Below are 461,373 nucleotides of genomic sequence, written 5' to 3'. Positions count from 1 at the left end.
CGCTCGTAGCGGAACGCGGGGCGGATCCGCTTGAAGATCCGCGGCACGGTCTCGACGTTGTGGGCGAGCACCTCGGGGCGGGACTCGAAGACCTCGGTGAGCAGCTCGGGCTTGCCGTTGAAGTCCGGGATGAGGTTCTCGACGCCGGTCTCGGGGTTGAGCTCGTGGATGGCGCGGACGGTCTCGGCGTACAGCCAGGCGCCGCCGTCGGGCAGGTCGTCGCGGGCGACGCCGGTGATCGTGGCGTACCGCAGGCCCATGGTCTGCACGGACTCCGCGACGCGGCGCGGCTCGTCCCGGTCGAGGTCCTGCGGCTTGCCGGTGTCGATCTGGCAGAAGTCGCAGCGGCGGGTGCACTGGTCGCCACCGATGAGGAAGGTGGCCTCGCGGTCCTCCCAGCACTCGAAGATGTTGGGGCAGCCGGCCTCCTGGCACACGGTGTGCAGTCCCTCGGACTTCACCAGGCTCTGGAGGTGCTTGTACTCCGGCCCCATCTTCGCCCGGGTCTTGATCCACTCCGGCTTGCGCTCGATCGGGGTCTCGGCGTTGCGGACCTCGAGGCGGAGGAGCTTTCTTCCTTCTGGGGCGGGAGCCTGCGTCACGTCGATCACTGTACGCCGCGGGCCGGCACGACCCCGACTCGCCGGCGACCGCCGGACGCTCGCGGGGCGAGGTGCACGATGGACCCATGCCCGCTCCCACCGGCCGCGTCGTCGGCGGCACCCTGATGCTCACCCGCCACCTCCCGCTGCCCGCCACCGAGGTGTGGGCGGCGCTGACCGAGCCCGCCCGGCTCGAGCGGTGGATCGGCACCTGGACCGGCGACCCCGCCGAGGGCCAGGTCATGTTCACGATGACCGCCGAGGGCGAGCACGCGCCGGCCGAGCAGATGACGATCAACGTCTGCGAGCCGCCGCAGCGCCTGGTGCTGGTCTCGCGGGTCGGCGACGACTGGTGGGACCTCGAGCTCGAGCTCGGCGCCGCCACCGACGGCGGCACCCTGCTGACCTTCAAGCAGCCCGGCATCGACCCGACCGCGGCCGAGAGCGTCGGCCCCGGCTGGGAGTACTACCTCGACCGGCTCGTCGCCTCGCTGACCGGCGGCGACGTCGCGGCCATCGACTTCGACCGCGACTACTACCCGGCGATGTCCGGGCACTACCGCCGGCTCGGCTGAGCCCCGGCCAGGGGGAACGTCTCAGGGCACGTCGCGGCGGCGGAACGAGAGCACCGAGGCGGCACCCACGAGCAGCAGGCCGGCGCCGTGGTACGCCGCGCCCCGCCACAGGGGCAGGTCGCGGGTGTCGTCGCAGAGCGAGCCCTCGGGGGCCCTCTCGACGCCGTCGTAGCAGGACGGCGGGACCTCGACCCAGTACTCCGTGCCGTCCTGGAGCACCGCTGCGACGTTCGGCAGCGGCTGCCACGGCTCGGGCACGCCGGCGGCGTCGAGGAGCAGCAGCGACGCGAACGCGACGGCCAGCACGACCCCGAGCGTGGCCACCGTGCTGCGCAGCAGCATGGTCAGCGCGTAGCAGCCCAGCGCCGCCGCCGCCGCGATCCCGGCCCCGCGCAGGCCGAGGAGCAGCGAGGTGCGCAGACCGCCCTCGGCGACGGTGAGGTCGCGGGCCTGCATCACGCCCCACAGCACCAGCCAGTACGCCGTGGCGACGACCACCGCGGTCGCCAGGGCGGTGCCGGTCACCACGACCGCCTTGGCCAGCCACACCCGGCCCCGGCGGGGCCGGAAGAGCAGCTGGTTGCTCACCGACCCGGTGTTCCAGTCGTGCCCGACGAACGTGGTGGCCACCAGCATCAGCAGCACGGTGAGCGTGCCGGTCACGGCCAGGCCGGAGCCCCCGCGCTCGCGGGCCAGGCTGAGGTCCTGCCTGCCGACGTACCAGCTCACGACCAGCTCGGGGCAGCGCTCGGCGGCGCGGGCGGGCGGCACGCCGAACTGCCGGGGACGGCGCTCGCAGCGGGCGATCTCCGAGGCCGCTTCGCTGCGGATCGTGGCCATCTCCGACTCCGAGACCGGGCGGGAGCCCCAGATCGTCGCCACCGCGATCAGGGCCGGGACGACGAGGCACCCCAGCAGGAGCAGCAGGACGGCGCGGCGCCACCGCAGCCGGGTCAGCTCGACGCGCAGCAGCGACCTCATCGGGCCTCCTCCTCGACGGTGGGGGAGCCGAGGGTGTCGTCGGCGGTGAGCTGGAGGAAGATCGACTCGAGATCCGGGCGGAGCGGCACCAGCTCGGTCAGCCAGATGTCGGCGGCGGCGAGCAGCCGGGTGACCGCGGCCGGGTCGTCGGTCTCGACCCGCAGCGCGCCGTCGGCCGCGGTGGCGGGCACGCCGGCCGCCGCGAGCACCGCCGAGGCGGCGGCGGGGTCGGGCACCACGACGCGGTGGGTGGTGCTGGACCCGAGCAGGTCCTCGACGGTGCCGGAGGCGAGCAGGCGGCCGTGGCCGACGATGGTCGCGGAGGTGCAGACCTGCTGGACCTCGGCGAGGATGTGGGAGCTGAGCAGCACCGTCACCCCGGCCTCGCCGAGCCCGCGGATCGTCTCGCGGATCTCCCGGATGCCGGCAGGGTCCAGCCCGTTGGTGGGCTCGTCGAGGATGAGCAGCGCGGGGTCCTTGAGCAGCGTGGCGGCGATGGCCAGCCGCTGCTTCATGCCCAGGGAGTAGGCGCGGTACCGGTCGCGGTCGCGGCCGGTCAGCCCGACCGTCTCCACCGCGGCGTCGACCCGGCTGTCGGGCACGTCGATCGAGCGCGCCAGCAGCAGGAGGTTCTGCCGGCCGCTGAGGTTGGGGGAGAACTTCGGGGACTCCACCACCGCCCCGACCCGGTCGACGACGTCGGGGAGCTGCTCGGGCACGGGGTGACCCAGCAGGCGCATCGTGCCGCGGGTGGGGCGGGCCAGCCCGAGGAGCATCCGGATCGTCGTGGTCTTGCCGGAGCCGTTGGGCCCGAGGAAGCCGTGCACCCCGCCGGCGGGGACCGCCAGGTCGAGGTCGGCCACGGCGACGCGCAGCCCGCGGCGCGTGCGGAACTCCTTGCGGAGCCCCTGGGTCTCGATCGCTAGGTCGGGCACCCGACGATCCAAGCAGCGGACGGCTCCGGTGCCGGGCGGGACGCGCCGGGCGGGGGCTACCTCGGGGTGACCAGCTCGATGCGGGGGCCGCGGCCCGGCTCGGGGCGGGCGTCGTAGTCCGGCGTGGCGTCGTACGGCTCCCAGGCGAGGTACGTCGCCAGGTGCCGCTCCACGAGCGGCAGCACGTCGGCGGTGGTGACGCGGCGGCCGAGCTCGGCGGTCAGCGTGGTGACCCCGGCGTCGGCGATGCCGCAGGGGACGAACCGGTCGTACCAGTCGAGGTCGACGTCGCAGTTGAGCGAGAAGCCGTGCATGGTCACACCGCGGCTGACCCGGATGCCGATGGCCGCGATCTTCCGCTCGGGGCCGCGGTCGTCCGCACGCAGCCACACGCCGCTGCGGCCCGGGACGCGGGCAGTCGTGACGCCGAGGTCGGCGCAGACGGCGATGAGCGCCTCCTCGACCCGGCGGACGTAGTCGACGACCTTGACGTGGTCGGGCAGCGCGACGATCGGGTAGCCGACCAGCTGGCCGGGCCCGTGGAAGGTGATCTTGCCGCCGCGGTCGACATCGACGACCTGCGCGCCGCCGGGGTCGAGCGGGCGCTCGTGCGGCTCGGTGCGCTTGCCCGCGGTGTAGACCGGCGGGTGCTCAAGCAGGAGGACGGTCGGTGGTGCCGCACCGTCCGCGACCTGGGCGTGGACCTCGCGCTGGAGGTCCCAGGCGGCGAGGTAGTCCAGGGCGTCGTCCCCGAGGCCGACCGTGCGGAACGTCAGCGTGCTCACCCGCTCGACTCTACCTGTGGACAACGGCGCGGGCCCCCGCCCGGTGGGTAGGTGACCAGGGTGCGCCGACCCCTCCTGCTCCTCGTCTCGTTCCTCGCCACCGTGGCCCTCGTGGTGCCCGGGGTACTCCTCATGGGTGGCGCGGGGCCACCTTCGTCGCGGGTGCGGCCGGCCGCTGCGGCGGGGCCCGACGCCCGGGCGGTGCTCGCCGACTGGGACCGTCGACGGTCGGCCGCCTGGGCCGCGGGCGACGTCGACGCGCTCGACCGGCTCTACGTGCCCGGCTCCGCGGCCGGCCGGAAGGATCGGGCGATGCTCGAGCGGTGGACCGGCCGCGGGCTGGTGGTGGAGGACCTGCGGCTCGCCCTGATCTCCGTCGAGGTCGTCGCCGCCGCGACGCACCGACTCGTCCTGCGGGTGACCGACCGGGTGGCTGCGGGCCGCGCGGTCGGCCGCGGCGTCGACGTGCGGCTGCCCGAGGACGGCCCGACGACGCGGCGGGTCACGCTCGTGCGGGCCGCGGGGGAGTGGCTCGTCGCCGAGGTCCGGTGAGGTCCGCCACGGTCCGGTGAAATTCGTGTGATGGGTGGGGCGTCGACCCGGGAGGATGGCCGCATGAGCGACCTGAGGCTGCGACCGCTGCGGACCGACGACGAGGCGGAGGCGCTGCGGGCGCACGAGGAGCTGGCGGCCGACGGCTTCGAGTTCGTGCTGGGGTGGTCTCCCGAGCGGACCTGGGCCGACCTGCTGGCGCAGTACGAGCGCGAGCGGGTCGGCCTCGCCCTGCCCGAGGGGCGGGTGCCGGCGGCGTTCCTCGTCGCGGAGGTGGACGGCGAGATCGTCGGGCGGCTGTCGGTCCGGTTCGCGCTCAACGACTGGCTGGCGGCGTACGGCGGGCACGTGGGGTACGGCGTCCGGCCGGCGCACCGCCGCCGCGGGTACGCCACGGAGATCCTGCGGCAGTCGCTGGTGCTCGCGCGCGCCGGCGGCGTCGACCGGGTGCTGGTGACCTGCGACGACGACAACCTCGCGTCCGCCGCGACCATCGAGCGGTGCGGCGGGGTGCTCGAGGACGTCCGCGAGCAGCCGGGCGAGCCCGTGGCCAAGCGGCGCTACTGGATCGGCTGAGGCGCGCCGCGGGCTGCGGGCCGGGCGACCGGCCTCAGCGCAGCCCGGTGGCGAGCACGGCCTCGACGTCGGGGTCGCGGAACTCGTACCCCGCGGCCTCGAGCACGGCCGGTCGGACGTTGAGCGAGCCGAGCAGCTCCGGCGCCATCGCGCCCGCACCGGCCCGCAGCGCGAACGCGGGGACGGGGAGCACGGCCGGGCGGCGCACCGCACGGCCCAGGGCGCGGGTGAACTCCGCGTTCGTCGGCGCCTGCGGACAGGTCAGGTTCACCGGACCGCTCACCGAGGCGTCCTCGGCGAGGAAGGTGACCGCGCCGACCCAGTCCCGCAGCGAGATCATCGCCATGTGCTGGCGGCCGTTGCCGAGCCGGGCGCCGAGCCCGGAGCGGAAGAGCGGCGCGAGCAGCTTCAGCGGCGCGGCGCGGCGGTCCATCACCGGCGCGGTCCGCAGGTAGCAGACCCGCGCGCCCGCCTCGACCGCCGGCTGCGCGGCCGCCTGCCAGGCGCGGGTCACCTCGGTCAGCAGCGCGTGGCCGCGGCTGTCGGAGTCCTCGGTCAGCACCTGGTCGCCGTGGTCGCCGTAGTAGGAGATGCCGTTGCCCGCGAGGTACGCCGGCGGGCGCGGGGCGTCGGCGACCGCCCGGGCGAGCACCTGCGTGGAGGTCACCCGGCTCTCGCGCAGCTCCCGCGCCCAGGCCGAGGAGTGCGGGTTGCCCAGCGTGGGTGAGCCGGCGAGGTTGACCACCACGTCCGCCCCGTGGAGCGCGTCGCGGTCGTAGGTCCCGGCTGCCGGGTCCCAGGCCGCCTCGTCGGGCGCGGTCGGCACGCGACGTACGAGGCGGGTGACGTGGTGGTCGCGCTCGCGCAGCGCATCGACGAGGTGGCTGCCCAGGAAGCCGGAGGAGCCGGCGATCACGATCCGCATCCCGTGAGCCTCCCAGGACGCCCAAGCCCACCCCCCGCCGAGTCGGCACTTCTGGCGGGCCGAGTCGGCACCTGTGGCGCGGCGAGTGGGCGGTTGTGGCGGGTCGAGTCGGCACCTGTGGCGCGGCGAGTGGGCGGTTGTGGCGGGTCGAGTCAGCACTTCTGGTGCGGCCAACCAGAAGTGAGGACTCGGTGAGCCAGAACTGACCACTCGGCCGGTCAGAGGTGACCACTCGGCGGGTCAGAAGTGCCGACTCGACGGTTCGGGGGTGCCGAGTCGGCAGGGACGGGACGGAATGGGACAGGGCCCGGGACCTGTGCGGTCCCGGGCCCTGCCGGTGGTGCTGGGGTGGTGCTGGTGGTGCTCAGACGTCGAAGACGCCGGCCTCCAGGCGCTTCTTGACGTCCTGGAGGAAGCGGCCCGCGTCGGCGCCGTCGACCAGCCGGTGGTCGTAGGTCAGCGCGAGGTAGACCATGTGGCGCACCGCGATCGTCTCGCCGAGGTTCGGGTCGTCGATGACGACCGGGCGCTTGACGACCGCGCCCGGGCCGAGGATGGCGACCTGCGGCTTGTTGATGATCGGGGTGTCCCACAGGGCGCCCACGCTGCCGAGGTTGGTGATCGTGAAGGTGCCGCCGGACAGCTCGTCGGGACCGATCTTGTTGGTCCGCGTGCGCTGCGCGACGTCCGCGATCTTCTTGGCCAGGCCCGCGATCGAGAGATCGCCGGCGTCCTTGACCACCGGGGTGATCAGGCCCTTCTCGGTGTCCACCGCGATCGCGAGGTTCTCGCGGTCGTAGTAGGTGATCTCCCCGGCCTCGGTGTCGATGCCCGCGTTCAGCTTCGGGTGCTGCTTGAGGGCGTCGACGGCGGCCTTGGCGAAGAACGGCAGGTACGACAGCTTCACGCCCTCGCGGGCGAGGAAGTCGGCCTTCACCGCGTCGCGCAGCCGCGCGATGTTGGTGACGTCGACCTCGATGACCTGGGTCAGCTGGGCACCGGTCTGCAGCGAGTCGACCATCCGCTCGGCGATGATCTTGCGCAGGCGGCTGATCTTCTCGGTCGTCCCGCGCAGCGGGGAGGGCGTGACCGAGGGGGCCTGCCGGCTGCTCGCGGCCGGGGCCTGCGCCGCCGGCTCGGCGGGCGCCTGCTGCTGGGCCTGCTGCTGGGCCTTGGCCGCGTCGAGCACGTCCTGCTTGCGGATGCGGCCGCCGACGCCGGTGCCCTCGACGCTCGAGAGGTCGACGTCGTGCTGGGCGGCGAGCTTGCGGACCAGCGGGGTGACGTACCCGGCACCGTCGGCGGCCTTCTCCGAGCGGGCCTGCTCCTTGTCACCGGAGGCGTCACCGGAGGTCTCCGAGGAGCGCTCGCCGGTGCTCGGCGACTGCGAGCTCGGGGCGGGCGCGGTCTCGGCGGCCGGCTCGTGGTCCTTCTCGGGCTCGGGCTGCTCGGTGGCGGCCTCGTCCTCCTCGGCGGGCTCGGGCTCCGGCTCGGGGGCGGGCTCCGGCTCCGGCTCCGGCGCGGACTCCTGCGCCGGCTCCTCGGCCTTGGCCTGCGGAGCGGCGCCCTTGTCGCCGATGATCGCCAGCTCGGCGCCGACCTCGACGGTCTCGTCCTCCTCGGCCTTGATCTCGAGCAGCGTGCCCGCGACCGGCGAGGGGATCTCGGTGTCGACCTTGTCGGTGGAGACCTCGAGCAGCGGCTCGTCGACGGCGACGTCGTCGCCGACCGACTTCAGCCAGCGGGTCACGGTGCCCTCGGTGACCGACTCGCCCAGGGCGGGGAGGGTGACCGGCGTACCGCCGCCACCACCACTTCCGCCGCTGTCACCGCCGGAGGCGGCGGGGGACTCGGGCTTGTCGGCCTCGGGGGTCTCGTCGCCGGCGGGGAGGTCGCCCTTGTCCTCGGCGATCTCCTCCTCCTGCTCGGCCTTCTTCTCGGACTGCTCCTCGTCCTGGGGCTGGGCCTCGGGCTCGGCGGAGCCGGAGGCGTCGCCCGCGGACTCGCCCTCGTCGCCGATGACGGCCAGGACGGCGCCGACCTCGACCGTGTCGTCCTCCTGCGCCTTGATCTCGAGCAGGGTGCCCGCGACGGGGGAGGGGATCTCGGTGTCGACCTTGTCGGTGGAGACCTCGAGCAGCGGCTCGTCGACGGCGACCGCGTCACCCACGGACTTCAGCCAGCGGGTGACGGTTCCTTCGGTGACGGATTCCCCGAGGGCCGGGAGGTTGACTTCGGTGGCCATGAGTTCCTTCGCTCTTCGTGGTTGCGGTGATCAGGAGTGCGCGTGCAGCGGTTTGCCGGCGAGGGCGAGATGGGCCTCGCCGAGCGCCTCGTTCTGCGTGGGGTGGGCGTGGACGAGCGGAGCGACGTCCTCCGGGTACCCCTCCCAGCCGTAGATCAGCTGGGCCTGGCCGACGAGCTCGCCGACCCGGTCGCCGACCATGTGGATCCCCACGACGGGGCCGTCGACCCGGCGGACGAGCTTGACGAAACCCTGCGTCTTGAGGATCTGGCTCTTGCCGTTGCCGCCGAGGTCGTAGGTCACGGACTCGATGCCGTCGGCGCCGAAGCGCTCGGCCGCCGTCTGCTCATCGAGCCCGACCGAGGCGACCTCGGGGGAGGAGTAGGTGACGCGGGGGATCGCGGCCTCGTCGATGGGCCGCGGGTCGAGCCCGGCGATGTCCTCGGCGACGAAGATGCCCTGCTGGAAGCCGCGGTGAGCCAGCTGGAGGCCCGGGACGATGTCGCCGACGGCGTACACGCCGTCCACGGAGGTGCGGCAGCGCTCGTCGGTCAGCACGAACCCGCGCTCCATGGCGACGCCCTGCTCGTCGTACCCGAGCCCGTCGGTGACCGGGCCCCGGCCGACGGCCACGAGCATCAGCTCGGCCTCGATCGTGCTCGGCTCGCCGCCCTCGGCCGCGACCGTGACGCGCACGCCGTCGGCGGTGGGCTCGACGGACTGGAAGCGGGTGCCGGTGCGGAAGGCGATGCCGCGCTTGCGGAAGGCGCGCTCGAGCGCCTTGGAGCTGGCCTCGTCCTCGGCGGCGACCAGGCGGGGGAGCGCCTCGACGATCGTCACCTCGGCGCCGAAGCTGCGCCACACGCTGGCGAACTCGCACCCGATCACGCCGCCGCCGAGCACCACGACGCTGCGCGGGACGCGGTCCAGGCGCAGGGCGTGCTCGGAGCTCAGCACCCGCTCGCCGTCGACCTCGAGGCCGGGCAGGCTGCGGGCGTAGGAGCCGGAGGCCAGCACGACGTGCCGGCCGGTGTAGGCGGTGTCGCCGACGGTGACCTGGCGCGGGCCGGTGAGCCGGCCCTCGCCCTCGATGACGGTGATGCCGCGGCTCTTCACCAGGCCGGTGAGGCCCTTGAAGAGGCGGTCGACGACGCCGTCCTTGTACTTCAGGACGCCCGGCACGTCGACGCCCTCGAGCGTGGCGCGGACGCCGAACCGCTCGGACTCGCGGGCGCTGTCGGCGACCTCCGCCGCGTGCAGCAGCGCCTTGGTCGGGATGCAGCCGACGTGGAGACAGGTGCCACCGACCTTGCTCTTCTCGACGAGGCCCACCGTCAGCCCGAGCTGGGCCGCGCGCAGGGCACAGGCATAGCCACCGGAGCCCGCACCGAGGATGAGTACGTCGTAGTCGGCGTCGGCCACCGTGGTCCTTCCCTGTCGGCCTCGGCCCCCCTGGATCGCAGGGGAGCGCTCGCCCATCTTTGCACCCTTTACGGGCGTGTCCACACCGGGTCGCGCCCACCCCGGCAGACTGGTGCCATGGCATGGACCGACCGCTTCCGACGTCGCCCGCGGATGAGCAAGCCCGCGAGCGACGGGTTCCGCACCGGCTCGACCCGCGTACGCGCCTCGGACAAGGTCGACGAGGACCACCTGCACACCTGGGTGGTCGCGCGACGCGGCGTCGAGGGGTTCGTCGAGCCCCGCACCGCCGTCAGCGACGTGACCCTCCTGCTCGTCGCCCACGACGGCGAGTGGACCCGGCGCCGCGTCCCCTCGGTCGAGTGGGCGCACCGCTTCTGCAACAGCCACCAGGTCCCCTCCTACGACGCCGCGGTCGTCGGCATCCCCCAGCGGATGCGCGACTACAACCGGCGTCGCAAGCAGCAGGGGCTGTAGGGCGGGTCGCTGTCCGCTGGTCGCTGTTCGCTGGTCGAGCAGAGGCGCCCTGGCGCCGACGTGTCGAGGCCCCTGGCAGCCGACCTTCGGCCTGCGGGCCCTTCCGCTGGTCGAGCAGGAGGCGCCCCGGCGCCGACGTTGTCGAGGCCCCGTGAGCCGGCCTTCGGGCTGCGGGCTGTGGGTGGTTGCGGCTTTGGCAGCTATGGGACGAGGTACGCCGTGGGTGCGGTTCGCTGCCGGGTCTCTGGCCGCCGCCTCGGCTGGCTGTCCGACCAGATCGACAGGATTTGCTGACGAACCTCTTCCATTCGAGCAGGTGTTCGAGTATAATGAGGCATGGCCTTGATCGCGACGCTCGCGCACCCGCTGGACACCCCAGCCGGCGTGCTGAGCCTCGCGCGGTCTAAGCAGCGAGCTGCGAACGCGGCCGAGGCTGAGCTCCTCGAAGCGGCTGTCCAGTGGTGCGTGCTGCACCCGGCGGAGTCGTTGGACGAGGCAGCCTCGTGGTCGGTGTTCCGCGGGTTCGGCGACAAGCCCGTCTGCCTGGCCGGTGAGGGTGCACCCTTCGTCACCGAGTTCGCGGTCGTCGAGTTCGCCGCCGGGCTCGGGAAGTCGGAGGACGCCGGCCGCGCCTACCTGGCCGAGGCGCTCGAGCTTCGCTACCGCCTCCCCAAGCTGTGGGCCAAGGTCACCTCCCTGGACCTGCCCGCCTGGAAGGCACGCTCGCTCGCCCGCCGCACCCTGCACCTGCCGAAGAAGGGCGCGGCGTTCGTCGACACCCACCTCGCACCCGTCGCCTCGACCATCGGCCCCGCGGCCCTGCAACGGCTCCTGGAGGAAGCGCTGGTCCGGTTCGACCCCGACGAAGCCCAACGGGTCGCGACCGAGCGGGCCGAGGCCCGCCACGTGACCATCCAGTCCCGCCAGGTCTCCTTCGACGGGCACGTCGACGTCTGGGCCACCCTCGACCTGGCCGACGCGCTGGACCTGGACGAAGCGCTGGCGAAGGGCGCGGCCCGGCTCGAGGCCCTGGGTTGCACCGACACTCTCGACGCCCGCCGCTCCGTGGCGCTGGGTGACATGGCGCGGCGGCAGCTGAGCCTCGACTTCGACACCGACCCCAAGCCCCTCGTGGTCCACGTCCACCAGCGCCCCGACGGGACCCTCGACGACATCACCCGCGTCGAGAACGTCCGCGGGTTCGTCCTCACCACCCAGCTCGCCGACTGGTGCACCCGCGCCGCGCGGTCCGACGCCGGCAAGACGATCACCGTGAAGCCGGTCATCGACCTGAGCGAGCGGATCCACGTCGAGGCCTACGAGGTCCCCGACCGCCTCTCGACCCAGACCCGGCTCCGCGACCACCACTGCGTCTTCCCCTGGTGCACCCGCCCCGCCCACGCCACCAGCAGGGTCGACGACGACCACGTCATCCCGCACAACAAGGGCGGACCGACCGCCACCGAGAACATTGCGCCCTTGCGTCGACGCCACCACCGCGCCAAGACCCACGCCGGCTGGCACCAGGAATCCCCAACGCCAGGCACGTTCGAGTGGCGAAGTCCCACCGGCCTCACCTACCGGGTCGACCACCACGGCACCCACGACCTCGGCCCCGAACCACCACCGGCGCTCGGGCCGCCCCCGACATAGCCCCACCGCCCACGACCCCGCCGGAGCACCCAGCCGGCGGGGCACAGGCGCGCCGAGTGGCTGCCTTCGCTGCTTGCGAGGCGACGTATGTGCCCCGTCCACGATCCGTCCCGCGCCGGCCGCCCAGCGCCGCGCCGCGCGGGCCGTGTGCCCGAGCACGCGCCGGCCCGCGTCGTGGGGCACGCGACCGCACACGACCGCACGCGACGCGGTGGTCAGCCCTCGAGGTCGACGACGACCACCGACCAGTTGTCCGGGGCGCCGGCGGCGGTGACGGCGTCGGCCACGGCGTCGACGACCACGCCGGGTGCGGCGTCCATGGTGAGGAAGGCGGCCAGGGCGGCCGGGTCGAGCACCGCGTGCACCCCATCGGTGGTGAGGACGAACCGGTCGCCCGGCTCGGTGACCCGGATCGCGAGGTCCGGGTGGGCGGAGGTGGACGTGCCGAGGGCGCGGTTGAGCAGCACCCGCCGGTCGTCGAGGCGGGCCTCGTCGGCGGAGAGCCGTCCCTCGTCGACGAGGGTCTGCACGACGGTGTGGTCGCGGGTCAGCCGCTCGAGTCGTCCCTCGCGCACGAGGTGGGCCCGGGAGTCGCCGAGGTGGGCGACGAGCACCTCGCGGCCGGCGAGGACGAGCGCGGTGATCGTCGTGCCGTCGTCGGGGTGTCCGGCGGCGGCGACGACGGCGTCGGCCGCGCGGCGTACGGCGTCATCGAGCTCGGCGACCGAGCCGGGCTGCCCGAGGGCCGCGAGCGCGGCCTCCGAGACGTCCGGGGTGTGGCCGAAGCCGTCGGCGACGGCGACCAGGGCGCCGTCGACGCGGACGGCGTCGAGCTGGGTGTCACGGCCGCCGATGCCGGCGCGCGCGGCGCTGGTGAAGGGGGTGGTCGGTGCGTGGGACATGGGTTCCTCCTCGGGGGACAGCTCCTCGACGAGGTCCGCCACGATGCGGCGGGCGGTGGCGGCGTCGGCCTCGACCTGACGGCGGTACGACGTCAGCTCGGCCGCGGCGGCCGCCGGCGGCAGGTCGGCGACCGTGCGGATGCGGGCCAGCGGCATGCCGGCCAGCCGCAGCCGGGCGACCAGGCGCGCCCGGTCCAGCTGGTGGCGGGCGTAGCGCCGATAGCCGTTGACCGGGTCCACCTCGACCGGGACCAGCAGCCCCATGTCGTCGTAGAGCCGCAGCGCCTTGGGCGTCAGCCCGCTGGCCCGCGCGAAGTCGCCGATGGTGAGCAGCGCGTCGTCCGCCATGGGTCCTCCTCGTCACCGGCGCGGGTGCGCCGGTGACGCGACCGTGGTGCCTGCCCCAGGGGCAGGGTCAAGCGCGGGTTCTCAGCTCTTCGCGACCAACGAGCGGGCGTAGTCGACGAGCGTGGCGACGGCGACGCCGGTGCCACCGGAGGTGACGTGGCCCGAGGGGCCGCCGGAGGCGAAGGAGGGCCCGGCGATGTCGAGGTGGGCCCAGGGGAGACCGGCGGTGAACTCGCGCAGGAACGCGGCGGCGTACAGCCCGCCGCCCCAGCGGATCCAGTCGTGCTGGGCGAGGTCGGCGATCTTGCTGGAGGTGATCCGCTCGCGCATGTGCTCGGGGATCGGCATCGGCCAGAAGTCCTCGCCCGCGGCGACGGCGGCGTCGAGGACGTCCCGGACGACCTCCTCGGAGCCCATGACGCCGGAGACCTTGTCGCCCAGCGCGACGACCATGTGGCCGGTCAGCGTGGCGACGTCGAGGATCGTGTCGGGCTCCCGCTCGGTGGCGCGCACGAGCGCGTCGGCGAGGACGAGGCGGCCCTCGGCGTCGGTGTTCAGGATCTCCACGGTGGTGCCGCCGTAGATGCGCAGCACGTCGCCGGGACGGGTGGCGCTGCCGGAGACCATGTTCTCCGCCATCGGGGCGAAGGTGGAGACCCGGATCGGCAGCCCGAGCGCGGCGATGGCGAGCGTGGCCTGGACGACGGCGGCGGCGCCGGCCATGTCGGACTTCATCTCGTGCATGTTCTGCGCGGGCTTGATCGACAGGCCGCCGGAGTCGAAGGTGATGCCCTTGCCGACGAGCGCGAGGTGGTGCTTGGCGCCGCGGGGGGAGTAGGTCAGCTCCACGAGCCGCGGCGGGGCGTCGGACCCGGCGCCGACACCGAGGATGCCGCCGCAGCCGAGCTCGGCGAGCGAGGCCTCGTCGTGGACGGTGACCTCGATCTTCGGGGCGCCGCGGCCCTTGGTCGCGGCCTTGGTGGCGGCGACGACGGCATCGGCGAAGGCCGGCGGGCGCAGGTCGCCCGGAGGGGTGTTCACCCAGTCGCGGGTCGCGACGACGGCGTCGGCCACCACCTGCGCCTCCTCGAGGGCGGTCGTGACCTCCTTGCGCCGCGCCGCGGGGGTCAGCACCACCACGTCGGCGGGAGTGCCCTGCTTCGGGTCCTTGGCGTCCTTCTTGTAGATGGTGAACGTGTAGCCGCCGAGCCGGTAGCCCTCCACGACCGCGCGCACCAGCTCCGGGGTGGCGGCGGGCAGCGCGAGCGCGACCGAGGCGGCGTTGGTGACCGCGCGGGCGGCGGCGCCGGCACCGCGACGTACGTCGGCGGGCGTGGCCTCCTTGCCGAGCCCGACGAGCACCAGCAGCGGCGTCGCGACGGCCCCGCCCGTGGGGACCTTGACGACCTCGCCGGCCTTGCCGCTCACGCCCAGCGTGGACAGCAGCGGGCGCAGCTTGCGGCCGTATGCCTTCGCGACCTCCTCACCGCCGTCGGCGAGCTCGGGGCCGTCGGCCCCCTGGAGGACACCGACCACCACCGCGTCGGCCTTGGTCTTGGCAGGGCTGGCGTTGCGCAGCGTGTACGACGTCACTCGCGAAAGGATAGACCGGCGCTGGGGTAGGTTCCCCGCATGGCTGGTGACCCCACCTCTGACCCCACGCTGCTGCGCTCGCCGCTGCACGAGCGGCACGTGGCCCTGGGGGCGAAGATGGCGGAGTTCGGCGGCTGGTCGATGCCGCTGGAGTACGCCGCCGGCACGGTCAAGGAGCACACGGCCGTCCGCGAGGCGGTCGGGATCTTCGACGTCAGCCACCTCGGCAAGGCGCTCGTCTCGGGCCCCGGCGCCGCGGCGTACGTGAACGCCACCCTGACCAACGACCTCGGCCGGATCGCCCCGGGCCAGGCGCAGTACACGCTGTGTTGCGACGAGGAGACCGGCGGCGTGGTCGACGACCTCATCGTCTACCTCCACGACGAGGAGCGCGTGCTCCTCGTGCCGAACGCCGCGAACACCGCCGAGGTGGTCCGGCGGCTCGAGGCCACCGCCCCCGCCGGCGTCACGGTGGCCGACCAGCACCGTGACCACGCGGTGCTCGCCGTCCAGGGCCCGCGGTGCGACGCGGTGCTGTCCGCCGCCGGCCTGCCCGTGGGCCACGACTACATGTCCTTCGTCGTCGCCCCGTTCGAGGGCGCCGAGGTCGTGGTGTGCCGCACCGGTTACACCGGCGAGCGCGGCTACGAGCTGGTCGCGCCCGTCGCGGTGGCGGTCGCGCTCTGGGACGCGCTGGTCGCCGCGGGCGAGCAGCACGGCATGCTGCCCTGCGGCCTGGGCTCGCGGGACACGCTGCGCACCGAGATGGGCTACCCGCTCCACGGGCAGGACCTCTCCCCGGACGTCACTCCGAACCAGGCGCGTCTCGGGTGGGCGGTCGGCTGGTCCAAGCCGGCGTTCTGGGGCCGCGAGCCGCTCCTCGCGGAGCGCGAGGCCGGCCCGGCGCGCGTGCTGCGCGGCCTGGTCGCGACCGGCCGGGGGATCCCGCGGCCCGGCATGAGCGTCTCGCTCACCCCCGACGTGCTGCTCGGCGAGGTCACCTCGGGCACCTTCTCGCCGACCCTGCGCACGGGCATCGGGCTCGCCCTGCTGCCCTCGTTCGTCGACCCCGAGGCGGAGGTCGGCGTCGACGTCCGCGGGCGTCGCGAGATCTTCCAGCTGACCAAGCCGCCGTTCGTCCGTTCCCACGTCCGGAGCAGCGAGTGAACCTTCCCGACCAGCCCAGTACCTTCCGCGCCCCCCTGCCGGCCGAGCGGCCGTGGTGGTGGCGCCTGGAGAACGCCGCGGGCGAGGAGGTCGCCGTGGTCGGCGACCTCGGCGCCGAGCGCTTCGCCAACCAGTCCGACGCCGAGTCCTGGGTGGGCGAGGTCTTCGGGGACCTGGTTGCGGAGGGCGTCGACGCGGTCACGCTCTTCGAGCTCGAGCGCCGGGTCTACGGACCCATGTCGCTGCACCCCTAGAGCTCCCGCACGGGAGGGTCGATGCGCGCGGACGACTTCCCGGACTACCTCACCGCCCGCTGGGCGCCGCTGGTCCGCGTCGTCGTCCTCCTCGGCGCCGGTCCGGCGCTCGCCCGCAGGGTGGTCGCCGTCGCGCTCGGCCGTGCGCGGCGCGACTGGGGCGAGCTGAGCACCTCAGGCGACCTCGACGGCGAGGTGCTCGCCGAGGTGCTGCAGACGCTCGCCGAGGCCCGGCGGCACGGGCTCGACGGCTCCGACGGTGCTGAGGGGACCGAGGGGACGGACCGGCCGGCACAGCTCGACGACCTCACCGAGCGCGCGCGCACCCGCCTCGTGGCGGCCGTCGTGCTCGGTCGCGGCAGCACCGAGGACATCGAGGGCCTCGAGGGCCTCGGGGGCATCGACGAGTCCGACCTCCTCGACGACGTACGTCGCGTGGCCGCCGCGGTGCCCGTCGGCTCGCCGCCCCCGCCCGACGCGCTCCCGACCCGGCTCCGACCGGCCCGCGCCGGTCGGCTGGTCGCGCTCGGGCTCGCGGTGGTGCTCGCGCTGGTCGCCGCGACGTACGCCGTCGGCGCGCTCCGGGGGCCCGTGGACCCGGACGGGCCGGACCGCCCCGACGGGCGGGCCGAGGAGCGGCTGGGCCGGGTGCGGGTGGTCGGCGAGGCCAACCCGCTGCCGGTGACGTGGTGGGCGGGCGACGTCCTGCACCTGCCGGGGGGCTGGATGGAGGTCCCCGGGCTGGTCGACCTGGTCGCGATCGACGGGGGCGCGGTCGTGGCGGACGCGGCCCAGCGCGTCGTGCACGTCCGCGCCGACGGCGTGCGCACGGTGCTGGGCAGGCAGGAGCACGGGACGGGCCTGGCCGCGGAGGGCGACACCGCGCTGGTGGCGTGGATCGAGCCCGGCGGGTCCGTCGTGGCGCACGACCTGCTGGCCGGGCGCGACGTGGACCGGCAGGACCTCGACGTCTTCCACCCCAGCACCGGCCGCGTCGTCGGGATCGCCGGCGGCGTCGTCCTGCTCACCTCGGCCTACGGCGACGTCCGGTGGCGCCCCGGCGAGCGGTCGACGGTCATCTCGCAGCCGCCGGTCATGCTCGACCAGGAGTCGGGGACCATGCTGGTCCGGGCGGGCCCGGCGCGGGTGCGCGTCGAGGACACCTTCTTCAGCGTCGCCCACACCCTCCCGGGCATCGGCGGCGCGCTCGACCCCGAGGGGACCACGGTCGTCACGACCGTGCCCGACACGCGCTCCGCCCACGGCACCGTCCGGCTGTACGACGCCCGCACCGGCGACCGGCTCGCCACCGGCCTCCGCCGCCAGGACGTCGTGCTCGCCTCGGCGTTCGGCGGCGACGGCACGGTGGTCCACGTCGTCGCCCGGTTGCAGGACCTGCCGCGCACCGAGGACTTCGTCCGCCCGTCCTTCGCGGGCCGTCAGGAGCTGCGGACCTGCCGCCTGGAGGACGGCCGCTGCCGCACGATCACGACCGTGCCGGCGAGCGACGGCGTACCGCTGCTCGCCTCGCCGTAGCCGACCGGTGCCGGCGCCCCCGGTCGAACGCGCCCGTTGGACGATTCGCTGGTCATGTGGCGGCCGGGAGGCCATGATGCAGGAGTGGGGGTCGTGCATGGGCGACCTATGGGGGCAGCTACGCGCGCGGACGGAGCCGTCATGCCTGTTCACCTGCACGACCACACCCCGGTGTGCGTCGTCGCCGATCAGCGAGCCGTCGGCGAGGCCCTCGCCCTGGCCTTGACCATGCGGGGGCTGCCCGCCGAGGCCAGCGAGTGGAGTGCGCACACGAGCCAGCCCGTCCCGCGGGCCGGGGGAGAGGCCGACCGGTCGGTCGGCGTCGTGTGCCTCGCCGTCGAGGACGGGCTGAGGCTCGCCGACGTGCGCGCGTTCCTCCAGCTGTCCTCGCGGCGGTGGGTGGTGGTCACCGAGCCGCCCGCCGACGTCCGCTGGGGTGCGCTCCTCGCGTCCGGCGCCGCCGACGTCCTCGGCACCGGGGGTGACCTCGACGTGCTGGTCTCGGCGCTGCGCCGCGCCGGGGCGGAGGGGGCCGAGGGGAGGGCCAGGTCCGAGGAGCTGGCCGGGCAGGGCGCGTGCCTGGCGATCTTCCGCGACTGGGTCGCGGCCCACCCCGCCGAGGCCCGCACGCTGGCCGGGCTGAGCCGGATGGGGCCTGCCCACCGGAGGGCCCTGCGCGGGCTGTCGCGCACCCGGCCCCCGGCGGACCCGCGGGCCGCCGCGGCAGCCCTGACCGAGCTCGGGATCGCCGACGAGGCTCGCGCCGTGGAGGCGTTGCGGGCGCTGGACCGCGCGCTGGCCGGATCGCAGGACGCAGCGGGTTCGAGCAGCGAGCCGGGAGCTCGGCACGTGCCGGCCGGGCCGAGCCCCGTGAGCCCCGTACGCCCCCGGAGCCCTCAGGGCACACGGACCGGCTGAGCCCCCGCCGACTCCGAGATGAGTGGGCGCCGGCTCAGTGCGGGGGCGGCACCCAGCCGACGTGGTGGGCCAAGCCGACGGCGGCCAGCTGCGAGGAGACCTCCAGCTTGGCCAGGATCGACTTCACCTGCGTGCGGACCGTCGCCTCGGAGACGACCTTGTCCGCAGCGATGTCGCGCACCGCCCGCCCCTTGACGAGCATGGCGAGCACCTCGCGCTCGCGCTGGGTGAGCCGGTCGAGCCGCTCCCGGGCCGCCTGCTTGTCGCTGCGCTCCTGGTGCCACAGCTGCAGCAGCTCCTCGCGCTCGGCGACGTCGGTCACCGGCAGGCCCTGCACCAGCCGGCGCACGGTGGAGAGGATCTCGGTCAGCGGCCGGGACTTGCTGATCACCTTCCTGGCGCCGAGTCGCAGGCACTCGCCCCACCGGCCGCGGTCGGGGCTGGCGGTGACGACGACGACGTTGACGCCGGCGCGGGCGATCGGGCCGATGAGCCGGGTCGCGTCGCCGAGCCGGCCCAGGTCGAGGTCGAGCAGCACGATGCGCGGGTGCGAGGCGAGGATGGCGGAGAGGATCGAGGCCATCGACCCGCCCTCGTCGGGGATCGCGATCCGCCGTACGTCGTAGCCCTCGACGGTGAAGACCATGTCGAGGGAGTCGGCGAAGAGCGTGTGGTCCTCGACCAGGACGATCCGGGTCTCGTGGCGGCCGGCGGTCGTCACGGGATGGCCCTGTCATCAGCCCCTTCGGCGAACCCGACCCCCGAGGCGTTGCCCGCGGCCGGGACGGTGACCACGAAGGTGGTCCCGGTGGGGCCGTCCTGCTCGACGCAGATGCGGCCGTCCTGCTCGGCCATGAGCCGGCTCGCGACGCTCAGCCCGATGCCCTGGCCCCGCGAGGCGACGCCGCGGTCGCCCCAGTGGAACAGCCGCGCCTCCATCCCCTGCTCGATCCCGGGCCCACGGTCGCGCACCCGCACCTCCACCCGGTCGCCGGACCGGCGGACCTCGAGATGGGCGTCGCTGGCGGCGTGCTGGGCGACGTTCTCCAGGAGGATGTTGACGACCGTGGTGAGGTCGTCGGGGCGGCAGCACGCGCGCTGGCCGCTCGGCTCCCAGTGGATGACCCGGCCGCGCGCCCGGTGGACCACGACGAGCGGCGAGAGCAGCTCGTCGAGGGCTACCTCCTGCACCTCGCGGCGCTCGCGGCCCCCCATCAGCCGCTGCAGTCGGGACATCTCGAGGTCGATCATCCGCTCGAGCTCGCCCCGCCGGGCCTGCGCCGGGAGCACGCCGTCGTGCAGGAGGCGTGAGGCGTGGGCGATGCCGGCGAGCGTCGCGTGGATCTCGTGCAGGCGGGCCCGGTCGACGCGCACCCCGGCCTCGAGGTGCTCGACCTGCTCGCGCAGGCCGCGGACCGCCCCGCGCTGTCGGTCGAGGTTCTCGCGCAGCAGGTCGAACCCCGTGGTGGCCAGCAGCACTCCTCCGGTCACCGTGAGCGCCACGGCCACGAGGTCGATGCCCGCGAAGTGCACCGGCGCCGGCGGGGTCAACACGTGGCTCACCGCGAGCACCGTGACCGCGGTGGCGACGCGGACCCGCACCCAGGCCGGCGTCGAGGCCATGCGCAGCACCATCGCGGCCAGCAGCAGAGCGATGACGAAGAGCACGGCCGAGAGAGCGAGCTCGGTGTCGCGGGAGTCGCCACCAGGCAGCCGGAGGACGCCCACCCGGAGCGCGGTCAGGCCGAGCCCCGTCAGCAGGCCCGCGGCAAGCGGGTCCACGGGGAGCGCCCGACGGGCGGCGACCGCGGTGACGAGGATGAGCCCGAGGTAGAGCGCGATGTCGATCGCGAGGTGCCAGGAGGCGTGCTCGGCCACCCCGGCCGGCCGGGAGACGCGCACCGCGGCGGAGCCGAGCCCCTGGGCGCCGACGAGGGTGACCGCGGCCGCGAGCCAGCCGACGGTCGCGGTCTGGTGCACGCGCCAGGACACGTAGAACAACGTTCCCGCGACGAGCACCGAGGGGTAGACGAGGAGCTCGTGGGCCAGCGCCGTGTCCTCCAGGTCCCGGCTGTCGGGCAGCAGCCAGAGGGCGAGCGGCAGCGGGGCGCCGACCAGCAGCAGGACCACCAGGACCTGTCCCGCCGCTCGCCACCGCGTGGCCGCCATCTCCCCACCCACTCCTGGCCTCCATCGGTGTGCACCGTCTGGCGGCCGGCCCCACGAGCCAGCAGTCCCAGACGCAGATCGCCGGGACGAGGTGCCCACGTCCCTCGAGGTGATCGAAGTGCTCATCCTCGAACCGTCCGCGCGGCCGGCTCGGCCTGCTGGCGATTCCCCACCGGTATACCGCAAAGTGGGGAAAGTTACACCGCTGCTAAAGGGTAGTTTGTGGAGATCGCGTGGTAAAGAGCCCGCTGCGGCGTCGTGCTTGGCGCGCGGCGCCGCTTCTGCTGGAGATCCTGCTGCCACGGCCGGCGTTCCCTCGGCCGCGCCCCCCTCGCCGCGGTTCACCCCGGTGCGCCCGGGCAGCTCGGTTGGATGACGGCGGCCCCGGCCCGGCCGGGGCGGTCAGCACGAGCACTCATGCCCGGCAACGTACGAGGCGCCGGGCACCGGCCCCAGGGTCCAGGTGCCCGGGACTCCTGCAGCGGGAAGACGGCCATCGGCCTCTTGACAGACGCGCGTCGAGCGAGTCGCTCGGACGGGCGGAGTGCCCGCCAGCCGTGGTCCGCGGGCGGCTGCCGCATGGGGGGTGACAGCGGCCGACGGGGCGGGGGGTGCCGAGCCCGGGCGTCGCGCAGGACTGCCGAGGCCCACCACGACTGGCGGGACGTGTGTCGGGGCACGACCCGACGGGCTTCAGCATGCTCGGCTCGGGGCGTCTCGCCATCCCCAACATCGGTGAACCTGGCCCCGGCCCGCGCCGGCGTCCCCAACATCGGGGAGAAAGCGCCCGAACCCGGCGGCGCGCCGCGCCGGGCCGCTCACGATGACGACTCCCGATGAGAGGAGCCTCCTCGTGCTCGACACCCACACGACCGGTTCTGCCGCCGCGTCCGAGGGACCCGCACCGCGCGGATCCTCCGACCTCACCGGTACGCCGCACCGCGACGACCGGCGCAGGCAGCCCCTCGTGCGTCGGCGGCTGGCCGCGCTGCTCGTCGTCGTCTGCGCGCTGCTCGGCGCCGGGGCCGGCCTGTGGTGGGGCCTGCAGCAGCAGGCGACCCACCGGGCCACCTCCGTGGTGCTGGTCAATCCGCTGGAGGGCAACCCGTTCAGCCCCGAGGGCCGCGGCGACGAGCTGATCAACCTCGAGACCGAGGCACAGCTGGCCCGCTCCGACACCATGGGCAAGGCGGTCGCCCGGGCCCTGGGTGAGGACCAGCAGGACCTGCTGGCCGCCGTCTCGGTCAAGGTGCCGCCCAACACCCAGCTGCTCGAGGTCTCGGCGACGGGCTCGACGGCACAACAGGCGGCGCTGCGCGCCCAGGCCTTCGCCGAGACCTACCTCGCCTTCCGGCGCTCTCGCACCGAGTCGGCGCGCGGCGACCGCGCGGCCGAGCTGGAGGAACAGATCCGGGCGCGGGAGGCCGAGCAGGACGAGCTGTCCCGGCAGCTGGCCACCGCGGTGCCCCGGTCGTCGCGATCCGCCGTGCTCACCCAGCAGATCGTGAACCTCAGCGTCCAGGCCGACGAGCTGCAGGCCCAGCTGGGCGCCACGCGGGCTGCCACCCCGGACCCCGGCCAGGTCGTCACCCCGGCGGTCGCCGGCCGGTCCGGGCTGCCCGGCGGTCCGCTCGCGACCGCGCTCCTCGGCCTGCTGGCCGGTGCCGCGGTCGGCTGGGTTGGCTCGGGCCTCGGCCGCCAGGGCGGCGACGGCGAGCAGGACACCCCTGCCCCCGACCGGATGCCCGACCGGGCGCACGCCTGGCCCGCGCCCCTGCTGGGCACGCTCCCCGCGTCGGCACCGGCCACCGCCCTCGCGACCGTGCGTGCGGCCCTCCTCGCCGCCGAGCGCGACCGCCCGCTGACAGCCCTGGTCTGCCACCCGACGGAGGCCCCGGGCTCGGTGGTCGCCGTCGGCCTTGCCCGCTCGCTTGCCGCGGCGCGCCTGCGGACGGTCGTCGTGGACGTCTCGCGCCCCCTCGGTCCTCCCGGCCGCGGCCTGGCCGACGTCCTGCGCGGTGAGGTCCCGCTCGAGCAGGTGCTGATGGCGGAGGGGCCCTACCTGCGGATGCTCGGCGCAGGAGGGCGCCCCGCCGACCTCGACGACACCCTCGCGGGGCCTGCCGCCGCGGACCTCCTGGCCGAGCTGCGGGAGACCGCCGACGTCGTCCTGATCTGCACCGGCGCCGCCACGGGCCTGCGGACCCAGGCGCTCGCCGCGCTGGCCGACACCGTGCTGCTGGAGGTTCCGGCCGCGGCCGAGGGCCCCGCGGCGGCGGCCGCGGCGGTCGAGCTCCTGCGCCGGGTCGGTGCGTCCACCGTGCGCCTCCTCGTCGTCAACGGGGGAGCGCCGGCATCGCAGGTCGCCCCCGCCGCCGGCCCCGCGCGACCCGGCGCCGCGACCCGGTCACGGCCCCGGCTCCGGGTGCGCCTCTCCCGGTGGGTCTCCGGCCGACGGACCACGGTTCCCGAGCCCGCCCTCTCGGTGAGCGGGGGCTCCTCCCACCCACCCGGCGGTGCCGGGTGACCGGGGCCCCCGGGGCGGCGGACCAGGCGGACCAGGCGGACCAGGCCGGCAGTGGAGGTGCGACCGCCGCCCACCTCGGGCAGGTCGCGCGCGGCGGTGCGGTCGGCCTCGCCGGGTCGGCGTTCGCCGCGGCCTGCGGGCTCGCCTCCACCGTGCTCGTCGCCCGCGGCCTCGCCGCGGGCGAGGCCGGCATCTTCTTCGCCGCCACCGCCCTGTTCACCACCCTCGCCGTGGTCTCGGCGCTGGGCACCGACTCGGGCCTGGCCCGGTTCCTGCTGCGGCTGGAGGCCGAGGGGCGCACCGACGACGTACGCCGCGCGGTGCGGACCGCCGGCCTGCCGGTCGTGGTGGTCGCCCTCGCGGTGACCGCGGCCCTGCTGCTGCTCGCCGAGCCGCTCTCCTCGGTCCTCGGCCTGGGCGAGGACGGCACCCGGGTCATCCGGGCCGTCGCGCCGGCGCTGCCGTGCTGCGTGCTGGCCGACCTCATGCTCGCCGCGACCCGCGCGGTCGGCCAGATGCACCAGACCGCCCTGGTCGACCGGGTGCTGCGGGCGGGTGTCCAGGTCGTCGCGGTCGCCGCGGCGGTGGCCGCCGAGGGAGGGCCGGCCGTGCTCGGCCTGGCCTGGTCCGCGGCGTACCTCCTCTCGCTCCTCCTCGCCGCCGCCGCCCTCCGCTCCTGCCTGCGGTCCCGGCCCGCCGGCCCCGCCGGCGCGCGGGCCGAGACGTCCGCGGGGGCCGCCTCGCTCGCCGCGGAGTTCTGGTCCTTCACCTGGCCGCGCGGCGTCGCGGGCCTGGCGCAGGTCGTGGTGCAGAAGGCCGACATCATCCTGGTCGCCGCGCTGCTCACCCCCGGGCACGCCGCGCTCTACACCGCCGCCACCCGGTTCGTCGCGGTCGGCCAGCTCGCCAACCAGGCGGTCCACCAGGTCCTCCAGGCGCGGTTCACGGTGCTGCTGATCGGCGAGGACGGCGCGGCGCTGCGGCGCACCTTCGCGATCACGACCGGCTGGGCGGTGCTGCTGGTGTGGCCGCTCTACCTCGTCGTCGGCACCGGCGCCCCGACGTACCTCTCGGTCTTCGGCGCCGACTACGTCACCACCGGCGCTCTCGCCACGGTCGCGGTCATGGCCGCCACGATGCTCCTCGCCGTCGGCTCCGGCCCCGTCGACACGCTGCTGCTCATGGCCGGTCGCAGCGGGCTGAGCATGGTCAACGGCCTGCTCGCCCTCGCCGTCGACGTCGTCGCCTGCCTCGTCCTGGTCCCCCGGATGGGCATCGTCGGCGCCGCGGTCGCCTGGGCCCTCGCGCTGGCCGTGCGCAGCGGGCTCGGCATCTGGCAGGTCCGCCGCGCGGTCGACCTCGGGCGGCTCCGCTCCGCCTGGGGCGTGCCCGCGCTCGCCGCCGGCGTCGCCGTCGCCTGCTTCGGCGTCCCCGGCCTGCTGGTCGCCCTGCTCCTGGGCTCCAGCCCGCTCGGCGTGCTCCTCACCGCCGCCCTCGGCGCCGTGGCGTACGTCGCCGCGCTGGCCGCCCTGGGCGAGCGGCTCGCCCTCGACATCGCCGTCGCGGCCCTGCGCCGCACGCGCACCGCCACCACCCACCCGACCCGTCCGCACGACCCCGCGGCGACCCGCCCGCACCAGCCCCCCTCCAAGGAGAGTGACGACCCGTGCTTGCTCGAGACCTGACCCGACAGCTGGCCGACCGCCTGCCCAGCCGCGCCACCGACGGTCTGCGGGCCGCGGCCCTGACCTGGGGCCGGGTGACCGCCCCCTGGCGGATGGTCCCCGACATCATCGTGGTCGGCGCCCAGCGCGCCGGCACGACCACGATGTTCCGCCTGCTCTCCGAGCACCCGGACCTGGTGCGGCCCACGGCGACGAAGGGCACGAGCTACTTCGACGACGAGTACCACCGCGGCCCGCGGTGGTACCGCGCCCACTTCCCGCTCGGCCCGCTCGCGCGCCTGGCCCGGCCCGGGCGTCGGCTGCGGACCTTCGAGTGCGGCGGCTACTACCTCTTCCACCCGCTCGCGGCCGACCGGATCGCCCGGGACCTGCCCGGCGCCCACGTCGTGGTGCTCGTCCGCGACCCCGTCGAGCGGGCCCGCTCGGCCCACCGCCACGAGCTGGCCCGCGGGTTCGAGTCGCTGCCCTTCGACGCGGCGCTGCGCGCCGAGGAGCGCCGCCTGGCCGGCGAGCAGGAGCGGCTGGCGACCGAGCCCCGCAGCACCAGCTTCGAGCACCGCCACCACGCCTACCTGGGCCGCGGCCGCTACGGCGAGCAGGTCGAGCGGTTCGTCTCCGCGCTCGGGCCCGATCGGGTCCACGTGGTCGACGCCGACCGGTTCTTCGCCGACCCCGTCCCGCAGTTCGCCGCGCTCCAGCGGCGACTGGGCCTCTCGACCTGGGTGCCGGCCGCGGTCGAGCGCTGGAACGCCCGGCCGGCCGACCCCCTGCCGCCCGACGAGCACGCTGACCTGCTGACCCACTTCGCCGACTCCGACGCGCAGCTGGCCCGCCACCTCGACCAGGCGCCGTCGTGGCGCGCCGAGGCGGTGGCCCGGTGAGCACCCTCGTCTCCGCCCACCGCTCCCGCGCCCGCGACCTGCGCCACCGGCTCGGCCGCCGCCTGGCCGACCGCACCGCCGCGGGCACCAAGGTCGTCGGCCAGGCCCCGATGCCGCCCGCGGTCCGCCGGGCGCTCTCGGTCGCCGTCTGGCGCCAGGGCGCCGCGAAGGTCCCGTTGTCCAAGATCCTGCTCGGCGGGCAGAACGGGCTTCCGGCCGCGGCCCTCGCCGAAGCCACCGGCGACCTGCTGTGGGGCTCGCGTCCGGTCGCCGACGGCCCGCACGTCGCGCTCCTGCGCGCCGGCCTGGCCGGTCCGCTGACCGACGCGGAGGTGCTGGCCTCCTCCTACGCCGACCTCGCCCGGGCCTGCATCCGCCTCTCGGGGCAGTACTTCGGGGTCACCGACGACGCCGGCATCCTCCGCCTCGCCCGCGACTTCCTCGCCCTCGCCGCGGCGCCGGACGCGGGCGGGTCGGCGCGGCCGGCCCCGGACGGCCCGGCCCGGCCGAACCAGAGCGAGCCGGGCGCCCCGGTCCTGCTCGCGCCGGTCCGCGACTCCGACTGCTACCAGGTCGTCGACGGCCACCACCGGCTGGCGATCGAGGTGGTGCGCGGCGCGGTCGGCATCCGCGCCAAGGTGCGCCGGTTCGCGGTCACCACCCCGCTGCAGGACGTGCTGGACGAGATGTCGTGGATCGGCGGCGAGCGCGAGCTCTACCAGCCGGTCGACGCCCCCGAGCTGCGCGCCGGCTACCGCGTGGTGCGCCGCTGCACCGACCGGCTGGCGATGATGGCGCCGCTGCTGGAGGACGTGGCGGCCGAGGCCGACACCGCCGCCCGCCCGCCGACGTACCTCGACGTCGCCGCGTGCTACGGCTGGTTCGTCGACGCCGTCGGCCAGCTCGGGTACGACGCGGAGGGCATCGAGCGCGACCCGGCCGCCCCGCGGGTCGCCGCTGCGCTGCACGGCACCGACCCGGCCCGGATGAACGTCGGCGACGCCGTCGACTTCCTCGCCGGCGGGCGGCAGTGGGACGTCGTGTCCTGCTTCAGCCTGCTGCACCACTTCGTCCTCGGCCGCGGCGCGTGCCCGCCCGAGGAGCTGGTGCGGCTGCTGGACCGGGCGACCGGGCGGGTGCTGTTCCTGGACACCGGACAGGCCCACGAGCAGTGGTTCCGCGACTCCCTGCCGGCGTGGGACACCGAGCGCGTGCGGTCGTTCCTGGCCGAGCACACCACGTTCGACCAGATCATCGACCTCGGCGCCGACCAGGACGCCGTGCCGCCCTACCAGGACAACTACGGCCGCCACCTCTTCGCCTGCGTGAGGAACCGGTGACCGACGGCGGTGCACACGGCGGTGCACAAGGCGGTGCGCACGGCGGTGAGGACCCGCTGGTCGCGACGTTCGGCTCGCTGTGGCCCGGCGCCGCCGTGACCGCGCGGCCCGACGGCCGGTGGGCGCTCGTCCCGAACGCCCGGCGGCCCCGGCAGGTCGTGCCGGTCTCCTCGCGGCTGGCGGCCGGGCGGACGCTGTGCCGGTTCAGCTCGGACTCCTCCCCGGCCCAGGTCGTACGCCGGGTGGCGGGCGCCGCGGTGGTCGGCGCCACCCGGGGGGCGCTGCTCGGCACCCGGGTGGGCCTGAGCGGGGAGCCGGTCGACTCCCTCGCCCGCCACCTCGGCGAGCTGATGGGGCAGCCGGTGACCTTCTCCGTCGGGATCGGCTCCGAGCGGGTCAACCGGAAGCCGGTGCTCCAGGTCTTCGACGAGCGAGGCCGCACGCTCGCCTTCGTCAAGATCGGCGACTCGGAGGTCGCGCGGGCGGACGTGACGGCCGAGGGCGCGAACCTCCGCCGGGTCGCCGCGGCCCCCCTGCGCGACGTGGTCGCGCCGCGGGTGCTGCACGAGTCGTGGTGGCGGGACCGGGTGGTGCTCGTCCTCGAGCCGCTCGGCAGCCTGCGCGCGAGCCTGCCCCGGCCGCGCCGCGCGCGGACCGCGCCGCCGCTGGCGGCGATGGACGATCTCGCGCGGGCCTTCGCCGAGCCGGGCACGCCGCTCGAGGACCTGGCCTGGTGGTCCGAGCAGCGGCGGTTGTCCCTGCAGATGGCCGACCTCGACCAGGGGCGGCGGCTGCGTGTGGCGATGGACCGGCTCGAGGTCCTCGCCGACGGGCGGGCGTGGCCGGTCGGCGCCTGGCACGGCGACTGGACGCCGTGGAACATGGCACCCGCCGCACGCGGCCGGGTCCACCTGTGGGACTGGGAGCGCTTCGAGACCGGCGTGCCGCGGGGCCTGGACCGGATGCACCACGCGGTCAACGTGGCCACGGTCCGCCACGGCGCCTCGCCGGAGGTCGTCGTCGGCGCCCTGCCCGCCGGGTCGGTCACCGAGCGGGTGCTCGCCGGGGCGTACCTGGTTGCGGTGACCAACCGCTACCTGCTCCTGGCCGCCACCGAGCGCGGCGAGCACATCCGCGATCGCGGGTCGTGCGTGCTCGCCGCGCTCGAGGAGCTGGCGGGACTCGGGGTCAGCGATCGATCCGCGGGCTCCCCTGCAGGATGTCCCGGAAGGCGTTCCGCTTGACCGCGGTCGTGAGCGGCCAGGAGCCGTAGGCGTTGAGCTCGGTGTCGAAGTAGGTGAACGCCACGCCGTTGTTCTGCTTCAGCGCCCGGTAGGTGTCGCCCATCCAGCCGGGGTACTTGTCGGCCGCCTCGTTGGTCAGGCCGGTCTCGGCGAGGCCCCACGCCACGTTGCTGGTCTTGGCCCAGCTCGAGAAGGGCTGGAAGTAGTCCTTCTCGATGTTGGGCCACTTGGTGTTCTTGCGACCGTTCTTGACCACGCCGTAGTTGTTGTAGACGTCGAAGCCGGCCACGTCGATCTTGACCTTGCGCGGCCAGATCCGGTCCAGGCTGTAGGACGCGGCGCCGTAGAGCTGGTCGTAGCCGGTGAGGATCACGGTGTAGGCGACGTTGTCGGCCGCGCGGCGCACCAGCGGCGCCAGCCGCTCCTGCATCTTGCGCCACTGGGTGAGGTTGCCGTCGCCCTCGGGCTCGTGGTGGAAGGCGAGCCAGACCGGGCCCGGGATCTGGTCGAGGCGGTTGGCGATCTGGCGCGTCCAGCTGTCGCCCTCGCCGAGGGCCATGCGGTCCCAGCCCTTGGGCAGCTTGAAGCTGATCCAGGGCAGCCGGCCCTTGGAGACGTCGGACGTGGCGGTCTGGATCGCCTTGTCGACGTTCTTCGAGGTCCAGTAGGTGCGGCGGATCCCGAGCGGGCGGCCGGCGAGCGCCTCGAGGTCCGTGGGCTCGCTGTTCGACCCGTGGGCCGCGCCGACGAACGCGCTGCAGGCCGGGACGCCGCGCTTGTTCAGGCAGCCGTCGGCCCGCCGTCGCGGTGCCGGGCCGGTGGCCTGGTCCGCGGTGGTGGCGGCTGCGGCGGTGCCGGCGGAGACGTCGGTGGCCCCGGCCGCCCGGGGGGCGTCGAGGGTGATCATCAAGAGTGCGAGCGCCAGCAGGCCGGTGAGCCCGGCGACGAGCGTGGCGGAGCGGTGCGCCTGGGCGGGCGCTTCGGCCCTGGAGCGGGGGCTCGCGGGGACGGGGGAGGGGAGGGGAGGGGGGAGGGACATGGTGCCTCGGTTCGTAGGGAAGCGCCCCGGACGGGGGCTTGGGCATCCCTGGCCCGTACCCCCCGGACGAGCCGCGCTTCCTCCGCTGTCCGCCCGGCATCCCCCAGATGGGGGACGCCGGTCCCCCGGACGGCGTGGACGACGGGTGGCGGCGCCGGGCCGCCTCAGATGCCGCGGCCGCGGCGGTTCGCGAGATCGAGCACCCGGTCGGCGGAGAGCAGGTGGAGCGCGACGGCGCCGGCGAGGTAGGAGCGGCGCTCCCAGGGCCAGGTGCGGACGGCGCGGGCGGCTGCGGCGAGCGCGCGGGCGTCGCCGGAAGCGGCGAGGGCGAAGGCGCGCTGCCCGTAGATGCGGCCGAGCGCCCGGGGGTCCTCGGCGAAGGCGGTGTGCTTGGCGAGGAGGTGGTCGAGGGCGGCGACGATGACCGACCACTGGCGGGCGAACTGCGAGGAGCCCCAGCGCACCAGCACGAGCCCCATCTCCACCACCGCGACCTCGCCGACGCCCGCGGCGCGGAGGATCCAGTCGTAGTCCTCGGCGTAGCTGCCCGGCAGGTCCTCGTCGACGAGCCCGATCGGCCCCTCGAGCGCGGCGCGGCGGACCATGACCGTCGAGGGGTGCGCGGCCATGACCCGGTGGCGCGCCAGCTCGCGCACCGTCATCTGCTCGGGCCGGGGGATCCGCGTCGTACGCCGGTCCTGGTAGTCCACGACGATCCCGGTCACCGAGGTCAGGGCGCCGGTGCGCTCCATCTCCTCGACCTGACGGCTCACCTTGTCCTCGAACCACACGTCGTCGTCGTCGCAGAAGGCGACGAGGTCGCCCGCGCCGGCGAGGATGCCGGTGTTGCGGGAGCCGGCGAGGCCGGGCGTGCAGGTGTTGACGAGCACCTCGACCGAGCGCCGCCGGCCCTCGCGGACGAGTGAGTCGTCGGGCTCGCAGCGGTCGTGGACGACCAGGCAGCGCAGCACCCCGGGGTAGTCCTGCGCCATCACCGCGTCGACCGCGGTGCGCACCAGCTCGGGCCGAGCGTGGGTGGCGATCACGACGTCGACGGCCGGCAGCCGGGCGGTGCGGCGCGAGGGGTCGGTGTTGCTGGGGGGGTCGGTCACGAGAGCTCCTCGGTTCGATGCGCGGGTGGGTGGTCGGGGTCCGCCGGTGGCGGTCACGCCCGTCGCCGGCGGCGGGCCAGGAGGACGCCGGCGAGCAGGCCGAGGCCGGCGCCGGAGGCGATGGGGACCTCGGCCTTGCTGGGCAGGCGGGTCGCGGCGCCGGCGCCGATGACCTCGCCGACGCTCGGACGGGAGGTCTCGAGGTAGTCGATCTCGCGCAGGATCTGCGCGCGCTGGCTCCGGAGCATGACCAGCACGGGGTTGAGCTGGGCCAGCTGGCGGGTGAGGCTGCGGACGAGGTCGTCGCGGCGCTGGGTGAGGAACGCGGCGCGCGAGTCGAGGTACGACGCGGCGACGGCCGCGGCCGCGAGCTCGGCGTCGCCGGCGTCGGGCAGGTCCACGGTCAGCCGCAGCACGTGGGAGCGGGGAGGAGCGGTCACCGCGACCGCCTCCCGCAGCGTGTCGACCTCCTGGCCCGTCGCCGCGGCGGCCCGGCGCAGCGACTCCTCGGAGAGCAGCAGTGCCGCCTCGGTGTCGACGGTGACCTCGCCTGGCGGGTCGGCCTCGCCGTCGGCGTCCAGCGGGGTGTCCGGGTTGCCCGTGGAGAGGTAGACCGGCGCCGGGGTGAGCAGGACCCGCGTCTCGGCGCGGTGCATGGCGGAGGCGGGAGCCGCGGCGAGGACGGTCCCGATCAGCGCACCGGCCACGGTGGTCGCCGCGACGACGGGCGCGCCGCGGCGCAGGGCCCGGCCCAGGTCGGGCGTGGCGATCCGACGGTGGCGCTGGTCGCCGGCGGCGGCCTGCTCGCGGGTCAGCAGCCCGATGGCGATCATCACCAGGAACAGCGGCATGCCGAGGGTGTCGTAGACCGGCAGCTGGATGAGGAGGAACAGCACGACGAAGGCGCAGGTGACCTCGGTCGTCGTCCGGCAGCGGCGGGCGCGCGCGAGCGCGGCGACGAGGAAGGCGAGGAACAGTCCCAGCCCGATCCAGCCCTGGGAGAACAGCACCAGCCACAGCTGGCCCTGCGTCCCCAGCGGGGGCACGCCGCAGGCCGGGCACTCGGGGGTCGCGGCGCCGCTGATGGAGGCGAAGCTGCCCTGCACGTCGCGGGTGCTGCCGAGGCCGGCGATGGGGGAGGCCTGGCTGACCGAGGTGGTGGTGGTGATCAGCAGCTGGCTGCGGCGGTTGTTGCTGTGCTGGTTCTCGAAGCGGTCGCCGTAGACGTCGGCCAGGGGGCTCGCCACGAGCGCGACGATGCCGACGACCGTCGCCAGGACCAGGGCGGTGGCGGCCTTCGGGTCGCCGCGCCGGGCGCGGAGCACGACCAGGACGACCAGACCGATCGCCAGGCTGCCCCACAGCCCCCGATTGAGGGAGTAGGCCACCGGCCAGGCGGCCACCACGAGCACCAGCGGCACGGCCAGGCGCAGCCACCGCCGCCGGCGCCGGTCGAGGGCGAGGAGGAAGACGAGGGCCAGCGACAGGCAGCTGCCCCAGGTGTTGGTGAACGCGAACGGCGCCTTGGGTCGCGGTTCGGGTCGGCCCAGGACGTCTTGGACGTTGGCGACCTGGGGGTGCACCAGCGAGGCGACGAAGGCGTTGTTGCGCAGCCCGGCCGGCAGCAGGGACTCGGTCAGCGAGGTGACCTCGATCTCGGGCCAGAGCAGGCCGACGATGCCGCCGGCGGTGCACAGCACGAACAGCCACGCCAGCAGTCCGCGGGCGCGCTCGTCGGGGAGGTCCTCGCGGCGGAGGTTGGCCACCCACACCAGGACGACCCCGCAGGCGACGTACCAGGCCAGGCGGAAGCCGAAGACCAGCAGGCGTGAGGACCCGCCGCCGCCGGGGATCGCGCCGGGGGCGTCGGTCCACAGCAGCACGACGCCGACGACGACCCAGCAGCAGAACAGCAGCCACAGGCCGAGCCCGGCCGGCAGCAGGAGCGTGGGGCGCCGGCGCAGCTGGAGCAGCATCGGCACCGCGAGCGCGAGGGGGAGGAAGGAGTCCACCCCGAGCAGCCACCACGCCGGGTAGCCGGCCAGCAGCAGGACCAGCGGCCACGCAGGTCCGCCCAGCCCGGCACGACCGGCCCGCGGCTCCGATCGGGACGGCGCGGGCGGCGCGGGCGGCGCGGCGGGCGGCGCGGGCATGGCGGTGGCGGGCACCCCCTTACCCAACGCGAGCCGGGCGCGGCGGCCCTCACCAATGTTGAGGATCTTCCCGGGCGAGCGACCGGGCCGTCCGGGCACGCTCCTACGTTCCTGGAACGGCCGGCTGAACTGCTGCGTCGCCGTCGACAGATCAGGACCCTCCGCCATGCGTGCACGCTCCGGCTGCAGCTCGTGAACGTGGTCGCCCTCGGGGCCGCCGCGCTCACCGGCCTGCTCCTCGTCTCCTCGGTGTCACCGGCCGCCGGGGCGGGCCGGGCCGTCCCGGGTGGCCCGGCCGACCTGGGTGACCTCGCGGTCGCCGAGCAGCCGGCGGCGGGCACGCCGGAGGTCCTCGACGGACGGGTCTACGTCGTCGAGCAGGTCGGGGACACCGTCGTCCTCGGCGGGTCGTTCACCCGGGTGCGGGACGCCGAGACGGTCGTGGGCACGCGGCCGGTCCTGGTCCGGCGCGGGCTGGTCGCCTTCAGCGCCAGCACCGGCCAGGTGGTGCGGGAGTTCGACGCGCGGGTGGTGGGGGAGGTGCGCGCGCTGGCCCCGGCCGCCGACGGCCGGTCGATGTACGTCGGCGGGACCTTCACCGCCGTCGACGGCAGGCCCCGGGGCCGGCTCGCGCGGGTGGACCTGGCCGACGGGTCGCTCGTCGGGTCCTTCCGCCCGGGCCGGGTCGCGGGCAAGGTGCGCGACCTGGCGCTGCGCGACGGCCGGCTCTGGGTGGGCGGGGCGTTCACCCACATCGGTGGCCGGCACCGGGTCGCGCTCGCGACGCTCGGCCCGCAGACCGGCCGCGCGACGCCGTACATGTCCCTGGGCGTGCGCGGCCACCACCGGCGTGGCGTCACCCAGGTGCTCAAGCTCGACCTCACCCCGGACGGCTCCCGCCTCGTGGCGGTCGGGAACTTCGCCCGCCTCCAGGGCAAGCGCTCCCACCAGCTGCTCGTGCTGCGGCTGGGCCGCACCGCGCGGCCGGCCGGCTTCCGCACCCGGTTCTTCGAGCCTCCGTGCTCGCGGGCCTACGACTCCTCGATGCGCGACGTCGACGTCTCACCGGACGGCCGGTTCTTCGTCGTGACGACGACCGGCGGGTACGGCGGCGGGAACGGCCCGTGCGACTCGGTCAGCCGGTTCGAGACGCACACCCGGGGCGACCGGGTGCAGCCGACCTGGGTCGACCGGACCGGCGGCGACACGTCGTACGCCGTGGAGGTCACGCGCAGCGCGGTCTACGTCGGGGGCCACCAGCGCTGGTGGAACAACCCGGGCGGTCGCAACGGCCCCGGCCCCGGGGCGGTCGCCCGCCAGGGCATCGCCGCCCTCGACCCGCTCAACGGGCTGCCGCTGTCGTGGGACCCCGGCCGCGACCGCGGCGTCGGCGTCTTCGACTTCCTCGCCACCGACCGGGGGCTGTGGGTCGTCTCCGACACCACCCGGATCGGCGGGCTCCAACGGCACCGCGTGGCCTTCCTGCCGGCGGTCGGCCCCGCCGAGCTGCCCTCCCGCACCGCCGCCCTCCCGGCCGAGGTGTACGTCGCCGCGCCGGCCGGCCGCGACGTGTTGGTGCGCCGGGGGCTGTCCGCGACGTCGGCCGGCGCCCCGTCCGAGGTGGCGACCGACGGCCCGCCCGGGGAGGTGCCGGACTGGCGCCGGGTCCGCGGCGCCTTCATGGTCGACGGCTGGCTCTACCTCGCGCACGCCGACGGCTCCTTCTCCCGGCGCACCTTCGACGGCACCACCCTCGGCCCCGCCGAGGCCGTCGCCGCCCAGGACCGGATCCGGCCGCTCACCGCGTGGCACGCGGATGCCCGGGCCGCCACCGGCATGGCCTACCAGGACGGGCGCATCTACTACACCCGCGCCGGGTCCGACGCCCTCGTCTACCGCTACTTCTCACCCGCGAGCGGTGTCGTCGGCGCCGAGCGCCACGTCGCCTCGGGCCGTGTCCCCGGTTTCCGGCCCGGTCGGGTCCGCGGGCTGGCCCTCACCCGCACCCACCTCTACATCGGCGGCCCCGACGGGGCGCTGCGCCGCCTGACCTGGCGCACCCAGGGCGGGGCGGCCAAGCCCGTCGGCGGCACCGCACGACGCGTCCCCGGGTCGGTCGCCGGACCGGCGACCTGGGCCGGACGCGCCCTGTTCCTCTTCCAGGGGCCCGACGGCGCGACCGCGCCGGAGGAGCCGACCACTGCTCCGGATTCGCGTGCGGACCCGGGAAGGAGCCCGCGATGACCCTCCGGCCGACCTCCACCACCACCGGCCTCCGCAGACCGATCGGCCTCGGCGTGCTGACCGGGGTGCTCGCCCTCGCCGCGCTGACGGCCTGCGAGATCCCGGCGCTCGGCCGGGGTGCCGACGGGGAGACGGGGGAGGGCGGGCGGACCGCCGGCGACGCGCCGGCCGCGCAGGCGGACGCCGACCCGGGCACGTTCCTGCTCGTCGACTTCGAGGAGGGCGCTGCACCGCCCGGCTCGGTGATCGGCTCGATCGCCAACCGCGGCAGCTACCCCGTGTGGATCTCGATGGCCACCCAGAACGGCGGGCGCCTGGTCCGGGCCGCCGGCGTCGAGAGCACGAGCGCGGAGGTCGGGGGCACCGGCGCCCGCCTGCCGTACCTCGACGAGGAGGCGGTCGCCGCGGCCGCGGTGGTGGTGCGGCCGGCCGGCACGGAGGACCAGCTGAGCCCCGGCATCGCCCGGTTCACCTTCGGCGCCGACCTCAGCCTCGATCCCGCCTCCGACGGGGTGCCGACCGACGACGGTGACAACGTCCTCCAGCGCGGCCTCTACCGCGACCCGGTGCAGTACAAGCTCCAGGTCGACCACCGCGTCCTCTCCTGCCGGATCGCCGGCGACCGCGGCGAGGTGGTGGTGGCGGCCGCGAAGACGATCCAGCCGGGCCGGTGGCACCGTGCGGCCTGCACCCGGCGCGGCCGCACGGTCACGGTCTCGCTGGCCCGGGCCCGCCCGGACGGAACCTGGTCGCGGACGTGGACGCAGAGCGCCACCGGGGACATCGGCCGCCTTGCCTTCGACCCGGCCGTCCCCCTCTCGGTCGGGGCGAAGGTCGATCCCGAGGGCGTCATCACGGCCTCGGCCACCGACCAGTTCAACGGCGTGCTCGACAACGTCCACGTCGGCAGGCCGGGCCGGTGACCGCCCCGGCCGAGGACCGTGCCGCCGAGGCGGCGCGGGGAGCGCGCGGCCCGGCCCGGCCCGGCGTGCGCCGACGCCTCGCGCTCATGGCCGAGGAGCGGCTCGTCGGCGACACCGTGCGGGTGGCGCTGCGCAGCCGGGGCTATGAGGCCGTGGCGTTGGACTGGCCCTCCTCACGCCGGCCCGCGGCCGAGCACCAGCGGCAGGTGCGCCTGACCCGGTCGGCGGTCGGGGTCATCTTCGGCGACCTCGCGACGCCCCGCCGGCGCGCGGAGGCGCGGGCCGTGGTGGAGGGTGCCCCGTTGCGCTGGCTGCTCGTGGTCAACGACCCCGGCGACCCGGCGTGGGGCGGCATGATCCAGGCCGGGGCCGCCGGGGTGCTGCCCACCTCGGTCGGCCTCGACGAGCTCACGCTGGCCCTGCGGATGCTCTTCGGCGGGCAGGACCTGCTCTCCCCGGCCCGTCGCCGCGCGATGGTCGCGGCCTGGCGGGAGAGCGAGCGGGCGGACCTGCACGCCGTGGTCTCCATCGCCCGGCTGAGCACCCGCGAGCGGGAGATCCTCGCGCTGCTCTACGACGGCGTCACCGTCGCCGAGATCGCCGAGCGTGCGGGGGTGAGCGAGCAGACCGTCCGCAGCCAGGTGAAGGCGGTGCTGCGCAAGCTCGAGGTCAACTCCCAGCTCGCCGCCGTCGCGGTCTACCGCCGGGTGCTCGGGCACCGGTGATCCCGGCGGGACCCGCCGGGACCCGCCAGCGCGGCGTCACGGCAGCGGCAGCGCCGCCGAGCCTCGGAGGCCGTTGGCGAAGTCCTGGCGCTTCGAGCCGCTCCCGAGCCGCCAGGAGCCGTAGGCGTTGACCTCGGTGTTGAAGTACGCCGCCGCGACGCCGCCGCGGGCCACCATCTGGTCGAAGGTGCGCTCGATCCAGTCCGGGTCCTCGGCGTGGCCCTCGTCGGTGTAGGCCCACTCGGCCATGCCCCACGCGACGTCCTGCTCCGCGGCCCAGGTCTGGAGCCGGCGGAAGTACCGGTCGTCGAAGTCGGGGAACTCGGTGATCCTGCGGCCGTCCTTGACCACGCCGTACTCGTTGTAGAGGTCGAAGCCGGCGACGTCGACCTTCGTGCGGGGCCAGAGGTTGTCGAGCCGGTAGGCCGCGTCGCCGTAGAACTGGTTCCAGCCGGTGAGCACGACGGTGTAGGCGACGTTGGGGGCCGAGCCCCGGACGATCGGGGCCAGGTGCTCCTGCATCCGGCGCCAGGCGTCGATGTCGCCGTCGCCCTCGGGCTCGTGGTGGAACGCGACCCAGACCGGGCCGTCGAGGGCGGCCAGCCGGCGCGCGAGGTCGGTGACCCAGGCGTCACCCGCCCCGGCGGCCATCTTCTCCCAGGAGTGCGGGAGCTTGAAGCTGATCCAGGGCAGCCGACCCCGGGCGAGGTCGGCGGTGGCGTGGCGGACGGCGGAGGCGACGCCGCGGGCGTCGAAGAACGTGCGCCGCACGCCGAGCCGCCGGCCGGCCTGCTGCTCGAAGGGGGCCGGGTCGGTGTTGGCGCCGTACGCCGCCCCGAAGTACGCGCCGCAGGACGGGATGCCGCGCGCGCTGTGCCGGCACCCGGTCGTGAGCAGGCCGGCGGCGACGGAGGCCCGCGGCGGCCCGGTCGTCAGGGAGACGTCGTCGACGAGCACGTCGAGCCCGCTGTCGTTCGCCGGCAGGACGAGGCGCACGCGGAGCGTGGAGCCGGGACGCCGGGTGGTCAGCGGGACGCGCACCGCGGTCCAGGTGTCGGCCGTGGGAGTGGTGCTCCGGCGCCGGGACTGGACCCACCGGCCCGACGCGGTGACCTCCCGGGCGACGACGGTGACCTCCTGGCCGGTGGCGGCCGTGCGGATCCAGACCTCGGCGGTGCCGGTGGTGCCGCGCGCCCGGTCCCGCGCGGCCGTGCTGGCGCGGACGTCGACCCGGGCCCGGACGGGGCGCTCGGAGTGCACGCGAACGGCGCGGGAGCCGCTGCGGGAGGTCGTCGAGGTGCTCAGCCGGGCGCCGGGCTCGCCGGAGACCGACCAGGCGGTCGTGCCTCGTTCGGCGCCGCCGTTGCGCACGCCGGGGTCGGGTGCCGCGGCGGTGGCCGGGCTGTGGACGGGGATCGTGGTGAGGAGCAGGGCGGCCGCCGCGAGGGCGGGCGCACGGGTGCTGGAGGTTCGGATGGCTCTGGCCTCTGCAGTCGGGGACGCCACACCGGGCTCGGCGGACGCGTCACCGTAGGGTGGCGAGGAGGGCCCGGGCACTAGGTCATGCCCCATTCGGGGTACGTCGGCGCCGATCGGTTTCGCGTAGGCCGGGTTCGCCCGGGGCGGGTTCGCCCGGGCCGGGTTCGAGCCAGTCAGTAGGCGCCGTCGTGGCGCAGCACCGCGCGGACGGTGCGCAGCAGGATCCGCAGGTCCAGCCCGAGGGACCAGTTGTCGACGTAGCGCAGGTCGAGGCGGACGGTCTCCTCCCAGGAGAGGTCCGAGCGGCCCGAGACCTGCCACAGGCCGGTGATGCCGGGGCGGACGGCGAGCCGGCGGCGCGTGTCGGGGTCGTACCGCTCGACCTCCTCGGGCAGCGGCGGCCGCGGTCCGACGAGCGACATCTCGCCGCGGACGACGTTGACCAGCTGCGGGAGCTCGTCGAGGGAGTAGCGGCGCAGCACGGCGCCGACCCGGGTCACCCGCGGGTCCGAGCGGACCTTGAAGAGCACGCCGTCGGTCTCGTTGAGCGCCTCGACGCCCCCGCGGCGCTCCTCGGCGTCGGCGACCATGCTGCGCAGCTTGAGCATCGAGAACGGGCGGCCGTTGCGCCCCACCCGGGTCTGGCGGAACAGCGCCGGGCCGGGGGTGTCGCGGCGCACCGCGAGGGCCAGCACGGCCAGCAGCGGGGCGAGCAGGACCAGCGCGAGGGCGGCCGCGGCGCGCTCGGCCGCGGCCTCGAGCAGTCGCCGCGCCCCGGTGAGCTCGGCGTGGCGCACGTGCAGCATCGGCAGGTCGCCGGCGTACCCGATCCGGGCGCGGGTGGCGGCCACGTCGAAGAGCCCGGAGGCGACCATCAACGAGGTGCCGGAGGCCTCCAGCTGCCAGCTGAGCCGGCGCAGCGTCATCGGGTCGAGGTGGCGGCAGGGGACGACGATGACCGCGCGGGCCCCGTGCTGCACCACCGCGGTCGTCAGCCGGTGGAAGCCGCACGTCTCCGGGACGCCGAGGGATCGGCCCGAGCGGGTCGGGACGCAGACGCCGGCGACGCGGTACCGGTGGCCGCGGCTGCGCTCGAGCTCGCCCAGCACCCGAGCGACGTCGCGGCGGTGGCCGGCGACGACCACCGGGACCCGCGCCCGGGCGACGCCGGTCCAACGGTCCCCGACCAACCGCTGGGCGGCGCTGACGGTCGTCGTGATGACGGCCAGGGCGAGCAGCCGGCCCGGTCGGATCGTCGGCTCGAGGAGGACGGCCCCGGTCGCGGCCGCGGCGACCAGCACCACGCCGCAGCGGCCGACCCGGCGGACCTGGTCCAGCCGGGAGGCGATGTGCGGGTCGTAGCAGTGGTCGGCCGAGAGCAGCAGCAGCCAGGTGACGACGAGCAGCACGAAGACCACCGGCGTCGGGGTGTCCCGCGCTGCCACGGCAGCGCCCATGCCCGCGGCCAGCGTGTCCCCGGCGGCCAGCCGCAACGGCGGGCGCCAGCGCCCCCGGCCGCCGCCGGTGACGTCGTGGGCGAGGATCGCCGAGATGGGGCTGCGACTCGAGCGGCGGGGAGCCGGGGCCGGAGCCGGCTCCGGGGCGCCGGGCGGCTGCTCGTCGGGCCCGCGGGCCGCGGGAGCCGCGGGAGCCGCCGGGAGGGCGGGAGCCACGGGGGAGGCGGGGAGCGCGGGGAGCGCGGGGAGCCCGGAGGGCACGGTGACAGTCACGGGCGGCGCCTCAGGTCCGGTGGAGGAGCTCGTCGACGAGCCGGCCGAAGCGGGCCGGGGCGAGGTCGGCCACCGGACCGTCGCCCGGCGGAGTGCCGCCGGGCGGGACCGGTCCGGCGGGTGCGCCCCGGCCGCCGACGAGGGCGATCGAGACGGCTCGACGGAAGTCGGGCAGGTGCTGGGCGGCCGCGACGAAGCCGGCGCCGGCGATCCTCGCCACGAAGCGCTGCTGGTGGTCGTCGACGTGCTCGCCGAGGCGGGGGTCGCGCGGCACGACCACGGGCAGGTGGCCGGCCGCGCGCGCCTCCATGATCAGGCCCGGACCGCCGTGCGTGACGACGACCGCCGCCCGGTCCAGCAGCGAGGAGAGCTCGGCGAGGCCGAGGACGGCGGCGCCGGTGAGGTCCGGGGGCAGCGTCGTCGCGCCGTGCTGGACGAAGACGTCGGCGCCCGTCGCGCGGCGTACCTCGCGGGACCAGTCGACGAGCCGGTCGAAGGGGTGGTGGTCGGTGCCGAGCAGGACGGCGACCAGCGGCGTGGGGGCGGTCACCACACGCTCCCGAGGAGGACGCTGGAGCGGTACATCTGCTGCTGCTCGGGCCACTGGACGAGGAACAGGTCGGTCACCGGGCGGCACAGCCGGCCGGTGAGCGTCGGCGTCTCGATCCGGTCGAAGACCTCGAGGTAGACGCTGGCGACGCCGTAGAGCCGGTGCATCCAGAAGAACGGCACGGCCACCGCGGCGCCGGTGCTCACGACGACGTCGGGCCGGACCTCGGCGAGCACCCGGCGGGCCAGCGCGGTGTTGCGCAGCAGGTTGCCGACGTTGCGGGTGGTGGGGTGGTGCGCCCAGGTCACCTCCTCGCCGGCGAGCTTGCTCACCGCGTCGGGGGTGTCGAAGGTGACCCAGTGCCGTTCGTGCTCGCCCCACCACGGGCGCAGGCACATCAGCTGGGCCAGATGGCCTCCGGACGAGCTCACGAGCAGCACCTTCATGACGCCTCCTGCGGACCGCGGCGGTCCGACCCCGGAAACGCTAGGAGCGGGCCACTGCCAGGGCATGCCCAAATTCGGTGACCTCCCGACCCGGGCGTCGAGGACCGGTCGGCCCGGGCCCCGGGTCCATCAAATTTGGGCATGAGGACCTACCCGCGCTGCACCCACGATGCGGAGCAGGCCGCTGTCCTGCGGCCGTCCTCCCGTGGATGGGTGAGCTCGTGTCCCTGCACTCCGCTTGGCGCCCCGCGCCGACTCCGCCGCCGTCGGCGGCCTCCACTCCCACCCGTGCGCCACGTGCCCTCGGGAGCCGGCTCCTCACCGCGCTGGTCTCCGTGCTCGCGCTGGTCCTGCCCGTGCTGGCCGTGACCGCCGTGGGCACCGCGCCCGCGCAGGCGGCACCCGGTGTGGTCGGGTTCGTGGCCGCGGACAGCACGGCCGGCAACCGCACCGCCCACACGGTGCGCGTGCCGGCCGGCGTGCAGGCCGGCGACGCCCTGGTGCTCACGCTGACCACCGGCTCAACCGGCGAGGCGTTCACCGACACGCTGCCGGGCTGGACGCTGGTGGAGTCGCGCGACGGCAACGGGATCCGCGGCCGGGCCTGGACCCGGACCGCGACCGCCGCCGACGCGGGCACGAACGTCACCGTCACGACGAGCGCGTACATGAAGTCCGTGATCGGCATCGCCGCCTACCGCAGCACGGGTGCGGCGGCCGTCGTGGAGAGCACGGTCGGCGGCAGCGACGCGAGCGGCACCAGCCACACCACCCCGAGCGTCCCCGTCACCGCCGCCGGGTCGTGGCTGGTCAGCGTGTGGTCGGAGAAGTCCTCCTCGGCGCTGGCCTGGACCCTGCCCGCCGGCACCACCTCGCGCACGACAGCGACCGGCACCGGCTCGGGCAAGATCAGCGCGGTCCTCGGCGACTCCGCCGGCCCGGTCGCGGCCGGCTCGCCCACGACCCGCACCGCGACCACCGACGTCGCCGCCTCGCGGACCGTCCTCTTCTCCCTCGTCGTCGCCCCCGGTGAGGTCGCGGACCCGGTCAACACCGCGCCGGCCGCCGCGTTCAGCTCCACCTGCGACCAGCTCACCTGCACCTTCAACGCCACCGGCTCCACCGACGCCGACGGCGACGACCTGACCTACGCCTGGACCTTCGGCGACGGGCAGACCGGCACCGGCGCCACCCCCACCCACACGTACGCCGCCGACGGCACGCGCACGGTGACGCTCACCGTCAGCGACGGCACCGCCACCGGCACCGTCTCCCGCGCCGTGACCGCCTCCGCGGCCGTCGCGCAGGGCCAGGTCAGCTTCGTGGCCGCCGCCAGCACCAACGGCTCGCGCACCAACCACCGGGTGGTCGTGCCGAGCACCGTGCAGGCCGGCGACGTGCTCGTCGCCTTCCTGACCATCAACAGCGGAACCCCGACGATCGGCGCCCCTGCGGGCTGGACCCAGCTCCAGGCGCGTGACGGGGACGGCCTGCGGGCCCGCACCTGGACCAAGGTGGCGACCGCGGCCGACGCCGGCGCCGACGTCACCCCGACGACGAGCACGACCGTCAAGGCGGTCGTCGGCGTCGCGGCGTACCGCAGCACCGGCGGCGCCGACATCACCGCCTCCGCGATCGGCGGCAGCAACACCAGCGGCTCCAGCCACACCACCCCGGCCGTGCCGGTGGCCCGCCCGAACTCCTGGCTGGTGAGCATCTGGAGCGAGAAGTCCTCGACCACCGCCACCTGGACGCTGCCGACCGGCGCCACCCAGCGCACCACCAACGCCGCGACCGGCACCGGCCGGATCAGCGCGGTGCTCGCCGACTCGGGTGCGGCGGTCCCGGTCGGCACCGCCGCGGGCCGCACTGCCACCACCAGCGCCGCCGTCTCGCGGACCGCGCTGTCCTCGATCGTCATCGGCCCGGACCAGGAGGAGCCCAACCGGGCGCCGACCGCGTCCTTCACCTCCAGCTGCGACGCGCTGACCTGCGCCTTCGACGCCAGCGCGAGCACCGACCCCGACGGCGACCAGCTCACCTACACCTGGTCCTTCGGCGACGGCGCGACCGGCACCGGGCGCACCGCCCAGCACGCCTACACCGGCCCGGGCTCGCGCACCGTGCGCCTGGTGGTCGGCGACGGCACCACCACCGACGACGCCGAGGGCACGGTCGACCCGCAGCCCGCCGTCGTCCAGGGCGACATCTCCTTCGTCGGGGCCGCCAGCTCCCAGGGCGCCCGGACCAACCACAGCGTCCGGATCCCCACGGCCGTGCAGGCCGGGGACGTGATGGTCCTCTTCCTCACCACCAACGACTCCGTCACGGCGGTCACGGCGCCGGCGGGCTGGACCCAGCTGGGTGCCCGGGACGGCAACGGCATCCGCGGGCGCACCTGGACCAAGGTGGCGACCGCGGCCGACGCCGGCACCAACGTCATCCCGACGACGAGCGAGACCGTCAAGGCCGTCGCCGGCCTCGCGGCGTACCGCGGTGACGACCTCTCGGTCAGCGGCTCCGCGATCGGGGGCAGCAACACCAGCGGCACCAGCCACACCACGCCGACGGTGACCGTCCCGGCCGCCAACTCCTGGCTGGTGGGCATCTGGAGCGAGAAGTCCTCGACCACCGCCACCTGGACCTTGCCGACCACCGCCACGCAGCGCACCACCAACGCCGCGACCGGCAGCGGCCGGATCAGCGCGGTGCTCGGCGACTCCGCCGGCCCCGTGCCGGTCGGCACCGCGGCGGGTCGCACCGCTACCACCAGCGTCGCGGTCTCGCGCTCGATGCTCGCCTCGGTGGTCCTCAGCCCCGGCCAGGCGCCGCCCAACCAGCTCCCCGACGCGGCGTTCACCTCCAGCTGCGACGCGTTGGTGTGCAGCTTCGACGCCACCGGCTCGACCGACGCCGACGGTGACCCGCTGACCTACAGCTGGGCCTTCGGCGACGGCCAGACCGGCACGGGCGCCTCGGTCCAGCACACGTACGCCGCCGCCGGCTCGCGCACGGTGACCCTCACCGTCAGCGACGGCACCGACACCGACACCGCGACCGCGTCGGTCTCGCCGACCTCCGGCGTGGTCCAGGGCTCGGTCAGCTTCGTCGGCTCGGCCAGCACGGCGGGCAACCGGTCGGCCCACGCCGTCCGCATCCCGGCGACCATCAAGCCCCTCGACCGGCTGGTGCTGTTCCTGACCTCCAACTCCACCGAGGTGGCGCTCCCGACGGCCATCCCCGGGTGGACGCTCCTGCAGTCCCGTGACGGCAACGGCATCCGTGGCCGGGTGTGGACCCGCAGCGCGACGCCGACCGACGTCGGCGCCGACGTCACCGTCAGCACCGCCTCGTTCATCAAGTCCGCGATGAGCGTGGCGGCCTACCGCAGCACCGGCACCGGACAGGTCTCGGCCTCCGCGATCGGTGGCAGCAACGTCAGCGGGACCAGCCACACCACGCCCTCGGTCCCCGTCAGCGGCGCGAGGTCCTGGCTGGTCAACGTCTGGAGCGAGAAGTCCTCGACCGACGGCACGACCTGGACGCTGCCGGCCGGTGCGACCCAGCGCTCGACCGCCGCGGCCACCGGCAGCGGCAAGGTCTCCATCGTGCTCGGTGACTCCGCCGGTGAGGTGCCGGTCGGCACCGCAGCCGGCCGCACCGCCACCACGAGCTCGGCCGCGACGCGGACGATGCTCTACTCCGTCGTCCTCGACCCGGGCACCGACGCCTCCACGACGAACGAGGCCCCGACGGCCGACTTCGTCGCCGGCTGCTCCGGCCTGACCTGCGAGTTCGACGCGAGCCGGTCCTTCGACCCCGACGAGGACCAGCTGACCTACACCTGGGACTTCGGCGACGGCAGCACCGGTGACGGCGTCGACCCCGCGCACACCTACGCCACCAACGGCCAGCGCACCGTCCGGCTGACCGTCAGCGACGGCGCGGAGCAGGACGTCGAGACCCGGACGGTCGCGACCTCCCCGATCAGCCCCGCGCCCGGCCACGCCCGGCTGGTGCCCGACGTCCCGCGCACCAACATGCCCTACATCGGCAACGGCGAGATCTGGGACATCGAGTTCGTCGGCAACCGCGCCTACGTCGCCGGCACCTTCACCTCGATCGCGAACCGCGCCAACGGCAACAACACGACCTACCAGCAGGCCGGCCTGGCGGCCTTCGACGCCACCACCGGCCTGGTCGACCCCTCCTTCCGCCCGGTCTTCGGCAACGGCGGGGTCGAGGCGGTCGAGGCCTCCCCGGACGGCACCAAGCTCTTCATCGGCGGCAGCTTCGGCACGATCAACGGAGTCAGCCGCAAGGCGCTCGCCCGGATCGACCCGGCCACCGGGGCGGCCATCACCACCTTCCAGGCCAACGGCAACGGCAAGGTGCAGGAGCTCGCGGTCACCAACACCACGGTGTACGCCGGCGGCCGGTTCTCCCTGATCAACAACGTGCCCCGCGGGGCGCTCGTCGCGGTCGACCCCACCACGGGCGAGGTCCGCTCGGACTTCGTCAACAACCTCAGCGGCGGCATCGGCACCAACGGCGACCTCACCGTCCAGCGGCTCAAGCTGACCCGTGACGAGGGCCGCCTGCTGGTCGTCCACACCGGCCGGCAGGTCAACGGCCAGGACCGCTACGGCATCGCGATCATCAACACCCGCACCAACCAGCTCACCCCGTGGCGCAGCCGGCTGTGGGAGGAGAACCTCCAGTACGTCGGCGGCATCCAGCGCATCTACGGCGGCGACATCTCACCCGACGGCACCTGGTTCGCGGTGAGCAGCGGCTCGGGCGGCGACCGACCGCCGATCAACGACACGATCATCGCCTACCCGATCGACGGCGGCGACAACATGCAGCCGCTGTGGATCTCCCGGGCCTTCGACAGCGTGTACTCGGTGGCCATCTCCGAGCAGGCGGTCTACATCGGCGGCCACTTCGCGTGGAACGAGTCGCCGACCTCGCCGCAGCCGTGGCCCGGTCTCGACGACCAGGGGTACGGCACCGGCCAGGGCCTCTCGGGCTACGGCCTCGGCGACGCCGTCGTCCGGCGCGAGCACCTGGGGGCGCTCAACCCCGCCGACGGCACCGCGCTGGAGTGGAACCCGACCTCGAACTCCTACGAGGGCAACAAGCACATCGAGCTGACCCCGCGCGGGCTGTGGACCGGGGGCGACGCGACCACGCAGGGTGAGTACAACGTCGGCGGGCTCGCGTTCTTCGACTTCTCCTCGGTGCCCGCGAGCAACGGCGTGGAGACGACGATCGTCGACCCGATCGAGGGCCGGATCAAGCCGGTGGCGGAGTCCTTCACCGTCAGCGGGACCGCCTCGGCCGCCAACGGCGTGCGCAGCGTGCAGGTCGAGATCATGGACCGCGGGTCGCGCCGCTACCTCAACGACGACCTGACGACCTGGGGCTCGACGTCGAGCAACACCATCGAGGCGACGCTCGCCCAGCCGGGCGGCCCGTCGACGGCGTGGACCCTGCCGCTGACGGTCGCCAACAACCGGGAGCTGAAGATCAGCGCCCGGGCGATCTCGACCAGCGGCGGCCAGGACCCGTCGAAGGCGACGAAGAAGTTCGAGACCTTCGGCACCGCCGACCAGGCGCCCAACACCAGCGTGAGCGGCCCGGCCGGCAGCCTGGTCAACACCCGGACCTTCACGATCACCGGCACCGCGACCGACGACGTGGGCGTGAGCTCGCTGAGCCTGGCGCTCAAGGACTCCCAGAACCGCTACCTGCAGGCCAACGGCACCGCGACGGCGACGTACAACGCCTTCCGGGTGACCCCGGACGTCGTGGGCGGTGTCTCGACGACCTGGTCCTTCGAGGTCACGGTGCCCTACGAGGACACCTGGACGGCGCAGGTCCGCGCGACCGACACCGCCGGTCAGGGCGACCTCGACACCGCCGACCGGTCCTGGCTGGTCGCGGAGAACGCCGTCGCGCCGACGGTGACGATCAGCCAGCCGGCGGCGATGACGCCGCCGACCGCGGTCGGCACCGTGCAGGTCGCCCCGGGCCAGCCGGTGACCTTCAGCGGCACGGCCAGCGACGACCAGAACCTCGCCTTCGTCGAGATCACGCTGCGCAACACCACGACGCGGGAGAACCTCGCCGCCGACGGCACGTGGGGGGTGGACGTGATCGCGGGGCAGTACCGCATCTCGCCGGTCAACATCCCGGGCGCCACGTACGCCTGGAGCTGGACCACCCCGTTCAACCTCAAGCCGGGCTCCTACACCTTCAGCGTCTCCGCCCAGGACGACCTCGGGCTCAGCACGGCCAACGCCATGCAGGGCCGGTTGAACCTGGCCGCCCAGATCGCCGGCGACGCGCCGCCGGACGGCCGGCTCAACGTCACCGGCACGATCACCGGTGGGCAGACGCTGCGTCTCGACCTCGCCGGCAGCGCGACCGACGACAAGGGCGTGGCGGAGGTCCGGATCGCGCTGGAGGACCAGGACACCAACCGCTACCTCCAGCCCGACGGCACGATGGGCGCCGCGTTCGCGACGCGCAACGCGGTCCTGGCCACCCCTGGTGGTACCAGCACGACCTTCACGCTCCCGATCGACCTGCCGACGCAGGGCGACTGGGCGGTGACGGCCTACGCCTACGACACCGCGGGGCAGCAGGACACCTCCACGACGGGCGCGACGGCGCGCTACCGGATCTACCCCGGTGACCAGCCGCCCGCCCTGACCGAGAACCTGTTCGCCCCCGTCGAGGGAGCCACCTTCCCCGACGGCAAGATCTTCATCAGCGGCCGGGCCGAGGACGACCAGGCCATGCAGCGGGTGGAGGTGGCGGTCGTCAACGCGGCCGGGCAGTACATGAGCAGCTCGGGCACGTTCACCTCGACCACCCAGAGCTGGCGCGCGGCGTTCCTCAACAGCCCGGGCACGCCGGGGTCGAACTTCTCCTACACGACGCCCGTCATCCCGGCCGGCGCCTACACGGTCCGGGCCCGTGCGGTCGACCAGCACGACCAGGTCACTGCGGTGCCGATCGAGCGGCGCGTCACGGTGACGGTTCCCGACGGCAACCTGCCGCCGGTGCCGAGCTTCACCGTCGCGTGCAGCCAGAACGTCTGCACCTTCGACGCCCGTGGCTCGACCGACGAAAACCCGACGGCGCTGACCTACTCGTGGAACTTCGGCAACGGCAGCGGATCGGGGGCGGTGGTGACGCGGACCTACACCGCGGCCGGCACCTACACCGTCACGCTGACCGCCCGCGACGAGTGGGGCACCACCGCCACGACCACGCAGACCCTCACGATCACGGAGCCGACGACGAACCAGCCGCCGAACGCCGTCTTCAACGTCCCGGCCTGCACCAACCTGTCGTGCAACTTCTCAGCGGGCGGGTCGACCGACCCCAACACCGGTGACACGCTCACCTACCGGTGGAGCTGGGGCGACGGGACCGCGGACTCCACCGCCTCGAGCGCGACCCACGCGTTCGCCGCGGCGGGGACCTACACGGTGACCCTCACCGTCACCGACGGCTGGGGCAAGGCCACCACCGCGACGCGGTCGGTCACGGTGACCGCCGCACCGGCACCCACCGGCCGGATCGCGGCCAAGGAGGTCGGCGCCTAGGCGATCTCGGGGGTCTGACCTCGGGGGTCTGACCTCGGGGGTCTGACCTCGGGGACGAGGGCGGGGCCGCTCCGGCCGTAGGGTCGGGGCGTGCCCCGCCCGCGTGCGTCCCACCGGTTCAGCCAGGTCGACGTCTTCTCCACCGAGCCGCTGCTCGGCAACCCGGTCGCCGTCGTCCACGACGCCGACGACCTGACCGACGAGGAGATGGCGGCCTTCGCCCGGTGGACCAACCTCTCGGAGACCACCTTCCTGCTGGCGCCGACCGACCCCGCGGCCGACTACCGGCTGCGGATCTTCGCCCCCGGCGGCGAGCTGCCGTTCGCCGGCCACCCGACGCTCGGCAGCGCGCACGCCTGGCTCGAGGCCGGGGGAGCGCCGGCCGGCGACGGGGTCGTCCAGGAGTGCGGAGCCGGGCTCGTCGCCGTCGCCCGCGCGGGCGACGTGCTCGCCTTCGAGGCGCCGCCGCTGGTCCGCTCCGGGCCTGTCGATGAGTCCGACCTGGCCCTCGTCGCCGCGGCGCTCCGCCTCGGGCGCGCCGACCTCCTCGACGCGGCGTGGATCGACAACGGCCCCGGCTGGGTCGGGGTGCTGCTGCGCGACGCCGCGGCGGTGCTCGCGCTCGACCCCGACTTCGCGGCCTTCGGCGACCTGAAGATCGGGGTGGTGGGGGAGCACCCCGCCGGCGGTGAGGCGGCGATCGAGGTGCGCGCGTTCTGCCCGCAGTACGGCGTCCCGGAGGACCCGGTCACCGGCAGCCTCAACGCCGGGATCGGCCAGTGGCTCGCGGGCAGCCGCCTCCCGGCGTCGTACGTCGCGGCGCAGGGGACCGCGGTCGGCCGGCGGGGCCGCGTCCACGTCGCCCGCACCGGCGGGACCGTCCACGTCGGGGGCGCCACGCGGACCACGATCACCGGCACCCTGGACCTGCGCCACGAGGTCGGCGCGGGCGACTAGGCTCGGGCCCGTGCAGCAGTACCTCGACCTCCTCCGCCGTGTCCTCGACGAGGGCGTCGAGAAGGGCGACCGCACCGGCACCGGCACGCGCAGCGTGTTCGGCCACCAGATGCGCTTCGACCTGACCGCGGGCTTCCCGCTGGTGACGACCAAGAAGGTGCACACCCGCTCGGTCTTCGGCGAGCTGCTGTGGTTCCTGCGCGGGGACACCAACGTGCGCTGGCTCCAGGAGCGCGGCATCACCATCTGGGACGAGTGGGCCGACGAGCACGGCGAGCTCGGCCCCGTCTACGGCCACCAGTGGCGCTCCTGGCCGACCCCCGACGGCCGCCACGTCGACCAGCTCGCCCAGGTCGTCGAGCAGATCCGCCGCGACCCCGACTCGCGCCGCCACATCGTCTCGGCGTGGAACGTCGCCGACATCCCCGACATGGCGCTCGCGCCCTGCCACACGATGTTCCAGTTCTACGTCGCCCCGCAGGCCGACGGGCCGGGCCGGCTCTCCTGCCAGCTCTACCAGCGCTCGGGCGACGTGTTCCTCGGCGTGCCGTTCAACATCGCCTCCTACGCGCTGCTGACCCACATGGTCGCCCAGGTGACCGGGCTCGGGGTCGGCGACTTCGTGCACACCCTCGGGGACGCCCACCTCTACCTCAACCACCTCGACCAGGCGCGGCTCCAGCTGACCCGCGAGCCGCGGCCGCTGCCCCGGCTCGTGCTCGACCCGACCGTCACCGCGCTGGACGCCTTCGAGCTCGAGCACATCGAGGTCGCCGGCTACGACCCGCACCCGGGCATCAAGGCGCCGATCGCCGTATGAGCCGCCCGTGACCCCCGGCGGCAAGCGTGTCGTGCTGGTCGCCGCCGTCGCGCGCAACGGCGTCATCGGCGACGGCCCGGACATCCCCTGGCGGGTCCCCGGGGAGCAGCAGCGGTTCAAGGAGCTGACCTGGGGCCACGTGCTCCTCATGGGCCGCACCACCTACGAGTCGATCGGCCGGCCCCTGCCCGGCCGCACCACCGTCGTGCTGACCCGCGACCCCGCCTGGCGCGCCGAGGGGGTGCTCGTCGCCCACGACCTCGACGAGGCCCTGGCCCGCGCGGACGGTCTCGAGGGCGACGTCATGGTCGCCGGCGGCGCCCAGGTGTACGCCGCCGCGCTGCCCGTCGCCGACGAGCAGGTGCTCTCCGAGGTCCACCTCGAGCCGGCCGGCGACGTGCACTACCCGCGCTTCGACCGGGGCGAGTGGATCGAGGCCTCCCGCGAGCCGGCCGAGGGGTACGACGTGGTCCGCTGGGTCCGGCGTACCGCCTGAGCCCGCGGGCCCCCGAACACCCCGCGAGCTCAGAGCGCGGAGCGGTAGACCTCGACGTCGGCGGCGTAGTGCTCCTCCAGCCGGGCCCGCAGGCGCGGGGAGACGTCCAGCTCGCGCTCGGGTGAGGCGTTGGCGCGGTCCGGTGCGGGCAGGTCGACGCCGAGCCGGTCGGCCATCCAGGCGCTGGCCTGCTCGAGGTGCTCGTAGCGGTAGACCCGCTCGACGATGACGTTGCCGTCGAGGTCGGAGACGAAGGTGGCCGAGCTGCCGAGGTGCACCTCGCCGGCGAGGATCTGCTCGGCGAACTCTTCGAACGACATCCCGCCGGTGTAGCGCGGCTTCCCCTCGAAGCCGGGCCGGGCCCGGTAGCGCCACCACGACGCGGCCCAGTCGACCGGCTCGCGCACCAGGCAGACCAGCTCGTAGCTCTCGCGGGGGAAGCCGTAGGCCGCCAGCGTCGGGGCGATGCGCTGCTCGAAGGTGCGCGCGCGCATGTGCTTCATCGTCGGCGGCTTGCGGATCACCAGCTGCGCGCGGGAGTCGAAGCGGCGCTGGATCGCGGTCGACCCGGTCTTCGGCATCGACAGGAACACGAAGCCGGCGTGCGCCATGGCGAGCATGCTGCGGACCCTATCCGGCGGGCTGGCAGGCTTAGCCCCATGGAGCTCCGCATCTTCACCGAACCCCAGCAGGGCGCGACGTACGACGACCTGCTCGCCGTCGCCAGGACCGCCGAGGAGCTCGGCTTCGGAGCGTTCTTCCGCTCCGACCACTACCTCGGGATGGGCACCGAGGGCCTGCCCGGGCCGAGCGACGCGTGGACGACGCTGGCCGGCCTGGCCCGCGACACCAGCACGATCCGCCTCGGCACGATGATGACCAGCGCGACGTTCCGCTACCCCGGCCCGCTCGCGATCAGCGTCGCGAACGTCGACCAGATGAGCGGTGGCCGGATCGAGCTCGGCATCGGTGCCGGCTGGTTCGAGGCCGAGCACACCGCGTACGGCATCCCGTTCCCCTCCACCCGCGAGCGCTTCGACCGCTTCGAGGAGCAGCTGGAGATCATCACCGGCCTGTGGGCGACCGCGGGCGGCTTCTCCTTCGCCGGCGAGCACTACCAGGTCACCGACAGCCCCGGCCTGCCCAAGCCCGTGCAGACCGACGGTCGCCGCGGCGGCCCGCCGGTGCTCATCGGCGGGCTCGGCAAGAAGCGGACCCCGGAGCTGGCGGCCCGCTTCGCCGACGAGTTCAACCTGCCCTTCGTCGACGAGGCGACCACCGAGGCGCAGTTCGGCCGGGTCCGCGCCGCGTGCGAGGCCGCCGACCGCGACCCCGCGACGATGACCTGGTCCAACGCGCTGGTGCTCTGCGTCGGGGAGGACGAGGCGGAGGTGGAGCGTCGCGCCGCCGCGATCGGCCGCGACAAGGACGAGCTGCGGGAGAACGGCCTGGCCGGCACGCCGCAGGAGGTCGTGGACAAGATCGGGCGGTACGCCGCCCTGGGCGCCGAGCGCGTGTACCTCCAGGTCCTCGACCTCGCCGACCTCGACCACCTCCGACTGGTGGCACGCGACGTGATGCCGCACGTCGGGCGATAACCTGGCGCCCATGACCGCCTCGAGCCCTGCAGCGCCCTTCGGGCACGTCCTGACCGCGATGGCGACCGCCTTCTCCGCGGACGGGTCGGTCGACCTCGAGGCGACCCAGCGCATCGCCCGGCACCTGGTCGAGCACGGCCACGACGGTCTCGTCGTCTCCGGCACCACGGGGGAGTCGCCGACGACCACCCCCGAGGAGGACGGCGAGACCCTGGCCGCGGTCCGCGACGCGGTCGGCCCGGACGTCCACCTGGTCGCCGGCGTCGGCACCAACGACACCCGCACCTCGATCGGGCTGGCCCGGCAGGCGCGGGAGCGGGGCGCCGACGGCGTGCTGCTGGTGACGCCGTACTACAACAAGCCCGGCCAGCGCGGCATCCTCGAGCACTTCCGGCAGGTCACCGGCGCCGCCGAGCTGCCGGTGATGCTCTACGACGTCCCCGGCCGCACCGGGTCGACGATCGCGCTGGAGACCTACGAGCAGGCCGCGGCCTGGGACGAGGTCGTGGCGGTCAAGGACGCGGTGGGCGACTTCGCCCGCGGCGTACGGATCCGCGACCTCGGGTACGCCGTGTACTCCGGCGACGACGAGGCCAACCTGGGCTGGCTCGCGCACGGCGCGGTCGGGTTCGTCAGCGTCGTCGGGCACGCCGCCGGCGACCGGCTCAAGGCGATGGCCGAGGCCTACTGGGCCGGCGACACCGCCGGGGCCCTCGAGATCTACACGCGGATGCTCCCCGCGATCGACGCCGTGATGGGTGTCGCCAACTACGGAGCGACCACCGCCAAGGCAGCGCTCCAGCTCCTCGGCGTCCTCGACAACCGGCGGGTCCGCTCTCCCCTCGTGGAGCTGGACGACGACGAGGTCGCGGCGCTGCGCGCGGGCCTCGAGGCCGCCGGTCTCATGTGAAGGAACCGGATTGAGTCACCCCCACCCCGAGCTCCAGGCTCCGCCGGCCCTCCCGGAGGGTGGCCTGCGGGTCATCCCGCTCGGCGGGCTCGGCGAGGTCGGTCGCAACATGACCGTCTTCGAGCACGCCGGCCGGCTGCTGATCGTCGACTGCGGCGTGCTCTTCCCCGAGGACCACCACCCCGGCGTCGACCTGATCCTCCCCGACTTCGGCCCGATCCGGGATCGCCTGGACCAGGTCGAGGCGCTGGTGCTCACCCACGGCCACGAGGACCACATCGGCGCGACGCCGTACCTCCTGCGCGAGCGCGGCGACATCCCGCTCGTCGGCTCCGAGCTCACCTTGGCCCTGCTGGACTCCAAGCTGCGCGAGCACCGGCTCAAGGAGACCGTCCACCACCGCGTCAAGGAGGGCGACCGGCTCACCTTCGGCCCCTTCGAGCTGGAGTTCGTGGCGGTCAACCACTCCATCCCCGACGCGCTCGCCGTCGCGATCCGCACCAGCGCCGGAATGGTGCTGCACACCGGCGACTTCAAGATGGACCAGCTGCCGCTGGATGGCCGGATCACCGACCTGCGGGCCTTCGCGCGGCTGGGGGAGGAGGGCGTCGACCTCTTCCTCACCGACTCCACCAATGCCGAGACGCCCGGCTTCACACCGGCGGAGAAGTCGATCACGCCGGTCATCGACCGGGTCTTCCGCGAGTCCTCCCAGCGGATCATCGTGGCCTGCTTCGCCTCCCACGTGCACCGCGTGCAGCAGGTGCTCGACGCGGCCTACGCCCATGGGCGCCAGGTCGCCTACGTCGGGCGCTCGATGGTGCGCAACATGGCGATCGCCCGTGACCTGGGCTACCTCACGGTCCCGCCCGGCACGCTGGTCGACGCCAAGGACCTCGCCGGCCTGCCGCCCGAGCGGCAGGTGCTGGTCTCCACGGGCTCCCAGGGCGAGCCGATGTCGGCGCTGAGCCGGATCGCCCAGCGCAACCACAACTTCGTGCACATCGAGGAGGGCGACACCGTCCTGCTCGCCTCCAGCCTCATCCCCGGCAACGAGAACGCGGTCTACCGCGTGATCAACGGCCTGGCCCGCTGGGGTGCGCGCGTGGTGCACAAGGGCAACGCGCTGGTCCACGTCTCCGGCCACGCCAGCGCCGGCGAGCTGCTGTACTGCTACAACATCGTCCGACCGCGCAACGTGCTGCCCGTGCACGGCGAGATGCGGCACATGCTGGCCAACCGCGACCTCGCCCTGGCCACCGGCGTCCCGAACGTCGTCGTCGCCGAGGACGGCGTCGTCGTCGACCTGGTCGACGGGGTCGCCTCGATCACCGGCAAGGTCGACTGCGGCTACGTCTTCGTCGACGGCTCCTCGGTCGGCGGCATCACCGAGTCCGACCTCAAGGACCGCCGGATCCTGGGCGAGGAGGGCTTCATCTCGGTGATCGTGGTCATCGACTCGGTCAGCGGCAAGGTCTCCGCCGGCCCCGAGATCCACGCCCGCGGCTTCGTCGAGGACGGCGCCGGCTTCGAGGAGATCAAGCAGCCGATCATCGAGGCGCTCGACCGGGCGATCGCCGAGGGCAACACCGACACCTACCAGCTCCAGCAGACCGTACGTCGCGTGATCGGCCGCTGGGTGAGCGGCACCCACCGCCGCCGCCCGATGATCATCCCCGTCGTCATCGAGTCCTGAGGCGCCGCGGTCGGGTCAGCGGCGTGGGCGCCGGCCGCGCTCCTCGGTGGGCCAGTCCCGGAACCGGCTGACGACCCGCCCGTCCCGGTCCTGCACGGTCCACTCGCCGCGGAGGTCGGGGTCGGGGTCGATGTCGACCGTCGGCAGGGTGGCCCCGGTGGACGGCTCGAGGGTGTACTGGGCGTAGACGGCGTACCGCTCGTGCCGCTGCAGACGACCCAGGATGCGCTTGACCTCCCCGATCGCCGCGTCGAGGTCGCCCCACGCGACGCCCCACATGTCGTCCCACTCCTCCGGCGTCATCACGACGACCACGTCGCGGTGGCCGTCGCGGGAGGGTACCGAGACCTCGATGCGTCCCGGCTCCGTGACCACGGCGGCCGTCCAGGTGTCGAGCTCCGCGACGAGGCGGTCCCACGGGCTCCGGTGCACCCGTCCAGCATGCCCGGCAGCCTCGTGGGGCGGCCACATCTCAGGGGACCCCTGCACCCGCCCGCGGACAGCGAGAGGCCCCGCCCGGATCACTCCGGACGGGGCCTCCCTCGTGCTGGGTGGTGCGGGTGGTGCAGGTGTCAGCGGACCTCGGCGGTCTCGCGACGCGCCTTGCCGCCCTTCTTCTTGTCCCTGCAGACGACGACCTTCACGTCGTCGACGTACCAGCCGTCGATGCCGCCGCAGCCGTCACGACCGAGCTCGAAGCGGATCTTGACCTTGTCGCCCTTCTTCGCGCCGACCTTGCCGAGGTCGACGACCGAGGTGCCCCACGAGCCGGCGACGATGCCGCCGTCGGTGCCGGAGAAGCCTTCCTCACCGGCGAGCGGGTTGGTGTTCTCCTCAGCGGCGGTGGTCAGGGTGGTGTTCGGCGCGTTGAAGACGTAGGCCTTCGCGGGGATGACCTTCCACTTCTTGCCGTTCACCTTGATCTTGACGTTGCCGCCGTCGTACCCGGTCTCGGTCGCCACGTAGTGACGGAACTGCAGGCGGCGCTTGAGGCCCGCCTGGAGCTTGATGCCGGGGCTGGTGATGGCGTTGGCGCTGGACTTGTCGCCCTCGCCGTTGGTGCACTGGCCGACGTCACCGGAGGGGTCGTAGGCGACCTTGTTGCCCCTGCGGCCCGGAGCCTTGGAGGTGGCGCGCCAGTCGATGCCGGAGCCGCCCTTGAAGACGACCCGCTCGGACTTCTTCCACTTCTTCAGGCCCTTGCTGAAGTCGTCGCCCCAGATGACCTTGGAGCTGGTGCCCTTGCCGCAGGTGCTCGGGGCGCCCTTGGCGAGCAGCGGCTTGAAGTTGCACTGCGTGGGCGGGGTGGCCAGCTCGGTGGCCTGGGCAGCGGCGTCCACCGCGGCGCAGTCGGTCGTGGTGACCGGCTCGGCCGGGGTGGGGGTGGCGTTCTCCGCGACGCTCACCGTGTTGATCGGCTTGCCGACCAGCTCGGTGCAGGAGGCGGCGAGGCCCTCGGCGAGGTCAGCGAAGTCCGACGTCGGGCCGAGCTTGGTGGACTGGGCGCGCCAGAAGATGTTCGCGGCCTTGTCCAGCCCGATGCCCGGGACGGTGACGTCGTTGCTGGTGCCACCGTCGACGAGCAGGGCGTAGGTGTGGTTGACCACGCCGGAGTTGCTGTGCACGCCGCCGGAGTCGTCGGTCGAGCACTTGTACTCGGCGTCGGTCACCTTGCCCGGGTCGCCGTAGCAGGTCGGGTTCCACATGTCGCGGATGGCGCCGCCGAAGGCGGCGTCGCCCTCACCGCTGAGCCAGCGGTAGGACTCGAACCGCTCGCCGGCGCCGTCGACGATCTCGACCTCGACGGTCTCGCCCGCACCGATCGCGGCGCGGATGGCCTCCCGGTCGGTCAGGCCGATCGAGACGGTCGGGGGGAGGGTGGTGTCGGCGTCGGAGAAGCTGACCGGCGCGTCCTCGCGGTTGCCGATGATGACGCCGATGGCGCCGGCCGACTTCGCGTTCTGGGCCTTCTCCACGAAGGTGCACAGGCCGCGGTCGACGAGCACGATCTTGCCCGCCACGACGGCCACGTCGTCGTACGTCGAGCAGCCGTCGGTGGCGGTGCCACCCTCCTCGACCGCGTCGGTCGGCGCGGCGACCTCGCCGGAGACCGGCTCGTCGAGCTCACCGAGCGTGCCGCCGGTGATGCACTCGCGGGCGATGTCCTCGGGGGCGGTGATGGTCAGCACCGGGATGGCCCCGGTGAAGGAGGAGCACAGACCGTCGGCCCGCTGGGGCGCCGGGGTCTGGTTGCCGCGCGAGTTGCTGATGTCGACGGTCTCGCCCCAGATGTCGGAGAAGGCCTCGTTCATCGCGCCGGGCTGCCACTGGTAGATCAGGCCGGAGGTGTACTCGGTGTAGGCGTGGCCCCACTCGTGGGCGACGGTGTCGTCGGAGGTGACGTCGGTGCAGTAGTTGGTGGTGCTGCCGTTCCAGTTGGCGTTGGGGCACTGGATGCGCGGGTCGTTGTTGACCGTGCGCATGACCGCGCCCTTGCCGTCGTAGGAGTCGCGGCCGAAGGTGTTCTTGAAGAACCAGTACGACTCGCCGGTGCCGTCGACCAGGCTCTGCTGGTCGGCGTCCAGGCCGCCGGGGAAGGGGTCGCCCTCGGTCCAGATCGGCTCGTCGAGGCCGCCGACCTTGTCGTCGCTCTCGTCGTCGGGGGTGCCGTTGTCGTCGACGAAGGCCTCGTAGAGCTCACGCTCGAGGTTGCCGTGGACCAGCGAGTAGCGGTTGAGCAGCTTGCCGGTGGTCGCGTCGACGAAGACCTTGTCGCGCAGGCTCTTGGTCGCGTTGGCGACCTCGACCACGTAGGCCAGCACGTTCTCGCCCTCGACGCCGCGGATCGCGCCGGTGCGGTACACGGTCAGCTCGGTGGCGACGGCCTTGAGGCCGCGCAGGTCGGCGCGGCCGTCGCCGGTCTGGTTGACCCGGACGGTCGCGACCGCGCGGCGGGCGGCGTCGGCCTTGGCCAGGCGCGGGGTCGTGCCCAGGCGCAGGTTGGGGGCGACGTACCCGGTGACCGCGGTCAGGTCGCCCTCCTTGTCGACGGTGGCCTTGAGCGCCGCGCCGAAGACGGGGAGGCCGTCGTACTGCTGGGTGTAGGTGACGGTCCAGCCGAGCGGGTCGGCGACGACGCCGCTCTCGCGCAGCTGGCCCGCAGGGGCGCCGAACGCCGCGGCGTACCGGTCGAGGTAGGCGGTGGCCTTGGCAGCCGCGCCCGTGGCCGAGGTGGCCTGGACGGTCGGCAGGAGGTCGCCGTTGCGGGCGGCCCGGGCGAAGCCGACCTTGCCGGTTGCCGGCTCGGTCGAGAGCTGCACCTTGCCCTGTGCCTCGCCCTTGAGGCGCTGCACCAGGGACTCGCCGGCTACGGGTGCGGCTTGCTCCGCCGCACTGGCCAGCTGACTGGGGACGGCGGCGATGCCGGCCCCCAGCAGAACGAGGCTGAGCCCCGTCTTCAGGATCTTCACGTAGTACCCCTCCGAGTTGGGTGAACATCGACGCCATGGTTCGCAGCCGACTCGCGCACCCTAAGGACGCCTGCCCGACCTGGTCCATAGCCACGGGAAAAATCCCGGTAAACAGGTACGTGTGCCGGAAGCCGTCGAGGGTGCGGTAGAGGGCACTCCCGACACGCATCCTGTGGTCCCTGTGACGGGAGTGACGGGGAAGTAGGTTGACGACCATGGCGACCCGTACGTCTTCCCCGCCGGGGTCGCGGAGCAAGAGCACGTCCACGTCGAGGTCCCGCAGCAGCACCAGCGGTGGCCGTGGAGGTTCGAGCACCCGATCCCGGAGTACGCCCACCCGACGACCAGCCGCGAGCGCGAGCAAGAAGCGTCGTGCGACGCGCAAGCCTGCCCGCGGCGCGGCACGTCCGGCTCCCCGGGCGGTGCGCAGCGGCACCGGACCGGTCGCCCGTTTCTTCCAGGCGCTGGCGCGGGGGCTGGTCGCCGTCTGGCTCGGCATCGCCCACGGCGTCGGCGCGGTCGCGCGCGGCATCGGCCACGGTGCGCGCGACATCGACCCCGAGCACCGTCGCGACGGGGTCGGCCTGCTGCTCCTCGGGGCGTCCCTCGTGGTCGCCGCCGCGGTGTGGTTCCAGGTGCCGGGCGGGGTCATGGACCTGGCCCGCACGGCGGTCTCCGGCACGGTCGGCAAGGTCGGCTGGTTCGTCCCGATGGCGGTGGCGTACGCCGGGGTCCGCACCATGCGCGACCCGGTGCGCAACGGCCCGGCCGGCCGCCAAGTGGTCGGCTGGACCGCGCTCGGCTTCGGCGTGCTCGGCATCGTGCACATCGCCAACGGCAACCCCCAGCCGGTCGCCGGCGACGCCAGCGACCTCCAGGGCGCCGGGGGAGCGGTCGGCTTCGTCGTCTCCTCCCTGCTGCTCGACCTGCTCCGGACGCCGTACGTCGTCGTCCCGCTGCTCCTGCTGCTGGCCGCCTTCGGGGTGCTCGTCATCACCGCGACGCCGGTCTACCTGGTCCCTGAGCGGCTCGCGGACCTGCGCGACCGGCTGCTGGGCCGCGAGGCCGGCGACCACGAGCACACCACGCGCCGCGGGCGCCACGACATCGAGGACGAGATCGACCCCGAGATGGGCGACCCGGCCTACGACACCCCGGTGCTCGAGGACCGCGAGGTCAAGAAGCGGCGGGGCCGCAAGGCCGCGCCGGTCGAGGCCGACCTCGACGAGACCGGCATGGACGTCTTCGACCCCTACGCCGACGAGGCCCCGTCGTTCCCGGGGGTCGACGACCCGGACGCCACCGTGCTCACCGAGGTCGTGACCGACGTCGACGCGCCCGGCGCGGCCGCGAAGGGCGACATCGAGCCGCCGCCCCACACGCCCCTGCCCGCACGGGCCGAGCAGCTCGCGATCTCCGGCGACGTCGTCTACGCCCTGCCCGGCAACGAGGTGCTCAAGCCGGGCTCGGTGCACAAGCCGCGCTCCAAGGCCAGCGACGCCGTCGTGGCCCGGCTCACCCAGGTGATGGAGGAGTTCGCGATCGACGCCCAGGTCACGGGCTACACCCGCGGCCCGACCGTCACCCGCTACGAGGTCGAGCTCGGCCCCGCGGTGAAGGTCGAGAAGGTCACCGCGCTCTCGAAGAACATCGCCTACGCCGTCGCCTCCGCCGACGTGCGGATCCTCAGCCCGATCCCCGGCAAGTCCGCGATCGGCATCGAGATCCCCAACGTCGACAAGGAGATCGTCTCCCTCGGCGACGTGCTCCGCTCCGGCGCCGCCCGCGGCGACCACCACCCGATGGTGGCCGGGCTCGGCAAGGACGTCGAGGGCGGCTTCGTGGTCGCGAACCTCGCGAAGATGCCGCACCTGCTGGTCGCCGGTGCGACCGGCTCGGGAAAGTCCTCCTTCATCAACTCGATGATCACCTCGATCCTCATGCGGTCCACCCCGGACGAGGTGCGGATGATCATGGTCGACCCCAAGCGGGTCGAGCTGAACGCCTACGAGGGCGTCCCGCACCTGATCACCCCGATCATCACCAACCCCAAGAAGGCCGCCGAGGCGCTGGCCTGGGTCGTGCGCGAGATGGACATGCGCTACGACGACCTGGCCAACTTCGGGTTCCGCCACATCGACGACTTCAACAAGGCCGTCCGGGCGGGCAAGGTCGAGGTGCCGCCGGGCAGCGAGCGCGAGCTGACGCCGTACCCCTACCTGCTGGTCATCGTCGACGAGCTCGCCGACCTGATGATGGTCGCCCCGCGCGACGTCGAGGACGCGGTCGTCCGGATCACCCAGCTCGCGCGGGCCGCCGGCATCCACCTGGTGCTCGCCACGCAGCGTCCCTCGGTCGACGTGGTCACCGGCCTGATCAAGGCCAACGTGCCCTCGCGGCTGGCGTTCGCGACCTCCTCGCTGGCCGACAGCCGGGTCATCCTCGACCAGCCGGGCGCGGAGAAGCTGGTCGGCCAGGGTGACGGCCTGTTCCTGCCGATGGGTGCCTCCAAGCCCGTGCGCGTGCAGGGCAGCTGGGTCACCGAGGCCGAGATCGCGCTGGTGGTCAAGCACTGCAAGGCGCAGCTGGAGCCGGCGTACCGCGAGGACGTCACCGCGCCGGCCGCGGCCAAGCGCGAGCTCGACGACGACATCGGCGACGACATGGACCTGGTCATCCAGGCCATCGAGCTGGTCGTCTCCACGCAGTTCGGGTCCACCTCGATGCTGCAGCGCAAGCTCCGGGTCGGGTTCGCCAAGGCGGGCCGGCTCATGGACATCCTCGAGAGCCGTGGGGTGGTGGGTCCGAGCGAGGGCTCCAAGGCCCGTGACGTGCTCGTGAAGCCCGACGAGATCGACGGCGTCATCGCGACCCTGCAGGGGGAGATGTGAACGGAACGGCACTGCTGGACCACGACCACGACCACGACCACGGCGGCCCGGGCTTCGCGCCCGACGACCACCACGGTCTCCCCGACGACGGATCGGCGACGGCGCCCGAGGAGGGTCTGGTCGTACGCCGCAACGCCGCGCTGTCCGCGGTGGTCGGCGGCCTGGCCTCGGCCGTCGCGATCGGCTACCTGGCGCGTGCGTCGGGGTCGGGGGCCTGGCTGGACTGGGTCCTCTTCCTCGCCATGGGCGGGCTCGCGGCCGTCCACCTGCTCGCGCTGGTCGACTCCCGCAGCCCGCTGCTGGTGGCCGACGGCCACGGCGTGCGGATCCGCGAGGGCCGGGCGTGGCACGGGATGACCTGGGACTCGCTGCTCTCCATCGAGCACCTCCCGCGCCGCGGGCTGCTGCGCGACGGGCGGCTCGACGTGGTCACCGCCGGCCCGGGCGGTGAGGAGCAGGTGCTCTCGGTGCCGCTGTCGATGTCGACGCGCGTCACCAGCGAGGACCCCGACCTCACCTCGGCGCTGCTCACCCTCACCGACGGCCGCACCGAGGTCGTCGAGCTCGACCCGACGATGTCGCTGGACGAGGAGCCGGCCGAGGATGAGCTGGTCGAGGACGAGCTGGTCGACGAGGTGGCCGGCGAGGTGGCCGGCGAGGTCATCGACGAGACCGACGAGGTCGTCCACGAGGACCTCGACGGGCCCGCGGACGACGCAACGCCCGAGGGCCGGGGCGACGAGCCGACCGGCCCCCGCCTGCCCGACCCGCGGCCGGCGCTGGCCCGCGGGATCGGCGCGATCGCGGCGCGGCTGAGCCGCCGTGGCGCGGCCCCGGAGACGCCGGCCGCGACGGCGGAGGTGCCGGCGGCGTACGTCGGGGACCTCGCGGCGAGCCCGACCCCCCACCCGCTGCGGATGCCGGTGACGGCGGTGCGCGCGGAGACGCTGAGCGAGGGGCTCGCGTCCGATGCGGTCCACGGCGCCAACGCGCTCGACCTCGGCGACGGCGTGCGCCCCCTCTCGCGCAGCCTGCCCGAGGCCCGCGAGCTGCGCCGGCCGGGCAGCGTGGACCTGGTCGAGGACACCGAGACCTGGGGCGCGCGGCCCGAGGCGCCGAAGAAGCCGGTGGTCATCGACGGGTTCGCGATCGAGGCGCCGGTGCAGCCGGCCGCCGACCCGGTCATCGGCCCGCAGCTGGCCGCGGCCCGCGAGCGGATCAACCTCAGCGTCGACCAGCTGGCCGACCGCACCCGGATCCGCCCGCACGTGATCGAGTCCATCGAGGTCGACGACTTCGCGCCGTGCGGCGGCGACTTCTACGCCCGCGGCCACCTGCGCACCCTCGCCCGCGTGCTGGGCGTCGACGTGGCGCCGCTGCTGGCGGCCTACGACGAGCGGTACGCCGACGCCCCGATCGACCCGCGCCGGGTCTTCGAGGCCGAGCTCGCGACCGGCGCCAACGGCTCCATCCGCGGCACCCGCGGCGGGCCGAACTGGTCGGTGCTCGTCGCCGCGGTGATGGCGCTCGTGCTCGCCTGGTCGGTGGCCCGGCTGGTCATGGACAGCCCGGTCGACCTCAACGGCGATGCGCTCGTGCTCAACGGTTCGCGCGGCATCGACAACGGCAGCACCGAGGTCGGCAAGCCGGTCGCGGTCCTGCTGACCGCCTCCGGCGGCGGCACCAACGTGGTGGTCCGTGACGGCTCGAACGAGATCGTCTTCTCCGGCGACCTGGCCTTCGGGGAGTCCAAGGAGCTGCGGGTCTCCCCGCCGGTGCGGATCCAGTCCTCCGACGGCTCGCTGGAGGTCGGGGTCGCCGGCGGCGAGCCCGAGGCGGTCGGCGAGACCGGCCAGCCGGCCACCGGCACGTTCATCGCCCCGGCGGAGTAGCGGGCGGCGCGGCGGCGTTCGGCGGCGATCGGGGGCGTGCGGTGAAGGTCGACCTGAAGAAGGAGCTCGACGACTACCGCGCGCGCCCGGGTGAGTTCCGCTTCCTGGACCTGCCCCCGCGGCGCTACCTCGCCGTCGACGGGCACGGCGACCCCAACACCGCGCCGGAGTACGCCGCCGCGCTGGGGGCGCTCTACCCGGCGGCGTACGCGGTCAAGGCGCTGGCGCGCGCCGAGCTCGACCGCGACCACGTCGTGCCGCCGCTGGAGGCGCTGTGGTGGGCCGACGACATGGAGCGCTTCACGACCGCCCGGGACAAGTCGCAGTGGAGCTGGACGGTGCTGCTCCTGGTGCCGGACTGGGTCCCCGACGAGCTGGTGTCCCGCGCCCTCGAGCGGGTCGGGCGGAAGCGGCCGCGTCCCGCCGCGCTCGACGCGGTCCGGCTGCTGGGGCTGGCGGAGGGGCGGTGCGTGCAGACCCTGCACGTGGGTCCCTACGACGACGAGGGGCCCGTGCTCGCCCGGCTGCACGACGAGGTCGTGCCGGAGGCCGGCATGCGCCCGACGGGCAAGCACCACGAGATCTACCTCAGCGACCCGCGTCGGGTGGACTCCGCCCGGCTGCGCACGATCCTGCGCCAGCCGGTGGAGCCGGTGGAGCCGGTCGCGCCGGTCGCGCCGGTCGCGGTCGCGACGTGAGCGGGGTTACCGTCGGGGGATGACGGCCGTGCGGGAAGTCCAGGTCACGTTCGACTGCGCCGAGCCCGAGCGGGTCGCCCGCTTCTGGTGCGAGGTGCTGGGGTACGTCGTCCCGCCGCCGCCTCCGGGGTTCGCCTCGTGGGCGGCCTTCGACGCGGCGCTGCCGCCCGAGCGGCAGGGGTCCGCGTTCGCCTGCGTCGACCCGACCGGCGCCGGCCCGCGGTTGTTCTTCCAGCGCGTCCCGGAGAACAAGAGCGTCAAGAACCGGGTCCACCTCGACGTGCGCGTGGGCACCGGCCTCATCGGCGCCGAGCGGCTCGCCGCCCTCGAGGCCGAGCGCGACCGGCTCGTCGGCCTCGGCGCGACGCACGTGCGGACGATGCCCGCCGACGACGTCGATGAGTCCTGCATCGTGATGCAGGACGTCGAGGGCAACGAGTTCTGCCTGGACTGAGCGCCCCTCGCTCCAGCCTCCCGGGCTGCCTGGGCTGTCCCGCGAGGGCCTGTGGATCGTCGCTGCGCACTGTCCCCGGTCCGACGTAGCGTCCCAGCCATGTCCGAGACCACCCCGCCCCCGCCGAGCAGCCCGCCGGGCGCGACGCTGCGCGCCGCGGTCATCGAGGGGTTCCGGGCAGGGCTCACCGCCGCGCTGAACGCGCCCTCGGGCCTCGACGACGCCGGCCGGGTCGAGGCGATCACGGCGCTCGAAGATCTCGTCCGCGTCGCGACCGCGGCGCAGGCCGCCCTTGCGCGGGAGCTGGACGCCTCTCAGCGCGCCGCGCAGGCCGGGGCAGGGGTTCCGGCGGCGCGCCGGGGGCTCGGCATCGGCGCACAGGTCGCTCTGGCGCGCAAGGAGTCCCACCACCGTGGCCAGCGCCACCTGGGCCTGGCGAAGGTCGTAGCGGCGGAGATGCCGGCGCTGTGGGCCGCCTGGCGGCAGGGGAAGGTCACCGAGTACGCCGCCACGCTGGCCGCGCGGGAGACCGCCTGCCTCGAGGTCGAGGACCGGCACGAGGTCGACCGCCTCCTGGCCGCCGACCCCGACGCCCTGGACCGGATGAGCGACCGGGAGGTCGCCGCGTTCTGCCGGCGTCACGCCGCCCGGCTGGACGCCGCGTCGGTGGTGCGGAGGCAGCGGTAGGCCAAGGCGGACCGCCGCGTCACGATCCGGCCCGCGCCGGACGCCATGGTCTACCTGACCGCGCTGCTACCGGTCGCCGAGGGCGTCGCGGCGTACGCCGCGCTGGTGGGCGCCGCCGACCGCGTCCGGGCCGACGGTTCGGACGAGCGGGGCAAGGGCCAGGTCATGGCCGACACCCTGGTCAGCAACGTCCTGGGCGGCCACGAGGCGACCGGGGGACCGCGGATCGAGCTGGGGCTGGTGATGTCCGACCAGACGGTCTTCGGGTCCGCCGACGAGCCGGCGCACGTGGACGGGTTCGGATGGGTCCCCGCCGAGCTGGGCCTCGAGGTCCTCGCCGGTGCGCTGGCCCCGGGGGAGGAGGTCTGGCTGCGCCGGCTCTACGCCAGTCCTCGCACCGGTGAGCTGGTCGCGATGGACTCCCGCGCCCGCGCGTTCCCCCGCGGTCTGCGCCGGTTCATCCGGCTCCGGGACCAGGTCTGCCGCACCCCGTGGTGCGGGGCGCCGATCCGGCACCACGACCACGCGGTCCCGGTCGCCGAGGGCGGGCCGACCACCGCCGGCAACGCCCAGGGTCTGTGCGAGGCGTGCAACCACGCCAAGCAGGCGCCCGGCTGGCAGGCACGGACCTCACCCGACGCTGACGCCGAGACGGGTGATCTCCAGACAGACGATCTCGGGACGGGGGACATCGAGACCACCACTCCCACCGGTCATCGACATCGCCGCCGACCGCCCGCCCTGGTCAGCATCCGCCAGGGAGCGCCGATCCGGCTGGAGTACGTCCTCGCCACCTGAGCCGACGTTCCGGCTCGGGTGCGTCGCGGCCCGCCCGCGAGGGGCCGCCGGACCCCCGCGCCCGCGCCCGGGGCCGGGGCCGGGGCCCCTCAGACGACCGGCGCGACGACGTGGTGGCGGCCGATCGGCAGCATCAACGGGCGCCCGGAGACGGGGTCGGTGATCACCGAGCACTCCAGGCCGAAGACGGCGCGGACGGTCTCCTCGGTGAGCACCTCGTGCGGCGTCCCCGCCGCGTGCAGCCTGCCGCCGGCGAGAGCGACGAGGTGGTCGGCGTACCGGGCGGCGAGGTTCAGGTCGTGGAGCACCATCACGATCGTCGTGCCGCGGCTGCGGTTGAGGTCGGTGAGCAGGTCGAGGACCTCCACCTGGTGGCTGACGTCGAGGTACGTCGTCGGCTCGTCGAGCAGCAGGACGTCGGTCTGCTGGGCGAGGGCCATCGCGATCCACACCCGCTGGCGCTGGCCGCCCGACAGCTCGTCGACGGGCCGGTCGGCGAGCTCGACGGTGTCGGTGGCCTCGAGCGCCGCCGCGACCGCGGCGTCGTCCTCGCTGCTCCAGCGCGACAGCAGGCCCTGGTGGGGGTTGCGGCCACGGCCGACGAGGTCGCTGACGGTGATCCCCTCGGGGGCGGTGGGCGCCTGGGGGAGCAGCCCGAGCGTGCGGGCGAGCTCCTTGGCCGGCAGCTTGTGCACCTGCTTGCCGTCGAGCAGGACCTGGCCGGTGCGCGGGCGCAGCAGCCGCGACATCGAGCGCAGCAGGGTCGACTTCCCGCAGGCGTTGGCGCCGACGATGGCCGTGACCCGGCCCGGTGGCAGCTCGAGGTCCAGCGCGTGGATGACGGTGCGCTCGCCGTACCCCAGCTCGAGGTCGTGGACGGTGAGCGTGTGGTCGGCGGTCACAGCGAGCCTCCGGCGCGGTTGGTGCGGACGATGAGGTAGACGAGGTACGGCGCGCCGAGCACGCCGGTGACGACGCCGACGGGGTAGCGGTGGTCGAAGGCGAACTGCCCGCACAGGTCGGCCACGAGCACCAGCAGCGCGCCGACGAGCGCGGACGGCACGAGCAGCGAGGCGCCGGGGCCGACGACCCGGGCCGCGATCGGCCCGGCGAGGAAGGCGACGAAGGCGATCGGGCCGGTGGCCGCGGTCGCGAAGGCGACCAGCCCGACGGCGGCGACGATGACGAGGATGCGGGTCCGTTCGACGCGGACGCCGAGCGCGGAGGCGGCGTCGTCGCCGAGCTGGAGCATGTCGAGGTCGCCGGACTTCACCACGAGCAGCGGGCCGAGCACGAGGAGAGCCACCAGGACGGGCAGCACGTCGTCCCAGCTGGCGCTGTTGAGGCTGCCGGTCAGCCACCGGACGGCCTCCTGGAAGTCCCAGGCGGCGGCCCGGCTGAGCACGTAGGCGATGACGCTCTCCAGCATCGCCGCGATCCCGATGCCGATGAGGATGAGCCGGGTCCCGGCCACGCCGTCGCGGAAGGAGAGCACGTAGATGAGCACCGCGACGCCGAGCCCGACCATGATCGCCAGGAGCGACACCGCGGCGCCGGACAGCCCGAAGGTCACGATGCCGACGGCCGCGGCGGCGCTCGCGCCGGTGCTGATGCCGATGATGTCGGGGCTCGCGAGCGGGTTGCGCAGCATCGTCTGGAACGCCACGCCGGCCATGCCGAAGCAGAGCCCGACCACGAGAGCGAGGACCGCCCGGGGCAGCCGGAGGCGACCGACGGTGAAGGACGCGCCGGGCACGTCCTGGCCGGAGAGGACCGCCAGGACGTCGCTCGGCGGGTAGAACGTGCGGCCCACCATCAGGCTGGCGGCGAAGACGCCGGCGAGGAGCAGCAGCAGGACGACGACGACACCGCGCCGGCGCGCGGCGCGGCGCGTCCGGCCGTGCGCGACCCGCTCGACGGTCAGGGTGCTCGGCGCGCTCACAGCTCGCGCACCTTGTGGCGGCGGACGACGTGGATGAAGAACGGGGCGCCGACGAGGGCGGTGATGATGCCGACGTCGATCTCGCTCGGCCGGGCGACGATCCGCCCGACGACGTCCGCGGCGGTGAGCAGCGCGGCCCCGCCGACGGCGGCGAAGGGCAGCAGCCAGCGGTGGTCCACGCCCACGAGCGTGCGGCACAGGTGGGGTACGACGAGGCCGACGAACCCGATCGGGCCGGCCACCGCCGTGGCGGCGCCGCACAGCAGCACGGCCCCGATCGCGGCGGCTCCGCGGGTCAGCGCGACCCGCTCGCCGAGGCCGGACGCCACGTCGTCGCCGAGCGCGAGGGAGTTCAGCCCGCGGGCCGTGGCCAGGCAGACGAGCAGCCCGACGGCGAGGAACGGCACCACCAGCGTGATGGTGTCGGAGGACGCGCCGCCGACCCCGCCGATCTGCCAGGACAGCGCACCCGCGGAGATGTCGTTGCGGGGCAGCACCACCGCGGTGATGAACGAGACCAGCGCCGCGGAGGTGGCGGTGCCGGCGAGGGCGAGCTTCAACGGCGTCGCCCCGCCCCGGCCGAGCGACCCGACGGCGTACACGAAGGCGGCGGCGACGGCAGCGCCGAGGATCGCGACCCACACGAACGACGAAGCCGTGGTGAGGCCGAACCAGGCGATGCCGACGACGACCGCCAGCGAAGCGCCCATGTTGACGCCGAGGATGCCGGGGTCGGCCAGGGGGTTGCGGGTGACCCCCTGCATGACCGCCCCCGCGACGCCGAGCGCGGCGCCGACGAGCACGGCGAGGAAGGTCCGCGGGATCCGCTTGGTGACCGCCGCCTCGTCGAGGGTCTCGCTCGACCCGCCCAGCGCCGCGACGATGTCGTCGAGCCCGACGTCGCGCGACCCGACCGCGACGGAGAGCGCCATGAGCGCGAGCAGGACGACCCCGGCGAGGAGCAGCCAGACGGCGCGGAGCCGCCTCGGGCGCCGCGCGGCGGCGGCGCCCGAGGCGGGGACCGGAGGTGCGAGGGTCATGCGGGGGTCTGGGTCACTCGACGCCGGCGGCCGCGGCGAGCATGTCGACGTAGTCCTCGAGGACGTAGGAGATCGACAGCGGCGTCGGGTTGGCGGCGGTGCCGAGCGGGGTGTTCGGCAGGAGCACGATCGCGTCGTTCTCGACCGCGGGCATCTTGGAAAGCAGCGGGTCGGCCTTGAGGGCCTTGACCAGCTCCTCGTCGCCGTAGGTCACGATGACCTCGACGTCGTCGAGCTTGTCGACCTGCTCGGCGCTGAGGGTTCCGGAGAACTGCCCGGACTCCTGCGAGGCCTCCTCGATCATGGCGGGGCTGGCCAGGCCGAGGTCGGCGAAGAACTTCGCGCGGGTGTCCAGCGTCGTGTAGTAGCTGACCTCGCTGAGGTCGGTGGTGTCGACGTGGGTGAGGAACATCGTCTTCTTGCCCTCGAGCCCGGGGTGCGCGGCGACGGCCTCGGAGATCTCGGTCTCGAGGTCGGCGACCAGCGCCTCGCCCTCCTCGGCCATGCCCATGGCCTCGCTGCTCTGCAGGATCATGTCGCGCCACTCGGTCGACCAGGGCGCCTCGGGGTAGGCCACGACCGGCGCGATCTCGCTGAGCGTGTCGTAGTCCTCCTGGGTCAGCCCGGAGTACGACGCCAGGATCAGGTCCGGCTCGGTGTCGGCGACCGCCTCGAAGTCGATGCCGTCGGTCTCGTCGAAGAGCACCGGCGTCTCGGCGTCGAGCTCCTCGAGCTCGTCGCTCACCCAGGGGAGCAGGCCGTCGCCGTCGTCGTCGCCGAAGTTGGCGGCCGCCATCCCCACCGGCACCACGCCGAGCGCCAGCGGCACCTCGTGGTTGGCCCAGGCGACGGTGGCGACGCGCTCGGGCGCCTCCTCGATCGTCGTGGTGCCGAGCGCGTGCTCGATCGTGATGGGGAACTCCGCCGCCGACGAGCCGCTCGACGACTCGGTGGCGGAGGGGGAGTCCTCCTCGGTCGAGCCGCACGCGCTCAGGACGAGGGCGGCCGCTCCGAGGGAGACGGTGAGAAGGCGCAGGGAACGCACGGGTGGTCCTTTCGGCACGGGGGCGCCGGCGGCGCCCGCGGACGTCCGCAGCCACGGCGCGGGAGGCGCCGACCGACTCGGACGACAGGTGAGGCTAACCTAAGTACGACGTTTCGGTCGGAGGAGGGTTCGTGCACGGACAGGTCGAGTCGGTGACGTGGGTGACACCCGCGATGGTCCGTGTGGTCCTCGGGGGTGACGGGCTGGCGGGATTCGCCATGCCTGACAGCACCGACGCCTACGTCAACATCGCCATCCCGCCCGACGACGCGCCGTACGGCCCGGTCTTCGAGCCGGCCGAGGTGCGCGCCTCCTACGACGCACAGTGGTGGCCGGCGCGTCGGCGCTACACCGTGCGGGCCTGGGACGGCGCCCGGCTGACCCTCGATTTCGTGGTGCACGGCGACACCGGCGCCGCGGGCCGGTGGGCCTCGCGCGCGGCGGTGGGCGACGTGCTGGTCCTCGAGGGCCCGGGCGCGGGCTACCGGCCCGACCCGGCCGCCGACTGGCACCTGATGGTCGGCGACGAGTCCGCGCTCCCGGCGATCGCCGCCTCGCTGGAGGCCGTGCCCGTGGGGCGGCCGGTCGTGGTGCGCCTGGTCTGTGACGACGCCGCCCACGAGGTCCCGCTCGCGACCCCCGGCGACCTCGACCTGCGCTGGCTGCACCGCGCCGGGGCCGACGACCCGGCCACGCTGCTGCTCCGCTCGTTGGAGGAGCTCGACGCCCCGGTCGGCCGCGTCCACGCCTTCGTCCACGGCGAGGCCGAGGAGATCCGCGGGATCCGCCGCCACCTCCTCGCCGAGCGCGGGCTGGCCCGCGCCGACATGTCCTGCTCGCCCTACTGGCGCCGGACGATGACCGACGAGGCGTGGCGCTCGGTCAAGGCCGACTTCGTCGCCGCCATGGAGGCCGACGTCTAGGCGGTGCCGGCGCCGCGCCGGTCGAGCAGCGCCCACACCCGCAGCAGCACGGCCAGGACGGCGGGCAGCGGGGTCCGGGCCGGCGACCGTCGTCACGATCGGTCCCGTGCTGGTGGATGGGTTCCGCCGACACCTGTCGCGAGACCGTGGTGGTATTGCCCGGCGCCGGGCGCCGGGCGCCGACGCTCAGGCGGGGAGGGTGACGGTGAACACGCTGCCCCCGCCGGGCTCGCTGCTGACCGCGACGGAGCCGCCGTGCGCGCCCACGATCGAGCTGGTGATCTCCAAGCCGAGGCCGGTGCCGGGGATGTGCCGCGCGGTCGCCGCGGCCCCGCGGAAGAACCGGGTGAACACCGCGCCGAGCTCGTCGGCGGCGATGCCGATGCCGGTGTCGGCCACCTCGAGCTCGACGGCGCCGGCGGCCAGGCGCAGCGTCACCCGCACCGACCCGCCGGCCTCGGTGTACTTCACGGCGTTGGAGAGCAGGTTGTCGACGACCTGTCGCACCCGCCGCTCGTCAACGCGGACGACGAGGCGCCCGGGGGTGCGCGCGGTGAGGTCGAGGCCCGTGCGCTCGGCGCCGGGTCGGGCCGCCTCGACGGCCTCCCGCACGAGCCGGACCAGGTCGACGTCGGAGCGCTCCATCTCCAGGCCCACCTCGCCGGCACGGGCGACGAGCAGGACGTCGGAGACCAGCGAGCGCAGCCGGTCGGCGTTGCGGCGCACCACCTGCAGGCGTTGCCGGACGTCGCCGGGGAGCTCCTCGTCCTCGCAGAGCATCTCCAGGTGCCCGAGGACGGCGGTCAGCGGCGTGCGCAGCTCGTGGGAGACCGAGGAGACGAACTGGTCCTTGACCCGCAGCGCGCGCAGCAGGTCGGTGATCTCCTGGTAGGCCAGCGCGGCGCCGAGCCGTTCCCCCGAGGGGCTCCGCACCTGGCGGGCGGAGGTGGTGAAGGCCGCGCGGGTCAGCGGGTCGTCGCCCACCCAGTACCGGTAGTCGGTGAACTCCTCGCCCTGCGCCGCGCGGTACGACGGCATCTCCTCGCGGCTGAGCGGGGTGTGGCCGTCGAGGTGGTAGACGTGGCCGAGCTGGCCCGCTGCGCCGGCGTGGCCTTCGGGGAAGGGCAGGCTCATGGTCTCGCGGTGCCGGCGGTTCATCCGCTGGTAGCGGCCCTCGGCGTCGATGAGCAGCAGCCCGACGCCGACGGTCTCGAAGACGGCCGCGAGGGTCTGCCGCTCGCGCTCGGTCTCGGCGACCGCGGCCGCGAGCCGCTGCTCGGCCTCGTGCTGCTCGGTGATGTCGAGGACCTGGGCGATGAGGTGCTGCGGCTGCCCGGACCCGTCCCGCACCACGCCCACCGACAGGTCGGCCCAGACCACGGCCCCGTCGGAGCGCAGGTAGCGCTTGCGCACCCGGTAGGAGCCGGTCTCGCCGCTGACCGCCCGGGTGAACTGGTCGACGTCGTCGGCGACGTCGTCGGAGTAGGTGATCTCGGAGAAGTGCAGCCCGCGCATCGCCTGCGGGTCGCGGCCGAGCATCTCCGCGAAGGCCGGGTTGACCAGCATCACCCGGCCCTCGAGGTCCACGAGGGCCATGCCGATGGGGGAGTGCTCCAGGGTGAGCCGCCACAGCGCCGCGGCATCGGTCGCCGGCCCGTCGTCGCTCCTGACGTCCATCGCTCCACCTCCCGTTGCCCCTCCGGGTGTGCGGGCCACGGTAGGGGAACGACGGGCCGGGCGGGCCGATTCGACGCGGGAGGTCGACCCGGGAGGTCTACGCCGTCGGTCTACGCGGTCCGGTAGCGGCGCTCGGGGCGGCCGGAGCCGCCGTACCGGAGCCGGACCGCGGCCGTGCCCTGCTCGACGAAGTGCTCGAGGTAGCGCCGGCAGCTCACCCGGGAGATCCCGACCGCCTCGGCGGCCTCGGTCGCCGAGAGCTCGCCGGCCGCGTCGAGCGCGGCGAGCACGGCCGCGGCCGTCTCGACGCTCAGCCCCTTGGGCAGCACCGTGCGGGCCCGCCCGAGGGGTGCGAAGACCGCGTCGATGTGCTGCTGGTCGGGCGCCACGACGCCCTGCAGCGCCGCCCGCGCGGCGCGGAACGCCTCGAGCCGGGCCAGCAGGTCCTCGTGCTCGAAGGGCTTGACCAGGTAGTGCGCCGCTCCGGCCGCCGCGGCCGCCCGGACGGTGTCGACCTCCCGCGCCGCGGTGACCACGATGACGCCCAGGTCGTCGCCGCGTCCGCGCAGCCGGCGCAGCACCTCGATGCCGCTGAGGTCGGGCAGGTGGACGTCGAGCAGCACGAGGTCGGGCTCGAGCCGCTCGACCGCGTCCAGCGCCTCGGCGCCGCTCGCAGCTCTGCCGGCCACGACGAACCCCGGCGCACGCTCGACGAAGCGGGCGTGGATCGAGGCGACCATGAAGTCGTCGTCGACGACGAGCACCCGCAGCTCGTCCTCGCCCTGCTCAGGCATGCTCGCTCCTCCCTGCCGGCAGCCGGGCCGTGAAGACCGCGCCCGACCCGTCCTCGCGTCCGTGCACCGACACCGACCCGCCGCGGCGCTCGCAGACCACCTGCACCAGCGCCAGGCCGATGCCCCGTCCGCCGGCGTCGCTCGGCTTGGTGGTGAAGCCGCGCCGGAAGACCGCGTCGACCTGGTCGGGAGGTACCCCCGGTCCGGTGTCGGAGACCTGCACGACGGCCGTGCCGTCCGCCTCGACCACCAGGCGTACGTCGACACAGGCGGGCCGGCCCTCGCGGCTGGTGCCGGCGACCGCCTCGACGGCGTTGTCGACCAGGTTGCCCAGCACCGTGCCGAGGTCGGCCGACAGCTCGTGGTCCAGCCGCGGCAGGCGGGTGTCGTCGGTGAGGTCGAGCCTGGTCCGGCGCTCCGCCGCCGAGCTGGTCTTGGCGATCAGCAGTGCGGCGACGGCCGGGTCCTCCACGCGCGAGGTGACCGCGTCGCTGATCGCCGCGCGGCGCCGGGAGAGCGTGCTGATGAGGCGGGCGGCCTCGTCGTGCTCGCCGAGCTGGAGGAGCCCGGAGATCGTGTGCAGCTGGTTGCTGAACTCGTGGGTCTGGGCGCGCAGGGTCTCGGTGACGCTCTGCCGGGCGCTGAGCTCGCTCTGCAGGGCCAGCAGCTCGGTGCGGTCGCGGACGGTCGTGACGGTGCCGGTCGCGCGGCCGCCGTGCCGGACCCGGCTGCGGTTGGTGACGAGCACGCGGCCGGCCATGACCAGCACCTGGTCGTGGACCTCGCCGGTGCCGGTCAGCAGGTCGCGCACGGCGGGCTCGAGGTCCAGGTCCGCGACCCGCCGTCCGCCGGCGTCGGTCGGCAGGCCGAGCAGCTCGCGGGCGCTGTCGCTGACGAGGGTCAGCACGCCGGACTCGCCGACCGCGACCACGCCCTCCCGCAGCGAGGTCAGCAGCGCCTCGCGCTGGTCGGCCAGCGCCGCGATCTCGCTCGGCTCCAGGCCGCGCGTGCGGCGCTTGATGAGCCGGGAGAGCAGGAAGGAGCCCGCGACGCCGAGGGTGAGGCCGAGGGCCAGGTAGGTGACCAGGTCGCCGAGGGTGCCGCGCAGGCGCTCGGGCCAGGGCGGGTAGTCCTCGGCGACCACGACGATGCCGACCAGGTCCCCGACCGGCGGGTCGGTCTCGCTCCCGATGCTGAGCACCGGCACCTGCGCGGCGATCGCGCGCTCCCCGGCCTCGTCGACGTCGCCGGTCCACGAGCGCCGTTCGAGCACGTCTCCCGGGCCCAGGTCGAGCCGCTGACCCTCACGCGTCGGGTCGGTGCTCACCAGCACCCGGCCCGATGGGTCGGCCAGGTGCACCGCGGAGGCGCCGACGTCCCCGGCCCGCTGCTGGGCGTAGAACTCCAGCGTGTCGCGTTTCGCGCTGCCGGCGAGGCCCGCCTGGACCGCGTCGGTGCCCGCCAGGCCCTCGGCGGCCGAGCGGAGCCGGGCCCCGCGGTCGTCGCGGAAGGTCGCCTCGGCCTGGCGGACCGAGACCACGCCGCTGACCAGGACCACCACGAGCAGGACGAGCAGCTGGAGCGCGAGGAACTGGCCCGCGAGGCTGAGGTGCCACCGCCGGCCACCGGGGCCGCTGGACCCGCGCGGCCGGGCTGGAGACCACAAGTTCCACAACCTCCGTTGCTTTCCCAACAGTGACCGCAGCCACGGGTAACCGTGATGCTCGTCGAGAGAGGAGCCTCGCAGACCGGGACAGGAGAGACACGGTGACCAGGGCACGAACCCTCGCGGCGGTGGCCGCCGCGCTGGCCGTCACGTTGGCCGTCACGCTGGCCGCGGCCGGCCGCGGGGTCATCCGCGGCGACGACGACCAGGACCTGGCGATGTGGATCCCGAACAGCCCCGGCGGCGGCTATGACCAGACCGGACGGGCCGCGGTCGGCGTCCTGGAGTCCGAGGACATCATCAGCGGGTCCTTCGAGGTCACCAACATTCGCGGCGCCAGCGGGTCGGTGGCGCTGACCCGGCTGATGGGGGAGGAGGGCAACGAGCACCTCCTGATGACCGCCGGGCTGGGCGTGGTGGGGTCGGCGTACTCCTCCGGGCTCGAGCACGGGCTCGGCGACGCGACCCCGGTCGCCCAGCTGATCGAGGACCACGAGGGCGTGCTGGTCCCGGCCGACTCGCCGTTCGAGACGATCGGGGACCTGGTGGAGGCCTGGAAGGCCGACCCCGCCTCGCTCGTCGTCGGCGGCGGGTCGAGCCCCGGCGGCCCCGACCACCTCTTCCCCATGCAGCTCGCCGAGACGGTCGGCATCGACCCGCGCGAGGTCACCTATGAGCGGTACGACGGCGGCGGGCCGCTGACCAGCGCCCTCCTCGGTGACAAGATCCGGGTCGGCTTCTCCGGGCTCGGCGAGTTCACGGGCCAGATCGCCAGCGGCGCCCTGCGCGTGCTCGCCGTGTCCGGGGCCGAGCGGCTCCGCGGCGCGACCGTCTCCGACGTCCCGACGCTGCAGGAGTCCGGCATCGACCTGGTCTTCACGAACTGGCGCGGCGTCCTCGCCCCGCCCGGGGTCTCCGACGAGCGCCGCGACGAGCTGGTCGCCATGCTCGAGCAGATGCGCGCCACCCCGGCGTGGGAGGAGCAGCTGGAGAAGAACGGCTGGGTCGACCGCTTCGTCGCCGGCGACGACTTCGGCGACTTCATCGCCGAGCAGGACGCGCGCGTCGCCTCGATCCTGGAGGGGGCGGGTCTGCTGTGAGCACCCTGCTCCCGGACACCTCCGAGGCGGCCCGGGAGGCGACCCTGCGGGCGACCCCGCCCCGCCGCGGCCTCGCCCAGCTCGACCTCGCCCTGGCCGCCCGGCTGCTCAGCCACCGACCGGCCGCACCGACCCACCCCGGGCCTGAGAGGTCCGACCGCCGCACCGAGGAGCTGGCCGACCGATGAGTGCAGGACCGATCGTGGTGGGCTGGACGCCCGACGAGTTCGGAGCGACCGCCCTGGAGCGCGCCCTCGCCGAGGCGCGGCGGCGCGGCCTGGGCGTGGTCACGGTCAACGTCGGCCGCGGCGACGCGCTGGTCGACGAGCGGTTCGCCCACCTCGAGGCCCTCGACGCCCTCGAGGCCGAGCTCGCGGACTCCGGCGTGGAGCACGAGGTGCGCCAGGCCGTCGTCCCCGACGTCCCCGACGTCGCCGCGGAGATCCTGCACGTCGCGAACGAGGTCGACGCGGCGCTCGTCGTGCTCGGCCTGCGGCGCCGCTCCCCGGTGGGGAAGCTGCTGGTGGGCAGCGTGGCGCAGCGGGTGATCCGCGATGCCCGCTGCCCCGTGATCGCGGTCAAGCCGGCCGAGGGGCCAGGCGACCGAGCGGGCGACGGAGCGGGCGACGGAACCGGCGACGGAGTGGGCGGCTGAACCGGCGACGGAGCGGGCGGCGCGGCGCGGGCACCTGTCGCGGGTTCGCGGTCGGGGCCGGTCGACGGCCATACTCGATCCGATCATGACTGCAGCCGACACCCGCCCCGGACCGACGACCGGATCGACCGGATCCACGCCCCCGCTCTCCGTCGCCCTGCTGACCCTCGGGTGCGCACGCAACGACGTCGACTCCGAGGAGCTGGCCGGGCGCCTGGAGGCCGACGGCTTCCGCCTGGTCGAGGACCCCGCCGACGCCGACACCGTCGTCGTCAACACCTGCGGCTTCGTGGAGAGCGCGAAGAAGGACTCCGTCGACACCCTCCTCGAGGCGGCCGACCTCAAGGCGGGCGGCGGCCGGACCCAGGCGGTCGTGGCCGTGGGCTGCATGGCCGAGCGGTACGGCAAGGAGCTGGCCGACTCCCTGCCTGAGGCCGACGCGGTGCTCGGCTTCGACGACTACCCCGACATCGCCGCGCGGCTGCGCTCGATCGTGGCGGGGGAGACCCATCACCCGCACACCCCGCAGGACCGCCGGCGGCTGCTCCCGATCTCCCCGGCCGAGCGCTCGGCCTCGACCCTCGCGGTCCCCGGGCACGCCTCGACGGCCGAGATCGGCCTCGGCGCGCCCGCCACCGGCCCCCGCGCCGTGCGCCGCCGCCTGGACGGCGGGCCGACCGCCCCGCTGAAGCTCGCCTCCGGCTGCGACCGGCGCTGCTCGTTCTGCGCGATCCCCGCCTTCCGCGGCTCCTTCGTCAGCCGCCGCCCCAGCGACGTGCTCCAGGAGGCGCAGTGGCTGGCCACCCAGGGGGTGCGCGAGCTGTTCCTGGTCAGCGAGAACTCCACGTCCTACGGCAAGGACCTCGGCGACCTGCGCCTGCTGGAGACGATGCTGCCCGAGCTGGCCGCCATCGACGGCGTCGACCGCGTCCGCGTCTCCTACCTCCAGCCGGCCGAGACCCGCCCGGGGCTGGTCGAGGCGATCGCCACCACCCCCGGCGTCGTGCCCTACTTCGACCTCAGCTTCCAGCACGCCAGCGCCACGGTGCTGCGGCGGATGCGCCGGTTCGGCGACCCCGAGAGCTTCCTCGGCCTGCTCGAGCAGGTCCGCGGCCACGCCCCGCAGGCAGGCGTGCGCTGCAACGTGATCGTCGGCTTCCCCGGCGAGACCGAGGAGGACGTCCAGGTCCTGTGCGACTTCCTCGTCGCGGCCCGGCTCGACGTCACCGGCGTGTTCGGCTACTCCGACGAGGACGGCACCGAGGCGGCGACGTACGACGGCAAGCTGGACGAGGACGAGGTCCGCGCCCGCGCCGAGCACGTCACCGGCCTGGTCGAGGAGCTGACCGCTCAGCGCGCGCTGGAGCGGCTCGGCGAGACCGTCGAGGTGCTGGTGGAGTCGGTGACCGACGAGGACGGCGAGGTCGCGGTCGAGGGACGCGCCGCCCACCAGGGCCCCGAGGTCGACGGGTCGACGTACCTGCTCGGCTGCCGGGCCGAGGTCGGCGACCTGGTGACCGCGGTCGTCGTCGACGCCGAGGGTGCGGATCTCTACGCCGAGCCGATCGTGCAGGAGGCGCACGCATGAGCGAGACCCAGCCGCAGGTGTCGAACCTGAACCTGCCGAACGTGCTCACCACCCTGCGCATCGCGATGGTGCCGTTCTTCGGGTGGGCGCTGCTCATCGACGGCGGCGACTCCATCCTGTGGCGCTGCGTCGCCTACACCCTCTTCGTCGTCGCGATGATCACCGACAAGATCGACGGCGACATCGCGCGCTCGCGCAACCTGATCACCGACTTCGGCAAGATCGCCGACCCCATCGCCGACAAGGCGATCACCGGCATGGCCTTCGTCGGGCTCTCGATCACCGGCGACATCTGGTGGTGGGTCACCATCGTCGTGCTCGCCCGGGAGTGGAGCGTGACGCTGCTGCGGCTCTCGGTCGCCAAGCGGGTGGTCATCGCCGCGGCGGACCTCGGCAAGCTCAAGACCACCGTGCAGGCGATCGCGCTCGGTGCGCTCGTCCTGCCGCTGCGCGACCCCGACCTGCCTGGCGCCCTGGAGATGCCCGGCGAGGTGCTGTTCTACGTCGCCCAGGCCTGCCTCGTCGTCGCGGTGGCTCTGACCCTCTGGTCGGGCTGGGAGTTCTACCGCGACCTGTGGCGGCAGCGCGCCACCCTCCGCGGGGACTCCGGCGCCGTGTCGCGCTGACGCGCATTCGTCACCGATTCGTCACCTGAGCAACACCCTGCGAGGCCGTCCGGCCGTACTAGGGTGACGGCGGCCGCCTCGGCCGCCGCCCCTCGTGCCGGAAGGTTTCCGCTTGCGCGCGTTCATCTCGGGACACCGTCCGTCGACGGTGCGGACGCGCGTTGCTGCCTGCATCCGGGGCCGTCATCGGGTCACCACCCGTCATCCCCACCTGGAGATCGCCTACATGCCTGCTATCCCTACGCGGTTCGCCGCGCCTCTCGGGCTCGCCGTCGCCGCCACGACGCTGGTCCTCGTCCCGGCGCCCGCGCACGCGGCCACGGTCGACATCACGCTGCTCAACATCAACGACTTCCACGGCCGCATCGACGAGAACACCACCAAGTTCGCGACGACGATCGAGGAGATCCGGGCCGAGGCGGGGGACAGCAACACCCTGCTCCTCTCCGCCGGTGACAACATCGGCGCCTCGCTGTTCGCCTCCTCCAACCAGCAGGACCTCCCGACGATCGAGGTGCTCAACGCCCTCGACCTCGCCGGCTCGGCGGTGGGCAACCACGAGTTCGACCGCGGCTTCGCCGACCTCGAGGGCCGGGTGCAGGACGCCGCGGACTTCGACTACCTCGGTGCGAACGTCTACGCGAAGGGCACGACGACGCCCGCCCTCGACGAGTACGCCACCTACGAGGTCGGCGGCGTCACCATCGGCGTCATCGGCGTCGTCACCGAGGAGACCTCCTCGCTGGTGAGCCCCGCCGGGATCACCTCGCTGACCTTCGGCGACCCCGTCGTGGCGGTCAACCGGGTCGCGGCGCAGCTCTCCGACGGCGACGCCGAGAACGGCGAGGCCGACGTGCTGGTCGCGGAGTACCACGAGGGCGCCGGCGCCGGCACCCCCGACGGCTCGACCCTGGAGGAGGAGGTCATCGCCGGCGGCACGTTCGCCGACATCGTCAAGAACACCTCCACCTCCGTCGACGTGATCTTCACCGGTCACACCCACAAGCAGTACGCCTGGACCGCCGACGGCCGTCCGGTCGTGCAGACCGGCTCCTACGGCGAGAACATCGGCCGCGTGGACCTGGCCGTCGACGACGCCACCGGCGAGGTCACTGCGACCGCGGTGGAGAACGTCGCCCGCGCGGCCGAGGCCGACCTGACCCTGCCGCGCGTGGCCGAGGTCGAGGCGATCACCGCCGAGGCGCTCGCCGACGCCGCCGAGGTCGGCAACCGTCCGGTCGCCAAGATCACCGCCGACATCACCACCGCGTACGCCGACGGCAAGCGCGACGACCGCGCCTCGGAGTCCGCCCTCGGCGGCCTGGTCGCCAACGCGCTGCGCGACGGCCTCGCCGACATCGGCCAGCCGGACCTCGGCCTCACCAACCCCGGTGGCCTGCGCGCCGAGCTGCTCTTCGACGGCGACACCACCGCGAACCCGGCCAACACCGACGGCGTGGTCACCTTCGCCGAGGCCAACGCGGTGCTCCCGTTCAACAACACCGTCGCGCTGGTCAAGCTGACCGGCGCCGCGCTGAAGAAGGTCCTCGAGCAGCAGTGGCAGACCAACCCCGACGGCTCCGTGCCGTCGCGGCCCTACCTCCAGCTCGGCATGTCCGACAACGTCCGGGTGACCGCCGACCCGACCAAGGACGCCGGTGAGCGGATCACCGCGGTGCACATCGACGGGGTCCCGCTGGAGGAGGAGAAGACCTACACGGTCTCGACGCTGTCGTTCCTCGCCACCGGTGGTGACAACTTCCGTGCCTTCACCGAGGGCACCTACACCGACACCGGCCTGCTCGACGCCGAGCTGTGGCGCGACTACCTGGCCGGCAACGCGCCGCTGTCCCCGGACTTCGCGCGCCAGCAGGTCGAGGAGTCCGGCCTGCCCACGTCGGTCTCCGCCGGCGACGAGGTCTCCTTCTCCCTCGGCAAGCTCGACCTGACCTCGCTCGGCAGCCCGGTCAACACCACGGTCGCGGTCTCGCTGGTCCAGGGCAAGAAGTCGGTCCGCGTCGGTTCCTTCCCGGTCGCCGAGGGCGCCGCGGAGGTCTCGTTCACCGTCCCCGCCGACCTCGCCGGCACCTGGGGTGTCTCGGTCCTCGCGCAGCCCTCGGGCACCCTCGTCGGTGCCGAGCCGACCCCGGCGAAGGCGGACGCGACGATCACGGCCAGCAAGAAGGGCAAGGCCAAGGTCGGCCAGAAGGTCACCCTCAAGGTCTCCGTCGCCGCCGGCAAGGCCTCGGCCGCCGGCAAGGTGAAGGTCTTCCGCTTCGGCAAGGCCACCACCGTCAAGCTCAACGCGAAGGGCAAGGCCACGGTCAAGCTCGCCGCCTACGGCAAGCCGGGCCAGAAGAAGGTCCGCGTGAAGTACCTCGGGAACGCCGACACCGCGTCGGCCACCCGGATCGTGAAGTTCTGGGTCACGAAGAAGTGATCCACCCGCGGGGCCTGCCGATCCGGCAGGCCCCGCGGCGCTCCTCCTCCCCCCACCACCCCCTCTCGGAGGTTTCGTCATGCCCTCATCCGGGCGTTCCCCCCGCAGGTCGCTCGCGGCCTGCGCCGGTCTGGCCCTCGCCGCCACCGGCCTCTCCTTCGCGCCGCTCCCGGCGCACGCCGTCAGCCCGAACCTCGTCATCAGCGAGGTGTACGGCGGCGGCGGCAACACCGGCGCCCCGCTGCGCTCGGACTTCATCGAGCTCCACAACCCCACGGACGCCGCCGTCGACCTGTCCGGCCTGACGCTGGAGTACCGCTCCGTCACGAACGGCAGCGGCGGCAAGCTCGCGCTGAGCGGCACCCTCGCGCCTGGCAAGCACTTCCTCGTCAAGGGCGCCGACGGCAACAACGCCGCGCTCCCGGCGCTCCCGACCCCCGACGCCACGAGCACCTTCAACATCGCCGGCACCGGCGGTCAGGTCCTGGTGTATCGAGGCGCTTCCTTCACCGGCGCGGGCAACCTCGCTGGCGCCACAGGCATCGTCGACATGGTCGGCTGGGGCGCGAACGGCTCGGGTGCCCCGGCCGCGAGCTACGAGACCGCCGCGGCGGCCGCGACAGCGAACGCCACCTCGGTGAGCCGCACGAAGGCCGACGCCGACAACAACGCTGACGAGTTCACCGTCGGCGCGCCCACGCCGCAGAGCAGCGGGGCCGGCCCGGTCGAGCCCGAGCCGCCGGCGGACCCGGTCGACGCCACCATCCCCGAGATCCAGGGCACCGGCGCCGCATCGCCGTTGGTGGGCGACGTGGTGACGACCACGGGCGTGGTCACCGCCGTGCCGCAGTTCCTCTACGGCTTCTACCTCCAGACGCCCGGCACCGGCGCCGAGGCCGACCGGACCGCCTCCGACGGCGTCTTCGTCTACTACCCGAACGGCTCCGGCGCGATCAGCGTCGAGCCGGGTGACCACGTCGAGGTCACCGGCGAGGTCGCCGAGCACGCCGGCCAGACCCAGATCCGCACCTCGGCGGCCCAGGTCACCGAGCTGACGACCCCCGCGGCCGCCCCGGTGCCCTACACCGGTGCCTGGCCCGCCACGGACGCGGCCAAGGAGACCCTCGAGGGCATGCTCTTCGGCGTCCGGGACCGCGAGTTCACCGTCGCCGACACCTACAGCACCAACGTGTACGGCGAGGTGGGGCTCGCGCTCGGCGACACCCCGCTCCTCCAGCCGACCGAGGTGGCCGACCCCCGTGACGCGAGCGCGATCGCCGCGGTCGTCGCCGACAACGCGGCCCGCGCGATCACGCTGGACGACGGCTCGGGGACGAGCTTCACGAGCAACAAGAACCTGGTGCCGGCCTACGTCTCCGACACCGACCCCGTGCGGGTGGGCGCCGGCGTGGAGTTCGTCGAGGACGTCATCCTCACCGAGGGCGGCTCGACCAGCGCGCCGACGTACCGCTTCCAGCCGCTCGTCTCGGTCGACGGCTCGCGGTTCCCCGCGACCTCCCCGGCGGTCTTCGAGGACACCCGTGAGGCCGCGCCCGACGCCTCGCGGGTGGACCCGGACGGCGAGGCGGAGCTCGCGATCGCCTCGTTCAACGTCCTGAACTACTTCACCACCCTCGGCGACGCGGACGACGACAACGTCGGCGACGACGGCTGCCGGCCCTACACCGACCGCGCCGGCGACGGCACCAACGTCAACACCGGCTGCGACCAGCGCGGCGCCTGGGACCCCGAGGACTTCGCGCGCCAGCAGGAGAAGATCGTCGCCGCGATCAACGCCATGGACGCCGATGTCGTCGGCCTGATGGAGATCGAGAACTCCCTCGTCCTCGGCGAGGAGGCCGACGAGGCGACCGAGAGCCTGGTCGCGGCGCTCAACGCCGACGCGGGCTCCGAGGTCTGGGCGGCCAACCCGTCCTCGGCCGACCTGCCCCCGGCCGCGGAGATGGACGTCATCACCAACGCCATCATCTACAAGCCCGCCGCCGTGCGACGGGTCGGCGAGGCGCGCGCGCTCGGCGAGCTGAGCGGCGCGGGCGAGGCGTTCGACAACGCCCGCGAGCCGATCGCCCAGGTCTTCACCTCGACCGAGGGCGGCGAGCCGTTCCTCTTCGTGGTCAACCACTTCAAGTCCAAGGGCTCGGGCGTCGACGACGGCACCGGCCAGGGCAACGCGAACCCCGACCGGGTCCGCCAGGCCGAGGCGCTCGCGACCTGGGTCGAGGGGGTCCGGGTCGAGGAGGACGTCGACGCGGCGTACCTGCTCGGTGACTTCAACGCCTACACGATGGAGGACCCGATCCGCCTCCTCGACGAGGCGGGCTACGCCGACGTGACGTCGGCGACCGGCAACGACGAGTACAGCTACCTGTTCTCGGGCCTGGTCGGCTCGCTCGACCACGTCCTCGCCAACGACGCGGCGCTCGCCTCCATCACCGGCTCCGACGTCTGGAGCATCAACAGCGGTGAGTCGATCGCGCTGGAGTACAGCCGGTTCAACTACCACGGCGCGGACTTCCACGCCCCCGGTCCGTACCGGTCCTCCGACCACGACCCCGTCGTCGTCGGCATCGACACCGTCGCCGAGCCGACGGACCCCGGCCCGGTGACGCCCTCGCCCACCGACCCGCCGACGCCGGGTCCCTCGGACCCGACCGACCCGCCGACCCCGGGCCCGACGGACCCGACGGAGCCCCCCGCCCCGGAGCCGGTGAAGCCGACCGTGCGGGCCTTCTGGTACCCCCAGCAGGTCGTGGCCGGACGGACCCGTGCGGTGCTGACGGTCAAGGTCCATGCCCAGGGCGAGGCCGCCGACGGCTGGGTCCGGGTGTCCTTCCCGGGCAAGCGCACCAAGGTCGTCAAGCTCGAGGACGGTGTGCTCAAGGTCCGGCTCTGGAAGTTCGGCGGCGCCGGCGACAAGACGCTGACGATCACCTACAACGGCCGCGGCGACGTCGCCGCGCGCAGCATCGTCCGGGTCGTCCGGGTCGTGCGGCGCTGACCTCGCGACGTCCCACCTGACCCACGGCGGGGGTCGGCCCACCCGGGCCGGCCCCCGCCGTCGTACGTCGGGGCGCCGGCCGCGCGGGCGGGTGTGGCTCCTAGGCCGGCCCGGCGTCGGCCAGGACGAGCGCGGCCTGGACGAGGGTCAGGTGGCTGAAGGCCTGGGGGAAGTTGCCTGTCATCCGGGAGGCGACCGGGTCGTACTCCTCGGCCAGCAGGCCGACGTCGTTGGCGAGGGCGGCCAGCCGGTCGAAGAGGGCGTGGGCGTCCTTGACCCGCCCGGCCAGGGCGTAGGCCGAGACGAGCCAGAACGAGCAGGCGAGGAACGGGTGCTCGTCGCCGGCCAGGCCGTCGACACCGGTCTCGGTGCGGTAGCGCAGCAGCAGCCCGTCGCGCATCAGCTCGCGCTCGATCGCCTCGATGGTGCCCAGGATGCGCGGGTCGTCGGCGGGGAGGAAGCCGACCAGCGGCAGCACCAGCAACGAGGCGTCGACCTCGTCGGTGTCGTAGTGCTGGGTGAAGGTGCCCTTCTCCTCGTTCCAGCCCCGGGCGAGGACCTCGGCGTGCACCTCGTCGCGGACCCGGCGCCACTTCTCGACCGGCCCGGGGAGGCCGTGGACCTCGACCGCCCGGACGGCGCGGTCGAAGGCGACCCAGACCATCGCGCGGGAGTGGGTGAAGTGACGCGGCTCCCCGCGGATCTCCCAGATGCCGTGGTCGGGCTCCTGCCAGTGCCGGGCGAGGTCGTCGACCAGCGCGCGCTGCAGCGCCCACGCCTCGTCCTCGGCCGTGCCGCGGACGGTCCGCACCCGGTCCAGGGCGTCCATGACCTCGCCGAGCACGTCGTGCTGCTTCTGCACCGCGGCCCCGTTGCCGATCCGCACCGGCAGCGAGCCGGCGTACCCCGGCAGGTGCGGCAGCTCGTGCTCGGGCAGGCGGCGCGCGCCGTCCACGGCGTACATGATCTGGAGGTCCTGCGGGTCTCCGGCCACCGAGCGGAGCAGCCAGGCCCGCCACAGCATCGCCTCCTCGGTGTAGCCGGCGTCGATGAGGGAGGTGATGGTCAGCGCGGCGTCGCGCAGCCAGCAGAAGCGGTAGTCCCAGTTCCGTTCGCCACCGATCTCCTCGGGCAGCGAGGTGGTGGGGGCGGCGACGATGCCGCCGGTCTCCTCGTGGGTCATCAGCCGCAGGGTGAGCAGGGAGCGTCGCACCAGGTCGGCGTGCGGCAGGTCCTCGCGGCACGACCGCGCCCACGCCTCGTCCTCGTCGATGCTCTGCGCGACCCGGTCGCCGAGGTCGTGGAGGTCGTCGAGCGGGACGTGCGAGGGCAGCCAGGTCATCGTGAAGACGAGGTCGTCGCCGGGGCCGACCTCGAACTCGTCGTTGTGGCTGTGGTCGGTGGCCCGCGGGAGCCGCGGCCCGCGCAGCACGAGCTGGTCGGGGCCGGCGATGGCGACGATGACGTCCTCGCCGTGGAGGTGGTGGCGCCGGACCCAGGGGTGCACGGCGCCGTAGTCGAGCCGGATCCGCCACTCGTGCCGCATCCGCACCCGGCCGCTCACCCCGGACACCCGGCGCACGACGTCGGCCCGGCCGTCGCCGCGCGGCATCAGGTCGGTCAGCCGCACCACGCCGTCGGCGGTGGTGAACGTCGTCTCCAGCACCGCCGAGGCGCCGACGTAGCGCCGCTCGGTGCTGTAGACCCCCTCGGGGACCAGCTGCCAGTGGCCGTGCTCGGGCGTCCCGAGCAGGCCGGCGAGGCACGCGGGGGAGTCGAAGCGCGGCAGGCACAACCAGTCGATCGACCCGTTGGTCCCCACGAGCGCGGCGGTACGCCGGTCGCCGATCACTGCGTAGTCCTCGATCGGCAGGGCCATGCGTCCGAGGCTACGGGGCGGGCGACCCGGGTGGGTCCGCACCCGGTCGGCTCGGGGGACGGCCTAGCATCGGGGCGTGATCGACGTCGCCGCCCGGGTCCACCTGCTGCTGCGCGCCAGCGGCCAGACCATCGCCTCCGCCGAGTCGCTCACCGGCGGCCGGGTGGCGGTCAAGCTCACCGAGACACCGGGAGCGTCCGGGACGTTCCTCGGCGGCGTGGTCACCTACGCCACCGAGCTCAAGCACAGCCTGCTCGAGGTCTCCGAGGAGATCATCGAGGAGCACGGCGTGGTCTCCGCGGAGTGTGCCCGGGCGATGGCCTCGGGCGTGCGGAAGCTGACCGGCGCGACGTACGGCATCGCGACCACCGGCGTCGCCGGGCCCGGCGAGCAGGAGGGCAAGCCTGCGGGCACCGTCTTCGTCGGCCTCTCCGGCCCCGGGCGGCTCGAGGCGATCGAGCTGGAGCTCGGCGGGGACCGGGTGACCGTGCAGAACCTGGCGGTCCAGGAGGCACTGTCGGCGCTGGAGGACATGCTGGGCACGGAAGAAACCGCGATCGGGTAGCGTTGACGAACCGACCAGGAAGGGGAACCCGCATGGTGCTTTTTCGTCGGCTTCTCGGCGACGTGCTCCGCGAGCGGCGCATGCAGCGCGGGATGACCCTGCGGCAGGTCTCCGCCGAGGCCCGGGTGAGCCTGGGCTACATCTCCGAGATCGAGCGCGGGCAGAAGGAGGCCTCCTCCGAGCTCCTCGCCTCGTTGTGCGGCGCGCTGGACGTGCCGCTGAGCGACGTGCTCCGCGACGTCTCCCACGCGGTCGCCATCGAGGAGGCCGCGCTGGCCCCCATCCCGATCACCGTCAGCACGGTCGGCAGCGCCGCCCGACGCGGCGCCGGCGACGTCGTCGCCTCCGCGGCCTAGCGGCGGGCTCGGTCGAGGGCTCAGCCGCCCGGCTCCGGCTGGCAGGCCGGGCACCAGTACGTCGCCCGCTCCCGCCCCGCGGGCCCGGTCATCGCGACCCGGATCGGGGTGCGGCACCGCCGGCAGGGTGACCTGTCGCGGCGGTAGACCCACATCCGTTCCCGCTCGCGCAGGTCCCCGGTCGTGGACTGGACCGCGCGCTCCTTGTTGAGGTCGAGCATCTGCTTGCCGCGGCGGACCAGCCGCGGCAGGTTCGCGACCGATCCCACCGGAGCGAGCGGGTGCACGCCGGAGACGTAGCAGAGCTCGGCGAGGTACATGTTCCCGATGCCGGCGAGGTTGCGCTGGTCCAGGAGCGCCTCGCTGAGCGGCCGGTCCGGCTCGGCGCGCAGCCGGCGCAGCGCCTCCTCCTCGTCCCAGTCCGGGCCGAGCAGGTCGGGGCCGAGGTGGCCGACGACGGTGTGCTCCTCCGCGGTGGGCAGCAGGTCCACGACGCCGAGGGAGAAGCCGACGGCGACCCGGTCGTCGGTCGTGAGCACGACGCGGGCCTGGTGGGCCGGGCGCCTCCAGGGCTCGCCGGGGCGGTGCACCCGCCAGGCGCCCTCCATCTTCAGGTGGGTGTGCAGCGTCCAGGCGCCCTGCTCGCCCTCGATCCGGGTGAGCAGGTGCTTGCCGCGGGAGACCGTCCGCACGACGGTCGAGCCGGCCAGGTCCGCGGTGGCGTGCTGCGGGACCCGGAGGTCGGTGCGGACGAGCACGTGGCCCGACAGCGCCCGGTCCAGCAGCCGCGCCGCCCGGTAGACGGTGTCGCCCTCAGGCACCGGCGCCTCGCAGCCGCAGGCCCCGGGGGGTGGAGACGAAGCCGGCCGCGGTGAGCGCCTCGCGCAGCGGCGTGGAGCCCGAGCCGAGCAGCTGCTCGCCGTCGGCCCGCTCCACGGTGAGCCGGCCCAGCGAGCCGCGGCGGGCGGCCTCGGCGAGCGCCTGGGCGGCCGGGACGAGGCGCTCCTCGTCGTCGGCCCAGGTCAGCAGGGTGCGCCCGCCGCGCTCGACGTACATCGTCAGCACGCCGTCGACGAGCACCACCATCGCGCCGGCCTTGCGTCCGGGCCGGTGACCGGCGCCGGGCTTCCCGTCGGCGGCGTCGCTCTCCACGACGCGCTCGGGCCAGGGGAGCGCGGCGCCGTAGGGGTTCGCCGGGTCGGTCGCGGCCAGGGCGACGGCGACCGGCTTGGCGTCGGGGTCGACCTCGGCGAACGTGCGGAGCCGGTCGATCGCCCCGGCGGTGCCGAACTGCGCGGCCCCCAGGCCGTCGACGAAGTAGCCGCGCCGGCAGCGCCCGGAGTCCTCGAACGCCGACAACACCTTGTACGCCGCCGCGAACCCGCCCGGGAGCCGCTCGCTCACCACCGCCCCGCGGATCACCACGCCGTGCCGGTCCAGCAGCCGCTCGGCGGCGGCGTGCGCGCGCCGGGTGGGGTCCTCGTCGATCGCGGGCAGCACCGCCCAGCGGCCGGCCGTCTCCGGCGGGCCGGTGCGGGCGGGCATCCGCCCCCGGGTGGTCTGCGACATCCGCACCCGCGGCGCGGCGCGCTTGGTGCGGTGGCTCGCCGAGCCGCCGCGGACCAGCCCCCGCAGCGGGGTGAGGGTGTCGTTGCTGATCCGGCCCGCCCAGACCAGGTCCCACAGCGCGGCGGAGACGGCGGCGTCGGGGGTGGCGCCGAGGGAGCCGGTCACGGTGTCGGCGAGCTGGCGGAAGAAGTAGGCCCCGCCGGGGGCGAGCGCGTCGAGGAGCGCCTGGTGGAGCTCGCTGTGCTCGAACGGCTCGGGCTCGGGCAGCGTCAGGTGCGCGGAGTCGGCCAGGTGCAGGGAGATCCAGCCGTCGGAGCCGGGCAGGGCGCCGTGCCCGGCCCAGACGACCTCGCCGGAGGCGGTCAGCTCGTCGAGGTAGGAGGACTCGTAGTCGCGCACCCGCGCGGAGAGCACCAGCGGCTCCAGTGCGGAGGCGGGGACCGGGCAGCCGGCGAGCTGCTCGACCACGGTCAGCACCCCGTCGACGCCCCGCGGGCCGCGGCCCGAGCCGGTGTCGACGTGCTGCCACGCGGTGAGGAACCGGCCGAGGGCGGCCGGCTCGACCGGCTCGACCTCCTTGCGGAGTCGGGCCAGGGAGCGGCGGCGCAGCCGGCGCAGCACCTCGGCGTCGCACCACTCCGACCCGGCGCCGGAGGGACGGAACTCACCGTCGAGGACCCGGCCCTGGCCGGCGAGGCGCTGGAGGGTGTGCCGGACGACGGCCTGGCCCAGGCCGAGCCGGTCCGCGCACTGCTCGGTGGTGAAGGGGCCGTGGGTGCGGGCGTAGCGCGAGACCAGGTCGGCGAGCGGGTCCTCGACCGGCTCGGTGAAGACCGACGGCGTCCCCGGCGGGACGGCGACGCCGAGGCCGTCGCGCAGGCGGCCGACGTCCTCGATCGAGCTCCAGCGCTCCTCCCCGGCCATCCGGACCTCGGTGACCCGGCGGGCGTCGGCCAGCGTGCGCAGCCAGCCGGCGACGTCGGCGCCCTCGACGCAGCGCTCGGCGACCTCGGCGGTGGTCAACGGGCCGAGCCCGCGCAGCAGGTCCGCGACGCCCTCGGCGTCGCGGGCGCGGCGGTCGGGGTGGAGCCGTTGCAGCTCGGCCTCGACCTCGGCGAGCACGTCGGGGTCGAGCAGCTCGCGCAGCTCGGCGCGGCCCAGGAGCTCGGCCAGCAGGCCCTGGTCCAGGGAGAGGGCGGCCGCGCGGCGCTCGGCGATGGGGGAGTCGCCCTCGTACATGAACTGGGCGACGTACCCGAAGAGCAGGCTGCGGGCGAACGGCGACGGGGCGTGGGTCGAGACGTCGACGACGCGGACCTCGCGCCGGTCGATGCTGCGCATCAGGGCGACCAGGGCGGGCAGGTCGTAGACGTCCTGGAGGCACTCGCGGACGGCCTCCAGGACGATGGGGAAGGAGGGGTACTTCGAGGCGACCTCGAGCAGGGCCGCGGAGCGCTGCCGCTGCTGCCACAGCGGGGAGCGCCGCCCGGGGTCGCGCCGGGGCAGCAGCAGCGCGCGGGCCGCGCACTCGCGGAACCGGGCGGCGAACAGCGCGGACCCGCCGACCTCGGTGGTGACCAGGTCGTCGATCTCGTCGGCCTCGAAGACGATCACGTCGCCGCCGGGCGGCTCCGCGTCGGTGTCGGGGATCCGGATGACGATGCCGTCGTCGGAGGCGACCGCCTGGCCGTCGATGCCGTACCGCTCGCGCAGGCGGGCGTTGATCGCCAGCGCCCACGGCGCGTGGACGGGCGTGCCGAAGGGGGAGTGCAGCACCAGGCGCCAGTCGCCGAGCTCGTCGCGGAACCGTTCCACCACCAGGGTGCGGTCGCTGGGCAGCACGTTGGTGGCCTCGAGCTGCTCGTGGAGGTAGGCCACCAGGTTGGCGGCGGCGTACTCGTCGAGGCCGCGCTCGCGGGCGACCTGCTCGGCCTTCGGCGGCGGCAGGGCGCCGAGCTCGCGGGTGAAGGCGCCGATGGCGGTGCCGAGCTCGGCGGGGCGGCCGGGGGCGTCGCCCTTCCAGAACGGCAGCCGGCCGGGGATGCCCGGCGCGGGGGTGACGAGGACCCGGTCGTGGGTGATGTCCTCGATCCGCCAGCTGGTCGCGCCGAGGGCGAAGATGTCGCCCACGCGGGACTCGTAGACCATCTCCTCGTCCAGCTCGCCGACCCGCTTGCCGGGGCCCTCGCCGCCGACGAGGAAGACGCCGAACAGGCCGCGGTCGGGGATCGTGCCGCCGCTGGTCACCGCCAGCCGCTGCGCGCCCGGCCGCCCGGTGAGGGTGCCGGTGACCCGGTCCCACACGATGCGGGGGCGGAGCTCGGCGAACTCGTCGGAGGGGTAGCGCCCGGCGAGCAGGTCCAGCACGGCGTCGTACGCCGAGCGGGGCAGCTGGGCGAAGGAGGCGGTGCGGCGGACCAGGTCGAAGAGGTCGTCGACCGGCCAGGGCTCCATCGCGGTGGCCGCGACGACCTGCTGGGCGAGCACGTCGAGGGGGTTGGCCGGGACGCGCAGGGACTCGATCGCGCCGGCGCGCATCCGCTCGACGGCGACAGCGGTCTGGGCGAGGTCGCCGCGGTGCTTGGGGAACAGCACGCCGCGGGAGACCTCGCCGACCTGGTGGCCGGCCCGCCCGACGCGCTGGAGCGCGGAGGCGACGCTGGGCGGGGACTCGATCTGGACGACGAGGTCGACCGCGCCCATGTCGATGCCGAGCTCGAGGCTGCTGGTGGCGACCACCGCGGGGAGCCGGCCGCGCTTGAGGTCGTCCTCGATGAGGGCGCGCTGCTCCTTGGAGACCGAGCCGTGGTGGGCCTTGGCGACGACGGTGGCGTACGGGTCGTCGGCCGAGACCGGGCGCGAGGAGCCGGACTGCGCCATCACCTGCGCCGGCGGGCCGGTCTGACCGCCGCCGGTCTGCCGCTCGAGGGCGTCGGCGTCGGGGGCGGCCCGCGCGGTGGCGATCTCGTTGAGCCGGGCGGTCAGCCGCTCGGCCAGCCGCCGGGAGTTGGCGAAGACGATCGTCGAGCGGTGCTCCTCGATCAGGTCGACCACCCGCTCCTCGACGTGCGGCCAGATCGACTGCGCGCGGGCGGGCTCCTCGGAATCCTCGTCGTACTGCTCCGGAGCGGTCATGTCCTCGACCGGGACCACGACCTTGAGGTCCCACTCCTTCGTCGAGGGCGGCGCCACGATCTCCACCGGCGCGGAGCCGCCGAGGAAGCGGGCCACCTCGTCGAGCGGGCGGACCGTGGCGGAGAGGCCGACCCGCTGCGCGGGTCGGTCCAGCAGGGCGTCGAGGCGCTCGAGGGTCAGGGCGAGGTGCGCGCCGCGCTTGGTGCCGGCGACGGCGTGGACCTCGTCGAGGATGACCGTCTCCACCCCGCGCAGCGACTCGCGGGCCTGGGAGGTGAGCATCAGGAACAGCGACTCGGGGGTCGTGATCATGATGTCGGGCGGGTCGGTCACCAGCTTGCGCCGGTCGGCGGCCGGGGTGTCGCCGGAGCGCACGCCGACCCGCACCTCGGGCACCGTCGTGCCCAGCCGGTCGGCGGTCTGCCGGATGCCGGTCAGCGGCGTGCGCAGGTTGCGCTCCACGTCGACGGCCAGCGCCTTGAGCGGGGAGACGTAGAGGACGCGGCAGCGCTTCTGCTTGTCCTCGGGGCGCGGCTCGGAGAGCAACCGGTCCAGCGACCACAGGAACGCCGAGAGGGTCTTGCCCGAGCCGGTCGGCGCCACGACCAGCGCGTGCCGGCCCGCATCGATCGCCGCCCACGCACCCTGCTGGGCCGGCGTCGGCGCCGCGAAGGCCGCACCGAACCAGGTGCGGGTCGCGTCGCTGAAGCGCGCCAGGGCGTCAGCGGGGTCGGTCGGGTCGGGCACGTCGTCCATCCTCGCTCAGGGCACCGACAGTGCGCGGCCGTGGATCGTCCGGGCGAGCGGCCCGGCGCTTGCGCGGACCGTTGCCCGGGTACGTTCGGGAGCATGAGCGAGGAGCACCAGCACGACGAGACCGACCAGGCGCGCATCGACCGGCGCGCGGAGCTGCTGCCCGAGGAGGAGGCCGCCGGGAGCGCGGACCCCGCGGCCCAGGCCGAGGCGATCCTCGAGGAGTCCGACGAGCGCACCCAGGACCCCGAGGGCACCCAGGAGGACTCCGAGCAGACCGGCCCCCGCACCTCCGAGCAGGCCAGCCACACCCCGACCGGCGCCTGACGCCGGACGCCGCCCCGCGGCTCACTAGGCTCCGCCGCATGCGAGCGGTGGTGTACCGGGCCTACGGCGAGCAGCCGGTCGTCGAGGACGTGGCGGAGCCGGCGTGCCCGGCCGGCGGCGTGGTGGTCGAGGTCGCCGCGACCGGGGTGTGCCGCTCGGACTGGCACGCCTGGCAGGGCCACGACCCCGTGCCGCTGCCGATGGTGCCCGGCCACGAATTCGCCGGCACCCTCGTCGAGGTCGGCGCGGAGGTCGCGGGCTGGTCGGTCGGCGACCGGGTGACCGTGCCGTTCGTGGTGGCCTGCGGCCGCTGCGCGTGGTGCGCGGCGGGGGAGCAGCAGGTCTGCCCCGACCAGGTCCAGCCCGGGTTCACCTACCCCGGCTCGTGGGCCGAGCGGGTCGCCGTCCCCGCGGCGGCCACGAACCTGGTGCGGGTGCCCGACGGGCTCGCCCTCGACGCGGCCGCGGCGCTCGGCTGCCGGTTCGCGACGTCGTACCGCGCCCTGACCGTGCACGGCGGCCTGCGGGCCGGCCAGCACCTCGCGGTCCACGGCTGCGGCGGGGTGGGCCTCTCCGCGGTGATGGTCGGCGTCGCGCTCGGCGCGCACGTGGTCGCCACCGACCTCGACCCCGCGGCCCGCGAGGCCGCCTGCGCGCTCGGCGCGGAGGTGCTCGACCCGGCCGCGGTGCCGGTCGCCGACGCGGTCCGCGACGCCACCGGCGGCGGGGCCCACGTCTCGGTCGACGCGGTCGGCTCCCCGGCGACCGCCGCCGCCTCGGTCCGGTCGCTGCGCCGCCGCGGCCGCCACGTCCAGGTCGGCCTGCTGCTCGGCGACCAGGCCGCGCCGCCGCTGCCGATGGACGTGGTGGTCGCCCACGAGCTCACGGTGGTCGGCTCCCACGGGATGGCCGCCCACGAGTACCCCGCGATGCTCGACCTCGTCGCCGCCGGCACCCTCGACCCGGCCGCGCTGGTGACCCGCCGGATCCCGCTCGCCGAGGCCCCCGCGGCGATGGCCGCCCTCGGCACACCGGGTGCCGCCTGCCCCGGGATCACCGTCGTCGTCCCCGGGCGGCGCTAGCCTCCCGTCCGTGAGCGAGCCCACCCCCGCGACGACGTCGATGATCACGTCGATGATCTCGGCGCGCGGCCTCCGCAAGTCCTTCGGCGACATCGAGGCGGTGCGCGGCATCGACGTCGAGGTACGCCGGGGCGAGGCGTTCGGCTTCCTCGGGCCCAACGGCGCCGGGAAGTCCTCGACGATGCGGATGGTCGCGGCCGTCTCCCCGGTCAGCGGCGGCGAGCTGCGGATCCTCGGCATGGACCCGGCCGTCGACGGGCCGGCGATCCGTGGCCGGCTCGGGGTGTGCCCGCAGGAGGACACCCTCGACACCGAGCTGAACGTCCGCGACAACCTCTACATCTACGGCCGCTACTTCGGGATGCCGAAGAAGGAGGTGCGCGACCGGGTCGCGGAGCTGCTGGACTTCGTGCAGCTCACCGACAAGGCCGACGCGAAGGTCGAGGACCTCTCCGGCGGCATGAAGCGCCGGCTCACCATCGCCCGCTCGCTGGTCAACCGCCCCGACCTGCTGCTGCTCGACGAGCCGACGACCGGCCTGGACCCGCAGGCCCGGCACGTGCTGTGGGACCGGCTGTTCCGGCTCAAGCAGGCCGGCGTCACCCTGGTCATCACCACGCACTACATGGACGAGGCCGAGCAGCTCTGCGACCGGCTCGTGGTCATGGACAAGGGCCTGATCGTCGCGGAGGGCTCGCCGCTCGACCTGATCCGGGAGCACTCCAGCCGCGAGGTCGCCGAGCTGCGGTTCGGGGTCGCCGCCGGCGGCGGGGGCCACGAGGCGGTCGCCGAGCAGGTCGCCGACCTCGGCGAGCGGGTCGAGGTGCTGCCCGACCGACTGCTCGTCTACAGCGCCGACGGCGAGGAGGTCGTCGCCAAGACCCTCGAGCGCGGCCTGCGCCCGGTCGCCACGCTGGTGCGCCGCTCCACGCTGGAGGACGTCTTCCTCCGGCTCACCGGCCGGACCCTGGTCGACTGATGACCGCCGCCCCCGAGTCCTCCGAGTCCTCCGGGTCCCGGCAGGGGACCGCCACCGGCGCCCGCGGCGACCTCCCGCTGCTGGTCGGCATCGCCCGGCAGACCGACTACTGGTGGACGGTCTACCGGCGCACCTGGCGCGGGACGGTCGTCAGCTCCTTCCTCGCCCCGCTGTTCTACGTCGTGGCGATGGGCGTGATCCTCGGCGGCTTCATCGAGGCCGACCCCGACCAGCTCGAGGGCGCCACGTCGTACCTCGCCTTCGTCGTCCCCGGCCTGATCGCCGCCCACGCCATGCAGACCGCGGTGGGGGAGACGACCTACCCCGTCATGGGGCTGATCAAGTGGCAGCGGGTCTATGACTCGATGCTCGCCACGCCGCTGCAGGTCCCGCACCTGGTCGGCGCGACCCTGGCCTTCGTCGGCTTCCGGCTGGTCACGACCTGCGCGGTCTTCACCGCCGTGCTCGCGCCGTTCGGCGTCTACGCGACCTGGTGGGGGCCGTTCCTGGCGTTCGGCGCCCAGGTGCTGACCGGGATGGCCTTCGCCGGGCTGGTCTACGGCTTCACCGCGCGGTTGCGCTCGGAGACGGCCTTCGGTGTGCTCTACCGGCTCGGCGTCTTCCCGCTGTTCCTCTTCTCCGGGGCGTTCTTCCCCGTCGACAACCTCGGCGCCGTCGGGTCCTGGGTGGCCCGGCTCACGCCGCTGTGGCACGGGGTGAACCTCTCGCGGATGTTCGCCCTCGACCACGTCACCTGGTGGCTGGCCGGCGTCAACGTCGCCGTGCTGCTCGCGCTGTGCGTCCTCGGCTGGTCCTGGTCGGTCTCCGGCCTGCGGAAGCGGCTGATCTCATGAGCGAGGTCCTCACGCCCCGCGAGCCGCTCCCGCCGCTGAGCGCCTGGCAGGCGCTGCGGCTGCTGGTGCTGCGCAACTACCTGGTCTACCGCGACGCGTGGAAGCTCTTCCTCACCGGCTTCCTCGAGCCGGTCTTCTACCTGTTCTCCATCGGCATCGGCGTCGGCCAGCTCATCGACACCTTCACCTTCAACGGCGAGGAGGTGCCGTACGCCGCGTTCGTGGCGCCGGCGATGCTCGCCGCGTCCGCGTTCAACGGCGCGCTGCTGGACAGCACCTACGGCGTCTTCTTCAAGCTGCGCTACGACAAGCTCTACGACCAGATGCTCGCGACGCCGCTGACGACCTCCGACATCGCCCGGGCCGAGATCGTCTGGGGCCAGCTGCGCGGCGGCACCTACTCCGCGGCGTTCCTGCTCGTGATGCTGGCGATGGGGCTCATCGACTCCTGGTGGGCGCTGCTCGCGCTGCCCGCCGCCCTGCTCATCGGCTTCGCGTTCAGCGCGGTCTGCATGGCGCTGACGACCTTCATGAAGAGCTGGCAGGACTTCGACAAGATCACCCTGGTCCAGGTGCCGCTGTTCCTGTTCTCGGCCACGTTCTTCCCGATCACGGCCTTCGACGGCTGGCTGCGCTGGGTCGTGGAGTGCACCCCGCTCTACCGCGGCGTCGTGCTGTGCCGCGAGCTGACCACCGGCGCGCTGTCGTGGTCCTCGGCGGTCTCGGTGGTCTACCTGGTGGTCATGGGGCTCGTCGGGCTGTACGTCGTCCGGCGGCGGCTGGACTCGCTGCTGCTCACCTGAGCATCAGCTGCCACAGCTCGGTGTCGATCCAGCGCTCGTGCTTGAAGCCGACCTCGCGCAGCACCCCGACCGGCTCGAAGCCGCAGCGGCGGTGCAGCGCGCGGCTGGCCGGGTTGGGGAGCGCGACGACGGCCAGCGCGGTGTGGACCCCGTCGGCCCGCAGCCGCGCCAGCAGGTCGTCGTAGAGCGCGCTGCCGACGCCGCGCCCGCGGGCGGTGTCGGCGAGGTGGACCGAGACCTCGCGCGCGTGGCGGTAGGCCGGTCGCGGGCGGTACGGCGACGCGGCGGCGTACCCGAGCACCTCGCCGTCCTCCTCGGCCACCAGCAGGTGGTCGCCCGGGCCGAGGCCGGCCAGCCGCTGCTCCCAGTACGCCGTGCCCTGCGGCTCCAGGTCGAAGGTCGCGACGCCGGTGCGCACCTGGTGGTCGTAGACCGCGGCGATCGCGGGCAGGTCGGCGGCGACGGCGGGGCGGACCAGGACGGGCGTGGACATGACCCCATCCTGACCGACGGCGCGCGACGCCGGTGGCCGGTGGGAGCCGGGCAGAGGCGATGATGGGGGCATGCGACACACCGAGCTCTGGGCGCGGCTGGAGCGGGCGCTGGGCGCCGGCTACTACGAGGTCTGGGCCGACCAGTTCGTGATGGCCGAGCTCGGGGGCCGCACCGCGCGCGAGGCGCTCGACGCCGGCGTGCCGCCCAAGGAGGTCTGGGCCGCGGTCTGGTCGACCCTGGGCCTGCCCGCCAGCGAGAAGTGAGCCCGAGCGGGTCGCCGGTGCCCTGACCGGGCACAGTGCGGCCATGAGCGCTCGCGCAGACGTGGCCGTCATCGGCGGCACCGGCTTCTACTCCTTCCTCGACGACCCCGAGGAGGTCGTCGTCGAGACGCCGTACGGCGCCCCCTCCTCGCCGCTGGCGGTGGGCACCGTGGCGGGCCGCCGGGTGGCCTTCCTCCCGCGGCACGGCGCGGACCACGCCTACCCGCCGCACGCGATCAACTACCGCGCCAACGCGTGGGCGCTGCGCAGCCTCGGGGTGCGCCAGGTGCTCGCCCCGTGCGCGGTCGGCGGCCTGCGGGAGACCGTCGCGCCCGGCGACGTCGTCGTGCCCGACCAGCTCGTCGACCGCACGCACCGGCGGATCGGCAGCTTCGTGGAGACCGGAGCGGTGCACCTGCCGTTCGCGGACCCGTACTGCCCGCGGCTGCGGCGCGCGGTCGTCGGCGCCGGCGCGGCGATGGACGTCCGCGACGGCGGCACCATGGTGGTGGTCGAGGGGCCGCGGTTCTCCACCCGCGCCGAGTCGCAGCACTACGCCGCGCAGGGCTGGGACCTGATCAACATGACCGGCGCGCCCGAGGCGGCGCTCGCGCGCGAGATGCGCCAGTGCTACTCCGCGATCGCGCTGGTGACCGACATGGACGCCGGCGTCGAGCACGGCGCCGGCGTCGGGCAGGAGGAGGTCTTCGCGCTCTTCCGGGACAACCTCGAGCGGCTCAAGGGGCTGCTCACCGACGTGGTCGCGGCGCTGCCGGACCCCGACGGCTGCGGCTGCAGCACCTGGGCCGACGGTGTCGAGCTGACCCACGAGGTGCCGTGATGCGGGTGCTGCTCACCGGCTCGGCGGGCTTCATCGGCGCCACCGTCGCCCGCCGGCTGGAGGAGCGCGGCGACGAGGTCGTCCGGGTCGACGTGATGCTCGAGAACGCCCACGGCGCCGCGGAGCCGCCTGCGGGCACCCACCACCTCGACGTGCGCGACGCCGCGGCGTGGCCCGACCTGCTGCGCGGCATCGACGTCGTCTGCCACCAGTCCGCGCTCGTCGGGGCCGGCGTGAGGGTCTCCGACCTGCCGCACTACGCCGCGCACAACGACCTCGGCACCGCCGCCCTGCTCGCCGCCATGCACGAGGCCGGCGTCGACCGGCTCGTCCTGGCCTCCTCGATGGTCGTCTACGGCGAGGGCCGCTACGCCTGCGTCGAGCACGGCGTCCAGGTCCCGCCGCCCCGGCGCCGCGAGGCGCTCGACGCCGGCGACTTCGAGAACCACTGCGCCACCTGCGGTCGCCCCCTGTCGTGGGAGACCGTCGAGGAGGACGCGCGGCTGGACCCGCGCAGCGCGTACGCCGCCAGCAAGCTCGCCCAGGAGCACTACGCGGCCGCGTGGGTCCGGCAGGCCGACGCGGCCGCCGTGGCGCTGCGCTACCACAACGTCTACGGGCCCGGCATGCCGCGGGACACGCCGTACTCCGGGGTGGCCGCGATGTTCCGCTCGTCCCTCGAGCGGGGCGAGGCGCCGCAGGTCTTCGAGGACGGCGGCCAGGCCCGCGACTTCGTCCACGTCGACGACGTCGCCCGCGCCAACCTCGCGGCCCTCGACGCGGTCACCGGCGAGGGGACCGGCCGGTTCGCGGCGTACAACGTCTGCTCCGGCGAGCCGGTCACCATCCTCGACGTCGCCCTGTTGGTCGCCGAAGGGACCGGTGAGGCGTCGGGCCGGCGGATCGAGCCCGAGGTGACGGGTGGCTACCGCCTCGGCGACGTGCGCCACGTCGTCGCCTCGCCCGACCGGGCCCGCGCGGAGCTCGGCTTCAGCGCGCAGGTGCGTCCCTGCGACGGGCTGCCGGCGTTCGCGACCGCGCCGCTGCGGGCCTGAGCGGTGTGCAGGGGTCCCCGGTTCACCGGTGACCCCTGCACATATCAGGGGAGATTTGCCCCGGTATGTGCGTGACTTCCCTGAGAAGTCGGCCTCACCAGCTCGTGTAGAGCAGGTGCTGGACGACCAGCGCGAAGACCAGCTGGAGCGCCAGCCCCCACCGGCGCCACCGCTCGGGCAGCAGCGCGGTGGTCAGCAGCAGCCACGGCACGAACGGCAGCCAGATCCGCTCCACCTCGGCCTTGCTCATCCGCGACAGGTCCGCCGCGGCGACCGCCAGCGCCGCCGCGCCCGCGAGCAGGACGACGACCCGCTCGGCGCGCCACGCGGCACGGCCGAGGACCGCGAGCCCGGCGCCCAGGAGCGGGCCGCTGCAGACGATGAGCGCGGCGAGGTTCCCCCACATCCAGTACGACGCCGGGCGGTCGGCCGCGATGCCCTCCCAGTACCGGTCGTGCAGGACCGGGTAGGCCTCCCACCACGCGAACCCGCCCGCCGCGAACCCGAGCACCACCACCAGCGCCGCCGTGCCCGCCACCGGCAGCGGCCACCACGACCGTCCGGCGACCAGGACCGCCACCGCGAGGAACCCGAGCAGGCCCAGCCCGTAGGACAGCATCACGCAGCAGCCCAGCAGGAGCCCGGCGAGCACCGACCACCCGGCGCCGGCGCGCGCGCTGGTCGGCCCGCGGGTCGCCCCCAGCGCCAGGCACAGCAGGCCCGCGGCTGCGACCGCCCCGAAGAGGGCGTCGGCGGAGACCGCCATGAACACCGCGGCGGGGGTGAGCACCAGGAACGGCGCCGCCCGGCGCGCGGCCGCCTCGGCGCCCAGGACCCGCACGGTGGCCAGCACCAGGGGAGCGGTCGCCGCGGCGAGCACCACGACGACCAGCGCCGCGGCCAGGTCGCCGCCGAGCCCGACGCGGACCAGGCCGACGAAGAACAGCAGCGCCAGCGGCGGGTGGCCCGCGACGTGGGTCGGCCAGTTGTCCGGCGCCGCGGACAACGGGATCCGGTCGACGTAGGTGCGCACCAGCTCGCCGACGTCGTCGACCTCCCGGGCGGTCTGGAGGTACTCCACGTCGTTGCCGAGCACGCGGGTCAGCCCGGGCTCGCCGTCGACCAGCGCGAGCGCCAGCATCCACGCCAGCGCGGCGACGTACGCCGCCGCGAGCAGGCGCCGCCACGGCAGCCGGGCGGCCAGCCCGGCGGCGTACCTCCACCCGAGCAGGGCGAGCGCGACCGCGGGCAGCGTGCCGGGGCCGAACAGCTTGGGGTCCCACAGCCCGTGCAGCGGCGGGATCGCGAGGTCCGACATCGAGCGCGGCGCCCGCGGCCAGACCTCCCAGTCCGCGAGCTGCGGGACCGCGAAGGCGACCGCGAGCAACACCACCGCGGCGAGCAGGCCGAGGCCGGCGCGGCGGGTCGCGGTCATGGGCCCGACCCTACGGACGGGTGGGTGCCGCCGGCCGAGCGGCGGGCCGGGTGTGGCCCCGCCGCCTAGGTTTCTGGGCATGCCCGTCTGCGACCTGGTCCTGCCCTGCCGCGACGAAGCCCCCGCCCTGGCGGCGCTGCTGCCCCTGGTCCCGGAGGAGTTCGCGGTCATCGTGGTCGACAACGGGTCGAGCGACGACACCGCCGAGGTGGCCCGTCGGCTGGGGGCGCGGGTCCTGCGGGAGCCGGTCCCGGGGTACGGGGCGGCGGTGCACGCCGGACTCCTCGCAGCGACCCACGACCACGTCGCGTTCATGGACGGGGACGGGTCCTTCGACCCCGCCGAGCTGCTGCCGCTGCTCGAGGACGTCCGCTCGGGCCGCTTCGACATGGCCGTGGGCCGGCGCCGGCCGGTGGAGCGCGGCGTGTGGCCCTGGCACGCCCGCGCCGGCAACGCGGTGATCCTCGCCTGGCTGCGCCGCCGGATCGGCATCGAGGTCCACGACATCGCACCCATCCGGGTCTCCGGCCGCGCCGAACTCCTGTCGTTGGGCGTCGAGGACCGTCGCTTCGGCTACCCCGTGGAGCTGCTGCAGAAGGTGGCGCTCGCGGGCTGGCGGGTGTCCGAACGCGACGTCACCTACCACCCCCGTGCCGAGGGCACCCGGTCGAAGGTGTCCGGCTCGGTCCGCGGCACCGTGCGTGCCGCGCGAGACTTCTGGAAGGTGCTCGAGAGATGACCCGCGTGCTCGTCGTGGCCAAGGCCCCCGTCCCCGGCCGGGTGAAGACCCGGCTGGCGGTGGACATCGGCGACGAGGCCGCCGCGGAGGTCGCCGCCGCCTCGCTCCTCGACACCCTCGCCGCCTGCGCCGACGCCGTCGGCCCCGCCCGCTGCCACCTCGCGGTGGCCGGCGACCTCGACGACGCCGTCCACGGCGAGCGGGTCCGGCGGATGGCCGCGGGGTGGCGGGTCACGCCGCAGGTCGGCGCCGGCTTCGCCGAGCGGCTGGTGCATGCCCACGGCGAGGGCCCCGGCCCGGTCGTCCAGGTCGGCATGGACACCCCGCAGCTGACCCCCGCCCTGCTGCTCGACGTCGTCACCTGCCTGGAGTCCCACCCCGGCGTGCTGGGCCCGGCCGAGGACGGCGGCTGGTGGGTGCTCGGCCTGCGCGACCCCGCGGCCGCCGCCGCGCTGGGACGGGTGGAGATGTCCACCCCGACGACGTACGACGACACGCGGGCGGCGCTGGCGGGCGTCGGCGTTCCGGTGGCGCCGGCCGCGGTGCTGCGCGACGTCGACACGCTGGCCGACGCCGAGGCGGTCGCCGCGCAGGCCCCCGACTCCCGCTTCGCCCACACCTGGCGGGAGGTGCGGCGGTGAGCCCGCCCGACGAGTCGTTCTCCACCGTCTTCTCCCACGCGCTGCGCGGCGAGCCGTGCGCGGTGCTCGGGCTCGGGGACGCGCCCCAGCCGCTGCCGGTGGCGTCCTGGACCGCCGAGGCCGACCAGCACGACCGGGAGATCCTCGGCCACTGCGTGGGGGCGACCCTCGACATCGGGTGCGGGCCGGGCCGGATGGCCGCGGCCCTGGCCGCGATGGGCCACGACGTGCTCGGCATCGACGTCGTCCACGAGGCGGTCGGGCAGACCCGGGACCGCGGGGTGGCGGCGCTGCGCCGCGACGTGCTCGCCGACCGGCTGCCGGGGGAGGGTCGGTGGGGCACCGCCCTGCTGGCCGACGGGAACGTCGGCATCGGCGGCGACCCGCAGGCACTGCTCGCCCGCGCCGCGGGCCTGCTCCTGGACGACGGGCGGGTCGTGGTCGAGGTGGCCGGCCCCGGCGTGCGGCCCACCTCGGGGTGGGCCCGGCTGCAGTGCGACGGCACCCTGAGCCGGCCCTTCCGCTGGGCCGTGCTCGGCCTCGACGACGTCGGGCCGGTCGCCGGCGCCGCCGGCCTGCGGGTGCAGGAGACCGTCGAGCACGGCGGCCGCTGGGTCGCCGTCCTGAGACCCTCGCGCACGTGAGGGCGCCGCGGTCGGAGGACTTCACCTCCCCGCTGCACGGCCCGGCCCTCGCCTCCCGGGTCGGGCCCGCGCTGGGCGTGTGCTTCGCCGTGTGCTTCCTGACCGGGCTGCTCAGCCACTACGCCCAGCAGCCCTCCCAACCGGTGCCGTTCCCGACGAGCCCGGCCTGGGGCTACCGCCTCACCCAGGGCCTGCACGTGGTCACCGGCACCGCCGCCGTGCCGCTGCTGCTGGTCAAGCTGTGGACCGTCTACCCCCGGCTGTTCCAGCGTCCGGCGCGCCTCGACCTGCGCCACCTGGCGCTCACCGCCCTGGAGCGGCTCTCGGTGCTCGTGCTGGTCGCCTCCGCGGTCTTCATGCTGGTGACCGGGCTGGCCAACGCCAGCCAGTGGTACCCGTGGTCGTTCTCCTTCCGCACCACCCACTACGCCGTCGCCTGGGTGGCCATCGGCGCGCTGGTGCTCCACGTCGCGGTCAAGCTCCCCGTCGTCCGCGACGCGCTGCGCCGCCCGCTCGACGACGACCCGCCCGCACGCTCCGCATCCCTGTCGCGTCGCGGCCTGCTGCGCGCGACCTGGCTCGCCGCCGGGGTGGCGGTGCTGGCGACCGCCGGCTCCACCGTCCCGTGGCTGCGGCGGGTCTCGGTGCTGGGCGTCCGCTCGGGCGACGGCCCGCAGGGCCTGCCGATCAACACGTCCGCGGCCGCCGCGGGCGTGACCGGGACGGCGACCGCCCCGGGCTGGGCGCTCACCGTCGTGCACGGCGCCCGCTCGGTCCGCCTCACGCGGGCGGACCTGCTCGCGCTGGAGCAGCGCACCGAGGAGCTCCCGATCGCGTGCGTGGAGGGCTGGAGCGCCTCGGGGACCTGGACCGGGGTGCGGGTGCGCGACCTGCTCGACGAGGTCGGTGCGCCGCGGGGGAGCGACGTCGTGGTCCGCTCCCTGCAGCGGTCCGGGCCCTACCGCACGACCGTGCTGCAGGCCCGGTTCGCCGACGACGACCGCACGCTCGTCGCGCTCGCCCTCGGCGGGGAGCCGCTGGCCCTCGACCACGGCCACCCGGCGCGGCTCATCGCGCCCAACCGGCCCGGCGTGCTCCAGACCAAGTGGCTCGACCGGCTCGAGGTGCTCGCGTGATCGCCCGCCTCCTGCTCGGCGCCCTCGGCCTCGCGCTCGCGTCGTACGGCGCGTGGTTGCTGGTGGGCCGCGAGTCCGACCTCGTCGACGTGGCCACCTGGCTGGTCACCGGGGTGCTCGTGCACGACGCGGTGCTCGTGCCGGTGGTGCTCGTGCTGGGGCTCCTCGCCAGCCGGTGGTTGCCGGGCCCGGCGCGGGCGCCTGCGGCGGTCGGCCTGGTGGTGCTCGGGTCGCTCACCCTGCTCGCCGTGCCGGTGCTCGGCCGCTTCGGTGCGCGAGCGGACAACCCGACGCTGCTCGACCGCGACTACACGACCGGGTGGGCGGTGCTGGCCGGCCTGGTGGTGGCGGCCGTGGTGGTCGCGAGCCTCGTGCGGGGGCGCGCGCGGCACCGGTGAGCCGCCGGTCGGCGTGTCGATGTGGATCGAACACGTGTTCGGGCTAGGTTCTCTCCACAGGCACGGCGCGGGCCGAGGTGGTCCACACGAGCGACACGCTGACCAGGCGTTGTCGGTGGCTCGTCCTAGCGTCGTCGATGTGCCTGCTACCCGACGAGAGACAAGGAAGACCACCATGGCTGGTGACCGCGACAAGGCCCTCGACAGTGCGCTTGCGAACATCGAGAAGCAGTTCGGCAAGGGCTCGGTGATGCGGCTCGGCGACGAGACGCGCGCGCCCCTCGAGGTGATCCCGACCGGGGCGATCGCCCTGGACATCGCCCTCGGCCTCGGCGGTCTGCCGCGCGGCCGGGTGGTCGAGATCTACGGGCCGGAGTCCTCCGGCAAGACGACCGTCGCCCTGCACGCCGTGGCCAGCGCCCAGCGCGACGGCGGCATCGTGGCGTTCATCGACGCCGAGCACGCGCTCGACCCGGACTACGCCAAGAACCTCGGCGTCGACACCGACGCCCTCCTTGTCTCCCAGCCCGACTCCGGTGAGCAGGCGCTGGAGATCGCCGACATGCTGATCCGCTCGGGCGCGCTGTCCCTGATCGTCATCGACTCGGTGGCCGCGCTGGTGCCGCGGGCCGAGATCGAGGGCGAGATGGGCGACAGCCACGTCGGCCTCCAGGCGCGCCTGATGAGCCAGGCGCTGCGCAAGATGACCGGTGCGCTGAACAACTCCAAGACCACCGCGATCTTCATCAACCAGCTGCGCGAGAAGATCGGCGTGATGTTCGGCTCGCCCGAGACCACGACCGGTGGTCGCGCGCTGAAGTTCTACTCCTCGGTCCGCCTCGACGTGCGCCGCATCGAGACCCTCAAGGACGGCACCGACATGGTCGGCAACCGGACCCGGGTCAAGGTCGTGAAGAACAAGGTGGCCCCGCCGTTCAAGCAGGCCGAGTTCGACATCATGTACGGCAAGGGCATCAGCCGCGAGGGTGGCCTGATCGACGTCGGCGTCGAGTCGGGCCTCGTCCGCAAGGCTGGCGCTTGGTACACCTACGAGGGCGACCAGCTCGGCCAGGGCAAGGAGAACGCGCGGAACTTCCTGCGCGACAACCCCGACCTCGCCAACGAGCTGGAGAAGAAGATCCTCGAGAAGCTCGGGGTCGGCCCGACCGTCGATGCCGAGGCCGAGCCGGCCCAGCCGGTCGGCGTGGAGGACTTCTGATCCCGACGGGACCGGTGAGGAGGGCCGATGCCCGACTTCCGTGACGACCGACCGCCGCCGTCGTGGCTCGGTGACGTCGCCGACGGGGTGGACGCGTGGACCCAGCGCGCGGCCACCCCGGCCACTCCCGCGGTCGAGGACGACGCACCGCGCCCGTCCCGGACCGGGGTCGGGAGGGGCGCCGGCAGCCGCTCCGGCGGCCGTTCCGGCGGTCGTTCCGGGGGCCGTCCGGGTGGTCGCTCCGGCAGCCGCCGCGGCCGGTCGACGCCGCCGCCCGAGGACCCGGTCGCAGCCGGGCCCCCGGCCGACCCCGAGGCCGTCGCCCGCAAGATCCTGCTCGACCAGCTGACCGGCCAGGCCCGCTCGCGCAAGCAGCTGGCCGACAAGCTCGAGGCCAAGGACGTCCCGGCGGAGCTCGCCGAACGCCTGCTCGACCGGTTCGAGGAGGTCGGCCTCGTCGACGACGAGGCGTTCGCCCGGGCCTGGATCGCCAGCCGGCAGCCGGGGAAGGGGCTCGCCCGCCGGGCGCTGGCCCAGGAGCTGCGCCGCAAGGGCGTGGCCGACGAGGTCGCCCGCGAGGCGCTCGACGAGATCGATCCCGCCGACGAGGAGGAGGCGGCCCGGGCACTGGTGCGCAAGAAGCTGCGCTCGCTCTCCCGGGTCGACGACGCCACCGCCACCCGGCGGCTGGTCGGGATGCTCGCCCGCAAGGGGTACGGCGGCGGGCTGGCCTTCGCCGTGGTCCGCGAGGAGCTCGCCCAAGCCGGGCGGGACGACGACGTGCTCCCGGAGGACCCGGACCTCGACTGAGCTTCGACGTGCGACCGGCACCCGCCCGTGGAGGCCGGGCAGAATGGCCGCGTGGCAGACGAGCGCGAGCGCGAGGTCCTGACCTATGAGCTGTTCGGCACCGCGGTGCGCGAGCTGGCCCAGCAGGTGGTCGACGACGGGTACGAGCCGGACCTGGTCCTCTCCATCGCCCGCGGCGGCCTCGGCCTCGGGATGGGCCTGGGCTACGCGCTGGACGTGAAGAACCTCTCCGCGATCAACGTGGAGTTCTACACCGGCGTCGACACCCGGCTGGAGATGCCGGTGATGCTCCCACCCACGCCCGAGGCGGTCGACCTGTCCGGGCTCAAGGTGCTCATCGCCGACGACGTCGCCGACACCGGCAAGACCCTCCGGGTCGTCCAGGAGTACTGCGCCGACCACGTGCTCGAGGCCCGGTCGGTGGTGATCTACGAGAAGCCGTGGACCGTGGTCCACCCCGAGTACGTCTGGCGGCGCACCGAGCGCTGGATCGACTTCCCCTGGTCCTCCCAGCCGCCGCTGGTCACGCGCAGCCGCGGCCTGGCGCACTGAGCCCCCGGCCATCGACGGGCCAGATCATCGACGGGCCAGATCATCGACGGGCCAGACGACCGACGGGCCAGGCGGGCCGGCCCGGGAGCCGGTCGCCTGACCCGTCGGTCAGTGCTTGTCAGGGCTAGGTCGGTGCTGGCCCAGCGCTGGATCAGTAGCGGTACGTCGTGCCCTTGATCTTGGTGGCGGCGAAGCCCTTGCTCCCCTTGAACGTGATCCGCCAATGGAACTTCGCGCCGCTGCGCTTGGGGGCGGGCAGGGTCACGCGGAAGCGGCCCTTGGCGTTCGTGGCGGCGGTGCGGAACTTCTTCCACTTCTTGCCGACCTTCTTGTCCACGACGATCTTGATCTTGGCCTTCGGGCTGACCTTGCCCTCGAAGCCGGTCTTGCGGCCGCTGATGCCGGCGATCTCGACGTTGCGCTGCGCCTTGACCGAGCCCTGCGCCGTCGACGGGGCGTAGGTCCCGTTGCCGCCGTAGGTCACGCGGTACGTCGCGGTGCCGACGACCTTGATGGTGTCGTAGAGGTAGGCCGTGTCGGACTGGGCGATGGTCTTCCACCCGCTCTGACCCTTGACCTGGCGCTGGACGGTGATGCCGCCGTCGTAGACCTGCTGGCCGTTGGCGTCGACCACGTTGATCGACAGCGAGATCGAGTCGCGCTTGTAGACCGCGGCGCCGGGGATGCTCGTGTACTTGTTGACCGTCAGCCACGAGCGGCCCTCGGAGCCGCTGACGATCTGGGTGGCGGTCGCGGCGGCGGCGGGGCCGGCGGTGGCGACCACGGCGGCGGCGGGGGCGATCAGGCCGGTCGTGAGAACGGCGGCCAGGAGGCGTCGTACGCGCAAGGAGGTGGTCCTGTTCTGTGTCTTCTGTTCAGTGGGGGCAGCGTCCCGAGCCGCGCGACACTTCTACCGCCCGCCCTTCCCCCTCAAACCCCAGGGGTCCCTCCTCGTCCCAGCAGCCCCGAGGTGGTCTAGGCTGCGCCGGTGCTGCCCGTGGTCCCCGTGACGCGCTACGTCACGCCGCTGCGTGAGGGCGGCAGCCTGCCGGGGATCGTCGAGGCCGAGGACCTCGGCACCTACGTCATCAAGTTCCGCGGCGCCGGCCAGGGCGTCCGCGTGCTGGTGGCCGAGGTCGTCGTCGCCGAGATCGCCCGCCGGATCGGGCTGCGCACCCCGCGGCTGGTCGTGCTCGACCTCGACGCCGAGATCGCCCGCTACGAGGCCGACGAGGAGGTCCAGGACCTGCTCGTGGCCAGCGTCGGCCACAACCTCGGCGTGGACTTCCTGCCCGGCTCGTTCGGCTTCGACGGCGAGGTCGGCGGGGCCGGCGCCGACGTCGCGGCCAAGGTGCTGTGGCTCGACGCCTTCTGCGCGAACGTCGACCGCAGCTGGCGCAACCCCAACCTGCTCCTCTGGCACGGCGAGCTGTGGGTGATCGACCACGGGGCGTCGCTGTACTTCCACCACGGCTGGCCCGGCGGCGCGCTGGAGAAGGACGGTGCCGCCGAGCGGTTCGCCGCCCAGCCCTGGCGGATGGACGACCACGTCCTCGCCGCGCACGCAGACGGCCTGCCCGCGGCCGACGCCGAGATCCGCGGGCTGTTCGGCCCCGCCGACCTGCCCGAGGTGCTCGCGCTCGTCCCCGACGAGTGGCTGGAGCCGGTGCCGGGCGCGCAGTCGCCCGCGGAGGTGCGAGCGGCGTACGTCGCGTTCCTGACCGCCCGGCTCACGACCCGCGCCTGGCTCCCCGGCGTGGGGGAGGCGGCCCGATGAACCGGCTGGCCTACCAGTACGTCGTGCTGCGCTGCGTCCCGCGCGTGGACCGCGAGGAGTTCCTCAACGTCGGGGTCGTCGTCTACTGCCAGGCCGCCGACTACCTCCAGGTCGCCTGGCAGGTCGCCGACGACCGGCTGCGGGCGCTCCACCCGGCGCTCGACGTCGACCAGGTGCGCGACGCCCTCGGCTTCATCGAGGGGGTCTGCGCGGGCGACGGGCGTGGTGGCGCCGCCGCCGGCCACCCCGTCGGGCAGCGCTTCGGCTTCCTCAAGGCGCCCAAGAGCACCGTGATCCAGCCGGGCCCGGTGCACGGCGGCGTCACGACCGATCCCGCCGCCCAGCTCCAGCACCTGCTCGGCTGCCTCGTCGGCTGACCGGCGCTGACCGGCGCGGCCCGGCACCCCGGCCGGCGTCAGGCGGTCAGGCCGTCAGTCGCGCCCAGGCGTCGTCGAGCTCGGCGAGGTAGGGCCGGTGGTCCAGGCCCTGGGCGAGCAGCCAGTCGTCGTCGGCGAAGGTGCCGGCGTACCGCTCGGACCGGTCGCACATGAGCGTCACGACGCTGCCGCGACCCTGCTCGGCGCGGACTTCGAGGGCGAGCTGGATCGCGCCGTAGAGGTTGGTGCCCGTCGAGGGGCCCGCCCGCATGCCGAAGCGGTCGGCGAGGAAGTGCATGCCGGCGGCGGAGGCGGCGTCCGGGACGCCGAGCATCCGGTCGACGACGCCGGGCACGAACGACGGCTCCACCCGCGGGCGCCCGATGCCCTCGACCCGCGAGCCCGTCGCCTCGACGCTCCCCGCCGGGTCCCCGGCGTACGACGGCAGGAACGCCGACCCCTCCGGGTCGACCACCGCGACCCGCGTCGGCAGCCCGCGGTAGCGCACGTAGCGACCGATCGTCGCGCTGGTGCCGCCGGTGCCGGCCCCCACGACGATCCAGTCCGGGACGGGCCGCTCCTCGCGGGTGAGCTGGGAGAAGATCGACTCCGCGATGTTGTTGTTGCCCCGCCAGTCGGTGGCCCGCTCGGCGTTGGTGAACTGGTCGAGGTAGTGCCCGTCGCACTCCTCGGCGAGCCGCTGCGCGACGGCGTACACCTCGCCGGCGTCCTCGACCAGCTCGCAGCGGCCGCCCTCGCGCTCGATGAGCGCGATCTTGCCGGGGCTGGTGGAGCGGGTCATCACCGCGACGAAGGGCAGGCCGAGCAGGCGGGCGAAGTAGGCCTCGCTGATCGCGGTCGACCCGCTGGAGGCATCGACCAGCGTGGTGTGCGGGCCGATGTCGCCGTTGCAGATGCCGTAGAGGACCAGCGACCGGGCGAGCCGGTGCTTGAGGCTGCCGGTCGGGTGGGTCGACTCGTCCTTGAGGTAGATCCCGACCGGCGCGTCCGCGGGGGCGGGCAGGCGAAGGAGGTGGGTGTCGGCGCTGCGGTGCGCGTCGGAATCGAGCCGACCGACCGCCCAGCTGACCCACTCCCGCACCGAGGTGTCGCACCGGGCGACGTCGCGCAGGCCCGGCAGGCCACCCCCGGTGCTCGGGGCGGGCGTGGGTGCGGTGCCGGCGTCCATGCCTCCGAGGGTAGGGCCGGCACCGCACCGACCACTCAGACGGGCACGAGCTCCACGGCGCCGACGGCGTAGCGGGCCAGGACCGTGCGGGCCACCTCGGGGTGGGCACCGAGCGGCTCGGAGACCGCGATCGCGCCGGCCTCCAGCGCCAGCTCCGCGACCCGGTCGGGCAGGAAGCCCGGCGCGAGGAAGAGCGAGGCGACCGCGATGTGGCGCCGGCCCTCGGCGCGGAACGCGCGGACCGCCTCGCCGGCGGCCGGGGGAGCGGTGGAGGCGAACGCGGCGGTCACCGGCAGCTTGTGGTGGGCGCCCCACAGCCGCGCGAGCCGCGCGACGGACTGGTTGGCCAGCGCGTCGGAGGTGCCGGCGGCGGCCAGCACGAGCGCGTCGAGCTCGCGGACCCGCGCCGTGCGCAGCGCCTCGCGCATCCGCATGTCGAGGACCTCGAGGAAGCGCGGCTCGAGGCCGAGCACCTCGGTGGCGCGGACCTTCAGGCCCGGGTGCCGCTCGGTGGCCTCCGCGATCGCACGGGGGACGTCGACGGTGGCGTGGTAGGCCTCGGTCAGCAGCAGCGGCACCACGACGATCTCGTCGTGGCCGGCCCGCACGAGCTTGTCGACGACCTTGCCGAAGGCGGGCTTGGACAGCTCGAGGAACGCCGCCTCGATGCGGAGGTCGGGGCGCATGGCGCGGACCTCGGCGACGAGGGCGTTGATCGTGGCGGCGGAGCGCGGGTCACGGCTGCCGTGAGCGAGCGCGACCAGGGCGGGAGCGGTCATGACGACGGCCTCCTTCGAGACGGTGCGGCGACGATGGTGCGACCGACCACGCTGTCGGGTGTCCGGGGACGGACGGGGGTGGTGCTGGGGAGAGTCACGGGCGCGCGCATCAGGTGTGGATCCCGCACTCGGTCTTGTTGGTGCCGGCCCAGCGGCCGCTGCGCGGGTCGTCGCCGGGGGCGACGCGGCGCGTGCAGGGCGCGCAGCCGATGGAGGGGTAGCCGTCGTAGACGAGCGGGTTGACCAGCACGCCGTTCTCGGCGATGTAGCGCTCCATCTGCTCATCGCTCCAGCGCGCCAGCGGCGAGACCTTGACCTTGCCCTTCTTGGCGTCCCAGCCGATGACCGGCGCGATGACCCGGTTGTGGGTCTCGGCGCGGCGCAGGCCGGTGGCCCAGGCGTCGTATCCCGACAGCGCGTCGGCGAGTGGCTCGACCTTGCGCAGCCGGCAGCACAGGTCGGGGTCGGTCTTGTAGAGGTCCTTGCCGTGCGTGGCGTCCTGCTCGGCCACGCTCTGCACGGGCGTGATCGTCAGCAGGTTGACGTCGACGGTCGCCGCGACCGCGTCGCGGGTGCCGATGGTCTCCACGAAGTGGTAGCCGGTGTCGAGGAAGACCACGTCGATGCCGGGCACGACCGTCGAGGCGAGGTGCGCGAGCGCGGCGTCGCCCATCGAGGAGGTGATGCAGAAGCGCTCCCCGAAGGTCGCGGCGGCCCACTCGATGATGACCTCCGCGGGCGCCAGCTCGAGCTCGGCACCCCAGTGGGAGACCAGCTCGCGCAGCTCCTCGGGGGTGCGGCCCGCGGTCTGGATGCCGCGGGAGTTCCGCGCGGTGGTGGTCGTGAGGCTCACGAGACCACCCCCGGGCTGCCGGGGCGGATCATGCCGAGCATCTTCAGGGAGAAGGCGCGCAGGCAGCCCCGGCACTCCCAGGTGCCGTGCGGGCTGGTGACCTCACCGGACTCCGAGACGACCTCGTGCGGGCGCAGGTCCTCCTCGCCGCAGAACGGGCAGTGGTACGGCGATCCTGCGCGCCCGCTCATGACGCGCTCGCCGCCAGCTGCCGCTCGCCGCGCAGCAGCTCCTCGTCGGCCCGGTGCACCCAGGCGGAGAAGGTCTCCGCCTCGGTGCGGTCGACCAGGTAGTTGGTGACGACCGTGGTGATGTAGTCGTCGAGGCCGGCGCTGGTGACCTTGTGCGCGCGGAGCTTGCGGCCGAAGTTCGCCTCGAGCCCGGTCGCGCCGCCCAGGTGGACCTGGAAGCCCTCGACCTGCTCGCCCTCGTGCATCACCAGCTGGCCCTTGAGCCCGATGTCGCCGACCTGGGTGCGGGCGCAGGCGTTGGGGCAGCCGTTGACGTTGACGGTGATCGGGGTGTCGAGCTCGGGGAAGCGCTGCTCGAGGGAGTCGACCAGGCGCCGGGCGCGCTCCTTGGTGTCGACGATGGCGAGCTTGCAGAACTCGATGCCGGTGCAGGCCATCGTGTTGCGCCGCCAGTTCGAGGGGCGAGCGGAGAGGCCGATGACGTCGAGCGCCTCGACGACCTGCTCGACCACGGCCGGCTCGACGCCGATGAGCACGATCTTCTGGTACGGCGTCAGGCGGGCGCCCGCGATCCCGTGGGCGTCCATCAGCTCGGCCAGCTGCACCAGCATCGTGCCGGAGACCCGGCCGGCGGTCGGCGCGACGCCGACGTACGACTTGCCGTCCTTCTGCTCGTGCACGCCGATGTGGTCGCGGTGGCCGACCGGCGAGACGGGCGAGGGGGTGGAGACGAGCTCGCGGCCGAGGTACTCGGTCTCGAGGACCTCGCGGAACTTCTCCACGCCCCAGTCGGCGACGAGGAACTTCAGCCGCGCCCGCGAGCGGAGCCGGCGGTAGCCGTAGTCGCGGAAGATCGAGGCCACGCCCTCCCAGACGTCGGGGACCTCGTCGAGCGGGATCCACACGCCGAGCTTCTGGGCGAGCATCGGGTTGGTCGACAGGCCGCCGCCGACCCACAGGTCGAAGCCCGGGCCGTGCTCGGGGTGGACGGTGCCGACGAAGGAGATGTCGTTGGTCTCCGGGGAGACGTCGTGCGAGGGGTGGCCGGTGACCGCGGTCTTGAACTTGCGCGGCAGGTTGGAGAAGTCGGGGTTGCCGATGAAGCGGCGGTAGATCTCCTCCAGCGCCGGCGAGCCGTCGATGATCTCGTCGGTGGCGACGCCGGCGACCGGCGAGCCGAGGAAGGGCCGGGGCGAGTCGCCGCAGGCCTCGAGCGAGCTGAGGCCGGCCTCGTCGAGGCGCTCCCAGATCGTCGGGACGTCCTCGATGCGGATCCAGTGGTACTGGATGTTGGCGCGGTCGGTGACGTCGGCGGTGTCGCGGGCGAAGTCCTGCCCGATCGTGCCCAGCGCGCGGACGGCGGCGGGGGAGAGCAGCCGGCCGTCGGAGCGGACCCGCAGCATGAAGTAGCGGTCGTCGAGCTCCTCCTCCGGCACGGTGGCGGTCTTGCCGCCGTCGAAGCCCGGGGCGCGCTGGGTGTAGAGGCCCATCCAGCGGAAGCGGCCGCGCAGGTCGGCGGGGTCGATGGAGTCGAAGCCGCGCTTGGAGTAGATGCTCAGGATCCGGCCGCGGACGTTGAGCGGGTTGTCGTCCTTCTTGGACTGCTCGTTCTTGTTGAGCGGCTCCCGGTAGCCCAGGGCCCACTGGCCCTCACCGCGCTTGGGGCGGGGCTTGGGGGCAGGGCGGGTCGGGGTCTCGGTCACGGGGGTGTCCTTCGCGCTGGGGTGCGGCGCGGCCCGGCGGGGGCGGCGCGGCGGGAGGTCGAGTGGCTCGGGGTCGTCAGCGCTGGCGACACATCATGCTGCGGGTGCGCCCGAAGTCCACGTGGCGACGGACCACGAGGTAGGCGTGGGTAGCAGCGGAGACCATGTCAAGGAGTCTCAGTCCCCGGACGGCCGTCCCACAAGGCGAGTTCTCATGATGTGAGACGCGTGTCCGCGATCTGGGACGGCCGTCCCGGGGTGGTGGGCCGGACCGGTGCGGGTGCGTCCTAGGTCACACCCGCGGTGCACCAGCCTCGAGGCGGCACCCGCCGTCGGACCTCACTAGGGTGGGGGCCATGAGCGACGACCTCTCCCGCCTCACCAGCAGCGCGTACTCGCAGGCCCTCGAGGTCATCGCCGCGGTGGAGCCGCGCATCGCGGAGGCCACCCGGCAGGAGCTGGCCGACCAGCGCGCCTCGCTGAAGCTGATCGCCAGCGAGAACTACGCCTCGCCGGCCGTGCTGATGACGATGGGCACCTGGTTCAGCGACAAGTACGCCGAGGGCACCGTCGGCCACCGCTTCTACGCCGGCTGCCAGAACGTCGACACCGTCGAGTCGCTGGCCGCCGAGCACGCCCGCGAGCTGTTCGGCGCCGAGTACGCCTACGTCCAGCCGCACTCGGGCATCGACGCCAACCTGGTGGCGTTCTGGTCGATCCTCGCCCACCGGGTCGAGTCGCCGGCGCTGGAGCGGATCGGCGCGAAGAACGTCAACGAGCTGACCGAGGCCGACTGGGAGTCGCTGCGCAAGGAGCTGGGCAACCAGCGCCTGCTCGGCATGTCGCTGGACGCCGGCGGCCACCTGACCCACGGCTTCCGTCCCAACATCAGCGGCAAGATGTTCCACCAGCAGCAGTACGGCACCGACCCGGTCACCGGGCTGCTCGACTACGACGCGGTCGCCGCGAAGGCCCGCGAGTTCAAGCCGCTCGTGCTGGTCGCCGGCTACTCGGCGTACCCCCGCCGGGTGGACTTCGCCAAGATGCGCGAGATCGCCGACGAGGTCGGCGCCACGCTCATGGTCGACATGGCCCACTTCGCCGGCCTCGTCGCGGGCAAGGTGTTCACGGGCGACGAGGACCCGGTCCCGCACGCCCACGTCGTCACCACGACCACCCACAAGTCGCTGCGCGGCCCGCGCGGCGGCATGGTGCTGGCGACCGAGGAGTACGCCCCGAGCGTCGACCGCGGCTGCCCGATGGTGCTCGGCGGCCCGCTCTCGCACGTGATGGCCGCCAAGGCCGTCGCGCTGGCCGAGGCGCGGCAGGACTCCTTCCGGACCTACGCCCAGAAGGTCGCCGACAACGCCCAGTCGCTCGCCCAGGGCTTCCTGTCCCGCGGGGCGAACCTGGTCACCGGCGGCACCGACAACCACCTCGTCCTGCTCGACGTCTCCTCCTTCGGCCTCACCGGCCGCCAGGCGGAGTCGGCGCTGCTCGACGCCGGCGTGGTCACCAACCGCAACTCGGTGCCGAACGACCCGAACGGCGCCTGGTACACCTCCGGGGTCCGCCTCGGCACGCCCGCGCTGACCACCCGCGGCTTCGGCCACGACGAGTTCGACCGCGTCGCCGAGCTCATCGTCGACGTGCTCGCCAACACCCAGCCGGGGACCACCAAGGCCGGTGGCCCGTCGAAGGCCTCCTACGTCCTCGGCGACGGCGTGGCCGACAAGGTGAAGTCGGCCTCGGCCGAGATGCTCGACAAGCACCCGCTCTACCCGGGGCTCGAGCTGTCCTGACCGGCGACCGGCGACCGGCGGACGTACCGAAGTCCACTCGGCGGCCGTGCTCAGGCGGCGGGGCAGGCGCGACAGGCCACTTCGGTACGTCGGGCGGTCACGGCCGCGAGCACGGCCCTGACGTAAGCGGCGTCGTGCATGACGTCCTCCCAGGCGAACCGGAGGACGATCCACCCGTCGGCGACGAGCAGGTTGTAACGGCGGGCGTCCCTCCGCAGGGCGCCGCGGCTCCCGTGCCACTCGAAGGAGTCGGCCTCCAGGACGATGCGCAGCCGGAGGTCGACGAGGTCGGGGCGCGCCCAGGGGGTGACCGAGGTGATCAGCCGCTGCGGCTCGACCTCCAGGCCCGGGACGTCGAGGGCGATGGCGCGCAGCACCGACTCGAACGGGTTGGCAGCCTCGGCCCTCGCTGCTGCTGCGACCGTACGCACCCTGGCGGCGCCCGCACCCCGGGCGAGCCGGGCGGCACGGCGCAGGGCCGCCACGTCACCGGCCCGGGCGGCCGAGTCGGCGATGGCAAGCGCCTCGTCGAACGGCAGCGCGCGCAGGCACTGGACCAGGGTGACGTCCTTGCTCGTGACGATGCCATCGACCAGGTCGTCGGGCCCGTGGGCGGCGCGGTGCACGTCGGCGAGGGCGCGCTGGGCGGGGGTGACCCGTCGGTTCCGAGGCACGGCGACGTGCGGCCTCCCGGGCACGGTCTTCACGGCCCACCCGTGGTGCAGCGCGGCACTCGTCAGGCACAGCACCCCGCTCAGACCGTGCGCGGTGGCGATCGCAGCGTCGGCGGAGGCGAGCGCGTAGCGGTCACGCGCCGTGCGGATGACGTCCCCCGAGGCGAGCGCCTGCTCGAGGTCGGACCGGCGTGCGACGGCCAGGAGCTGGGCGCGCGTCGCGACGCCGCCGAGCATCCTCAGCAGCTCGGTCAGCGGCTCGGTGGACACCCTGACAGCGTGCCGTGGAACGTCCGAGGTCGTCGGTCGTCTTCCACAGGCCTCCGGGCGCCGGCCGCTACACCAGGCCGACGGCGGCCGCCATCACGGGGATGACGAGCACGATGAGGGCCGCACCGAGGATGTCGAAGGACACCCCGGTGCGGATCATCGTCGTGATCGGGACGGCGCCCGAGCCGTAGACGATGGCGTTCTGCGGCGTCGAGACCGGCAGCATGAAGCCGAAGGACGCCGCGAACGTCGCCGCCAGGGCCGGCACGAGCGGGTTGATGTCGGCCGCCATCGCGATCGGGATGATGATCGGCACCACGACCGCGGCCGACGCGGTGTTGCTGGTGGTCTCCGAGACGAGGATCGCCAGGACCACCGCGAAGACGGTGATGAGCAGGACGCTGGAGAGCCCGAGCAGGTCCGAGGCGCCGGTGCCGAGCGTCTTGGCGAGCCCGGTGGACTCCAGCAGGCTGCCGAAGATGATGCCGGTGCCGAAGAGCACCACCGTGCCCCAGTCGATCTTGGCGGCGTCGCTCCAGCGCAGGGTGAACTCGCGGTCCTCCCACTTGGTGGGGAGCAGGAACAGCAGCGAGGCGCCGAGGATCGCCACGATGCCCTCGTCGAGGCGACCACTGACCGTCTCGTAGGTGCTCGACTCGGTGCCGGCGACCAGCGCCACGATGCCGGGCACGATCCAGAGGGTGACGGTGACGGCGAAGGCGATGAGCGTGTTCCGCTCGGCCACCGAGAAGCGCCCCAGCGCCGCCTTCTCCTCGCGGACGTAGTCGGCCACGCCCTCGAGCCGGCGGGTCTCGGGCCGGTTGAGCAGCAGGATCACCACCGCGAGCGCCACGAACATCAGCGAGCAGATGGGCAGCGCCATCAGCACCCAGTCGAGGAACGAGATCCGCTCCCCGGTGGCCTCCTCGATCAGGCCGCGCCCGATGAGGTTGGGCGGCGAGCCGACCGGCGTGAGCAGGCCGCCGACGCTGGCGCCGTACGCCAGCATGAGCATGAGCGCGGCGCCGACCCGCAGCCGCAGCGGGTCGAAGTCCTCCGCGACCTCCCCGCGCGACTGGAGCAGCTTGGCGATGACCGCGAGGATGCCGACCGCGGTCGGCAGCAGCATGGCGACCGTCGCGGTGTTGGAGACGAAGGCCGAGAGCAGGCAGGTGATCGCCCCGAAGGCGACGACGACCCGCACGGTCGAGGTGCCGACCCCGGGGAGGTTGAGCACGAACATCGCGAACCGCCGGGCCACGCCGTGCTTGAGCATCGCCTGGGCCAGGATGAAGGCGCCGATGAAGGTGAAGACCGTCGAGGAGCCGAACGGCACGAGCGCCTCGTCGGCGCTGGCCACGCCGAGCAGGACGATCGCCGCGATGCCGATGAACCCGCCGACCGGGATCGGCACCGGCTCGGTGACCCACAGGACGATCACGCCCAGCAGCACCGCGGCGAGCGTGTGCTGCTGGTTCTCCAGACCGGTCGGCAGCAGCAGGAAGACGATCGTGACGAGCGGTGCGAGGACCAGGCCGGTCGTGCGCCGGGCCTTCTCGAAGCGCTCCTCGCGCGGGGAGAGGTGCTGCTCGCCCAGGCTGCGGTACGTCGCGTTGTCCAGGAAGGCCCGGTCGACGTCGGTGCGGCCCGTGTCCCCGCCGGTCCGTTGCTGCTCTGCGGTCATCGCGCACCTCCGGGCGGGCGGCCCCCGGATGTGGCCGCGGTCACACGGGTGATACCCGGTGCCGGCCTGCGGCTAACCCGGTCCGGCCTCAGATGACCGGCGTGGTCCGCTCGACGATCGCGCGGAGGTCGCCGCCGGCGAGGGCGCCGTACGTGCCGTCGTAGGAGGAGCCGAGGCGGGAGGCGCAGAAGACGTCGGCCACCTCGGGCGGCCCGAACCGCACGAGGAGGGAGCCCTGGAGCACCGCGGCCATCCGGCCGGCGAGGCGGCGGGCGCCGACCTCGAGCAGGGCGGGGTCGCCCAGCAGGGAGCCGAGCAGGGCCAGCACGTCGTCGATCGCCCGGTCCAGGCGTACGTCGCCACCCCGGGCGCGCCCGACCTCGGTGATCCAGGCGTCGAGCGCCTCCGGCTCGCGGGCCAGCGCGCGGAGCACGTCGAGGGCGTTGACGTTGCCCGAGCCCTCCCAGACCGAGTTGAGCGGTGCCTCGCGGTAGAGCAGCGGCATCACCGACTCCTCGACGTACCCGTTGCCACCCAGGCACTCCAGCGCCTCGCCCACCATCGCCGGGGTGCGCTTGCAGACCCAGAACTTCGCCAGCGGCAGCGCGATCCGGCGCAGCGCCGCCTCGTGCGGGTCGTGGAGGTGGTCGACGGCGGAAGCCAGGCGCAGGGCCAGCGCGGTCGCGGCCTCGGTCTCCACGGCGAGGTCGGCGAGCACGTTCTGCATGAGCGGCTTGGCGGCGAGGGTCGAGCCGAAGGCCGAGCGGTGCGCGGCGTGCCAGGAGGCCTCGGAGACCGCGCGCCGCATCAGCCCGGTCGAGCCGAGCACGCAGTCGAGCCGGGTGGCCGCGACCATCTCGATGATCGTGCGCACGCCGCGGCCCTCGTCGCCGAGGCGGAGCGCCACGGTGCCGTCCAGCTCCAGCTCCGAGGAGGCGTTGGACCGGTTGCCGAGCTTGTCCTTGAGCCGCACCACGTCGAGCTGGTTGCGGGTGCCGTCGGGCAGCACGCGCGGCACCACGAAGCAGGTCACCCCGCCCTCGGCCTGGGCCAGCACGAGGAAGACGTCGTTCATCGGCGCGGAGGTGAACCACTTGTGCCCGTGCAGGGTGTAGGTGCCCTCGATCGAGGTGGGCCGCGCCCGGGTGATGTTGGCGCGGACGTCCGAGCCGCCCTGCTTCTCGGTCATCCCCATGCCGGCGAGCGCGCCGCGCTTGTCCGCGGGCCGGCGCACGCCCGGGTCGTAGATCGTGGAGGCGAGCAGCGGCGTCCACTCCTTCGCGATCGCCTCGTCCGCGCGGAGCGCCGGCACGGCGGCGTACGTCATCGAGATCGGGCAGCCGTGGCCGGGCTCGGTGTGCGACCACGCCATGAACCCGGCGGCCCGGCGCACGTGCGCGTGCGCGGCGCCGGCCTCCTGCTGCACCCAGGGGGCCGCGCCGAGGCCGTGGCCGACCGCGCGCTCCATCAGCCAGTGCCACGAGGGGTGGAAGACGACCTCGTCGATCCGGTTGCCGTACCGGTCGTACGGCGTCAGCCGCGGGTGGTGCTCGTTGGCGAGCTGGCCGTGCTCGCGGGCCTCGGCCGAGCCGGCCTGCGCGCCCAGCTCGACCAGGTCGTCGAGGACCTCCGGCGACCCGTGGCGGAGGACCGCCTCGGCCAGGGCCCGGTCGGCCGTGACCACGTTGTGACCGACCAGCGGCGGCGCCTGGTTGGTGGTGACCCGGATCTCGGTGCGCATGCGGATACCGTAGGACCATGGACCCGGCGACCGGGCCCCGGACGGCGGGGCGGCGGGAGGGCCGGGACGGCCTCGCCGTACGGCTCGAGCGGGCTCGGCACATCGTGTGGCGCCTCGTCGTCACGACCTTCGGCTCGTGCATGCGCTACCGGGTGACCGGCCTGGCCGCCGAGGGCGCGTTCTTCGCCGTGCTGTCGGTGCCGCCGCTGATCTTCGCGCTGGCCGGAGCGATCGGGTACGTCACCGACCGGTTCAACCCCGCTCAGGTCGAGGACGTGCGGCAGGCGGTGATCGACCTGTCCTCGCGGATGCTCACCGACCGCGCCGTCGACGGGGTGATCGTGCCGACGATGAACGACGTGCTGCGTGGCGGCCGCTTCGACGTCATCTCGCTGGGCTTCGTGCTCGCCCTGTGGTCGGGCTCGCGCGCGCTCAACGTCTTCGTCGACACCATCACGATCATGCACGGGCTCGGCGGGCACCGCGGGATCATCAAGACTCGCGCGCTGTCGTTCGTGCTCTACGTGCTGGCGCTGGTGACCGGCGTGTTCTCGATCCCGCTGATGGTCGCCGGCCCCTCGCTGGTGCGCGACGCGCTGCCGGACTCCCTGGACTTCCTGCTGGGCTTCTACTGGCCGGTGGTCTCCATCGTGTGCATCTGCTTCCTGGCCACGCTCTACCACGTCTCGGTGCCGGTGCGGACGAACTGGAGCTTCAACCTGCCCGGCGCGACGTTCTCCCTCGTCGCGTGGATCCTCGGCTCCTACGTGCTGCGCTGGGTGCTGACGGTGACCGCCGCCGACTCCAAGTCCATCTACGGCCCCCTGGCCGCGCCGATCGCGGTGCTGCTGTGGCTCTACATCGTCGCGATCGCCGTGCTCATCGGCGCGGCGGTCAACGCGGCGTTCGACACCGTCTTCCCGCAGAAGGCCACGACGCGGGCCCGGCTCGAGCTGGTCGCCCGGCTGCGCAACCTCAGCGGCCGGGACAGGTAGGTTCCACGCGTGCCGAGCGACATGGACCCGCGGTCCGGGCAGCCCCTCCCCGACCAGGGCCGGGGCCTGGTCGCGCTGCCGGAGCAGATCCGCTCGCCGTGGTGGGAGCTCGGTCGCCGGCTCCTCCTCGCCTCGGCGATCCTCGTGGGCACCGTGCTGCTGGTCTACTTCGATCGCAAGGGCTACCGCGACGGCAACGACCCGACCAACACCATCAGCCTGGTCGACGCGATCTACTACACGACCGTCACGCTGTCGACGACCGGGTACGGCGACATCGCCCCGGTCACCGACGGGGCCCGGCTGGTCAACGCCTTCGTCATCACCCCCGCCCGCATCGCGTTCCTGGTGCTGCTGATCGGCACCACCCTGGAGGTCCTCGCCTCGCAGGGGCGCGAGATGTTCCGCGTCGCTCGTTGGAGGAAGCACATGGGTCACCACGTCGTCGTCGTCGGCTACGGCACCAAGGGCCGCAGCGCCGTCGACACCCTGGTCAACAACGGGCTCCGGCGCGAGGGCATCGTGGTCGTCGACCCGAGCCCGGTCGCCCTGCAGGACGCGCACGCCGACGGCCTGGCGGTCGTCACCGGCGACGCCACCCGCCGCGACGTGCTGCGCCGGGCCGGGGCGGGGGAGGCCGACCAGGTCATCATCACCACCGACAGCGACGCCTCGAACGTGCTGGCGACGCTGACCGTGCGGCAGCTCAACCCCGACTGCTGGATCGTCGCCGCGGTGCGCGAGCAGGAGAACGCCCCGCTGATGAAGCAGTCGGGCGCCAACTCCGTCATCACCTCCTCCGATGCGGTCGGCCGGCTGCTCGGCCTCTCCTCCCTCTCACCCGCCCTCGGGTCGGTGATGGAGGACCTGCTCACCTACGGCGAGGGCCTCGAGGTCGCCGAGCGCGACCTGCTGGTCACCGAGGTCGGCAAGCAGCCGCAGTCGCTGCCCGACCAGGTGATGGCGGTCGTGCGCGACGAGAAGGTCTACCGGTACTTCGACCCGGTCGTCACCCTGCTCGCCCGCGGTGACCGGCTCATCGTGGTCCGCCCGGCCAAGGAGCTGCCCTGGGCGCCCCGCCCCGGCACCCACCACGAAGAGGTCGCCACGCAGGAGGACTGAGCGGCCCCTCGACCGGCCTCGGGACCGCCCGCACCGGCTCGAACATGTGTTCGAGCCTGGCCTATCATCGGACCATGTCCGCTCCGTCGCGCCACTGCTGGGTCGCCGACGGCTCGGGCGGCGGCGCCCGTCGGCCCGGCCTGCTCGTCGAGTGGCGGCAGACGCCCTCGGGCTGGGAGGGCCGGGTGGTCTACGGCGCGCTGCTGCGGCCCGGCGTCTGGGGCCTGGTCGAGGAGTGGCTGCCCGCCGCGCAGCTCACGCCGCTGTGACCGGTCGCCTCAGGCCCCCCGGGTGGGCCGGGCCCATGGCCCGTCCGGGCCATGGGGGAGGGGCCGGACACCCGTGGGCGGGCGGCCCGCGACGGCGCCACGATGGTCGGGCTGCCCCGGAGGCATGGGGAGGGCGGGGCCGCGGGTCCCGGGACGCCATCGTCACGTGAATGGCGTCCCGGGAGACCTGCGACGGTCCAGACCAGCGGTGCCCCTGCGGCGTACGGCGCGGCCGACGCCGTACCTCTCCGCGAGGCTCCTCGTTGGGGCGGGCAGCAGGCCGTGCGCGATGGGGGGCGGACGGCACGCGAGCTCCGAGCGGCACCGCCGCAGCAGGACCCGGACCCTCCCGGCCACGGAAACGGGGGCGCCCGGGCTGCTGTTCGGCGCGTGCTGCGCGGCGCGCGGCTGGTCTGCAACCACCCGCGCGTCATCGTGGGAGATGGACCGACCCGGGGACGCCGCTGCCCCCGGGTCGGTTCCTCCCTGTCCGGGGCCTGGTTCGCGGCCTGTCCGCGGTTTCCTCCTGGGGCCGGGCGGGCACCGAGGCGACGTGTTCGCAATCGGATGGACCGAGGTCGTCGTGCTCGTGGTGGGCTTCCCCCTAGTGGTGTGGGCCGGCGTGACGGTCCTGCGCCGACGCTGAACGCGACGTCCCCCGCCAACAGAAGAGGTAGACCCCATGGCCACCTACAACTCCGACCTCCAGGCCGCCGTCGACGCGACCTCCGTCGCGAAGGACGCCGGCGTGAGCCAGGACCTGGTCACGTACCTGCGCGAGCAGCTCGCGGAGCGCGAGATCGAGACCACCGACGAGGACTGGCTCCAGCGCACGGTCGCCGCCATCGAGGCCGACCCGAACTACATGATCGAGGACGAGCCCTCCGACTTCGAGGCCACGGAGCTCCCGCAGGACCGCTGACCGGTCCAGACCGGTCCGGTGCCTCACCGACGGCCGGCGTCGCCTCGCTGAGCGTGGGACGGCGCCGGCCGTCGTCGTGGACGGCTGGTCGAGCAGGAGGCGCCCTGGCGCCGACGTGTCGAGGCCCCTGGCAGCCGAGCTTCGGCCTGCGGGCCCCCGCTGCTGGTCGAGCAGGAGGCGCCCTGGCGCCGACGTGTCGAGGCCCCTGGCAGCCGACCTTCGGCCTGCGGGCCCGCCCGCTGGTCGAGCAGGAGGCGCCCCGGCGCCGACGTGTCGAGACCCCCGCCGGCCGAGCTTCGGCCTGCGGGCTGTGGGTGGTTGCGGCTTTGGCAGTTATAGGACCGGGTACGCCGTGGGTCGCGGTTCGCTGCCGGGTCGCCGGCCGCCGCCTTCCGCTGGTCGAGCAGGAGGCGCCCCCGGCGCCGACGTGTCGAGGCCCCTGGCAGCCGAGCTTCGGCCTGCGGGCCCCCATCCGCTGGTCGAGCAGGAGGCGCCCTGGCGCCGACGTGTCGAGGCCCCTGGCAGCCGAGCTTCGGCTTGCAGGCCCCCGCCGCTGGTCGAGCAGGAGGCGCCCTGGCGCCGACGTGTCGAGACCCCCGCCGGCCGAGCTTCGGCCTGCGGGCTGTGGGTGGTTCCGGCTTTGGCAGTTATAGGACCGGGTACGCCGTGGGGGTCAAGTCCCGGGTAGTGGTGTAGCGCTGCGTTCTCCTCGATGAGGTGTCAGGCGGTCAGTGCGGGTAGGTCATCAGCTCCGATCTCGGGTTCGACGCCGGGGACGATGTTCATTCGGGAGCGGGCCAGGACGTCGAGTCCGAGGTAGCGGCGTCCTTCTGCCCATTCGTCGGTCTGTTCGGCCAGGACGGCGCCAACGAGCCGGACGATGGCGTCGCGGTTGGGGAAGATACCGACCGCGTCGGTGCGGCGCCGGATCTCCTTGTTCAGCCGCTCGGTCGGGTTGTTGGACCAGATCTGGGTCCAGATCTCCTTCGGGAACGCGGTGAAGGACAGTAGGTCTGCTCGGGCGCGGTCGAGGTGGTCGTGCACCGCAGGGAGCTTGGCTTCGACGTAGTCGAGCAGTCGGTCGAACTGTGCCTGGACCGCGGCGGCGTCGGGCTGGTCGTAGACGCTGTGCAGCATCGCTTTGACCGCGGGCCACATGCTCTTCGGGGTCACGCTCATGAGGTTGAACGCGTAGTGGGTGCGGCACCGCTGCCAGCTGGTTCCGGAGAGGTTGGCGGCAATCGCCTCACGCAGTCCGGCGTGGGCGTCGCTGGTGACGAGGCGGACCCCGGTCAGCCCGCGGGCGACAAGGTCGGCGAAGAACTCGTTCCACGCCGCTCCGGTTTCGGCGGTCGCGACCCGCATGCCGAGCACTTCGCGGTGGCCATCGTTGTTCACCCCAGTGGCCAGGAGCACGACGGCATTGATGACGCGGCCGCCCTCGCGGACCTTCATGGTGAGCGCGTCGGCGGTGAGGAACGTGAACGGTCCTGCGTCGCCCAGCGGGCGGTGGCGGAAGTCTTCGACGATCGAGTCCAGGTCGGCCGCCATCCGGGAGACCTGGGACTTCGACAGCCCGTCGATGCCGAGCGTCTTGACCAGCTTGTCCATGCGCCGGGTGCTGACGCCGGCGAGGTAGCAGTCGGCCACCACGGTGATCAGCGCGGACTCTGCGCGCTTGCGGCGCTCGAGGAGCCACTCGGGGAAGTAGGTGCCTTTGCGGAGCTTGGGAATCGCCACGTCGATCGTGCCGACCCGGGTGTCCAGGTCGCGGTGGCGGTAGCCGTTGCGCTGCGTTGTCCGGGAGGCCGAGGGGCGGCCCCACTCGGCACCGACGACGGCGTCGGCATCAGCGCAGAGCAAGGCATTGATGATCGACTGCAGCAGGCTGCGCATCAGATCGGGCGAAGCCTCAGCGAGGGCTTCGCCGAGCAGGCCAGCAGGGTCGACAATGTGCGGAGCGGTCATCGTGATGGTCCGTTCGAGAGAGCTGTGAGAGGCGAACTCGAAGGATCACGCGGTGGCCGCGTCTACGTCCACGACAGGGACGAACTCGGCGACCGCGCTACACCACTATCGGGGACTCAACTGCCGTGGGTCGCGGTTCGCTGCCGGGTCGCCGGCCGCCGCCTTCCGCTGGTCGAGCAGGAGGCGCCCTGGCGCCGACGTGTCGCGGCCCCTGGCGGCCTACCTTCGGCCTGCGGGACCGCCCGCTGGTCGAGCAGGAGGCGCCCCCGGCGCCGACGTGTCGAGGCCCCGTGAGCCGACCTTCGGCCTGCGGGCCCCCGCTGTTGGTCGAGCAGGAGGCGCCCCCGGCACCGACGTGTCGAGGCCCCGTGAGCCGACCTTCGGCCTGCGGGCCGTGGGTGGTTGCGGCTTTGGCAGCTATTGGGACGAGGTACGCCGAGGGTCGCTGTCTGCTGCCGGGTCTCTGGCCGCCGCCTCGCGCTGGCGCGTCCGACCCGTTCTGAAGATGTGCGAACAGGCCCTTCCGTTCGAGCAGGTGTTCGAGTAGAATGAGGCATGGCCTTGATCGCGACGCTCGAGCACCCGCTGGACACCCCAGCCGACGTGCTCGCGTCCGCCCGGGCTGAGCAGAAGGCGGCGAACGCTGCGGAGGCTCGTCTCCTGGAGACGGCGGTCCAGTGGTGCGTGCTGCACCCGGCCGAGTCGCTCGACGAGGCAGCCACCTGGTCGGTGTTCCGTGGGTTCGGTGACAAGCCGGTGTGCCTGGCGGGTGAGGGTGCGCCGTTCGTGACGGAGTTCGCGGTGGTGGAGTTCGCCGCGGGACTGGGGAAGTCGGAGGACGCCGGCCGGGCCTACCTGGCCGAGGCGCTCGAGCTGCGGTACCGGCTGCCGAAGCTGTGGAAGAAGGTCACCGACCTCGACCTGCCCGCCTGGAGGGCACGTTCCCTGGCCCGCCGAACGCTCAATCTGTCGAAGAACGGTGCGGCGTTCGTCGACACCCACCTCGCACCGGTCGCCTCGACCATCGGGCCGGCGGCGTTGGAGCGGCTCCTGGAGGAGGCGCTGGTCCGGTTCGACCCCGACGAGGCCCAACGGGTCGCCACCGAACGCGCCGAGGCCCGGCACGTGACCATCCAGTCACGCCAGGTCTCCTTCGACGGACACGTGGACGTGTGGGCGACCCTCGACCTGGCGGATGCGCTGGATCTCGACGACGCGCTGGCCAAGGGCGCGGCGCGACTCGAGGCGCTGGGGTGCACCGACACCCTCGACGCCCGACGGTCCGTGGCGCTGGGTGACATGGCCCGGCGCCAGCTGACCCTCGAGTTCGGCACCGACCCCAAGCCCCTCGTGGTCCACGTCCACCAGAGCCCCGACGGGACCCTGGACGACATCACCCGCGTGGAGAACACCCGCGGGTTCGTGCTCACCACTCAGCTCGCCGACTGGTGCACCCGCGCCGCGCGGTCCGAGGCCGGCAAGACGATCACCGTCAAGCCGGTGATCGACCTCAACGCCCGGATTCACGTCGAGGCCTACGAGGTCCCCGACCGCCTCAGCCAACAGACCCGGCTCCGCGACCACCACTGCGTGTTCCCCTGGTGCACCCGCCCCGCCCACGCGAACTCAAGGGTGGACGACGACCACGTCATCCCGCACAACAGGGGCGGACCGACGGCGACCGAGAACATCGCGCCTTTGTGTCGACGTCACCACCGCGCCAAGACCCACGCCGGCTGGTCGCAGCATTCACCGTCGCCAGGGGTGTACGCGTGGCGAAGTCCGACCGGACTCACCTACCGGGTCGACCACCACGGCACCCACGACCTCGGCCCCGAACCACCACCGGCGCTCGAACCGCCCCCGACATAGCCCACCGCCCACGACCCCGCCGGACCCCCCAGCCGGCGGGGTACAGGCACGCTCGTGGGGCCGTACCAGGTGGCGTCGGATGACTGCGCGGCCGCGGGAAACCGCTGGCCCCGGTGGGGTGCGCCGATCAGGCCGCGCAGCGGTTCGCGAGCCGCACCGACCCCGCCAACGACCCGACCTGCGGCGCGCCCGGATGTCCCTGCCAGGGGAGGCAGGACGACCGGGGGCTGACGACGGTGGGCCGCCGAGTCGGCACTTCTGACCGGTCGAGTCAGCGCTTCGCTCGATCACGCACGGGAACTGCCGATGTCGACCGGGACGAGCCTCACCAGCCCCTGTCGGCCTGACCCGGCCGCGGCGGTCATCCTCCGAAGCACTGGTTGTCCTCGAGCCGCACCGCCTTGTAGGTCTCAGTCGGCGGGATGAAGACGCGGAACTGGACCGAGGCGGGGAACTCCACGTCGTACTTCTTGACCTTGAACTTCTTCATGTCCGCGGGCCGGTAGGTCAGCGTCTTGTAGACCCCGGTCTTCGTGGTGGTGACGCGCTCCAGCTTCTTCCAGGAGCCCTTGCCGCACGAGCGGATCTGCGTGTAGACGAAGATCCCGCGACCGTCCTTGCCGACGATCTTCCCGCCGCCGTCGATGTCGGGGTACTCGGGATCGCCCTTCAGGCGCTTGATCACCCGCTCCTCCTTGGCGCCACCCTCGGCAGACGCCGAGGCGGTCATCCCGCCCAGCGCCAGCCCGAGGGCCACCAGCACAGCAGCAGTGCGCTTCATCTCGTCTCCTACCTTCCACGCCGTTGCCAGGACACCTCGCGTCCTGGCCTCGCGGCGATGGTGGTGGGACGCGAGTGCGCGCCGATCACCAACCGGAGGATCCGGACGATCCCGGACAGCTTCGAGCCGGCAGACGCGCGGCGCAGGCTCAGTCGGCAGGCTCAAGTCGGCAGGCTCAGTCGGTGGAGGGCACGACGAGCACGGGGCAGGTGGCGTGCTCGACCACGGCGGTGCTCACCGAGCCGCGCAGCAGGGCGGTGACCGGCCCGGTGCGGTGGTGGCCGACGACCACGAGGTCGTGCTCGGCCGACTCCCGGCCGAGGACCTCCTCGGCCAGCCCGCGGGCCAGCTCGATGGTGACCGGGACGTCGGGGAACTTCTCCGACATGCCGGCGACGCTCTCGCCGACCAGGCGCCGCAGGTCCTCGGTGTCGGCCCCCGCGCTCGGGACGATGTGGCCGGGGGTGGTCGCCGCGATGACGTCCCAGAAGCAGTGGACGACCGTGAGCGGCAGGCGTCGCACCGAGGCGTGGCGGTACGCCGCCTCGAGGGCCGGCAGCGAGCGCTCGGTGCCGTCGACGCCGACGATCACGCCGTGGCGCGGGGCGTTGGGGCTGCCGGGGCGGACCACGACGACCGGGCCCTTCGCGTGGCGGGCGACCGCGACGCCGACCGAGCCCAGCAGCAGGCCGGAGACCGGCCCGCGGCCGTGCGAGCCGACGACGGTGGTGTGGGCGACGGCGCTCGCCTCGATGAGCGCCAGGCGCGGGTCGACCTGCTGGAGGACCTCCACCAGCTCGACCGACGGGTGGCTCGTGCCGAGCTCCGCGGCGGTCCGGGCGAGCAGGTCGCGCCCCCCGGCCTCGATGTCGCGGCGTACCTCCGTCGGGTCGACGGCCATCGAGGTCAGCCACATGCTCGTGGTGGTGCTCATCGAGTCCGCGGCGTGCAGCAGCACGAGCCGGCGGGACTCCAGCACGGCCTGGTCGGCGGCCCAGGCGACGGCCTGCGCAGCGCAGTCGGAGCCGTCGACGCCGACGACGATGCTGCCGGCGGGGACCGCGGTGCGGGTGGTGTTCTCGTCCATGGCCCCACGCTCGCGTGAGCGGGGCCGGATGCCCATGGGCGGACGGCCCGAGCCGGTTGGGACCAAAGGCCTGAGAGCGGCGGCGGGCGGTGCAAGGATCGGCCCATGAGGTCGGAGACCGAGCTGGACGCCGAGGACTGCCGCACGCTCCTGGAGCGCGGGGTGGTCGGCCGGATCGCCTTCTGGGCCGAGGACGGGCCGCGCATCCACCCGGTCAACTACAGCGTGCTCGACGACGCGGTGCTGGTGCGCACCAAGCCCGCCTCCGCGCTGGCGCGGATCGCCCAGGGCGGCTCCGGCGCCACTGTCGCCTTCCAGGTCGACGGGCTCGACCATGCCGACCAGCGCGGGTGGAGCGTGCTGGCCCGCGGCCCGGTCGACGAGCTCTCCGACGCCGAGGCGGTGGCCGCGCTCGAGCGGGTCCGCCCGCCGCGCGCGTGGGCGCCCGGCGAGCGGACCGTGGTGGTGCGGATGTGCTGGACCGAGCTCACCGGGCGCCGGCTCGGGACCGGGTGGGACCCGGTCCGCGACCAGGACTACCGCCGGCTTCGCTGAGGCGTCTCGGCGCCGGGCCGGGCGCCGAGGTCGACGACGGAGTCGACCAGGTCCAGGCCGCTGCCGTCGTGGGTGATCCACACCAGGCTGCGCTCGCGCGGCCCGGTGAGCAGCTCCGCGACCAGCTCGGAGGCCGTGGCGTGGTCCAGGTGCGCGGTCGGCTCGTCGAGCACCAGCACCGGGTGCGCGGCCAGCAGCGACCGGGCCACGGCGATCCGGGCGCGCTCGCCGCCCGAGACCTGGGCGTGGCCCTCGCCGAGCCAGGTCTCCAGGCCGTCGGGCAGCGAGTCGAGCCAGTGGCCGAGCCGGGCTCGGCGCAGGGCGTCCTCGACCTCGGCGTCGGAGGCGCCCGGCCGCGCGAACCGGACGTTCTCCACCAGCGTGCTGGCGAAGACGTGCGGGTCGTCGTCGACCAGGCCGACCAGGCGACGTACGTCGTCGGGCGCGACGTCGGTGGTGCGCGCCCCGCCGAGGCGGATCGCGCCGGCGGCCGGGTCGAGGAAGCGCAGCAGCAGCGCGGCGAGCGTGCTCTTGCCCGAGCCCGAGGGCCCGACCACGCCGACCCGGGCGCCGGGCGGGACGTCGAAGGAGACCTCGTGCAGGCCCGAGCGGGCGCCGTCCCAGCCGCCGCGGACGTGGTCGACCACGACGTCGTGCCCGTCGGGCTCGGCGGTCGCCACGGTGGCCCGGACCGCAGGGGCGCGGTGCTCGAGCTCGTGCAGCCGGGCAGCGGCGGCGTCGGTGCGCGAGGAGAGCGCGCCGGCGTCGGCCAGGGGGAGGAGCACGTCGGCCAGGGCGAGCGGCAGCAGCACCAGCAGCGCGGCCATCGGGCCGGAGAGCCCCCCGGCGCCCACGGCCTCGGCCGCGACCTGGGCGGTCAGCGCGAGCGACCCGCCGGTGGCGGCGAGGACGACCGCGCGAGCCGCGCCGGACCAGGCGCCGGAGCGCAGGGTCGAGCGGCCGAGCCGGTCGCTGAGCGTGCCGACCCGGTCCGCGGCGCGGTCCCCGGCCTGCCACATCACCAGCTCCGGCAGCACCGAGGTGACCTCGACGGCCGCGGCGGAGAGGGCTGCGCGGTGCTCGACCGCGGCCCGCTCGGCGGACTCGGCGCCGTGCCGGCCCAGGAGGTACGCCGCCGTGCCGGCCACCGCCGCGAAGGCGGTGATCGCGAGGCCGGCCGCGGGTGCGAGCCAGGTCGCGACCGCACCGCCCAGCAGCACCACGAGGGCCGCCTGGCGCACCGGCATCCGCACCCGGAGCTCGGCGTCGACCACGCCGTCGACGTCGTCGACCACGGAGGCGAGCAGGTCCCCGCGTCGCCGGCCGAGCCGGCCCGGGGTGAGCGGGACCAGCGCGTCGTACACCTCGACGCGGCGGCGGGCCAGCAGGCGCAGCGCGACGTCGTGGGAGCCCAGCCGCTCGGCGTACCGCAGCACCGGGCGGGCCAGGCCGAAGGCCCGCACGCCGACCACGGCGATCATCAAGGTGAGCACGGGCGGGTGGGTGGAGGCCTGGACGATCAGCCAGCCGGCGGTGGCGGTCAGCGCGACGCCCGAGGCCGAGGCCAGGGCACCGACGAGGGTCGAGGGCCACAGGCTGCCGACCGGCTGGTCCTGCTCCTGGTCCTCCTCGGCCGGGTCGGCGGGTGCCTCGACGGCCGTCGGGGCCGCGGCGGCCGCCTCGACCGCCGGCGCTGGCGTGACGTCCTGGGCCGGGGCAGACATCGCCAGGTGGTGGTCGGCGACCTCGAGCAGGGCGGGGCGGTGGGCGACGACCACGACGCCGCTGGTGCGGCCGAGCTCGGCGACGGTGTCGACGATGACCTGCTCGGTGAGGTCGTCGAGGTGGGCGGTGGGCTCGTCGAGCAGCACCCAGGGCCGGTCGGCGACCAGCACCCGGGCGAGCGCGAGGCGCGCCCGCTCGCCGGCGGAGAGGGTCAGGCCGTCCTCGCCGAGCGGGGTGTCGAGGCCCTCGGGGAGCGCGAGCACGCGCTCGGCGAGCGCGACCCGCCGCAGGGCCGACCAGAGCTGGTCGTCGCTCGCATCGGGCGTGCCGAGGCGCAGGTTGTCGGCCAGCGTGCCGGCGACGAAGACCGGCCGCTGGGGGAGCCAGGCGATCTGCTCCTGCCAGGAGCGGCCGCCGACGGGACGCCCGTCGATGCTGACCGATCCGGTGTCGCGGGCCAGCAGGCCGGCGATCGTCGCGAGCAGCGTGGACTTGCCGCACCCGGACGGGCCGGTGACCACCGTGACCCCGCGGGCGGGGACGGTGGCGGTCAGGGACGCCACGGCCGGCACGGTGCGGCCGGGGTGGGTGACGGTGATGCCGTCGAGCTCGAGGTCGCCCGCGGCCGGGCGGTCGGCGGGGTCGGCCTCGGGGGTGCCGGAGACGAGCGCGTCGACGGCCTCGAAGGTGGCCACGCCCTCGGCGGCGGCGTGGAACTCCGCGCCGACGCGGCGCAGCGGCCAGTACGCCTCGGGAGCCAGCAGCAGCACGAACAGCGCGGTGGTCAGCCCGAGGTCGCCGTGGGCGAGGCGGACGCCGACGGTGACCGCGACCAGGGCGACCGACAGGGTCGCGACCAGCTCGAGGATGGCGGAGGAGGCGAAGGCCACCCGCAGGGTGCCGAGCGAGGCGCGGCGGTAGCGGTCGGTGACCCGGGCGATGGTGCGCGACTGCACCCGGGCCCGCCGGTAGGCCACGAGCGTGGGGAGGCCCCGGACGACGTCGAGGAAGTGGCCGGAGAGGGCCGCCATCGCGCGCCACTGCTCCTCGGCCTTGTCCCGTGTGGCCAGCCCGACGAGCGCGCCGAAGACCGGTACGAGCGGCAGGGTCGCGGCGACGATGACCGCGGACAACAGGTCCTGGGTGGCGATGACCACGAGGGTCAGCAGGGGCAGGACGCCGGCGAGGACGACGGCCGGCAGGTAGCGGGTGAGGTACGGCTCGGCCGCGGAGACGCCGCGGGTCAGCAGGACCGCGTCCCCGGGCTCGGCCCGGCCGCGGCGCAGCAGGGCGCCGACGACCTGGCGGCGCAGGTGCGTGCCCACCCGGGCCGCGGCCCGGGCGGCGAAGGCGTCGCCCGCCCAGCCGGTCAGGGCGCGGAGGCCGAGGACGACGGCCACGGCGACCGCCCAGCCCCGCAGCGGCTCCTCGCGCACGACCGCGACGACGAGCCCGGTGACCACCCACGCCTGGGCGACGACCAGGACCGCGCCGAGCAGCCCGCTCGCCAGCACGCCCGCCAGCTGGCCCCGGGCGGGGGCCAGCTGGCGGCGCAGGCGAGGGTCGGTCGGCTTCACGAACCCTGGCCGGCCAGGGCCGGCTCGGGGATGTGGTGCACGGAGATCCGCTTGCGGAAGACCCAGTAGGTCCACGCCTGGTACATCAGGACGAGCGGGGTGAAGATCGCGGCCACGACGGTCATGATCTTGAGCGTGTACGCCGTCGCGGCGGCGTTCGTCGTCGTCAGGCTGATGCCGTCGGCCAGCGTCGTGGGCATCACGTCGGGGAACAGCGCGAGGAACAGCCCGGCCACGCCGAGCAGGATCGCGAGGAACGTCCCGAGGAACGCCCAGCCCTCCCGCGCGGCGGGCAGGGCGACCAGGCCGGCGACCAGGGCGACCGCGGCGAGGCCGAAGGCGACCAGCGAGGCGGTGCTGCCGGTCTCGAGCTGGGTCCAGGTCAGGAAGACCACGGTGACCACGGCCGCGGCCAGGCCGACCTTGACGGCCAGCGCCCGGGCCGCGAGGCGGATCGGGCCGTCGGTCTTGAGCGAGATGAAGACCGCGCCGTGGGTGAGGAAGAGCAGCAGCGTCATCGCGCCGCCGAGCAGGGCGTAGGGGTTGAGCAGCTCGAAGAACCCGCCGACGTACTCCATCTCGGCGTCGATCTTCACCCCGCCCACGATGTTGGCGAAGGCCACGCCCCACAGGAACGCGGGCACGAACGAGCCGACGATGATCGCGGTGTCCCAGCGCGACTTCCAGGTCGCGTCCTCGTGCTTGTGGCGGTACTCGAAGGCCACGCCGCGGACGATGAGCGCGACCAGGATGAGCAGCAGCGGGAGGTAGAAGCCGCTGAAGAGCGTGGCGTACCACTCGGGGAACGCCGCGAACGTCGCGCCGCCGGCGACGAGGAGCCAGACCTCGTTGCCGTCCCAGACCGGGCCGATGGTGTTGATCAGGACGCGACGCTCGCGGTCGCTCTTGCCCAGGACGGGCAGGAGCATGCCGACACCGAAGTCGAAGCCCTCGAGGGCGAAGTAGCCCATCCAGAGGATCGCGATGAGCGCGAACCAGACGGTGGTGAGTTCCATGGGGTGCAGATCTCTTTCCTGGAGGTGCCGGGTCGGCTCAGTAGGCGAAGGCGAAGGGCTTGTCGGCGTCGTCGTCGGAGCGGACCTTGGGCAGGTCGTCCTCCGTCACCGGGTCGGCGCCCTTGCGGATGTAGGTGAGGAGCAGGCGGACCTCGACGATCGCCAGGACGCCGTAGACGGCGGTGAGCGTGATCAGCGAGATCAGCATCTCGGTGGCGCTGACGCCGGGGGAGACGGCCGAGGCGGTGGTCATCAGCCCGAAGACCGCCCAGGGCTGGCGACCGAGCTCGGTGAAGATCCAGCCCATCGAGTTGGCGAACAGCGGCATGAAGGGGAGCAGCACGACCGCGAGGTAGAGCAGCCGCCCGGCGGGGGCCCGGCCCTTGCGCGTCGCCCAGAGCAGCCAGGTCGCCACGCCCATGGCGAGGAAGCCCAGGCCCATCATGAACCGGAAGGTCCAGTACGTCGTGGGGATGTTGGGCGTGTAGTCGCCGGCGGAGTAGTAGGCGGCGCCGGGGTCCTGGCCGTAGGTCTCCTTGTACTGCTCGCGCAGCTCGCGGATGCCCTTGACCTCCCCGTCGGTGGTGCCGGTCGCGAGGAAGGACAGCAGGCGGGGGATCGTGATGGCGAACTTCTCGTGCTCACCGTCCGGCGTGCCGATGGTCAGCACCGAGAACGACGCCGGCTGCTCGGTCTCGTAGAGCGCCTCGGCCGCGGCCATCTTCATCGGCTGGACCTCGGTCATGACCTTGCCCTGGATGTCGCCGACCGCGGCGACCCCGATGCCGGTGACCAGCACGATCCAGGCGCCGGTCCGGGTGGCCTTGCGCCACATGCTCGTCTCGTCGCTGGTCGCGTCGACGGCCTGCTCGCGGCGCATGTGCCAGAACGCGATGCCGACGACGAACGCGGCGGCGGTCATGTACGCCGCCAGCACGACGTGCGGGAAGGTCACCAGCTGGACCTTGTTGAACATCACCGCGGCGAAGTCGTTCATCTCCGCGCGTCCGGTCTCGGGGTTGAACGCGTACCCGACCGGGTTCTGCATCCAGGAGTTGGCCGCCAGGATGAAGTAGGCGGAGAACAGCGTGCCGAGGTGGACCAGCCACATGCAGGCGTTGTGCAGCTTCGCGGGGAGCCGGTCCCAGCCGAAGATCCACAGGCCGAGGAACGTGGACTCGAGGAAGAACGCGAGCAGGCCCTCGATGGCCAGCGGTGCGCCGAAGACGTCGCCGACGAAGCGGCTGTAGTCGCTCCAGTTCATGCCGAACTGGAACTCCTGGACGATGCCGGTGACCACGCCGATGGCGAAGTTGATCAGGAAGAGCTTGCCGAAGAAGCGGGTGAGCCGTAACCACTGGGTGTTGCCGGTGCGCAACCAGGCCACCTGGTAGCCGGCCACCATGGCCGACAAGCCGATGCTGATCGGCACGAACATGAAGTGGTAGACGGTCGTGATGGCGAACTGCCACCGTGCGATGTCGAGCGGGTCCACGGTCCCTCTTCCTGGGGTGGTCCTGATGGGGTGAGCACGCCGGGAGTCCGGCGTCGACCACCGTAGGAATCGAGGCTCGTGTTGCGGCATGGGCCAGGGTCCCCGGGTGCCGGGACCTTGGTCCTCTCCTTCTCGTGACCGGAGGCCGTCGGGCCCGTCACGGGTCTCGTCCACCCACCGGCACGGACCGCCGCGTGCCCGCGCCTCGACCGGGTACCTTGTGCACAAGTTGATTGCGCGTCAGTGAAATTGACGCGGGCATGGAGGGGGAGGAGCGGCGTGCCGCAGCGCAAGCAGGAGTGGGGCCCGGCCTCGCTGGAGGACCACCTGGCAGCGGTCGGCCGGGGCGACGCCACGGCGTTCGCCCAGGTCTATGAGGTGGTGGCGCCCCGCGTGCTCGGCGTCGCCCACCGGCTGCTGCGCGACGTGCACCAGGCCGAGGAGGTCACCCAGGAGGTGCTGCTCCAGGTGTGGCAGACGGCCTCGCGCTTCGACCCGGCGCGAGGTTCCGCCCTCGCGTGGGTGATGACGCTGGCCCACGGGCGCGCGGTCGACCGGGTCCGCTCGAGCGAGGCGACCCGGCGCCGGGACCTGGCCGATGCCCGGCTCGGCGTCGTCCGCGAGCACGACGTCACCGTCGCCGCGGTCCAGGCCGCGCTCGACGCGGCCGAGGTACGCCGCGCGCTCGCGGCGCTGCCGGTCGGGCAGCGCCAGGCCCTCGAGCTGGCCTACTTCGGCGGCCACACCCACCGGGAGGTCGCCGGGCTCCTGGGCGTGCCGCTCGGCACCGTCAAGGGACGCATCCGCGACGGGCTGCTGCGCCTGCGCGGGCTGCTCGAGGTCGAGCTGGCGCAGCCGGCCTGACCCGAGGGGCCCGGCCGGGCCGGGCCCCGGGGCTCAGTGCAGCAGGACGTCGTCGAGGTCGCGGCGAGGGGTGCGCGGCAGCGTGCTCCGGGCGATCTCCTGCCACCCGAGCCGGACGACGAGCTGGGGGTGGGTCGTGCCGTCGAGCACCTGGTGGCGCAGCGCCTCCCGGGTCTCCTCGACCTCGATGACCTGGCTCAGCGGCACCACCGAGAGCCGGTCGGTGGTGGCGCGCAGCCACAGCGCGCTCAGCGCCTCACCGGCCCGCAGCTGGTCCAGTGGACCGTCGTCGGGCGTCGACACGATGAGCATCCCGTCGCTGGTCGCGACCGCGCTCCGGTCGACCGCCGGCTCCGTGAGGAACGGGTCGTCGAGGCCGGTGTCGTAGGCGGCGTTGCAGCTGGCGTTGCAGCTGACGTCGTAGCTGGTGTCGGCGGGGTCGGCCGACGGGTCGGGGAGCAGGGCGTCGTCGAAGCGGCTCCCGGCTCCGGCCGGCACCGCCGCGGCGGGGATCCCGTCACGCAGGGAGTGGTGGATCCACAGCCGCTGCTCCTCGCGCAGCCGCAGGTCGCCGGCCTGCTGCACCCGGGCGCGGGCGAAGAGCAGGTCGATCCGGTGCCGGCGGGTGAGGTCCAGCAGGGGGACCACCTCGGCCCCCTCGAGCGAGCCGATCTGTGCCAGGTGCTCCAGCCGCGCGTCCGGGACCGGCCAGGAGGTGAACCGGCGCCGGTCGGTCACCCGGGCGGCGATCGCCGAGAGGTCCCGGGCCGCGCTGGGGGCGACCTCGTCGCGCACCAGGGAGACCGAGGCCAGCAGGTCGGGGCGGCTCGGGTCGGGGATCCGCTCGACCTCGGCCCGCCAGCCGTGCGCGGCGGCGCCGACGCGCAGGTGGTGCAGGGCGGCGCCGCAGCTCAGCAGCAGGTTGCGCCCGGTGGGGTCGGCCGCGGGCAGGCGGCGCGCGGGGTCGGCGTACAGCTCGACCGTGCCGGTGTCCCGCGTCGCGCCGGCCTCCACCCGCCACAGCCACGGCTGGGTGTTGTGCACGCTCGGGGCGCGGCAGGCGAGCCCGACGAGCGCGGCGAGCTCGGTGCGCGTGGCGTGCGACGGCATAGGTGCTCTCCAGAGACGAACAGGGGCGTGGTCTGCCAGCGTGCGCCCCGTCCGGCCCGTGCGGCAGGGACGAAGGTCCCGGGTAGGGGGGTCCAACAGCCTCGGCAGTGAGGGGGCCGAGAGGGTAGGTTGCGGTCCCATGGCCGAGGCGACTCCCCCCAAGATCCGCGTGTACCTGCTGGACGACCACGAGATCGTCCGGCGCGGCATCCGCGAGCTGCTGGAGAGCGAGGGGGACATCGAGGTCGTGGGCGAGTCCGGCCTCGCCGAGGAGGCCACGGCGCGGATCCCGGCGCTGCGCCCGGACGTGGCGATCCTCGACGGCCGGCTGCCGGACGGCTCCGGCATCGACGTCTGCCGCGAGGTGCGCTCGCGCGACTCCTCGATCCGGGCGCTGATCCTGACGTCGTACGACGACGACGAGGCGCTGTTCGCGGCGATCATGGCCGGCGCGGCCGGCTACATCCTCAAGCAGGTGCGCGGCACCGACCTGCTGGACTCCGTGCGCCGCGTCGCCGACGGGCAGTCGATGCTCGACCCCGCGGTGACCGCGCAGGTCCTCGAGCGGCTGCGCACGGGCCCGCCGTCCGACGAGGGCCGCGACCGGCTCACCGGCCAGGAGCAGAAGATCCTGGACCTGATCGCCGAGGGGCTGACCAACCGCCAGATCGGCGAGAAGCTGTTCCTCGCGGAGAAGACGGTGAAGAACTACGTCTCCTCGATGCTGGCCAAGCTCGGGCTCGAGAGCCGCACGCAGGCGGCGATCTACGCCACCAAGAACCAGCGCTGAGCCCCAGCCCTCGACAGCTCCGAGTCGCCAGTCCTCAATCCCCAGTCCTCAGTTCTCAGTCCTCAGTCCTCGACCGGCGGCAGCCGGCGGCCGGTGATCTCGCTGGGGACGACCACGACCCAGAGCGGGCGGGGTCCGGCCGGCCAGGTCTCCACCTCCGGCGGGGTGGGCCCTCGGTCGTCGGGGAACCGCACGTGAGCGGTCCCGCGCACCAGCACGCTCCACGCGGCGTGAGCGGCCGGGTCGACGTCGTCGACCTCGAAGGCCACCGGGCTCTCGTCGGCCTCCCGCACCAGCGCGGCGTACGCCGAGGTGCGGATCCACACCGCGTCCTCGGCGATCCCGTAGTTCACCGGGAGGACCGTCGGGCCCGCGGGCCCCGACCAGGCCACCCGGCCGATCTCGCGGCTCGCGAGCAGCGCCCAGCACTCGGCGGGGGACAGGGTGTGCAGCTCGGCTCTCGCGGGGGTGCTCATGGCGCCACGTTCGGGCGTGCGCCGGGGCGCCGGGAGGGGGCAACGTCCTGCTCGAGTGGGGACCAAGGTCCCGAGGCGCTAGCGTGCAGGGCATGGCGGAGGACGAGACGACCGACCTGCGATCGGCCGGTTTCGACGAGTTGCTGCGCGAGATGCTCGGGCGCGTGCAAGGCGTCATCGACGAGCAGGAGCGGCTGCGGCTGCTCCTCGACGCGGTCGTCACGATGGGGGCCGACCTGTCGCTGGACGGGGTGCTCTCGCGGATCGTGGAGGTGGCCAGCCGGCTGGTCGGGGCGCGGTACGCCGCGCTCGGCGTGATCGGTTGCGGGCCGAACCGCCCGCTGAGCACCTTCGTCCACCACGGGATGGGCACCGAGGTGGTGCACACCATCGGCCAGCTGCCGCGCGGGCACGGGATCCTCGGCCACATCATCGACCGGCCCGAGCCGCTGCGGTTGCACGACCTGACCCAGCACCCGGCGTCGTACGGCTTCCCGCCAGGCCACCCGCCGATGAGCTCCTTCCTCGGGGTCCCGGTGCGCATCCGCGACCGCGTCTTCGGCAACCTCTACCTGACCGAGAAGGAGGGCGGGGTCGACTTCACCGAGACCGACGAGGAGGTCGTGGTCGCCCTCGCGGCCGCCGCCGGTGTCGCGATCGAGAACGCCCGGCTCTACGGCGAGGCGGCGCTGCGCCAGCGGTGGCTCGCCGCGACCGCCGACGTGACCGCCCTGCTCTCCAACGCCGACCCGCGGGGCGTCCCCTCCGACGAGGTCGCCGACGACGCGCTCCAGGCGGTGGTGACCCTCGCCCGCGAGGCCGCCGGTGCCGACCTCGTCTGGGTCGTCGCGGGCACCCCCGAGCACCCGACCGTCGTGGCGGCCTCGCCAGGCCACCCGGACCATCCGGGCACCCGGCAGCCCGCGATCCCGGCGCCCGTCGGCGCGCACCCGGTGAGCGACGAGCCCTCCGCGGTGCCGGACGCGTCCGAAGCCGGGCTGACCGCGCCGGGCTGGCCGACGCTCGGCCCCGCGGTGACCGTGCCGCTGCGCACCCCCGATGAGTCCTACGGCGTCCTGGTGCTCGGCTGGTGCCCCGAGCACGCCCACCGCCACCAGGACCTCGACCTCTCCCTGCCGACGACGTTCGCCGAGCAGACCGCCGTGGCCCTCCAGCTGGCCCGCGCCCGCGCCGACCAGCAGCGGCTCGCGGTCTTCGAGGACCGCGACCGGATCGGCCGGGACCTGCACGACCTGGTCATCCAGCGGCTCTTCGCGGTCGGGCTGGGCCTGCAGGGCACCGCCCGCCAGCTCGAGCAGCCCGAGCTCGCGGCCCGGGTCGAGGAGGCCGTCGACGAGCTCGACGCCACGATCAAGGACATCCGTCGCTCGATCTTCGCCCTCGGCTCGACCGACGCCCGTTCGGACCTGCAGGCCGAGGTCACCCGGATGGTCGACCGCGCCGCCCAGACGATGAAGGTGCGGCCCACGCTGCGGTTCGAGGGCCCGGTGCGCACGCTCGTGCCCGCCGAGGTCGCGCCGCACCTGCTGGCGGTGCTCGGCGAGGCGCTCTCGAACGCCGCCCGGCACGCCGATGCGCACGCCGTCGACGTGCACCTCGAGGTCGGCCGCGAGGTCGTGCTGACCGTGGCCGACGACGGGCGCGGCCTGCCCCCCGACACCCGGGAGAGCGGGCTGCGCAACCTGCGGCAGCGGGCCCGCGAGCTCGGCGGGGACTGCGACATCACCTCCGCCCCCGGCCGCGGCACCTCCGTGCGCTGGTCGGTCCCCACCCGGCGTACTGCTGGGTGAGGGGCGCGCGCCCCGGCGTGCGGGGCCGGTGTCCCGCGGGCGGGGGAGACGCACCCCGAGAACCAGCGAACCCCCAGGCCGAGGGCCTGGGGGTTCGATCTGGTGGGCGATACTGGGTTTGAACCAGTGACCTCTTCCGTGTCAAGGAAGCGCGCTACCACTGCGCCAATCGCCCAAGTATGGAGTTCTGTTCTCCGAGGTGGGTACGGGATTTGAACCCGTGTAGACGGATTTGCAGTCCGTTGCCTCGCCTCTCGGCCAACCCACCGTGCTGGTGCTGGTCCTTCCATGGAAGGACCGGTGGAAAGACCTTTGAGCGGACGACGAGGCTCGAACTCGCGACCTCAACCTTGGCAAGGTTGCGCTCTACCAACTGAGCTACGTCCGCTTGCTTCCGGCCGGGGCCGGCGTGCGAGAAGAACATTAGCCGAACCCCAGGGGGCCGCAAAATCGGGGTCCCCTCGACGTGTCGCAGCCCGGAACGGCGCGGTTTTCCGGCCGGCGGTCCACGGTCCGTCCCTCGCCGCTGGGTACGACGCAGGCTCTGGCGGGCCTCGTGGAGGCTTGTTGGGCCCCCGTTGGTCGAGCGATCGGCCCGACGAGCGTCGCCGTGACCTGGCGACCGGTGGTTGCGGGCCGTCGTTGCGGGCTGTCGTGGGCGGGCAGGTCGGGGGCGGTCGTGTGCCCAGGCACGCGACCACGCGCGTGCTCGACCACACGACCCGGCCCGGCCCGCCCCAGGTCGAGCCCGGCCCCGACCTCGCCATCGGAGCGCCGGTTGTGAGGGGCGCCGGCCCATGGGCTACAGTTTCGGCCGCACCGCAGGGTGCGCGCACGGGCGATTGGCGCAGTGGTAGCGCGCTTCGTTCACACCGAAGAGGTCACTGGTTCGAACCCAGTATCGCCCACCGTGTTTCCGCAGGTCAGAGGCATGTTTTCCAGATTCGCTTCTCCGCGGGGAACAACGAGGGAACAGCGCCGATCCGTCTTGTGAGCGCCGCACTGAGGGTCCGCTGTCCCTTGCGGTGTGATCGCCTCTAGCAGCGCACTGCTGGTCCGCGCACTGAGGTCCTGCGCCCGCGACCGGGACCGGGACCGACGAGGTGTACGACGTCGAGGCGGGCAGAAACCCGCTCGGCCACACCTCGAAGGCCGTGACCGAGTCGCACTGCATCAACCGCAAGCTGATCGTGCCTGACTATCGGGCGGCCACGGAGCGCCTTGCTCCCAGCCCGACGTCCTAGGCCCAGTGCGTAGGCCTGACTCCGGCCGACGCAGACCAGCTGTCACCCATCAGTGCAGTAGACCCCTCCGGTTGGTCGGAGGTCGAGTTTGAGTCTGCCAGCGATCTGTTCGGGACTCTCGCGTCGCTGCAGTCGAGTCGCGACCTCGCGCCGTAGCGCCAGGTTGGTGGCCAGCTTCGAGCTCCGCCGCGCGCGTCGACCCCGGTCCGCCGAGGATTGGGCAACCGAGGCCTTGTAGCCCCTGGTGCCGGTGCCGCGCTTGAGATCGCGGCTGACCGTGGATGGATCCCGCCCGACGTCGACACGCCCAAACCCGGCACGTCACCGCGACGGCGAACCCGTCGGCGGCAAGCTCACGAACGAGCCGGAACCCTATTTGGGGAGCACGTTCTCCCGCGCGACCGTTAGTCTGCGCACCAGAGCTGGAGCGCGAGCCGGTGGACGCCCGCCCACGGACGGAGACGACGATCGTGAAACAGCTGCTGGGTAGACGCCGAGAGTACGAGGCGGTGAGGCTGCTCCTCGACTGCGCTCACGCCGGCCAGAGCGGTGTTCTCGTGGTGCGCGGGGAGGCCGGCATCGGCAAGACGGCGATCCTCGAGCTGGCCCGCGATCTCGGTGCTGAGCAGTTCCAGGTGGTGTCCGCGAGCGGGGTGGAGTCCGAGACCGAGTTCGCGTTCGCGGGGTTGCACCAGTTGTGTGCTCCACTGCTGCGCCGCGCGGACATCCTCTCCGATCCGCAGCGCGAGGCGCTCCTCGTGGCCCTCGGGTGGCAGACCGGCCCCGCCCCCGACCTGTTCCTGGTCGGTCTCGCCGTCCTCAACCTCTGGTCCGATGCCGCTGACGAGCAGCCGCTGCTGTGCGTCGTCGACGACGTGCAGTGGTTCGACCAGGCCTCGGCCCAGGTCCTGGCCTTCGTGGCGCGTCGGTTGTCCGCCGAGCGAGTGGCGTTGCTGTTCGGCCGCCGCGAGACCGAAGGGGACCATCACGATCCCTTCCGGGGTCTGGCGGAGATCCACGTGGGACGGCTCTCTGATGCGGAGTCGCGCCAGCTCCTGGAGTCGGTCACCAACGTGACGATGGACAAGAGCGTGCGCGATCAGATCATCGCGGAGGCGCGCGGCAATCCGCTGGCCCTGCTGGAGCTGCCCCGCAGCGCGCGACCCGAGCGGCTGGCCGGAGGCTATGCCTTGCCGTACGTCGCGGGTGTCCCGCGGCGCATCGAGGACAGCTTCCGGAGACGCTCCCGGGACCTTCCTACCGACACGCAGGAGCTGCTGCTGATCGCGGCGGCCGAGCCCACCGGCGATCCGGCGCTGCTGGAGCGCGCCGCGGCCCGGTTGGATCTCGACGTCCAGGCAGCGGTGGCAGCCGAATCGGCCGGACTGTTGGAGATCGGTCCGGCCCGGGTGCGATTCGCCCATCCGCTCGTTCGATCGGCCGTGTACCAGGCGGCGAACCCCCAGGACCATCGACGGGTGCATCGCGCGTTGGCCGAGGCCACCGTAGCGTCCGATCCCGATCGCCGCGCCTGGCACCGTGCGCAGGCGGTGCAGGGGGTCGACGAGCAGGTCGCGGCCGAGCTCGAGGCGTCGGCCGTTCGCGCTCGATCCCGGGGTGGCTTGGCGGCGGCCGCGGCGTTCTTGCAGGGCGCGGCCGAGCTGACGCCGGATCCTGTGCTGCGCGCGAAGCGTTCGCTCGCCGCGGCACTCGCCAAGTACGAGGCCGGATCGTTCGACGAGGCCCGGCGACTGATCGAGGTTGCCGTCGACGTCAACCTCGAACCTCTCGACCACGCTCGCGCCGTTCTTCTGCGCACCCGGATGGACTACCAGGAGGCCCGGCACGGCAGCCCGCCCAAGGCGTTGTTGGCGGTCGCCGCGGGGCTGGCTCCTCTCGACCCGGTGCTCTCCCGTGAGACGTACCTCGACGCGTTGGACGGAGCGATCGTCACCGGTGGTGTGGAACCGGGATGGGGCCCGCGGGTCGCGGCCGAGGCGGCGTTGAATGCTCCACCTGCGCCGACGCCACCGCAGCTGGCGGACCTGCTGCTCGACGGGCTGACGACCATGTACACGAAAGGCTACGAAGCCAGCGTCCCCGAGCTCCGCAGGGCACTGGATGCGATGGTCGCGCTCGAGTCGAGTGCCGATCTGGACGGCAGCCGCCGCTGGCTGGGGTTGGCCAGCCGGACGGCCATAGCGTTGTTCGACGACGACCTCGTCAACGCGCTGGCCGACCGGCACGTGGCGCTCGCCCGCGAGGCGGGCGCGCTGGCGACGTTGCCGACTGCCCTGCTCATCCAGTCGCTCATGGCGGTGCTCTCCGGTGATCTGGCCCGCGCGGAACTGGTGGCGGGCCAGACCTCGATCCTGGCGCCGTCGCGAGCCCTGCCGCAGCTGCACGCCCATCTGATCCTCGCCGCGTGGCGCGGGGCCACCGAGGAGGCGTCCGAGCTCCGAGCGAGCGTGGAGCGAGGGTCCGAAGGCCCCGCTCAGCGCACCGAGCGCCTCATGACCACGTACGCCATGTCGGTACTGCACAACGGCCACGGAGACTATGCGGCGGCACTCGAGGTGGCATTGCAGTCCTTCCAGGCCTCCGAGCTGTCCCTCGGCAGTCTGCCCCACCCCGAGCTCGTCGAGGCCGCGTGCCGCCAGGGCCGGCCAGAGCTCGCCGCCGAGGCGCTGGCTGAGCTCACCGCGCGCGCTCAGGCCAGCGGCACCTCGTGGGGCCTGGGGTTGGCGGCGCGCTCGCGGGCGCTCGTCAGCAGCGGATCGGAGGCCGAGGCGCTCTATCGAGAGGCGATCGAGCACCTGGCCAAGCCGCGGACGGCCGGCCACCTCGCTCGCGCCCATCTGCTCTACGGGGAGTGGCTGCGTCGGGAGGGCCGCCGTCAGGACGCGCGCGAGCAGCTGCGCACGGCTCACAGGATGCTCGCGGAGATGGGTGCCGCGGGGTTTGCCGAGCGGGCCGCGCGCGAGTTGCGGGCCACGGGCGAGCACCCGCGCCGGCGCGACGCCCAGGCGGCGGATGCGCTCACCGAGCAGGAGCTTCAGGTCGCCCGACTCGTGGCCACGGGTGCGACCTCGAAGGAGGTCGGTGCGGCGCTGTTCCTCAGCCCGCGCACGATCGAGGCCCACCTGCGCAACATCTTCCGCAAGCTCGGCATCACGTCGCGCCGCCAGCTCGCCGAGGTGAAGCTGAGCTGACCCGTGGCGCCGGTGCGGCCCCGTGAGGACCTCGGCACTACGTAGGGGGTTACCTAGGCCGACGATGGCCTAGGTAACTAGGACAGGGACTTCTGAACCGCCCCGGAGATTCCGGAGGCTGAATTTTGTGGCTCAGCCGGTTGGCGTGAGCTCGCCCAGTGACGACCAGTGACGGACCCAGGATCCCCAGGCCCCATAGAGCTTCCGATCTCTAGGAACCACGCGGAACGCATGCTACGAAGGTCCGTAGATCACAGGCTCGGCCCGTTCCTCCTGGGACGGGCCGAGTGCCCAGCCGCAACGACTGCTGAGCGCGCCTTACCCGAGCTGCTCGCGGTCAAGGGGGACGTCGAGTACGGCACCAACCTCATCACCGGTGCGAAGGCCGAGCCGCTGGTACGGAGAGCCGACTCGTTGGTCGAGCTGGCGACCGAGATCGTCCGGCTCGGCGGATAGAAGAACCACGTCCTGGCAGGCTCGCGGACGATGAGTTCTCCGTTCATCCGGACTCTGGGGCAGCGCGAGTAGTTCTGGCGAGTCGGCGGGCCCCCGAGTGCAATCGCGGATTGCCGTCGTCCATCACGGTCACCGCCGAGCTGAGGGGATTCGGCGCAGTGCGGATTCGAGTTCGTCGAGTCGTAGCCGGATGGAGCGTCGCCCGCATTGGTAGGCGGGGATGGTGCCGTCGCTGATGCGGCGGCGGATGGTCCGGGTGGACAGGGACATGATTTCGGCGGCTTCGTCGAGGCTGACGTAGACGGGGAGTTCTCGCTTTCTAGCCACGGGGCTTCTCCTGGCCGGGCATGTGGATCGAGCGGCTGCTCGTGGTGGCGGAGATGAGTAACCGGCGGGTTTCGGCGGCGGTGATGTAGAGGCGGCCGCAGCCGTCGAAGCGGGCCCAGCGGGGGCCGACGCCACGTCGGCGCCAGTCGCGGACGGTGCGATGGGGGGTGCGGATGAGGTCGCGGAACTCTTCGACGGTGATGAGTCCTCGGTAGTCCCAGTCGTCGGGGACCTGGATGGGTACAGCGCGCGGGCCGTAACCGGGGCGGCGAACGCGCCATGTCAGCAGAGTCGCTTTCGGCACGCCGAGATAGCCGCAGGCGTCGTCCGTGTTCACGAACGGATCTCGGACCATCGAGACGACGGTGTCTGACGTGCTCATGTCGGTGGACATTTGCTCTCCCTTGGTCGGCATCACTTCCTAGGTGCACGGGCCCCGCCGGCGCGAGCCGGTGGTCCGGGGTCAGATGTTCGGGACTTCGACAGCCCGTCCTTTGATCGGGCGATGGATCAGCGCGGAGTGGAGGTCGACTCGCGTCGGTCCCGGGGTGGCCTCGGGCGGTTCGTCCTTGGGGCGTAGTCGCTCGCGCACGGTCTTCACCACTGCGAGATCGGTCGCCGACGTGATTGGGACGAAGCGTTCACGAACCGGGTGGACCAGTTGCCCGCCGCCGCCCACGAGGCGCGGGAGCGTCACGCGCTTGAAGAAGGCGCCATGCTCGACCCCGTCTTCGATGACGTCGGCGATGCGGTCGTCGAGGCGGTGGAACAGCAATTGGAACCCCGAGAGGACACGTGGCTCAAGGATGGTGTCCTTGGGGAGGGCTTTCAGTCGGGTGACGGCATTCGCACCTTCGGCCACGGCCAGTCCGCCCCTTCCGAGAAGGCCACCGACCTCGCGTAGCTGCTTCTGCATGACCGAGTAGGTGTCGGCGCGCGTGCTCCATCGCTCGGCGAGACGTTCGTCGATGCGGGCGGCGTACGGCGCGAGGTGCGTGGAGACGAGGCGTTGGGAGTCCACGATCAGGCGGAGGTTGGTCGCGTTGGGCACGGACTTCATCCGGATCACGAGGTTGTGCTGGGCCTGGATTACACCGAGGATCCCTGGACGCGCCGGGCCGGTGATGACCTTCGTCTTCGGTCGCCAGCCGAGATGATCGACCGCGTAGTCAGGTTGGCCGAGGTTCACGTCGAGGGCCGCAGCCAGTGAAGCCCAGCCGAGACGAGCGCTCTGGGCGAGCGGCTCCCAACCGGGTGTGTTCTTGTATCGCTGGTCGAGGACAACCAGTGCCTGGGTCAGCGCGGCGACGTCGCCGACGAGAGCCTGAGCCTGGGGCGCGGTCATCTGCGCGGACACCTGCTCACTCGTGTCGTGCTCCGCGAGGGCCGCTGCACGGGCGGCACGACGCCATCGGTCCACCATCGGGTTGGCGTTCGGCGTGGCCAGCTCATCAGTTGACCCCGGGCGCGCGGTCGATTGCTGTCGGGCGAGATCGAGCGCGCGCGCCAGTTCGCCGGCCGCTGTCAGATGTGCGCTGCTTACACCGACCGATCTGAACGGATTCGGCTGTGCCGGCGGCATGTTTGAGAACGCCAGTGGGCTTGCGGCGCGCATGGCTTGGCTGAGCCAGACGATGACACTCTGGCGGTAGGTTCGGATCAGACCACCGAGTTCCTCACGCTCCTCGGCCGTCGTCCCTACGAGCCGTTGCTGGACGCGGTGCTGCCGGAGAAGTGCCGCGAACTCGGCACGCATCGCCGCGCCGGTCTCCCCGTACATCAGGTGCCGTCCAAGGCGTATGCGTCATCGAGCATCGCGAGGACGAGCTCCACTGTGAGCGGGTCGACGCCGTGCTGCTCGAGCGCTTCCAGCGCTGATGTGGCGATAGCCAGCAAAACGGCGCGGTCTTCAGTTAGCCCTACGGCGTCGGCCGATGGGCACTCGTCTCCGTGGATACGATCTAGTTCGATGAGGACGCGCTCGTATGCCGATGAGGCGTCGATGGTCGATGCCTGATCGGCGAGCGCAGCGAGGTAGGAGCGCGCTTGCGCCAAGGTGAGTGCGTGGGGGAGAAGCACGATCGACTCCTTTCCTGGGTGGAGCGCCACCATCGCCGCGCTGTCGAGCCACGTCGCCGGTGATTGGAATGCCTGTGGAATCCAGGTGCGCAGCGGCACCCAGGGGCGGATCTGGGTCAGCCGAGCAGGGCTCGGCTGGCCATGGCCTCGGCGGCCCTGCGTCTGAGAACGTCGGCTCGAACGACCTCCTCGAAGTCTTGACGTCGGTCGGCGATGGAGATCTCGCCGCCGAGTTCCACGTCCTGTTCGCCGGGCCAGACGGTCTGGCGGGTCGGACGGTCACGATCGAGGCGGGTGCCGCACGTCGAGACCCAGTCCCGCAGCCGATGCCGGGCGTCGGCGAAGTCGCGCATCCACGCGATCGGGGCGGAGGGGCTCGCGGACTCGTGATAGCAGCTGAGCCAGTGGGTGTGCAGCGCCGAGAGTTCCCACACGAGCTCGTCGTGGCGATGCCAGTACGGCGGAACGATCGATGGCGGCAGTCCGAAGGAGACCTTCAGCCAGGTCACCCAGGCGTCAAGGTCATGCCACTCGCGGTCAGCGTCCTCGGACGCGAGGAGATTCCAGTTGATCGACTCCGGCGGACGCTCGAGAAGGTCGGTGACACCGCGGTCGGGCTCGTCGTGCATGCCCATGACTGGCGGCCGCTCAGATCGCGATGGGCGGCCGCTCGGGGACCGGTGAGAGCGGCCGTTCGGATGCGGCGTGGCGTCCACGCTGGACCACGTAGTCGGTCTTGTTGGCGTTGTGGCCGATCCTCTTGGCGACGAACTCTTCCTTGATGACGCTGGCGCCGTCGCGGCTCTCGACCTCGTATTCGTGGATGTAGCCGCTCGCGACGAACGAGTCGCCCTTGCGGAACCGTGCGTAGGTCTCGCGGGCCGTGCTCTCGAAGGCGACCATGTCGTGGAACGTCGGGTCGAGCTTGGTGAAGCTCCCGTCGACCTCCTTGCGCCACTGCTCGATTCCGACGCGGACGCGACAGCACTCGTCGCCAGCCCTGGTGAAGTGCAACTCGGGCGCTGAGGCGATGAAGCCGACGAGGCTCATCTGGGTAGGGATAGACATCGATGACTCCTGAGTTGGGCAGCCCATCGTGCGAACTGCGGTCAAGAGTTAGGTGCGAGCGTGAGGACAATACTGTCGGAGCGGAGCCCATATCGCGCGAAAAGACGCATGCTCAAGGGGGCAGCCAGCGGCGCCCAATGCCGACGAACAAGGACCGAGACGACGACTCCGGTGTCTCCCAATTTATGGGCCTGCACGCGGTAGCCGAGCACGAGCGGGACTACTACGCTGCCCTCAACCGAGAGCCGCACCCGTGTAGGAGCGGCAGAGAATCCGTGACGGTTCACTCACCGGTTGGCGCGCGTCGGCTGCGCGAGAGAAGGCGACACTGTCGCCCGTGACGCCCAGGCCCTAGGATTCCGCTGATGCCCACGCAGCGATATGCACACCGATTGTCTCTCTTGCGCTACGCGCCTTCGTTCAAGGCACTGGATGCTGGACATCAGGACTCACTGCTCAAGCGGCTGTACGCCGTGCACGACGCCTGTGAGCTTTCCCGATCTGACCGTTCCTTTCTTCGTGCCTCGATGATGGAAGTCGCGGGAGGCGCGGTGAAGTCGGAGTTGCCTGGCTCAGAGGTCGACTGGGGACTAATGGACGAGGCAGTTGACTCGGAAGACGACGACTTCATCGAGGGCGTTCTGGACAGGATCGGCTCCACGGCAGAGTTTCCTCTCACCGAGGCTGACGCGCGGTGGATAGCGTCCGAGGCAAAGGGCTACGCCGACTCCGCCCGGACTCGGCCAGTGCTGACGGCGGCCGACTTCGTGCCGGGCATGGGAGCAATATGGCACTACGAGACCCCTTGGCCGGACGGACCTTCGACCGGAGACAACGACCGCGAAGTCGGTACCGGGCCGTTCACCGCCCTTCTAGTTCTCCGCGTACACGCCACTGATGGAACGCTCGACGTGTGTCTGATGAAGGACGCGCCCTACTCGCCTGAGCACGAGCGCCTGGAACGTGGCGACGTGCCACCAGCTCGCGCCTTCATCGGGCTCAACACACCGACACAAGTGTGGCTGGGGCTCGACCCGGCCAAGCAAAACATCCATCCCGACTTCGGAAACGCTTACGAGCCAACGCAACTTGCGAGCCTGCTAAAGCGCCTCCACCTGATGTGACATTCATGTCGGTTCGACGCACCCAGTGAGGGACAAACCTTCGCGCTTTCGGGGGGCGCCCATTCTGGGCCGAAATGCGGCCGCCCCGCGCCTGGCTACCGAGACGTCCAGCGTCGGAGGTCGACGATGATCGGCGGGGCGCTGCGGAGAAGAACGAGGCCGGTGCCGAACGGCAGGGTTCGGATCCGCTCCGGTGGCATGACCGGGACTCGGCGGGTCGATCGCTGGAGCGATCGCTGGCCATAGTCGCCGATGCTCGTGGTGTCTGAGCGCTCCTCGCGTTCGCCGACCAACACCGACAGCTCCTGAAGGTCGCGCGAGGCGGAGGCACCGCCGAGGATGACCTTGACGATCGAGGCGTCCCAAATGGTGCTGGCGGCATGGTCGCCCCACTTGTTGCGGGCCTGGGCGAGCGACTGGAGCACAGGCATGGTGGTGATGCCGGTTCCGCCACCTTCCGCCATCAGGACGGGCAGGGAGGGGAGTGGGGCGAGGTTGCCGATCTCGTCGAGGGCCATGAGGACGGGAGGGTCCAGGCGTGCGCCGGGTGACGCGGCGGCGAGGTGGCGCGCGACCTCGGTGAGGTCCTCCATGAACGCAGCGACGAGCGGCCACGAGGCACCCGCGCCCGCACCCGTGGCGAGCAGGTAGAGCGCGCCGTTCTTGGTGAGGAAGTCACGAGGGTCGAACGCCTCGCCGGCCGCCGGGCTGACAGCGTCCAGAACGGCGGGGTCGGCGAGGCAGGAGAGGGCTTGCGCGACAGCCATCCAGATGGAGTCGCGGGTGCGCGGGTCGGAGCTGATCATGCCTTCGAGCGAGTCCGACCATCCGGCGGCGGCGTGGCGATGGCTGGCGAGGATGCCGACGGCGTCGGTTGCTGCTGAGGCGGACAGGGACCACTCGAAGAGGGCTCGAGTCGGGAGGTGCTCGAGCGCGGCGGCGTGGAGCAAAGCCTGGATCGCGGAGCGGGCCTTGCCTTCCCAGAATCCGCCAGACTCCGTGCCGCCGGAGGAGAGCCCGGTCGACGACGCCAGGCCTGAAGCGCGGATCATCGCGGTCAGAGGCTGCTCACAGCCGCGGATCGGGGACCACCGGACTCCGTTGTCCCCGACTGCGGGCAGTCCCGCGGTGAGGTGCTGTGGGTCGAATACGGCGACCGGGCCGCGTTCCTTGCGCGCGTCGATGGTGGCGGCGATGTTGTCCGGCCGGGTGGAGGTGGTGACGACGGCGCCGGGCGCGTTGAGGATGGCGTTGATGACGAGGTGCAGGCCCTTGCCGGAGCGCGGGGGGCCGATGACGAGGATGGAGTCCTCGACCGACGCCCAGATCTCCCGGCCACAGCTGCGTCCGATCAGGTACCCGACGTCGGTCGCCCTCGGGTGCCGCAACGAGGGGCGGAGGGTGGCGGCGCGTCGTACGAGGGCCTTCCTTGACGCCGTCGTGTCGATGTCCCGTGCGGTTGCGGTGCCCTGGATCCGGTGAGGATCTCGAGCAGTCCGGTGCCGGAGGCGGGCGACCAGTCTCCACACGCGCCAGGCGAGTGCCGCGAGGACGCCGATGAACAGCATCACCACGCTCCAATAGGCGAGCGCTGACAACCCGGGAGCTTCGAAGGCGCGCGCAGGTTCGCCCGGATCGGTGAGGACACGCAGGCTGCTCGCGATCCCGCTTTCGGGCATGGCCGTACCGGTCGCTACCGCCGCCGCCGATGCAGCGGAGCGGAGAACGAGCGCGAGAACGAATGCCGCCATGAGGCCGATGAGTGCCAGGTTCACGAGTTCGTCATTCGCACCACGTGCAGCGGGGTTCATGCCGGCGCCTCGAACGGGGTGACTGTCCGTGAGCTCATCCCGAGGAGCACAAGCCCGCCGCGGGTTGCAGCTAGAAGCGCGGGCGGGAGGTTGAGTGAAGCGTTGCCTTCCGCATCGGCGTTCTGGCGTACGACGACGTACGCCAGTGCGACCTCCTCGCCTGGCTGGAATCCGGCACCTGCGAGCGCCGGAGTAGACGGGTTGGGTGGCGGCTCCGCCGCCGCTGGTGCCGGGGATTCTGGGGGAGTTGCGATGTCGGAGTACGTCGATCCGTCGGCCTCGCGTATCTCGACGCGCACGGGCGCGCCGAGTTCGGAGGTGATCTCGTCGATGACAGCGCGAAGGTCACCGCGTGTTCTGCGCTGTTCGGATTCGCGCGTGACGCCGTCGACGTCGACGTCGACCGCCATCATGCCGTCGGCGTCGATGGCGACGTGAACAATGCTCAGGACGACGGGGATCTTCATAGTTCGAGCACGGACCCATCGCGCCGTGCGTCGGTGACGACAGGAGCCGTCCCGGTCCGGTGGCTGAGGGCTTCGCGGTCGAGCCCAGGCGGGTTGCCGTCGCCGACCTGCTGGGTGTCGACCTTGTCGAGGATGCCGAGCGCGGTCGCGCGGACGCGTTCGGCAGTCGATTGGACGACCTCGACCGGGTTGTTGCCCAGGACGCTCGCCGCCCAGGTCGACACGTACGGCACCGTGTAGGAAGAGGTGTCGAGCCCATGTGTGGCACCGACCATGAGCGCGACGGATTCGGCTTCCACCTCGGCTATCCCACGGTGCAAGGTCGCGTCGGCGGCGGACTCGGTCGACAGGGCGCTCTCCGGCGGCGCGTGGAGAAGGACATGGCCGAGTTCGTGGGCGAGGGTCTTGACCTGGGCCGCTTCGTCCATGTCCACGCGGATCGAGACCTCGCGGGAGAGGTAGTCGGTCAGGCCGTTGGCGCCGCCGATCGCCGAAGCCGAAGAGACGAGACGGAGTTCGAAGCCCGCGGACGTGATCTGGTCGGCGAGCCCGTCCCACAGCCCATCTGGCGCTTGCCCCTGGAGCAGGGAGGGGCGGGGAAGTTCGGGCACAGGGTCGCCCGTGGTCTGGGAGATGTCCCAGACATAGGTCGGCTTGACGCCGACCATGCGGGTGCGGGCGTACTCGCCAGACATCGGCTTCTCGTTGCGCGCCAGTCGTCGCCAGGAGTTCCGGTCGTCCGGCGTGGACGAGGCGAACCGGCCCGTCACTGGTGCGAGGATGCCGTAGCCGCGCTGGCCCTTCGCGACGCTGCGCCCAAGCGAGAGCCACTGGTGGAATCCGGCGACGTACGTCGGGGTCGGCTCAGGCACCTTGCCCTCGTTGTACGCCGCGAAGTGTTGCGCCGAGATCAGCATCGAGTTCCCGAAGCTGCGTCCTCGGAACTGGGCTGAGAAGGTCAGGGCGCGCTTCCAGTCCTCACCGGTCACGAGCGCCGCGACGGACTCGGACAGCTGCTCCTGGAGGGCCTCGAGCTTGGCCTCGCGGGCCGCCCGTCCCCGAGCTTGAGTGGTCATGCCCCGGCTCCCGTCATGCGTCCGGTGGTGTCGAAGAGCTCGAGCTCGGCGGGGTGCATCTGGTGCTGGACAGCGAAGGAGCGGTTCTTGATGCGCCACAGCCCCTGGCCGGTGCCGAGGGTGGGGATGAGGGACTGCTCGGTGCCGGTGAGCCCGAGCGCTGCTGAGGTCGCACCGAGTTGGTCGGCTTCCTGGCGGTAGACGATGCGGGTCTCCGCGTTCGCGAGCAGCGACGAGGCGAGAGCGCGCATGGCGGAGCCGGAGTCGCCGACGTTGTCGAGGTCGGTGAGCTTGTGGAAGATCAGCATGTTCGCGATGCCGTAATGCCGCGCGAGGCGCCAGTGGGCGTCCATCCGCCGCAGCAACGCGGGGTGGGACATGAGCCGCCAGGCCTCGTCGTACACGACCCAGCGCTGGCCCCCACTGGGGTCGAGCAGAGCCGACTCCATCCACGCCGAGGCGCAGGTCATCAGGACCGATATGAGGGTGGCGTTCTCGGTGACGCGGGACAGATCGAGGGAGATCATCGGGAGGCGCGGGTCGAACGTGACCGTGGAGGGTCCGTCGAAGAGCCCGGCGAGGTCGCCTGCGACGAGGCGACGCAGGGCGTGGCCGACGAGGCGCCCGTCCTCGGTGAGCCGGCCGTCGGGATCGTCGGCCGGGTCGGGGGCGAGGAGTCTGTCGACGACCATGGGGAGCACGGGTACGTCCGCACCGCGGACGGTGCGGTCGATCGCGATGTCGACGGCGGTGTGCTCGAGCGGGGTGAGACGGCGTTCGAGGACGGTCTCGGCGAGCGCTCCGACGAGGTCACGGCGACGGGATGCGATCTGGCTGCCCCACTGCGCGTCGTCGTACCCGGAAGGACGGTGGCCCTGGTCGAGCGGGTTGAGCCGGTTGGGCATGCCGTGGCCCAGGGCAATGGCGCGTCCGCCGACCGCTTCGGCGACGGCGGTGTGCTCGCCCTTGGGGTCGCCGGGAACGTAGACGCGGCGGCCGAACGGGATCGAGCGGGTGTAGAGGCTCTTGGCGAGGCAGGACTTGCCGGAGCCGACAATGCCGGCGAGGACGAGGTTCGGGGCAGTGATGTGGCCGCGGGCGTAGAGGATCCACGGGTCGTAGACGAACGAACTTCCGGAATAGAGGTCCTGGCCGACGAAGACGCCCTCGCTGCCGAGACCCCCTTCGGCGAGGAACGGGTACGCGCCGGCAAGAGTGGCCGAGGTGTCCTGATGCCGCGGCAGCCGGAACCGTCCGGGAGTGCGGAGCGCTGCCGGGCCAGATTCTCCGGCTCGGGGAAGGGTGACGGCGGAACGCTTCTCTGTGGTGAGTGCGTCGGCCTTTCGCTTCGCCTCGCTACGCCGCGCTTCGCGGTCCTCCGACAGCCGGGCTCGGGCGGCGGCCTTGCGCAGCTTCCGGTCCCTGCGGCGCTCACGTCCGGGGGACACCAGTACGGCCGAATGGAGTCGGCCGTCCTGCCAGCCGGTCACAACGACACCTCGCGATCCTGCAGGGGCCGGGGGACCGGTGCGAGCAACGGGCAGTGGGCGATGTCGTAGGCGATGGTCGCCTCGACCTCGTGCGCACGGTCGACACGGTCAGCGGAATGGTGGACCATCTCAGCCGCGCGATGCAGCTCCCACGAGACCTCGTACGACGCAGCGCGGCCTGCATTCGGGTCGGCGTTCGTCCACTGCTCGCGCGTCGGCCCGTCGTGGAACTCCCCGAGTTGATGGAGCAACTGACTCAGCGACGCGAGTGCCGAGCTGAGGGCACCGAGGACCAGGTACACCGCCGTCGGGTCGTCGATCGATCGGGTTGGGTGTGCGAGACCGCGGACGGCTTCCCGGAGTTCGTCGGCGTCGACGACGGGGTCGTTGGAGCTGGGCATCGAATCCTCCTGGACGAGCGGTACTCATCGAGAAGGTGCGTGTGGCGCTCCGTCGCCGCTGACGGAACGCCACGCGGTCATCGACCTACGCTTGCGGCCTACCGTGGCGGGGCGTGTTCACGGACCGGAGATACCAACATGGCGCACTCGCCTCGTCGGCAGCAGGGCGTGAGTTGGACCGGATGTGGCATCGACGCATCGGTCGTCGACTCGCTCGCATGTCGGGGACTCAACTACGGCAGGGCACCGACAAGGGCCAGCGAATAGGAGCGGTGCTTGCGGGGACGACCCGGAGCCTCCGAATAGAAGATCCCGCAGGAGTCTCGGGTCTCCTGCGGGATCTAGAGCCAGGATGGCGCAGCGCGAGCGCCTCCGTCCGGGTTTTCGCGAATCTGTGGAGAACTCCAACAGCGTCCGAAGGTCAGATCGGCCGGGCCAGGGGGAGGGCGGACGCCGAGAAGCCCTGAGCCTGCTGCCCCCAGAGCCGGCGCGTCTCGCATGACGCTTGGATCGCCGCCTGCTCTATAGCGGCGACGGCGCGCTCCAGCTCGTCCGGATCGGTAGCGCTAACAGCGACGAACCCGGTGCAGCGGAGGACCCCGTGTCCTGCGGTGAGGTCGGCTTCCTGTTGCAGAACGTCCTGGTACTCAGCGGTTTGCTGGGCGTCCTCGATCTGGCCGATCTTCTGCCGCTGGGCGGCATCCGAGATGTACTCGGTCTTCTTCTTGCGGATGTCGCGGGCTGCGCGGTCGGTGCGCATCGGCGTGTAGAGCAGCGTGAAGGTTCGACGAACGCCGGAGGAGAGCAGCAGGGGTGCGAGGAAGCCGGGGTACACGAGGGATCGCGGCCACTCACTGATCCAGAGGACGCAGTGGTGCGCCGAGTCGCTCCGCAAGAAGCCCCACGATTCGGTGACCGCGACGGGTCCGGCGGTAGCGAGGTCTCGGCCGATGTCGCCTTGGCGCTCGAGCGCACCGGCGACGGCGGGGTCGTAGGCCGATCGCAGGATCAGCGCGAGGTCTCCGGGCGTGAGCCATTCGCCGGGGGAGAGGTCGGCGGACCGGAGGGCCGCGAGCATGGTCGCCATCTCCTGCCGGAGTACGGCGGCCGCCCCTCGCTGCCCTCCTCCGGCTGCCCGGATCGCTCGCCCGGCCACCTTCATGTCGAGGGAGATCGAGACGGTCGACGCGTGGCGCTCGCCGGCCGGGCCGGCGCGGTCGACGAGCTCGCCGTACGTCGTCGATGCCCAGGAGCGAGAGCGGTTGCCGTGTTGCTCCCACCAGTCGGCGAGGCCCTTGCCTGAGTCGGGCAGTGTCCGCTCCATCACCTGGACGGAGGCGATTCGTCCGGAGCGGCATGCCGTCGCCAGGACGCGGCCCCACGAGACGACGCGGCGCTCCTGCTCAGCCGGGTCGAGTAGTACGAACGCGGGGTGGGAGACACCGACGATCGCGGTCAGCGTCGCTGCGTGTGGGTCGTGAATCATGACGGCGGCGGTCTCGGGGTCGACCCATTGACGCAGCCGAGCGGCATCGCCTGGCAGCGCCAGCGTGCCGGCGGGGCGCGGCTTCACGGTGCGACGGCGGTACAGCAGTTGCCCGCCGGTGTCTCGCCAGAGCCACCGCGCGCCGACCGGCGCCCACTCGATGAGCTTGCGCCCTCCGACGCCGACGAAAGCCAGTGCGACGAAGGACAGGATGATCGGGAAGGTCATCATCACGGCGCCGACGTACAGGCCGATGATCAAGGTGCCCGACGCGAGGCTGGCCATAAGCAGTTGGGGTCCGGACAGTCCGAGCAGTACCCCGCGCCTCGTCAGGCGCGAGAACTTGATCGGGGTCAATTGCGGTTCGCCGGTCGTGGTGGCCACGGCCGATCACTTCTTCCCGGCCGTGCTGACCAGCGTCGAGTCCGCGACCGGCGGTGGGACGGTCGAGGGCACAGCAGACTCGTGCGCGTCTGGGTGACCGGTCGCCTGCGCAGCGACGAAGTTGCCGAGCCCAGGGCCGGCCGCGGCGGCCTCCCTCGCGACCACCACTCCAGCGGCTGCTGCTCCGCCTGCTGCCGCTGCACCTCCCGAGGCGCTCCCGGTCCCCGCGCCAACGCCAGCCGCACCACTCGAGAGTCCGCCAGCGGACGGTCCCGCGGTCACGGGCGAGCTGCCAACCCCCGTACTGCCACTGCCACCGCCTCCTGCGCCGCTGTCGCCCAGGACCTTGGCCGGCTCACTGCCAGTGCGCCGGGATAGCGGAATCGGCATCGGGCGATTGAGAGCACCCTTGGCCTCCTGCTCAGCCGACATCGCGTGGTACATGTCGAAGCCCATGAAAGCGATGGCCTTATAGGTCAGGTACGGCGCGAACCCGGCCATCAGCATCAGGACGACGCCGGCCATCGGCTGGCTGACGGACTCCAGGTCCGCGTCGATCGGCGCAGATACTTGCGCGGTCGCGAGTAGGAAGATCACCACGAGGACGACCTTCGAGAGGATCATCGCGAGCACGAAGGTCGCCCAGCGGGCCAGCCAGGATCGGGTGTGGTCCCAGCTCGATCCGGCGAGTGCGATCGGCGCGAAGACGATCGCGATCAGCAGGAGCGCATTGCGGATCAGGAGGCTGATCCACACCACCATCGCGCCGACGATGGCGAGACTGGCAAGGAAGATCGTCAGGATCGCGCCGGCCCCGGGTGCGGCGAGGTTGATGGTGCCAAGCCCCGCGGCGAGTACGGCGACCTTGTCGCCCATCTCGTTCATGTTGGTGCCGGCGGCGTTGACGATGCCGATGCAGAGCTGGTCGGTGATCTCGAGCGCTGTCGCGAGCAACGCGAGGGCGACGAATGATCCGAGGATCGACTTGGCCAGCCCGAGCGCGGCTCTGGACAGGGCGGCCGGTTCGCGGCGGATCATGCCGCCGATGACTTGGAGCATGAAGAAGCCGAGCGTCACGAAGACGCCGACGCCGAACATGATGTTGTAGACCTTCGTGTACTCGCCGCTGGTCACGTCGACATAGGTCGTGGAGTCGATGACCTTCCACACGGACGCGAACATCCACTCGGCCGCTCCGCCCATGCCCTGCGCGAGCCAGTCGAACGGCGCCGTCACTACCGCTCCGGCCGCGTCCCCGGCCGCGTTGCAGACCTCGTGGATCACCGGCACATCGCAGACACCCATGACGATCGCCCTCAGACCTGCTGGCCGACGTTCCAGAAGAAGTTCACGAGCGTCACCGAGGCGCCGCAGACGATCGCAGCGCCCACGGCGACGAGTACGCCGAGCTTGCCCCTGCCCGCGAGGTGCGGGTTGCTCGAGTTCGCGCCGAGAGCCCACACGATCGCGGAGATGATCAGGGCGAGCACGGCGAGGATCAGCCCGACCGTCATCGAGGCGCCGACGATCTGCTTGAGCTCGCCGATGCCCGGGAGCCCGTTCGAGTTCGGATCGATCTCGATGTCGAGTGGAAGCAGGAGGGCTGTAGCGGGAAGGACCATCGGAGGGGCTCCTGACGTCGTGGGCGGACGTCTTATAGGTGCGGCCCGATGTCCAGCAGCCAGTTGGCCCAGGTGAGTGCCGCGCCGGTGAGAGCAGCCCCGCCGATCGCGACGAAGCAGCCGGCTTTGGCCTTCTGCGCGGCGTGCCAGTTGCCTGAGCTCGATGTGGTTGCCCACGTGGTCGCCGATATGACGAGCATGAGTACGGCGACGATCAGGCCGTAGGTCAGCAGCGCGCCGACGATGGCGCGGAGGTCTCCGGAGCCGCCAAGCGCACCGAAGTCGGGACCGACCGCTGCCCTGCTACGCACTCGAGCGTCCATGATCCACAGGTGAGCCACGTTCGCCGGTTCTTCCCTGCTCTTCCAGCGCGCACGCCTGAAGTCACCAACTTCGGCATTCGACCACGAGCGGGTCCGATGTCTCGTACCGTTCGGGGGGCGTTCCAGCCACAACTTTGGGTGCGACAGGGAGCGACGTGGGGCTACGAGACGTACGCGAGCGGTTCTTTCTGAAGCATCCGCTCGTGCACACGTTGGACGACGCCGTGATGACCTCGGTCAATCCCACCCCAACCTTCTTCTTGTCCGACAAGGTCGAGCACGATGATCTGAAGAACCTCACGTTCACGCTCGTTCGGCTTGGAACGGACGTGGAGCGCCGCTTCGGCATCAGCGGCGAGGTGGCGATCTTTCACGCCCCGTGGGGAGACTTTCAGCGACGCTCGTATAACGCCATCGCGAACGACTTGGTCGAGATCTCGAACGGCTGCCAGAGCTCGTCGCTGGGGAAGGTCAGATTCACGCCGACGACCAAGCTGGCGGTGGTCGTATCGAATGATGCTTCTGCGGCGAAGAAGGTCGCCGAGTGGTCGCACGACGATAGTTCCCCTACGACGATTGTCGTGCTGGACGCTGCCGCTCTGACGACGATGGCCCCGCACGAGATGCGTGTTGCGCTCCTGAAGGAGATCCGCGGACGGCTCGGTGATCGAGACCTATATCAGGCGCAGAACCCGGTGTCCGGCGATGACTTCTTTGGACGAGCGGGTTTGCTTCGGGATTTGTCGTCGAGTGTTTTGGCCGACCAGAACATCGCGATCTTCGGGTTGCGCCGCTCTGGTAAGACCTCGGTCATCCGCGAACTCAAGAGATCCTTGCTGTCGCGAGGTGTCGTGATCACGATCGTTGACATGCAACTAGTGACAGCCAGTTCGCTAGGCGACGTGGCGCGATCTGCGCTAACCGCACTCCTCGAAGACCTCCGGGCTGCAAGAGCGGCTGCCGGGGTGCGGGTCACCATCGGGAACGATTCTGATGGCCTGGTCGACGGCGCTTCAGTGGGCAATCTGGCTGATCGCGTTCGCAGGATTGCGTCGAGGAACCCCAGCCTCAGGATCGTGATTGCTGTTGACGAGGTCGAGCACCTCGTCCAGATGGCAAAGACTGACCCGCAGGAGGTCCGTGCTTTCCTCGGCGCCCTACGGTCGTGTGCTCAGGTCGCTCCAAACGTGTCCCTCGTATTCTCCGGTGTCGCGAACCAAGTGTTTCTGTCGAGTTCGCTGGGTCCCGAGCACGGACGGGTCGACAACCCGATGTTTGGACAGGTCAATCCGACCTTCATGACCCCGTTCTCAGCGACGGAGACCACGGACCTAATTAAGGGCCTCGGACGCCCGATGTTCCTGAGATGGAGTGACGAGGCGGTCGCGGCTGTTCATAGCGTCACAGGGGGCTGGCCCTTCTTCGTTCGCCAACTGGCCTCTGCTGTGCGCTCAAGCATCGAGTCTGAGGAAACCTCACAGATTGGCGACGACGCCGACGTTTCGCTGAGGTCGGTGGAGGCTGTTCTCGAGACCTGGCGACGTGGCGCGGCACGCACGTGGGCCGAGACAATCCAAGCTCTCGAACTCCACTACCCGGATGCCGCTTACCTCCTGAGTCCCGATGTCGATGCCGATTCGCTGAATGATTGGATCCGCAACGACGGCGAGGTTGGCGAGGCCGCGGAATGCCTAGAGGACCTCGGACTGCTCGTCCGCTCTCAGTCTGGGCATCGGTTCAGCGAGTCGTTGACTGCCCTGCGGGCTCTGGCGGGGCAAGGTCCGATCAAGCGGCTTGTTCGCGCGGAGGAGCGGGACTTGATCGCTCTCGCGGCGTCCCCAGAGGGCCAGCGGCTTGAGTTCAAGTCGTCTGCGCGAATCGATCTCGCAACGCAGGAGCGCAAGGCGAAGCACATCGAGGAAGCCGTCCTGAAAACGGTCGCGGCGTTCATGAACGCGGACGGCGGCGACCTACTGATCGGCGTCGCAGACGACGGCTCGCTGGTGGGTATTGACCCGGATCTTGCGCTCTTCAACAGCTCTGTTGACCGTTATGAACGCTGGCTGCTCGGCGACCTTCTCAGTCGAGCCCTGGGAGAGGCTGCGGTCATGCGGGGTGTGACGGTTACCTTTCCCAAGGTTCGCGGATGCGTTGTCGGCCATGTAGTCGTCGAGCCATCGGCGGAGCCGATCTTGGTGAATGACTCAGGCTTGTATGTCCGACTGGGGAACCAGACGAAGCGGCTCGAGGGACGGGAGTTGCTCGATTTCATTCGGGCGAGGGGTTAATCGAGTCGTCGAACGGTCATGACCTCGCCTGAAAACTCGCCGATCGTCCCGTAGCGCACGACGTCCCCGGTCCGCGGCGCGTGAAGGATCCGATCGCCGCCAACGTAGATAGCAACGTGGTGCGGCCCGCCGGCGCCCGGGTAGCTGAAGAAGATCAGGTCGCCGGGCTGCTTGTCGGCCCAGGCGACGCTTTGCCCAGCATGGATCTGGTCGCCGGAGTAGTGGGGGAGACGGATGCGCCCGCCAGATGCCTGGTAGGCGGCGTAGAGGACGAGGCCGGAGCAGTCGAAGCCGCTGCCTGTCGGCCCCTCGAAGTTGCCACCGCCCCACACGTAGGGCTTGCCGAGCTGCGATGCGGCGGCCTCGATGAAGTCTCCAGCGAACCCCGGTGGGAGGTTCAACGGCACCTCGCCCGCCGGTTGAGCACACGCGAGCTCGCTCGAGAGCGACACGCCGCTCAGCGTCGCCAGGACCTTCTCCGCGATCGGCTGGTTGACGGCGTAGCGGTCGGGATAGGCCGAGACCTGGACGGCCTGGGCCGCGACGCCGGGGTCCATCGAGGCCCAGCCGTCGGTGTCGAGCAGGCCTCGCGGCGAGCCGTGGTTCGGGCCGCTGGGACCGCCGTAGAAGGCTCGGGAGGACCAGACAGGGTCCATCAGGTTCTCGACGCTGCCCCACCCCGCGGCGGGGCGTTGCTGGAAGAGGCCGACGGAATCGTGGTCGCTGCCGTCGCCGTCGTTCGGGATGTTGCCGGAGTCCGGGTAGGCGCCGGTGTTCGACAGGACACGCAGCGACGACTCGGTCAGCGCGGTCATGATCGCGATCAGCTGGCCGCGGGCCGGGATGTTCTCGCTTTGGCCGGTGGCGATGATCACCGCGGCGCGGGTGAGCTGCTGCTGGTCGAGAGTAACGGCTTCCCCGTTGGTGTTGGTCGCGCTGAGGCTCTCCGGGATGGGGCCGGTGACGCCGAGGCTCCCGGTTGCATGGTTGTCCCACATGCAGCTGCCCGATCCCGCGGCAGCCGGGCTGATCAGGGTGGCGACGCCGAGGACGGCTGCGCCGGGTGCGAGGAGTACGGCGGCCGCAGCGCCGACGGCGAGCACCTTGATGCCCATGGCCGCGTCACCTGAGTAGGTTGTCGAGCTGCGAGAGCCGCAGGACGTGGCAGCGGTCGAATGACGGCTCGCAGGCGACGAAGACGGTGAACGAGACAGGGTGCGACGACTCGGCGCTCTCGCCATTCCACACGCCGCTCCGGTGCCGCGTGCCGGTGACGGTCACGGCCGTCGTGCCCGGTCGGAGGTGACCGTGGGCCTGCCGCACCGCAGCGGTCCAGGACTCGGGCACGTACGCGTCGTCGATCTCGATCGACTGCCGTACTTCCATTGCCCCGAGGTCGAGCCACTGGTCGACGCTCGGGAGGTAGGTCGCGACATCGGCGACCAGACCGGGCGCCTCCTCGCCAGACGGGTCGGCGTCGGCCAAGACCGCGGCGGCGTAGTCGGTCGGCAGGAAGCCGAGGCTGGTGTCCCAGTCGAACAGCGAGGTCGCGATGGCGCGTGCGTAGGCGATCGGATCGGTCGTGTGAGGGAGGGCGCGATCTTCGAGCGTGACCACCGGAGTGGCCGCGTCCGGGATCGACGCGACCTCGCCGGTCGTTCGAGGCGCCGGGGTCGCCTCGGTGGCCTCTGGACCACGCACGAGTCCGTAGACGCCGATAGCAAGGGTCGCGAAGGTGAGGACACAGCCGAGGATCACGGCTATCTGGCGCCAGGTGAGGTTGCGCATCGAGGCTCCGAGGTCGAGGTGGTGGACACTCCGGAGGTACGCCGGTCAGGCCGACGCGGCCGCCGTACGGGCGTCGCGGAGTCGGTCGCGCAGGTCGATGGTCTCGGTAACGACCCGCTCGAAGCGTGCCCACTCGTCGTCCTTGAGCGCGCCGGCGAGCTCGTCGACGTCGTACAGCTCGGTCCATCCCTCGAGTTCGGACCACATCAGTGTGAACGACCGCGGGCTGTGATGACGTGGCGCGCGCTTGGCCTTGTTCCGGAGCGCCCGCAGGCGCTTGGCGTTCTCCTCCTCCTGGACGCGCTTGAGCGCTTCGGCAGCGAGCCGGGTGACCTCGTCCTGCTCGTCGCTGGTGGGCGGGGGCGGCTTGCTGGCCAGCTCGACGGCGGCCTTCACGCGCTTGTAGGCCGGCGAGACAGGTGCGCCATCCTCGATCTCACTGAGCATGTTGGAGGCGAACTCGCGTACCGACTCGGTCAGCGTCTCGTCCTCGGTTATCGCCTGGATCCGGTTGACCTGCTCCAGCCGTTGGTACGAGTTCCCTCCGGTCGCTAGTTGGGCGGCGCGCGTCCGAGAGTCACCGCACGGCTCCGGCGAATCACCGGAGCCGGAGGCTTCGCCATCGCGACCTGCCCCGCCGAACTGCGTGGCGGCCATGCGGCGCTGCGCGTCCTCCTTCTCGAGGATCTTGATCTCTGCGTAGAGCCGGGCGGTCTCCACCGGCGAGAGTGGCTTGCGCTGCTCGTTCTCGTCCTGCTGGGCGAGCAGATGCGAGAGCTGGTCGGAGATACCTGCGCGGACCCACACGCTCAAGGTTCGCCGGCCGAGCTGGCGCAACGCTTCCAGTCGTCGCCAGCCGCATATCAGGACGCCGTCGGGAGTGACGGTGACGGGCTGCAGGAGGCCAACCTCCTCGATCGACTTCATCAGCGCAGTCAGCTCGCCGGGGTCCTTGCGGTGGCGTACGCCGACGGTGATCGAGTCGATCTGGCGCTCGAGTTCGATGTGGCTCTTGTCAGGCATCGATCCTCCTGGCGACCTTCGGGGCGGCGTCGCGGATCTCCACGACGAGCCCGTCATCTGCGAGCAGGTCGACGACCTTCCAGTCACAGGCCAGCATGGCGAGTACGCCGACGCCGGCCCTCGTCGCGGCGGCGGCTCTGTCGGGGTTGCCGAGCACGATCCGCAGCACCGTCGCCCAGGATTTGCGGTCCAGGTCGAGCGCGGCTCGTCCGGCCTGATCCCGCCGGAGGTAGGAGTGGGCGACATGCCGGTCGCCCGTCTCCATCAACCGGGTGGCGATGTAGTCGAGGGTGCAGGTGGCGCTGTTGCTCGGCCAGCCCAGTGCAACGAACATGCTGATCACCAGGCTGAGCGCCTCGAGCGCCTTCGTCGGGGGTGTCTCTCCGGGCTTCAACGGCGGGGGCGCCGCGCTGGCATCGACGGGCGACGGACCGCGGCTCTCGGCAAGGAGTTCGAGGAAGCCGGTCTCATCCTCACCGAAGCGGCGGGCGTCGTGATGACGCATGACCTCGCGGCGCCGCGCCTGCGCGGTCGAGCAGAGCAGCCCCGCTGCGCGTTCCTCGGCGATCAAACTGACCTGGACGGCGCGGGTGATGACCGCCCATGGGTCCTCGGCGCACCTGACCGCACGTGTTCGCATGGCCTCGAAGGCGGCGTACGCCGAATCCTCAGGCTCGCAGTGATGGGTGCGCGCCAGCGATCGGTACTTGCCGATCGTGAACTGCATGAGCCTCTCGGCCTCAGGGTCCTGCCGCCATGCCCAGTAGCCAGCGCTCTCGCGGTCGTGCAGGCGCTCCAGCACTGCCCGCAGGCCCTCGGGGGTGGCAAACGAGGCGTTCACAGTCCCAGTCCTTCCGGGCTCGCTGCGGACGTCGTCGCGAGGTGCGGTGCGGAGTGGCGGATCGTCCGGGTGGCGGTTGCCGGCGTACGTCGTGCTCGTCGCGCAAGCTCCGCCTGGAGGTCGATCCCACGGCCGACCATCGGCCCGACGTACGAACCGAGCTCGGTGGGGCGCACCCAAGCCACTCGCTTCTGCGCTTGCTCCCGCCCCGGCTGGTACGACTGGAGGGATGGGTCGTGATGCCGCGCCAGCCCACTCGCATCGGGCGCGACGGCGTCGGGGACGGCCGGTTGCTCCGACGGTCCGGAGCTGTGGCGGCGGTACTCGGCGTGCGTGTTCACAGGTGGATCCCTTCACTCGCTGGGGTAGGGCCCGGGCGGCTCCCTGGGCCGAGCCGGGGGGCGATGCGGAATGCGGAGTTGACCGTGGTCTCGATCTCGCGGTCGGGGAGTCCGGCGCACTGCGCGGCCGGCACGAGCCAGCTCATGGCGTCGGCATGGCTGAGCCCGTTCTCGGCCATGCGGCACGACGCCCAGAAGAGCGCGTGGTTGCGGCCGCCCTCTGGAGTCAGGGCCACCGTTCGCGCGAGCGCGTCAGGACGGCATCCCGTGGCTGGCATCCCGGGCGGCGGCAGCGCCGGTGTCGGTCGGGGCGGCTCCAGGAACCGGCGGAGCTCAACGGCATCGACGGACTTCGCAGTATGCGTGGCGACGGCGATGACGTCGTACGACCGCATGGCGCCGTCGACCGAGACCCGTGACGGGGGAGCGATCACGTAGCCGCCGTCGCCGCGGAAGTCGACGTGCGCCGCCGGGACTTGCCAGCTCCGTTGCTCCTGACCACGGACATTCGGGTAGTACGCGTGCAGACCGCCGGACGGAGTACGCACCAGCCACCCCCAGGCGTCCCCGAACCCCTCGGCGCGGGCTCGCTCGAAGGCGGCGAACCCGCTGCCTCCGGCGTGGACGTCGACATCGACGACGAGTACGCCGGTGGGCGTGCCGGTCGGCAGTCCGATGTTCGCCTCAGGCGTGCGCTGCCACCATGCGTCGACAACGCGGGCGACCGAGGTGGCGTCGTGGAAGCCGTTCGGAGCCAGCGGCTGCTTTCCGCCGGGCACGCACGGGAACACCGGGATGCCGAGGTTGGCGTAGCGCAGTGCGGCGGCCGCGAGCGTCGGTTCCGCAGCGACGCGCCGCATCGTCGAGACCGACCACGTCGGGACCGGGTTGTGGGGGTCGAACATGCCCTCGACGATGCGCCGTCAGGTATCCACGATTTCGGGATACCTGCCCGGATTCGGGAGGAGGATACCTGCGTTTGCGCAGGTCAACAGGTATCCCTAAGAACACGCCATCAGAATTGTTGGACGCGCTCGCTGCAGGTCGCCGGGGCCGCCACTGGTCCTCGCTTTCTCGGAGCGCTCACTCATCTCCCTGATGTACACGGACAAGCACCGCACGGTCGTGTGGGCCGGCAGGAACGACTTCGCCGGACCGCCTCAGATGTCATCATCTTCGTAATCGTGCGTATTCGGGAGGGAGGAGCAACATGGACGCCGCTGCGCGCCAGCTCCTCATCAAGTTGTTGGCCTCCTGGAGTGACTGGCCCGAGAGGCGGACCTGGTACCTCGCCGAGCACATCCCTCATGTCATCTCGACAGGACCCGAGGCCGGGCGCAACATCGAGGAACGGGTCAACCTCGGATCTCTTCATAAGCACCTCGATCTCGAGGAATGGGAGGTGCTCGGACTGCTCCTAGTTCAGACCGAGAAGCGTGACGAAGGGCCGATCGCTGCGTTCCGAGCGAAGGTCAACCGCGACCGAGCACAGGTCCTCGACGAGGAGCGAACGGAGCGTGCCGCGGAGAAACGACGACAACGCGACGCCGAGGAGCAGGAACGCCGAGCGCACCGCGCAGAACGTGAACGCGCACATGCGGAACAACAGGCCAGCAAGCGCGCAGCCGAAGAGGTCGAACGGGAGCGTCTCCGGCGACTGGAGCGCGAGGAACGGGACCGCAGCGCGAGGGATCGCGCTGCGGAAAAGAAGCAGCTGATGGATCGCTTGCGAGTCGAGATCGAAAAGCACTTCCTCGGCGCGGCGGAATGGCTGCGCCACAACGATCCAGACCACCTCATCAGCGTCCAGGAGTTCCAGGACGCGCTCGTCAACCATGTCACGGGCTGGTGCCGCACGAACGTGACGATGCCCAATGGCAAAGCATTCGTGCCCGACACCTCGCAGGCACTCGCCATCGCGACCCATGGACGGCACGCCCTGGTCGGTGCGCGCGCCGGCAGCGGCAAGACAGCGACGATGGTGGCCCGCTCTGTTTTCCTCATCCAAGCCTGCGGCGTGGATCCGAGCCGCATTCTCATGCTTGCGTTCAACGTGGCGGCCGCCGACGAGATGCGCGACCGGCTGGAGAAGATGCTGCCGCAGGGACGCGTCCCTCATGTCATGACGTTCCATGCGCTGGCCCACCGAGTCGTCCACCCGTCCCAAAACCTGCTGTTTGATCGGTCCGACTCGATGCGAGCTCTCAACAGGCACGTTCAGGACGTCCGGGACGAACTTATGCGTACGCCAGGCAAAGAAGAGTTGGTCCGTGAAGTCATGCTCGCCTACTTCCGGCGTGACTGGAGCCGGATCCTCGAACGCGGCGACAACCTCTCGGCCACGGACCAACTCGCGTATCGGCGCCACCTCCAGGACGAGAGCATCAAGGGAGACTTCGTCAAGTCTTACGGCGAGAAGGTCATCGCGAACATCCTGTTCAGCAACGGCATCGCCGGTGACGGGCGTGGAGCCGAGTCCTACTACGGCTACGAACACGATGTGCGTTGGAACGGTCAGAACTACAAGCCCGACTTCTCCATCTACGACCAGAACAAGAAGCGCCGAATCGTCATCGAGTACTTCGGCCTTCAAGGAGACCCCGACTACGACCGTCAGAGCCAGGCCAAGCGCGAGTTCTGGGCTGAGAGGGACGAGGTGTTCCTGGAGTACTTCCCGAGCGACATCGCGAAGCCCGGCTTCGAGGAGAGGATGCTGGCAGACCTCCGCAGCGTCGGCGCGCCACTGCACCCACTCACCGATGAGGAGCTGTGGCACCGAATCAAGAAGCGCGCCCTGGACAGGTTCACTGACGCCACGACCACGATCATCGGCCGCGCACGACAGCGCCGCTGGGCAGGTGAGGATCTTCGTCAGGCCTGGGCCACCATGGGCATGGACGACCCCGACCTCGACCGATTCATCGACCTCGGCGCCGAACTTCTCGACGCCTACGCTGCCAGCCTCACCGCCGACGCGAAGGAAGACTTCACTGGACTCATGTGGCGCGCCGTCGACAAGGTGAGAACAGGCACCACGTCGTTTGGCCGCGGCGGCAGAGTCGAGGGCGATCTGAGCACGCTGGAACACATCGTCGTCGACGAGTTCCAAGACTTCTCCTTGATGTTCTTCGAGCTCCTCGATGCCATCTTGCGGACATCCCCCAAGTGTCGTGTCATGGCCGTGGGCGACGACTGGCAAGCCATCAACGAGTTCGCCGGCTCCAGCACGGCCTACTTCAGTTCGTTCGAAGCCGACTTCCGGGATGCGACCCGACTCGCCCTCGCGACCAACCGACGCTCGGCCACCACACTCGTCACGCTTGGCAACACCGTCATGGGGGGCCGCGGGGCTCCGGCTCAGGCAGCGCGCATGGAGCGCGGCCACATTCGTGAGTTCACAGCAGACACCTTCGATCCATCGCCGATCGAGGCTGCCGCCTTCGGTGAATACGACCGACAGACTCCGGCGCTCCTCCGCCTAATCCAGGAACATCGCGTTAAAGGTCGTACTGTCGCCGTGCTCTCCCGTAAGCGACGCGGGACGTGGACCGTCAACCTCGACGAAGATCCACGCACTTTCTCGGAGTTCGCCGCCTACGGCGCCTACCTCCGGCAGATCCTGGACGTCGAGGAGCCAGAGGAACTTCGCTTCAGTTCGACTCACGGCTTCAAGGGCCAAGAGGCAGACACGGTCATCCTCGTCGATGTCACGCAGCGGAACTATCCGCTGATCCATCCGACGTGGACCCTGTTCCATGTCTTCGGCGACACCATCCCGACCCTGACTGAGGCCGAACGCAGGCTGTTCTACGTGGGAGTAAGCCGACCCCATATGCACCTCGACGTCGTAACCACCAATCGCGACCCTTCCGAGTTCTGGACCGAGGCACGAGGATCAAGCGCGGTCGTTCAGGGCGCTTGGGAGTCGTTGCCGGAGGTGCGGTTGCCGGGCGGCGGCGGACACGTCGAGATCCGCGTGTACAACTCGTCCGTGGAGGACTTCGACAAGAGCAAAGAACTCCTCGTGCAAGACCGATTCCGCTTCCGCGGCGGAACCGCCAAGTACTGGTGGCGGCTCGTACCGGCGGACACGTGGGACGATGCAGCGCTGCTCCGAGCGCCCTGGGCACAACACCCAGGCGTCCGGATAGAGGCATGGAGCGACGGTCGCCGTGACTTCGAACATCGTGTGCCCGGTGGACGACAGGCATGGAGCCCGTTCTGATCAACCCGCCGAGCCGCATTGGGGGGCCAGCAGTCCAACGCTGGCCGGACGAGCGAGGTGAAGGCGGTTCGGCAGATGCGGGCCGGTGGCTCCAACTTTGCTCGGGTCGAAGTGTCGCCCTTGCTTCGGCGACGTGTGTCGCGGACACGCTGCCGCGGTCGTCGCGGCGCCCCTGAGCCAGTCACTCGATTTCAACGACGTAGACGTCGTGGTCTGAGAGCTCGAGGCCGTCGACGATCGCGCTGACGTGCTCGACCGCCGTGACATTCCAGAACGCGGGTACGGCGACGTGGTCGATGGTTCGGGCGCCTGGGAGTCGGTGGGGCGCCGCATCGGTAGGTGCGCTGAGCCCGAGATAGTCGAGAGCGCCGTGGATCGAGGTCCGGCCGTCCTTCGAGCCCGCGTACAGCCGACCAGTCAGCTCGTGATTCCAGTCGCCGCCCCAAACGACGGGCGCAGCCGTCCGGATGCTCGTGACAGCGGCAGCTGTCCTCGAGCCCTGGTCTCGGCCGGCCCAAGGCGGAGCGCCGCCACCGTTTCGCCACGGCAGGATCGACGAGGCGACCCGAAGGCCGTCGATCTCGGCGAGCGCGGTGGCTCCGTGCGGATCAGGCAGGGGTCGCATAGGTGCTTCAGCCGCGACCGCGGCCCAACGACGCCCCGGTTGCATCTCACCTTCGGTGAGATGGATGTTGAGCCCAGGGATCTCGACCGTGGCGAGCACCTCGGTCAGTAGGAGCAGGTCCGCCCGCAGGGACATGGTCAGCCGCTGGTGCCGCGGCGTCCACTTGCCTTCGAGGTTCCAGGTCGCGATCCTCACGTCCGAAGTCTCGCGCACGAGCACGCGCCTTCCCTTGGTATCAGCCCGTTTGGCGTCGTGCTGCCTGCGACTGGCGCTTGCCTTCGACGACTTCTGCGGTTCGAGGAGGCAACTGAATCGGTCCGTAGTCGTCGTCGATCCGGTTGGAGACTCCGTTCCGCAGCCGCGCTTCGGCTCCTTCTACGTCTCCCATGGCTCGGTCGACCGCGACGCGGTCCAGGGTGGCGATCTCGTCGTACGGCGACGCGGCGAGGGCGACGTTCGACGCGAAGTCGGCCAGGCCGAGGTCGCCGACGGTCAGCGCGTGCGTGGTGACGATGTGTCCGACGTCGACGATCGCGGCCGTCATGATGTGGTCGAGCCGGGCGCCTTCGAGGAGCCAGCCCCAGCCGTCCTTGCGCAGGTCGGTGAACGGCTCGCCGCTGACGAGGTGCAGTGCGGCGATGAGGTCGTCCATCCCCTCGGCGCCGCGGCTCTGGCCGCGGGCACGCAGACGTCTGAACAGGTCGAGATCGCAGAGAACCCCGTCGAGGGCGTAGGTCGCCGGGACGCCGTCCTGATGGGTCTGCTGCGCTCGCGGAAGGAACGGCTTGCCCGCCCGGCTCTGCCCGAGCCACTTCCGGATGATGCTCAGGTCGGACCGCGCCTTCTGAGGACGGATGCCGAGGTCCTCGGCAAGCTTCTCGGCGGTGATTCCCTTTGGGTGGAGTGCCAGGTACGCGAGGAACTCGACGTAGTAGGGCCGCCGGTGGGCCGTCGCAGTCGCATCGCCGAGGCTCCTCACTGTGATCGGTCCGAGCAGCGTGACCTTCGGTGCGACGGGAACCGGGGAGTCCCAGCGGGCAAGGTCCTCGTCGAGGCCCGGGTCGGCGGCTTCCAGGGCCGGCGCGGCCTCTGCGGCTGCGATCGGAGCCAGAGTTTCGACGTCGTCGACGGTCGTGGCCGCCCGGTCGGCGTACACGTGGGCCTCGAGCGGAAGAAGCGACGAGCTGCCCGCTGGTTGTGCCTCTGGACGTGGTTCGGTCAGCTCTTCCACGAGGGCACCAGCGCAGTCCGACACGGCCCCGCTGTCAGTCGGGCGGGGGACCGGCACGACCTCGGCCTCCGTGGTGAGGTCGATCAGCGCGGCGCATGCCTCCGCCTCGGCAGAGGTGAGCCCCGATGCAGCGAGATCGAGGTCGAGGGACGGGATCCGGAGACGCCCCTCAGGTGAGACGTTGACGTCGACGTACGGCGGGGCGGCTTCGTTTCCGATGGTCACCAGAGCCACGCCGGCGCTTCCCGGGAATCCGACGATGGCTCCCGCCAACCGAGCCAGGCCAGGCCCACTGTCGCCGGTGGCAACGATCGCTGCGTGAAACTCGTCGGGCTCTCCGGTCGGGCTGGCAGCCCCGAGATCGTCGGCTAGGGCGTCGAGGAACGCGGCGTCTCCGGGGTCGTGGACGTGGACGAAGTCGCGGTTGATCGCGGCGAGCTCGCCGCCGATACCAAGTGCTTCGATGTGCACCGGCGACGCCCAGGGGTTGACGACCAGTTCAGCCATGAGATGGCGAGCCAGTGCGGCGGTGCGGTCGTCGTCACCGGTGAGCGCCACCGCACGGAGCTCCTCGATGTTGAGGAGGACGAGGGCTCCGTCGTCGGCCTGACCGACGCTGACCAGCATTGGGTACGGCGACAGCGCATCTGGGGGCCGAGTGGTGACCTCGTCGACCGAGAGCTGCCATGTAACGCCTTCCCCAGTCCATGGCATGGGGAGCTCAGCCGGCTCCGCGAGCGTCAGCACGATTCGGCTCGGTAAGAGTCGGACGGAGACCAGACGCGGTGCAGGGACGAGGCCGCGAAGGGCCGCATCGAGTTCTTCGATCGGGTGGGCGGTGGCAGAGCCGGTCACCTGCACCGACTTCTCGACCGCGCGCAACTCCTCGGGTGGTGCCGCGATGATCCTGCCCGGCCGGCGGTAGCGCAGCTGGGTCCGCCGGTGCTGCCGGAGGACCAACCAGAGCGAGCCGGCCAGGAGTGCTCCCGCACCGGCCAATCCCGGGAGCAGCCAACTCGGAGCGACCTCCTCCTCGGCAGATTCGGACTCGGTCTGCTCAGGCGCCGGATCTGCTATCTCCGGAGCCGGAGGTGTGGCTTCCGTCGGAGGAGTCGCCTCTTGGGCGGGTGGCTCCTGGGCGTGCTTCGGCTTCTGCGGCTCAGCCGGATCGGACCGTCCGGGGAGGGTGAGCTTCCAGCCAGGGAGGATGAGATCCGGGTCGGAGAGGTGGGCCCCGTTGGGCTGAACGGTGTCGCGCGATGCGCGGAAGATCGACGGGTACGCGTCGGCGTCGCCCAGTTGGTCCTCGGAGATCTCGGAGAGGGTGTCACCGGGCTGGACGACGTACGACCCGTCGGCTGAGTCGTCAGCGATGGGGACCTTGAGCACGGTGCCGGGCAGGAGGAAGTCGGGGCGCCCGTCGAGGACGGTCTCGTTGAGGGCGACGAGTTCGACGTAACGCGTGCCGTCGCCGAGTCGGTCTTCGGCGATCTTCCAGAGGCTGTCGCCGCGCCTGACCGTGTAGCGCTCGGTCGCTGGCTGCACAGCCTGGGGGCGGTCCACCGCACGGTTTGGTACCGGCGTCTCGGCCTCTCCAACCGCCTCCGGGACTTCGGGCAACGGCGCCGCGACGACCGCGTGTGCGCGGGGCTGGGGCAGCACCGCGCTGATGGCCGGCACTGCGACGAACAGCAGCGCCGCGGCGGCGACCAGGCGGTCGGCGGCGAGCTGCGGCACAGCGAGACCCGGAAGGCGCGGTGAGCGGATGCCGCGAACTTGCGACACGATGGAGGCAATGAGTTGGCAGGTGAAGACCGTCCACGCGATCCAGCAGACCGCGGTGATGACCTGCAGGGCCACTGTGCCGTCGTCCTGAGACGTCAGCCGAGACCACGTGAACGCGCTCAGGTCGGGGAGCGCATCGATAGCAATCAGCAACACGGGTACGCCGGCCATGAATCCGACGAGCGCGATGGCGGCCAGGAGGCCGCGCACTCTGGAGCTGGCTCCGTTCATTGCTCGCTACCTCCGAGGGTGCGGACGATTCGCGCGGTCGCGGTGCCGGTGACGTCGAGGCGGTTGATGCCGATGAGACCGAGGAACTGCGGGTCGTAGGAGTCGTTCACGGTCACCGTGATCGTGGTGCCGGCGGTGATCGCTACGGTGCCGTTGACTCCTGCTGCTTCGAGGTAGCGCTGTGCGGCAGTGCGTGCGGCGGCGGGGTTGATCACGAGATCGTGGCCCTGGATGGCGGAGCCGCCCTCGACCTCCTCGCCGCCGGCCCTCGCGGCTTGTGCGGCGAGGTCGTGGGCTCGCTCGTGAGCGTGGACCTGTCCTCCGAGGTCGACCGCGAGGCCGACGAGAAAGATCATCACGAAGCTGGACAGGGCCAGCCAAACAGTGGCGGAACCACGCTCGTCTCGGCGGTTCATCGTTCGCGCCAGGTATCAAGCGGGCTGGACATGGTCGCCCGCATGACGCGGGATCCAGGGACTCCGGGAACTGCAAGATCTGACAGGTCGAGACGGCAGGACACAGTCACATTCACGGAACCCGGGACGCCCGGCTGCTTGTTGAAGTCGCTCGTGTCGACGGCGACATCGACGGCCGAGCAGCCGATCTTCTGGTTCGTGATGCTGGATGTCGCTGCCTCGCGTGCATCGGCGCGGGCGACGTCCGCGTCGCGCGCGAGTGAGGCCGACCGGGCGGCATCGGCAGCCGCGGACTGGAGCGCCTCATGAGTCGTCGCCGTACGGCCCCCGAAGATGATCAGGCCGACGAACAGGGCGAAGGCCGGCACGCCGATCGTCGCCTCGATCGCCGCCGAGCCCCGTTCGTCGCGGCGGATCACGGCGCCGTCACGTTCTCGACCGGCACGCTCGCACTCTGCGTGATGCGGACCTTCCAGCCGGGGATGACGCTCAGGCTGAAGCCGCTGACCGTCACGGTGGCCGTGGTGGCTGTCCGGCGCGCGCTTGTGGAGGTCACGGCCAGCACGTCCTCTCCGCCGGCTTCCTTGAGGAAGTCGTTGGCCGCGCCGACGCCGTCGGACTCCCCGCCCTGCTCGCCGCCGGTGGCTCGGGCGCCCTGCTGCGCGGCGGCGATCGCGACCGTCTTCGCCTGGTAGTAAAGGGCGGCCTGCATGCCCAGGAACATGACTGCGAAGAGTGCGGGCAGCAGTACAACGAGCTCGATCGAGACCGAGCCCCGCTCGCCGCGTCGCTGGCGGCGGCTACTTGATCTTGCCCGCTTGCGAGGTGACATAGTTCGTGACCGCGAGGACCACTACTCCGACGATGCCGATGACGGCGACCGCCCAGAGGACGTGCTCCATCGTCACCGAGCCGCGTTCGCTGCGGCGGGATGCACGCAGGTCGTCGTACTTGCTGAGTGCTGCGATCTGCAGCAGGACCAGAACCTTCAACATGGGTTTCCTCCTGTGGATGAGTCCTTCCGGATCACGAGTTCGTGAACATGCGAAGCAGCGAGGGCGCCACGAGCAGCGCCATGAAGACGATGCCGAGAAGCGAGCCGGGCATCGACATGCGCTCGCCGACGGCGTTGGCCTGGGCGAGCTCGTCGTTGAGCATCGCCGTGCGCATCGCGGCCGATCGGGCGCGCAGGGTCGCGTACACGCCGGCTCCTTCTTCGCCCGAGAGGCGCATGATGGCGGCGAAGTCGTCGAGCTCGGGAAGTCCGAGTTCCTCAGCCAAGGTGTGCAGCGCGTCCCAAGGCGGCAGCCCGGACCACCGCGATCGGGTGAGTTCCTCGGAGAGCCGGTTGAACACCCACGAGTCGCCGACTTCGGCGGCAGCCTCCATCGCCTGGCGCTGGCCGATGCCGTTGTTGCGCTCCAGCGCGACGAGATCGATGTATGCGGCGAGCGCACGGGCGAACTCGAGCCGTGCCTTCTTCGCGTCGTCGAGCGCGTTGTAGTTCGGGATGAAGAACATGACAGCGGCCAGTCCGAGGGAGGCGACGGCTGGGAGCTGGATCGGGATGCTCAGCCCGAAGGCGTTGAACAGCGTGACGAGCACCGGCGGGATCAGCAGGCCGAGCCCGGCGAACATCAACTTCTCGCCGTAGAACCGCGCGACCGGGATCCGGAGCAAGGCAAGTTCGCGAGTCGGCGTACGAACCCACAGGCCGGCGGGCAGGGTGCGTAGCCCCCACAGACCAAGCCGCTCCTTGCTGGAGTGGGCGGAATCGGTGGCCGTCGCGTTGCGAGATGGCGTCGATGACACTCGCTCCAGCGCGTCGGCGAGATCAGGTTCGACGGGCAGCAGGCGCGCGACGAGCAGTACGGCGCCCAGGCCGACGAGGCCTCCCGAGAGGATCGCCACCTGCAGCCCGGTGATCATCGCGTCACCTCCGTGACTACGCGGGTCGCCAGGAACCGGGGGAGCGGCTTGCCTGCGGCCATGCGGCGCATCCAGATCAGCGTGGCGACGTACGCCGACAGGAGCAAGACGAGCAGCACCTGGCCGACCGGGGTGCCGTACGGCTCGACGTACGTCCCGGACAGCGCGAGTACGACGAGCACACTCGCGCTGATCACGGTGACCCACCGCGCCGTTGCTCGCGGCTTGGCTCGATCGGCCTCGACCTGTCGGCGGGCGCGCACATCGGCGCCGACCGACTCGGCGAGTCCTTCGAGGACGCTCGCCAGCCCGGCTCCGCGCCGGCGGGCACCCAGGATCAGGTTCGCTGCGATCAGGTCGCCGGTGGCGTCGTCGAGTTCGTCGGCGAATGCGCGGAGCGCCTTCTCGGTGTCCCAGCGTGCCCGGAGCCGGGTCACCAGTCGTTGGACCTCATCGGCGATCGGTGCGGGTGTCGATCGCAGCGTTGCGACCAGTGCCTGCTCCAGACCGATGCCGACAGTGAGGACCCCGGAAAGCGAGCGAGTCCACTCCTCCATCGCCTCGAGTCGTGCGATCTGAGTGGCGGCCGGCGGAGCCTTGAGCAGGATCGGCAGCCCGATGACGGCGATCGGCGCGATCACGAGCGCCAGGACCCAGCCGGTGATGAGCCAGCCGACGAGGCCGAGCGCGCCACCGGCAAGAAGCAGGAGGCGGGTGGGCCGAGTGGGTCCTCGACGGCGACGCCGTTGGATGGACTCCCGAGGTGACACGGCTGCCGGACGCAGGCCGACGATGATGCCGAGGAGCCCGAGGGCGACGAGTCCACCAGCAAGGGCGGGAAGGATCGTGGTCATGGCCGCGCTCCCAGCGGTTGGCTGGCGAGGTAGGCAGCCAGGTCGAAGCCGTGGTGGGCGAGTCGGCGGTACTCGTCGGGAAGGACGTCCGGAGCTGCGATGCCGCTGGCGTCCGCGCGGAACACGTGCGTGGTCGCGTAGCCAGGCTCCTTCTCGCCCGGCGCCAGCGCGATGATCTCGGCGACCCGCCGCGTCCGGTGCGCGCCGCTGGGCGCGACCTTGGTCTCCAAGCTCAGCTGGACAACGAGATCCACGGTGGCTGCGAGCTTGCTCGTCGCGAGCCCTTGGGTGACGTGGGGGCCCGCCTCCATCGCGCAGGTCACAAGCTTGCGTACGGCGGCGACAGCGTCGGCTGCGTGCGTGGTGGAGATGGATCCGGTGCCGGACTCCATCGCCTTGATCATCGCCCAGATCTCCTTGCCGCGGACCTCGCCGACGATCTGTCGCGAGAGGTTGAAGCGGAAGGAGTCGACCAGTGCCTCATCGAGCGTGAACTCGCCCGACTGGCGCCCGTCAGCACCCCGCTCACCCGATCCCGGCCGGGCCTCCCACGGAATGACCACCTTGTGCCGGCCGAGCTCGTGGAGATGCAGCTCGTACTCGGTCTCGAAGGTCCCGATCGCCTCGAGCTCGTCGATCTCAGCGCAGAGGGCCCGGACGAGCGTGGTCTTCCCAGCGCCCTGAGCGCCGGCCACGACGATCGAGCACCGGGCTCGCACCGCGGCTCGCAGGAACGAGGCCACGACCGGCGTCATCATGTCGCGTGCGACGAGGTCGTCCAGCGTCACCTGCATCAACCGGTGACGACGGATCACGACCGAGGGACGCGTGGTCACCCAGGCGACGGCGGCCAGGCGCGATCCGCCGTCGAGCCTCATGTGCAGACTCGGCCGGGCCTCGGAGAACGAGCGAGCGTTCACCTCGCTGCGCGATGCGAGGAAGACGAGGAAGTCGATCAGCTCCTGATCGGAGTCGGCGACCGGCGGTCCGGGCACGAGCGTTCCGTCGACCAGCTCGAGCTGCACGTTGTCGTGACCGACGATCACAATGTTCTCGATCCGGTCGTCGTCGACCAACGGCTGGAGGCGCCCGAGTCGGAACAGTGAGTCGAACACGGCCTGGGCCGTTGCCTGCTGCTTCGCTGGGCTCCACGAGCCCTGGCCGGTGTCGACGGCATCTGCCATCGCAGATTCGATCAGGTCCAGCACGATCGACCGGCCGCGTTCCTGCTGCGCCTCCTTGTCCAGACGGGCTCGATCGGACTGCACGGCCTGGCTGAGCTGCTCCGACGCCTGGGCACGCAACGTCGAGACCAACGCCCAATCGACGTCGGACGTGGATGCCGGAGGCGACATCACCCTCGGGTCTGGGCCGCGCGTCACCGGGGTGACGCCGCTGCTCGGCTGGCTGAAGAGCGGCAGGTGGGTCAGGTCGCCGTACTCGTTCGCGAAGCGGTAGGCCTCAGTCATGCCCGCGCCCCGTCGACCAGCGCGAATCGACCGCGAGCGATGTGAGCCTGGACGGACAGGACCGTTGTCTGGAGTCCACGGACGTAGGGGCCGGTGTCGAAGCGCTTGGGAGGCGCGGCGCCCCGGTGATAGACAGCGGCGGCGGCTGGGTCGTCCGGCAGGTCGGCGACGACGGGTATTCCGAGAGCCTTGGCGACCTCGGAGGCCCGGTACGGCTGGCCTTCACCGATGAGAAGTAAGCCGGGGTGTCGCCATCCGGTCGCGGGCTGCCGGGCGGTCTCCGCCCACGAACGAGCTGCCGAGATCGCGGGCAGCGTGGCCCGGGTGACCAGCAGGGTCACGTCGGCGGCGTCGAGCAGCGGTGCCGGTGAGGCCACGAGGCCGAGGCGGCCGGCGTCGACGATGACGTCCTGGCCGCTGTCGTCTAGGTCGCGGAGCGCTGCGAGTAGTGGATCCCAGACATCGCGCAGCGCCGGGGCCTGCGCATGGGACCGGATCCCAGCAACGACGGACACGTTCGGGCTCAGCGGTCGTACGACGTCCCGAAGTGCGTCGGCCGTGCTCAAGTGGGAGAGCGCGAGTTCGATCAAGCCGGCGTCGTACGGCGTCGTGCCGCGTAGGAATCCCGCAAGGACACCGGACCCTCCGGTGGGGTCGGCCTCGACGAGGAGCACTGGGCGTGGCCAGCAGAAGGACAAGCCGACCGAAGTGGCGGTGACGCCGGGGGAGCCGGACGCCGAGGCCAGGCAGATGATCGCCATCACTCGGCCCCTGAGTCGAGGGTCAGCGCTACGTTCCCGGTCGCGGCACGGGCTGCGAGCACGCTCGCTTCGGCGTAGGGCACCAGGACGTTGACGACGGTGTTGCCTGTCGTTTCGTCCATGGCAGTGTCCACGACCTCCGCCTCAGTGAACTGCGGTGTGCCGGTCGGAGCGTCGCCGTTCGCGGCCGGGGTGACGATGATCCGGACCTTGTCGCCGCCGTGCATCGGGAGCGCCGGGACCTGCGCCGGGGTCAGCGAGACCCCGACGATCGACTGGCCCTCCGGTGGCATCGGCGCATTGGTCGTCGACTCGGTCGTGATCAGCCCGCCCGCAGAGATGTCGAGCGCAGCGCGCTGACCGATGATCTCGTCGTACGCCGAGGCCGGGAGCGGTTCCAGAGCCGAATCGCCGCTGATCCGGATGCGTTGGATGTCGTCCGCACTGATCACCTCGCCGCGATGGATGGTGTTCGTAGCAGCCAGCACTTCCTCGGTGCTGGTCGTCGCGTTCCAGGCCCACGCGCCGAGCAGGCAGCCGAGCGCGGTGATGATCACTGCGGCGACGACGAGACCAGGGCGCCTTCGCAGCTTGGGCGGGGGAGTGATCGGTGGGCCGATATTCGGCGCACCGGCGTGGGGGCCGGGCTTCCGGTCCTCTCGGGCAGTCGTGGTCACGTTGGTCCCTCCCGCGCAGTTCTCGTCAGCTCACGAGCACCTGGGCTTCGCCAATCCGGATCTGGGTCGAGCGGTTGAGGCCGTTGAGGCGGATCGTCCCGGTCTGGCCCGCGCCCGACCAGGTGATGACCCAGCTCGAGGTCGCGGTGACGGTGTAGGCGTCACCCGTCTGGCCGGCGCTCGACTTCCTGTAGGTGTGGCCGCAGTCGGGGGAGTCCTTCCGCCCGAACTCCGGCTGGTACGGCGTGCCCGCCGTATTGCAGACGACCTCGGTGCCGTCGCCCATGTCCCAGGTGATGTCGAGGACGTTCGCGGTCGCCGTGACCGTGATGCCACCGGCAGATGCGCTCTCGGTAATAGGACCGACGGTGCGAGCGTTCGGGTCCTTGGCCCACATCCAGACCGGCATGCCGACCAGGCCGATGCTGTCCGGACCCGGCTCGGGCGCGATGCCGATGTTGATGGCAGACAGATGCATCTGCTCGATCGCGATCTGCGCCACCTCGCGCGGCGTTGGTCCCGTGCCGGAGTCCGGGGGCGCGTCCTGCGACCAGACGGTGATGAGCAGACCCGTCTGCGGCTGGTAGCAGTTGTAGACCGCGCCGTCGCCCGGCTCGTGACCCTGCCAGCTCGGGTCGCCCGCCGGTGGCTGGGGCTCGACCGGACTGATGTAGCAGTGGTAGTCGTTCGACCAGTAGCCCGCGGGCGAGGAGCAGGGCACCGGCCCGGGCGGAGGTTTCGTGATGCCTTGGCTCGTGCCATCCCAGTAACAGGCCGCTCCGTTGCCGGTGTCCTGCGGCCCGTCGTCACCTGGCTCACCTGGCTCACCTGGCGTACCCGGTGTGCCCGGCACCTCGATCCAGATGAGGCACTCGCCCGTCGCTGGGTCGGTCTGCGAGCAAACGGTGTCGGCGTATGAAGGGGCGTGGACAAGGACGGAGAAGCCGGCGGCGGACAGCGCAGTCAGCAGGAGGCGAATCAGGATGCCGCGCATGGCGCCTTCTTGAGGTCCTGGCCCGTCGCCACGCGCCAGCCACCGGTCGGAGCGGCGGCGTAGTCGTAGTTCGCGACGGTGTAACGCGTCCACCCGGTGTCCGGGCGGTCGGGGGAGACGATCGACTTGCCGCTCTTGTCGAGCACGTCGACCTTGCTGACGTCCCAGCAGACGTCGATGACGACCGTCGGGATCTTGCCTGCCTTCGGGTCGGAGTTGTCGAGATTGACCGATTGGACCTTCAGCTCGTTGATGGCTGTCCTGCCGGTCTGCCGCTGGCCTTCGTCGCGCGATCGGCCGATGAGGGTAGTGACGGCGTTGAGCTGTGCGCTCGTCGCGACCGACTTCAGCTTCTTGAGGTCGGCCGCAGGATTGCTGCGGAGCTGGTCGACCACCGTGAAGTAGCTGCGTAGCGCGTCAGTGGCATCGGCGCTGGACGCGTCGGAGGGAGCGCGCGACGAAGAGCTCGTCGTGGGTGAGCTCGGCGACGCCGGCGACGGCTCAGCGTTCGCCGCGGGATCGGTATCGCTGCCACCGCATGCGGAGAGCCCGACCAACACGGTTGCGCCGGTCGCCCAAGAGATCAGCCCGAGTCGAATCTTCATGGTGTCCAACTTCCTCTCGCCTTTCGGCGTGAGCGCAGACGACCGCGTGGCGGTGCTTGATCGTCTGCGCCTCATCGTAAGCGCCAATTTGGATTTCGCACCCGGTCGTTTTCGCCTTTCCGGGCCTACTACTCAGGTGCTCTCCGCCGCCCAACAATCCTGACCCGACTCATCGCTTTTCGCGTTCCCGCTCCTCGTCCTCCTACCTCCACGCCCTCTCCCTCACCCGGCCCGCCCTCTGCCCTGCACCTCAGCCCTCCTCGGCTTCACACGGTGTGCAGATCGAGGGGGTTGTGGAGAAGGACGCGCACCTCAGCGCTGTGGGATGGAAACGGCCGTGACGGTCTCGCTGCGGCGGATGTCCGCGGGCAGCGGCTACCAGTACCTGCTGCGCAGCGTCGCGGCCGGTGATGGCCAGCGCGCAATGTCGACGCCCCTGACCCGCTACTACTCCGAGGTCGGTACGCCGCCGGGCCGCTGGCTCGGATCCGGCGTCGGAGCCTTCGGTGCCGGCCAGATCCAGCCGGGTATGCAGGTGACTCAGGAGCAGCTCGCCCTGCTCGTCGGCATGGGCCGCGACCCCGTCACGGGAGAACAACTCGGCCGGGCGTATCCGTCGTACAAGCGGCTCGCTGACCGGATCGAGGAGCGCGTCGCCGCGCTCGACCCGGAGATGACCCAGGAGGACTGCGCGGGCGAAACCACCCGGATCGAGGCCGAGGAGACCGCGGCCGGGATGCGTCGAGCGGTCGCCGGATTCGACCTCACCTTCAGCGTCCCGAAGTCGGTCTCCGTCCTCTGGGGTGTCGCAGACGCTGCCACTCAGGAACGGATCGTCGCCGCCCATCACGCGGCGGTCGCAGACGTCATAGCGCTGTTCGAACGAGAGGTTGCCGCCACTCGGGCGGGCATCTCCGATGCTGACGGCGCCGTCGCCCAGGTCGACGTGGCAGGCGTCGCAGCCGTCGCCTACGACCACTTCGATTCGCGAGCCGGCGATCCGCAGCTCCACACGCACGTCGTCATCGCCAACAAGGTGCTCACCGTCATGGACGGCCGCTGGCGCAGCCTCGACGGACGCGCGGTATTCGCGTCCCGAACCGGCCTGTCGGCGCACTACGACGCACTGCTTGCGGACCGGCTGTCCCGCGACCTCGGCATCGAATGGGAGCTGCGGCAGCGCGGACCCGACCGGAACCCCCGATGGGAGATCGCGGGTGTCACCGACCAACTGATCACCGAGTTCTCCAGCCGCACCCGCGAGATTGAGCTCAAGAAGGAGGAGCTCATCGCGGAGTACGTCGCACGGCACGGGCGAATGCCATCAGCCAGGACCATTGTCGAACTCCGGGCCCAGGCGACGCTGGCCACGCGCCCGCCGAAGGTGGTCCGGTCACTCGCCGATCTCACCGCGGGTTGGCGGCAACGGGCCGCCGAGCGGCTGGGGACCGAGCCGTCGACATGGTCTCGCGACGTGATCGGCCACGGCGGGAACCCGCTGACTGCCGACGACGTGCCGCTGGCTGCAATCGAGGCGATCAGCGCCGACGTGGTCGCGGCGGTGTCTGTGAAGCGGGCGGTGTGGACGCGCTGGAACCTGGTGGCCGAGGCGTCGAAGCAGACCATGGACCTGAGGTTCGCGACGACCGAGGACCGCGAGGCCGTCATTGGTCTCGTCGTCGACGCCGCGCAGTCGCGCTCCGTGGTCCTGACCCCGCCGGAGCTCGCACTCAGCCCGGCGAGATTCCAACGTGAGGACGGCACGACCCGGTTCCGTCCGCGGCACGGTCAGAAGTACTCCTCGACCGCGGTGCTCGATGCCGAGGCGCGGATGTTGAGTCGTGCCGAGAAGGTGACCGCGCCGACGGTAGTTGCGAGCGTTGCGGTCCGAGTGGCTGCGACTGGAAAGGTCCAGTTGAGCGCGCAACAGCGCCGCGCGGTGGAGAGCATCTGCCATTCGGGACGCCAGGTCGACGTACTCGTCGGACCGGCCGGGGCAGGCAAGACCACCACGATGCGAGCGCTCCGAGCAGCGTGGACAGCGGAGGGCGGGCGGGGGAGCGTGGTCGGTCTGGCGCCGTCCGCCGCTGCTTCCCAAGCTTTGGCCGACGACCTTGGCGTCGCGTGCGAGAACACGGCGAAGTGGCTCCACGAGTACGACCGCGGCCGGACGGAACTCCGGCGAGGTCAACTGGTGATCGTCGACGAGGCGACTCTGGCCGACACGGTGACGCTGGATCGACTCACGGGGATCGCCGGCGCCGCGAACGCCAAGGTGCTCCTCGTGGGCGATCCGCACCAACTCCAGTCCGTGGATGCAGGCGGAGCCTTCGCACTCCTCGTCGACCGGCGTGCGGACGCCCCAGAACTGAATGAGATCCACCGGTTCTCCAATGAGTGGGAGAAGGAGGCCTCCCTGGCGCTGAGCCGCGGAGACGTGCAGGTCATCTCGGCGTATGCCCGTCACAAGCGGATCCGCGAGGGCCTCACGGACGAGATGGTCGACGCTGCGTACGTCGCCTGGCGGTCCGACTGCGCCACCGGGCGCGCCAGCGTCCTCGTGACCGAGTCGGCTCGGGATGTCCGCGCGCTCAACGAACGCGCCCGGGCCGATCGGCTGCTTCTGGATGGCGCCGTCGATCACCGCGAGGCGCAACTGGTCGACGGCTGCCGAGCCTCGGTCGGAGACGTCGTGATTACGCGTCAGAACGACCGCCGCAGCCGGACAACGCGAGGCGGGTGGGTGAAGAACGGCGACCGTTGGCTGATCACCGACATACGGCGGGATTGCTCGGTCGTCGTCAAGCGCCTCGGAGGCGACGGCCGCCGAACGGTCCTGCCGCCGGGCTACGTCGCCGAGCACGTCGACCTCGGCTACGCCGTCACCGCGCATCGAGCTCAGGGCGTCACCGTCGACACGGCGCACGTCGTCGTGACCGCATCCACGACCCGAGAGAACCTCTACGTGTCCATGACTCGCGGGCGCGAGTCCAACATCGCGTACGTCGCCCTCGACCAGCCCGACGACAGCCACTCCACGCCGGAGGCGGATGACGTGACGGCCAAGTCAGTTCTGTACGGCGTCCTTCAGCACAGCGGCGCCGACCTTTCCGCCACGCAGACGATCGAGGCCGAGTACGAGCTCCACGGCGGCATCGACCGCCTCGCGGCCGAACTCGAGACCATCGCGGCCGACGCTCAGCACGACCGCTTCGTCGACCTGCTCAGCCGCTCCGGCCTCACCGCCGAGCAGCATGCCACGGTCGTCGAGTCGACGGCCTTCGGCCCGCTCACGGCGGCGCTACGACGGGCGGAGGCCAACCACCACGACCTCGACGAGTTGATTCCGCGGGTCGTCGGGCAGCACAGGCTGGACGATGCCGAGGACATCGCAGCGGTCCTCCGCTACAGAGTCGACAAACTCGCGGGGACTACGCCACGCGGTTGCCATCTCCGTCCGCGAGTCATCGCTGGCCTGATCCCCGAGCCGCTCGGCCCGATGTCAGCCGAGGATCGACAGGCGATCGACGAACGGAAGGAGTTGATCGAGACGCGGGCTCTCGCACTCGCGACGGCAGCTGTGGACGCCGGGGCGCTCTGGGCTCGCCGACTGGGGAGGCCGCCGGCCGATCCGAATGATCGGACGTCCTGGATGCACTCCGTGGCAACCGTCGCGGCGTACCGCGACCGCTACAAGGTCGAGTCCGATCCGCCCGTCGGAGGAGGTGCCGCGCACGAGGCACAGCGGGCCGACCGGCGGCGGGCACAGTGGGCTGCCCGGCAGGCGCAACGCCTGGCAACCGGTACCGGAACCGACCGCAGGCTCACGGCACCTGCGCATGCCATTTCAGTCCCATAGGTCAGTTCAGTCGTCTCGTTTCCACAGCCGGAGGTCAGGCTCGCGGGACTCGGCGGCGGCTGGCTTATGACAGACGTGTCCACCGCCTAACGGGAGGTCCCCATGCTGATCCTGCTTGCGATACCCGTCCTCGTGGCGGTCGCCCGGGTGCACCGACTGGGACAAGCCGTCGCGCCGTCCAACCTGCTGGTCACGCGGGTGTGCTCAGTGCAGCCGCGGTGGCACACCGGGGCTGTTCTTCTCGGACTAGCAACGGTCCTACTTCTAGCCATGCACATCGTCTCTGAAGCGGTCTCGGTGGGTGCGCCGGGGTGGCTCAACCTGCTCGTGCTCGTGCTCGCGTGGGACGCACTCAAGGTCGGGTGGCTCGCTGTCAGCGTCATCCTCCGCGCGATTGAAGGCGTGGCGCGCCAGTCTCTGGGTCGCGCCTCCCAGGTTCCGCACCCGACTTCGTAGGATCGGGGTCGTGTCTGATGAGCTCTCACTCTTTGGTGACGACGACCCCGCTCGTCCGCAGCCCCCAGAAAGCGCGCCAGCACCGATCGCGGACTGGCAGGTCGATTTGCTCCGCAAGACGCTCGACGCTCGAGGGCTGACCGCAATGGGCGACCGGCAGAACGCCATCGAGCTTGCGTCTGGGCGGTCGGTCGACTCCCTGAGAGCGCTGACACACGAGGAAGCCCTTCGTGCCCTCGCAGTGCTGGGCCGGCAAGCGACCGTGGGCCGTGGCGACAGATCTGCCTGGGACGACCGCGAAACGGACACTTGGATCGACCGACTCTGATTTAACGGCAACCACCCTCTTCAACTCGCAGCAGTTTGCCCATTCACGCATGTGGGTTCCGGCTCCGGGCTCCGAGAGGCGGCGCGCTTTCGGCGGCAATCTGCTGAGGTCTCGATACGGGCCACGGCAAGATTGGGCCATGGTCAAGAATGTCGGCGCGGTCGGGGATTTCGATTCGGCACATGAGACGGCGCTCCTGACAGCGACAGGTCGGAACCAGCTCTTGGACGCGATGCATTGGATCGCGGAGGGGCGGCGCCTCAATGGCGAGGTTGACGGACCGACGCTGCTCGGCGCTCTCGTGGCCGCAGCGGACGCGGGTGTCGCGGGCGCCGAGCCAGCCCTTCGGACGGCGGTGAGAGCGGCGCTGCGAAGCACGCTGGACACCAGCGCTGACCTCGTGATGACCGACGGGATCGTTCCTCCGAGCCGCTACGAGGCCGCGCTGGCGAACGTGGCGCGGCGTACAGCCAGCGGCACGCTCGTAGACATCACTGGCTCGGTGGTGATGGCTGCCCAAGCAGACGATCCGCTCGTCATCGAGGCACTTGGCTTGGTTGCCGGACTGAGCTGGCGCGACCTCCAAGCGCGGGCATACGCCAGAGGGACCTCCCTTCCCGGTGAGGCAGATGGTTCGTGGAGCCCGAGTCAGGTCTTCGCCGCGTTTAGCGTCGTTGACGATGTTGTCTGCGGGCGCGTAGAGCCGCAGGTCCCAGGTGCTGTCGCTGCTCGACCTATCGAGCTGCTGCTGGGAGGCACCGCCTCGGGATGGGCGGCTGCGGAGGCCATGCGCGAAGGCGGGGTGAGTTATGGGACGTTGCTGGCTCAGCGCGACGTTGGCAGTGCCTGGAGTGCCCACCGCAACCGCAGTAACAATGAAATCAGCAGGCTCATGGTCAGACGGGTGCTGAACGCCCTCGACGAAGCCGGGGTTGGGTACTGGTCGACTGAGGGTGATGCAGCGGTCGCGAAGGCCGTGCTAGGCCAGCGCGCTGGAGCCTCAGGGAAGCCGCCGGGGCAGCTGTCCATCGTCACCCGCGCGGCGACTGGCGGCCCCGGATACGCCGTCCTAATCGCGATCGCACGAGACGGTGGAACCGCACGTAAGACTGCCGCGACCCTGCTTCAACTGCCTAAGCGATTCAACGTCCCATCGGTCCTTGTGCTCTTTGGCACCGGATGGGCTGATCGGGGTGAGAGCGACGACTTGGTCCGCGCCTTCGGCGGTCGCCTTTACACCGAGCACACCCTCGAGCAACTTGCCGAAGCGGCGTCAACTGTCGGTACCTCCTGACATCCTGAGCGCACGCACCCCACAGGAGAGGTTCATGAACCCGGTCATCACGACAGCCACCCGTGAAAGTTCGATCAATACGGCCTTGGAGGCAGCCAAGCAGGCGGTCGCCAACGGCGCAGGGACTGCTGAGGAGATCCGGTGGAAGGGTGGCAAGCTCGTTCTCCCGGTGGCTTCGGTCGATCTCGACGTCGTCCTCCTGAGTCCGCACAGCCACCGCATCAAGGCTCAGTTGCAGTCGCTCCCACAGCCCGAACAAGACGTCGTCGCCACCGACCCGTACGGTGAGCAGGCACAAAGTCTGATCGCGCACCTCTTGAGGGAAACCCCGGGCTTCGAGCGCATCAAGAACGCTCTCGCGAACGACGGTCAGCTCTTCGCCGGCGTTATCACCACTGGCGGGGTTCTGGTTAACGCCAACACGCGTGCCGTCGCGCTGCGGGACCTGCGCCAGCAGTACATCAAGGTTGTCGTCCTACCCGCGGACGCTGGCCCGAAGGAGATCACCGAGCTCGAGCTCCGCCTCCAGATGGAGCAGGAGGTCAAGCAGGAGTACAGCTTCACGAGCCAGTTGCTCTTCATTGAAGACCTCGTGAACAGCGGCAACTACACCACCCTGGAGGTTGGCCGGGCACTGCGTCCCTCACTTACGACAAGCAAGCGAGACACGAAGGCCGCGATCGATCTCGTCGAAGGAGAGCTGCGGCTGCTTGGACTAATTCGCGAGATCGTGGGCGCGAGCGGGGGAGCGCTCAACTTCCTGTACTTCGACGATCAGCGTCAGGCGCTCATTGAGATCGACCAGGACTATCAGCGGCTGAAGAGCACGAACCCCGAAGAGGCCGTGCGCATTCGTGATGCCCAGCTGGCAGCGATGATCGCAGGCGTTGACTATCGGCGTCTTCGTGAGATCGACTCGACTCTGCTCGACAACTACGTCGCACCCGCACTGAGCGAGTCTGCACCTCTCGCGCCACATGTCGACGCGCTCCTCACCCCGGTCCGTGCGCCCTCCGTGACCGCTGCGGCGCCAACCGGCGTGAGCGAGTTCTTCGGTGAAGAGGATGAAGAGGACGACGAGCCTTCGGGCGGATCGGCAGCTTTCGGAGGTCCATCCGCAGGGTCGCCGAGCTTGTCCGGGGTCTACACGCTGCTGGCGCAGGCGCGTCCCGACGAGGACGTGACCATCCCGACGAATGACGGGGAATCGGTCACGCTGCCGCGGACGGTCGTTGCCTCTGAGCTCTTCAGCGGAATCAGCACCGCCATTGAGAACAAGAAGCGAGATCTGCGACAGATCGATGACCTGACGGCCCCAATGATCCACCTGAAGGAGGCGTCTCGGGCACTCGACAAGGCTGCGACAACGCTTACGGATGTCGGCGGCCGCCCGGGCTTCGATCGGGTTGCGTTCGCGGACGCGCGGCAGCAGTTCGAGCGAGCCGCGGCGGCCTTTGCCAGCGTCGCGGAGCCCGCCGGGGACGTCAGTGTCTGAGGTCACAACGTCCTCCATCTCTGGGGTGGCAACCTTGGGCCTGTCCCTTTCAGGAAATCCTCCCGTGGTCCGCGCGACCCGGATGGGCGAAGTGCCGCAGGCGTTTTGGCTGCAGGTCATCAGTGAATGGGGATCGACTGGAGACCGGCCTGGCCAAGAGGTTGAGCTCCCGCTCGAGCGCCTACTCAGCAACATGTCCTGGCTGCGGACAGCATGCCAACGGTACGGCGTCGGAATTGCGTCGTCGCCAGAGTTGGACGAGCTGCTGCAGCAGACGCGTGAGCAGCGGCGGCTGCTTAATCGGGCGCTATCCGAGCCAAACCCGCTCGAACCCCAAGAGGTTGCCGAGCGGCTGTCGGGTAGCAGGTTTGTGCGTGAACTGCGGTCGTTCCAAATGCGAGATCTTGGTGAACTGCTCGGACTGGCAAACGGCGCCAACTTCTCGGTCCCAGGCGCGGGCAAGACCACCGTGGCGTATGCGGTGTATGAAGCCGAGCGATCCGCCGGGAGAGTTGAGCAAATGCTTGTCGTCGCGCCGCTCTCGGCGTTCGACGCGTGGCAAAACGAGGTCAACGATTGCTTCGCTGAGGGACGCCGCCCGCTGGTGGCGCCCTTGGTCGACGAAGCCCCCACTGACGCGGAAGTCCTGGTAGTCAACTACCACCGCCTGGACAGTCGGTACGAAGCAGTGGCCAAGTGGGTGGGTAGAAAGCCGACGCTCGTCCTGCTGGATGAAGCCCACCGAATGAAGCGAGGCTGGGACGGAACTTTCGGCAGCGCCTGCTTGAGTATCGCTTTCTTGGCCGCACGACGCGACATCCTCACCGGAACACCCGCGCCGCAGAGCCCGCGTGATCTCGTCGCCCTGATGGACTACCTCTGGCCTGGCCAGGGCCGCGCCATACTGCCCGCTGACGCGCTCGTCTCGCCGCCGCCGGCTGACGCGGGGGCACAGGTCGCGGAGGCCATCGGTCCTCTGTTCGTCCGCACCCGAAAGAGCGAACTGGGTCTCGACCAACCGGCGATGAGCGTTGTCGAGGTTGAGCTCGATCCACTTCAGGGTGAGATCTACGAAGCTCTGCGTGATCGCTATGCAGGTGCGTTTGAGGTCAGCATGGCCGATCGGGCCAACTTCGCCAGCATGGGCGACATCACTATGTACCTGCTCGAAGCGGCGACGAACCCGCAGCTGCTCACAGCGGGCTCGGCGGCTGACGACGTGATGAGCTTCCGCCATCCGCCGTTGGACGTACCACCCGGCAGCAGGCTCTGGGATCTCTTACAGGAGTACAACCAGTACGAGACGCCCGCAAAGTTCAGGCAGCTTGCGGAGATGATCGAGGCGAACGCAGCCAAGGGCCTTAAGACGCTCGTGTGGAGCAACTTTGTTAGGAATCTCCAGGCGCTCGAGCGGATGCTAGCCATCTATCGGCCGGCTCTGATCTATGGCGGGATTCCTAGTGAGTTCGCCGACCCACGCGCCCCGCGTACCCGCGAAGGTGAACTCGCCAGGTTCCGTTCGGATCCCGGTTGCTCCGTCCTCCTTGCGAATCCAGCGGCCATGAGTGAGGGCGTGAGCCTGCATCAGGTCTGCCACGACGCCATCTACCTGGATCGAACCTTCAATGCGGGTCAATACCTCCAGAGCATCGATCGAATCCACCGCCTCGGTCTCAAAGCCGGCCAACAGACCCGCATCACGTTCCTGCTCACCTCAGGGACGATCGATGAGGTGATCGATTCGCGGATCCGGGAGAAGGCTGCCCGCCTTGGCGAAATGCTCGATGATCCTGACATCAGCACGATGGCGCTCCCTTCCGATGAGGACTACGGGCCCGCCCTGGATTCGACCGCCGACATGGTCGCGCTCTTTGCGCACCTCCGCGGAGAGTCGTGACCGTCATGGACCATGGCTGGGCGGCGACGAGGTCGACCCCAACGGCGTACCAGTTGCAGGCCGCCCTGCTGGCCGCGCGCGTCTTAGACCCGAGCGGCAACACGCCGGACTCGCTGATCGTGAGCTATGACCAACTAGCTACGGGCGGGCTCTATCGGTCGCAGGATCTCCAAGCCGGCCACACGCTCCTTCAGCGAGCCAAGCTGGTTTCGCCGCAAGACAGCCGCCACGTCCCGACACCTGCCCTGCTCGACCTCTGCGATCTGCCGGATGACGTCGCAACTGAGCTCCTTCTACAAGAGCTCTTCGTGGAGGAGCCACCCCTTTGGCTTTATGCCGCCGTCGTCGACGATGAGGTGCGCTGGGAGAACGTCCCACAGGCAGACCAGGATGCGCTGGAGCAACTGCTCGAAGATGCGGCGCGCCGCGAGGCGCTCCTGATGGGCCTAGGGAGGACTCTCGACGCCGCGCAACTTCATGACCAAGGTGCACGCGGCGAAGAGTATGTAGTTGAGCTGTGCCGCCAACATCTGAACGCGCGCAGCCGGCCTGATCTTGCCGCCGCAGTGAAGCGCGTGAGCCTGCGCAGTGATCAGCTCGGATACGACGTGACGAGTTCCGACACGACCGGGCGGCGCCATCGGATCGAGGTCAAGACCACCAGCAGCGCCTCGGTTGGTCGCGTTGACTTCTTCATTTCCAGGAACGAAGTAGTCGTCGGGGCACGCGACCCCGGCTGGTCCCTGGTAGCCGTGCGGCGCAATAGAGACGGCGGGTTGGAACTGCTCGGGTGGTGCTCAGCGATCAGCCTCACTCCACATCTTCCTCGAGACGTCTCTCCACAAGGACGGTGGTCGAGCGTGCGATTGAGCGTGGCAATCACGGAGTTTGCACCGGGACTTCCTTTGGACGCCGGCGTCTAGTCAATGGCGGCTGCACATGGGGATCGGCTTCAGGTGTTGCGGGGGCGCCGGAGCGGCCTGATGAAGTTCACCGTTGACACGGACTCCAGGAACTCGTGTCGCCAGTCAGTAGAGAGAGCGCCGATCGCCAACACGTACTCCGCCACGATGCCGAGGAACTCCTCCTCGTCGCTATCTCCCAGCTTCGGCTGGAACTTCTCAACGGCCAAGTTGGAGACCGGAACCAGGTCGAGGAGCAAGTCGAGCGTGCAGGCACGCACGTTGCGCTTCGCGTGGTCTGTCTCATTCTCACTGTGAACCACTGCGCAGCCCACCGCGCGCAGTCCAGCACCTTGCAGCGCATCAATCACGTTCGCCCATGCTTGCGGGTCGCGGTTCGCATAGCTGAAGATCAGGTGGCCATCGTCCCGAAGCAAGCGGGCCGACTCGCGGAAGATTGAGGTAAGCAATGCTGTGTAGCTGCCATCGGCCACAAGCTGCCCGGTGGCGCGATTGACGACTGCGTCGCCGGAGGAGTCGGGAGGTGTCAACCCGGCCCACGCCTGCAATGGACGAGACAACTCGCCGTACTGAACATCGTCGTGGTACGGAGGGTCCGTGAGTACCAGGTCAACAGAGCCGGTCGGGAGAAGCTGCCGCTGGGAACTCCCAACGACCACCACGGCGTCCGGGCGCTCCAGAGGGTCGCCATCAATGTTCTGGCCGAGCAGGGCAGGAACTAGTGCTGCGGTAGACGGCACCGGGCCTTCAACGGAGAGTTGTCGGTCAGTGTTCGTCCGAAGCCACTCGGCAGCCTTGACGAACTGCACTAGGCGCCGAAGCGTCGTTCCGCGACCACTGGTCGTGGTGCCCCAGACATTGGGCTCGACGGGGAGGGTCGTGAAGTTGAACCGATGCCCAGCCATCGACTCGTAGCTCTTTAGGTAGTAGCGGTCCCACCTCGAGAGATGACCTGCCATCTCGGTAGAACCGAGAATGGCAGAACGAAGAGCTGCGACCACCCCGGCATCTGTTGAGCATGCCGGCGCCAGTTCGAGGAGGCGCTCAACCATGGAGCGCTGGCGCCGAGGGTAGAGATCTTCCCACTGTCGGAAGCCGTGCCGCAGCAACACGGACGTCTCCTGTCCGATCGGGATGTCTCCGAGCGACCGTCGAGGCTGCATATGCGCGGCCTCGGCCGCCTTCAACTCGCCAGCAGTCGGTGTCGCGAGCTCACGTCGACCGTCGCCGGCGCGTTCGACGAGCACGACTTCCCAACGAAGACCCGAAGCCAGAGCGCGTTCCTCAAGACGGTCCTGGTTTCCGCAAGGACACGTGACAATCCGTCGCGGCGTGTACACCGCGGATGGGTCGGTTGGTCGGCTGCAAGTCGGGCACTGTGAGACCTGGTCGCGACGGCCGAGGAACAAGTGGCCTTCCGGGCACGCCAAGTACGCTTCAGGGCGATTCCGCTCGATCCGACTGGTCAACGTCACAAGGCCGTGCGGAAAGAGACGTTGTTCGGTGCCGCACCTTGTGCATGGAGCGACGGCGACTCTAAAGGTGTGCGTTACGAGGCCCTGTGTCCCATCGGACAGGACCGTTCCATAGGCGGCCTGTGCGATCGTCAACACCCGCTGGGTCAGAGCAGCGATGCCTTCACGAAGTGCGTCTGGGTCAGGCAGCGCCAGCATGGAAGCCAAGCCCGATGCCGCCCACGGATTGAGGTCCTGAGCGTAGACACTGTGTCCGCGCATGACCGCTGCCAAGGGAATAACGCCGCCGCCGGCGAAAGGGTCGCTAACCACCAGGCGCCCCGGCTTGTCAGAGCTGACGCAATCGATGATGGCGCCGTTAACAGCCTCGGTGCGTCGCGCCCACCAACGGTAGGTGCTGATAGGGGGTAGATGGACCTCTCGATTGCGCACTTCCCGTCGAGCTCGTGCGCTGACGTCCTCCGCGTTGAGGTGTCGGAGCGGGCTCCTGACGATGACCTCGTCCGGTGCGACGACGACGTCGTCGCGTCCAACTGTGGGTGGCGTCAGGCGCCGATCCGGTGAGGCGGTTGGGAGCGCCATCAGTGCGCAGCCTTCTGGCAATGGTGACGCACGCTCGCCGGGGTGCCCGCGTACCTGCAACCCTCAGCGGCGCATTGAACCCAGACTCCAGACTCGATCGCGGCGCTCGTCACGGAGGTGGTTGCATCGAACCCGTGGCCGTGCAGGAGATGCGCGACGGAACCCTCATACCGCATCGCGAGTAGTGCAGCCTCTGCGATCTTGTCATGCCCCCGAGTGAAGAACGCGCCGACAGCGACTTCTTCGCCACACCCGCACCAGCAAGTGCCGGTCGGGAGAAGCCGCCGTTCAGTCGATGCCATTCGCGCGTTCCCTCCCTGCACATCTAGAAGACCTATCAAGATCATCGTAGGAGAGGGGACCGACAGATGGTCCGCTCCCTGGGGCGCGTGTCGGGCTGACCACGGAGGGCGCCCGCTCGGTCGCGAGGCGGACGCTGGCGTTCGGCTAGGGTCCAGGCCATGGCGACCCCTGCAGAGACTGTTGCAGCAATCGAGGGAGCCCCGTGGAATCAGCGGGTCAACCTAGTGCGGCAGATCCCGGAGGCATATGGACTCGCCGCCCACCGCGACGTCTACGCCACGCTCGCCCGCGAGCTCTACGTACCGAAGCTCACCCCGGATTTCGCTTACGTCCTCCCTCGCTCGGAGTACGACCTGCCTCCAGTTGCTGCTGCCTACAGGGAGGCGCATCGGTTGACAGGCGGATTCACTAAGGTGGGCGTGTCAGACGTCGCTGGCGCGACACTCGCCGCGCCGGTCATCGTCGCGGTGTGGCGCCTGCTACTCGGCTATATCTGGCGTGAGTTCGCGGCTGCTACCCAGGTCGTCGGGGCCGAACTAGATCTCCCTGCACTGTCTGCCGACAGGCTGAAGAAGCTTGAACAGGGGGTCGCGAAGAGGTCGCTGACCGCCGACGAGGCTCAGGTGATCGCAGAGGTCGTGGTGCGCGGCATCGATGGATCTCTCTGGCCAGTGCCCGAGGATGGGCGCCGCACCAAGCAGGATCGCCCAGATCTCGCAGAAGGATGGGCCACGGTGCGCCAGTTCGCAACCGACGGCGTTCCATTCGAGGTGTTCCTCCACCAGCGGCACTACGGTGGCGCATTCCGCCAGCTGCTGGATGCCATCGGAACACAGCGTGGCGACGTCTTGGAGCAGGAGCTCGAGGACGAGTGCGAGCGTCGCGGCATCCGGTACATCAGAACAGGTGCGCACAACCAGGCGGAGGTCCAGCGGCGTTTCAATCTGACCGTGAAGCCCGCACCGGACTTCGTCTTCTTTGACGCGTCGGACACACTCCAGGCCATCCTGGAGGTCAAGCTCACGAATGACGGCGGCACGGCTCGCGACAAGGCTGCAAGGTTCGCCGCGCTACGCACGGAGGCCGGAAGGCTGGGCGGCAAGCCCCTCTTTGCTTTGCTAGACGGTCTGGGGTGGACGCGGACCAGCGATGCGCTGGGTCCGGTTGTCCGTGACTGTGATGGCCGAGTCTTCACGCGCGGCAATCTCGCGGAGATGTTCGACGTAGACCCGTTTCCCCACCTGGCCACGCTTGGATCGTAGGAGTGGAAGACACTCCTTGGTGGACGCCGCCGATTCCGGTCGTACGTGGGGTGCACTGGGTACGCACAAGGATGAGAAACGGCGCCTGACGCTGGAAGACGTTGAAACATGTCTTCGCAGGTCAGACGCCGTTTCAGGCATCTAGCCGCAGGTCAGCGAGACCCCGGAATCAGATGTTGTAGATCAGCTCGAACTGGCTCCCCGCAGTCTGGGTACCCTGGTGCGCGCTCTTTGCTGTCGTGGTCGGGATCGATGAGCACGTCTGGCGCCACACACGCCGCGGCGATTGGTGCGTCACCGTGGTCATCGACCTGACCCCAATCCGAGATGGCCCCGGGCCGGGGCTGCCGCAACGACGACGCATAACAGGAGCGACCCGGCGTTCTTGCCGAGCCATTTGTGGAGCTCAAACTCCGTGACCTCGGTCGGGGTGTGGAGCTGCGCGGCGAACTCTTCCTCCTTGTAGCCGCACTCGGAATGCGTGTTTCGCCCGCCTATGAGCCTGCCAACTCCGACAGCCGCCGGGCGATCTCGGCATCGCGGTCGGCAGCCGCGTGCTGGTAGCGCATCGCCGCACCCGGGGTCGAGTGACCGAGGCGACCCATGAGTTCCGCCAGCGTAGCGCCGGTCTGCGCGGCCAGCACAGCACCGGTGTGCCGGAGGTCGTGCCAGCGGAGGTCCGGACGGCCGGCCGCCTCGCGTGCCGGGTAGTAGACCTTGTAGAGGGTCGCCGGAGCCATGTGGCGGTTGCTGTCGCCTGCGGCCGGGAAGAGCAATGAGTCGCGGCCAGGTGCGGTGTGGTCGGCGAGGTGGTCCTTCACCAGCGGCAGCAGGTGGGGTGGGATGGCGATGTCGCGGACGCCCGCGTCGGTCTTGGGCGGGCCGATGATGAACTCCCCGTCGACCCGGACGACGCCGCGGCGGACCTTCACCCGCCCGGTGCGCAGGTCGATGTCGCCGCGCCGGAGCTCGGTCAGTTCGCCGAAGCGCATGGCGCACCACGCGGCCAGGAGCGCCATGAGCTTGTAGCGATCCGGCATCTCTTCGACGATCGTCCTGAGTTCTTCGAGGCTGGCCGGCTGGACGTGGTGGGCGCGCTTCGCGCTGCCGGCTCCGCGGATCTGAGCCGGGTTGTAGGGGACCAGGGGATGGGGGCGCTCCGAAGCGGCGCTGGCGAAGATGGTGCGGAGGAGGCTGTAGGCGTGGGCGCGAATGGTTTCGCGTCCGGGCGCGAGGGCGTCGTACCACGTGTTGACGTCATCGGCTGAGATCCGGTCGATGCGCTCGTCGCCGAATGTCGGGTAGATGAACGTGTCGAGCAGCATCCGGTACTGCTGCCTGGTCGTCGGCCGCAGCGCGCGACCCTGCGTCTTCCTCGTCTCGAGCCAGATGTCGGCATACGCCTGCAGCGTCGGCACCGATCGGCTCGCCGCCCCGCGAGCCGCCACCTCCGGGGCCCACACCTCCATCTCGATCTCGGCGCGACGAGCCGACAGCCAGGCCACGGCGTCGTCCCGAGAAGCGAACGTCATCGGGGCCCGGTAGAGCCGACGGTCGGGCCCGGTGTACGCCGCACGGTAGCGCCCGTTGTCCCGTTCCTCGATCCGCCCGAAGCCGCGTCGAGCCCTCTGCTTGGACGAAATCTTTTGGCCCATCAGTATCGCCTTTCGGGGAACAACCGGGGAATAACGCGGTCATTTCGTGTCCGGAAGTGTCCGAATCTGTCCGAGGACGAAAGGCCCTCTGACCTGCGAGTTTATCCCGAAAGATGGACCTGAGGAGGGTCTCGTGGTAGCCCCCTTCTCAGAGGTTCGAATCCAGTATCGCCCACCGTGCGAGACCGCCTCCGGCCCGCGAGAACGCGGGTCGGAGGCGTTTCTCGTTGTACCGCCGTTGTGCCGACGTCGTTCTCGGCACCGCGGCGGCTTCATGCAGATCCGGCGGCGCCTCCCGCGCCCGGGCGTCAGCCGAGCGTCCGCCGGACGAGATCCTCGACCAGGTCCTCGGCCCACGTCGGCTCGCTGCGCTCGGTGTCGAGGACCTGGACGCTCAGGTAGCCGTGCTCGGTGGGGTCGGTCAGGGCGATCTCCCACGCGCCCGCGATCTCGGCGTGGTACGCCGGGTGGCCGGACACCTCGGTGTTCGCCTGCGTGCCCAGCGGCTCGCGCCGGGCCGAGACGAGGATGGTCGCCGGGTTGGCGTCGGCGCCGCCGCCGTCGTCCTCCGCGGCGACCAGGGTGCACTGCCGTGGACCGTCGTACGACGATCGCTCGTCGCGGTCCTGAGGGCTGACGGTGGTCGTCATGGCCACCCAGGAGCGGCCATCGGTGGCGGCCGTCTCGCGGGCGGCCTCGAGGGCGGGGAGGCAGAGGACCTGCGGGTCGACCTCGCCGCGGCGGATCAGGTCGACGGGGTCGGCGGGGACGTCGACACCGTCCTGGTCGACTGGTGCGCACAGCCACCTGCGCTGGTCGCCGAGGTGGGCACACCCGCCGACACCTCCCGGGTCGGGCTCGTCGGCGGCGTAGAAGACAGGTGCCGTGACGTCACGGCCGGGCCTGGTCATCGAGCCCAGGTCACCGATCGCCGCCTCGGCCGCCGCCGTCGCGGCCCCGCAGTCGGGCTCGGCATCGGCGATCACGAGCGCCAGCTCGAGGCTGGCGGGCACCACGACGGCGCAGGACCGGCTCCGGCCACCCGCGGTGGTCGGTCCTGGGCCCACCCAGGCGGCGACGCCGGCGATCTCCACCCGGTCGCGGCTGTCGAGTGCGTTGATCGCGTCAGGGCCGGAGCCCTCGACGTAGTAGCGCGCGGCGGTGTCCACCTCGACCGTTCCGTCGCTCCGTAGGGCGGTGCACACGGTGCGCTCGCCCGGGGGCTCCGTCGAGTCGGCGTCACCAGCGGCACCGATCGCGCAGGGATCGAGCGCGCGCAGGTTCGCCCGGGTGCGGGCCGCGGTCGGCTCGCGGACCTGGGGGACGTCCGCGACGACGGGAGGGGCCGCGGACCAGTCACGGTCGGCGTACGACTCCTCAGCGGAGAGGACGCCGCACCCCGCGAGCAGCAGGGCAAGTGGCAGGGCGAGTGGCACCGCGGTCAGCGTCCGGCGCATCGGGGAGAACAGCACGCCAGCGACCTTCCCGCCCACGGTCCTGCGCAATCCCGCGCTCGAACACGCGTCGGCGTGCGACCTCCGGCCTGCGCCGAGCGCTACCGCGACCTCTGACCAGCGCAAACCGGGGCGAGGTGTGGCCCCGCACCCCGATACGATCGACGAGTCCGTTCCGCCACCCAACCCGGGAGAATCACTGTGTCCGACATCCAGGTCGTCCTCGTCACCGCCGATGCGCGGGAGGAACGGACGACCACGACGGGCACCAAGGCCTGGGAGCTGTTCGCGGAGGACCCGAGCATCATCGTGGCCCGCGTCAACGGCGAGCTGCGCGACCTGTCCCACGAGCTGGCCGACGGCGACGAGGTCGAGGGTGTCGCCATCGACAGCCCCGACGGACTGGCCGTGCTGCGCCACTCCACCGCCCACGTGATGGCGCAGGCGGTCCAGGAGCTCTTCCCCGACGCCAAGCTGGGCATCGGCCCGCCGGTCACCGACGGCTTCTACTACGACTTCGACGTGGAGACGCCCTTCGTGCCCGAGGACCTCGAGAAGATCGAGTCGCGGATGCGCAAGATCATCAAGGAGGGACAGAAGTTCTCCCGCCGCGTCACCTCCGACCACGACGCGATCGCGGAGCTGAAGGACGAGCCGTACAAGATCGAGCTGATCGGCCTCAAGGGGTCCGGCAAGTCCGACGACGCCGCCGAGGGCGCGAGCGTCGAGGTCGGTGCCGGCGAGCTGACGATCTACGACAACATCCGTCGCAACGGCGACGTCGCCTGGAGCGACCTGTGCCGCGGCCCGCACCTGCCGACCACCAAGCGGATCCCGGCGTTCAAGCTGATGCGCACCGCGGCGGCGTACTGGCGCGGCAACGAGAAGAACAAGCAGCTCCAGCGGATCTACGGCACCGCCTGGCCCTCCAAGGAGGACCTCGAGGCCTACCTGCACCGGCTCGAGGAGGCCGAGCGGCGCGACCACCGCAAGCTGGGGCGCGACCTGGACCTGTTCAGCTTCCCCGACGAGATCGGCTCGGGCCTGCCGGTCTTCCACCCCAAGGGCGGTGTGATCAAGCGCGTGATGGAGGACTACGTCCGCCAGCGCCACACCGAGGAGGGCTTCGAGTACGTCGGCACGCCCCACATCTCCAAGGAGGGGACCTTCCACCTCTCCGGGCACTTGCCGTACTACGCCGACGGGATGTTCCCGCCCATGGAGTTCGAGGGCGAGAACTACTACCTCAAGGCCATGAACTGCCCGATGCACAACCTGATCTACCGCTCGCGCGGTCGGTCCTACCGCGAGCTGCCGCTGCGGCTCTTCGAGTTCGGGCACGTCTATCGCTACGAGAAGTCCGGCGTCATCCACGGCCTCACCCGGGTGCGCGGCTTCGCCCAGGACGACTCGCACTCCTACTGCACCCCCGAGCAGGCGCCGGAGGAGGTCGCGCACCTGCTGAGCTTCATGCTCGGCGTGCTGCGTGACTTCGGGCTCGACGACTTCTACCTCGAGCTCTCCACGCGGGATGACTCCAAGCCCGACAAGTTCGTCGGCAGCAACGAGCAGTGGGAGACCGCGACGAAGGTGCTCGAGCAGGTCTGCGCCGACTCCGGCCTCGAGCTCGTCCCCGACCCGGGCGGCGCCGCGTTCTACGGCCCGAAGGTCTCGGTGCAGGCCAAGGACGCGATCGGCCGCACCTGGCAGATGGGCACGGTGCAGTACGACTTCAACCAGCCCGAGGGCTTCGACCTGCAGTACCAGGCCGCCGACGGCACCCGGAAGCAGCCGGTGATGATCCACTCGGCGAAGTTCGGCTCCATCGAGCGGTTCCTCGGCGTGCTGGTCGAGCACTACGCCGGCGCCTTCCCCCCGTGGCTGGCCCCCGTCCAGGTCCAGGCGATCCCGATCGCCGAGCGGCACGAGGACTACCTGTGGGACGTCGCCAAGCGGATGCGCAAGGAAGGCCTGCGCGTCGAGGTCGACGACTCCACCGACCGGATGCAGAAGAAGATCCGCAACGCCCAGCTGCAGAAGGTGCCGTTCATGATGATCGCCGGCGACGACGACCTCGCCGCGGGCGCGGTGTCGTTCCGCTACCGCGACGGCCGCCAGGACAACGGCGTGCCGATCGAGGAGGCGATCGCCCGCGTCCGTGAGGCCGTCGCCGCCCGCACCCAGGTCTGACCCGCCCGGCGGCGTACCCGTCCGCACCTCATCGAGGCCCGCTCCCGCGCTGCGCGGGGGCGGGCCTCGAGCGTGCCGCGCGGGCCTTGTAACGCATGGTTCGCCGCTCTTTCTGCACGTTGCAGCGTGCAGGAACAGCGGTGAACGGTCCGTTACAAGCCCCGCCAGTAGCCGCGACACGCGTCGCAGACACCATTTACATCGGACGTGGCGTCGCACTAACCTCAGCGACATGACCGCGACGGAGCACGAGACCAGCCAGCGCAGCTCGTACGGCGACACCCTCCGCACGCTGTCGGAGGCGTCGGTGCACCAGCACTTCGATGCCTTCCTCGACATCGCGTGGGACGACCCGGCGTACGCCGTGGACCCGACCGACCGGCGCTGGGTGCTGCCCGCGGCCGACGTGCTCGGCGGTCACCCGTGGTACCGCGGCCTCCCGCTGGAGCGGCAGGTCGAGATCGGCCTGTACCGGCAGGCCAACATCACCAAGGTCGGCCTGCAGTTCGAGCAGATCCTGATCAGCGGCCTGATGAACTACGCCTTCTCCCTGCGCAACGGCAGCCCGGAGTTCCGGTACTCCACGCACGAGGCGACCGAGGAGTGCCACCACACGCAGATGTTCCAGGAGTTCGTGAACCGCTCGGGCCAGGACGTCGCCGGCGGCACCTGGATCTTCCGGGCGGTCGCGCCGTTCCTGCCGCTGTTCGCGAAGTGGGTCCCCTTCGCCTTCTTCTACGGCGTGCTGGCCGGCGAGGAGCCGATCGACCACGTGCAGAAGGCGGTGCTCCGCGCCGGCGACGAGATGCACCCGCTGCTGCGCCGGATCATGCAGATCCACGTCGCCGAGGAGGCCCGCCACATCGGCTTCGCGCACACCTACCTCGAGCACCGCGCCCCGCGCCTGGGCCGCGTCCAGCGGGCCGCGCTGAGCCTGGTCGTGCCGCTCCTCATGCGCTGGCTCTGCGACCAGATCCTGCGCCCGGGCCGCAAGGCCCGCCGCGACATGGGCATCCCGCGCTCGGTCGTCCGCGACGTGTGGTGGAGCCGGGCTGAGTCGCGGAAGTTCCTGCGCGACCTCTTCGCCGACGTCCGGATGCTCGCCGAGCGCACCGGGATGATGAACCCGGTCTCGCGGTTGTTGTGGCGCCTGATGCGCATCGACGGGCGCAGCTCGCGCTTCCGCAGCCAGCCGGCCTCGGCCGCCTCCTGACCGGCGCCGACCAGCCGAGCCGTCCCGTGCCGTACGTCGTCACCCAGTCCTGCTGCGCCGACGCCTCCTGCGTCGTCGCCTGCCCGGTCAACTGCATCCACCCGGCGCCGGGGGAGCCCGGCTTCGCCACCGCCGAGATGCTGTACGTCGACCCGCGCTCGTGCGTCGGCTGCGGCGCGTGCACCACGGCGTGCCCGGTCGGGGCGGTCGTGCCCGACACGGCGCTGACCCCGGAGCAGGAGCCGTTCCGCGAGCTGAACGCCGCCTACTACGACGCCTTCCCGCACGCCGACCGCGCCCCCGTCGCGCCGGTCCCGCCGCAGCGACGCCTGCAGCGGCCGCACCCGGTCCGCGTGGCGGTCGTCGGCGCCGGCCCTGCCGGGCTCTACACCGCTGATGAGCTGCTGCGGCACCCCGAGGTGAACGTCGACGTCCTCGACCGGTTGCCGACGCCGTACGGGCTGCTCCGCGCCGGCGTGGCGCCCGACCACCAGCACACCAAGCAGGCCGCGGGGCTGTTCCGGGCGATCGAGGAGCAGCCCGGGTTCCGCTACCTGCTCGGCGTGGAGGTCGGCCGGGACGTCACCCGCGCCGAGCTCGCCGAGCGCTACGACGCGGTCGTGTGGTCCGTCGGGGCGTCCGCGGACCGCCGGCTCGACGTGCCGGGGGAGGACCTGCCCGGTTCCGCGTCGGCCACCGCGCTCGTCGGTTGGTACAACGGCCACCCCGACCACCGCGACCTCGCCGTCGACCTCGGCCACGAGCGCGTCGTGGTCGTCGGCAACGGCAACGTGGCCCTCGACGTCGCCCGCGTGCTGACCACCGATCCCGACGAGCTGGCCCGCACCGACGTCGCCGACCACGCCCTCGCCGCACTGCGCGGCAGCGCGGTCCGCGAGGTGCTCGTCGTGGGCCGCCGGGGCCCGGGCCAGGCGTCCTTCACCACCCCCGAGCTCGTCGGGCTCGCGGGCCTGCGCGGGGTCGACGTGGTCGCCGACCTCGGCGGTGCCGAGGTCGTGGGCGACGACCTCCGCGCCCGGGTGCTCCGCGAGCTCGCCGCCCGCACGCCCGACCCCGCCCGCCGCCGGGTCGTGCTCCGCTTCCTCGCCTCCCCGCTGCGCCTGCTCGGCACCGACCGGGTCGAGGGCGTCGAGCTGGTCCGCACCGAGCTCGTGCCGGACGCCGCCGGCGTGCCCCGCGCGAAGCCCACCGGCGAGACGGAGACCGTCGAGGCCGGCATGGTGCTGCGCTCGGTGGGCTACCGCGGTGTGGCGGTGCCGGGCCTGCCGCACGACCCCGTCACCGGCACCGTGCCCCACGACCGTGGCCGCGTCGAGCCCGGGACGTACGTCGCCGGGTGGGTCAAGCGGGGGCCGACCGGCTACCTCGGCACCAACAAGTCGTGCGCCCAGGAGACCGTCGAGGCGCTGCTCGACGACCTGGACGCGGGGCTGCTCGAGGGTCGGGCGCGGCAGGCCGAGGACCTGCGCACCGTGCTGGACCGGCGCGGCGTGCCGGTGGTCGACCTGGCCGGGTGGCGCGCGATCGACCGCGAGGAGCGGCGCCGCGGCGAGGCCGCGGGCCGTCCTCGGGTGAAGCTGACCGATCCCGGCGAGATGCTCGGGACCGCAGCGTCCGCCGGCCGTCGTGGCCGGCGCAGGCTCAGCGCTTCTTCGCGGTGAGGTTGTCCATGGAGCTGGCGTGGTCCGATTCGGCCTTCGCCCGCTTCTCGCCCCGCTTCTCCTTGATGGACTTCGCGGACTTCTTGGACATGGCCTGGCGCGGCGACTTGTCGCTCATGGGGGCTCCCTTGGTGGAGGGCCTGGACGGCCCCGTCCGATGACTGTACGCCCTGGTCGCGCCGGTTAGGCTGGCGTCCGCCGATCAGCGGGTCAAGGGGAGAAACGGGGCTGAGCATGTCGTCCAGCGAGAAGGGTCGCCCGGACGGACGCCAGGCGCGCTGGGACCGGCACAACGAGCAGCGCCGCCAGCAGATCCTCGACGCGGCGATCGCCGTCATCGAGGATGGCGAGCCGGGCGCGGAGTTCCACGTCCAGCAGATCGCCGAGCGGGCGGGGCTCAACCGCACCGTGGTCTACCGGCACTTCGCCGACCGCTCCGACCTCGACCGCGCCGTGCAGGCCGAGATCCTCGACGGCCTGTGGGCCGAGCTGCTGCCCGAGATCGGCCTCGACGGCACGATCCCGCAGATCGTGGAGCGGATCGTGGCGACGTACGTCGGCTGGGCGGTCGCGCATCCCGCGCTCCACCGGGTCGCCGAGCAGGGGGAGGGCAGCGGCCCGCTCCAGCAGGGGCTCGCCCAGATCGCCGCCCAGGTCTGCGAGGTCATCACCACCGCCGTGGAGATGCTCGGGCTGGAGGTCGGCGAGGACGAGCGCGCCGCGATCGACCCGCTCGTCTTCGGCCTGGTCGGTGCGGTCTTCGGCGCCGTACGCCGCTGGATGGCCCGCCCCGAGCGGGTGCCGGCCGCTCCCAAGCTCGTCGAGCTGGTGACCGGGTCGGTCTGGTACATCCTCGAGGGCCACGGCCGCGCGCTGGGCATCGAGCTCGACCCGAAGCAACGCATCGAGGACCTGGTCGCCGCGGCGGCCGGCGACCCGGAGGTGGCGCCGTGACCGATCCATCCCCCGACGAGAGGACCGAGGTGCTCCACCAGGACGGCATCGGTCGACCCGACGAGCTCGACCGGCTCTGGACGCCCCACCGGATGGCCTACATCCGCGGGGAGAACAAGCCCGCGGACGCCTCCTCCGGCGAGTGCCCCTTCTGCCGCATCCCGTCGCTGCCCGACGCCGACGGGCTGGTCGTGCACCGCGGGCGGCTCGCCTACGTCGTGCTCAACCTCTACCCCTACGCGCCGGGCCACCTCATGGTCTGCCCCTACCGCCACATCGCCGACTACACCGAGACCACCGACGAGGAGGCCGCCGAGATCGCCGACCTCACCCGGGACGCGATGCGCGTCGTGCGGCAGGTCTCCGGCGCCGGCGGCTTCAACATCGGCATGAACCAGGGCCACATCGCCGGGGCCGGCATCGCCGCCCACCTCCACCAGCACGTCGTGCCGCGCTGGCCCGGCGACCAGAACTTCATGCCGATCATCGGCCGCACCAAGACCCTGCCCGAGCTGCTCGGCGAGACCCGCGCCCTGTTCGCCGAGGCGTGGCCGAGGCCAGCGGACGGCTCGTGAGCACCCTCGCCGACGACGCGCGGCTCGCCGCGGACCTGGTCCGCGAGGCCGGCTCGCTGGCCCACCGGATGCGCGCCGACGGGCTGCGGCTGGACTACAAGACCTCGATCTCCGACGTGGTCACCGCGGCCGACCGGGCCGCCGAGGAGCTGGTCACCGGCCGGCTGCGCACGGAGCGGCCCGGTGATGCGGTGCTGGGGGAGGAGCACGGCTCCGTCGCGGACGGCACCACCGGCCGCTCGTGGGTGGTCGACCCCGTCGACGGCACCTACAACTTCGTCAACGACCTGCCCTGGTGGTGCTCCGCGGTCGGGCTGCGCGACACCGAGGACCTGCTGGTGGGGGCGGTGCACGACCCCACGACCGGCGCGACGTACGTCGGCGGGCCGGGGTTGCCCAGCACGTGCGACGGCCGGGCGCTGGCCCCGCTGGTCGACCGGCCCCTGGCGGAGCTCGGCGTGGCGACGTACCTGCACCCGCCGTTCCTCGAGGGGGAGGTCGGCGCGGCCTGGCGCCGTGCAGCAGGCGGCGCGGCCGCGCTGCGCTGGCTGGGCTCGATGAGCATGGACCAGGTGGGCGTCGCGACCGGCCGGATCGGCCTGGTCTTCCAGCACTCGGTCGCGCCGTGGGACGAGCTGCCGGGCGCCGCGATCATCCGCGGCGTCGGCGGGGTGACCCGCCACGTCGAGGTCGCCGGCAAGGACTGGTACGTCGCCGGGCCGCCGACCGCGGTCGGTGAAGTCTGCTCGCGGCTCCTCGAGCGCTAGCCTGCTCCCGCCATGCTGGATCATTTCCGTGCCTTCTGGACGAAGGTCATCGCCCCCGTCGCCCACCTGCTCATCAGGCTCGGCGTCAGCCCCGACGTCGTGACCCTCGTCGGGACGGTGGGTGTGAGCGCCGGCGCGCTGGTGTTCTACCCGCAGGGGGAGCTGCTCATCGGCACCGTGGTGATCACCGCCTTCGTCTTCAGCGACCTCCTCGACGGCTACATGGCGCGCACGACCGGCCGCTCGAGCACCTTCGGGGCGTTCCTCGACTCCACCCTCGACCGGATCGGCGACGCCTCGATCTTCGCGGGCCTGGCGCTCTACTTCGCCTGGGAGGGCGACAGCCGCCTCTACCTCGTGCTCTCCCTGGTCTGCCTGGTCATGGGCGCGGTGACCTCCTACGCCCGGGCCCGTGCGGAGAGCCTCGGGTTCACCGCCAACGTCGGGATCGCCGAGCGCGCCGACCGCCTCGTGACGATCCTGGTGATGACCGGCCTCGGCGCGATCTTCGACCTCCCGGTCCTCATGCACATCGCGCTGTGGGCGCTGGCGATCGCCTCGACCGTCACCGTGGTGCAGCGGGTCTGGTTCGTGCGCCGCCAGGCGCTGTCCGCCGCCGCGGACGGTGGCCCCGCCGCGGACGGTGGCCCCGCCGCGGGGTAGGTCCGCCTAGGCTCTGGTCCATGAGCGAGAGCACCCCCGCAGTTCCGGCCACCGGCACCACCCGCGTCAAGCGCGGCATGGCCGAGATGCTGAAGGGCGGCGTGATCATGGACGTCGTCACCGCCGAGCAGGCCAAGATCGCCGAGGACGCCGGCGCGGTCGCGGTCATGGCGCTGGAGCGGGTGCCCGCCGACATCCGCGCCCAGGGCGGCGTCTCGCGGATGAGCGACCCGGACATGATCGACTCGATCATCGAGGCCGTCTCGATCCCGGTGATGGCCAAGGCCCGGATCGGCCACTTCGCCGAGGCGCAGGTGCTCCAGTCGCTCGGCGTGGACTACGTCGACGAGTCCGAGGTGCTCACGCCGGCCGACTACGCGAACCACATCGACAAGTGGGCCTTCACCGTGCCGTTCGTGTGCGGGGCGACCAACCTGGGGGAGGCGCTGCGCCGGATCACCGAGGGCGCGGCGATGATCCGCTCCAAGGGCGAGGCCGGCACCGGTGACGTGTCGAACGCGGTCACCCACATGCGGACCATCCGCGGGGAGATCCGCCGGCTCGCGGCGTTGGAGGGCGACGAGCTGTACGTCGCGGCCAAGGAGCTCCAGGCGCCGTACGACCTGGTCAAGGAGGTCGCCGAGACCGGTGCGCTGCCCGTCGTGCTGTTCACCGCGGGCGGCATCGCCACCCCGGCGGACGCGGCGATGATGATGCAGCTCGGCGCCCAGGGTGTGTTCGTGGGCTCGGGCATCTTCAAGTCCGGCAACCCCGCGCAGCGGGCCGAGGCGATCGTCAAGGCGACCACCTTCCACGACGACCCCGACACGGTCGCCAAGGTCTCCCGCGGGCTGGGCGAGGCCATGGTCGGCATCAACGTCGAGGAGATCCCGCAGGCCCACCGCCTCGCCGAGCGCGGCTGGTGACTCGCTGAGCGACGAGCTCGAGCCGATCCTGCGCGCGGTCCTCGGCGTCCTCGCGCTCCTGCTCCTCCTCGCGCTGGTCGCGGGCTGGGCGCGCTGGCTCCACCGCCGCTTGGCCGTGGTCACCGCCGCGCCCCGATGGGCGCGGATGGCCTCCCTCGTCGTGGTCGTCGGTGGCCTGCTGCTCTTCGTCGCGACCAACGTCGCCTACCGCACCCTCGATCCCGCGCCGCTGCGCCCGCTGTTGTGGCTCGGCCTCGCCTGGCTGGGCCTGGCCTGGTACCTCACCCTCGGCTGCCTCCTCCTCGCGCCGGTCGCGCTGGGGCTGCGGCTGGCCGGGCGACCGCGCGCCCGCGAGCGGCTGCTGCGCGCCGGCACGCCCGTGGTCGTCGGCGTCGCGGTGGTCGTCATGGCTGTCGGCGCGGTCGTCGCGCAGCGGCCGGGCGTCACGGCGTACGACGTCGCCTCGCCCGACCTCCCGGCCGGCTGGGACGGCGCACGGGTCGTGCTGGTCACCGACCTGCACGTCGGGGTCGTCCACGGCGAGGCCTGGACCCGCCGCGTGGTCGATCTGGTCAACGTGCAGGACCCCGACCTCGTCGTGCTCGCCGGGGACCTCGTCGACGGCCGCGAGCGCTACACCGGGCCCGACCTCGACCCGCTCGCCGACCTCGACGCGCCCCTGGGGGTCGTCGCGGTCTCGGGCAACCACGAGATCGAGACCGGCGACGCACGGGCCTATCTCGACCGGCTCGAGCGGCTCGGCGTCACCGTCCTGCGCAACGAGCAGGTGACGCTCACCCGCGGGGGAGACCCGCTCGTCGTCGCCGGCGTCCACGACGAGATCGGCACCGACGACCTCGAGCCGGACCCCGACGCCGCCCTCGCCGGCACCCGCCCCGAGGACTTCGTCGTGTACGTCGCCCACGAGCCCCGCCAGCTCGTCGCCGACCGCGGGGTCGACCTCCAGCTCTCGGGCCACACCCACGGCGGGCAGATCTGGCCGTTCGGCTGGCTGGTGCCGCTCCAGCAGCCGACGACGGCGGGCGTAGACGTCGTCGACGGGGTGACCGTGGTGACCTCGCGCGGGGTCGGCACCTCGGGCCCGCCGGTCCGTACCGGCGCGGCGCCGGAGATCACGGTCCTCACGCTGCGGTCCCGCTGACCCCTGGGCGATCGTTGCTCGCCCGTGGATCTCGTGTGCGTCCGGTGTGGATCTCCGGTCAAGTCCCGGGTAGTGGTGTAGCGCTGCGTTCTCCTCGATGAGGTGTCAGGCGGTCAGTGCGGGTAGGTCATCAGCTCCGATCTCGGGTTCGACGCCGGGGACGATGTTCATTCGGGAGCGGGCCAGGACGTCGAGTCCGAGGTAGCGGCGTCCTTCTGCCCATTCGTCGGTCTGTTCGGCCAGGACGGCGCCAACGAGCCGGACGATGGCGTCGCGGTTGGGGAAGATACCGACCGCGTCGGTGCGGCGCCGGATCTCCTTGTTCAGCCGCTCGGTCGGGTTGTTGGACCAGATCTGGGTCCAGATCTCCTTCGGGAACGCGGTGAAGGACAGTAGGTCTGCTCGGGCGCGGTCGAGGTGGTCGTGCACCGCAGGGAGCTTGGCTTCGACGTAGTCGAGCAGTCGGTCGAACTGTGCCTGGACCGCGGCGGCGTCGGGCTGGTCGTAGACGCTGTGCAGCATCGCTTTGACCGCGGGCCACATGCTCTTCGGGGTCACGCTCATGAGGTTGAACGCGTAGTGGGTGCGGCACCGCTGCCAGCTGGTTCCGGAGAGGTTGGCGGCAATCGCCTCACGCAGTCCGGCGTGGGCGTCGCTGGTGACGAGGCGGACCCCGGTCAGCCCGCGGGCGACAAGGTCGGCGAAGAACTCGTTCCACGCCGCTCCGGTTTCGGCGGTCGCGACCCGCATGCCGAGCACTTCGCGGTGGCCATCGTTGTTCACCCCAGTGGCCAGGAGCACGACGGCATTGATGACGCGGCCGCCCTCGCGGACCTTCATGGTGAGCGCGTCGGCGGTGAGGAACGTGAACGGTCCTGCGTCGCCCAGCGGGCGGTGGCGGAAGTCTTCGACGATCGAGTCCAGGTCGGCCGCCATCCGGGAGACCTGGGACTTCGACAGCCCGTCGATGCCGAGCGTCTTGACCAGCTTGTCCATGCGCCGGGTGCTGACGCCGGCGAGGTAGCAGTCGGCCACCACGGTGATCAGCGCGGACTCTGCGCGCTTGCGGCGCTCGAGGAGCCACTCGGGGAAGTAGGTGCCTTTGCGGAGCTTGGGAATCGCCACGTCGATCGTGCCGACCCGGGTGTCCAGGTCGCGGTGGCGGTAGCCGTTGCGCTGCGTTGTCCGGGAGGCCGAGGGGCGGCCCCACTCGGCACCGACGACGGCGTCGGCATCAGCGCAGAGCAAGGCATTGATGATCGACTGCAGCAGGCTGCGCATCAGATCGGGCGAAGCCTCAGCGAGGGCTTCGCCGAGCAGGCCAGCAGGGTCGACAATGTGCGGAGCGGTCATCGTGATGGTCCGTTCGAGAGAGCTGTGAGAGGCGAACTCGAAGGATCACGCGGTGGCCGCGTCTACGTCCACGACAGGGACGAACTCGGCGACCGCGCTACACCACTATCGGGGACTCAACTGGATCTCCTGTGGGCGCCCGCGGCTCCCGCAGCGAACTTGCGCGTTTCTTGGGGCGACGTTGAGCCACACCAGACAGCTCCTTCGGGTCGGCGCGGTGGAATGCAGTTGCCGCCGGGAGGACCGGTAGCTCGACTAACGAAGGAACGACGATGAACAAGACCGCCAAGGGTGCTCTCGCCGCCGGAACCGCTGCCGTCCTGCTGATGGGTGGGGCCGGGTCGCTGGCCTACTGGCAGTCAGAGGTCAAGGACGGGGCCGGCACGGTGAACTCGGGCCGTCTGAGCCTCGAGCAGGATGGGGCTGGGAGCTGGACCCACAACGGCGTCGCTGTTGCCAACCCGGTGGACGTCGTTGCCGTCCCCGGCGACGTGTTCGTCTTCTCGGGTGCCACCTACGTCGTCGAGGCGGAGGGGGACGACCTGGCTGCCGAGCTCTCGGTCACCCCGGGGACGGCCACGGGAACCTTGGCGGGCGTGCTCGACGTTGACGCCGTCTTCACGCTGGGCCCAGATGCTTTCACCGGTCCTGCGACCCTCGACGAGGGCAATGACGGGAACGTCGTCGGCGTGACCATCACGGTGGACTTCCCGTTCGGCAGTGTGGCGGACAACAACTCTCAGTCGAGCACGCTCGACCTGACGGAGTACGTCGTCACCCTGATCCAGAGCGACGCATTCCCGACCCCGAGCCCGGCCCCGGCCCCGACCACCCCGAGCCCGACCACCCCGCCGGTCTGATCCGACGAGCTCGGGAGCAGCAGTCATGAGCAGCCACGCCTGGGACGCCGTGTCCCTGCGCGGCGCGCCCGCACGGCCTGCGCGCAAGCTCGGTCCGGCGGCGGGTGCTGCGTCGGCCTCGGCCCGCCCGTCGCGTCCACCGGCTTCGTCCGCACCGGACCCGGGGCATGGGTCCCGCCGGGGTTCCGTGCTGGGGTTCGTGGCCCAGGTCCTCAACTGGGTCCTCATCCTGGCGCTGCTCGGCGTGCTGACCGCCGCGGTCCTCGTGCCTCGGATCGCCGGCGGCACGCCGTTCACGGTGCTGACCGGTTCGATGGAGCCGGGCCTACCGCCCGGCACCCTGATCGTCACCCGACCGACGCCGGCCGAGGACATCAGGATCGGGGAGGTCGTCACCTTCCAGATCGAGTCCGGCAAGCCGCAGGTCGTCACGCATCGGGTGATCGCGGTCCGGCCGGGCCCGGAGGGCCGGCCGGAGTTCCTCACCCAGGGTGACGCCAACGAGACCCCCGACGAGGGCTGGCGGCCGGCGGAGTCGGTGCGCGGCGTGCTCTGGTACTCGCTGCCGAAGCTCGGCTACGCCAACAACGTCCTCACCGGCGACCAGCGCCAGCTCGCCGTGCACGGCGTGGCGACCGCCCTCATCCTCTACGCCCTCGGCCTGTTCACCGGCGAGGCGCGCGACCGACGTCGCACCAGGCGCGAGCCACGGCCCGCCCGCCGCGCCACGCACTGACCCGCAGGACCAGCCCGACACCTCGAGAGGAGCGACACATGAAGCACGCAGCCCACCGCCTCGAGCGGCCACCCCGCCGCCGCCGGGCCGCGATCGCGACCGCCGCGCTCCTCGGCGCCGTCGTCGTCCTCATGGGCGGCCAGGGGACCTTCGCCTTCTGGACCGACCGGGCCACGGTGTCCAGCGGCGACTTCCAGTCCGGATCGCTGGACATCACCGTGAACGGCCAGCTCGCGGGCCCCTCGAACAACGGCGGCTCCACGACGCTGGGAGCCCTGGCTCTGCAGAACATGCTCCCCGGCGAGAGCGTGGCCGCGTCCTTCCCGGTGAAGAACGTGGGGTCCCTTCCCCTCGTCTACGACATCAGCGGCACCGGGACCGGGGCGCTCGCCGGTGCAAACGGCCTCCAGTACTCGGTGGCCGTCGGGGTCGACGCAGCCAACACCGGGACGGTCGCCGGGGGAGACCGCCGGGGTTCGTGCGGTGCCACCGTCGCCACCGACCAGAACACCACCCGTCTCACCGCGACGCCGTCCGCGCTCGTGGTGAAGCGGTCGCTCGGGATCGGTGCGAGCGAGACCATCTGCGTCGTCGCACGGCTGAACAGCAACGCCGGGAACGACCTTCAGGGCAAGCCGGGGAGTGCTTCGCTCGTCATCCATGCCACCCAGGTCGCGAAATGAGGCGGAGGCATCGCGCCGGTTCAGGGAAGAGTCCGCGTCTGGCCGCGATGGTCATCCTGCTGCTCGTGACCTGCGCCGGCGTGCTGGGCTCGGCCGCCGCCGGCACCCAGGCAGCTTTCACCGACGGACCGACGGTCGCGACCGGCACGTTCTCCGCGCTCCAGGTGGGTTCGCCCACGGGTTCGGTGGGATGCGAGAACGGGCGAAGCAGCAGCGGCACCGTGCTGCTGAGCTGGACACCGGTCGCGAGCGCCCCGAGCAATCAGCGCTACCGCGTCCGGGTCAGCTGGAAGCCCTTGCTCTCCCAGGAGCGTTCGTGGTCGACCGTCGTAGCGGAGAGCACCCACACGCTGGAGAAGTCGGTTCTCGGTCTGGGCCTCTACACCGGGGACATCGACGTCGAGATCCGTGGCGTCACGCCAGCCGGGGGATGGACGTCCGACGGGGCGATCAGCCGCACCATCTTCCAGGGCCTCTCGTTCCGGTGCAGCCAGTGGTGATCCACCTGGGGTCAGCGTCCTACGCTGATGGATCGTGCCACCCACCATCGGAGTCCTCGCCCTCCAAGGCGACGTCCGCGAGCACGTCCGGGCCCTGACCGACCTGGGGGCGCGGGCGACCACCGTCCGCCGCCCCGAGGAGCTCGCGGCGGTCGACGGGCTGGTCCTGCCCGGCGGGGAGTCGACCACCATGGCGCGGCTGTTGCGCACCTTCGAGCTGCTCGAGCCGCTGCGGGCGCGCGTCGCCGGCGGCATGCCGGCCTTCGGGACGTGCGCGGGGATGATCCTGCTCGCCGACCGGGTCCGCGACGGCGTCGCCGGCCAGGAGAGCGTCGGTGGCCTCGACGTGACCGTGCGGCGCAACGCCTTCGGCCGGCAGGTCGACTCCTTCGAGACCGACCTGGACCTCGCCGGGCTCGCCGACCCGGTGCACGCCGTGTTCATCCGGGCGCCCTGGGTCGAGGAGGCCGGGCCCGGCGTGGAGGTCCTCGCCGTCGCGGCCGGCCACCCCGTCGCCGTACGCCAGGGGGCCCTGCTGGCGACCTCCTTCCACCCCGAGGTCGGCGGCGACGGCCGGGTCCACCGGATGTTCGTGGAGATCGCCGGCTGAGCGGCCGGTAGGATCGTCGGTCGGTGCAGGGGCCTGCACCTCACACGACCGGCGCGGGAAGAGGGACGCATGTCAGGCCACTCCAAGTGGGCGACCACGAAGCACAAGAAGGCCGCCATCGACGCCAAGCGCGGCAAGATGTTCGCCAAGCTGATCAAGAACGTCGAGGTCGCGGCCCGCATGGGCGGTGGCGACCCGTCGGGCAACCCGACGCTCTACGACGCGATCCAGAAGGCCAAGAAGTCCTCGGTCCCCAACGACAACATCGACCGCGCCGTCAAGCGCGGCTCCGGTGCCGAGACCGGCGGCGCGGACTACCAGACGATCATGTACGAGGTCTACGGCGCGCAGGGCGTCGGGATCCTCGTCGAGTGCCTGACCGACAACAAGAACCGCGCCGCGATGGAGGTCCGCACCGCCGTCTCCCGCAACGGCGGCACGATGGCCGACCCCGGCTCGGTCTCGCGCCTGTTCCACCGCAAGGGCGTGGTCGTCGTGGCCAAGGAGCAGGACGGCAAGGAGGTCACCGAGGACGACGTCCTCGAGGCCACCCTCGACGCCGGCGCCGAGGAGGTCAACGACCTCGGCGAGCAGTTCCAGGTGATCTCCGAGGCCACCGACCTCGTCGCGGTCCGCACCGCGCTGCAGGCAGCAGGCCTCGACTACGACTCCGCCGACGCCCAGTTCGTCGCCACGATGGAGATCCCCGTCGACGCGGCCGCCGCGACGAAGGTCTTCAAGCTCATCGACGCCGTCGAGGACCTCGACGACGTGCAGGAGGTCTTCAGCAACGTCGACGTCCCCGCCGACGTGATGGCCGAGCTCGAGGACGCCTGAGGCCACCCGCGCTGCCCCTCCGGTACGTCGGGGCACGCCCTCGACGGGCGTGTCCGGCGTGTCGGTGGCACGTCCGTCGGAGGCGCACCGTAGCGTTCCTCCCGAACAGACGTTCGACGGAAGGCTGACCATGCGTGTGCTCGGGATCGACCCCGGTCTGACCCGGTGCGGCATGGGGGTCGTGGAGGGCTCGGTCGGGCGACCGCTGAGCCTGGTCGACGTCAACGTGCTGCGCACCAGCGCCGACCGGCCGGTCGCCGAGCGGCTGGTGACCATCGAGAAGGGCGTGGACGCCTGGATCGAGGAGCACCGGCCCGACGCGGTCGCCGTCGAGCGCGTCTTCGCCCGCTCCGACGTCAGCACCGTGATGGGCACCGCGCAGGCCAGCGGCATCGCGATGGTCTGCGCCGCCCGCCGCGGGCTGCCGATCGCGCTGCACACGCCGAGCGAGGTCAAGGCCGCGGTCTCCGGCAACGGCCGGGCCGACAAGGCGCAGGTCGGGGCGATGGTCACGCGGATCCTGCGGCTCGACGCGATGCCGAAGCCCGCCGACGCGGCCGACGCGCTCGCCCTGGCCATCACCCACATCTGGCGCGGAGGCGCCCAAGCACGCATCGACGCCGCCCTCGCGGCGGCGGGGAGGAACCGACGTTGATCGCCTTCGTCCGCGGCCAGGTCGCCGGGGTCACCCTCACCAGCGCGGTGCTCGAGGTCGGCGGGGTCGGCCTGGAGCTGATGTGCACCCCCGGCACGCTCGCCGGCCTGCGCGCCGGCCAGGGCGCGACGCTCGCCACCAGCATGGTGGTCCGGGAGGACTCCCTGACCCTCTTCGGGTTCGCCGACGAGGACGAGAAGAGCATCTTCGAGCTCGTGCAGACCGCCTCCGGCGTCGGCCCCAAGGTCGCCCAGGCCATGGTCGCGGTGCTCAGCCCCGACGACGTACGCCGCGCGATCTCCAGCGACGACGTCAAGACCCTGACCCGCGTGCCCGGCATCGGGCAGAAGGGCGCCCAGCGGATCATCCTCGAGCTCAAGGACCGGATCGGCCCGCCCGTCGGCCCGGGCGTCACCCCGGCGGCGGCGAGCGCCGAGCCGTGGCGCGACCAGGTGCACCAGGGACTGGTCGGCCTCGGCTGGTCGGCCAAGGACGCCGAGAAGGCCGTCGACGCGGTCGCCCCCGACGCCGGTGACGCGCCCGACGTGGCCACCCTCCTGCGCGCGGCCCTGCGCGCCCTCAGCAAGGCCTGAGCCCGGTGCCCTTCCACGAGGACGAGCTCGCCGAGGCCGAGGAGACCCACCTGCGGTCCATCACCGCGGCGGAGGCCGACGGCGACGAGCGCGCGGTCGAGGCGGCGCTGCGGCCCCGCACCCTCGACGAGGTGGTCGGCCAGGCCCGGGTGCGCGACCAGCTCGGCCTGGTCCTGGAGGCCGCCCGCCGCCGGGGGCGCGCGCCCGACCACGTCCTGCTCAGCGGCCCGCCGGGCCTGGGCAAGACCACGCTGGCGATGATCATCGCCGCCGAGATGGCCGCGCCGCTGCGGCTGACCAGCGGTCCGGCCATCACCCACGCCGGCGACCTCGCCGCCATCTTGTCCGGCATGAACGAGGGCGAGGTGCTCTTCGTCGACGAGATCCACCGGATGTCCCGCCCGGCCGAGGAGATGCTCTACATGGCGATGGAGGACTTCCGCGTCGACGTCATCATCGGCAAGGGCCCCGGCGCCACCGCGATCCCGCTCGACCTGCCGCCGTTCACCCTGGTCGGGGCGACCACCCGCGCCGGCCTGCTCCCGGGCCCCCTGCGCGACCGGTTCGGCTTCACCGCCCACCTGGAGTTCTACGAGCCCCACGAGCTCGACCTCATCGTCCACCGCTCCGCGGGCCTGCTCGGCGTCGACCTGACCGACGAGGGCAGCGCCGAGATCGCGTCCCGCTCCCGCGGCACGCCCCGGATCGCCAACCGGCTGCTGCGCCGGGTCCGCGACTACGCCCAGGTCCGCGCCGACGGCGTGGTCACCCGGGCGGTCGCTGAAGCCGCGCTCGACCTCTACGAGGTCGACGAGCTGGGCCTGGACCGCCTCGACCGCGCCGTCCTGGACGCGCTGTGCCGCCGCTTCGGTGGCGGGCCGGTCGGCATCTCGACCCTCGCCGTCGCGGTGGGGGAGGAGCGGGAGACCGTCGAGGAGGTCGCCGAGCCGTTCCTGGTCCGCAACGGGTTCCTCGCACGTACGCCGCGGGGCCGGATCGCCACCCCGGCCGCCTGGGAGCACCTCGGGCTCGCCGTCCCGGCCGCCGCCGCGGGGGAGCCGGCCCTGTTCGAGGAGTGAACCGCGGGCCCCGCGGGATTCGTCCCCGCGGGTCGCCCCGTAGGTATGCTTGCCCGTCGGCCGCCCCGGGAGTGACCTGGGTGTGCGGCCTCCCCGTCATCGCTCGAGAGGTCTCGTCGTGGAGCTCGCCTCCCTGCTGCCGCTGGTCGGCATCGCCCTCCTTTTCTGGCTCCTGATCATCAGGCCGGCTTCCCGGCGCCAGAAGGAACTCACCCGCATGCAGTCGTCGTTGAAGGTGGGTGACGAGGTCGTCCTGACCTCGGGCTTCCTCGGCACGATCCGCGACCTCGACGACGACACCGCACGGATCCAGCTGGCCGAGGGCGTCGTCGTGACCGTCGCCCGCGGCGCGATCGGAACCGTCACCCAGCCAGGGCCCGCCGCTGCCGGCGAGCCGGAGGAGATCTGACATGGCACGCAAGCCTCGCCCGGGACGCACCCTGGTGGTGTTCTTCCTCGGCACGGCGCTGCTCTACGGCTTGGTCGCCCTCGGCGGCAGCTGGAAGCCCGAGCTCGGCCTGGACCTCCAGGGCGGCACGCGCATCACCCTCGTCGCCACCGACAGCGACCCGGCCGACGACAGCATGGAGCAGGCCCGCCAGATCATCGACGACCGAGTCAACGGCTCCGGTGTCGCCGAGGCCGACGTGGTGACCGAGGGCAGCAACATCATCGTCGTCGAGATCCCCGGCAGCTCGCGCCGCGACCTCCTCGAGACCGTCAAGCGGCAGGCGCAGCTGCGCTTCCGCCTCGTCGCCTGCTCCGACTTCGACCCCGGCCCGTGCGCCGGCGGCGGCGCCGGCCCCGTGATCGACCCCAACGTGGGCGGCGGTCTGCCCGACGGTTCGTCGGTGCAGATCGACCCGAACAACGGCAACGGCCAGGGCAACGGCGACGGCCAGGGCAAGGGCAACGGCAAGGGCAACGGTCAGGGCAACGGCGACGGCGCCCAGCAGGGCAGCAACAACCGCCCGCCGGTCGGCTTCGCCAAGAGCCTGCCCTCGGCCGACAGCAGCTCCAGCCCGTCGGCCGAGCCTTCCGAGCAGCCTTCGGGTCAGCCCTCCGAGGGGGCCGGCGACGGCGCCGGGAACGGCGACGGTGCCGGGAACGGCAACGCCCCGATCCCCGCGCCGGAGGGCGGCAAGAACGCCGACGACCCGCTCGCCTGGACCGACGCGCCCAACCAGGCCGCGATCAAGGCCTTCAACGACTTCACCTGCCCGGCGGACGGCTCCGCGCCGAACGTCGTCGACGACCCCGACAAGCCGCTCGTCACCTGCGACACCGGTGAGCGCGGCCAGGTCGTGAAGTACCTCCTCTCGCCGTCGGCGATCGAGGGCACCCAGCTGACCGACGCCTCGGCGCAGATCCCCCAGGGCCAGGTCCAGTGGGTCGTCGCCCTGGAGTTCAACGGCTCCGGCACCGAGGCCTTCGCCGACATCTCCCGCAAGCTGGTCGGCAACGGCAAGCAGTTCGCCGTCGTGCTCGACGGCCAGGTGCTCTCCGCGCCGACGATGAACGGCCTGATCACCAACGGCAAGGCCCAGATCGAGGGCAGCTTCACCGAGTCCAGCGCTCAGAGCCTGGCGACCAGCCTGAAGTTCGGCGCCCTGCCGATCGCGTTCCAGGACGACGTCTCCTCCGAGACGATCGGCCCCTCGCTCGCCGGTGACCAGCTCTCCGCGGGTCTGTGGGCCGGCGCGCTCGGTCTCGGCCTGGTGATGCTCTACTGCCTGATCTACTACCGCGGCCTGGGCATCGTCGTGCTCGGCTCGCTGGCGGTCGCCGCGGCCATCACCTACGCGTTGGTGCTGCTGCTGAGCGAGACGGCCGGCTTCACGCTGACCCTGCCCGGCATCGCCGGACTGATCATCGCCGTCGGTGTCACCGCCGACTCCTTCATCCTCTTCTTCGAGCGCATCCGCGACGAGATGCGGGAGGGCAAGTCGATGCGGGTCGCGGTCGAGACCGGCTGGAAGCGGGCCAAGGTCACCCGGCTCGCGGCGAACACCGTCTCGCTGCTCTCGGCGGCCGTGCTCTACTTCTTCGCCACCGGCGCGGTGAAGGGCTTCGGCTTCGCCCTCGGCCTGTCGACGCTCATCGACCTGGCGGTGCTGTTCTGGTTCACCAAGCCGGCGGTGTCCTACCTCGCGCGGTTCCGGTTCTTCAACGGCGGCGGCCGCCTCTCCGGCCTCAGCCCCGAGACGCTCGGCATCGACCGGGTCCCCGCTGGAGGTAAGGCCTGATGGGCAAGTTCTCCCGGCTCGGCAACGAGCTCTACACCGGGCGTAGGTCGATCGACTTCGTCGGCCGACGGCCGCTCTGGTACGCCGTGTCGCTGGTGCTGGTGGGCCTCGCGATCGGGGTCGTGGTCATCAAGGGCCTCAACTTCGGCATCGAGTTCACCGGCGGCACGCAGTACCGCGTGGCGGTCGGCGCCTCGGCCGCGACCCAGGACAACGCCGACGCGCTGCGCGCGGCCGTCGCGGACGCCGGCGTCGACGGGGCCGAGTCCCCGGTCGTGACCACGGCCGGCGATTCGCTGCTCATCCAGACCGAGGACCTCTCCCAGGAGGAGAGCGACCGCATCGTCGAGGCCATCACCGAGACGGTGGAGGTCGACGACCCGCTCCAGGACATCTCCCAGGACGAGATCGGCGCCAGCTGGGGTCAGCAGGTCGCCGAGCGCGCCCTCATCGGCGTCGCGGTGTTCCTCGGCCTGGTCATGATCTTCATCTGGCTCTACTTCCGCGAGTGGAAGATGTCGGTGGCCGCGCTCGTGGCGCTGTTCCACGACATCGCGATCACCGTCGGGATCTACGCGCTCTCCGGCTTCCCGGTCACCCCCTCGGCGGTCACCGGTCTGCTGGCGATCTTGGGCTTCTCGCTCTACGACACCGTCGTGGTCTTCGACAAGGTCCGCGAGAACACCCACGAGTACCGGCGGCCGGGCCAGTCCTACGCCGACGCGACGAACCTCGCGGTCAACCAGACCCTGGTGCGCTCGATCAACACCGGCATCGTCGCGCTGATCCCGATCGGCGCGATCCTCTGGGTCAGCGCCGTGCAGCTCGGTGCGAGCTCGCTGCAGGACCTCGCCCTCTCGCAGTTCGTCGGCATGGCGGCCGGTGTGTACTCCTCGGTCGTGCTCGCCCCGCGCATCCTGGTGCAGCTGAAGTCCACCGAGACCGAGGTCAAGCTCCAGGAGCGGCACGCGAAGGCCAAGGCCCGGGCGCTCGCCGACCCCTACGCCTCGGTCCCCGCGGTCACCTCCGACTCGCCCGTGGCCCAGCGGGCCTGGGACCCCGAGTCCGACCCGGAGCTCGTCGCCGACGGAGACGACGTCGACGACGACGACGAGCCCGGCCTCGACCGGCCCGTGGGCGGCGCCTCGCCGGTTCGGGCGGAGGCGAGCGGCCGCGGCCGCGTCGTCCCCCAGACCAAGGGCGAGGTCCGCCCCAGCGGTGCGGCCGGCCGGCAGCAGCCGTCGCGGGTCACCCGGTCCAAGCGCGGGAAGAAGTAGGTGGCGGTGACCGGTCCTGCGGGCAGCGCAGCGGTGGGCGCCACCCGGGCGCAGGTCGCCCGGGAGGCGCTCGACCGGCTCGTCGTCGACGTGCCGGACTTCCCCGAGCCCGGGGTGGTGTTCAAGGACATCACCCCGCTCCTGGCCGACCACGACGGCCTGACCGCCGTGGTCCAGGCGCTCGCGGACGCCGGTCGCGACGCCGACGGCGCCACGGTCGTGGACAAGGTCGTCGGCATGGAGGCGCGCGGGTTCATCCTCGGCGCCCCCGTCGCGCTCGCGCTGGGCGCGGGCTTCGTGCCCGTGCGCAAGGCCGGCAAGCTCCCCCGCGAGGCCCACGCGGTCTCCTACGCCCTGGAGTACGGCGAGGCCACCCTCGAGCTGCACCGCGACGCGATCGCCCCCGGCGAGCGGGTGCTGCTGGTCGACGACGTGCTCGCCACCGGCGGCACGGTCAAGGCCGCGGGCGAGCTGGTCGCCGCCTGCGGGGGCACGCCCGTGGCCGTCGCCGTCCTCATGGAGCTCGGCTTCCTGGACGGGCGCGCGGTCGTGGGCGACCTGCCGGTCCACAGCCTCGCCGTCATCTGACCGTGCCGCGACGGCCTAGACTGCGTACGTGACCGAGGACCGCGCCCCCGCCCCGAGCGGCGGGCGCCCGCCCGCCAAGCCGCGGGTGCCGCGGCCGGCCCCCCACGACGGCGCCGGGTCGTCCTCCTCGACGCCCAGCACCCGCGGGATGCGGGCCCGCCTCGCGCGGATGGGCACCCGCAGCCAGCCGACCAACCCGGTCCTCGAGCCGCTGTTCCGCGCCGTGCGTGCGAACCACCCGAAGGCCGACCTCGCCCTCCTCGAGCGCGCCTACGACGTGGCCGCGAAGATGCACGGCACGCAGATGCGCAAGAGCGGCGACCCCTACATCACCCACCCGCTCGCGGTCACCACCATCCTCGCCGGCATCGGGATGACCGAGCCGACGCTGGTCGCCGCGCTCCTGCACGACACGGTCGAGGACACGCCGTACACCCTCGAGGCGCTGCGCGCGGACTTCGGCGACGAGGTGGCCCAGCTCGTCGACGGCGTCACCAAGCTCGACAAGGTGGTCTACGGCGACACCGCCGAGGCCGAGACGATCCGCAAGATGATCGTGGCGATGTCGCGCGACATCCGCGTCCTCGTGATCAAGCTCGCCGACCGCCTCCACAACATGCGGACCCTGCGCTACGTCAAGCAGGAGACCCAGGAGCGCAAGGCCCGCGAGACCCTCGACATCTACGCCCCGCTGGCCCACCGCCTGGGCATGAACACCCTCAAGTGGGAGCTGGAGGACCTCGCGTTCGCCACGCTCCACCCGAAGATCTATGACGAGATCGTGCGGATGGTCGCGGAGCGGGCGCCCTCGCGCGACCAGTTCCTCGCCGAGGTGATCAGCCAGGTCGAGAACGACCTGCGCGAGGCGAAGGTCAAGGCCACCGTCACGGGTCGGCCGAAGCACTACTACTCGATCTACCAGAAGATGATCGTCGGCGGCCGGGAGTTCTCCGACATCTACGACCTGGTCGGCATCCGCATCCTCGTCGAGGAGGACCGCGACTGCTACTCCGTCCTCGGCGTCCTGCACTCGCGCTGGAACCCTGTCCTGGGCCGGTTCAAGGACTACGTCGCGATGCCGAAGTTCAACATGTACCAGTCGCTGCACACGACGGTGATCGGCCCTTCGGGCAAGCCGGTCGAGGTGCAGATCCGGACCTTCGCGATGCACCGCCGCGCCGAGTACGGCGTCGCTGCGCACTGGAAGTACAAGGAGGACGGCCGGGCCGGCCTCGACACCGACCGGCAGGCCGACGGCGACGACATGACCTGGGTCCGGCAGCTGCTGGACTGGCAGAGCGAGGTCGAGGACCCGGGGGAGTTCCTGGAGTCCCTCCGCTTCGAGATCAACCGGGCCGAGACCTACGTCTTCACCCCGCGCGGCGACGTCATCGCGCTCCCGGCGGGCTCGACCCCGGTCGACTTCGCCTACGCCGTGCACACCGAGGTCGGGCACCACACGATCGGCGCGCGCGTCAACGGGCGGCTCGTGCCGCTGGAGTCCACGCTCGAGAACGGCGACGTGGTCGAGGTCTTCACCTCCAAGTCCGAGAACGCCGGCCCCTCGCGCGACTGGCTGACCTTCGTGAAGTCGCCGCGGGCCCGCTCCAAGATCCGCCAGTGGTTCTCCAAGGAGCGCCGCGAGGAGGCCATCGAGCAGGGCAAGGAGCAGATCGCCAAGCTCATGCGCAAGGAGGGGCTGCCCCTCAAGCGGCTGATGTCCCACGAGTCGCTGACCCTCGCCGCCCGGCACTTCTCCATCGCCGACGTCTCCGCGCTCTACGCCGCCGTCGGCGAGGGCAACCTGTCCGCGCAGGCGGTCGTCCGGCGGGTCATCGAGGAGCACGGCGGGCAGGACGCCGCGCAGGAGGACCTCGCCGAGGCGGTCACGATCACCGGCCGGCGCGGCCGGTCGAAGGTCTCGCCCGGAGGCGGCGACTCCGGCGTCATCGTCAAGGGCGCGCCCGACGTCTGGGTCAAGCTCGCCAAGTGCTGCACGCCCGTGCCGCCCGACGACATCCTCGGCTTCGTCACCAAGGGCGGGGGAGTCTCGGTCCACCGCCACGACTGCACGAACGCCGCCGCGCTGAAGTCCCAGCCCGAGAAGCTGCTCGACGTCGAGTGGGCCCCCACCGGAACCTCGACGTTCCTGGTCAACATCCAGGTCGAGGCGCTCGACCGGGCCCGCCTGCTCTCCGACATCACCATGGCGCTCTCCGATGAGCACGTGAACATCCTCAGCGCGAACCTCTCCACCACCCGCGATCGCGTCGCGAAGAGCCGGTTCACCTTCGAGATGGCCGAGGCCAAGCACCTCGACCAGGTCCTCAATGCGGTCCGCGGGGTCCCCGGCGTCTTCGACGCCTACCGCGTCACCTCCTGACCACCACCGAGCGCCAGCGCCACCGCTGGTTGAGCAGCGAGCGCCAGCGTCCACCGCTGGTTGAGCAGCGAGCGCCAGCGTCCGCCGCTGGTTGAGCAGCGAGCGCCAGCGAGCGTGTCGAAACCCCGGAAGTGACGCAGGGCGGCGACCACGACGGTCGCCGCCCTGCCTCGTCTCACCGGGTCTCGACACGCCCGTCGCGACCTCGCAAGCCCGGTCGCGGGGCTTGCTCGACCTCCTCCTCGAGGACGGCCGGGCTCGTCCCTCGCCCGGCCGTCCTCAACCGGAGAAGTCCGCGGAGGCCTTCCGGGCCATCTCGAGGAACGCCTGGCGCGAGGCGAGGTTCTCCTCCAGCTCCCGGACCTTCTTCTCGTTGCCGGCGGTGCGGGCCTGGTCGAGCTCGGCCTGGACGGTGGCGATGGCGGTCTCGAGCTTCTGGACCAGGTCACCGGCGCGGGCGGACTTCTCGGGGTCCGAGCGCTTCCACTGCTCGTCCTCGACGGCGCGGATGGCCTGCTCGACCTTGCGGATGCGGCCCTCGAGCTCCTTCATCCGGTCGCGCGGGACCTTGCCGGCGGCGTCCCAGCGCTCGGCGAGGTCGCGGAAGGCGCGCTTGGCGGCCTCCACGTCCTCGACCGGCAGCAGCGCCTCGGCCTCGACGAGCAGCTGCTCCTTGACCTCGGCGTTCGCGGCGAACTCCTGGTCCTGCTCGGCGGCCGCGGCGTCCCGGGCCCCGAAGAAGGTGTCCTGCGCGGCGCGGAACCGCTTCCAGAGGGCGTCGTCGACGTCCTTGGGTGCGGGCCCGGCGGCCTTCCAGTCGCGCATCAGGTCGCGGTAGCGGCCCGCGGTGGGGCCCCACTCGGTCGAGCCGGCGATCTTCTCCGCCTCCACGACCAGGCGCTCCTTGACGACCCGAGCGGCGTCGCGCTTCTCGTTCTGCTCCGCGAAGTGCGCCTTGCGGCGCCGGGTGTACGCCGTGCGCGCCGAGGAGAACCGTCGCCACAGCGCGTCGTCGGAGGCGCGGTCGATGCGTGGCAGCGCCTTCCACTCCTCCAGCAGGTCCCGCAGCCGGTTGGCGCCGTGGCGCCAGTCCGAGCCCTGGGCCAGCTTCTCGGCCTCGCCGACCAGCTTCTCCTTCGCGGCCTTCGCCTCGGCCGACTTCACGGCCTTCTCGGCGCGGCGCGCTTCGCGCTGGGTCGCGATCACCGGGCCCAGCGCGTCGAGACGGGCGCCGAGCGCCGCGAGGTCGCCGACGGCGTTGGCGTCGGTCACCTGGGCGCGGACGGTCTTCACCGACTCGGCGGCCTCCTCGGGGGAGAGCACGCCGGAGCGCACCCGCTGCTCGAGCAGCTCGACCTCGAAGGCGAGCGCGGCGTACCGCTCGGTGAAGAAGGACAGCGCCTCCTCGGGGGTCCCCTCGGGGTACTGACCGACGGGGCGCTCCCCGTCTGCGGTCCGGACGTAGACGGTGCCGTCGTCGTCGACACGGCCCCACTCATGGCTCGTCACTGCTGGTCCCTCGCATCGATGGTCGCGGGCGGCTCGCTCACGCAGGCGGCAATCCTAGTCAGGTACGGCGCCTCCCCGCGCGCGTCGCGCAGGACGGACCCGAATCCCGATGGAAACGCGACGCCGACCCGCGGGTAGCCTGACCGGGTGCTGATCGCCGGATTCCCCGCTGGGCCCTGGGGGACGAACTGCTACGTCGCCGCCACCGGTCCGGGCGCCGAGTGCGTCGTCATCGACCCCGGCAAGGACGCCGCCGACGGGGTCGCCCAGGTCGTCCGCGAGCACCGGCTCAAGCCCGTCGCGGTCCTGGTGACCCACGGCCACGTCGACCACATGTGGTGCGTCGCGCCCGTGGCCGGCACGTACGACGCCACCGCCTGGATCCACCCCGAGGACCGCCACCTGCTGAGCGACCCGATGGCCGGCATGTCGCGTGAGACCACGCAGATGCTCCTCGGCGGGAAGTACAGCTGGGCCGAGCCCGACGACGTCCGCGAGCTGGCCGACAGCCAGGAGCTGGAGCTGGCCGGGCTGCGGTTCACCGTCGACCACACCCCGGGCCACACGCGGGGCTCGGTCACCTTCCGGTCGCCGTACGAGCAGCAGGACGTCAGCGAGGTCATGTTCTCCGGTGACCTGCTCTTCGCCGGCTCCATCGGCCGCACCGACCTGCCCGGCGGCGACCACCCGACGATCCTGCGCAGCCTGCGCGAGAAGGTGCTGACGCTGCGCGACGACGTCGTCGTCCTGCCCGGCCACGGGGAGCAGACCTCGATCGGTCGTGAGCGTGCGACCAACCCGTTCCTGCTGGACCTCCAGGACACCGATCCCGCCGGTCCGGCGAATCCGACCACCCCCGTGACGCGAGGTCTGTGACCGATGGCCAAGCCGACCCCGCTCAGCGGGTTCCCCGAGCTGCTGCCCGAGCAGCGCTTCGTCGAGCAGCAGGTCATCGACACGCTGCGCACCGTCTTCGAGCTGCACGGCTTCGCCGGCATCGAGACCCGCGCCGTCGAGCCGATGGACCAGCTGCTGCGCAAGGGCGACACCTCCAAGGAGGTCTACGTCCTGCGGCGGCTCCAGGAGACCGACACCGCCGCCGACTCCGGTCTCGGGCTGCACTTCGACCTGACCGTGCCCTTCGCCCGCTTCGTGCTGGAGAACGCCGGCAAGCTGGAGTTCCCCTTCCGCCGCTACCAGGTGCAGAAGGCCTGGCGCGGCGAGCGCCCGCAGGACGGCCGCTACCGGGAGTTCACCCAGGCCGACATCGACATCGTCGGCAAGGACGAGCTGCCGTTCCACCACGACATCGAGGTCACCCGGGTCATGGTCGACGCGCTCTCGCGGCTGACCGACCCCGCGGTGCTGGGCCTGCCGCCGTTCCGGCTCCAGGTCAACAACCGCAAGCTGATCCAGGGCTTCTACGCCGGCCTCGGCGCGCCTGACCCCGCCGAGGTGATGCGGCTGGTCGACAAGCTCGACAAGCTGCCCGCCGAGACGGTGCGCGGCATGCTCCTCGAGGAGGCCGGCCTCTCGCCCGAGCAGGCCGACCGCTGCCTGGAGCTGGCGACCATCCGCAGCACCGACGACTCCTTCGTCGACCGCGTCCGGGCGCTCGGCGTCGAGGACCCGCTGCTGGAGGAGGGGCTGACCGAGCTCGCCGCCCTGCTCCGCGGCTGCGCGTCGCTGACCGGCGACCAGGTCACCATCGAGGCCGACCTGTCCATCGCGCGCGGGCTGGACTACTACACCGGCACGGTCTTCGAGACCCGCCTGGAGGGCAGCGAGTCGCTCGGCTCGATCTGCTCCGGTGGCCGGTACGACGCGCTGGCCAGCGACGGCCGCACGACGTACCCCGGCGTCGGGATCTCCCTCGGCGTGAGCCGCGTGCTGGTCCCGCTGCTCAACCGCGGCGCGCTCGTCGCGGACCGCAAGGTGCCCTCGGTCGTGCTCGTCGCGCTGACCGGCGAGGACACCCGCGAGGAGTCCGACGCCATCGCCACCGCGCTGCGCGCGAACGGCGTGCCCTGCGAGGTCGCCGCGACCGCGCAGAAGTTCGGCAAGCAGATCCGCTACGCCGAGCGCCGCGGCATCCCCTACGTATGGTTCACCGGCGACGACGGCCACCAGGTCAAGGACATCCGCACGGGGGAGCAGGTCGCCGCTGATCCGGCCACCTGGACCCCACCCGCCGCCGACCACCGACCCCGGGTCGTGGTCGCCACCGGCTCGACCACCCCACCAGCCAAGGAGCAGAAGCAGTGATCCGCACCCATGACGCCGGCGCCCTCCGCGCCGAGCACGTCGGCCAGACCGTCACCCTCGCCGGGTGGGTGGCCAACCGACGCGATCACGGGGGCGTCGCCTTCATCGACCTCCGCGAGGCCAGCGGCGTCGTCCAGGTCGTCATCCGCGACGAGGAGGTCGCCCACCAGCTGCGCGCGGAGTTCTGCCTCAAGGTCACTGGCGAGGTGACCGCGCGCAAGGAGGGCAACGAGAACCCCAACCTCGCCACCGGCGAGATCGAGGTCGTCGCCACCGAGGTCGAGGTGCTCAGCACCGCCGCGCCGCTGCCGTTCCCCATCAGCGACGCTCAGTCGTCGAGTGGGGAGGTGGGGGAGGAGGTCCGCCTCAAGTATCGCTACCTCGACCTGCGCCGCTCCGGCCCGGCCGCCGCGATCCGCCTGCGCAGCAAGGTCAACAAGGCCGCGCGCGACGTGCTCGACCGCCACGACTTCGTCGAGATCGAGACCCCCACGCTGACCCGCAGCACCCCCGAGGGTGCCCGCGACTTCCTCGTCCCGGCGCGCCTGCACCCGGGCAGCTGGTACGCCCTGCCGCAGAGCCCCCAGCTGTTCAAGCAGCTGCTCATGGTCGGCGGCATGGAGCGCTACTACCAGATCGCGCGCTGCTACCGCGACGAGGACTTCCGCGCCGACCGGCAGCCGGAGTTCACCCAGCTCGACATCGAGATGTCCTTCGTCGACCAGGAGGACGTCATCGCGCTGATGGAGGACGTCCTCGCCGAGATGTGGGCGCTCATCGACGTCGAGATCCCGCGCCCGATCCCGCGGATGACCTACGCCGAGGCGATGGCCAAGTACGGCTCGGACAAGCCCGACCTGCGGATGGGCAACGAGCTCGTCGAGTGCACCGAGTACTTCAAGGACACCCCCTTCCGCGTCTTCCAGGCCGAGTACGTCGGCGCGGTGGTCATGCCGGGCGGCGCGAGCCAGCCCCGCAAGCAGCTCGACGCCTGGCAGGAGTGGGCCAAGCAGCGCGGCGCCCGCGGGCTGGCCTACGTGCTCGTCCAGGAGGACGGCACCCTCGGCGGCCCCGTCGCCAAGAACCTCACCGAGGAGGAGAAGGCCGGCCTCGCCGCGCACGTCGGCGCCCAGCCGGGCGACTGCATCTTCTTCGCCGCCGGTGCCACCAAGTCCAGCCGCGCCCTCCTCGGCGCGGCGCGCCTGGAGATCGGCCGCCGCTGCGGGCTGATCGACACCTCGGCGTTCGCCTTCACCTGGGTCGTCGACGCGCCGCTCTTCGAGCCCGCCAGCGAGGCGGTCGCCAGCGGCGACGTCGCCGTCGGCGCCGGCGCCTGGACCGCGGTGCACCACGCCTTCACCAGCCCCAAGCCGGAGTACCTCGACACCCTCGAGGAGAACCCCGGCGCGGCGCTGGCCTACGCCTACGACATCGTCTGCAACGGCAGCGAGCTCGGCGGCGGGTCGATCCGGATCCACCGCGAGGACGTCCAGAAGCGCGTCTTCTCGGTGATGGGCATCGGCGAGGAGGAGGCGCAGGAGAAGTTCGGCTTCCTCCTCGACGCCTTCAAGTACGGCGCGCCCCCGCACGGCGGCATCGCCGTGGGCATGGACCGCATCTGCGCGATCCTCGCCGGTGCGGACTCGATCCGCGACGTCATCGCCTTCCCGAAGTCCGGTGGCGGGTTCGACCCGCTCACGGCCGCGCCCGCACCCATCACCCCTGCCCAGCGCAAGGAAGCCGGTGTCGACGCCGAGCCGGCGAAGGATGTTGCGGACCCGGCCTGAACCGCCGGACGACCCTGTCCGAGGGTCGAGACCAGATCGTTACTCGCGAGTGATCGCGACGCCGTGGCACGTCACATAGAGTCACGCCCGGCGCGCACCAGAGCGCGGGTCGGGATTCTCCCGGCCCTGGACCACATTGAGGTGAGCATGTCGGCACAGACGGCCGGTCCCGAGACCCTCGGACACCTGAGCGAGGAGCCCCCCGCCCCGGACCCGACGTCGAAGGAAGCCAAGGCGATCGCCGGCAAGTCGCCGATGCAGATCGCGTTCGGTCGGCTGCTGAAGGACAAGGTCGCCGTGGTCTGCGGGATCGTGGCGCTGTTCTTCGTGCTCATCGCGGTCTTCGCGGGGGTGATCGCCGACATGTTCGGCGTCTCCCTCGACCCGGGTCGTCCCAGCCAGGTCCTCGACTTCTCCACCCAGCTGCCGAAGGTCGGCCCGCCGAACCACGGCTTCGACCCCGAGCACCCGTTCGGGATCGCGCCGCAGACGGGCGCGGACAACCTCGCGCACTGGCTCTACGGAGCGCGCACCTCGCTGATCATCGCGGGCAGCGCGACGCTCGTGGCCTCGATCGTCGGCGTGGTCACGGGTCTGCTCGCCGGCTTCCTCGGCGGCATCGTGGACAAGGTCCTCTCGTTCGTCATCGACTTCTTCCTGACGGTGCCGTTCCTGCTCGCCGCCCTGACGATCGCGCCGATCATCAACGACCGGTTCGCGCTCTCGGAGAACTACCCGACGATCCAGCGGTGGTCGCTCATCGCGATCCTGGCGATCTTCGGGTGGATGGGCCTGGCCCGCCTGGTCCGCGGTGAGGTCCTCTCGCTGCGCGAGCGGGAGTTCATCCAGGCCGCGCGGGTGATCGGCATGCCGACCCACCGCATCCTGATCAAGGAGCTGCTGCCGAACCTCGCCGCGCCCATCGTCGTGAGCGTCTCGCTGACGCTGCCGGCGTTCGTCGCCCTCGAGGCCGGCCTGGCGTTCCTCGGCATCGGTGTCACCTCGGGCGCCTCGTGGGGCCAGACGGTCTCCGACGCGGTGCCGTGGTTCGACAAGTACGCGCTCTACCTCTGGGAGCCGCTGCTCGGCATCGTGCTGCTGGTCCTCTCCCTCAACCTGCTCGGTGACGCCATCCGCGACGCGATGGACCCGAAGACCCGGCGCTGACCGCGCCCCCCACACGCCGCCCACGATCCTCCTCGCGGGCGCGACCACTGGAAAGAAAGGCTGGACAATGAGACGGACCAAGCCGCTGGCGATCGTCGCCTGCGCTGCGCTGCTCTCCCTCGCCGCATGCGGCGGAGGTGGAAGCGACGACGACACCCCGGGTGCCGACAAGAGCTTCCGCAACGCGGACACCGACATCGCCAAGGACGCGGAGCTCCAGGGCCCCGCCGAGCCCATCGAGGGCGCGAGCGAGGGTGGCACCGTGACGGTGTACCTCCCCGACGACCCGGGCCCGGAGGACCTCGACCCGACCAACGGCTGGTCGGTCACCGGCAACTCGATCCAGCAGGCGCTGACCCACCGGTCGCTGACGCAGTACAAGCGCACCGAGGACGGCACCATGATCCTCGTGCCGGACCTCGCCGAGGACCTCGGCACGCCGAACGACGACTTCACCGAGTGGACCTTCACGATCCGCGAGGACGCCAGCTGGGAGACCGGCGACCCGATCACCGCCGAGGAGGTGGCCTTCGGCATCGAGCGCTCGCTCGACTCCGCTGCCTTCCCCTCCGGCCCGGGCACCGAGTACTCGGTGAACTTCTTCGCCGGTGCGGACAAGTACAAGGGTCCCTACACCGACGCCAAGAAGTCCGACGCCTACGACGCGATCACCTTCGACAACGACGCGCGCACGGTCACCATCAAGATGGCCAAGCCGTTCCCGGACATGGACTACTGGGGCGCGTTCATGGCGATGGGCCCGGCTCCGCTGGGCGACGCCTCCGAGCCGCCGGAGTACGGTCGCAAGCCGCTCTCGACCGGCCCCTACAAGGTCGAGTCCTTCCGCCCGAGCGAGGAGCTCGTCCTGGTCCGCAACGACCAGTGGGTGCCCGAGAGCGACCCGGCCCGCCACCAGTACCCGGACAAGTGGGTCTTCAAGTTCTCCGCCGACCCGACCCAGGTCGACCAGATCATGCTGAGCGGCAACGCCCAGTCGCAGACCTCGCTCTCGGCCTCGCTGTCGTCGTCGAACTACGCCGACGCCACCGAGAAGCTCGGTGACCGCCTGGTCCAGCAGTCCGCCCAGTGCACCAGCTTCTGGGCCCCGGACTACACCAAGATCACCGACATCAACGTCCGCAAGGCGCTCGCCTACGCCTACCGCTACGAGGACGCCTGGCTCGCCTCGGGCGAGGTGCCCGGCGTGACCCGCGTCCCGGCGAACTCGATCATGCCTCCGGGCATGGCGGGCAAGAAGGAGTACAACGTCGACGGGGAGCAGTTCACGTACAACCCCGAGAAGGCGAAGGAGCTCCTGAGCGAGGCCGGCTACGAGCCGGGCGAGTTCGAGATCACCATGGCCTACAACGAGGGCACCCCGACCACCGAGGCCGCCCAGGAGCAGCTCGAGGCGGGTCTCGAGGAGTCCGGCTTCAAGGTCACCGCGATCCCGGTCCCGATCGAGACCTCGCTGTACACGATCTGGACCGACCCGAGCAACAACATCAACAAGCGCCTGAACCTGCGTGGCGTGAACTGGTGCTCGGACTGGCCGTCCGGCTCCACCATGCTCCCGGCGCTGCTGCGCACGGGTGCGACGTACAACACCGCGCTGTTCTCCGAGCCGGCGATCGACGCGGAGATGGACGCCATCAACGAGCTCCCGCTCGAGGAGCAGGCTGACGCCTGGGGCTCCCTCGACGAGGAGATCTCCACCGAGTACTTCCCGATCATCCCGACCGCGTTCCGCAACGACCTCTTCGCCTTCGGCGAGAAGATCGGGAACCCGACCGGCGACGGTGCCCTGGGTGCTCCGAACTACAAGGACCTGTACGTCGCCAAGTGACGTCCGGTCCTGACCGCTCCATCGTGAGCTGATCGACCAAGGGTGGGGCCTCCGGGATCCGGGGGCCCCACCCGCTCGACGCGGACCTGCACCCCAGGTCCCTGTGAAGTCCCAGAGAAGGAGAGACCTGGCGTGTTCGCGTACCTGGTCAAGCGGCTCTTGTCCGGCGTGGTGGTGGTCTTCCTCGTCTCGCTCAGCATCTTCCTGCTCTTCTGGTTCGGGCCCTCGAGCCCGGCGCAGCCCATCTGCGACCGCGACACCAGCAACCGCTGCACCCCCGAACGGCTCGCCAACTTCGAGGAGAACCTGGGGTACAACAACCCCTGGTACACCGAGTACGGCACCTTCGTGAAGGGCGTCTTCGTCGGCCGCGAGATCCAGTTCGGCTCGACGAAGAAGTTCGACTGCCCGGCCCCGTGCCTGGGCTACTCCTACCGCACGAAGACCCCCGTCTTCGAGGAGATGAAGGAGCGGATGCCGGCGACCTTCTCGGTCGCGCTCGGCGGTGCCGCCCTGTACCTCATCCTCGGCATCCCCATCGGCGTGGCAGCCGCGCGAAGACGAGGCACGCTCGCCGACAAGGCCCTGGTCTCCTCCTTCCTCGTGCTGAGCTCGGTGCCCTACTACCTCTTCGCGCTGCTGACGTGGTTGTTCCTGACCGTCCAGTGGGAGATACCGCTGTTCGCGGAGACCGGCTACTTCCCCTTCACCGAGAACCCGGCCAAGTGGTTCTCGGGACTGTTGCTGGCCTGGATCGCGCTCGGCATCTTCGGCTGCACCCAGTACACCCGGTACGCACGTGGCTCGATGGTCGAGGCGTTGTCGGAGGACTACATCCGCACCGCCAAGGCCAAGGGCCTCAGCCAGACCAAGGTCGTCTACAAGCACGGCCTCCGCGCCGCCCTGGTGCCCGTCGTGACGATCTTCGGCATCGACTTCGGCACGCTGCTGGCCGGCACGATCTTCACCGAGCGCATCTTCGACATCGACGGCATCGGGTTCTGGAGCCTCCAGGCGGTCAACGGACGTGACCTGCCGGTGGTCTCCGCGACCGCGCTGTTCAGCGCCATCGTGCTGATCTTCAGCAACCTGATCGTCGACCTGATCTACAGCGTCCTGGACCCGAGAGTGAGACTGTCGTGACCGTGACCACCCAGCCGTCCCGGTCGACGGCGCCCGTGGGCGGCGACGAGCCGTTCCTCGTCGTCGACGACCTGACGGTCCGGTTCCCGACCGAGGACGGCCTGATCACCGCCGTCGCGGACCTGAGCTACTCCGTCGGCATGGGGGAGACCCTCGGCATCGTCGGTGAGTCGGGCTCGGGCAAGTCGGTCTCGAGCATGGCCGTCCTCGGCCTGCACGACGCCCGCACCGCCCAGGTCACCGGGTCGATCCGCGTCGGCGGCACCGAGGTCATCGGGCTCGGTGAGTCGCGCATGCGCAAACTGCGCGGCAACCAGGTCTCGATGATCTTCCAGGACGCACTCGCGGCGCTGCACCCCTTCTACAAGGTCGGTTCGCAGCTCGCCGAGGCCTACCTGGTCCACCACCCGAGCGCGAGCAAGCGCGACGCCCGCCGCAAGGCCGTCGAGATGCTGGACCGGGTGGGGATCCCGCAGCCGGACCGGCGCGTGGACGACTTCCCGCACCAGTTCTCCGGCGGCATGCGGCAGCGCGCGATGATCGCGATGGGCCTGATCAACGACCCCTCGCTGCTGATCGCCGACGAGCCGACGACGGCGCTCGACGTGACCGTCCAGGCGCAGATCCTGGACCTGCTGCAGGACCTGCAGCGCGAGTTCAACTCCGCGGTCATCATCATCACCCACGACCTCGGCGTGATCGCCGAGATGGCCGACGACGTGCTGGTCATGTACGCCGGCCGGGCGGTGGAGTACGGCCCGACGCGGGAGATCCTCACGCACCCGGAGATGCCGTACACCTGGGGCCTGCTCTCGAGCGTCCCGGACGTCACCTCCGACACCAGCGCGCGGCTGATCCCGATCCCGGGCAACCCGCCCAGCCTGCTGAGCATGCCGACCGGCTGCTCGTTCCACCCGCGGTGCGCCCACGTGGACAAGGTCCCGGGCGACCTGTGCTCCACCACGATCCCGGACCTGGTCCCGGGCAGCCGCGGGCCGGGCCACCTGAAGCGCTGCCACCTGGCGGACCCCGATGCGGTCTACAAGACCGAGGTCCTGCCGGAGATCGCCCCCGACCTCGCCGCCGGAGACCCCGGCGTCGACGTCGCAGCACGACCCGACGAGGAGAGCTGATGTCCGACCTGAACGTCGACCCCGGCGCGGACAACCCGGAGATCACCGAGGGCGGGGAGCTCCAGGACGGCGCGAAGGAGACCCGCGTGCCGTTCGAGGAGCTGGCCAAGCGCACCAACGCGGCCAACACCCTGGACCCGACCGCCGAGCCGGTGCTCGAGGTCGAGGACCTGAAGATGTACTTCCCGCTGAAGTCCGGCGCGCTGCTGCGGCGCACCGTCGGCCACGTGCAGGCCGTCGACGGCATCTCCTTCCAGGTCCCCAAGGGCGGCGCCCTCGGCCTGGTGGGGGAGTCCGGTTGCGGCAAGTCCACGACCGGTCGGCTGATCACCCGGCTCTACAAGCCGACCGCCGGCGCCCTGCGCTTCGGCGGCCTCGACATGGCGACCGTGTCGAACAGGGAGATGAAGCCGCTGCGCCGCGAGGTGCAGATGATCTTCCAGGACCCCTACACCTCGCTGAACCCGCGCCAGAACGTCGGCGCGATCGTGGGCGCCCCGCTCGCGGTGCACAAGGTGGTCCCGAAGAACCAGATCCTCTCCCGGGTCCAGGAGCTGCTCGAGGTCGTCGGCCTCAACCCCGAGCACTACAACCGCTACCCGAACGAGTTCTCCGGCGGTCAGCGTCAGCGCATCGGCATCGCCCGGGCGCTCACGCTCAACCCGAAGCTGCTCGTCGCCGACGAGCCGGTCTCGGCGCTCGACGTCTCGATCCAGGCGCAGGTCATCAACCTGCTCCAGGACCTGCAGCGCGAGTTCGACATCGCGTTCCTCTTCATCGCCCACGACCTCGCGGTGGTCCGGCACTTCTGCCCCGAGGTCGCGGTGATGTACCTCGGCAAGATCGTGGAGATCGCGGACCGGGAGAGCATCTACTCCCACGCCCACCACCCGTACACGCAGGCGCTGCTATCGGCCGTCCCCGACATCAAGCAGGCCACGCTCGGCGGTCGCCGGGAGCGGATCCGGCTCGAGGGCGACGTCCCGAGCCCGATCAACCCGCCCTCGGGGTGCCGGTTCCGGACCCGCTGCCCGCTCGCGCAGGAGATCTGCGCCCGGGTCGAGCCGCCGCTGCTGCAGATCGGGCCGCGGCACAAGGTCGCCTGCCACTTCGCCGGCGAGCTCGGCCACCACCCCGCCGAGCCGGTCACCGCGCCGCTGCTCGGCGTGGACCGCCAGGGGAGCCCGGTCGGTGGGGCCACGATCAGCACCCCGCCGACGGGACCGGGCTACGACGACACGTGGTACGACGTGAACACCAAGCAGATGGTCTCCGCCTGACGCCGACCCGCTGGTCGAGCAGGCGAGCGCCAGCGTCTCCCGCTGGTTGAGCAGCGAGCGCCAGCGACTCCCGCTGGTTGAGCAGCGAGCGCCAGCGAGTCCCGCTGGTTGAGCAGCGCGCCAGCGACTTCCGCTGGTTGAGCAGCGAGCGCCAGCGACGTCCCGCTGGTTGAGCAGCGAGCGTCAGCGAGCGTGTCGAAACCCGGTGAGCCGAACCGCGGCCCCGGCTTCCCTCGGTGTACGCCGGGTGGGGGTCGGGGCCTGCGGCTCCCGCCGGACGGGCAGGCCCGGTCGACCAGGCCTGCGCTCGTGCCTCGCTCCGGCCCGCCAGACCCAACCACGACCGGGCCTGCCCGCCCGTCGTCCGCCTCCGGCCCCGACCGCGCGGCGTACCCGTTCCGTGGGCGGGCCTCCGGGGCTCGGCTGCGGGGTCGTGTGCCTGGGAACGCGCCGCCCCGCGTCGTCAGGCACACGACCCGGACCACCCGGTCGGGCGTCGGCCGGGCGGGGAGGCGTCGTAGGCTCACGGCGTGAGTGACGGCCTGTTCGACCTGCCCGGACGCGGAGGCGCGGGCGGGACCGGGGGCGGGTCGCTGGCCGCGAACACCCACGCCTCGGCCCCGCTGGCGGTGCGGATGCGGCCGCGGACGCTCGATGAGCTCGTCGGCCAGGAGCAGCTGCGTGCGCCGGGCGCACCGCTGCGGCAGCTGATCGAGAACGACCAGTCGATGTCGCTGCTGCTGTGGGGGCCGCCGGGCACCGGCAAGACGACGATCGCCTCGATCGTCAGCCAGCAGACCGACCGCAGGTTCGTCGAGGTCTCCGCGGTCTCCGCCGGCGTCAAGGAGGTGCGCGCGGCGATCGACACCGCCCGCGCCGAGCTGGTCGCGACCGGCCGGGAGACGGTGCTGTTCGTCGACGAGGTGCACCGGTTCAGCAAGGCCCAGCAGGACGCCCTGCTCCCGGGGGTGGAGAACCGCTGGGTGACGCTCGTGGCGGCGACCACGGAGAACCCCTTCTTCAGCGTGATCTCCCCGCTGCTCTCCCGCAGCCTCCTGCTGCGGCTGGAGTCGCTCACCGACGAGCACGTGCGCGGCGTGCTGGAGCAGGCGCTCGTCGACGAGCGCGGGCTCGCCGGCCGGTTCACCGTCGAGGAGGAGGCGATCGACCACCTGGTCCGCCTCGCCGGCGGCGACGCGCGCCGCTCGCTGACGTACCTCGAGGCAGCCACCGGGGCCGCCGCCTCCCGCGGCTCCGACGTGGTCACCCTGGAGATGGCCGAGACCGCCGTCGACCAGGCTGCGGTGCGCTACGACCGGCAGGGCGACCAGCACTACGACGTGACCAGCGCCTTCATCAAGTCGGTGCGGGGCTCGGACGCCGACGCCGCGCTGCACTACCTGGCCCGGATGATGGAGGCGGGGGAGGACCCCCGGTTCATCGCCCGCCGGCTGATGATCCTGGCCAGCGAGGACATCGGGCTGGCCGACCCCACGGCCCTCCAGACCGCCGTCGCGGCCGCGCAGACCGTGCAGCTGATCGGCATGCCGGAGGCGCAGCTGACGCTCGCCCACGCGACGATCGCGCTCGCGGTGGCGCCGAAGTCCAACGCGGTCACCACCGCGGTCTTCGCCGCGGTCGCCGACGTCCGCGCCGGCAAGATCGGTCCGGTCCCGTCGCACCTGCGCGACGCGCACTACTCCGGCGCCAAGAAGCTCGGCCACGGGGCGACGTACAAGTACAGCCACGACGAGCCCTACGGCATCGCCGAGCAGCAGTACGCACCCGACGTCGTGCTCGACGCGGAGTACTACCGGCCGACCTCCCTGGGCGCCGAGGCCGCGGTCAAGGAGCGCTGGGAGCGGGTACGCCGCCTGGTGCGCGGCAGCGGCGGTCCGGGCGCCAAGGCCGACCGGTCCGGACGGTAGGGTCGGGCACCATGGTCGAGGAGTGGAGCGTGCCGGGCTGGGCCGTGGTCGCGGCAGCCGCCGCGCTGCTGGCCCTCCTCGTGCTGCTGCTCGTGCTCGCCGTCAGCGGCGCCCGAGCCCGCTCCCGGGCACGCACCGAGCTGGCCGCCGCGCGCGCCGAGACCGACGGGCTCCGCGAGCGGCTCGACGCGCTCGAGCGCCGGGTCGCCGCTCCCGCGGCGCCGACCCGCACCGAGGAGTTCGTGATCACCCGGGCCGGGGAGCCGGAACCCGAGCTCGACGAGGCCCGGCGGGCGCCCGCCGTGCCCGCCCCGCTCTTCGCCGACCTCGTCCTGCGGGAGTCGGTCGTCCAGGCCGCGTCGCTGGCCGCCGGCGTCCGCCGCGCGCTCGCCCCCGAGGTGCGCAACCGGATCCGGTTCGAGGTCCGGCGCGAGATCCGCCGCTCGCGCAAGCAGCGCCGCGCCGACCTGCGCGCCGCCCGGCGCGACTGGGAGGCGCGCCGGCGCGGCACCCTCGACGAGGGCAGCGCAGCATGAGATCACCCCACGAATCCGCTCGCTGCGTTCCCGGATCCGCAGGGACCCCGGGATGAGCCGCGGCCTCTGGTTCGTCGCCGGGGCCGGGGCGGGGGTCTACGCGATGGTGCGTGGCCGCCGCGCGGCCGAGGCCCTCACCGCCGACGGCCTCCGGGACCGGTGGAACGGCTTGACGCTCGGCGCCCGGCTGCTGCGCGACGAGGTCGCGCAGGGCAGGGCGGACGCCGAGGTCGACCTGCGCGCCCGGCTCGGCCTGACCCCGGCGGGGACGCCGGAGCTCGCCGCACCCCGCACCAGCACCAGAACTGCCAGCAACACCCCAGACACCACCGACGCACCACACGAGGAAGGCACCACCTGATGGAGACCGCGGAGATCCGCCGACGGTTCGTGGCCCACTTCGAGGCCAACGCGCACACGGTCGTGCCGTCCGCCTCGCTGCTGCTCGACGACCCGAACCTGCTGTTCGTCAACGCCGGCATGGTGCCGTTCAAGCCGTACTTCCTGGGCCAGGAGACCGCGCCGTACGACCGCGCGGTCAGCGTCCAGAAGTGCGTGCGCACCCTCGACATCGAGGAGGTCGGCAAGACCACGCGGCACGGCACGTTCTTCCAGATGTGCGGCAACTTCTCCTTCGGCGACTACTTCAAGGAGGGGGCGATCCGGTTCGCGTGGAGCCTGATCACCGGCTCCGTCGAGGACGGCGGCCTGGGCTTCGACCCGGAGAAGATCTGGGTCACGGTGCTCCCGACCGACGACGAGGCGCGCGAGCTGTGGAAGAGCGTCGCCGGCCTGCCCGACGAGCGGATCCAGGAGCGTGGGCTCAAGGACAACTACTGGAACATGGGCGTGCCCGGCCCGGGCGGTCCCTGCTCGGAGATCTACGTCGACCGCGGGCCCGAGCACGGCCCCGACGGTGGCCCGAACGCCGACGAGGACCGGTTCCTGGAGATCTGGAACCTCGTCTTCATGCAGGAGTCGCTCAGCGCCGTGCGCGCCAAGGACGACTTCGACGTCGAGGGCCCGCTGCCGGCCAAGAACATCGACACCGGCATGGGCCTGGAGCGGGTGGCCTACCTGCTCCAGGGCAAGCAGAACATGTACGAGATCGACGAGGTCTTCCCCGTCATCGAGCGCGCCAGCGAGCTGACCGGCAAGGCCTACGGCGCGAACGAGGAGGACGACGTCCGCTTCCGCGTCGTCGCCGACCACGTCCGCAGCGCGCTGATGCTCATCGGCGACGGGGTCACCCCCGGCAACGAGGCCCGCGGCTACGTGCTGCGCCGGCTGCTGCGCCGCGCGGTCCGCTCGATGCGGCTGCTGGGCTACGAGGACCGCTCGCTGCCCGAGCTGCTGCCGGTCAGCATGTCGCGGATGAAGGCCTCCTACCCCGAGCTCGAGGCGGACTTCGAGCGGATCAGCCGGGTGGCGTACGCCGAGGAGGACGCCTTCCGCAAGACCCTCCAGGCCGGCACCCAGATCTTCGACCAGGCCGCCCAGCGGGTGAAGGCCTCCGGCCAGGCCCGGCTCAGCGGGGACCAGGCGTTCGCGCTCCACGACACCTACGGCTTCCCGATCGACCTGACCCTGGAGATGGCCTCCGAGGCCGGGCTGAGCGTCGATGAGGACGGCTTCCGCGCGCTCATGACCGAGCAGCGCGAGCGGGCCAAGGCCGACGCCCGGGCGAAGAAGGGTCAGCACGCCGACACCGGCGTCTACCGCGGCATCCTCGACGCGCACGGGCCGACCGAGTGGCTGGCCTACGAGACCCTGGAGACCGAGTCGCGCCCGCTGGCCCTGCTCGCCGGCGGCGCTCCGGCGCGCTCGCTGGCGACCGGCGAGGTCGGCGAGCTGGTGCTGGACCGGACCCCGTTCTACGCCGAGTCCGGCGGCCAGGCCGCCGACGCGGGCACCATCGAGTTCGACGGCGGCCGGCTGGAGGTGCTCGACGTCCAGCGGCCGGTCCGCGGGCTGGTCGTCCACCAGGTCCGGGTCGTCGACGGCGAGCTGGACGCCACCGGCGGGGCCGCGCTGCACGCCCGCGTCGACCCCGAGTGGCGCCTCGGCGCCCGCCAGGCGCACTCGGGCACCCACGTGGTGCACGCGGCCCTGCGCGAGGTGCTCGGCCCCACCGCGCTGCAGTCCGGCTCCTACAACCGCCCCGGCTACCTGCGCCTGGACTTCGGCTGGACCACCGGCCTGGACGCCCAGCAGGTCCGCGACATCGAGCAGGTCTCCAACCACGCCCTGCGCGCCGACCTGCCGGTCCACTGGCAGTACATGACGCTGCCCGAGGCCAAGGAGTGGGGCGCGATCGCCCTGTTCGGCGAGACGTACGACGACTCCAAGGTGCGCGTGGTCGAGATCGGCGGCCCCTGGTCGCGCGAGCTCTGCGGCGGCACCCACGTCGACCACTCCTCCCAGATCGGCACGATCGTGGTGACCGGCGAGTCCTCGGTCGGGTCGGGCAACCGGCGCATCGAGGCCTTCACCGGCGTCGAGGGCTTCGCCTACCTCGCCCGCGAGCGCGACGTGGTCAGCCAGCTGACCGGCCTGCTCAAGACCCAGCCCGACGACCTCGTCGGCCGGGTCTCCGAGCTCGTCGACCGGCTCCGCGCGGTCGAGAAGGAGGCCGAGAAGGCCCGCGTCGCGCAGCTGCTGGCCGCGGCCGGCCAGGTGGCCGCGGGCGCCGAGGTCGTCGGCGGGGTCCACGTGGTCGCCCACCGCGCCGACGGCGCCTCCGGCGGCGACGTCCGCACCCTGGCGATGGACATCCGGAGCCGGCTGCCGCAGGGCGAGCCCGGCGTCGTGGTGGTCATCGGCGCCGCGGACGGCAAGGTCTCGGTCGTCGCGGCCCTCACCGAGGCCGCGCGCGAGCGCGGCCTGTCGGCCAACGCCCTGGTCCGCGCGGTCGGCCCGCTGGTCGGCGGCAAGGGCGGCGGCAAGGACGACGTCGCCCAGGGTGGCGGCACCGACGCCTCCCGGATCGACGAGGCGCTCGCGCTGGTGACCACCGAGGTCGCACGGACGGCGGGCGCTTGAGGCACGGCGTACGGCTCGGCATCGACCCGGGCGACGCCCGGATCGGCGTGGCGCGCAGCGACCCGACCGGGTTCCTCGCCACGCCCGTCGAGACCGTGCGCCGCGGCAAGGGCGACCTGGCCCGGATCGCCCGGATCCTCCGCGAGATCGCCGAGGAGTCCGAGGTGGCCGAGGTGGTCGTCGGCCTGCCCCGCAGCCTGTCCGGCGGCGAGGGCCCGGCGGCGGCCAAGAGCCGGGAGTTCGCGGCGCGGCTCGCCGAGCGGATCGCCCCGGTCCCGGTGCGTCTGGTCGACGAGCGGCTCACCACGGTCTCGGCGGAGGCTATGCTCCGCGACCGGGGCCGATCCGGCAGCAAGCGGCGCGCCGTCGTCGACCAGGCCGCCGCCGTCTTGATCCTGCAGCACGCGCTCGACACCGAGCGCACGACGGGGACCGCCCCCGGAGAGATCGTCCGGGCAGCGCCCGAGGAGCCCGAGGAGACCCAGTGAGCGACCCGAGCCACCCGAGCGACCCGCTGGTCGACGAGCGAGACCCGGTCGTGCCGGTCACCTCCTACCAGGGGGGAGCCCGGCGCCGCCGCAAGCGCCGCAACCTGCCCGGGTGCCTGGCCGTCCTCGTCGCGCTCGCGATCGTGGCCGGCGGGCTCTACTTCGGCATCACCCGCGGGATCTCCTGGGTCGAGGACCAGTTCGCCGACCCCGAGGACTACGCCGGTCCGGGCCGGGGGAACGTCTCCTTCGAGGTCGTCAGCGGCGACTCCAGCGCGCAGATCTGCCGCAACCTCAAGGACGAGGGCGTCGTGGCCTCGGTGCAGGCGTGCCTCGACGCCGCCGGCGCCAACCCCGACTCCGCCGGGATCCAGGTCGGGTTCTACCCGCTGAAGAAGGAGATGGCGGCCAGCGCCGCCATCGACGTGCTCGCGGACCCCTCGAACATCGTCACCAACGCCGTCACGATCCCCGAGGGCCTCAACACCGACCAGGTCGTCGAGCTGCTCGCCGAGAACACCGACTTCGCCGCTGCCGCCTTCCAGCGGGTCCTCGACCAGCCCGAGAAGATCGGGCTGCCGGAGTACGCCGGCGGCAACCCCGAGGGCTACCTGTTCCCCTCGACCTACTCCTTCGGGCCCAACGCCGAGCCGGTGGACATGATCAGCGCCATGGTCGACCGCTGGCGCCAGGCCGCCGACGAGGCCGGCCTCGAGGAGGCCGCCGACCGGCTCGGCTACACCCCCCACGAGCTGATGACCATCGCCAGCCTCGTGGAGGCCGAGGGGCGCGGTGACGACATGCCGAAGGTCGCGCGGGTCATCTACAACCGCGTCGAGAACCCCGGCAACGGCATCACCAACGGCCTGCTCCAGATCGACGCGGCGGTCAACTACGCGCTCGACAAGAGCCCCATCGCCCGGCTGACCATGGACGAGATCGAGTCGGTCGCCGACTCGCCGTACAACACCTACAAGCAGCCGGGCCTCCCGCCGGGCCCGATCGAGGCACCGGGCGACGCCGCCATCGCGGCGGCGACCACCCCCGCCGACGGGCCGTGGCTGTTCTACGTGACGGTGAACCTGGAGACCGGCGAGACGAAGTTCACCGAGTCCTACGACGAGTTCCTCTCCTTCAGCCGGGAGCTCGACGAGTACTGCGCGACCCAGTCCGACCGCTGCTGAGGACGACGGCGTGCCCGAACCCCAGCGCTGCGCCGTCCTCGGCGACCCCATCGACCACTCGCTGTCGCCGGTCCTGCACCGCGCGGCGTACGCCGAGCTGGGCCTGGACTGGACCTACGAGGCGGTCCGGGTGCCGGCCGGCGGGCTGGCGGACTTCCTCGCCGGGCTCGACGGCTCGTGGCGCGGGCTGTCGCTGACGATGCCGCTCAAGCGTGAGCTGATGGGGCTGGTCGGCGACGTCTCGGAGCGCGCCGCGCTCGTCGGCGCCGCGAACACCCTCGTGCTCGACGGCGAGCGCCGGCACGCCGACAACACCGACCTGCCCGGCGCGGTCGCCGCGGTCCGGGAGCGGTACGCCGGGCCCGTCGCCACCGGTGCCGTGCTCGGCGGGGGAGCGACCGCGGCCTCCACCGGGCTCGCGCTGTGCGACCTCGGCGCCCGCCGCGTGACCCTCCACGTGCGCTCGCCCGAGCGGGGCGAGGAGGCGGCCGCGGCCGTCCGGCGGCACCCGGCCCGCCCCGAGGTCGCGCTCGCGCCGCTGGACCGGGCGCCCGAGGCCGACGTGCTGGTCTCCACCGTTCCGGCGACCGCGCAGACCCCCGACCTCGTGGCCGGCTGCCGCGCGGTGCCGGTGGTCTTCGAGGTCGTCTACGACCCCTGGCCCACCCCGCTGGCCGCCTCGGTCGGCGGCGACCGGGTCCTCGTCGGCGGCCTCGACCTGCTCGTCCACCAGGCCGCGCTCCAGGTCGAGCTGTTCACCGGGACGCGCCCGAGCGTGGAGCGGATGCGCGCGGCCGGCGAGGCCGCGCTGCGGGGCGCGGGGTGAGCGACCCCGGCGGGGCCGCGGCCGCCGCCGGCGCGCTCGCGCTCCTCTGCGGCGCGCTCGGCCTGCTCGTGCCCGCGCTCGTCGCGCGGATCCCCGAGCCGGAGCCGTCGACCGTCCACGCCGGAGCCGACGGAGCCGACCGAGCCGACGGAGCCGACGGAGCCGGCCTCGAGGAGGAGCCCAAGGAGGCCTACGCCGACATCGCCCGCTCCCCGGGCCTGGCCTGGAAGGCCGCGCTCGCCTCGGCGGTCGCCGGCGCGGTCGTCGGGTGGGCGGTCGGCGCGGACTGGGACCTGCTGCCGCTGGTCCCGCTCGTCCCGGTCTCGGTCGCGCTCGCGGTCGTCGACTGGCGCACCCGGCTGCTGCCGACCAAGGTCATCGCGCCGACGTACCTCGTCACGATCGCGCTCACGCTGCTCACCTGGCTGGTCACGCGGGAGACCGACGACCTGGTCCGGGCGTTCTGGGGCTGGCTGGTCGCCGGCGGGATCTTCTTCGCGCTGTGGTTCGTGCACCCGCGCGGGCTCGGCTACGGGGACGTGCGGCTGGCCGGGCTGCTCGGCATCGCGCTGGGCCACCTGGGCTGGGGGGAGCTGCTCGTCGGGGTCTACGGCGGGTTCCTGCTGGGCGGGCTCGGCGGCGGGCTGTTGTCGCTGCTGCGGGTCGTGGAGCGCAGGGCGTTCCCCTTCGGCCCGTTCATGCTCCTCGCCGCGCTGCTGGGGATCTGGATCGGCGCGCCGGTGCTGGACGGTCTCGCGACCGGGTGAGCGTCCGGGAGCGGTCACCCGTCATGGAAGACTGCGCCCATGCTTCGTTGGCTCACCGCGGGCGAGTCCCACGGCCCGTCCCTGGTCGCGATCCTCGAGGGCCTCCCCGCCCACGTCGAGGTCACCTCCTCCGACATCCAGGACTCCCTGGCCCGCCGCCGGCTCGGCTACGGCCGCGGCGCCCGGATGAAGTTCGAGCAGGACCAGGTCACGCTCGTCGGCGGCGTACGCCACGGGCGCACGCAGGGCGGTCCGGTCGCGATCGAGGTCGGCAACACCGAGTGGCCCAAGTGGGAGAAGGTCATGTCGGCCGACCCGGTCGACCCCGACGAGCTGGCCTCGATGGCCCGCAACGCCCCGCTCACCCGGCCCCGGCCCGGCCACGCCGACCTCGCCGGCATGCAGAAGTACGACTTCGACGACGCCCGCCCGATCCTCGAGCGCGCCTCGGCCCGCGAGACCGCCGCCCGGGTGGCGCTGGGCCGGGTGGCCAGCAACTTCCTCGAGCAGGCCGTCGGGGCCCGGATCGTCTCCCACGTCATCGAGCTCGGCGGCGTCCGGGCCCCCGACGGGCTCTGGCCCGCCGCCGACGACGTCGCGCGCCTCGACGAGGACCCCGTGCGCTGCCTGGACCCCGAGACCTCGCGGCTGATGGTCGAGCGGATCGACGCCGCCCACAAGGACGGCGACACCCTCGGCGGCGTCGTCGAGGTCGTCGTCCACGGGCTGCCGCCGGGCCTGGGCTCGCACGTGCACTGGGACCGCCGGCTCGACTCGCGGCTCGCGGGTGCGCTCATGGGCATCCAGGCGATCAAGGGCGTGGAGGTCGGCGACGGTTTCGCCCTCGCCGCGACCCCCGGCTCGCTGGCCCACGACGAGATCGTCCCGACCGACGAGGGCATCCGCCGCGTCTCGGGCCGCTCCGGCGGCACCGAGGGCGGCATGACCACCGGCGAGGTGCTGCGCGTGCGCGCCGCGATGAAGCCCATCGCGACGGTCCCGCGGGCGCTGCGCACCGTCGACGTCGCCACCGGCGAGGAGTCCGTGGCCCACCACCAGCGCTCCGACGTGTGCGCGGTGCCGGCCGCCGGCATCGTCGCCGAGGCGATGGTCGCGCTCGTGCTCGCCGACGCGGTGACCGAGAAGTTCGGTGGCGACTCGGTGGCCGAGACCCGGCGCAACGCCGAGTCCTACCTCTCCGCCCTGCGCTACCGATGAGCGGGCCCCGCGCGGTCCTCGTCGGGCCGATGGGCGCCGGGAAGACCACCGTCGCCGCGCTGCTCGCCGACGCCTGGGGGGTCGCGGCCCGCGACACCGACCAGGACGTCGAGGCGGCCGAGGGCCGCTCGGTCTCCGACATCTTCGTGGACTCGGGGGAGGCCCGCTTCCGCGAGCTCGAGGCCGCGGCCGTCGCCGCCGCGCTGGCCGAGCACGACGGCGTCCTCGCGCTCGGCGGGGGAGCGGTGCTCGATCCCGCCACCCGCGAGCGGCTCGCGGGCCACCCGGTCGTCTACCTGCGGGTCGGGCTCGCCGACGCGGTCAAGCGCGTCGGCCTCGGCACCTCGCGGCCGCTGCTGATCGGTGGCGTACGGTCGCGCATCAAGGCGCTCCTCGACGAGCGGGCGCCGGTGTACGAGTCGGTGGCCACCCTGGTCGTCGACACCGACGGGCGGACCGCGCAGCAGGTCGCCGACGAGATCCTGGAGGCCCTCCACCGTGACTGACCCGACCGCCGGCACCACCGCCGAGACCACGCTGCACGTCGGGGGCGCCGCGCCGTACGACGTCGTCGTCGGCAGCGACCTCGCCCACCACCTCCCCGGGATGGTCGGCAGCGCCGCCGAGCGCGTCGCGCTGGTGGTCGACACCCGGCTCCAGCCGTTCGCCGACGACCTCGTCGAGACCCTCGGCGACCGCGAGGTCCTCGTCTTCGCGGTGCCCGAGGGCGAGGAGTGCAAGTCGGTCGAGGTCGCCGCGGAGATCTGGAACGCGCTCGGCGACGAGGGCTTCACCCGCTCCGACGTCATCGTCACCCTCGGCGGCGGCGCGACCACCGACCTCGGCGGCTTCGTCGCCGCGACCTGGCTGCGCGGCGTCCGCGTCGTGCACGTCCCGACCACCCTGCTGGGCATGGTCGACGCCGCGGTCGGCGGCAAGACGGCCGTCAACACCGAGTCCGGCAAGAACCTCGTCGGGGCCTTCCACGAGCCCGCCGGCGTGCTCTGCGACCTCTCCTTCCTGCGCACCCTCGCCGCCGAGGAGCTCGTCTCCGGCCTGGCCGAGGTGCTCAAGTGCGGCTTCGTCGCCGACCCCGAGATCCTGCGGATCGCGGAGTCCGTCGACCCCGGCACGCTCACCGTCGACGACCCGGCGCTGCGCGAGCTGGTCGAGCGCGCGATCCGGGTCAAGGTCGACGTCGTCGTCGAGGACCTGCGCGAGACCGGCGGCCGCGACGGCCACCCCGGCCGCGAGGTGCTCAACTACGGCCACACCCTCGGCCACGCAATCGAGCAGGTCAGCGGCTACACCATCCGCCACGGCGAGGCCGTCGCCCTCGGCTGCGTGTACGTCGCCGAGCTGGCGCGGCTCGAGGGCCGGATCGGTCCCGAGCTGGTCCAGCGCCACCGCGACGTCCTCGGCCGCTTCGGGCTGCCGACCGCGATGTCCGGGCCGACCTTCGAGGACCTGCTGGAGCTGATGCGCGTGGACAAGAAGGCGCGCGGCTCCCAGCTGCGGTTCGTGGTGCTCGACGACGTCGCGCGGCCGGCGGTCCTGGCCGGGCCGTCCGAGGAGCACCTGCGGGCGGCGTACGACGCCCTCCAGCAGGGGGACGGCGAGCAGGCACCCGCGTGAGGGTCCTGGTCCTCAACGGGCCCAACCTCGGGCGGCTGGGTCGCCGGCAGCCGGAGATCTACGGCACGACCACCCACGCCGAGCTGGCCGCGATGTGCGTGGCGTGGGGTGCCGAGCTCGGCCTCGAGGTCGAGGTGCGCCAGACCAACCACGAGGGCGTGATGGTCGACTGGCTCAACCAGGCCGCCGACGACCGGACGCCGGTGGTCCTCAACGCCGCGGCGTGGACGCACTACTCCTACGCGGTGCTCGACGCCTGCGCCCAGCTCGAGGCGCCGCTGGTGGAGGTGCACATCTCCGACCCCCAGAAGCGGCCCGAGGAGTTCCGCCACCACTCGGTGGTCACTCCCTACGCCGTCGAGGTCGTCGCCGGGCACGGTGTCGAGGGCTACCGGATGGCACTCGAGGTGCTGGCCCGGGGCTGACTCGCCCCCACCCGCCCCACCTCGCCTCACCTCGGTCCGCCTCGTGATGCCCACCGTGCGCCGGAGCGCTCGCTGGGCATCACGAGGCGGGTATTCGGGGGATGCCGCGGCGCGCCGGTAGACTCGTGCGCCGTGCCCGGAGGCGCCCGGTGAGGCGGCCACGAGCACCTCCTGCCCACCGGACCCGAAGGCTGACAACGCGCGCATGGCAACGACGAACGACCTCAAGAACGGCATGGTCCTCAACATCGACGGGCAGCTCTGGTCCGTGGTGGAGTTCCAGCACGTCAAGCCGGGCAAGGGCCCCGCCTTCGTGCGGACCAAGCTCCGCAACGTCGAGTCGGGCAAGAACGTCGACAAGACCTTCAACGCCGGCACCAAGGTCGAGACCGCCACGGTCGACCGCCGCACGATGCAGTACCTCTACAACGACGGCACCTCGTTCGTCTTCATGGACGTCCAGTCCTACGACCAGCTCGAGGTCCCGCCGGAGACCGTCGGCGACGCGCAGAACTTCCTCCTGGAGAACCAGGAGGTCATCGTGGCGACCAACGAGGGCCGCGTGCTCTTCATCGAGCTCCCCGCCTCGGTCGAGCTCGTCATCACCTTCACCGAGCCCGGCCTCGCGGGCGACTCCGCCACCGGCCGCACCAAGCCGGCCACGCTGGAGACCGGCCACGAGATCCAGGTGCCGCTCTTCATCAACCAGGGCGAGAAGGTCAAGGTCGACACCCGCGACTCCTCCTACCTGGGACGCGTCAAGTCCTGATGGCAGCGCGTTCGAAGGCCCGCAAGCGCGCGCTCGACCTGCTCTACGCCTCGGAGATGCGGGGCGAGTCGCCGGTCGAGGCGCTCGAGCGGGCGATCTCGGAGGGCGAGGGCCCGACCAACGCCTACACCGCCACGCTGGTGCGCGGCGTCGTCGAGCACCAGGAGCGCATCGACGGGCTGCTGCGGGACTACGCCGAGGGCTGGACCCTCGAGCGGATGCCCGCGGTGGACCGCAACGTGCTCCGGCTGGGCCTGTGGGAGCTGCTGTACGCCGACGACGTGCCGGACTCGGTCGCGATCAGCGAGGCGCTGGCGCTCGTGCGGGACCTCTCCACCGACGACTCCCCGCAGTTCGTCAACGGGGTCCTCGGCAACCTGGCGCGGAACAAGGCGAACCTGGCCTGACGTTGCTCACCGCGTCATTCTGGCGCGGTGAGCACCCAGGAGCAGGAGCACGAGGTCGACCTCGTCGTCATCGGCCTCGGGCCGGGCGGCGAGGCCCTGGCGACCGGCGCGGCCCGGGCCGGCCTGGACGTCGTCGCGATCGACAAGCACCTCGTGGGCGGTGAGTGCCCCTACTACGGGTGCATCCCCTCGAAGATGATGCTGCGCGCCGCCGACAGCCTCGCCGAGGCCCGCCGCGCCGGCACCCTCGCCGGCGACGTCGAGGTCACCGCCTCGTGGGCGCCGGTGGCCCGGCGCATCCGCGAGGAGGCGACCGACGACTGGGACGACACCGTCGCGGTACGTCGCCTGGCCGACGCCGGGGCGACCGTCCACCACGGCACCGCCCGCCTCGACGGGCCCCGGCGCGTGGTCGTCGAGCTGCGCGACGGCTCGACCCGCCGGTACTCCGCGCGCCGCGGCGTCGTGGTCAACCCCGGCACCCGGCCCGCGCTGCCGCCGGTGCCCGGACTCGCGGGCACGCCGTGGTGGACCAACCGCGACGCGGTGCGCGCGACCGTGGCGCCCGCCTCGCTGGTCGTCCTCGGCGGCGGGCCGATCGGCTGCGAGCTGGCCCAGGTCTTCGCCCGGTTCGGCACCCGGGTGACCCTCCTGCAGCACAACGAGCGCCTGCTGCCGCACGACGAGCCGGAGGCCTCGGCCGTCCTGGAGCGGGTGCTGCTCGACGAGGGCGTCCGCGTGGTCACCGGCGTCGAGCCGCGCCGGGTCGCCCACGGCGCCGGCGGCTTCGCGCTCACCCTCGACGACGAGGTGGTCCACGGCGACCGGCTGCTCGTCGCCGCCGGGCGCACCCCGAACCTCGACGGGCTCGGCCTGGAGACCGTGGGGCTGGACCCGTCCGCGCGGACCGTGCGGGTCGACGAGCGGCTGCGGGCGGCCGAGGGCCTCTGGGTGCTCGGCGACGTGACCGGTCACGGCGCCTACACGCACGTGTCGATGTACCAGTCCGCGGTCGCGCTGCGCGACGTGCTCGGCCAGGACGGGCCGCCGGCGGCGTACCACGCCGTGCCGCACGTGACCTTCAGCGATCCCGAGGTCGCCGGGGTCGGGATGACCGAGCAGCAGGCGCGCGACGCCGGGCTGCGGGTGCGCACGGGCAGCACGCCGATGGAGCAGTCCTCCCGCGGCTTCGTCCACGGACCCGGCGCGACCGGCCTGGTCAAGGTCGTCGAGGACGCCGACCGCGGGGTGCTCGTCGGCGCCAGCGTGGTGGGGCCGGCCGGCGGCGAGGTGCTCGGCGCGCTGGCCGTGGCCGTGCACGCCGGCGTGCCGGTCGCGACGCTGCGCACCATGATCTACGCCTACCCGACCTTTCACCGAGCGATCGAGTCCGCGCTGGCCGACCTGGGTATCTGACCTGCGTGGAAGCTCTTCAGCACGACGCCGCGCAGACGGCACGCCGCGCCGGCGACAGCACCTGGTTCGACCGGGCGATCCGCGGGGGCCTGGTGGCCTACGGACTGGTCTACGTCGTCGTCGCCTGGTTGGCGATCCAGCTCGCGCTCGGCGACCGCGGCGGCGAGGCGTCGACCAGCGGCGCCGTCCGCGAGCTCGCCCAGCAGCCCTTCGGCCAGGTCCTCGTCTGGCTCGTCGCGATCGGCATGTTCGCCCTCGTCCTGTGGCGCGCCCTCGAGGCGGCGACCGGCCATCGCGACGAGGAGGGCGCCACCCGGGTGCGCAAGCGGGTGACCTCGGCCGCCAAGGGCGTGCTGTACGCCGCCATCGGGATCAGCGCGATCCGCGTCGCCACCGGCTCCGGCGGGGGCTCCGGCGGCGGTGGCGGCGGCGGGCGCTCCTCGGAGGACACCCTCACCGCGAAGCTGCTCGACCTCCCGTTCGGCCAGGGCCTGGTCTTCCTGGTCGGCCTGGGCATCATCGGGTACGGCGTGGCGCTGGGCATCCGGGCGTGGACCGAGAAGTTCCGCGAGCAGCTCTCGGCCGAGGGCCAGAGCGGCGACGCCGGCACCGCCTACCTCTGGCTGGGCAAGATCGGCCACGCCGCCAAGGGCGTCGCGCTGAGCATCGTCGGCGGGCTGTTCTGCTACGCCGCGGTCACCCACGACCCGAAGAAGTCCGGAGGCCTGGACCAGGCGCTCCGCGAGGTGCTCGACCAGCCCTTCGGCCCGGTGCTGCTGGTGCTCGTCGGGGTCGGCATCGGCTGCTACGGCCTGTTCAGCTTCGCCCGCGCGCGCCACCTGTCGCGATGAGCCCGGCCCACCAGGTCGACGTCGTCGTCCTCGGCCTGGGCGCCGGCGGCGAGCACGTCGCGATCAAGCTCGCCCGCGCCGGGCTGTCGGTGGTCGGCGTCGAGCGCGACCTGGTCGGCGGCGAGTGCCCCTTCTGGGGGTGCACGCCCTCGAAGCTGATGATCCGCGGCGCGCACGTCGTCGCCGAGGCCCGCCATGTCGACGAGCTCGCCGGCTACGCGCACGTGGAGCCGGATCTCGGTCCGACCGCGCGCCGCATCCGCGAGGCCAACCACGACTGGACCGACGACGGCCACAGCGGGCCGCTGGAGGAGGCGGGCGTCCGGCTCGTGCGCGGCCGCGGCCGCCTCGACGGGCCCGGCCGCGTCCTGGTCGAGACCCCCGCCGGCCCCGAGACGTACGTCGCCACGCGCGGCGTCGTGCTCGCGACCGGCACCGAGGCCGACGCCCCGCCCGTCCCCGGCCTGGCCGGCACGCCGTACTGGACCAACCGCGAGGTCGTCCACGCGACCACCGCCCCCGCCCGGCTCGGGGTCCTCGGCGGCGGGCCGATCGGCGCGGAGCTGGCGCAGGCCTTCGCCCGGTTCGGCTCCGCAGTGACCCTGCTCGAGGCGGGCCCGCGAATCCTCGGCCCGGAGGAGCCCGAGGCGAGCGCGGCGGTCGCGGCGGCGTTCATGCGCGAGGGGATCGACGTGCGCACCGGCGTCGAGGTCGAGCGGGTCGAGCACGACGGCGGCACCTTCCGCCTGCACCTGCCCGGTGCCGATCTCCCTGGGGAGGTGGTGGAGGTCGACGAGCTGCTCGTGGCGACCGGGCGGCGGCCGAACCTCGAGGGGATCGGCCTGGAGACCGTCGGCCTCGACCCCGCGGCCGGGCGGGTCCCCGTCGACGAGCGGCTGCGGGCGGGGGAGCGGCTGTGGGCCGTCGGCGACGTGACCGGCGAGGGCCCGTTCACCCACGTCGCGAAGTACCAGGCCGTCGGCGTCGTCGCGGACGTGCTCGGCCGCGACGTCCGCCCCGCCGACTACCGCGGCCTGACCCGGGTGACCTTCACCGACCCCGAGGTCGGCGCGGTCGGGCTGACCGAGGAGCAGGCCCGCGCGGCCGGCGTCGAGGTGCGGGTGGGGCGGGCCGACGTGCCGCGGTCCAGCCGCGGCTGGATGCACGGCCCCGGCAACGAGGGCGTGGTCAAGGTCCTCGAGGACGCCGCCCGCGGGGTCCTCGTCGGCGGCACCGTCGTGGCGCCGTACGGCGGGGAGGTCATGGGCCTGCTGAGCACCGCCGTGCACGCGGAGGTGCCGGTCGAGGTGCTGCGCGGGATGCACTTCCCGTTCCCCACCTTCCAGCGCGCGATCGAGACCGCCCTGCGCGACCTGGACCGGTGACCCAGGTGTGACCTTCCGGCACGTGTGACCCGCGGGCCCCGGGGGAAGGAACCCCGGAGCACTGACCGAATGACCGTGATCCACCACCGATCGCGACGACGGAGGAACCCCGGATGAGCCAGCCGCAGGACCCCTACCAGCGGGCCGACCAGCACGACATCTCCGACACCAGCGACCGGCTCTACACGCCCGAGGAGCTCGGGGCGTACGCCGCCGGGCAGCGCTCGGTCGACCCGCTCGCCGACCCGCTCGCCGACCCGCTCGCCGACCCGCTCGCGGACCCGCTGGGCGACCCGCTGGGCGACCCGCTCACCGACCCCCTGGGCGACCAGCACCACCACACCCGCGAGGTCCCGCAGGTCCACCCGGCCGCCCCGCCGGCCCCGCAGTTCCAGCAGGCCCCGCAGTTCCAGCAGGCGCCGCCGGCCGGCCCGCCGCCCGCGGGGCCGCCGCAGGCCAACCCGTGGCCCACCAGCCCGCCGCCGGCCGCGCCGCCCGTCCAGCCCCCGGCGTACGCCGCGGCTCCGCCCGTCGTCGCGCCGCCCGCTCCGCCGGCTGCCCCGCCGGCCGCTCCCGCCGCTCCGCCGGCCCCGCCGGTGGCCGCGCCCGCGGCGCCGGCCGCGCCCGCGGCGCCGTCCGCCCCGCCGGCCGTCCCGGCGGTGGTGCCCTCGGCGCAGCTCGCCGAGCCGAGTGTCGAGCCGGGCGGCGAGCCGCGCCGGTTCATGACCGCCACCGACTTCCTCGACCGCCGCGCCGACGACATCGAGCACGGCCCGGCCACGTGGGGCTGGCGCGGCCGGGTCCGGCGCTGGAGCGGCGGGCTGATCGCCCCGCGGATGGGCCCGGCGGAGATGGACCACGAGAACGACCGCCGCACCATCCAGCGCGACTTCGACGGCCCGCGCACGATCGCGTTCATCAACCCCAAGGGCGGCGCCGCGAAGACGACCGGCGTCCTGGCGGCCGGTTACACCTTCGGCACCGTCCGCGGTGGCGGCGTGGTGGCGTGGGACAACAACGAGACCCGCGGCACCCTCGGCATCCGCGGCACGCGCAGCACGCACCGCAACACCACCCGCGAGCTGCTGGAGGACCTCAGCCGGTTCAGCGACGTCTACCAGTCGCGCATCGGCGACCTCGGCGCGTTCGTCCGCTCCCAGGGCGACGCCCACTTCGACGTGCTCGCCTCCGACGAGCGGCCCGACGTGACCGGGATGATCCGCGCGCAGGACTTCCAGGCGGTGCACGCCCTGCTCGAGCGGTTCTACCGGGTGATCCTCGTCGACACCGGCAACAACATGCGGGCCGAGAACTGGCTGGCCGCCGCCGATGCCGCGGACCTGCTGGTCGTGACGAGCACCGTGCGCGAGGACACCGGCTACTCCGGGCTGTGGATGCTCGACGCCCTCCAGGACGCCGGCTACCAGGACCTCAAGCACAAGACCGTCACCGTGCTCTCCGACCCCTCCGCGCAGGTCGACAGCAAGCTCGCCCACGACCTCGTCCAGGTCTACGAGCAGCGCACGCGGGGGGTCTACCGGGTGCCGTACGACCCCGCCCTGGTCGCCGGGTCGGTCGTCCCCTACGCCTCGCTCTCCGAGGCGACCCGCCGGCAGTGGCTCAAGGCCTGCGCCGGCATGGCCGCCGCGCTCTGACCGTGGCCGCCCGCGCCGTCCGTCCCGGCGGGTTCGCCTGCCGGGGCGGGCGGGACGGGGGATGATGGGCGGGTGCCTCGGACCACCACCCTCGCCCGCCCCGGGACGCCGGACCTGCTGACGACCCGCCCGGCCACCGGCGACTACCGGTGGGACGGCAAGCGCTGGCGCCGGTGGACCGGCCGGCGGTGGGCGTCGGCGGCGTACTCCGCCGACCTGGCCGCCCTGCACCGCCCCGACCGGTTCGACCTCGGCCGGCGGATCACGGAGTCCCAGCGCAAGCGCGTGCTGGACCTCGCGGTCGAGCGCCAGGTGCTCGACGAGGGCGCGTCGGTCGTCCACGCCGGGCCGCACGGCACGGTGCTCGCCTACCAGCGCTCGGTCTCCCACGCCGCCCACGCCGTCTTCACGATCCTGACCGGCGGCCTGTGGGGCCTGGTCTGGCTCGTGTGCGCGATCGGCCGCTCCGAGGACCGCGCCCTGCTGGAGTGCGACGACTGGGGCCACGTCTGGGCGCTCCGGGCGACCAGCCGCTGACGGCGCGGCGGGCGGCTGACGGCGCGGCGGGCGGCTGTTCATCAAGGTATGTAGCCAGACCCGCACTTCCCCGGGTGAGCTCCGCGTGGGAAGTGACGTTCCATCAAGGTATGCAGCCGAACCGTCGAGCAGCCGCGTGACGGTTTTCCTGCATACCTTGATGAAGCAGCACCGGCCGCCTCCGACGGCGCCCCAGCGGACCGGGCTCAGGCCTTGGCGGCACCCCATCCGTGCCAGCGGTCGATGCTCATCCACGCGCTGACGCGGGGCGACTCGCGGTCGGGGTAGGGCCGGCCGCTGTAGTGGGTGCTGCACCGGTCGATGTCGACCAACCCCTCGTCGTCGCGCATCTCGGTGACCCGGCCGACGAGCGAGACGTGGGTGTACCAGTTCCCCTCGTCGAGGATGGTCAGCGAGACGCGCGGGTCGCGGCGCAGGTGCCGCAGCCGCACCCGGGTGGCGTCCATGTTCAGCAGGACGCGGTCGTCGTCCTCGAGGAGGTACCACGTCGCCACCGAGACCGGGCTCCCGTCCGAGCGCAGGGTGGTGACGACAGCCGGGTTCGGCTTGCGCAGCAGCGCACGGACGTCGTCGGGGAACGGCAGGTCGGGCATGGATCCTCCTGGTGGCAGGTTGGACGATGGACGTTCCCATTACCCAGCCCGGAAGGGGCAACCCCGTGCGAGCAGTCGTCTACCGCCAGACCGGTCCGTCGAGCGTGCTGGAGGTGGTCGACCGGGAGGTCCCGGAGCCGGGGCCCGGCGAGGTCCGGGTGCGGCTCCTGCGGGCCGGGGTCAACCCGACGGACTGGAAGTTCCGCGCCGGGATGATGAGCGGGTACGACGAGGTCACGCCCGGCCAGGACGGCGCCGGCGTGGTCGACGCGGTCGGCCCCGGGGCCGAGGGGTTCGTCGTGGGGGACCGGGTCTGGGTGCTCCTCGCCCAGCACGGCCGCGCCCACGGCACCGCCGCGGAGCAGGTCGTCCTGCCCACGACGCGCGTGGTGCACCTCCCGGCCGGGGCGTCGTACGACGTCGGCGCGGCGCTGGGCGTGCCCGCCGTGACCGCGCACCGCGCCCTGACCAGCGGCGAGGACGTCGACCGGCTCGCCCCCGGGGCGCTCGCGGGCCGCACCGTCCTGGTGGCCGGGGGAGCGGGCGCGGTCGGCAACGCCGCGATCCAGCTCGCCCGGTGGGCGGGTGCGACCGTCGTGACCACGGTCAGCAGCGCGGAGAAGGCCGCGCTCGCGACGGCGGCGGGCGCCCACCACACGGTGAACTACCGCGTCGGCGACCCGGCCGCGGAGGTCCGCGCGGTCGCGCCGGACGGTGTCGACCTCGTCGTCGAGGTCGCCCCCGCGCAGAACAACGACCTCGACCGCGCGGTGGCGCGGGTCCGCGGCACGATCGCGATCTACGCCAACAACGGCGGCGACGAGTTCTCGATCCCGGTGCGGGAGACCTTCTCCAAGAACCTGCGCTACCAGTTCGTCCTGCTCTACACCCTCGGCGAGGACCTGCTGCGGGCGGCGACCGAGGACATCACCGCCGCGCTCACCGACGGCGCCTTCGCGGTCGGCGAGGAGGCCGGCGTCCCGCTGCACCACCTGCCGCTGGAGGAGACGGCCGCCGCGCACGACGCGGTCGAGGCCGGGACGGTCGGCAAGGTGCTGCTGCGGATCGCCGAGGAGTGACCGGGAAGCGGACCGGCCCGCTCGACGTTTTATCGGCCGGCCGATGGAACTCCCGGTTGGCCGATGAAACTTCATCGGCCAACCGCCAGGTTCATCGGCCGGCCGATGAACCTTCCGCCCGCCCGGCCGCCGCGACCGACCCCGCGACCTGAGGCCGGCGACCGCGCCCGGGTTCGCGGCCGCGGAGGAAGGCGGTAGGGTCGGCGCCGATCGACATCCTTTAACGAGCCGTCCTGTGAGGCGGAGAAGGAGGTCAAGCGCACTCGTGTGTGCCCAGCCTGCACCGGAGGCGACCCCTGGCCGGGTCGTTCTCGACGCCCGTGACATCGCCCGGGCGCTGACCCGCATCTCCCACGAGATCCTCGAGCGCAACAAGGGCGCCGGCGACCTCGTCCTGCTCGGCATCCCCAGCCGCGGCGTGCCGCTGGCCGAGCGGATCGCCGAGCGCATCGCCTCCGTCGAGGGGTACGACGTGCCGACCGGCTCGCTCGACGTCACGATGTACCGCGACGACCTGCGCCTGAAGCCGGCCCGCGCGCTGCTCCACACCGACATCCCCGAGAGCGGCATCGACGGGCGGACCGTCGTCCTGGTCGACGACGTGCTGTTCTCCGGCCGGACCATCCGCGCCGCGCTCGACGCCCTCAACGACCTCGGCCGGCCCCGCGCCGTGCGGCTGGCGGTGCTGGTCGACCGCGGCCACCGCGAGCTGCCGATCCGCGCGGACTTCGTCGGCAAGAACCTGCCGACCTCGCTGGTCGAGCGGGTCCGGGTCACCCTCGCCGGGGTCGACGACGTCGACGCGGTGACGATCCACGGCGAGACCCCGGCCGCGAGCCCGGCCCCGGCGGAGGAGGAGGCCCGATGAAGCGGCACCTGCTCAGCGCCGGCGACCTGAGCCGCGACGACGCGGAGCTGGTGCTCAGCACCGCCGCGGAGCTGCGCTCGCTCGCGGACCGGCCGATCAAGAAGCTCCCCGCCCTGCGCGGGCGCACGGTGGTCAACCTGTTCTTCGAGGACTCCACGCGCACCCGGATCTCCTTCGAGGCCGCGGCCAAGCGGCTCAGCGCGGACGTCATCAACTTCTCCGCCAAGGGCTCGAGCCTGTCCAAGGGCGAGAGCCTCAAGGACACCGCGCTGACCCTCGAGGCGATGGGCGCCGACGCGGTCGTGGTGCGCCACGGCGCCAGCGGCGCCCCGCACCGGCTCGCGCACTCGGGCTGGGTCCGCTCCAGCGTGGTCAACGCCGGCGACGGCACCCACGAGCACCCCACGCAGGCGCTGCTCGACGCGTTCACGATGACCCGCCACCTCGGCAAGCTCGACGGACGCCGCGTGGCGATCGTCGGGGACGTCCTGCACAGCCGGGTCGCCCGCTCCAACGCGCTGCTGCTGGCCACGCTGGGCGCCGAGGTCACGCTCGTCGCCCCGCCGACGCTGTTCCCGGTGGGCGTGGAGACCTGGCCGGTCGAGACGTCGTACGACCTCGACGCGGTGCTGCCGAAGGCCGACGTCGTGATGATGCTGCGCGTCCAGCGCGAGCGGATGAACGGCGGGTTCTTCCCGACCCCGCGGGAGTACTCCCGCCGCTACGGCCTCGACGGTCGCCGGATGGCGACCCTGCAGGACCACACGATCGTGATGCACCCCGGCCCGATGGTCCGCGGCATGGAGATCAGCGCCGAGGTGGCCGACTCCGACCGCTCCGTGATCGTCGAGCAGGTCACCAACGGCGTCGCCGTGCGGATGGCCGTCCTCTACCTCCTCCTCGGGGGAGCCCAGCCCGTCGGAGGAGACGAGTGAGCTCGCGAAGCGAGCTCACCCATCAATGCTGCGCGCCCTGTGCCTCAGGCGCGCACGGAGCGAAGCGAGTACGCGCATGAGCACCTACCTGATCCGCAACGCCTCGGTCCTGGGCGGCGAGCCGACCGACCTGCTGCTCCGCGACGGCGTCGTGGCCGAGGTCGGCAGCGGCCTGGACGCCGACGGCGCCGAGGAGGTCGACGCGACCGGCCTGGTGGCCCTGCCGGGCCTGGTCGACCTGCACACCCACCTGCGCGAGCCGGGCCGCGAGGACGCCGAGACCGTCGAGTCCGGCACCCGCGCCGCGGCGCGCGGCGGCTTCACCGCCGTGCACGCGATGGCCAACACCGAGCCCGTCGCCGACACCGCGGGCGTCGTCGAGCAGGTCTGGCGGCTGGGCCGCGAGGCCGGCTTCTGCGACGTCTACCCGGTCGGCGCGGTCACCGTCGGGCTCCAGGGTGAGCGGCTCGCCGAGCTCGGCGCGATGGCCGACTCCGCCGCACGGGTCCGCGTCTTCTCCGACGACGGCAAGTGCGTCTCCGACGCGGTGCTCATGCGCCGGGCGCTGGAGTACGTCAAGGCCTTCGACGGCGTCGTGGCCCAGCACGCCCAGGAGCCGCGGCTCACCGAGGGCGCCCAGATGAACGAGGGCGAGCTCTCCGGCCGGCTCGGCCTCACCGGCTGGCCGGCGGTCGCCGAGGAGGCGATCATCGCCCGCGACTGCCTGCTCGCCGAGCACGTCGGCTCCCGGCTGCACGTGTGCCACGTCTCGACCGCCGGCTCGGTGCAGATCGTCCGCGAGGCCAAGGCCCGCGGGGTCGACGTCACCGCGGAGGTCTGCCCCCACCACCTCATCCTCACCGACGAGCTCGCGGCGACCTACGACCCGATCTACAAGGTCAACCCGCCGCTGCGCACCCGCGCCGACGTCGAGGCGCTGCGCGCCGGCCTGGCCGACGGCACGATCGACATCGTCGCCACCGACCACGCGCCGCACCCGCACGAGGACAAGGACTGCGAGTGGGCGGCCGCCGCCTTCGGCATGCTCGGCCTGGAGACCGCGTTGTCGATCGTGCAGGAGACGATGGTCGACCCCGGCCTGCTCGACTGGGCCGGCGTCGCCGAGCGGATGTCGTACGCGCCGGCGCGGATCGGCCGCGTCGCCGACCACGGCCAGCCGCTCGAGGCCGGCTCCCCGGCGAACGTCGTGCTCTACGACCCCGCCGTGCGCCGGCCCGTCGACCCCGCGGAGTCGGCGAGCCTGAGCCGCAACACGCCGTACCGCGGCATGGAGCTGCCCGGCCGCGTCGTCGCCACCTTCCTGCGCGGGCGGCCGACGGTCCTCGCCGGTGCACTGGTCTGAGGTCGACCTCCCCGTCCGCGCCGGCCTGCCGGCGCTGACGACCGCGCTCCGGGAGCGCTCCGCGGCCGTGCTGTGGGCGCCCCCGGGCAGCGGCAAGACGACGCTCGTCCCCCCGGCCGTCGCCGAGCTCGCAGATGAGTTCGGCGGCGGTCGGGTCGTCGTCACCCAGCCCCGCCGGATCGCCGCCCGGGCCGCGGCGCGCCGGCTCGCGGACCTGCTGGGGGAGCCCGTGGGCCGCACGGTGGGGTACGCCGTGCGCGGGGACCGCCGCTCCTCGGCCGCCACCCGGGTCGAGATGGTCACCACCGGCGTGCTGCTGCGCCGCCTGCAGCGCGACCCCGACCTGCCGGGGGTCGCCGCGGTCGTCGTCGACGAGGTGCACGAGCGGGCCCTCGACGCCGACCTGCTGCTGGCGCTGCTCGTCGACGTCCGCGCCCACCTGCGCGAGGACCTGCGCCTCGTGGCCATGTCCGCGACCGTGGAGGCCGAACGCACCGCCGCGCTCCTGGGCAGCCCGCCCGTCCCGGTGGTGGAGGTCCCCGGCGCCCTGCACCCCGTCGAGGTCGTCCACGCCCCGCTGCCGCCCGGCGTCCTGCGCACCGACGACCGCGGCGTCACCCCGGCCTTCCTCGACCACGTCGCCGCGACCGTGCGCCGCGCGCTCACCGAGCGCGACGGCGACGTGCTGGCCTTCCTGCCCGGCGTCGCCGAGGTCGGTGGGGTCGCCCGCCGGCTCGCGGACGTCGGCGCCGACGTCCTCCCGCTGCACGGCCGGCTCACCGCCGCCGAGCAGGACCGCGCCCTCACCCCGGGGGTACGCCGCCGGGTCGTGGTGTCGACCGCGGTCGCCGAGTCCTCGCTGACCGTCCCGGGCGTGCGCACCGTCGTCGACGCCGGGCTGGTCCGGCAGCCGCGCACCGACCACCGCCGCGGCCTGGCGGGGCTGGTGACCACCCGGGTCAGCCGTGCCGCGGCCGAGCAGCGGGCCGGCCGGGCCGGCCGCGAGGGCCCGGGCGCGGCGTACCGCTGCTGGTCGGAGGCCGAGCACGCCCACCTGGCCGCCCACCCCGAGCCCGAGGTCGCGGTCGCCGACCTGACCGGGTTCGCCCTCGAGCTCGCGGTCTGGGGCAGCCCGGACGGGGCCGGCCTGGCTCTGCTCGACCCGCCGCCGGCGGCCGCGATGGCCACCGCGCGCCGCACGCTGGCCGACCTCGGCGCGGTCGACGACGACGGCGCCGTGACCGACCGCGGCCGGGCGATCGCGCGGGTGCCGGCCGACCCGCGCCTGGCCCGCGCGCTCCTGGACGGCGCGGCGCTGGTCGGCCCCGACCGCGCCGCCGAGGTCGTCGCGCTGCTCGCCGAGGACGTCCGGTCGCCCGGAGGCGACCTGGTCGCCGCGCTCCGGCAGGCGCGCCGGGAGCGGCCGGCCGCGTGGCGCCGGTCGGTCGCCGACCTGCGGGCCCACGTCGCAGGGGAGGGAGCAGGCGGGGGAGCGCGGGAGCGGCTGACCGACGACCTCGCAGTCGGCGCCGTCGCGGCCCTGGCCCACCCCGACCGGGTCGCCCGGAGCCGGCCCGGCTCGGCGGCGTACCTCATGGTCGGCGGCACCGGCGCGGTGCTGCCCCGCGGCTCCGCGCTCGCCGGGACCCCGTGGCTGGCCGTCGCCGACGTCGACCGCAGGCCGGGGGAGCGGGACGCGACGATCCGCTCGGCGGCCCCGGTCGACGAGGACCTCGCCCTGGAGGCGGCCGCGGCCCGCTGGCGCGAGGAGGACGAGGTCACCTGGGCCGAGGGCCGGGTCGTGGCCCGGCGGGTCACCCGGCTGGGAGCCGTCGAGCTGGCCTCGGTGCCGCTGGCCGAGCCGCCGGTCGCCGGGGTCGCCGCCGCCGTGCGCGAGGGCCTGCGGCAGGAGGGGCTCGCGGTGCTGCCGTGGACCGACGCGGCGCGGTCGCTGCGCGAGCGGCTCGACTTCCTCCACCGGACCTTCGGCCCGCCGTGGCCGTCGGTCTCCGACGCGAGGCTGACCGCCGAGGTGGAGACCTGGCTGGGGCCCGAGCTGGCCCGCGTCCGCGGGACCCGCGACCTGCGGCGCATCGACGTGCTGGCCGCGCTGCGCCGGCTCCTGCCGTGGCCGGAGGCCGGGCGGCTCGACGAGCTCGCGCCCGAGCGGCTGGCGGTGCCCAGCGGGTCGAGCGTGCGCGTCGACTACTCCGGTGAGCAGCCCGTGCTGGCCGTCCGGCTCCAGGAGACCTTCGGCTGGGCCGCCACGCCGCGCGTGGCCGACGGGCGCGTCCCGGTGCTGCTGCACCTGCTCTCCCCGGCGCGCCGCCCGGTCGCGGTCACCGCCGACCTCGCGTCCTTCTGGGAGAACGCCTACCCGCAGGTGCGCGCCGAGCTCCGCGGCCGCTACCCCAAGCACGCCTGGCCCGAGGACCCGTGGACCGCGCCGCCGACCCGGGGGACGGGCCGGGGGCCGGGCCGGGGGACGGGAAGGAACCGGGCCACCTAGGCGTTCGGCAGGACATGACCTTCCGGCTCTCCGTCCTCGACCTCGCTCCCATCGCCGACGGGGAGACCGTCTCCAGCAGCATCGCCGCGAGCGTCGCGCTCGCCCGTCGCGCCGAGGAGCGGGGTTATGAGCGGGTCTGGTACGCCGAGCACCACAACATGCCGCGGATCGCCTCCTCTGCCACCAGCGTGCTCATCGCCCACGTGGGCGCGCACACCTCCACGATCCGGCTCGGCGCGGGCGGCGTGATGCTGCCCAACCACGCCCCGCTGACGATCGCCGAGCAGTTCGGCACGCTCGAGGCGATGTACCCCGGGCGCATCGACCTCGGTCTCGGGCGCGCGCCCGGCTCGGACCAGAACACGATGTACGCGCTGCGCCGCGACCCGCGCTCCTCCGAGCGCTTCCCCGAGGACGTGCTGGAGCTCCAGGCCTACCTGGCCGGTGAGTCCCGCGTCCCGGGGGTGCAGGCCGTCCCGGGCCGCGGCTCGCACGTGCCGCTGTTCATCCTCGGCTCCTCGATGTTCGGCGCCCACCTCGCCGCGCAGCTGGGCCTGCCCTACGCCTTCGCCAGCCACTTCGCGCCCCAGGCCCTCGAGTCGGCCGTCGAGGCCTACCGCCGCGAGTTCCTGCCCTCGGCCCAGCTCGACGCGCCGTACGTCATCGCCGGCGTGAACGTCGTCGCGGCCGACACGGCCGCCGAGGCCCGGGAGAACCACGAGAAGGTGCGCCGCAGCCTCGCGGTCAACCTCTTCGGCAACGGCCAGGACCTCTCCGACCTCGAGGCCGACGTGCTGCTGCGCCGCGGCGCGGCGACCCACGTCGACTCGATGCTGACCTACACCGCGCTGGGCACGCCGGCAGAGGTCGGCGCCTACCTGCGCGCGTTCGCCGAGCGGGTCGGCGCCGACGAGCTGATCACCGCCCACCAGGCCCCGTCGGTCGAGGCTCGGCTGCGCTCGGTGGAGCTCGCCGCGGAGGCCGTCGCCGAGGTCGTGGCCTGAGCGACGCTCGGGCGGCCGACGGTTCCGTCGGCCGCCCGAGAGACGGTTCTCCGGCTCAGCCCTTCCGGCCGACGGGCGTGGCGACCACGACCTGGTACTTGGTGTAGTGGAAGTGTCCGTTGGCGTAGACGACCCGGCCGGTGCAGCTGATGAGCACCAGGCGGTGCGCCCCGGTGGTGGTGAAGAACCGGTGCGGCAGGCGTCCTGTCCGCTGGAACCGGGCGGTGCTGCTCACCTGGTACCGGTGGGTCGTGCCGCGCCGGGACACGGTGACGACCTGACCCTTCTTGGCGCGGCTCAGGCCCCACAGTGCACCGGGCCGGTCGTGGCGGTCCGAGACGTGACCGGCGACCACGGTTGCGCCGATCCGGTCACCGGGCGCTGCCGACCGGCGCAGCCAGGCGGTCGCGCCGACGTTCGCGGGCAGGAGCATCCGGCGGCCCCGGATCACGGTGGGCACGACGCTCGCCCGCAGGCCGATCCCCGGGGCGCGGATGAGCGTCGGGGCGGTGCGCGTGGGCCCGCCGTCCGAGCGGGGCAGGGTGCCGGAGAACCCGCCGGGGACCTCCGGTGCCGGGTACGACGGCTTCGCGACCGTCGTGGTCTCTGCGGGCACGCCGCACCGCGTTCTCGTGGCGGTGTTCGCCGCGGTCCGTTCGGTGCTGACGACCCAGGTGTAGACGCCAGGGGCGCGCACCCGGACCGCCGGCGTCCGGGTCCAGCCGGGGCCTGCGCGCCAGGTGACGGTGCGCGCCAGGTTCTCGGGCCGGCAGGTCGCCGCGGCCAGAGAGGTGAAGGGGCCGTAGAGACGGGCCGTGGCCGGCACCGTCGTCCCCGGCGCGAGCCCGGTCAGGCGGACCCGGTCGTGGAAGGGGCGTCCTGGCCTGACCCGTTTGTCGGAGGTGCGGCTCCGGATGTCCGGCCGGGCCGCGTAGGTGTTGCTGGTCGCCACGGGAGTGACCTCGTCCTGGACGACCGTCACGTTCCCCGGCTCGATGGAGCTCGCGGTGAGCTCGACCCGGCGGTTCTGGCCGGTGCGTGGCTCGGTGATCGTGCAGGTGGCCTCGGCGGGCAGCCCGGTGAGCGTGACGGTCCGGGAGCCCGCACCGGTGCGGGCCGGGATCCTGACCCGCCGCTCGACCGGCGTACCCCCCTCGGCGGGGGTGCACACGACGCGGATGACCACCGGGCCCTGCAGCCCGGCGCCCGCGCCCCGGATCCTCTTCGTGACGGCGATGCCGCCGGCGGCGTACGGCGTGAGCCGCACCCCGGCCACGACGTCGAGCCGGGTCGTCTGCGCGAGGATCAGCTTCTGGGCCCTCTGCCGGTCGGGATCGTTGCCGTCGTAGAGGTAGACCGTGCTCTCCGGGACCGACAGCTCACGTTGCAGGGCGAAGCCCTGGGGAGTCTCCGAGCTGGTCGTGCGCACCCACAGCCTGGCGCCGGCGGGGACCGTGTCTCCTGCCGCCAGCTGCTGGGTGCCCGCGGCGTCGCTGAAGACCTCCACCTCCCCTTGGATGCGCAGCGTCGAGGGGCCGTCGGCGGTGACCGTGAACGGACCGACCAGCTCGCCGGTCGTCGGGACCGACGCGGACGTCGGTGAGACGCTCAGCGCCGGCGGTGCGGGCTCACGGGCCGGCCCGTTCTCGAGGGCGTCGGCGACGATGGCCGAGGTGAGCTGGTAGAGCTGCGGCTCCTGCGTCGGGTCGAGCACCAGGTTGTCGCTGAAGAACCAGATCGCGGCCTGCACCGCAGCGGCCTTGACGTTGTCGGGGACGTCCGCGGGCTGCGGCTGGGTCGGGTGGTAGTTCTCCAGGATGTAGCCGACGTAGGGGAGGTTGGGCACGTTGGCCTCGGTCCAGTCGCCACGCTCGTAGGTGACGCCTGTCTCGGTGGAGGTCAACAGGTCGATGCAGTAGGTCAGGGCCGTGTTCCCCTCGTCGTCGCGCGCCGGGATGAGCCCCATGTAGGAGATCTGGTTGGGCGTCGACCCGGCGGGCACCGCGTCGGGATATCCGTCGAGCGGGTTGAAACCGGCCGGGGCATCGAAGGCGTTGACGCCCGTCCGGCCCCGCTCCCCGGTGATGGGCAGGACCTGCAGCTCGGTGAAGGTCCCGCGCGGCGCCCGCGTGGGCTCGCCGCCGAGGATCGGCTCCGCCTGCGCCGGGCCTCCCACCACCAGGAGCACGCTGGTCAGGGCCAGCGCGACGGCGACGCTCAGCGCCCTCGCTGGCCGGGTCCTCAGGATCGAGCTCACGACGTCCACCTCCCGTAACGGAGGGCGGACCCGGTGCCAAGCCTCGTTGTCCCTCCGCCAGGAGCGTCACAGCCACGCAGGGAGCAGGTGAGGGCCGATGGTCCCGGGGTTGCCGCGCCGGCGAGGGCCGTTCGGCCCGAGCAGGTCGGGCGGGCCGGCGCGCCGCTGATAGGGTTCGCGTCGTTCGAACATCCTTTAACGATCCGTCCCGTGAGGCGGAGAAGGAGGTGCGGCGTGCCGTCGCATGCCCCCGCGATCCTGGTCCTCGAGGACGGTCGCAGCTTCACCGGCGAGGCCTTCGGAGCCCCCGGCGAGACCTTCGGCGAAGCGGTCTTCAACACCGGCATGACCGGTTACCAGGAGACGCTCACCGACCCGTCCTACCACCGTCAGGTCGTCGTCATGACGGCCCCGCACGTCGGCAACACCGGCATCAACGACGAGGACCCCGAGTCCCGCCGGATCTGGGTCGCCGGGTACGTCGTGCGCGACCCCGCCCGGGTGCCGTCGAGCTGGCGCAGCCGCCGCACCCTCGACGATCAGCTGCGCGAGCAGGGCGTCGTCGGGATCAGCGGCGTGGACACCCGCGCGCTGACCCGTCACCTGCGCGAGCGCGGGGCGATGCGCGTGGGCATCTCCACCACCGAGACCGACCCCGCCGCCCTGCTGGAGCGGGTGCGCGCGTCCTCGGAGATGAGCGGGCTCGAGCTCGCCGACGAGGTGTCCACCACCGAGGCGTACGTCGTCCCGGCGCAGGGGGAGAAGCGGTTCACCGTCGCCGCCCTCGACCTCGGGATCAAGTCGATGACGCCGCAGCGGATGGCCGAGCGCGGCATCGAGGTGCACGTCCTGCCCGCCACCTCGACCCTCGAGGACGTCCTCGCGGTGCAGCCCGACGGGCTCTTCTACTCCAACGGCCCCGGCGACCCGGCCGCGACGACCCAGCAGGTCGAGGTCCTCCAGGGAGCACTGGAGCAGCAGGTGCCGTACTTCGGGATCTGCTTCGGCAACCAGCTCTTCGGCCGGGCCCTCGGCTTCGGCACCTACAAGCTCAAGTACGGCCACCGCGGCATCAACCAGCCGGTGATCGACCGCACCACCGGCAAGGTCGAGGTGACCGCCCACAACCACGGCTTCGCCGTGGACGCCCCGCTCGAGGGAAGCACCACCACGCCGTACGGCGAGGCGAGCGTGAGCCACGTCTGCCTCAACGACGACGTCGTCGAGGGTCTCGAGCTGCGCGACGACCAGGGACGGCTGCGGAGCTTCTCGGTCCAGTACCACCCCGAGGCCGCCGCCGGCCCGCACGACGCGGCGTACCTCTTCGACCGGTTCGTCGACCTCATGGCCGACCGGTCCACCGAGGACCAGACCGAGAACCCGACCGAGAAGAAGGACGCCTGACATGCCCAAGCGCACGGACATCTCGTCGGTCCTCGTGATCGGCTCCGGGCCGATCATCATCGGCCAGGCGGCCGAGTTCGACTACTCCGGCACCCAGGCGTGCCGGGTGCTGCGCGAGGAGGGCCTGCGGGTCATCCTGGTCAACTCCAACCCGGCCACGATCATGACCGACCCGGAGTTCGCCGACGCCACCTACGTCGAGCCGATCACCCCGGAGTTCGTCGAGAAGGTCATCGCCAAGGAGCGCCCCGACGCGCTGCTGGCGACCCTGGGCGGCCAGACCGCGCTCAACGCCGCGATGGCGCTGGACCGCGACGGCGTCCTGGAGAAGTACGGCGTCGAGCTGATCGGCGCCAACATCGAGGCCATCGACCGCGGCGAGAACCGCCAGGTCTTCAAGAAGATCGTCGAGGAGCTCGGCGGGGAGTCGGCGAAGTCGGCGATCTGCCACTCGATGGAGGACTGCCTGGCCGCGGTCGAGGAGCTCGGCTACCCGGTGGTGGTGCGCCCGTCGTTCACCATGGGCGGCACCGGCTCGGGCATGGCCTACGACGAGGCCGACCTGCACCGCATCGCCGGCGCCGGCCTCGACGCGAGCCCCACCACCGAGGTGCTCCTGGAGGAGTCGATCCTCGGGTGGAAGGAGTACGAGCTCGAGGTCATGCGCGACACCGCGGACAACGTGGTGATCATCTGCTCGATCGAGAACCTCGACCCGATGGGCGTCCACACCGGCGACTCGATCACGGTCGCCCCGGCGATGACGCTGACCGACCGCGAGTACCAGAAGATGCGCGACCTCGCGATCGGCATCATCCGCTCGGTCGGCGTCGACACCGGCGGCTGCAACATCCAGTACGCCGTGAACCCGGCCGACGGCCGCCTGATCGTCATCGAGATGAACCCGCGGGTCTCCCGCTCGAGCGCCCTGGCCTCCAAGGCGACCGGGTTCCCGATCGCCAAGATCGCGGCCAAGGTCGCGATCGGCTACACCCTCGACGAGATCCCCAACGACATCACCACCCGCCCCGACGGGCACTCCACGCCGGCCAGCTTCGAGCCGACCCTGGACTACGTCGTGGTCAAGGTCCCGCGGTTCGCCTTCGAGAAGTTCCCCGGCGCCGACCCGACGCTGACCACGCACATGAAGTCGGTGGGCGAGGCGATGGCGATCGGCCGCAACTTCACCGAGGCGCTGCAGAAGGCGCTGCGCTCGCTGGAGAGCCCGAACGCCGTCTTCGACTGGCACCAGGAGTGGGTCGAGCTCGACAAGGACGCGATCCTCGCCGACATCCGCACCCCCCACGACGGCCGGCTGCGCAAGGTGATGGACGCGATCCGCGCCGGCGCGACGCCGGAGGAGATCTTCGAGGCCACCCGCATCGACCCGTGGTTCCTCGACCAGCTCGCGCTGATCAACGAGATCGCCGCGGAGGTCACCGCCGCCCCCGAGCTGACCCCGGGGCTGCTGCGCAAGGCCAAGCGGCACGGCTTCTCCGACGTCCAGATCGGCAAGATCCGCGGGATGAGCGCCGACGTGGTCCGCGGCGTGCGGCACGCGCTGGGCATCCGCCCGGTCTACAAGACCGTCGACACCTGCGCGGCGGAGTTCGCGGCGGCCACGCCGTACCACTACTCCTCCTACGACGAGGAGACCGAGGTCGCGCCGCGGGAGACCCCGGCGGTCATCATCCTCGGCTCGGGCCCGAACCGGATCGGCCAGGGCATCGAGTTCGACTACTCCTGCGTGCACGCCTCGCTGGCGCTCGGGAAGGGCGAGGGCGGGGCCGGCTACGAGACGGTCATGGTCAACTGCAACCCCGAGACGGTCTCGACCGACTACGACACCTCCGACCGGCTCTACTTCGAGCCGCTCACCCTCGAGGACGTCCTCGAGGTCGTCCACGCCGAGCAGGCGGCCGGCCCGGTCGCGGGCGTCATCTGCCAGCTCGGCGGCCAGACGCCGCTCGGGCTCGCCCAGGGCCTGGCCCGCGCCGGCGTCCCGCTGGTCGGCACCTCCCCGGACGCCATCGACCTCGCCGAGGAGCGCGGCGCGTTCGGCCGGGTGCTCGCCGAGGCCGGGCTGGTGGCGCCCAAGCACGGCACCGCCATCTCGTTCCCCGAGGCGCGGGAGATCGCCCGCGAGATCGGTTACCCGGTGCTCGTGCGGCCCTCCTACGTCCTGGGCGGCCGCGGCATGGAGATCGTCTACGGCGAGGACGCCCTCGAGGCCTACCTGGAGAAGTACGTCGCCGCCGGGCTGATCTCGCGGGAGGCCCCGGTCCTGGTCGACCGGTTCCTCGACGACGCGGTCGAGATCGACGTCGACGCGCTCTTCGACGGCGAGGACCTCTTCCTCGGCGGCGTGATGGAGCACATCGAGGAGGCCGGCATCCACTCCGGCGACTCCTCCTGCGCGCTGCCGCCGATCACCCTCGGCGCCTACGAGATCGCCCGGATCCGCGAGGCCACCGAGGCGATCGCCCGCGGCGTCGGCGTCCGCGGCCTGCTCAACATCCAGTTCGCGCTCAGCGCCGACATCCTCTACGTGCTCGAGGCCAACCCGCGCGCGTCGCGGACGGTGCCGTTCGTGTCCAAGGCGACCGCCACCCCGCTGGCCAAGGCCGCGGCGCGGATCATGCTCGGTGAGACCGTCGGGGAGCTGCGGGCCGCCGGGCTGCTGCCGGCGACCGGAGACGGCGGCACGCTGCCGGCCGACCAGCCGATCGCGGTCAAGGAGGCGGTGATGCCGTTCAACCGGTTCCGCACCCCCGACGGCGCCCAGGTCGACACCGTGCTCGGCCCGGAGATGAAGTCCACCGGCGAGGTCATGGGCTTCGACCGCGACTTCGGCACCGCCTTCGCCAAGTCCCAGGCCGCCGCGTTCGGCCCGCTGCCGACCGAGGGCCGGATCTTCGTCTCGATGGCCAACCGCGACAAGCGTTCGATGGTCTTCCCGGTCAAGGTGCTCGCCGACCTCGGCTTCGAGATCCTCGCGACCGAGGGCACCGCGGAGGTGCTGCGCCGCAACGGCGTCGCCGCCACGGTCGTGCGCAAGCACTTCGAGGGCACCGGGCCGGACGGGGAGAAGACCACCGTCCAGCTGATCCTCGACGGGGAGGTGCAGATGGTCGTCAACACGCCGTACGGCGCCGGCGAGGGCCGCGCGCGCCTCGACGGCTACGAGATCCGCACCGCGGCGGTCCGCGCCAACGTCCCGTGCATCACCACCGTCTCGGGGCTCGCGGCCGCCGTGCAGGGCATCGAGGCCGCCCGCCGCGGCGACATCGGCGTCCGCTCGCTCCAGGAGTGGGCGGCGCGGTGACGGCGTACGGGCTGCTCTTCGACCACGTCGCGACCCGCATCGACGCCGAGCGGGCGCACCACCTGGGCTTCCGCGCGGTGCGCGCCGGCGCGCCGCTGACCCGGCTGCTGCGCACGCCGGGGAAGCCCGTGGAGGCGCTCGGGCTGAGCTTCCCGAACGTGCTGGGCGTGGCCGCCGGCTTCGACAAGAACGCCGTCGGCATCGACGCCCTCGCCGCGCTCGGCTTCGGGCACGTCGAGGTCGGCACGGTCACGGGGGAGGGGCAGCCGGGCAACCCCACGCCGCGGCTCTTCCGCCTGCCCGCCGACCGCGCGGTGGTCAACCGGATGGGCTTCAACAACGACGGCGCCGAGGTGGTCGCCCGTCGCCTGGCCGAGCGTCGCGCCCGGCTCTCGCGGGACGAGGCGGCCGGCGGTCCGGTCCTCGGGATCAACATCGGCAAGACCAAGGTCGTGCCGGACGACGACCAGGCGGCGGTGGAGGCCGACTACGCCAAGAGCACCCGCCTGCTCGCGCCGTTCGCCGACTACCTCGTGGTCAACGTGAGCTCCCCGAACACCCCGGGCCTGCGGAACCTCCAGGCCGTCGAGAAGCTCCAGCCGCTGCTCGAGCACGTCCGCCGGACCGCCGACACGGTGACCTCGGCGCGGGTGCCGCTGCTGGTCAAGATCGCGCCCGACCTCGCCGACGAGGACGTGGTGGCGGTGGCCGACATGGCGCTGGCGATCGGCCTGGACGGCATCGTGGCCACCAACACCACGATCTCCCGCGAGGGGCTGGCCAGCTCGGCCGCCGAGGTCGAGGCGATCGGCAACGGCGGGCTCTCGGGCGCCCCGGTGCGCGAGCGCGCGCTCGAGGTGACCCGGATCCTGCGCGACCGGCTCGGCGAGGGCCCGACGATCATCGGGGTCGGCGGCATCACCACCGCCGAGGACGCCCGCGCCCGGCTCGCGGCCGGCGCCGACCTGCTCCAGGGCTACTCCGCGTTCGTCTACGAGGGCCCGCTCTGGCCCCGGCGCGTCCTGGCCGGGGTCGGCCCAGAGGTGGGTTCAGGGGTGGGCAGGGGGTGAAGTCCCCGCTCCACACCACCGGCGAGGTGCTGGCCAGCAAGCGGGTCGGTGCCTTCCAGCACCTGACCGTCGTCGCCCCCGGCGTCGCCGAGCGGTTCCGCCCGGGCACCTTCGTCGCGGTCTCGGTCGACGGCACCAGGCTGGCCCGCCGGGCGCTGTGGGTGCACGGCGTCAAGCCGGTGGGCGGCTACGGGCCGGCGCTGCAGCTGGTGGTCGAGCCGGTCGGTCCGGGCACGCGGTGGCTCGCGGAGCGGCCGGTCGGCACCCGCCTGGAGCTGACCGGCCCGCTGGGCCGCGCCTTCGCCCTGCCCAAGGAGCCGGTCGCGACGCTGCTCGTGGGGGAGGGGTACGCCGCCGCGCCGCTCTACCCCCTCGCCGAGCGGCTCCGCGAGCGCGGCTGCGCGGTGAGCCTGCTGGTCGCGGCCCCCGACGAGCGCCGGCTGCTCTCCGCGCTGGAGGCCCGCCGGGTCGCCCGGGCCGTCACCGTGGTCACCGCCGACGGCTCGGTCGGGCGCCGCGGGTCGGTCGCCGACGTCGTGGCCGGGGTGCTCGCCCAGTCCGCCGCGGAGGTCGTGTACGCCGCCGGGCCGGTGCCGACGCTGCACGCGGTCGCGGCGGCCGCCGAGCAGGCCGGGGCCTGGAGCCAGACGGCCGTCGAGCAGCCGCTCGCCTGCGGGACCGGCCTGTGCCACGGCTGCCCGCTGCCGGTGGTCGGCGAGGACGGCGTGGCCCGCGTCGTACGCGCGTGCACCGAGGGGCCGGTCGTGCGCGGCGACCGGGTCCGCTGGGACGAGCTGGCCGGGGCGGGGGAGCCGTCGTGATCGACCTCGGCAACCCCGTCGTCGTCGCCGCGGGCTGCGGCGGCACCGGTCGCGAGCTCGCCGCCCTGGGCGGGCTGGAGGGCATCGGTGCCTTCACCACCCGCTCGCTGACGCTCAACGCCCGCTCCGGCGGGCCGGCCCCGCGGATCGCGGAGACCGCCTCGGGCCTCGTGCACAGCACCGGCCTCCCCGGCCCGGGGCTGGAGATGTTCCTGGCCACCGAGCTGCCCTGGCTGGTCCAGCAGCCGCCGCGGGTCGTCGTCTCGATCACCGGGGCCTCGGTCGCCGAGCACGCCGAGGTCGCGCGGCGCCTCGCCCGGGCGCCCGGCGTCCGCGGCATCGAGGTCAACCTCGCCGTCCCCGACGCCCGGGCCCACGGGCTGCTCGACGTGCGCGAGCCGTTCCACGCCGCCAACGTCGTCGCCGCCGTCGTCCGCGAGGCCCAGGACCTCCCGGTGCTGGCGAAGGTCCGCGCCGACGTGCTGCGCGTCGCGGAGTCCGCCCGCGTCGTCACCGACGCCGGAGCGGCCGGGGTCGTCGTCGGCGGCCCGCAGGCCGCGGCCCTGCCCGACGGCCGGCCCGCCGGGCTCAGCGGTCCCGCGGTGCGGCCGCTCGCCCTGCGGTGCGTGACCGAGGTGCGCGCCGCGCTGCCCGGCGTACCCGTCGTCGGCGGCGGTGGCATCACCACCGCCGAGGACGCGCGGGCGTTCCTCGACGCCGGGGCGGTCGCGGTCCAGGTCGGCACCGCGCTGCTCCACGACCCCACCGCCGCCGCGCGCCTCGCGGCCGCGCTCGCCTGAGGAGGCCGCATGACCAGCACCCCGAGCACCCCGAGCACGTTCGGCGCGCGCCTGCGCGCCGCGGTCGACGCGCGCGGGCCGCTGTGCGTCGGCATCGACCCGCACGCCGGCCTGCTGGCCGGCTGGGGGCTGCCCGACGACGCCGAGGGGCTGCGCCGCTTCGCGCTGACCGTCGTGGAGGCGGTCGCCCCGCACGCGAGCGTGGTCAAGCCGCAGTCGGCGTTCTACGAGCGGTTCGGCAGCCGCGGCGTCGCCGTCCTCGAGGAGGTCGTGGCCGCCTCGAAGGCCGCCGGCGCGCTGGTGGTGATGGACGCCAAGCGCGGCGACATCGGGTCCACCTCGGCGGCCTACGCCGCGGCGTACCTCGACCCCGCCTCGCCGCTGGGCTCGGACGCCGTGACGGTGAGCCCGTTCCTCGGGTTCGGCTCGCTCGACCCGTTCGTCGAGGCCGCCGAGCGGCACGGCGGCGGGCTGTTCGTGCTGGCCCTGACCTCGAACCCGGAGGGCCCCGAGGTGCAGCACGCCCGCCTCGAGGACGGCTCCACCGTCGCCGGCCGCGTCCTGGACCACCTGCGCCGGCTCAACGCCGGCGCGGAGCCCCTCGGCTCCTTCGGCGCCGTCGTCGGCGCGACGATCGGGGCGACCGAGGAGGACCTGGCGTTCAACGGTCCGGTCCTCGCCCCGGGGTACGGCGCCCAGGGCGGCACCACGGCCGACGTGCGCCGGATCTTCGGCGCGGCCGCCGCGAACGTGCTGCCCAGCTCCTCGCGCGAGGTCCTGCGCCGCGGCCCGGACGCCGCCGCGATGCGCGACGCGGTGCGGGCCGCCAACGACGAGCTCGCGGCGCTGCGGTGATCCGCCCGGGCTGGGGCCTCCTCGCGCCGCTCCTGCTGCTCACGCCGCTGACGGCCTGCTCCCAGGACCCGCACGAGGCCTACTGCGAGGTCGTCGAGGAGCAGCGCCCGGACCTCTCCGAGACCGTCGCCGACGGCTCGCCCGCCGCGCTCCTCGAGGCGCTGCCGAGCCTCGAGGCCCTCGAGGACGCCGCCCCCCGCGACCTGCGCGACGAGTGGGACCTGGTGACCGGGCGGGTGCGCGAGCTGCGCGACGCGTTGGCCGACGCGGGCCTCGACCCGGCGACGTACGACCGCGCCGAGTCGCCCGCGGGCGTGACCGAGGCCGAGCGCGCCCGCATCGACGCCGCGGCGCGCGAGCTGGTCGCCCGCGCGACCGTCGAGGCGCTGGCCGGCGTGCAGCAGCAGGCCCGCGACGTGTGCGGGACCCCGCTGACCCTCTGAGGGGCCTGCGTTGCCGGGGGTGAAGAGTTCTGACTAGATTGGGCACCGCCCCTCCGCACCGTCGAAGACTAAGGACTCGCCCGTGGCGCTCCCGCCCCTCACGCCGGAACAACGTCAGGCGGCCCTGGAGAAGGCAGCCGCTTCCCGTCGCGAGCGGGCCGAGATCAAGAACCGGCTCAAGAACTCCGGCGCCTCCATCGTCGACGTGCTCCGCGAGGGCCAGGAGAACGAGGTCGTCGGCAAGATGCGGGTCGTCGACCTGCTCCAGGCGATGCCCGGCCTGGGCAAGGTGCGGGCGCGGCAGGTGATGGAGCGCCTCGGCATCGCCGAGAGCAGGCGTGTCCGCGGGCTCGGGACCAAGCAGGTCGCCGCGCTCGAGAAGGAGTTCGGCTCCCGCGGCTCGGCGTGAGCGGCCACGAGCGCCGTTCGCGACTCGTCGTCCTCGCCGGCCCCACGGCCGTCGGCAAGGGCACGGTCGCCGCGCACATCCGTGAGCACCACCCCGAGGTCTGGATCTCGGTCTCCGCGACGACCCGCCCGCCGCGCCCCGGCGAGGTCAACGGCGTGCACTACTGGTTCGTCTCCGATGAGGAGTTCGACAACATGATCGCCGAGGACGACCTGCTGGAGTGGGCGGTCGTCCACAAGTCCGCCCGGTACGGCACCCCGCGCCAGCCCGTCGACCTCGCACTGGCCTCCGGCCGACCCGCGATGCTCGAGATCGACCTCCAGGGCGCGCGCCAGGTGCGCCGGACGATGCCCGAGGCGCTCTTCGTCTTCCTCAAGCCGCCCTCGTGGGAGGAGCTGGTGCGTCGCCTCGTCGGCCGGGGCACCGAGACCGAGGAGGAGCGCGAGCGCCGCCTGGAGACCGCCCGCGCCGAGCTGGCCGCCGAGAGCGAGTTCGACACCACCATCGTCAACCACGAAGTTCACGCTGCCGCCAACGAGTTGGTAGCCTTGATGACGCTCGACTGAGCGCTGCCCGCTCCGCTCCGGTTCCGCCGCTCGGGCACCCATCCAACGATCCTGTGAGGCTTCACGCGTGTCTGCCCCCAACATCGACGCTCAGGGTGTCACCAACCCCTCGATCGACGACCTGCTCACCAAGACCGACAGCAAGTACAAGCTGGTCCTCTACAGCGCCAAGCGCGCCCGGCAGATCAACGCCTACTACTCCCAGCTCGGCGAGGGCCTGCTGGAGTACGTCGGCCCGCTGGTCGACACCCACGTCCAGGAGAAGCCCCTCTCGATCGCGCTCCGCGAGATCAACGAGGACCTGCTGACCTGCGAGGACGTCGACCCGGCCGAGCTGGCCGCCGAGGAGGCCGCCGCCAAGGCCGCCGCCATCGACGCCTCCTTCGCGCCCGGCGAGTGACCCGCTGAGCACCGGCTCGGACCACGAGGCCGCGTCCCCCACGGGGGCGCGGCCCGTTGCTCGTCCGACGGTCGTCCTCGGGGTGACCGGCGGGATCGCGGCGTACAAGGCGTGCGAGCTGCTGCGCCGGCTCACCGAGTCCGGCCACGACGTCACCGTCGTGCCGACCGAGTCGGCCCTGCAGTTCGTCGGCGCGCCCACCTGGGCCGCGCTCTCGGGCAAGCCGGTGGCCACCGACGTGTGGACCGACGTCCACGAGGTGCCGCACGTGCGGCTGGGCCAGTCCGCCGACCTCGTCGTCGTCGCGCCCGCGACCGCCGACACGCTGGCCCGCGCCGCGCACGGCCTGGCCGACGACCTGCTCACCAACACCCTGCTCACCGCCCGCTGCCCGGTCGTGCTCGCGCCCGCGATGCACACCGAGATGTGGGAGCACCCCGCCACCCAGGCCAACGTCGCCACCCTGCGCGAGCGCGGCGTCCTGGTCATCGAGCCGGCCGAGGGCCGGCTGACCGGCAAGGACACCGGCAAGGGCCGGCTGCCCGAGCCGGGGGAGATCTTCGAGCTCTGCACCCACGTCCTGGCCCGAGCCGCGGCCGGCGGCGCGACCCGCGACCTCGCCGGGCGCAGCGTCGTGGTCTCCGCCGGCGGCACGCGTGAGTACCTCGACCCGGTCCGGTTCCTCGGCAACCGCTCCTCGGGGCTGCAGGGCTTCGCGCTGGCCCGCGCCGCGGCCGCCCGGGGCGCCGAGGTCACCCTGGTCGCGGCCAACAGCACGCTGCCCGACCCCGCAGGGGTCAAGGTCGTGCGGGTCGAGACCATCGCCGAGCTGCGCGAGGTGGTCGTGCCCGCGGCCGCCTCCGCCGACGCCGTCGTGATGGCCGCCGCGCCCGCGGACTTCCGCCCGGCGTCGTACAGCGAGGCGAAGATGAAGAAGGCCGCCGACGGCTCCGCGCCCGCCATCGAGCTGGTGCAGAACCCCGACGTGCTCCACGAGCTGAGCACCTCCCGGGGTCGGGCCGACACCGTGGTGGTCGGCTTCGCCGCCGAGACCGGCGACGCGACCGGCACGGTCCTGGAGCTGGGCCGCGCCAAGCTGGCCCGCAAGGGCTGCGACCTGCTGGTGGTCAACGACGTCAGCGGGGGTGCGGTCTTCGGCAGCCCCGAGAACGAGGCGGTCATCCTCGGCGCCGACGGCACCGCGACCGAGGTCCCGCGCGGCTCGAAGGCGGCGCTGGCCCACGCGATTTGGGACCAGGTCGCCCGACGCCTGCAGGATTGACTGCGATCCCCCAATGTGGGGATACGTGTGTGAGACGGACGTCCCACGACCTGGGACGCCCCCTACCGTGTGCACCACCCGAACGACAGGAGCTGTGCTGTGGCTGGACGACTCTTCACCTCGGAGTCCGTGACCGAGGGTCACCCCGACAAGATCGCCGACCGCATCAGCGACACGGTGCTGGACTACCTGATGGCCAACGACGGCGACAAGGAGAACCTCCGCGTCGCCGTGGAGACGCTGCTGACCACCGGTCTGGTCGTCGTGGCCGGTGAGGTGCGCACCAACGCCTACGCCCCGGTCGCCGAGCTGGTCCGCCAGGCCATCCTCGACATCGGCTACGACTCCTCCGAGAAGGGCTTCGACGGCACCAGCTGCGGCGTCCAGGTCGCCATCGGCGGCCAGTCCGCCGACATCGCCCAGGGCGTCGACCACGGCCACGAGTCGCGCGTCGGCACCTCCGAGGACGAGCTGGACCGCCGCGGTGCCGGCGACCAGGGCCTGATGTTCGGCTACGCCTGCGACGACACCCCCGTGCTCATGCCGCTGCCGATCGTCATCGCCCAGCGCCTCGCCGAGCGGCTGACCGAGGTCCGCAAGACCGGCGTCATGGACAACCTGCGCCCCGACGGCAAGACCCAGGTCACCATCGAGTACGACGCCGAGGACCGTCCGGTCCGCGTCGACACGGTCGTGCTGTCCACCCAGCACTCCGAGGAGACCGACCTCGCCAAGCTCGAGATCGAGATCAAGCAGAACGTCATCGACCCGGTCCTCGCGAGCTTCGAGATCCCCTCCGAGGACTACCGGCTGCTGGTCAACCCCACCGGCCGCTTCGTGGTCGGCGGTCCGATGGGCGACGCCGGCCTGACCGGCCGCAAGATCATCGTCGACACCTACGGCGGCATGGCCCGCCACGGTGGCGGCGCGTTCTCCGGCAAGGACCCGTCCAAGGTCGACCGCTCGGCCGCCTACGCGATGCGCTGGGTCGCCAAGAACGTCGTCGCCGCGGGCCTGGCCCGCCGCTGCGAGGTCCAGGTCGCCTACGCGATCGGCAAGGCCCAGCCGGTCGGCGTCTTCGTGCAGACCTTCGGCACCGGCGTGGTCTCCGACGAGGAGATCCAGAAGGCCGTGCTCGAGGTCTTCGACCTGCGTCCGGCCGCGATTCTGCGCGACCTGGACCTGCTGCGCCCGATCTACGCCCAGACCTCGGCCTACGGCCACTTCGGTCGCGAGCTGCCCGACTTCACCTGGGAGCGCACCGACCGCGCCGACGCCCTCAAGGCGGCCGTGGGCATCTGAGCAGGGCTCGCTGGGTGAGCAGCGAGGCGCCCCGGCGCCGAGCGTGTCGAAGCCCGGTGAGCGCCCCTGCGGCCCCGGGGACGCTCACCGGATCCCGGCACGCCGACCGTCGGCGCCCGCTGGGAGACTGCACGGCGTGAGCGGACCGGAGGAGCAGCCCGAGCTGCTGCCCGCCCATGAGTGGCAGAGCGTGCGGGCCAGCGTCAAGGAGTCGCAGGCCAAGGCGCGGGCCACCCGCGCCCGCAAGGCCGCCGAGGCCGAGATCGCCGAGGTCGACCCGGTCGCCCGGGTCCTCGTCGACGTCGCGCTCGCGCACCTGGACCGGCCCTTCGACTACGCCGTGCCGGCCGCGATGGCCCAGGCGGCGCGGCCCGGGGTCCGGGTCAAGGTCCGCTTCGCCGGCCAGGACGTCGACGGCTACCTCCTCGAGCGGGCCGCCAGCTCCGACCACCCCGGCCGGCTCGCGCCGTTGCGGCGGGTGGTGAGCGACGAGCCGGTGCTCAGCCCGGCCGTGGCCGGCCTGGTCGGGGCCGTCGCCGAGCGGTACGCCGGCAACCGCTCCGACGTGCTGCGGCTGGCCGTGCCGCCCCGGCACGCCACGACCGAGAAGGAGCCCTCCCCGGCCGAGCCGCCGGTGCCCCCGGCGCGGGAGGGCGAGGCCGCCGGCTGGGCGGTCTACGAGCACGCGGCGGCGTACCTCGCCCACCTCGAGGAGGGTGCCGCGCCCCGCGCGGTCTGGTCGGCCGCGCCGGGGGAGGACTGGCCGGCCCGGGTGGCCGAGGCGGCCGCGGCCACGCGACGAGCGGGCCGCGGTGTGCTGATCTGCGTGCCCGACGGCAAGGACGTCGACCGGGTCGACCGGGCCCTCACCGCCCTGCTGGGCGGCGAGCACCACGTGACGCTGACCGCCGACGCCGGTCCCGCACGGCGCTACCGAGACTTCCTCGCGGTCGCCCGCGGCACCCGCCGGATCGTGGTCGGGACCCGCGCGGCAGCCTTCGCGCCGGTCCACGACCTCGGACTGGTCGTGGTGTGGGACGACGGTGACGACCTGCACGCCGAGCCCCGGGCGCCGTACCCGCACGCCCGCGAGACCTTGCTGCTCCGCGCCGAGCGGGAGGGGACGGCCGCGCTGGTCGCCGGGTTCGCCCGCAGCGTCGAGGCGGAGTACCTCCTGCGCACCGGCTGGGCCCGCGAGCTGGCCGCGCCCCGCACGGTGGTCCGCGAGCGGGTGCGGACCGTGGTGGCCGGCGCCAGCGACCAGGACCTCCTGCGCGACCCGCTCGCCCGCGCCGCCCGGGTGCCGCGCCAGGCGTTCGAGGCGATCCGCTCGGCGCTGGCCGACGGGCCGGTGCTGGTGCAGAACCCGCGTCTGGGGTACGTCGCCGCGCTGGCCTGCGAGCGGTGCCGCACGCCCGCGCGCTGCACCGCCTGCCGCGGGCCGCTCGCCCTGACCGGGCCGACCACCCCGCCGGCCTGCCGCTGGTGCGGCACCGAGACTCCCGGCTGGGCCTGCGGGGAGTGCGGCCACCGCGGCCTGCGCGCCCCCGTGGTCGGCGACGCCCGTACCGCCGAGGAGATCGGCCGCGCGTTGCCGCGCACCCGCGTGCTGACCAGCTCGCGGGACCGCGTGCTCGCGACCGTCGACGCCCGCCCGGCGGTCGTGGTCGCGACGCCGGGGGCCGAGCCGGTCGCGGACGGCGGCTACGCGGCGGTCGTCCTGCTCGACGCCTGGCTGCTGCTCGGCCGCACCGACCTGCGCACCGACGAGGAGGCGCTGCGGCGCTGGTGCGACGCGGTCGGCCTGGTCCGCCCCGGCGGGCGGGCGCTGGTCGTCGGCGACCCTGCGCACCCGGCGATCCAGGCGCTCGTGCGGTGGGACCCCGGCGGCTTCGCGGCCCGCGAGACCGCGGAGCGGCAGGAGGCGCACCTGCCCCCGGCCAGCCGGCTCGCCACCATCACCGGCGAGCCGGGCGCCGTCGACGACGCGCTCACCCTGCTGAGCCTGCCCGAGGTCGGGGAGGTCCTCGGCCCGGTCCCCACCTCGCTCGGGGAGCAGGACGACCCCGAGGTCCGGGCCGTCGTCCGGGTGCCGCGCGCCTCCGGGGCGGCGCTGGGCCGAGCGCTGGGCGAGCTGCAGCGGGTCCGCTCGGCCCGCAAGCTCGACCCCGTCCGGATCCAGGTCGACCCCTACTCGTTGTGACGGGCTCGTCGTGACGGGCTCGTTGTGACGGGCTCGGTGTCGCCACCTACAGCGACGTCGTCCTAGAAAACCCAGTCGAGCATGGCTGACCCGCTGTGGCCTGCCGCTGGGGCGTCGGTCGGGCCAAGCCGGGCACCAAGGTGCTTCCGCGCCGAGTCACAGTTGTCGGGCTAGCGCTTGGCTCCGTCGGGGTCGTGCTAGCGGTCACCCTCATGCTCTGGGGACGGCAATCGTCGGCACGCCGCTGACTGCGCCAGCGCCTCCTCGACATCCGCCGTGCCGCGTTCGGCGCACTTCGGGCCGAGAGCGTCGTTCGCACGACCGGGTCCAGGGCGGGGTCGTGTGCTCGACGGCGCGCCGCGGCGCGTTCTCAGGCACACGACCGCGACGGCCGGACCACGCACTTCGGCCAGCGCGATCGGACCGGCTTGAGCAGGCGGGCGGGACCGCGGCCTCCGGGTCGTCGGTGGTCACCGTCAGGGCAGCTACGGGAGAGGTACGCCGCGTGGTTGCGGCCGTCGTCCGGCTTGCGGTGGGTGGGCTGCCAGGGATTGCGGGCCGGCTCTGAAACTCGTCGAACCTCGTCTCGACATGCGGTCTGACCTGGGGAAATGGCGGTCTGACTGTCGGTGGTCGGTGCTTGAGTAGACCCATGGCCAAGGACTCGCGACACCACGCACACACCGTGTGCCGTGCTGTCGCGAAGTCCCGGCGCAAGACCCATCAGGCGGCCACGGCGGAGCTGTGGTCGATGTCGGACGAGGACGTCGAGGCGACCCTGGTCGAGGCGTCGCGGCTGCGCGCTCAGGCGGAGGCGCTGGAGCTGCGGCTGGTTGCCGAGGCCGACCGCCGCCAGGCCGGCGAGAGGGCCGGCGCGACCGACACCGCCTCCTGGTGGGCCCACCACACGCGTCAGGAGCGCCGGGTGGCGAAGAGCCGCACCCGACTCGCCGAGTCCCTGGACCGGCACGCGCCCACCTCGGCCGCGCTCGTCGAAGGGGCCATCAGTGCCGACCACGCCCGCGTGATCACCTCCTGCGTCGACCGGCTGCCCGAGGACCTCGATGACCCGGCGATCCCCGCCCGGGCCGAGCAGCACCTCCTCGCCGAGGCCGCCCACCTCGACCCGAAGACCCTCGCGGTGCTGGCCAAGCACGTCCTGACCGTGGTGGCACCCGAGATCGGTGAGGCCCGCGACGCCCGGGCGTTGGAGCGCGAGGAACGCGAGGCTCGCGCGGGCGCGTGGCTGACGATGTGCCCCGACGGGAAGGGCTCGGTCCGAGGGAAGTTCTCGATCCCCGAGCTGCACGCCGCGATGCTGCACAAGACGCTCCTCGCGTACGCGGCGCCGAAGCACCAGGCCGCCACCCAGGACCCGGACGTCGAGAGGGAGCAGGTCGAGCGCCGCCCCTCCCCGGAACGGATGGGCGATGCGTTCTGCGAGCTCCTCGAACGACTCCCCGCCGACCACCTCCCGAAGCTCGGCGGCCTCAACGCCACCCTCGTCGTCACCATCGACGTCGAGTCGCTGATGGACGGTCTCGCACCGGGCATGCTCGACGACGGCGGCGTCATCTCCGCCGCCACCGCCCGCCGGCTGGCCTGCGAGGCCGATCTGATCCCGGCCGTCCTCGGCTCGAGGTCCGAGCTGCTCGACCTCGGCCGGAAGACCCGACTGTTCTCCGGTGCTCAACGCCGCGGGCTCAACCTCGCCCAGCCGACCTGCACCGCCGACGGCTGCGACTGGCCCGCCCACCTCTGCCACGCCCACCACGACCACCCCTGGTCGCACGGCGGGAAGACGAACCTGACCAACGCCCGCAACCTCTGCCCGCGCCACCACGCCCGGGTCCACGACCCCGCCTTCGAGACCACCCACCTCCCCGACGGAAAGGTCGCCTTCCACCGAAGGACATAGGCCGACCGAGGCAGATCACCACGAGCCCAGTGGTGCCGACCGACGACCTGCACCGACGCCGCGCGGGACGACTGCGCATCCGCGACGCCCGACGGGCCGGCCAGCGCACTCCGGCCAGAGTGACCGGATCTGGCACCATCCGGGCGCGAAGCGGAGCGGCACCGTCGCGCGTTCCACGGCGTCCGATGCGTTGCTGTTCGACCGGTATCGCGTGGTGCCTCCTGCTTGCGCGGTGCACTGACCCGCGGTGATCCAGTTCTCACCGTAGATCGCTGTCGCGGGCGGCGGACCGGCTCGCTCACTCACACCCCAACGGCTCCACCATGCGCGGCCACAGCTCGACGTCATCGGGGCCCTCGCCGACGTAGACCCGGGCGTCCCCGGGCGCGATCCACATCCGGTCGTCGTCGCGGCGGTAGCCGGTGTCGACCGCGTCCGGCGGCAGGGTGGTGTGGGCGAGGTAGGGCTCGGCAAAGTAGTCCCGGACGTCGCGATGGGGGTCGCGCGCGAAGGTCGCGTCGCGCCCGTCCCCGGCGAGGTGGAGGAAGGTCATGTCCTGCCAGTCGCAGTGCTCCGGGCCGGCCTGGGCCTCGAGCTCGGTGGTGGGCACGACCCGGCCCTCGGCGTCGTGCCAGACCTGGTAGCCCCGCTCCTCGACGAAGTCCGGCGGCAGCTCGACGACGTCGCACCGGGCCCACGACTCCACGTACCAGCCGCCGCCGCCGGCGCCCGCGGTCCCCGCGCCGTCGTGGACGACGACCGCGACCTTGGCACGACCGTCCACCTCCGCGACGTACAGCACCCGGTCCTCGGCCCGGGCGGCCTCGGCCAGGTCGTCGGGCAGGGTCAGCCACAGCCCCTCGCTGAAGGCGTGGCGCACCGCGCCCTCGGGGTCCCCGGCGGTCGCGCCCTCGTCGTAGACGTCGCCCTCGAAGGCCGAGCCCGTGCCCCAGGTGTCGCAGTCGACGACGTTGCCCGCCACCCCGGCCCGGGGGTGGCGCAGCACGTCGGCGCCCGGCACGAGCGACCCGTCGTACGTCGTCGCCGCCCGGTCGGCGAAGGAGACGTCGTCCTCGCCGCAGCCCACCACGGCGGGACCGACCAGCAGCACGACCGCGATCCACGTCCTCACGGCGCTCCGACGCCCGCGGGGTCGCCCGGGTTCCCGAGCCACTAGAGTTGAGCGCTGCACGCCGTACCCACCCCGTCTCAGGAGAACCGTGGCCATCCAGCCGATCCGACTCTTCGGGGACCCGGTGCTGCGCAAGCCCGCGGTGGAGGTCGTGGACTTCGACAAGGAGCTGCGCCAGCTCGTCTCGGACCTCACCGACACCATGCTCGACGCCCCCGGCGCCGGCCTCGCGGCCCCGCAGATCGGCGTCGGCCTCCGCGTGTTCACCTGGTACGTCGACGGCGAGGTCGGCCACCTGGTCAACCCCACCCTCGAGCTGTCCGAGGAGCAGCAGGAGGGCCTCGAGGGCTGCCTGTCGCTCCCCGAGCTCACCTACGAGTGCCGCCGCGCCCTCTCGGTGGTCGCCCACGGCTTCGACATGCACGGCGAGCCGCTCACCGTGCACGGCTCCGAGCTGCTCGCGCGGGCGATCCAGCACGAGACCGACCACCTCGACGGCGTGCTCTTCATCGACCGGCTCGACGCCGCGGCGCGCAAGGCTGCGATGAAGGAGATCCGCGAGTCCGAGTGGTTCGGCCTCGAGAAGCCCCAGGTCAAGATCAGCCCCCATCCCACGAACGGTTTCGGTTTCTGAGCTCATGCGTCTCGTCTTCGCCGGCACCCCCGAGGTCGCCGTCCCCTCCCTCGACGCCATCGCGGCCTCCGACCACGAGCTGGTCGGCGTCGTCACCCGCCCCGACGCGCCCGCCGGCCGCGGTCGCAAGCTCGTCGCGAGCCCGGTCGCCCAGCGCGCCGAGGAGCTCGGCGTGCCGGTCCTCAAGCCCGACCACCCGCGCGACCCGGAGTTCCAGGAGCAGCTGAGGGCGCTGCGCCCCGACTGCTGCCCGGTCGTCGCGTACGGCGCGCTGCTGCCGCAGTCCGCGCTCGACATCCCGCCGCACGGCTGGGTCAACCTGCACTTCTCCTGCCTGCCCGCCTGGCGTGGCGCGGCGCCGGTGCAGCACGCGATCTGGGCCGGCGACGAGGTCACCGGCGCGACGACGTTCCGCATCGTCAAGGCCATGGACGCCGGCCCGACCTTCGGCGTGATGACCGAGCGGATCCGACCCACCGACACCGCCGGTGACCTGCTCGCCCGGCTCGCCGAGGGCGGCGCCGGCCTGCTGGTCGCCACCCTCGACGGCATCGCGGACGGCTCGCTCGTCGCCCGCGAGCAGCCCGAGGACGGCGTCAGCGTCGCGCCGAAGATCCTCGTCGAGGACGCCGAGGTCGACTGGACCGAGCCCGCCGTCGCCGTCGACCGGCGCATCCGCGCGTGCACGCCCGGGCCCGGCGCCTGGACGACGCACGCGGGGGAGCGGCTCAAGGTCGGCCCGGTCAGTATCGAGGAGGGCACCCGCCTGGAGCCCGGCGTCCTCGAGGTCCGCAAGAACGCCGTGCTCGTCGGCACGAGCACCGACGCGGTCCGCCTCGGCGAGGTCAAGGCCTTCGGCAAGAAGCAGATGGGCGCGGCCGACTGGGCCCGCGGCGTGCGGCTGGAGTCGGGCACCCGGCTCGGGGCCTGACATGGGCCGCCCCGCGACCCCCGAGGACGTCGACGCGATCTGCCGGTCGCTGCCCGAGGTCGAGCTCGGGACCAGCTGGGGCGACCGGCCGACGTACCTCGTGCGGGGGCGCGGCTTCCTGCTCTTCCGCGCCCCCGACCGCCACGCGCTGGACCCGGTCACCGGGCAGCCCTACGAGGACCTCCTGGTGATCACCACCCCCGACATGGACGCCAAGGAGGCGCTCGTCGCCGACCCGTCCCTGCCGTTCTTCACCATCGACCACTTCCGGCGCACCAGCGCGGTGCTCCTCTCGCAGTCCCGGCTCGGCGAGCTCGACGTCGAGGAGCTGCGCGCGGTGGTCACCGACGCCTGGGCCGCGCGTGCCCCGAAGCGGCTCGTCCGCGAGCACCTGGCCGACCTCGAGGGGGGCACCGATGGCTGATCGTCGCCGCCGCCCGGCGCCGCGGCCGCGGGTCGACGCGCCCCGCGCCGCCGCCCTCGAGGTGCTCAAGGCGGTCCGCGTCGACGGCGCCTACACCAACCTCGTCCTCCCCAGCGTGCTCGCCCAGCACGGTCTGGCCGGGCGGGACGCCGCCTTCGTGACCGAGCTCGTCTCCGGGACGATCCGGCGCCGAGGGACGTACGACGCCGTGCTGGCCGCCTGCATCGACCGGCCGCTGGCCAAGGTCGAGGCGAAGGTGCTCGACGCGCTGCGGCTCGGCGCGCACCAGCTGCTCTCCATGCGGGTGCCCGCCCACGCGGCGATCAGCACCACCGTCGACCTGGTCCGCGCGAAGGTCGGTGCCGGGGCGGCCGGGTTCGCCAACGCCGTGCTGCGCAAGGTGACCGCCCACGACCTCGACGGCTGGCTCGCCCTCGTCGCGCCGGACCCCGCCACCGACCCGCACGGCCACGCGGCCGTCGCGTTCAGCCACCCGGCCTGGGTGGTCACCGAGCTGGCCCGCGCGGTCGGCGAGGCCGAGCTCCCCGCGCTCTTGGCCGCCGACAACGAGCCGCCGCGGGTGACCCTGGTGGCCCGCCCGGGCCGCGCGGCCCGCGCGGAGCTGCCCGGCGAGCCGACCCCGTGGTCGCCCTACGGCGTGGTGCTCGAGGGCGGCGACCCGGGGGCGGTGCCGGCCGTCGCCGAGGGTCGGGCCGGCGTGCAGGACGAGGGCTCCCAGCTGGTGGCCGAGGTCGCCGCGGCGGCGCCCGTCGAGGGCCGCGACGAGCGGTGGCTCGACCTCTGCGCGGGGCCGGGCGGGAAGGCCGCGCTGCTGGCCGCCCTGGCTGCCGCCCGCGGGGCTCGGCTCGTCGCCGGCGAGCGGCAGGCCCACCGGGCCCGCCTGGTCGCGCGTTCCCTCCGCGGGGCCGACGGCGTCGCGGGCGTGGTGACCGCCGACGGCACGCGGGCGCCCTTCCGCCCCGGCGCCTTCGACCGGGTGCTCGTCGACGCGCCGTGCACCGGCCTGGGCGCGCTGCGTCGCCGGCCCGAGGCGCGGTGGCGGCGCCGGCCGGCTGACGTCACGGAGCTGGCCGACCTCCAGCGGGCGCTGCTCGGCTCGGCCCTGGACCTGGTGCGCCCCGGCGGGGTCGTGCTCTACGCGACCTGCTCGCCGGTGCTGGCCGAGACCGCGGACGTGGTCCGCGACGTGCTCGGCGGGCGGGACGACGTACGGCTCGAGGACGCCTCCGGCCTGCTGCCCCAGGTGCCCGACGCCGCCGGCCCGCTCGAGGGGACGCTCCAGCTGTGGCCGCACCGCCACGGCACCGACGCGATGTTCCTGGCGCTGCTGCGCCGCAGCTGAGAGGCCCGGGGAGGTCAGTCGAGCACGTGGCCCGGGGAGCACTTCAGGCTTCGCCGTGCTCGAGGGCCTGCTGGTTCCGGTCGAGGTAAGAGACCGGGGCTAGTGCCCAGGCGTGACTGGACTCCGGACACCAATCCTCGTACGCCGCGTTCACGGCGTGCTTGCTGGCGGCGGTACGACGCACGACGAGCTCGCTGTCAGGACAACCCTGGGGAATTGGTAGGGGGCGGGCGTGCCAGCGGCTGTCCTGGGGGAGCGGTCCGGACGGGGCGGCCCAATCGGTCGGATGCCGCGTCGCTCGTTTGAACGCACGCGGCTGTCGGCGGATGCACCTACGGTCCGTGGTCGTGTGGCAGTCATTGATTGCGAGCGTCGTGGGCGGCGCTGTGCTTGCGTTCTTGGCGCATCAGATTGCAAAGGGCGGCCGGCGTTGGCGAGCGCTCACAGTCGCGAAGCACGAGCTTGAGGTGGCTGATTACCTCGGCGGGACGGAGTTGAAGGTCCGACTAGAGGCATCGGCGCACGCCCGGCTCGAGCGGTACTTGAAGACGCCGGGCTCCCACTGGCGGTATCGACGTCGACGGCTCGGCGCTATGGCTCTGACCCTCGGGCTTGGTGTCGCCGCTGTCGTCGGCCTTGGCGTGCTCATCGACTCCCCGCCCTGGTGGTCTGCGATCGGCGGAGGAGTGCTCGGAATCCTGATGGCGTGGAACGATGAGCGCCTGAAGCGGAGTGTGGAGCAGACGCCACGGCGCGGCGGAGGTCGCCCGTGTCTAGACACTCGCCGCCGCCTGTAGTCGGCGCCAATTCTCGGGGCGGACGACCCTCAGCACCCTTGCTGGATGAGGCACGGCCCGTCGTGTCGTATCCGGGGTGCAGGGGGCAGTCGACGGCTCATAGGTTCTCGGCGGATCACGGGACGCCGCTCGTATCCCGTCGTACGGTCCCGACGTGGACGAGGTATGGAAGGCCGCGCTCGCGGGAGTCTCGGCGCTGGTTGTCGGTGTTGTCCTGTGGCAGGTGCAGCAGGGTGGGCGTCGACGTCGCCTCCGTCGAGAGATTCGGGAGGAGCTCGAGCTGATCGAGATGCTGGACGATTCCCCGGTCAGGGAGCGCCTGATTGATCGCTCGCGGGCGCTATTGGAAACGTACGAACCGGACCCCTCCACGCAGCCCGTTCTCACGCTGGACGGTTCGCGGGTGGGACTCGTCGCGGATGTCCTCTTGGCCGCGGGGGCCGTCTTGTTGGCCATGGGTTATGCGGGGACGGCGCCGCTCAAGTGGTCGATCCCGATCGGAGTGGCGGCGGCGGTTGTTGTAGCCGGGGTGTTCGTGACGCGAGGCCGCACACCACACTGGAAGGTGCCTGAGGAACTCAGTCACGGGGACTCCGCCTAAAGGAACTGGTCAATTGCCTTAACAGCAGGGGTCAACGTGTGAGGCGCCGTAGCACGGTATTGGCGAGGGAGAAGGCGCTCTCTGGCACTGGGTCGCGACGTCTTGGTGGGTGCGGGCCACCCCACCGTGCTCGGCGTACGACGTCTCGGCTGACGATGACTCGCACAGGCCGGCGCGCCTCGGAGAGACCCCGCGGTTACGCGACGCAGGCGGCGCGATAGGCGCTGCCAGCGACGCTTCCTCCGATCCAATCAAGAATCCGCTCGCGGATTGAAAGTGCTGTCAACCGTCGGACGCGCGCTGTGAGCCCTCCGCATTGGACTTGGCGACGACGATCGACGGCACGCTCCCGACGGCGCCAGCGATTACTCGTGCGGGGGTGGATGGCGAGCAATCCTCTGCGGAACCACGATTGGGGCCGGTGTGCCTCAGGTCCATGCCGGCGTGACGATCGCTCTCAACCGCGGTTGGTGAACCGCGGTTGAGCCGCCAGTCTTGAGGAGAGCCGCTCAGTCGAGCACGTGGCGCAGGTAGCGCCCCGGGTCGGCGAGGTAGGCGCGCCAGTGCTCGACCAGCTCCAGGTCCTCCCACGTGGTGGGGCGCAGCCCCCAGGGCCCGACCTCGAGGATCCGCGCGCCGGGCATCGCCGCGAGCACCGGGGAGTGGGTCGCGCACAGCACCTGTCCGCCCCGGCGCGCCAGGTCGTGGAGCACCGCGATCAGCCCGAGGGTGGAGGAGAACGACAGCGCGGCCTCGGGCTCGTCGAGGCAGTAGAAGCCGGGGGAGGAGAACCGGGTGCGCAGCACCTCCAGGAACGACTCGCCGTGGCTCATCTCGTGCAGCGACGGGCCGCCGTACTGCTCCTGGTGCGTGTACCACCCGTGCATGGTCTCGGCGCGCAGGAAGAACCCCCAGCGGCCCGCGCCGAGGCCCCGTTGGAGCGTGAGCGCGGCACCCAGCGGCGACTCGGTCACCCGGGTCGAGTGGTGGGAGTTGCGGGTGCCGCCCTCGGGGGAGAGACCGTAGGCCTCGGCGACCGCCTCGACGATCGTCGACTTGCCCGAGCCGTTCTCGCCGACGAGGAACGTCACCCCCGGGGCGAGGTCGAGCCCGCGGCGTACGACGTGCTCGACGGCCGGCACCGTCATCGGCCACTGCCGCAGCGGAAGCTTCTCCGCCCGGCCCTCCCGCGGCACGGACACGCGGACGACGGGCGGTTGGTCGAGTCCCACGGGGGCCACCGTACGGCCCACTACGGTGGTCGCGTGGCCGCGTCGAAGTCCCCGTCCGTCGAGATCGAGGTCGACGACCGCGTCGTGCGGGTGAGCAACCCCGACCGCGTCTACTTCCCGGAGTCCGGCGCCACCAAGCTCGACCTGGTCGAGTACTACCTGGCCGTCGGCCCCGGCATCGTCAACGCCCTGTGGGAGCGCCCGTGCATGCTGCACCGCTTCCCGAAGGGCCTGGCGGGGGAGAAGGTCCACCAGAAGCGGCTGCCCCAGGGCGCCCCGCCGTGGGTGGAGACCGTGCGCCTGCACTTCCCCCGATGGAACCGCACCGCCGACGAGCTGTGCGTCACCGAGCTCGCCAGCGTCATCTGGGCGGTGCAGATGTCGACGGTGGAGTTCCACCCCTGGAACAGCCGGCGCGCCGACACCGAGAAGCCCGACGAGTGGCGCATCGACCTCGACCCGGGCCCGGACTGCGACTTCGACCGGGTACGCCGCGTGGCCGGCGTCGTCCAGGAGGTCCTCGACGAGCTGGGGGCCACCGGCCACCCCAAGACCAGCGGCAGCAAGGGCCTCCACGTCTACGTGCGGATCCAGCCCGACCACGGGTTCACCGACGTCCGCCGCGCCGCGCTCGCCTTCGCCCGCGAGGTCGAGCGGCGCGCCCCCGACGAGGTGGACCTGACCTGGTGGCGCAAGGACCGCGACCCCACGACGGTCTTCGTCGACTACAACCAGAACGCCCGCGACCACACCATCGCCGCGGCGTACTCCGTGCGCGGCCTGCCCGACGCCCGCGTCTCCACCCCGATCCGCTGGGAGGAGGTCGCCGACGTCGACCCGCGCGACTTCACGATCTTCACGGTGCCACAGCGCTTCGCCGAGCTCGGCGACCTGCACGGCGACATCGACGCCGACCCCTGGGACATCGCGCCGCTGCTGGCCTGGGCCGAGCGCGACGAGGCCGAGGGCGCCGAGCCGCCGGCCGATCCCGACGCCGGGTGAGGCGTCCCCGGCGGGCCCGAGCCTCACAGCAGACGCTCATCTCCTTCTCACCGGCATCTCATCGAGGCTCCCTACCTTGGTAGGTGCGCACACCACGAGTGGTCCGCGAGGCCGCCGTCGTCAGCACCACCTCCCGACGCGGCGCCGCTGCCCCGAAAGCGGCCGACCGCGGTGACGACGCTGCCGGCCTCGGGATCGTGCGCACCCACCCCGTCCGCGGCGGCGCGACATCGGCCGCCACGCTCAAGGCGCCGTCGCGGACGGGTCGGGGCCTCCCTAGACTGGTCGTCCGTGCGACACCTGCAGATCACGCCGAGCATCCTCAACGCCGACTTCGCGAACCTCGGGGCGGAGGTGGCCAGGATCCCCGGCGCCGACTGGGTCCACGTCGACGTGATGGACAACCACTTCGTCCCGAACCTGACCTTCGGGCCGACCATGGTCGAGGCGCTGGCCCGCTCCACCGACACCCCCCTCGACGCGCACCTGATGATCGAGGACCCCGACGCCAACGCCGTCGCCTACGTCGAGGCCGGCTGCGGCTCGGTCACCTTCCACGTCGAGGCGGCCCGGGCCCCGGTCCGGCTCGCCCGCGAGATCCGCGCCCACGGCGCACGCGCGTCGATGGCGCTGCGCCCCGCGACCCCCATCGAGCCCTACGAGGAGCTCCTGCCGGAGCTCGACATGGTGCTGCTCATGACCGTCGAGCCCGGCTTTGGCGGCCAGAAGTTCCTCGACCTGGTGCTGCCCAAGATCCGCCGGGCCCGCGCCCTGATGGACAAGCACGGCGTGGAGACCTGGCTCCAGGTCGACGGCGGCGTCTCGCTGGAGACCATCGGGCGCTGCGCGGAGGCCGGGGCCGACGTCTTCGTCGCCGGCTCGGCGGTCTACTCCGCGGAGGACCCCGACGCGATGGTGGCCGCGCTGCGCGAGACCGCGGCGGCCGCCGCTCCCACCAGCTGATCGAGTCGGCACTTCTGGCGTGCCGAGTCGGCAGTTCCGGTGTGCCGAGTCGGCAGTTCCGGTGTGCCGAGTCGGCAGTTCCGGTGTGCCGAGTGGGCGGTTCCGACGTCGTGAGGGATGGAAGTGCCGACTCGGCCGGTGAGAAGTGCCGACTCGGCCGGTGAGAAGTGCCGACTCGGCCGGGCGAAGGTGCCGACTCGGCCGGGCCAGCTCCGACCACGCCAGCCAGGTGCGGAGGACCACGAGGTCGTCCGGTGAGCGGGGCAGGTGTCCGGCCCAGCCCTCCTCGAGCACCCGCTCCTCGGTCCGCGCGAGAGGGGCGAGGGATCCACAGGCTCGCCCTTGATCGAACGTTCGATCAAGCTCCGAAGGGGTCACCGGGTCCGCACGGCCCGCAACGTGCGGCCGCCGTCGGTCGAGACCAGCAGGGGCGCCACGTCGTCGGCGACCAGCAACCAGAGGACCCCGCCGGCGCGCGGGTCGGCGCGCAGGTCCTGGACACCGCCGGGGTCACCGGCCCAGGGCCGGTACGACGACCAGTCGGCGCCGGCGGAGACCCACAGGCCGTGGTGGACGGTGCTGGGCCGGCCGGCCCGGTCGCCGCTCCAGGCCGGGAGCAGCACGAGCAGCCGCCCGTCGGGAAGGACGACCGCCCCGCTCACGTAGCCCCGCTCTCCGTCGACCTCCGGCACGTCGAAGACGTCCCACCGGCCACCCGTCCCGCGGACGACCCGCTGGAACGGCAGCAGCGTCGCGCCGTCGCCCCCGGCGACCACGGCCCGGACGCCGGCGACGAGCGAGTCGGCCTCGACGCTCACCAGTCCGCGGGTCGCCGGCACGCCGGTGGGCCGGCCGCCGTTGATCCGGTCCGCGGCGCCGAGCCGCCGGAGCGCCTGCCGGCGGCCGACCTCGTCGTACGTCGCCGTCGCGAAGTCGTCCCCGCTGGCGGCGACGGCCTGGTCGGCGAGCGGGCAGGCCTGCGGGTCCAGGCAGCCCCACCACGCCGTCACGTCGAGCCCGCGCGGAGTGCGCCGCACCCGGACGTCGCGCAGCACCGACGTCGGCGCCATGGCGATCGCACGACCCCGGTCCACCCGCGGGGACGTTTCCACGGACGGCCCCGCGGCTGGGTCGGCGGACCGTGCCGGTCCATCCCCGCAGCCGGCGAGCAGGAAGACGGCGGAGAGGACGGCGGCGAGGAGGGGGCGCATGACCGTGGGACGCCGCAGCGGGCCGGAAGGTTGTCCCACCAGGTGGGCCGGGTCGCGGTAGGGGGACGCACGCCCTGTGGCAGACTCGCCCCAGACGAGCAACACGCTCGCGTGCTCTGGGGTCGGTGAAATTCCGAGCCGGCGGTGAAAGTCCGCGACCCGGTCACAAGCCTGTGACCGGTTGACCAGGTGGAACTCCTGGACCGACGGTCAAAGTCCGGATGGGAAGTGCACGCAGGGTGGCTCGGCACGCACGTGCCGACCTCCCGTCAGCCCCGGAGCCGTGAGCACCGGACATGACGGGCAGGGACACGATGAGCACCAGCGAGGCCGAGCGGGTCGCGATGCGCCGTGCGCTCGAGCTCGCCGCGAGCCCCGGCGTCCCGCTCGGGCCGAACCCGCGCGTCGGCTGCGTGCTGCTGGCCGACGACGGCACCACCGTGGCGGAGGGGTTCCACCGCGGCGCCGGCACCGCCCACGCCGAGGCCGACGCGCTGGCCCGGGCGGGGGAGCGGGCCCGGGGCACGACCGCCGTCGTCACCCTCGAGCCGTGCAACCACACCGGCCGCACCGGCCCGTGCGCCCGCGCGCTGGTCGACGCGGGGGTGCGCCGCGTGGTCTTCGCGCAGGCCGACACCAACCCGGTCGCCGTGGGCGGGGCCGAGACGCTCCGCGCGGCCGGCGTCGAGGTCGAGCAGGGCCTGCTCGCCGACGAGGCGCGCGCGCTCAACCGCACGTGGACCTTCGCCGTCGAGCACGGGCGGCCCTTCGTGACCTGGAAGTTCGCCGCCACCCTCGACGGGCGCAGCGCGGCCGCCGACGGCACCAGCCGCTGGGTCTCCAGTCGCGCCGCCCGCCTGGACACCCACCGGCTGCGCGCGACGGCCGACACCATGCTGGTCGGCACCGCCACGGTCGCCATCGACGACCCGGCCCTCACCGTCCGCGACGAGCACGACCGGCCGTTGCCGGACCAGCCGCTGCGCGCGGTCATGGGCCTGCGCGACCTCCCGCCGGACCGCCGGGTCCTCGACAGCAGCGCCGAGACCGTGCTGCTGCGCACCCGCGACCCCCACGAGGCGCTCGCGCAGCTGCGCGCCCGCGACCGCCAGCACGTCTTCCTCGAGGGCGGCCCGACGCTCGCCGCGGCGTTCGTCCGGGCCGGGCTCGTCGACGAGGTGGTCGCCTACGTCGCCCCCACCCTGCTCGGCGCGGGCCTGCCGGCCGTGGCCGACCTCGGAATCACCACCATCGCCGACGCGTTCCGCCCGGGGGTCACCGACGTGACCGTGCTCGAGGCGGACGGTCCGGACGAGCAGCCGAACGTGCGGTTCACCATGACCCCGCACCGCGACAGCGAGGAGAGCTGACATGTTCACCGGGATCGTCGAGGAGCTCGGGACCGTCGCCGCGGTCGAGGACCAGGGCGACGCCATCCGGCTCACCATCCGAGCCGAGGCGGTGCTCGCCGACGCCGGCCTCGGGGACTCCATCGCCGTCAACGGCTGCTGCCTGACCGTCGCGGAGCGCGACCAGGACACCTGGACCGCCGACGTCATGCAGGAGACCCTCGACAAGACCAGCCTCCGCGGCGTCCGCCCCGGCGACCGGGTCAACCTCGAGCGGGCCGTCACCGCGGCCACCCGCCTGGGCGGCCACATCGTCCAGGGCCACGTCGACGGCGTCGGCGAGGTGCTGCGCCGCGAGCCGAGCGAGCACTGGGAGCTCGTCGAGGTCTCGCTGCCGCCGGAGCTGGCCCGCTACCTGGTCGACAAGGGCTCGATCACCGTCGACGGGGTCAGCCTCACCGTCGTCGAGGCGGGGGAGCGCTCCTTCACCGTGAGCCTCATCCCCGAGACGCTCGCCCGCACCACCCTCGGGGTGCGGCAGGCCGGCGACCGGGTGAACCTCGAGGCCGACGTCATCGCCAAGCACGTGGAGAAGCTGCTGGCCGGCCACCTCCCGGCCCGCCCCGCGGCGGAGGAGGACTGATGCTCGACTGGCTCCTCCACGGCACCATCGCGGTCGGCGGCGGCTCGCTCGCGGTCCGCGAGGTCGTCGGCAACGGCTTCGGCCTCGCCAGCGCGCTGCTCGGCATGCGCCGGCTGGTCTGGGCCTGGCCGATCGGTCTGGTCGGCAACGTCCTGCTGTTCACCGTCTTCGTGAGCGGCGAGCTCAGCGGCGCGACGTCCGAGCCGCTGTGGGGCCAGGCCGGGCGACAGGTCATGTTCGTCGTCGTCGGCCTCTACGGCTGGTGGCGGTGGAGCAGCGCACGCCGCGAGCCCGACGCCGCGCCCGTCACGCCGCGCTGGGCGACCGGCCGCGAGCGGCTGGCGCTGCTCGCCCTGGCCGGGGTCGGGTACGCCGCGGCGTACGCCGTGCTCGTCCGGATCGGCTCGTGGGGCCCGGCCACCGAGGCCTGGATCCTCGCCGGCTCGCTCATCGCGACCTACGGCATGGCCCGCGGCTGGGTGGAGTTCTGGCTGGTCTGGATCGCCGTCGACGTGGTCGGCGTGACCACCCTCGTGCGGGCCGGCTACTACCCGACCGCCGGCATGTACCTGTTCTACGGGGCGTTCTGCGTCCTGGGCCTGATCACCTGGTGGCGCGTGGAGCGCGCCACCCACCAGCCGGCCGCGCCGCGGCCGGTCGACGAAGGAGTTCCTGCATGACCACCCCCGGCAGCCCTGCCACCTCCGGCACCCCCCAGACCGGCGAGCCGCAGCACGCGAAGGTGCGCCTCGACAGCGTCGAGCGGGCGATCGCGGACATCGCCGCCGGCAAGGCCGTGATCGTCGTCGACGACGAGGACCGCGAGAACGAGGGCGACATCATCTTCGCCGCGAGCAAGGCCACCCCCGAGCTGATGGCCTGGACGATCCGGCACAGCAGCGGCGTGATCTGCGTGCCGATGCCCGCCGCCATGCTCGACCGGCTCGAGATCCCGCTGATGACCCCGCACAACCGGGACAAGATGCGCACGGCGTACACCATCTCCGTCGACGCCCGCGACGGCGTCAGCACCGGCATCTCGGCCGCCGACCGGGCGCACACCGTGCGCGTGCTGGCCGACTCCGCGACCGAGCCGTGGGAGCTCACCCGCCCCGGCCACGTCTTCCCGCTGCGCTACCGCGAGGGCGGCGTGCTCGTCCGCCGCGGGCACACCGAGGCCGCGGTCGACCTCGCCACGCTGGCCGGCCTCACTCCGGCCGGCGTGCTGGTCGAGGTCGTCAACGACGACGGCACGATGAAGCGGGCGCCGGAGCTGCGCGAGTTCGCCGACGAGCACGGCATCGCGATGATCTCGATCGAGCAGCTGGTCAAGCACCGCCGCCGCCACGAGAACCTGATCGAGCGGGTCGCCGAGACCCGCCTGCCCACCCGCCACGGTGACTTCACGGCGTACGGCTACCGGATCACCGTCGACGGCTCCGAGCACATCGCGCTCGTCCACGGCGACATCACCGGCGAGGAGCCGGTGCTGACCCGGGTGCACTCGGAGTGCCTGACCGGCGACGTCTTCGGCAGCTCGCGCTGCGACTGCGGCCCGCAGCTCGACGAGGCGCTCGAGCGGATCGTCGCCGAGGGCCGCGGGGTCGTGGTCTACCTGCGCGGGCACGAGGGCCGGGGGATCGGCCTGGTCGCCAAGCTGCAGGCCTACCAGCTCCAGGACGGTGGGCGCGACACGGTCGATGCCAACCTCGACCTCGGCCTGCCCGCCGACGCGCGCCACTACGGGGCCGCCACCCAGGTGCTGCGCGACCTCGGCGTCGACAGCGTCCGGCTGCTCACCAACAACCCCGAGAAGGTCAGCAGCCTCGAGGACTTCGGCGTGCCCGTCGCCGAGCGGGTGCCGCTCACGCCGCACCCCAACGACCACAACCTCGCCTACCTGCGCACCAAGCGCGACCGGATGGGCCACGTGCTGCCCGGCCTGACCTCGGTCGAGCCGGCCCCCAGCAGCGTCGCCGCCGACGAGACCCCCGGCACCACCCCGACCCCGACGACCCAGCCCCAGGAGACGCACGCATGAGCGGCCACGGCGCCCCGTCCCTCCAGCCCGTCGACGGCAGCGACCTGCGGGTCGCGGTCGTCGCGGCCAGCTGGCACACCGAGGTCATGGACGGCCTCCTCGCCGGCGCCGAGCGCGCGCTGGACGACCACCGGGTCGGCGAGTCGGTCGTCGTCCGGGTGCCCGGCACCTTCGAGCTGCCCGTCGCCGCGGCGGCGCTCGCCGAGGCGGGGTACGACGCCGTGGTCGCGCTCGGCGTGGTCGTCCGTGGCGGCACCCCGCACTTCGAGTACGTCTGCTCCGCCGCCACCGACGGGCTGACCCGGGTCGCGCTGGACCACCGCACCCCGGTCGGCTTCGGCGTGCTGACCTGCGACACCGACGAGCAGGCGCTCGACCGCGCCGGGCTGCCCGGCTCGAGCGAGGACAAGGGCTACGAGGCGACCGCCGCGGCGATCCAGACCGCGCACACCCTGCGGGGGATCACCCGCAGCTGAGCCCGCAGCTGACCCGGTCGGTCATCCGGCCGGGTCAGCCCCGCTCGAGCATCGTCGTGATCTGGTCGGCGAGCGTCATCGGGTCGAACGGCTTGGAGATGACCCCGGCGACGGCCATCTCGTCCCACAGCTGACGGTCGCCGACCTGCACCTTGGCGGTCAGCAGCACCACGGGGATGTGGGCCGTGGAGGCCTGCGCCCGCAGGTGGCCGAAGGTCGCCAGGCCGTCCATGTCGGGCATCATCAGGTCGAGGACCACCACGTCGGGCTGGTGCTCGGCGGCCAGCTCGATGGCGCTGGCCCCGCTGGCGGCGGTCACGACCTCCCAACCGGCGACGACCTCCAGCGCGATCTGGGTGATCTCCCGGATCGAGTCGTCGTCGTCCACGACGAGCGCGCGCGGCATCAGTCCGCCCCGCGGGGGCCGGCGAACAGGGCCCGGTAGTAGGTCTGGGTGTCCGCGGCGTCGACCTCCACGTCGGCGATGCGGTGCAGCAGCGCCTCGGTGCCCGCGCCGAGCCCGAGGACCTCGTTGTTGAACTTGCAGTAGTCGTAGCCGCAGACCGCGCGCTCCTCGACCAGCATCTCCACGATCGTGGAGATCATCGCCCACATGACGTTGGACTGCCGCTCGTCGTGCCGCACCAGGGTGAAGCCGAGGTAGTAGACCGCGTTGCGAGCGGTGTGCTCGGGGTAGTGGTGCGCCCACCAGCCCGGGCTGATCCACGGGACGGTGATCAGGTCGCGGGTCAGCGTCGAGAGCCCGACGACGTCGCCGGCGGCGTTGCGGGCGACGTACTTCATCACCCGGGCGTCCTTCATCTCCTCGACGAACTCGTGCTCGTGCAGGAGGTGGCGGGCCATGGCTCGCGTCTCGAGCTCGGCGAAGGTCTCGCGGTAGAGCTTCCAGTAGGCCGCGATCGTCTCGTCCTCGAGCGCGTGCTCGACGCTGATGTCGAGGGTGCTGTCCTCAGCCACGGGTCTCCTTCGGGCTCCAGTCCTCCACGGCGTACGCCGCGACCACGAGTGCGCACACGGGGCGGTCGGTGCAGTGGGCCGAGGCGGTCGCGGCCTGGATCGGCCCGTAGCCGCCGCCGCGGTTGGTGTCCATGTCGTGCAGGCTCAGCGTGATCTGCTCCATCAGCGACTCCTCGCTGCCGCCGTGGTGCTCCACGAAGAGGCCACCGGTCGTGGCGTCGGTCGTCCAGCCCAGCCCGGCCCACACGGTCTCGCCGCTGTGCTCGGCGAAGACCGCGGACTCCACGCAGTAGAGCTTGTCGCCGTGCCCCCCGGCGAGCACCTCGCGGGCGCCGCCCTCGAGGACCCGCACCGTGCTGTGCGGGGGGATCACGGAGGAGAGCTTGATCAGGTTGAAGTTGCCGACACCGGCGTTGAGCAGGGCGTGGTCGTACGCCGCCAGCTTCGTGCGTCCGACGCCGGTCGCGGCGCGGACGGTGATGTCGAGGCGGGTGGTCAACGTTCCTCCTGGAGGACGGGGGCAGGGTGGGGTGCACGCGGGGGCGTGCGGGGGATTGTCGCTGGGTCCGGAGCCGGGTCGGACGGCGGGGTCGGGTCCTGCTCGGCCGCGCGGCCGACGACGGCGTCCAGCAGGCCCAGGACGCGCTCCTCGAGCGCGTCGGGGCCGCTGCGGCCCTTGGTCAGGAAGACGGTGGGGCCGAGCTCGAGGTCGGCGCGTCGCTCGACCTCGACGTCGGCGGCGCTGTAGACGACCAGCGGGGTCGCGCGCAGCGCGGGGTCGGCCCGGAAGGCCGCGACCACCGCGGAGCCGTCGTCGTCGGGCAGGTGGAGGTCGAGCACGACCACCTGCGGGCGCAGCCGCCGGCCCGCCTCGATCGCCGCCGCGGCGGTCGACGCGTGGTCGACGCGGATCCCGTGGCCGCGCAGCGGCGTGCAGATCACCTCGGCGAGGTCCTCGTCGTCCTCGACGACGAGCACCGCGCTCTCGCGCAGGCGGCCCGCGAGGGCGATCTCGACCGCCGCGACGAGCTGCTCCTCGGTGACCGGCTTGACCAGCCAGCCGTCGGTCTGCGGGCCGAGCTCGGGGGCGGTCTCGGGGCCGAGCCCGGACAGGACGATCAGCGGGATCGTGCGGGTCCGCTCGCCGCGGCGCAGCTCGGCGACGACGTCGGCGCCGCTGGTGCCCGGCATCCGCAGGTCCACCAGGACGGCCGCCGGACGGTCGGCGGTCGCGCGGGCGATCGCGGCGTCGCCGTCCCCGACACCGACGGGCCGGTAGCCGTGCTCCTCGAGCATCGAGGACAGGGCGCCGACGACCGCCGGCTCGTCGTCGCAGATCAGCACCGCGGGCGCGTCGCCCGTGGCGCCGGTGGCGCCGGTGGCCGGGGTGCGCTGGTGCAGGGGGAGGGTGAACTGGACGGTGGTGCCCTCACCGGGGCTGCTCTCCGCCCAGATCCTCCCGCCGTGGCGCTCCACGATGCTGCGGCTGATGGCCAGCCCCAGCCCGGTGCCGCCCTTCTGCCGGGCGTCGGAGGAGTCGACCTGGTGGAAGCGGTCGAAGATCGTGGTGAGCTGGTCCGTCGGGATGCCCCGGCCCTGGTCGCGGACCCGGAACAGCACCGTCGTCCCGCTCGGCTGCGGGACGGCGTCGACGACGACCTGTCCGCCGGCGGTGGAGAACTTCACGGCGTTGTTGACCAGGTTGGTCAGCGTCTGGACGACGCGGTCGCTGTCCACGAGGACCTGCCCGGCCGTCTCGCCCACGACCAGCTCGACGCCGGCGCCGCGGGCCATCGCGTCCATCTCGCCGACGGCGGCCTCGACCACCGACCGGACGTCGGTCGGGGCGAGCTCCATCGGCCGGGTGCCCGACTCGATCCGCTCGAGGTCGAGGATGTCGTTGATCAGGCGGGTGAGCCGCTCGGTGCTCTCCAGCGCGATCCGGGCCATCGAGGTGGCCCGCGGGCTCAGCTCGCCGAGCTGGCCGCCGGCGAGGAGTCCCAACGAGCCGCGGATGGAGGTCAGCGGCGTGCGCAGCTCGTGGCTGACCACGGAGAGGAACTCGTTCTTCATCCGGTCCACCTCCTGGCGCTGGGTCACGTCGCGGAACACCACGACCGCGCCGGTGACCTCGTCGTCGTCGATGAGCGGGCTCGCGGTGATCTCGACGGGGAACCTCGTGCCGTCGGCACGGACGTAGACGTCCTCCTCGGCGTTCGTGACGATCCCGGAGGCGATCGCCTCGGCGACGTAGCAACCGTCGTAGGGGTAGGCCGCGCCGTCGGCGGTCGGCGCGTGGAAGAGCGCGTGGGCGTCCTGGCCGAGCAGCGCGTCCGGGCTCTGGCGCAGCGCCTCGGCGCCGGAGGGGTTGACGAAGGTGATCCGCCCGGCGGCGTCGACGCCGTAGATGCCGTCGCCCACCGAGGTGATGAGGGTCTCGGTACGCCGCGCCATCCGGCGCAGGTCGGAGGTCTGCTCCGCGACCTGGCGCTCGAGGCCGCGCCGCAGCTGGGCGTTGTCGGCGGTCAGCAGCACCTGGCGCAGCCCGGCGGCCAGGCCGAGGAGCAGCCAGAGCAGGACCTGCGCGCGCTGGATCGCGTCGCCGCCGTTGAGCATGGTCTGGACCACGGCCGCGACGCCCACGGCGGAGTAGACCAGGACGGTGTCGCGGGTGTCGGCGGTGGCGCGCTGCTCCTCGACGTCCGGGGCGTCGGGGTGCAGCGGGTACCACGCGGCGACGCCGATGATGAGGTAGCCGGCGATCCAGCCCAGGTCGGGCAGGTCGCCCCAGGCGAAGGTGCCCTGGGCCACCCGCACCGCGAAGGAGAGGTCCGCGACGGCGTACAGCAGGAAGCCCAGCGCGACCAGGGCCAGCGCCGGGCGGGACTCGCCGCGGCTGCGCAGCACCAGCAGCAGCCCGAAGGTCACCAGCGCGATGTCGAGGAAGGGGATCAGGACGCTGAAGAACTCCGACCCCAGGACGTGGTCGACCGAGGCCAGCAGCTCGTCGTAGACCAGGACCGAGGCCATGATCAGCACGGCCGCGCCGCCGACGGTCCCGTCGAGGACCATGATCGCGAGGTTGCGACCCCGCCGGCGGGCCGCGGGGAAGGTCAGCATGCCGACGATCGAGAGGGCCAGAGCCAGCGCGACGCTCAGGTCGCTGACCAGGCTCGGGTCGTCGACCGGCTGGGCGCCCACCACAGCCATCCAGACGTTGCCGACGACCGCGGTGACCGACGCGGCCAGCAGCCACTGCCAGGCGCGGCGGCGGCGCCCCGTCGAGCGGCGGGTGCGCAGCCAGAGGCTGACCGCGGTCGCGATGCCGCTGATGAGCAGGCCGAGCGAGCTGGCGACCTCGCGGAAGCCCCGCGGGAACCCCGGCTGGAGGAGGATCGCGAAGACCACGACGAAGGCGACGGCGATCGGTACGACCAGCCGGAAGCGACGCCGCTGTGCTCCGAGCGACAGCGAGGTGCCCATGCCGCGCAACGTACCAGCCGCCACACCCGTCCCTCCTGACCGCTCCCGCCACCCGCGGCGGTCGGGGCGTCGCCTAGGCTGAGCCCCCGTGAAGACGTTCGACGAGCTGTGGGCCGAGCTGCAGGAGAAGGCCCGGACGCGTCCGGCGGGTTCGGGCACCGTGCGACAGCTCGACGCGGGCGTGCACGCCATCGGCAAGAAGCTGGTCGAGGAGGCCGCCGAGTCCTGGATGGCCGCCGAGCACGAGGGCAAGGAGCGCGCGGCCGAGGAGATCAGCCAGCTGCTCTACCACGCGCAGTGCCTGATGCTCGCGAGCGGCATCGAGCTCGACGACGTCTACGCCCACCTCTGAACCCGAACAGGACGACCATGTCCCTCCTCCGTGTCGCGGTCCCGAACAAGGGGTCGCTGTCCCAGTCCGCCTCGGAGATCCTGCGGGAGTCCGGCTACCGCCAGCGTGACGACAGCAAGCAGCTGACGCTCATCGACGACGAGAACGGCGTGGAGTTCTTCTACCTCCGCCCGCGCGACATCGCGCTCTACGTCGGCGAGGGGACCCTCGACGTCGGCATCACCGGCCGCGACCTGCTCCTCGACTCCGGCGCGCAGGCCCACGAGGTCCGCTCGCTCGGCTTCGGCCGCAGCCGCTTCCGGTTCGCCGGACCGGCGGGCCGCTACACCGACCTCGCCGAGCTCGCGGGCCTGCGCATCGCGACGTCGTACGTCGGCGTGGTCGGCGCCTTCCTCGCCGAGCGCGGCATCGAGGCCTCGGTGGTCCGCCTCGACGGCGCGGTGGAGACCAGCATCCAGCTCGGCGTCGCCGACGTCGTGGCCGACGTGGTCGAGACCGGCAGCACGCTGCGGCAGGCCGGCCTGGAGGTCTTCGGGGAGACGATCCTGGAGTCCGAGGCCGTGCTGGTGACCCGGGGCGGCGCGGAGCCGCCGGCCGGGTTCGAGGTCTTCAAGCGCCGCCTCGACGGGGTGCTCGTGGCCCGCAGCTACGTGATGATGGACTACGACATCGAGAGCCAGCACGTCTCCGCGGCGGTCGCGCTGACCCCGGGCATCGAGAGCCCGACGGTCTCCCCGCTGCACAAGGACGGCTGGGTCGCGGTGCGCGCGATGGTGCCCCGCGCCGGCGCCCAGCGCCTGATGGACGAGCTGTGGACGATCGGCGCCCGCGGCATCCTCCTCACCGACATCCATGCCTGCCGGCTCTGAGGCGGGCCCGCGGGCGGCCGGGGACGGCCTGCCGCGCACCTGGCGCCCGCTCGGCCCCCGCATCGTCGCGACGGTGCTCAGCAGCGGCATGCTGGTGATCCTGCTGACCGCCTGGATCTCCTTCGGCGCCGAGACCCGCGCGAAGTTCACCCCGTTCCAGCTCGGGACGATCATCTTCTTCATCATCCTCGGCGGCGTGGTGCTCTGGGCGCTGACCCGCGCCCGGGTCACCGCGACCCGCGAGGGGCTGACCGTGGTCAACGGCTTCCGCACCCGCTCCTTCACCTGGGCCGAGGTCGTCGCGGTCCACCTGCCGCCGGGCGCCCCGTGGGCGACGATCGACCTCTCCGACGGCCGGACGGTCTCGGTGATGGGGCTGCAGGGCTCCGACGGCGAGCGGGCCCGCGCGGCGGTGCGCGAGCTGCGCCGCCTCGCCGACGAGCTCTCCTGAGCCTGGCCTCGCCTCAGTAGCCGCCCGGGAGCGGCTCAGTCGTCGAGGGCGCGGATGCCCCACACGACCGAGACCGTCTCCTCCGGGGCGAGCACGAAGAGGTCCTCGCCGCTGCGCAGCGCGTCGGGGGGAGCGGTCATCGGCTCGATCGCCATCGAGCGCCGCGCGGTCGCCGGGACGTCGTCGGCGGTGTAGAGCAGCAGCCAGGGGTGGTGGCCGTCGACCCACAGGCTCACCCCGTCGCCGCTCGCGGGGTCGCGCAGGGTCGCGGTGGTCGTGCCGCCCGGGTCGCGCTCGAGGTCGGTGAAGCAGTGGTTGAGGACCGCCCCGCGCAGCGGCCGCGCCACCCGGAAGTCGTACGCCGTGCCCTCGACCGGCTCGCGGCCCACGGGCAGCAGCCGCTCGTCGTCGACCAGCAGCCGCGTCGCCGCCGGCAGGGTCAGCTCCCAGGAGTCGACCGGGCCCTCGCCGACGCGGAGGTAGGGGTGGGCCCCCGAGGCGTACGGCGCCGGGCGACCGGAGTCGTTGGTCGCGGTCTGGGTGACCGTCAGCCCGTCCGCGGAGAGGTCGTAGGCGACGTGGAGGTCCAGCGTCCACGGGTAGCCGGTCTGCGCCATGAGGCGGTACTGCAGCGAGACCGAGTGCCCGGTGTGCTCCTCGACGCTCCACGCCACCCACCGCGCGAGCCCGTGGGAGGCGTTGTTCCGCGCCGGCTCGGTCAGCGGCAGCTGGAGGTCGCTGCCCTCGAAGGAGAACTGCCCGTCGCGCACCCGGTTGGGCCACGGCACGAGCAGCTGGCCCCGGCCGCCGGCCGACATCTCCTCCTCGGCGAACCCGTCGACCAGGTCGCGCCCCCGGAAGGACAGCGCGCGCAGGGCGGCGCCGCTCTCGGTCACGACGGCGCGGTAGCCGCCGGCCTCGATCTCGAACTGTTCGCCGCTGGGAGGAAGCACCGGGTCACCCTAGGCGCACCGGTGCCCGGTGGCCGGTCCCGTCCACGAGCAGGTCGGCGCGCTCGCGGGTGCGGTCGGCGGCGAAGTGCGCAGCCTCCGCGACCGTCCACCGGCGCCAGTGCGGCTCGGCGTCGTGGCCGTCGCGCCCGAGGCCGCGGGCCAGCCGCAGGGCGGGCGGCGCCTCGACCCAGACCAGCACCGTCGCCAGCGCGGCGTACGCCGCCGAGCCGGCGCCGACGCCCTCGAGCACCAGCAGCGGGGCGGGCGCCACGACGACCGTCTCGGCCCAGCCGCCGGTGTCCCAGTCGTGGCGCCGGTAGCGGCCGGCCTCCCCGCGGGCGAGGGGGAGCAGCAGCGTGGCGAGCTGCTCGCCGACGCGGGGCAGGCCGTCCCAGCCGTCGTACAGGTCGTCCAGGTGCACCACCGCGGCGTCGGCCAGGGCCGCGACCCGGCCGGCCAGGGTGGTCTTGCCCGACCCGGCCGGGCCGTCGATGCAGACCAGGCGCCCGCCGCCCAGCGTGGCGGGCCGGGAGCGGGCCAGCTCCAGCACCGCCTGGGCCGGTTCAGGCTGGGCCGGTTCAGGGTGGGCCGGTTCAGGGTGGGCCGGCTCAGGACGGGCCGGCTCAGAAGACGAGGCCGTGACCACGGTAGGTCGGGACCTCCTCGACGAACCGTTCCCCGCGCAGCAGGTGGACCCGGTCGGTGTGCTCGAAGAGCTCACCGGACTTCGCGTGCCGGAACCAGACCAGGTCGCCGATCGCGAGCCGGCCCGCGGTCGGGCCGACGAGGGGGGTCTGCACCTCCCCGGCGCCCTCGAGCCCGGTCAGCCGCAGCCCGGCCGGCGCCCAGGGCGTGGGCAGCCGGTCGCGGCCGGCGGCGCCGGAGGCGACGAAGCCGCCGCCGTGGACGGTCGCGACGTCGGGGGAGGGCCGGCGCACCACGGGGACGCCGTAGAACGCCGCCGGGCGCGGGTCGAAGGAGCGGTAGTGGTCGAACAGGGTGGGCACGAGCAGCCCGGAGCCCGCGGCCACCTCGGTGACGACCGGGTCGGCGACGGTGGTCTCGACCGAGCCGGAGCCGCCGCCGTTCCACAGCTCGAGGTCGACGAGGGGGCGCAGGGCGTCGGCGACGGCGCGGCGGCGCTGGGAGAGCTGGGTCCGCGAGGCGGCCTTCAGCCCGCGCACCACCGCGGACCGGGCGCGCTGGGTCGGCACGTCGTCGGGGACGCCGGCGACCTGGCCCTCGTAGGTCATCACGCCGACGAGCCGGAAGCCGGGCCGCTCGAGGACCTGCCGGGCCAGGCTCGCCACCCGGTCGGCCTCGTGCAGCGGGCTGCGCTTGGGGCCGACGTGCTGCCCGCGGACCCGCAGGCCCGCGTCGACCTCGAGCGCCACGCGCACGGGCACCGCGTGGGAGGAGCGGACCGAGTCGACGACGTCGAGGTGGGCGACGTCGTCGACCATCACGGTGATGTGCGCGGCGGCGGCCGGCGAGGCGACGAGGCGGGCGAGCGCGGTCCGGTCCACGGTCGGGTAGGCCACGAGGACGTCCTCGCTGATGCCCTGCTCCTCCAGCCACAGCGCCTCGCGCAGCGTGTAGCCGAGCACGCCGGCGAAGCCGTCGGTGGCCAGCGCTCGGCGCACCAGGTCGGGGACGCGCAGCGACTTCGAGGCCACCCGGATCGGCTTGCCGGCGGCCCGGCGGACCAGGTCGGCGGCGTTGGCGTCGAAGGCGTCGAGGTCCACGACGGCCACCGGGGTGGGCAGGTCGCCCTCGGCGGCGGCGACCGCGGCCGAGAGGCGGGCCCAGAGGCGGTTGCGGCCGACGTCGTCGAGGTGGGTCATCCGAGGGACTCTAGGAGACGCCGGCCGGGCCGGTCAGGAGATGCCGCGCTTGCGCAGCAGCGCCTCGATGTCGGCGAGGTCGTCGTCGCCACCGGCGCCGCCGATCGCGGGGTCGCCCTTGCCGCTCTTGACAGGGCGGTCGGACCTGCGGCCCGAAGCGGCCGGCGCCGGAGCGCCGCCGTCGATGACCCGGGCCCGCTCGCGGTCGCGCAGCACGCCGGACACGACCAGCAGGGTCACCGCGACGCCGGCCACCACGATGCCGGCCCACACCGAGGGGCTGAGGACCAGGCCGGTGACCCAGTCGCCCACGGCGGTGCCGATGCGGGTGAACATCTTCAGCGTGTCGGTGAGGTACGCCGCGGCCGGCAGCAGCGTGAGCCCGGCGCCGCGCAGGCCCGAGGCGACGCCCCGGTGCCGGAAGGCGTGCCAGGTCCACACCGCACCCAGCACGGTGAGGGTGAGTGCGAGGGCGGCCCACGTCGCGTCGTCCACGGGGTCCAGCCTGCCACGCGCCCCCTCGTCCTCACACCGGGGCCGCGGCCCGGACCTCTGCGGACGCGCTGTCGAGCAGGCCCCGGCGACGCAGGTGCGGCATGACGCCCTCGGCGAACCAGTGCGCCTCCTCGACGTGCGGGTAGCCCGAGAGCACGAGCTCGTCGATGCCGACGCGGTGGTAGGCCTCGATGAGGTCGGCGACCTCCTCGTGGCTGCCCACGAGGGAGGTGCCGGCGCCGCCGCGGACCAGACCGACCCCGGTCCACAGACCGGGGGAGACCTCCAGGTCGCGGGCCGAGGAGTACGCCGCGTCGGCGCGACGCAGCGCGTTCATCCGCTGCTGGCCGGTCGACTCGCTGCGGGCCTGCGCGGCCTGGGCGGCCCGCACCGTCGCCGGGTCGACGCCGTCGAGCAGCCACTGGGCGTGGCGCCAGGCCTCCTCGGTGGTGTCGCGCGAGAGGGTGTGGACCCGCAGGCCGAAGCGGACGGTGCGCCCCTGCTCGGCGGCCAGGCCGCGGACCCAGGCCACCTTCTCGGCGACCTGCTCCGGCGGCTCGCCCCAGGTCAGGTAGACGTCGGCGTGACGCGCCGCCACCGGACCGGCCGCTGCGGACGAGCCGCCGAAGTACACGGGCGGCACCGGGTCGATGCCGCCGCTGACCAGCGCGCCCGCGGCGCGGTAGTAGGTGCCCTCGAAGTCGAAGGGCGCCCGGCTCCAGGTGCCGCGGACGACCTCGAGGAACTCGTCGGTCCGGGCGTACCGCTCGTCCTTGGGGGCGGTGTCGCCGAACCGGGCCTGCTCGGTGGGCTCCCCGCCGGTCACGACGTTGAGCATCAGCCGGCCCTGCGAGATCCGCTGGTAGGTCGCCGCCATCTGCGCGGCGAGCACCGGGTTGACCACCCCGGGCCGGAAGGCCACGAGGAAGCGCAGCCGCGAGGTCTCGCGGATCAGCGCGGCGGTGGTCAGCCACGCGTCCTCGCAGAACGTCCCGGTCGGGGTGAGGACCCCGTCGAAGCCGAGCCGCTCGGCGGTGCGCGCCACCTCGGCGAGGTAGTCGATGGTCGGCGGGCGGAACCGGTCGCGCACCGAGTCCTCGAGGGTGTCGGCGAGCCCGGTGGTGATCTCCTGGGGGACGCCCTGCCCGGCTCCCACCAACCCCCGGCTGTCACCGGAGGTCGGCAGGAACCAGTGCAGGGTCAGCGGGGCGGTCACCGGACGGCGTCGCCGGTGGTCGCCTCGGCGAACTGGTCGCTGAAGAAGCCCGACACGTCGACCTCCTCGGGGATCAGACCGTTGGCGGTGAAGGCGTCGGCCATCGTCTGCTCGGAGTCGATGACCTCCTGGTCGATGGGCTGCGGGCTGACCGGGCGGTTCTTCGCCGCGGCGAGGGTGACCTCCTCGCTGAGGCCGGTCTGCTCGGCCCAGACCTTCGCCCAGTCCTCCTGGTTCTCCGCCGACCAGATCTGCGCCTTGGTGATCCGGGTCAGGTAGTCCTCGAGCGCCGCGGTGGTGGCCTCGTCCTCGAGCGCGGACTGGGAGGCGACCTGGAAGTTCAGGCCGTTGACCAGGCCGTCGCCGTCGACGAGCACGCGGGCGCCCTCGTCGACGACCGCCTGCGAGGTGTAGGGGTCCCACACGGCCCAGGCGTCGACGTGGCCGTTGGCGAAGGCGGCCAGCGCGTCGGCCGGCTGGAGGTTCTGCACCTCGATGTCGTCGTAGGCCAGGCCGGCCTCCTCGAGCTGGGCGAGGAGGTTGTAGTTGGCCGAGCTGCCCTGGGCGACGGCGACCTTCTTGCCCTTCAGGTCCGCGACGCTCTTCACCGTCGACCCCTTCGGGACGAGGATGGTGTCGCCCTTGCCGGTGTAGGAGGCCGTGGCGACCATCTTGAACGTGCCGCCCGAGGCCGCCGCGAAGATCGGCGGGGTGTTGCCGACCATGCCGACGTGGATCGCGTCGGCGTTGAGGGCCTCGAGGATCGGCGGGCCGGAGGTGAACTCCTTCCACTCGATCGTGTACTCGGTGTCGTCGAGGCCGGCCGCGGTGAGCAGGGCCTTCGCGCTGGTGCCCTTCTGGTCGCCGACGATCAAGGTGACCTGGGACAGGTCGACCTCGCCGTCGTCGCCGACCGCGGCCTCGTTGCCCGTGGCCGAGCCACCGCAGGCGGCGAGCGCCAGCATGCTGGCGGCCAGGACGGCCGTCAGGGCGGTGCGCAGGCCTCGGCGGCGGGTCGTCGGGGGAGTCGTGCGGGTCATGCTGCTCCTCGCTTCGCGGGCTGGTGGTTGCTGGGGCCGAGCTCGCCGGTGACCGGGTCGCGTCGGGGGTTGGGCGGGGTGGGCTTGACGCCGAGGGCCACGAGCACCTCGGCGCGCGTCCGGGCGATGTCGGGCTGCGACGGCACCCGGTCCGAGCGGGGGAGGGTGATCTCCCAGGTGCGGCCGATCCGGCCGCCGTCCATCACGACGAGGCGGTCGGCCAGGGCCAGCGCCTCGTCGACGTCGTGGGTGACCAGCAGGATCGCCATCGAGTGACGGCGCCACAGCTCGATCACCAGCTGGTGCATCTCGATGCGGGTCAGCGCGTCGAGCGCGCTGAACGGCTCGTCGAGCAGCAGCAGCGAGGGGTTGCTGACCAGGGCGCGGGCCAGCGAGACGCGCTGGGCCTGCCCGCCGGAGAGCTGGAGCGGCCAGGCGTCGAGCTTCTCGGCCAGACCGACCTCGGCGAGGGTCTGCTCGGCGAGGGCGAAGCGCTGCTTGCGCTCGGGACCGTTGAGCAGGGCGAGCGCGACGTTCTGGTGGACCGTGCGCCAGTTGAGCAGCCGCGGCTCCTGGAAGGCCACGCCGGTGCGGCCGTTGACCTCGATCTCGCCGGCGGGTGCCGGGTCGAGGTGGGCCAGGCTGCGCAGCAGGGTCGACTTGCCGCAGCCGCTGCGGCCGAGCAGCGCGACGATCTCGCCGTGCCGCACGTCGAGGTCGATGTCGCGCAGGACGTGGACGTCGCCGAAGGAGCGGTGGTGGCCGCGGACGCGGGCGACGTGCTCGCCGCCGGGGCGCGGCGTCGTACCGGTGGGGTCGGGGGTCAGGAGCGCCATGCGAGCGCCTTCCTCTCCAGGTGTCGGACGATGGCGTCGGTCGCGAGACCGAGCAGGCTGTAGACGGCGAGGCCGACGACGATGACGTCGGTCTGGAGGAAGTCCTTGGCGTGGTTGATCATGTAGCCGAGCCCGGACTGGGAGGCGATGGTCTCCGCGACGATCAGCGAGAGCCAGGCGATGCCCAGGCTCTGCCGCAGCCCGACGAGCGTCTGCGGCAGCGCCCCGGGGATCACGACGTGCCGGATGCGCTGGGCCCAGGTCAGGTGCAGGGCCTTGGCCGCCTCGAGCGTCTTGCGCTCGATGCCGCGGATGCCGCCGAGGGTGTTGAGGTAGAGCGGGAAGGTCGCGCCGAGCGCGATCAGGGCCACCTTCGGCGTCTCGCCGATGCCGAACCAGATGATGAAGAGGGTGACCAGGCCGAAGTGCGGGAGCGTGCGCAGCATCTGCATCGGCGGGTCGATCGCGTCCTCGCCGATCCGGCTGAGCCCCGCGACGATCGCGAGCGCCAGGCCGATGCTCGCGCCGATCGCGAAGCCGAGCCCCACGCGCTGGAGGGAGATGAGGGTCTGGGTGCCGAGCGTGCCGGCCTGGACCAGGTCCGCCGCGGTCGCGGCGACCTGGGCCGGGGAGGCGAGCTTGCGCTCGTGCAGCACACCGGTGGAGGAGGCCAGCTGCCACAGGGCGACCAGGGCGACAGGGGAGACCCAGCGGCGCAGCAGGTGCAGCGGTGGCCTGCGCCGCCGTCTGCGGGCGGTCACCGCCTGGCGCTGCGTGCCGACGTCGACGCCGACGGCGGGGGAGATCGTGTCCATGGCGGCCATGTCTACGGAAGTTCTCGACTTAAATCAAGTGACTCGCTCGACTTTGGGCGTGTCGTCGGTCCGCCGGGTCCGTCTGAGACCATCCGGGCGTGAGCACGGGAAGCGACGGCACGACCAGCGGGGGGATCGGCGGAGAGCGGCCGGACCAGAAGCGGATCCTCGGCCCCGGGTTCCCCGACGACACCGGTGAGGCGCCGCCCGCCTACGTCGCGGCAGCGACGGCGTACGCCGCCGACCGCACGAGGTACGGCGACGTGCTGGCCGCCCTGACCGGCTCCCGGCTCCTCGTGCCGGTCGTCGCGGTGCTCGGCGAGGTCGAGGTCGACGAGCACGGGCTGGCCCACGACAAGACCTCCGACATGGCCGCCGTGCTGCTGACCGGCGCCGACGGGCGGCTGGCCCTCCTGGCGTTCTCGGGCACCGCCGCCATGGCGGCCTGGGACCCCGACGCGCGGCCCGTGCCCGTGCCGGCCCGCGTCGCGGCCCAGTCGGCGGTCCAGGAGGGCGCGGCGGCGCTGGTGGTCGACGTGGCCGGGCCGGTCCGCGTGGTCGTCGAGGGCGAGGACCTCCAGGCGCTCGCCGCCGGGTGGACCCTCGCGCGTGTGGGGGACCGCCGGGCCTGGATTCGGCCGACGGCGGAATGATCGGCTAGTCTCCCGTGTTGACCGATCAGTGACCTGGCCCAGGTGCGTCCTGGGGCAGGAAGCCGATCCACAAGCGGGGACCAGCACCATCCGTCTCCCACCCGCATCGACCGCGAGGTCGTCGGGTCCGGTCCTGAAGTGCTCCGGCCGGAGCGAGCGCGTCCGACGTGCCCGTTCCTGGTGACTGGTAGTGACAGGCCTCCGCTTGCGTCAGCGGAGGCCTTTTCGTCGTTCCCGGACCGAGGGAGCACGGCGGGCTCCGGCCACGTAGCCACCAGGAGGACACATCAGCACCGAGCTTCGTATCAACGACCGGATCCGGGTTTCCGAGGTCCGCCTCGTTGGACCCAACGGCGAGACCGTCGGCATCGTGCCGACGGCCGACGCCCTCCGCCTCGCGCAGGAGGCCGACCTCGACCTGGTCGAGGTGGCTCCGATGGCGCGCCCGCCGGTCTGCAAGCTCATGGACTACGGCAAGTTCAAGTACGAGAACGCCCAGAAGGCCCGTGAGGCCCGTCGGAACCAGACGAACGTGATCATCAAGGAGATGAAGCTTCGTCCGAAGATCGACGCGCACGACTACGAGACCAAGAAGGGTCACGTCGTGCGGTTCCTCAAGGCCGGGGACAAGGTCAAGATCACGATCATGTTCCGTGGTCGTGAGCAGCACCGTCCCGAGCTGGGCTTCCGTCTGCTGCAGCGGCTCGCCGAGGACGTGACCGACCTCGGGTTCGTCGAGTCGGCGCCGAAGCAGGACGGCCGCAACATGATCATGGTCCTCGGCCCGCACAAGAAGAAGGCCGACGCCAAGGTCGACCAGCAGGTCGCGAAGGAGGCCAAGAGCGCCGAGCGTGCCGCCGTCGTGGCCGAGGAGCGTGCCGAGCGCGACGCCGCGCACGCCGCCGGCCCGGTCGCGCAGAAGAAGGAGCGCGGTCGCTCCGAGAACCTCGACCCGGAGATCGACGCCTGAGTCGGCACCGGACCGAGCCCTGACGAGCTCGCCCACAGACTTCCGCCGCGGTGCCACCGTGCCGACGGCAGGACGACGAGAGAGAGACAACAGATGCCCAAGAACAAGAGCCACTCCGGCGCCGGCAAGCGGTTCAAGGTGACCGGCTCCGGCAAGATCCTTCGCGAGAAGGCCGGCAAGCGGCACAACCTCGAGAAGAAGCCCTCGAAGGTCACCCGCCGGATGAGCGGCACGGTCGAGCTGGCCAAGGCCGACGTCAAGCGCGCGAAGAAGATGCTGGGTCTCTGACCTCGCCCCACCCCGTTCCACGGATGGGTCGTCGGCACCCGCCGATGAGCCCGTCGAGACCCTGAGCACCAAGGAGCAACACAGATGGCACGCGTCAAGCGGGCAGTCAACGCCCAGAAGAAGCGCCGTACGACCCTCGAGCGCGCCAGCGGCTACCGCGGCCAGCGCTCGCGCCTGTACCGCAAGGCCAAGGAGCAGGTCACCCACTCGCTGGTCTACAGCTACAACGACCGGCGCAAGAACAAGGGCAACTTCCGCAAGCTGTGGATCCAGCGGATCAACGCTGCGGCCCGCGCCCAGGGGATGACCTACAACCGCTTCATCCAGGGCCTCAACCTCGCCGGTGTCGAGGTCGACCGCAAGATCCTGGCCGAGCTGGCCGTCAACGACGTCGCCGCGTTCAACGCGCTCGTCGAGGTCGCCAAGAACGCCCTCCCCGAGGACGTCAACGCTCCCAAGGCGGAGGCGTCGGCCTGACGACGATCCCGCCCCTGGCCGCGAGCAACACTCGCGTCAAGGACGCACGCAGGCTCAGCCGTCGCTCGGTACGTTCCGAGCGGCGGCTGTTCCTCGCTGACGGCCCCAAGGCCGTCGAGGGCGCCCTCGGTCGGCCCGGCACGGTCGTCGAGGTCTTCGCCACCGTCGCCGCCACGGCGTCGTACGCCGCGCTGGTCGCGGCCGCCGAGCGGGCCGGCGTCGCGTGGACGCTGGTCGAGGACAAGGCGCTCGCGTCCCTGAGCGACAGCGTGACCCCCGCCGGTGTCGTCGCGCTCTGCCGCCACCTCGACCGCCCGCTGGCCGACCTGCTCGCCGCGGACCGGGAGACCCGCCTCGCGGCGCTCTGCGCCGACGTCCGCGACCCCGGCAACGCAGGCACCGTCGTGCGCTGCGCCGACGCCGCCGGGGCCGACCTCGTGGTGCTCGCCGGCAGCTCGGTCGACGCCCACAACCCCAAGACCGTGCGCGCGAGCGTGGGCAGCCTGTTCCACGTGCCGCTCGCGGTCGAGCCCGATGCGGCGTCCGCCGTGCGGGCCGCGCAGGACGCCGGCCTGCTGGTGCTCGCCGCGGACGGCGCCGGGGAGGTCGACCTGCACGCCCCCGAGGCCGAGCCGCTGCTCGCCCGCCCGACGGCGTGGCTGTTCGGCAACGAGGCGTGGGGCCTGCCCGACGAGCTCGCCGCGCTCGCCGACCACCGGGTCCGCATCCCGATCCACGGCCGCGCCGAGAGCCTCAACCTCTCCACCGCGGCCGCGCTCTGCCTCTACGCCTCCGCGCGCGCCCACCGCGCCTGAGCCGGGCCGGCCGGACCCGCTCGCGGGCCCGGTTGGCCGGCAACCGGGCGGGGAACCTGCTGCGCATGCGCGCGAAGGTGGCGGCCACGGACTCCTGGACCGACCCCGACGGGTTCCGCACCCCCGCGGGGGAGGTGCACGCCTGGCTGCCCGGCACCAACCAGACCGTCTGCGGGATCCCGGTGAAGAAGGCCGGGCTCGGCCGCTTCTCCCACGTGGAGTGGGCCGACGTTCAGCCGGCGACGGGCCGTGACGCCGACCGCGTCTCCTCGGTGTGCCACCGCTGCCTCGCCGGGACCGGCCACCGCCGCGACGAGAAGCGGTGGACCCGGACCGACCCGCGACCGTGACCTGACCCGGCTGACCTGACCGGGCGCGGGCGCGGCCCCGCCTAGGGTGGTCGTCGTGGACGCCCAGGCCCTCGCCGACTCGCTGCCCGACGGAGTGGTCGTCGCCGACGCCGACCAGCAGGTGGAGCTGGTCTCCGCCCCGGCCGCCCGGATGCTCGGCGTGACCCCCGAGGAGGCGGTGGGCCGCCCGCTCGCGGAGGTCCTCGCGCTGCGCGACCAGGACGGCCGCGCGTGGGTGGCCTGCAACACGCCGTACGCCGGGCTCGCCACGCGCACCGGCGTGCCCGAGCAGTCCTGGCTGCTCCCCGACGGGACCGAGGTGCTGGTCGCCGCGCGGCTGCACCGCGACGGCGTCCACCAGCCGGTGCGCCGGGTGGCGGTGACGCTCCGGTCCGGCCGCGGCCGCGCCCGGCTCGACCGCGAGCGCTCGGACCTGGTCGCGACCGTGGCCCACGAGCTGCGCTCGCCGCTGACCGGGGTCAAGGGCTTCGTGCAGGCGCTGCTCAACCGCTGGGACAAGCTCAACGACGACCAGAAGAAGCTGATGCTCACCACGGTCAGCGCCGATGCCGACCGGCTCAGCCGGCTCATCGCCGAGCTGCTCGACGTCGCCCGGATCGACACCGGCCGCCTCCAGCTCTACCCGCGTCCCTCGGACGCCGCGGTGCTGGTGACCCGGATCGTGGAGTCGGTGCAGGCCGGCACCGCCCGGGCGGTGGAGCTGGTGGTCGACCCCCACGGGGACGGGCTGCCCACGGTGCACGTCGACCCGGACAAGTTCACCCAGGTGGTGACCAACCTGGTCGAGAACGGCGTCCGGCACGGCGACGGCTCGGTCCGGGTGCTGGTCGAGGCGGTCGCCCCGGGCCACGAGACCGACCCCCCGGGCGTCCGGGTCACCGTCGACGACGAGGGCGAGGGGATCCCGGAGGAGATGCGCCGACGGGTGTTCACCAAGTTCTGGAAGGGCGGCGCCCGGGGCGGGTCCGGCCTCGGGCTCTACCTCGTCCACGGCCTCGTCCGGGCCCACGGCGGCACGGTCACCATCGCCGACGCCCCGGGCGGCGGCGCCCGGCTGGTCACCACCTGGCCGAGCGAGGACCGCCGCCAGGAGTGACCGGGCGGGCCTCTATCGCTGCGGTGGGTCAGGTCGCGCGGGCGACGCCCGCCGCGATCAGGCCCTGGCTGGCGGTGTAGGTCGCCATGACGACCGCCTCGAGGGCGGGGCGGGGCTCGCGGAGGAGGAACATCTGGGCCGCGAGCACGCTGTCGGAGAGGAGGAACAGCGCCGTACCGGCCTGCAGGCGGCGGCGTGCCTCCGGCGGCAGCGCCGGGTCCAGCATCCGGGAGCTCGCGAACATCGCGGCGAGGATCGTCGCGTAGGCGGCGACCGGGCCCCGGAGCGCCGGGTCCCGGCGACCGGCGGCGACGCTCGTCAGGGGAGCGAGGGTCGCCCACGCCCCGAGCGCGACCTTGAGGCCGGCGGTGTCGTAGTGCCGGGTGTCGCCGCGCACCGACGAGAACGCCGCGATGTAGGCGACGTGAGCGCCGAGGAACGACCCCAGGCCGGTGAGCAGCGCGCGCTCGCCGGTGCCGAGGAGGGCGACGTCCCCGCCCCACGAGAGTGCCTGGGCCGCCGCCGTCCCGCGGCGCAGCGTCCTGGTCCCGGGGTGCGCACCGCGATCGCGGAGGTCGGCGTGGAAGGCCGCCGCCAGGGTCGGCATCAGGGCAGGCTTCAGGACGCGGCGCAGTCGGCGGCGACCGGTACCGGCGGCGACGGTGTCGGCGATCGCCAGGGCTGCATAGGCGGCGCCGGGCAGGAGGGTCGTGGCTCGCGACATGGCGCACATCCTGGCGCGTGCCGACGATGCGCCGTCGACCAGCCCTCGGCTGGCCGGTCCGCGCGAGCCGCGTGAGGTCGAGCGGGGGTGCTCGGGGATGCTTCGTCCCGTGCACCGCAGCCCAGCCCCCGCCACGTCCGCACGGCGCGCCCGCCCGACATCGCGGTGGGTGAGGACCGTCGCCGCCGTCCTGGCGGCGCTCGCGCTGGCCGGCGGGTGCAGCCTCGACCCGACCGAGGCGCCGTACGCCGCCACGGACCCGGCCCGACCGGCGACCCCGTCCGCGACCCCGTCCGCGAGCACGTCCGCGACAGCGCCTGGGGAGCCCGGAGCGGGCCGCCCCGGTGCGGGCACGGCCGCGGCGCTGCTGGCGGAGCTCCCGGTGAAGGGCCGGGCGCCGATGACCGGCTACGACCGCGCCCGCTTCGGTCCGGCCTGGCTCGACGCGGACCGGAACGGCTGCGACACCCGCAACGACGTGCTCGCGGTGCACCTGAGGGGCCTGACGTTCCAGCAGGGGACCCGGGACTGCGTGGTGCTCGCGGGGACGCTCGAGGACCCCTACACCGGGACCCGCATCGACTTCGTCCGCGGCGACGGGACCCTGGTGGACATCGACCACGTGGTGGCGCTGGGGAACGCCTGGGCCACCGGTGCGCACCGCTGGGACATCCGGAAGCGGGCGGCGCTGGCCAACGACCCGCTGAACCTGCTGGCGGTCGAGGCGTCCGCGAACCGGCAGAAGGGCGACGGCGACGCGGCCACCTGGCTGCCCCCGAGCAAGCGCTTCCGGTGCGCCTACGTCGCGCGCCAGGTGGAGGTGAAGGGCAAGTACGGCCTGTGGGTCACCCCCGCGGAGCGGGACGCGATCGAGCGGGTGCTCGCCTCGTGCCCCGGCCAGGCGCGGGTGCCGGGCTCGGGAGCTCCCGTCCGCGTCGACCACGACCTCAGCGACCCCGGCGCGCCGCTCACGGGCAGCCCGCCGGCTGCGCCCGGTGGGGACGCGCAGCCCTTCGCCAACTGCACCGCTGCCCGCGCGGCCGGCGCCGCCCCCGTGCGCCGAGGGGAGCCGGGGTACGGACCGCACCTGGACGGCGACGGCGACGGAGTGGCCTGCGAGTAGGGCGGACCCCTCCGCGGACGCAACGGTCCGCATCGGTCGATCCCCTCTTTCGGTGACGCCACGCCCCGGCCGCGTCCCTAGCGTTGCTCGGGTGCGCAGCGGCCGGTGGACGAGAGTGGCCGTCGGGTCCCTGGGCGCGGCCCTGGCGGTCGCGACCGTCCTCCAGGCCGTCGGGCTCGTCACCGGCGCCGGGCCGTCCACAGCGACGTCCACCGCGACGTCCACCGCGACGAGCGCCGACGGCTACCCGCAGCGGATCGGCTTCGCCCGGCCGGCGCCGCCGCTGCCCGACCGGCCCGGCGCGTTGGCCGGCACCTTCTACGACAACGACTTCGGCAACCGCCGCGCCCTGGCCCTCGGCCCGCGCGGCCAGCTGTGGGCGCTGCCGCCCGGCGTCCCCTCCCTCTCACCCGACGGCCGGTGGCTCCTGACCGCCTCCTCCACGGTCCCCGGCGAGCCGCTGGAGCTGCACGACCTGGTCACCGGCACGCGGAAGGTCTTCCCCGACCTCGGCACGTCCACCGACCGCGCCGAGCTGCGCCGCGGGGCCTACCAGCTGGTGCCGCGAGCCGCCCGGTGGTCGGGCGACGCGCGATCGGTGCTGGTCCTCGTCGCGCAGCGACCCCGCCTCGGGCAGGAGCACGCCGCGGTCCTCGACCTCGGCACGGGCGCGGTCACCCGGGTCCCCGACGGCACACCGGCGGGCTTCGACGCCGCCGGCCGCGCGGTCACCGTCCGGGTCGCGCGGGCGGGACGACCGGGGGAGGCCTGGACCGCCACGGCCACCGACGTCGTCACGGGCGCCGTCCAGCGCCGGGTCCTGCGCCCCCGAGGGCCGTGGGCCGGCGCCGCCGACCCGCGCCCCCGCGCCGGCGTCTCGCCCGACGGCGCCACCGTCGCGCTGGTCGAGGCGGGGCTCGGCGAGACGCCGGACGCCACGGTGCGTCGCTTCTCCCTCGAGGGCGGCCACGAGCTGGACCCCCGCGCGGTCGCGGACTTCGACCACTGCGAGCCGTCCTGGTCCGGCGAGGACCCGGTCGTGCCCACCCGCTCGAACACGGCCCACAGCGTCCTGCTCGACACCGACGGCCCGCGGTCGCTGGTCGCGGTGCACCACCGGATGCAGTCCTTCTGCCTGGTCCTGGTCGTGCACGCGCTGGCGGCCGGTCCGCACGAGTCCTTCCTCGGCACCCGCGACGCCCTGTGGACCTGGTACTGGCGCGAGCTGCTCCTCGCCCTCACGGTCGGCGCGACCGCGCTGGCGCTCGCCACCCTGCTCCTGCTCCGGCGTCGTCGGCGCCGGAGCGGGGCCGGGAGCGGAGGCGGCGCCGCGCCCGTCGCCGGCTGAGGTCGCGCCGCAGCGGGTGCGGCAGTGCGCGCCGGGTCGACCCGCCCGGCCCGGCCCGCGTGCGCCTGCCGGTCCGGTTCGCGGGCGGGCCACCTGGGTTCCTAGACTGACCCGTCGACCCGGGTCAGCCCGACGACCGCCCGGTCACCAGCTTCGAGAGGCGCGCGCCATGTCCGGACCCAACACCGACTACGACCCCGTGGAGGTCACACCCTTGAAGCCCGAGGAGGTCGAGTCCGCGCGCGACGCCGCGCTCGCCGCCATCGCCGCCGCCGGCGACCTCGCCGAGCTCAAGCAGGTGCGCCTCGACCACGCCGGCGACCGCTCGCCGCTGGCGCTGGCCAACCGCGAGATCGGCGCGCTGCCGCCGCAGGCGCGCAAGGAGGCCGGCCAGCGGATCGGCCAGGCCCGCGGCGCGGTCAACAAGGCGCTGGGGGAGCGGCAGGCCGTGCTTGAGGTCGAGCACGAGGAGCGGATGCTCGTCGAGGAGACCGTCGACGTCACCCTGCCCACCGACCGCGTCCGCACCGGCGGCCGGCACCCGATCACGCTGCAGTCCGAGCTGATCGCCGACATCTTCGTCGCGATGGGCTGGGAGATCGCCGAGGGCCCGGTCGTCGAGGCCGAGTGGCTCAACTTCGACGCGCTCAACCTCGGGCCCGACCACCCCGCGCGGACGCTGCAGGACACGTTCTGGACCGAGCCGGTCGACCACCACGTCGTGCTGCGGACCCAGACCTCCCCGGTCCAGGCGCGCACCATGCTGACCCGCAAGCCGCCGATCTACGTCGCCTGCCCGGGCCGCGTCTTCCGCACCGACGAGTACGACGCGACGCACAGCCCGATGTTCCACCAGGTCGAGGGCCTGGTCGTCGACGAGGGCATCACGATGGCCCACCTGAAGGGCTCGCTCGACCACCTCGCCGGCCAGCTGTTCGGTGCCGGCATCGACACGCGCTTCCGGCCGTCGTACTTCCCCTTCACCGAGCCCTCCGCCGAGGTCGACGTGCGGTGCTTCGTGTGCCGCGGCGTCGACTCCGCCGAGTGCCGCACCTGCCGCGGCGAGGGCTGGATCGAGTGGGGCGGCTGCGGCGTGGTCAACCCGCGGGTGCTCATCGCCTGCGGCGTGGACCCGGAGACCTACACCGGCTTCGCCTTCGGCATGGGCATCGACCGCAGCTTCATGTTCCGCCACGACCTGGGGGACCTGCGCCCGCTCTTCGAGGGTGACGTCCGCTTCAGCGCCGCATTCGGCACCGAGATCTAAGGGAAGACGATGAAGGCCCCCCTGTCCTGGATCAAGGAGTACGTCGACGTCCCCGCCGACGTCTCCACCGCCGAGCTCACCGAGCGGCTCACGATGACCGGCCTGAAGCTGGAGGCGATCCACAGCCCCGGCGCCGAGATCACCGGTCCGCTCGTCGTCGGCCGGGTGCTCACGATGGAGCCCGAGCCGCAGAAGAACGGCAAGACCATCAACTGGTGCACCGTCGACGTCGGCGAGGCCAACGGCACCGGCGAGCCGCAGGGCATCGTCTGCGGCGCCCACAACTTCGCCCCCGGCGACCTCGTCGCCGTGGTGCTGCCGGGCGGCGTGCTGCCCGGGGGCTTCGCGATCTCCGCGCGCAAGACCTACGGCCACGTCTCGGCCGGGATGATCTGCTCGGCCCGCGAGCTCGGCCTCGGGGAGGACCACGACGGGATCATCGTGCTGCCCGCCGACGCCGGCGAGCCCGGCCAGGACGTCCGGCCGCTGCTCGGCCTCGACGAGGAGATCATTGAGCTCGAGGTCAACCCCGACCGCGCCTACGGGCTCTCGCTGCGCGGCATCGCCCGCGACGTCGAGGTCTCCGTCGCCGGCGCCACCGGCTTCCGCGACCCGGCCCTGCGGGAGACCCCGCCGGCCGACGACGCCGGCTGGCCGGTCGAGGTCGAGGACGCCGAGGGCTGCCCGGTCTTCGTGGCCCGCACGGTCTCCGGCTTCGACCCCGAGGCCCCCACGCCCGACTTCATCGCCCAGCGCCTCCAGGCCGCCGGCATGCGCCCGATCTCGCTGGCCGTCGACGTGACCAACTACGTCATGCTCGAGACCGGCCGCCCGATCCACGGCTACGACGCCGACAAGGTGCAGGGCACGATCCGGGTGCGCCGCGCCCGCGCCGGCGAGACGCTCACGACCCTCGACGGCACCCAGCGGCGGCTCTCCGAGGAGGACCTCGTCGTCACCGACGACTCCGGGATCATCGGCCTCGGCGGCGTGATGGGCGGGGAGACCACCGAGATGTCGGCGAGCACCACCCGGATCCTCGTGGAGTCCGCGCACTGGGACGCCACGTCGATGTTCCGCACCGGCAAGCGCCACAAGATCAGCTCCGAGGCCGGCAAGCGCAACGAGCGCGGCGTCGACCCGACGATCTGCGAGGCCGCGGCCGACCGCGTCGTCGAGCTCCTGACGACGTACGGCGGCGCGACGGCGGACCCCGGCCACACCGTCGTCGGCACCCCGCCGGCGGCCGCGCCGATCACCATGGCGGTCTCCCTCCCGGCGCGGATCTCCGGGCTCGACGTCGACGCCGACCAGGTCGTCGCCGACCTCGAGGCCGTCGGCTGCGCCGTCGAGCGCGACGGCGACCAGGTCGTCGCGACCCCGCCGCCGTGGCGCCCCGACATCCGCGACCCCCACGACCTGGTCGAGGAGGTCGTGCGCCTGCGCGGCTACGACCGGATCCCGTCGGTGCTGCCGAAGGCGCCCGGTGGCCGCGGCCTGACCCGCGCCCAGGCGCTGCGCCGCCGCGTCGGTCGCACCCTGGCCGGCGCCGGCTGGGTCGAGGTCGTGGACTTCCCCTTCGTCGGGGACGCCGACCTCGACGCCCTCGGGATCCCCGCCGACGACCCGCGCCGCACCCTGCTGCGCCTGTCCAACCCCCTGTCGGCCGAGGCGCCGGCGATGACGACCACGCTGCTGCCGGCGCTGCTGCGCACGGCCGCCCGCAACGTCGGTCACGGGAACACCTCGGTGGCGATCTTCGAGACCGCCTCGGTCACCCTCCCGCGGGCCACCGGCCCGGCGCCGATCCTGCCCGTGGACCGCCGGCCCACCGCCGCCGAGCTCGCCGAGCTCCTCGACGCGCTCCCGGACCAGCCGCTCCACCTCGGCCTGGTCGCTACCGGCGAGGCCGCGCCCGCCGGCTGGTGGGGCGCCGGCCGGCCCGTGGACTGGACCGACGCCGTCGCCGGCGTCCGGGTCGTCGCCGACGCGCTCGGCCTGGAGCTCACCACCCGCCCGGCCGCGCTGGCCCCGTGGCACCCCGGCCGCTGCGCCGAGCTGCTGCTCGGCGACGTGGTCGTCGGCCACGCCGGCGAGCTGCACCCGCGGGTCTGCACGACCCTCGGGCTCCCGGCCCGCTCGGTCGCCGCCGAGGTCGACCTGGACGTCCTGCTCCAGCACGCGGTGCACCTGCGCCCGGCGCCGGCCTTCTCGACCTACCCGGTCGCCAAGGAGGACGTCGCCCTCGTCGTCGACGCCGACGTCCCGGCCGGCGAGGTCGAGGCCGCGCTCCGCGAGGGGGCCGGCGAGCTGCTGGAGTCGGTGCGGCTCTTCGACGTCTACACCGGCGACCAGGTCGGCGAGGGGCGCAGGTCGCTCGCCTTCGCCCTGCGGTTCCGGGCCCCCGACCGGACGCTCACCGAGGACGACATCGTCGGCGCCCGCGAGGCCGCCGTCGCCCGCGCCGCCGAGCGCACCGGCGCCACGCAGCGCACCTGAGGGGCGCCACTGGGGAGCCCCTGGGGGATAGTCACGGACGTTTCTGTCCGTCCCCGGGGTAGTCACGGACCGAGACGTCCGTGACTACCCCGGCACGGGGCGGGTCCCACGGGCCCCGGGACGGTGGCATCGTGTCGCTCGTGACGCACTCCCACCCGCCGTTCGGCGCGCCGGCGTACGGCCTCGACGACTCGTGGACCGGTTCGCGGTGGCTCGACCACCTCCACGGGCAGGCCGGCCGGCCCCTGGACGGTGTCTGGCTCGCGCACGGCCACCAGGTTGAGCGGGTCCCCGGGCGCACCTGGGCCGTCGTGGGCTCGTTCCCCGCGGAGCCGCACGGGCCGCTGCGCCACGAGAGCGAGTCGTTCGAGCATGCGCTCGCCCTCGACGCGGCGCGGCTCCTGCTCGACCGGACCCGTGACGTCCCGCGGATGGAGGCCGAGGCCGACCGCTGGCGCTCCTGGCCCACTGTCACGTGGCGCATCGACGGGCAGGCGGTGACGGCGCGGCTCCTCCTCGCCGGCCCCGCCTGGGCCGCGTTCACCACCGGGCTCGCCGAGGTGGGCGTCGTGGTCCACGCCAGTGGGCTGAACCCCGAGGGCCCTGTCCCTGGCCCGGGTGGACGACCCGTCCGTCTACCACGTCGACCTGGACGCGCCACTGGACTTCCCCGGCAGCGTGCTGGCCTCCCGCGCCGCCGCGCTCGGGGACCACTCCGCCTGACGGGCCGCGAGCGCTGGAGGCGGGTCCCGCGCGGCCCGCCCGAAGGCACGTCAGTCCAACGGCTGGGTGACCGCCGCGCGGAAGGCGTCGTACGCCGCCGGGTCGCCGGTGACGGTGATCCGGCTGTCGTCGCGGCGCTGCCACAGCCAGGCGTCCAGGTCCTCCGCGGTGCCCGCGACGACCGCCGACGCCGAGCTCCCGTCGCCCGCGGCCGCCTCACGCGCGACCACCTGCACGTGCGGCCCGTCGAAGGTCCGGCGCGACTCCGGCTCGGTGCCGGTGAAGGTCCCGGGCCGGAGGAGGATCGAGGCGCCCCGGTCGAGGAGGTCGAGGCGCACCAGGTGTGCCGACGGCTCGAACCGCCCCCAGGCGGGCGCCTCGCCGCCGTACATCACGTCGACCAGCTCCAGCACGCCGTCCGCGGCGAGCGCGGGGTCGAGCGGCGTCTCCGCCCCGGCGGCCTGCTCGGCGTCGAGCCGGTGGATCAACGCCTCGTGGGCCTGGCGGCGGTAGCTCGTGCCGACGGTCCGCACCGGCGCCCAGTGCCAGGCGGCGGCGTCGGGGCCGGCGGCCTCCAGCTCGGCGACCAGCGCGGCGGACTGCTCGTCGAAGGCCGCCAGCAGCCCCTCGTACGTCGCCGGGCGCTCGGGCCCGGGGGAGTCCTCGTCCGGCGGGCTGGGCCGCTCCCGCACGATCCGCGCCCAGAACCCCTGCACCTCGGCGAGGTGCCAGAGCAGGTCGGCCGCGGTCCAGTCCGGGCACGAGGGGACCCGCGCGGCGGGGTCGCACGTGGCGAGCACCTCGCGGAAGCGACGGGACTCGCCGCGGATGTGGTCGAGGTAGACCGGGTACGGAAGACCCAGCGCGGCATCGGGCATGTCCTGACGCTAGCCTCTGGCTCCGGTCGCCCGAGCGAGTGACGAGGACCACGACCGGTCTGCAAGACCCCTGTCGCATAGGCATTCGGACTTCGGTATGGTCATGCACATGACCAGGAAGCGCGTCGCTGTCGCCGGAGCCAGCGGGTACGCCGGAGGGGAGCTGCTGCGGCACCTCCTCGCCCATCCCGACGTCGAGATCGGCGCCCTCACGGGCGCCTCGAACGCGGGGGAGCGCCTCGGCGTGCTCCAACCGCACCTCGTGCCGCTCGCCGAGCGCGTGCTCGAGCGCACCGACATCGGGACCCTCGGCGGGCACGACGTGGTCTTCCTCGCCCTCCCGCACGGGCAGTCCGGCGCGCTGGCCGCCGAGCTCCAGGCCGCCGACCCGACCACGGTCGTCATCGACTGCGGCGCCGACTTCCGGCTCCAGGACGCCGCGGAGTGGGAGCGCTTCTACGGCGGCGACCACGCCGGCACCTGGCCCTACGGCCTCCCCGAGCTGCCCGGCCAGCGCGAGGTGCTGCGCGGCGCGACCCGCGTGGCCGTCCCCGGCTGCTACCCGACCGTCTCCACCCTGACCCTCGCGCCCGCGGTCGCCGCCGGCCTCGTCGAGCCCGACGTCGTCGTCGTGGCCGCCTCGGGCACCAGCGGCGCGGGCAAGGCCCCCAAGGCGCACCTGCTCGGCAGCGAGGTGATGGGCAACGCGAGCGCCTACGGCGTCGGCGGCACCCACCGCCACACCCCCGAGATCACCCAGAACCTCACCGGGCTGCTCCCCGAGCAGGCCACCGGGCAGCGGGTGACCGTCAGCTTCACCCCGCTGCTGGTGCCGATGCCGCGCGGCATCCTCGCGACCTGCTCGGCCCGCCTCGTCGAGGGCGTCACCGCCGACGACGTGCGCGAGGCCTACGTCAAGGCCTACGCCGACGAGCCGTTCGTCCACGTGCTCCCCGAGGGCCTGTGGCCCCAGACGAAGTCGGTCACCGGCTCCAACGCCGTCCACGTGCAGGCCACGGTCGACGAGGCCGCCGGCCGGCTGGTCGCGGTGGGCGCCGTCGACAACCTCGCCAAGGGCACGGCCGGCGCCGCCGTGCAGTGCATGAACCTCGCCCTCGGCCTCGACGAGGGCACCGGCCTCACCACGATCGGAGTCGCACCCTGATGAGCGTCACCACCCCCCAGGGCTTCCGCGCCGCCGGCGTCGAGGCCGGCCTGAAGACCAGCGGCGGCAAGGACGTCGCGCTGGTCGTCAACGACGGCCCGACCCACGACTCCGCCACCGTCTTCACCGCCAACCGCTGCAAGGCCAACCCGGTCCTGTGGAGCCAGGAGGTCGTCAAGGACGGCACGGTCCGCGCGGTCGTGCTGAACTCCGGCGGCGCCAACTGCTACACCGGCCCCGACGGCTTCCAGACCACCCACGCGGTCGCCGAACAGGTCGCCGACCACCTCGGCATCGGCGCGATCGACGTCGTCGTCTGCTCGACCGGGCTCATCGGGCTGGCCAACGACCGCGCCCAGCTGCTCGCCGGCGTCGACGCGGCGTACGCCGCCCTCGGCCCCGACGGCGGGCAGGACGCGGCCGAGGCGATCATGACGACCGACTCGGTCAGCAAGCAGGTCGTGGTCGAGGGGGCCGGCTGGACGATCGGCGGCATGGCCAAGGGCGCCGGCATGCTGGCCCCGCAGCTGGCCACCATGCTGGTCGTGCTGACCACCGACGCCGTCGTCCCGGCCGCCGACCTCGACACCGCCCTCCGTGCGGCGACCCGGGTCTCCTTCGACCGGCTCGACTCCGACGGCTGCATGTCGACCAACGACACCGTCACGGTGATGGCCAGCGGGGCCAGCGGGATCACCCCGAGCCTCGACGACTTCACCGAGGCGCTGACCCAGGCCTGCACGGACCTGGCGATGCAGCTGCTCAAGGACGCCGAGGGCGCCGACCACGAGATCGCGATCACGACCATCAACGCCGCGACCGAGGACGAGGCGGTCGAGGTCGGCCGCAGCGTGGCGCGCAGCAACCTGTTCAAGGCCGCGGTCTTCGGCAACGACCCCAACTGGGGCCGCGTGCTGGCCAGCATCGGCACCACGTCCGCCCGGTTCGACCCCGCCGACCTCGACGTCGCGATGAACGGCGTCTGGGTCTGCCGCCAGTCCACCCCGCACGCCGACCCGACCGAGGTCGACCTGACCGGCCGCGAGGTCAGCGTGACCATCGACCTGAAGTCCGGCACCGAGCGGGCGACCGTCTGGACCAACGACCTGACCCACGGCTACGTCCACGAGAACAGCGCGTACTCCTCATGAACGACTCCAGCAGCCCCACGGGCGCCTTCGACACCAGCAAGCCCGACCAGGCCAAGGCCCGCACCCTCGCGGCCGCCCTGCCGTGGCTGAAGAAGTACCACGGCAAGATCGTGGTGGTGAAGTACGGCGGCAACGCCATGACCGACGAGACGCTCAAGCGCGCGTTCGCCGAGGACATCGCGTTCCTCCGCTTCGCCGGCTTCAAGCCGGTCGTCGTGCACGGCGGCGGGCCGCAGATCTCCTCGATGCTCGACCGGCTCGGCATCGAGTCGGAGTTCCGCGGCGGCCTGCGCGTGACCACCCCCGAGGCGATGGACGTCGTCCGGATGGTGCTGGTCGGCCAGGTCCAGCGCGAGCTCGTCGGGCTCATCAACGAGCACGGCCCGCTCGCGGTCGGCTGCTCCGGTGAGGACGCCGGGCTGTTCACCGCCGTCCCGGCCAGCACCGTGGTCGAGGGCGAGGAGGTCGACCTCGGCCTGGTCGGCGAGGTGACCAGCGTGCGCCCGGAGTCGGTGCTCGACCTGATCGAGGCCGGCCGGATCCCGGTCGTCTCCAGCGTCGCGCCCGATGCCCACGGCACCGTGCACAACGTCAACGCCGACACCGCCGCCGCCGCGCTCGCCGTGGCCCTGGGCGCCGAGAAGCTGCTGGTCCTCACCGACGTCGAGGGGCTCTACCTCGACTGGCCGGACCCGACCGACGTCATCGGCGAGATCAGCCCCGAGGCGCTGGAGGAGATGATGCCGAGCCTCGCCTCCGGCATGGTCCCCAAGATGGGCGCCTGCCTCAAGGCGGTCCAGGAGGGCGTGCCGCGGGCCACCGTCGTCGACGGCCGCGAGCCGCACGCGGTGATCCTGGAGCTCTTCACCAAGGAGGGCGTCGGCACCCAGGTCCTCCCCGGTGTGGAGACCAAGACCCGGAAGGTGAGGGACTCGGAATGAGCGCCACGTCGAGCGACACGATGCAGCAGGCCCGGGAGCGGTACGCCGCCAGCCTGATGAACACCTTCGGCCCGCCCAAGCTGCAGCTGGTGCGCGGCGCCGGCGCCCACGTGTGGGACGCCGACGGCAACGAGTACGTCGACTTCCTCGGCGGCATCGCGGTCAACGCGCTCGGCCACGCCCACCCGGCGCTGGTCGAGGCCGTGACCACCCAGCTCTCCACGCTGGGCCACGTCTCGAACTTCTTCACCACCGAGCCCCAGCTGGCGCTGGCCGAGAAGCTCCTCGAGCTGCTGGGCGGCGGCACGCCCGCCGACGGCCGGGTCTTCTTCACCAACTCCGGCGCCGAGGCCAACGAGGCGGCGTTCAAGCTGACCCGGCGCACCGGCCGCACCCACGTCGTGGCGACCGAGGGCGGCTTCCACGGCCGGACGATGGGCGCGCTGGCGCTGACCTCCAAGGAGGCCTACCGCGCGCCGTTCGAGCCGCTGCCCGGCGAGGTCACCTTCGTGCCGTACGGCGACGCCGACGCGCTCGCCGCGGCGGTCACCGACGCGACCGCGGCGATCCTGGTCGAGCCGATCCAGGGCGAGGCCGGCGTCGTCGTCCCGCCCGCGGGCTACCTCGCCGCCGCGCGCGCCGTCGCCGACGAGCACGGCGCCCTGCTGTGGATCGACGAGGTGCAGACCGGCATGGGCCGCACCGGCCGCTGGTTCGCCTCCGAGGGTGTCCGCGCCGACATCGTCACCGTCGCCAAGGGCCTCGGCGGCGGCTTCCCGATCGGCGCCTGCATCGGCCTCGGCGAGGCCGGCGCGCTGCTCCAGCCGGGCAACCACGGCACCACCTTCGGCGGCAACCCGGTGGCCTGCGCCGCGGGGCTGGCCGTCATCGGCACCATCGAGGCCGAGGGCCTGCTCGAGCGGGCCACCGTCCTGGGCCAGAAGCTGCGCGACGGCCTCACCGCCGACCCGCGGGTCTCCGAGGTGCGCGGCGAGGGCCTGATGATCGGGCTGGACCTCACCGCCGAGGCCGCGGCCGAGGTCGTCGCGGCCGGTCTGCGCCACGGCTTCGTGCTCAACAACACCACGCCCGGCCGGATCCGGCTGGTGCCTCCGCTCGTCCTCACCGACGACGACGCCGACGCGCTGCTGCGCGCCTGGCCCCGCATCCTCGACGACGCCTACGCCGCGGCCGGGGCGAGCGACCTGGAGGGCTCCTGATGCGCCACCTGCTCCGCGACGACGACCTGACCCCGGCCGAGCAGGCCGAGGTCCTCGAGCTCGCAGCGGCGATGAAGGCCGCGCCGTACGACCACCACCCGCTCGCGGGCCCGCGGACCGTCGCGCTGGTCTTCGACAAGCCCACGCTGCGCACGCAGGCCTCCTTCGGCGCGGGCATCGCCGAGCTGGGCGGCTTCCCGATGGTCGTCGACGGCCGACTCGCCGGCATCGGCGAGCGGGAGTCGGTCGCCGACGTCGCCCGGATCCTGGGCCGCCAGGCCACCGCGATCGCCTGGCGCACCTTCGCCCAGAGCGACCTCGAGCAGATGGCCGAGCACTCGGGCGTCCCGGTCATCAACGCGCTGACCGACGACTTCCACCCCTGCCAGCTGCTCGCGGACCTGATGACGGTGCGCGAGCACAAGCCCGAGCTCGCCGGGCTGACCGTCACCTTCTTCGGCGACGGCGCCTGCAACATGGGCAACTCCTGGCTGCTGGCCGGCACGACCGCCGGGATGCACGTGCGGATCAGCGCCCCGGCGGGCTACACCCCGCCGCAGGAGGTCTTCGACCGCGCCAACGAGATCGGCGCGGAGACCGGCGGCAGCGCGACCTGGGTCGAGGACCCCCGCGAGGCCGCCGAGGGCTCCGACGTCGTGGTCACCGACACGTGGGTCTCGATGGGCAAGGAGGAGGAGGCCGCGGCGCGCACCGAGGTGTTCGCGCCGTACGCCGTCACCACCTCGCTCTTCGAGACCGCGAAGCCGGACGCGATCGCGATGCACTGCCTGCCGGCCTACCGCGGCAAGGAGATCGCCGCGGAGGTCCTCGACGGGATCCAGAGCGTGGTGTGGGACGAGGCGGAGAACCGCCGCCACGCCCAGAAGGCCGTGCTCGCCTGGTTGCTCGAGAGGGCAGGGGCGGGGGAGCGGTGATGACCGAGCACGCGCTGCGACCGGCTACCAAGAACGCCCGGCACCGCCGGATCGTGGAGCTGGTGACGCACCGCGAGATCCGGTCGCAGACCGAGCTGGCCGACGCGCTCGCCGAGAGCGGCATGCGGGTCACCCAGGCCACGCTGTCGCGCGACCTCCTCGAGCTCGACGCGGTCAAGGTCCGCGCGTCCTCCGGTGCGCTGGTCTACGCCGTGCCCGCCGAGGGCGGCGACCGCCGCCCGGCCCCGCCGGTCGACACCGTCGCCGCCGCGTCCCGCCTCGCCCGGCTCCTCGGCGAGCTGCTCGTCTCTGCGGAGGCGAGCGCCAACCTGGTCGTCCTGCGCACCCCGCCGGGCGCCGCCCAGTTCCTGGCCTCCGCCTTCGACGGCGCCGGCCTGCCCGACGTCCTCGGCACCATCGCCGGGGACGACACGATCCTCGTCATCGGACGCGACGCGGACGGAGGGGACGCGCTCGCGCAGCGCTTCCTCGCCCTCGCGGACTCCTCCGCCCCCACCAGCCCCCTCAAGGAGATATGAGAAGTGAGCAAGGTCCTCACCACGCTGCCGAAGGGTGAGCGCGTCGGCATCGCGTTCTCCGGCGGCCTGGACACCTCCGTCGCCGTCGCCTGGATGCGCGACAAGGGCGCCGTGCCCTGCACCTACACCGCCGACATCGGGCAGTACGACGAGCCCGACATCTCCGGCGTCCCCGACCGCGCGCTCCAGTACGGCGCGGAGATCGCGCGCGCCGTCGACTGCCGCAGCCAGCTCGTCGAGGAAGGACTGGCCGCGCTCGCGTGCGGTGCCTTCCACATCCGCTCGGGCGGCCGGGCCTACTTCAACACCACCCCGCTCGGCCGCGCCGTCACCGGCACCATGCTGGTCCGCGCCATGCACGAGGACGGCGTCGACATCTGGGGCGACGGCTCGACGTTCAAGGGCAACGACATCGAGCGGTTCTACCGCTACGGCCTGCTGGCCAACCCCGACCTGCGCATCTACAAGCCGTGGCTCGACCACGACTTCGTCACCGAGCTCGGCGGCCGCACGGAGATGAGCCAGTGGCTCACCGAGCACGGCCTGCCCTACCGCGACAGCAAGGAGAAGGCGTACTCCACCGACGCCAACATCTGGGGCGCCACCCACGAGGCCAAGACCCTCGAGCACCTCGACGTCTCCCTGGAGACCGTCGAGCCGATCATGGGCGTGAAGTTCTGGGACCCCTCGGTCGAGATCGCCACCGAGGACGTCACGGTCCGCTTCGAGGCCGGCCGCCCGGTCGCCATCAACGGCACGACGTACGACGACCCGGTCGCGCTGGTCCACGAGGCCAACACCATCGGTGGTCGTCACGGGCTCGGCATGTCCGACCAGATCGAGAACCGGATCATCGAGGCCAAGTCCCGCGGCATCTACGAGGCGCCGGGCATGGCGCTGCTGTGGATCGCCTACGAGCGCCTGGTCAACGCGGTGCACAACGAGGACACGATCGCCAGCTACCACAACGAGGGCCGCCGCCTGGGTCGCCTGCTCTACGAGGGCCGGTGGCTGGACCCGCAGGCGCTGATGATCCGCGAGGCCATCCAGCGCTGGATCGCCTCGCTGGTGACCGGCGAGGTCACCATCCGGCTGCGCCGCGGCGAGGACTACACCGTGCTCGCCACCGACGGCCCCGCGTTCTCCTACCACCCCGACAAGCTGTCGATGGAGCGCACCGAGAACGCCGCGTTCGGCCCCGTCGACCGGATCGGCCAGCTCACGATGCGCAACCTCGACATCGCCGACTCCCGGGCCAAGCTGGAGCAGTACGCCGGCCAGCCGCTCGACCAGGGCCAGGTGCTGGTCGAGAACGGCACGCTCTTCGGGGAGCTGCCGCCCGGCGGCTACGACCGGATCACCGAGAACCCGACGTACGCAACGGGCACCGAGGAGGAGGCGCTCGACGCCGCCGCCATGGAGTTCGGCACCGACTGATGAACGCCCCCGCGGTCGCCTCGTGACGACCTCCACCCGACCGGTGCGCGAGCGCGTCTGCGCCCGCGTGCTGCCGGTCAACGCGGCCGGCGAGGTCCTGCTCCTGCACGGGTGGGACCCCGCCGACCCCGGCTCGCCGTACTGGTTCACCATCGGCGGCGGCCTCGAGCCGGGGGAGCCGCTGGTGGCGGCCGCCGCGCGGGAGATGCACGAGGAGACCGGGGTGGTGGTCGCGGCCGCCGACCTGGTCGGGCCGGTGCACCGGGAGACCGTCGCGTTCGACTGGGGGCCCTGGCACCTGGTCCAGGACCAGACCTACTTCGCGGTCCGGCTCGACCTGGCGGCCGGCCAGGAGGTGCACTTCCGCGGTCTCGAGCCGCTGGAGGTGGGCACGATCGACCGGGCCGCGTGGTGGACCCCGGAGGCGCTGGACGAGGATGGCACCGCCGTGAGCGGTGACCTCACGAGGATCATGCGGACCGCGGTGGACGCGGTCGGAGGAGGCAGGTAAGTGAGCACCACCAACGAGGGCAAGCTCTGGGGCGGCCGGTTCGCCGGCGGCCCGTCGCCGGAGCTGGACGCGCTGTCGCGCTCGACCCACTTCGACTGGCGGCTCACCCCCTACGACCTCGCCGGCTCCCGGGCCCACGCCAACGCGCTGCACCGCGCGGGCCTGCTCTCCGACGCCGACCTCGCCGAGCTCCGGCGCGGCCTCGACGTGCTGGGGGAGCGGTACGCCGCCGGCGAGCTCCACCCCGACCCGTCCGACGAGGACGTCCACGGCGCCCTGGAGCGGCTGCTCCTCGAGGAGGTCGGCCCCGAGGTCGGCGGCCGCCTGCGGGCCGGCCGCAGCCGCAACGACCAGATCGCGACCCTGTTCAAGGTGTTCCTCCGCGACCACGCCCGCGTCGTCGCCTCGCAGGTGCTCGACCTGGTCGACGTGCTCGCCGCGCAGGCCCGCGACCACCTCGAGCCCGAGCCCACGATCATGCCGGGCCGCACGCACCTCCAGCACGCCCAGCCGGTGCTGCTGGCCCACCACCTGATGGCCCACGCCTGGCCGCTGCTGCGCGACGTCGACCGGCTGCTCGACTGGGACGCCCGCGTCGCCGCCGACTCGCCGTACGGCTCGGGCGCGCTCGCCGGCCAGTCCCTCGGGCTCGACCCGACCGGCGTCGCCGCCGAGCTCGGGTTCACCGGCTCCACCGCCAACTCCATCGACGGCACCGCCGCCCGCGACTTCGTCGCCGAGCTGGCCTTCGTCGCCGCCCAGGTCGGGGTCGACGTCAGCCGGCTCGCCGAGGAGGTCATCCTCTGGGCCACCAAGGAGTTCGGCTTCGTCACGCTGCACGACTCCTGGTCGACCGGGTCGAGCATCATGCCGCAGAAGAAGAACCCCGACATCGCCGAGCTCGCTCGCGGCAAGGCCGGTCGTCTGGTCGGCAACCTGGCCGGGCTGCTGGCCACGCTCAAGGCGCTGCCGCTGGCCTACAACCGCGACCTCCAGGAGGACAAGGAGCCGGTCTTCGACTCCGTCGACACCCTCGAGGTGCTGCTGCCGGCGTTCACCGGGATGGTCGCCACGCTGGTCTTCGACCGCGACCGGCTCGCCGAGCTCGCCCCGCAGGGGTTCTCGCTGGCCACCGACGTCGCGGAGTGGCTGGTCCGCCAGGACGTCCCCTTCCGGGTCGCCCACGAGCTGGCCGGCGCCTGCGTCCGGGAGTGCGAGCAGCACGGCATCGAGCTCCACGAGCTCACCGACGACCAGCTCGCCGCGATCTCCCCGCACCTGACCCCCGCCGTGCGCGAGGTGCTCACCGCGGAGGGGTCGGTCGCCTCCCGCGACGGCCGTGGCGGCACCGCCCCGGTGCGGGTGCGCGAGCAGCTGGTCGAGCTGACCGAGCGCGCGGCCTCCTACCGTGCCCGGCTCGGCTGAGCGTCACCACGAGCTGGCCGGCCTCCTCGCGGGGCCGGTCGACCAGGTCGCGCCCCGGCTCCTCGGAGCGGTCCTCCGTCACGGCGACGTCGCCGTCCGGCTCACCGAGGTCGAGGCGTACGCCGGCCCGGCCGACCCGGGTTCGCACGCCTACCGGGGGATGACCCGGCGCAACGCGACGATGTTCGGCCCCGCCGCGCACCTGTACTGCTACTTCACCTACGGCATGCACGTGTGCTGCAACGTCGTCACCGGCGGCGCGGGCGACCCCAGTGCGGTGCTGCTGCGCGCCGGCGAGGTCGTCGCCGGCATCGAGGTCGCGCGCGAGCGCCGGCCCGGCTCCACCGACCGCGACCTGGCCCGCGGGCCGGCCCGCCTGTGCCGGGCGCTGGGCATCGCCCTGGACCACGACGGCACCGACCTGGCCGTCGGGCCGATCCTGCTCGAGCCGGGGGAGCCGCCCGCGACGTGCTCGAGCGGGCCCCGGGTCGGGCTCCGCGGTGCCCCCGAGCGGCCGTGGCGCTTCTGGGTCACCGGCCACCCGACGGTCTCGATCTACCGCCCGGCCAAGGCCCGTACGCCGCGCACGACCGCCTGATTTGGCACGACCCCGAGGCAGGTGTAATGTTCTTCCTCGCCGCGGTTCACCGCTTCAGGCCGGTCGAGAGACCACCAGGCCGGAGGTGGCATCGTCGCGGCCCGGGTCCAACCGGATCGCGCAGCTCCCCGGAGTTGCGCGGCAGGATCGGAACCGGTAAGTTTCTGCAGGTTGCCTCCGCAGCCGGCCCGAAAGGGTGAGGGCGGGGTGCGTGTGATCCTTGAGAACTCAACAGTGTGTCATAGTCGACGAATTAGTTTGTTATGCCCCGTCGGCTGATCTGATTGCCTTTTGGTGGTTGGGTTGGTTGATGGTTTCTTTGACAATGATTCTGACAATGTAATTGTCAGTGTCGTCTGTCAGGGCATCTCTTTTTCTCAGCACTGGTCCTTGTGGTTGGTGTTGGGTGTTGTTTTTCAACGGAGAGTTTGATCCTGGCTCAGGACGAACGCTGGCGGCGTGCTTAACACATGCAAGTCGAGCGGTAAGGCCCTTTCGGGGGTACACGAGCGGCGAACGGGTGAGTAACACGTGAGTAATCTGCCCTCCACTTCGGGATAAGCCTCGGAAACGGGGTCTAATACCGGATACGACACAGTTTCGCATGAGATCTGTGTGGAAAGTTTTTCGGTGGGGGATGTGCTCGCGGCCTATCAGCTTGTTGGTGGGGTAATGGCCTACCAAGGCTTCGACGGGTAGCCGGCCTGAGAGGGTGACCGGCCACACTGGGACTGAGACACGGCCCAGACTCCTACGGGAGGCAGCAGTGGGGAATATTGGACAATGGGCGGAAGCCTGATCCAGCAACGCCGCGTGAGGGATGACGGCCTTCGGGTTGTAAACCTCTTTCAGCGGGGACGAAGCGAAAGTGACGGTACCCGCAGAAGAAGCACCGGCCAACTACGTGCCAGCAGCCGCGGTAATACGTAGGGTGCGAGCGTTGTCCGGAATTATTGGGCGTAAAGGGCTCGTAGGCGGTTTGTCGCGTCGGGAGTGAAAACACCGGGCTTAACTCGGTGCTTGCTTTCGATACGGGCAGACTAGAGGCATGCAGGGGAGAACGGAATTCCTGGTGTAGCGGTGAAATGCGCAGATATCAGGAGGAACACCGGTGGCGAAGGCGGTTCTCTGGGCATGTCCTGACGCTGAGGAGCGAAAGTGTGGGGAGCGAACAGGATTAGATACCCTGGTAGTCCACACCGTAAACGTTGGGCGCTAGGTGTGGGGCCTATTCCATGGGTTCCGTGCCGCAGCTAACGCATTAAGCGCCCCGCCTGGGGAGTACGGCCGCAAGGCTAAAACTCAAAGGAATTGACGGGGGCCCGCACAAGCGGCGGAGCATGCGGATTAATTCGATGCAACGCGAAGAACCTTACCTGGGTTTGACATACGCCGGAAAGCGCCAGAGATGGTGCCCCTTTTTGTCGGTGTACAGGTGGTGCATGGCTGTCGTCAGCTCGTGTCGTGAGATGTTGGGTTAAGTCCCGCAACGAGCGCAACCCTCGTCCTATGTTGCCAGCGGGTTATGCCGGGGACTCATAGGAGACTGCCGGGGTCAACTCGGAGGAAGGTGGGGATGACGTCAAGTCATCATGCCCCTTATGTCCAGGGCTTCACGCATGCTACAATGGCCGGTACAAAGGGCTGCGATGCCGCGAGGCGGAGCGAATCCCAAAAAGCCGGTCTCAGTTCGGATTGGGGTCTGCAACTCGACCCCATGAAGTCGGAGTCGCTAGTAATCGCAGATCAGCAACGCTGCGGTGAATACGTTCCCGGGCCTTGTACACACCGCCCGTCACGTCACGAAAGTCGGCAACACCCGAAGCCGGTGGCCTAACCCCTTGTGGGAGGGAGCCGTCGAAGGTGGGGCTGGCGATTGGGACGAAGTCGTAACAAGGTAGCCGTACCGGAAGGTGCGGCTGGATCACCTCCTTTCTAAGGAGCACACATCCCGATCACCACCGAATGTGTGGTGACGATGGGGGTGTCTCACTAGTGGAATCGTCGATGATGCTGTGCCTGGTTGTGCCGGGTCCTCTCAGTACTGCTCGTGCTGGTGTTCAAGCTCTTTTGGGGGTTTGGGTGCTGGCGGCGGGTGTGGAACCTGGGGGTCTGGTGGAGCTGGGGATGGTTGACACACTGTTGGGCTCTGGGGGATCACTCCCTCAGTGCTGTTCCTCCGCAGACCCCCTCCGATTCTTTGGTCGGTGTGGTGGCTGGTGGTGGGGTTGTTGTTTGTGAACTGGATAGTGGACGCGAGCATCTTGTAAGAAACTTTTGTAGTTGTTGTCTTCGTTGAGTGTTTGTGAGACAAGCTATGAAGGGCACATGGTGGATGCCTTGGCATCAAGAGCCGATGAAGGACGTAGGAGCCTGCGATAAGCCCTGGGGAGTTGGCAACCGAGCGTTGATCCGGGGATGTCCGAATGGGGGAACCCAGCTGGAGTCATGTCCAGTTACCTGCACCTGAATATATAGGGTGTGTGGAGGGAACGCCGGGAAGTGAAACATCTCAGTACCGGCAGGAAGAGAAAACAAAAGTGATTCCGAGAGTAGTGGCGAGCGAAATCGGAAGAGGCTAAACCTTATGCGTGTGATACCCGGCAGGGGTTGCGCATGAGGGGTCGTGGGACTGTCTTGTTGATTCTGCCGGATCGACACAGAGTAAGAAAACGTTCGTGAAGTCGAAGTCTGTTGGAAAGCAGCGCCGTAGAGGGTGATAGCCCCGTATGCGTAAGCGTTCGTCTCTGGGACGGTATCCCAAGTAACACGGAACCCCTGAAATTCCGTGTGAATCTGGCGGGACCACCCGTTAAGCCTAAATACTCCTTGATGACCGATAGCGGACAAGTACCGTGAGGGAAAGGTGAAAAGTACCCCTGGCGGGGAGTGAAATAGTACCTGAAACCGTGTGCCTACAATCCGTCAGAGCCCGGCTGCCCCTTGTGGGTGTTGGGGTGATGGCGTGCCTTTTGAAGAATGAGCCTGCGAGTTTGCGTTGTGTTGCGAGGTTAACCCGTGTGGGGAAGCCGTAGCGAAAGCGAGTCCTAATAGGGCGTTTGAGTAGCACGATCAAGACCCGAAGCGAAGTGATCTATCCATGGGCAGGTTGAAGCGCGGGTAAGACCGCGTGGAGGACCGAACCCACTTAGGTTGAAAACTGAGGGGATGACCTGTGGATAGGGGTGAAAGGCCAATCAAACTTCGTGATAGCTGGTTCTCCCCGAAATGCATTTAGGTGCAGCGTCGCGTGTTTCTTGCCGGAGGTAGAGCACTGGATAGCCGATGGGCCCTACAAGGTTACTGACGTTAGCCAAACTCCGAATGCCGGTAAGTGAGAGCGCGGCAGTGAGACTGCGGGGGATAAGCTCCGTAGTCGAGAGGGAAACAGCCCAGACCATCAGCTAAGGCCCCTAAGCGGTGACTAAGTGGAAAAGGATGTGGAGTCGCATTGACAACCAGGAGGTTGGCTTGGAAGCAGCCACCCTTGAAAGAGTGCGTAATAGCTCACTGGTCAAGTGATTCCGCGCCGACAATGTAGCGGGGCTCAAGTCATCCGCCGAAGCTATGGCATTCACACAATAACTAAGCTCTTGTGGTTCAGGTGTGTGGATGGGTAGGGGAGCGTCGTGTCGGGAGTGAAGCTCCGGGGTGACCCAGGGGTGGATCCGACACGAGTGAGAATGCAGGCATGAGTAGCGAATCACGTGTGAGAAACACGTGCGCCGAATGATCAAGGGTTCCAGGGTCAAGCTAATCTGCCCTGGGTAAGTCGGGACCTAAGGCGAGGCCGACAGGCGTAGTCGATGGACAACGGGTTGATATTCCCGTACCGGCAAAGTAGCGCCCATGACGAACCTGGTGATGCTAACCACCCGAAACCACGTTTACTGAACCCTTCGGGGGATGGGATGTGGCGGAGCGTGGGACCCGAGCTGGTAGTAGTCAAGCGATGGGGTGACGCAGGAAGGTAGTCCAACCACGGCGATGGTTGTCCGTGGCCAAGGATGTAGGACGTCGGGTAGGCAAATCCGTCCGGCTGTCTTTGATGACGAGTCTGAGATCTGATGGGGACCCGTATGGGGAAGTGGATGATCCTATGCTGTCGAGAAAAACCTCTAGCGAGCTATGCGCCGCCCGTACCCCAAACCGACTCAGGTGATCAGGTAGAGAATACCAAGGCGATCGAGCGAACCATGGTTAAGGAACTCGGCAAAATGCCCCCGTAACTTCGGGAGAAGGGGGGCCCGATCCGTCAACCACCTTGCGTGGGGAAGCGGAGGAGGCCGCAGAGACCAGGCCCAAGCGACTGTTTACTAAAAACACAGGTCCGTGCGAAGTTGTAAGACGATGTATACGGACTGACTCCTGCCCGGTGCTGGAAGGTTAAGGGGACCTGTTAGAGCACTTCGGTGTTCGAAGCGGAGAACTTAAGCCCCAGTAAACGGCGGTGGTAACTATAACCATCCTAAGGTAGCGAAATTCCTTGTCGGGTAAGTTCCGACCTGCACGAATGGAGTAACGACTTGGGCGCTGTCTCAACCGTGGACTCGGCGAAATTGCACTACGAGTAAAGATGCTCGTTACGCGCGGCAGGACGGAAAGACCCCGGGACCTTTACTATAGTTTGGTATTGGTGTTTGGTTCGGCTTGTGTAGGATAGGTGGGAGACTGTGAAGCATTCACGCCAGTGGGTGTGGAGTCATCGTTGAAATACCACTCTGGTCGTACTAGATGTCTAACCTAGGTCCGTAATCCGGATCAGGGACAGTGCCTGATGGGTAGTTTAACTGGGGCGGTTGCCTCCTAAAATGTAACGGAGGCGCTCAAAGGTTCCCTCAGCCTGGTTGGCAATCAGGTGGCGAGTGTAAGTGCACAAGGGAGCTTGACTGTGAGACAGACATGTCGAGCAGGGACGAAAGTCGGAACTAGTGATCCGGCCACGGCATGTGGAAGCGTGGTCGCTCAACGGATAAAAGGTACCCCGGGGATAACAGGCTGATCTTCCCCAAGAGTCCATATCGACGGGATGGTTTGGCACCTCGATGTCGGCTCGTCGCATCCTGGGGCTGGAGCAGGTCCCAAGGGTTGGGCTGTTCGCCCATTAAAGCGGCACGCGAGCTGGGTTTAGAACGTCGTGAGACAGTTCGGTCCCTATCCGCCGCGCGCGCAGGAAACTTGAGAAAGGCTGTCCCTAGTACGAGAGGACCGGGATGGACGAACCTCTGGTGTGCCAGTTGTCCCGCCAGGGGCACGGCTGGTTAGCTACGTTCGGAAGTGATAACCGCTGAATGCATCTAAGCGGGAAGCATGTTTCAAGATGAGGTTTCCCACCACGTTAAGTGGGTAAGGCCCCCAGCAGAACACTGGGTTGATAGGCCGGAGGTGTACAGCAGTAATGCCTAGCCGACCGGTACTAATAGGCCGAGGGCTTGTCCCACAACCACTCAACCAAGACAACAACTGTCCTTGCGAGTGCTCGCGTCCACATATATCCAGAACACGCCGATACTTGGCGCGCACCTGGACCCCCTCGGTACAGCGCTTGAGCGCTGTCGGGGCGGGCGGTGCGTGTCGCTAGAGTTACGGCGGCCATAGCGAAAGGGAAACACCCGGTCCCATCCCGAACCCGGAAGTTAAGCCTTTCAGCGCCGATGGTACTGCAACCGCGAGGTTGTGGGAGAGTAGGACGCCGCCGGACATACCATTAGCAAGCAGGGCCAACCCCATGTGGGTTGGTCCTGCTTCGCATTTACGGGTCTTTTCCGTGACGACCGCGGCCCGGTCTCCGTGCACAGGATGTTCTCGCGCCTGGTTCTCCACCGGGGCTCAGGCTTGCGCGCGGCACCGTCGGCGCCTCGGCGGAGCGTTGCCGCAGGAGGTGATGCGGATGTCCGCACGCACGAAGGGAGAGGTCCCGGCCGCCGATCGCCGGGACGAGCACATCAACGAGGTCCGGCTGGTCGGCCGGGTCTCCCAGGCGCCCGCGGAGCGGGTGCTGCCCAGCGGGGACGCCGTCTGGACCTTCCGGCTCGCCGTCACCCGCACGGGGGACCAGGGGCGGTCGAAGCAGACGGTGGACGCGCTCGACTGCGCGGTGTGGGCGGCCCGGCCGCGGCGCTCGATCCTGACGTGGCAGGTCGACGACGTGGTCGAAGTGACCGGCTCGGTCCGCCGGCGCTTCTTCCGCACCGGAGCGGGTGCGGCGTCCCGCACCGAGGTGGAGGTGCGGTCGGCGAAGGTCATCCGTCGAGCAGGGAGCGGATGAGCACGCCGACGCTCGGCTTCGGCTGGAAGGAGGTTGCCTTCTGGGGGAGCAGCCGTCCGGCGGCCACGATGCCCAGGACCGTGTCCACGGGCGGTGCGGGCACCAGCACCGCTGTGCCGGTCCCGGTGCCCGCCGCAGCGAGCGCCTCCTCGGCGGAGTGGAGGTAGTCGATCCGGTGCGGTCCGCGGGGCAGCGCCGGCACCAGCTGCTCGTGGAGGGCCTCCACCGCGAGCCTGCCGACGCGCGACGGGACGGCCAGGGCGGCCCACCGCTGCTGGTCGGTCGCGACCAGGGTGTCCGGGCCGAGGGCCTCGACGGCCGCGGTGTGGGTGAGCTCGGCGAATCCGATGCCGACCGTCTCGGCGGCTGCGCGGACGTCCTCGAAACGGCTGCCGGCCAGGAGCCGGTGGATGGCGCCGAGGAAGAGCGGGGTGTCGTCCTGGTCGACCAGCATCGCCAGTCCTCGGTCGTAGGCCGTGCCCGGGGCCCGGCGCTGGAGTCGCAGGTAGGCGCTGTAGCGGTGGTGCCCGTCGGCGATGAGCGCCCGCGTCCCGGCCAGCTCCGCCGTGAGCGTCGCGAGCCGGTCGGGGTCGCGGATCGCCCAGATCCGGTGCTGTTGCCGGGCGCGGTCGGTGAAGTCGTGGACCGGAGCCTCGGACCGGAGCTCGCTCAGCAGTCGGCGGGTCTCGTCGCGTCCGTGGTGGACCAGCAGGATGGGGGCCGGGTTGAGCTGCATCTGGGTCATCCGGTCGGCGAGCTCGTCGGCCTGGGCCGGGTGGATCCCCTCGTGGGGGAGGACGACCGCCTCCCCGGGGCCGGCGGCGCGGCGAGAGACGTCCAGGGCGCCGACCAGGCCGCGGACGGTGATGCCGCCGGCGGTGTACTCGTGCAGGTAGAGCGCCGCCTGCTCGTCGCGGAGCAGCTGGCCGCTGGCCTCCCAGCTGCGCAGCCGTTCGGGGACGGTGTCGTACGGGCGGGCCAGGACCCGCGCGGAGGCCGGGTCGCCGATCCGGCGCGGCGCGAGCATGAGCCCGTGGAACGGCGCGAGCGCGAAGGGGCCACCGACGTACGGCGGGGTCACCACGGCGCTTGGGTCCACCGACGCATCGTAGGGTGCCCTCGCGACGAGGCCATGAGGAGGCAAGCGTGCTCGGGACCAGCCCGACGGCCCTGGTGGGGGCCTACGACCTGGCGATGCTCGACCTGGACGGCGTGGTCTACGTCGGCGGTGAGGCGGTGCCGGGCGCACCCGAGCACCTCGAGCGGGCCCGGGACGCGGGAATGCGCCTGGCCTTCATCACCAACAACGCCTCGCGGACGCCGGCCACCGTCGCCGAGCACCTCTCCCGGCTGGGCGTGCCGGCCGAGCCCGAGGACGTGGTCACCTCCGCCCAGGCCGCCGCCCGCCTGCTCGCCGACCGGCTCCCCGCCGGTGCGCGCGTGGTGCTGCTCGGTGCGGCGGGGCTGGAGGAGGCGGTCCGGTCCGCCGGACTGACCCCCGTCGGCGTCGAGGACGAGGCGGACGCGCTCGTGACCGGCTACGGCCCCGACGTGCTGTGGCGCGACATCATGCGTGCTGCGGTCCGGGTTCGCGAGGGCCTGTGGTGGGTCGCCTCGAACACCGACCTGAGCATCCCGACGGCGTACGGCGCGGCTCCCGGGCACGGGGTGCTCGTCGAGACGGTGCAACGGTTCAGCGGGGTGGACCCCGTCGTGGCCGGGAAGCCGCAGCGCCCGCTGCTCGACGAGACCGTGCGGCGGGTCGGCGGCGAGCGGCCGCTGATGGTCGGCGACCGGCTCGACACCGACATCGCCGGGGCCCGGCGGGCCGGGATCGACTCGCTGCTCGTGCTCACCGGGGTGACCGGCCTGGCCGAGCTGGTCGCGGCGAGGCCCGAGGAGCGGCCGACGTACCTCGCCCCGGACCTCCGCGGGCTCCTCGAGCCGCACCCGGAGGTGGTGCTCGACGGCGACCCGGCCGGGGGGAGCGCGCAGGCCGGCGGCTGGACCGCGCACATGACCTCCGGGACGGTGCGCGTCGAGGGGGCGGGGTCGGTCGCCGACTGGTGGCGCGCGGTGGCGGTCACCGCCTGGCGCCACCTGGACGCCGTCGGCGAGCCGGTCGACGTCGCGGGGCTGGAGCCGCCCACCGGGGGAGACGCCGGGTAGCCTCGCGGCATGAGCGAGCAGGCCGACCTCCCGACCGCGGACACCCGCACCGAGGACCTCCGCGCCGCGGCGCCCGTGCGCACCGGTGTCGAGGGCGTGGACCGGATCGTCGCCACCGTCGAGGAGCTGGAGGACCGCCCGCTCGAGGAGCACGTCGCGGTCTTCGAGGCCGCCCACGAGGGCCTGCGCCGCGCCCTCGACGCCGACCCGGGCGCCCCCGCCGCCCCGGGCCGCCCCGGCGCCCCCGCCTGATCCGCCGTGCCTCCCCGTCGTCTCCGGCTCGACGCCGAGCTCGTCCGCCGTGGGCTCGCCCGCTCCCGTGAGCACGCCAGCGAGCTGATCGCCGCCGGCCGGGTCACCGTCCAGGGCGCCCGGGCCACCAAGCCCGCCACCGGCGTCACGACCGACGTCGCGATCGTCGTCACCACCGACCCCGACCGCCCCGACTACGTCTCCCGCGGCGGCCACAAGCTCGCCGGCGCGCTCGACGCCTTCGGGCCGCTGGGCCTGGAGGTCGCCGGCCGGCGCTGCCTGGACGCCGGGGCCTCGACCGGAGGCTTCACCGACGTGCTGCTGCGCCGGGGCGCCGGCCAGGTGGTCGCCGTCGACGTGGGTTACGGCCAGCTGGCCTGGCGCCTCCAGCAGGACGAGCGCGTCGTCGTGCACGACCGCACGAACGTCCGCGAGCTCACCCCGGAGCTCATCGGCGGGCCGGTCGACCTCGTCGTCGGCGACCTGTCGTTCATCTCCCTGGAGCTCGTGCTCGACGCCCTGCTGGCCGTGACCGCCGAGGACGGCGACCTGGTGCCGATGGTCAAGCCGCAGTTCGAGGTCGGCAAGGACCGGGTCGGCAAGGGCGGCGTGGTCCGCGACCCGGCGCTGCGGGCCGAGGCCGTGCTCGCGGTTGCCGACGCCGCGGCGCGCCGCGGTTGGGGTGCGCGTGCGGTGACCGTCAGCCCGCTGCCCGGACCGTCGGGCAACGTGGAGTTCTTCCTGTGGCTGCGCCGGGGACCGGCGACCATCACGCCCGAGGACGTCCACAGCGTCGTGCGCGGGGGTCCGCCGTCGTCGGCGCCGGGTGAGAGGGTTGACCCGTGACCACGACCCAGCCGACGCCGCGCCGCGTCCTCATGCTCGCCCACACCGGGCGGGAGGAGGCACGCGAGGTGGCCCTGGCGTTCTGCAAGGCGCTGAGCGCCAGCGGGATCGTCGTGCGCCTGCTCGCGGCCGAGGCCGCCGACCTCGGGATCGACCCCGCCGCGTACTCCCCGGCCATCGAGGTCGCGCAGGACGAGGACGGCGCCGCCGCCGACTGCGAGCTCGCCGTCGTGATCGGTGGCGACGGGACGATCCTGCGCGCCGCGGAGATCACCTACGGCAGCCGGACGCCGGTGCTCGGGGTCAACCTCGGTCACGTCGGCTTCCTGGCCGAGGCCGAGGTCGACGACGTGCAGTCGACGATCGACGCGGTCGTCGAGCGGCGCTACGTCGCCGAGGACCGGATGACGCTGGACGTCCGGGTCTTCCGCGACGGCGAGCTGGTCACCAGCACGTTCGCGGTCAACGACGCCAGCGTGGAGAAGGCGGCCCGCCAGCGGATGCTCGAGGTGGTCGTCGAGGTCGACGGCCGCCCGCTGTCGCGATGGGGCTGCGACGGGGTCGTCTGCGCGACGCCCACCGGCTCCACGGCGTACAACTTCAGCGCCGGCGGCCCGGTCGTGTGGCCGGGGGTCGAGGCGCTGCTGATGGTCCCCATCAGCGCCCACGCGCTCTTCGCCCGACCGCTGGTGGTCGCCCCGACCTCGGTGCTCGCGATCGAGGTGCTCGCCCGCACCGAGGCGGGCGGGGTGCTGTGGTGCGATGGTCGGCGCACGGTCGACCTGCCGCCCGGTGCCCGGATCGAGGTGCGCCGCGGCACCCATCCGGTCCGGCTGGTGCGGCTGCACGACTCGCCCTTCACCGACCGGTTGGTGGCCAAGTTCGGCCTGCCGGTCGAGGGGTGGCGGGGCCAGGCGGAACGACGACGACGGGAGGCGTGAGGTGCTGGAGGAGATCCGGATCGGTTCGCTCGGTGTCATCGACTCCTCGACCCTCGAGCTCGGCCCCGGCCTGACCGTCATCACCGGCGAGACGGGTGCCGGCAAGACGATGATCGTCACGGCGCTCGGGCTCCTGCTCGGCGGCCGGGCCGACAGCGGGGCGGTCCGCTCGGGATCCCGCTCGGCGCGAGTCGAGGGCGTCGTGGACGCCAGCGCGCTGGCGGCGTTCGCCGCCGCGGTTGAGGAGGTTGGCGGGACGGTCGAGGACGACCGGGTCGTCCTCGCCCGCAACGTCGCCGCCGAGGGCCGCTCCCGTGCCTTCGTGGGCGGCGCCTCGGTCCCCGTGTCCTCTCTCGCCGAGCTCGCCGAGCCACTGGTCGCCGTGCACGGACAGTCCGACCAGCACCGGCTCCTGCGGCCCCGCGCGCAGCGCGAGGCGCTCGACCGGTTCGCCGGCGCGCCGGTCGCCGCGTTGCTCGAGCGCTACCGCGGCGCGCACCGGCGGCTCGCCGCTGTCGAGCGCGAGCTCGACGAGGTGGTCACCACCGCCCGGGACCGGGCACGGGAGGCCGACCTGCTGCGGTTCGGGCTCGAGGAGGTCGAGCAGGTCGCGCCGGAGCCGGGAGAGGACGAGGCGCTCGCCGCCGAGGAGTCCCGGCTCGGGTTCTCCGACACGCTGCGGCTGGCCGCCGAGGTCGCCCGCGAGGCGCTCTCGAGCGAGCAGGGCTCACCCGACGCCCTGGGCACGACCTCCGCCGCCCGGTCCGCGCTCGAGGGGGTCCGCGAGCACGACACCGAGGCCGGTGAGCTCGCCGACCGGCTCGCGGAGGTCACCTACCTGCTCTCCGACGTCGCCGCCGACGTCGCGTCGTACGCCACCCGGATCGAGACCGACCCCGCCCGCCTCGCCGCCGTCTCCGAGCGGCGGGCCGCCCTGACCGCGCTGACCCGCAAGTACGGCGAGTCGATCGACGAGGTGCTCGCCTGGGCGGAGACCTCCGCGCGGCGGCTGTTCGAGCTCGACGGCACCGACGAGCGGATCGAGGAGCTGCGGGCCGAGCGCGACGAGCTCCGGGCGGAGCTGGGCGGCCTGGCCGGTGAGCTCAGCGCGGCCCGGTCCGAGGCCGCGGGCCGCCTCGCCGAGCAGGTCACCGCGGAGCTGGGACTGCTGGCGATGCCGCACGCGCGGGTGAGCGTCGAGGTGCGGCAGACCGAGCTGGACCCCGACGGCGCCCCGGCCACCGGCGCCGGCGCGCCGCTGCTGGTGGGGGAGCGGCACCTGCGCTTCGGCTCCTCGGGCGTCGACGAGGTCGAGCTGCTGCTGGCCGCCAACACCGGCTCCGAGCCGCGTCCGCTGCACAAGGGCGCCTCCGGCGGCGAGCTGTCCCGCGTGATGCTCGCGCTCGAGGTCGCCCTCTCCGAGACCAGCCCTGTGCCGACGTTCGTCTTCGACGAGGTCGACGCCGGCGTCGGCGGCACCGCGGCGGTCGAGATCGGGCGCCGGCTCGCCCGGCTCGCGCGGTCCGCCCAGGTCCTCGTCGTCACCCACCTGCCGCAGGTCGCGGCGTTCGCCGACCGGCACGTGGTGGTGGAGAAGTCCAGCGACGGAACCGTGACCAGCTCGGGCCTGACGGTCCTCGACGAAGCCGCGCGCGAGCGGGAGCTCTCGCGGATGCTGGCGGGGATGACCGAGAGCGACACCGCGCTCGCCCACGCCCGCGAGCTCCTCGAGGTCGCCGCCTCCGCCCGCGCCCTGGCCTGACCGGGCTCGGCCGGGCTCGACCGGGCCGTCGGGGTGACCTGCCCCACGCCGACGCGCCCGGCGGTGAGTGGTCCGGCTGCGGGCCCTCGGGGTTTGTGACCATGGAGCGGTCATGAGACTCAGCACCCGCCAGCAGCACCGTGTCCTGCCCGGGGTGACGGGGACCGCCCGCGTCGAGCGTCGTACCCGGGCGCTCCTGCCCCGGCTGCGGCCCGGCGACATCGCCGTCCTCGACCACTCCGCGCTCGACCGGGCGACCGCCCAGCGTCTCGTCGACGCCGGGGTCGCCGCGGTCGTGAACGCCTCCCCGATGGTCTCCGGCCGCTACCCGAACCTCGGCCCCGAGGTGCTGCTCGCCGCGGGCGTCCCCATGCTCGACGGGATCGGCTCGACGGCCCTGGCTGCCGTGCCCGACGGCGGCGCGGTGCGCCTGGACGCCGGGACGCTGCTGGAGGACGGCGACGCTGAGGGCGCGCGCGTCCTCGCGTCGGGCCGCCCGGTCGACGCCGAGGTGCTCGCCGAGGAGCTGACCCGGGCGCGACAGGGCCTGGTCACCCAGCTGGAGACCTTCACCCACAACAGCGCCGCCTTCCTCCGCAGCGAGCAGGACCTGCTGCTCAACGGCGTCGGCGTGCCGAGGCCCGCCACCCCGATCGCCGGCCGGACCGTCGTCGTGGTCGCCGACGGGCCCGACGTCGCCGCCGCGCTGGACCGGCTCCGGCCCTACCTGCGCGAGCAGGAGCCGGTGATCGTCGCCGTCGGCCGCAGCGCCGACGTCGTGCGCGAACGCGGCCGGCGGGTCGACGTCGTGGTCGTCGACGCCGCCGAGCCCGACGGCGTCCCCAGCGCGCGCACCCTCAAGGCCGCGCGCGACGTGGTCGTCCGCGCCGGTCGCGGGGCGGGCGGCAAGGAGGCCATCGACTCCCTGGACCGCCTCGGGGTGCGCTCGCTGCGCATCGAGACCGACGCCACCGCCGAGGACGCCGCGCTCGTCGTGGCCGACGCCGCCGAGGCGGCGCTGGTCATCGGGGTCGGGCTGGACGCCAGCCTCGAGGAGTTCCTCGACCGCGAGCGCTCCGGACTCGCCAGCACCTACCTCACCCGGCTCAAGCTCGGCGCCCGTCTGGTCGACGCCGCGGCCGTGCCCTACCTGTACTCGGGCCGCGTGCGGCCCCACCACCTCCTGCTGGTCATGCTCGCCGGCCTGGTCGCCCTCGCGGTCGCCGTCGGCGTGACCCCGGTCGGCCAGGAGTGGGCCGACCAGCTCTCCGAGACCCTCCGAGGACTTCTCCCGTGATCACCTACCGCCACCACGTCGTCTCCCTCGTCGCCGTCTTCCTCGCCCTCGCGGTCGGGGTGGTCCTCGGCGGCGGCCCGCTGAGCGAGCTCGGTCGCGCCGACGACCAGCAGGCACCCGCCCGGGCGGTGACCCAGCAGGCCCGGCTCGCCGCCGGCTACGGGGACACCTTCGCCGCCGCGGCCGCCGAGCAGCTCTACGACGGCCGGCTCGCCGATCGGCCGGTCGCGGTCCTCGCGATGCCCGGCGCGGACGACAGCACCGTCGCCGGCCTGACCGAGCAGGTCGAGCTGGCCGGCGGGTCGGTCACCGGGCGCTACGACGTGCAGCCGGCGCTGCTGGCCGCCTCGGAGAAGGCGCTGGTCGACACGCTGGGCAGCCAGCTGGCCGACGACCTCGGCGCGGGCGTGGTCGACGCCGGCGCGGCGACGTACGCCCGGATGGGGCAGCTGCTCGGCGTGGCCCTGGCCACGACCGGTGAGCAGGCCAGCCCCGCCACCGAGGAGACCCGCACCGTGCGGCAGAGCCTGGCCGGGGCGGAGCTGGTGGTCTCGCCCGACGGCGAGGCGCCGCGCGCGCCCGCCGTCCTGGTGGTGCTCGGCGAGGACGGCCCGACCCCGGAGGTCCTGGCGGTGCTGGACGGCCTGCTGAGCGGTACGGCGGAGACCTCCGGCGGTGTCGTCGTCGCGGGCACGACCGACCAGGCCCGCTCCGGCGGGATCCTCGCCGCGCTGCGCCGCGAGCCGGTCGCCGACATGGTCAGCACCGTCGACGGCACCGAGTCGACGCTCGGCCAGGTGACCGCCGTCCTGGCGCTGCTGCGCCGGCTCGGCGGCGAGGGCGGGGCCTTCGGCGCATCCGGCGCCGACGGCGCCGTGCCGTTGGGTTGACCGAGCCGATCCTGGGATAGCATGGAGTCCCGTGAAGAACCCGACGCCCACCAAGCACGTATTCGTGACCGGAGGCGTCGCCTCCTCGCTGGGCAAGGGTCTGACGGCCTCAAGCCTCGGCCGGCTGCTCCGCTCGCGCGGTCTGCGCGTGACGATGCAGAAGCTGGACCCGTACCTCAACGTCGACCCCGGCACGATGAACCCGTTCCAGCACGGTGAGGTCTTCGTCACCAACGACGGGGCCGAGACCGACCTGGACATCGGCCACTACGAGCGGTTCCTGGACACCGACCTCAACCAGGTCGCGAACGTCACCACCGGTCAGGTCTACTCCAGCGTCATCGCCAAGGAGCGCCGCGGCGACTACCTCGGCGACACGGTCCAGGTGATCCCGCACATCACCAACGAGATCAAGGACCGGATCCGCTTGATGGCCGGCGAGGGCGACGACGCCGTCGACGTGGTCATCACCGAGGTCGGCGGCACGGTCGGCGACATCGAGTCCCTGCCGTTCCTCGAGGCCGCCCGCCAGGTCCGCCACGACGTCGGCCGCGACAACTGCTTCTTCATCCACGTCTCGCTCGTGCCCTACATCGGCCCCTCGGGCGAGCTGAAGACCAAGCCCACCCAGCACTCGGTCGCCGCGCTCCGCCAGGTCGGCATCCAGCCCGACGCGGTGGTCTGCCGCGCGGACCGCGAGCTGCCGGAGAGCATCAAGAAGAAGATCGCGCTGATGTGCGACGTCGACGACGAGGCGGTCATCACCTGCGCCGACGCGCCGTCGATCTACGACATCCCCAAGGTGCTGCACCGCGAGGGCCTCGACGCCTACCTGGTCCGCCGCCTCGACCTGCCCTTCCGTGACGTCGACTGGAGCGCCTGGGACGACCTGCTGCGCCGGGTGCACCACCCGCGCGAGGAGGTCACGGTCGCGCTCGTCGGCAAGTACGTCGACCTGCCGGACGCCTACCTCTCGGTCGCCGAGGCGCTGCGCGCCGGCGGCTTCGCCCACGAGGCGAAGGTGAACCTGCGCTGGGTGCCCTCCGACGAGTGCCAGACCCCGGCCGGGCAGCAGCGCCACCTCGGCGACGTCGACGCGATCTGCGTGCCCGGCGGCTTCGGCATCCGCGGCCTGGAAGGCAAGCTCGGAGCGCTGACCTACGCCCGGACCCACGGCATCCCGACCCTGGGACTGTGCCTGGGCCTGCAGTGCATGGTCATCGAGTACGCCCGCAACGTCGCCGGCCTCGAGCACGCCGACTCCACCGAGTTCGACCCCGGCACCAGCGAGCCGGTCATCGCCACGATGGCCGAGCAGAAGGAGTACGTCGAGGGCGCGGGTGACCTCGGGGGCACGATGCGTCTGGGGCTCTACCCCGCCGCGCTCGCCGAGGGCTCGATCGTGCGTGAGGTCTACGGGGCGCCCGTGATCGAGGAGCGGCACCGGCACCGCTACGAGGTGAACAACGCCTACCGCGACCAGCTCGCGCAGGCCGGCCTGGTCTTCTCCGGCACCAACCCCGAGCACGACCTGGTCGAGTTCGTCGAGCTGCCGCGCGAGGTGCACCCGTACTACGTCGCCACCCAGGCCCACCCCGAGCTGCGCTCGCGTCCCACCCGCCCGCACCCGCTCTTCGCGGGCCTGGTCGGCGCGGCGATCGACCGCCAGCGCGAGCTGCGGTTCCCCATCGACGTCGACGCCCCGGCCGAGACGCCCGTCGAGGCCTGAGCCGGGCCAGCCGCCCGCCCCCGTCGCTGGTTGAGCAGCGAAGGCCGCCCAGGCCTGAGCGTGTCGGAACCCCGTGAGCCGAACCGCGGCCTGGGCCACTGGTGGGTCGGGGCCTGCGGCTCGCGCCGGGCGGGCGGGCCCGGTCGTCGTCCGCCTCCGGCCCGACCTGCGCGGGCGACGCTGGGGGTTCATCAAGGGATGCAGCCGAGTAGTCACTTCCCACGGTGAGCTCCACCCGGGGAGTGGCGGTTCGCCTGCATACCTTGATGAAACGACGCGACGGGGCGCGGGCCGAGGGTGATGGGTAACGTCGCCGGCATGTCGACGCCCCTGGAGGACCGCCCGGAGAGCTGGCCTGTGACGGAGTCGGCCGGCCTGACCGACACGGGGTGGGTGGTCGACCTGCGCAAGGACCTGGTCCTGCGGCCCGGCGGCGACGGGGAGGAGCCGTTCGCGCGGCTGGTGCTCGAGCACCCGGGGGCGGTGATCGTGCTCGCCGTCGACGACGGCGACCGGGTGCTGTGCCTCGTGCAGTACCGCCACGCCGCGGGGCGCCGGTTCGTCGAGCTGCCCGCGGGCCTCCTCGACGGCCCCGAGGACGAGCAGCCGCTCGAGGTGGCGCGTCGGGAGCTGCGCGAGGAGGCCCAGCTCGAGGCGGAGGAGTGGACGCCGCTGGGCACGACCTGGTCCTCGCCGGGCATCTCCGAGGAGGTCATGCACCTCTTCCTCGCGCGGGGGCTGCGCACGGTCGACCGCGGCGACTTCGTGCTCCAGCACGAGGAGGCCGACATGGAGACGCTGTGGGTGCCGTTCGAGGAGCTGCGGGCCGCGGTGCTCGACGGCCGGGTCGGTGACGGGCCGCTCGTGCAGGCGGTGCTCCTGGCCGCGGCGAAGGGACTCATAGGGCGCGGCACGTCCGAGGCCGCGACGTGACCTGCGCGACACGGCCGGGCGGTAGTGTCGCGACGTCGTCACGACGAGGTGCCGGCGTACCCGCTCGAGACAAGGAACCACGCCCGTGAAGGTCGGTGTCCCGAAGGAAGTCAAGGACCACGAGTACCGGGTCGCCATCACCCCGGTCGGTGTGCACGAGCTGGTCGCGCACGGACACGAGGTGCTCGTCGAGACCGGCGCGGGCGTCGGGTCGTCGATCGCGGACGAGGAGTACGTCGCCGCCGGCGCGCGCATCGTCAGCGACGCCGACGAGACGTGGGGCGCCGCGGACATGGTGCTCAAGGTCAAGGAGCCGGTCGCGGAGGAGCACCACCGCCTGCGCGAGGGGCTGACCCTCTTCACCTACCTCCACCTGGCCGCGGACAAGCCGCTCACCGAGGAGCTGGTCGCGCGGAAGGTCACCGCGATCGCCTACGAGACCGTGCAGCTGCCCTCGGGCGCGCTGCCGCTGCTCTACCCGATGTCGGAGGTCGCCGGGTGCCTCGCGCCGCAGGTCGGCGCCTACTCGCTGCTCAAGGCCGAGGGTGGTCGCGGGGTGCTGCTCGGCGGGGTCGGCGGCGTCGCCAACGCCAAGGTGGTCGTCATCGGCGCCGGCGTGGCCGGGCAGAACGCGGCCAACATCGCGCTGGGCATGGGCGCCGACGTGACCCTGCTCGACACCGACCTGGACAAGCTGCGGATGTCGTTCTGGCGCTACAACAACCGCGTCCACGGCCTGGCCTCCTCCAAGCTCGCGATCGAGCAGCAGGTCACCGAGGCCGACCTGGTGATCGGCGCGGTGCTGATCCCCGGGGCCGCCGCCCCGAAGCTGGTCACCAACGACCTGGTCGCGCAGATGAAGCCGGGCTCGGTGCTCGTCGACATCGCCGTCGACCAGGGCGGCTGCTTCGAGGACACCCGGCCCACGACGCACTCGGACCCGACGTACCGGGTGCACGACTCGATCTTCTACTGCGTGGCGAACATGCCCGGCGCGGTGCCGAACACCTCGACCTACGCGCTCACCAACGCGACCCTGCCCTACGTCGTCGCGCTCGCCGGCAAGGGCTGGGAGCAGGCCAGCCGCGACGACCGCTCGCTGGCGCTCGGCCTGAACACCCACGCGGGCCGGCTCACCAACACCGCGGTCGGCGAGGCCGTCGGCATGGAGGCCACCACCCCCGACGAGGTGCTGGCCTGAGCACCCAGCAGATGACCGCGCAGGACACCGGCGGGCAGGCGGCCGCGCAGACGACCGGGCCGTCCGCCATCGCCCGGGCGGTGCGCACCTACCTCGACCACCTGGCGGTGGAGCGCGGCCTCGCGGCGAACACGCTGTCGTCGTACCGCCGCGACCTGCGCCGCTACCTCGAGCACCTCGACCGGGTCGGCATCAGCGACCTCGGCGAGGTCACCGAGGCGACGGTCGGGGAGTTCCTGGCCCGGCTGCGCGAGGGGGACGCCGACCACCCGCCGCTGAGCTCCACGTCGGCCGCGCGGACGGTCGTGGCGGTCCGCGGCTTCCACCGGTTCGCGGTGGCCGACGGGCTGACCGAGGTCGACCCGGCGAGCGCGGTGAAGCCGCCGACGCCCGCCAAGCGGCTGCCCAAGGCGCTGCCGCTGGCCGACGTCGAGGCGATCCTCGAGGCGGCCGGCGCACCCGGCACCGCCCTCGCGCTGCGCGACCGGGCCCTGCTGGAGGTGCTCTACGGCACCGGCGCCCGGATCTCGGAGGCGGTCGGCCTGGACGTCGACGACCTCGACGCGGTCGACGGCACCGTGCTCCTGCGCGGCAAGGGCGGCAAGGAGCGGCTGGTGCCGGTCGGCTCCTACGCCCGCGAGGCGGTCGAGGCCTACCTCGTCCGCGGCCGCCCCGAGCTCGCCTCCGCGGCCACGGGGGCCGGCAACGGCGGCGCGCTCTTCCTCAACGCCCGCGGCGGCCGGCTCTCGCGCCAGTCGGCCTGGGCGGTGCTGGCCAAGGCCGCCGAGCGGGCCGGTGTCACCCGGGACGTCTCGCCGCACACGCTGCGTCACTCCTTCGCCACGCACCTGCTCGACGGGGGTGCGGACGTGCGTGTCGTGCAGGAGCTCCTGGGGCACGCGTCGGTGACCACGACCCAGGTCTACACACTGGTCACCGTGGACAACCTTCGTGAGGTCTTCGCAACCGCCCATCCCCGGGCCCGCGACTGATGGCTTCCTTCTCCGTACCGACGACCGACGACCCCGACGAGGTCTACGACGCCCTGACCGGGTGGGTGGAGTCCCAGGGGCTCTCGATGTACCCGCACCAGGAGGAGGCGGTCATCGAGCTGCTGGGCGGCAGCAACGTCGTCCTGGCGACCCCGACCGGCTCCGGCAAGTCCCTGGTCGCCCTCGGCGCCCACGCGGCGGCGCTCGCGACCGACCGGGTCAGCTTCTACACCGCGCCGATCAAGGCGCTGGTGAGCGAGAAGTTCTTCGCCCTGTGCGAGGTCTTCGGCGCCGAGGACGTCGGCATGCTGACCGGCGACGCCGCGGTCAACCCCGACGCCCCGATCATCTGCTGCACCGCCGAGGTGCTCGCCAACATCGCGCTGCGCGAGGGCTCCCGGGCCGACGTGGGGCTCGTGGTGATGGACGAGTTCCACTACTACGCCGACCCGCAGCGCGGCTGGGCCTGGCAGGTGCCGCTGCTGGAGCTGCCGCAGGCGCAGTTCCTGCTCATGTCGGCCACCCTCGGCGACGTCTCGGACCTGGCGAAGGACCTGACCGGCCGCAACGGCCGGGAGACCGCGATCGTCGACCAGGCCGAGCGGCCGGTGCCGCTGCACTTCAGCTGGTCGCTGACCCCGCTCCCGGAGATGCTGGAGGAGCTGGTCGAGACCGGGCAGGCGCCGGCGTACGTCGTGCACTTCACGCAGGCGGCGGCTGTCGAGCACGCCACCTCGCTGCTGGCGGCCAAGAAGATCGAGAGCTCGGACAAGGAGGCGCTGGCCGAGCGGCTGGCGGGCTTCCGGTTCGGCGCGGGCTTCGGGAAGACGCTCGCGAAGATGCTCAAGCGTGGCATCGGCGTCCACCACGCCGGGATGCTGCCGCGCTACCGCCGGCTCGTCGAGCAGCTGGCCCAGGCCGGGCTGCTGACGGTCATCTGCGGCACCGACACCCTCGGCGTCGGCATCAACGTCCCGATCCGCACGGTGCTGTTCACCGGGCTGGCGAAGTTCGACGGCAGCCGGCAGCGCGTGCTGCGCTCGCGGGAGTTCCTCCAGATCGCCGGTCGCGCGGGGCGGGCCGGCTACGACACCGTCGGGTACGTCGTGGTCCAGGCCCCCGAGCACATCATCGAGAACGAGAAGGCCAAGGCGAAGGCCGAGGCCAAGAACGCCGCGATGAGCGAGGAGAAGCGGGCCAAGCGCAAGTCCAAGGCCCAGCTGAAGAAGGCGCCGGACGGCGCGGTGGTGTGGACCGAGCAGACCTACGAGAAGCTCGTCGCCGGCGTGCCCGAGCCGTTGACCAGCAAGATGAAGGTCGACAACGCGATGCTGCTCAACGTCCTCGCCCGCGAGGAGGACGCCTTCGGGGTGCTGCGCCGGCTGCTGCAGGACAACCACGAGGACCGGCGCAGCCAGCTGCGGCTCTCGCGTCGGGCGCTGCGCCTGGCGCGCAGCCTGGTCCGCTCCGGGGTGCTCACCCGGCTCGACGAGCCCGACGAGCACGGCCGGCGCTACGTGTTGACCGTCGACCTGCCGCCCGACTTCGCGCTCAACCAGCCGCTCGCCCACTTCGCGCTCGCCGCGCTGGAGGTGCTCGACCCCGAGGCCGAGGAGCACACCCTCGACATCGTCTCGGTCGTCGAGGCGGTCCTCGAGGCGCCCCGGCAGATCCTCTTCGCCCAGCAGCACGCCGCCCGCGGCGAGGCGATCGCGGAGATGAAGGCCGACGGGCTGGAGTACGACGAGCGGATGGCGCTGCTCGAGGAGATCACCTGGCCGCAGCCGCTGCGCGAGCTGCTCGAGGCGACCTACGAGCTCTACCGCGAGGGCCACCCGTGGCTGCCGCCGGTCGAGCAGAGCGAGTCGCTGGCGCCGAAGTCGATCGTGCGCGAGATGTACGAGCAGGGGATGACGTTCACCGACTTCGTCTCCCGCTACCAGCTCGCCCGGTCCGAGGGGCTGGTGCTGCGCTACCTCACCGACGCCTACCGGACGCTGCGCCAGACCGTGCCGGAGAGCCACCGCACGCCCGAGCTCGAGGACCTCATCGAGTGGCTGGGGGAGACCGTGCGCCAGACCGACTCCTCGCTGCTCGATGAGTGGGAGGCGCTGAGCGACCCCGCGCACGTGCGCCGCGACGCTCTGCTGAACTTCGGGGGCGAGCACGCTCCGCCGCCCCCGCCGCGGCCGATCTCCAAGCAGGACCGCGCCTTCACGGTGATGATCCGCAACGCGATGTGGCGCCGCGTCGAGCTGGTCGCCCGCGACGACCTCGACGGGCTGATGGCCATGGAGCGCGCCGACGCCGACCGTGCCGACCCGCCGCTGGAGGTCGTGATGACCCGGTCGGCCTGGGACGGCGCGATCGAGGCCTACTACGCCGAGCACGACACCGTCCTGCTCGACGCCGACGCCCGCGGGCCGGACCTGCTCGAGATGCGGCCGGGGGAGCCCTCGGAGGAGGAGCCCGGCCGTCGTACCCGGGCGGTCCGGCAGACGCTCCACGACCCCGAGGGCCACCATGACTGGGTCATCGACGCCGTCGTCGACCTCGACGCCTCCGACGCCGCCGGCGAGCTGGTGCTCCAGACCCGCGCCTTCCACCGGCTCGGGTAGGTCGTCCCTGCCTCGGGCCGTCCCTGCCTCGGGCCGCCCCTGGGCGGGGTGGCCCGGGCGGGGTGGGTGGCCCGGCAGGTGTGGTCGGGCTGGTGTGGCGGGGCTGGTGTGGCGGGGTAGTCCGCCACACCAGCGCCCTTGGCCGGCCGCGAAAGGGCGCGCCTGTGGCGGACTATCCCGCCAGGGGCCCGGGTAGGCGTGGCCGGGCCGCACCGGGCCGCACCGGGCCGCACCGGGCCGCACCGGGCGGGGTTTGGTGCGGGGGAGGGCAGGCCACCGAGGGGGTGTGACCGAGAACCACCTGCCGCCCCACGTCCTCGTGCTCTTCGGGGCTCGCGGTGACCTGGCCAAGCGGAAGCTCTACCCCGGGCTGTACCGCCTGGCCGCCGCCGGCCGGCTGCCCGAGGCGTACGCCGTCATCGGCAGCGGGCGGAGCGCGCCGGACTCCCCGGAGGAGTTCCAGGACCTCGTGCGGGTCGCCGTCCGCGAGAGCGTCGACGACGCCGACGAGGCGACGCTGGAGGAGCTCGTGGGACGCGTCTCGTTCCGGCCCTCCTCGGCCGATGACGGCTCGGACCTGGCCGAGGCCGTCCGCGAGGCCGAGCAGGAGCTCGGCGGCGAGGCCCGGCGGCTGGTGTACGTCTCGGTCCCGCCCTCGGCGATGCAGGGCATGGTCGGGATGCTCGGGCGTGAGGGCATCGCCGAGCGCGCCCGGCTGGTGGTCGAGAAGCCGTTCGGGCTGGACCTGGAGTCCTCCCGCGAGCTGGACCGCACGCTCAAGCAGGTCGTGGACGAGGACGCGATCTTCCGCATCGACCACTTCATCGGCAAGGAGGCCGTGCAGGACATCCTCGCCCTGCGGTTCGCCAACCGGCTGCTGGAGGCGGCCTGGTGCGCCCGCGACGTCGCCTCGGTGCAGATCGACGTGCCGGAGGCGTTGGGGCTGGAGGGCCGCGGCGGTTTCTACGAGGGCACCGGCGGCCTGCGCGACATGATCTCCACCCACCTGTGCCAGCTGCTCGGCTTCGTCGCCATGGACCGCCCGCGCGACTTCAGCGCCGAGGCGCTGCGCGACGCCAAGGCCGAGGTGTTCGCCGCGCTGCGGCCCTTCGACCGCGAGCACGCGGTGTTCGGCCAGTACGCCGGCTACCGCGACGAGGACGACGTCGCCGACGACTCCGAGGTCGAGACGTTCGTGGCGCTGGAGGCGCGGGTCGACACCGAGCGCTGGCGCGGGGTGCCGTTCTACCTGCGCACCGGGAAGGCGCTCGCCGAGGGTCGGCGCACGATCACGCTCCGGTTCAGGGAGCCCGACGAGCCCCTCTTCGAGCAGGTCAAGTGCCCGCACGAGCTGGTGCTGGAGCTCACCGACCAGCCCGAGGTCAAGGTCGACGTCCGCGCGAAGGTGCCCGGACCGAGGATGGTCGTCTCCGAGGCCACGATGCGGCTGGACCTGGAGACCGAGTTCCCCGGCTCCGAGCCGCTGGAGGCCTACGAGCGGCTGCTGCTCGACGTCATGCGCGGGGACCAGATGCTCTTCACCCGCTCCGACGAGGTCGACCGCCTCTGGCAGGTCTGTCAGCCGCTGCTCGACGACCCGCCGGAGCTCCAGCCCTACGAGCAGGGCTCCTGGGGGCCCGATGCCGCTCTCGCCCTGCCCGAGGGCGGGTGGCGGCTCGGTGGCTGAGCAGCAGGAGGAGCGCGCGGCGTACCCGCCGATCGCCGACCACGGCCTCGTCGGCGACCTGCGCACCTGCGCGCTGGTCGACGTGCTCGGCACCATCGACTGGCTGTGCCTGCCGCGGTTCGACTCCCCGAGCGTCTTCGGCTCGCTGCTCGACCCCGACGCCGGGTCGTGGCGGATCGAACCCGTCGCGTTGACCACGACGACCCACCAGTTCTACCTGCCCGACACCAACATCCTCATCACCCGCTTCCACAACGAGGAGGGGGTCGCGGAGGTGCACGACTTCATGCCGGTGGTCCGCGCCCACGACCCCGACCACCGCCAACGCGTCGTACGTCGCGTGGCGGCCGTGCGGGGCACCACCCGGCTGCGGATGTCGCTCCGCGCGCGACCGGACTACGGACGGGCGGGCGTCGAGGTCACCGAGGCGGAGGGTGGGCTGCTGCTGACCGGGCCCGGCGTCCGGCTGGGCCTGTCCGCGACGACCGGTCTCGAGGTCGAGGACGGCACGGTGAGCGCCGAGGTGGAGGTGAGCGCGGGGGAGCACGTGCTGTTCGCCCTGGAGGTGCTCGAGGAGGGCGCGGAGGTCCAGCCCGGCGGCGAGCTCGACCTCGACGAGCTGTTCGAGGCCACCTCGGCCTTCTGGCGGGGCTGGCTGGCCCAGTCGACGTACGTGGGACGCTGGCGGGAGATGGTCAACCGCTCCGCGCTGACCCTCAAGCTGCTCACCCACGAGCCGTCGGGCGCGATCGTCGCGGCGCCCACGACGAGCCTGCCCGAGGAGATCGGCGGCGGCCGCAACTGGGACTACCGCTACGTCTGGGTCCGCGACGCCGCGTTCAGCCTCTACGCGCTGCTCAAGCTGGGCTTCACCGAGGAGGCGGCGCGGTTCATGGCCTGGCTCTCCGAGCGGATGGGGGAGGACACCGACGACGAGCTGGTCGACGAGCTCGGCCCGCTGCGGGTGGCCTACGACATCGACGGCAACGTGCCGCCCGAGCACGAGCTGGACCACCTGCGCGGCTACCGCGACTCCCGGCCGGTGCGGGTCGGCAACGCCGCGACCGGCCAGCTCCAGCTCGACATCTACGGTGAGCTGATCGACTCGGTCTACCTGTTCAACAAGTACGGCCCCGGCATCAGCCACGACGCCTGGTCCGACCTGACCCGGCTGCTGAGCTGGGTGATGGACAACTGGGACCGCGACGACGCCGGCATGTGGGAGATCCGCGGCACGCCGCGCCCGCACATCGTCTCGCGGCTGATGTGCTGGGTGGCGGTGGAGCGGATGATGCGCACCGCCCGCCAGCGCGGCCTGCCCGGCGAGCTGGCCCGCTGGGCCGAGGTCCGCGACGAGATCTACCACCGGATCATGGACGAGGGCTGGGACGAGGAGCTCGGCGCGTTCGTCGCCTACGAGGGCGCCACGACCGTCGACGCCGGCGTGCTGCTCATGCCGATGGTCAAGTTCGTCGCGGCCAACGACCCGCGGTTCCTCTCCTCGCTGGCCGTGGTCGAGGAGCTGCTCGTCAGCGACACGCTGGTCTTCCGCTACGAGCCCGAGCGCACCGACGACGGCGTCGACGGCGTCGAGGGGACGTTCTCGATGTGCTCGTTCTGGTACGTCGAGGCGCTGACCCGGGTCGGTCGGGTCGACGACGCCCGGCTGGCGCTGGAGAAGATGTTCACCTACGCCAACCACCTCGGGCTCTACGGCGAGCAGGTCGGCCTCAACGGCGAGCAGCTGGGCAACTTCCCGCAGGCCTTCACCCACCTCTCCCTGATCAGCGCCGCGGCCAACCTCGACGAGGCGCTCGGCTGAGGGCCGTACGGTGGGCCGCATGAGCGAGACGACACCGCAGGTCAGGGACGAGGCGGACGCGCAGCGCTGGGTGGCCGAGATCGACAGCGAGGTCGCGGGGTACGCCGAGTACACCCGCGACGGGAGCACCGTCACCTTCACCCACACGGTCGTCGACGACGCCTTCGAGGGCCGCGGGGTCGGCTCGGCGCTGGCGCGGACCGCGCTGGACGCCACCCGCGACGAGGGCAGCACGAAGGTCGTCGCGCAGTGCTCGTTCATCCGCGGCTGGATCGACAAGCACCCCGACTACCAGGACCTGCTCGGCTGACGCCGAGCCCGGTCGAAGGGCGCGCCGAGGGCGGGCGTTCCTCCACAGGTGACTCCACAGGAGCACCGCTGCCTGTGCACGGGAGCGGGGCCGAGTGCACACCTCGTGCACAGATCACGGTCCGGACTGGGGGATTCCGCCGTCGTGTTGTTGTGGGTCCGAGCGCGGTCCTAGGGTGCGGGAGACGGTCACAAGTCGTGAAGTCGACAAACGTCCCCGCCCCTGCGGCGTGGGTCGGGAACGAGGAGCAGCAGATGAGCGATGGTGGGATCCACGCCGGTTCCGGTGCACCCGAGATGCCGCCCCTGGTCCGCACCCCGACCCCGCCGGCGCGACCTGCGAACCCGGTGGAGGACGATGCTCACGTGACCGAGCCGCTCCCGTTCGAACGCCCCGTCCAGGCCTCCCGCAAGCCGGCCGCGGACGGTCCCGCGCTGGGCCCGACGGGCCGCCCGATGCCGGTCATCCCCGAGCCGCGCCCGGTCACCGCGCACGGCAACGCGCGGGTGGTCTCGATGTGCAACCAGAAGGGCGGCGTCGGCAAGACCACGACGACGATCAACCTGGGCGCCTCGCTGGTCGAGCAGGGCCGCAAGGTGCTGCTGGTCGACTTCGACCCCCAGGGCTCGCTCTCGGTCGGCCTGGGCCTCAACCCGCACGAGATGGACCTGACGGTCTACAACCTGCTGATGGAGCGCGACGTCACCCTCGATGACGTGGTCGTCCCCTCCGGCGTGCCCGGCATGGACCTGCTCCCCTCCAACATCGACCTGTCGGCCGCCGAGGTGCAGCTGGTCCACGAGGTCGCCCGCGAGCAGACGCTCCAGCGCGTGCTCGCGCCGGCGCTGGCGGAGTACGACGTCATCCTCATCGACTGCCAGCCCTCGCTGGGCCTGCTGACCGTGAACGCGCTCACCGCCAGCCACGGCGTGATCGTGCCGCTGGAGTGCGAGTACTTCGCGCTGCGCGGCGTCGCGCTGCTGAAGACCACGATCGACAAGGTCAAGGAGCGGCTCAACCCCGGCCTGGAGATCGACGGCGTGCTCGGCACGATGTTCGACGGCCGCACCCTGCACTCCCGCGAGGTCATGGAGCGACTCGTCCAGGCCTGGGGCGACAAGGTCTTCCACACCGTCATCCGCCGGACCGTGAAGTTCTCCGACTCGACCGTCGCCGGCGAGCCGATCACGACGTACGCCTCGAGCTCGGCCGGCGCCGACTCCTACCGCCAGCTCGCCAAGGAGGTGCTCGCCCGGTGGCCCGCCGAGTGAGCCTGCCCTCGGCCGACGAGCTCTTCCGCCCCACCGCGGTCCCCGACGACGAGCCGCCGGCGCCGCCCAAGGCCGTCCGCGCGGTGCCGGACCGGCCCGCCGACGAGCCCGAGCCCGCCGAGCAGCCGGCCGGCCGGCGCCGGCCCAGCGGCCGGGTGCGCCACGACGAGAAGATGACGGTCTACGTCACCTCCGAGGAGCTGCTCGAGATCGAGCACGCCCGGCTGGCCCTGCGCCGCGGGCAGGGCCTGGCCGTCGACCGCGGCCGGCTGGTCCGCGAGGCGGTGGCGCTCGCGCTGGCCGACTACGAGGCCCACGGTGACGACAGCGCGCTGGTCCGGCGGCTGACCGAGGGATGAGCACCGCACCGGCGGAGCCGACCGGCGGCGAGCAACCGTCGGGGTTCGCGGTGCGGCTGGACAACTTCGAGGGCCCCTTCGACCTGCTGCTCTCGCTGATCGCCAAGCACAAGCTCGACGTCACCGAGGTGGCCCTCTCGCGGGTCACCGACGAGTTCATCGCCCACGTCAAGGCCGGCGGGCCGGTCTGGGACCTGGAGCAGACGACCTCGTTCCTCCTCGTCGCGGCCACCCTGCTCGACCTCAAGGCCGCCCGGCTGCTGCCGCAGGGCGACGTCGAGGACGAGGAGGACCTCGCGCTGCTCGAGGCGCGCGACCTGCTCTTCGCCCGGCTGCTGCAGTACAAGGCCTTCAAGCAGGTCGCGGCCGTGCTCGCTACCCGGCTGGCCGGCGAGGCCCGTCGGCACCCGCGTGCGGTCGGGTTGGAGGAGCGGTACGCCACGCTGCTGCCGGAGGTGCTCATCGGCATCGGCCTGGAGCAGTTCGCGGCGCTGGCCGCCCGGGCGCTCGCGCCGAAGCCGGGCCCGCCCGAGGTGAGCCTGCACCACATCCACGCACCGCGGGTCAGCGTCCGCGAGCAGGCCGCGCTGGTGGTCGACCGGCTGCGCCGCAGCGGCACGATGACCTTCCGCGCCCTGTGCCGCGACAGCCCCGACACCCTCACCACGGTGGCGCGGTTCCTCTCGCTGCTCGAGCTGTTCCGGGAGGGCGCGGTCGCCTTCGACCAGGTGACGCCGCTGGGGGAGCTGACGGTGCGGTGGACCGGGGACGAGGACGCCGACGTCGACGACCTGGTCCGTGACGAGTTCGAGGGCGCGCCGCCTGAGGCGGGCGCCGCTGAGGGAGACGGCGATGGCTGAGACGACCCACGAGCAGGCCCACGAGCAGGCCCACGAGCACGACCAGCAGCAGGCCGCGGAGCCGGAGGTGCCGCTGACTGCGCTGCGACCCTCGTTGGAGGCGGTGCTCATGGTGGCCGACCAGCCCCTCGACGTACCCACGCTCGCGGCCGCGGTGGGCCACCCCGGCGCGGAGGTGTCGGCCGCGCTGGCCTCCCTCGCCGCGGAGTACGACGAGCAGGAGCGCGGCTTCGAGCTGCGCAACGTCGCCGGCGGCTGGCGGTTCTACACCCGCGAGGCGTTCGCCGGTGTGGTCGAGCGGTTCGTGCTCGAGGGCCAGCAGGCCCGGCTGACCCAGGCTGCGCTGGAGACGCTGGCGGTCGTCGCCTACAAGCAGCCGGTCTCCCGCGCGCGGGTCTCGGCCATCCGGGGGGTCAACGTCGACGGCGTCATGCGTACGCTGCTCAGCCGCGGCCTCGTCGAGGAGGCCGGCCAGGACCCCGAGACCGGGGCGAACCTGTACCGCACGACGGGGTACTTCCTCGAACGCATCGGCGTCACCTCGCTCGACGACCTGCCTGAGCTGGCGCCCTACCTGCCCGACATGGACGACCTGGAGGACGAGCTGTCCGCGATGAGCGCCCCCGCGCCCGAGCCCACACCCACCCCTGACGGGGAGCCGGAGCCGCTGCCCGAGCCCGCGCCGCCGACCGGCCCGGGCACCGAGCCCGACGGCGGGACGGAGCCGGCATGAGCGCGCACGGCAGGGAGATCCAGACCGACGAGGACGGCCTGATCCGGCTGCAGAAGCTGCTGGCGCAGTCCGGCGTCGCCTCGCGCCGCCGCTGCGAGGAGCTGATGCTCGAGGGTTCCGTCGAGGTCGACGGCGAGGTGGTCACCCGACTCGGCACGAAGGTCGACCCGCGCACCGCGGTCATCCGGGTCGAGGGCAAGCGGCTGCCGCCGGTCTCCGCCCACGTCTACCTCGTGCTCAACAAGCCGCGCGGCGTGGTCTCCACGATGTCGGATCCCGAGGGCCGCCGGACGCTGCAGGACCTCGTCGAGGACCGCCCCGAGCGGCTCTTCCACGTCGGCCGGCTCGACACCGACACCTCCGGGCTGATCCTGCTGACCAACGACGGCGACTTCGCCCAGCGGATGGCGCACCCCTCCTACGAGGTCGACAAGACCTACGTGGCCGAGGTCGAGGGCGAGGTCTTCCGCCGCACGATCAAGCAGCTGCTCGAGGGCGTGACCCTCGAGGACGGGCCGGTCACGGTCAAGAAGGCGAAGGTCGTGGAGACCCTCGGGGAGCGCTCGATCGTCGAGCTGGTCATCCACGAGGGCCGCAATCGGATCGTGCGCCGTCTGCTCGACCACGTCGGTCACCCGGTCCGCCGGCTGACCCGCACCGCGATCGGGTCGGTCCAGCTCAAGGGCCTGGCGCCCGGGGAGCTGCGCGACCTGACGCACGACGAGCTCGGCGAGCTGCTGGACGCGGCCTCGATGTGAGGCGGCCGGGCCCGCCGCGGCCTAGGCTGGTGAGGTGCGGGTCCCTCCCGAGCTCACGCCGTACGTCGCCTCCCTGGTGTCGTACGACGTCGACCTGGGCGCCGCGGGCTCGCACCGCGGCCTGCCGTCCTCGCAGCTGACGCTGGTCCTGCCCGCGGACGACCCGCTGGACGTGGCCTGGGCCGGCGAGCCCGGCAGCCGCACCGTCGCCTGGTCCAGTGTCTCGGGGCTGCACACCGGGCCGGCGCGCATCCGCCACGACGGCCACCAGCGCGGCGTCCAGCTCGCGCTGACCCCGCTCGGCGCCCGCGCTCTGCTCGGGATGCCGGCCGCCGAGCTCGCCGGTCGCCTGCTCAGCCTCCCCGACCTGGCGCCCGCCCTGGCCCCCGGCCTGCGGCACCTGCCCGAGCGGCTCGCGGAGACCCCGCACGAGCGCCGCGCGGCGCTGGTCGCCGCGGCGCTCGCGGACCAGGCGCGTCGTCGGGCGCCGGTCGCGCTGCGCCCGGAGGTCGCCCGCGCGCTGGCGCTCCTGGCGCGGGGGAGGACCGTCGCCGCGACGGCCGCCGAGGTCGGCTACTCCCGTCGCCACCTGGCCCAGCTGGTCCGCGCCGAGACCGGGCTGACCCCCAAGCAGCTGCACCGGATCGGCCGCTTCGAGCGCTCTCGCGACCTGCTCGGCCGGCGCCGGCTCGCCGAGGTGGCCGCGGCCTGCGGCTACGCCGACCAGGCGCACCTGACCCGGGAGTGGACCGCCCTGGCCGGCTGCCCACCGAGCGCCTGGATCAGCGAGGAGCTCCCGTTCGTCCAAGACACCGCGGCCGCCGGGGCCGCACGCTGAGGGCATGGACACGACGACGAACGACCTGACGAACGACCTGACGAGCGAGATGACGAACAAGCCGACGGACGAGACGGCGGGCGCGGCGGGCGCCGTCGGCCTGTGGCACACCCTGGCCTTCCGCGACGCGACGGCGATGACGGCCTGGCTGCGCGCGGTGGGGTTCGAGGAGCACGCGGCGTACCGCGACGAGGAGGACGACGCGGTCGTCGTCCACGCCGAGTGGCTCTGGCCCGGCGGCGGCGGGATCATGTTCGGCTCGGTGCGCGAGGGTGCGGCCGTCGACAACCCCGGCGGCAGCGCGGCGTACCTGGTCACCGCGGACCCCGACGCGTTCGTCGAGCGCGCGGTCGCCGCTGGCGGCACCGTGCTGCTGCCGGTGGTCGAGCAGCCCTACGGCGGGCGCGGCGGCAGCGTGGCCGATCCGGAGGGCAACCACTGGTCGGTGGGGAGCTACCAGCCGGGCTGAGCCGCGGGCGTGCCGGGCGCCGCGCCCCGCTAGCCTTGACCGGTCCCATGACGTGCAGGCGAGGCGAGGAGTGATCACGTGGCGGTGCGAGCGGTCCGAGGTGCGACCCAGCTCGAGGAGGACTCGCGCGACCACATGCTCGAGCGGGTCGCGGAGATGGTCACCGGCGTGATGGAGGCCAACGGCCTGGTCGTCGACGACTTCATCTCGGCGATCTTCACCGCGACCTCCGACCTGGTCTCGGAGTTCCCGGCGTACGCCGCCCGCCAGCTCGGCTTCGGCGAGGTGCCGCTCATCTGCGCGCGCGAGCTGGAGATCGAGCGCTCGATGCCGCGGGTGGTCCGGATGATGGCGCACGTCGAGACCGACCTGCCGCGCGCCGACATCACCCACGTCTACCTCCACGGCGCGGCCGCGCTGCGCCGCGACCTGACCCGCACCCGCGACGTCCCGGATGCCTGAGCCGCGGCTCGCCGGCCCGGTCGAGGTCGTCGGTGCCGGGCTGCTCGGCACCTCGATCGGCCTGGCCTGCCGCCGCGCCGGCATCGAGGTGCTGCTCACCGACACCACGGCCGAGAACGTCCGCACCGCCTCCGGCCTCGGCGCCGGCCGGCCGCGCACGCCCGAGGACCGGCCCGCACTCGTCGTCGTCGCCGTGCCGCCCGACCACCTCGGTGCGGTGATCGCAGCCGCGCTCGACGCGACCGAGGGCACCGACGCGGTCGTCACCGACGTCGGCAGCGTCAAGGGCGTCCCCCTGGCGGCGGTCGCCGGCCACCCCGGGGTCGCCCGGTACGTCGGCAGCCACCCGATGGCGGGCAGCGAGCGGTCCGGGCCGCTCGCCGGGTCCGCCTCGCTCTTCGACGGCCGCCCCTGGGCGATCACGCCGCACGCCGGCTCCGACCCGGCGGCCGTGGAGACGGTCGAGGCGCTGGTCCGGCTGGCCGGCGGCGTACCCGTGTGGCTGACGCCGGACGAGCACGACCGCGCCGTCGCCCGCACCTCCCACGTGCCGCACCTGCTCTCCGCGCTCGTCGCCGGCCGGCTGGCCTCGGGACCGGAGAACCACCTCGCGCTCTCCGGCCAGGGCGTGCGCGACGTCACCCGCGTCGCGGCGGGCGACCCGCGCCTGTACGGACAGATCGTCAGCGCGAACGCCGACGCGGTCGTCGCGCTGCTCGACGAGGTCCGCGCCGAGCTCGACCGGGTCCGCGACGCCGTCGGGCGCGGCGACCGGTCCGCGCTGGAGCAGGTCCTCGAGCGTGGCGTGGCCGGCACGCGGGTGATCCCGGCCAAGCACGGCGGCCCGGCGCGGCCGATGGCGTCGGTGTGGGTCTCGGTGCCCGACCACCCCGGCGAGCTCGCGCGGCTGCTCGCCGACGCGGTCGCCAGCGAGGTCAACATCGAGGACATCCGCATCGACCACGACCCCGGTCGCCCGGTCGGCCTCGTCGAGCTGCTCGTCGAGGAGGCGCGCGCCGACCACCTGGTGGCCTCCTTGGAATCACGGGGCTGGACCGCTCACCGGTAGGCTGCGGCCCCGTGACCACTGCTGCCGCGGACCGTGCCGACCTCGTCCCCGACCGGCTGGTCGTCGCCGTCGACGGCACGTCCGGCTCGGGCAAGTCGAGCACCTGCCGCGGGGTCGCGACTCGGCTGGGACTGCGCTACCTCGACACCGGCGCGATGTTCCGCGCGATGACCTGGTGGATGCTCGAGCACGGCGTCGAGGTGCACGACGCCGACGCGGTGGCCGCCCGCTGCGACGAGCCGGTCATCGAGTCCGGCACCGACCCGGCCGCGCCGACCATCACCGTCGACGGGGTCGACGTCGCGGCCGCCATCCGCACCGACGCGGTCACCGGCTCGGTCTCGCCGGTCAGCACCGTCCCTGCGGTCCGCGCCCGGCTGCTGCGCCTCCAGCGCGAGATCATCGCCGCCGACGTCGAGCCCGCCGGGATCGTCGTCGAGGGCCGCGACATCGGCTCGGTCGTCGTCCCGGACGCGCCGGTCAAGCTCTACCTCACCGCCGACGCCTCGGCCCGCGCCTCTCGCCGCGCCGCCGAGCAGGGCGCCGCCGACCTCGCCGCCACCGAGCGGCTCCTCCTCTCCCGCGACGCCATCGACTCCGGCCGGGCCACTGCGCCGCTGGTCATGGCCGACGGCGCGGTCCACCTCGACACGACCGGCCACACCCTCGACGAGGTGATCGAGCTGGTGGTGGGCATGGTCGACCGGGTCGGCACGTGACCCGGCCGGCGTCGGCCGCCCACCTCGAGCGGCCGCGCAGCGACGGCGTCCCGCACCCGGCGCGCTCCCTCCTCCACTCGGCGCGCCCGGCCGCCCGCTGGCTGGTGCGCCGCCGCAACCACGTCGAGGTGCACGGTGCCGCCGAGGTCCCCGCCCGCGGGCCGGTGATCTTCGCGGCCAACCACATCGGGGTCGCCGACGGCCCGCTCCTCGCGGCGTTCGCCCCGCGGCCGGTGCACGCCCTGACCAAGGTCGAGATGTTCGAGGGCCGGATGGGCCGCTTCCTGACGGCCTCCGGACAGATCCCGGTCGACCGGTTCCACCCCGACCCGCGCGCGGTCCGGACCTGCCTGCGGGTGCTCCGCGACGGCGGTGCGGTCGGCGTCTTCCCCGAGGGACGACGCGGCGCCGGCGAGCTGGACCGCTTCCATCGCGGCGCGGCGTACCTCGCCCTGGTCTCGGGAGCCCCCGTCGTCCCCACCACCTTCTTCGGGACCCGCGCCCCCGGCGCGCACATGGGAGAGCTGCCGCCTCGCGGCGGCCGGGTCGCGGTGTGCTTCGGCACACCGTGGCAGGTCCCAGCCACGCCCTTCCCGCGCACGCGGGAACAGGTCGGGCAGGCCTCGTTGTTCCTGCGGGAGCACATGCTGGTCCAGCAGGACCGCGCACGCAGGTCGACCGGGCTGGAGCTGCCTGGTCCGTTGCCCGCCACCGATGTCGAACCCGACCCCGCCACCGGGGTCACCGAGCAAGGAGCACCATGAGCGAGGTCCTCGGACCCGTCCCCGTCCTGGCGGTCGTCGGCCGCCCCAACGTCGGGAAGTCGACGCTGGTCAACCGCATCATCGGTCGCCGTGAGGCGGTCGTCGAAGACGTCCCGGGCGTGACCCGCGACCGGGTGTCGTACGACGCCACCTGGGCCGGCCGCGCCTTCACCGTCGTCGACACCGGCGGCTGGGACCCCGACGCGCGCGGGCTGGCCCTGTCCATCGCCGCCCAGGCCGAGGTCGCCGTCAGCCTCGCCGACGCGGTGCTGTTCGTGGTCGACGCCACGGTCGGCATCACCGACGCCGACGAGGCGGTCGTGCGGATCCTCCGCAAGTCCGGCCGACCGGTCGTGCTCGCCGCGAACAAGGTTGACGACGCCCGCACCGAGGCCGAGGCGTACGGCCTGTGGAACCTCGGGCTCGGCGAGCCGTACCCCGTCTCCGCGCTGCACGGGCGCGGCTCGGGCGACATGCTCGACGCGATCCTCGCCGCGCTGCCGGAGCCGCCGCCGGAGCAGGAGCCCGAGGTGGGCGGCCCGCGGCGGATCGCGATCGTCGGCAAGCCGAACGTCGGGAAGTCCTCGCTGCTCAACCGGCTGGCGGGGGAGGAGCGCGTCGTCGTCGACAACGTCGCCGGCACCACCGTGGACCCCGTGGACGAGCTGGTCGAGCTCGGCGGGCGGCAGTGGCGCTTCATCGACACCGCGGGCATCCGCAAGCGGGTCAAGGAGGCGTCGGGCCACGAGTACTACGCCTCGCTGCGAACCAGCACCGCCATCGACCGCGCCGAGGTCGCCGTGCTCGTCCTCGACGGGTCGCAGTCGATCTCCGAGCAGGACGTCCGCATCCTCCAGACCGTCCGCGAGGCCGGCCGCGCGCTGGTGATCGCGTTCAACAAGTGGGACCTCGTCGACGAGGAGCGCCGCTACTACCTCGAGCGCGAGATCGAGCGCGAGCTCGTCCAGGTCCAGTGGGCGCCGCGGATCAACGTGACCGCCCGCACCGGCTGGCACGTGGACCGGCTCGTCCCCGCCCTGGACAAGGCGCTCGAGGGCTGGGAGACCCGGATCGGCACCGGCGCGCTGAACACCTTCCTCGGCCGGCTCGTCTCCGAGCACCCGCACCCGGTGCGCGGCGGCAAGCAGCCGAAGATCCTGTTCGGCACCCAGGCCTCCACCGCCCCGCCGACGTTCATCCTCTTCACCAGCGGCAAGCTCGAGGCCTCCTACGAGCGGTACGTCGAGCGCCGGCTGCGCGAGGAGTTCGGCTTCGTCGGCACGCCGATCGTGCTCCAGCAGCGGCCGCGGGAGAAGCGCAAGCGCTGACTCCTTCGCTGCTCACGCTGCGGTAGGCCTGCCTGCCCGGGGGTCGTGTGCCCGACGTCGCGCTCCGGCGCGTGCTGGGGCACACGACCCGGATTCCGGTCCCGGGGTGTGCTGCGATAGTGTTCATCCGTTCGCTCCGGCGAGCACTCGGGCTGTAGCGCAGCTTGGTAGCGCACTTGACTGGGGGTCAAGGGGTCGCAGGTTCAAATCCTGTCAGCCCGACCGAGATACCGCCCCTGACCTGCGGAGACGCAGGTCAGGGGCGGTTCGTCATTTGAACCGATCTGGCTGTATTAACCACTTATTCACCACTTATTCGGTCGCTTTGGCGGGCTGTGCTGGCCTATGACCGCTTCAGTCCGGCTAGGACGTGGGCGACGTCGGCGGCGATGGCCGGCTTCGCGATGTAGAACTCCCGGGTGATGTCGGGGGAGGTGTGACCGAGCTGCTGCGCTGCGGTTTCGGCGTCGACAGCTTCGGCGATCAGGGTCGCGACCGTCTTGCGGAACGTGTGCGGGGTGACCCACTGGACGGAGGTGTCCTTACGGATCTGTCGCCACCGCCGCTCGACGTTGGTGACCTGCTGCCAGGTCCCGTTGCGAGTGGGGAAGACCGCGTCGAGCGGGTTGCCCGAGTGCTCTTGCTGGCGTCGTCGGAGGACCGCTACACCGAAGTCAGGTAGCGACAGGGTCCGGAGGCTCGCGTCGGTCTTGGGGCTTGGCTTGCGGTACGTGCCCTTGCCCGGTTCGGTCTTGATCGTCCCAGTGATGGTGAGTCGTGGGGGCGTCGCGTCGAGGTCGACCTCGGTCCATCGCAGTGCGAGGATCTCGCCGATCCGGGCGCCGGTGGCCAGCATCAGGTCGACGATGTCGCGCATGTCGGTCGAGGCCTGAGGACCGGGGCGCTGCGTCGCCTCCCAGCGATCGAGGGCTTTACTGACCTCGCGCAGTTCCTCGGTGGTGAGAGAACGCGTCGCCGACCTCTCCCGTTGGATACGGGATGTCTGCTGGACCGGATTCACCATCAACACGTCGTGCCGAACCGCCATCCCGAGCGCCGCGCTGAGCACGACCTTCGCTTTGCGCTGTCGGCTGGGGCTGACCGAACGCAGGCCAACCAAGAACCGTTCGAGCCGACTGGTCGACAGTTCTCGTAGCCGGAGACTGCCCAACTTCGGGAGGATGACGTTGTCGAGGACGCGTTGGTACTCATTGACGGTGCTCTGCTCGATCCTTCCTTCACTGCGCAGGAAACTGACCCACTCCTGCGTCAGTTGAGCCAACGTCGTCTCCCGGCTGAGGGTGCCGCCGGTTGTCGGGGTCTGTCGATGGACCAGCTTGGCTCGGAGCGCGCGCTCGGCCGCGGCCTTCGTGGTGCCGGTCGCGGTCACCTGTCGAACGACGCCATCGAGGTCGCGTACCCGTACGCGCGCGCGGTAGGCCCCCGGACGGACGCGGCTGACGTGGATGGACCCGGCTACGCCCACCTCGGTGACTGGCCGGCCTGCAGGCATGAAGCTACTAGGAGTCGCGCGGACGGCTGGCTCGCGACAGCGACTCACCGCCGTTATCCGGCGCGGGCGGTGAAACCGGAGCGCCGTCGTGACCTTCGACGTGCTGCGCTACCCAGGCATCCAGGTCCGTGCGCCGGTAGCGAAGACAGCCGCCAAACTTCATGGCGGGCGGGCCGTAGCCGGCGCGTCGGGTCCGCCATGTGTAGAGCGTCGCCTTGGGTATGGCCAGGTAGGCGGCCGCCTGGTCGATGGTCAAGATCCCACCGTCGACGATGGTCTCAGTCGGGCTGCTCATCTCGGACTCCTTCGGTAGGGGGAAGCGGGCCCCGCCAGCACCGGCGGTGCCCGCGACCTGTCTGGTTGGCGCCAGCGAGCCCTCGAGGCCATCTCCGTGCGTCATGCCACGAGGTTTCGCCGCGATGGCTGAGGTAGGGGATTGCGTCCTGGTCCCACTGATCACCTCGAAGAGCAACACGAGGAGTCTCAAGCTGGCCGAGACGGTGCATCACGGTCGTGGTGCTCACCTCTGAGACTTCCTGCTCGTCCCGCGGCACGCATGTGGGGAGCTCTCACCGGTGGATGACTACCGGGTGTCCACAGGATGGCGACGCAACGTAGCGCGACGCTGCCCCCCCTAGCGCCAGCAGGGCCTTCGCTACCGGTCGGTCGGTAGGCAAGCCAAGCGTTTGAGCTTCCCAGGTCCGACCGAGGCCGAGTCGGGCCCGCCGGGGTAGGTCCACACGCGGCGGAATGTCGCAGTTATTTAGAAGCGCGGACAACGGGACATCGCTCGGGCGTCGGTGAGCCTAGGCTGGGCGCCCTTGACTGGTGTCGCTGGTTGCACGGTGTCGTGTGGTCGCACAGATGTCGGATGACAGGGGTCTCTAGGTGATGGGTCTTCGGAATTGGGTACGCAAGGCGAAAAGTAACGGCACCGACGTCCCTGGTGAGGCTCCGCTTCCTAGGAGTAACCCGGGAGAAGGCGAGTCCTTCACGGTCGAGATGCGGCTGGGCCCTGACTGGCGTGCGGGTGAGCCGGTGAAGATGGCGGCTACCACGACGTCCACTGCTGATGAGTGCCGGCACCTCTTCCGGTTCGTCGGGCTCCCTGAGGGCGGACATTTCGAGGCGCCAGCCACGCTCGTTGCGATGGGTGTGGAGGGCCGGGGCCAGCCTGTGGTGGCGGTACACGTGGAGGGCGCTCGTATCGGCTTCTTGCCCGGCTACCTGGCCGCGCAGGTCAACCCGGAGAACCGGCCGCTATTGGGCGTTGCGGCGCAGGCGCGGGTGCAGATGTGGGGTGCTCGTGCGGGTGACGGCCTGCGGGTCATCGGGTGGGTGGCGCCGGGCGAGGGTCCGGTGGTGTGGCCGCACGACGACCACCACCCGGCCGCAGTAACGGTGGAAGAGCAGCGTGCCGAGGCGCATGCAGCGACGACAGGCATGGTTCGGCAAGCGCTGGGTGGGGGCGATCCGCGCCGCGCGGAGCGGTTCGAGCGCGGGCTGGTCGGCGGGGTCCACTACCTGGAGACGATCGAACCCATCAAGCAACTGAAGCGGGACGGGAAGCTGGACGAGGCTCTCGCACTGTGTTACGCAGCTATCGAGGGCGCTGAGGCTGGCCGAGATGGTCGTGAGCCTGCGCCTTGGTACACGGAGCAAGCAGCCATCATTCACCGCAAGCGGGGCGAGCGCGAAGCGGAGGCCGCGGTCCTGCGCCGCTGGCTGGCGGCGTGCCCGCTCGAGCGTCGCGCTGGGTCGAAGATCCAGGAGCGGCTCGACAAGCTCGAGGGCTGAGGTCGCGGCTGCCACGGCATCCGGAGGCTCCTCGCTCTCTGTTGTCGTTGGTTTCGTCTAAGTGCTTCCGGGCGTCTGGGGCGTAGCTAAGTTGAGTCCCCGATAGTGGTGTAGCGCGGTCGCCGAGTTCGTCCCTGTCGTGGACGTAGACGCGGCCACCGCGTGATCCTTCGAGTTCGCCTCTCACAGCTCTCTCGAACGGACCATCACGATGACCGCTCCGCACATTGTCGACCCTGCTGGCCTGCTCGGCGAAGCCCTCGCTGAGGCTTCGCCCGATCTGATGCGCAGCCTGCTGCAGTCGATCATCAATGCCTTGCTCTGCGCTGATGCCGACGCCGTCGTCGGTGCCGAGTGGGGCCGCCCCTCGGCCTCCCGGACAACGCAGCGCAACGGCTACCGCCACCGCGACCTGGACACCCGGGTCGGCACGATCGACGTGGCGATTCCCAAGCTCCGCAAAGGCACCTACTTCCCCGAGTGGCTCCTCGAGCGCCGCAAGCGCGCAGAGTCCGCGCTGATCACCGTGGTGGCCGACTGCTACCTCGCCGGCGTCAGCACCCGGCGCATGGACAAGCTGGTCAAGACGCTCGGCATCGACGGGCTGTCGAAGTCCCAGGTCTCCCGGATGGCGGCCGACCTGGACTCGATCGTCGAAGACTTCCGCCACCGCCCGCTGGGCGACGCAGGACCGTTCACGTTCCTCACCGCCGACGCGCTCACCATGAAGGTCCGCGAGGGCGGCCGCGTCATCAATGCCGTCGTGCTCCTGGCCACTGGGGTGAACAACGATGGCCACCGCGAAGTGCTCGGCATGCGGGTCGCGACCGCCGAAACCGGAGCGGCGTGGAACGAGTTCTTCGCCGACCTTGTCGCCCGCGGGCTGACCGGGGTCCGCCTCGTCACCAGCGACGCCCACGCCGGACTGCGTGAGGCGATTGCCGCCAACCTCTCCGGAACCAGCTGGCAGCGGTGCCGCACCCACTACGCGTTCAACCTCATGAGCGTGACCCCGAAGAGCATGTGGCCCGCGGTCAAAGCGATGCTGCACAGCGTCTACGACCAGCCCGACGCCGCCGCGGTCCAGGCACAGTTCGACCGACTGCTCGACTACGTCGAAGCCAAGCTCCCTGCGGTGCACGACCACCTCGACCGCGCCCGAGCAGACCTACTGTCCTTCACCGCGTTCCCGAAGGAGATCTGGACCCAGATCTGGTCCAACAACCCGACCGAGCGGCTGAACAAGGAGATCCGGCGCCGCACCGACGCGGTCGGTATCTTCCCCAACCGCGACGCCATCGTCCGGCTCGTTGGCGCCGTCCTGGCCGAACAGACCGACGAATGGGCAGAAGGACGCCGCTACCTCGGACTCGACGTCCTGGCCCGCTCCCGAATGAACATCGTCCCCGGCGTCGAACCCGAGATCGGAGCTGATGACCTACCCGCACTGACCGCCTGACACCTCATCGAGGAGAACGCAGCGCTACACCACTACCCGGGACTTGACCTACGGATGCACGGGGTTGCCGCTGGCTCCGCCCATCGGCCAACCGGGCGTGGCCTCCGACGAGCACCGCCGCCTGCTGCGCCTCCAAACCGCGGTGGGCGTTGTCCACGATCGGTGAACAGCCCTACCTACTGGGTGGTGGGGCTGGTGGTGAGCGGTGAGGTCTCTGCTCAGCGGGACAGATTCCAACTCGTCCCGGAGGCCCCGCCGTGTCGCACGAATACAGAGCACCCATAGGTCGAACGGGCAACCCAAGACCCTCATCGCAGCGCTTGACCTGCCTGATCGCTGAGCTCAGCACGCACGTGGCCGAGCAGTTGGCCGATGGGTTCGTCTGGCGCTGCTGGCAGGCCATGGACCAACGTCTTGCGAGCTTTCCCGATCTCAGCGCTGTGTTGCAGGCGTGGGAGGGGCACGCCGGTGTTCCGGTCCGTCAGGCCCTCGGGGCCCTCACCGGGTTGGGATCAGTCCGCGGGAGCGACGACCAGCTGGCTGCGATGGCAGCGCTGGTGCTGATGGGCGGGGGAGTGCGCAGCACCGCTCGCGACCTGGCCGACGTCTGCGAGCCGGAGGACGTCGTCGTGGCGATGTGGCTGGAGATCCGCCGGGCGGAGCCGTCGCCCGGACCCAGCGTGGGCCGTCACCTGGTCCGGCGTACGCGTCAGCGGCTTCTCCGCGAGCACCGGCCGGAGCGCGAACGCGCCCTCAGGTTGGTGAGGTTGGATGCCGCTGACTCGGCATCGCTGGAGCAATGTGAGGCGGACGACAGCGGGCCAGAGACGTCCGCCGCCGAGTTCGTCGACCTCCTGGCGTGGGCCGAGCAGCAGGGCCTCCTGGCCTCCGAGGCAGTCGGCCTCCTCATCGAGCTTGTTGCGGAGCAGCGCGCGGGGGCGACCGCCACCGAGGCGGTGTGCCGCGTCGGCGTCCGACGCGGGCTGGCCGAGCGCACTGTCCGGCGGCGCCGTCAGCTCGCGATCGAAGTGCTGCGTCGAGCGGTGCCCGACTACCTGGCCGCCACGGCCTGACCCCAGAGAGCTGAGACAGATGTTCCTCGAGAACGTGAACAACGTGTGTGCCCAGGCCCCGGACGGTGTCGAGCAGTACGCCGACCTGCTGCTGGCGTGGGTCAAGTGGGGCGTCGCCGTCCTCATCATCGCCGGCGGGTTCCTGTCGGTGGGGGCGATCATCGTCGGTCGGGTGGCCACGATGTCCCGGGCTGCGCAGATGGGCGCGTCAGGCCTGCTCTGGTGCGTCCTCGCAGCCGTCGCCTACGTGACCATCTACGGCGTCTTGTGGGCCATCGTCGGGAAGGACTGCTGATGCGCCGGCGCGCCGGGCAGGGGCTGTCCGCCCCGTGGAGCCGCCGCCGACTTCGCCTGTTCGTGCTCATGGGCGCGTCAGCGGCTGTCATGGCGGTCGCCACCGTGGGTTGGACCGTTGTGCAGGTTCTGGCGGGTGACGGGGTTCGGGAGTCCAGAGACCGCGGGGTGGACAGCGCGCCGTCGACGACTGGGCCGAGCGCGCAGCCTGACTTGGCAGCCGCGATGCCAGGCCGGCTCACGACCGAAGGGACGGGGCGCATTCGGTTGCCGGCCGCCACGGCCATGGGCGCCGGCGACGTGCCGACCGGGTTCCCGCGGACGCCGGAGGGGGCTCTTGCGCAGCTGGTCGAGCTCGACCAGACCGTGCTGACCGGGATGTCTCTCCCCCGTGCGCAGCTGGTGGCAGAGCAGTGGATCGCGCCTGGCGGCCCCGCCACCGATGAGTGGTCTGTGGTCCGGGCTGTGGGGGAGATCCTTACCGGCAGCGGGCAGCCGGCGCAGGGGACCGAGCTGCGGGTCGTCGTGGAGCCCGTCATGGGCGCCTTCCGCGTTGGTCACGGCCTCAGCGACCGCGCGGACGCCGGGGACACCGTCACCCCGTGCGTCGACTTCGTCATCGCCCTTCCCGACGTCGCGCCCGGGCAGATCGCTGCAGCCGACTGTCAGCGGATGACTTGGATGGGCGGCCGGTGGGTCATCGCGCCAGGTGCCGAGGAGCCGGCACCGGAGTCGCTCTGGCCGGGCTCGTCTGCCTCGGTCGAGGCAGGCTGGCAGTGGTTGGTGGGTACGCGATGAGCAGTTGGATCGTCCCCCTGATCGACCTGAACCCGTTCAGCTGGCTGGGGGAGGCCGCCTCCGAAGGACTCGCGGACGGCTTCACCTCGATGATGATGGCGCTCTGGTCAGCGAGCCTCTGGCTGCTCACCACCGTCTTCAAGCTGCTGGACCGGTTCACCACTCCCGACGTCACCGATCCCGGGCTGCGGGGTCTCTACGGCGCGACGCTCTGGATCTCGGCGGTCGTCGCCCTCCTGATCGGACTGGGCCAGATCGGCCTCGCCGCGATCCGTCGAGATGGCCGGCCGTTGGGGACGCTCCTCGCCGGGGTCGCTCAGTACGCCGCCGCCCTGGCCGGCTGGATTGTGGTCGCGGCAGGAGTCATCACCAGCAGCGCCGCCGTTGCCAGCGGCCTCCTCGACCAGCTCGTCGGTGTCGACGCCTTCGCTGGATTCCCCGCAGGGGCCGGTTGGGAGGTCAAGGCCAGCGGAGTCGTGGAATCCACGGTGCTCGGGATCTGTGGACTGTTCGTCCTCATCCCGGCGTCCTTCGGCTATCTCGTGATCATGCTGGTGCGCGAGGCCGCGCTGCTGGTGCTGACCGCAACCATGCCCATCGCGGCTGCGGGCGCCCTCGGCGAGGGAACCCGCCGGTGGATGTGGACGGCTGTGCGCTGGTTCCTGGCCGCCTGCCTCACCTCCCCACTGCTCGCGCTGGTCCTCGGCCTCGGAGTTCGCATCGGCGAAGCATCGCTGGCGACCACGGCCACGGAAGACGCAACGTCCAGCATCGGCATGGCCGTCGTGGGCTGCGTGACCATGCTGGTGGCCTGCGTTTGTCCGATGGCGCTGTTTCGGCTTCTTGCGTTCGTGGACCCCGGGACGGCCTCGGGCGCCACGATGCGGTCCTCCCTGGCTGCGAACGGGGGTATCTCGGGCCTGTTCGGTACGCAGCGAGCCTCTGGCGGTGATCCGGCTGCCGCGACCCAGCCTGCGCCCGACGGGCGGAGCAGCTCGGAGTCCGCGGCCGACGCGAGCACGTCCGGCCGGTTCGGAGGCGTGCTGTCCGGTGTCCCGAGCGCCGGCGTTGCGGTCGGTTCGGTCATCCGGCAGGTGGCGGAGACCGGTCGGCGGGGCGCGGCGCTGAGTGTCGATGTACTCGGACAGTCGGGTGTCGGTCACCAGGGTTACTACGACACCTCGTCTCCGGGACCCAGCGCCGGTCGTCGCCCGCGCCACCCGGCCACGCTGCCGGGCGGGACCGGCGGGAAGTCGTCGACCGTCGCGGCGGAGGGCCACGCGGCCGAGGCAGCTGAGGCCGCGGAGTTCCTCGCATGACCGTGTACGGCGCGACTGCGGCGCGGGAGCGACCGGGGTGGTTCCTCGGCCTCACCGGACCCCAGCTCGTGGGAGTGGTCCTGGGGGCTGCCCCCGCGTGGGCCTCGGTGGCGACGGGGGAGTGGGCGACGCTGCTGGTGACGATCCCGACCTGGCTGGCGACCGTCGCCCTGGTGTGCATTCCGATTCGCGGCTGGTCGGCCTGGCAGTGGTGCGGCGTGGTCGCCCGGCACACCTGGGGAGTGGTGAGCGGCTGGGCGACGTTCCAACCGCGGATCGCGGCAGGAGACGTGGCGGTGGATCCTGCTCACCACGCACCTCACCACCTCGATCTGGACGATGCGGACCTCCCCGGGGTGCTGAGCACGCTCAGCGTCCACGCGGTGCGCGGCCCCGCCGGTCAAGAGCACGGTCTCGCCCTGGTGCAGGACCACGCCCGGCGCACCTGGGCCGTGACCGCGCGTCTGACCCACCCCGGCATCGGACTGAGCGACGAGTCGTCGCGGGCCCTGATGGGAGCCGGCCTTTCCGCGCTGCTTGAAGCCGTCGCTGGCGGTGACGCCGTCCGGCTCCTGGCGCTCCACGTGCGAGCCACGCCTGAGACGCGCGCCGACCGGGAGGCATGGGTCCGCACACACGTCAACAGTCACGAGCCGGAGCTCTCGGCGGCTGTTCACCAGCAGTTGAATGCGCTGACTGCGTCCGCAGCGGTACGTCATGAGGCCTACCTGAGCGTGGTCGTCACCGATCGTCAGCTGGCTAAAGGTGCCCGTCGGTCGGGTCGCGGCGTCGAGGGCCGTGCTCGACTTCTCCAGCCGCTGTTGGCCGAGGTCGAAGGGTATCTCCTCGGGGCGACCGGGTGCGTGAAGGTCCGGTGGCTCTCGCGTGAGGAACTGGCAGTCGCTGTGCGCAGCGGGTTCGAGCCCGGTGACGCGGGGGGACTTGCCGACGCGCTCGCTGCGCCGAGGGACGAGCGAGGTGCGGCCACCGTCTGGGCAGCGGCCGGACCCACCAGCGCGACCGTCGCGCTGCGCAGCTACCGCCACGGCGACTGGGTCTCCTGCAGCTCGACCCTCTTGCTGCCCCGCAACGGTGCCTTGATGGGTGCGCTCGCCCGCGTGCTCGTCCCAGACAAGGCCGGGGAGCGCAGGAGCATGACTGTCCTGCTGCGCCCGGTCGGGCGGCGCGCAGCGCAACGCACCACCGAGCGCTCCGAGACCTCGGCGGCCATGGGGGCCGAGCTGCGACGGAGGATCGGCCGCGACGACCGGGCACGCGACCGCCGCGCGGCGGCGCGACTACGAGACGCCGACGAGAAGATCGAGCGCGGCCGGTCCCTGGTCAAGGTCGGGATCGTCGCCACGACGACCGTGCCGGCGTCGTGGGACAGCCACGACGCTGGACGACGACTCGACGCTGCCGCCCGCATGTGCGGCTTCGTCCCGGTGTCACTCGACGGGGCGCAGGACGCGGCCTTCGCGGTCGCGGCACTGCCGCTCGGATCCGGCCTTCCCGATGCTCGGGGCCGGTCATGAGGACCCGCAGAAGTGGTTCGCACGAGCACACCACTGACATCACCGGCCTGGTTAGCAGCGCCGGCGGCAGGCTGCCGGGCCGGATCAGCGTTCCACCGGCCCCCGCAGAGGCACTGTTCCCTCGGACGGTTCCGCCCCGCGGCCATCGTCGGCGCGGGCACGGTTGGGCGCCCACACCGTGTCGTGTCGCGACGTACGAGCTGACCTCCGATCAAGCCCCGGTCGTATGGCCACTCATCCCGGGCGACGGGCTGCCCCCGTGGGGTGCCGAGCTGGGCTACGACGCACTCTCGGGCGGGACCTTCTACTGCGACCCGATGGGCTGGGTCGCAGACGACGACATCCCCGTGACGAACCCGAACATCTTCATCTTCGGCAAGCCGGGACGCGGCAAGTCGGCGTTGGTGAAGGCATTCATCCTGCGCATGGTCCGGTTCGGTTACCGCGGGCTCGTCCTGGGGGATGTCAAGGACGAGTACGAGGGTCTCTCGCGAGCGTTGGGTGTCGAGCCCTTTCGCATCGGCCCGGGTCTGACCGGTCGGGTCAACCCGCTCGATGTCGGGCCGCTGGGTGATGGTTGGAGCAACCTGGACGCCGCCGAGCAGCGGCGCCGCGTCACGGTGATCACCGGCCGCTGGCTGACCCTGCTCCGCGGACTGGCCGGCTCGCAGGCCGTCCCCTTCGGGCCGACCGAGGAACGGGTCCTGACGCGCGTCCTTCGTGAGCTGGTCGGTTGGGAGCAGGGGGCTACGCAGCTGGCACCGGTCACGGTGCCGGAGGTATGGGCGGTGCTCGACGGTCCGACTTCGAGCCTGGTGCGGGACACCCGGCATGCAGACCGGCAGCACTTCCTCGATGACACCCGACTCCTGCGTGACGCCCTGGGGGCGCTGTGCGACGGCTCGCTACGCGGCATGTTCGACGGCCCGTCCACCGTGCACCCGGACTGGCGTGCGCCTATCCAGACGCTCTCGCTGCGAGCGCTGCACGACACGGGCAACCAGGCAGCGGTGGGCATCGCCCTGATGTGTCTCAACTCCTGGGGCCAGGCCATGCGGGAGCTGGCAGGGCCGGGGGATCACCGCATCGTGCTTCGTGATGAGGCGTGGCTGCAGACCCGTCTCAGCCTGGATGCCGTCATGTCGTTGGACGCCAACCTCCGCCTGTCACGACGAGACGGCGACGTGCAGGTCGTGACGTACCACAAGCCCTCCGACCCGCTCTCTGCCGGAGACAGCGGTAGCCAGGCTGCCCAGATCGCCCGAGACCTTCTCCACCTCTCCGACATCCGAGTGCTGATGGGGCAAGACGGCGAGGTGGCGAGCGAACTCGGGAACCTCCTTGGGCTGACCCGCATGCAACAGGACGTCGTCACCGGCTGGGCCATGCAGGAGAAGGGCCGTGCGCTCTGGCTCGTGGGCGATCGCAAGTTCAAGGTCCAGACCCTCCTGACCCCGCTCGAGCAGCGTCTGACCTACACCAACGACGCCGTGGCTGGGTGAGGATCATGCGTCGCTACGTCATCGGCCTGGGGGGCGTCTACCTCCTGCTGCTTCCGGGCTTGCTCCTGGTGCTCGGCGCCGCGTCGGTGAGCGGACCGGGGTGCGACACGACCGTGCCTGCCGACGCCCCAGCTGCCCCAGGTCCGTCCGACAGCCAGGCGTCGGGGTACGACCTCGGTCCGGTGACGCCCCGGCTGCTCACCCTGGTCGGCGTGCTGGCCCCGATGTTCGGCATCGAAACCGTCGGCGGCTACCGCCCCAGCGCCACCGACCCCGACGGTCATCCGGCGGGTCGGGCAGCTGACTTCATGGTTCCCCTGACACCTGCCGGCACGGCGCAGGGCGACGCGCTCGCTGCCCACGCCAGGAGCCATGCCGGTCAGCTCGGGGTCGACTACGTCATCTGGCGGCAGAGGATCTGGTCGACCGCACGCGCGGCCGAGGGCTGGCGCGCGATGGACGATCGGGGCTCCGCCACCGCGAACCACTTCGACCACGTCCACATCAACGTCGCCCCCGGCGGTGACGCGTTGGCCGTGCCCAGTGGTCAATCCGTTTTCGAAACAACCGCGGCCGACTGCCCTTCGCCCGCCGACTCCGGGAGTGTGTGGGTCGCGCCGCTGGAGGCCGCGCCGGTGACCAGCCCCTACGGCCCCAGGAACAACCCGGTCACCGGCGAGCCGAGCTTCCACGATGGTGTCGACTACGGCGGCCCGTGCTCAACGCCGTTTCGAGCCGCCTCCGCAGGCGTCGTGGTGAAGGCGGGCCCCGATCCCGTCTACGGCCACCAGATCATCGTCGACCACGGTCAAGCGTCCGGCTCCGAGGACCGGTCCAGCAGCATCGAGACTCGATACGGCCACATGTACGCCAGGGGACTGTCGGTCCGTGTCGGGGACCGCGTGAGGACGGGCCAGGTCATCGGCAGCGTCGGCAGTGACGGATGGTCCACCGGCTGCCACCTCCACTTCACGGTTGAGGTCGGTGGCAGGACCGTCGACCCCCTGACGTTTCTGGCCGATCCGCCTGGCGCCGCCTTGGGTGACGTGGTGCTTGCGCATGCCAACCTCAAGGTCGCCTTGTCACCCCGGGCCTTTCGCACCGACCTCGCGGCCATCACCGCAGCAGCCCCGGACTTCGTCACTCTCAACGAGGTTGCGAACCGCACTGACTCCGCCCTGGCCGTTCCCGGCTACAGCTTCTTCCGCGCCCCTGCCACGGCGCCGGCGAACCAGACCCGGTCGACGGCGGTGCTGTGGCGCACCGCCCGGTGGACCGAGGTCGACGCCGGACGACTGCGCTTGGTCGACCACGGACCGCAGCGTTGGGACGCTGGACGGTCGGCCACCTGGGTCGTGTTGCAGAGCGCCGCGGGGAACCGGGCTGCGGTCGTCTCGGTCCACCACATGATCAACCCGGCCAGGTTCGGTCCCCAGCGGGTCGTCCGCCGGCAGCTCTACGCCGAGGGCATGCGGCGCCTACAGGTGCTCGTCGAGGCCCTCTCGACACACGGGCCCGTCCTCCTGGCGGGCGACTTCAATTCACAGTTCGCCGCCAACGACCCGTGGGGTCCGCGGGTGATGCTCGGGGCCATCGGAATGCGGTCGACGATGGAGGAGCTCGGCGAGGTCAGCACCACCGACGGTGGCGGCGCGATCGACTACGTCTTCTTCCAGCCCAGCGCCCTGCGAGCAGCCACCCAGCAGACCCGACCCTTGAACTCCGACCACGACGCTGTGGTCGCGACCTTCCGCGCGGCTCCGCAGCTGAGTCGACGTCTCGGATCGCGGCGGTGAGCAGCGTGCTCGCGGCGCTGCCGGCCAGCAGTCCCTCGTTCTCGACCGACATGATCGGCTGGGCGGTCGGCGTCGCCCTGCTAGGCGCAGCGGCCGCCGTCCTCCTCGGGTGGCAGGCGCGCCGAGTCCGGCCCGGAATGGCGTCCCCTGGCCGGGCCGTCGGGCAGCTCGGCAGTCGAGCATTGAGGAGGCGTCGCGCCGAGATCCGACCAGACCTGTCACGTCGGTCAGCCGCAGGCAGTGCCGCCAGCGGCTGGCGAATGGGCCGGTGCGGATCGTCGGTGCGCAGCGACCTGTGGGCGCCGTACGACCGGACCACGTGTGTCATCGGGCCGCAGGGCTCTGGCAAGACCCTCGATCTCCTCGCCCCGGCCTTGTTGGATGCGCCGGGGGCTGCACTGGTCACGCTCACCAAGCCGGAGGACCTCTTCCTCACCCTGGGCAGTCGGGGAGATGGCGGTCGTCCGGTCGTCGTCCTGGACCCGTTCGGAGCTGCGGGAGGAGTACCGCCGTTGACGTGGGACCCGATCGACGGGTGTGCAGATGCTCGGGTGGCCGAGCGGCGAGCGAAGGCATTCTCGGCGGGAGGTGAGAGCGCACACCGGGCCAGCGGGGACGACGCGTCGAGGTTCTACGCCGGCGAGTGCGCCAAGGTGCTCCAGGCCTACTTCCACGCTGCGGCCCTGGCCGGGGCGACGCTCGACGACGTCCTCCGTTGGGTGGCCGACCCGCAGTCCTACCGCGACGCCGAGGAGATCCTGCGGACCCACCCCGAGGCGGAGCTCTTCTGGGACGGCCTTCTCCGGGGGGCACTGCGCGGTGACGAACGTACGGCGAGCAACACGGTGACCACGGTGCAGCAGGCGATGGGGCTGTTCTTCCAGTCATCCATCCGGCGCCGGTGCGTGCCGGGGCCGGGGCGTCCGGCAACAGATCTGAGGGCGGTACTGCGCGCGGGTGGGACCATCTACCTCCTCGGTCGCGATGACCCCTACTCCTCCGCGGCTCCGCTCATGACGGCTGTGGCCGAGCATGTCCTGGACCTGGCGAAGCAGCTGGGGGAGCGGTCGCCGCAGGGCCGACTGTGTCCGCCCTTCCTCGCGTGTCTGGACGAGCTTCCCTCCACGGCGCCGATTCCCACGCTGCTCACCCGGATGGCCAACGAGCGCGCGCTCGGGCTGTGCTTCATTGTCGCTGCCCAGACCTGGCGGCAACTGGTCATGTCATTCGGTGAGGAAGGGGCCCGGACCCTCCTCGGGCTGTCCAACAACCTCGTCGCCTTCGGGGGCGGCAAGGACAGTCGCTTCTACCAGGAGTTGTCGGACCTGATCGGACAACGCTGGCATTCAGAGGTGCGTTACTCGGCCCGCGGTGGGTGGTGGAACCCCGCTTCGGAACGCTCCTGGGCGAAGGTGCGCCGCCCGGTCCTGGAGGCGGCTGAGATCCGGCGTATCCCTACTCGGCGGGCACTCCTGTTGGCCGAGTCCGGCGATCCGATCATCCTGCGGTTTCGCAGATGTATCGACGGCCGACGGGGGCGCGAACTCCGGGCCAGGCAGGCAGAGACCAGAGCAACACTGCGGCAGGGGTCGGCCTCGTGAGCGGACCGCCGTACGCCGTGGAGCCCTTCCCCCTCCCACCTGACATCGTCCGCGACGCGATCACCGCGCTACACGTCGTCAGCCTCCGGCCCCCGACCGACGAACTCTCCCTGCGACAGGTTGCCTCGCTACCCCGCCCCTGGGATCCCGGCACCTGCGGCCCGGACCTGCAAGCCGAACTCTGGCCCTGGATCGGCGACGTCGTGGGCTGGATCAATCACGAGCTGCTGTGGGGGCTCGCCACTCCAGTGGTCCCCGAGTGCTGGCCCTTGCACCCGCACCTGTGCCACGACATCGCCGCGGTCGCGTGCGAGCGCTACCTCGCGGGCTTCGCGATCACCCCGCGCGACATCGAGGACTGGCGCGAGCTCCGCCTAGACCCAGTCCTCCAGCGGATCCGTGAGCAGATCGGTCACCGTTGTGCTCCCGGCCAGCACCATGAGGACCCGCGGTACGAGTCGTCCACTCAAGGAAGTAGGCGCGCACTCGAGCCATAAGCGGGGCACGCGAACCGCGCCACGGGAGCTGAAGACTGGGAGAATCAGATGGAATCTGTTTAGTTCCACGCATGGCAGGGAGGCATCATCACTCGGTTCGGAGTTTTCGAGCCTGCCTCCTCTCAGGGAGCGCTCCCCGGCCAGCCCGAGATCGGATTAGTCTCGGTCCATGAGTCGTCGGGCACGTCAGGCAGCCCTATTGCCCCTGAGCTTGGTCGCCCTCACGGCCTGCGGCGGCTTCGGAACGGTGTCCGGGACCGGCGGCAAAGGCTTCGTTGCCGGCGACGGCGTGGTGCAGGTGTTGTCGAAGGGAGACCGCGAGCGCCCCGGGGATCTCTCCGGTGACACGTTGGACGGTGATGAACTCGCTCTGTCTGACTTCGCCGGCAAGATCGTCGTCGTCAACGTCTGGGGGTCGTGGTGCGGACCGTGCCGTGCCGAGGCGCCAGCGCTGGCGGATGCCGCGGCAGACCTGGCAGGGGACGACGTCCAGTTTCTCGGCGTGAACCTGCGCGAGAGCAGCGTGGACAACGCGCGGGCGTTCGTTCGCGAGTTCTCCATCCCGTACCCGAGCATTGTCGACGACGGGGACACCCTTCTCGCGTTCGCCGGTACCTTGCCGGTCCAGTCGGTGCCTACGACCGTGGTCCTCGACGAGGAGGGGCTTGTTGCCGCCCGAGTGTTGGGCGAGGTCAGCCGGAGCACCCTCGTCGGCATCGTGGGCGAGGTCCGTAACCGGTAGGGGACAGGTTTGCTGCCGCGACCAGCGCATTCCGGGCCCAATGAGCGGATCAGGCAACTCGCGAAGGGCTGCCGGCATCCGTGCCACGGCGATGCACGGTGAGTGAGGAGAAACGACACGTCTAGGTCGTAATGGAGAGGGCCGGCAGTAGATCTTGCCAAACTAGGAGTCTGATGCCCGCGCCGCCCGGAAAGCACGTAGCCGGACCGCCGTTCACGAGTTTGTAATCGACGTCTCGAGTTAGCAGACGGCGACCCGTGCGCTAAGAGCTGGACAACGCTTAAATGTGCCTGCTTCGGGACCTAAGTCTAAGGCCGACCTTGAGTACCTAGCGGCTCGGTCCCTAACGCATATTGCGTAATCACCTGATCACGCGGTGATTGAAACGACCCCAAAGCCACAACGGAGGTTGGGCGCCCCCAGTAAAAGGGGACGCCCAACCTTTGCAGCTTGCGCGAAGGTTCGTGGTGCGGCCTATCGCGTTTCGCGCGAGGCCCGACCACCATCCGACATCCGCGCCCAAGCGGCGCCCTGACCCGACGGACGCCGGCACCGTCCATTGGGTCGCTACTTCCGGCGCTGCGTGAGTCGCTGGTACGCCAAGGCCGCGAGCCAAACCAGGACATAGAACACGACGACTGCCCCGAAGCTAGTTGCGACCTCTACGCCTCCTGGCGACAGCGGCGGAAGGTCTGCCCCTGGTCGTCCCTCGAACGAATCGAGTACCATTTCGACAGCAGAGATCGCAGCGAACACGAGAGTTACTAGTGCAGCGAACACAGCAGGGCGGCGGAAATTGATAGCCATTGGTCCTTCCTCGGGATCGATCAAACTATACCGGTTGCGGGTACTTCGGTCGCGACTGGGCGGTGCGTGCCCGGTTCAGTAGCGGTCAGCGACCCATTCAGTGCCGCCGGCGTTGACGACCCACTTGATGCGGTGCCATCTCCACTTGGAGCAGGCAATGTTCAGGTCACCGGTGAGGCACGTTCGTGACTGGACCCAGAAGTAGAGATACGCGTAAGGCTTGGTCGACTTGTCGCTCAATTCGATCTTGATCTTACTCGCGTTCGTCGGCCCCTGACAATTCTGAACTTGATTGGCGAAGTTCGCCCAACAATTCGCCGAGCCCCTGACGCGGCGGATGCGGTTTGTTCCCGCGCCGGCCGTCCAGCAGTACTTGAAGTTCATCTCCATCCCGTAAAACGTCGGGATGCCCCACTTCTGCGTTGCGCCTGCGGTCTTGCACCCAGCCTTGATCCACGGATCGGCATGAGCAGCCGGCGCCGCGAAACTGGCCAGCGTGGCGATCAAGGCAACGACGAGACTTTTCACCGCGAAGCCGCGGAATCGATGTAGCATTGAGAACTTCTTCCGAGATTGAGTTGCGACCAGGGCGAGGCCGTGCGTATTCGTCACCACGTGTCCATCTCCCACTCGGCGTAGGTCTGCGGTTCTTCCGACTTCTCTACAACCGGTGCGTCCGTGACAACCTGGACAACGAGCGGGTAGGTGAGTCCAGCAGCGGGCGAGACGTTGATGATCAAAGAATCGCCTGAGACCGTTGCTGCCGAGGGTGCAGTAGCCCCGGATGCGTCCGTCGCATCGGCTACAGCTACCGACATCTTGGTGGTGCCGGCGGCGTCGACGACGACGATGGTTCCGTCTGCGTTCCTCTTCAGGTGCTCGCCCGCGCCGAGCGCGGGACTGATCGTCACCGGTCCAGCGGCATCGGCCGCTGAGTTAATGACCGCCGGTGGGAATACCTCCGACTCAGTGGCAGCAAGTTCGGCCAACGCGTCGGCCTCGCTCGGGATCGGCTCATAGTCGACCGCGATGAACGGCTTCTTACCAGCGGAAGTATTGGACGAGGAACCGAAAGAGAGCACGTTGGCGGCCGCGGTTCCGACCTGCTTCAACAAGACGCCCTGGTTGACGGAAAACCCGTCCAGCCAGTCCTGGACCAACGGTTCCACACCGTCGAATACCTTATAACCGCTAGTCTGACCGCCCAGATCTAGCGACGACTGCAAGCCCCCCGCGGTGCTGCCGCCCGACCATGCCGTGTAGCCCGAACTGTTCCAGGTAGCCGTAGTCGAGAACGCCTGGTCCAGCCGGAGGATCCCGTACGTCGCGGACTGGGCCGTGGTGGTCTGAGTCGCGTCGAGGTACAGGTTGATGGATGCGCTCGTGACGGAGACGTTCGCGGGGATCGCTCCCAGGTTGAACTTGAGCAGGCTGCGGTAGTGCCCACCGGATGCGTATCCAGCCTTCAGGTAAACCGAGGAGGAGCCGCACCGGGATGTGTTGGGGGTGGCCTGATAAATCCAGCAGTCACGGGTGGGCTGATCCGACAGCGAAGGGTCAATGCGCACCGGGTAGACACGGGCGCTGTCATTGAGCCACGCCAGTGATGGCGTGACAGTCAGAGACCAGACACGGTCACGGACATTTTCGAGGTCGAAGTCCACGTCGTGGATCTGATCCGGCGACTCCGCAGAGTCGATCATGACACCAGCCGGGATACTGGCCACAAAGTCAGAACCCGCCGTGAACGAGATAGATCCGTCGGATTGGAGCGCAGGGGTGACGCCAACGGATGTACGCAGTACATATCGGTATTGGAGGGGACCGTCGCCAGGGGCACGGTTCAGGACGATGTCTTCCTTGACTCCATCGTCAGTGACTGTGTAGGTGACACTCGCTGCGTCTTCTACCTCCGGAAACGTGGCAGACGGTCCTGAAACATCGGCGGGAGCGTCACCCACGCCCTCCATTCGCATCGAGATCCAGTTGCCGTCCTGCTCAAACTTCACCGGGGCCTTGGACGCGTCTTGGGGGATAGTTAGCGCGAAGTCATTGGCCTCATTTTGAACGAGGACCCCAGGCTCGCTGCTATCGACCAGCGTGTTGTCGATCGCCCGCCAGGAGCCATCTTCGGCTCGATAGTTGATAGGCGAGGAGTAGACACGAGCGCTTGTCGAGCCGTCAGAGAGATCGGTCGTTAGAGTCGTGGCGTTAGCGGGCGTCCAAACGCTGGCTTGCGTGCCCGCCTCGTCGGCGAACGACTTCGATATGGGTCCGCTCGAGATCGTTGTGATCCCAGCCGCTGCTAGAGCGGCGATTCCGATGGGCACGGCGAGGCGAGCGCGCCGGGTAGCGCTGCCTTCGCTTGACTGGTGCATGCGAAAATTCCTTCGTGAATGCCGGCTCGCAAACCCGTCAGTCAGTGACGAACAGGCGGGGCAAGCAGGGGGGATCGCGCTTTCGCGCGGGCGAAATAAGATGATCGCGGGGGTTTGGGGACTCTGCCCAAGGCGCCCGCATCCGTCCAGCGAAACTTTACGTGTCGACCATCCGTCCGCGAAACCGAACTGGTCTAGCGCAGAAATAATGGGTCATCTGTGCCATCTACCTAGTCAGCCTGGGCCAGGTGGCCTTGCCCTTCCGAACTAGCCCCGCAGCGCGCTTGGGACGAGCAACCTCGGTCAGTAGTTGCGTGCGGATCCCCGTCGATAGCGCACGGGCCGCGCCTGCGGCCTCGCGGCGTCCCCGTGCTCCACTCAAGGCCGAGACGGCTGGGCGGGACGCACTACGCAGTCGCGCGCACCGGCAAGCAGCGGGGACTGGATCCGACGGACGCCACTTCCTGACGCCGCTCGACGACCTGTCGCCATGCCCGTGATATGCGCAATCCGGCCAGAACGAGCGGCCTTCCGCCGCTCACATCGATGATCGAACAGGGAGCGGCGGCGCTCAGCCGGTCTGCAGAGCCCGCCGTCGGAGGACCCTCCGGCGCCGACAGGCGTGAGTCCGACCGACGCCAGTCATAAGGAGTACCGCGTTGGTTCCCCCGGCACGGTTGTCCCTGGCGGTGTGCGCCAGCCTCCGATCAGCCAGTCTGGAAAGCACCGGGTACTGACCGGGGGACTACCGCCGGCGGTCGGCGCGTGGTCCGGTGTCATCGCCTGTCGAGTTCTCGTCACGACGTAGATCTCGTGCCGTCCTGAGCCTGACTGCGCACTGCCGTGGGAGGGCTCAGCGGGCGGGTGGGGCGTGTCCGTGGCTACGGACGCGCCGCGTCCGGCCCGGCCGGGTTTGGGCCCTCGGGTCTGTTCCGTTCGTGAGCCCGATGACTTGTGCGAGGCCTTGGGGCCCGTAGTCGGAGAGCAGCTGGCAGGGGTCCGTGTCTCGCGGCAGCGCGACCCGCCGGGTCTCGTGGTTCGTCTGGAGCAGAGAAGTGGCGGCTCGCTCCGCGGCAGCGTCCCCGGCCTCGTCTGCGTCGAAGATCAGAAGGGGCGCGGAATTGGTGCGGCCGAGGTGCTCGGCGAGGAGCGTTGTCTGGTCATCTGTGAGCGAAGTCCCCAGCGGTGACACACCGACGACTGCTCCCTGGGATGCCAGGGTGACTGCGATGGCGTCCAGGGGGCCTTCGACCACAGCGGTCATGGCGTGGGGGTGCAGTGCCAGCTGGTCCAGGCCGAACAGGCTGTCGGACTTGGCGTAGGCGGAGGTGCTGCGGGTGTTGAGGTACTTGGGGCCGTTACGTTCGTCGGCGTCTTTGGTGGGGTTGCGGCGGCCGACGAACCCGATGACCTGATCCGGGTGACGGGGGTCGTGGATGGGGAAGACGAGCCTGTCGCGGAAGGTGTCGCGGATGCGGTAGCCGCCTGCTGGGAGCTCGCGCTTGCATGCGAGGCCCGCGTCTAGGAGCTCTTGGTCGGTCGCTCCGGTGGAGCGGAGCTGGCGGATCTGAATCGCACTGGGTTTCGTTCCGCTTGATCAGTCAGGATGGGAACGATGGCCAGGTATACGAACGAGATGCGTGAGCGGGCAGTGCGGATGGTCGCCGAGGTCCGCCCGGAGCACCCGCACGAGACGGCCGCGTTGCGGCACGTGGCGGGGTTGCTGGGGATGAACGTCGAGACCCTGCGGCTGTGGGTTCACCGCGCTCAGGTCGATGCCGGGGTCCGGCCCGGCACTACGAGCGAGGATGCCGAGGAGATCAAGCGCCTCAAGCGCGAGGTCGCCGAGCTTCGTCGCGCGAACGAGATCTTGAAGTCCGCCTCAGTGTTTTTCGCCAAGGAGCTCGACCGCCCCACGACGAGATGATCCGCTACATCGACGAGCACAAGGATCAGTTCGGGGTCGAGGCCATCTGCCGGGTGCTGCGCCCAGCAGTTCGTGGGTTCATCACCGCCCGCGGCTACCGCGCCGCGAAAGCCAGACCACCCTCGGCACGCTCACTCAAGGACGAGCTGCTCGTCCCAGAGATCGCCCGGTTGCACGCCGAGAACTACGGCGTCTACGGGGTGCGGAAGATGCACGCCCTGATGCGACGCCAAGGCTGGGAGATCGGTCGCGATCAGACAGCGCGGCTGATGAAGATCGCAGACGTCCGCGGGGTGAAGCGGTCGAAGAAGGTCTACACGACCAAGCCGGATCCGGCGGCGGTGAAGCCAGCCGACCTGGTCCAACGCCGTTTCCACGCGCCCGCGCCGCGCCGGCTATGGGTTGCTGACATCACCTACGTCGCGACCTGGTCAGGGTTCGCCTACGTGGCGTTCGTGACCGACGTCTACTCACGCCGGATCGTCGGGTGGAACGTCGCCGCGACATTGAAGGCCGACATCCTCCCGCTGCAGGCCCTCGACATGGCCGCTTGGGACGCCAAGCGCGAGGGCGCGGTTGATCTGACCGGGCTGGTCCACCACGCCGACCACGGGTCGAACTATCTCTCGATCGTGTACACCGACCGGATCGGCGAACTCGGTGCGAAGCCCTCGACCGGCACCGTCGGGGACAGCTACGACAATGCGCTGGCCGAGGCGGTCAACGGGCTCTACAAGACCGAGCTGATCCGACGGCGAGGGCCCTGGCGCACGATCGAGCAGGTCGAACTCGCGACCCTGGAGTACGTGTGGTGGTGGAACAACCAACGCCTGCACGGGGAGCTCGACATGAAGACCCCACTCGAGGTCGAGGCGGCGTACTACGCTGCCCAAGAATCACCCCGGCCGGCACTCGCTGGCCAAGGGAACACATAGGAACTAAATCCAGTGCGATTCACCCGCCAGGACTCGCGGGATGCGGTTGGGGTCGAACGCGGGCGGGCGTGCCTAGCTGCCGACGTTTGCAGCGATTCGCCCGTTTGAGTACCTGCCGGTGGTTGTCCGCGATGGCGAACCTGCTCACCCACGTCGCGGTTGGCGCGACGGCCTAGTGAGAATGGTATCTAGACCGGGCTGACTTGGTTTCGGTGGGGCGTTCAGACTCAGGTCACCCGGAAGCTAAAGAGGGCTCTTCGGGACTGAGTAAGACCCGACTCTCGGAGTGAGTATGAAATACGGACAGCGCAAGCTTGCCTTGGCCATGGCGGCGATATCGTGCGCAATTGTTACTTCCCCATTGTTGGCCGCTCCCTCATCTTCCCACGTAACGGGCCAGGCCCGCGACAAGGCCGCGAACATCCTCGACTTCGACGACCTGGTTTCATCGCTCGAAGACATCAGGGACTACGAGGGGTTCGCTTCGATAATGGTCGATCCGGGGGCCAGGCGCGTGAACGTGTACTGGAGTGGGCCAGTGCCGAACGAGGTCGGACGATTTCGTACTAGCGCCGCCGATGTGGCGGTCGAACTGACGATCTCTGAAGCTCCCTTCACCAAGGCTGAACTAAGTGCAGCCGCCGATGAGGTGAAGGAGAGTGCTCGTGAAAGCGGTGTTCAGTTGTCTGCCATCTTTTTTGCTCCGGATGCCAGCGGTCTGACTGTGGAGGTCAACTCGGAAGGCCGATCCTCGGGCGCCCGAGGTCAGTCTGCTGATAATCTCGCCGTCGATTCTAATGTCCCAATCTCGTACGAAACTGGGGGTGACGCCCTGCCGCGGGCGCGCAACGATATGGTTGCGCCGTTCAAGGGCGGCGGCGTTCTGCTGGCGCGGCAAGGAAATGGGACGACTGCCGTTTGCACCGCTGGGTTCACTGTGCTCAAGAACGGCGTCGGACACCTACTTAGTGCCGGACATTGCGCCCCTGGGGGAGATCCCGACTGGGTTCGGAACGGAAATCAAAGTGTCACCGTCGCCGACGGGCCGGGCGATGTAGACGTTGCGCCTGCCCTAGATTCGTTGTTGATCGACCCGGATCCGTCGCCGGCAACAGACGCGCAAACCTTCCATGGCGGCCTCAACACTAACGACAAGAAGGCCGTTGCTGGTAAATCCTCTCCGAGCGTCGGCGAAGCGGTCTGCATATCCGGCTCGAACACCGGCGGGCATTGCAATGCGGTCATTTATGAAGTCGGCCAGTTCCTCTGCGGCGCTACCGAAAACGATTCGTGGTGTGACGGTTTCCGAGTTCGGTCAACGAACGGGAATGTCATTGGCGGCGCGGGCGATAGTGGCTCGCCAGTTTACGTCGAACGCTCGGACGGCAAGGTGGGCGCACGCGGCATCTATGTGTCCGGAGTGAATGGCTTTCAAACTTCATGCCCTGTGATCAGGCATGGCTCCACCACTGACACTTCTTCGTGTGACACGCGAATCAACGTGGTCGGGATCAATCCGATTCTGACTCGCTGGGGTGCCACGCTGGAGACGAGTTGACGACGGATGGAACCGGAGAGATGCCGCCGCCGTCGTACCGTGAAACGAGTCGAGAGGTGAGGACGTCATGGCTGAGCCTAGAGGTGTACGCGCTGGTCTTGTCCTGCTGGCCGCCGTTGCGGTGATAGGGACGGGCGTTGGGTGCGCATCATCGGACGGTAGAGCTGTAGCGGGGGCGCCCTCGAGGGCGGCGTCGGACAGCGAGGAGTATTCGCAAGACCAGCTCGAAGCGGCGGTTGAACGCGTCACTACGGCCGCCTCCTCGAGCGGTTGGCCTGTGCAGGCCGTCATGCACGAGCCGAATCGTTCTGGACTCGTTGTTGAATACGTAGGGTCGAACCCGGCTTTTATGGACGAGCTCCGCGAGGTAGCGGAAGTGGTCGTTCACTTCCGGGAGGTGAAGGGCGAGTCAGTCCGACGGCCCGCCAAACTGGACTGAGGTGTCAACCGACGCACCCACCCTCAGAGGGGATCCTGAGGGTGGGTGCAGGCGGCGGATCGCGATAACGGACCAAGCTGCCGGCGGCAGGCGTAGGGGATCGACGTTTCCCGCTCGATCCTCCGCAACGCTCATGGGCTCGCCCAGACTCCGTACGTCGGGACGTTCCGCGCCGACGCGATCGTCGACGGCCGGCGGCACGAGGACCGGGATGTCCTGTGGGTAGGCGAGCCCAGGTCTCCGCGTGCCTTCAACAATTGGATGGGCGGGTCTTCGCGCCATGTGGGCGATCGACCGCTTCAATGAGATGATCAACGGGAGCCGGCGCAACGCGCGCAACAGGTCTCAGCCGATCAGTTGGCCGTGCCACGCTGCTCGGCGAAACAAGAGTCTTGGTTGGTGCTAGGGATGTCGGGCGAGTACTGGACCGAGAACCCGCTGCAGGTCGCCCGCTCGTTCCTTCGCCCGTCATGGAGTACGACGAACGCCCGGACAGCGATGTACACCCTCGCCGTCATGGCTAGCACGAGCGCGGACCAGCGGATTGGGGCGGCGGCGATAACGGTGGCTGAGTCGGGACATCGTGCGCGCCTGGACAACCTCCTATCCGGTGTCCCAGGGATCTCCTTCAATTCAACCGACCCTTGCGGTCGGGCGAGTCGGAGGCATGTATCAATGCAGTCAGGTGGTCGATACGCCACACCTCCACTGCGCTGAACTCTCCTGACACGATGCGCTCCGCCATGGCCTGGGCGTCCACACGGTTCTTGCAATCCTGCGAGTGATCGGTGGCGACTACACGCTCGTTGACGACTAGGCGCCAGGCCCACTTGTCATCCGATCGGCGGTAGAGCTCGAGCCGGTTGGCGCGGTCGTGCAGTTCGACGACTGTCGCGTTCCTCCCCTCGCGAGTGATGGAGTCAGTCTGCGGTTTGCGCGGAACGCGCCTTCGATAACTCGCGAATCGACCTCGCGACCAGGCGCCCCGGAACATCAGTTGGGTCTGCTGCACGGATAGGTGACATCTGATCTGCGTCGATGTGTCTCGGCGCTGGAAGGATGTGCACCATGCCGAAGGCGTTCCCCCAGGAGTTCCGCGAGGACGTGATCCGGGTCTTCAAGTCCTCGGACTCCTCCATCGCCCAGGTCGCGAAGGACTTCGGGATCTCGCGTGGACCTGCGCACACCAACTCACCAACTCCGCGCCGCCTACCGCCACACCAACCTGATCGAGGGAAAGAAGATGGCCGAGAAGGTGCTGGCCGCGTTCCCAACCTGTCCGTTTCCCGAGATCGCCCGACTCGGCCGACCCTGAAGCAGTGGCGCGGAGCGTTCTTGGCCTACTTCGACACCAGCCGGTCCAGCAACGGCGGCACCGAAGCCGTCAACGGCCTCATCGAGCTCCACCGCCGCGTCGCCCGCGGCTTCCGCAGCCGCGACAACTACCGCCTACGCATGCGTCTGATCGGTGGCGGCCTGTCCAGCCCCCACCTCAAGTAAGAAGAGCCATCAATTGCCTCAGATCGTCGTCCCGTCGTCCCGTTGGCCAGTTGGGTCGCTACAGCGACGTGACCTGGGCAGATGGCATACCCGGGGGAGTCGGGACGTGAGCTACCGGAACCGCGTGTCGCGAGATCACGTGGGGCTGGCGCCCGGGTTCGGTGCCCGGTGCCCGGCGGAAGCGTCCTCTCGCGGGCGGCCTGCCGTCGCTGTTCCCGCTCCCTCGGGAGTCGAGTCTGGTGGTCGCCTCGGGTCTCGCCCGTCTCGGTTGGTCAGAGAGACGCGGGGAGCTGAGCACGGGCGACGAAGGACCACGGGTCGACCGCAAACGTCGGTCCGAGGCACGTACTGATGCGGACACTGTCGCCGGCCCCGTGGCGAGCCGAGCGAGAGATGCTGCACGCCATGGCGGTCGCGGCGGCGTCAGCCGAGCGTCTCGGGGCTGCACTGGGCCGCGGGCGAGGAGGGGACGGCGACCCCATCGGGACGTCAGCCGGCGCTGGGGGCGCGTGGAACGACCCCCGCCCATGAGAGACGGTGGTCCCGTCTGCGCATGTCGGGGGTCGTCCAGGTGCCGGGTCAGGTCCGGGAGTCTGGCGAGCTGGCTCGCCGGCCGGGGCCGTGGCGGGCTGCTCAGCGGGAGATGCGGACCGTCTTGGCCGAGGTACGGGTGGCCTTGGTGTATCCGGGCCGGGTGCCGATCACGCGGACGGAGATGCGGTGGCCGACATCAGCGCGGCGCAGGACGTAGGTCTTCGCGCGGGATCCGGCGGTGACCTTGCCGTCACGCAGCCACCGGTAGGAGAGCGTCACGTGGCCCGGCTTCCAGGCTGAGGTGCGTGCGGTGAGCCTCGCGCCGATCTTGGTCCTGCCGGTGATGCGCGGCTTGGCGGAGGTGATCTGCCCGGCGAGGACCTTCGCGGTGGGCCTGGACTCGAGCGTGGTGGAGGCGTGGGAGGGCTTGGACCCGGTGACCGCGAGCGTGATGCGCGCTCCCCGGTCCGCGGCCGTCAGGCGGTAGGAGGTTCCTCGGGCGCCCGGGATCGGCTCTCCGTCGCGCTTCCACTGACGGGCGAAGGTGGCCCCGTTGCTCCACCGCCCGAGGTCTGAGGTCAGCTGCCGACCGACCCGGGCTGCGCCGTTGATCACGGGGACGGTGCCGACCACGGCCTCGGGCAGCGGCTCGGGCTCCGGCTCCGGCTCCGGCTCGGGGGTGGGGTCCGCGAACTGCGGGGTCGGCCGCGGGGTCGAGACGAAGTCCGAGCCGACGAGCCGGGCGCCGAACGCCTTGTCGATGTTGGGGCCGTTGGCGACGATGCCGTGGTTCCCGGTGTCCCACGGTCCGGGCACCACGGCGCCGGAGAAGAGCCACCACATGGCGTCGTCGGAGTACTCCTCCTCGACGCCCTCGATGGCCTCGATGTAGCCGGACCGATCGGCTCGGACCTCGAGGCCGACGGCCCGCAGTGCCTCGGCCCGCAGGAGGTCGTGGGAGGGGCTCTCGACGACGCCGCCGATGAGGCATCGCACCAGGAACCCTTCGGCCGGAACGGCGTCGGCGACCTTGGTGCCGAAGTCGACCACGACGCTGAGGCCCTCGTCCTGCTGGCACCATCCGGTGCGCCAGTCGGCGGCGTGCGCGGGGGAGAGCATCCCCGGGAGGGTGCTGATGACGAGTGCGCCGGCAGCAGCCAGCGCGGACTTCCTGAACTTCACGTGAACTCCGGTTCCGGAGCAGGGGAGGCCGACGGCACGCCGGCGACCTACTGCATTCCTCGACAGTGGGGGATGGTCGCAAGAGGCGCGAAGGCATTCCGACTTCGACGGGGTGGGCCCCGTCGTCACGGTTGCGGGTCAGTGCCGGACTTCCACCGGTCTTCCCCTTCGACGCCGGAGGGAGGGTACGCCGTCGTTCCGGCCGTGCCGCAGACCGGGGGCGACGGGCGGGTGCCAGGACCCCGTCGTACACCCACGGCCGCCGGGTGGGGGTGGCGGGTCGGGTGGGCGGGGCGCTGCGGGGGTGTGGTTGCATCCTCCCCGTCACCACCCGTGACGCATCCCCACCAGAGGAAGCCGGTGCGAATCCGGCGCTGTTGCGCAACCGTGAGCTGGTCTCCAGCAAGTCGGGAACTCCGGGGATGCAGCCGTCACCCGTCGTCGCACCAACGCGGGCTCGGAAGCCTCCTGGGGTTGCCCTGCCTGCGTGTGCCCTGGAGGTCTCACGATGCAGCATCCCCGTCGGCCGCACCCCCGGTCCGGGGCGCGTCGTCCTGCCGTGCTCGTGGTCGCCGGGCTGCTCGCCTGGGCCCCCGTCGGGTGGCCGACGACGGCCCAGGCGGCCGGCCCGAGCCAGAGCGCCCTGTGCGACGGCTACACGGCCGGGCCCTGCTCGCTCTCGGTGACGACCGATGCCGGCGCGGCGGCCCCGGGCCAGCTGCTGCGGGTGACGGGGGAGGGGAACCCGGGCACGCGCCTGGTGCTCCAGTTCTACGTGGTGGAGTTCAACTCTCGCGGCCAGGTCACGGGGCTGGTCCCCAGCGGGGATCCCGTGGAGGGAACCACGCGGGCCCTGACCGGGGGGCGCGGGACGCTCGACCAGGTCAGGCTGGTGCCCCGCGCAGTGCCCGAGGGCCCCAGCGGGTGGGGCTTCGTGGGTCTCGCCGACGACTCCTCGCTCGACCTCTCGACCCGGATCGGTCAGGTCGTGGAGTTCTCGGGCGCCACCTTGCGACTCCTCGGCGACGGCTACGCGGACCAGAAGCCCGTCGGGGTCCCGCTGGACATGCACGCCATCGGCAACGTCCCGGGCGTCGGCTACTGGGTGGAGTACCTGGCCGACGACGGCAGCTGGACCCCGGTGCCCGGCCACGGGTACGGCGCCGCTCAGCGCCTGCGCAGCAGCCCGGGGGAGATCTCGCACCTCAGCTACGTCGTGCCCGCGGACCTGGTGCCGGGCCAGGCCTACCGCTTCCGGGTCAACCACCACCTGAACTACGGCGGGGCCGAGGACCGGCCGGTCGCCGCGCCCGCCTACGCGGAGTGGACGGTCGTGCCCTCGGAGCACGGAGAGGCGGGCACCCGCGACGAGCAGCTCGACCCGGCCAAGGGTCCCGGGGTGCCCGACCCGGAGGGCCCGGCCGGGAACGACGGCGGCGGCCCCGGCGGTGGGGGTGGGAGCCCGGCCCCCGGGCCGGGGCCGGGCGCGCCCGCGGCACCCCAGCCTTCCGCGCCCTCGGCGCCGGCTGCACCCGCGCCGACCCCCGCCCCGGGTTCGCCGCCCGCTCCCGGCGCGGCCCCCACGAGTGCACCTCCCGCTTCCGCCACGGCCGCGCCGGCGACGCCGGGGCAGGGCAGTCAGGGTTCCCCGCAGCCGCAGGCACCCGGATCCACCGCACCCGGGGCAACCGCACCCGGGGCCGCATCGCCCGCGGCGGCCGGGAGCGCGCCCGCCACGTCCAGCGATCCCGTGTGGGGGGAGGAGGCCAGGCCGCTCGCGGCACCGCGCATCGCGGAGGCGGCCGAGCCCACCAAGTGGATGCTGGCCGGTGTCCTCGTGGCCCTGCTCGCCACCCCTGCCCTCGGGGTCTGGCTGCGGCGTCGTACCGCATCGTCGGGCCGGGGCGAGGCGTGGTGACACCACGTCTCCCGGGCGCACGAGGCGGGCTGGTGCTGGCCGCGCTGGCCGGGTCCGTCCTCAGCGCCGGTCCCGCCTCGGCGGCGACCACCGAGGCCGAGCGCCTGTGCCGTGATGACGATGTCCGCTGCTCGGTGCAGGTGCCCTCTCGATGGACCGATGGAGCGACCCAGCGCGTGGGGGTCACGGGCCGGCCCGAGGCGACGGTGACGGTGCGGGCCTTCCGGCTCTCCACGAGCGGCGGCTCCGTCGAGTGGGAGGCCATCGGTCCCGAGGTCGAGATCACCACCGACGAGCACGGGTGGGGCAGCGCGGACCTCGCGCTCCCGACGCGGCCCGTCGGCACCCACGGCGGCCCGCTGGTCGTGGCGCTCGCCGAGGCCGAGGGGAAGGACCTGTCCACCGTGCTCGGCGCGTGGAGCGAGCTGTTGACGCCCGTTCCCGAGGTCCTCGGGGACGGGTACGCCGAGAGCAAACCGGTCGGGGCCCCGCTGGGCATGGCTCTGGACCACGTCGTCCCGGGGAGCACCTTCGCGGTGGAGCGGCAGGACGGCTCCGCGTGGGTCGCCGTCCCCGGTGAGGACGGTCCTGGCGCCGAGGCCGCGGAGGCCACCTGCGACGACGTACGGTGCTCGATTCCCTACGTCGTGCCGCGCGGGCTTCCCGACGCGGCCACCCGGTTCCGGCTGGTCGACCTGCGCAGTGGCACCCCGGTCACGACGTGGCGGGTGCGGCCGCACGCCGAGGGCCAGGCGCGGCCTACCCCGCGACCCGAGGTCTTCCCGGCCCTCGGAGCGGCTGTGGCCGGCTCCTTGGCCGCCGAGGTGGGGGTCGACGGCGCGGCGGTCGTCCGGCCACGTAGCCGCAACCTCGACGTGCCGCTGCCCGAGGCCCACGGGTCGTACCGGTCGGCCGGGCGGGATCCGGGGACGCACCCGGTGCGCACGGTCCAGTACGTGGCCGCCGGGGCCGGCGCGCTCGCGCTCGCCCTCGCACTGGGCCCCGGCCGCATCCGGAGGCGGCGATGAACGGCGACCTCGCGCCCGTCCCTGCTCCGGTCGTCCCTGCCCCGGTCGTCACTGCTCCGCGTGTCCACGTGGCCGACCTCGGCTGGTGGGCCTGGGCCGCCGTGGCGTTCCTGGCGCTGCACACCAGTGCGTCGCCCTGGGCCCCGGTCTGCGTGATCGCGGCGGTGGTGGGCGTGTGGTGGACCCGGGGAGAGAGCCGCGCCGGGCTGGGATCTCCGGTCCTCGCCGCCGCCAGCGTCGTCGCTGCCGCCTGGGTGGTCATCACCGTGGCCGTGGGGCCGGGGTCCGGCGGCGACGTGTTGTGGCTGCTGCCGGAGTGGTCGGCCCCCTCGGGTACGCCGGTCGGTGGCCCGCTCACGACCGGTCGGCTCGGCGCCGGGGTCTCCCTCGCCGGGGCGGCCCTGGCCCACCTGGCCCTCCTCGCCCTCGTGGTCCGCTGCCTCAGCGGCGAGCGCCTGGCGCGGCTGGCCGACGTGGTGCTCGGGCAGGCCGCCCGCTTCACCCATCCCTGGTGCTTCGCCGCCGAGGAGCTCGCCCGCCTCGAGCGCGCTCGCCCGGCCCTGCTCGCGCACGGCCTCGGGCGCCTCGGGAGTCCGTGGTCCGCCGCCGTGGCCTGCGCTCAGGAGCGCGCCGCCCAGTGGCGCTCGGTCTGCCCCGTCGAGGAGGGACCCGTCCGGACACGGGCACGAGTGCTCCTCGTGCTCGCGGTGTCGGTCGCGGCGCTGACCGCCGCGATGGGGCGGGTCCTGACGGGGACCGAGGCATCCCTGCTCGGCGCACTCGTCCTCACCGCCGCCGGGATCGTCCTCAGCCGGGCGCGCATCGTCACCGCGAGCGCGGCCGACCTCGCACCGTCGGCCTGCGCCGCCCTGACCCTGGTCCTCACCATCCTCGAGGTCGACCCGACCCTCGGTGCCCTGAGCCTGCTGGTGCTTCCGGCCCTCACCACCGCGGTGCCGGAGCACCCCGGTCGGGAGCGCCCCAGTCGGGAGAGCCCAGCTCGGGAGGCCGCGCGGTGACGATCTCGATCGACGGACTCGCGGTGTGGCTTCCGGGACGCGGGATCGCCGTCGGGCCGCTCTCCTTCGACATCCGCGGCCTGACCCTCCTCACCGGCCGCAGCGGCACCGGGGCCTCCGCCGTGGCCGGGGCCCTCGGGGGCGCCCTGCCCGCGGGCGCGCTGGTCCGCGGGTCCTGGACGACGAAGGGCGTGAGCATCCGGTATGTCGGGGTGTCCCGGCTCGACCTGCTCCTCGACCTGACCGTCGCGGAGGCCCTCGGGGACGCGGGCCCCCGGGCCGAGCAGCTCTGGGGGAGCGTGACCGGCCTCGAGGACCTCGGCGCCACGCTGGGCGACCTCGACCCGGCAACCTGCGCCGTCCTGCCCGCGCTGCGCGGCGTCCTGGGCTCGTCGGTGGCACGCGACCGCGGTGAGCCCACGCTCCTGGTCCTGGACCAGCCGATGACCCACCTGCTGCCCGACCTGCGCGTCGGCCTGGGCCGGGCGCTGCGCCGGTGCGCCGACGGCGGGGTCGACATCTGCTGGGTGGAGCACGACCTCGCGGTCGCCGTGCCGCAGGCCGACCACGTCGTGGAGCTCCTCGGCGGCGGCGACGTCGTCGTGCTCCCGGCAGAGCGGTGGAGCCCGCGCACGCTGCCGCTGCCGCCGGAAGCGGCGCTGTCCCGCGCCCTGGGGCACCCGCGCGCCGCCTGGTGGGACCTCGAGGCGCTCGGGCAGCACCCCGCGGTGAGCTCCGCGGTGCCGACGGTCCCCCCGGGGGCCGGTCGCGCCCACCCGGCCCTGACGACCGTGCCCGTGCCGGCGGTACGAGCCGGGGTCGGGCACGACCTCGAGGTCGTGGTGGGCGAGACCCTGGGCATCGTGCCCGGGGACGGCGACCGTGCCCGCGCCCTGGCGGTCGCGCGGCGCCTGGCCGCGACCCTCGACGCGGAACCAGGCCCGCGCCCCCCGCTGACCTGGCCCGCCCACGTCCCCCTCGGGCGTCTGGCGAGGACCTGGTGCGGCGCACGTGGTGGCGACCCCGCCGCAGCGCTGGACCGTGCCGCGCGGGTGGCGCCGGTGGACCACACCCGGACCCTGGCCCAGCACAGCCCCGGCGAACGGCGTGCGGTGGTGTGGGCCCTCAGCGCCGCGTCCGCGCAGACCGAGGTGCTCGACCAGCCCGAAGCCGGGCTCGACGCGGAAGGTCGCCGGCTGATGGCGACCGCGCTGCGCTCGGAGAACTCCGCGACGGCGACCGTGGTGGTCTCCCACGACCCCGAGCTCCTCGTGCGTGCCTGTCACCGTCTCCTGGTCCTGCCACCGGCCGACGAGGGCACCGAGGCGCAGGCCGTGCTCGGACCGCCGGCGCTGGTGGCCGACCACCTGCCGCACCCCCCGGCGCTCCGTCGCGCCGGGTCGAGGGCGCTGCGGGTGCGCGACGTGTGGAAGGACGCCCGATGAAGGGTTGGTCGGCCGTCGGCACCCCCCGCCCCTGGTCAGCGCTGGTCGCCCTCGCCTGGCTGGCCGGTGGCCTGCTCTGGGTGGGCTGGCCGGTGTGGGACTCCGTGGGCGTCCCCAGCCGCGAGCAGGTCCGCCTCGAGGCTCCGTGGGTGCTGGCCGCCCAGACCACGGGGCTGGTGCTGCTCGCGGCCACCGTGTGGCGCGAGGGGAGCCGGCAGTCCCAGCAGCTCACGGCTGTGGTCGGCCTGGTGGCCGCCGACTGCTTCCTGCGTGCGGTGCTGACGCCCGGTGCGGGCGGGGTGGAGGTGGTCCACGCGCTGCCCCTGCTCGCCGGTGCCGGGCTGGGCCTGGCCGCCGGCGTGCTCACCGGTGCCTCCGCGGCGCTCGTCTCGACGATGCTCTTCGCGACACCCGCCGAGACCCTCCCGGCCCAGTGCCTGGTGTGGGCCGTGGTCGGCGCCCTGGGCGCGGCGCTGCGCTGGGTGCCCACGCTGGCCGCCTGGCTGGCGATGATCCCGCTGGCGGTCGGGGTGGGCATCGTCTCCGGTGCCCTGCTCAACCTCATCGGCTGGGCCCAGGACGCGGGCACCACGACCGACCACTTCGCCCCCGGGCTGCCGCCCGGCGAGGTGCTGGCCCGCCTGTGGTCCTACACGGTGGAGACCTCGCTCGCCTACGACACCATCCGGGGCCTCACCACCGCCCTCCTCGTCGCCACCCTCGGTCTGCCCGTGCTGCGCGCGCTGCGCGGACCGGCACTCCGTGGGGCCACGACCCCACGGTCCCGGACCGGGGAGGACCTCGCCGCGGCGGTCCGCCGGCGCGAGGACAGTTCCGCCATCGCACGACTCTGGGCCACCGCGCCCGCAGAGCAGGAGAAGGAATGACGCAGTTGACCGACCACGAGACCGAGCGCGCCACGCGGATCATCTCCGCCGTCGAGGAGGCCTTCGCGAGCAAGGTGGTGGGGCAGCAGACCCTGCTGCGCAGCCTGCTCGTCACGCTGGTGGCGCGCGGGCACGTGCTCATGGAGTCGGTGCCGGGGCTGGCCAAGACGCTCTCGGCCTCGGTGCTCTCCTCCGCGGTGAAGGCGAGCTTCTCCCGGGTCCAGTGCACCCCCGACCTGCTGCCCTCCGACATCATCGGGACCCAGGTGTACGACCCGCGGACCTCGACGTTCTCCACCCAGCTGGGGCCGGTGCACGCGCACTTCGTGCTGCTCGACGAGATCAACCGGTCCTCGGCGAAGACCCAGTCGGCGATGCTCGAGGCGATGCAGGAGCGGCAGACCACCATCGGTGGCGAGACCCACCGGCTGCCTGACCCGTTCCTGGTGCTGGCCACCCAGAACCCCATCGACGAGGAGGGCACCTACGTCCTCCCGCAGGCCCAGATGGACCGGTTCCTCCTCAAGGAGGTCCTCGACCACCCGAGCCCGCTCGAGGAGGCCCGGATGCTCCGGCGCCTGGCCGACGGCGGTCTGCGCGACACGCGCGTGCAGCCGGTCGCCTCCCTGGAGGACGTCGTGTTCCTGCAGTCGGTCGCGGACCGGGTCCACGTCGACGAGGCCGTCCTGCGCTACATCGTGGAGATCGTCAACGTCACCCGGAACCCGCACTCCTACCTGGCCGCCGACGTCGCGCGCTCCATCGAGCTCGGCGCCAGTCCGCGAGGAGCCATCGCGTTCCTCCAGGCTGCTCGCGCCCTGGCCGTCCTGGCCGGCCGCGACCACGTGCTCCCCGAGGACGTCGTGGCGCTGCGTCACCAGGTCCTGCGCCATCGCCTGATCCTCACCTTCGAGGCCGTGGCGACCCGGGTCCGGGCCGACGACGTCGTCGACGCCGTCTTCGCTGCCGTGCCGACCCCCTGAGCCATGGCCCTGCTCAACCGCATCCGGACCCGGGCCGAGCTCGTGGCCCATAGTCGGGTCCGCACCTTGCTCGACGGCCGGCACGCCTCGACCTCCCACGCCCGCAGCCTCGACTTCTCCGACTTGAGGGCCTACGTGCCGGGCGACGAGGTCGCCGACATCGACTGGAAGGCGTCGGCGCGCCACGGCGACCTGCTCGTCAAGCGGCACGTCGCCGAGCGGCGCGCCGTCGTGGTGCTGGTCGTCGACACCGGGCGGGAGCTCGCAGCAGCCGCTCACTGGGACCCGACGACCACCGACCTCAAGCGCGACGTCGCGGTGACGGCGGCGGGCCTGCTGGGCTGGATCGCCCTGCGGGCCGGTGACCACGTCGGCCTGGTGCACAACGGACCCGACGGGCCCCGGGCCAGCCGCCCCAGCACGCGCGAGGTCGACCTCGAGCGGATGCTGGTGGAGGTGGTCGGCTCCAGCGCCCCGGACGCTGCCGGACGACGCACCCTGGACCTGCTGGACCACGCGTCGGTGGCGCTGCGTCGTCGCACCCTGATGGTCCTGGTCCTCGACGACCTGGAGTGGGGGCCGGAGGTGGAGCACCGCGTGGTGCGCCTGGCGGCCCAGCACGAGGTGGTGGTGCTCACCGTCGCCGACGTCGACCTCACCGAGCCCTTGCGCCACGGCGTCGCGACCGTGGACGTCGGCACGCGCCGCGCCGTACCGGGCTTCGCAGCCGACCACCCGGGCCTGGTCGCGGAGCTGGCGGCCGCGGACGCGGCCCGGCGGGAGCGACGTGATGCTGCCCTGCGGAGGCTGGGCCTCGCGCACGTCGACCTGGCCCGCCTCGACGAGGCGGTCCCCGCCCTGCTGACGCTGATGGAGCGGAGACGTCGTGTCCGATGAGCTGGACCGCATCAACCCTCCGGTCCTCTACGCGACCGGGTGGTGGTTCGTCCTCGCCGGCTGCGTCATGACCGCGGCGGTCGTCGGGCTGCTGGTGCGCCGCGCCCTGGGAGGGAGGGACTGGGGCGAAGGCATCGACGTCGAGCCCCTGCGCGACGCCACGCTGGCTCGCATCGGCGAGCTGTTGGAGGCCGCGGCCGACGGGGACGACGACGTGCGCCGCGACGCGGTCACCCGCGTGGGTGCGGAGGTACGACGGTTCCTCGGCACCGTCACGGGCACCGACCTGGACTACACCACCCGCGCGCAGTGGGTGGTCGCCGCCGACCGCGACCCCCGGCTGGCGCCCGCGGTCGACCTCCTGGTCGAACTCGGCTACGCCGTCTTCCGACCGGAGGGCGACGTGGACGTCGCCGCGCTGGGGATGCGCGCGGTCGAGGTGGTGACCACATGGCGCTGATCCAGTGGTGGGTGGGCGCCGCTGTCCTGGGGGTGGGCGCCGCGGTGGGTCTCCTCGCGTGGCTGCGCCCCCCGCGTGCCCCGGGCGACCCCGGCGTCCTCGTGGCCGCTGCCGGCCGACTGCGTCGCCTCCCGTCCTGGGAGGCGACGCTGCGCCGGGAGTCGCGGCGGCGGGTCCTCGCCGTCGCCGGGGCGGCGGTGGCACTCGCGGGGCTGGCGCTGCTCGGCTCCCGGCTCGTCGCGGTGAGCGACGACTCGGAGGTGATGCGCCAGCGCGACGTGGTGCTGTGCATGGACGTCTCGGGATCGATGGTGCCCGTGGTCGAGGACATCGTCGACACCTACCGCGCGCTGGTCGACGAGCTCACCGAGGAGCGGATCGGCTTCGTGATGTTCGACGCGAACGCCGTGACCGGCTTCGCCCTGACCGACGACCACGAGGAGGTGGCCGCGCGCCTCGCCGCGGCCCGCGAGGAGCTGGGGGGCGAGGAGCCGGTCGCCGGGACCACCGCCCCGGCCTCGGGGTCCTCCCTGGTCGGTGACGGTCTGGCCAGCTGCGTGCAGCACTTCGACCGGCCGCAGGAGGAGCGGGCGCGCACCCTCGTCTTGGCCACGGACAACCTGGTCTCCGGCGACTCCATCTACACCCTCCAGGAGGCCACCGACCTCGCCGTCGAGCGGGACGTGATGGTCTTCGGCATCACCCCACGGGGGACCCAGGCGAACGCGGTCGCCGAGCTGCGGGGCCAGATCGGGCGGACCCACGGCGACGTGCTGCTGCTGACCGCGGGGGAGGCGACCAACGCCGCCGTCATCTCGATGGCCGTCGCCAAGCAGGAACGGGCGGCGCTCCTGGCCACCGCCCAGGAGCACAGCTTCGACGTCCCGGCTCCCGGCGTGCTCATCACCTTGCTGGGGCTCGGGATGCTCGCGGCCGCCGAGAGGAGACGGCCATGACCTGGCAACCCGACTGGTGGCTGGTGCTCACCACAGCGGCCGCCGCGATCACGTTCGCCGCGATCGCGGCACGCAGGCGGCGCGGGTCCCCGCGAGGCACCAGGGCGAGGGACCTCGTGCAGGTCGTCGTCGCCCTGGGGCTGGTGCTCGTCGCGCTGCGACCCTCGGGGCAGCACGAGCGCGAGGTCCCGGCGGAGAACGCCGTTGACCTGGTGGTGATGCTGGACCGGACCGCCTCGATGGGGGCCATGGACCACGCCGGTGGGCGCTCACGCATGGAGGGCGCCGCCGAGGACCTGGTCCAGCTCGTCGCGGGTGCCGCGGGCGCCCACGTCTCGGTGATCGTCTTCGACGACACCGCTCGCCTCCTCGTGCCGGCCACCACCGATGTCCGGAGCGTGGTCACGACGCTGGGCACCGTCGGATGGCGACCCTCGGCGAAGGCGATGGGCTCGGACGTCTCGGTCGGGGTCGAGCTGGCCCACGAGACGTTGACGAAGCTCGCCGCCCAGCGGCCCGGCAACGACCGGGCGCTGGTCTACGCCGGCGACGGCGAGCAGACCCAGTCGACGGCACGAGGATCCCTGGCTGCGTTGGCCGAGCTGGTCGACGAGGCCTGGGTGCTCGGCTACGGCACCAGCGCGGGCGGGGTCATGCCGGTCGCGCCGGGCGCCTCGGAGCTCGTCTCCCGCGACGGGGTGGAACAACGCTCCGTGCTGGACGAGGAGACCCTGCAGGAAATGGCCGAGGAGCTGGACGGGTCCTACGTGCACCGCACCGGGGGAGGGACGCTCCCCGACGTGGCCCGCCCGGCGGGATCCGCGGCGCGCGAGCTCGTGCCGGGGGCGGACTACTACTGGGTGGTCGCCTTGGTCCTGGTCCCGCCCCTGCTGGTGTGTCTCGCGGTGGCGGTGCGGCGCTGGCGCGCCGTGAAGGAGGAGCGGTGAAGGTGACGAGGCGACCCCCAGCACAGGAGGTCGGCACCCACGGCCGTCTCACCGATCCGGTGAGGGCACGGGCACGACGCCGCGTGCGTCGGACCGGCGGCGTGTGCATCGCAGTGGTCCTCGCTGTCGCGGCGTACCTGGGCGTGCTGGTCACGAGCGCCGTGGCCGGCGATCGGGCGTGGCGGGAGGGCGACCACGCGGCGGCGGAGCGCTGGTTCCGGGTGGCGGATCGCATCGACGTCGTCGAGAGGTGGAAGGCGCCGTACGACGTCGGGGTCGCCGTCTTCTCCCAGGGCAGGTGGCTGGAGGCGGCTGAGCTCTTCGGGCGGGCGCGCACGGACGTGCCGCAGCACTCGCTGTGCCGGGTGGCGCTCAACGAGGCGCTCGCCCTCGAGGTCCTCGGGGACCACCTGGAGGAGGCCGACGACCCCGCAGGGGCCAAGGCACGCTGGGCCCGGGCCCAGCAGGTGCTCGCCGAGGCCCAGGGCTGCTCGACCGACGAGGCCGACGCCGCCGACGCCGACGGGGAGTCGAGCACCTCGGAGGGGGCGGGGGAGTCACGGTCCTCGGACGACTCCGAGGGTGATTCCGCGGAGGAGGGGGAGGACGGCGCCGAGGGCGACTCCGAGGGTGAGTCCGCGGACGAGGGGGAAGGCGATTCGGAGGGCGACGCGTCGGCGGACGGTGGGAGCGAGGCTCACAGTGAGGGCGAGGCGAAGCCCTCGGAGGCCGACCAGCTGCAGCAGGCCGCGCAGCGCCTGCGGGAGAAGCTGTCGGGGGCACCCCGCGGAGAGGCTGAGCCGCAGGCGGAGGCCTCACCCGAGGACAAGGCGGCTCACCTCGAGAAGCGCGGGACCGGGGCCGCCCGACGCCGCGCCGTCGAGCAAGACAACTCGGCACCCACCGAGGGCGGGAGATCCGCTCAGCCGACCTGGTGAGCACAGCGGGAAGCGCGAGTCCCTCGGTGCGTCATGGTAGCGGCCGGCGTAGGGGCGCGGGCCTACGCCAGAGAGGTCGCCCGCCTGGTCCGCGACCATCGTTCGAAGTTGAGTCCCCGATAGTGGTGTAGCGCGGTCGGCTCAGCGCGGTCGCGCGGACTGGGAAGGGCGCGCGCCGCCGACGTCCGTGCCGCACTTATTCACCGTTTATTTCGGCGAAAGCGGGCAAGTCATGTCCTGCTCCGGCATCCGCAGTGAACGCATGGCGTGCTGTTTCCGCAGGTCAGCGCAGAGATGGGCCAAGGCGGCGGGCGTCTTGGGTCCGGTCGTTCTTGCACAAGGGGTCGCAGGTTCAAATCCTGTCAGCCCGACCGAGATACCGCCCCTGACCTGCGGAGCCGCAGGTCAGGGGCGGTTTGGCATTTGACGTGCGGAGGGCTTATTGCCCACTTATTCCCCATAAATTCGGGCAACTTGCCGCCGTCTGCGCGTCTAGGACCTCTCGAGCTCGTCGAGGACATGAGCGACATCGGCGGCGATGGCCCCTGAACCACAACGTTCTCGCGGATGGACGCCGCATCCGGATGGCGCCCTTCACCGAAGAGACTCTTCATCTGAGCCTCGGAGACCGTCACACCGTGTGACAGACCGACCCCCAGGAGTCCGGAACCCCACCAGCGGCCAGGCGACTCGCCCTTCTCGGCGTAGTAGTCGGCCAGGCCAGAGGCCCCGCGATCAGTCGCGTCCTGCACCGCTACCTGCCGGGTCAGGTAGGTGTACCCGTCTCCGGCCGTCAGCTTGTGAACGCTCATCACGGCCTCAGTAGCAACGCGCCGGCCCGGGCTCCGGCCGCCGGCCGTCGGGGCACCACCCCTGTGGTGCATGAGGTGTGTGGGCTCGAAACTCTGTGGCTGAGTGAGCGCTGGCACGAGGAACGCTGGCGTCTGGGTGGCGGGACTGCCGAAGGTCAGGTTGTCACCGTGCTGTCACCTGTCCGTGCAGCAGTCCCGTGCTCACGGTCACTACCCGTGCAATAGGGACACACCCAGTAAGACGCACCCTGCGTTTGTGGATCGCGGCTACAAGTGGACGCGGGCAACGCGTCGCTCAGCTCCCGAGCGGTCGCCCAGCCTCACACGAATGGCGCTTCCGGCGAACAGGACAACGACGAGGCCTCCGACGATCGTTGCCCAGGTGAGATGCTCGTTGAGCAGGAGTCCTGCCCAAACGATGCTCAGGACGGGCTGCACGAGCTGGACCTGGCTGACCTGGGCCATCGGACCGATGGCCAGCCCTCGGTACCAGGCGAAGAACCCCAGGAACATGCTGACCACGCCGAGGTAGGCGAAGGAGGCCCACTGCTGCGGTGTCCCGTGGGGTGTCTCTTGCGCTGCTGAGACGACAGTCAGGCCGACCATGAGGGGCGCGCAAATGACGAGGGCCCAAGACACGGTCTGCCAGGCGCCCAACTCGCGCGCCAGCAGGCCTCCTTCGGCGTACCCGACGGCGGCGGCCATGACGGCGCCGAACAGCATCAGGTCAGCCCAGTGGAGTGAGCCCCACCCACCGCCCTGGGCGGACGCAAAGACCAGCGCGGCCGCAGCACCCGCGCCGGCGGCAGCCCAGAACGCCGTGGGTGGTCGTTCGTGACCCCGGAGGACGGTCATCACCGCGGTGGCGGCTGGCAGAACCGCGATGACCACGGCCCCGTGGCTGGCGGGCGCGGTGGTAAGCGCGAACGAGGTGAGGAGCGGGAAGCCGACCACCACACCGCCACCCACCAGGGCCAAGCGGGGCCACTGCCGACCCTGCGGGAGGATCTGCCGGCTCACGACCAGGCACGCGATGGCCAGTACGGCCGCGACCACCGCCCGTCCAGAGCCGATGAACAGGGGCGAGAGACCGTCGACGGCCACCCGGGTAAACGGCACTGTCAGTGAGAACGCCGCTACTCCTAGGAGCCCCCACCAGAGACCGGCCTGCGGCGCGTCCGAAACCACGGGCCGCGTCGGGAGAGTAGCGCTACTGTTGTCGCTCATGAACAACGATAGCAGTTCGAGGATCGTCACGGCGCTCCGCGACTGGATCAGCACGGCGCCCCCCGGGAGCCAGCTTCCCTCGACGCGCGCGCTCGTGGCCGCGCACCAAGCCAGTCCAGTGACCGTGCAGCGCGCCCTTCGGACGCTGGCCAGTCAGGGGCTCATCGAGAGCCGGGCCGGAGTGGGGACGTTCGTCCGGGCCGTACGCACCCTGCGACCGGCCGACTACGGCTGGCAGACCGCGGCCCTGCGCTCACCTCATGCGCGCATCCAGTCGGTCGCCACCGCCCTGCGCAGCACGCCGAACGACGTCATCGCCCTGCACTCGGGCTACCCAACCCGCGAGCTCTTGCCCGAGCGACTGGTCCGGGCGGCACTGACACGCGCCGCCCGCACCGACGCCGCGGTCACCAGGTCACCGGCCGCTGGCCTCCCCGAGCTGCAGTCGTGGTTCGCCCACGAGCTAGGAGCGTCAACCCCAGCGGGGCTCAGCCCGCCCGCACCCAGCGACGTCATGGTCCTGCCTGGAAGCCAGAGCGGCCTGAGTTCGGTGTTCCGCGCCCTAGTGACACCGGGTCAACCCCTGCTGATGGAGTCACCGACGTACTGGGGCGCCATCCTGGCCGCGCAGCAGGCTGGCGTCTGGATGGTCCCAGTGCCAAGCGGTCCGGCGGGACCGGACCCAGCCGAGCTGGAACGCGCGTTCCGGGAGACGGGGGCCCGTGTCTTCTACGCGCAGCCGAGCTACGCCAACCCCACCGGAGCGCAGTGGTCGGCGGAGCTCGGTGTCGCCGTCCTGGACGTCGTGCGCGCACACGGCGCCTTCATGGTCGAGGACGACTGGGCCCACGACTTCGGCATCACCACCACCCCCACGCCCGTGGCCGCCCACGACGACGCCGGCCACGTCATCTACCTGCGCTCGCTCACCAAGAGCGTTTCTCCCGCTATCCGCGTCGCCGCGGTCATCACCCGGGGGCCTGCCCGAGAGCGGATCATGGCCGACAGGGGCGCCGAGTCGATGTACGTCAGCACTCTGCTCCAGGCCGCGGCCCTCGACGTTGTGACGCAGCCGGGCTGGCGCAGCCACCTACGCACCCTGCGCCAACAGCTTCACGACCGCCGCGACCTTCTTGTGGATGCCCTCCAAGAGCACGCTCCCGAGATAGCCCTCGTCCATGTGCCGGCCGGAGGGCTCAACCTGTGGGCCCGGCTCCCAGACGGCACCGACGTCGATGGACTCGGTCGGGACTGCGAGACCGCGGGCCTCATCATCGCCCCCGGCACCGAGTGGTTCCCCGCCGAACCCGCAGGACCGTTCGTCCGACTCAACTACTCAGGCCCTAACCCTGCAGCCTTCCCCGAAGCCGCCCGCATCCTCGCCCAGGCACTCGCCAAGAACATGCCTTGACCCGGTCCGCGCCGCAATCTCCACAGCGCCGCCCCGTCCAATCGGCGCCCGATCATCGGCTGATCCCTACGTCCGACGCGGCGGTAAGACGCTCGCCTGCGCGCGGATCGCGGCAGATCCGGACGAGCCGCTCCCTACTCGGCGAGACCTAGTGTGCTGCCCAAGTCCGACCATTTCGTGACGTGTTGCGACTGCCAGCGTCGCATCGGAGTGCGTCTGTCGATTCGCTGAGGAAGCACCGTGATGTCCTCCGGGTCACCTGGATCGCCAATGAGTAGAAAGCCCCAGGCCTCGTCGTCCCTTCGAGGTGTTGGGTCGAGAACCGCCGGGAGACGGTGTGCCCGACGCAACTGGCGGTCGGTGCCGTCCCAGCTCACCAAGGTCACGCGGGGGTAGCGCCCTCCCTTGTCCTCGGTCACGCCGGTCACGCGAAGCAGCACGCGACGCTCGGCGACGTTCACCGCAACGTGCTGTCCCTCTTCAAGACTGGTGTCCGCCTTGGTGCGGGGGCGAATCCGCCTAGGAGGCGGTGGCACCTTCTCGAGCCGTTGGCGCAACTTGAGCAGGGCAACCTGGCGCCGCTTTCGCATCTCGGGCGCCCATCGGGCCAGCTCGTCTGAGCTGTCGATAATCGCGATGGCGCGTTCGAGGACGGTTGGGTTGATATGTCCACTGCTGTGCTGTGCTGCTGCGAGACCGAGCCAGAAGTCGTTGTCGTCGACTCCCCGGTCACCGACTCCGTACTCGTTCTGTAGTCGGTGCGTCGCGTCCTCGGCAGACAGCCCGCCGGCGATGAGGTCCCGGAAATCGTCGCGGAGGTCGCTCGCGTCATCGTTGCTGTGAATGCCGACGCCCCACGAACCCATGACCTGATTCTGGCCCATACCAGTGCACGCTCATCGGCACGACAGCGCACGAAGCCCGGCATGGTCGGGCGGATGCCCGCTGAGCGGAATGGTCGGGCGGATGCCCGCTGGGCGGAATGGTCGGGCAGAGCCCGTATGGCGGCCGTGGAGTGCGTTCAGGAACCATCCGACCAGTTGGGAGCCCAGGCAACGAGTCGGTCAGCGAACCCGTCGGTGTCGTGGGGCGAGCGAATCGGGCGACCGCGGTAGAAGGAATGCCGCTGCGGGCAGTCAACGTAAGTTGACGACCATAGAGAAGTCAACTAGGGTTGACCGCATGGCCGATGTTGATCTTGCATGGATCACCGAGCACACCGATCCCCTCCAAGCGTTGCGCGAAGCGACCGCGCTGCGCCGCCGACTGGAAGGACACGAAGAGGTCCTGGTCCACCGTGCCCGCGTGTCAGGGACCACGTGGGCGCAGATTGCCGAGGCGCTCGGCGTCTCGAAGCAAGCCGTCCACAAGAAGTACGGGGGCCGGCACCTGTTCGGCCGCACGGAGGCATGACGATGATCAACTCGCTCCTTGACGATCTGTCAGGACGAACAGCGCAACGACTCGGCGCTGGACAGCGTGGTGTCGTGGTGGTGGGTGCGCTGCACGGCAGGCAGTCCGCAGTGCACGGCGCAGATCCCGGCACGCAGTTCGAGATCGGTTCCATCACCAAGACGTTCACCGCGCTCGCCTTGGCCCAGCTCGCCGTGCGCGGCGTCGTGGGGCTGGACCAACCCCTGAGCGACCTCCTACCTCGTGACATCACGGCCCCCCAGCGCGGCGGCGAGGTCATCAGGCTGAGGCACCTGGCCTCCCACACTTCTGGGTTACCAAGGCTTCCCAAGGGGACCCTGCCACGGGGCCTGTTGCGAGCAGACCCCTACGCCGGATGCACCGGCGAGCTCCTGATGGACGGGTTGCGGCGCACCCGTTTGCGATCGGTGCCCGGCACCCGCTTCTGCTACTCCAACCTCGGCGCCGGCTTGCTCGGATTCGTCCTGGCACGCCACACCGAGACCGACTACGACTCGCTCGTCCAGGCCGAGATCTGCCGGCATCTGGGCATGACAGACACCCGCGTGGTCCTCGATCTCGAAGGCGCAGCCCGGTTGGCCCCCGGTCACTCCCGCACGGGACGACCACGCCCACCGTGGCACCTGGCCGCCCTCGCCGGTGCCGGCGGCCTTCACTCGACGGTTCCCGACCTGCTCAGGCTCGCGCGGGCCCACCTCGGCCCCGCCCCCGAAGAACTCGCCGAAGCGATCGCTCTCAACCGCACGACCGCGCACCGCATCAACGCACGAGCTGCGATCCATCCCGGCTGGATCGCAGCCAACCTGCCCCGCACCCAGCATCGAGTCATGTTCCACAGTGGCGGCACGGGTGGATATCGCAGCCTGCTGGCTATAGCCCCCGAACACGGCGCCGCAGTCGTGATCCTCAACGCCAACAACCGACCCGTGGATCGTCCCGGCCTCAAGCTGCTCGGGCAGATCATCGACTCCGGACCCGGATTCGGGTCCGATCCCGTCCCGGCCGCCGCCTGACCGACCTGACGTGGGTAGAGAGCTCGGCGAAGTAATGAAGCGCCCCAGGTTTGATGCCGCTCCTGTTTGAGTCCAGGAGGATGAGCAGCATGCCCTCGATCGGCACTGTTGCCGACGCCTACGACAACGCCCTGATGGAGTGCGTGATCGGGCTCTACCAGACCGAGTGCGTGCGCACCACGGTCTTCCATGCCGGCCCGCTGCGGACCATCGGTGACGTCGAGTTCGCCACCGCCGGCTGGGTCGACTGGTACAACAACCGGCGCCTGCACGGCACCCTTGGGATGATGACCCCGGTGGAGTTCGAGCGAGCCCACTACGCGACTCTCAACCGAGAGCCGCACCCCGTATAGAAGCGGCGGAGAACCCGTGACGGTTCACTCCGTGCTGAGCAAGCACCTGAAAGTCCTTGAAGACGCCCGCTATATCGAACTGAGAAAGGGAACGGTCGCGACGCGCACCCGCACATGGGCCGGACTCACGAAAGAGGGCCGCGTGGCCTTCAAGGGCCACATCGCGGTACTACGGACGCTCGCCGCAAGCGCGGACGCGCTGTAAGAAAGCGCGAACTGCGATCTCCGCGGCGCCGTGTGCCATGGAGGGATGGGAGCCAAGTGGGTACCCCTTCGGCAGCAACCACAGCGCCAGCAACCCGAGCGGGAGTGCGACCGATCCGCGTGACGCCACACCCCACCGGCTCGCCATGGGAACACAGTGCGCTCAGTCGAAGCCTTGACGGCGACTCCGAGGCAGCATCGCCAATGTTGGTCAGACGGCGGGGCGGACCCAGCAGGTCGTGCTCGTGCCGGAGAGCTGGTGCTCCACGGTACGGGCCACCGCCGTCGGCTGAGGTCACTGCAGGACGTTGACCGCCCGGGCCACGACGAGGGCCATGACGCCGAGCGACGTCACCGCCTGGATCGACATGACAGCCTTCGCCCACGGCACCAACGGCATCACGTCGGTCGGGCTGAAGGCGGTGGCGTTGGTCAGTCCGAGATAGAGGTAGTCGACGAACCGCGGCCGCCAGCCCTCGGGGCTCACCTCAGGGGTCAGCTGCTGCGGGAAGGCGAGGTCCGGAGTGCGCGGCATCCGCTCGGCGCGAGCAGCCGCGCCGCCGCAGTCGAGCTCGAAGTAGAGCAGGGCGCATGCGATGACGCTGCCGAGCCAGACGCAACCGCCCGCCCGCAGCAGCTCGCTCGCCGAGTCCGTCTCGGGCCCGTTCGTGACGATGTCGTGGACGAGCCGCACCATCGACCAGCTCGAGGCGAGAGCCAGCACGGCGATCAACGCGATCGACGAGGCACGCAGGATCGTCGTACGTCGGCTGATCCGCCCCGGATCACCCGCGATCAGCACCACCAGCAGCAGGCCGGCGGTGCTGGGAAGCACCCAGGGCTCCGCGAGGCGCAGGTCGTCGGGGAGCTGGGCGGTCAGGCCCATGGCGACGGCGACTGCCGCCGCCATGGGCCAACGTGTCTCCCCGTAGGGATCCGTCGATCTGGAGCCGGAGCCGGATCCGGCGCGCCTCCTCACGCGTGGTTGAAGCTGGTCCCTTCCTCCGCCGTCAGCGACTCCTTCGGCGCGTGCTTGTCGAGCATCGCCATCGACCGGCGGTAGTCGTCGAGCAGCAGGGAGGCCATGTCACGGCTGAAGTCGTGACGCACCAGGACGCGCTGGATGGCCAGGTCCTCGCGGTGTGGCGGCAGCGTGTACGCCGGCACCTGCCAGCCGCGGGTGCGCAGCCGGTCGGCGAGGTCGAAGAGGTTGAACCCGTGGTCGACCCCCTCCTTCAACTTCCAGGTGAGCCCGGGGATGCCCCCGTGACCGTCGTAGATCAGCTCGAAGGGCCCCATCGCGGCGATCTCCCCGGCGAGGTATCGCGCGGTCTCGTAGCCGGCCTCGTGGATCTTCCGGTAGCCCTCCCGCCCGAGCCGCAGGAAGTTGTAGTACTGCGCGACGATCTGGCCGCCTGGACGCGAGAAGTTGAGGGCGAAGACGGCCATGTCGCCGCCGAGGTAGTTCACGTGGAAGACCAGGTCGTCCGGCAGGTCCTCGGCGTCGCGCCACACGACCCAGCCGACGCCGAGGGGCGCCAGGCCGAACTTGTGGCCGGAGGCGTTGATCGACTTCACCCGCGGCAGCCGGAAGTCCCAGACCAGGTCCGGCTCGACGAAGGGGGCGATGAACCCGCCGCTGGCGCCGTCGACGTGCATCGGGATGTCCAGGCCGGTGTCCTTCTGGAGCTTGTCCAGCGCAGCCGCGACGTCGGCGACGGGCTCGTACTGGCAGGTGAAGGTGACACCCAGGGTCGGGACCACGCCGATGGTGTTCTCATCCACCCGCGCGACCGCCTCCTCGGGCGTCATCAGCAGCCGGTCGCCCTCCATCGGGATCTCGCGCAGCTCGACGTCCCAGTAGCGGGCGAACTTGTGCCAGCAGATCTGCACCGGCCCGGTGACCAGGTTGGGTCGGTCGGTCGGCAGGCCCGCGGCGCGCCGCCGCTCGCGCCACTTCCACAGCAGCGCCATCCCGCCGAGCATGGCGGCCTCGCTGGAGCCGGTGGTCGAGGTGCCCATCGTGTCGGCGGCGTCCGGGCTGTTCCAGAGGTCGGCGAGCATGTGCACGCACCGCGCCTCCAGCTCGGCGGTCTGGGGGTACTCGTCCTTGTCGATCATGTTCTTGTCGACCGACAGCGTCATCAGCTCGTTGATCTCGGGCTCGACCCAGGTCTGGCAGAACGTCGCCAGGTTCTGGCGGGAGTTCCCGTCGAGCATCAGCTCGTCGCGCACGACCTGGAAAGCGTGCCGAGGAACGTGCTCGTCGTCGGGGAAGCGATACTTCGGCATCGCGGTCGACAGGTCGGTCGAGGCGAAGACGTCGTCCTCGAGAGCGCCTCGGACTGAGTTCTTGTTGTGCAACATGTAAGTCGACTCCTCAGGTCCACGCGTTGGTCGCGCGGGTAGGTGTGTCATGCATGGCTACTGCTCGGTCGCATCTGTTGTGGGTCCAGCTCTCGCCACCAGGTCCTACGGGGTCGGGACCGTCTCCTCGGTGTCGAGCTCGTCGACGAGGTCCTCGAAGTCGCCGAGCTGGTCGGGGCAATAGGTCTCGATGACGGCCAGGTCGTAGCTGACGAGGCTCGGGTCCAGCACGACCCGGCGGAGGTTGACGGAGTTGTTGCCGAACTGCGAGAGGGCCAGCTGTTGCTGGAGCTCGCCGACGTTCTCGCAGCTCACGCCACCGTCGGTGCCGTAGAGCGCGGTCGCCGTCTCGGTGTCGACCGTGGACAGGCCGCTCGCGGCCAGGCGGTCGTTGAGCTGGCCCGCGAGAGTGCGCGCCTCGTCGCCCCCGGAGTCCGACGCGCTCCCTGCTGCGGAGCAACCGGAGACGCCCAGCCCCACTCCGAGGACCAGGCTCGCCGCGCACACGGAGGAGCGGACTGCACGTGCATGCTTGGTGATCATCGGACTCAGGCCTCCTGACCCTGGCCATGACCCTGCGGGCCGTGGGCATCGGTGCCGTCCGGGGTGGGCTCGATCTTCCACTCCGGCTTCCGCAGCCGGTAGAGGACGAAGGGCCACACGCCGAGGAGGACGATGCCGGCGACGAGGATCAGGATGTAGATGCTCTGTGGTGTCGAGTCCGCGTTCCCCGAAGGTTCGACGAAGCCGAGGATGAAGGCGGCCAGGCTGGCCACGAACCCGATGGTCCCGACCACGGGCATCGCCGGCGACCGGAAGCCGCGCTTGACGTCCGGGTGCGTACGGCGGAGCTTCATGGCCGCCAGGAACATGATCATGTACATGATCAGGTAGAGCTGCACGGCCATGGCGGTGAGGATCCAGAAGACCGACTGCACCGACGGCAGCACCGCGAACAGGATCGACAGGACCGTGACGATGAGTCCCTGAGCCACCATGATCGGGACCTGCATGCCCCGGCTGTTGGTGCCCTGCAGACGCGGAGGGAGGTAACCGTCCTTGCCCACGAGCAGCAGACCCTTGCTCGGTCCGGGGATCCAGGTGACCACCGAGGCGAGGATCCCGATGACGATCAGCAACGCCATCACCGTGGTCCCCCAGGACATCCCGAGATGGTTGAAGAACACGTCGAAGGCCTGCAGCACGCCCTGGGTCAGGTTGACGCTGGACCCCGGCACGCCGACCGAGATGGCGAGCGTCGGCAGGATGAAGACGAACAGGATCAGCACGACGGAGAGGACGATGGCCTTCGGGAACTCCTTGGCGGGCCTGCGCATCTCGGTCACGTGGACCGCGTTCATCTCCATGCCGGCGTAGGAGAGGAAGTTGCTGACGATCAGCACGATGCTCGCCAGGCCGGTGAACTTCGGGAACCACTCCGCGTCACTGACCGCGGGCAGCTGCGACTTTCCTCCGTCGGCCAGGAAGATCACCGCGAAGACGATCAGGGCCGTGGCCGGGACGAGCGTCCCGACCAGGAAGCCCCAGGTGCCCACCTTGGCGAACGCGTCGACGCCGAACGTGGCGATGAGGGTGGAGACCCAGTACACGACCAGGATGACCAGGCCGGTGAAGAGCCCGGAGTTGGCCAGGCTCGGGTCCCACACGTAGGCCAGCGCCGAGGCGAAGAAGGCCAGCTGGGCCGGGTACCACGCGACGTTCTGCATCCACTGCTGCCAGATCGCGAAGAACCCGATCTGGTCGCCGTAGGCCTCCTTGACCCACGCGAAGACCCCGCCCTTCCAGCCACTGGCCAGCTCGGCGGCCACCAGTGCCACCGGCACCATGAACAGGATCGCCGGCAGCACGTAGAGGAAGATCGAGGCCCAGTCGTAGGCGGCCATCGCCGGGAGCCCGCGCACGCTGGCGACCGCTGTGGCGATGAGGATCGCCATCGAGGTCCAGCTGATGAACGTCCGGCCCGGATCCGCCGCCTTGCCTGGTGCCGTCGGTTGATCGTTTCTGTCAGTTGCCATCTCAACGCCTTCCGATGGTCGTCACGGCCATCGACGTTAGGAGAGCTTCCTGCGCTGGTCATCCCTCAGAATGAGTGACAAGTGCGGACCGCGGATCGGCGGCGAAACCGGACCGGAAGGTGATCGCCCGGGCGCACGCCAGGGACCATCCGGCGCCTCGCGGCGCGGCTGCGGGGTCGAGCGGGTGTCGGAGCGCGTCCGATGGGCCGGCCGGCCGATCGGGGCGTGGTCAGGGACCGGGCGGGCGCTGCCGGCCGGGTCCGCTCAGGCGCGCATCTGGCGCGAGAGCGACCGGGCCACCTTGCGCAGCCGGGCGACGACGTCCTCGGTCCGCTCCGCCGGGAAGCGCTCGGCGGGGGCGCTCATGCTGATGCCGGCCGGCAGGCCGATCCCTTCGATGACCACGCCCACGCAGCGACCGGAGTCCTGGTTCTCCGCCTCGTCCAGGCCGTAGCCCTGGCTGCGGACCTGCTCGAGCTCGCGGAGGTAGTCCTCCGCATCGGTGATCGTGTGGTCGGTGAACCGGGGCATCCCCGAGGCGGCCAGCACCGAGCGGACGCGGTCCTCGGGCAGCGTCGCGCAGATGGCCTTCCCCAGGGCCGTGCTGTGGACGTAGCCGCGCTCGCCGACGCGGGCGGCCAGCCGCATCATGTGCGCGGACTCGGCGACGACGTTGTGCACGATGAAAGCGCCGTCGAGGACCCCGAGGTTCGTGGTCTCCTCGAGCTGGTCGCGCAGCTTCTCCAGCGCGGGACGGGCGAGCTCGGTGAGCCGCTCCATCGCGTGGGTGCTCTGCGGGCGGAACGCGAGACCGAGGCGGTAGGCGCCGGTTTCCGGCTCCCGCTCGATGTAGCGCCGGGCCTCCAACGCACTGAGGTAGCGGAAGGTGGAGCTCTTCGGCATCTGGGCGCCCTCGGCGACCGCCGACAGCGGTACCCCGGTGGAGGAGTTGGCGAGGATGTCGAGGATGTCGCAGACCCGATCCACTGCTCGGAGGGGATAGGCCGGCGCGTCGCCTGCGTCGGAATGGTCCCGTGTCTGCGCCAAAGCCCGGCTCTCCGTCCTGCCGCTCAGCATGACGCCGAGCACCTCGTGGTCGCGGATCAGCGTAGTGCACCGGACCCGCCGGTGGCGGCGTACGAAGCGGTCTCGCGCCTGGACTTAGACGGCTTCCGAGCGAACCCGACTGCTACCGTTCTCCGAAACGCAGATTTCTTTACGTGGAATATGAGGACGGTCGGAATGGGCGCTGAACGGGTAGGGGAGGCGCTCCCGCGCCTCCGTCTGACGAGGGGTCGGCAGCCCGGTCCCACGGTCGCGATCCTCGGTGGTGTGCACGGCGACGAGCTCGAGGGAGTCCTGGCCGCGCGCCGGGTCCTGGCCGCGCTCGACCCCGAGGGGCTGCGTGGCTCGGTGCGGGTCGCCGCACCCGCGCATCCCGCGGCGTGGGCGTCCGTGACCCGGGCCAGCCCGGTCGACGACCTCAACCTGGCGCGGGTCTTCCCCGGGAGCCCGGAGGGCCGTCCGACCGAGCGCGTCGCGGCGTACCTGACCGATCGGCTCATCGCGGGCGCCGACCTCCTCATCGACCTGCACTCGGCGGGCGAGGGCTTCGACATGCCGCTGCTGGCCGGCTACCACGCGGGCGAGGGGCCCCGGTGCGAGCGAGCGGCCGAGGCCGCCCGGGCCTTCGGGGCGCCCTTCCTGTGGCAGCACCCCGACCTCTCGCCCGGGCGCTCCCTGTCCGCGGCGGCCGACCTCGGCGTCCCGGCCCTCTACGTCGAGGGACACGGTGGCGGCCAGGTCCGCAGCGCCGACCTCGACTGCTACGTCGACGGCGTGCTCCGGGTCCTCCACCACCTCGGGATGATCGAGGAGGCGCCGGCGCCCGCGGCCCCGTCGACGACCGTCCGGGGCGACGGGGACACCGACGGCGGCGTCGAGGCCGACGTCGACGGCTACCTGGTCACGGCCACGGAGGTCGGCCGACTGGTGCGCGCGGGGGAGCGGCTCGGGTCGATCCTCGATGAGGAGGGGTGCACGGTCGCGGACGTCCGCAGCCCTCAGGACGGGGTCGTCATGCTGGTCCGCCGCCGGGCGCGGGTGAGCGCGGGCGACACGCTCGCGATCGTCGCCGAGCGGGTGGACGCATGAGCGCCGCCGCGCTCCCGGTCGACCGGCTCAGCATGGGTGAGGGCGGGACGCCGATGGTCGCCCTGCACGCGCTCGCCGAGCGCTGGGGACTGGCCGGGCTGTGGGCCAAGGCCGAGTACCTCAACCCGACCGGGTCCTACAAGGACCGCATCGCCGCCGAGAGCATCCGGGTCGCCCTCCGCGACGGCCGCCGGGGCTGGATGGCGACGTCGTCGGGCAACGGCGGCGCCGCGATGAGCGCCTACGGCGCCCGGGCGGGTCTGCCCGGGGTGCTGCTCGTGCTCGAGGACGCCCCTGCCGAGAAGCTCGCGTCGATCGCGCCGTACGGCGTGCTCCGACTCTCGATGCCGCTGCTCGGTCCCGACGTGATGGCCCGGCTGGGCGAGATCGCCGAGGATCACGGCCTGCTGCTCACCATCACCGCCCACGCCCACAACCCCGAGGGGATGCGGGGCGCCGACGGCATCGGCGAGGAGATCGCCGCCCACGGGCACGCCACGCACGTCTACGTCCCGACCGGCGGCGGTGGCCTGCTCGTCGCCACCGAGCGCGGGCTGCGCGCCGGCGGGTCGGACGCGGCCGTGGTCGTCGCCCAGCCGGCCGGTTGCGCGCCCATCGCCCGCGCGGTGTCGGGCGAGCTGTCCCGGCCCCGCATCGACACCTGGGAGACCCGGATCTCCGGGCTGCAGCTGCCGGTCCCGCCCGACGGCGACCTGGCCCTCGACGCCGTCCGCCGCTCCGGTGGCTGGGGCGCGCCCGTGGCCGACGAGGACGCGTGGGCGGCGCAGAGCCTGCTGGCGCAGACCGAGGGCATCTTCGTGGAGCCCGCCTCCGCGCTCGCCCTGGCCGCGGTCCGCCAGGACGTGGAGGCCGGCCGCCTGGGGCCCGACGACCAGCCGTGCGTCGTGCTCACCGGCCACGGTCTCAAGGACCTCGGCCGCTTCGTCGCACCGGAGCACCGACCCGCGCCCACCACGCTCGACGAGATCCCCCAGCGGGTGCAGTCCTGGCTGGGTCGACCCCACGAGACACCCGCCCCCCACGCGGGGCCCGGAGAGAGGAACCCCCGCACATGACCCGTCTGGCAGTCCTCGGGCTCGGGCACGAGACCAACACGTTCTCGACCGTCCCAGCCGATCTGGCGACCTACGAGGACGGCGGCATCCACCGTGGTCAGGAGATGGTGGAGCACTACGCCACCTCGCAGGCCACCTTCGCCGGCTTCCTCGCCGCGCAGGACGACGACCCCGACCCCGCCGAGCTGGTCCCCCTCCTCGCTGCCTGGATCAACCCGTGCGGTGCGGTGACGGCGGAGGCCTTCGAGACCATCGTCGGCGAGATGGTCGACCTGCTGCGGCGGGAAGGACCCTTCGACGGCGTCCTCCTCGGGCTGCACGGCGCGGCGGTCGCGGAGGGCGTCCACGACGCCGACGCCGAGATCACCTCCCGGGTGCGCGCCGTGGTCGGCCCCGACGTGCCGATCGGCGTGGTCGTCGACATGCACGCCAACGTCGATGAGCGGCTCGTCGAGGCGTGCGACGTGCTGCTGCCCTACCAGACCAACCCGCACGTGGATCCCCGCGAGCGCGGGATCGAGTGCCGCAGCCGGGTGCTCGAGATCATCCGCACCGGCCGGCGGCCGGGGCTCGCGCTCGAGATGCTCCCGCTGGTCGTGACGATCACCCGGCAGGACACCGCCGAGGAACCGATGGCCTCGCTGCTCGCCCGGTCCCGCGAGCTCGAGCAGCTCCCGGGCGTCCTCGACGTCAGCATCGTCGAGGGGTTCCCGTACGCCGACGTGCCCCAGATGGGCATGTCGGTGGTCGCGGCCCACGAGGACGGCCGCGAGGCCGCGGCCGAGGTGGCCCGGACCATGGCCGCCGAGGTGTGGGCGGCCCGCGAGCAGCTCCAGGGCGGCGGGCTCTCCGTCGACGAGGGGCTGGACCGGGTCGCCGAGCACACCGGCGACGAGCCGCTGCTCGTCCTGGACGTGGGCGACAACGTGGGCGGCGGCGGACCGGGTGACTCGACGGTCCTGCTCGCCGAGGCCGTCCGCCGCGGGATCGACGGCGTGGTCGTCGTCCTCCTCGACCCGGCGACCGTGGCGGCGCTGGCCGGCCGCGAGGTCGGCGAGCGCGTCGAGGTCGCCGTCGGCGGGCGCAGCGTCGAGCAGGAGGGCCGGCCGGTGCCGATCGACGCCGTCGTGGTCGGCCGCTCCGACGGGCGGTACGAGGAGCCGAAGATCGCCCACGGCGGCCTGCGCTTCTTCGACGCCGGCGACATGGTCGCCCTGCGCACGACCGAGGGCGTCACCGTGGTCCTCACCTCCAAGCTGGTCCAGCCGATCACCCCCAACCAGCTGCGCTCGGTGGCGCTCGACCCGAGCTCCTTCCGCGCGATCGTCGCCAAGGGGGTCAACGGACCGCGCGCCGGCTACGCCGACGTCTGCGGGGGACACCTCGTCGTCGACACCCCCGGCGTCACCCGGCTCTCGGTGGAGGCGTTCGCCTACGCCCACCGCCGCCGCCCGATGTACCCCTTCGAGCCCGCCACGGCCTACCCGGCCGATGCGCGCGACTCCTGACCTTCCTGTCCTCCCTTCCCACCCCACCGAAAGAGAGATCCACCATGCCCCGTGAGGCCATCACCGGTGACGTGCCGGTCAGCCACCTGCCCTTCTCGCCCGCGATCCGGGCGGGGGACTTCATCTTCGTCTCGGGCCAGGCCTCCGTCGACGACACCGGCGCCTACGTCGAGGAGGACTTCGCCGGCGAGATGGAGCGCTCCCTGGCCAACGTCGCCCGGATCCTCGAGGCGGCGGGTGCGTCGATGGACGACATCGTCCAGGTCCGCTCCTTCCTCGGCGACATGGCCTACCGCGACGAGTACAACCGCCTGTACCCCCAGTACTTCAAGGCCGCGCCGCTGCCGGCGCGCACCACGGTCGCCGGCGGCATCGGCGCCCTGAAGTACGAGGTCGACGTGGTCGCCTACCGCCCCGTCCAGGCGGACGGCTGACGGTGCGGCCCGCACCGCTCGAGGTGGTCGCCGTGGACGCGCCGGCGTGCGCGCTCGGCGAGAGCCCCCGCTGGGCGCACGGCGCCTGGTGGTGGGTCGACGCGGCCGCCGGCGTGCTCTGGACCTGCGGGCCCGGCCTGGACGACGTGCGCGAGGTCGTCCGCACCGGCCGCCGGATGAGCGTGGCTCATCCGGCGGCCGGCGGGCGGGTCCTCATCGCCCAGGACACCGACCTGCTGGTGCTCGACCCCCGGTCCGGGGCCACGACGCCGTGGGCGACGGTCCCGCTGCCCCCGGGCCACCTGCTCAACGACGGGTCGGCGGACCCCGCCGGGCGGTTCTGGATCGGCTCGGTGGACCGCGAACGGCGCCCTGGCGCAGGCAGCCTCCACGTGGTCGAGACCGACGGCTCCGTCCGCCGGGTCGCCGGTGGGATCACCCTCTCCAACGGGATGGTGTGGTCCGGCGACGCACGGCTGCTGCACGCCGACTCCCTGGCGCGGTGCCTGTGGGAGCACGAGGTCGACCCACGCGCTGGGACCGTCGCCCGCTCCCGGCGCTCGATCGAGCTGCCCCCCGGTCCGGACGCGGACGGGCCGGCCCTGCCCGACGGACTCGCCCTCGACGTCGACGGCGGCGTGTGGGTGGCGATGTACGGCACGCACGAGGCGTGGCGCCTGGTCGACGGTGCGGTGCGCGACGTCGTACGCGTGCCGACGCCGCAGGTCACCAGCGTGGCGCTCGGCGGGCCGGACGGGCGCGACCTGCTCGTCACGACCGCCCAGGAGGACATGGACGCCGCGGCCCTCGCCGCCGACCCCGCGGCGGGCCGGGTCTTCCATGCACGGGTCCGAGTGCCGGGCGTCCCGGTTTCGCTCTATGGACCAACGAGTGCACCTGGCGTAACACGAACTTAACTGGGTTTGCAGGTTTGAACCCTTGACCAGGGTTGTTTCGATCCAGATACTGAACCCGTCGTTTTATTAGTTGGAACGCCGGCGCGGAGATTCCGGCCTGCGCGAGCGAGAGGGGGGCCTTCATGGGAAGGCAACGAGCAGGGCGGTTCGGTCGAGGACTGGCTGCGGCCGCCGTCACGTGCGGCCTGCTGTTCACGGCCGCCTGCGGATCGGGCGGCGACAGCAACGGGAGCGGTGGGGGCGGCGTCGCGGCGTCGGCCCGCGCGGACCAGGACAAGGCGGTGTTCCTCGCCCTCCAGGACCCGGGCACGATGGACTACGTCAAGAACAACCTGACCGCGCTGGTCCTCTGGCTGCCCGGGAACGTCGTGGAGCCGCTGGTGACCTTCGACGAGGACGGCGAGGCGCAGCCCGCGGTCGCTGAGTCCTGGGAGATCAACGAGGACCAGACCGAGTACACGTTCACCATCCGCGAGGCCTCCTTCTCCAACGGTGAGCCGGTCACCGCCGACGACGTCGTCTACTCGCTGACCGCGATGCAGGAGAGCCCGATCACGACGTACGCCGCGCCGTTCGCGGCCGTCTCGTCGATCAAGGCCACGGGCGACCGCGAGGTCACCGTCACGCTGAGCCGGCCGAGCCAGTCCTTCTTCCGTGGGATGGGCGGCATGTCCGGTCTCATCCAGCCCGAGGCCTCGGCCGGGAGCATCGCGACCAAGCCCATCGGCACCGGCCCCTACGTGCTCGACGCCTACAAGCCCAACTCCGGGCTGACGTTCTCCCTCAACAAGGAGTACTGGGGCGAGGAGCCCAGCCTGAAGGAGGTCGAGGTCAAGATCGTCCCCGACGGCACCGCAGCGCTCAACGCGATGCGCGCCGGCGAGGCCGACGCCATGCCGGTCATCACCATCGACCTGTGGGAGCGGCTGACCACGCAGGGGTTCGACAAGGACTTCGAGATGGTCACCTACCCGCAGAACGGCGAGATGCTCTACGTCGCGATGAACAGCCAGCGACCGCCGCTGGACGACGTCGAGGTGCGCCGCGCGCTGGCGCAGTCCTTCGACCGTCAGCAGTTCATCGACGCCTTCAACGCCCCGTGGGGCGCCACGGCCACCTGTGGCTACGGCCTCTCCGACGACCCGCAGTTCACCGAGGAGGGCGAGGAGTGCCCCTCGCCGTTCGACCCGGACGCCGCGAAGACGGCGCTCCAGGAGGCCGGCTACGGGGGCGAGCCGCTGGAGTTCGCCTCGCTGAGCGACGTGCCCGACCTCTCGCTCCCCGCGGACCTGCTGATCCCGCAGCTTGAAGGGGTGGGCGCGAACATCGAGCGCAACGCCCTGGAGCTGGCCCGCTACTCCCAGCTGATCTTCCAGGGCCGGCCGCCGGAGTTCGACGTGACCGTGATGTCGGACCCCGCGCCGATCACCCAGTTCGCGTGCACCGACCAGGCCAAGGCCGGGTGGACGACGTACTGCAACCCGGAGATGACCGAGCTGATGGAGCAGGCCGACGCCGCGCTCACCACCGAGGAGCACGACGACCTGATGGCCCAGGCCAACCAGGCTCTGATGGACGACGCCGTGATCGTCGGTCTGCTGGCCAAGGACGGGGTCGGCCTCATCCACCCCGACCTCAAGGGCTGGCAGGAGCCGAAGATCCACATCGACATCAACTTCGCCAACTTCAGCTGGTGACAGCTCGTCGCTGAGGGCGGATCCGGGAGAGCCGACCAGGCTCTCCCGGGTCCGCCCCTGCACCCACCACAGGATCACCGCCCGGCCGCTGCAGCCCGGGGGGATCTGCGACCACTGCCCGGCTCCGCCGGGCGCAGGAGAGGACACCGATGCTGGTCTTCCTTGCGCGACGCCTCGCCTTCTTCGGGTTCGCGCTGGTCACCGCCTCCATCCTGATCTTCGTGCTCATCCGGGCCGCCGGCGGCAACGTCGCCGCGGTGATGCTCGGCAAGGGCGCCACTCCGGAGGCCATCGACGCCCTCGAGGCGGAGCTGGGGCTCGACCGTGCGCTGCCGGTGCAGTACTTCGACTGGGTCGGCGGCATGCTGACCGGTGACTTCGGCACCTCGTTCCGCACCGGCGAGCCGGTCACGAAGCTGCTCACCGACAGCCTGCCGGTGAGCGTCCCGCTCGCCTTGGGCGGCATGCTCCTGGCCCTCGTGATCGCCCTGCCGGTCGGGACGTACGCCGCCACCAAGGCCGGCACGCCGATCGGTGCGCTGGTCGCCATGCTGAGCCAGGTCGGCATCGCCATCCCGGTCTTCTGGGCCGGCGTGCTGCTCTCGATGTTCGTCGGGCTGCGCCTCGGCTGGCTGCCGACCGGCGGGTGGACCCCGTGGTCGACGTCGGCCGTGGACGCCGCCCGCTCGCTGGTCCTCCCGGCGCTCGCGCTGGGCATGGTCATGGCCGCGACGCTGAGCCGGTACACCCGCACGGCGGTGATGGACGTGATGAACGAGGACTTCGTCCGCACCGCCCGCGCCACGGGCATGACCCGCCGTGGTGCCCTGATGCGGGTCGGCGTCCGAAACGCGGCGCTCCCGCTGGTGACCGTCGTCGGGCTCCTGGCGGCCGAGCTGATCGGCGGCACGGTGATCATCGAGGAGGTCTTCTCCCTCCCGGGCCTGGCCCGGATGATCCTCTCGGCCGTGAGCGCCCGCGAGATCATTGTCGTGCAGAGCTCGGTGATGATCATCGTCGCGTTCGTCATGCTCGTGAACCTGACCGTCGACGTCCTGTACGGAGTCCTCGACCCACGCGTAAGGGTGTCTCGATGAGTGCTGCTGTCGAAGGTTCGATGATCGCCGGGGACCTCTCCGGCAAGGCGGCCCGGCGGCGCCGGGCCGCGTGGAACGTCTCGCTCGTGGTGGGCATCGTGATGACCGCCGCCTTCCTCCTCGTGGCGGTCGTCTCCCTGTTCTGGACGCCGGCGGACCCCAACGCCGTCGCGCCCGCGGACCGGCTCCTGCCGGCGGGCTCGCCCGGGCACCTGCTCGGCACCGACGCGCTCGGCCGCGACGTCGCCAGCGCCCTCATGGTCGGTGCGCGCAGCTCGATCATCGTCGCCGCCGGCGCCGCCTTCCTGGCGCTGGTGGTCGGCACGGTGGCCGGACTGGTCGCGGCGTCCTCACGCCCCCTGGTCGACGAGTCGGTGATGCGGGTCGCGGACGTCCTGCTCTCGATCCCCGGCATCGTCTTCGCCCTGGTGCTGGCCGCCACGGTCGGCGCCGGGATCGGCTCGACGATCTTCGCGCTGTCGGTCTTCCTCATGCCCTCCTACACCCGCGTCGTGCGGGCGGCGGCGCTGCGGGTGCTCGGCGAGGACTACATCACCGCCGCGCGCCTCTACGGCCGGCGCAAGCTGTTCATCCTCACGCGGCACGTGGTCCCGAACATCCTCTCGGTGATGATCGTGCAGTTCACCCTCTTCTTCGCGGTGGGCATCCTCACCGAGGCGGGCCTGTCCTACCTCGGAGTCGGCGTCAACCGCCCCGACGTCTCCTGGGGGATGCTCCTCAAGGAGGCGCAGGAGACCGTCGGTGTCTCGAGCCCGCTGGCCGTCTGGCCGGGGCTCGCCATCGTCTTCGCGGTGCTGGGGCTCAACCTGCTCGGCGACGGACTCCGTGACGTGCTCGACCCCCGGATGCGAAAGAGGGCCCGATGAGCGACCGTGGAACACCGACCGGGCCCGCCCCGGTGACGTCCGGGGCCGAGGCCGACCTGGTGCTGGACGTCCGCAACCTGGTCGTCCGGACCTCGGACCTCACCGCCGTGCGCGGTGTCGACATCCAGGTCCGGCGGGGCCAGCGGGTGGGCATCGTCGGCGAGTCCGGTGCCGGCAAGAGCCTGACCGCGCTGGCCGTGATGGGCCTCCTGCAGCCGGGCTGGCGCACCGAGGGCGAGGTCCACCACGACGGCGTGGACCTCACCACCATCTCCGACCGCAGCTTCTCCGGCCGGCGCGGCCGGACCCTGTCGATGGTCTTCCAGGACCCGCTCTCGGCGCTGAACCCGACCAAGCGGGTGGGCGCCCAGATCACCGCGGTCATCCGCCGACACCTCAAGGTCTCGCGCGAGGAGGCCAGGGCACAGGCGCTGGACCTGCTCGCCCAGATGAACCTGCCCCGCCCCGAGCAGATGCTCCGCGCCTATCCGCACGAGCTCTCCGGGGGCCAGCGCCAGCGGATCATGATCGCGATGGCGGTGGCCTGCTACCCGCAGCTGATCATCGCCGACGAGCCGACCACCGCGCTGGACGTCACCGTCCAGAAGCAGGTGCTCCGGCTCCTCGACCACGCCGTGAGCGAGCGGGGGAGCGCGCTGCTCATGATCACCCACGACCTGCCGGTGATCGCCGCGATGTGCGACCACGTGGTCGTCATGTACGGCGGCCGCGTGATCGAGGAGGGCCCGGTGGACGTGGTCTTCCGGTCGCCCCGCCACCCCTACACGCGCGGGCTGCTGGACTCCCAGCCGACGCTGGACAACATCGAGCTGGAAGGGACGACGCGGTTGCCCTCGATCCCCGGAAGCGTGCCGCCGCTGCACCTGATGCCCACCGGCTGCCCGTTCCGCACCCGGTGCGCGCGCGCCGACGCCCGCTGCGAGGTGGTGCCGGTGCTGACCGGTGAGGACTCCCGGGCCGCCTGCTGGCACCCGGAGCGCACCGACGCGATGGCGGTGGCCCGATGAGCGCGGCGCCCGAGCAGGCATCGGGCACCACCCCGGTCATCGCCGCGGTCGGGGTGAGCCAGGAGTACAAGCTCGCACGGACCCGGCTCCTCGGCCCCCGAGGCCGGCTCGACGCCCTCACGGACGTGGACTTCCACGCGATGCCCGGCGAGGCGATCGGCCTGGTCGGTGAGTCCGGCTCGGGGAAGTCCACCCTCACCCGCATCCTCGTGGGGCAGGAGGCGCCGACCGCGGGCGTCATGCAGCACCGCGGCCAGGACATCTGGACCGCGGACCGCGAGGCCCGCCGCGACTTCCGACGCTCGGTGCAGCTGGTCCTGCAGAACCCGCGCTCCTCGCTGGACCCCCGGATGAAGGTCGGCGCGTCCCTGGTGCAGCCGCTGCGCTCGCTGGCCATCGACGTCGACCACGGCGCCCGGGTCAAGGAGGTGCTCGACCAGGTCGGGCTCGGGACGGACGCCTTGGCGAAGTACCCCCACGAGTTCTCCGGGGGACAGCTCCAGCGGATCGCCATCGCCCGGGCGCTGATGCCGCACCCGAAGGTGGTCATCGCCGACGAGCCGGTCTCCGCCCTGGACGTCTCGATCCAGGCGCAGGTGCTGAACCTGCTCAAGGACCTGGTCGCCGAGCTGGGCCTGACCCTCGTGCTCATCGCCCACGACCTCAGCGTGGTCGCCTACACGACCAGCCGGGTCGCGGTCATGTCCGGCGGGCGCATCGTCGAGACCGGGAGCCCCATGGATCTGTTCACCCGACCGGAGGCCGAGGCCACCCAGGCCCTGGTCGACGCGGTACTGACCGTCGAGGGCGGTCTGGCAGGAAGGTCGCTGACATGACGACACCCATCTCCGGAGGCCGGCTGCGCGGGCAGACGGCGCTGGTCACCGGCGGCTCCCGCGGGATCGGCGCCGCGGTCGCCCGGTCCTTCGTCGCCGAGGGCGCGGCCGTGGCCGTGGCCCACGAGCCCACCCCCGCCATGGCCGAGGCGGCCGAGCAGCTGGTCGCCGAGCTGAGGGCCGCCGGCGGCACCGCCGTTGCGGTCCCCGGCGACCTCGCCACGCCGGACGGGCCGGGCCAGGTGGTCGCGGACGCCCGCGCCGCGCTCGGCCCGCTGAGCACGGTCGTGGCCAACGCGGCCGCGTCCGGCCGCTCGCCCTACCACGAGCTGACCGTCGAGCAGTGGGACCTCGTCCAGGCGGTCAACACCCGCGGCACCTGGCTGCTCGCCAAGGCCGCCCGCGACGACCTGGTCGCCACCGGCGGCAGCATCATCAACCTGACCTCGGTGATGGTCCGGACCGGACAGCCGTGGGCGGTGCACTACACCGCCTCGAAGGCGGCGATCCTCGGCATGACCCGCGCCCTCGCGCGCGAGCTCGGCCCGCACGGCGTGCGGGTCAACGCGGTGATGCCCGGCGCGATCCGGACCGAGAACGAGGTGGAGCTCGACCCGGACGCCGACAAGGTGGCCGCGGAGATCCTGCCCCTGCAGTCGCTCCAGCGGCGCGGGATGGCCGAGGACCTCGCGGGCGCCTTCGTCTTCCTCGCCAGCCCCGAGGCCTCGTTCATCACCGGACAGGTGATCAACGTCGACGGCGGATGGGTGATGTACTGAGCGTGCGGCTGGTCGCCGGCGGGATCTCCGCGGCGATCGACTCCACCCGAGGCGCCCGGCTCACGAGCCTGCGCCTGCACGGGACCGAGCTGCTCGGCGGCGCCCCGCACGAGGGCCCCGGGCCCTCGTCCTGGTTCGACGGCAGCTTCCCGATGGCGCCGTACGCCGGGAACGTCCGGGACGGGCGCTTCTCCTTCGAGGGGCGCGAGCACCGGCTGCCCCGCAACAACGGTCCCCACGCCGCCCACGGTCTCGTCGAGGACGCGCCGTGGGAGGTCGTGCGCCACGACGCGCGCTCCGCGGAGCTGGCGGTGGCGCTGCCGCCGGAATGGCCCTTCGGCGGCGAGGTGCGGCAGCGGGTGGTCCTCACCGAGGAGTCGCTCGAGGTCGAGCTGCGCTGCCGCAACGACGAGCGGCCGATGCCCGCGACCCTCGGCTTCCACCCGTGGTTCCGCCGGGACCTGGGCCAGGGGCCGGTCGAGCTCGAGGTGGCACCCGGCCTGAGGTACCAGCCGCTGGCGCCGGGCATCCCCGGCGAGCCGGGGACCGACCTGGGGCAGCGCCCGTGGGACGACGTGTTCACCGCGCTGGCCGCTCCGCCGGTGCTGCGCTGGCCGGGTGGCCCCGTGCTGACGGTGGAGAGCAGCTCCGCGACCTGGATGCTCTACGAGCAGCTGGCGCCCGCCCTGTGCGTGGAGCCGCTCACGGCGCCGCCGGACAGCCTCGGCACTCCCCGCGGCCACGTGGTGGCGCCGGGAGCGGACCTGCGGCTGACCATGCGGCTGCGCTGGGACCTGCCGGGCTGATCCGGGCCCCAGCGCGGGCGCCGTCACCGCGTGCACTCCTCCAGCAGCTCCAGCACGTGGCGGTAGCTGCGGCCGGTCGCGCGCGACATGCCCATCTCGCAGGTGCGGTTGTCGGAGACGTAGGCGTCGAAGCGGTGCCCGGAGACCTCGGCGGCCTCGGGGGCCGTCGCGGCCGCAGTCACCTCGGGGTGGAGCATCCCGCGGTCGCCGGCGAAGCCGCAGCAGCCCCAGCTCGCCGGGACCACGACCTCCTCGGCGACGGCGGCGGCCACGGCCTCGAGGTCCCCGCGGGAGCCCAGGTGCACCGCGGAGCACGTCGGGTGGACGGCCACCGAGCGCAGCCGCCGGGAGACCTCCAGGCGGGGGAGCACGGTGGTCCGGACGAAGGTCACCGCGTCGACGACGCTCAGCTGCCGTCCCGCGTCGGCCCGGCCGGCCCGCTCGACCACCTCGCGCAGGCCCAGGCTGCACGACGCGGCGTCGCTGACCACCGGGAGCCGGCCCTGGTCGGAGAGGGCCCAGACGGCCTCGAACGTGCGAGCGGACATCCGCTCGTAACCCCGGGTCAGCCCCTTCGACTGCCACGGGGTGCCGCAGCACAGGCCCGCGACGTCCTCGGGGACCGCCAGCGCGAGCCCCGCGCGCTCGCAGAGCGCGCGCAACGACTCGGCTGCGCCCGCGTCTCGGGCACCGGTGCCCGCAGCGACATCCGTGGAGCCGCAGGCGGAGCCGGCGCAGCCGCAGCTGCCGCCGCATCCGGTGCCGGCGGCGTCGGCGGCGCCGAAGAGCGAGCCCACGCAGGAGGGGAGGAACACCGCGGCCGGGGCCGGGCCCGTTTCGCGGGGCCCGGTGCCGGTCCTGCGCGGGCCGGGGGAGGGGAGGTCGTCGGCGAGCTGGGGGACCCAGTCGCGGGAGAGCACGCTGCGCGCGGCCCGGGAGCCGCCGGCGACCACGTTCGCCGGCAGGGCGTCCGCGAGGCGGAGCCCCGCACGCACCCCGGTGACCGCGCCCTGCCAGTGGTCCGCGGCGACCGCTCCGGCCCGCTGGACGAGACGGCCGTGCCGCTCGGCGCGGACGCGCTTCATCACCGCGCCGGTGTCGATGGTGACCGGGCAGGCGGTCCGACACATCGAGTCGGCCGCGCAGGTGTCGACGGCCTCGTAGGCGAAGTCCTCGTCGAGCGCGCGCACCCGGGCCACGTCGCCGTCCGCGACCGCCTGCGCGCGCTCGCGCATCAAGACGATGCGCTGCCGCGGGGTCGTGGTGACGTCGCGCGAGGGGCAGACCGGCTCGCAGAACCCGCACTCGACGCAGGTGTCCACCGCACCGTCGACCGCGGGGGTGGTCTTCAGGTGGGCCACGTGGGCGCGCGGGTCCTCGTTGAGCACGATGCCGGGGCTCAGCACCCCGGCGGGGTCGCACAGCCGCTTGACCTCGCGCATGACGGCGTACAGCTCCTCGCCGTACTGCCGGCGGACGTACGGCGCCATGATCCGGCCCGTGCCGTGCTCGGCCTTCAGCGACCCGCCCGCCCCGAGGACGAGGTCGACGAGGTCCTCGGTGAACGCCTCGTAGCGGGTGACCTCCGCGGGGTCGTCGAACCGCGGGGTGATCATGAAGTGCAGGTTGGCGTCCTTGGCGTGGCCGAAGACGACGGCGTCGTCGTAGCCGTGCCGCGCGAACAGCTCGATGAGCCGCTCGGTGGTCTCGGTGAGCACGGGCAGCGGGACGACGATGTCCTCCAGCAGCGCGGTGGTGCCGACCGGGCGGGCGCCGGCGACGGCGGTGTAGAGCCCCTTGCGCAGGTGCCAGAGCCCCGCGCGCTCGCCCGGGTCGCGCGTGAACGCGGCGGGCGTCGTCAGCGGCAGGCCGCCGACGACGCGGTCGGCCTGCGCGACCTCGGCGTCCAGCTCGTGCTCGGTCATCGCCTGGAGCTCGACGAGGAGGGCGGTGTGCGAGGCGACCGCCAGGCCCGCCAGGGCGGGGCCGGCCTCGGGCTCGCGCTGGACCACCCGCAGGGAGGCCGCGTCGAGCAGCTCGACGGTGCGGGCGCCGGCCTCGAGCAGGGCCGGCAGCGCGTCGGTGGCGTCGGTGAGGGAGTCGAAGACGAGCAGCGCCGTGGCGGCGTGCGGGCGCACCGGCACGGTGCGGAAGACGACGTCGGAGACGAACCCCAGGGTCCCCTCCGAGCCGACGAGGAGCCGGGCGAGGATCTGCACCGGCTCGTCGTGGTCGAGGAAGGAGTCCAGGGAGTACCCCATCGTGTTCTTCATCGAGAACTGGTGCCGGATGGTGGCCACCGAGTCCGGGTTCGCCCGGACCCGGTCGCGCAGCGCGGCGAGCCCGGCGTGCAGCGCGGGCTCGGCCGCTCGCAGCAGGTCGTCGGCCCCGGGGTCGGAGGTGTCGACCGTGGTGCCGGACGGCAGCACGAAGGTCAACGACTCCACGGTGCGGTAGGCGTTGTGCTCGGTGCCGCAGGCCATGCCCGAGGAGTTGTTGGCCACGACCCCGCCGACCGTGCACGCGGCCTCGCTGGCCGGGTCCGGGCCGAGCCGGGTCCGGTGCGGGGCCAGCCGGGCGTTGACGGCACGGACGGTCGCGCCCGGACCCGTGCGGACGAGCGCGCCGCCCTCGAGCACCTCCACCCGCCGGAAGCCCCGGCGGGTGTCCACGAGCACCCCGTCGGTGCCGGCCTGCCCCGAGAGACTGGTCCCTCCCGAGCGGAAGGTCACCGGCAGCGCGTGCGCGGAGGCCACCCGCATCAGGCGGGCGACGTGCTCGGCGTCGCTGGCGGTGACCACCGCGCGGGGGTGGAGGAGGTAGTGCGAGGCGTCGTGGGCCATCGCGGCGAGGTCGACCACGCGGGTGCGGACCTCGCCGGGGGCGCTGACCGCCTCCAGCGCCGCGCGCTCGGTGCCGTCGAGGGCGGCGGAGGACATCGCTCGGTGCTCCCGGCTCAGCGGGCCACGGGCCCGGGGCCCTCGGCGAGCGTCGCCGCGAGGGCGTCGTCGAGGACCTGCACGGTGTGGGCGACGTCGGCGTCGGTGTGCGCGGTGGAGAGGTACCACCGGCCACCGGGGAGGGTGAACACGCCGCGGCGCAGCAGCTGGACGGTGAGCCGGTCGTAGAACTCCTGGTCCGCGCCGATGAAGTCGGTGAAGGTGCGGGCGTCCGCGACCCCGGCGATGCACTGGACGACCGGGCCGACCTGGTTCACGGTCACCGCGAGGCCGTGGCGGGCGAAGCCGGCGCGGATCCCGTCCGCGAGCGCCCGGCCCTGACGCTCGAACGCGTCGTACACCCCGGGCTCGTCGAGCGCGTCCAGCGTGGCACCGGCCGCGGCCAGCACGACGGGGTTCCCGTTGTAGGTGCCGGCGTGGACGATGCCCTGGGTGGTGCGCTCGAGGATCGACGCGCGGCCGGCGATGGCGGCCAGCGGGTAGCCGCCCGCGATCGCCTTGGCCAGGGTCACCAGGTCGGGGGTCACGCCGTAGCGGGTGACCGCGCCGCCGCGGTCGATCCGGAAGCCGGTGATGACCTCGTCGAAGACCAGCACGGTGCCGGTGGCGTCGCACAGCTCGCGCAGCCCGGCCAGGAAGCCCTCCGGGGGCTCGATGACCCCGGAGTTGCAGAGCACGGGCTCGCAGAAGATCGCCGCGATGTCGGAGTCGGGAGCCTTGAGCGCCTCGGCGACGGCGTCGAGGTCACCCCACTCGACCAGCACCAGGTCCTCGAGCGCGGAGGGGTTCTGGCCCTGGCTGCCGAGGCCGAGCGTGCCGTCCGCGCCGGGCCGGTAGCCGACCAGCATCGGGTCGGACCACCCGTGGTAGTGCCCGCCGAACTTGATGAACCGTCGGCGGCCGGTGACGCCGCGGGCCAGGCGCAGGGCCACCTGGGTGGCCTCGGTGCCGGTGTTGCTCCACAGCACGCGCTCCATGCCGGGGATGCGGTCGAGGACCTTCTCGGCGACCTCGGCCTCGAGCAGGTGCCCGGTGCCGTACGTCGCCCCCAGCGGCAGCTGGGCGCTGACGGCGGCGGTCAGCCCCGGGTGTCCGTGGCCGAGGATGACCGGGCCCCAGCCCAGGACGTAGTCGAGGTAGCTGTTGCCGTCGAGGTCGGTGAGCCGGGGGCCCGCGCCGCCCTCGACGAAGATCGGGTGCGGCTTCATCGACGCGCGGAGGCCGGTCGAGACGCCACCCGCCAGCGATCCCTTGGTGCGTTCCCAAGCGCGCTCCGAGGCAGGCCAGGCGGCGATCGTCATCTGCGGTTCCTCTTCCCAGGTCGTCGTGCTGTCGAAGTTCTGTTGAGTAGAACTCCAGTTTCAGTAGATGCAACGCTACTGTGCGGACATGACCACGTCAACAGAACGTCCTGCCGCCTGCGAGCCCGGTCATCGGTCCGACCGGACGGTTCCCACGTCCCGCTACCGCAGCCTCCCCGACCCCGCGGTCGACGCCGCCGAGGTCGGCGCGCAGGGGTGGGTCCTGGACGACCTGCTGCTCCCCGCGATGGTCCTGCGCGACGACGCCCTGCGCCACAACATCGCCCTGCACGCGCAGTGGTGCGCCTCGGTCGGCGTCTCCCAGGCGCCGCACGCCAAGACCCACCTGTCTCCGGAGATCGTGCGCCTCCAGCTCGACTCCGGCGCGTGGGGCATGACCGTGGCGACCGTGCACCAGGCGCGGCTCCTGGCCGAGGTCGGGGTGCAGCGGATCATCCTGGCCCACCAGGTCGTGGACGCCGCGAACGTGCGCGCGCTCGCGAGGCTGCTCGAGCAGCGCCCCGACCTCACCGTGATGCCGCTGGTCGACTCGGTCGCCGGCGCCCGGCTCCTCGACGCCCACCTGGCCCGGGTGCGGCCCGGACGACGGATCCCCGTGCTCGTCGAGCTCGGCGTCCCCGGTGGCCGCACCGGTGCCCGCGGGCTCGGCGCCCTGGAGGCCGTGGCGCGCGTGGTGCACGAGAGCGAGCGGCTCACGCTCGCCGGGGTCGAGGGGTTCGAGGGGATCCTCCCGGTGGGCCGCGGCGCCGAGCACCTCGCGCCCGTGGACAGCTACCTCGCCCGGCTGGCCGAGGCGGCGGCCGCGCTGGACGCGCACGGGCTCTTCGCGGACGTCGAGGAGGTGGTCGTGACCGCCGGGGGATCGGTCTTCCCTGACCGGGTCGCGGCCATGCCCCGCCCCGCGCTGAGCCGGCCGCTGCGGGTCGTGGTGCGCTCCGGTGGCACCGTCACCCACGACCACGGCCCCGACGCGGCGTACCCCCCGCTCGCGCCGGAGGCGGGACACCCGCTCGGCGCGCTGCGCCCCGCCCTGGAGCTGTGGGCCGCGGTCGTCTCGATCCCGGAGCCGGGGCTCGCGCTGGCCGCCTTCGGCAAGCGTGACGCCCCCTACGACGCCCGGCTGCCCGAGGTCCTCGAGGTCCGCCGGGACGGGGAGCCGGTCGACGCGGCCGGGGTCGTGGTCGACCGCGTCAACGACCAGCACGGGTTCCTCCGTCACGACGGACAGCTCGAGGTCGGGGACGTGCTCCGGATGGGGCCGACCCACCCCTGCACGGCCTTCGACAAGTGGCCGCTGGTGCCGCTGGTCGACGATCGCGACGCCGTGGTGGGAGCGGTCACGACCTGGTTCTGAGCAGGGGTGGGGCGGTCCGGGGCTCAGGCCTGGCGCAGCGTCTGGCGCTGGGCCCCGAGGCCGTCGATCGACACCTCGACGACGTCGCCCGCCCGGAGGTAGGGGAACCGCCCGGAGAGGGCGACGCCCTGCGGCGTACCGGTGTTGATCACGTCGCCGGGCTCGAGCACGGCCACCTGGGAGAGGTGCCAGACCAGGAAGTCGACGCTGAAGATCAGGTCGGCGGTGGTCGAGTCCTGGCGGGGCTCGCCGTTGACCCACGACCGCAGCCGGAGGTTGCCGGCGTCGACCTCGTCGGCCGGCACCAGGGCGGGACCGAGGGGGTTGAAGGTCTCGCAGCACTTGCCCTTCGACCACTGCCCGCCCGAGGCCTCGAGCTGGAACTCCCGCTCGGAGACGTCGTTGGAGATCGTGTAGCCGGCGATGTGCTCGCGCGCCTGCGCCGGCGACTCGAGGTAGCGCGCCCGCTTGCCGATGACGACGGCGAGCTCCACCTCCCAGTCGGTCTTGGTCGACCCGCGCGGGACGAGGACGTCGTCGTCGGGCCCGACCACGGTGTTCGGGGTCTTGAAGAACAGGACCGGCACCTCGGGCGGCTGCGCGCCGGACTCCGCGGCGTGGGCGGCGTAGTTCATCCCGATGCACCACACGGCGTGCGGACGGGTGATCGGCGCGCCCCGGCGCAGGTCGGTCACGTCGACCTGCGGGAGCGTGCCCTCGCCGAGCGCGCGCCGCACCTCGGCGATGCCGTCGCCGGCGAGGAAGTCGCCGTCGATGTCCGGGGTGATCGGCTGGAGGTCGTAGGCCACGCCAGCCTCCACGACGACGGGGCGCTCGGCGCCGGGGTCTCCTACACGCATGAGGTGCATGCGGCATCTCCTTCGGTGGCTGTCTCGACGGCGCGGCAGGCGCGCCGCGACCATTCCCGTGAATGGTACGGTACTTTCGACTACTGAAACGAGTACCGGCTCCCCGTCCCGAAGTGAGGGCACGTGTCAGGTCCCATCGACGCCACTCGTCGCCAGCCCCGCGGCCGCATCGCGGTCGCCGGTCTGATGTTCGAGGCGAACACCTTCGTCCCGGGGGTCACCCCGCTGACCGCCTTCGAGACCTCGACGTACGCCGAGGGCGACGCGGTGCTGACCGCCGGCCAGGGCCTGGACTCGATCGCGGGCGCGGTCGCCGTCTGCACCGCCGCGGGGTACGACGTCGTCCCGACCACGTCGGCGGGCGCGATGAGCGGCCCGAAGGTCGCCGCGGGGGTCTACCCCGCGCTCCGGGAGCGGCTGCTCGCCGGCCTCGCGCCGCACCGCGGAGCGGTCGACGGGGTCTACCTCCAGCTGCACGGCGCGATGGTCGCCGAGGACGAGCTCGACGTCGAGGGCGACCTCGTCGAGGCGGTCTCCGCCCTCATGGGCGTGCCGGTCGCGATCTCGCTGGACCTGCACTGCCACTTCACCGAGCGGATGGCCGCAGCCACCCCGCTCGTCGCCGGCTACCACACGCTGCCCCACGTCGACATGGTCAGCACCGGCGAGCGGGCGATGCGCCTGCTGCTCGCCCAGCTGGACGGGGCCACCCCGGTGCTCGCCCGGCGCGGGGTCCCGATGATCACCTCCGCGGAGGGCCAGGACACCAACCACCCGCCGGTCAGCGAGATCATCGCCCGGATGCAGGCCCTGCTGGCCGAGCCGGAGGTGCTGGACGCCTCGCTGTTCATGACCCAGCCGTGGCTCGACGTGCCCGGCCTGGGCTGGTCGGCGGTCGTGGTCACCGACGGGCGCCCCGACCTCGCCGAGGCCTACGCCGACGAGCTGGCCGCTATGGCCTGGGAGCGTCGCGAACGGGTGGTCGCTCCGAAGGTCGCCATCGACGACGCGCTCGCCCGGGTCTCCGCGACCCGGCCCGACCCGGCCCAGGGCCCCTTCGTGCTCGGTGACGGTGCCGACAGCGTCTCGGCCGGCGCGGCCGGGGACGGGGTGGAGGTGCTCGCCGCCCTCATCGGGCTCGAGCAGGCCGGCGGCCTCCCCGGCCGGGCCCAGGTCATCGTCACCGACGCGGACGCCGCCCGGCAGTGCGTCGCGGCGGGTGTCGGCTCCGTGGTCGAGCTGCGTGTCGGCGGGTCGCTGGCGACCGACTTCCACCAGCCCGTCACGCTCTCCGGGACCGTGGTCACGGTCACCGACGGGCGCTTCCAGTCGCTCTACCCGCCGGCGCCGGCCGACCTCGGGTCCGCCGTGGTCGTGCGCGTGGGGACCGAGCTGTACGTCGTCGTGACCGAGCGGCCCGCGAGCCAGCTCGACCACCAGCTCTACACCCGCGTGGGCCTCGACCCCCGGCAGGCCCACGCGGTCGTCACCAAGTCGGCCGGCGGCTACCGCGCCTTCTTCGAGCCGCTCGCCCGCGAGTGCCTCGACGTCGACACCCGCGGCCCCTCGGACTCGCGCCTCGAGCGGCTGCCGTTCCGTCGGGTCGACCGACCGCTCTACCCGCTGGACCGCGACATCGTCTGGCCGGCCGGCTGAGCCGCGCCCCCACCCGAGGAGAAGTGATGGACGCAGACGTGCTCGTGCGCGGGGCGACGGTCGTCGACGGGACCGGCCGTGAGGCCTACGTCGCGGACGTCGCGATCGCGGGGGACCGCGTGGTCGCGGTCGGCGACCTGGCGGGGCAGACCGCCCGGCGGGTCGTCGAGGCGGAGGGCCTCGTGCTCTGCCCGGGATTCATCGACATCCACACCCACTCCGACGTCAGCCTGCTCCACGACCCGGCGGGGGAGAGCAAGGTGCTCCAGGGCGTGACCACCGAGGTCCCGGGCAACTGCGGGTTCTCGGCCTTCCCGCTCGCCGAGGACCGGCTCGACCTCCACTCCGACCACCTCGCCCGGATCGGCGACGACGTCCTCCCGCCCGCGGCGCTGACCTGGCGCGACCTCGACGGCTACGCCGCGAAGCTCGAGCAGGACCCCCCGACGCTGAACGTCGCCCCGCTGGTCGGGCACGGCACCGTGCGCGTGGCCGTCATGGGGGTCGACCAGCGCCCGCCGACCGACGACGAGCTGGACCGGATGCGCCGGCTGGTGGCCGAGAGCCTCGAGCAGGGCGCGTTCGGGCTGTCGACCGGCCTCACCCACATCCCGTCGGGCTACGGCGACACCGACGAGGTGCGCGAGCTGGTCCGCGTGGTCGCCGAGCACGGGGCGCTCTACGCCACCCACGCCCGCACCTCCGCGACCCCCGAGGGGTTCCCCGAGGTCGAGGAGGCGATCGACACCTGCCGGTCCGTCGGCGCCCGCCTGCAGTTCTCCCACGCCGCGATCAACGAGCCCCACAAGTGGGGGCAGGCCGGCGACGTCGTCGGCCTCTTCGAGCGCGCCGAGGCGGCGGGGCTCGACGTGGGCTTCGACGTCTACCCGTACGACGCCTCCGCCTCGTCGCTGACGCAGTACCTCCCGCCGTGGGTGCAGGCCGGCGGCACCGAGGGCCTGCGCCGACTGCTGGCCGACCCCGACACCCGGGCCCGCGCCGAGCGCGACCTGGCCGCGGGCTGGATGGACGGCATCCCGTGGTTCTGGGACCGGGTGCTCATCAGCCGCGCCGGCCCGGGCCACGACCACCTCGTGGGCCGCTCGCTGGAGGAGGCGGCCCACCTCGAGGGCGTCGACCCGGTGACCCTCACCCTCGATCTCTGCCTGGCGCACGGCAACAGCGTCCAGGTGGTGCTCTTCTATCGCACGGAGGACGACATGACGACCTTCCTGGCCCACCGGCTCTCCCTCGTCGGGTCCGACGGCTCCGCGGTGCCCCTGGACCAAGGGGGCCTCAAGCCACATCCCCGGGGGTTCGGCACCTTCCCCCGGGTGCTCGGCCGCTACGTGCGCGAGCAGGGGCTCCTCTCCCTGCCCGCGGCGGTGCACAAGATGACCGGAGCGGTGGCGGAGCGGCTGCAGCTGCCCGACCGGGGCGTGGTGCGCCCCGGCGCCGTGGCCGACCTCGTGCTCCTCGACCCCGCCACGGTGGTCGACCGGGCGACGTTCACCGAGCCCACGCAGGCTCCGGTCGGGATCGTCCAGGTCCTCGTCAACGGCACGTCGGTCGTCGAGGACGGCCGGCTCACCGGCGCCCGGCCCGGCCGGGTGCTGCGGCGTACGACGGTGGCCCGCCGCGCCGCGGAGGTGGCCCGATGAGCGCGCCGCTGGGTCACCGCTCCACCCCCGGGGCGACGCCGGACGACGGCGGGCTGGCCAGCCAGCGGGTGCGCCAGTTCAGCTTCGAGGGCGACGCGCTGCGGCTCTCGATGGACTGGTCGGTGGCCGACCTGTCGCGGGCCCAGGTGCTCGTCGAGACCGCCGCTGGCCAGTCGCACCCGAGCTCCTACCACCTCGCCGACCTCGGCACCGAGGCCGCCAAGGGCGTGCTGCAGGCCGGCGCGAAGCCGGCCGAGTACACCACCACCGACATCTGCGACGGCGTCGCCCAGGCGCACGACGGCATGAAGTACCCCCTCGCCTCGCGCGAGTTCATCGCGAACATGGTCGAGATCCACGCCCACGCCACGCCGTTCGACGCGGTGGTGCTCTCCTCCTCGGGGGACAAGGCGGTGCCCGCCCACCTGCTCGCGATCGCGCGCCTCGACCTGCCTGCCGTGCACGTCCCCGGTGGCGCCATGGTCTCGGGGCCGCAGATGCGCTCCAACGAGGAGCTGTGGAGCATGAAGATGGAGGTCGACCGCGGGAAGCTCTCGCTCGAGGAGTTCCAGGCCTTCCAGCGCTTCGCGTGCCCCGGCTGCGGTGCCTGCCAGTACATGGGGACCGCCGCGACCATGCAGGTGATGAGCGAGGCGCTCGGCCTGGCGCTGCCCTGGGGCGCGCTGATCCCCGCGACGATGGCCGAGCTGCGCCGGATGGCGCGCGCCGCCGGCGAGCGCGTGGTCGGGCTGCTGAAGGACGGCATCACCGCCCGGACGATCCTGACCCGCGAGGCGTTCGAGAACGCGATCACCGTCCACGCGGCCATCGGCGGGTCGCTCAACGCGGTGATGCACCTGATCGCGATCGCCGACGAGGCCGGGGTGCAGATCACCGCGGAGGACTTCGACGAGATCCACCGGCGCACCCCGGTGCTCGTCGACGCCAAGACCGCCGGGCGCTACCCCACCGAGCTGTTCTGGTACGCCGGCGGCGTACCGCGCCTGATGACCGAGCTCGGCGACCGGCTCCACCTCGACGCCCTCACGGTCAGCGGCGCCACGGTGGGGGAGAACCTCGAGCGCCTGGTCGGCAAGCACCTGCAGCGCCAGGCCGAGATGTTCCTCGGCAACTACCAGCTGCGCGCCCAGCAGGTGATCCACCCGATCGACGACCCGGTCTACGCCTCCGGCTCCACCGTCCTGCTGGCCGGCAACCTCGCCGACGGGGCGATCGTGAAGTCCCACGCGGTCGCTGAGTCGATGCTCACCCACACCGGTCCGGCGCGGGTCTTCGACCGCGAGGAGGACGCGATCGAGGCCACCGTCACCGAGAGCATCCAGCCCGGCGACGTCGTGGTCGTGCGCTACCAGGGCCCGCGGGCCACCGGGATGCCGGAGATGTTCTTCCTCTCCGAGCTGATCGCCTCCAACCCCGTGCTGGCCGCCACCACGGCCCTGGTCACCGACGGCCGCTTCTCCGGCGCCAGCCGGGGGCCGTGCATCGGCTACGCCCACCCCGAGGCCATCGACGGCGGGCCGCTGGCCTTCCTCGAGGACGGCGACCTGGTCGAGATCGACATCCCCCGGCGCTCGCTCGCGGTCGTCGGGCTCGCCGGGCGGCGCGCCACCGCCGAGGAGGTGGAGCGCGCCTGGCGGAGCCGGCGCGAGGGCTGGACGCCGCCGGTGGTCCGGCACCGGGGCGCGCTCGGGCAGTACACGGCGCTGGCGCGTCCCGCCCTCGAGGGCGCGGGGTGCCGCCTGTCCGGCCCGCCGGCGGGCTCGGCCGGGGAGCGCTAGCCCGACGGCGCGGGCGCACCGGGCTCTGCGCTGCCTGCCGGGGCATCGGCGACGTCGGCGGCGACGCGGTGCCCGTGCTCGCTCGCGAGGCGGGCCAGGCGGTGGTGGTGACGCATGCCGTCGCCGGCCGCGGGACCCGAGGCGGCTCCCGGGCGGCCCAGCCGGCGGTAGAAGACCCGCTTGGTGGCCTCGGCGGCCACGACGTACCCGCCGGTGATCGCGACCAGGGTGAGCAGGAGCAGCACGGGTGGGCCGGTCAGGCCGAGCGCGTCGGCGACGTGCGGCAGGAACGGCAGCACCACGGTGACCAGGCCGACGACGACCGAGGTGACCAGCAGCGCCCGGCCGGGGCGGCTGCGGTAGGCCAGCCGCCGGGTCCGCAGCACGAAGAGGACGGCGAGCTCGGTGAGGGTGGAGCCGATGAACCAGCCGCTCTGGAAGAGCGTGGCGCCCGCGTCGAAGACCCCGATCAGGATGGCGAAGGTCAGCAGGTCGAAGGCGCTGCTGAGCAGCCCGAAGACGACCATGAAGCTGCGGACCTCGTCCAGGTCCCACCGCCGCGGGCGGTCGACGACCTCCGGGTCGACCCGATCGGCGGCGATGGTCACGCTGGGCAGGTCGGAGAGGAAGTTCAGCAGCAGGATCTGCCGGGGGAGCAGGGGCAGGAAAGGCAGGAACGTCGACGCGGCGGCCATGCTGACGGTGTTGCCGAAGTTGGCGCTGATCGTCGTGTAGACGTACTTGATCGTGTTGGCGAAGGTCTGCCGGCCCAGGCGCACACCGTCCACGACCACGCCGAGGTCCTTGTCCAGCAGCACCATCGAGGCGGCGCTCTTGGCGACGTCGACCGCGGTGTCGACGGAGATGCCGACGTCGGCGGCCCGGAGCGGGGCGGCGTCGTTGATCCCGTCGCCGAGGTAGCCGACCACCGACCCCGAGGCGCGCACCGCGCCGACGATGCGCTCCTTCTGGCTCGGGGTCAGCTCGGCGAAGGCGTCGACGTCGGCGGCGACCGCCGCGAGCTGGGGGTCGTCGAGGGTGTCGACCTCGCGCCCGGTCATCACCCGGGGTTCGCCGTCGGTGAACCAGTGCGCGACGTGGAGGGCGGCGAGCCGGTTGTCGCCGGTCAGCATGCACAGCCGGATGCCCTGGGCGGTGAGCCTCGCGACGGTGGCGTCCAGGCCGGCCTTCGGCGGGTCCTCGAAGACGAGCAGGCCGAGGAGGGTCATGCCCCGCTCGTCCTCGGCGCCGACGCGGGTCTGCTCGGGCGCCGGGCGCTCGGCGACGGCGACCACCCGGTAGCCCTGGGCGCCCAAGGAGCGGAACCGCTCGTCGTAGGCGTGCCGGACCTCCTCCCAGGGCCGGGTCCCCTCGCCGGTGACCGCCTCGGTGACGACCGCGGTCACCGTGGGGAAGGCGCCCTTGGTGATGAGCACGCGCCCGTCCGGGCCGTCGGCGAGCACCGAGAGCCGCTTGCGCTCGAAGTCGAAGGGGACCTCGGCGACGGCCTGCCAGGCGCCGTCGGGCCGGTGGCTGCGCAGGATCGCCTGGTCCAGCGGATTGGTGTACCCGGTCTGCAGGGCCGCGTTGACCGCTGCGCGGTCGGCGGTCACCGCGCTCTCCTCGCCCTCGAGGCCGGTCGCGGCGAGCAGGGTGATGGTCCCCTCGGTGAGGGTGCCGGTCTTGTCGGTGCACAGCACGTCCATGCTGCCGAGGTCCTCGATGGCATCGAGGCGGCGCACGATCACCTGCGCCCGGGCCATCCGCCGCGCCCCGCTGGACAGGCTCACCGCGACGATCGTCGGGAGCATCTGCGGGGTGACCCCGACGGCGAGCGCGAGGGAGAAGAGCACCGCGTCGATGAAGGGCCGGCCGAGCACGACGTTGATCAGCAGGATCATCGCGGTCAGCAGCGCCGTCACCCGCGCCAGCATCAGCCCGAAGCGCGCGGTGCCCGCCTCGAAGCTCGTCGACGGCGGCGCGGCGACGAGCGCCCGGGACATGTGCCCCAGCTCGGTCGATCGGCCGGTGGCGACCGCGACGGCCTCGCCCCGGCCGCTCACCACGTGGCTGCCCTGGAACAGGGCGCCGGACCGCTCGGCCAGCGGGGCGTCGGCGGGCGCCGGGTCCGCGCTCTTGTGGCGCGGGTAGGTCTCGCCGGTCAGGGCCGACTCGTCGAGCTGCAGGGAGTCCGCGGTCAGGACGCGGCAGTCGCAGGGCACCACGTCGCCCGCGTGCAGGACGACCACGTCGCCGGGGACGACCTGCTCGGGGGCCACCGAGGTCACCTGCCCCCCGCGCCGTACCTCGATCTCGATCTGGACCTGGTCCAGCAGGCGGGCGACCGTCACCCCGGCCCGGTGCTCCTGCCAGAACCCGAGCAGCCCGCTCAGCACGACGATCGCGAGGATGATGACCGCGTCGATCCGGTCCCCGAGCAGCAGCGAGAGCCCGGTCGCCGCCAGCAGGACGAGGATCACCGGCTGCCGGAACTGCCGGAGCAGCTCGGCCCAGATCCCGGTGGAGCGCTGGTCGGAGATCCGGTTCGGGCCGGACGCCGCCAGCCGCCGCGCCGCCTCGTCATCGCTCAGGCCGGCCGCGCTCGTCCGCAGGCCCGCGAGCACGGCGGAGGCGGGGGAGGCCCAGTACGCCGCGTCGTCATCGCCGCGGTCGACCTCGCTCGACGCAGCTGCCCCGGGTCCGGCCACCTGGTCCCCCTTCCGACGTCGTGCCCAGTCGCGAACCGGTCCAGGCTCGACCGAGGCGCCGTGGCCACGTCAGGGCCGAAGGTCATCCCGGCCCGGCGCGCCGTCGGCGAGGGTGGGCGGGGGCGGCGGCTCGAGCCGCCACCCGGGCTTGCGCAGCCGGTAGAGGACGAGCGGCCAGATCCCGAGGGCGACGATGCCGGCCAGGAGGATCAGCGCGAAGACCCAGGGACGCGTCGTACCGGCGTTCCCCGACGGCTCGACGAAGCCGAGGAGGAAGGCGGCCAGGCTGGCCAGGAAGCCCACGCACCCCACCAGCGGCATCGCCGGCGTCCGGAACCCCCGCGGGACGTCGGGGTGGGTGCGCCGCAGCCGCATCGCGGCCAGGAACATCACCATGTACATCATCAGGTAGAGCTGGAGGGCCATCGTGGTGAAGATCCAGAACACCGACTGCACCGAGGGCAGCACGGCGAACAGCACGGCCAGCGCGGTGACCGCCAGGCCCTGGGCGACCAGGAGCGGCACGTGCATGCCCCGGCTGTTGGTGCCCTGCAGGATCGGGGGCAGGTAGCCCTGCCGGCCCACGATGAGCAGGCCCTTGGTCGGGCCGGGGATCCAGGTGACCACCGAGGCCAGCACCCCGACGACGATCAGCAGCGCCATGACCGTGGAGCCCCACGGCATCCCGAGGTGGTCGAAGAACACATCGAAGGCCTGGAGCGTGCCCTGGGTCAGGTTGATGCTCGAGCCCGGCACGGCGACCGCGATCGACAGGGTCGGCAGGATGAACACGAAGAGGATCAGCACCACCGAGAGCAGGACGGCCCGGGGGAACTCCACCGAGGGCCGGCGCATCGCGGTCACGTGCACGGCGTTCATCTCCATGCCGGCGTAGGAGAGGACGTTGCTGACGACCAGCACGATGCTGGCCAGGCCGGTGAACCGCGGGAACCAGTCGGCATCGGCGACCGGCGGCAGGTGGGAGGTGCCGCCCTCGCGCCAGAAGAGGACGGCGAGCACGACGAGGGCGCCCGCCGGCACGATCGTGCCGGCCAGGAACCCCCAGGTCGCGACCTTCGCGAACGCCTCGACGCCGCGGGCGGCGATGAGCGTCGCGAACCAGTAGACGACCAGGATCACCAGGCCGGTGAAGAGCCCCGAGCTCGCCAGGCGCGGGTCGAGGACGTAGGCGAGGGCGGAGGCGAAGAACGCCAGCTGCGCGGGGAACCACGCGACGTTCTGCATGACCTGCTGCCAGATCGCGAAGAAGCCGATCCGGTCGCCGAAGGCCTCCTCGACCCAGACGAACACGCCGCCGGACCACCCGCTGGCCAGCTCGGCGGCCACCAGCGCCACCGGGACCATGAACACGATCGCGGGCAGGGCGTAGAGGAAGATCGAGGCCCAGTCGTACGCCGCCATGGCCGGCAGGCCCCGGACGCTCGCGACCGCGGTCGCGATGAGGAAGGCCATCGACGTCCAGCTCAGGGCCGCACGGGGCGGGGCCGGACCGGGCGAGGGAACGGTCTGGCCGTCCTCGCGAGTAGCCATGCCCACGCCCTCCGTCGACGGACAGGTGCTCGACGCTAGGCGCGGGCCCCGGATGGGGGCATCACCCACAATGAGTGAGCCGCCCGCGTCAGGCCGGGGTGGCCGGGGTGGCGGGCTGCACGTCGCCGTGGCGGGCCAGGCTGACGGCGCCGGCGACCGCCAGGACGAACCCGAGGAGGGCGAGCGGGCCCCATCCGGGGCGGGTCTGGTCGCCGAGCAGGAGCAGGCCCACCAGCGCGGGCGCCACGGTCTCCCCGACGACCAGCGGAGCGGTGGCGGCGGTGACGCTGCCGCGCTGGAGGGCGGTGGAGTACGTCAGCAGGGCGACCACCCCCGCCACGGCCAGCGCGTACGTCGCCGGGCTGCGCAGCAGAGGGCCGACCTCGTCGAGGACGTGGTCGGGGGACAGGTCACCGGGGAGCATGCGCGAGGCCACGGCGGTGGCGCCGAAGGCGAGCCCCGCCACGGCGCCGAGGGCACGGGCCCCGCTCGCCCCGCGCAGCCGGGCCAGGGGCACCGCGGCGAGGCCCAGCACGACGGCGGCGACCAGCACGCCCCACTGCTCGAGGTCGCTGACGTCGACGCTGCGGTCCTCGGTGGCCGAGGCGCCCACCAGCGCGAGCCCGCCGACCACGACCGCGATCCCGAGGCGGTCGGCCCGGGTCAGCGGCATCCGCAGGAACACCGCGCCCAGGATCGCGGTGACCGCGAGGAACCCGGCCACGATCGCCTGCACCACGAAGAGCGGCAGGCTGCGGACCGCGACCAGGCTCAGCACGAACCCGAGCCCGTCGACGGCCACGCCGGCGACGTACGTCCCCGAGCGCAGCAGGCGCACCAGCAGCCGCGGGTCGAGGCCCTCGGCGGCCTCCGCGCGGCGCGCGGCGACGGCCTCGAGGACCGAGCTCACGCCGTAGCAGAGCGCGGCCCCGGCGGCGGCCAGCAGCCCGAGCAGCATCCGGTCACGCTAGCCGCCGGACCGGCCGCTCATGTGACGTGGGGCACACTGACCAGGTGTCGCTCGGGACGACGGAGGACCAGGAGCGCTCGTGGGGCCGCGTGCTCGACGGCGGGTTCTTCGCGTTCTCGGGGGTCGCCGGCGCCTGGTTCGCCTACGTGCTGCTGCGCGACGGGGTGCGCCCCGGGTGGCCGACGCTGCTGCTCCTCGTCTTCTGGGTCTTCTTCAGCTACCTGGTCCTCCCACGCGTGCACCGGATCCTCACCGCGATCTACCTGCCGGGCTACTTCGTCGGCCGCACGCGGACCAGCGCCGGGCTCCTCGGGGACCCGGTCAACCTCGGGTTCGTCGGGGACGCGGGCCAGGTGCACGGGGCGCTGACCCGGGCCGGCTGGACGCTGGCCGACGAGGTCGGCATGAGCAGCGCGGCCGGCATCGTGCGCAGCGTCCTGCAACGGCGCAGCTACCCCGCGGCCCCGATCAGCCCGCTCCACCTCTTCGACCGCCGCCAGGACTTCGCCTACGAGCAGGAGGTCGCCGGCACGGCGCTGCGCCGCCACCACATCCGGGTCTGGCGCTGCCCGGACGGCTGGCTGCTGCCGGGCGGCTTCCGGACCGACTGGCTGGGAGCGGCCACCTTCGACCGCGGCGTCGGGCTCTCGCTGTTCACCCTCCAGGTGACCCACCGCATCGAGGAGGACATCGACGTCGAGCGCGACTTCGTCGTCGCCTCGGTCTGCGCGGCGGTCCCCGGCGCGGAGGTCCGCGTGATCGAGAACTTCTCCTCCGGCTACCACCACCGCAACGGCGGCGGCGACCGGATCCGCACCGACGGCGACCTGCCGATCCTCGACGTCCGCGCGGCCCCTCCGCGCGAGGGCGCGCACCTCGCGGGCGGCGCCCACCTGGCCGCGCGCCGGGCCCGGGTGGGCGACGCCCCGGAGTCGGTCCTCGTCGGCGTCGGGGTGGCCCTGGCCCGGTCGGCGGCGTACGGCGTGGGCGCGGTGGTGTACGCCGCCCGGGAGTCCGGCTCGGCGCCGGCGGTCCTCGTCGCGGTGCTCGCGGTCGCGGAGGCCGTGCTCGCGGTCGCCGTGCTGGCGGCGCGGAACTGGGCCCGCCTGGTGCTCGTGGGCGGCTGCTCGGTGGCGGCCGTGACCACGATGGTCGTCTCGGTCGTCGGCCACCGGCCCCCCGTCGGGCTGGGGGAGCTGCTCGCCGCCGGCGGCAGCATCATCGTGCTGCTGGCGCTCTCGAGCCCGGAGGCCCGGGACTGGGCGACCGCCCGCCCGTCCGTGGTCCGGCCCGGGGTCGGGGCATGAGCGGCTCCGGGCGCCCGGCGCTCCGACCGGCCCTCCTGGGGGCGGGGGCCGGCCTGTCCTACGCCACCTTCGTGGTCGACCTGGTGCGCCGCGGCCCCTCGAGCCTGGACCACGCGGTCAGCGAGCTGGCTGCGCCGGGGGAGCGGTGGGCGTGGTTCTACCGCGCGGCTGAGGTCGGCTGCGCCGCGGCGGTGCTCCCGCTCCTGCCGCCCGTGCGGTCCGCCCTCCCGCCCGGCGTCGGCCGCGAGGTCGTCACGGGGGCGACCGCGGTCTTCGCCGTCGCCGCGGCCGCGGCGGGGGTGGTCCCGACCCCGTGCGGTCCGGGCCTCGCCTGGGGCGTCGTCGACCTGCGCCCCCGCAGCGACCTCCACGACGCGGCCAGCCTGCTCGCCGAGTCCGCGGCGTACGTCGGGGTCGGCGCCGCCTGGGCCACGACCCGGCGCCGCGGACCGCGCTGGTTCCACCGTGCCGCCGGCTGGACGCTCCTCGTGGGGGTCGGCAGCGGGCTGGTCCACGGAGCGACCCGCTCCCACGCCGAGCGCCGGCGGGTCTCCGGCGTCAGCCAGCGCGTCGACGTGCTGGCCGTCAGCGCCTGGCTCGGCTGCCTGGGGGTCCTCGGCGCCCAGGCAGCCGGCACCACCGAGCCGCAGGGAGCACCCCGATGACCGACCAGACGACCGACCCGCCGAGCGAGCACCCGACCTCCTACCCGACGCAGCAGCCCCACCACGAGCGCCACGAGCGCCACGGGACCCTCGCGGACCGTCGCCCCCGCCTGCACCTGCCGGCCGACGACCGCTGGCCCGACCGGTTCGCCGGCGTCCTGTTCGGCTTCGCCGGCCTGGTCGTGGTCGTGGCGCTGGTGCCGCCCTGGCACCGGTACTTCTCCCGGGAGACCGACCCGGTCTCGCTGCTGACGATCCCCGTCGTGCCGAGCCTGGTCTACGCCGCGCTCCTGCTCGTCACCGCCGTCGCGCTCCGTCGCCGCCTGCGCGCCGCGTGGTGGGTGGTGATGGTCTGGTGGCTGGGCGCCTCCGAGCTCGGTCGCGTCGTCATGCTCGGGGCCGGCGAGCACGTCGTGCTCGCGGCGATCGGCCTCGTCGTGGTCGGGTTGGCCATGGTGCTGGCGGTCCGGGTCCGGGACCAGTTCGTGGCCCGCCGCGCCCCCGGCGACCTGGCGACCGCCCTCGCGGTCTTCCTCGGCGGCGGCCTGGCGACGGTGGCCGGGGGCGCCGCGCTCGTCAGCGGCTTCGGCCGCTCCCCGGACTACCCGACGTCGCTGAGCTACGTCCTGCACATGATCCTGCTCGACCTCGGGCGGATCGGGCCGGAGACCGCGGCCTCGGCGCCGTGGTGGGTGCGCCTGGTCATCGGGCTGGTCGGCGCCGTGGTGGTGCTCGGCGCCGCGACGGTGCTCTTCCGCGCGCCCCGCGACACCCGCACCCTCGGGGTGGCCGACGAGGCCCGCGTCCGGGCGCTGCTCCGCGACTTCGGTGACCACGACTCGTTGGGGTACTTCGCCACCCGGCGGGACAAGGCGGTGGTCTGGGACACCGGGGCGCCGGAGACCGCCCGGGCCGGCGTGTCCTACCGGGTGGTCGGCTCGGTCAGCCTGGCCAGCGGCAACCCCGTGGGCGACCCGGACTGGTGGCCGGCGGCCATCGAGCGCTGGCGCGACCGCGCCCGCGCCAACGGCTGGTCGCTGGCGGTGATGGGTGCCGGCCACGAGGGCGCGCTGGCGTACGCCGACGCCGGCCTCTCGCTCATCGACCTCGGCGACGAGGCGATCGTCGACCTGGGCGGCTTCTCCCTGCACGGTCCCGGCATGCGCTCGGTGCGCCAGTCGGTCTCCCGCCTGCGCCGCCGGGGCTACACGACCCGGGTGGTGCGCCACGCGAGCCTGACCGAGGCCGACTTCGCGACCCTCGACGCCGCGGCCGCGTCGTGGCGCGGCGACGGCGGGGACGAGCGCGGCTTCTCGATGGCGCTGGGCCGGCTCGCCGACCCGCTCGACCGCGCCTGCGTGCTGGTCGCCGCGCACGACGCGGACGGCGAGCTGCGCGGCTTCCTCAGCTTCGTGCCGTGGGGCCGCACCGGGCTCTCCCTGGACCTGATGCGCCGCGACCCGACCGCCGACAACGGCCTGGTCGAGCTGATGGTCGCCAGCCTGGCCGACCACGCCGCGGCCTTCGGGGTCGGGCCGGTGTCGCTGAACTTCGCGATGTTCCGCGAGGCCTTCGAGCGTGGAGCCGAGCTCGGCGCGCTGCCGGTCGCCCGGCTCTGGCGCCAGGGCCTGGTGCTGGCCAGCCGGACCTGGCAGCTGGAGTCGCTCTACCGCTCCAACGCCAAGTACCTCCCCGAGTGGCGGCCGCGCTACCTCGCCTACGAGTACGCCTCGGACCTGCCGCGGGTCGGGATGGCCGCGGGCAGTGCGGAGGGCTTCCTCACCGCGCCCTCCATCGGCCGGCTGCGCCGCCACGGGCACGAGGACGGCCTGCGCACCTCGGGTGCCGATCGCGCCGAGGCCGTCCTGGCCCTCGTCCCGCCGCCGCCCGACCTCGTCGCCGAGGCGGTCTCGCCCGACCACCTCCCCGAGCAGGTGCGGGTGCGGCGCGCGAAGCTCGACGCGATCCGGGCCGCCGGGATCGACCCCTACCCGGTCTCCGCCCCGCGGACCCACACCCTCGCCGAGGTCCGCGGGCTGGTGCCCGACGACCTCGCGCCCGACACCGAGACCGGCACCAGGGTCAGCGTCGTCGGCCGGGTGCTGCTCAAGCGCGACATGGGCCGGCTCGGCTTCGCCACCCTCCGCGACGGGAGCGGGGACCTGCAGGTGATGGTCGACGCCGCGCACGTGGCGCCGGCCGACCTCGACTTCTGGGAGCACCGCGTCGACCTGGGCGACCACGTCGGGGTGACCGGGACGGTGATCACCACGCGGGCGGGGGAGCTGACCGTCCGTGCGGAGGCGGTGGTGCTCACCAGCAAGGCGCTGCGTCCGCTGCCGGACAAGCACGAGGGGCTCACCGACCCCGACGCCCGCGTGCGGATGCGGTACGTCGACCTCATCGTGCGGCCCGAGGCGCGCACCACCGCCTACCAGCGGGCCGCGGTGGTCCGCAGCGTCCGCGACTCCCTGCACGCGCGGGGGTTCACCGAGGTGGAGACCCCGGTCCTGCAGACCGTCCACGGCGGCGCCAACGCCCGGCCCTTCGAGACCCACATCAACGCCTACGACCTGGACCTCTACCTGCGGATCGCCACCGAGCTGCACCTCAAGCGCCTGGTGGTGGGCGGGATGGAGCGGGTCTTCGAGATCGGCCGCCAGTTCCGCAACGAGGGCGCCGACTTCAAGCACAACCCGGAGTTCACCTCGCTGGAGGTCTACCGGACCTACGGCGACTACGACTCGATGCGGGTGCTGACCCAGGAGATCGTCCAGGAGGCGGCGACCGCCGTGTACGGCGCGCCGGTCGCCCGCCGTCACGACGCCGACGGCCGGCTCGTCGAGCACGACCTGTCGGGGGAGTGGCCGGTCAGGACCGTGTGCCAGGCGGTCTCCGAGGCGCTCGGCGAGGAGGTCACCACCGAGACTCCGCTGAGCACGCTGGTGCGCCACGCCGACCGGATCGGGATCGAGCTCGAGCTGGACCCGTCCTGGGGCGTCGTGCTGGAGGAGATCTACAGCGAGCTGTGCGAGGGCCGGACCACCACGCCGGTCTTCTACACCGACTTCCCCAAGGAGAACGCCCCGCTCACCCGGCCGCACCGGCACGACCCGCGGCTGACGGAGAAGTGGGACCTGGTGATGTTCGGGGCCGAGCAGGGGACGGCGTACTCCGAGCTCATCGACCCCGTCGACCAGCGCGAGCGCCTGGTCGCCCAGTCGCTGCTGGCCGCCGCGGGCGACCCGGAGGCGATGCAGGTCGACGAGGACTTCCTGCGGGCCCTCGAGCACGGCATGCCGCCCACCGGCGGCATGGGGCTCGGCATCGACCGGCTGGTCATGAACCTCACCGGCCTCAGCATCCGCGACACGATCCTGTTCCCGCTGGTCAAGCCGCAGGGCTGAGCGGGCGCGCCGACGGTTCCGTCCATTCTGGGTGATGCGCGCGCGATCGCCCGAGGTCAGTCTGGCGGGACCGACCGTGCGCGCCCCCCACTCCGGTCGGGAGGAGACACCATGGACGAGTCGGTCACGACGCCCCAACGCCTCACCGCAGAGTTCCTCGGCACGTTCGTCCTCGTCCTCGGGGGCTGCGGCGCCGCGGTGCTCGCCTCGGGGGTCCTGGTCAACGGCATCCTCGTCGGCATCGGCTTCCTCGGCGTCTCCTTCGCCTTCGGCCTCTCCGTGCTGACCATGGCCTACGCCGTGGGCCACCTCTCCGGCGGCCACTTCAACCCGGCGGTGACGATCGGGCTGGCGGCCGGCGGCCGGTTCGCGTGGAAGGACGTCCCGGCGTACGTGGTGGTGCAGGTCGTCGGCGCGATCGCCGCGGCCGCGGTGCTCTACCTCGTGGCGAGCGGCCAGGACGGCTTCTCCGCGGTCGACTCCGGCTTCGCCTCGAACGGGTACGGCGACCGCTCACCGGCCGGCTACTCGCTGCTCGCCGGACTGGTCATCGAGGTGGTGCTGACCGCGATCTTCCTCATCGTCATCCTCGGGGTGACCGACACCCGCGCGCCCAAGGGCTTCGCGCCGCTGGCGATCGGGCTGACCCTCACCCTGATCCACCTGGTCAGCATCCCGGTCACCAACACCTCGGTGAACCCGGCCCGCTCGATCGGGCCGGCGCTCTTCGCCGGGGGAGACGCCATCGTCCAGCTCTGGCTCTTCATCCTCGCGCCGATCCTCGGCGCCGTGATCGCCGGGATCGGTCACGCCATGCTGCTCGGCCGGGGCGAGCCCGCGACCCCGTTGGAGGAGGCCTCCGAGGGCTGACCCGCATCCCACCTCCTGGACACCCGGGCCGTCGGACCCGGGCCGGGTGCCGGTGCGCCGGGCGCCACAAGCCCCGGCGCGACCGGGCCCTTCGGACCCCCGGATCCGGGTCCCGGCGTTCCTACGGTGGGAAGGTGACCCAGGGCACCCGAGCATCCGACCAGCTGTCGTACCCGACCGACGACGAGGCGCTGCTAGACATCAAGCTCTCGGCGCCACCGTTGCGGGCCGGCCTGGTCACCCGGGCCGCCCTCATCGACGCCGCCCGCGCCCGCGACGCCTCCGTCGTCGGGGTGACCGCGCCGGCCGGCTACGGGAAGTCCACGTTGCTCGCGGAGTGGGCGCGGCGAGAGGAGCGCCGGGTCGGATGGGTCTCCCTCGCCCGGCTCGACGACGACCCGGTCCTGCTGCTCCACCTGCTCGCCTCGGCCTACGAGCGGGCGGTGCCCGAGCAGGCGGGGCTCGCGGCCGCGACGGCCGCGGCGATCGCGGGCGGAGCGGACGTCCGCCGGGGCGCCGCTGTCGTCGCCTCGGCGATGGCGCGTCCGGCGGCGGCGTACGCCCTCCTGGTCGACGACCTCCACCACGTCCGGTCGCCCGGGTGCGACAGGGTCCTCGACGTGCTGCTCCCCGCGGTCCCGCGGGGCTCCCAGGTGGTGGTCGCGAGCCGGGGCGAGCCGCCGCACCTGGCCGGGCTGCGCGCCGTGGGCGATGCCGTGGAGATCACCGAGCGCGACCTCGCGCTGGGGTCGGGCGCGGCCGCGCAGGTCCTCGCGGCGGCCGGCCTCCCCGTCACCCCCGAGCAGGCGGTCGACGTCACCGCGCGGGTCGAGGGCTGGCCGGTCGGGCTGAACCTCGCCGCGCTGGTCGCGCGGGAGGTGCGGTGCCCGCCCGGGGAGCTCTCCGGCGCCGACCGGTACGTCGCGGACTACCTGCGTCGCGAGGTCCTCGGCCCGCTCGACCCGGGCGTGCAGCGGTTCCTGCGGGAGACCGCCGTGCTCGACCGGCTGCACGGACCGCTGTGCGAGGCCGTGGTCGAGGACCCCCGGGCACCGGAGATGCTGCTCGCCCTGGAGGCGTCGCACTCCTTCCTCGTGCTCCTCGACCGGCGCCGGGAGTGGTACCGCTACCACCGGCTCTTCCGCGAGTTCCTGCTCGACGAGCTGCGCCGGACCGAGCCGGGCATGACCGAGGAGCTGCACCTGCGCGCCGCCGGGTGGTTCCAGGCGCATGCAGCCCCGGTGCAGACGGTCGAGCACCTCCTCGGTGCGGGCGAGCTCCACCGGGGTGCCGTCCTGGTGGCCGAGATCGGGCCCCGCGTGTGCGGCGAGGGCGAGGCGGGGACGGTGCAGCGCTGGCTGACCCGGCTCGGCGACCCGGTGGTGGCCGCGCACCCGCCCCTCGCCGTCGTCGCCGGCCGCGCCGCCGCGTTCCTCGGCGACCCCGTCGAGGCCGGCCGGTGGGCGGCGCTGGCCGACGAGGTGGCCCCCACCCCCACGCCGACCGAGGCCGACCGCCGGTTCGAGACGGCCCGCTCGACGTTGCGCGCCCTCCTCGGTGCCGACGGCCCGGCGCGGATGCTCGCCGACGCCGAGGCCGCCGCGGGCCCCGAGGCCGACCCCGGCCCGTGGCAGCCCCTGGCGCTGTCCGCGCGCGGCGAGGCCCTGCTGCTCGCGGGGGAGCCCGGCCGGGCCCTGGCCGCCTTCGCCGAGGCGACCGCCGCCGGGCACGCGGCCCCCGACCTCGAGGTGGTCGCCCTCGCCGAGGCCGAGACGGCGCTGGTCGACATCGACGCCGGCCGCTGGGAGCGGGCCGCCGGCCACGTCGAGCACGCGCTGGGGATCGTCGAGCAGCGTCGCGCCGGCGACGACGTGCTCGCCCTGCTGGTGCGCGCCGCCGGGGCGCGCCTGGCGATCCACCGCTCGGACCTGGCGGAGGCGGACCGGCAGATCGCCCGGGCCATGCGGGCGCGGTCGGCGGCGACGTACGCGCTGCCGTGGCTGGCCACCCGGGGCCGGCTGCACCTCGCCAAGGCCTGTTGGGCGCGCGGCGACCGGGCCGGCGCAGGAGTCCTCCTGCGCGAGATCGACGAGGTGCTCGTGCGCCGGCCCGACCTCGGCACCCTCGGCGACCAGGTCGCCGAGCTCCGGGAGGCCACGGCGACCGCCGACGGGACCGCGCCGGCCCCCGAGGTGCCCCTCACCCCCGCGGAGCTGCGGCTGCTGCCCTACCTCCAGACGCACCTGCGGATGGCCGACATCGCCGAGCGGCTGCACCTCTCGCGCAACACCGTCGCCTCGGAGGTCTCCGCGATCTACCGCAAGCTCGGCGTCTGCTCGCGCGGCGAGGCCGTCCACCAAGCGCAGGTGGTCGGCCTGCTCGCGCCCTGAGCCGGGCGGCTCCGGCGGGTCAGGACGACCAGAGGAAGAGCACCACGCACAGCTGCAGCCACGCGCCCACCACCACGCTGTCCTCGGTGCTCCAACCGCACCTGACCATCACTGCCAGCACCGTCATCGCCTCCCGCATCGCCCCCGAACACCAGTAACTCCACTCTCTCACACCACTTCGCGGGGCGCCGTTCGCCGGCGGCCGGGTCGCGACCCGTGGCCCGGCCGAGCGGGACACGGCGACCGTTCGGACGACGGATCCAGGATCGGCGGCCCGCCGACCGCAGACTCGGTGCGTGACCTCCCGCGTGCTGCTCGCCGTCGCCACCGTCGTCGGCCTCCTCGTGCTCCCCCTGACGGCGTCGACCACGCTCCGGACCGTCGCCGCCGCGCCCGGGGCACGGCAGGCCTCGCTGACGGTGACCCCGCCGATCTACGTCCCCGGCCAGGCGGTGCGCTTCCGCGGCACCCTCGGCAAGGCGGGGCGGCGCACGGTCCACCTGCAGTCGCACATGAACCGGCCGGGCGACACCTGGCTCGACGTACCGAGCTCCACGTTCCGCACCGCCGGGGACGGGAGCTTCGACTTCACCTTCACCGCGCCGTCGATGTCCGGGATCAGCTACCGCGTCGCCGGCGGGGGCGTCGCGACCCGCGGGGAGCGGTTCGACGCCCGCCCGCAGGAGATCACGCTCACCCTCCAGGGCGCGGACGGCGCCTCGCCCTTCCACGCGATCGCGCCGCTGCTGCCGTTCACCGTCCTCGCCGACACCACGCCGCCCGTCCGCTCCGCGCTCGGCACCCCGCCGCCGATCCCCGGGCGCACGGTCCTGCTCCAGGAGCGCCACGACGGCAACCGGTGGCGCACCATCCAGCGCGGCACGACCGACAGCGCCGGCCACGCGACGTTCCGCGTGGCCGCGCCGGTGCTCGGCGAGCGGGTGCTGCGCGCGCGCCAGGAGCGGTGGACCCGCGGCGGCAGCGCGATCGGGTGGTACGCCTCGTTCCCGGCGTACTTCTCCGTCCTCGGCCTGGGTGGCCTGCTGCCCCGGGCGACGGCGGCGGCCACCCCCAGGACCGCGGCCCCCTCGCGGAGCGAGGCTCGCCCGACGGCGGGCGAGCGCTACCGCTGGGGCCCCACGCTCTTCGACTTCGCCTGGGAGCGCGGGCAGGACCTGACCTCCCCGCCGTCGAAGGGCACCCGCCCCCGCGGGACCTGGCTCGACACCTCCGACGGCACGGGTCGAGCGACCCCGTTCAACGGCGGGCTGGTCCTGCAGAGCAAGCTCAAGCACGGCGGCGCGGGGGACCGGGGCACGACGACCGCGACGATGCGCGGGAACGCCCGCTCCACCGGGCGGTGGGAGTTCCGGCTGCAGGGCCACGCCTGGGAGGGCGGCCCCGCCCCGTTCCGCTTCCGGCTCGACCTGGTCCCCGAGGGCACGCCGGTGACCGGGTGCCCCACCGAGGCCGTCGTCGTCGCCGACGTCACCGTCGGCGAGCCGGGTCTCGCGGTGGGCGTGCGCTCGCAGCGCGCCGGGTCGCAGTGGACGCGCCGGCTGCCCGGCCTGCGCCTGGCCGAGAAGCCGTTCAACCTGGCCGTCGAGGTCGCCGCGAAGCACACCACCTGGTTCATCGACGGCCGCCCCGTCGCCACGGTGACCGGCGCCCGGGCCCACCTCGGCCGGCGGCTCGTCCCGCGCTACAGCCTGGTCGGCGCGGACCGGGAGATGAACGGCGCGCAGGTCGACTCCGACTGGCAGCGCGGGTGGTCCCTGGCCCGCGGCAGGCAGGTCACCTCCGGCGCGGCGCTGACGCGCACGGCGTACGCCGCCTGCTGACCCCTGCGGGGCTCCCCGGTCCGATCCGTCCCGGCCGGTCGGCCGGGGCCGACTTGCCCTCCGGCACCATGACCTTCGTCCCTGTGACCGGGGCCGCACGCGGCTGACGCTGGTGCGGCACCCGACCGGAGGGAACCCCGCACATGCTCCCCAGCCTCGCCGTCGTGCCCGACCCCGGGACGACCGCCGAAGCCGCAGCACACCGCACCGCACTCGCCGACCTTGCCGAGCTCCTCGTGACGGAGTTCGCGGGGGCGCTGACCGCGCCCCAGGTGGTGCAGGCCGTCCACGAGGCCGACCGGGTCGTCCAGCGAGCGAGCCGCGCCGCGCACCGGCCGATGCTCCTCTGCGAGACCATCGCGCGCCGCCTGCTCCACGAGCGGGGCGTGCACGAGATGCGACGACACGTGCGCGCGTCCGCCTGAGGACCCCGCCGAGCCGCCCCTTCCCCGGCCCGCCCGCGCCGATGGCGCGGTCCGGGCTCCCCATCACGCGAGGAGTACCCCGTTGTCCGTCGTCGAGCACGCTCGCACCACCGCCGACCCAGCCCTGCTGGCGCTCTACCAGGACCTCCACCGTCACCCCGAGCTCGGCTTCCAGGAGCGGCGCACCGCCGGCCTGGTGGCCCAGCGGCTGAGCTCCTTCGGCTTCGAGGTCGTCACGGGCGTCGGGGGCACGGGCGTCGTGGGTGTCCTGCGCAACGGCCCGGGTCCGACCGCACTGGTGCGGGCGGACATGGACGCCCTGCCGGTCAAGGAGGCCACCGGCCTGGACTACGCCAGCACCGTCACCGCCCCCGACGCGGAGGGCACGGTGGTGCCGGTCAGCCACGCCTGCGGCCACGACCTGCACACCACCTGCCTCATCGGCGCCGCGCAGCTGCTCGCCGGGGAGCGGTCGATGTGGTCCGGCACCCTCGTGCTGGTCTTCCAGCCCGCCGAGGAGCTCGCGACCGGCGCCCAGGCGATGGTGGACGACGGGCTGCTGGAGCGCTTCCCGAAGCCCGACGTCGTGCTCGGGCAGCACGTCGCGCCCCTGCCCGCGGGAACGATCGCGGCGCACGCCGGCGCGGCGTACGCCGGCTCGGACTCGCTGCGCGTCGACCTGGTCGGCAAGGGCGCGCACGGATCGATGCCGCAGAACTCGGTGGACCCCGTCGTCATGGCCGCGCAGGCGGTCCTGGGCCTGCAGACCGTCGTGTCGCGGACGATCGCGCCGACCGACGTCGTCGTGCTGACCGTCGGCGCCGTCCACGCCGGTCAGGCGGCCAACGTGATCCCCGGCCAGGCCGAGCTGCTCCTCAACATCCGCAGCTACGACCCCGCCGTGCGCACCCACGTCCTCGACGAGGTCAAGAAGGTCGTGGACGGGGTCGCGGCGATGGCCGGCGCGCCCGAGCCGCCCACGATCACCGAGATCGAGCGGTTCCCCGTCGTGATCAACGACGCCGCCGCGCTGGGCCGCACCCTCGACGCGTTCCGCGCGTGGCTGGGCCCGGAGAAGATCCTCGACCCCGGGGCCGGTGCGGGCAGCGAGGACGTCGGCATCCTGGCCACCAGCGCCGGCGCGCCGCTGTCCTTCTGGCTGCTGGGCGGCAGCGACCCGTCGCTGTTCACCACCGGCGGTCTCGACGACCCGGCGCTGCGCACCATCCCGAGCAACCACTCACCGGCGTACGCACCCGATGCCGAGGCGACGCTGCCGCTCGGCGTCTCCGCCCTGGTGACCGCGGTGCGGACCTGGCTGCCCGCCCGGTGACCGGTGCGAGGACCGTCGCGCCGGCCCGGCCCCCGTTCCCTCGGCGCCCGCTCGGAGCGCGGAGGTCCACGAAGGATCCACAGAAGAGGAGCAGGACATGGCGACACTGACGGTGTGGCGGTTCGACGACCCGGACGGCGCGAAACGTGCCGAGCACGCGCTCGCCGAGCTGGAGAAGAAGGAGCTCATCCAGGTCGTCGACGCCGCGACGGTCTCCTGGCCCGAGGGCAAGAAGAAGCCGCGGACGCGGCAGTCGACCAACATGGTGGCCGCCGGAACGCTGGGCGGGATGTTCTGGGGGACGCTGTTCGGCCTGATCTTCTTCGTGCCGCTCCTGGGGCTCGTGGTCGGCGCGGCCTCGGGTGCGCTGGCCGGGTCGCTGACCGACGTCGGCATCGACGACGACTTCATCGACTCGGTCCGCCAGAAGGTCACGCCCGGCACCTCGGCGCTGTTCGTGCTCACCAACAGCGCGGTCGTCGACCGGGTGCACACCGAGCTGCGCGAGCGCGGCATCCGCGGTGAGCTGCTCGAGACCAACCTCTCCCACGAGCAGGAGGCCCGGCTGCGGGCCGCCCTCGAGGAGGACAACGAGGACGAGCGCGCCGCGCACCTCGAGGCCGCGCAGGCTGCGAAGGCCTGACCCTCCCAGGAGGGGCCGGTCGGCTGCCGGTGTGCCGCGCGAGCCTGGCGGCGCACCGGCCACCGGCCGTCACGTGCTCGGAGCGGGGCTCAGGCCCCCGGCACGATCCGCAGGTCGCGCACGGCGCCGCCGCCGAGGGCGGCCAGCGCCTCCTGGTAGGCCGGGCTGTCGTGCGCGGCGACGGCCGCCTCGACCGAGGCGAACTCGATGAGCACGGTCCGGGTCCGCTGCCCGGCCTCGTAGACCTGCTCGGGGAGCCCGCGGGCCAGGAACCGGCCGCCGCCCGCCTCCAGGGCCGGTCCGGCCAGGGCGGCGTACGCCGCGAGCTTGTCGGTGTCGGTCACCTCGACGTAGGTGCTGATCCAGTAGGCCGCCATGGTCGGATCGTGCCACGGCCCTGGTCGCCCGCGCGCCGACCGACCACGGCGCGGCGGCGGGCCGTCGCTACCGTGACGCCATGACCGTCGCCCGCTCGTTGCTCCTCTTCGGGCTCGCCGCGCTCGCGGAGATCGGCGGCGCCTGGCTGGTCTGGCAGGGCGTCCGCGAGCACCGCGGCTGGGTGTGGATCGGCGCGGGGGTGCTCGCCCTGGGCGCCTACGGCTTCGTCGCCACCCTCCAGCCCGATGCCCACTTCGGGCGCATCCTCGCGGCGTACGGCGGGGTCTTCGTCGCCGGTTCGCTGGCCTGGGGGATGGCCGTCGACGGCTTCCGGCCCGACCGCTACGACGTGACCGGCGCGCTGCTGTGCCTGGTCGGCGTCGCGGTGATCATGTACTCCCCGCGCGGCGCGTGAGCGGGCCCCGTCACGAGATCGTGCCGGCCGACCGGCGCGACGCCTGGCTGGTCCGGCTCGACGGGCGCGACCAGTCCTACGTCGACCTGGCCGACCCCACCCACCTCGCCTTCGACTACGTGCGCCGCCTCGGCGACGTCGTGGACCTGCACCGGCGCGCCGGCGAGCCCACCCGCGTCGTGCACGTCGGCGGCGCGGGCCTGACCCTGCCGCGGTACGTCGCGGCGATCCGGCCCGGCTCCTGGCAGGTCGTGCTCGAGCCGGACGAGGAGCTGACCGCCGCGGTGCGCGAGCAGCTGCCGCTGCCGCGGCGCAGCGGGATCCGGGTGCGGCCCGTCGACGGGCTCGCGGGGGTCGCCGCGCTCCGCGAGGACTGCGCCGACCTCGTCGTCCTCGACGCGTACGCCGCCGGGCGGGTGCCCGCCGAGCTGGTCACCACCGCGTTCTTCGCCGACGTCGCGCGGGTGCTCGTCCCGGGCGG

General features: G+C 72.5%; 403 protein-coding genes, 5 tRNA genes, 3 rRNA genes, 2 pseudogenes and 2 riboswitches (2 of these 415 cut by a window edge). Of the genes and pseudogenes, 279 read left to right on the top strand and 134 right to left on the bottom strand.

From position 1 onward, the window contains the following. On the bottom strand, window positions 1-602 hold the 5' portion of the coding sequence (lipA, locus tag HPC71_RS13260; protein WP_171896786.1) for a lipoyl synthase. Its footprint begins 343 nt before the window's first position; only the first 602 of its 945 coding nucleotides appear in the window; the start codon lies at window positions 600-602; its stop codon lies beyond the left edge, outside the window. Between the two features lie 86 nt (window positions 603-688). Between lipA and HPC71_RS13255 the strand changes: the two genes are divergently transcribed. After that, on the top strand, window positions 689-1,177 hold the full coding sequence (locus HPC71_RS13255) for an SRPBCC domain-containing protein (RefSeq protein ID WP_154616415.1): 489 nt from the start codon (window positions 689-691) through the stop codon (window positions 1,175-1,177). Window positions 1,178-1,198: 21 nt separating this feature from the next. Here HPC71_RS13255 and HPC71_RS13250 read toward each other — a convergent pair whose 3' ends face one another. Genes HPC71_RS13250 through lipB form a run of 3 tightly spaced genes read right to left on the bottom strand, consistent with a single transcriptional unit; the run spans window position 1,199 to window position 3,878 of the window. Then, a complete protein-coding gene (locus HPC71_RS13250) occupies window positions 1,199-2,158 on the bottom strand; it encodes a hypothetical protein (protein WP_154616416.1) in 960 nt (319 codons plus the stop codon). Next, on the bottom strand, window positions 2,155-3,093 hold the full coding sequence (locus HPC71_RS13245) for an ABC transporter ATP-binding protein (protein WP_171896785.1): 939 nt from the start codon (window positions 3,091-3,093) through the stop codon (window positions 2,155-2,157). Before HPC71_RS13245 ends, HPC71_RS13250 begins: the two co-directional genes overlap by 4 nt. A gap of 56 nt (window positions 3,094-3,149) precedes the next feature. Continuing rightward, window positions 3,150-3,878, bottom strand: a complete 729-nt coding sequence (gene lipB, locus HPC71_RS13240; RefSeq protein WP_216656415.1) for a lipoyl(octanoyl) transferase LipB — start codon at window positions 3,876-3,878, stop codon at window positions 3,150-3,152. A 60-nt stretch (window positions 3,879-3,938) separates the two neighbouring features. Between lipB and HPC71_RS13235 the strand changes: the two genes are divergently transcribed. After that, window positions 3,939-4,430, top strand: a complete 492-nt coding sequence (locus HPC71_RS13235; RefSeq protein ID WP_154616418.1) for a hypothetical protein — start codon at window positions 3,939-3,941, stop codon at window positions 4,428-4,430. A 63-nt stretch (window positions 4,431-4,493) separates the two neighbouring features. Beyond that, window positions 4,494-5,006: a GNAT family N-acetyltransferase gene (locus HPC71_RS13230; RefSeq protein WP_154616419.1), complete on the top strand. Its 513-nt coding sequence runs from the start codon at window positions 4,494-4,496 to the stop codon at window positions 5,004-5,006. A 34-nt stretch (window positions 5,007-5,040) separates the two neighbouring features. On the opposite strand, the gene HPC71_RS13225 is transcribed toward HPC71_RS13230, so the two are convergent. The 3 genes from HPC71_RS13225 to lpdA form a co-directional block, all read right to left on the bottom strand. Next, window positions 5,041-5,931 carry a TIGR01777 family oxidoreductase gene (locus HPC71_RS13225; protein WP_154616420.1) on the bottom strand — a complete coding sequence of 297 codons (891 nt, stop codon included), beginning with the start codon at window positions 5,929-5,931 and terminating at the stop codon, window positions 5,041-5,043. Window positions 5,932-6,295: 364 nt separating this feature from the next. After that, entirely contained in the window at window positions 6,296-8,176 is a 1,881-nt protein-coding gene (gene sucB / locus HPC71_RS13220; RefSeq protein ID WP_154616421.1) for a 2-oxoglutarate dehydrogenase, E2 component, dihydrolipoamide succinyltransferase, read from the bottom strand. A gap of 30 nt (window positions 8,177-8,206) precedes the next feature. Beyond that, window positions 8,207-9,598: a dihydrolipoyl dehydrogenase gene (lpdA, locus tag HPC71_RS13215; RefSeq protein ID WP_253943710.1), complete on the bottom strand. Its 1,392-nt coding sequence runs from the start codon at window positions 9,596-9,598 to the stop codon at window positions 8,207-8,209. A gap of 117 nt (window positions 9,599-9,715) precedes the next feature. Between lpdA and HPC71_RS13210 the strand changes: the two genes are divergently transcribed. Together HPC71_RS13210 and HPC71_RS13205 are read left to right on the top strand one after the other, a co-directional pair. Beyond that, a complete protein-coding gene (locus HPC71_RS13210) occupies window positions 9,716-10,075 on the top strand; it encodes a hypothetical protein (protein ID WP_154616423.1) in 360 nt (119 codons plus the stop codon). A gap of 336 nt (window positions 10,076-10,411) precedes the next feature. After that, window positions 10,412-11,728, top strand: coding sequence for an HNH endonuclease signature motif containing protein (locus tag HPC71_RS13205; protein WP_154616424.1), 1,317 nt, complete (start codon window positions 10,412-10,414; stop codon window positions 11,726-11,728). Window positions 11,729-11,943: 215 nt separating this feature from the next. Here HPC71_RS13205 and HPC71_RS13200 read toward each other — a convergent pair whose 3' ends face one another. Then, entirely contained in the window at window positions 11,944-12,978 is a 1,035-nt protein-coding gene (locus HPC71_RS13200; RefSeq protein ID WP_154616425.1) for a MerR family transcriptional regulator, read from the bottom strand. Window positions 12,979-13,059: 81 nt separating this feature from the next. Next, window positions 13,060-14,571 (bottom strand): leucyl aminopeptidase, encoded by a 1,512-nt coding sequence (locus tag HPC71_RS13195; protein ID WP_171896784.1) that lies wholly within the window; start codon window positions 14,569-14,571, stop codon window positions 13,060-13,062. 39 nt (window positions 14,572-14,610) lie between these two features. Here HPC71_RS13195 and gcvT point away from each other — a divergent pair, with 39 nt between their 5' ends. The 4 genes from gcvT to HPC71_RS13175 all read left to right on the top strand — a co-directional run bounded on the left by gcvT (window position 14,611) and on the right by HPC71_RS13175 (window position 18,446). Further along, window positions 14,611-15,738 carry a glycine cleavage system aminomethyltransferase GcvT gene (gene gcvT, locus HPC71_RS13190; protein WP_154616426.1) on the top strand — a complete coding sequence of 376 codons (1,128 nt, stop codon included), beginning with the start codon at window positions 14,611-14,613 and terminating at the stop codon, window positions 15,736-15,738. Continuing rightward, window positions 15,735-15,992, top strand: a complete 258-nt coding sequence (locus tag HPC71_RS13185) for a hypothetical protein (protein WP_171896783.1) — start codon at window positions 15,735-15,737, stop codon at window positions 15,990-15,992. Before gcvT ends, HPC71_RS13185 begins: the two co-directional genes overlap by 4 nt. Window positions 15,993-16,013: 21 nt before the next feature. Further along, window positions 16,014-17,528, top strand: a complete 1,515-nt coding sequence (locus HPC71_RS13180) for a hypothetical protein (protein WP_154616427.1) — start codon at window positions 16,014-16,016, stop codon at window positions 17,526-17,528. A gap of 141 nt (window positions 17,529-17,669) precedes the next feature. After that, window positions 17,670-18,446, top strand: a complete 777-nt coding sequence (locus tag HPC71_RS13175; RefSeq protein WP_154616428.1) for a hypothetical protein — start codon at window positions 17,670-17,672, stop codon at window positions 18,444-18,446. Between the two features lie 34 nt (window positions 18,447-18,480). Here the strand turns inward: HPC71_RS13175 and HPC71_RS13170 are convergent, their stop codons facing one another. Continuing rightward, window positions 18,481-19,167: a helix-turn-helix transcriptional regulator gene (locus HPC71_RS13170; RefSeq protein WP_171896782.1), complete on the bottom strand. Its 687-nt coding sequence runs from the start codon at window positions 19,165-19,167 to the stop codon at window positions 18,481-18,483. Continuing rightward, window positions 19,164-20,615 carry a sensor histidine kinase gene (locus tag HPC71_RS13165; RefSeq protein WP_171896781.1) on the bottom strand — a complete coding sequence of 484 codons (1,452 nt, stop codon included), beginning with the start codon at window positions 20,613-20,615 and terminating at the stop codon, window positions 19,164-19,166. Before HPC71_RS13165 ends, HPC71_RS13170 begins: the two co-directional genes overlap by 4 nt. Window positions 20,616-21,468: 853 nt before the next feature. On the opposite strand from HPC71_RS13165, the gene HPC71_RS13160 reads away from it, so the two are divergent. The 5 genes from HPC71_RS13160 to HPC71_RS13140 are packed head-to-tail and all read left to right on the top strand — an operon-like array spanning window position 21,469 to window position 28,292. After that, on the top strand, window positions 21,469-23,142 hold the full coding sequence (locus HPC71_RS13160) for a hypothetical protein (protein WP_154616430.1): 1,674 nt from the start codon (window positions 21,469-21,471) through the stop codon (window positions 23,140-23,142). Beyond that, window positions 23,139-24,827, top strand: a complete 1,689-nt coding sequence (locus HPC71_RS13155; RefSeq protein WP_154616431.1) for an oligosaccharide flippase family protein — start codon at window positions 23,139-23,141, stop codon at window positions 24,825-24,827. Before HPC71_RS13160 ends, HPC71_RS13155 begins: the two co-directional genes overlap by 4 nt. Further along, on the top strand, window positions 24,809-25,708 hold the full coding sequence (locus HPC71_RS13150; RefSeq protein ID WP_216656414.1) for a sulfotransferase family protein: 900 nt from the start codon (window positions 24,809-24,811) through the stop codon (window positions 25,706-25,708). Before HPC71_RS13155 ends, HPC71_RS13150 begins: the two co-directional genes overlap by 19 nt. Then, window positions 25,705-27,048 (top strand): class I SAM-dependent methyltransferase, encoded by a 1,344-nt coding sequence (locus HPC71_RS13145; RefSeq protein WP_154616432.1) that lies wholly within the window; start codon window positions 25,705-25,707, stop codon window positions 27,046-27,048. Before HPC71_RS13150 ends, HPC71_RS13145 begins: the two co-directional genes overlap by 4 nt. Next, window positions 27,045-28,292, top strand: a complete 1,248-nt coding sequence (locus HPC71_RS13140; protein WP_154616433.1) for a hypothetical protein — start codon at window positions 27,045-27,047, stop codon at window positions 28,290-28,292. The genes HPC71_RS13145 and HPC71_RS13140 overlap by 4 nt, the downstream gene beginning before the upstream one ends. Here HPC71_RS13140 and HPC71_RS13135 read toward each other — a convergent pair. The 3 genes from HPC71_RS13135 to HPC71_RS13125 all read right to left on the bottom strand — a co-directional run bounded on the left by HPC71_RS13135 (window position 28,237) and on the right by HPC71_RS13125 (window position 32,611). Continuing rightward, window positions 28,237-29,331, bottom strand: a complete 1,095-nt coding sequence (locus HPC71_RS13135) for a cellulase family glycosylhydrolase (protein WP_154616434.1) — start codon at window positions 29,329-29,331, stop codon at window positions 28,237-28,239. The genes HPC71_RS13140 and HPC71_RS13135 overlap by 56 nt on opposite strands. Window positions 29,332-29,495: 164 nt before the next feature. Then, window positions 29,496-30,443 carry a glycosyltransferase family 2 protein gene (locus HPC71_RS13130; RefSeq protein ID WP_154616435.1) on the bottom strand — a complete coding sequence of 316 codons (948 nt, stop codon included), beginning with the start codon at window positions 30,441-30,443 and terminating at the stop codon, window positions 29,496-29,498. A gap of 53 nt (window positions 30,444-30,496) precedes the next feature. Next, window positions 30,497-32,611, bottom strand: a complete 2,115-nt coding sequence (locus HPC71_RS13125; RefSeq protein ID WP_154616436.1) for a hypothetical protein — start codon at window positions 32,609-32,611, stop codon at window positions 30,497-30,499. 177 nt (window positions 32,612-32,788) lie between these two features. Here HPC71_RS13125 and HPC71_RS13120 point away from each other — a divergent pair, with 177 nt between their 5' ends. The 3 genes from HPC71_RS13120 to HPC71_RS13110 are packed head-to-tail and all read left to right on the top strand — an operon-like array spanning window position 32,789 to window position 36,488. Further along, window positions 32,789-34,840 carry a delta-60 repeat domain-containing protein gene (locus tag HPC71_RS13120; protein WP_154616437.1) on the top strand — a complete coding sequence of 684 codons (2,052 nt, stop codon included), beginning with the start codon at window positions 32,789-32,791 and terminating at the stop codon, window positions 34,838-34,840. Then, window positions 34,837-35,763 (top strand): LamG domain-containing protein, encoded by a 927-nt coding sequence (locus HPC71_RS13115; RefSeq protein WP_154616438.1) that lies wholly within the window; start codon window positions 34,837-34,839, stop codon window positions 35,761-35,763. Before HPC71_RS13120 ends, HPC71_RS13115 begins: the two co-directional genes overlap by 4 nt. Beyond that, a complete protein-coding gene (locus tag HPC71_RS13110; RefSeq protein ID WP_154616439.1) occupies window positions 35,760-36,488 on the top strand; it encodes a response regulator transcription factor in 729 nt (242 codons plus the stop codon). Before HPC71_RS13115 ends, HPC71_RS13110 begins: the two co-directional genes overlap by 4 nt. A gap of 36 nt (window positions 36,489-36,524) precedes the next feature. Here HPC71_RS13110 and HPC71_RS13105 read toward each other — a convergent pair whose 3' ends face one another. The 4 genes from HPC71_RS13105 to HPC71_RS13090 all read right to left on the bottom strand — a co-directional run bounded on the left by HPC71_RS13105 (window position 36,525) and on the right by HPC71_RS13090 (window position 40,693). Beyond that, on the bottom strand, window positions 36,525-37,994 hold the full coding sequence (locus HPC71_RS13105) for a carbohydrate-binding protein CenC (RefSeq protein ID WP_154616440.1): 1,470 nt from the start codon (window positions 37,992-37,994) through the stop codon (window positions 36,525-36,527). Window positions 37,995-38,140: 146 nt separating this feature from the next. Continuing rightward, window positions 38,141-39,697, bottom strand: a complete 1,557-nt coding sequence (locus tag HPC71_RS13100) for an exopolysaccharide biosynthesis polyprenyl glycosylphosphotransferase (protein ID WP_216656413.1) — start codon at window positions 39,695-39,697, stop codon at window positions 38,141-38,143. A 10-nt stretch (window positions 39,698-39,707) separates the two neighbouring features. Further along, the gene (locus tag HPC71_RS13095) at window positions 39,708-40,247 is read right to left on the bottom strand and encodes a glycosyltransferase (protein ID WP_154616441.1); all 540 of its coding nucleotides are present in this window, start codon (window positions 40,245-40,247) and stop codon (window positions 39,708-39,710) included. After that, on the bottom strand, window positions 40,244-40,693 hold the full coding sequence (locus HPC71_RS13090) for a glycosyltransferase family protein (RefSeq protein ID WP_154616442.1): 450 nt from the start codon (window positions 40,691-40,693) through the stop codon (window positions 40,244-40,246). The genes HPC71_RS13095 and HPC71_RS13090 overlap by 4 nt, the downstream gene beginning before the upstream one ends. 209 nt (window positions 40,694-40,902) lie before the next feature. On the opposite strand from HPC71_RS13090, the gene HPC71_RS21095 reads away from it, so the two are divergent. The 4 genes from HPC71_RS21095 to HPC71_RS13070 all read left to right on the top strand — a co-directional run bounded on the left by HPC71_RS21095 (window position 40,903) and on the right by HPC71_RS13070 (window position 50,588). Next, window positions 40,903-48,315 carry a PKD domain-containing protein gene (locus HPC71_RS21095; RefSeq protein ID WP_154616443.1) on the top strand — a complete coding sequence of 2,471 codons (7,413 nt, stop codon included), beginning with the start codon at window positions 40,903-40,905 and terminating at the stop codon, window positions 48,313-48,315. A 90-nt stretch (window positions 48,316-48,405) separates the two neighbouring features. Next, entirely contained in the window at window positions 48,406-49,272 is an 867-nt protein-coding gene (locus tag HPC71_RS13080; RefSeq protein ID WP_171896780.1) for a PhzF family phenazine biosynthesis protein, read from the top strand. Between the two features lie 10 nt (window positions 49,273-49,282). Beyond that, window positions 49,283-50,092, top strand: coding sequence for a thymidylate synthase (locus HPC71_RS13075; protein ID WP_171896779.1), 810 nt, complete (start codon window positions 49,283-49,285; stop codon window positions 50,090-50,092). Window positions 50,093-50,099: 7 nt separating this feature from the next. Next, window positions 50,100-50,588, top strand: coding sequence for a dihydrofolate reductase (locus HPC71_RS13070; protein WP_171896778.1), 489 nt, complete (start codon window positions 50,100-50,102; stop codon window positions 50,586-50,588). Between the two features lie 29 nt (window positions 50,589-50,617). On the opposite strand, the gene HPC71_RS13065 is transcribed toward HPC71_RS13070, so the two are convergent. Next, window positions 50,618-51,208 (bottom strand): hypothetical protein, encoded by a 591-nt coding sequence (locus tag HPC71_RS13065; RefSeq protein WP_154616444.1) that lies wholly within the window; start codon window positions 51,206-51,208, stop codon window positions 50,618-50,620. Between the two features lie 39 nt (window positions 51,209-51,247). On the opposite strand from HPC71_RS13065, the gene HPC71_RS13060 reads away from it, so the two are divergent. The 3 genes from HPC71_RS13060 to HPC71_RS13050 are packed head-to-tail and all read left to right on the top strand — an operon-like array spanning window position 51,248 to window position 54,792. Then, entirely contained in the window at window positions 51,248-52,186 is a 939-nt protein-coding gene (locus tag HPC71_RS13060) for an LLM class F420-dependent oxidoreductase (RefSeq protein ID WP_154616445.1), read from the top strand. A 10-nt stretch (window positions 52,187-52,196) separates the two neighbouring features. Continuing rightward, window positions 52,197-53,096, top strand: coding sequence for a 4-hydroxy-tetrahydrodipicolinate synthase (dapA, locus tag HPC71_RS13055; protein ID WP_154616446.1), 900 nt, complete (start codon window positions 52,197-52,199; stop codon window positions 53,094-53,096). 10 nt (window positions 53,097-53,106) lie between these two features. Next, window positions 53,107-54,792 carry a ribonuclease J gene (locus HPC71_RS13050; protein ID WP_154616447.1) on the top strand — a complete coding sequence of 562 codons (1,686 nt, stop codon included), beginning with the start codon at window positions 53,107-53,109 and terminating at the stop codon, window positions 54,790-54,792. Between the two features lie 15 nt (window positions 54,793-54,807). On the opposite strand, the gene HPC71_RS13045 is transcribed toward HPC71_RS13050, so the two are convergent. Together HPC71_RS13045 and HPC71_RS13040 are read right to left on the bottom strand one after the other, a co-directional pair. Continuing rightward, window positions 54,808-55,224 carry a hypothetical protein gene (locus tag HPC71_RS13045; protein WP_154616448.1) on the bottom strand — a complete coding sequence of 139 codons (417 nt, stop codon included), beginning with the start codon at window positions 55,222-55,224 and terminating at the stop codon, window positions 54,808-54,810. Between the two features lie 140 nt (window positions 55,225-55,364). After that, window positions 55,365-58,262: a M4 family metallopeptidase gene (locus HPC71_RS13040; RefSeq protein ID WP_154616449.1), complete on the bottom strand. Its 2,898-nt coding sequence runs from the start codon at window positions 58,260-58,262 to the stop codon at window positions 55,365-55,367. A gap of 215 nt (window positions 58,263-58,477) precedes the next feature. On the opposite strand from HPC71_RS13040, the gene HPC71_RS13035 reads away from it, so the two are divergent. From HPC71_RS13035 to HPC71_RS20915, 6 genes are all read left to right on the top strand, one after another. Further along, a complete protein-coding gene (locus HPC71_RS13035) occupies window positions 58,478-61,153 on the top strand; it encodes a DNA translocase FtsK (RefSeq protein ID WP_154616450.1) in 2,676 nt (891 codons plus the stop codon). After that, window positions 61,150-63,045 carry a helix-turn-helix domain-containing protein gene (locus HPC71_RS13030; RefSeq protein ID WP_154616451.1) on the top strand — a complete coding sequence of 632 codons (1,896 nt, stop codon included), beginning with the start codon at window positions 61,150-61,152 and terminating at the stop codon, window positions 63,043-63,045. Before HPC71_RS13035 ends, HPC71_RS13030 begins: the two co-directional genes overlap by 4 nt. Window positions 63,046-63,086: 41 nt before the next feature. After that, window positions 63,087-63,743 (top strand): GyrI-like domain-containing protein, encoded by a 657-nt coding sequence (locus HPC71_RS13025; RefSeq protein WP_171896777.1) that lies wholly within the window; start codon window positions 63,087-63,089, stop codon window positions 63,741-63,743. A gap of 19 nt (window positions 63,744-63,762) precedes the next feature. After that, a complete protein-coding gene (locus HPC71_RS13020) occupies window positions 63,763-64,197 on the top strand; it encodes a VOC family protein (RefSeq protein ID WP_154616452.1) in 435 nt (144 codons plus the stop codon). A 99-nt stretch (window positions 64,198-64,296) separates the two neighbouring features. Then, on the top strand, window positions 64,297-64,884 hold the full coding sequence (locus tag HPC71_RS20920; protein WP_216656412.1) for a hypothetical protein: 588 nt from the start codon (window positions 64,297-64,299) through the stop codon (window positions 64,882-64,884). A gap of 45 nt (window positions 64,885-64,929) precedes the next feature. Then, on the top strand, window positions 64,930-65,682 hold the full coding sequence (locus HPC71_RS20915; protein WP_216656411.1) for an HNH endonuclease: 753 nt from the start codon (window positions 64,930-64,932) through the stop codon (window positions 65,680-65,682). Window positions 65,683-65,771: 89 nt separating this feature from the next. On the opposite strand, the gene HPC71_RS13010 is transcribed toward HPC71_RS20915, so the two are convergent. From HPC71_RS13010 to HPC71_RS12995, 4 genes are read right to left on the bottom strand one after another with little or no spacing between them, the layout of a single operon-like run. Next, window positions 65,772-66,584 carry an ABC transporter ATP-binding protein gene (locus HPC71_RS13010; RefSeq protein WP_171896776.1) on the bottom strand — a complete coding sequence of 271 codons (813 nt, stop codon included), beginning with the start codon at window positions 66,582-66,584 and terminating at the stop codon, window positions 65,772-65,774. After that, window positions 66,581-67,624 carry a FecCD family ABC transporter permease gene (locus HPC71_RS13005; RefSeq protein ID WP_171896775.1) on the bottom strand — a complete coding sequence of 348 codons (1,044 nt, stop codon included), beginning with the start codon at window positions 67,622-67,624 and terminating at the stop codon, window positions 66,581-66,583. Before HPC71_RS13005 ends, HPC71_RS13010 begins: the two co-directional genes overlap by 4 nt. Beyond that, on the bottom strand, window positions 67,621-68,664 hold the full coding sequence (locus tag HPC71_RS13000; protein ID WP_154616453.1) for a FecCD family ABC transporter permease: 1,044 nt from the start codon (window positions 68,662-68,664) through the stop codon (window positions 67,621-67,623). Before HPC71_RS13000 ends, HPC71_RS13005 begins: the two co-directional genes overlap by 4 nt. 13 nt (window positions 68,665-68,677) lie before the next feature. After that, on the bottom strand, window positions 68,678-69,709 hold the full coding sequence (locus HPC71_RS12995) for an iron-siderophore ABC transporter substrate-binding protein (protein WP_171896774.1): 1,032 nt from the start codon (window positions 69,707-69,709) through the stop codon (window positions 68,678-68,680). Window positions 69,710-69,840: 131 nt separating this feature from the next. On the opposite strand from HPC71_RS12995, the gene HPC71_RS12990 reads away from it, so the two are divergent. Next, window positions 69,841-70,632 (top strand): siderophore-interacting protein, encoded by a 792-nt coding sequence (locus HPC71_RS12990; RefSeq protein WP_171896773.1) that lies wholly within the window; start codon window positions 69,841-69,843, stop codon window positions 70,630-70,632. Between the two features lie 186 nt (window positions 70,633-70,818). Here HPC71_RS12990 and HPC71_RS12985 read toward each other — a convergent pair whose 3' ends face one another. The 3 genes from HPC71_RS12985 to HPC71_RS12975 all read right to left on the bottom strand — a co-directional run bounded on the left by HPC71_RS12985 (window position 70,819) and on the right by HPC71_RS12975 (window position 74,769). After that, a complete protein-coding gene (locus HPC71_RS12985; RefSeq protein ID WP_154616454.1) occupies window positions 70,819-72,309 on the bottom strand; it encodes a sensor histidine kinase in 1,491 nt (496 codons plus the stop codon). 110 nt (window positions 72,310-72,419) lie between these two features. Next, window positions 72,420-73,103 (bottom strand): response regulator, encoded by a 684-nt coding sequence (locus HPC71_RS12980; protein WP_171896772.1) that lies wholly within the window; start codon window positions 73,101-73,103, stop codon window positions 72,420-72,422. Then, window positions 73,096-74,769: a sensor histidine kinase gene (locus tag HPC71_RS12975; protein ID WP_154616455.1), complete on the bottom strand. Its 1,674-nt coding sequence runs from the start codon at window positions 74,767-74,769 to the stop codon at window positions 73,096-73,098. The genes HPC71_RS12980 and HPC71_RS12975 overlap by 8 nt, the downstream gene beginning before the upstream one ends. Before the next feature lie 101 nt (window positions 74,770-74,870). Here HPC71_RS12975 and HPC71_RS12970 point away from each other — a divergent pair, with 101 nt between their 5' ends. The 7 genes from HPC71_RS12970 (at window position 74,871) to HPC71_RS12940 (ending at window position 84,197) form a co-directional block, all read left to right on the top strand. Then, window positions 74,871-75,869, top strand: coding sequence for a Bug family tripartite tricarboxylate transporter substrate binding protein (locus HPC71_RS12970; protein ID WP_253943709.1), 999 nt, complete (start codon window positions 74,871-74,873; stop codon window positions 75,867-75,869). Further along, window positions 75,866-76,057: a hypothetical protein gene (locus HPC71_RS12965; protein ID WP_154616456.1), complete on the top strand. Its 192-nt coding sequence runs from the start codon at window positions 75,866-75,868 to the stop codon at window positions 76,055-76,057. The genes HPC71_RS12970 and HPC71_RS12965 overlap by 4 nt, the downstream gene beginning before the upstream one ends. Then, the gene (locus HPC71_RS12960; protein ID WP_154616457.1) at window positions 76,054-76,524 is read left to right on the top strand and encodes a universal stress protein; all 471 of its coding nucleotides are present in this window, start codon (window positions 76,054-76,056) and stop codon (window positions 76,522-76,524) included. Before HPC71_RS12965 ends, HPC71_RS12960 begins: the two co-directional genes overlap by 4 nt. An 85-nt stretch (window positions 76,525-76,609) precedes the next feature. After that, window positions 76,610-78,112 carry a 30S ribosomal protein S12 methylthiotransferase RimO gene (gene rimO, locus HPC71_RS12955; RefSeq protein WP_154616458.1) on the top strand — a complete coding sequence of 501 codons (1,503 nt, stop codon included), beginning with the start codon at window positions 76,610-76,612 and terminating at the stop codon, window positions 78,110-78,112. After that, a complete protein-coding gene (gene pgsA, locus HPC71_RS12950; RefSeq protein WP_154616459.1) occupies window positions 78,109-78,738 on the top strand; it encodes a CDP-diacylglycerol--glycerol-3-phosphate 3-phosphatidyltransferase in 630 nt (209 codons plus the stop codon). The genes rimO and pgsA (HPC71_RS12950) overlap by 4 nt, the downstream gene beginning before the upstream one ends. A 226-nt stretch (window positions 78,739-78,964) precedes the next feature. Next, window positions 78,965-81,178: a bifunctional metallophosphatase/5'-nucleotidase gene (locus tag HPC71_RS12945; protein WP_154616460.1), complete on the top strand. Its 2,214-nt coding sequence runs from the start codon at window positions 78,965-78,967 to the stop codon at window positions 81,176-81,178. A 79-nt stretch (window positions 81,179-81,257) separates the two neighbouring features. Further along, window positions 81,258-84,197 carry an ExeM/NucH family extracellular endonuclease gene (locus HPC71_RS12940; protein ID WP_154616504.1) on the top strand — a complete coding sequence of 980 codons (2,940 nt, stop codon included), beginning with the start codon at window positions 81,258-81,260 and terminating at the stop codon, window positions 84,195-84,197. A gap of 100 nt (window positions 84,198-84,297) precedes the next feature. Here the strand turns inward: HPC71_RS12940 and HPC71_RS12935 are convergent, their stop codons facing one another. Next, a complete protein-coding gene (locus tag HPC71_RS12935) occupies window positions 84,298-86,076 on the bottom strand; it encodes a glycoside hydrolase family 15 protein (protein ID WP_154616505.1) in 1,779 nt (592 codons plus the stop codon). A gap of 76 nt (window positions 86,077-86,152) precedes the next feature. Here HPC71_RS12935 and HPC71_RS12930 point away from each other — a divergent pair, with 76 nt between their 5' ends. Beyond that, the gene (locus tag HPC71_RS12930; RefSeq protein ID WP_253943708.1) at window positions 86,153-86,641 is read left to right on the top strand and encodes a CinA family protein; all 489 of its coding nucleotides are present in this window, start codon (window positions 86,153-86,155) and stop codon (window positions 86,639-86,641) included. 32 nt (window positions 86,642-86,673) lie between these two features. Next, entirely contained in the window at window positions 86,674-86,997 is a 324-nt protein-coding gene (locus HPC71_RS12925) for a helix-turn-helix domain-containing protein (protein WP_154616506.1), read from the top strand. Between the two features lie 20 nt (window positions 86,998-87,017). Here HPC71_RS12925 and HPC71_RS12920 read toward each other — a convergent pair whose 3' ends face one another. After that, window positions 87,018-87,818: an Fpg/Nei family DNA glycosylase gene (locus HPC71_RS12920; protein WP_171896771.1), complete on the bottom strand. Its 801-nt coding sequence runs from the start codon at window positions 87,816-87,818 to the stop codon at window positions 87,018-87,020. Next, window positions 87,811-92,457, bottom strand: coding sequence for an ATP-dependent helicase (locus tag HPC71_RS12915; RefSeq protein ID WP_154616507.1), 4,647 nt, complete (start codon window positions 92,455-92,457; stop codon window positions 87,811-87,813). The genes HPC71_RS12920 and HPC71_RS12915 overlap by 8 nt, the downstream gene beginning before the upstream one ends. Window positions 92,458-92,550: 93 nt before the next feature. On the opposite strand from HPC71_RS12915, the gene HPC71_RS12910 reads away from it, so the two are divergent. Genes HPC71_RS12910 through HPC71_RS12890 form a run of 5 tightly spaced genes read left to right on the top strand, consistent with a single transcriptional unit; the run spans window position 92,551 to window position 96,499 of the window. Continuing rightward, entirely contained in the window at window positions 92,551-92,781 is a 231-nt protein-coding gene (locus HPC71_RS12910; RefSeq protein WP_154616508.1) for a hypothetical protein, read from the top strand. Window positions 92,782-92,819: 38 nt separating this feature from the next. After that, window positions 92,820-93,863, top strand: a complete 1,044-nt coding sequence (locus HPC71_RS12905; protein ID WP_154616509.1) for an alcohol dehydrogenase catalytic domain-containing protein — start codon at window positions 92,820-92,822, stop codon at window positions 93,861-93,863. 10 nt (window positions 93,864-93,873) lie between these two features. Next, a complete protein-coding gene (locus HPC71_RS12900) occupies window positions 93,874-94,842 on the top strand; it encodes an ABC transporter ATP-binding protein (RefSeq protein WP_257866242.1) in 969 nt (322 codons plus the stop codon). After that, on the top strand, window positions 94,842-95,696 hold the full coding sequence (locus HPC71_RS12895) for an ABC transporter permease (RefSeq protein ID WP_154616510.1): 855 nt from the start codon (window positions 94,842-94,844) through the stop codon (window positions 95,694-95,696). The genes HPC71_RS12900 and HPC71_RS12895 overlap by 1 nt, the downstream gene beginning before the upstream one ends. Beyond that, a complete protein-coding gene (locus tag HPC71_RS12890) occupies window positions 95,693-96,499 on the top strand; it encodes an ABC transporter permease (protein ID WP_154616511.1) in 807 nt (268 codons plus the stop codon). The genes HPC71_RS12895 and HPC71_RS12890 overlap by 4 nt, the downstream gene beginning before the upstream one ends. Here HPC71_RS12890 and HPC71_RS12885 read toward each other — a convergent pair. Further along, on the bottom strand, window positions 96,492-96,992 hold the full coding sequence (locus HPC71_RS12885; RefSeq protein ID WP_154616512.1) for a GNAT family N-acetyltransferase: 501 nt from the start codon (window positions 96,990-96,992) through the stop codon (window positions 96,492-96,494). The genes HPC71_RS12890 and HPC71_RS12885 overlap by 8 nt on opposite strands. A gap of 70 nt (window positions 96,993-97,062) precedes the next feature. Between HPC71_RS12885 and HPC71_RS12880 the strand changes: the two genes are divergently transcribed. Genes HPC71_RS12880 through HPC71_RS12870 form a run of 3 tightly spaced genes read left to right on the top strand, consistent with a single transcriptional unit; the run spans window position 97,063 to window position 99,153 of the window. Beyond that, on the top strand, window positions 97,063-97,257 hold the full coding sequence (locus HPC71_RS12880; RefSeq protein WP_154616513.1) for a DUF3046 domain-containing protein: 195 nt from the start codon (window positions 97,063-97,065) through the stop codon (window positions 97,255-97,257). Window positions 97,258-97,300: 43 nt separating this feature from the next. After that, window positions 97,301-98,098: an S-methyl-5'-thioadenosine phosphorylase gene (locus tag HPC71_RS12875; RefSeq protein WP_154616514.1), complete on the top strand. Its 798-nt coding sequence runs from the start codon at window positions 97,301-97,303 to the stop codon at window positions 98,096-98,098. Further along, window positions 98,098-99,153 (top strand): NAD-dependent epimerase/dehydratase family protein, encoded by a 1,056-nt coding sequence (locus HPC71_RS12870; RefSeq protein ID WP_154616515.1) that lies wholly within the window; start codon window positions 98,098-98,100, stop codon window positions 99,151-99,153. Before HPC71_RS12875 ends, HPC71_RS12870 begins: the two co-directional genes overlap by 1 nt. Window positions 99,154-99,247: 94 nt before the next feature. On the opposite strand, the gene HPC71_RS12865 is transcribed toward HPC71_RS12870, so the two are convergent. After that, a complete protein-coding gene (locus HPC71_RS12865; protein ID WP_154616516.1) occupies window positions 99,248-100,588 on the bottom strand; it encodes a hypothetical protein in 1,341 nt (446 codons plus the stop codon). A gap of 79 nt (window positions 100,589-100,667) precedes the next feature. Here HPC71_RS12865 and HPC71_RS12860 point away from each other — a divergent pair, with 79 nt between their 5' ends. The 8 genes from HPC71_RS12860 to HPC71_RS12825 all read left to right on the top strand — a co-directional run bounded on the left by HPC71_RS12860 (window position 100,668) and on the right by HPC71_RS12825 (window position 106,727). After that, window positions 100,668-101,327 (top strand): glycosyltransferase family 2 protein, encoded by a 660-nt coding sequence (locus HPC71_RS12860; RefSeq protein WP_154616517.1) that lies wholly within the window; start codon window positions 100,668-100,670, stop codon window positions 101,325-101,327. Continuing rightward, window positions 101,324-101,968: a TIGR04282 family arsenosugar biosynthesis glycosyltransferase gene (locus HPC71_RS12855; protein WP_154616518.1), complete on the top strand. Its 645-nt coding sequence runs from the start codon at window positions 101,324-101,326 to the stop codon at window positions 101,966-101,968. The genes HPC71_RS12860 and HPC71_RS12855 overlap by 4 nt, the downstream gene beginning before the upstream one ends. Continuing rightward, window positions 101,965-102,612 (top strand): class I SAM-dependent methyltransferase, encoded by a 648-nt coding sequence (locus HPC71_RS12850; RefSeq protein ID WP_216656410.1) that lies wholly within the window; start codon window positions 101,965-101,967, stop codon window positions 102,610-102,612. The genes HPC71_RS12855 and HPC71_RS12850 overlap by 4 nt, the downstream gene beginning before the upstream one ends. Continuing rightward, the gene (locus HPC71_RS12845; RefSeq protein WP_171896770.1) at window positions 102,609-103,748 is read left to right on the top strand and encodes a molybdopterin-dependent oxidoreductase; all 1,140 of its coding nucleotides are present in this window, start codon (window positions 102,609-102,611) and stop codon (window positions 103,746-103,748) included. Before HPC71_RS12850 ends, HPC71_RS12845 begins: the two co-directional genes overlap by 4 nt. Then, a complete protein-coding gene (locus HPC71_RS12840; RefSeq protein WP_154616519.1) occupies window positions 103,745-104,146 on the top strand; it encodes a hypothetical protein in 402 nt (133 codons plus the stop codon). The genes HPC71_RS12845 and HPC71_RS12840 overlap by 4 nt, the downstream gene beginning before the upstream one ends. Window positions 104,147-104,321: 175 nt before the next feature. Continuing rightward, a complete protein-coding gene (gene recA, locus HPC71_RS12835) occupies window positions 104,322-105,365 on the top strand; it encodes a recombinase RecA (RefSeq protein ID WP_154616520.1) in 1,044 nt (347 codons plus the stop codon). A gap of 27 nt (window positions 105,366-105,392) precedes the next feature. Continuing rightward, entirely contained in the window at window positions 105,393-106,175 is a 783-nt protein-coding gene (locus HPC71_RS12830) for a regulatory protein RecX (protein ID WP_154616521.1), read from the top strand. A gap of 51 nt (window positions 106,176-106,226) precedes the next feature. Then, window positions 106,227-106,727, top strand: a complete 501-nt coding sequence (locus tag HPC71_RS12825; RefSeq protein ID WP_171896769.1) for a phosphoribosyltransferase — start codon at window positions 106,227-106,229, stop codon at window positions 106,725-106,727. A gap of 151 nt (window positions 106,728-106,878) precedes the next feature. Here HPC71_RS12825 and HPC71_RS12820 read toward each other — a convergent pair whose 3' ends face one another. Next, the gene (locus tag HPC71_RS12820; RefSeq protein ID WP_154616522.1) at window positions 106,879-107,574 is read right to left on the bottom strand and encodes a hypothetical protein; all 696 of its coding nucleotides are present in this window, start codon (window positions 107,572-107,574) and stop codon (window positions 106,879-106,881) included. Between the two features lie 141 nt (window positions 107,575-107,715). On the opposite strand from HPC71_RS12820, the gene HPC71_RS12815 reads away from it, so the two are divergent. After that, on the top strand, window positions 107,716-108,504 hold the full coding sequence (locus HPC71_RS12815; protein WP_171896768.1) for a HipA family kinase: 789 nt from the start codon (window positions 107,716-107,718) through the stop codon (window positions 108,502-108,504). After that, window positions 108,501-108,881, top strand: a complete 381-nt coding sequence (locus tag HPC71_RS12810) for a DUF3037 domain-containing protein (protein ID WP_154616523.1) — start codon at window positions 108,501-108,503, stop codon at window positions 108,879-108,881. The genes HPC71_RS12815 and HPC71_RS12810 overlap by 4 nt, the downstream gene beginning before the upstream one ends. 46 nt (window positions 108,882-108,927) lie before the next feature. Here HPC71_RS12810 and HPC71_RS12805 read toward each other — a convergent pair whose 3' ends face one another. The 5 genes from HPC71_RS12805 to HPC71_RS12785 all read right to left on the bottom strand — a co-directional run bounded on the left by HPC71_RS12805 (window position 108,928) and on the right by HPC71_RS12785 (window position 113,596). Then, entirely contained in the window at window positions 108,928-110,070 is a 1,143-nt protein-coding gene (locus tag HPC71_RS12805; RefSeq protein ID WP_154616524.1) for a PLP-dependent cysteine synthase family protein, read from the bottom strand. A gap of 35 nt (window positions 110,071-110,105) precedes the next feature. Continuing rightward, window positions 110,106-110,849 carry a sirohydrochlorin chelatase gene (locus HPC71_RS12800; RefSeq protein WP_154616525.1) on the bottom strand — a complete coding sequence of 248 codons (744 nt, stop codon included), beginning with the start codon at window positions 110,847-110,849 and terminating at the stop codon, window positions 110,106-110,108. Window positions 110,850-110,958: 109 nt separating this feature from the next. Next, window positions 110,959-111,702 carry a phosphoadenylyl-sulfate reductase gene (locus HPC71_RS12795; protein ID WP_171896767.1) on the bottom strand — a complete coding sequence of 248 codons (744 nt, stop codon included), beginning with the start codon at window positions 111,700-111,702 and terminating at the stop codon, window positions 110,959-110,961. Further along, entirely contained in the window at window positions 111,699-111,893 is a 195-nt protein-coding gene (locus tag HPC71_RS12790; protein WP_154616526.1) for an eL43 family ribosomal protein, read from the bottom strand. Before HPC71_RS12790 ends, HPC71_RS12795 begins: the two co-directional genes overlap by 4 nt. Next, window positions 111,890-113,596 carry a nitrite/sulfite reductase gene (locus HPC71_RS12785; protein WP_171896766.1) on the bottom strand — a complete coding sequence of 569 codons (1,707 nt, stop codon included), beginning with the start codon at window positions 113,594-113,596 and terminating at the stop codon, window positions 111,890-111,892. The genes HPC71_RS12790 and HPC71_RS12785 overlap by 4 nt, the downstream gene beginning before the upstream one ends. Window positions 113,597-113,952: 356 nt before the next feature. Between HPC71_RS12785 and HPC71_RS12780 the strand changes: the two genes are divergently transcribed. Beyond that, window positions 113,953-115,398 (top strand): glycine hydroxymethyltransferase, encoded by a 1,446-nt coding sequence (locus HPC71_RS12780; protein ID WP_154616527.1) that lies wholly within the window; start codon window positions 113,953-113,955, stop codon window positions 115,396-115,398. Window positions 115,399-115,448: 50 nt separating this feature from the next. Here HPC71_RS12780 and HPC71_RS12775 read toward each other — a convergent pair whose 3' ends face one another. The 3 genes from HPC71_RS12775 to HPC71_RS12765 form a co-directional block, all read right to left on the bottom strand. Then, on the bottom strand, window positions 115,449-116,342 hold the full coding sequence (locus HPC71_RS12775) for an endonuclease domain-containing protein (RefSeq protein WP_216656409.1): 894 nt from the start codon (window positions 116,340-116,342) through the stop codon (window positions 115,449-115,451). 67 nt (window positions 116,343-116,409) lie between these two features. Beyond that, the gene (locus tag HPC71_RS12770; protein ID WP_154616528.1) at window positions 116,410-118,026 is read right to left on the bottom strand and encodes an SLC13 family permease; all 1,617 of its coding nucleotides are present in this window, start codon (window positions 118,024-118,026) and stop codon (window positions 116,410-116,412) included. Between the two features lie 88 nt (window positions 118,027-118,114). Continuing rightward, window positions 118,115-119,767: an acyl-CoA dehydrogenase family protein gene (locus HPC71_RS12765; protein WP_154616529.1), complete on the bottom strand. Its 1,653-nt coding sequence runs from the start codon at window positions 119,765-119,767 to the stop codon at window positions 118,115-118,117. A gap of 17 nt (window positions 119,768-119,784) precedes the next feature. On the opposite strand from HPC71_RS12765, the gene HPC71_RS12760 reads away from it, so the two are divergent. The 4 genes from HPC71_RS12760 to HPC71_RS12745 all read left to right on the top strand — a co-directional run bounded on the left by HPC71_RS12760 (window position 119,785) and on the right by HPC71_RS12745 (window position 123,075). Then, window positions 119,785-120,762 (top strand): YihY/virulence factor BrkB family protein, encoded by a 978-nt coding sequence (locus HPC71_RS12760; RefSeq protein WP_154616530.1) that lies wholly within the window; start codon window positions 119,785-119,787, stop codon window positions 120,760-120,762. A gap of 21 nt (window positions 120,763-120,783) precedes the next feature. Continuing rightward, a complete protein-coding gene (locus HPC71_RS12755) occupies window positions 120,784-121,884 on the top strand; it encodes a potassium channel family protein (RefSeq protein ID WP_154616543.1) in 1,101 nt (366 codons plus the stop codon). A 74-nt stretch (window positions 121,885-121,958) separates the two neighbouring features. Further along, window positions 121,959-122,153 carry a hypothetical protein gene (locus HPC71_RS12750; protein ID WP_154616531.1) on the top strand — a complete coding sequence of 65 codons (195 nt, stop codon included), beginning with the start codon at window positions 121,959-121,961 and terminating at the stop codon, window positions 122,151-122,153. A 682-nt stretch (window positions 122,154-122,835) separates the two neighbouring features. Then, window positions 122,836-123,075: a hypothetical protein gene (locus HPC71_RS12745; protein WP_154616532.1), complete on the top strand. Its 240-nt coding sequence runs from the start codon at window positions 122,836-122,838 to the stop codon at window positions 123,073-123,075. Window positions 123,076-123,795: 720 nt separating this feature from the next. On the opposite strand, the gene HPC71_RS12740 is transcribed toward HPC71_RS12745, so the two are convergent. Continuing rightward, window positions 123,796-125,043, bottom strand: coding sequence for an IS256 family transposase (locus HPC71_RS12740; RefSeq protein ID WP_154617526.1), 1,248 nt, complete (start codon window positions 125,041-125,043; stop codon window positions 123,796-123,798). Between the two features lie 555 nt (window positions 125,044-125,598). Between HPC71_RS12740 and HPC71_RS21090 the strand changes: the two genes are divergently transcribed. Then, window positions 125,599-126,915, top strand: a complete 1,317-nt coding sequence (locus HPC71_RS21090; protein WP_154617090.1) for an HNH endonuclease signature motif containing protein — start codon at window positions 125,599-125,601, stop codon at window positions 126,913-126,915. A 361-nt stretch (window positions 126,916-127,276) separates the two neighbouring features. On the opposite strand, the gene HPC71_RS12730 is transcribed toward HPC71_RS21090, so the two are convergent. Together HPC71_RS12730 and HPC71_RS12725 are read right to left on the bottom strand one after the other, a co-directional pair. Next, window positions 127,277-127,696, bottom strand: a complete 420-nt coding sequence (locus HPC71_RS12730; RefSeq protein ID WP_154617092.1) for a hypothetical protein — start codon at window positions 127,694-127,696, stop codon at window positions 127,277-127,279. Between the two features lie 175 nt (window positions 127,697-127,871). Beyond that, a complete protein-coding gene (locus HPC71_RS12725; protein WP_171896765.1) occupies window positions 127,872-128,783 on the bottom strand; it encodes a universal stress protein in 912 nt (303 codons plus the stop codon). A 105-nt stretch (window positions 128,784-128,888) separates the two neighbouring features. On the opposite strand from HPC71_RS12725, the gene HPC71_RS12720 reads away from it, so the two are divergent. Beyond that, complete coding sequence (locus tag HPC71_RS12720; RefSeq protein ID WP_154617096.1) at window positions 128,889-129,338, top strand: pyridoxamine 5'-phosphate oxidase family protein; 450 nt, start codon at window positions 128,889-128,891, stop codon at window positions 129,336-129,338. Here HPC71_RS12720 and cydD read toward each other — a convergent pair. The 3 genes from cydD to HPC71_RS12705 are packed head-to-tail and all read right to left on the bottom strand — an operon-like array spanning window position 129,320 to window position 135,151. Continuing rightward, a complete protein-coding gene (gene cydD / locus HPC71_RS12715; RefSeq protein ID WP_171896764.1) occupies window positions 129,320-132,640 on the bottom strand; it encodes a thiol reductant ABC exporter subunit CydD in 3,321 nt (1,106 codons plus the stop codon). The genes HPC71_RS12720 and cydD overlap by 19 nt on opposite strands. Beyond that, window positions 132,637-133,656, bottom strand: a complete 1,020-nt coding sequence (cydB, locus tag HPC71_RS12710; protein ID WP_154617098.1) for a cytochrome d ubiquinol oxidase subunit II — start codon at window positions 133,654-133,656, stop codon at window positions 132,637-132,639. Before cydB ends, cydD begins: the two co-directional genes overlap by 4 nt. Window positions 133,657-133,693: 37 nt before the next feature. Beyond that, window positions 133,694-135,151: a cytochrome ubiquinol oxidase subunit I gene (locus HPC71_RS12705; protein WP_171896763.1), complete on the bottom strand. Its 1,458-nt coding sequence runs from the start codon at window positions 135,149-135,151 to the stop codon at window positions 133,694-133,696. Between the two features lie 279 nt (window positions 135,152-135,430). Between HPC71_RS12705 and HPC71_RS12700 the strand changes: the two genes are divergently transcribed. Then, window positions 135,431-136,015 carry a sigma-70 family RNA polymerase sigma factor gene (locus HPC71_RS12700; protein ID WP_171896762.1) on the top strand — a complete coding sequence of 195 codons (585 nt, stop codon included), beginning with the start codon at window positions 135,431-135,433 and terminating at the stop codon, window positions 136,013-136,015. Between the two features lie 33 nt (window positions 136,016-136,048). On the opposite strand, the gene HPC71_RS12695 is transcribed toward HPC71_RS12700, so the two are convergent. Continuing rightward, window positions 136,049-137,125 (bottom strand): Acg family FMN-binding oxidoreductase, encoded by a 1,077-nt coding sequence (locus HPC71_RS12695; RefSeq protein ID WP_154617102.1) that lies wholly within the window; start codon window positions 137,123-137,125, stop codon window positions 136,049-136,051. Window positions 137,126-137,264: 139 nt separating this feature from the next. Between HPC71_RS12695 and HPC71_RS12690 the strand changes: the two genes are divergently transcribed. Beyond that, window positions 137,265-137,915 carry a response regulator gene (locus HPC71_RS12690; protein ID WP_154617104.1) on the top strand — a complete coding sequence of 217 codons (651 nt, stop codon included), beginning with the start codon at window positions 137,265-137,267 and terminating at the stop codon, window positions 137,913-137,915. A 62-nt stretch (window positions 137,916-137,977) separates the two neighbouring features. Here HPC71_RS12690 and HPC71_RS12685 read toward each other — a convergent pair whose 3' ends face one another. Beyond that, window positions 137,978-138,391 (bottom strand): pyridoxamine 5'-phosphate oxidase family protein, encoded by a 414-nt coding sequence (locus tag HPC71_RS12685; RefSeq protein WP_154617106.1) that lies wholly within the window; start codon window positions 138,389-138,391, stop codon window positions 137,978-137,980. A gap of 92 nt (window positions 138,392-138,483) precedes the next feature. Here HPC71_RS12685 and HPC71_RS12680 point away from each other — a divergent pair, with 92 nt between their 5' ends. Next, complete coding sequence (locus tag HPC71_RS12680; RefSeq protein ID WP_154617108.1) at window positions 138,484-140,202, top strand: sensor histidine kinase; 1,719 nt, start codon at window positions 138,484-138,486, stop codon at window positions 140,200-140,202. A 100-nt stretch (window positions 140,203-140,302) separates the two neighbouring features. Here HPC71_RS12680 and HPC71_RS12675 read toward each other — a convergent pair. From HPC71_RS12675 to HPC71_RS12665, 3 genes are all read right to left on the bottom strand, one after another. Continuing rightward, window positions 140,303-140,377: transfer RNA gene (locus tag HPC71_RS12675), tRNA-Val, on the bottom strand. Window positions 140,378-140,399: 22 nt separating this feature from the next. Continuing rightward, window positions 140,400-140,470, bottom strand: a tRNA-Cys gene (locus HPC71_RS12670). 47 nt (window positions 140,471-140,517) lie between these two features. Further along, window positions 140,518-140,590 (bottom strand) — tRNA-Gly (locus HPC71_RS12665). A gap of 448 nt (window positions 140,591-141,038) precedes the next feature. Here HPC71_RS12665 and HPC71_RS12660 point away from each other — a divergent pair. Both HPC71_RS12660 and HPC71_RS12655 read left to right on the top strand, forming a co-directional pair. Beyond that, window positions 141,039-141,110 (top strand) — tRNA-Val (locus tag HPC71_RS12660). 617 nt (window positions 141,111-141,727) lie between these two features. Further along, on the top strand, window positions 141,728-144,658 hold the full coding sequence (locus tag HPC71_RS12655) for a helix-turn-helix transcriptional regulator (RefSeq protein ID WP_154617110.1): 2,931 nt from the start codon (window positions 141,728-141,730) through the stop codon (window positions 144,656-144,658). Window positions 144,659-145,243: 585 nt separating this feature from the next. On the opposite strand, the gene HPC71_RS12650 is transcribed toward HPC71_RS12655, so the two are convergent. The 6 genes from HPC71_RS12650 to HPC71_RS12625 all read right to left on the bottom strand — a co-directional run bounded on the left by HPC71_RS12650 (window position 145,244) and on the right by HPC71_RS12625 (window position 148,570). After that, window positions 145,244-145,441: a helix-turn-helix transcriptional regulator gene (locus HPC71_RS12650; protein WP_257866261.1), complete on the bottom strand. Its 198-nt coding sequence runs from the start codon at window positions 145,439-145,441 to the stop codon at window positions 145,244-145,246. After that, window positions 145,434-145,835 carry a hypothetical protein gene (locus tag HPC71_RS12645; protein WP_154617112.1) on the bottom strand — a complete coding sequence of 134 codons (402 nt, stop codon included), beginning with the start codon at window positions 145,833-145,835 and terminating at the stop codon, window positions 145,434-145,436. The genes HPC71_RS12650 and HPC71_RS12645 overlap by 8 nt, the downstream gene beginning before the upstream one ends. A 69-nt stretch (window positions 145,836-145,904) precedes the next feature. Beyond that, a complete protein-coding gene (locus HPC71_RS12640; RefSeq protein ID WP_154617114.1) occupies window positions 145,905-147,221 on the bottom strand; it encodes a hypothetical protein in 1,317 nt (438 codons plus the stop codon). Then, complete coding sequence (locus HPC71_RS12635; protein WP_230084670.1) at window positions 147,221-147,619, bottom strand: hypothetical protein; 399 nt, start codon at window positions 147,617-147,619, stop codon at window positions 147,221-147,223. The genes HPC71_RS12640 and HPC71_RS12635 overlap by 1 nt, the downstream gene beginning before the upstream one ends. Window positions 147,620-147,636: 17 nt before the next feature. Next, entirely contained in the window at window positions 147,637-148,149 is a 513-nt protein-coding gene (locus HPC71_RS12630; RefSeq protein WP_230084671.1) for a hypothetical protein, read from the bottom strand. A gap of 19 nt (window positions 148,150-148,168) precedes the next feature. Continuing rightward, window positions 148,169-148,570, bottom strand: coding sequence for a single-stranded DNA-binding protein (locus HPC71_RS12625; protein WP_230084672.1), 402 nt, complete (start codon window positions 148,568-148,570; stop codon window positions 148,169-148,171). 383 nt (window positions 148,571-148,953) lie between these two features. On the opposite strand from HPC71_RS12625, the gene HPC71_RS12620 reads away from it, so the two are divergent. Next, window positions 148,954-149,712, top strand: a complete 759-nt coding sequence (locus HPC71_RS12620) for a hypothetical protein (protein WP_154617120.1) — start codon at window positions 148,954-148,956, stop codon at window positions 149,710-149,712. A 95-nt stretch (window positions 149,713-149,807) separates the two neighbouring features. Here HPC71_RS12620 and HPC71_RS12615 read toward each other — a convergent pair whose 3' ends face one another. The 9 genes from HPC71_RS12615 to HPC71_RS12575 form a co-directional block, all read right to left on the bottom strand. Next, window positions 149,808-151,523 carry a type IV secretory system conjugative DNA transfer family protein gene (locus HPC71_RS12615; protein WP_154617122.1) on the bottom strand — a complete coding sequence of 572 codons (1,716 nt, stop codon included), beginning with the start codon at window positions 151,521-151,523 and terminating at the stop codon, window positions 149,808-149,810. Then, window positions 151,520-151,990 carry a hypothetical protein gene (locus tag HPC71_RS12610; protein ID WP_154617124.1) on the bottom strand — a complete coding sequence of 157 codons (471 nt, stop codon included), beginning with the start codon at window positions 151,988-151,990 and terminating at the stop codon, window positions 151,520-151,522. The genes HPC71_RS12615 and HPC71_RS12610 overlap by 4 nt, the downstream gene beginning before the upstream one ends. Beyond that, window positions 151,987-153,066, bottom strand: coding sequence for an ArdC-like ssDNA-binding domain-containing protein (locus HPC71_RS12605; protein WP_154617126.1), 1,080 nt, complete (start codon window positions 153,064-153,066; stop codon window positions 151,987-151,989). The genes HPC71_RS12610 and HPC71_RS12605 overlap by 4 nt, the downstream gene beginning before the upstream one ends. Further along, window positions 153,063-154,514 carry an ATP-binding protein gene (locus tag HPC71_RS12600; protein ID WP_253943706.1) on the bottom strand — a complete coding sequence of 484 codons (1,452 nt, stop codon included), beginning with the start codon at window positions 154,512-154,514 and terminating at the stop codon, window positions 153,063-153,065. Before HPC71_RS12600 ends, HPC71_RS12605 begins: the two co-directional genes overlap by 4 nt. Window positions 154,515-154,552: 38 nt before the next feature. Then, entirely contained in the window at window positions 154,553-154,957 is a 405-nt protein-coding gene (locus HPC71_RS12595; protein ID WP_154617128.1) for a hypothetical protein, read from the bottom strand. 421 nt (window positions 154,958-155,378) lie between these two features. Continuing rightward, window positions 155,379-156,827, bottom strand: coding sequence for an SCO6880 family protein (locus HPC71_RS12590; RefSeq protein WP_171896760.1), 1,449 nt, complete (start codon window positions 156,825-156,827; stop codon window positions 155,379-155,381). Window positions 156,828-156,833: 6 nt separating this feature from the next. Next, entirely contained in the window at window positions 156,834-158,111 is a 1,278-nt protein-coding gene (locus HPC71_RS12585; protein WP_253943705.1) for a conjugal transfer protein TrbL, read from the bottom strand. Between the two features lie 32 nt (window positions 158,112-158,143). After that, a complete protein-coding gene (locus HPC71_RS12580) occupies window positions 158,144-158,449 on the bottom strand; it encodes a DUF6112 family protein (protein WP_154617132.1) in 306 nt (101 codons plus the stop codon). A gap of 32 nt (window positions 158,450-158,481) precedes the next feature. Then, the gene (locus tag HPC71_RS12575) at window positions 158,482-158,772 is read right to left on the bottom strand and encodes a DUF6112 family protein (RefSeq protein WP_154617134.1); all 291 of its coding nucleotides are present in this window, start codon (window positions 158,770-158,772) and stop codon (window positions 158,482-158,484) included. Between the two features lie 203 nt (window positions 158,773-158,975). On the opposite strand from HPC71_RS12575, the gene HPC71_RS12570 reads away from it, so the two are divergent. Then, window positions 158,976-161,060: an RNA-binding domain-containing protein gene (locus HPC71_RS12570; protein WP_154617136.1), complete on the top strand. Its 2,085-nt coding sequence runs from the start codon at window positions 158,976-158,978 to the stop codon at window positions 161,058-161,060. Here HPC71_RS12570 and HPC71_RS12565 read toward each other — a convergent pair. The 5 genes from HPC71_RS12565 to HPC71_RS12545 all read right to left on the bottom strand — a co-directional run bounded on the left by HPC71_RS12565 (window position 161,057) and on the right by HPC71_RS12545 (window position 165,958). Next, window positions 161,057-162,175 carry a C40 family peptidase gene (locus HPC71_RS12565; RefSeq protein ID WP_154617138.1) on the bottom strand — a complete coding sequence of 373 codons (1,119 nt, stop codon included), beginning with the start codon at window positions 162,173-162,175 and terminating at the stop codon, window positions 161,057-161,059. The two genes, HPC71_RS12570 and HPC71_RS12565, sit on opposite strands and share 4 nt — an antisense overlap. A gap of 7 nt (window positions 162,176-162,182) precedes the next feature. Continuing rightward, entirely contained in the window at window positions 162,183-162,848 is a 666-nt protein-coding gene (locus HPC71_RS12560) for a hypothetical protein (protein WP_154617140.1), read from the bottom strand. Window positions 162,849-162,893: 45 nt separating this feature from the next. Beyond that, window positions 162,894-163,871, bottom strand: a complete 978-nt coding sequence (locus HPC71_RS12555) for a ParB/RepB/Spo0J family partition protein (RefSeq protein WP_195849542.1) — start codon at window positions 163,869-163,871, stop codon at window positions 162,894-162,896. Beyond that, window positions 163,864-164,712: a serine/arginine repetitive matrix protein 2 gene (locus HPC71_RS12550; protein ID WP_171896759.1), complete on the bottom strand. Its 849-nt coding sequence runs from the start codon at window positions 164,710-164,712 to the stop codon at window positions 163,864-163,866. Before HPC71_RS12550 ends, HPC71_RS12555 begins: the two co-directional genes overlap by 8 nt. Before the next feature lie 337 nt (window positions 164,713-165,049). Further along, the gene (locus HPC71_RS12545) at window positions 165,050-165,958 is read right to left on the bottom strand and encodes a bifunctional DNA primase/polymerase (protein WP_154617144.1); all 909 of its coding nucleotides are present in this window, start codon (window positions 165,956-165,958) and stop codon (window positions 165,050-165,052) included. A 305-nt stretch (window positions 165,959-166,263) separates the two neighbouring features. Here HPC71_RS12545 and HPC71_RS12540 point away from each other — a divergent pair, with 305 nt between their 5' ends. Beyond that, the gene (locus tag HPC71_RS12540) at window positions 166,264-169,278 is read left to right on the top strand and encodes a UvrD-helicase domain-containing protein (RefSeq protein ID WP_154617146.1); all 3,015 of its coding nucleotides are present in this window, start codon (window positions 166,264-166,266) and stop codon (window positions 169,276-169,278) included. A 181-nt stretch (window positions 169,279-169,459) separates the two neighbouring features. On the opposite strand, the gene HPC71_RS12535 is transcribed toward HPC71_RS12540, so the two are convergent. From HPC71_RS12535 to HPC71_RS12475, 13 genes are read right to left on the bottom strand one after another with little or no spacing between them, the layout of a single operon-like run. After that, window positions 169,460-170,098, bottom strand: a complete 639-nt coding sequence (locus tag HPC71_RS12535) for an endonuclease/exonuclease/phosphatase family protein (RefSeq protein WP_154617148.1) — start codon at window positions 170,096-170,098, stop codon at window positions 169,460-169,462. Between the two features lie 40 nt (window positions 170,099-170,138). After that, entirely contained in the window at window positions 170,139-173,150 is a 3,012-nt protein-coding gene (locus tag HPC71_RS12530) for a LysM peptidoglycan-binding domain-containing protein (RefSeq protein WP_154617150.1), read from the bottom strand. Then, complete coding sequence (locus HPC71_RS12525; protein WP_154617152.1) at window positions 173,147-173,566, bottom strand: TadE/TadG family type IV pilus assembly protein; 420 nt, start codon at window positions 173,564-173,566, stop codon at window positions 173,147-173,149. The genes HPC71_RS12530 and HPC71_RS12525 overlap by 4 nt, the downstream gene beginning before the upstream one ends. Beyond that, window positions 173,563-173,985 carry a TadE/TadG family type IV pilus assembly protein gene (locus HPC71_RS12520; RefSeq protein ID WP_171896758.1) on the bottom strand — a complete coding sequence of 141 codons (423 nt, stop codon included), beginning with the start codon at window positions 173,983-173,985 and terminating at the stop codon, window positions 173,563-173,565. The genes HPC71_RS12525 and HPC71_RS12520 overlap by 4 nt, the downstream gene beginning before the upstream one ends. Then, the gene (locus tag HPC71_RS12515) at window positions 173,982-174,398 is read right to left on the bottom strand and encodes a TadE family protein (RefSeq protein ID WP_154617156.1); all 417 of its coding nucleotides are present in this window, start codon (window positions 174,396-174,398) and stop codon (window positions 173,982-173,984) included. Before HPC71_RS12515 ends, HPC71_RS12520 begins: the two co-directional genes overlap by 4 nt. Next, on the bottom strand, window positions 174,367-174,561 hold the full coding sequence (locus tag HPC71_RS12510) for a hypothetical protein (RefSeq protein WP_154617158.1): 195 nt from the start codon (window positions 174,559-174,561) through the stop codon (window positions 174,367-174,369). The genes HPC71_RS12515 and HPC71_RS12510 overlap by 32 nt, the downstream gene beginning before the upstream one ends. A gap of 31 nt (window positions 174,562-174,592) precedes the next feature. Beyond that, entirely contained in the window at window positions 174,593-175,495 is a 903-nt protein-coding gene (locus HPC71_RS12505) for a type II secretion system F family protein (RefSeq protein ID WP_154617160.1), read from the bottom strand. Continuing rightward, on the bottom strand, window positions 175,492-176,349 hold the full coding sequence (locus HPC71_RS12500) for a type II secretion system F family protein (protein WP_154617162.1): 858 nt from the start codon (window positions 176,347-176,349) through the stop codon (window positions 175,492-175,494). The genes HPC71_RS12505 and HPC71_RS12500 overlap by 4 nt, the downstream gene beginning before the upstream one ends. Continuing rightward, window positions 176,346-177,818 carry a TadA family conjugal transfer-associated ATPase gene (locus HPC71_RS12495; protein ID WP_154617164.1) on the bottom strand — a complete coding sequence of 491 codons (1,473 nt, stop codon included), beginning with the start codon at window positions 177,816-177,818 and terminating at the stop codon, window positions 176,346-176,348. The genes HPC71_RS12500 and HPC71_RS12495 overlap by 4 nt, the downstream gene beginning before the upstream one ends. After that, window positions 177,815-178,579, bottom strand: coding sequence for a CpaE/TadZ family protein (locus HPC71_RS12490; protein WP_154617166.1), 765 nt, complete (start codon window positions 178,577-178,579; stop codon window positions 177,815-177,817). Before HPC71_RS12490 ends, HPC71_RS12495 begins: the two co-directional genes overlap by 4 nt. Continuing rightward, a complete protein-coding gene (locus HPC71_RS12485) occupies window positions 178,579-179,256 on the bottom strand; it encodes an SAF domain-containing protein (protein WP_253943704.1) in 678 nt (225 codons plus the stop codon). Before HPC71_RS12485 ends, HPC71_RS12490 begins: the two co-directional genes overlap by 1 nt. A 25-nt stretch (window positions 179,257-179,281) precedes the next feature. Beyond that, window positions 179,282-180,250 (bottom strand): hypothetical protein, encoded by a 969-nt coding sequence (locus HPC71_RS12480; RefSeq protein ID WP_154617168.1) that lies wholly within the window; start codon window positions 180,248-180,250, stop codon window positions 179,282-179,284. Continuing rightward, window positions 180,235-180,645, bottom strand: a complete 411-nt coding sequence (locus tag HPC71_RS12475) for a hypothetical protein (RefSeq protein ID WP_171896757.1) — start codon at window positions 180,643-180,645, stop codon at window positions 180,235-180,237. The genes HPC71_RS12480 and HPC71_RS12475 overlap by 16 nt, the downstream gene beginning before the upstream one ends. A 76-nt stretch (window positions 180,646-180,721) precedes the next feature. On the opposite strand from HPC71_RS12475, the gene HPC71_RS12470 reads away from it, so the two are divergent. The 8 genes from HPC71_RS12470 (at window position 180,722) to HPC71_RS12435 (ending at window position 191,107) form a co-directional block, all read left to right on the top strand. Beyond that, window positions 180,722-181,018 (top strand): hypothetical protein, encoded by a 297-nt coding sequence (locus tag HPC71_RS12470; RefSeq protein WP_171896756.1) that lies wholly within the window; start codon window positions 180,722-180,724, stop codon window positions 181,016-181,018. A 174-nt stretch (window positions 181,019-181,192) separates the two neighbouring features. Then, entirely contained in the window at window positions 181,193-184,714 is a 3,522-nt protein-coding gene (gene mobF, locus HPC71_RS12465; RefSeq protein ID WP_216656407.1) for a MobF family relaxase, read from the top strand. A gap of 102 nt (window positions 184,715-184,816) precedes the next feature. Then, the gene (locus HPC71_RS12460) at window positions 184,817-185,170 is read left to right on the top strand and encodes a hypothetical protein (RefSeq protein WP_154617177.1); all 354 of its coding nucleotides are present in this window, start codon (window positions 184,817-184,819) and stop codon (window positions 185,168-185,170) included. A 10-nt stretch (window positions 185,171-185,180) separates the two neighbouring features. Next, window positions 185,181-185,498 (top strand): hypothetical protein, encoded by a 318-nt coding sequence (locus HPC71_RS12455; RefSeq protein WP_154617179.1) that lies wholly within the window; start codon window positions 185,181-185,183, stop codon window positions 185,496-185,498. Between the two features lie 139 nt (window positions 185,499-185,637). Further along, window positions 185,638-186,792 (top strand): hypothetical protein, encoded by a 1,155-nt coding sequence (locus HPC71_RS12450; RefSeq protein ID WP_154617181.1) that lies wholly within the window; start codon window positions 185,638-185,640, stop codon window positions 186,790-186,792. Window positions 186,793-186,826: 34 nt separating this feature from the next. Continuing rightward, a complete protein-coding gene (locus HPC71_RS12445) occupies window positions 186,827-188,287 on the top strand; it encodes a hypothetical protein (protein WP_154617183.1) in 1,461 nt (486 codons plus the stop codon). 64 nt (window positions 188,288-188,351) lie between these two features. Then, window positions 188,352-190,184 carry a DEAD/DEAH box helicase gene (locus tag HPC71_RS12440; protein WP_171896755.1) on the top strand — a complete coding sequence of 611 codons (1,833 nt, stop codon included), beginning with the start codon at window positions 188,352-188,354 and terminating at the stop codon, window positions 190,182-190,184. 5 nt (window positions 190,185-190,189) lie between these two features. Beyond that, window positions 190,190-191,107, top strand: a complete 918-nt coding sequence (locus HPC71_RS12435; protein WP_230084682.1) for a protein NO VEIN domain-containing protein — start codon at window positions 190,190-190,192, stop codon at window positions 191,105-191,107. A gap of 29 nt (window positions 191,108-191,136) precedes the next feature. Here HPC71_RS12435 and HPC71_RS12430 read toward each other — a convergent pair whose 3' ends face one another. After that, window positions 191,137-192,354: a hypothetical protein gene (locus HPC71_RS12430; protein ID WP_154617189.1), complete on the bottom strand. Its 1,218-nt coding sequence runs from the start codon at window positions 192,352-192,354 to the stop codon at window positions 191,137-191,139. A 1,271-nt stretch (window positions 192,355-193,625) separates the two neighbouring features. Between HPC71_RS12430 and HPC71_RS12425 the strand changes: the two genes are divergently transcribed. Further along, window positions 193,626-194,729 (top strand): hypothetical protein, encoded by a 1,104-nt coding sequence (locus HPC71_RS12425; RefSeq protein ID WP_154617192.1) that lies wholly within the window; start codon window positions 193,626-193,628, stop codon window positions 194,727-194,729. 494 nt (window positions 194,730-195,223) lie between these two features. On the opposite strand, the gene HPC71_RS12420 is transcribed toward HPC71_RS12425, so the two are convergent. Together HPC71_RS12420 and HPC71_RS12415 are read right to left on the bottom strand one after the other, a co-directional pair. Next, window positions 195,224-196,384: a tyrosine-type recombinase/integrase gene (locus tag HPC71_RS12420; protein WP_154617196.1), complete on the bottom strand. Its 1,161-nt coding sequence runs from the start codon at window positions 196,382-196,384 to the stop codon at window positions 195,224-195,226. A 308-nt stretch (window positions 196,385-196,692) separates the two neighbouring features. Further along, window positions 196,693-197,856, bottom strand: coding sequence for a hypothetical protein (locus HPC71_RS12415; RefSeq protein ID WP_154617197.1), 1,164 nt, complete (start codon window positions 197,854-197,856; stop codon window positions 196,693-196,695). 183 nt (window positions 197,857-198,039) lie between these two features. Here HPC71_RS12415 and thrS point away from each other — a divergent pair, with 183 nt between their 5' ends. The 3 genes from thrS to HPC71_RS12400 all read left to right on the top strand — a co-directional run bounded on the left by thrS (window position 198,040) and on the right by HPC71_RS12400 (window position 202,923). After that, entirely contained in the window at window positions 198,040-200,028 is a 1,989-nt protein-coding gene (gene thrS / locus HPC71_RS12410; protein WP_171896754.1) for a threonine--tRNA ligase, read from the top strand. Between the two features lie 232 nt (window positions 200,029-200,260). Continuing rightward, a complete protein-coding gene (locus HPC71_RS12405) occupies window positions 200,261-201,241 on the top strand; it encodes an AurF N-oxygenase family protein (RefSeq protein WP_154617199.1) in 981 nt (326 codons plus the stop codon). 26 nt (window positions 201,242-201,267) lie between these two features. After that, a complete protein-coding gene (locus HPC71_RS12400) occupies window positions 201,268-202,923 on the top strand; it encodes an FAD-dependent oxidoreductase (RefSeq protein ID WP_253943703.1) in 1,656 nt (551 codons plus the stop codon). On the opposite strand, the gene HPC71_RS12395 is transcribed toward HPC71_RS12400, so the two are convergent. After that, window positions 202,904-203,041 carry a hypothetical protein gene (locus HPC71_RS12395; protein WP_171896753.1) on the bottom strand — a complete coding sequence of 46 codons (138 nt, stop codon included), beginning with the start codon at window positions 203,039-203,041 and terminating at the stop codon, window positions 202,904-202,906. The two genes, HPC71_RS12400 and HPC71_RS12395, sit on opposite strands and share 20 nt — an antisense overlap. 116 nt (window positions 203,042-203,157) lie before the next feature. Here HPC71_RS12395 and HPC71_RS12390 point away from each other — a divergent pair, with 116 nt between their 5' ends. The 6 genes from HPC71_RS12390 (at window position 203,158) to HPC71_RS12365 (ending at window position 207,970) form a co-directional block, all read left to right on the top strand. Next, window positions 203,158-203,877, top strand: a complete 720-nt coding sequence (locus HPC71_RS12390; protein ID WP_154617201.1) for a TetR/AcrR family transcriptional regulator — start codon at window positions 203,158-203,160, stop codon at window positions 203,875-203,877. Further along, window positions 203,874-204,452, top strand: coding sequence for an HIT family protein (locus HPC71_RS12385; protein WP_253943702.1), 579 nt, complete (start codon window positions 203,874-203,876; stop codon window positions 204,450-204,452). Before HPC71_RS12390 ends, HPC71_RS12385 begins: the two co-directional genes overlap by 4 nt. Next, window positions 204,449-205,219, top strand: a complete 771-nt coding sequence (locus tag HPC71_RS12380) for an inositol monophosphatase family protein (RefSeq protein ID WP_253943701.1) — start codon at window positions 204,449-204,451, stop codon at window positions 205,217-205,219. The genes HPC71_RS12385 and HPC71_RS12380 overlap by 4 nt, the downstream gene beginning before the upstream one ends. A gap of 12 nt (window positions 205,220-205,231) precedes the next feature. Further along, on the top strand, window positions 205,232-205,882 hold the full coding sequence (gene pgsA / locus HPC71_RS12375) for a phosphatidylinositol phosphate synthase (protein ID WP_154617203.1): 651 nt from the start codon (window positions 205,232-205,234) through the stop codon (window positions 205,880-205,882). 20 nt (window positions 205,883-205,902) lie between these two features. After that, window positions 205,903-206,808, top strand: coding sequence for a pyridoxal 5'-phosphate synthase lyase subunit PdxS (gene pdxS, locus HPC71_RS12370; RefSeq protein WP_154617205.1), 906 nt, complete (start codon window positions 205,903-205,905; stop codon window positions 206,806-206,808). Window positions 206,809-206,953: 145 nt separating this feature from the next. Next, on the top strand, window positions 206,954-207,970 hold the full coding sequence (locus tag HPC71_RS12365) for a metallophosphoesterase (protein ID WP_154617207.1): 1,017 nt from the start codon (window positions 206,954-206,956) through the stop codon (window positions 207,968-207,970). 105 nt (window positions 207,971-208,075) lie between these two features. Here HPC71_RS12365 and HPC71_RS12360 read toward each other — a convergent pair whose 3' ends face one another. Further along, window positions 208,076-209,323, bottom strand: coding sequence for an IS256 family transposase (locus HPC71_RS12360; protein ID WP_154617526.1), 1,248 nt, complete (start codon window positions 209,321-209,323; stop codon window positions 208,076-208,078). A gap of 272 nt (window positions 209,324-209,595) precedes the next feature. On the opposite strand from HPC71_RS12360, the gene HPC71_RS12355 reads away from it, so the two are divergent. The 14 genes from HPC71_RS12355 to HPC71_RS12290 all read left to right on the top strand — a co-directional run bounded on the left by HPC71_RS12355 (window position 209,596) and on the right by HPC71_RS12290 (window position 222,370). After that, window positions 209,596-210,183 carry an alternate-type signal peptide domain-containing protein gene (locus HPC71_RS12355; protein ID WP_171896752.1) on the top strand — a complete coding sequence of 196 codons (588 nt, stop codon included), beginning with the start codon at window positions 209,596-209,598 and terminating at the stop codon, window positions 210,181-210,183. A 199-nt stretch (window positions 210,184-210,382) separates the two neighbouring features. Further along, entirely contained in the window at window positions 210,383-210,919 is a 537-nt protein-coding gene (locus tag HPC71_RS12350) for a signal peptidase I (protein ID WP_253943700.1), read from the top strand. A gap of 38 nt (window positions 210,920-210,957) precedes the next feature. Continuing rightward, a complete protein-coding gene (locus HPC71_RS12345) occupies window positions 210,958-211,602 on the top strand; it encodes a TasA family protein (RefSeq protein ID WP_154617374.1) in 645 nt (214 codons plus the stop codon). 47 nt (window positions 211,603-211,649) lie between these two features. After that, window positions 211,650-212,102, top strand: coding sequence for a hypothetical protein (locus tag HPC71_RS12340; RefSeq protein ID WP_154617376.1), 453 nt, complete (start codon window positions 211,650-211,652; stop codon window positions 212,100-212,102). A 31-nt stretch (window positions 212,103-212,133) separates the two neighbouring features. Beyond that, window positions 212,134-212,712, top strand: a complete 579-nt coding sequence (gene pdxT, locus HPC71_RS12335; protein ID WP_171897313.1) for a pyridoxal 5'-phosphate synthase glutaminase subunit PdxT — start codon at window positions 212,134-212,136, stop codon at window positions 212,710-212,712. Between the two features lie 69 nt (window positions 212,713-212,781). Next, a complete protein-coding gene (locus HPC71_RS12330; protein WP_154617378.1) occupies window positions 212,782-213,549 on the top strand; it encodes a YebC/PmpR family DNA-binding transcriptional regulator in 768 nt (255 codons plus the stop codon). 130 nt (window positions 213,550-213,679) lie between these two features. Next, entirely contained in the window at window positions 213,680-214,204 is a 525-nt protein-coding gene (gene ruvC, locus HPC71_RS12325; RefSeq protein ID WP_154617380.1) for a crossover junction endodeoxyribonuclease RuvC, read from the top strand. Continuing rightward, complete coding sequence (gene ruvA, locus HPC71_RS12320; protein ID WP_154617382.1) at window positions 214,201-214,797, top strand: Holliday junction branch migration protein RuvA; 597 nt, start codon at window positions 214,201-214,203, stop codon at window positions 214,795-214,797. The genes ruvC and ruvA overlap by 4 nt, the downstream gene beginning before the upstream one ends. A 5-nt stretch (window positions 214,798-214,802) precedes the next feature. Further along, entirely contained in the window at window positions 214,803-215,876 is a 1,074-nt protein-coding gene (gene ruvB / locus HPC71_RS12315) for a Holliday junction branch migration DNA helicase RuvB (RefSeq protein ID WP_216656406.1), read from the top strand. 118 nt (window positions 215,877-215,994) lie between these two features. Then, the gene (gene yajC, locus HPC71_RS12310) at window positions 215,995-216,285 is read left to right on the top strand and encodes a preprotein translocase subunit YajC (protein WP_171896751.1); all 291 of its coding nucleotides are present in this window, start codon (window positions 215,995-215,997) and stop codon (window positions 216,283-216,285) included. A gap of 1 nt (window position 216,286) precedes the next feature. After that, window positions 216,287-218,122 carry a protein translocase subunit SecD gene (gene secD, locus HPC71_RS12305; protein ID WP_154617384.1) on the top strand — a complete coding sequence of 612 codons (1,836 nt, stop codon included), beginning with the start codon at window positions 216,287-216,289 and terminating at the stop codon, window positions 218,120-218,122. Continuing rightward, window positions 218,122-219,399 (top strand): protein translocase subunit SecF, encoded by a 1,278-nt coding sequence (gene secF / locus HPC71_RS12300; RefSeq protein WP_154617386.1) that lies wholly within the window; start codon window positions 218,122-218,124, stop codon window positions 219,397-219,399. The genes secD and secF overlap by 1 nt, the downstream gene beginning before the upstream one ends. Window positions 219,400-219,432: 33 nt before the next feature. Continuing rightward, complete coding sequence (locus HPC71_RS12295; RefSeq protein ID WP_171897311.1) at window positions 219,433-219,987, top strand: adenine phosphoribosyltransferase; 555 nt, start codon at window positions 219,433-219,435, stop codon at window positions 219,985-219,987. Window positions 219,988-220,015: 28 nt separating this feature from the next. Then, window positions 220,016-222,370 carry a RelA/SpoT family protein gene (locus HPC71_RS12290; protein WP_394370164.1) on the top strand — a complete coding sequence of 785 codons (2,355 nt, stop codon included), beginning with the start codon at window positions 220,016-220,018 and terminating at the stop codon, window positions 222,368-222,370. A gap of 279 nt (window positions 222,371-222,649) precedes the next feature. On the opposite strand, the gene HPC71_RS12285 is transcribed toward HPC71_RS12290, so the two are convergent. Then, window positions 222,650-223,879: a DUF349 domain-containing protein gene (locus HPC71_RS12285; protein WP_171896750.1), complete on the bottom strand. Its 1,230-nt coding sequence runs from the start codon at window positions 223,877-223,879 to the stop codon at window positions 222,650-222,652. 147 nt (window positions 223,880-224,026) lie between these two features. Here HPC71_RS12285 and HPC71_RS12280 point away from each other — a divergent pair, with 147 nt between their 5' ends. The 27 genes from HPC71_RS12280 to HPC71_RS12150 all read left to right on the top strand — a co-directional run bounded on the left by HPC71_RS12280 (window position 224,027) and on the right by HPC71_RS12150 (window position 253,569). Next, window positions 224,027-224,755, top strand: coding sequence for an MBL fold metallo-hydrolase (locus HPC71_RS12280; RefSeq protein ID WP_171896749.1), 729 nt, complete (start codon window positions 224,027-224,029; stop codon window positions 224,753-224,755). A 3-nt stretch (window positions 224,756-224,758) separates the two neighbouring features. Beyond that, entirely contained in the window at window positions 224,759-226,144 is a 1,386-nt protein-coding gene (gene hisS, locus HPC71_RS12275; protein ID WP_154617389.1) for a histidine--tRNA ligase, read from the top strand. Further along, on the top strand, window positions 226,141-227,931 hold the full coding sequence (aspS, locus tag HPC71_RS12270) for an aspartate--tRNA ligase (RefSeq protein ID WP_171896748.1): 1,791 nt from the start codon (window positions 226,141-226,143) through the stop codon (window positions 227,929-227,931). The genes hisS and aspS overlap by 4 nt, the downstream gene beginning before the upstream one ends. Before the next feature lie 147 nt (window positions 227,932-228,078). Next, window positions 228,079-229,098, top strand: a complete 1,020-nt coding sequence (locus HPC71_RS12265) for an ABC transporter permease (RefSeq protein ID WP_154617393.1) — start codon at window positions 228,079-228,081, stop codon at window positions 229,096-229,098. Between the two features lie 67 nt (window positions 229,099-229,165). Continuing rightward, window positions 229,166-230,944 carry an ABC transporter substrate-binding protein gene (locus HPC71_RS12260; protein ID WP_154617395.1) on the top strand — a complete coding sequence of 593 codons (1,779 nt, stop codon included), beginning with the start codon at window positions 229,166-229,168 and terminating at the stop codon, window positions 230,942-230,944. A gap of 132 nt (window positions 230,945-231,076) precedes the next feature. Next, window positions 231,077-232,087, top strand: a complete 1,011-nt coding sequence (locus HPC71_RS12255) for an ABC transporter permease (protein WP_154617397.1) — start codon at window positions 231,077-231,079, stop codon at window positions 232,085-232,087. Window positions 232,088-232,089: 2 nt separating this feature from the next. After that, window positions 232,090-233,220 carry an ABC transporter ATP-binding protein gene (locus HPC71_RS12250; protein ID WP_257866265.1) on the top strand — a complete coding sequence of 377 codons (1,131 nt, stop codon included), beginning with the start codon at window positions 232,090-232,092 and terminating at the stop codon, window positions 233,218-233,220. 176 nt (window positions 233,221-233,396) lie between these two features. After that, a complete protein-coding gene (locus HPC71_RS12245) occupies window positions 233,397-234,500 on the top strand; it encodes an ABC transporter ATP-binding protein (protein ID WP_230084702.1) in 1,104 nt (367 codons plus the stop codon). 530 nt (window positions 234,501-235,030) lie between these two features. Further along, window positions 235,031-236,428 (top strand): replication-associated recombination protein A, encoded by a 1,398-nt coding sequence (locus tag HPC71_RS12240; RefSeq protein WP_253943699.1) that lies wholly within the window; start codon window positions 235,031-235,033, stop codon window positions 236,426-236,428. An 11-nt stretch (window positions 236,429-236,439) separates the two neighbouring features. Next, window positions 236,440-236,964, top strand: coding sequence for a hypothetical protein (locus HPC71_RS12235; RefSeq protein WP_154617401.1), 525 nt, complete (start codon window positions 236,440-236,442; stop codon window positions 236,962-236,964). Between the two features lie 52 nt (window positions 236,965-237,016). Further along, window positions 237,017-237,325: a DUF6167 family protein gene (locus HPC71_RS20905; protein WP_195849545.1), complete on the top strand. Its 309-nt coding sequence runs from the start codon at window positions 237,017-237,019 to the stop codon at window positions 237,323-237,325. Then, the gene (gene alaS, locus HPC71_RS12225) at window positions 237,325-240,006 is read left to right on the top strand and encodes an alanine--tRNA ligase (RefSeq protein WP_154617403.1); all 2,682 of its coding nucleotides are present in this window, start codon (window positions 237,325-237,327) and stop codon (window positions 240,004-240,006) included. The genes HPC71_RS20905 and alaS overlap by 1 nt, the downstream gene beginning before the upstream one ends. Then, on the top strand, window positions 240,003-240,494 hold the full coding sequence (gene ruvX / locus HPC71_RS12220; RefSeq protein WP_154617405.1) for a Holliday junction resolvase RuvX: 492 nt from the start codon (window positions 240,003-240,005) through the stop codon (window positions 240,492-240,494). Before alaS ends, ruvX begins: the two co-directional genes overlap by 4 nt. Further along, on the top strand, window positions 240,491-241,678 hold the full coding sequence (gene mltG / locus HPC71_RS12215; protein WP_171896747.1) for an endolytic transglycosylase MltG: 1,188 nt from the start codon (window positions 240,491-240,493) through the stop codon (window positions 241,676-241,678). Before ruvX ends, mltG begins: the two co-directional genes overlap by 4 nt. Window positions 241,679-241,688: 10 nt before the next feature. Then, entirely contained in the window at window positions 241,689-242,504 is an 816-nt protein-coding gene (locus tag HPC71_RS12210; protein WP_171896746.1) for a shikimate dehydrogenase, read from the top strand. Next, the gene (locus HPC71_RS12205; protein ID WP_154617407.1) at window positions 242,501-243,271 is read left to right on the top strand and encodes a prepilin peptidase; all 771 of its coding nucleotides are present in this window, start codon (window positions 242,501-242,503) and stop codon (window positions 243,269-243,271) included. The genes HPC71_RS12210 and HPC71_RS12205 overlap by 4 nt, the downstream gene beginning before the upstream one ends. Before the next feature lie 39 nt (window positions 243,272-243,310). Next, window positions 243,311-244,489, top strand: a complete 1,179-nt coding sequence (gene aroC / locus HPC71_RS12200) for a chorismate synthase (protein WP_154617409.1) — start codon at window positions 243,311-243,313, stop codon at window positions 244,487-244,489. After that, window positions 244,486-244,995, top strand: a complete 510-nt coding sequence (locus HPC71_RS12195) for a shikimate kinase (protein ID WP_154617411.1) — start codon at window positions 244,486-244,488, stop codon at window positions 244,993-244,995. The genes aroC and HPC71_RS12195 overlap by 4 nt, the downstream gene beginning before the upstream one ends. Continuing rightward, a complete protein-coding gene (gene aroB / locus HPC71_RS12190; RefSeq protein WP_171896745.1) occupies window positions 244,988-246,124 on the top strand; it encodes a 3-dehydroquinate synthase in 1,137 nt (378 codons plus the stop codon). The genes HPC71_RS12195 and aroB overlap by 8 nt, the downstream gene beginning before the upstream one ends. After that, complete coding sequence (locus HPC71_RS12185) at window positions 246,121-246,549, top strand: type II 3-dehydroquinate dehydratase (RefSeq protein WP_171896744.1); 429 nt, start codon at window positions 246,121-246,123, stop codon at window positions 246,547-246,549. Before aroB ends, HPC71_RS12185 begins: the two co-directional genes overlap by 4 nt. Before the next feature lie 205 nt (window positions 246,550-246,754). Then, window positions 246,755-247,318 (top strand): elongation factor P, encoded by a 564-nt coding sequence (gene efp, locus HPC71_RS12180; RefSeq protein ID WP_154617413.1) that lies wholly within the window; start codon window positions 246,755-246,757, stop codon window positions 247,316-247,318. Then, window positions 247,318-247,725, top strand: coding sequence for a transcription antitermination factor NusB (nusB, locus tag HPC71_RS12175; protein WP_154617415.1), 408 nt, complete (start codon window positions 247,318-247,320; stop codon window positions 247,723-247,725). Before efp ends, nusB begins: the two co-directional genes overlap by 1 nt. Before the next feature lie 27 nt (window positions 247,726-247,752). After that, a complete protein-coding gene (locus tag HPC71_RS12170) occupies window positions 247,753-249,141 on the top strand; it encodes a dihydrolipoyl dehydrogenase family protein (protein WP_171896743.1) in 1,389 nt (462 codons plus the stop codon). Between the two features lie 5 nt (window positions 249,142-249,146). Then, window positions 249,147-249,992, top strand: coding sequence for a DUF1206 domain-containing protein (locus HPC71_RS12165; RefSeq protein WP_171896742.1), 846 nt, complete (start codon window positions 249,147-249,149; stop codon window positions 249,990-249,992). Next, entirely contained in the window at window positions 249,989-251,377 is a 1,389-nt protein-coding gene (locus HPC71_RS12160) for a dihydrolipoyl dehydrogenase family protein (protein WP_154617417.1), read from the top strand. The genes HPC71_RS12165 and HPC71_RS12160 overlap by 4 nt, the downstream gene beginning before the upstream one ends. A 113-nt stretch (window positions 251,378-251,490) precedes the next feature. Continuing rightward, window positions 251,491-253,032: a MinD/ParA family ATP-binding protein gene (locus HPC71_RS12155; protein WP_253944009.1), complete on the top strand. Its 1,542-nt coding sequence runs from the start codon at window positions 251,491-251,493 to the stop codon at window positions 253,030-253,032. Window positions 253,033-253,104: 72 nt separating this feature from the next. Next, complete coding sequence (locus HPC71_RS12150) at window positions 253,105-253,569, top strand: hypothetical protein (protein ID WP_154617326.1); 465 nt, start codon at window positions 253,105-253,107, stop codon at window positions 253,567-253,569. Between the two features lie 206 nt (window positions 253,570-253,775). Here HPC71_RS12150 and HPC71_RS12145 read toward each other — a convergent pair whose 3' ends face one another. Next, a complete protein-coding gene (locus tag HPC71_RS12145) occupies window positions 253,776-254,183 on the bottom strand; it encodes a PPOX class F420-dependent oxidoreductase (protein WP_154617324.1) in 408 nt (135 codons plus the stop codon). A gap of 65 nt (window positions 254,184-254,248) precedes the next feature. Here HPC71_RS12145 and HPC71_RS12140 point away from each other — a divergent pair, with 65 nt between their 5' ends. From HPC71_RS12140 to HPC71_RS12115, 6 genes are all read left to right on the top strand, one after another. Continuing rightward, complete coding sequence (locus HPC71_RS12140) at window positions 254,249-255,262, top strand: NADPH:quinone reductase (RefSeq protein WP_171896741.1); 1,014 nt, start codon at window positions 254,249-254,251, stop codon at window positions 255,260-255,262. A gap of 265 nt (window positions 255,263-255,527) precedes the next feature. Next, window positions 255,528-256,130, top strand: coding sequence for a bifunctional pyr operon transcriptional regulator/uracil phosphoribosyltransferase PyrR (gene pyrR / locus HPC71_RS12135; RefSeq protein ID WP_171896740.1), 603 nt, complete (start codon window positions 255,528-255,530; stop codon window positions 256,128-256,130). Next, entirely contained in the window at window positions 256,127-257,065 is a 939-nt protein-coding gene (locus HPC71_RS12130; RefSeq protein ID WP_154617318.1) for an aspartate carbamoyltransferase catalytic subunit, read from the top strand. The genes pyrR and HPC71_RS12130 overlap by 4 nt, the downstream gene beginning before the upstream one ends. 76 nt (window positions 257,066-257,141) lie before the next feature. Continuing rightward, complete coding sequence (locus tag HPC71_RS12125) at window positions 257,142-258,428, top strand: dihydroorotase (protein ID WP_154617316.1); 1,287 nt, start codon at window positions 257,142-257,144, stop codon at window positions 258,426-258,428. Beyond that, complete coding sequence (hrpB, locus tag HPC71_RS12120) at window positions 258,415-260,937, top strand: ATP-dependent helicase HrpB (protein ID WP_171896739.1); 2,523 nt, start codon at window positions 258,415-258,417, stop codon at window positions 260,935-260,937. The genes HPC71_RS12125 and hrpB overlap by 14 nt, the downstream gene beginning before the upstream one ends. 14 nt (window positions 260,938-260,951) lie before the next feature. Beyond that, window positions 260,952-261,941 carry an LLM class flavin-dependent oxidoreductase gene (locus HPC71_RS12115; RefSeq protein ID WP_154617314.1) on the top strand — a complete coding sequence of 330 codons (990 nt, stop codon included), beginning with the start codon at window positions 260,952-260,954 and terminating at the stop codon, window positions 261,939-261,941. 55 nt (window positions 261,942-261,996) lie between these two features. On the opposite strand, the gene HPC71_RS12110 is transcribed toward HPC71_RS12115, so the two are convergent. Further along, window positions 261,997-264,198, bottom strand: coding sequence for a DUF5979 domain-containing protein (locus HPC71_RS12110; protein WP_154617312.1), 2,202 nt, complete (start codon window positions 264,196-264,198; stop codon window positions 261,997-261,999). Between the two features lie 234 nt (window positions 264,199-264,432). Between HPC71_RS12110 and carA the strand changes: the two genes are divergently transcribed. From carA to HPC71_RS12040, 14 genes are all read left to right on the top strand, one after another. After that, the gene (gene carA / locus HPC71_RS12105; protein WP_171896738.1) at window positions 264,433-265,602 is read left to right on the top strand and encodes a glutamine-hydrolyzing carbamoyl-phosphate synthase small subunit; all 1,170 of its coding nucleotides are present in this window, start codon (window positions 264,433-264,435) and stop codon (window positions 265,600-265,602) included. Between the two features lies 1 nt (window position 265,603). Then, the gene (carB, locus tag HPC71_RS12100) at window positions 265,604-268,927 is read left to right on the top strand and encodes a carbamoyl-phosphate synthase large subunit (RefSeq protein WP_154617310.1); all 3,324 of its coding nucleotides are present in this window, start codon (window positions 265,604-265,606) and stop codon (window positions 268,925-268,927) included. After that, window positions 268,924-269,997 carry a quinone-dependent dihydroorotate dehydrogenase gene (locus HPC71_RS12095; protein WP_171896737.1) on the top strand — a complete coding sequence of 358 codons (1,074 nt, stop codon included), beginning with the start codon at window positions 268,924-268,926 and terminating at the stop codon, window positions 269,995-269,997. The genes carB and HPC71_RS12095 overlap by 4 nt, the downstream gene beginning before the upstream one ends. Beyond that, a complete protein-coding gene (locus tag HPC71_RS12090; protein ID WP_171896736.1) occupies window positions 269,994-270,818 on the top strand; it encodes an iron-sulfur cluster-binding protein in 825 nt (274 codons plus the stop codon). Before HPC71_RS12095 ends, HPC71_RS12090 begins: the two co-directional genes overlap by 4 nt. Continuing rightward, complete coding sequence (locus HPC71_RS12085; protein ID WP_171896735.1) at window positions 270,815-271,618, top strand: tRNA-dihydrouridine synthase; 804 nt, start codon at window positions 270,815-270,817, stop codon at window positions 271,616-271,618. Before HPC71_RS12090 ends, HPC71_RS12085 begins: the two co-directional genes overlap by 4 nt. 9 nt (window positions 271,619-271,627) lie before the next feature. After that, a complete protein-coding gene (gene pyrF / locus HPC71_RS12080) occupies window positions 271,628-272,473 on the top strand; it encodes an orotidine-5'-phosphate decarboxylase (protein WP_154617304.1) in 846 nt (281 codons plus the stop codon). Beyond that, the gene (locus tag HPC71_RS12075; RefSeq protein ID WP_154617302.1) at window positions 272,470-272,916 is read left to right on the top strand and encodes a hypothetical protein; all 447 of its coding nucleotides are present in this window, start codon (window positions 272,470-272,472) and stop codon (window positions 272,914-272,916) included. Before pyrF ends, HPC71_RS12075 begins: the two co-directional genes overlap by 4 nt. An 82-nt stretch (window positions 272,917-272,998) precedes the next feature. After that, on the top strand, window positions 272,999-273,325 hold the full coding sequence (gene mihF, locus HPC71_RS12070) for an integration host factor, actinobacterial type (RefSeq protein WP_171896734.1): 327 nt from the start codon (window positions 272,999-273,001) through the stop codon (window positions 273,323-273,325). Beyond that, entirely contained in the window at window positions 273,322-273,891 is a 570-nt protein-coding gene (gmk, locus tag HPC71_RS12065) for a guanylate kinase (protein ID WP_171896733.1), read from the top strand. Before mihF ends, gmk begins: the two co-directional genes overlap by 4 nt. 67 nt (window positions 273,892-273,958) lie before the next feature. Then, a complete protein-coding gene (gene rpoZ, locus HPC71_RS12060) occupies window positions 273,959-274,291 on the top strand; it encodes a DNA-directed RNA polymerase subunit omega (RefSeq protein WP_171896732.1) in 333 nt (110 codons plus the stop codon). 4 nt (window positions 274,292-274,295) lie between these two features. Continuing rightward, window positions 274,296-275,573, top strand: coding sequence for a bifunctional phosphopantothenoylcysteine decarboxylase/phosphopantothenate--cysteine ligase CoaBC (gene coaBC, locus HPC71_RS12055; protein WP_154617300.1), 1,278 nt, complete (start codon window positions 274,296-274,298; stop codon window positions 275,571-275,573). A 99-nt stretch (window positions 275,574-275,672) separates the two neighbouring features. Then, window positions 275,673-276,875, top strand: a complete 1,203-nt coding sequence (gene metK, locus HPC71_RS12050; RefSeq protein WP_171896731.1) for a methionine adenosyltransferase — start codon at window positions 275,673-275,675, stop codon at window positions 276,873-276,875. Window positions 276,876-277,011: 136 nt separating this feature from the next. After that, a complete protein-coding gene (locus HPC71_RS12045; protein WP_171896730.1) occupies window positions 277,012-279,078 on the top strand; it encodes a primosomal protein N' in 2,067 nt (688 codons plus the stop codon). Window positions 279,079-279,730: 652 nt separating this feature from the next. Continuing rightward, window positions 279,731-280,996 (top strand): HNH endonuclease signature motif containing protein, encoded by a 1,266-nt coding sequence (locus tag HPC71_RS12040; protein ID WP_154617298.1) that lies wholly within the window; start codon window positions 279,731-279,733, stop codon window positions 280,994-280,996. 298 nt (window positions 280,997-281,294) lie between these two features. Here the strand turns inward: HPC71_RS12040 and HPC71_RS12035 are convergent, their stop codons facing one another. Next, on the bottom strand, window positions 281,295-282,128 hold the full coding sequence (locus HPC71_RS12035; RefSeq protein ID WP_154617296.1) for a hypothetical protein: 834 nt from the start codon (window positions 282,126-282,128) through the stop codon (window positions 281,295-281,297). An 88-nt stretch (window positions 282,129-282,216) separates the two neighbouring features. Between HPC71_RS12035 and def the strand changes: the two genes are divergently transcribed. The 5 genes from def to HPC71_RS12010 all read left to right on the top strand — a co-directional run bounded on the left by def (window position 282,217) and on the right by HPC71_RS12010 (window position 286,878). Continuing rightward, on the top strand, window positions 282,217-282,762 hold the full coding sequence (def, locus tag HPC71_RS12030) for a peptide deformylase (RefSeq protein ID WP_171896729.1): 546 nt from the start codon (window positions 282,217-282,219) through the stop codon (window positions 282,760-282,762). A 4-nt stretch (window positions 282,763-282,766) separates the two neighbouring features. Beyond that, a complete protein-coding gene (gene fmt, locus HPC71_RS12025; RefSeq protein ID WP_154617294.1) occupies window positions 282,767-283,693 on the top strand; it encodes a methionyl-tRNA formyltransferase in 927 nt (308 codons plus the stop codon). Window position 283,694: 1 nt separating this feature from the next. After that, window positions 283,695-284,117 carry an MmcQ/YjbR family DNA-binding protein gene (locus HPC71_RS12020; RefSeq protein WP_154617292.1) on the top strand — a complete coding sequence of 141 codons (423 nt, stop codon included), beginning with the start codon at window positions 283,695-283,697 and terminating at the stop codon, window positions 284,115-284,117. Then, window positions 284,110-285,480 carry an RsmB/NOP family class I SAM-dependent RNA methyltransferase gene (locus HPC71_RS12015; RefSeq protein WP_154617290.1) on the top strand — a complete coding sequence of 457 codons (1,371 nt, stop codon included), beginning with the start codon at window positions 284,110-284,112 and terminating at the stop codon, window positions 285,478-285,480. Before HPC71_RS12020 ends, HPC71_RS12015 begins: the two co-directional genes overlap by 8 nt. A 951-nt stretch (window positions 285,481-286,431) precedes the next feature. Further along, window positions 286,432-286,878, top strand: a complete 447-nt coding sequence (locus tag HPC71_RS12010) for a hypothetical protein (protein WP_154617288.1) — start codon at window positions 286,432-286,434, stop codon at window positions 286,876-286,878. Window positions 286,879-287,387: 509 nt separating this feature from the next. Here HPC71_RS12010 and HPC71_RS12005 read toward each other — a convergent pair. After that, complete coding sequence (locus tag HPC71_RS12005; RefSeq protein ID WP_253943697.1) at window positions 287,388-288,110, bottom strand: AAA family ATPase; 723 nt, start codon at window positions 288,108-288,110, stop codon at window positions 287,388-287,390. Between the two features lie 33 nt (window positions 288,111-288,143). On the opposite strand from HPC71_RS12005, the gene ligD reads away from it, so the two are divergent. Together ligD and rpe are read left to right on the top strand one after the other, a co-directional pair. Continuing rightward, window positions 288,144-289,112: a non-homologous end-joining DNA ligase gene (ligD, locus tag HPC71_RS12000; RefSeq protein WP_171896728.1), complete on the top strand. Its 969-nt coding sequence runs from the start codon at window positions 288,144-288,146 to the stop codon at window positions 289,110-289,112. A gap of 291 nt (window positions 289,113-289,403) precedes the next feature. Beyond that, a complete protein-coding gene (gene rpe / locus HPC71_RS11995; RefSeq protein WP_171896727.1) occupies window positions 289,404-290,075 on the top strand; it encodes a ribulose-phosphate 3-epimerase in 672 nt (223 codons plus the stop codon). Between the two features lie 374 nt (window positions 290,076-290,449). Here the strand turns inward: rpe and HPC71_RS11990 are convergent, their stop codons facing one another. Beyond that, window positions 290,450-291,169: a hypothetical protein gene (locus HPC71_RS11990; RefSeq protein ID WP_154617284.1), complete on the bottom strand. Its 720-nt coding sequence runs from the start codon at window positions 291,167-291,169 to the stop codon at window positions 290,450-290,452. Between the two features lie 224 nt (window positions 291,170-291,393). After that, window positions 291,394-291,524: riboswitch (FMN riboswitch) on the top strand. Window positions 291,525-291,600: 76 nt separating this feature from the next. On the opposite strand from HPC71_RS11990, the gene ribD reads away from it, so the two are divergent. The 5 genes from ribD to ribH are packed head-to-tail and all read left to right on the top strand — an operon-like array spanning window position 291,601 to window position 295,795. Further along, the gene (gene ribD / locus HPC71_RS11985) at window positions 291,601-292,656 is read left to right on the top strand and encodes a bifunctional diaminohydroxyphosphoribosylaminopyrimidine deaminase/5-amino-6-(5-phosphoribosylamino)uracil reductase RibD (RefSeq protein WP_230084685.1); all 1,056 of its coding nucleotides are present in this window, start codon (window positions 291,601-291,603) and stop codon (window positions 292,654-292,656) included. Between the two features lies 1 nt (window position 292,657). Continuing rightward, a complete protein-coding gene (locus HPC71_RS11980) occupies window positions 292,658-293,278 on the top strand; it encodes a riboflavin synthase (RefSeq protein ID WP_154617282.1) in 621 nt (206 codons plus the stop codon). Beyond that, a complete protein-coding gene (locus HPC71_RS11975) occupies window positions 293,278-293,958 on the top strand; it encodes a nicotinamide mononucleotide transporter family protein (protein ID WP_154617280.1) in 681 nt (226 codons plus the stop codon). The genes HPC71_RS11980 and HPC71_RS11975 overlap by 1 nt, the downstream gene beginning before the upstream one ends. Beyond that, window positions 293,955-295,319: a bifunctional 3,4-dihydroxy-2-butanone-4-phosphate synthase/GTP cyclohydrolase II gene (locus HPC71_RS11970; protein WP_230084684.1), complete on the top strand. Its 1,365-nt coding sequence runs from the start codon at window positions 293,955-293,957 to the stop codon at window positions 295,317-295,319. The genes HPC71_RS11975 and HPC71_RS11970 overlap by 4 nt, the downstream gene beginning before the upstream one ends. Continuing rightward, entirely contained in the window at window positions 295,316-295,795 is a 480-nt protein-coding gene (gene ribH / locus HPC71_RS11965; protein ID WP_154617278.1) for a 6,7-dimethyl-8-ribityllumazine synthase, read from the top strand. The genes HPC71_RS11970 and ribH overlap by 4 nt, the downstream gene beginning before the upstream one ends. A 34-nt stretch (window positions 295,796-295,829) precedes the next feature. On the opposite strand, the gene HPC71_RS11960 is transcribed toward ribH, so the two are convergent. The 4 genes from HPC71_RS11960 to HPC71_RS11945 are packed head-to-tail and all read right to left on the bottom strand — an operon-like array spanning window position 295,830 to window position 300,256. Next, window positions 295,830-296,201: a response regulator gene (locus HPC71_RS11960; protein WP_154617276.1), complete on the bottom strand. Its 372-nt coding sequence runs from the start codon at window positions 296,199-296,201 to the stop codon at window positions 295,830-295,832. Continuing rightward, window positions 296,201-296,773 (bottom strand): hypothetical protein, encoded by a 573-nt coding sequence (locus HPC71_RS11955; protein WP_154617274.1) that lies wholly within the window; start codon window positions 296,771-296,773, stop codon window positions 296,201-296,203. The genes HPC71_RS11960 and HPC71_RS11955 overlap by 1 nt, the downstream gene beginning before the upstream one ends. Further along, window positions 296,766-297,272 (bottom strand): pyruvoyl-dependent arginine decarboxylase, encoded by a 507-nt coding sequence (locus tag HPC71_RS11950; RefSeq protein ID WP_154617272.1) that lies wholly within the window; start codon window positions 297,270-297,272, stop codon window positions 296,766-296,768. Before HPC71_RS11950 ends, HPC71_RS11955 begins: the two co-directional genes overlap by 8 nt. Continuing rightward, complete coding sequence (locus HPC71_RS11945; protein ID WP_154617270.1) at window positions 297,269-300,256, bottom strand: ATP-binding protein; 2,988 nt, start codon at window positions 300,254-300,256, stop codon at window positions 297,269-297,271. Before HPC71_RS11945 ends, HPC71_RS11950 begins: the two co-directional genes overlap by 4 nt. 88 nt (window positions 300,257-300,344) lie before the next feature. On the opposite strand from HPC71_RS11945, the gene HPC71_RS11940 reads away from it, so the two are divergent. Genes HPC71_RS11940 through HPC71_RS11930 form a run of 3 tightly spaced genes read left to right on the top strand, consistent with a single transcriptional unit; the run spans window position 300,345 to window position 301,928 of the window. Next, window positions 300,345-300,608, top strand: coding sequence for a phosphoribosyl-ATP diphosphatase (locus HPC71_RS11940; protein WP_171896726.1), 264 nt, complete (start codon window positions 300,345-300,347; stop codon window positions 300,606-300,608). Between the two features lie 17 nt (window positions 300,609-300,625). After that, window positions 300,626-301,477: an ATP phosphoribosyltransferase gene (gene hisG, locus HPC71_RS11935; RefSeq protein ID WP_154617268.1), complete on the top strand. Its 852-nt coding sequence runs from the start codon at window positions 300,626-300,628 to the stop codon at window positions 301,475-301,477. Beyond that, entirely contained in the window at window positions 301,461-301,928 is a 468-nt protein-coding gene (locus HPC71_RS11930; RefSeq protein WP_154617266.1) for a PH domain-containing protein, read from the top strand. The genes hisG and HPC71_RS11930 overlap by 17 nt, the downstream gene beginning before the upstream one ends. 35 nt (window positions 301,929-301,963) lie before the next feature. Here the strand turns inward: HPC71_RS11930 and HPC71_RS11925 are convergent, their stop codons facing one another. The 8 genes from HPC71_RS11925 to HPC71_RS11890 all read right to left on the bottom strand — a co-directional run bounded on the left by HPC71_RS11925 (window position 301,964) and on the right by HPC71_RS11890 (window position 309,127). Beyond that, entirely contained in the window at window positions 301,964-302,881 is a 918-nt protein-coding gene (locus tag HPC71_RS11925; RefSeq protein ID WP_171896725.1) for an aldose 1-epimerase family protein, read from the bottom strand. Window positions 302,882-302,885: 4 nt separating this feature from the next. Next, window positions 302,886-303,431, bottom strand: a complete 546-nt coding sequence (locus tag HPC71_RS11920) for a uridine kinase family protein (protein WP_171896724.1) — start codon at window positions 303,429-303,431, stop codon at window positions 302,886-302,888. 73 nt (window positions 303,432-303,504) lie between these two features. Beyond that, on the bottom strand, window positions 303,505-304,725 hold the full coding sequence (locus HPC71_RS11915) for an amino acid deaminase/aldolase (RefSeq protein WP_154617264.1): 1,221 nt from the start codon (window positions 304,723-304,725) through the stop codon (window positions 303,505-303,507). Between the two features lie 33 nt (window positions 304,726-304,758). Continuing rightward, on the bottom strand, window positions 304,759-305,220 hold the full coding sequence (locus HPC71_RS11910; protein ID WP_216656405.1) for a hypothetical protein: 462 nt from the start codon (window positions 305,218-305,220) through the stop codon (window positions 304,759-304,761). A 31-nt stretch (window positions 305,221-305,251) separates the two neighbouring features. Continuing rightward, window positions 305,252-306,436, bottom strand: a complete 1,185-nt coding sequence (locus HPC71_RS11905) for an LLM class flavin-dependent oxidoreductase (protein WP_216656404.1) — start codon at window positions 306,434-306,436, stop codon at window positions 305,252-305,254. Beyond that, a complete protein-coding gene (locus HPC71_RS11900; RefSeq protein ID WP_216656403.1) occupies window positions 306,433-307,476 on the bottom strand; it encodes an ABC transporter substrate-binding protein in 1,044 nt (347 codons plus the stop codon). The genes HPC71_RS11905 and HPC71_RS11900 overlap by 4 nt, the downstream gene beginning before the upstream one ends. Next, complete coding sequence (locus HPC71_RS11895; protein WP_154617262.1) at window positions 307,473-308,312, bottom strand: ABC transporter ATP-binding protein; 840 nt, start codon at window positions 308,310-308,312, stop codon at window positions 307,473-307,475. Before HPC71_RS11895 ends, HPC71_RS11900 begins: the two co-directional genes overlap by 4 nt. After that, window positions 308,300-309,127, bottom strand: a complete 828-nt coding sequence (locus tag HPC71_RS11890; RefSeq protein ID WP_154617260.1) for an ABC transporter permease — start codon at window positions 309,125-309,127, stop codon at window positions 308,300-308,302. The genes HPC71_RS11895 and HPC71_RS11890 overlap by 13 nt, the downstream gene beginning before the upstream one ends. A 98-nt stretch (window positions 309,128-309,225) precedes the next feature. On the opposite strand from HPC71_RS11890, the gene HPC71_RS11885 reads away from it, so the two are divergent. The 7 genes from HPC71_RS11885 to HPC71_RS11855 all read left to right on the top strand — a co-directional run bounded on the left by HPC71_RS11885 (window position 309,226) and on the right by HPC71_RS11855 (window position 313,797). Continuing rightward, the gene (locus HPC71_RS11885; protein ID WP_253943696.1) at window positions 309,226-309,780 is read left to right on the top strand and encodes an SseB family protein; all 555 of its coding nucleotides are present in this window, start codon (window positions 309,226-309,228) and stop codon (window positions 309,778-309,780) included. A 286-nt stretch (window positions 309,781-310,066) separates the two neighbouring features. Continuing rightward, the gene (gene infC, locus HPC71_RS11880) at window positions 310,067-310,750 is read left to right on the top strand and encodes a translation initiation factor IF-3 (RefSeq protein WP_171897302.1); all 684 of its coding nucleotides are present in this window, start codon (window positions 310,067-310,069) and stop codon (window positions 310,748-310,750) included. A gap of 93 nt (window positions 310,751-310,843) precedes the next feature. Further along, window positions 310,844-311,038 (top strand): 50S ribosomal protein L35, encoded by a 195-nt coding sequence (rpmI, locus tag HPC71_RS11875; RefSeq protein ID WP_154617258.1) that lies wholly within the window; start codon window positions 310,844-310,846, stop codon window positions 311,036-311,038. Between the two features lie 84 nt (window positions 311,039-311,122). Then, window positions 311,123-311,515 (top strand): 50S ribosomal protein L20, encoded by a 393-nt coding sequence (gene rplT, locus HPC71_RS11870; protein WP_154617256.1) that lies wholly within the window; start codon window positions 311,123-311,125, stop codon window positions 311,513-311,515. Continuing rightward, complete coding sequence (locus HPC71_RS11865) at window positions 311,512-312,330, top strand: TrmH family RNA methyltransferase (protein ID WP_154617338.1); 819 nt, start codon at window positions 311,512-311,514, stop codon at window positions 312,328-312,330. Before rplT ends, HPC71_RS11865 begins: the two co-directional genes overlap by 4 nt. Window positions 312,331-312,395: 65 nt before the next feature. Beyond that, a complete protein-coding gene (locus tag HPC71_RS11860) occupies window positions 312,396-312,680 on the top strand; it encodes a hypothetical protein (protein WP_154617254.1) in 285 nt (94 codons plus the stop codon). A 55-nt stretch (window positions 312,681-312,735) separates the two neighbouring features. Beyond that, window positions 312,736-313,797, top strand: coding sequence for a sensor histidine kinase (locus tag HPC71_RS11855; RefSeq protein WP_171896723.1), 1,062 nt, complete (start codon window positions 312,736-312,738; stop codon window positions 313,795-313,797). Window positions 313,798-313,825: 28 nt separating this feature from the next. On the opposite strand, the gene HPC71_RS11850 is transcribed toward HPC71_RS11855, so the two are convergent. Continuing rightward, complete coding sequence (locus tag HPC71_RS11850; protein WP_171896722.1) at window positions 313,826-314,521, bottom strand: lysoplasmalogenase; 696 nt, start codon at window positions 314,519-314,521, stop codon at window positions 313,826-313,828. A gap of 97 nt (window positions 314,522-314,618) precedes the next feature. On the opposite strand from HPC71_RS11850, the pseudogene HPC71_RS11845 reads away from it, so the two are divergent. The 5 genes and pseudogenes from HPC71_RS11845 to pheT form a co-directional block, all read left to right on the top strand. Beyond that, window positions 314,619-315,425, top strand: a pseudogene (locus HPC71_RS11845) (HNH endonuclease family protein); the annotation flags it as partial. Next, a complete protein-coding gene (locus tag HPC71_RS21085) occupies window positions 315,399-315,644 on the top strand; it encodes an excalibur calcium-binding domain-containing protein (RefSeq protein ID WP_253944003.1) in 246 nt (81 codons plus the stop codon). The pseudogene HPC71_RS11845 and the gene HPC71_RS21085, both read left to right, overlap by 27 nt. A gap of 91 nt (window positions 315,645-315,735) precedes the next feature. After that, window positions 315,736-316,992, top strand: a complete 1,257-nt coding sequence (locus HPC71_RS11840; RefSeq protein WP_154617248.1) for a hypothetical protein — start codon at window positions 315,736-315,738, stop codon at window positions 316,990-316,992. Window positions 316,993-317,161: 169 nt separating this feature from the next. Continuing rightward, the gene (gene pheS / locus HPC71_RS11835; RefSeq protein WP_154617246.1) at window positions 317,162-318,259 is read left to right on the top strand and encodes a phenylalanine--tRNA ligase subunit alpha; all 1,098 of its coding nucleotides are present in this window, start codon (window positions 317,162-317,164) and stop codon (window positions 318,257-318,259) included. A gap of 9 nt (window positions 318,260-318,268) precedes the next feature. After that, on the top strand, window positions 318,269-320,758 hold the full coding sequence (gene pheT / locus HPC71_RS11830) for a phenylalanine--tRNA ligase subunit beta (RefSeq protein WP_154617244.1): 2,490 nt from the start codon (window positions 318,269-318,271) through the stop codon (window positions 320,756-320,758). Between the two features lie 773 nt (window positions 320,759-321,531). Here pheT and HPC71_RS11825 read toward each other — a convergent pair. Continuing rightward, window positions 321,532-322,359: a maleylpyruvate isomerase family mycothiol-dependent enzyme gene (locus tag HPC71_RS11825; RefSeq protein ID WP_154617242.1), complete on the bottom strand. Its 828-nt coding sequence runs from the start codon at window positions 322,357-322,359 to the stop codon at window positions 321,532-321,534. A gap of 103 nt (window positions 322,360-322,462) precedes the next feature. Here HPC71_RS11825 and argC point away from each other — a divergent pair, with 103 nt between their 5' ends. The 14 genes from argC to HPC71_RS11755 all read left to right on the top strand — a co-directional run bounded on the left by argC (window position 322,463) and on the right by HPC71_RS11755 (window position 338,549). Beyond that, window positions 322,463-323,524 (top strand): N-acetyl-gamma-glutamyl-phosphate reductase, encoded by a 1,062-nt coding sequence (gene argC / locus HPC71_RS11820; RefSeq protein WP_154617240.1) that lies wholly within the window; start codon window positions 322,463-322,465, stop codon window positions 323,522-323,524. Then, on the top strand, window positions 323,524-324,675 hold the full coding sequence (gene argJ / locus HPC71_RS11815; protein ID WP_154617238.1) for a bifunctional glutamate N-acetyltransferase/amino-acid acetyltransferase ArgJ: 1,152 nt from the start codon (window positions 323,524-323,526) through the stop codon (window positions 324,673-324,675). Before argC ends, argJ begins: the two co-directional genes overlap by 1 nt. After that, window positions 324,672-325,616, top strand: coding sequence for an acetylglutamate kinase (argB, locus tag HPC71_RS11810; protein WP_154617236.1), 945 nt, complete (start codon window positions 324,672-324,674; stop codon window positions 325,614-325,616). The genes argJ and argB overlap by 4 nt, the downstream gene beginning before the upstream one ends. Continuing rightward, window positions 325,613-326,836: an acetylornithine transaminase gene (locus HPC71_RS11805; RefSeq protein WP_154617234.1), complete on the top strand. Its 1,224-nt coding sequence runs from the start codon at window positions 325,613-325,615 to the stop codon at window positions 326,834-326,836. Before argB ends, HPC71_RS11805 begins: the two co-directional genes overlap by 4 nt. Beyond that, window positions 326,833-327,771, top strand: coding sequence for an ornithine carbamoyltransferase (gene argF, locus HPC71_RS11800; protein WP_154617334.1), 939 nt, complete (start codon window positions 326,833-326,835; stop codon window positions 327,769-327,771). Before HPC71_RS11805 ends, argF begins: the two co-directional genes overlap by 4 nt. Beyond that, window positions 327,771-328,310, top strand: a complete 540-nt coding sequence (locus HPC71_RS11795; RefSeq protein WP_154617232.1) for an arginine repressor — start codon at window positions 327,771-327,773, stop codon at window positions 328,308-328,310. Before argF ends, HPC71_RS11795 begins: the two co-directional genes overlap by 1 nt. Window positions 328,311-328,313: 3 nt before the next feature. Next, window positions 328,314-329,747, top strand: coding sequence for an argininosuccinate synthase (gene argG, locus HPC71_RS11790; RefSeq protein WP_171896720.1), 1,434 nt, complete (start codon window positions 328,314-328,316; stop codon window positions 329,745-329,747). A 22-nt stretch (window positions 329,748-329,769) separates the two neighbouring features. Next, complete coding sequence (locus HPC71_RS11785) at window positions 329,770-330,258, top strand: NUDIX hydrolase (RefSeq protein WP_154617230.1); 489 nt, start codon at window positions 329,770-329,772, stop codon at window positions 330,256-330,258. After that, window positions 330,259-331,683, top strand: a complete 1,425-nt coding sequence (gene argH, locus HPC71_RS11780; RefSeq protein ID WP_171896719.1) for an argininosuccinate lyase — start codon at window positions 330,259-330,261, stop codon at window positions 331,681-331,683. Continuing rightward, a complete protein-coding gene (locus HPC71_RS11775) occupies window positions 331,667-332,281 on the top strand; it encodes a DNA-3-methyladenine glycosylase (RefSeq protein WP_171896718.1) in 615 nt (204 codons plus the stop codon). The genes argH and HPC71_RS11775 overlap by 17 nt, the downstream gene beginning before the upstream one ends. A 416-nt stretch (window positions 332,282-332,697) precedes the next feature. Next, window positions 332,698-334,216 (top strand): 16S ribosomal RNA (locus HPC71_RS11770). A 373-nt stretch (window positions 334,217-334,589) separates the two neighbouring features. Further along, window positions 334,590-337,721: ribosomal RNA gene (locus HPC71_RS11765) — 23S ribosomal RNA — on the top strand. A gap of 144 nt (window positions 337,722-337,865) precedes the next feature. Beyond that, a 5S ribosomal RNA gene (gene rrf / locus HPC71_RS11760) occupies window positions 337,866-337,982 on the top strand. The 16S, 23S and 5S rRNA genes sit together here, the layout of an rRNA operon. A 189-nt stretch (window positions 337,983-338,171) precedes the next feature. Then, complete coding sequence (locus tag HPC71_RS11755; protein ID WP_154617444.1) at window positions 338,172-338,549, top strand: single-stranded DNA-binding protein; 378 nt, start codon at window positions 338,172-338,174, stop codon at window positions 338,547-338,549. Here the strand turns inward: HPC71_RS11755 and HPC71_RS11750 are convergent. After that, the gene (locus tag HPC71_RS11750; RefSeq protein WP_154617446.1) at window positions 338,524-339,648 is read right to left on the bottom strand and encodes a DUF1015 family protein; all 1,125 of its coding nucleotides are present in this window, start codon (window positions 339,646-339,648) and stop codon (window positions 338,524-338,526) included. The two genes, HPC71_RS11755 and HPC71_RS11750, sit on opposite strands and share 26 nt — an antisense overlap. 47 nt (window positions 339,649-339,695) lie before the next feature. Here HPC71_RS11750 and HPC71_RS11745 point away from each other — a divergent pair, with 47 nt between their 5' ends. The 28 genes from HPC71_RS11745 to HPC71_RS11610 all read left to right on the top strand — a co-directional run bounded on the left by HPC71_RS11745 (window position 339,696) and on the right by HPC71_RS11610 (window position 367,850). Further along, on the top strand, window positions 339,696-340,718 hold the full coding sequence (locus tag HPC71_RS11745; protein WP_284438241.1) for an HAD-IIA family hydrolase: 1,023 nt from the start codon (window positions 339,696-339,698) through the stop codon (window positions 340,716-340,718). Window positions 340,719-340,727: 9 nt separating this feature from the next. After that, the gene (locus HPC71_RS11740; RefSeq protein ID WP_154617448.1) at window positions 340,728-340,970 is read left to right on the top strand and encodes a hypothetical protein; all 243 of its coding nucleotides are present in this window, start codon (window positions 340,728-340,730) and stop codon (window positions 340,968-340,970) included. Window positions 340,971-340,976: 6 nt separating this feature from the next. Continuing rightward, complete coding sequence (locus HPC71_RS11735; RefSeq protein WP_171896717.1) at window positions 340,977-341,816, top strand: TlyA family RNA methyltransferase; 840 nt, start codon at window positions 340,977-340,979, stop codon at window positions 341,814-341,816. Next, on the top strand, window positions 341,813-342,757 hold the full coding sequence (locus tag HPC71_RS11730) for an NAD kinase (protein WP_257866267.1): 945 nt from the start codon (window positions 341,813-341,815) through the stop codon (window positions 342,755-342,757). The genes HPC71_RS11735 and HPC71_RS11730 overlap by 4 nt, the downstream gene beginning before the upstream one ends. A gap of 1 nt (window position 342,758) precedes the next feature. Continuing rightward, window positions 342,759-344,519, top strand: a complete 1,761-nt coding sequence (recN, locus tag HPC71_RS11725) for a DNA repair protein RecN (protein WP_171896716.1) — start codon at window positions 342,759-342,761, stop codon at window positions 344,517-344,519. Window positions 344,520-344,631: 112 nt separating this feature from the next. After that, a complete protein-coding gene (gene steA, locus HPC71_RS11720) occupies window positions 344,632-345,816 on the top strand; it encodes a putative cytokinetic ring protein SteA (protein ID WP_154617450.1) in 1,185 nt (394 codons plus the stop codon). Then, a complete protein-coding gene (locus HPC71_RS11715) occupies window positions 345,813-346,706 on the top strand; it encodes a copper transporter (protein WP_154617452.1) in 894 nt (297 codons plus the stop codon). Before steA ends, HPC71_RS11715 begins: the two co-directional genes overlap by 4 nt. Before the next feature lie 31 nt (window positions 346,707-346,737). Continuing rightward, window positions 346,738-348,435 (top strand): CTP synthase, encoded by a 1,698-nt coding sequence (gene pyrG, locus HPC71_RS11710; RefSeq protein WP_171896715.1) that lies wholly within the window; start codon window positions 346,738-346,740, stop codon window positions 348,433-348,435. A 318-nt stretch (window positions 348,436-348,753) separates the two neighbouring features. Beyond that, on the top strand, window positions 348,754-349,368 hold the full coding sequence (locus tag HPC71_RS11705; RefSeq protein WP_154617454.1) for an NUDIX domain-containing protein: 615 nt from the start codon (window positions 348,754-348,756) through the stop codon (window positions 349,366-349,368). Between the two features lie 85 nt (window positions 349,369-349,453). Then, a complete protein-coding gene (gene ald, locus HPC71_RS11700) occupies window positions 349,454-350,569 on the top strand; it encodes an alanine dehydrogenase (protein ID WP_171896714.1) in 1,116 nt (371 codons plus the stop codon). Window positions 350,570-350,580: 11 nt separating this feature from the next. Next, complete coding sequence (gene xerD / locus HPC71_RS11695) at window positions 350,581-351,561, top strand: site-specific tyrosine recombinase XerD (RefSeq protein ID WP_154617456.1); 981 nt, start codon at window positions 350,581-350,583, stop codon at window positions 351,559-351,561. Further along, a complete protein-coding gene (locus tag HPC71_RS11690; protein ID WP_154617458.1) occupies window positions 351,561-354,179 on the top strand; it encodes a DEAD/DEAH box helicase in 2,619 nt (872 codons plus the stop codon). Before xerD ends, HPC71_RS11690 begins: the two co-directional genes overlap by 1 nt. A gap of 286 nt (window positions 354,180-354,465) precedes the next feature. Continuing rightward, window positions 354,466-355,866, top strand: coding sequence for a glucose-6-phosphate dehydrogenase (gene zwf, locus HPC71_RS11685; RefSeq protein WP_171896713.1), 1,401 nt, complete (start codon window positions 354,466-354,468; stop codon window positions 355,864-355,866). Further along, window positions 355,859-357,688, top strand: a complete 1,830-nt coding sequence (locus tag HPC71_RS11680) for a glycoside hydrolase family 15 protein (RefSeq protein WP_216656402.1) — start codon at window positions 355,859-355,861, stop codon at window positions 357,686-357,688. The genes zwf and HPC71_RS11680 overlap by 8 nt, the downstream gene beginning before the upstream one ends. A 19-nt stretch (window positions 357,689-357,707) precedes the next feature. Beyond that, on the top strand, window positions 357,708-357,998 hold the full coding sequence (locus HPC71_RS11675; protein WP_154617464.1) for a GNAT family N-acetyltransferase: 291 nt from the start codon (window positions 357,708-357,710) through the stop codon (window positions 357,996-357,998). A gap of 365 nt (window positions 357,999-358,363) precedes the next feature. After that, complete coding sequence (locus HPC71_RS11670; RefSeq protein WP_257866268.1) at window positions 358,364-359,269, top strand: ParA family protein; 906 nt, start codon at window positions 358,364-358,366, stop codon at window positions 359,267-359,269. Further along, complete coding sequence (locus HPC71_RS11665; protein WP_171896712.1) at window positions 359,254-359,628, top strand: hypothetical protein; 375 nt, start codon at window positions 359,254-359,256, stop codon at window positions 359,626-359,628. The genes HPC71_RS11670 and HPC71_RS11665 overlap by 16 nt, the downstream gene beginning before the upstream one ends. Continuing rightward, a complete protein-coding gene (locus HPC71_RS11660; protein WP_154617467.1) occupies window positions 359,625-360,488 on the top strand; it encodes a segregation and condensation protein A in 864 nt (287 codons plus the stop codon). Before HPC71_RS11665 ends, HPC71_RS11660 begins: the two co-directional genes overlap by 4 nt. After that, the gene (scpB, locus tag HPC71_RS11655) at window positions 360,481-361,221 is read left to right on the top strand and encodes an SMC-Scp complex subunit ScpB (RefSeq protein ID WP_154617469.1); all 741 of its coding nucleotides are present in this window, start codon (window positions 360,481-360,483) and stop codon (window positions 361,219-361,221) included. The genes HPC71_RS11660 and scpB overlap by 8 nt, the downstream gene beginning before the upstream one ends. Continuing rightward, window positions 361,218-361,979, top strand: coding sequence for a pseudouridine synthase (locus HPC71_RS11650; RefSeq protein WP_154617471.1), 762 nt, complete (start codon window positions 361,218-361,220; stop codon window positions 361,977-361,979). Before scpB ends, HPC71_RS11650 begins: the two co-directional genes overlap by 4 nt. Window positions 361,980-362,013: 34 nt before the next feature. Further along, complete coding sequence (locus tag HPC71_RS11645; RefSeq protein WP_216656401.1) at window positions 362,014-362,817, top strand: helix-turn-helix domain-containing protein; 804 nt, start codon at window positions 362,014-362,016, stop codon at window positions 362,815-362,817. 4 nt (window positions 362,818-362,821) lie between these two features. Further along, a complete protein-coding gene (locus HPC71_RS11640; RefSeq protein ID WP_216656400.1) occupies window positions 362,822-363,286 on the top strand; it encodes a VOC family protein in 465 nt (154 codons plus the stop codon). Window positions 363,287-363,364: 78 nt separating this feature from the next. Further along, window positions 363,365-363,748, top strand: coding sequence for a chorismate mutase (gene aroH / locus HPC71_RS11635; RefSeq protein ID WP_171896711.1), 384 nt, complete (start codon window positions 363,365-363,367; stop codon window positions 363,746-363,748). Next, a complete protein-coding gene (locus HPC71_RS11630; protein ID WP_154617473.1) occupies window positions 363,741-364,817 on the top strand; it encodes a prephenate dehydrogenase in 1,077 nt (358 codons plus the stop codon). The genes aroH and HPC71_RS11630 overlap by 8 nt, the downstream gene beginning before the upstream one ends. Window positions 364,818-364,828: 11 nt before the next feature. Beyond that, the gene (cmk, locus tag HPC71_RS11625) at window positions 364,829-365,536 is read left to right on the top strand and encodes a (d)CMP kinase (protein ID WP_253943695.1); all 708 of its coding nucleotides are present in this window, start codon (window positions 364,829-364,831) and stop codon (window positions 365,534-365,536) included. After that, the gene (locus HPC71_RS11620) at window positions 365,533-366,300 is read left to right on the top strand and encodes a lysophospholipid acyltransferase family protein (RefSeq protein WP_171896710.1); all 768 of its coding nucleotides are present in this window, start codon (window positions 365,533-365,535) and stop codon (window positions 366,298-366,300) included. Before cmk ends, HPC71_RS11620 begins: the two co-directional genes overlap by 4 nt. Continuing rightward, window positions 366,297-367,628: a ribosome biogenesis GTPase Der gene (gene der / locus HPC71_RS11615; RefSeq protein WP_154617475.1), complete on the top strand. Its 1,332-nt coding sequence runs from the start codon at window positions 366,297-366,299 to the stop codon at window positions 367,626-367,628. Before HPC71_RS11620 ends, der begins: the two co-directional genes overlap by 4 nt. Before the next feature lie 148 nt (window positions 367,629-367,776). After that, window positions 367,777-367,850: transfer RNA gene (locus HPC71_RS11610), tRNA-Pro, on the top strand. Between the two features lie 121 nt (window positions 367,851-367,971). On the opposite strand, the gene HPC71_RS11605 is transcribed toward HPC71_RS11610, so the two are convergent. Together HPC71_RS11605 and HPC71_RS11600 are read right to left on the bottom strand one after the other, a co-directional pair. Beyond that, complete coding sequence (locus HPC71_RS11605; RefSeq protein ID WP_171896709.1) at window positions 367,972-369,018, bottom strand: tyrosine-type recombinase/integrase; 1,047 nt, start codon at window positions 369,016-369,018, stop codon at window positions 367,972-367,974. 130 nt (window positions 369,019-369,148) lie between these two features. Continuing rightward, window positions 369,149-369,436, bottom strand: a complete 288-nt coding sequence (locus tag HPC71_RS11600; protein ID WP_154617479.1) for a helix-turn-helix domain-containing protein — start codon at window positions 369,434-369,436, stop codon at window positions 369,149-369,151. A gap of 854 nt (window positions 369,437-370,290) precedes the next feature. Between HPC71_RS11600 and HPC71_RS11595 the strand changes: the two genes are divergently transcribed. From HPC71_RS11595 to HPC71_RS11540, 12 genes are all read left to right on the top strand, one after another. Continuing rightward, window positions 370,291-370,938: a hypothetical protein gene (locus HPC71_RS11595; RefSeq protein WP_154617481.1), complete on the top strand. Its 648-nt coding sequence runs from the start codon at window positions 370,291-370,293 to the stop codon at window positions 370,936-370,938. A 211-nt stretch (window positions 370,939-371,149) separates the two neighbouring features. Then, entirely contained in the window at window positions 371,150-372,397 is a 1,248-nt protein-coding gene (locus HPC71_RS11590; protein WP_154617526.1) for an IS256 family transposase, read from the top strand. A gap of 320 nt (window positions 372,398-372,717) precedes the next feature. Next, window positions 372,718-373,470 (top strand): hypothetical protein, encoded by a 753-nt coding sequence (locus HPC71_RS11585; protein WP_154614130.1) that lies wholly within the window; start codon window positions 372,718-372,720, stop codon window positions 373,468-373,470. Between the two features lie 19 nt (window positions 373,471-373,489). After that, window positions 373,490-373,765 (top strand): hypothetical protein, encoded by a 276-nt coding sequence (locus HPC71_RS11580; protein WP_154614131.1) that lies wholly within the window; start codon window positions 373,490-373,492, stop codon window positions 373,763-373,765. Further along, window positions 373,765-374,562, top strand: coding sequence for a hypothetical protein (locus tag HPC71_RS11575; RefSeq protein WP_154614133.1), 798 nt, complete (start codon window positions 373,765-373,767; stop codon window positions 374,560-374,562). The genes HPC71_RS11580 and HPC71_RS11575 overlap by 1 nt, the downstream gene beginning before the upstream one ends. Beyond that, window positions 374,559-375,881 carry a TrbL/VirB6 family protein gene (locus HPC71_RS11570; protein ID WP_154614135.1) on the top strand — a complete coding sequence of 441 codons (1,323 nt, stop codon included), beginning with the start codon at window positions 374,559-374,561 and terminating at the stop codon, window positions 375,879-375,881. The genes HPC71_RS11575 and HPC71_RS11570 overlap by 4 nt, the downstream gene beginning before the upstream one ends. Beyond that, a complete protein-coding gene (locus HPC71_RS11565; protein ID WP_154614137.1) occupies window positions 375,878-377,416 on the top strand; it encodes an SCO6880 family protein in 1,539 nt (512 codons plus the stop codon). The genes HPC71_RS11570 and HPC71_RS11565 overlap by 4 nt, the downstream gene beginning before the upstream one ends. A gap of 347 nt (window positions 377,417-377,763) precedes the next feature. Continuing rightward, window positions 377,764-378,918 carry an ATP-binding protein gene (locus tag HPC71_RS11560; RefSeq protein ID WP_230084080.1) on the top strand — a complete coding sequence of 385 codons (1,155 nt, stop codon included), beginning with the start codon at window positions 377,764-377,766 and terminating at the stop codon, window positions 378,916-378,918. Between the two features lie 5 nt (window positions 378,919-378,923). Beyond that, window positions 378,924-380,714 carry a VldE C-terminal domain-containing protein gene (locus HPC71_RS11555; RefSeq protein ID WP_154614141.1) on the top strand — a complete coding sequence of 597 codons (1,791 nt, stop codon included), beginning with the start codon at window positions 378,924-378,926 and terminating at the stop codon, window positions 380,712-380,714. Beyond that, on the top strand, window positions 380,711-382,315 hold the full coding sequence (locus HPC71_RS11550) for a type IV secretory system conjugative DNA transfer family protein (protein ID WP_253943694.1): 1,605 nt from the start codon (window positions 380,711-380,713) through the stop codon (window positions 382,313-382,315). The genes HPC71_RS11555 and HPC71_RS11550 overlap by 4 nt, the downstream gene beginning before the upstream one ends. Continuing rightward, window positions 382,312-382,812 carry a hypothetical protein gene (locus tag HPC71_RS11545; protein WP_154614143.1) on the top strand — a complete coding sequence of 167 codons (501 nt, stop codon included), beginning with the start codon at window positions 382,312-382,314 and terminating at the stop codon, window positions 382,810-382,812. Before HPC71_RS11550 ends, HPC71_RS11545 begins: the two co-directional genes overlap by 4 nt. Before the next feature lie 169 nt (window positions 382,813-382,981). Next, window positions 382,982-383,554: a TlpA family protein disulfide reductase gene (locus HPC71_RS11540; RefSeq protein ID WP_216656399.1), complete on the top strand. Its 573-nt coding sequence runs from the start codon at window positions 382,982-382,984 to the stop codon at window positions 383,552-383,554. Between the two features lie 882 nt (window positions 383,555-384,436). On the opposite strand, the gene HPC71_RS11535 is transcribed toward HPC71_RS11540, so the two are convergent. The 3 genes from HPC71_RS11535 to HPC71_RS21255 all read right to left on the bottom strand — a co-directional run bounded on the left by HPC71_RS11535 (window position 384,437) and on the right by HPC71_RS21255 (window position 388,306). Next, entirely contained in the window at window positions 384,437-384,976 is a 540-nt protein-coding gene (locus HPC71_RS11535; protein WP_154614145.1) for a hypothetical protein, read from the bottom strand. Continuing rightward, window positions 384,970-386,739, bottom strand: a complete 1,770-nt coding sequence (locus HPC71_RS11530; RefSeq protein ID WP_154614147.1) for a DNRLRE domain-containing protein — start codon at window positions 386,737-386,739, stop codon at window positions 384,970-384,972. Before HPC71_RS11530 ends, HPC71_RS11535 begins: the two co-directional genes overlap by 7 nt. Before the next feature lie 853 nt (window positions 386,740-387,592). Then, window positions 387,593-388,306, bottom strand: coding sequence for a toprim domain-containing protein (locus HPC71_RS21255; RefSeq protein ID WP_432806460.1), 714 nt, complete (start codon window positions 388,304-388,306; stop codon window positions 387,593-387,595). Between the two features lie 39 nt (window positions 388,307-388,345). On the opposite strand from HPC71_RS21255, the gene HPC71_RS11515 reads away from it, so the two are divergent. Both HPC71_RS11515 and HPC71_RS11510 read left to right on the top strand, forming a co-directional pair. Beyond that, a protein-coding gene (locus tag HPC71_RS11515; RefSeq protein WP_230084081.1) for an IS3 family transposase occupies window positions 388,346-389,601 on the top strand; the annotation gives its coding sequence in 2 pieces (ribosomal slippage) (window positions 388,346-388,631 and window positions 388,631-389,601; 1,257 coding nt in all). Window positions 389,602-389,893: 292 nt separating this feature from the next. Beyond that, window positions 389,894-391,159, top strand: a complete 1,266-nt coding sequence (locus HPC71_RS11510; protein WP_154614150.1) for a chymotrypsin family serine protease — start codon at window positions 389,894-389,896, stop codon at window positions 391,157-391,159. A 1,067-nt stretch (window positions 391,160-392,226) separates the two neighbouring features. Here HPC71_RS11510 and HPC71_RS11505 read toward each other — a convergent pair. Beyond that, window positions 392,227-392,610, bottom strand: coding sequence for a hypothetical protein (locus HPC71_RS11505; RefSeq protein WP_154614152.1), 384 nt, complete (start codon window positions 392,608-392,610; stop codon window positions 392,227-392,229). Window positions 392,611-392,666: 56 nt separating this feature from the next. Here HPC71_RS11505 and HPC71_RS11495 point away from each other — a divergent pair, with 56 nt between their 5' ends. Then, window positions 392,667-393,098 carry a transposase gene (locus HPC71_RS11495; RefSeq protein WP_216656398.1) on the top strand — a complete coding sequence of 144 codons (432 nt, stop codon included), beginning with the start codon at window positions 392,667-392,669 and terminating at the stop codon, window positions 393,096-393,098. 633 nt (window positions 393,099-393,731) lie between these two features. Here the strand turns inward: HPC71_RS11495 and HPC71_RS11490 are convergent. After that, window positions 393,732-394,814, bottom strand: coding sequence for a hypothetical protein (locus HPC71_RS11490; protein ID WP_154614154.1), 1,083 nt, complete (start codon window positions 394,812-394,814; stop codon window positions 393,732-393,734). 300 nt (window positions 394,815-395,114) lie between these two features. Next, window positions 395,115-395,251, top strand: a riboswitch (cobalamin riboswitch). A gap of 71 nt (window positions 395,252-395,322) precedes the next feature. On the opposite strand from HPC71_RS11490, the gene HPC71_RS11485 reads away from it, so the two are divergent. The 11 genes from HPC71_RS11485 to HPC71_RS11435 all read left to right on the top strand — a co-directional run bounded on the left by HPC71_RS11485 (window position 395,323) and on the right by HPC71_RS11435 (window position 406,292). Then, a complete protein-coding gene (locus tag HPC71_RS11485) occupies window positions 395,323-396,732 on the top strand; it encodes a hypothetical protein (RefSeq protein WP_154614155.1) in 1,410 nt (469 codons plus the stop codon). Further along, on the top strand, window positions 396,729-397,760 hold the full coding sequence (locus HPC71_RS11480) for a hypothetical protein (RefSeq protein WP_154614157.1): 1,032 nt from the start codon (window positions 396,729-396,731) through the stop codon (window positions 397,758-397,760). The genes HPC71_RS11485 and HPC71_RS11480 overlap by 4 nt, the downstream gene beginning before the upstream one ends. Next, window positions 397,757-398,779: a hypothetical protein gene (locus HPC71_RS11475; RefSeq protein ID WP_154672303.1), complete on the top strand. Its 1,023-nt coding sequence runs from the start codon at window positions 397,757-397,759 to the stop codon at window positions 398,777-398,779. Before HPC71_RS11480 ends, HPC71_RS11475 begins: the two co-directional genes overlap by 4 nt. Beyond that, on the top strand, window positions 398,776-400,224 hold the full coding sequence (locus HPC71_RS11470; protein ID WP_154614161.1) for an ATP-binding cassette domain-containing protein: 1,449 nt from the start codon (window positions 398,776-398,778) through the stop codon (window positions 400,222-400,224). The genes HPC71_RS11475 and HPC71_RS11470 overlap by 4 nt, the downstream gene beginning before the upstream one ends. Continuing rightward, window positions 400,221-401,111 (top strand): hypothetical protein, encoded by an 891-nt coding sequence (locus tag HPC71_RS11465; RefSeq protein ID WP_154614163.1) that lies wholly within the window; start codon window positions 400,221-400,223, stop codon window positions 401,109-401,111. Before HPC71_RS11470 ends, HPC71_RS11465 begins: the two co-directional genes overlap by 4 nt. Beyond that, window positions 401,108-402,094, top strand: a complete 987-nt coding sequence (locus HPC71_RS11460; protein ID WP_154614165.1) for an AAA family ATPase — start codon at window positions 401,108-401,110, stop codon at window positions 402,092-402,094. The genes HPC71_RS11465 and HPC71_RS11460 overlap by 4 nt, the downstream gene beginning before the upstream one ends. 3 nt (window positions 402,095-402,097) lie before the next feature. Continuing rightward, window positions 402,098-402,991, top strand: a complete 894-nt coding sequence (locus HPC71_RS11455) for a DUF58 domain-containing protein (RefSeq protein ID WP_154614167.1) — start codon at window positions 402,098-402,100, stop codon at window positions 402,989-402,991. After that, a complete protein-coding gene (locus HPC71_RS11450) occupies window positions 402,981-403,451 on the top strand; it encodes a hypothetical protein (RefSeq protein WP_154614169.1) in 471 nt (156 codons plus the stop codon). The genes HPC71_RS11455 and HPC71_RS11450 overlap by 11 nt, the downstream gene beginning before the upstream one ends. Further along, window positions 403,442-404,407 (top strand): VWA domain-containing protein, encoded by a 966-nt coding sequence (locus HPC71_RS11445; protein WP_154614171.1) that lies wholly within the window; start codon window positions 403,442-403,444, stop codon window positions 404,405-404,407. Before HPC71_RS11450 ends, HPC71_RS11445 begins: the two co-directional genes overlap by 10 nt. Next, window positions 404,404-405,354, top strand: coding sequence for a vWA domain-containing protein (locus HPC71_RS11440; protein WP_154614172.1), 951 nt, complete (start codon window positions 404,404-404,406; stop codon window positions 405,352-405,354). Before HPC71_RS11445 ends, HPC71_RS11440 begins: the two co-directional genes overlap by 4 nt. 101 nt (window positions 405,355-405,455) lie before the next feature. Continuing rightward, window positions 405,456-406,292, top strand: coding sequence for a hypothetical protein (locus tag HPC71_RS11435; protein ID WP_154614174.1), 837 nt, complete (start codon window positions 405,456-405,458; stop codon window positions 406,290-406,292). A gap of 362 nt (window positions 406,293-406,654) precedes the next feature. On the opposite strand, the gene HPC71_RS21250 is transcribed toward HPC71_RS11435, so the two are convergent. Together HPC71_RS21250 and HPC71_RS11425 are read right to left on the bottom strand one after the other, a co-directional pair. Beyond that, window positions 406,655-407,104: a relaxase domain-containing protein gene (locus tag HPC71_RS21250; protein WP_154614176.1), complete on the bottom strand. Its 450-nt coding sequence runs from the start codon at window positions 407,102-407,104 to the stop codon at window positions 406,655-406,657. 267 nt (window positions 407,105-407,371) lie between these two features. Next, window positions 407,372-408,361, bottom strand: coding sequence for a DMT family transporter (locus tag HPC71_RS11425; protein ID WP_253943693.1), 990 nt, complete (start codon window positions 408,359-408,361; stop codon window positions 407,372-407,374). Here HPC71_RS11425 and HPC71_RS11420 point away from each other — a divergent pair. Next, complete coding sequence (locus tag HPC71_RS11420) at window positions 408,330-409,742, top strand: aminotransferase-like domain-containing protein (RefSeq protein WP_154614178.1); 1,413 nt, start codon at window positions 408,330-408,332, stop codon at window positions 409,740-409,742. The two genes, HPC71_RS11425 and HPC71_RS11420, sit on opposite strands and share 32 nt — an antisense overlap. Window positions 409,743-409,876: 134 nt before the next feature. On the opposite strand, the gene HPC71_RS11415 is transcribed toward HPC71_RS11420, so the two are convergent. Then, complete coding sequence (locus HPC71_RS11415; RefSeq protein WP_154614179.1) at window positions 409,877-410,608, bottom strand: hypothetical protein; 732 nt, start codon at window positions 410,606-410,608, stop codon at window positions 409,877-409,879. 316 nt (window positions 410,609-410,924) lie between these two features. On the opposite strand from HPC71_RS11415, the gene HPC71_RS11410 reads away from it, so the two are divergent. From HPC71_RS11410 to HPC71_RS11395, 4 genes and pseudogenes are all read left to right on the top strand, one after another. Beyond that, window positions 410,925-411,155 carry a hypothetical protein gene (locus HPC71_RS11410; protein ID WP_139071059.1) on the top strand — a complete coding sequence of 77 codons (231 nt, stop codon included), beginning with the start codon at window positions 410,925-410,927 and terminating at the stop codon, window positions 411,153-411,155. Window positions 411,156-411,157: 2 nt separating this feature from the next. Further along, window positions 411,158-412,189 (top strand): serine hydrolase domain-containing protein, encoded by a 1,032-nt coding sequence (locus HPC71_RS11405; RefSeq protein ID WP_171896708.1) that lies wholly within the window; start codon window positions 411,158-411,160, stop codon window positions 412,187-412,189. Window positions 412,190-412,281: 92 nt separating this feature from the next. Beyond that, window positions 412,282-412,542 (top strand): annotated as a pseudogene (locus HPC71_RS11400) (integrase core domain-containing protein); the annotation flags it as partial. 31 nt (window positions 412,543-412,573) lie between these two features. Next, window positions 412,574-412,747 (top strand): transcriptional regulator, encoded by a 174-nt coding sequence (locus HPC71_RS11395; protein WP_154614181.1) that lies wholly within the window; start codon window positions 412,574-412,576, stop codon window positions 412,745-412,747. Between the two features lie 294 nt (window positions 412,748-413,041). On the opposite strand, the gene HPC71_RS11390 is transcribed toward HPC71_RS11395, so the two are convergent. The 5 genes from HPC71_RS11390 to HPC71_RS11370 form a co-directional block, all read right to left on the bottom strand. Next, the gene (locus tag HPC71_RS11390; RefSeq protein WP_154614183.1) at window positions 413,042-413,656 is read right to left on the bottom strand and encodes a hypothetical protein; all 615 of its coding nucleotides are present in this window, start codon (window positions 413,654-413,656) and stop codon (window positions 413,042-413,044) included. A 65-nt stretch (window positions 413,657-413,721) separates the two neighbouring features. Then, the gene (gad, locus tag HPC71_RS11385) at window positions 413,722-415,113 is read right to left on the bottom strand and encodes a glutamate decarboxylase (protein WP_154614185.1); all 1,392 of its coding nucleotides are present in this window, start codon (window positions 415,111-415,113) and stop codon (window positions 413,722-413,724) included. Window positions 415,114-415,218: 105 nt separating this feature from the next. Beyond that, the gene (locus HPC71_RS11380; RefSeq protein ID WP_154614187.1) at window positions 415,219-415,656 is read right to left on the bottom strand and encodes a hypothetical protein; all 438 of its coding nucleotides are present in this window, start codon (window positions 415,654-415,656) and stop codon (window positions 415,219-415,221) included. A gap of 5 nt (window positions 415,657-415,661) precedes the next feature. Next, window positions 415,662-417,149 carry a glutamate/gamma-aminobutyrate antiporter GadC gene (gene gadC / locus HPC71_RS11375; RefSeq protein ID WP_154614188.1) on the bottom strand — a complete coding sequence of 496 codons (1,488 nt, stop codon included), beginning with the start codon at window positions 417,147-417,149 and terminating at the stop codon, window positions 415,662-415,664. A gap of 264 nt (window positions 417,150-417,413) precedes the next feature. Then, a complete protein-coding gene (locus tag HPC71_RS11370) occupies window positions 417,414-418,136 on the bottom strand; it encodes an IclR family transcriptional regulator (RefSeq protein WP_171896706.1) in 723 nt (240 codons plus the stop codon). 39 nt (window positions 418,137-418,175) lie between these two features. Between HPC71_RS11370 and HPC71_RS11365 the strand changes: the two genes are divergently transcribed. The 12 genes from HPC71_RS11365 (at window position 418,176) to HPC71_RS11310 (ending at window position 430,368) form a co-directional block, all read left to right on the top strand. Continuing rightward, the gene (locus HPC71_RS11365; RefSeq protein WP_154614192.1) at window positions 418,176-419,303 is read left to right on the top strand and encodes a succinylglutamate desuccinylase/aspartoacylase family protein; all 1,128 of its coding nucleotides are present in this window, start codon (window positions 418,176-418,178) and stop codon (window positions 419,301-419,303) included. Continuing rightward, on the top strand, window positions 419,300-420,379 hold the full coding sequence (locus HPC71_RS11360; RefSeq protein ID WP_154614194.1) for a pyridoxal-phosphate dependent enzyme: 1,080 nt from the start codon (window positions 419,300-419,302) through the stop codon (window positions 420,377-420,379). The genes HPC71_RS11365 and HPC71_RS11360 overlap by 4 nt, the downstream gene beginning before the upstream one ends. Beyond that, on the top strand, window positions 420,376-421,887 hold the full coding sequence (locus tag HPC71_RS11355; RefSeq protein ID WP_154614196.1) for a M81 family metallopeptidase: 1,512 nt from the start codon (window positions 420,376-420,378) through the stop codon (window positions 421,885-421,887). Before HPC71_RS11360 ends, HPC71_RS11355 begins: the two co-directional genes overlap by 4 nt. Window positions 421,888-421,931: 44 nt before the next feature. Beyond that, window positions 421,932-422,321 (top strand): RidA family protein, encoded by a 390-nt coding sequence (locus HPC71_RS11350; protein WP_154614198.1) that lies wholly within the window; start codon window positions 421,932-421,934, stop codon window positions 422,319-422,321. 32 nt (window positions 422,322-422,353) lie between these two features. Beyond that, window positions 422,354-423,238: an SMP-30/gluconolactonase/LRE family protein gene (locus HPC71_RS11345; RefSeq protein ID WP_171896704.1), complete on the top strand. Its 885-nt coding sequence runs from the start codon at window positions 422,354-422,356 to the stop codon at window positions 423,236-423,238. Between the two features lie 122 nt (window positions 423,239-423,360). Further along, the gene (locus tag HPC71_RS11340) at window positions 423,361-424,935 is read left to right on the top strand and encodes an ABC transporter substrate-binding protein (protein WP_154614202.1); all 1,575 of its coding nucleotides are present in this window, start codon (window positions 423,361-423,363) and stop codon (window positions 424,933-424,935) included. A 149-nt stretch (window positions 424,936-425,084) separates the two neighbouring features. Further along, window positions 425,085-426,032: an ABC transporter permease gene (locus HPC71_RS11335; protein WP_154614204.1), complete on the top strand. Its 948-nt coding sequence runs from the start codon at window positions 425,085-425,087 to the stop codon at window positions 426,030-426,032. Continuing rightward, window positions 426,029-426,919 carry an ABC transporter permease gene (locus HPC71_RS11330; protein ID WP_154614206.1) on the top strand — a complete coding sequence of 297 codons (891 nt, stop codon included), beginning with the start codon at window positions 426,029-426,031 and terminating at the stop codon, window positions 426,917-426,919. The genes HPC71_RS11335 and HPC71_RS11330 overlap by 4 nt, the downstream gene beginning before the upstream one ends. Further along, window positions 426,916-427,947: an ABC transporter ATP-binding protein gene (locus HPC71_RS11325; protein WP_154614207.1), complete on the top strand. Its 1,032-nt coding sequence runs from the start codon at window positions 426,916-426,918 to the stop codon at window positions 427,945-427,947. Before HPC71_RS11330 ends, HPC71_RS11325 begins: the two co-directional genes overlap by 4 nt. Continuing rightward, window positions 427,944-428,783 carry an ATP-binding cassette domain-containing protein gene (locus HPC71_RS11320; protein ID WP_154614208.1) on the top strand — a complete coding sequence of 280 codons (840 nt, stop codon included), beginning with the start codon at window positions 427,944-427,946 and terminating at the stop codon, window positions 428,781-428,783. The genes HPC71_RS11325 and HPC71_RS11320 overlap by 4 nt, the downstream gene beginning before the upstream one ends. Next, complete coding sequence (locus HPC71_RS11315) at window positions 428,780-429,562, top strand: SDR family NAD(P)-dependent oxidoreductase (RefSeq protein ID WP_154614209.1); 783 nt, start codon at window positions 428,780-428,782, stop codon at window positions 429,560-429,562. The genes HPC71_RS11320 and HPC71_RS11315 overlap by 4 nt, the downstream gene beginning before the upstream one ends. Further along, window positions 429,547-430,368 carry an aldose 1-epimerase gene (locus tag HPC71_RS11310; protein ID WP_154614210.1) on the top strand — a complete coding sequence of 274 codons (822 nt, stop codon included), beginning with the start codon at window positions 429,547-429,549 and terminating at the stop codon, window positions 430,366-430,368. The genes HPC71_RS11315 and HPC71_RS11310 overlap by 16 nt, the downstream gene beginning before the upstream one ends. Before the next feature lie 23 nt (window positions 430,369-430,391). Here HPC71_RS11310 and HPC71_RS11305 read toward each other — a convergent pair whose 3' ends face one another. Together HPC71_RS11305 and HPC71_RS11300 are read right to left on the bottom strand one after the other, a co-directional pair. Beyond that, on the bottom strand, window positions 430,392-433,307 hold the full coding sequence (locus tag HPC71_RS11305) for an FAD-binding and (Fe-S)-binding domain-containing protein (protein WP_154614211.1): 2,916 nt from the start codon (window positions 433,305-433,307) through the stop codon (window positions 430,392-430,394). Window positions 433,308-433,324: 17 nt separating this feature from the next. Continuing rightward, entirely contained in the window at window positions 433,325-434,629 is a 1,305-nt protein-coding gene (locus tag HPC71_RS11300; protein WP_154614212.1) for an aspartate aminotransferase family protein, read from the bottom strand. Window positions 434,630-434,717: 88 nt separating this feature from the next. Between HPC71_RS11300 and HPC71_RS11295 the strand changes: the two genes are divergently transcribed. Next, window positions 434,718-436,004 (top strand): alanine racemase, encoded by a 1,287-nt coding sequence (locus tag HPC71_RS11295; protein WP_171896703.1) that lies wholly within the window; start codon window positions 434,718-434,720, stop codon window positions 436,002-436,004. A 23-nt stretch (window positions 436,005-436,027) separates the two neighbouring features. On the opposite strand, the gene HPC71_RS11290 is transcribed toward HPC71_RS11295, so the two are convergent. Next, on the bottom strand, window positions 436,028-436,873 hold the full coding sequence (locus HPC71_RS11290; RefSeq protein WP_154614214.1) for a fumarylacetoacetate hydrolase family protein: 846 nt from the start codon (window positions 436,871-436,873) through the stop codon (window positions 436,028-436,030). Window positions 436,874-436,996: 123 nt separating this feature from the next. Here HPC71_RS11290 and HPC71_RS11285 point away from each other — a divergent pair, with 123 nt between their 5' ends. The 3 genes from HPC71_RS11285 to ilvD are packed head-to-tail and all read left to right on the top strand — an operon-like array spanning window position 436,997 to window position 441,989. Further along, a complete protein-coding gene (locus HPC71_RS11285) occupies window positions 436,997-438,529 on the top strand; it encodes a M81 family metallopeptidase (protein WP_154614215.1) in 1,533 nt (510 codons plus the stop codon). A 26-nt stretch (window positions 438,530-438,555) separates the two neighbouring features. Continuing rightward, entirely contained in the window at window positions 438,556-440,190 is a 1,635-nt protein-coding gene (locus tag HPC71_RS11280) for an N-acyl-D-amino-acid deacylase family protein (RefSeq protein ID WP_154614216.1), read from the top strand. Then, a complete protein-coding gene (ilvD, locus tag HPC71_RS11275) occupies window positions 440,187-441,989 on the top strand; it encodes a dihydroxy-acid dehydratase (protein WP_154614217.1) in 1,803 nt (600 codons plus the stop codon). Before HPC71_RS11280 ends, ilvD begins: the two co-directional genes overlap by 4 nt. On the opposite strand, the gene mgtA is transcribed toward ilvD, so the two are convergent. The 3 genes from mgtA to HPC71_RS11260 form a co-directional block, all read right to left on the bottom strand. Continuing rightward, window positions 441,986-444,697 carry a magnesium-translocating P-type ATPase gene (mgtA, locus tag HPC71_RS11270; protein WP_171896702.1) on the bottom strand — a complete coding sequence of 904 codons (2,712 nt, stop codon included), beginning with the start codon at window positions 444,695-444,697 and terminating at the stop codon, window positions 441,986-441,988. The two genes, ilvD and mgtA, sit on opposite strands and share 4 nt — an antisense overlap. 69 nt (window positions 444,698-444,766) lie before the next feature. Then, entirely contained in the window at window positions 444,767-446,248 is a 1,482-nt protein-coding gene (gadC, locus tag HPC71_RS11265) for a glutamate/gamma-aminobutyrate antiporter GadC (protein WP_154614218.1), read from the bottom strand. Between the two features lie 88 nt (window positions 446,249-446,336). Further along, window positions 446,337-447,206, bottom strand: a complete 870-nt coding sequence (locus tag HPC71_RS11260) for a hypothetical protein (RefSeq protein WP_154614219.1) — start codon at window positions 447,204-447,206, stop codon at window positions 446,337-446,339. A 56-nt stretch (window positions 447,207-447,262) separates the two neighbouring features. Here HPC71_RS11260 and HPC71_RS11255 point away from each other — a divergent pair, with 56 nt between their 5' ends. From HPC71_RS11255 to HPC71_RS11215, 9 genes are all read left to right on the top strand, one after another. Next, window positions 447,263-448,525, top strand: coding sequence for an LssY C-terminal domain-containing protein (locus tag HPC71_RS11255; protein ID WP_216656395.1), 1,263 nt, complete (start codon window positions 447,263-447,265; stop codon window positions 448,523-448,525). Then, window positions 448,522-449,190: a DUF998 domain-containing protein gene (locus HPC71_RS11250; protein ID WP_154614220.1), complete on the top strand. Its 669-nt coding sequence runs from the start codon at window positions 448,522-448,524 to the stop codon at window positions 449,188-449,190. Before HPC71_RS11255 ends, HPC71_RS11250 begins: the two co-directional genes overlap by 4 nt. Further along, on the top strand, window positions 449,187-452,597 hold the full coding sequence (gene lysX / locus HPC71_RS11245) for a bifunctional lysylphosphatidylglycerol synthetase/lysine--tRNA ligase LysX (RefSeq protein ID WP_154614221.1): 3,411 nt from the start codon (window positions 449,187-449,189) through the stop codon (window positions 452,595-452,597). The genes HPC71_RS11250 and lysX overlap by 4 nt, the downstream gene beginning before the upstream one ends. 111 nt (window positions 452,598-452,708) lie before the next feature. Next, window positions 452,709-453,467 (top strand): aquaporin Z, encoded by a 759-nt coding sequence (gene aqpZ / locus HPC71_RS11240; protein WP_154614222.1) that lies wholly within the window; start codon window positions 452,709-452,711, stop codon window positions 453,465-453,467. A gap of 134 nt (window positions 453,468-453,601) precedes the next feature. Beyond that, complete coding sequence (locus HPC71_RS11235; RefSeq protein ID WP_154614223.1) at window positions 453,602-455,857, top strand: helix-turn-helix transcriptional regulator; 2,256 nt, start codon at window positions 453,602-453,604, stop codon at window positions 455,855-455,857. A 296-nt stretch (window positions 455,858-456,153) separates the two neighbouring features. Next, window positions 456,154-457,698, top strand: a complete 1,545-nt coding sequence (locus HPC71_RS11230) for a hypothetical protein (RefSeq protein WP_154614224.1) — start codon at window positions 456,154-456,156, stop codon at window positions 457,696-457,698. A gap of 143 nt (window positions 457,699-457,841) precedes the next feature. Then, window positions 457,842-458,123, top strand: coding sequence for a hypothetical protein (locus tag HPC71_RS11225; RefSeq protein WP_154614225.1), 282 nt, complete (start codon window positions 457,842-457,844; stop codon window positions 458,121-458,123). Window positions 458,124-458,205: 82 nt separating this feature from the next. Then, entirely contained in the window at window positions 458,206-459,456 is a 1,251-nt protein-coding gene (locus HPC71_RS11220) for an amidohydrolase (protein ID WP_154614226.1), read from the top strand. Window positions 459,457-459,553: 97 nt separating this feature from the next. After that, entirely contained in the window at window positions 459,554-460,099 is a 546-nt protein-coding gene (locus HPC71_RS11215) for a DUF1269 domain-containing protein (protein ID WP_154614227.1), read from the top strand. Between the two features lie 89 nt (window positions 460,100-460,188). Here the strand turns inward: HPC71_RS11215 and HPC71_RS11210 are convergent, their stop codons facing one another. After that, window positions 460,189-460,476, bottom strand: coding sequence for a DUF1330 domain-containing protein (locus HPC71_RS11210; protein WP_154614228.1), 288 nt, complete (start codon window positions 460,474-460,476; stop codon window positions 460,189-460,191). 80 nt (window positions 460,477-460,556) lie between these two features. On the opposite strand from HPC71_RS11210, the gene HPC71_RS11205 reads away from it, so the two are divergent. Beyond that, entirely contained in the window at window positions 460,557-460,892 is a 336-nt protein-coding gene (locus HPC71_RS11205; protein WP_154614229.1) for a YnfA family protein, read from the top strand. Continuing rightward, a protein-coding gene (locus HPC71_RS11200; protein WP_171896700.1) for a spermidine synthase crosses the window boundary here: on the top strand, window positions 460,889-461,373 show its 5' portion. 271 nt of this gene lie beyond the right edge of the window; 485 of the gene's 756 nt are visible here — the first part of the coding sequence; the start codon lies at window positions 460,889-460,891; the stop codon falls past the right edge of the window. The genes HPC71_RS11205 and HPC71_RS11200 overlap by 4 nt, the downstream gene beginning before the upstream one ends.

It is taken from the genome of Nocardioides marmotae (assembly GCF_013177455.1).
GTDB lineage: Bacteria > Actinomycetota > Actinomycetes > Propionibacteriales > Nocardioidaceae > Nocardioides > Nocardioides marmotae.
Note: the sequence above shows the minus strand (reverse complement) of the source record. Positions and strands in the feature narration are given on the sequence as shown.

Excerpts from the sequence above, each read along its gene's own strand:
- HPC71_RS11335 (WP_154614204.1), top strand. The coding sequence starts at position 425,085 with ATGCTGGTCTTCCTTGCGCGACGCCTCGCCTTCTTCGGGTTCGCGCTG.
- HPC71_RS12980 (WP_171896772.1), bottom strand. The coding sequence starts at position 73,103 with ATGCCTGAGCAGGGCGAGGACGAGCTGCGGGTGCTCGTCGTCGACGAC.
- xerD (WP_154617456.1), top strand. The coding sequence starts at position 350,581 with ATGACCGCGCAGGACACCGGCGGGCAGGCGGCCGCGCAGACGACCGGG.
- HPC71_RS12620 (WP_154617120.1), top strand. The coding sequence starts at position 148,954 with ATGCCCACGCAGCGATATGCACACCGATTGTCTCTCTTGCGCTACGCG.
- HPC71_RS12945 (WP_154616460.1), top strand. The coding sequence starts at position 78,965 with ATGCCTGCTATCCCTACGCGGTTCGCCGCGCCTCTCGGGCTCGCCGTC.
- argB (WP_154617236.1), top strand. The coding sequence starts at position 324,672 with ATGAACGACTCCAGCAGCCCCACGGGCGCCTTCGACACCAGCAAGCCC.
- HPC71_RS11600 (WP_154617479.1), bottom strand. The coding sequence starts at position 369,436 with ATGAGCAGCCCGACTGAGACCATCGTCGACGGTGGGATCTTGACCATC.
- HPC71_RS13035 (WP_154616450.1), top strand. The coding sequence starts at position 58,478 with ATGGCGACCCGTACGTCTTCCCCGCCGGGGTCGCGGAGCAAGAGCACG.
- HPC71_RS13225 (WP_154616420.1), bottom strand. The coding sequence starts at position 5,931 with ATGCGGATCGTGATCGCCGGCTCCTCCGGCTTCCTGGGCAGCCACCTC.
- HPC71_RS11280 (WP_154614216.1), top strand. The coding sequence starts at position 438,556 with ATGGACGCAGACGTGCTCGTGCGCGGGGCGACGGTCGTCGACGGGACC.
- HPC71_RS11580 (WP_154614131.1), top strand. The coding sequence starts at position 373,490 with ATGTTCCTCGAGAACGTGAACAACGTGTGTGCCCAGGCCCCGGACGGT.
- ribH (WP_154617278.1), top strand. The coding sequence starts at position 295,316 with ATGAGCGGCCACGGCGCCCCGTCCCTCCAGCCCGTCGACGGCAGCGAC.
- HPC71_RS11250 (WP_154614220.1), top strand. The coding sequence starts at position 448,522 with ATGAGCGGCTCCGGGCGCCCGGCGCTCCGACCGGCCCTCCTGGGGGCG.
- HPC71_RS11440 (WP_154614172.1), top strand. The coding sequence starts at position 404,404 with ATGACCTGGCAACCCGACTGGTGGCTGGTGCTCACCACAGCGGCCGCC.
- HPC71_RS12495 (WP_154617164.1), bottom strand. The coding sequence starts at position 177,818 with ATGACTGAGGCCTACCGCTTCGCGAACGAGTACGGCGACCTGACCCAC.
- secF (WP_154617386.1), top strand. The coding sequence starts at position 218,122 with ATGGGCAAGTTCTCCCGGCTCGGCAACGAGCTCTACACCGGGCGTAGG.
- ribD (WP_230084685.1), top strand. The coding sequence starts at position 291,601 with ATGAGCACCAGCGAGGCCGAGCGGGTCGCGATGCGCCGTGCGCTCGAG.
- carB (WP_154617310.1), top strand. The coding sequence starts at position 265,604 with ATGCCCAAGCGCACGGACATCTCGTCGGTCCTCGTGATCGGCTCCGGG.
- HPC71_RS12580 (WP_154617132.1), bottom strand. The coding sequence starts at position 158,449 with ATGGTCCTTCCCGCTACAGCCCTCCTGCTTCCACTCGACATCGAGATC.
- HPC71_RS12890 (WP_154616511.1), top strand. The coding sequence starts at position 95,693 with ATGAGCGAGGTCCTCACGCCCCGCGAGCCGCTCCCGCCGCTGAGCGCC.
- HPC71_RS11215 (WP_154614227.1), top strand. The coding sequence starts at position 459,554 with ATGGCGACACTGACGGTGTGGCGGTTCGACGACCCGGACGGCGCGAAA.
- HPC71_RS12690 (WP_154617104.1), top strand. The coding sequence starts at position 137,265 with ATGGCCGAGGCGACTCCCCCCAAGATCCGCGTGTACCTGCTGGACGAC.
- HPC71_RS12560 (WP_154617140.1), bottom strand. The coding sequence starts at position 162,848 with ATGCGCAACCTCACCTGGCGCCAGATAGCCGTGATCCTCGGCTGTGTC.
- HPC71_RS12875 (WP_154616514.1), top strand. The coding sequence starts at position 97,301 with ATGAGCGCTCGCGCAGACGTGGCCGTCATCGGCGGCACCGGCTTCTAC.
- HPC71_RS12395 (WP_171896753.1), bottom strand. The coding sequence starts at position 203,041 with ATGAGCGACAAGTCGCCGCGCCAGGCCATGTCCAAGAAGTCCGCGAAG.
- HPC71_RS12765 (WP_154616529.1), bottom strand. The coding sequence starts at position 119,767 with ATGCGCACCGAGATCCGGGTCACCACCAACCAGGCGCCGCCGCTGGTC.
- HPC71_RS11595 (WP_154617481.1), top strand. The coding sequence starts at position 370,291 with ATGGGTGTGGAGGGCCGGGGCCAGCCTGTGGTGGCGGTACACGTGGAG.
- HPC71_RS12125 (WP_154617316.1), top strand. The coding sequence starts at position 257,142 with ATGAGCACCTACCTGATCCGCAACGCCTCGGTCCTGGGCGGCGAGCCG.
- HPC71_RS12940 (WP_154616504.1), top strand. The coding sequence starts at position 81,258 with ATGCCCTCATCCGGGCGTTCCCCCCGCAGGTCGCTCGCGGCCTGCGCC.
- HPC71_RS11945 (WP_154617270.1), bottom strand. The coding sequence starts at position 300,256 with ATGGGCACCTCGCTGTCGCTCGGAGCACAGCGGCGTCGCTTCCGGCTG.
- HPC71_RS11805 (WP_154617234.1), top strand. The coding sequence starts at position 325,613 with ATGAGCGCCACGTCGAGCGACACGATGCAGCAGGCCCGGGAGCGGTAC.
- HPC71_RS11980 (WP_154617282.1), top strand. The coding sequence starts at position 292,658 with ATGTTCACCGGGATCGTCGAGGAGCTCGGGACCGTCGCCGCGGTCGAG.
- HPC71_RS11495 (WP_216656398.1), top strand. The coding sequence starts at position 392,667 with ATGCCGAAGGCGTTCCCCCAGGAGTTCCGCGAGGACGTGATCCGGGTC.
- HPC71_RS12655 (WP_154617110.1), top strand. The coding sequence starts at position 141,728 with ATGGATCCCGCCCGACGTCGACACGCCCAAACCCGGCACGTCACCGCG.
- HPC71_RS12625 (WP_230084672.1), bottom strand. The coding sequence starts at position 148,570 with ATGAGCCTCGTCGGCTTCATCGCCTCAGCGCCCGAGTTGCACTTCACC.
- HPC71_RS12805 (WP_154616524.1), bottom strand. The coding sequence starts at position 110,070 with ATGGACGCCGGCACCGCACCCACGCCCGCCCCGAGCACCGGGGGTGGC.
- HPC71_RS12770 (WP_154616528.1), bottom strand. The coding sequence starts at position 118,026 with ATGACCGCAGAGCAGCAACGGACCGGCGGGGACACGGGCCGCACCGAC.
- HPC71_RS13175 (WP_154616428.1), top strand. The coding sequence starts at position 17,670 with ATGCCTGTTCACCTGCACGACCACACCCCGGTGTGCGTCGTCGCCGAT.
- HPC71_RS11210 (WP_154614228.1), bottom strand. The coding sequence starts at position 460,476 with ATGGCGGCCTACTGGATCAGCACCTACGTCGAGGTGACCGACACCGAC.
- HPC71_RS11485 (WP_154614155.1), top strand. The coding sequence starts at position 395,323 with ATGCAGCATCCCCGTCGGCCGCACCCCCGGTCCGGGGCGCGTCGTCCT.
- HPC71_RS11755 (WP_154617444.1), top strand. The coding sequence starts at position 338,172 with ATGTCCGCACGCACGAAGGGAGAGGTCCCGGCCGCCGATCGCCGGGAC.
- pgsA (WP_154617203.1), top strand. The coding sequence starts at position 205,232 with ATGCTGGATCATTTCCGTGCCTTCTGGACGAAGGTCATCGCCCCCGTC.
- argC (WP_154617240.1), top strand. The coding sequence starts at position 322,463 with ATGCACATGACCAGGAAGCGCGTCGCTGTCGCCGGAGCCAGCGGGTAC.
- HPC71_RS11420 (WP_154614178.1), top strand. The coding sequence starts at position 408,330 with ATGAACAACGATAGCAGTTCGAGGATCGTCACGGCGCTCCGCGACTGG.
- pyrF (WP_154617304.1), top strand. The coding sequence starts at position 271,628 with ATGACCAGCACCCCGAGCACCCCGAGCACGTTCGGCGCGCGCCTGCGC.
- HPC71_RS12880 (WP_154616513.1), top strand. The coding sequence starts at position 97,063 with ATGCGACACACCGAGCTCTGGGCGCGGCTGGAGCGGGCGCTGGGCGCC.
- HPC71_RS13090 (WP_154616442.1), bottom strand. The coding sequence starts at position 40,693 with ATGAAGGTGCTGCTCGTGAGCTCGTCCGGAGGCCATCTGGCCCAGCTG.
- HPC71_RS12915 (WP_154616507.1), bottom strand. The coding sequence starts at position 92,457 with ATGGACGACGTGCCCGACCCGACCGACCCCGCTGACGCCCTGGCGCGC.
- gad (WP_154614185.1), bottom strand. The coding sequence starts at position 415,113 with ATGTTGCACAACAAGAACTCAGTCCGAGGCGCTCTCGAGGACGACGTC.
- HPC71_RS12885 (WP_154616512.1), bottom strand. The coding sequence starts at position 96,992 with ATGTCCACGCCCGTCCTGGTCCGCCCCGCCGTCGCCGCCGACCTGCCC.
- scpB (WP_154617469.1), top strand. The coding sequence starts at position 360,481 with ATGGCTGAGACGACCCACGAGCAGGCCCACGAGCAGGCCCACGAGCAC.
- HPC71_RS12435 (WP_230084682.1), top strand. The coding sequence starts at position 190,190 with ATGGACCATGGCTGGGCGGCGACGAGGTCGACCCCAACGGCGTACCAG.
- HPC71_RS11900 (WP_216656403.1), bottom strand. The coding sequence starts at position 307,476 with ATGACCCGCACGACTCCCCCGACGACCCGCCGCCGAGGCCTGCGCACC.
- ruvC (WP_154617380.1), top strand. The coding sequence starts at position 213,680 with ATGCGTGTGCTCGGGATCGACCCCGGTCTGACCCGGTGCGGCATGGGG.
- HPC71_RS11960 (WP_154617276.1), bottom strand. The coding sequence starts at position 296,201 with ATGCCGCGCGCGCTCGTCGTGGACGACGACGACTCGATCCGGGAGATC.
- HPC71_RS11975 (WP_154617280.1), top strand. The coding sequence starts at position 293,278 with ATGCTCGACTGGCTCCTCCACGGCACCATCGCGGTCGGCGGCGGCTCG.
- HPC71_RS12020 (WP_154617292.1), top strand. The coding sequence starts at position 283,695 with ATGGGCCGCCCCGCGACCCCCGAGGACGTCGACGCGATCTGCCGGTCG.
- HPC71_RS11325 (WP_154614207.1), top strand. The coding sequence starts at position 426,916 with ATGAGCGACCGTGGAACACCGACCGGGCCCGCCCCGGTGACGTCCGGG.
- HPC71_RS12360 (WP_154617526.1), bottom strand. The coding sequence starts at position 209,323 with ATGACCGCTCCGCACATTGTCGACCCTGCTGGCCTGCTCGGCGAAGCC.
- HPC71_RS11360 (WP_154614194.1), top strand. The coding sequence starts at position 419,300 with ATGAGCGCCGCCGCGCTCCCGGTCGACCGGCTCAGCATGGGTGAGGGC.
- HPC71_RS12460 (WP_154617177.1), top strand. The coding sequence starts at position 184,817 with ATGCTGATCCTGCTTGCGATACCCGTCCTCGTGGCGGTCGCCCGGGTG.
- HPC71_RS11225 (WP_154614225.1), top strand. The coding sequence starts at position 457,842 with ATGCTCCCCAGCCTCGCCGTCGTGCCCGACCCCGGGACGACCGCCGAA.
- HPC71_RS12860 (WP_154616517.1), top strand. The coding sequence starts at position 100,668 with ATGCCCGTCTGCGACCTGGTCCTGCCCTGCCGCGACGAAGCCCCCGCC.
- HPC71_RS11930 (WP_154617266.1), top strand. The coding sequence starts at position 301,461 with ATGCCTGCCGGCTCTGAGGCGGGCCCGCGGGCGGCCGGGGACGGCCTG.
- HPC71_RS11460 (WP_154614165.1), top strand. The coding sequence starts at position 401,108 with ATGACGCAGTTGACCGACCACGAGACCGAGCGCGCCACGCGGATCATC.
- HPC71_RS12745 (WP_154616532.1), top strand. The coding sequence starts at position 122,836 with ATGGCCACCTACAACTCCGACCTCCAGGCCGCCGTCGACGCGACCTCC.
- HPC71_RS13255 (WP_154616415.1), top strand. The coding sequence starts at position 689 with ATGCCCGCTCCCACCGGCCGCGTCGTCGGCGGCACCCTGATGCTCACC.
- HPC71_RS12615 (WP_154617122.1), bottom strand. The coding sequence starts at position 151,523 with ATGAACCCCGCTGCACGTGGTGCGAATGACGAACTCGTGAACCTGGCA.
- HPC71_RS12525 (WP_154617152.1), bottom strand. The coding sequence starts at position 173,566 with ATGAACCGCCGAGACGAGCGTGGTTCCGCCACTGTTTGGCTGGCCCTG.
- alaS (WP_154617403.1), top strand. The coding sequence starts at position 237,325 with ATGGAGACCGCGGAGATCCGCCGACGGTTCGTGGCCCACTTCGAGGCC.
- HPC71_RS12595 (WP_154617128.1), bottom strand. The coding sequence starts at position 154,957 with ATGCCCAGCTCCAACGACCCCGTCGTCGACGCCGACGAACTCCGGGAA.
- HPC71_RS11365 (WP_154614192.1), top strand. The coding sequence starts at position 418,176 with ATGGTCCCGTGTCTGCGCCAAAGCCCGGCTCTCCGTCCTGCCGCTCAG.
- HPC71_RS11675 (WP_154617464.1), top strand. The coding sequence starts at position 357,708 with ATGAGCGAGACGACACCGCAGGTCAGGGACGAGGCGGACGCGCAGCGC.
- HPC71_RS12015 (WP_154617290.1), top strand. The coding sequence starts at position 284,110 with ATGGCTGATCGTCGCCGCCGCCCGGCGCCGCGGCCGCGGGTCGACGCG.
- HPC71_RS12355 (WP_171896752.1), top strand. The coding sequence starts at position 209,596 with ATGAACAAGACCGCCAAGGGTGCTCTCGCCGCCGGAACCGCTGCCGTC.
- HPC71_RS11350 (WP_154614198.1), top strand. The coding sequence starts at position 421,932 with ATGCCCCGTGAGGCCATCACCGGTGACGTGCCGGTCAGCCACCTGCCC.
- HPC71_RS11850 (WP_171896722.1), bottom strand. The coding sequence starts at position 314,521 with ATGTCGCGAGCCACGACCCTCCTGCCCGGCGCCGCCTATGCAGCCCTG.
- HPC71_RS12855 (WP_154616518.1), top strand. The coding sequence starts at position 101,324 with ATGACCCGCGTGCTCGTCGTGGCCAAGGCCCCCGTCCCCGGCCGGGTG.
- HPC71_RS12510 (WP_154617158.1), bottom strand. The coding sequence starts at position 174,561 with ATGTTGAAGGTTCTGGTCCTGCTGCAGATCGCAGCACTCAGCAAGTAC.
- HPC71_RS12800 (WP_154616525.1), bottom strand. The coding sequence starts at position 110,849 with ATGACCGCTCCCGCCCTGGTCGCGCTCGCTCACGGCAGCCGTGACCCG.
- HPC71_RS12115 (WP_154617314.1), top strand. The coding sequence starts at position 260,952 with ATGACCTTCCGGCTCTCCGTCCTCGACCTCGCTCCCATCGCCGACGGG.
- HPC71_RS12905 (WP_154616509.1), top strand. The coding sequence starts at position 92,820 with ATGCGAGCGGTGGTGTACCGGGCCTACGGCGAGCAGCCGGTCGTCGAG.
- HPC71_RS12490 (WP_154617166.1), bottom strand. The coding sequence starts at position 178,579 with ATGGCGATCATCTGCCTGGCCTCGGCGTCCGGCTCCCCCGGCGTCACC.
- HPC71_RS12630 (WP_230084671.1), bottom strand. The coding sequence starts at position 148,149 with ATGCACGACGAGCCCGACCGCGGTGTCACCGACCTTCTCGAGCGTCCG.
- argJ (WP_154617238.1), top strand. The coding sequence starts at position 323,524 with ATGAGCGTCACCACCCCCCAGGGCTTCCGCGCCGCCGGCGTCGAGGCC.
- HPC71_RS12545 (WP_154617144.1), bottom strand. The coding sequence starts at position 165,958 with ATGTTCGACCCCCACAACCCGGTCCCGACGTGGTCGGTCTCGACGATG.
- gadC (WP_154614188.1), bottom strand. The coding sequence starts at position 417,149 with ATGGCAACTGACAGAAACGATCAACCGACGGCACCAGGCAAGGCGGCG.
- HPC71_RS11205 (WP_154614229.1), top strand. The coding sequence starts at position 460,557 with ATGACCGTCGCCCGCTCGTTGCTCCTCTTCGGGCTCGCCGCGCTCGCG.
- pheS (WP_154617246.1), top strand. The coding sequence starts at position 317,162 with ATGTCCGGACCCAACACCGACTACGACCCCGTGGAGGTCACACCCTTG.
- HPC71_RS11650 (WP_154617471.1), top strand. The coding sequence starts at position 361,218 with ATGAGCGCGCACGGCAGGGAGATCCAGACCGACGAGGACGGCCTGATC.
- HPC71_RS12790 (WP_154616526.1), bottom strand. The coding sequence starts at position 111,893 with ATGAGCGGGCGCGCAGGATCGCCGTACCACTGCCCGTTCTGCGGCGAG.
- HPC71_RS13165 (WP_171896781.1), bottom strand. The coding sequence starts at position 20,615 with ATGGCGGCCACGCGGTGGCGAGCGGCGGGACAGGTCCTGGTGGTCCTG.
- HPC71_RS12645 (WP_154617112.1), bottom strand. The coding sequence starts at position 145,835 with ATGTCCACCGACATGAGCACGTCAGACACCGTCGTCTCGATGGTCCGA.
- HPC71_RS12405 (WP_154617199.1), top strand. The coding sequence starts at position 200,261 with ATGACCGCGACGGAGCACGAGACCAGCCAGCGCAGCTCGTACGGCGAC.
- HPC71_RS12345 (WP_154617374.1), top strand. The coding sequence starts at position 210,958 with ATGAAGCACGCAGCCCACCGCCTCGAGCGGCCACCCCGCCGCCGCCGG.
- HPC71_RS11445 (WP_154614171.1), top strand. The coding sequence starts at position 403,442 with ATGGCGCTGATCCAGTGGTGGGTGGGCGCCGCTGTCCTGGGGGTGGGC.
- HPC71_RS12935 (WP_154616505.1), bottom strand. The coding sequence starts at position 86,076 with ATGGCCCTGCCGATCGAGGACTACGCAGTGATCGGCGACCGGCGTACC.
- HPC71_RS11465 (WP_154614163.1), top strand. The coding sequence starts at position 400,221 with ATGAAGGGTTGGTCGGCCGTCGGCACCCCCCGCCCCTGGTCAGCGCTG.
- HPC71_RS12555 (WP_195849542.1), bottom strand. The coding sequence starts at position 163,871 with ATGCCTGACAAGAGCCACATCGAACTCGAGCGCCAGATCGACTCGATC.
- HPC71_RS13060 (WP_154616445.1), top strand. The coding sequence starts at position 51,248 with ATGGAGCTCCGCATCTTCACCGAACCCCAGCAGGGCGCGACGTACGAC.
- HPC71_RS13135 (WP_154616434.1), bottom strand. The coding sequence starts at position 29,331 with ATGTCCCTCCCCCCTCCCCTCCCCTCCCCCGTCCCCGCGAGCCCCCGC.
- HPC71_RS20905 (WP_195849545.1), top strand. The coding sequence starts at position 237,017 with ATGAGCCGCGGCCTCTGGTTCGTCGCCGGGGCCGGGGCGGGGGTCTAC.
- HPC71_RS11320 (WP_154614208.1), top strand. The coding sequence starts at position 427,944 with ATGAGCGCGGCGCCCGAGCAGGCATCGGGCACCACCCCGGTCATCGCC.
- HPC71_RS11795 (WP_154617232.1), top strand. The coding sequence starts at position 327,771 with ATGACCGAGCACGCGCTGCGACCGGCTACCAAGAACGCCCGGCACCGC.
- HPC71_RS11895 (WP_154617262.1), bottom strand. The coding sequence starts at position 308,312 with ATGGCGCTCCTGACCCCCGACCCCACCGGTACGACGCCGCGCCCCGGC.
- HPC71_RS11300 (WP_154614212.1), bottom strand. The coding sequence starts at position 434,629 with ATGACGATCGCCGCCTGGCCTGCCTCGGAGCGCGCTTGGGAACGCACC.
- HPC71_RS12235 (WP_154617401.1), top strand. The coding sequence starts at position 236,440 with ATGGTCGAGGAGTGGAGCGTGCCGGGCTGGGCCGTGGTCGCGGCAGCC.
- HPC71_RS12750 (WP_154616531.1), top strand. The coding sequence starts at position 121,959 with ATGTCCGCTCCGTCGCGCCACTGCTGGGTCGCCGACGGCTCGGGCGGC.
- HPC71_RS12680 (WP_154617108.1), top strand. The coding sequence starts at position 138,484 with ATGGCGGAGGACGAGACGACCGACCTGCGATCGGCCGGTTTCGACGAG.
- HPC71_RS12640 (WP_154617114.1), bottom strand. The coding sequence starts at position 147,221 with ATGTACGGGGAGACCGGCGCGGCGATGCGTGCCGAGTTCGCGGCACTT.
- HPC71_RS12720 (WP_154617096.1), top strand. The coding sequence starts at position 128,889 with ATGAGGTCGGAGACCGAGCTGGACGCCGAGGACTGCCGCACGCTCCTG.
- HPC71_RS11530 (WP_154614147.1), bottom strand. The coding sequence starts at position 386,739 with ATGCACCAGTCAAGCGAAGGCAGCGCTACCCGGCGCGCTCGCCTCGCC.
- secD (WP_154617384.1), top strand. The coding sequence starts at position 216,287 with ATGGCACGCAAGCCTCGCCCGGGACGCACCCTGGTGGTGTTCTTCCTC.
- HPC71_RS12960 (WP_154616457.1), top strand. The coding sequence starts at position 76,054 with ATGAGTGCAGGACCGATCGTGGTGGGCTGGACGCCCGACGAGTTCGGA.
- HPC71_RS12450 (WP_154617181.1), top strand. The coding sequence starts at position 185,638 with ATGGTCAAGAATGTCGGCGCGGTCGGGGATTTCGATTCGGCACATGAG.
- HPC71_RS11410 (WP_139071059.1), top strand. The coding sequence starts at position 410,925 with ATGGCCGATGTTGATCTTGCATGGATCACCGAGCACACCGATCCCCTC.
- fmt (WP_154617294.1), top strand. The coding sequence starts at position 282,767 with ATGCGTCTCGTCTTCGCCGGCACCCCCGAGGTCGCCGTCCCCTCCCTC.
- HPC71_RS11660 (WP_154617467.1), top strand. The coding sequence starts at position 359,625 with ATGAGCACCGCACCGGCGGAGCCGACCGGCGGCGAGCAACCGTCGGGG.
- HPC71_RS12145 (WP_154617324.1), bottom strand. The coding sequence starts at position 254,183 with ATGCCCGACCTGCCGTTCCCCGACGACGTCCGTGCGCTGCTGCGCAAG.
- hisG (WP_154617268.1), top strand. The coding sequence starts at position 300,626 with ATGTCCCTCCTCCGTGTCGCGGTCCCGAACAAGGGGTCGCTGTCCCAG.
- HPC71_RS12870 (WP_154616515.1), top strand. The coding sequence starts at position 98,098 with ATGCGGGTGCTGCTCACCGGCTCGGCGGGCTTCATCGGCGCCACCGTC.
- rpmI (WP_154617258.1), top strand. The coding sequence starts at position 310,844 with ATGCCCAAGAACAAGAGCCACTCCGGCGCCGGCAAGCGGTTCAAGGTG.
- pgsA (WP_154616459.1), top strand. The coding sequence starts at position 78,109 with ATGAGCGAGACCCAGCCGCAGGTGTCGAACCTGAACCTGCCGAACGTG.
- HPC71_RS11890 (WP_154617260.1), bottom strand. The coding sequence starts at position 309,127 with ATGGACACGATCTCCCCCGCCGTCGGCGTCGACGTCGGCACGCAGCGC.
- HPC71_RS12420 (WP_154617196.1), bottom strand. The coding sequence starts at position 196,384 with ATGGGCCAAAAGATTTCGTCCAAGCAGAGGGCTCGACGCGGCTTCGGG.
- HPC71_RS11825 (WP_154617242.1), bottom strand. The coding sequence starts at position 322,359 with ATGCCCGATGCCGCGCTGGGTCTTCCGTACCCGGTCTACCTCGACCAC.
- HPC71_RS11295 (WP_171896703.1), top strand. The coding sequence starts at position 434,718 with ATGACCACGTCAACAGAACGTCCTGCCGCCTGCGAGCCCGGTCATCGG.
- HPC71_RS11380 (WP_154614187.1), bottom strand. The coding sequence starts at position 415,656 with ATGATCACCAAGCATGCACGTGCAGTCCGCTCCTCCGTGTGCGCGGCG.
- HPC71_RS12575 (WP_154617134.1), bottom strand. The coding sequence starts at position 158,772 with ATGGACGCTCGAGTGCGTAGCAGGGCAGCGGTCGGTCCCGACTTCGGT.
- HPC71_RS12330 (WP_154617378.1), top strand. The coding sequence starts at position 212,782 with ATGTCAGGCCACTCCAAGTGGGCGACCACGAAGCACAAGAAGGCCGCC.
- HPC71_RS12910 (WP_154616508.1), top strand. The coding sequence starts at position 92,551 with ATGAGCGAGGAGCACCAGCACGACGAGACCGACCAGGCGCGCATCGAC.
- HPC71_RS12445 (WP_154617183.1), top strand. The coding sequence starts at position 186,827 with ATGAACCCGGTCATCACGACAGCCACCCGTGAAAGTTCGATCAATACG.
- HPC71_RS13250 (WP_154616416.1), bottom strand. The coding sequence starts at position 2,158 with ATGAGGTCGCTGCTGCGCGTCGAGCTGACCCGGCTGCGGTGGCGCCGC.
- HPC71_RS12985 (WP_154616454.1), bottom strand. The coding sequence starts at position 72,309 with ATGGACGTCAGGAGCGACGACGGGCCGGCGACCGATGCCGCGGCGCTG.
- HPC71_RS12340 (WP_154617376.1), top strand. The coding sequence starts at position 211,650 with ATGGTCATCCTGCTGCTCGTGACCTGCGCCGGCGTGCTGGGCTCGGCC.
- HPC71_RS12755 (WP_154616543.1), top strand. The coding sequence starts at position 120,784 with ATGGACCCGCGGTCCGGGCAGCCCCTCCCCGACCAGGGCCGGGGCCTG.
- HPC71_RS11860 (WP_154617254.1), top strand. The coding sequence starts at position 312,396 with ATGCGCGCGAAGGTGGCGGCCACGGACTCCTGGACCGACCCCGACGGG.
- cydB (WP_154617098.1), bottom strand. The coding sequence starts at position 133,656 with ATGGAACTCACCACCGTCTGGTTCGCGCTCATCGCGATCCTCTGGATG.
- HPC71_RS12780 (WP_154616527.1), top strand. The coding sequence starts at position 113,953 with ATGAGCGACGACCTCTCCCGCCTCACCAGCAGCGCGTACTCGCAGGCC.
- HPC71_RS21095 (WP_154616443.1), top strand. The coding sequence starts at position 40,903 with ATGGGTGAGCTCGTGTCCCTGCACTCCGCTTGGCGCCCCGCGCCGACT.
- HPC71_RS12040 (WP_154617298.1), top strand. The coding sequence starts at position 279,731 with ATGGCCAAGGACTCGCGACACCACGCACACACCGTGTGCCGTGCTGTC.
- ilvD (WP_154614217.1), top strand. The coding sequence starts at position 440,187 with ATGAGCGCGCCGCTGGGTCACCGCTCCACCCCCGGGGCGACGCCGGAC.
- nusB (WP_154617415.1), top strand. The coding sequence starts at position 247,318 with ATGGCAGCGCGTTCGAAGGCCCGCAAGCGCGCGCTCGACCTGCTCTAC.
- aroC (WP_154617409.1), top strand. The coding sequence starts at position 243,311 with ATGCTTCGTTGGCTCACCGCGGGCGAGTCCCACGGCCCGTCCCTGGTC.
- HPC71_RS11355 (WP_154614196.1), top strand. The coding sequence starts at position 420,376 with ATGACCCGTCTGGCAGTCCTCGGGCTCGGGCACGAGACCAACACGTTC.
- HPC71_RS12605 (WP_154617126.1), bottom strand. The coding sequence starts at position 153,066 with ATGACCACTCAAGCTCGGGGACGGGCGGCCCGCGAGGCCAAGCTCGAG.
- HPC71_RS12155 (WP_253944009.1), top strand. The coding sequence starts at position 251,491 with ATGAGCCAGCCGCAGGACCCCTACCAGCGGGCCGACCAGCACGACATC.
- recA (WP_154616520.1), top strand. The coding sequence starts at position 104,322 with ATGGCTGGTGACCGCGACAAGGCCCTCGACAGTGCGCTTGCGAACATC.
- sucB (WP_154616421.1), bottom strand. The coding sequence starts at position 8,176 with ATGGCCACCGAAGTCAACCTCCCGGCCCTCGGGGAATCCGTCACCGAA.
- HPC71_RS12480 (WP_154617168.1), bottom strand. The coding sequence starts at position 180,250 with ATGCGCGGCATCCTGATTCGCCTCCTGCTGACTGCGCTGTCCGCCGCC.
- HPC71_RS12865 (WP_154616516.1), bottom strand. The coding sequence starts at position 100,588 with ATGACCGCGACCCGCCGCGCCGGCCTCGGCCTGCTCGCCGCGGTGGTG.
- HPC71_RS11970 (WP_230084684.1), top strand. The coding sequence starts at position 293,955 with ATGACCACCCCCGGCAGCCCTGCCACCTCCGGCACCCCCCAGACCGGC.
- HPC71_RS11565 (WP_154614137.1), top strand. The coding sequence starts at position 375,878 with ATGACCGTGTACGGCGCGACTGCGGCGCGGGAGCGACCGGGGTGGTTC.
- HPC71_RS13065 (WP_154616444.1), bottom strand. The coding sequence starts at position 51,208 with ATGCTCGCCATGGCGCACGCCGGCTTCGTGTTCCTGTCGATGCCGAAG.
- dapA (WP_154616446.1), top strand. The coding sequence starts at position 52,197 with ATGACCGCCTCGAGCCCTGCAGCGCCCTTCGGGCACGTCCTGACCGCG.
- rplT (WP_154617256.1), top strand. The coding sequence starts at position 311,123 with ATGGCACGCGTCAAGCGGGCAGTCAACGCCCAGAAGAAGCGCCGTACG.
- HPC71_RS12160 (WP_154617417.1), top strand. The coding sequence starts at position 249,989 with ATGAGCCCGGCCCACCAGGTCGACGTCGTCGTCCTCGGCCTGGGCGCC.
- HPC71_RS21250 (WP_154614176.1), bottom strand. The coding sequence starts at position 407,104 with ATGAGCGTTCACAAGCTGACGGCCGGAGACGGGTACACCTACCTGACC.
- HPC71_RS13210 (WP_154616423.1), top strand. The coding sequence starts at position 9,716 with ATGGCATGGACCGACCGCTTCCGACGTCGCCCGCGGATGAGCAAGCCC.
- HPC71_RS12130 (WP_154617318.1), top strand. The coding sequence starts at position 256,127 with ATGAAGCGGCACCTGCTCAGCGCCGGCGACCTGAGCCGCGACGACGCG.
- HPC71_RS20915 (WP_216656411.1), top strand. The coding sequence starts at position 64,930 with ATGGTCTACCTGACCGCGCTGCTACCGGTCGCCGAGGGCGTCGCGGCG.
- HPC71_RS12830 (WP_154616521.1), top strand. The coding sequence starts at position 105,393 with ATGCCCGACTTCCGTGACGACCGACCGCCGCCGTCGTGGCTCGGTGAC.
- HPC71_RS12725 (WP_171896765.1), bottom strand. The coding sequence starts at position 128,783 with ATGGACGAGAACACCACCCGCACCGCGGTCCCCGCCGGCAGCATCGTC.
- HPC71_RS12365 (WP_154617207.1), top strand. The coding sequence starts at position 206,954 with ATGGCCTCCCTCGTCGTGGTCGTCGGTGGCCTGCTGCTCTTCGTCGCG.
- HPC71_RS13020 (WP_154616452.1), top strand. The coding sequence starts at position 63,763 with ATGACGGCCGTGCGGGAAGTCCAGGTCACGTTCGACTGCGCCGAGCCC.
- HPC71_RS21090 (WP_154617090.1), top strand. The coding sequence starts at position 125,599 with ATGGCCTTGATCGCGACGCTCGAGCACCCGCTGGACACCCCAGCCGAC.
- HPC71_RS11405 (WP_171896708.1), top strand. The coding sequence starts at position 411,158 with ATGATCAACTCGCTCCTTGACGATCTGTCAGGACGAACAGCGCAACGA.
- aqpZ (WP_154614222.1), top strand. The coding sequence starts at position 452,709 with ATGGACGAGTCGGTCACGACGCCCCAACGCCTCACCGCAGAGTTCCTC.
- HPC71_RS11260 (WP_154614219.1), bottom strand. The coding sequence starts at position 447,206 with ATGCTGCTCGGGCTGCTGGCCGCCGCCGGGGCCGCGCTCTGCTACGGC.
- HPC71_RS11640 (WP_216656400.1), top strand. The coding sequence starts at position 362,822 with ATGGACACGACGACGAACGACCTGACGAACGACCTGACGAGCGAGATG.
- HPC71_RS11510 (WP_154614150.1), top strand. The coding sequence starts at position 389,894 with ATGAAATACGGACAGCGCAAGCTTGCCTTGGCCATGGCGGCGATATCG.
- HPC71_RS12195 (WP_154617411.1), top strand. The coding sequence starts at position 244,486 with ATGAGCGGGCCCCGCGCGGTCCTCGTCGGGCCGATGGGCGCCGGGAAG.
- HPC71_RS12810 (WP_154616523.1), top strand. The coding sequence starts at position 108,501 with ATGAACCGGCTGGCCTACCAGTACGTCGTGCTGCGCTGCGTCCCGCGC.
- HPC71_RS12565 (WP_154617138.1), bottom strand. The coding sequence starts at position 162,175 with ATGGGCATCAAGGTGCTCGCCGTCGGCGCTGCGGCCGCCGTACTCCTC.
- HPC71_RS12610 (WP_154617124.1), bottom strand. The coding sequence starts at position 151,990 with ATGAAGATCCCCGTCGTCCTGAGCATTGTTCACGTCGCCATCGACGCC.
- HPC71_RS13180 (WP_154616427.1), top strand. The coding sequence starts at position 16,014 with ATGCGCGCGGACGACTTCCCGGACTACCTCACCGCCCGCTGGGCGCCG.
- hisS (WP_154617389.1), top strand. The coding sequence starts at position 224,759 with ATGGCCAAGCCGACCCCGCTCAGCGGGTTCCCCGAGCTGCTGCCCGAG.
- steA (WP_154617450.1), top strand. The coding sequence starts at position 344,632 with ATGAGACTCAGCACCCGCCAGCAGCACCGTGTCCTGCCCGGGGTGACG.
- HPC71_RS12390 (WP_154617201.1), top strand. The coding sequence starts at position 203,158 with ATGTCGTCCAGCGAGAAGGGTCGCCCGGACGGACGCCAGGCGCGCTGG.
- der (WP_154617475.1), top strand. The coding sequence starts at position 366,297 with ATGAGCGAGGTCCTCGGACCCGTCCCCGTCCTGGCGGTCGTCGGCCGC.
- efp (WP_154617413.1), top strand. The coding sequence starts at position 246,755 with ATGGCAACGACGAACGACCTCAAGAACGGCATGGTCCTCAACATCGAC.
- HPC71_RS11630 (WP_154617473.1), top strand. The coding sequence starts at position 363,741 with ATGCCTGAGCCGCGGCTCGCCGGCCCGGTCGAGGTCGTCGGTGCCGGG.
- HPC71_RS20920 (WP_216656412.1), top strand. The coding sequence starts at position 64,297 with ATGTCCGAGACCACCCCGCCCCCGCCGAGCAGCCCGCCGGGCGCGACG.
- HPC71_RS13205 (WP_154616424.1), top strand. The coding sequence starts at position 10,412 with ATGGCCTTGATCGCGACGCTCGCGCACCCGCTGGACACCCCAGCCGGC.
- HPC71_RS13230 (WP_154616419.1), top strand. The coding sequence starts at position 4,494 with ATGAGCGACCTGAGGCTGCGACCGCTGCGGACCGACGACGAGGCGGAG.
- HPC71_RS11390 (WP_154614183.1), bottom strand. The coding sequence starts at position 413,656 with ATGGCGGCGGCAGTCGCCGTCGCCATGGGCCTGACCGCCCAGCTCCCC.
- HPC71_RS12685 (WP_154617106.1), bottom strand. The coding sequence starts at position 138,391 with ATGAGCACCCCCGCGAGAGCCGAGCTGCACACCCTGTCCCCCGCCGAG.
- HPC71_RS12260 (WP_154617395.1), top strand. The coding sequence starts at position 229,166 with ATGAGACGGACCAAGCCGCTGGCGATCGTCGCCTGCGCTGCGCTGCTC.
- HPC71_RS11575 (WP_154614133.1), top strand. The coding sequence starts at position 373,765 with ATGCGCCGGCGCGCCGGGCAGGGGCTGTCCGCCCCGTGGAGCCGCCGC.
- HPC71_RS13115 (WP_154616438.1), top strand. The coding sequence starts at position 34,837 with ATGACCCTCCGGCCGACCTCCACCACCACCGGCCTCCGCAGACCGATC.
- HPC71_RS12265 (WP_154617393.1), top strand. The coding sequence starts at position 228,079 with ATGTCGGCACAGACGGCCGGTCCCGAGACCCTCGGACACCTGAGCGAG.
- HPC71_RS11590 (WP_154617526.1), top strand. The coding sequence starts at position 371,150 with ATGACCGCTCCGCACATTGTCGACCCTGCTGGCCTGCTCGGCGAAGCC.
- HPC71_RS11555 (WP_154614141.1), top strand. The coding sequence starts at position 378,924 with ATGCGTCGCTACGTCATCGGCCTGGGGGGCGTCTACCTCCTGCTGCTT.
- HPC71_RS11455 (WP_154614167.1), top strand. The coding sequence starts at position 402,098 with ATGGCCCTGCTCAACCGCATCCGGACCCGGGCCGAGCTCGTGGCCCAT.
- HPC71_RS11475 (WP_154672303.1), top strand. The coding sequence starts at position 397,757 with ATGAACGGCGACCTCGCGCCCGTCCCTGCTCCGGTCGTCCCTGCCCCG.
- HPC71_RS12925 (WP_154616506.1), top strand. The coding sequence starts at position 86,674 with ATGGTGCTTTTTCGTCGGCTTCTCGGCGACGTGCTCCGCGAGCGGCGC.
- HPC71_RS12425 (WP_154617192.1), top strand. The coding sequence starts at position 193,626 with ATGGCGACCCCTGCAGAGACTGTTGCAGCAATCGAGGGAGCCCCGTGG.
- lysX (WP_154614221.1), top strand. The coding sequence starts at position 449,187 with ATGACCGACCAGACGACCGACCCGCCGAGCGAGCACCCGACCTCCTAC.
- HPC71_RS11305 (WP_154614211.1), bottom strand. The coding sequence starts at position 433,307 with ATGTCCTCCGCCGCCCTCGACGGCACCGAGCGCGCGGCGCTGGAGGCG.
- HPC71_RS11570 (WP_154614135.1), top strand. The coding sequence starts at position 374,559 with ATGAGCAGTTGGATCGTCCCCCTGATCGACCTGAACCCGTTCAGCTGG.
- HPC71_RS12500 (WP_154617162.1), bottom strand. The coding sequence starts at position 176,349 with ATGACCACGATCCTTCCCGCCCTTGCTGGTGGACTCGTCGCCCTCGGG.
- HPC71_RS11690 (WP_154617458.1), top strand. The coding sequence starts at position 351,561 with ATGGCTTCCTTCTCCGTACCGACGACCGACGACCCCGACGAGGTCTAC.
- HPC71_RS11540 (WP_216656399.1), top strand. The coding sequence starts at position 382,982 with ATGAGTCGTCGGGCACGTCAGGCAGCCCTATTGCCCCTGAGCTTGGTC.
- HPC71_RS11415 (WP_154614179.1), bottom strand. The coding sequence starts at position 410,608 with ATGGGTTCGTGGGGCGTCGGCATTCACAGCAACGATGACGCGAGCGAC.
- HPC71_RS12760 (WP_154616530.1), top strand. The coding sequence starts at position 119,785 with ATGGACCCGGCGACCGGGCCCCGGACGGCGGGGCGGCGGGAGGGCCGG.
- HPC71_RS11705 (WP_154617454.1), top strand. The coding sequence starts at position 348,754 with ATGTCGACGCCCCTGGAGGACCGCCCGGAGAGCTGGCCTGTGACGGAG.
- HPC71_RS11915 (WP_154617264.1), bottom strand. The coding sequence starts at position 304,725 with ATGACCCACCTCGACGACGTCGGCCGCAACCGCCTCTGGGCCCGCCTC.
- HPC71_RS12540 (WP_154617146.1), top strand. The coding sequence starts at position 166,264 with ATGGACGCCGCTGCGCGCCAGCTCCTCATCAAGTTGTTGGCCTCCTGG.
- HPC71_RS11290 (WP_154614214.1), bottom strand. The coding sequence starts at position 436,873 with ATGCACCTCATGCGTGTAGGAGACCCCGGCGCCGAGCGCCCCGTCGTC.
- pdxS (WP_154617205.1), top strand. The coding sequence starts at position 205,903 with ATGAGCGAGAGCACCCCCGCAGTTCCGGCCACCGGCACCACCCGCGTC.
- HPC71_RS11330 (WP_154614206.1), top strand. The coding sequence starts at position 426,029 with ATGAGTGCTGCTGTCGAAGGTTCGATGATCGCCGGGGACCTCTCCGGC.
- gadC (WP_154614218.1), bottom strand. The coding sequence starts at position 446,248 with ATGGCTACTCGCGAGGACGGCCAGACCGTTCCCTCGCCCGGTCCGGCC.
- HPC71_RS13200 (WP_154616425.1), bottom strand. The coding sequence starts at position 12,978 with ATGGCGGACGACGCGCTGCTCACCATCGGCGACTTCGCGCGGGCCAGC.
- HPC71_RS12895 (WP_154616510.1), top strand. The coding sequence starts at position 94,842 with ATGACCGCCGCCCCCGAGTCCTCCGAGTCCTCCGGGTCCCGGCAGGGG.
- HPC71_RS11740 (WP_154617448.1), top strand. The coding sequence starts at position 340,728 with ATGAGCGAGCAGGCCGACCTCCCGACCGCGGACACCCGCACCGAGGAC.
- HPC71_RS12530 (WP_154617150.1), bottom strand. The coding sequence starts at position 173,150 with ATGAACGGAGCCAGCTCCAGAGTGCGCGGCCTCCTGGCCGCCATCGCG.
- HPC71_RS12505 (WP_154617160.1), bottom strand. The coding sequence starts at position 175,495 with ATGATCACCGGGCTGCAGGTGGCGATCCTCTCGGGAGGCCTCGTCGGC.
- HPC71_RS12515 (WP_154617156.1), bottom strand. The coding sequence starts at position 174,398 with ATGTCACCTCGCAAGCGGGCAAGATCAAGTAGCCGCCGCCAGCGACGC.
- HPC71_RS12695 (WP_154617102.1), bottom strand. The coding sequence starts at position 137,125 with ATGCCGTCGCACGCCACGCGCACCGAGCTCGCCGCGCTCGTCGGGCTC.
- gcvT (WP_154616426.1), top strand. The coding sequence starts at position 14,611 with ATGGCTGGTGACCCCACCTCTGACCCCACGCTGCTGCGCTCGCCGCTG.
- HPC71_RS11315 (WP_154614209.1), top strand. The coding sequence starts at position 428,780 with ATGACGACACCCATCTCCGGAGGCCGGCTGCGCGGGCAGACGGCGCTG.
- HPC71_RS11310 (WP_154614210.1), top strand. The coding sequence starts at position 429,547 with ATGGGTGATGTACTGAGCGTGCGGCTGGTCGCCGGCGGGATCTCCGCG.
- pheT (WP_154617244.1), top strand. The coding sequence starts at position 318,269 with ATGAAGGCCCCCCTGTCCTGGATCAAGGAGTACGTCGACGTCCCCGCC.
- HPC71_RS12245 (WP_230084702.1), top strand. The coding sequence starts at position 233,397 with ATGTACTTCCCGCTGAAGTCCGGCGCGCTGCTGCGGCGCACCGTCGGC.
- HPC71_RS12730 (WP_154617092.1), bottom strand. The coding sequence starts at position 127,696 with ATGAAGCGCACTGCTGCTGTGCTGGTGGCCCTCGGGCTGGCGCTGGGC.
- HPC71_RS13000 (WP_154616453.1), bottom strand. The coding sequence starts at position 68,664 with ATGACCCTCGCACCTCCGGTCCCCGCCTCGGGCGCCGCCGCCGCGCGG.
- HPC71_RS12740 (WP_154617526.1), bottom strand. The coding sequence starts at position 125,043 with ATGACCGCTCCGCACATTGTCGACCCTGCTGGCCTGCTCGGCGAAGCC.
- rimO (WP_154616458.1), top strand. The coding sequence starts at position 76,610 with ATGACTGCAGCCGACACCCGCCCCGGACCGACGACCGGATCGACCGGA.
- HPC71_RS11340 (WP_154614202.1), top strand. The coding sequence starts at position 423,361 with ATGGGAAGGCAACGAGCAGGGCGGTTCGGTCGAGGACTGGCTGCGGCC.